General features: G+C 73.0%; 423 protein-coding genes and 5 pseudogenes (1 of these 428 running past the window's edge). 219 read left to right on the forward strand and 209 right to left on the reverse strand.

Annotated elements, in window-relative coordinates:
* Positions 1-1018 carry the 5' portion of an FAD-dependent oxidoreductase gene (locus tag JOF36_RS16750; protein WP_210027827.1) on the reverse strand. The gene continues 641 nt to the left of window position 1, outside the view, so the window shows 1018 of its 1659 coding nt (coding positions 1-1018); the start codon lies at positions 1016-1018; its stop codon lies off the left edge, out of view.
* A gap of 251 nt (positions 1019-1269) precedes the next feature.
* Here JOF36_RS16750 and JOF36_RS16755 point away from each other — a divergent pair, with 251 nt between their 5' ends.
* Together JOF36_RS16755 and JOF36_RS16760 are read left to right on the forward strand one after the other, a co-directional pair.
* Entirely contained in the window at positions 1270-1824 is a 555-nt protein-coding gene (locus JOF36_RS16755; RefSeq protein ID WP_210027829.1) for a VOC family protein, read from the forward strand.
* 45 nt (positions 1825-1869) lie between these two features.
* On the forward strand, positions 1870-3462 hold the full coding sequence (locus JOF36_RS16760; protein WP_210027830.1) for an FAD-binding protein: 1593 nt from the start codon (positions 1870-1872) through the stop codon (positions 3460-3462).
* 74 nt (positions 3463-3536) lie between these two features.
* Here the strand turns inward: JOF36_RS16760 and JOF36_RS16765 are convergent, their stop codons facing one another.
* Entirely contained in the window at positions 3537-4520 is a 984-nt protein-coding gene (locus tag JOF36_RS16765) for an NAD(P)/FAD-dependent oxidoreductase (protein ID WP_307862425.1), read from the reverse strand.
* A gap of 326 nt (positions 4521-4846) precedes the next feature.
* Between JOF36_RS16765 and JOF36_RS16770 the strand changes: the two genes are divergently transcribed.
* The 3 genes from JOF36_RS16770 (at position 4847) to JOF36_RS16780 (ending at position 7973) form a co-directional block, all read left to right on the forward strand.
* Entirely contained in the window at positions 4847-5128 is a 282-nt protein-coding gene (locus tag JOF36_RS16770) for a ferredoxin (protein WP_210027832.1), read from the forward strand.
* A gap of 47 nt (positions 5129-5175) precedes the next feature.
* Positions 5176-6618 carry an aromatic ring-hydroxylating oxygenase subunit alpha gene (locus tag JOF36_RS16775; RefSeq protein ID WP_210027833.1) on the forward strand — a complete coding sequence of 481 codons (1443 nt, stop codon included), beginning with the start codon at positions 5176-5178 and terminating at the stop codon, positions 6616-6618.
* Between the two features lie 500 nt (positions 6619-7118).
* On the forward strand, positions 7119-7973 hold the full coding sequence (locus tag JOF36_RS16780; protein ID WP_210027834.1) for an IclR family transcriptional regulator: 855 nt from the start codon (positions 7119-7121) through the stop codon (positions 7971-7973).
* A 124-nt stretch (positions 7974-8097) separates the two neighbouring features.
* Here the strand turns inward: JOF36_RS16780 and JOF36_RS16785 are convergent, their stop codons facing one another.
* The 10 genes from JOF36_RS16785 to JOF36_RS16830 all read right to left on the reverse strand — a co-directional run bounded on the left by JOF36_RS16785 (position 8098) and on the right by JOF36_RS16830 (position 17081).
* Complete coding sequence (locus tag JOF36_RS16785; RefSeq protein WP_210027835.1) at positions 8098-8559, reverse strand: cupin domain-containing protein; 462 nt, start codon at positions 8557-8559, stop codon at positions 8098-8100.
* Positions 8560-8669: 110 nt separating this feature from the next.
* Positions 8670-9722, reverse strand: coding sequence for a 4-hydroxy-2-oxovalerate aldolase (gene dmpG, locus JOF36_RS16790; RefSeq protein WP_210027836.1), 1053 nt, complete (start codon positions 9720-9722; stop codon positions 8670-8672).
* A complete protein-coding gene (locus JOF36_RS16795) occupies positions 9719-10630 on the reverse strand; it encodes an acetaldehyde dehydrogenase (acetylating) (protein ID WP_210027838.1) in 912 nt (303 codons plus the stop codon). Before JOF36_RS16795 ends, dmpG begins: the two co-directional genes overlap by 4 nt.
* Positions 10631-10757: 127 nt before the next feature.
* Positions 10758-11639 carry an SMP-30/gluconolactonase/LRE family protein gene (locus tag JOF36_RS16800; protein WP_307862426.1) on the reverse strand — a complete coding sequence of 294 codons (882 nt, stop codon included), beginning with the start codon at positions 11637-11639 and terminating at the stop codon, positions 10758-10760.
* Between the two features lie 22 nt (positions 11640-11661).
* Positions 11662-12855, reverse strand: a complete 1194-nt coding sequence (locus tag JOF36_RS16805; protein ID WP_210027840.1) for an acetyl-CoA acetyltransferase — start codon at positions 12853-12855, stop codon at positions 11662-11664.
* Between the two features lie 9 nt (positions 12856-12864).
* Entirely contained in the window at positions 12865-14274 is a 1410-nt protein-coding gene (locus tag JOF36_RS16810; protein WP_210027842.1) for an OB-fold domain-containing protein, read from the reverse strand.
* Positions 14267-15025, reverse strand: a complete 759-nt coding sequence (locus JOF36_RS16815) for an SDR family NAD(P)-dependent oxidoreductase (RefSeq protein WP_210027843.1) — start codon at positions 15023-15025, stop codon at positions 14267-14269. The genes JOF36_RS16810 and JOF36_RS16815 overlap by 8 nt, the downstream gene beginning before the upstream one ends.
* Positions 15026-15049: 24 nt before the next feature.
* On the reverse strand, positions 15050-16195 hold the full coding sequence (locus JOF36_RS16820; RefSeq protein ID WP_210027844.1) for an acyl-CoA dehydrogenase family protein: 1146 nt from the start codon (positions 16193-16195) through the stop codon (positions 15050-15052).
* Positions 16192-16611, reverse strand: coding sequence for a MaoC/PaaZ C-terminal domain-containing protein (locus tag JOF36_RS16825; protein ID WP_210027845.1), 420 nt, complete (start codon positions 16609-16611; stop codon positions 16192-16194). The genes JOF36_RS16820 and JOF36_RS16825 overlap by 4 nt, the downstream gene beginning before the upstream one ends.
* Positions 16608-17081 (reverse strand): MaoC family dehydratase N-terminal domain-containing protein, encoded by a 474-nt coding sequence (locus JOF36_RS16830; RefSeq protein WP_307862427.1) that lies wholly within the window; start codon positions 17079-17081, stop codon positions 16608-16610. Before JOF36_RS16830 ends, JOF36_RS16825 begins: the two co-directional genes overlap by 4 nt.
* 335 nt (positions 17082-17416) lie before the next feature.
* On the opposite strand from JOF36_RS16830, the gene JOF36_RS16835 reads away from it, so the two are divergent.
* Positions 17417-18685, forward strand: a complete 1269-nt coding sequence (locus tag JOF36_RS16835; protein WP_210027846.1) for a MaoC family dehydratase — start codon at positions 17417-17419, stop codon at positions 18683-18685.
* A 74-nt stretch (positions 18686-18759) separates the two neighbouring features.
* Complete coding sequence (locus JOF36_RS16840; protein WP_210027847.1) at positions 18760-19947, forward strand: acyl-CoA dehydrogenase family protein; 1188 nt, start codon at positions 18760-18762, stop codon at positions 19945-19947.
* A 184-nt stretch (positions 19948-20131) separates the two neighbouring features.
* On the opposite strand, the gene JOF36_RS16845 is transcribed toward JOF36_RS16840, so the two are convergent.
* From JOF36_RS16845 to JOF36_RS16870, 6 genes are all read right to left on the reverse strand, one after another.
* On the reverse strand, positions 20132-21541 hold the full coding sequence (locus tag JOF36_RS16845) for an IS1380 family transposase (protein ID WP_210027849.1): 1410 nt from the start codon (positions 21539-21541) through the stop codon (positions 20132-20134).
* 128 nt (positions 21542-21669) lie between these two features.
* Positions 21670-23337 (reverse strand): IS1634 family transposase, encoded by a 1668-nt coding sequence (locus JOF36_RS16850; RefSeq protein ID WP_210027851.1) that lies wholly within the window; start codon positions 23335-23337, stop codon positions 21670-21672.
* A gap of 128 nt (positions 23338-23465) precedes the next feature.
* Positions 23466-23693: a hypothetical protein gene (locus tag JOF36_RS16855; protein ID WP_210027853.1), complete on the reverse strand. Its 228-nt coding sequence runs from the start codon at positions 23691-23693 to the stop codon at positions 23466-23468.
* Positions 23694-24074: 381 nt separating this feature from the next.
* Positions 24075-25526 (reverse strand): FadR/GntR family transcriptional regulator, encoded by a 1452-nt coding sequence (locus JOF36_RS16860; RefSeq protein WP_307862428.1) that lies wholly within the window; start codon positions 25524-25526, stop codon positions 24075-24077.
* A 153-nt stretch (positions 25527-25679) separates the two neighbouring features.
* Positions 25680-26666 (reverse strand): VOC family protein, encoded by a 987-nt coding sequence (locus tag JOF36_RS16865; protein ID WP_210027855.1) that lies wholly within the window; start codon positions 26664-26666, stop codon positions 25680-25682.
* Positions 26663-27523: a 2-keto-4-pentenoate hydratase gene (locus JOF36_RS16870; protein ID WP_210027857.1), complete on the reverse strand. Its 861-nt coding sequence runs from the start codon at positions 27521-27523 to the stop codon at positions 26663-26665. The genes JOF36_RS16865 and JOF36_RS16870 overlap by 4 nt, the downstream gene beginning before the upstream one ends.
* A gap of 299 nt (positions 27524-27822) precedes the next feature.
* Here JOF36_RS16870 and JOF36_RS16875 point away from each other — a divergent pair, with 299 nt between their 5' ends.
* The 9 genes from JOF36_RS16875 (at position 27823) to JOF36_RS16915 (ending at position 39445) form a co-directional block, all read left to right on the forward strand.
* Positions 27823-29064: a cytochrome P450 gene (locus tag JOF36_RS16875; protein ID WP_210027859.1), complete on the forward strand. Its 1242-nt coding sequence runs from the start codon at positions 27823-27825 to the stop codon at positions 29062-29064.
* An 801-nt stretch (positions 29065-29865) separates the two neighbouring features.
* A complete protein-coding gene (locus JOF36_RS16880) occupies positions 29866-30804 on the forward strand; it encodes a cyclase family protein (RefSeq protein ID WP_210027861.1) in 939 nt (312 codons plus the stop codon).
* Between the two features lie 8 nt (positions 30805-30812).
* Positions 30813-31250 carry a nuclear transport factor 2 family protein gene (locus tag JOF36_RS16885; protein ID WP_210027863.1) on the forward strand — a complete coding sequence of 146 codons (438 nt, stop codon included), beginning with the start codon at positions 30813-30815 and terminating at the stop codon, positions 31248-31250.
* A gap of 125 nt (positions 31251-31375) precedes the next feature.
* The gene (locus tag JOF36_RS16890) at positions 31376-32170 is read left to right on the forward strand and encodes an enoyl-CoA hydratase/isomerase family protein (RefSeq protein ID WP_245350876.1); all 795 of its coding nucleotides are present in this window, start codon (positions 31376-31378) and stop codon (positions 32168-32170) included.
* A gap of 224 nt (positions 32171-32394) precedes the next feature.
* Complete coding sequence (locus tag JOF36_RS16895; RefSeq protein WP_210027865.1) at positions 32395-33891, forward strand: class I adenylate-forming enzyme family protein; 1497 nt, start codon at positions 32395-32397, stop codon at positions 33889-33891.
* A gap of 113 nt (positions 33892-34004) precedes the next feature.
* Entirely contained in the window at positions 34005-35942 is a 1938-nt protein-coding gene (locus tag JOF36_RS16900) for a flavin-containing monooxygenase (protein ID WP_210027867.1), read from the forward strand.
* Positions 35943-36021: 79 nt separating this feature from the next.
* Positions 36022-37749, forward strand: coding sequence for a UGSC family (seleno)protein (locus tag JOF36_RS16905; RefSeq protein WP_210027869.1), 1728 nt, complete (start codon positions 36022-36024; stop codon positions 37747-37749).
* Between the two features lie 470 nt (positions 37750-38219).
* Positions 38220-38486, forward strand: a complete 267-nt coding sequence (locus tag JOF36_RS16910) for a hypothetical protein (protein WP_210027871.1) — start codon at positions 38220-38222, stop codon at positions 38484-38486.
* Between the two features lie 26 nt (positions 38487-38512).
* Complete coding sequence (locus tag JOF36_RS16915; protein WP_210027872.1) at positions 38513-39445, forward strand: cyclase family protein; 933 nt, start codon at positions 38513-38515, stop codon at positions 39443-39445.
* Positions 39446-39497: 52 nt separating this feature from the next.
* Here the strand turns inward: JOF36_RS16915 and JOF36_RS16920 are convergent, their stop codons facing one another.
* Complete coding sequence (locus JOF36_RS16920) at positions 39498-40286, reverse strand: SDR family NAD(P)-dependent oxidoreductase (RefSeq protein ID WP_210027873.1); 789 nt, start codon at positions 40284-40286, stop codon at positions 39498-39500.
* A 95-nt stretch (positions 40287-40381) separates the two neighbouring features.
* On the opposite strand from JOF36_RS16920, the gene JOF36_RS16925 reads away from it, so the two are divergent.
* The 3 genes from JOF36_RS16925 (at position 40382) to JOF36_RS16935 (ending at position 43114) form a co-directional block, all read left to right on the forward strand.
* A complete protein-coding gene (locus JOF36_RS16925) occupies positions 40382-41416 on the forward strand; it encodes a GDSL-type esterase/lipase family protein (RefSeq protein ID WP_210027874.1) in 1035 nt (344 codons plus the stop codon).
* A 128-nt stretch (positions 41417-41544) separates the two neighbouring features.
* Positions 41545-42336 carry an SDR family NAD(P)-dependent oxidoreductase gene (locus JOF36_RS16930; RefSeq protein ID WP_210027875.1) on the forward strand — a complete coding sequence of 264 codons (792 nt, stop codon included), beginning with the start codon at positions 41545-41547 and terminating at the stop codon, positions 42334-42336.
* Between the two features lie 10 nt (positions 42337-42346).
* Positions 42347-43114, forward strand: coding sequence for an SDR family NAD(P)-dependent oxidoreductase (locus JOF36_RS16935; protein ID WP_210027876.1), 768 nt, complete (start codon positions 42347-42349; stop codon positions 43112-43114).
* A gap of 42 nt (positions 43115-43156) precedes the next feature.
* Here the strand turns inward: JOF36_RS16935 and JOF36_RS16940 are convergent, their stop codons facing one another.
* Together JOF36_RS16940 and JOF36_RS16945 are read right to left on the reverse strand one after the other, a co-directional pair.
* Positions 43157-44794: an AMP-binding protein gene (locus tag JOF36_RS16940; RefSeq protein WP_210027877.1), complete on the reverse strand. Its 1638-nt coding sequence runs from the start codon at positions 44792-44794 to the stop codon at positions 43157-43159.
* A gap of 16 nt (positions 44795-44810) precedes the next feature.
* Positions 44811-45896 (reverse strand): CaiB/BaiF CoA transferase family protein, encoded by a 1086-nt coding sequence (locus tag JOF36_RS16945; protein WP_210027878.1) that lies wholly within the window; start codon positions 45894-45896, stop codon positions 44811-44813.
* A gap of 206 nt (positions 45897-46102) precedes the next feature.
* On the opposite strand from JOF36_RS16945, the gene JOF36_RS16950 reads away from it, so the two are divergent.
* From JOF36_RS16950 to JOF36_RS16965, 4 genes are all read left to right on the forward strand, one after another.
* Entirely contained in the window at positions 46103-47230 is a 1128-nt protein-coding gene (locus JOF36_RS16950) for an acyl-CoA dehydrogenase family protein (protein ID WP_210027879.1), read from the forward strand.
* A gap of 163 nt (positions 47231-47393) precedes the next feature.
* Positions 47394-48587 carry an acyl-CoA dehydrogenase family protein gene (locus tag JOF36_RS16955; protein WP_210027881.1) on the forward strand — a complete coding sequence of 398 codons (1194 nt, stop codon included), beginning with the start codon at positions 47394-47396 and terminating at the stop codon, positions 48585-48587.
* A 70-nt stretch (positions 48588-48657) separates the two neighbouring features.
* Complete coding sequence (locus tag JOF36_RS16960) at positions 48658-49674, forward strand: LLM class flavin-dependent oxidoreductase (protein ID WP_307862429.1); 1017 nt, start codon at positions 48658-48660, stop codon at positions 49672-49674.
* A gap of 72 nt (positions 49675-49746) precedes the next feature.
* On the forward strand, positions 49747-51282 hold the full coding sequence (locus JOF36_RS16965; RefSeq protein ID WP_210027883.1) for a FadR/GntR family transcriptional regulator: 1536 nt from the start codon (positions 49747-49749) through the stop codon (positions 51280-51282).
* Positions 51283-51383: 101 nt separating this feature from the next.
* Here JOF36_RS16965 and JOF36_RS16970 read toward each other — a convergent pair whose 3' ends face one another.
* Entirely contained in the window at positions 51384-52493 is a 1110-nt protein-coding gene (locus JOF36_RS16970; RefSeq protein ID WP_210027885.1) for an acyl-CoA dehydrogenase family protein, read from the reverse strand.
* A gap of 146 nt (positions 52494-52639) precedes the next feature.
* Between JOF36_RS16970 and JOF36_RS16975 the strand changes: the two genes are divergently transcribed.
* The 3 genes from JOF36_RS16975 (at position 52640) to JOF36_RS16985 (ending at position 54600) form a co-directional block, all read left to right on the forward strand.
* Positions 52640-52933, forward strand: coding sequence for a YciI family protein (locus JOF36_RS16975; RefSeq protein ID WP_210027887.1), 294 nt, complete (start codon positions 52640-52642; stop codon positions 52931-52933).
* A gap of 105 nt (positions 52934-53038) precedes the next feature.
* Entirely contained in the window at positions 53039-53446 is a 408-nt protein-coding gene (locus JOF36_RS16980; protein ID WP_210027889.1) for a YciI family protein, read from the forward strand.
* 8 nt (positions 53447-53454) lie between these two features.
* The gene (locus JOF36_RS16985) at positions 53455-54600 is read left to right on the forward strand and encodes an RNA polymerase sigma factor (protein WP_210035793.1); all 1146 of its coding nucleotides are present in this window, start codon (positions 53455-53457) and stop codon (positions 54598-54600) included.
* Between the two features lie 51 nt (positions 54601-54651).
* On the opposite strand, the gene JOF36_RS16990 is transcribed toward JOF36_RS16985, so the two are convergent.
* Positions 54652-55467 carry a MerR family transcriptional regulator gene (locus JOF36_RS16990; RefSeq protein ID WP_307862430.1) on the reverse strand — a complete coding sequence of 272 codons (816 nt, stop codon included), beginning with the start codon at positions 55465-55467 and terminating at the stop codon, positions 54652-54654.
* Positions 55468-55549: 82 nt separating this feature from the next.
* On the opposite strand from JOF36_RS16990, the gene JOF36_RS16995 reads away from it, so the two are divergent.
* On the forward strand, positions 55550-55882 hold the full coding sequence (locus JOF36_RS16995; protein WP_210027891.1) for a nuclear transport factor 2 family protein: 333 nt from the start codon (positions 55550-55552) through the stop codon (positions 55880-55882).
* 73 nt (positions 55883-55955) lie between these two features.
* Here the strand turns inward: JOF36_RS16995 and JOF36_RS17000 are convergent, their stop codons facing one another.
* Entirely contained in the window at positions 55956-56588 is a 633-nt protein-coding gene (locus tag JOF36_RS17000; protein WP_210027893.1) for a class I SAM-dependent DNA methyltransferase, read from the reverse strand.
* Between the two features lie 155 nt (positions 56589-56743).
* On the opposite strand from JOF36_RS17000, the gene JOF36_RS17005 reads away from it, so the two are divergent.
* Positions 56744-57193 (forward strand): hypothetical protein, encoded by a 450-nt coding sequence (locus tag JOF36_RS17005; RefSeq protein WP_210027895.1) that lies wholly within the window; start codon positions 56744-56746, stop codon positions 57191-57193.
* Positions 57194-57204: 11 nt separating this feature from the next.
* Here the strand turns inward: JOF36_RS17005 and JOF36_RS17010 are convergent, their stop codons facing one another.
* Entirely contained in the window at positions 57205-57606 is a 402-nt protein-coding gene (locus JOF36_RS17010; RefSeq protein ID WP_210027896.1) for a nuclear transport factor 2 family protein, read from the reverse strand.
* A gap of 167 nt (positions 57607-57773) precedes the next feature.
* Between JOF36_RS17010 and JOF36_RS17015 the strand changes: the two genes are divergently transcribed.
* From JOF36_RS17015 to JOF36_RS40190, 5 genes are all read left to right on the forward strand, one after another.
* The gene (locus tag JOF36_RS17015; protein WP_210027898.1) at positions 57774-58640 is read left to right on the forward strand and encodes a TIGR03619 family F420-dependent LLM class oxidoreductase; all 867 of its coding nucleotides are present in this window, start codon (positions 57774-57776) and stop codon (positions 58638-58640) included.
* Positions 58641-58808: 168 nt separating this feature from the next.
* A complete protein-coding gene (locus JOF36_RS17020; protein WP_210027900.1) occupies positions 58809-59939 on the forward strand; it encodes an alkene reductase in 1131 nt (376 codons plus the stop codon).
* A gap of 181 nt (positions 59940-60120) precedes the next feature.
* Positions 60121-60867 carry a GntR family transcriptional regulator gene (locus JOF36_RS40915; protein ID WP_307862431.1) on the forward strand — a complete coding sequence of 249 codons (747 nt, stop codon included), beginning with the start codon at positions 60121-60123 and terminating at the stop codon, positions 60865-60867.
* 352 nt (positions 60868-61219) lie between these two features.
* The gene (locus tag JOF36_RS17030) at positions 61220-62053 is read left to right on the forward strand and encodes a VOC family protein (protein WP_210027903.1); all 834 of its coding nucleotides are present in this window, start codon (positions 61220-61222) and stop codon (positions 62051-62053) included.
* 157 nt (positions 62054-62210) lie between these two features.
* Positions 62211-62339 carry a hypothetical protein gene (locus JOF36_RS40190; RefSeq protein WP_281071475.1) on the forward strand — a complete coding sequence of 43 codons (129 nt, stop codon included), beginning with the start codon at positions 62211-62213 and terminating at the stop codon, positions 62337-62339.
* Positions 62340-62384: 45 nt separating this feature from the next.
* On the opposite strand, the gene JOF36_RS17035 is transcribed toward JOF36_RS40190, so the two are convergent.
* Genes JOF36_RS17035 through JOF36_RS17045 form a run of 3 tightly spaced genes read right to left on the reverse strand, consistent with a single transcriptional unit; the run spans position 62385 to position 66012 of the window.
* Positions 62385-63605 carry an aminopeptidase P family protein gene (locus JOF36_RS17035; RefSeq protein ID WP_307862432.1) on the reverse strand — a complete coding sequence of 407 codons (1221 nt, stop codon included), beginning with the start codon at positions 63603-63605 and terminating at the stop codon, positions 62385-62387.
* The gene (locus JOF36_RS17040) at positions 63602-64528 is read right to left on the reverse strand and encodes a polysaccharide deacetylase family protein (RefSeq protein WP_210027905.1); all 927 of its coding nucleotides are present in this window, start codon (positions 64526-64528) and stop codon (positions 63602-63604) included. The genes JOF36_RS17035 and JOF36_RS17040 overlap by 4 nt, the downstream gene beginning before the upstream one ends.
* Entirely contained in the window at positions 64528-66012 is a 1485-nt protein-coding gene (locus tag JOF36_RS17045; protein ID WP_210027906.1) for a purine-cytosine permease family protein, read from the reverse strand. Before JOF36_RS17045 ends, JOF36_RS17040 begins: the two co-directional genes overlap by 1 nt.
* A 119-nt stretch (positions 66013-66131) precedes the next feature.
* Between JOF36_RS17045 and JOF36_RS17050 the strand changes: the two genes are divergently transcribed.
* Positions 66132-67655 (forward strand): PucR family transcriptional regulator, encoded by a 1524-nt coding sequence (locus JOF36_RS17050; RefSeq protein WP_210027908.1) that lies wholly within the window; start codon positions 66132-66134, stop codon positions 67653-67655.
* A 19-nt stretch (positions 67656-67674) separates the two neighbouring features.
* Here the strand turns inward: JOF36_RS17050 and JOF36_RS17055 are convergent, their stop codons facing one another.
* Positions 67675-68349 (reverse strand): FCD domain-containing protein, encoded by a 675-nt coding sequence (locus tag JOF36_RS17055; RefSeq protein WP_210027911.1) that lies wholly within the window; start codon positions 68347-68349, stop codon positions 67675-67677.
* A gap of 170 nt (positions 68350-68519) precedes the next feature.
* Between JOF36_RS17055 and JOF36_RS17060 the strand changes: the two genes are divergently transcribed.
* On the forward strand, positions 68520-69200 hold the full coding sequence (locus JOF36_RS17060) for a GntR family transcriptional regulator (protein ID WP_307862433.1): 681 nt from the start codon (positions 68520-68522) through the stop codon (positions 69198-69200).
* 291 nt (positions 69201-69491) lie between these two features.
* Positions 69492-69959, forward strand: a complete 468-nt coding sequence (locus tag JOF36_RS17065; protein WP_210027913.1) for a hypothetical protein — start codon at positions 69492-69494, stop codon at positions 69957-69959.
* Between the two features lie 29 nt (positions 69960-69988).
* Here JOF36_RS17065 and JOF36_RS17070 read toward each other — a convergent pair whose 3' ends face one another.
* The 4 genes from JOF36_RS17070 to JOF36_RS17085 are packed head-to-tail and all read right to left on the reverse strand — an operon-like array spanning position 69989 to position 77765.
* The gene (locus JOF36_RS17070; RefSeq protein WP_210027915.1) at positions 69989-72364 is read right to left on the reverse strand and encodes an acetyl-CoA acetyltransferase; all 2376 of its coding nucleotides are present in this window, start codon (positions 72362-72364) and stop codon (positions 69989-69991) included.
* A gap of 10 nt (positions 72365-72374) precedes the next feature.
* The gene (locus JOF36_RS17075; protein WP_245350877.1) at positions 72375-73499 is read right to left on the reverse strand and encodes an NAD(P)H-dependent flavin oxidoreductase; all 1125 of its coding nucleotides are present in this window, start codon (positions 73497-73499) and stop codon (positions 72375-72377) included.
* Positions 73496-75652 (reverse strand): acetate--CoA ligase family protein, encoded by a 2157-nt coding sequence (locus JOF36_RS17080; protein WP_210027917.1) that lies wholly within the window; start codon positions 75650-75652, stop codon positions 73496-73498. Before JOF36_RS17080 ends, JOF36_RS17075 begins: the two co-directional genes overlap by 4 nt.
* A 37-nt stretch (positions 75653-75689) precedes the next feature.
* The gene (locus JOF36_RS17085; RefSeq protein ID WP_210027918.1) at positions 75690-77765 is read right to left on the reverse strand and encodes an acyl-CoA dehydrogenase family protein; all 2076 of its coding nucleotides are present in this window, start codon (positions 77763-77765) and stop codon (positions 75690-75692) included.
* A gap of 91 nt (positions 77766-77856) precedes the next feature.
* On the opposite strand from JOF36_RS17085, the gene JOF36_RS39115 reads away from it, so the two are divergent.
* Positions 77857-78462: a TetR/AcrR family transcriptional regulator gene (locus tag JOF36_RS39115; protein ID WP_210027919.1), complete on the forward strand. Its 606-nt coding sequence runs from the start codon at positions 77857-77859 to the stop codon at positions 78460-78462.
* A gap of 34 nt (positions 78463-78496) precedes the next feature.
* On the opposite strand, the gene JOF36_RS17095 is transcribed toward JOF36_RS39115, so the two are convergent.
* The 9 genes from JOF36_RS17095 to JOF36_RS17140 all read right to left on the reverse strand — a co-directional run bounded on the left by JOF36_RS17095 (position 78497) and on the right by JOF36_RS17140 (position 86383).
* Positions 78497-79726: a styrene monooxygenase/indole monooxygenase family protein gene (locus JOF36_RS17095; RefSeq protein ID WP_210027920.1), complete on the reverse strand. Its 1230-nt coding sequence runs from the start codon at positions 79724-79726 to the stop codon at positions 78497-78499.
* The gene (locus JOF36_RS17100; RefSeq protein ID WP_210027921.1) at positions 79719-80354 is read right to left on the reverse strand and encodes a GTP-binding protein; all 636 of its coding nucleotides are present in this window, start codon (positions 80352-80354) and stop codon (positions 79719-79721) included. Before JOF36_RS17100 ends, JOF36_RS17095 begins: the two co-directional genes overlap by 8 nt.
* The gene (locus JOF36_RS17105) at positions 80329-80706 is read right to left on the reverse strand and encodes a DUF742 domain-containing protein (RefSeq protein ID WP_210027922.1); all 378 of its coding nucleotides are present in this window, start codon (positions 80704-80706) and stop codon (positions 80329-80331) included. Before JOF36_RS17105 ends, JOF36_RS17100 begins: the two co-directional genes overlap by 26 nt.
* A 16-nt stretch (positions 80707-80722) precedes the next feature.
* A complete protein-coding gene (locus JOF36_RS17110) occupies positions 80723-81160 on the reverse strand; it encodes a roadblock/LC7 domain-containing protein (protein ID WP_210027923.1) in 438 nt (145 codons plus the stop codon).
* The gene (locus JOF36_RS17115) at positions 81160-82461 is read right to left on the reverse strand and encodes a sensor histidine kinase (RefSeq protein WP_210027924.1); all 1302 of its coding nucleotides are present in this window, start codon (positions 82459-82461) and stop codon (positions 81160-81162) included. The genes JOF36_RS17110 and JOF36_RS17115 overlap by 1 nt, the downstream gene beginning before the upstream one ends.
* 875 nt (positions 82462-83336) lie before the next feature.
* Complete coding sequence (locus JOF36_RS17125) at positions 83337-84077, reverse strand: DUF3618 domain-containing protein (RefSeq protein WP_210027925.1); 741 nt, start codon at positions 84075-84077, stop codon at positions 83337-83339.
* Positions 84078-84087: 10 nt separating this feature from the next.
* Positions 84088-84435: a phage holin family protein gene (locus JOF36_RS17130; protein WP_210027927.1), complete on the reverse strand. Its 348-nt coding sequence runs from the start codon at positions 84433-84435 to the stop codon at positions 84088-84090.
* A gap of 428 nt (positions 84436-84863) precedes the next feature.
* Positions 84864-85841: a hypothetical protein gene (locus tag JOF36_RS17135; protein ID WP_210027929.1), complete on the reverse strand. Its 978-nt coding sequence runs from the start codon at positions 85839-85841 to the stop codon at positions 84864-84866.
* Positions 85842-85999: 158 nt separating this feature from the next.
* Positions 86000-86383 (reverse strand): cupin domain-containing protein, encoded by a 384-nt coding sequence (locus JOF36_RS17140; protein ID WP_210027931.1) that lies wholly within the window; start codon positions 86381-86383, stop codon positions 86000-86002.
* Between the two features lie 202 nt (positions 86384-86585).
* On the opposite strand from JOF36_RS17140, the gene JOF36_RS17145 reads away from it, so the two are divergent.
* Genes JOF36_RS17145 through JOF36_RS17165 form a run of 5 tightly spaced genes read left to right on the forward strand, consistent with a single transcriptional unit; the run spans position 86586 to position 91966 of the window.
* The gene (locus JOF36_RS17145; RefSeq protein ID WP_210027933.1) at positions 86586-87851 is read left to right on the forward strand and encodes a CaiB/BaiF CoA transferase family protein; all 1266 of its coding nucleotides are present in this window, start codon (positions 86586-86588) and stop codon (positions 87849-87851) included.
* Between the two features lie 6 nt (positions 87852-87857).
* Complete coding sequence (locus tag JOF36_RS17150) at positions 87858-89021, forward strand: acyl-CoA dehydrogenase family protein (protein WP_210027934.1); 1164 nt, start codon at positions 87858-87860, stop codon at positions 89019-89021.
* A 49-nt stretch (positions 89022-89070) separates the two neighbouring features.
* On the forward strand, positions 89071-90138 hold the full coding sequence (locus JOF36_RS17155) for a TRAP transporter substrate-binding protein (RefSeq protein WP_210027935.1): 1068 nt from the start codon (positions 89071-89073) through the stop codon (positions 90136-90138).
* On the forward strand, positions 90135-90677 hold the full coding sequence (locus JOF36_RS17160; protein ID WP_210027936.1) for a TRAP transporter small permease: 543 nt from the start codon (positions 90135-90137) through the stop codon (positions 90675-90677). Before JOF36_RS17155 ends, JOF36_RS17160 begins: the two co-directional genes overlap by 4 nt.
* On the forward strand, positions 90677-91966 hold the full coding sequence (locus JOF36_RS17165) for a TRAP transporter large permease (RefSeq protein WP_210027937.1): 1290 nt from the start codon (positions 90677-90679) through the stop codon (positions 91964-91966). The genes JOF36_RS17160 and JOF36_RS17165 overlap by 1 nt, the downstream gene beginning before the upstream one ends.
* 7 nt (positions 91967-91973) lie before the next feature.
* Here the strand turns inward: JOF36_RS17165 and JOF36_RS17170 are convergent, their stop codons facing one another.
* Together JOF36_RS17170 and JOF36_RS17175 are read right to left on the reverse strand one after the other, a co-directional pair.
* Positions 91974-92642 carry a TetR/AcrR family transcriptional regulator gene (locus JOF36_RS17170; protein ID WP_210027938.1) on the reverse strand — a complete coding sequence of 223 codons (669 nt, stop codon included), beginning with the start codon at positions 92640-92642 and terminating at the stop codon, positions 91974-91976.
* Between the two features lie 10 nt (positions 92643-92652).
* Positions 92653-93705, reverse strand: a complete 1053-nt coding sequence (locus JOF36_RS17175) for an enoyl-CoA hydratase/isomerase family protein (protein ID WP_307862434.1) — start codon at positions 93703-93705, stop codon at positions 92653-92655.
* 18 nt (positions 93706-93723) lie between these two features.
* Here JOF36_RS17175 and JOF36_RS17180 point away from each other — a divergent pair, with 18 nt between their 5' ends.
* The 4 genes and pseudogenes from JOF36_RS17180 to JOF36_RS17195 all read left to right on the forward strand — a co-directional run bounded on the left by JOF36_RS17180 (position 93724) and on the right by JOF36_RS17195 (position 98411).
* Positions 93724-95073 carry a CoA transferase gene (locus JOF36_RS17180; protein WP_307862435.1) on the forward strand — a complete coding sequence of 450 codons (1350 nt, stop codon included), beginning with the start codon at positions 93724-93726 and terminating at the stop codon, positions 95071-95073.
* Positions 95064-96431 carry an amidohydrolase family protein gene (locus tag JOF36_RS17185; RefSeq protein ID WP_210027939.1) on the forward strand — a complete coding sequence of 456 codons (1368 nt, stop codon included), beginning with the start codon at positions 95064-95066 and terminating at the stop codon, positions 96429-96431. The genes JOF36_RS17180 and JOF36_RS17185 overlap by 10 nt, the downstream gene beginning before the upstream one ends.
* A 36-nt stretch (positions 96432-96467) precedes the next feature.
* Positions 96468-97861: pseudogene (locus JOF36_RS17190) on the forward strand (aldehyde dehydrogenase family protein).
* 40 nt (positions 97862-97901) lie between these two features.
* The gene (locus JOF36_RS17195) at positions 97902-98411 is read left to right on the forward strand and encodes a CinA family protein (protein WP_210027940.1); all 510 of its coding nucleotides are present in this window, start codon (positions 97902-97904) and stop codon (positions 98409-98411) included.
* A gap of 36 nt (positions 98412-98447) precedes the next feature.
* Here the strand turns inward: JOF36_RS17195 and JOF36_RS17200 are convergent, their stop codons facing one another.
* The 9 genes and pseudogenes from JOF36_RS17200 to JOF36_RS17240 all read right to left on the reverse strand — a co-directional run bounded on the left by JOF36_RS17200 (position 98448) and on the right by JOF36_RS17240 (position 107030).
* Complete coding sequence (locus tag JOF36_RS17200) at positions 98448-98690, reverse strand: DUF6158 family protein (protein ID WP_210027942.1); 243 nt, start codon at positions 98688-98690, stop codon at positions 98448-98450.
* 39 nt (positions 98691-98729) lie between these two features.
* Positions 98730-100412 carry a class I adenylate-forming enzyme family protein gene (locus JOF36_RS17205; protein WP_210027943.1) on the reverse strand — a complete coding sequence of 561 codons (1683 nt, stop codon included), beginning with the start codon at positions 100410-100412 and terminating at the stop codon, positions 98730-98732.
* A 57-nt stretch (positions 100413-100469) separates the two neighbouring features.
* A pseudogene (locus JOF36_RS17210) lies at positions 100470-101659 on the reverse strand (acyl-CoA dehydrogenase family protein).
* Positions 101656-102693: an LLM class flavin-dependent oxidoreductase gene (locus JOF36_RS17215; protein ID WP_210027944.1), complete on the reverse strand. Its 1038-nt coding sequence runs from the start codon at positions 102691-102693 to the stop codon at positions 101656-101658. The pseudogene JOF36_RS17210 and the gene JOF36_RS17215 overlap by 4 nt, the downstream one beginning before the upstream one ends.
* Before the next feature lie 77 nt (positions 102694-102770).
* Entirely contained in the window at positions 102771-103433 is a 663-nt protein-coding gene (locus JOF36_RS17220; protein ID WP_210027945.1) for a TetR/AcrR family transcriptional regulator, read from the reverse strand.
* Between the two features lie 36 nt (positions 103434-103469).
* Positions 103470-104258, reverse strand: coding sequence for an SDR family NAD(P)-dependent oxidoreductase (locus JOF36_RS17225; protein WP_210027946.1), 789 nt, complete (start codon positions 104256-104258; stop codon positions 103470-103472).
* Positions 104255-105496, reverse strand: a complete 1242-nt coding sequence (locus JOF36_RS17230; RefSeq protein WP_210027947.1) for a cytochrome P450 — start codon at positions 105494-105496, stop codon at positions 104255-104257. Before JOF36_RS17230 ends, JOF36_RS17225 begins: the two co-directional genes overlap by 4 nt.
* Positions 105493-106641, reverse strand: a complete 1149-nt coding sequence (locus tag JOF36_RS17235; RefSeq protein ID WP_210027948.1) for a thiolase family protein — start codon at positions 106639-106641, stop codon at positions 105493-105495. Before JOF36_RS17235 ends, JOF36_RS17230 begins: the two co-directional genes overlap by 4 nt.
* A complete protein-coding gene (locus JOF36_RS17240; protein WP_210027950.1) occupies positions 106638-107030 on the reverse strand; it encodes a Zn-ribbon domain-containing OB-fold protein in 393 nt (130 codons plus the stop codon). The genes JOF36_RS17235 and JOF36_RS17240 overlap by 4 nt, the downstream gene beginning before the upstream one ends.
* A gap of 211 nt (positions 107031-107241) precedes the next feature.
* Between JOF36_RS17240 and JOF36_RS17245 the strand changes: the two genes are divergently transcribed.
* The 4 genes from JOF36_RS17245 (at position 107242) to JOF36_RS39130 (ending at position 110325) form a co-directional block, all read left to right on the forward strand.
* Positions 107242-108351, forward strand: a complete 1110-nt coding sequence (locus JOF36_RS17245) for an LLM class flavin-dependent oxidoreductase (protein WP_210027951.1) — start codon at positions 107242-107244, stop codon at positions 108349-108351.
* 73 nt (positions 108352-108424) lie between these two features.
* Positions 108425-109822: a phenylacetate--CoA ligase family protein gene (locus JOF36_RS17250; protein ID WP_210027953.1), complete on the forward strand. Its 1398-nt coding sequence runs from the start codon at positions 108425-108427 to the stop codon at positions 109820-109822.
* Between the two features lie 54 nt (positions 109823-109876).
* On the forward strand, positions 109877-110203 hold the full coding sequence (locus JOF36_RS40200) for an SDR family NAD(P)-dependent oxidoreductase (RefSeq protein ID WP_281071485.1): 327 nt from the start codon (positions 109877-109879) through the stop codon (positions 110201-110203).
* Positions 110116-110325, forward strand: a complete 210-nt coding sequence (locus tag JOF36_RS39130) for an SDR family oxidoreductase (RefSeq protein ID WP_245353119.1) — start codon at positions 110116-110118, stop codon at positions 110323-110325. The genes JOF36_RS40200 and JOF36_RS39130 overlap by 88 nt, the downstream gene beginning before the upstream one ends.
* Before the next feature lie 771 nt (positions 110326-111096).
* Here JOF36_RS39130 and JOF36_RS17260 read toward each other — a convergent pair.
* The gene (locus JOF36_RS17260; protein WP_210027955.1) at positions 111097-112272 is read right to left on the reverse strand and encodes an MFS transporter; all 1176 of its coding nucleotides are present in this window, start codon (positions 112270-112272) and stop codon (positions 111097-111099) included.
* Positions 112273-113015: 743 nt separating this feature from the next.
* Positions 113016-113669, reverse strand: coding sequence for a TetR/AcrR family transcriptional regulator (locus JOF36_RS17265; protein WP_210027957.1), 654 nt, complete (start codon positions 113667-113669; stop codon positions 113016-113018).
* 149 nt (positions 113670-113818) lie between these two features.
* Here JOF36_RS17265 and JOF36_RS17270 point away from each other — a divergent pair, with 149 nt between their 5' ends.
* The gene (locus JOF36_RS17270) at positions 113819-114577 is read left to right on the forward strand and encodes an SDR family NAD(P)-dependent oxidoreductase (protein ID WP_210027959.1); all 759 of its coding nucleotides are present in this window, start codon (positions 113819-113821) and stop codon (positions 114575-114577) included.
* A gap of 32 nt (positions 114578-114609) precedes the next feature.
* On the opposite strand, the gene JOF36_RS17275 is transcribed toward JOF36_RS17270, so the two are convergent.
* Together JOF36_RS17275 and JOF36_RS17280 are read right to left on the reverse strand one after the other, a co-directional pair.
* On the reverse strand, positions 114610-115404 hold the full coding sequence (locus tag JOF36_RS17275; RefSeq protein WP_210027961.1) for a hypothetical protein: 795 nt from the start codon (positions 115402-115404) through the stop codon (positions 114610-114612).
* Positions 115401-116234 carry a CoA transferase subunit A gene (locus tag JOF36_RS17280; RefSeq protein WP_210027962.1) on the reverse strand — a complete coding sequence of 278 codons (834 nt, stop codon included), beginning with the start codon at positions 116232-116234 and terminating at the stop codon, positions 115401-115403. The genes JOF36_RS17275 and JOF36_RS17280 overlap by 4 nt, the downstream gene beginning before the upstream one ends.
* A gap of 35 nt (positions 116235-116269) precedes the next feature.
* Here JOF36_RS17280 and JOF36_RS17285 point away from each other — a divergent pair, with 35 nt between their 5' ends.
* Entirely contained in the window at positions 116270-117073 is an 804-nt protein-coding gene (locus JOF36_RS17285) for an enoyl-CoA hydratase/isomerase family protein (RefSeq protein ID WP_210027963.1), read from the forward strand.
* Positions 117074-117203: 130 nt separating this feature from the next.
* On the opposite strand, the gene JOF36_RS17290 is transcribed toward JOF36_RS17285, so the two are convergent.
* The 3 genes from JOF36_RS17290 to JOF36_RS40920 form a co-directional block, all read right to left on the reverse strand.
* Complete coding sequence (locus JOF36_RS17290) at positions 117204-118790, reverse strand: AMP-binding protein (RefSeq protein WP_210027964.1); 1587 nt, start codon at positions 118788-118790, stop codon at positions 117204-117206.
* Positions 118791-118968: 178 nt separating this feature from the next.
* Positions 118969-120723, reverse strand: a complete 1755-nt coding sequence (locus JOF36_RS17295; RefSeq protein ID WP_210027965.1) for an AMP-binding protein — start codon at positions 120721-120723, stop codon at positions 118969-118971.
* Positions 120724-120786: 63 nt separating this feature from the next.
* Positions 120787-122883: a molybdopterin-containing oxidoreductase family protein gene (locus tag JOF36_RS40920; protein WP_210027966.1), complete on the reverse strand. Its 2097-nt coding sequence runs from the start codon at positions 122881-122883 to the stop codon at positions 120787-120789.
* 128 nt (positions 122884-123011) lie between these two features.
* Between JOF36_RS40920 and JOF36_RS17305 the strand changes: the two genes are divergently transcribed.
* The 13 genes from JOF36_RS17305 (at position 123012) to JOF36_RS17365 (ending at position 134137) form a co-directional block, all read left to right on the forward strand.
* Complete coding sequence (locus JOF36_RS17305; protein ID WP_210027967.1) at positions 123012-123461, forward strand: hypothetical protein; 450 nt, start codon at positions 123012-123014, stop codon at positions 123459-123461.
* On the forward strand, positions 123458-123928 hold the full coding sequence (locus JOF36_RS17310) for a MaoC family dehydratase (RefSeq protein WP_210027968.1): 471 nt from the start codon (positions 123458-123460) through the stop codon (positions 123926-123928). The genes JOF36_RS17305 and JOF36_RS17310 overlap by 4 nt, the downstream gene beginning before the upstream one ends.
* A gap of 26 nt (positions 123929-123954) precedes the next feature.
* On the forward strand, positions 123955-125340 hold the full coding sequence (locus tag JOF36_RS17315; protein ID WP_210027970.1) for a phytoene desaturase family protein: 1386 nt from the start codon (positions 123955-123957) through the stop codon (positions 125338-125340).
* Position 125341: 1 nt separating this feature from the next.
* On the forward strand, positions 125342-126463 hold the full coding sequence (locus JOF36_RS17320) for an LLM class flavin-dependent oxidoreductase (RefSeq protein WP_210027972.1): 1122 nt from the start codon (positions 125342-125344) through the stop codon (positions 126461-126463).
* On the forward strand, positions 126460-126825 hold the full coding sequence (locus JOF36_RS17325) for a nuclear transport factor 2 family protein (protein ID WP_210027973.1): 366 nt from the start codon (positions 126460-126462) through the stop codon (positions 126823-126825). The genes JOF36_RS17320 and JOF36_RS17325 overlap by 4 nt, the downstream gene beginning before the upstream one ends.
* On the forward strand, positions 126822-127814 hold the full coding sequence (locus JOF36_RS17330; RefSeq protein ID WP_210027975.1) for an LLM class flavin-dependent oxidoreductase: 993 nt from the start codon (positions 126822-126824) through the stop codon (positions 127812-127814). The genes JOF36_RS17325 and JOF36_RS17330 overlap by 4 nt, the downstream gene beginning before the upstream one ends.
* A gap of 116 nt (positions 127815-127930) precedes the next feature.
* Positions 127931-129151, forward strand: coding sequence for a cytochrome P450 (locus JOF36_RS17335; RefSeq protein ID WP_210027977.1), 1221 nt, complete (start codon positions 127931-127933; stop codon positions 129149-129151).
* Between the two features lie 15 nt (positions 129152-129166).
* On the forward strand, positions 129167-129577 hold the full coding sequence (locus JOF36_RS17340; RefSeq protein WP_210027978.1) for a nuclear transport factor 2 family protein: 411 nt from the start codon (positions 129167-129169) through the stop codon (positions 129575-129577).
* Between the two features lie 9 nt (positions 129578-129586).
* On the forward strand, positions 129587-131158 hold the full coding sequence (locus tag JOF36_RS17345; RefSeq protein ID WP_210027979.1) for an AMP-binding protein: 1572 nt from the start codon (positions 129587-129589) through the stop codon (positions 131156-131158).
* A gap of 63 nt (positions 131159-131221) precedes the next feature.
* Positions 131222-132055 (forward strand): mycofactocin-coupled SDR family oxidoreductase, encoded by an 834-nt coding sequence (locus JOF36_RS17350; RefSeq protein ID WP_210027980.1) that lies wholly within the window; start codon positions 131222-131224, stop codon positions 132053-132055.
* The gene (locus JOF36_RS17355) at positions 132052-132813 is read left to right on the forward strand and encodes an SDR family NAD(P)-dependent oxidoreductase (RefSeq protein WP_210027981.1); all 762 of its coding nucleotides are present in this window, start codon (positions 132052-132054) and stop codon (positions 132811-132813) included. The genes JOF36_RS17350 and JOF36_RS17355 overlap by 4 nt, the downstream gene beginning before the upstream one ends.
* 61 nt (positions 132814-132874) lie before the next feature.
* A complete protein-coding gene (locus tag JOF36_RS17360) occupies positions 132875-133543 on the forward strand; it encodes a TetR/AcrR family transcriptional regulator (protein ID WP_210027982.1) in 669 nt (222 codons plus the stop codon).
* A 102-nt stretch (positions 133544-133645) separates the two neighbouring features.
* Positions 133646-134137, forward strand: coding sequence for an SRPBCC family protein (locus tag JOF36_RS17365; RefSeq protein ID WP_210027983.1), 492 nt, complete (start codon positions 133646-133648; stop codon positions 134135-134137).
* Positions 134138-134188: 51 nt separating this feature from the next.
* Here JOF36_RS17365 and JOF36_RS17370 read toward each other — a convergent pair whose 3' ends face one another.
* A complete protein-coding gene (locus JOF36_RS17370; protein WP_210027986.1) occupies positions 134189-135976 on the reverse strand; it encodes an acetyl/propionyl/methylcrotonyl-CoA carboxylase subunit alpha in 1788 nt (595 codons plus the stop codon).
* A 154-nt stretch (positions 135977-136130) separates the two neighbouring features.
* Here JOF36_RS17370 and JOF36_RS17375 point away from each other — a divergent pair, with 154 nt between their 5' ends.
* From JOF36_RS17375 to JOF36_RS17400, 6 genes are read left to right on the forward strand one after another with little or no spacing between them, the layout of a single operon-like run.
* The gene (locus JOF36_RS17375; RefSeq protein WP_210027987.1) at positions 136131-137729 is read left to right on the forward strand and encodes an acyl-CoA carboxylase subunit beta; all 1599 of its coding nucleotides are present in this window, start codon (positions 136131-136133) and stop codon (positions 137727-137729) included.
* A complete protein-coding gene (locus JOF36_RS17380; RefSeq protein ID WP_210027989.1) occupies positions 137726-138538 on the forward strand; it encodes an enoyl-CoA hydratase/isomerase family protein in 813 nt (270 codons plus the stop codon). The genes JOF36_RS17375 and JOF36_RS17380 overlap by 4 nt, the downstream gene beginning before the upstream one ends.
* Positions 138539-139339, forward strand: a complete 801-nt coding sequence (locus JOF36_RS17385; protein ID WP_210027990.1) for an ester cyclase — start codon at positions 138539-138541, stop codon at positions 139337-139339.
* Between the two features lie 10 nt (positions 139340-139349).
* Positions 139350-140606, forward strand: a complete 1257-nt coding sequence (locus JOF36_RS17390) for a cytochrome P450 (protein ID WP_210027992.1) — start codon at positions 139350-139352, stop codon at positions 140604-140606.
* A complete protein-coding gene (locus tag JOF36_RS17395; RefSeq protein ID WP_210027993.1) occupies positions 140603-140797 on the forward strand; it encodes a ferredoxin in 195 nt (64 codons plus the stop codon). Before JOF36_RS17390 ends, JOF36_RS17395 begins: the two co-directional genes overlap by 4 nt.
* The gene (locus tag JOF36_RS17400; RefSeq protein ID WP_210027994.1) at positions 140794-142692 is read left to right on the forward strand and encodes an NAD(P)/FAD-dependent oxidoreductase; all 1899 of its coding nucleotides are present in this window, start codon (positions 140794-140796) and stop codon (positions 142690-142692) included. Before JOF36_RS17395 ends, JOF36_RS17400 begins: the two co-directional genes overlap by 4 nt.
* 25 nt (positions 142693-142717) lie before the next feature.
* Here JOF36_RS17400 and JOF36_RS17405 read toward each other — a convergent pair whose 3' ends face one another.
* Positions 142718-143668: a LysR family transcriptional regulator gene (locus JOF36_RS17405; RefSeq protein WP_210027995.1), complete on the reverse strand. Its 951-nt coding sequence runs from the start codon at positions 143666-143668 to the stop codon at positions 142718-142720.
* Between the two features lie 69 nt (positions 143669-143737).
* On the opposite strand from JOF36_RS17405, the gene JOF36_RS17410 reads away from it, so the two are divergent.
* Positions 143738-144760: a YeiH family protein gene (locus JOF36_RS17410; protein ID WP_210027996.1), complete on the forward strand. Its 1023-nt coding sequence runs from the start codon at positions 143738-143740 to the stop codon at positions 144758-144760.
* Positions 144761-144854: 94 nt separating this feature from the next.
* Complete coding sequence (gene larC, locus JOF36_RS17415) at positions 144855-146138, forward strand: nickel pincer cofactor biosynthesis protein LarC (RefSeq protein WP_210027997.1); 1284 nt, start codon at positions 144855-144857, stop codon at positions 146136-146138.
* Here the strand turns inward: larC and JOF36_RS17420 are convergent.
* Both JOF36_RS17420 and larB read right to left on the reverse strand, forming a co-directional pair.
* Positions 146129-146956 (reverse strand): amidohydrolase family protein, encoded by an 828-nt coding sequence (locus JOF36_RS17420; RefSeq protein ID WP_245350880.1) that lies wholly within the window; start codon positions 146954-146956, stop codon positions 146129-146131. The two genes, larC and JOF36_RS17420, sit on opposite strands and share 10 nt — an antisense overlap.
* A 53-nt stretch (positions 146957-147009) precedes the next feature.
* The gene (gene larB / locus JOF36_RS17425; RefSeq protein WP_210027998.1) at positions 147010-147699 is read right to left on the reverse strand and encodes a nickel pincer cofactor biosynthesis protein LarB; all 690 of its coding nucleotides are present in this window, start codon (positions 147697-147699) and stop codon (positions 147010-147012) included.
* 131 nt (positions 147700-147830) lie between these two features.
* Between larB and larE the strand changes: the two genes are divergently transcribed.
* Positions 147831-148673 carry an ATP-dependent sacrificial sulfur transferase LarE gene (larE, locus tag JOF36_RS17430; RefSeq protein WP_210027999.1) on the forward strand — a complete coding sequence of 281 codons (843 nt, stop codon included), beginning with the start codon at positions 147831-147833 and terminating at the stop codon, positions 148671-148673.
* Here larE and JOF36_RS17435 read toward each other — a convergent pair.
* Positions 148613-149101, reverse strand: a complete 489-nt coding sequence (locus JOF36_RS17435; protein ID WP_210028001.1) for an OsmC family protein — start codon at positions 149099-149101, stop codon at positions 148613-148615. The genes larE and JOF36_RS17435 overlap by 61 nt on opposite strands.
* A 94-nt stretch (positions 149102-149195) precedes the next feature.
* Here JOF36_RS17435 and JOF36_RS17440 point away from each other — a divergent pair, with 94 nt between their 5' ends.
* Positions 149196-149558: a hypothetical protein gene (locus JOF36_RS17440; protein WP_210028003.1), complete on the forward strand. Its 363-nt coding sequence runs from the start codon at positions 149196-149198 to the stop codon at positions 149556-149558.
* A 31-nt stretch (positions 149559-149589) separates the two neighbouring features.
* Here JOF36_RS17440 and JOF36_RS17445 read toward each other — a convergent pair whose 3' ends face one another.
* Positions 149590-150576, reverse strand: coding sequence for an AIR synthase related protein (locus tag JOF36_RS17445; protein WP_210028006.1), 987 nt, complete (start codon positions 150574-150576; stop codon positions 149590-149592).
* 39 nt (positions 150577-150615) lie between these two features.
* On the opposite strand from JOF36_RS17445, the gene JOF36_RS17450 reads away from it, so the two are divergent.
* From JOF36_RS17450 to JOF36_RS40925, 7 genes are read left to right on the forward strand one after another with little or no spacing between them, the layout of a single operon-like run.
* The gene (locus JOF36_RS17450; RefSeq protein WP_210028008.1) at positions 150616-151401 is read left to right on the forward strand and encodes a phosphosulfolactate synthase; all 786 of its coding nucleotides are present in this window, start codon (positions 150616-150618) and stop codon (positions 151399-151401) included.
* A complete protein-coding gene (locus tag JOF36_RS17455) occupies positions 151398-152330 on the forward strand; it encodes a DUF7714 family protein (RefSeq protein ID WP_210028010.1) in 933 nt (310 codons plus the stop codon). The genes JOF36_RS17450 and JOF36_RS17455 overlap by 4 nt, the downstream gene beginning before the upstream one ends.
* Entirely contained in the window at positions 152315-153694 is a 1380-nt protein-coding gene (locus JOF36_RS17460; RefSeq protein ID WP_210028011.1) for a class-II fumarase/aspartase family protein, read from the forward strand. The genes JOF36_RS17455 and JOF36_RS17460 overlap by 16 nt, the downstream gene beginning before the upstream one ends.
* Entirely contained in the window at positions 153691-154689 is a 999-nt protein-coding gene (locus JOF36_RS17465; RefSeq protein ID WP_210028012.1) for a 1-aminocyclopropane-1-carboxylate deaminase/D-cysteine desulfhydrase, read from the forward strand. The genes JOF36_RS17460 and JOF36_RS17465 overlap by 4 nt, the downstream gene beginning before the upstream one ends.
* A complete protein-coding gene (locus JOF36_RS17470) occupies positions 154686-156227 on the forward strand; it encodes an argininosuccinate lyase (protein WP_210028013.1) in 1542 nt (513 codons plus the stop codon). Before JOF36_RS17465 ends, JOF36_RS17470 begins: the two co-directional genes overlap by 4 nt.
* On the forward strand, positions 156224-157660 hold the full coding sequence (locus tag JOF36_RS17475; protein ID WP_210028014.1) for a YlbE family protein: 1437 nt from the start codon (positions 156224-156226) through the stop codon (positions 157658-157660). Before JOF36_RS17470 ends, JOF36_RS17475 begins: the two co-directional genes overlap by 4 nt.
* Positions 157657-158469 carry an oxamate carbamoyltransferase subunit AllH family protein gene (locus JOF36_RS40925; RefSeq protein ID WP_210028015.1) on the forward strand — a complete coding sequence of 271 codons (813 nt, stop codon included), beginning with the start codon at positions 157657-157659 and terminating at the stop codon, positions 158467-158469. The genes JOF36_RS17475 and JOF36_RS40925 overlap by 4 nt, the downstream gene beginning before the upstream one ends.
* On the opposite strand, the gene JOF36_RS17485 is transcribed toward JOF36_RS40925, so the two are convergent.
* On the reverse strand, positions 158406-159038 hold the full coding sequence (locus tag JOF36_RS17485; protein ID WP_210028016.1) for a helix-turn-helix domain-containing protein: 633 nt from the start codon (positions 159036-159038) through the stop codon (positions 158406-158408). The genes JOF36_RS40925 and JOF36_RS17485 overlap by 64 nt on opposite strands.
* A gap of 131 nt (positions 159039-159169) precedes the next feature.
* Between JOF36_RS17485 and JOF36_RS40930 the strand changes: the two genes are divergently transcribed.
* The 6 genes from JOF36_RS40930 (at position 159170) to JOF36_RS17515 (ending at position 163047) form a co-directional block, all read left to right on the forward strand.
* A complete protein-coding gene (locus JOF36_RS40930) occupies positions 159170-160516 on the forward strand; it encodes an FAD-dependent oxidoreductase (RefSeq protein WP_210028018.1) in 1347 nt (448 codons plus the stop codon).
* A gap of 2 nt (positions 160517-160518) precedes the next feature.
* Positions 160519-160779, forward strand: a complete 261-nt coding sequence (locus JOF36_RS17495) for a hypothetical protein (protein WP_210028020.1) — start codon at positions 160519-160521, stop codon at positions 160777-160779.
* 53 nt (positions 160780-160832) lie between these two features.
* The gene (locus JOF36_RS17500) at positions 160833-161318 is read left to right on the forward strand and encodes an MSMEG_0572/Sll0783 family nitrogen starvation response protein (RefSeq protein ID WP_210028021.1); all 486 of its coding nucleotides are present in this window, start codon (positions 160833-160835) and stop codon (positions 161316-161318) included.
* A gap of 87 nt (positions 161319-161405) precedes the next feature.
* Positions 161406-162074: a nitrile hydratase subunit beta gene (gene nthB / locus JOF36_RS17505; protein ID WP_210028022.1), complete on the forward strand. Its 669-nt coding sequence runs from the start codon at positions 161406-161408 to the stop codon at positions 162072-162074.
* Complete coding sequence (nthA, locus tag JOF36_RS17510) at positions 162071-162661, forward strand: nitrile hydratase subunit alpha (RefSeq protein WP_210028023.1); 591 nt, start codon at positions 162071-162073, stop codon at positions 162659-162661. Before nthB ends, nthA begins: the two co-directional genes overlap by 4 nt.
* Positions 162658-163047 (forward strand): nitrile hydratase accessory protein, encoded by a 390-nt coding sequence (locus tag JOF36_RS17515; RefSeq protein ID WP_210028024.1) that lies wholly within the window; start codon positions 162658-162660, stop codon positions 163045-163047. Before nthA ends, JOF36_RS17515 begins: the two co-directional genes overlap by 4 nt.
* 80 nt (positions 163048-163127) lie before the next feature.
* Here the strand turns inward: JOF36_RS17515 and JOF36_RS17520 are convergent, their stop codons facing one another.
* Genes JOF36_RS17520 through JOF36_RS17530 form a run of 3 tightly spaced genes read right to left on the reverse strand, consistent with a single transcriptional unit; the run spans position 163128 to position 166809 of the window.
* A complete protein-coding gene (locus tag JOF36_RS17520; protein WP_210028025.1) occupies positions 163128-164297 on the reverse strand; it encodes an MSMEG_0565 family glycosyltransferase in 1170 nt (389 codons plus the stop codon).
* A complete protein-coding gene (locus JOF36_RS17525; protein WP_210028026.1) occupies positions 164294-165850 on the reverse strand; it encodes an AllF/FdrA family protein in 1557 nt (518 codons plus the stop codon). The genes JOF36_RS17520 and JOF36_RS17525 overlap by 4 nt, the downstream gene beginning before the upstream one ends.
* Positions 165847-166809: a carbamate kinase gene (locus JOF36_RS17530; protein ID WP_210028027.1), complete on the reverse strand. Its 963-nt coding sequence runs from the start codon at positions 166807-166809 to the stop codon at positions 165847-165849. Before JOF36_RS17530 ends, JOF36_RS17525 begins: the two co-directional genes overlap by 4 nt.
* 118 nt (positions 166810-166927) lie before the next feature.
* Here JOF36_RS17530 and JOF36_RS17535 point away from each other — a divergent pair, with 118 nt between their 5' ends.
* Genes JOF36_RS17535 through JOF36_RS17545 form a run of 3 tightly spaced genes read left to right on the forward strand, consistent with a single transcriptional unit; the run spans position 166928 to position 168965 of the window.
* Entirely contained in the window at positions 166928-167293 is a 366-nt protein-coding gene (locus JOF36_RS17535) for a hypothetical protein (protein WP_210028028.1), read from the forward strand.
* Positions 167290-168471, forward strand: a complete 1182-nt coding sequence (locus tag JOF36_RS17540) for an MSMEG_0568 family radical SAM protein (RefSeq protein ID WP_210028029.1) — start codon at positions 167290-167292, stop codon at positions 168469-168471. Before JOF36_RS17535 ends, JOF36_RS17540 begins: the two co-directional genes overlap by 4 nt.
* Positions 168468-168965, forward strand: coding sequence for an MSMEG_0567/Sll0786 family nitrogen starvation N-acetyltransferase (locus JOF36_RS17545; protein WP_307862436.1), 498 nt, complete (start codon positions 168468-168470; stop codon positions 168963-168965). The genes JOF36_RS17540 and JOF36_RS17545 overlap by 4 nt, the downstream gene beginning before the upstream one ends.
* Here the strand turns inward: JOF36_RS17545 and JOF36_RS17550 are convergent, their stop codons facing one another.
* Positions 168966-172142, reverse strand: a complete 3177-nt coding sequence (locus JOF36_RS17550) for an ATP-binding protein (protein ID WP_210028031.1) — start codon at positions 172140-172142, stop codon at positions 168966-168968. It abuts the gene before it with no gap.
* A gap of 60 nt (positions 172143-172202) precedes the next feature.
* Positions 172203-173849: a long-chain fatty acid--CoA ligase gene (locus tag JOF36_RS17555; protein ID WP_210028032.1), complete on the reverse strand. Its 1647-nt coding sequence runs from the start codon at positions 173847-173849 to the stop codon at positions 172203-172205.
* Between the two features lie 382 nt (positions 173850-174231).
* On the opposite strand from JOF36_RS17555, the gene JOF36_RS17560 reads away from it, so the two are divergent.
* Both JOF36_RS17560 and JOF36_RS17565 read left to right on the forward strand, forming a co-directional pair.
* Positions 174232-175047 (forward strand): N-acyl homoserine lactonase family protein, encoded by an 816-nt coding sequence (locus tag JOF36_RS17560; protein ID WP_210028033.1) that lies wholly within the window; start codon positions 174232-174234, stop codon positions 175045-175047.
* A gap of 153 nt (positions 175048-175200) precedes the next feature.
* Entirely contained in the window at positions 175201-176622 is a 1422-nt protein-coding gene (locus JOF36_RS17565) for an aldehyde dehydrogenase family protein (protein WP_210028034.1), read from the forward strand.
* A gap of 66 nt (positions 176623-176688) precedes the next feature.
* On the opposite strand, the gene JOF36_RS17570 is transcribed toward JOF36_RS17565, so the two are convergent.
* The 3 genes and pseudogenes from JOF36_RS17570 to JOF36_RS40230 form a co-directional block, all read right to left on the reverse strand.
* Complete coding sequence (locus JOF36_RS17570; protein WP_210028035.1) at positions 176689-177801, reverse strand: Zn-dependent alcohol dehydrogenase; 1113 nt, start codon at positions 177799-177801, stop codon at positions 176689-176691.
* Positions 177802-177863: 62 nt separating this feature from the next.
* Complete coding sequence (locus JOF36_RS39145; protein WP_245353120.1) at positions 177864-178154, reverse strand: hypothetical protein; 291 nt, start codon at positions 178152-178154, stop codon at positions 177864-177866.
* 54 nt (positions 178155-178208) lie between these two features.
* Positions 178209-178313, reverse strand: a pseudogene (locus JOF36_RS40230) (FmdB family zinc ribbon protein); the annotation flags it as partial.
* A 164-nt stretch (positions 178314-178477) separates the two neighbouring features.
* Between JOF36_RS40230 and JOF36_RS17580 the strand changes: the two are divergent.
* From JOF36_RS17580 to JOF36_RS17595, 4 genes are all read left to right on the forward strand, one after another.
* Positions 178478-179233: a GntR family transcriptional regulator gene (locus tag JOF36_RS17580; RefSeq protein WP_210028037.1), complete on the forward strand. Its 756-nt coding sequence runs from the start codon at positions 178478-178480 to the stop codon at positions 179231-179233.
* A gap of 62 nt (positions 179234-179295) precedes the next feature.
* Complete coding sequence (locus JOF36_RS17585; RefSeq protein WP_245350881.1) at positions 179296-180090, forward strand: DUF3159 domain-containing protein; 795 nt, start codon at positions 179296-179298, stop codon at positions 180088-180090.
* A gap of 49 nt (positions 180091-180139) precedes the next feature.
* Complete coding sequence (locus tag JOF36_RS17590; RefSeq protein WP_210028038.1) at positions 180140-181333, forward strand: SGNH/GDSL hydrolase family protein; 1194 nt, start codon at positions 180140-180142, stop codon at positions 181331-181333.
* Complete coding sequence (locus tag JOF36_RS17595; RefSeq protein WP_307862437.1) at positions 181311-181880, forward strand: putative immunity protein; 570 nt, start codon at positions 181311-181313, stop codon at positions 181878-181880. Before JOF36_RS17590 ends, JOF36_RS17595 begins: the two co-directional genes overlap by 23 nt.
* Before the next feature lie 41 nt (positions 181881-181921).
* Here the strand turns inward: JOF36_RS17595 and JOF36_RS17600 are convergent, their stop codons facing one another.
* The 4 genes from JOF36_RS17600 to JOF36_RS17615 all read right to left on the reverse strand — a co-directional run bounded on the left by JOF36_RS17600 (position 181922) and on the right by JOF36_RS17615 (position 184270).
* Positions 181922-182311 carry a DUF4870 domain-containing protein gene (locus JOF36_RS17600; RefSeq protein ID WP_210028039.1) on the reverse strand — a complete coding sequence of 130 codons (390 nt, stop codon included), beginning with the start codon at positions 182309-182311 and terminating at the stop codon, positions 181922-181924.
* A 255-nt stretch (positions 182312-182566) separates the two neighbouring features.
* Positions 182567-183073 carry a type II toxin-antitoxin system VapC family toxin gene (locus JOF36_RS17605; protein WP_210028040.1) on the reverse strand — a complete coding sequence of 169 codons (507 nt, stop codon included), beginning with the start codon at positions 183071-183073 and terminating at the stop codon, positions 182567-182569.
* The gene (locus tag JOF36_RS17610) at positions 183070-183357 is read right to left on the reverse strand and encodes an AbrB/MazE/SpoVT family DNA-binding domain-containing protein (protein ID WP_307862438.1); all 288 of its coding nucleotides are present in this window, start codon (positions 183355-183357) and stop codon (positions 183070-183072) included. Before JOF36_RS17610 ends, JOF36_RS17605 begins: the two co-directional genes overlap by 4 nt.
* A gap of 205 nt (positions 183358-183562) precedes the next feature.
* The gene (locus JOF36_RS17615) at positions 183563-184270 is read right to left on the reverse strand and encodes a YqeB family protein (RefSeq protein ID WP_210028042.1); all 708 of its coding nucleotides are present in this window, start codon (positions 184268-184270) and stop codon (positions 183563-183565) included.
* Positions 184271-184318: 48 nt separating this feature from the next.
* Between JOF36_RS17615 and JOF36_RS17620 the strand changes: the two genes are divergently transcribed.
* Entirely contained in the window at positions 184319-184921 is a 603-nt protein-coding gene (locus JOF36_RS17620) for a TetR/AcrR family transcriptional regulator (RefSeq protein ID WP_210028043.1), read from the forward strand.
* Positions 184922-184938: 17 nt separating this feature from the next.
* Here JOF36_RS17620 and JOF36_RS17625 read toward each other — a convergent pair whose 3' ends face one another.
* The gene (locus JOF36_RS17625) at positions 184939-186681 is read right to left on the reverse strand and encodes a DUF6398 domain-containing protein (RefSeq protein ID WP_210028044.1); all 1743 of its coding nucleotides are present in this window, start codon (positions 186679-186681) and stop codon (positions 184939-184941) included.
* Positions 186682-186743: 62 nt separating this feature from the next.
* Positions 186744-187346 (reverse strand): TetR/AcrR family transcriptional regulator, encoded by a 603-nt coding sequence (locus JOF36_RS17630; protein ID WP_210028045.1) that lies wholly within the window; start codon positions 187344-187346, stop codon positions 186744-186746.
* A gap of 45 nt (positions 187347-187391) precedes the next feature.
* Between JOF36_RS17630 and JOF36_RS17635 the strand changes: the two genes are divergently transcribed.
* From JOF36_RS17635 to JOF36_RS17655, 5 genes are all read left to right on the forward strand, one after another.
* Positions 187392-188993, forward strand: coding sequence for an AMP-binding protein (locus JOF36_RS17635; protein WP_210028046.1), 1602 nt, complete (start codon positions 187392-187394; stop codon positions 188991-188993).
* Positions 188990-192361, forward strand: coding sequence for a carboxyl transferase domain-containing protein (locus JOF36_RS39155; protein WP_245350882.1), 3372 nt, complete (start codon positions 188990-188992; stop codon positions 192359-192361). The genes JOF36_RS17635 and JOF36_RS39155 overlap by 4 nt, the downstream gene beginning before the upstream one ends.
* A gap of 342 nt (positions 192362-192703) precedes the next feature.
* Entirely contained in the window at positions 192704-193609 is a 906-nt protein-coding gene (locus JOF36_RS17645; RefSeq protein WP_210028047.1) for a type IV toxin-antitoxin system AbiEi family antitoxin domain-containing protein, read from the forward strand.
* Positions 193610-193771: 162 nt separating this feature from the next.
* Positions 193772-196678: an AfsR/SARP family transcriptional regulator gene (locus JOF36_RS17650; protein WP_210028048.1), complete on the forward strand. Its 2907-nt coding sequence runs from the start codon at positions 193772-193774 to the stop codon at positions 196676-196678.
* 104 nt (positions 196679-196782) lie between these two features.
* Positions 196783-197121, forward strand: a complete 339-nt coding sequence (locus tag JOF36_RS17655; RefSeq protein WP_210028049.1) for a WhiB family transcriptional regulator — start codon at positions 196783-196785, stop codon at positions 197119-197121.
* Between the two features lie 32 nt (positions 197122-197153).
* Here JOF36_RS17655 and JOF36_RS17660 read toward each other — a convergent pair whose 3' ends face one another.
* Positions 197154-198350 carry an aromatic ring-hydroxylating oxygenase subunit alpha gene (locus JOF36_RS17660; protein ID WP_210028051.1) on the reverse strand — a complete coding sequence of 399 codons (1197 nt, stop codon included), beginning with the start codon at positions 198348-198350 and terminating at the stop codon, positions 197154-197156.
* Positions 198351-198479: 129 nt separating this feature from the next.
* Here JOF36_RS17660 and JOF36_RS17665 point away from each other — a divergent pair, with 129 nt between their 5' ends.
* The gene (locus JOF36_RS17665; RefSeq protein WP_210028053.1) at positions 198480-199373 is read left to right on the forward strand and encodes a LysR substrate-binding domain-containing protein; all 894 of its coding nucleotides are present in this window, start codon (positions 198480-198482) and stop codon (positions 199371-199373) included.
* 44 nt (positions 199374-199417) lie between these two features.
* Here JOF36_RS17665 and ppk2 read toward each other — a convergent pair whose 3' ends face one another.
* Both ppk2 and JOF36_RS17675 read right to left on the reverse strand, forming a co-directional pair.
* A complete protein-coding gene (gene ppk2, locus JOF36_RS17670) occupies positions 199418-200410 on the reverse strand; it encodes a polyphosphate kinase 2 (protein ID WP_210028055.1) in 993 nt (330 codons plus the stop codon).
* Between the two features lie 16 nt (positions 200411-200426).
* Positions 200427-200672, reverse strand: a complete 246-nt coding sequence (locus tag JOF36_RS17675; protein WP_210028057.1) for a hypothetical protein — start codon at positions 200670-200672, stop codon at positions 200427-200429.
* A 152-nt stretch (positions 200673-200824) separates the two neighbouring features.
* Between JOF36_RS17675 and JOF36_RS17680 the strand changes: the two genes are divergently transcribed.
* Genes JOF36_RS17680 through JOF36_RS17690 form a run of 3 tightly spaced genes read left to right on the forward strand, consistent with a single transcriptional unit; the run spans position 200825 to position 204440 of the window.
* The gene (locus JOF36_RS17680) at positions 200825-201346 is read left to right on the forward strand and encodes a (2Fe-2S)-binding protein (RefSeq protein WP_210028059.1); all 522 of its coding nucleotides are present in this window, start codon (positions 200825-200827) and stop codon (positions 201344-201346) included.
* Positions 201343-202341 (forward strand): FAD binding domain-containing protein, encoded by a 999-nt coding sequence (locus tag JOF36_RS17685; protein ID WP_210028061.1) that lies wholly within the window; start codon positions 201343-201345, stop codon positions 202339-202341. The genes JOF36_RS17680 and JOF36_RS17685 overlap by 4 nt, the downstream gene beginning before the upstream one ends.
* A gap of 2 nt (positions 202342-202343) precedes the next feature.
* Complete coding sequence (locus JOF36_RS17690) at positions 202344-204440, forward strand: xanthine dehydrogenase family protein molybdopterin-binding subunit (RefSeq protein WP_210028062.1); 2097 nt, start codon at positions 202344-202346, stop codon at positions 204438-204440.
* Here the strand turns inward: JOF36_RS17690 and JOF36_RS17695 are convergent.
* Positions 204418-204948: a DUF6328 family protein gene (locus tag JOF36_RS17695; protein ID WP_210028064.1), complete on the reverse strand. Its 531-nt coding sequence runs from the start codon at positions 204946-204948 to the stop codon at positions 204418-204420. The genes JOF36_RS17690 and JOF36_RS17695 overlap by 23 nt on opposite strands.
* 142 nt (positions 204949-205090) lie before the next feature.
* Between JOF36_RS17695 and JOF36_RS17700 the strand changes: the two genes are divergently transcribed.
* From JOF36_RS17700 to JOF36_RS17710, 3 genes are read left to right on the forward strand one after another with little or no spacing between them, the layout of a single operon-like run.
* Positions 205091-205597 (forward strand): bifunctional nuclease family protein, encoded by a 507-nt coding sequence (locus JOF36_RS17700; RefSeq protein ID WP_210028065.1) that lies wholly within the window; start codon positions 205091-205093, stop codon positions 205595-205597.
* The gene (locus JOF36_RS17705) at positions 205594-206481 is read left to right on the forward strand and encodes an MBL fold metallo-hydrolase (RefSeq protein WP_210028066.1); all 888 of its coding nucleotides are present in this window, start codon (positions 205594-205596) and stop codon (positions 206479-206481) included. The genes JOF36_RS17700 and JOF36_RS17705 overlap by 4 nt, the downstream gene beginning before the upstream one ends.
* Before the next feature lie 16 nt (positions 206482-206497).
* Complete coding sequence (locus tag JOF36_RS17710) at positions 206498-206800, forward strand: PASTA domain-containing protein (RefSeq protein WP_210028067.1); 303 nt, start codon at positions 206498-206500, stop codon at positions 206798-206800.
* A 52-nt stretch (positions 206801-206852) separates the two neighbouring features.
* On the opposite strand, the gene JOF36_RS17715 is transcribed toward JOF36_RS17710, so the two are convergent.
* Positions 206853-207593: a GAF and ANTAR domain-containing protein gene (locus JOF36_RS17715; protein ID WP_210028068.1), complete on the reverse strand. Its 741-nt coding sequence runs from the start codon at positions 207591-207593 to the stop codon at positions 206853-206855.
* Between the two features lie 129 nt (positions 207594-207722).
* Between JOF36_RS17715 and JOF36_RS17720 the strand changes: the two genes are divergently transcribed.
* The 4 genes from JOF36_RS17720 (at position 207723) to JOF36_RS17735 (ending at position 210514) form a co-directional block, all read left to right on the forward strand.
* Positions 207723-208031 carry a DUF6457 domain-containing protein gene (locus tag JOF36_RS17720; protein ID WP_210028069.1) on the forward strand — a complete coding sequence of 103 codons (309 nt, stop codon included), beginning with the start codon at positions 207723-207725 and terminating at the stop codon, positions 208029-208031.
* A gap of 95 nt (positions 208032-208126) precedes the next feature.
* A complete protein-coding gene (locus JOF36_RS17725) occupies positions 208127-208702 on the forward strand; it encodes a hemerythrin domain-containing protein (RefSeq protein ID WP_210028070.1) in 576 nt (191 codons plus the stop codon).
* 37 nt (positions 208703-208739) lie between these two features.
* Positions 208740-209750, forward strand: a complete 1011-nt coding sequence (locus JOF36_RS17730; RefSeq protein WP_210028071.1) for a phosphotransferase — start codon at positions 208740-208742, stop codon at positions 209748-209750.
* Positions 209751-209767: 17 nt separating this feature from the next.
* Complete coding sequence (locus tag JOF36_RS17735; protein ID WP_210028073.1) at positions 209768-210514, forward strand: HAD family hydrolase; 747 nt, start codon at positions 209768-209770, stop codon at positions 210512-210514.
* Here JOF36_RS17735 and JOF36_RS17740 read toward each other — a convergent pair.
* The 5 genes from JOF36_RS17740 to JOF36_RS17760 all read right to left on the reverse strand — a co-directional run bounded on the left by JOF36_RS17740 (position 210509) and on the right by JOF36_RS17760 (position 216264).
* Positions 210509-211639: an MFS transporter gene (locus JOF36_RS17740; RefSeq protein ID WP_210028075.1), complete on the reverse strand. Its 1131-nt coding sequence runs from the start codon at positions 211637-211639 to the stop codon at positions 210509-210511. The two genes, JOF36_RS17735 and JOF36_RS17740, sit on opposite strands and share 6 nt — an antisense overlap.
* Before the next feature lie 49 nt (positions 211640-211688).
* Complete coding sequence (locus JOF36_RS17745) at positions 211689-212150, reverse strand: DUF2267 domain-containing protein (protein WP_210028077.1); 462 nt, start codon at positions 212148-212150, stop codon at positions 211689-211691.
* Positions 212151-212362: 212 nt separating this feature from the next.
* Positions 212363-212902 carry an NEW3 domain-containing protein gene (locus JOF36_RS17750; protein WP_210028079.1) on the reverse strand — a complete coding sequence of 180 codons (540 nt, stop codon included), beginning with the start codon at positions 212900-212902 and terminating at the stop codon, positions 212363-212365.
* A 189-nt stretch (positions 212903-213091) separates the two neighbouring features.
* Positions 213092-214951, reverse strand: coding sequence for a BCCT family transporter (locus JOF36_RS17755; RefSeq protein ID WP_210028081.1), 1860 nt, complete (start codon positions 214949-214951; stop codon positions 213092-213094).
* Positions 214952-215118: 167 nt separating this feature from the next.
* Positions 215119-216264, reverse strand: coding sequence for a glycosyltransferase family 2 protein (locus JOF36_RS17760; protein ID WP_307862439.1), 1146 nt, complete (start codon positions 216262-216264; stop codon positions 215119-215121).
* Between the two features lie 185 nt (positions 216265-216449).
* Between JOF36_RS17760 and JOF36_RS17765 the strand changes: the two genes are divergently transcribed.
* The 3 genes from JOF36_RS17765 (at position 216450) to JOF36_RS17775 (ending at position 218916) form a co-directional block, all read left to right on the forward strand.
* Positions 216450-217601 carry an NAD-dependent epimerase/dehydratase family protein gene (locus tag JOF36_RS17765; protein WP_210028085.1) on the forward strand — a complete coding sequence of 384 codons (1152 nt, stop codon included), beginning with the start codon at positions 216450-216452 and terminating at the stop codon, positions 217599-217601.
* Positions 217602-217662: 61 nt separating this feature from the next.
* The gene (locus JOF36_RS17770; protein ID WP_210028087.1) at positions 217663-217839 is read left to right on the forward strand and encodes a CsbD family protein; all 177 of its coding nucleotides are present in this window, start codon (positions 217663-217665) and stop codon (positions 217837-217839) included.
* 45 nt (positions 217840-217884) lie between these two features.
* Complete coding sequence (locus JOF36_RS17775; RefSeq protein ID WP_210028089.1) at positions 217885-218916, forward strand: NsdA family TPR-like regulatory protein; 1032 nt, start codon at positions 217885-217887, stop codon at positions 218914-218916.
* Positions 218917-218925: 9 nt separating this feature from the next.
* Here JOF36_RS17775 and JOF36_RS40235 read toward each other — a convergent pair whose 3' ends face one another.
* Together JOF36_RS40235 and JOF36_RS40240 are read right to left on the reverse strand one after the other, a co-directional pair.
* On the reverse strand, positions 218926-220179 hold the full coding sequence (locus tag JOF36_RS40235) for an FAD-dependent oxidoreductase (protein WP_210028091.1): 1254 nt from the start codon (positions 220177-220179) through the stop codon (positions 218926-218928).
* A complete protein-coding gene (locus JOF36_RS40240; RefSeq protein ID WP_210028093.1) occupies positions 220176-220463 on the reverse strand; it encodes an FAD-dependent oxidoreductase in 288 nt (95 codons plus the stop codon). Before JOF36_RS40240 ends, JOF36_RS40235 begins: the two co-directional genes overlap by 4 nt.
* A 146-nt stretch (positions 220464-220609) precedes the next feature.
* Here JOF36_RS40240 and JOF36_RS17790 point away from each other — a divergent pair, with 146 nt between their 5' ends.
* The 6 genes from JOF36_RS17790 to JOF36_RS17815 all read left to right on the forward strand — a co-directional run bounded on the left by JOF36_RS17790 (position 220610) and on the right by JOF36_RS17815 (position 224668).
* Positions 220610-221011 carry a hypothetical protein gene (locus tag JOF36_RS17790; RefSeq protein WP_210028095.1) on the forward strand — a complete coding sequence of 134 codons (402 nt, stop codon included), beginning with the start codon at positions 220610-220612 and terminating at the stop codon, positions 221009-221011.
* Between the two features lie 197 nt (positions 221012-221208).
* Positions 221209-221649, forward strand: coding sequence for a SulP family inorganic anion transporter (locus JOF36_RS17795; RefSeq protein ID WP_210028097.1), 441 nt, complete (start codon positions 221209-221211; stop codon positions 221647-221649).
* 340 nt (positions 221650-221989) lie between these two features.
* Positions 221990-222691, forward strand: coding sequence for a GAF and ANTAR domain-containing protein (locus JOF36_RS17800; RefSeq protein ID WP_210028099.1), 702 nt, complete (start codon positions 221990-221992; stop codon positions 222689-222691).
* Positions 222692-222749: 58 nt separating this feature from the next.
* Positions 222750-223478: a GAF and ANTAR domain-containing protein gene (locus tag JOF36_RS17805; RefSeq protein ID WP_210028101.1), complete on the forward strand. Its 729-nt coding sequence runs from the start codon at positions 222750-222752 to the stop codon at positions 223476-223478.
* A gap of 178 nt (positions 223479-223656) precedes the next feature.
* Positions 223657-224136: an STAS domain-containing protein gene (locus JOF36_RS17810; protein WP_210028102.1), complete on the forward strand. Its 480-nt coding sequence runs from the start codon at positions 223657-223659 to the stop codon at positions 224134-224136.
* Positions 224137-224140: 4 nt separating this feature from the next.
* Positions 224141-224668 carry an STAS domain-containing protein gene (locus tag JOF36_RS17815; protein ID WP_210028103.1) on the forward strand — a complete coding sequence of 176 codons (528 nt, stop codon included), beginning with the start codon at positions 224141-224143 and terminating at the stop codon, positions 224666-224668.
* 35 nt (positions 224669-224703) lie between these two features.
* Here JOF36_RS17815 and JOF36_RS17820 read toward each other — a convergent pair whose 3' ends face one another.
* From JOF36_RS17820 to JOF36_RS17870, 11 genes are all read right to left on the reverse strand, one after another.
* Complete coding sequence (locus JOF36_RS17820; protein ID WP_210028104.1) at positions 224704-225897, reverse strand: bifunctional PIG-L family deacetylase/class I SAM-dependent methyltransferase; 1194 nt, start codon at positions 225895-225897, stop codon at positions 224704-224706.
* A gap of 97 nt (positions 225898-225994) precedes the next feature.
* Entirely contained in the window at positions 225995-227584 is a 1590-nt protein-coding gene (locus JOF36_RS17825) for a phytoene desaturase family protein (protein ID WP_210028105.1), read from the reverse strand.
* Between the two features lie 61 nt (positions 227585-227645).
* Positions 227646-228191, reverse strand: coding sequence for a bifunctional nuclease family protein (locus tag JOF36_RS17830; RefSeq protein WP_210028106.1), 546 nt, complete (start codon positions 228189-228191; stop codon positions 227646-227648).
* Positions 228192-228206: 15 nt separating this feature from the next.
* Positions 228207-229040, reverse strand: a complete 834-nt coding sequence (locus JOF36_RS17835; protein WP_210028107.1) for an MBL fold metallo-hydrolase — start codon at positions 229038-229040, stop codon at positions 228207-228209.
* 330 nt (positions 229041-229370) lie between these two features.
* A complete protein-coding gene (locus tag JOF36_RS17840; protein ID WP_210028108.1) occupies positions 229371-230309 on the reverse strand; it encodes a glycosyltransferase family 9 protein in 939 nt (312 codons plus the stop codon).
* On the reverse strand, positions 230300-230995 hold the full coding sequence (locus JOF36_RS17845) for an SDR family oxidoreductase (RefSeq protein ID WP_210028109.1): 696 nt from the start codon (positions 230993-230995) through the stop codon (positions 230300-230302). The genes JOF36_RS17840 and JOF36_RS17845 overlap by 10 nt, the downstream gene beginning before the upstream one ends.
* A gap of 44 nt (positions 230996-231039) precedes the next feature.
* Complete coding sequence (locus JOF36_RS17850; protein WP_210028110.1) at positions 231040-232431, reverse strand: PfkB family carbohydrate kinase; 1392 nt, start codon at positions 232429-232431, stop codon at positions 231040-231042.
* Positions 232428-232961: a D-sedoheptulose-7-phosphate isomerase gene (locus JOF36_RS17855; protein ID WP_372447454.1), complete on the reverse strand. Its 534-nt coding sequence runs from the start codon at positions 232959-232961 to the stop codon at positions 232428-232430. The genes JOF36_RS17850 and JOF36_RS17855 overlap by 4 nt, the downstream gene beginning before the upstream one ends.
* A gap of 32 nt (positions 232962-232993) precedes the next feature.
* Positions 232994-234112 (reverse strand): glycosyltransferase family 9 protein, encoded by a 1119-nt coding sequence (locus JOF36_RS17860; protein WP_210035846.1) that lies wholly within the window; start codon positions 234110-234112, stop codon positions 232994-232996.
* A gap of 59 nt (positions 234113-234171) precedes the next feature.
* Positions 234172-235794, reverse strand: a complete 1623-nt coding sequence (locus JOF36_RS17865) for a carbamoyltransferase family protein (RefSeq protein ID WP_210028112.1) — start codon at positions 235792-235794, stop codon at positions 234172-234174.
* Between the two features lie 88 nt (positions 235795-235882).
* Positions 235883-236872 carry an NAD-dependent epimerase/dehydratase family protein gene (locus JOF36_RS17870; protein WP_210028113.1) on the reverse strand — a complete coding sequence of 330 codons (990 nt, stop codon included), beginning with the start codon at positions 236870-236872 and terminating at the stop codon, positions 235883-235885.
* A gap of 75 nt (positions 236873-236947) precedes the next feature.
* Between JOF36_RS17870 and JOF36_RS17875 the strand changes: the two genes are divergently transcribed.
* The 5 genes from JOF36_RS17875 to JOF36_RS17895 all read left to right on the forward strand — a co-directional run bounded on the left by JOF36_RS17875 (position 236948) and on the right by JOF36_RS17895 (position 241834).
* A complete protein-coding gene (locus JOF36_RS17875) occupies positions 236948-237802 on the forward strand; it encodes a glycosyltransferase family 2 protein (protein WP_210028114.1) in 855 nt (284 codons plus the stop codon).
* On the forward strand, positions 237802-238698 hold the full coding sequence (locus tag JOF36_RS17880; protein WP_210028115.1) for a glycosyltransferase family 2 protein: 897 nt from the start codon (positions 237802-237804) through the stop codon (positions 238696-238698). The genes JOF36_RS17875 and JOF36_RS17880 overlap by 1 nt, the downstream gene beginning before the upstream one ends.
* A gap of 50 nt (positions 238699-238748) precedes the next feature.
* Entirely contained in the window at positions 238749-239402 is a 654-nt protein-coding gene (locus tag JOF36_RS17885) for a flavodoxin family protein (RefSeq protein WP_210028116.1), read from the forward strand.
* The gene (locus JOF36_RS17890; RefSeq protein ID WP_210028117.1) at positions 239402-240604 is read left to right on the forward strand and encodes an alcohol dehydrogenase catalytic domain-containing protein; all 1203 of its coding nucleotides are present in this window, start codon (positions 239402-239404) and stop codon (positions 240602-240604) included. The genes JOF36_RS17885 and JOF36_RS17890 overlap by 1 nt, the downstream gene beginning before the upstream one ends.
* 87 nt (positions 240605-240691) lie before the next feature.
* Complete coding sequence (locus JOF36_RS17895) at positions 240692-241834, forward strand: glycosyltransferase family 4 protein (protein ID WP_210028118.1); 1143 nt, start codon at positions 240692-240694, stop codon at positions 241832-241834.
* A 298-nt stretch (positions 241835-242132) separates the two neighbouring features.
* Here JOF36_RS17895 and JOF36_RS17900 read toward each other — a convergent pair whose 3' ends face one another.
* Both JOF36_RS17900 and JOF36_RS17905 read right to left on the reverse strand, forming a co-directional pair.
* Positions 242133-242939: a sigma-70 family RNA polymerase sigma factor gene (locus JOF36_RS17900; RefSeq protein WP_307862441.1), complete on the reverse strand. Its 807-nt coding sequence runs from the start codon at positions 242937-242939 to the stop codon at positions 242133-242135.
* A gap of 323 nt (positions 242940-243262) precedes the next feature.
* Positions 243263-243877: a protein-L-isoaspartate(D-aspartate) O-methyltransferase gene (locus JOF36_RS17905; protein WP_210028119.1), complete on the reverse strand. Its 615-nt coding sequence runs from the start codon at positions 243875-243877 to the stop codon at positions 243263-243265.
* 124 nt (positions 243878-244001) lie between these two features.
* On the opposite strand from JOF36_RS17905, the gene fdh reads away from it, so the two are divergent.
* Genes fdh through nrfD form a run of 3 tightly spaced genes read left to right on the forward strand, consistent with a single transcriptional unit; the run spans position 244002 to position 249244 of the window.
* Complete coding sequence (fdh, locus tag JOF36_RS17915) at positions 244002-247223, forward strand: formate dehydrogenase (protein WP_307862442.1); 3222 nt, start codon at positions 244002-244004, stop codon at positions 247221-247223.
* Positions 247224-248165, forward strand: a complete 942-nt coding sequence (locus JOF36_RS17920) for a 4Fe-4S dicluster domain-containing protein (RefSeq protein ID WP_210028123.1) — start codon at positions 247224-247226, stop codon at positions 248163-248165.
* Entirely contained in the window at positions 248162-249244 is a 1083-nt protein-coding gene (gene nrfD, locus JOF36_RS17925; RefSeq protein WP_307862443.1) for an NrfD/PsrC family molybdoenzyme membrane anchor subunit, read from the forward strand. Before JOF36_RS17920 ends, nrfD begins: the two co-directional genes overlap by 4 nt.
* Positions 249245-249368: 124 nt before the next feature.
* Here the strand turns inward: nrfD and JOF36_RS17930 are convergent, their stop codons facing one another.
* From JOF36_RS17930 to JOF36_RS17960, 7 genes are all read right to left on the reverse strand, one after another.
* Positions 249369-249632, reverse strand: a complete 264-nt coding sequence (locus JOF36_RS17930; protein ID WP_210028124.1) for a hypothetical protein — start codon at positions 249630-249632, stop codon at positions 249369-249371.
* 26 nt (positions 249633-249658) lie between these two features.
* Entirely contained in the window at positions 249659-250579 is a 921-nt protein-coding gene (locus tag JOF36_RS17935; RefSeq protein WP_210028126.1) for a LysR family transcriptional regulator, read from the reverse strand.
* Positions 250580-250586: 7 nt separating this feature from the next.
* Complete coding sequence (locus tag JOF36_RS17940; RefSeq protein WP_307862444.1) at positions 250587-251441, reverse strand: HpcH/HpaI aldolase/citrate lyase family protein; 855 nt, start codon at positions 251439-251441, stop codon at positions 250587-250589.
* Positions 251438-252598 (reverse strand): acyl-CoA dehydrogenase family protein, encoded by a 1161-nt coding sequence (locus tag JOF36_RS17945; protein ID WP_210028128.1) that lies wholly within the window; start codon positions 252596-252598, stop codon positions 251438-251440. Before JOF36_RS17945 ends, JOF36_RS17940 begins: the two co-directional genes overlap by 4 nt.
* 32 nt (positions 252599-252630) lie before the next feature.
* Positions 252631-253512 carry an HTD2 family dehydratase gene (locus JOF36_RS17950; RefSeq protein ID WP_307862445.1) on the reverse strand — a complete coding sequence of 294 codons (882 nt, stop codon included), beginning with the start codon at positions 253510-253512 and terminating at the stop codon, positions 252631-252633.
* 166 nt (positions 253513-253678) lie between these two features.
* Positions 253679-255082 carry an MFS transporter gene (locus tag JOF36_RS17955; RefSeq protein WP_210028130.1) on the reverse strand — a complete coding sequence of 468 codons (1404 nt, stop codon included), beginning with the start codon at positions 255080-255082 and terminating at the stop codon, positions 253679-253681.
* 200 nt (positions 255083-255282) lie between these two features.
* A complete protein-coding gene (locus JOF36_RS17960) occupies positions 255283-256209 on the reverse strand; it encodes a LysR family transcriptional regulator (RefSeq protein ID WP_210028131.1) in 927 nt (308 codons plus the stop codon).
* A gap of 109 nt (positions 256210-256318) precedes the next feature.
* On the opposite strand from JOF36_RS17960, the gene JOF36_RS17965 reads away from it, so the two are divergent.
* On the forward strand, positions 256319-257680 hold the full coding sequence (locus tag JOF36_RS17965; protein WP_210028132.1) for an aromatic ring-hydroxylating oxygenase subunit alpha: 1362 nt from the start codon (positions 256319-256321) through the stop codon (positions 257678-257680).
* 44 nt (positions 257681-257724) lie between these two features.
* On the forward strand, positions 257725-258555 hold the full coding sequence (locus JOF36_RS17970; protein ID WP_210028133.1) for a hypothetical protein: 831 nt from the start codon (positions 257725-257727) through the stop codon (positions 258553-258555).
* Here the strand turns inward: JOF36_RS17970 and JOF36_RS17975 are convergent, their stop codons facing one another.
* A complete protein-coding gene (locus tag JOF36_RS17975; RefSeq protein ID WP_210028134.1) occupies positions 258556-259311 on the reverse strand; it encodes a DUF5995 family protein in 756 nt (251 codons plus the stop codon).
* A gap of 135 nt (positions 259312-259446) precedes the next feature.
* On the opposite strand from JOF36_RS17975, the gene JOF36_RS17980 reads away from it, so the two are divergent.
* Complete coding sequence (locus JOF36_RS17980) at positions 259447-260283, forward strand: universal stress protein (RefSeq protein ID WP_210028135.1); 837 nt, start codon at positions 259447-259449, stop codon at positions 260281-260283.
* A 34-nt stretch (positions 260284-260317) separates the two neighbouring features.
* Here JOF36_RS17980 and JOF36_RS40250 read toward each other — a convergent pair whose 3' ends face one another.
* On the reverse strand, positions 260318-260452 hold the full coding sequence (locus tag JOF36_RS40250) for a hypothetical protein (protein WP_281071499.1): 135 nt from the start codon (positions 260450-260452) through the stop codon (positions 260318-260320).
* A 263-nt stretch (positions 260453-260715) separates the two neighbouring features.
* Between JOF36_RS40250 and JOF36_RS17985 the strand changes: the two genes are divergently transcribed.
* The 3 genes and pseudogenes from JOF36_RS17985 to JOF36_RS39170 form a co-directional block, all read left to right on the forward strand.
* Positions 260716-262101 (forward strand): AI-2E family transporter, encoded by a 1386-nt coding sequence (locus JOF36_RS17985; RefSeq protein ID WP_245350886.1) that lies wholly within the window; start codon positions 260716-260718, stop codon positions 262099-262101.
* A gap of 254 nt (positions 262102-262355) precedes the next feature.
* Positions 262356-262868, forward strand: coding sequence for a peptide-methionine (S)-S-oxide reductase MsrA (gene msrA, locus JOF36_RS17990; RefSeq protein WP_210028136.1), 513 nt, complete (start codon positions 262356-262358; stop codon positions 262866-262868).
* Between the two features lie 170 nt (positions 262869-263038).
* Positions 263039-263356 (forward strand): annotated as a pseudogene (locus tag JOF36_RS39170) (IS1380 family transposase); the annotation flags it as partial.
* Positions 263357-263669: 313 nt separating this feature from the next.
* Here JOF36_RS39170 and JOF36_RS18000 read toward each other — a convergent pair.
* The 3 genes from JOF36_RS18000 to JOF36_RS18010 all read right to left on the reverse strand — a co-directional run bounded on the left by JOF36_RS18000 (position 263670) and on the right by JOF36_RS18010 (position 270862).
* A complete protein-coding gene (locus JOF36_RS18000) occupies positions 263670-264962 on the reverse strand; it encodes a sensor histidine kinase (RefSeq protein WP_210028138.1) in 1293 nt (430 codons plus the stop codon).
* 408 nt (positions 264963-265370) lie between these two features.
* Positions 265371-266357 carry a TauD/TfdA family dioxygenase gene (locus tag JOF36_RS18005; protein WP_210028139.1) on the reverse strand — a complete coding sequence of 329 codons (987 nt, stop codon included), beginning with the start codon at positions 266355-266357 and terminating at the stop codon, positions 265371-265373.
* Positions 266358-266386: 29 nt separating this feature from the next.
* Positions 266387-270862, reverse strand: coding sequence for a Pls/PosA family non-ribosomal peptide synthetase (locus tag JOF36_RS18010; RefSeq protein WP_245350888.1), 4476 nt, complete (start codon positions 270860-270862; stop codon positions 266387-266389).
* Between the two features lie 862 nt (positions 270863-271724).
* Between JOF36_RS18010 and JOF36_RS18015 the strand changes: the two are divergent.
* The 3 genes and pseudogenes from JOF36_RS18015 to JOF36_RS18025 form a co-directional block, all read left to right on the forward strand.
* Positions 271725-272288, forward strand: a pseudogene (locus JOF36_RS18015) (aldehyde dehydrogenase family protein); the annotation flags it as partial.
* A gap of 13 nt (positions 272289-272301) precedes the next feature.
* Positions 272302-273051 (forward strand): SDR family NAD(P)-dependent oxidoreductase, encoded by a 750-nt coding sequence (locus JOF36_RS18020; RefSeq protein WP_210028141.1) that lies wholly within the window; start codon positions 272302-272304, stop codon positions 273049-273051.
* Positions 273052-273213: 162 nt separating this feature from the next.
* Positions 273214-273807: an Rv1733c family protein gene (locus JOF36_RS18025; protein WP_210028142.1), complete on the forward strand. Its 594-nt coding sequence runs from the start codon at positions 273214-273216 to the stop codon at positions 273805-273807.
* A gap of 149 nt (positions 273808-273956) precedes the next feature.
* Here the strand turns inward: JOF36_RS18025 and JOF36_RS18030 are convergent, their stop codons facing one another.
* The 5 genes from JOF36_RS18030 to JOF36_RS18050 all read right to left on the reverse strand — a co-directional run bounded on the left by JOF36_RS18030 (position 273957) and on the right by JOF36_RS18050 (position 279989).
* The gene (locus JOF36_RS18030) at positions 273957-275366 is read right to left on the reverse strand and encodes an IS1380 family transposase (RefSeq protein WP_210027849.1); all 1410 of its coding nucleotides are present in this window, start codon (positions 275364-275366) and stop codon (positions 273957-273959) included.
* Positions 275367-275486: 120 nt separating this feature from the next.
* Positions 275487-276116 carry a TetR family transcriptional regulator gene (locus tag JOF36_RS18035; RefSeq protein WP_210028144.1) on the reverse strand — a complete coding sequence of 210 codons (630 nt, stop codon included), beginning with the start codon at positions 276114-276116 and terminating at the stop codon, positions 275487-275489.
* A complete protein-coding gene (locus JOF36_RS18040; protein ID WP_307862446.1) occupies positions 276109-278004 on the reverse strand; it encodes an MFS transporter in 1896 nt (631 codons plus the stop codon). Before JOF36_RS18040 ends, JOF36_RS18035 begins: the two co-directional genes overlap by 8 nt.
* Positions 278005-278103: 99 nt before the next feature.
* On the reverse strand, positions 278104-279360 hold the full coding sequence (locus tag JOF36_RS18045) for a sensor histidine kinase (protein WP_210028145.1): 1257 nt from the start codon (positions 279358-279360) through the stop codon (positions 278104-278106).
* Positions 279351-279989 carry a response regulator transcription factor gene (locus JOF36_RS18050; protein WP_210028147.1) on the reverse strand — a complete coding sequence of 213 codons (639 nt, stop codon included), beginning with the start codon at positions 279987-279989 and terminating at the stop codon, positions 279351-279353. Before JOF36_RS18050 ends, JOF36_RS18045 begins: the two co-directional genes overlap by 10 nt.
* Positions 279990-280125: 136 nt before the next feature.
* Between JOF36_RS18050 and JOF36_RS18055 the strand changes: the two genes are divergently transcribed.
* From JOF36_RS18055 to JOF36_RS18065, 3 genes are read left to right on the forward strand one after another with little or no spacing between them, the layout of a single operon-like run.
* Positions 280126-281163 (forward strand): iron ABC transporter substrate-binding protein, encoded by a 1038-nt coding sequence (locus JOF36_RS18055; RefSeq protein ID WP_307862447.1) that lies wholly within the window; start codon positions 280126-280128, stop codon positions 281161-281163.
* A 29-nt stretch (positions 281164-281192) separates the two neighbouring features.
* A complete protein-coding gene (locus tag JOF36_RS18060; RefSeq protein ID WP_307862448.1) occupies positions 281193-282773 on the forward strand; it encodes an ABC transporter permease in 1581 nt (526 codons plus the stop codon).
* On the forward strand, positions 282770-283822 hold the full coding sequence (locus JOF36_RS18065) for an ABC transporter ATP-binding protein (RefSeq protein ID WP_210028149.1): 1053 nt from the start codon (positions 282770-282772) through the stop codon (positions 283820-283822). Before JOF36_RS18060 ends, JOF36_RS18065 begins: the two co-directional genes overlap by 4 nt.
* 4 nt (positions 283823-283826) lie before the next feature.
* Here the strand turns inward: JOF36_RS18065 and JOF36_RS18070 are convergent, their stop codons facing one another.
* The 4 genes from JOF36_RS18070 to JOF36_RS40935 all read right to left on the reverse strand — a co-directional run bounded on the left by JOF36_RS18070 (position 283827) and on the right by JOF36_RS40935 (position 287274).
* The gene (locus JOF36_RS18070; protein ID WP_210028150.1) at positions 283827-284774 is read right to left on the reverse strand and encodes an acyl-CoA desaturase; all 948 of its coding nucleotides are present in this window, start codon (positions 284772-284774) and stop codon (positions 283827-283829) included.
* Between the two features lie 139 nt (positions 284775-284913).
* The gene (locus JOF36_RS18075) at positions 284914-285984 is read right to left on the reverse strand and encodes an LLM class flavin-dependent oxidoreductase (protein WP_210028151.1); all 1071 of its coding nucleotides are present in this window, start codon (positions 285982-285984) and stop codon (positions 284914-284916) included.
* Between the two features lie 10 nt (positions 285985-285994).
* Complete coding sequence (locus JOF36_RS18080) at positions 285995-286621, reverse strand: isochorismatase family protein (RefSeq protein WP_210028152.1); 627 nt, start codon at positions 286619-286621, stop codon at positions 285995-285997.
* Positions 286618-287274, reverse strand: a complete 657-nt coding sequence (locus tag JOF36_RS40935) for a GntR family transcriptional regulator (RefSeq protein ID WP_210028153.1) — start codon at positions 287272-287274, stop codon at positions 286618-286620. Before JOF36_RS40935 ends, JOF36_RS18080 begins: the two co-directional genes overlap by 4 nt.
* A 139-nt stretch (positions 287275-287413) precedes the next feature.
* Here JOF36_RS40935 and JOF36_RS18090 point away from each other — a divergent pair, with 139 nt between their 5' ends.
* The 3 genes from JOF36_RS18090 to JOF36_RS18100 all read left to right on the forward strand — a co-directional run bounded on the left by JOF36_RS18090 (position 287414) and on the right by JOF36_RS18100 (position 289180).
* On the forward strand, positions 287414-288316 hold the full coding sequence (locus JOF36_RS18090; protein ID WP_210028154.1) for an isocitrate lyase/PEP mutase family protein: 903 nt from the start codon (positions 287414-287416) through the stop codon (positions 288314-288316).
* A 256-nt stretch (positions 288317-288572) separates the two neighbouring features.
* The gene (locus JOF36_RS18095; protein WP_210028157.1) at positions 288573-288722 is read left to right on the forward strand and encodes a hypothetical protein; all 150 of its coding nucleotides are present in this window, start codon (positions 288573-288575) and stop codon (positions 288720-288722) included.
* Positions 288719-289180, forward strand: coding sequence for a hypothetical protein (locus tag JOF36_RS18100; protein WP_210028159.1), 462 nt, complete (start codon positions 288719-288721; stop codon positions 289178-289180). The genes JOF36_RS18095 and JOF36_RS18100 overlap by 4 nt, the downstream gene beginning before the upstream one ends.
* Positions 289181-289513: 333 nt before the next feature.
* On the opposite strand, the gene alc is transcribed toward JOF36_RS18100, so the two are convergent.
* From alc to JOF36_RS18120, 4 genes are read right to left on the reverse strand one after another with little or no spacing between them, the layout of a single operon-like run.
* Positions 289514-290512: an allantoicase gene (gene alc / locus JOF36_RS18105; protein ID WP_210028161.1), complete on the reverse strand. Its 999-nt coding sequence runs from the start codon at positions 290510-290512 to the stop codon at positions 289514-289516.
* A 44-nt stretch (positions 290513-290556) separates the two neighbouring features.
* Entirely contained in the window at positions 290557-291432 is an 876-nt protein-coding gene (locus JOF36_RS18110) for an NAD(P)-dependent oxidoreductase (RefSeq protein ID WP_210028162.1), read from the reverse strand.
* A complete protein-coding gene (locus tag JOF36_RS18115; RefSeq protein WP_210028164.1) occupies positions 291429-292247 on the reverse strand; it encodes a hydroxypyruvate isomerase family protein in 819 nt (272 codons plus the stop codon). Before JOF36_RS18115 ends, JOF36_RS18110 begins: the two co-directional genes overlap by 4 nt.
* Before the next feature lie 44 nt (positions 292248-292291).
* Positions 292292-292684 carry an allophanate hydrolase-related protein gene (locus JOF36_RS18120; protein WP_210028166.1) on the reverse strand — a complete coding sequence of 131 codons (393 nt, stop codon included), beginning with the start codon at positions 292682-292684 and terminating at the stop codon, positions 292292-292294.
* Between the two features lie 191 nt (positions 292685-292875).
* Between JOF36_RS18120 and JOF36_RS18125 the strand changes: the two genes are divergently transcribed.
* From JOF36_RS18125 to JOF36_RS18145, 5 genes are all read left to right on the forward strand, one after another.
* A complete protein-coding gene (locus JOF36_RS18125) occupies positions 292876-294381 on the forward strand; it encodes an NCS1 family nucleobase:cation symporter-1 (protein WP_245350890.1) in 1506 nt (501 codons plus the stop codon).
* A gap of 14 nt (positions 294382-294395) precedes the next feature.
* Positions 294396-295121, forward strand: coding sequence for an aspartate/glutamate racemase family protein (locus JOF36_RS18130; RefSeq protein WP_210028168.1), 726 nt, complete (start codon positions 294396-294398; stop codon positions 295119-295121).
* Positions 295118-296530, forward strand: coding sequence for an allantoinase AllB (allB, locus tag JOF36_RS18135; RefSeq protein ID WP_307862449.1), 1413 nt, complete (start codon positions 295118-295120; stop codon positions 296528-296530). The genes JOF36_RS18130 and allB overlap by 4 nt, the downstream gene beginning before the upstream one ends.
* A gap of 9 nt (positions 296531-296539) precedes the next feature.
* The gene (locus tag JOF36_RS18140) at positions 296540-297343 is read left to right on the forward strand and encodes an IclR family transcriptional regulator (RefSeq protein ID WP_210028170.1); all 804 of its coding nucleotides are present in this window, start codon (positions 296540-296542) and stop codon (positions 297341-297343) included.
* Between the two features lie 194 nt (positions 297344-297537).
* Positions 297538-298398 (forward strand): PDDEXK-like endonuclease domain-containing protein, encoded by an 861-nt coding sequence (locus JOF36_RS18145; RefSeq protein WP_210028172.1) that lies wholly within the window; start codon positions 297538-297540, stop codon positions 298396-298398.
* 76 nt (positions 298399-298474) lie between these two features.
* Here the strand turns inward: JOF36_RS18145 and pucL are convergent, their stop codons facing one another.
* The 6 genes from pucL to ggt all read right to left on the reverse strand — a co-directional run bounded on the left by pucL (position 298475) and on the right by ggt (position 303930).
* A complete protein-coding gene (gene pucL, locus JOF36_RS18150) occupies positions 298475-299368 on the reverse strand; it encodes a factor-independent urate hydroxylase (protein ID WP_210028174.1) in 894 nt (297 codons plus the stop codon).
* A 6-nt stretch (positions 299369-299374) separates the two neighbouring features.
* A complete protein-coding gene (locus tag JOF36_RS18155; protein WP_210028176.1) occupies positions 299375-299677 on the reverse strand; it encodes a hydroxyisourate hydrolase in 303 nt (100 codons plus the stop codon).
* Positions 299674-300186 (reverse strand): 2-oxo-4-hydroxy-4-carboxy-5-ureidoimidazoline decarboxylase, encoded by a 513-nt coding sequence (uraD, locus tag JOF36_RS18160; RefSeq protein ID WP_210028177.1) that lies wholly within the window; start codon positions 300184-300186, stop codon positions 299674-299676. The genes JOF36_RS18155 and uraD overlap by 4 nt, the downstream gene beginning before the upstream one ends.
* A 133-nt stretch (positions 300187-300319) precedes the next feature.
* Complete coding sequence (locus JOF36_RS18165) at positions 300320-300544, reverse strand: hypothetical protein (RefSeq protein WP_210028178.1); 225 nt, start codon at positions 300542-300544, stop codon at positions 300320-300322.
* Between the two features lie 25 nt (positions 300545-300569).
* Positions 300570-302270, reverse strand: coding sequence for an L-lactate permease (locus JOF36_RS18170; protein WP_210028179.1), 1701 nt, complete (start codon positions 302268-302270; stop codon positions 300570-300572).
* A gap of 58 nt (positions 302271-302328) precedes the next feature.
* Positions 302329-303930 carry a gamma-glutamyltransferase gene (gene ggt, locus JOF36_RS18175; RefSeq protein WP_245350891.1) on the reverse strand — a complete coding sequence of 534 codons (1602 nt, stop codon included), beginning with the start codon at positions 303928-303930 and terminating at the stop codon, positions 302329-302331.
* Between the two features lie 105 nt (positions 303931-304035).
* On the opposite strand from ggt, the gene JOF36_RS18180 reads away from it, so the two are divergent.
* The 7 genes from JOF36_RS18180 (at position 304036) to JOF36_RS18210 (ending at position 310992) form a co-directional block, all read left to right on the forward strand.
* A complete protein-coding gene (locus tag JOF36_RS18180; protein ID WP_210028180.1) occupies positions 304036-304800 on the forward strand; it encodes a FadR/GntR family transcriptional regulator in 765 nt (254 codons plus the stop codon).
* A gap of 149 nt (positions 304801-304949) precedes the next feature.
* On the forward strand, positions 304950-305924 hold the full coding sequence (locus JOF36_RS18185; RefSeq protein ID WP_210028181.1) for a 2-dehydropantoate 2-reductase: 975 nt from the start codon (positions 304950-304952) through the stop codon (positions 305922-305924).
* Positions 305925-305991: 67 nt separating this feature from the next.
* A complete protein-coding gene (gene sucC / locus JOF36_RS18190) occupies positions 305992-307194 on the forward strand; it encodes an ADP-forming succinate--CoA ligase subunit beta (protein ID WP_210028182.1) in 1203 nt (400 codons plus the stop codon).
* Between the two features lie 5 nt (positions 307195-307199).
* Positions 307200-308102, forward strand: a complete 903-nt coding sequence (gene sucD, locus JOF36_RS18195) for a succinate--CoA ligase subunit alpha (RefSeq protein ID WP_210028183.1) — start codon at positions 307200-307202, stop codon at positions 308100-308102.
* 24 nt (positions 308103-308126) lie between these two features.
* Positions 308127-309248, forward strand: a complete 1122-nt coding sequence (locus JOF36_RS18200) for an NAD(P) transhydrogenase subunit alpha (RefSeq protein WP_210028185.1) — start codon at positions 308127-308129, stop codon at positions 309246-309248.
* Positions 309248-309574 carry an NAD(P) transhydrogenase subunit alpha part 2 gene (locus JOF36_RS18205; protein WP_210025662.1) on the forward strand — a complete coding sequence of 109 codons (327 nt, stop codon included), beginning with the start codon at positions 309248-309250 and terminating at the stop codon, positions 309572-309574. The genes JOF36_RS18200 and JOF36_RS18205 overlap by 1 nt, the downstream gene beginning before the upstream one ends.
* A gap of 35 nt (positions 309575-309609) precedes the next feature.
* Positions 309610-310992 carry an NAD(P)(+) transhydrogenase (Re/Si-specific) subunit beta gene (locus tag JOF36_RS18210; RefSeq protein ID WP_210035873.1) on the forward strand — a complete coding sequence of 461 codons (1383 nt, stop codon included), beginning with the start codon at positions 309610-309612 and terminating at the stop codon, positions 310990-310992.
* Positions 310993-310994: 2 nt separating this feature from the next.
* Here JOF36_RS18210 and JOF36_RS18215 read toward each other — a convergent pair whose 3' ends face one another.
* On the reverse strand, positions 310995-311465 hold the full coding sequence (locus JOF36_RS18215; RefSeq protein ID WP_210028188.1) for an acyl-CoA-like ligand-binding transcription factor: 471 nt from the start codon (positions 311463-311465) through the stop codon (positions 310995-310997).
* Here JOF36_RS18215 and JOF36_RS18220 point away from each other — a divergent pair.
* Positions 311457-312374: a VOC family protein gene (locus JOF36_RS18220; RefSeq protein WP_210028189.1), complete on the forward strand. Its 918-nt coding sequence runs from the start codon at positions 311457-311459 to the stop codon at positions 312372-312374. The genes JOF36_RS18215 and JOF36_RS18220 overlap by 9 nt on opposite strands.
* A 148-nt stretch (positions 312375-312522) precedes the next feature.
* Here the strand turns inward: JOF36_RS18220 and JOF36_RS18225 are convergent, their stop codons facing one another.
* From JOF36_RS18225 to JOF36_RS18250, 6 genes are all read right to left on the reverse strand, one after another.
* Positions 312523-313728: a 2Fe-2S iron-sulfur cluster-binding protein gene (locus JOF36_RS18225; protein ID WP_245350892.1), complete on the reverse strand. Its 1206-nt coding sequence runs from the start codon at positions 313726-313728 to the stop codon at positions 312523-312525.
* Positions 313729-313768: 40 nt separating this feature from the next.
* Positions 313769-315760 carry an NAD(P)H-dependent oxidoreductase subunit E gene (locus tag JOF36_RS18230; RefSeq protein ID WP_210028190.1) on the reverse strand — a complete coding sequence of 664 codons (1992 nt, stop codon included), beginning with the start codon at positions 315758-315760 and terminating at the stop codon, positions 313769-313771.
* Complete coding sequence (locus tag JOF36_RS18235) at positions 315760-317706, reverse strand: molybdopterin oxidoreductase family protein (protein WP_210028191.1); 1947 nt, start codon at positions 317704-317706, stop codon at positions 315760-315762. The genes JOF36_RS18230 and JOF36_RS18235 overlap by 1 nt, the downstream gene beginning before the upstream one ends.
* 109 nt (positions 317707-317815) lie before the next feature.
* Positions 317816-319627, reverse strand: a complete 1812-nt coding sequence (gene gcl, locus JOF36_RS18240) for a glyoxylate carboligase (protein WP_210028192.1) — start codon at positions 319625-319627, stop codon at positions 317816-317818.
* Positions 319627-320532, reverse strand: coding sequence for an NAD(P)-dependent oxidoreductase (locus JOF36_RS18245; RefSeq protein WP_210028193.1), 906 nt, complete (start codon positions 320530-320532; stop codon positions 319627-319629). Before JOF36_RS18245 ends, gcl begins: the two co-directional genes overlap by 1 nt.
* A gap of 35 nt (positions 320533-320567) precedes the next feature.
* Positions 320568-321359 (reverse strand): hydroxypyruvate isomerase family protein, encoded by a 792-nt coding sequence (locus tag JOF36_RS18250; RefSeq protein ID WP_504739884.1) that lies wholly within the window; start codon positions 321357-321359, stop codon positions 320568-320570.
* Positions 321360-321570: 211 nt separating this feature from the next.
* On the opposite strand from JOF36_RS18250, the gene JOF36_RS18255 reads away from it, so the two are divergent.
* The 3 genes from JOF36_RS18255 (at position 321571) to JOF36_RS18265 (ending at position 323726) form a co-directional block, all read left to right on the forward strand.
* Positions 321571-322416, forward strand: coding sequence for an IclR family transcriptional regulator (locus JOF36_RS18255; RefSeq protein ID WP_210028196.1), 846 nt, complete (start codon positions 321571-321573; stop codon positions 322414-322416).
* 230 nt (positions 322417-322646) lie between these two features.
* On the forward strand, positions 322647-322874 hold the full coding sequence (locus JOF36_RS18260) for a hypothetical protein (protein WP_210028198.1): 228 nt from the start codon (positions 322647-322649) through the stop codon (positions 322872-322874).
* 138 nt (positions 322875-323012) lie between these two features.
* Entirely contained in the window at positions 323013-323726 is a 714-nt protein-coding gene (locus tag JOF36_RS18265; RefSeq protein ID WP_210028199.1) for a GntR family transcriptional regulator, read from the forward strand.
* 32 nt (positions 323727-323758) lie between these two features.
* On the opposite strand, the gene JOF36_RS18270 is transcribed toward JOF36_RS18265, so the two are convergent.
* Complete coding sequence (locus tag JOF36_RS18270; protein WP_210028200.1) at positions 323759-325129, reverse strand: MFS transporter; 1371 nt, start codon at positions 325127-325129, stop codon at positions 323759-323761.
* Positions 325130-325301: 172 nt separating this feature from the next.
* Here JOF36_RS18270 and JOF36_RS18275 point away from each other — a divergent pair, with 172 nt between their 5' ends.
* From JOF36_RS18275 to JOF36_RS18305, 7 genes are all read left to right on the forward strand, one after another.
* Positions 325302-327020: a thiamine pyrophosphate-binding protein gene (locus JOF36_RS18275; protein WP_210028201.1), complete on the forward strand. Its 1719-nt coding sequence runs from the start codon at positions 325302-325304 to the stop codon at positions 327018-327020.
* Positions 327021-327081: 61 nt separating this feature from the next.
* Entirely contained in the window at positions 327082-328311 is a 1230-nt protein-coding gene (gene frc, locus JOF36_RS18280; RefSeq protein WP_210028202.1) for a formyl-CoA transferase, read from the forward strand.
* Between the two features lie 2 nt (positions 328312-328313).
* Positions 328314-330443 (forward strand): acetate--CoA ligase family protein, encoded by a 2130-nt coding sequence (locus JOF36_RS18285; protein ID WP_210028203.1) that lies wholly within the window; start codon positions 328314-328316, stop codon positions 330441-330443.
* Between the two features lie 131 nt (positions 330444-330574).
* The gene (locus JOF36_RS18290; protein WP_210028204.1) at positions 330575-332083 is read left to right on the forward strand and encodes an Nramp family divalent metal transporter; all 1509 of its coding nucleotides are present in this window, start codon (positions 330575-330577) and stop codon (positions 332081-332083) included.
* A complete protein-coding gene (locus tag JOF36_RS18295; RefSeq protein ID WP_210028205.1) occupies positions 332083-332652 on the forward strand; it encodes a hypothetical protein in 570 nt (189 codons plus the stop codon). The genes JOF36_RS18290 and JOF36_RS18295 overlap by 1 nt, the downstream gene beginning before the upstream one ends.
* Positions 332653-332840: 188 nt before the next feature.
* Positions 332841-333929, forward strand: a complete 1089-nt coding sequence (locus JOF36_RS18300; RefSeq protein ID WP_210028208.1) for a TerC family protein — start codon at positions 332841-332843, stop codon at positions 333927-333929.
* Between the two features lie 340 nt (positions 333930-334269).
* Entirely contained in the window at positions 334270-336201 is a 1932-nt protein-coding gene (locus JOF36_RS18305; protein ID WP_210028210.1) for a solute carrier family 23 protein, read from the forward strand.
* Between the two features lie 52 nt (positions 336202-336253).
* Here JOF36_RS18305 and JOF36_RS18310 read toward each other — a convergent pair whose 3' ends face one another.
* Positions 336254-337918, reverse strand: coding sequence for a PucR family transcriptional regulator (locus JOF36_RS18310; RefSeq protein ID WP_245350893.1), 1665 nt, complete (start codon positions 337916-337918; stop codon positions 336254-336256).
* 93 nt (positions 337919-338011) lie between these two features.
* Here JOF36_RS18310 and JOF36_RS18315 point away from each other — a divergent pair, with 93 nt between their 5' ends.
* The 5 genes from JOF36_RS18315 to JOF36_RS18335 all read left to right on the forward strand — a co-directional run bounded on the left by JOF36_RS18315 (position 338012) and on the right by JOF36_RS18335 (position 344269).
* Positions 338012-338893: an FAD binding domain-containing protein gene (locus tag JOF36_RS18315; RefSeq protein ID WP_210028212.1), complete on the forward strand. Its 882-nt coding sequence runs from the start codon at positions 338012-338014 to the stop codon at positions 338891-338893.
* Entirely contained in the window at positions 338893-339378 is a 486-nt protein-coding gene (locus JOF36_RS18320) for a (2Fe-2S)-binding protein (RefSeq protein WP_210028213.1), read from the forward strand. Before JOF36_RS18315 ends, JOF36_RS18320 begins: the two co-directional genes overlap by 1 nt.
* Positions 339378-340721, forward strand: a complete 1344-nt coding sequence (locus JOF36_RS18325; RefSeq protein WP_210035880.1) for an 8-oxoguanine deaminase — start codon at positions 339378-339380, stop codon at positions 340719-340721. The genes JOF36_RS18320 and JOF36_RS18325 overlap by 1 nt, the downstream gene beginning before the upstream one ends.
* Complete coding sequence (locus JOF36_RS18330; protein ID WP_210028214.1) at positions 340718-343045, forward strand: xanthine dehydrogenase family protein molybdopterin-binding subunit; 2328 nt, start codon at positions 340718-340720, stop codon at positions 343043-343045. The genes JOF36_RS18325 and JOF36_RS18330 overlap by 4 nt, the downstream gene beginning before the upstream one ends.
* 75 nt (positions 343046-343120) lie before the next feature.
* Complete coding sequence (locus JOF36_RS18335) at positions 343121-344269, forward strand: zinc-binding dehydrogenase (RefSeq protein WP_210028215.1); 1149 nt, start codon at positions 343121-343123, stop codon at positions 344267-344269.
* Positions 344270-344717: 448 nt separating this feature from the next.
* On the opposite strand, the gene JOF36_RS18340 is transcribed toward JOF36_RS18335, so the two are convergent.
* Positions 344718-345452 (reverse strand): GntR family transcriptional regulator, encoded by a 735-nt coding sequence (locus tag JOF36_RS18340; protein ID WP_210028216.1) that lies wholly within the window; start codon positions 345450-345452, stop codon positions 344718-344720.
* 132 nt (positions 345453-345584) lie between these two features.
* Here JOF36_RS18340 and JOF36_RS18345 point away from each other — a divergent pair, with 132 nt between their 5' ends.
* From JOF36_RS18345 to JOF36_RS18365, 5 genes are read left to right on the forward strand one after another with little or no spacing between them, the layout of a single operon-like run.
* A complete protein-coding gene (locus JOF36_RS18345) occupies positions 345585-346808 on the forward strand; it encodes an FAD-dependent oxidoreductase (RefSeq protein WP_245350894.1) in 1224 nt (407 codons plus the stop codon).
* On the forward strand, positions 346808-347716 hold the full coding sequence (locus JOF36_RS18350) for a phosphate/phosphite/phosphonate ABC transporter substrate-binding protein (protein ID WP_210028217.1): 909 nt from the start codon (positions 346808-346810) through the stop codon (positions 347714-347716). Before JOF36_RS18345 ends, JOF36_RS18350 begins: the two co-directional genes overlap by 1 nt.
* On the forward strand, positions 347716-348441 hold the full coding sequence (locus tag JOF36_RS18355) for a phosphonate ABC transporter ATP-binding protein (RefSeq protein ID WP_245350895.1): 726 nt from the start codon (positions 347716-347718) through the stop codon (positions 348439-348441). The genes JOF36_RS18350 and JOF36_RS18355 overlap by 1 nt, the downstream gene beginning before the upstream one ends.
* Complete coding sequence (phnE, locus tag JOF36_RS18360; protein ID WP_210028219.1) at positions 348438-349268, forward strand: phosphonate ABC transporter, permease protein PhnE; 831 nt, start codon at positions 348438-348440, stop codon at positions 349266-349268. Before JOF36_RS18355 ends, phnE begins: the two co-directional genes overlap by 4 nt.
* Positions 349265-349915 (forward strand): phosphonatase-like hydrolase, encoded by a 651-nt coding sequence (locus JOF36_RS18365; RefSeq protein ID WP_210028220.1) that lies wholly within the window; start codon positions 349265-349267, stop codon positions 349913-349915. Before phnE ends, JOF36_RS18365 begins: the two co-directional genes overlap by 4 nt.
* 67 nt (positions 349916-349982) lie before the next feature.
* On the opposite strand, the gene mdlC is transcribed toward JOF36_RS18365, so the two are convergent.
* Together mdlC and JOF36_RS18375 are read right to left on the reverse strand one after the other, a co-directional pair.
* On the reverse strand, positions 349983-351563 hold the full coding sequence (gene mdlC / locus JOF36_RS18370; RefSeq protein ID WP_210028222.1) for a benzoylformate decarboxylase: 1581 nt from the start codon (positions 351561-351563) through the stop codon (positions 349983-349985).
* A 94-nt stretch (positions 351564-351657) separates the two neighbouring features.
* The gene (locus tag JOF36_RS18375) at positions 351658-352287 is read right to left on the reverse strand and encodes a PadR family transcriptional regulator (RefSeq protein ID WP_210028224.1); all 630 of its coding nucleotides are present in this window, start codon (positions 352285-352287) and stop codon (positions 351658-351660) included.
* A 77-nt stretch (positions 352288-352364) separates the two neighbouring features.
* On the opposite strand from JOF36_RS18375, the gene JOF36_RS18380 reads away from it, so the two are divergent.
* Positions 352365-352580 carry a hypothetical protein gene (locus JOF36_RS18380; protein WP_210028226.1) on the forward strand — a complete coding sequence of 72 codons (216 nt, stop codon included), beginning with the start codon at positions 352365-352367 and terminating at the stop codon, positions 352578-352580.
* Between the two features lie 83 nt (positions 352581-352663).
* Here the strand turns inward: JOF36_RS18380 and JOF36_RS18385 are convergent, their stop codons facing one another.
* Genes JOF36_RS18385 through JOF36_RS18400 form a run of 4 tightly spaced genes read right to left on the reverse strand, consistent with a single transcriptional unit; the run spans position 352664 to position 355888 of the window.
* Complete coding sequence (locus JOF36_RS18385) at positions 352664-352951, reverse strand: muconolactone Delta-isomerase family protein (protein WP_245350896.1); 288 nt, start codon at positions 352949-352951, stop codon at positions 352664-352666.
* Positions 352951-353796, reverse strand: coding sequence for a catechol 1,2-dioxygenase (gene catA, locus JOF36_RS18390; protein WP_210028228.1), 846 nt, complete (start codon positions 353794-353796; stop codon positions 352951-352953). Before catA ends, JOF36_RS18385 begins: the two co-directional genes overlap by 1 nt.
* Before the next feature lie 29 nt (positions 353797-353825).
* A complete protein-coding gene (locus JOF36_RS18395) occupies positions 353826-354929 on the reverse strand; it encodes a mandelate racemase/muconate lactonizing enzyme family protein (RefSeq protein WP_210028229.1) in 1104 nt (367 codons plus the stop codon).
* On the reverse strand, positions 354926-355888 hold the full coding sequence (locus JOF36_RS18400; protein WP_245350897.1) for a LysR substrate-binding domain-containing protein: 963 nt from the start codon (positions 355886-355888) through the stop codon (positions 354926-354928). Before JOF36_RS18400 ends, JOF36_RS18395 begins: the two co-directional genes overlap by 4 nt.
* Before the next feature lie 207 nt (positions 355889-356095).
* Between JOF36_RS18400 and benA the strand changes: the two genes are divergently transcribed.
* From benA to JOF36_RS18420, 4 genes are all read left to right on the forward strand, one after another.
* On the forward strand, positions 356096-357460 hold the full coding sequence (benA, locus tag JOF36_RS18405; RefSeq protein ID WP_210028230.1) for a benzoate 1,2-dioxygenase large subunit: 1365 nt from the start codon (positions 356096-356098) through the stop codon (positions 357458-357460).
* Positions 357457-357975 (forward strand): benzoate 1,2-dioxygenase small subunit, encoded by a 519-nt coding sequence (gene benB / locus JOF36_RS18410; RefSeq protein WP_210028231.1) that lies wholly within the window; start codon positions 357457-357459, stop codon positions 357973-357975. The genes benA and benB overlap by 4 nt, the downstream gene beginning before the upstream one ends.
* An 11-nt stretch (positions 357976-357986) precedes the next feature.
* Positions 357987-360800 carry a benzoate 1,2-dioxygenase electron transfer component BenC gene (gene benC, locus JOF36_RS18415; protein WP_210028232.1) on the forward strand — a complete coding sequence of 938 codons (2814 nt, stop codon included), beginning with the start codon at positions 357987-357989 and terminating at the stop codon, positions 360798-360800.
* 137 nt (positions 360801-360937) lie between these two features.
* A complete protein-coding gene (locus JOF36_RS18420; protein WP_307862450.1) occupies positions 360938-363625 on the forward strand; it encodes a helix-turn-helix transcriptional regulator in 2688 nt (895 codons plus the stop codon).
* Here JOF36_RS18420 and JOF36_RS18425 read toward each other — a convergent pair.
* The 3 genes from JOF36_RS18425 to JOF36_RS18435 form a co-directional block, all read right to left on the reverse strand.
* Positions 363612-363833 (reverse strand): hypothetical protein, encoded by a 222-nt coding sequence (locus tag JOF36_RS18425; RefSeq protein ID WP_210028233.1) that lies wholly within the window; start codon positions 363831-363833, stop codon positions 363612-363614. The two genes, JOF36_RS18420 and JOF36_RS18425, sit on opposite strands and share 14 nt — an antisense overlap.
* A gap of 113 nt (positions 363834-363946) precedes the next feature.
* On the reverse strand, positions 363947-364708 hold the full coding sequence (locus JOF36_RS18430; protein WP_307862451.1) for a PIG-L deacetylase family protein: 762 nt from the start codon (positions 364706-364708) through the stop codon (positions 363947-363949).
* Positions 364709-364783: 75 nt separating this feature from the next.
* Positions 364784-365479: a DUF4190 domain-containing protein gene (locus JOF36_RS18435; protein WP_210028235.1), complete on the reverse strand. Its 696-nt coding sequence runs from the start codon at positions 365477-365479 to the stop codon at positions 364784-364786.
* Between the two features lie 187 nt (positions 365480-365666).
* Between JOF36_RS18435 and JOF36_RS18440 the strand changes: the two genes are divergently transcribed.
* Positions 365667-366515 carry a CBS domain-containing protein gene (locus JOF36_RS18440; RefSeq protein WP_210028237.1) on the forward strand — a complete coding sequence of 283 codons (849 nt, stop codon included), beginning with the start codon at positions 365667-365669 and terminating at the stop codon, positions 366513-366515.
* A 13-nt stretch (positions 366516-366528) separates the two neighbouring features.
* Here the strand turns inward: JOF36_RS18440 and JOF36_RS18445 are convergent, their stop codons facing one another.
* The 3 genes from JOF36_RS18445 to JOF36_RS18455 all read right to left on the reverse strand — a co-directional run bounded on the left by JOF36_RS18445 (position 366529) and on the right by JOF36_RS18455 (position 369146).
* Positions 366529-366837 (reverse strand): hypothetical protein, encoded by a 309-nt coding sequence (locus JOF36_RS18445; protein WP_210028239.1) that lies wholly within the window; start codon positions 366835-366837, stop codon positions 366529-366531.
* Positions 366838-367019: 182 nt separating this feature from the next.
* The gene (locus JOF36_RS18450; RefSeq protein WP_210028240.1) at positions 367020-368687 is read right to left on the reverse strand and encodes an FAD-binding dehydrogenase; all 1668 of its coding nucleotides are present in this window, start codon (positions 368685-368687) and stop codon (positions 367020-367022) included.
* Between the two features lie 240 nt (positions 368688-368927).
* Positions 368928-369146: a hypothetical protein gene (locus JOF36_RS18455; protein WP_210028241.1), complete on the reverse strand. Its 219-nt coding sequence runs from the start codon at positions 369144-369146 to the stop codon at positions 368928-368930.
* A gap of 151 nt (positions 369147-369297) precedes the next feature.
* Between JOF36_RS18455 and JOF36_RS18460 the strand changes: the two genes are divergently transcribed.
* Positions 369298-369975, forward strand: a complete 678-nt coding sequence (locus JOF36_RS18460) for a class II aldolase/adducin family protein (protein WP_307862452.1) — start codon at positions 369298-369300, stop codon at positions 369973-369975.
* Here the strand turns inward: JOF36_RS18460 and mtnA are convergent.
* Both mtnA and JOF36_RS18470 read right to left on the reverse strand, forming a co-directional pair.
* Positions 369899-370948, reverse strand: coding sequence for an S-methyl-5-thioribose-1-phosphate isomerase (gene mtnA, locus JOF36_RS18465; protein ID WP_210028242.1), 1050 nt, complete (start codon positions 370946-370948; stop codon positions 369899-369901). The two genes, JOF36_RS18460 and mtnA, sit on opposite strands and share 77 nt — an antisense overlap.
* Positions 370949-371009: 61 nt before the next feature.
* Entirely contained in the window at positions 371010-372437 is a 1428-nt protein-coding gene (locus tag JOF36_RS18470; protein WP_210028243.1) for a PQQ-dependent sugar dehydrogenase, read from the reverse strand.
* Between the two features lie 157 nt (positions 372438-372594).
* Here JOF36_RS18470 and JOF36_RS18475 point away from each other — a divergent pair, with 157 nt between their 5' ends.
* The 3 genes from JOF36_RS18475 to JOF36_RS18485 all read left to right on the forward strand — a co-directional run bounded on the left by JOF36_RS18475 (position 372595) and on the right by JOF36_RS18485 (position 375151).
* On the forward strand, positions 372595-373296 hold the full coding sequence (locus JOF36_RS18475; RefSeq protein ID WP_210028244.1) for a TetR/AcrR family transcriptional regulator: 702 nt from the start codon (positions 372595-372597) through the stop codon (positions 373294-373296).
* Between the two features lie 162 nt (positions 373297-373458).
* Entirely contained in the window at positions 373459-374211 is a 753-nt protein-coding gene (locus JOF36_RS18480) for an SDR family NAD(P)-dependent oxidoreductase (protein WP_210028245.1), read from the forward strand.
* 70 nt (positions 374212-374281) lie between these two features.
* Complete coding sequence (locus JOF36_RS18485) at positions 374282-375151, forward strand: CPBP family intramembrane glutamic endopeptidase (RefSeq protein ID WP_210028247.1); 870 nt, start codon at positions 374282-374284, stop codon at positions 375149-375151.
* 21 nt (positions 375152-375172) lie between these two features.
* On the opposite strand, the gene JOF36_RS18490 is transcribed toward JOF36_RS18485, so the two are convergent.
* The 8 genes from JOF36_RS18490 to JOF36_RS18520 form a co-directional block, all read right to left on the reverse strand.
* Complete coding sequence (locus JOF36_RS18490) at positions 375173-376567, reverse strand: hemolysin family protein (RefSeq protein WP_210028249.1); 1395 nt, start codon at positions 376565-376567, stop codon at positions 375173-375175.
* 83 nt (positions 376568-376650) lie between these two features.
* Positions 376651-378375 carry an efflux permease Rv1217c-related protein gene (locus JOF36_RS18495; protein ID WP_210028251.1) on the reverse strand — a complete coding sequence of 575 codons (1725 nt, stop codon included), beginning with the start codon at positions 378373-378375 and terminating at the stop codon, positions 376651-376653.
* Positions 378372-379259, reverse strand: coding sequence for an ABC transporter ATP-binding protein (locus tag JOF36_RS39185; protein ID WP_307862453.1), 888 nt, complete (start codon positions 379257-379259; stop codon positions 378372-378374). The genes JOF36_RS18495 and JOF36_RS39185 overlap by 4 nt, the downstream gene beginning before the upstream one ends.
* A gap of 143 nt (positions 379260-379402) precedes the next feature.
* Positions 379403-380230: a hypothetical protein gene (locus JOF36_RS39190; protein ID WP_245350898.1), complete on the reverse strand. Its 828-nt coding sequence runs from the start codon at positions 380228-380230 to the stop codon at positions 379403-379405.
* Positions 380231-380442: 212 nt separating this feature from the next.
* The gene (locus JOF36_RS18505; RefSeq protein ID WP_210028253.1) at positions 380443-381303 is read right to left on the reverse strand and encodes a hypothetical protein; all 861 of its coding nucleotides are present in this window, start codon (positions 381301-381303) and stop codon (positions 380443-380445) included.
* The gene (locus tag JOF36_RS18510) at positions 381300-383330 is read right to left on the reverse strand and encodes an alpha-ketoacid dehydrogenase subunit alpha/beta (RefSeq protein WP_307862454.1); all 2031 of its coding nucleotides are present in this window, start codon (positions 383328-383330) and stop codon (positions 381300-381302) included. Before JOF36_RS18510 ends, JOF36_RS18505 begins: the two co-directional genes overlap by 4 nt.
* 52 nt (positions 383331-383382) lie before the next feature.
* On the reverse strand, positions 383383-384147 hold the full coding sequence (locus tag JOF36_RS18515; RefSeq protein WP_210028254.1) for an SDR family NAD(P)-dependent oxidoreductase: 765 nt from the start codon (positions 384145-384147) through the stop codon (positions 383383-383385).
* A complete protein-coding gene (locus JOF36_RS18520; protein ID WP_210028255.1) occupies positions 384144-385682 on the reverse strand; it encodes an acyl-CoA synthetase in 1539 nt (512 codons plus the stop codon). Before JOF36_RS18520 ends, JOF36_RS18515 begins: the two co-directional genes overlap by 4 nt.
* Positions 385683-385876: 194 nt before the next feature.
* Here JOF36_RS18520 and JOF36_RS18525 point away from each other — a divergent pair, with 194 nt between their 5' ends.
* The gene (locus JOF36_RS18525) at positions 385877-387040 is read left to right on the forward strand and encodes an acyl-CoA dehydrogenase family protein (protein ID WP_210028256.1); all 1164 of its coding nucleotides are present in this window, start codon (positions 385877-385879) and stop codon (positions 387038-387040) included.
* A 126-nt stretch (positions 387041-387166) separates the two neighbouring features.
* Positions 387167-387949 carry an SDR family NAD(P)-dependent oxidoreductase gene (locus JOF36_RS18530; protein ID WP_210028257.1) on the forward strand — a complete coding sequence of 261 codons (783 nt, stop codon included), beginning with the start codon at positions 387167-387169 and terminating at the stop codon, positions 387947-387949.
* Here the strand turns inward: JOF36_RS18530 and JOF36_RS18535 are convergent.
* From JOF36_RS18535 to JOF36_RS18545, 3 genes are read right to left on the reverse strand one after another with little or no spacing between them, the layout of a single operon-like run.
* Positions 387873-388808, reverse strand: coding sequence for an alpha/beta fold hydrolase (locus tag JOF36_RS18535; RefSeq protein WP_210028259.1), 936 nt, complete (start codon positions 388806-388808; stop codon positions 387873-387875). The two genes, JOF36_RS18530 and JOF36_RS18535, sit on opposite strands and share 77 nt — an antisense overlap.
* A complete protein-coding gene (locus JOF36_RS18540; protein WP_210028261.1) occupies positions 388805-389665 on the reverse strand; it encodes an SDR family NAD(P)-dependent oxidoreductase in 861 nt (286 codons plus the stop codon). The genes JOF36_RS18535 and JOF36_RS18540 overlap by 4 nt, the downstream gene beginning before the upstream one ends.
* Positions 389662-391236, reverse strand: coding sequence for a flavin-containing monooxygenase (locus JOF36_RS18545; RefSeq protein WP_210028263.1), 1575 nt, complete (start codon positions 391234-391236; stop codon positions 389662-389664). Before JOF36_RS18545 ends, JOF36_RS18540 begins: the two co-directional genes overlap by 4 nt.
* Positions 391237-391350: 114 nt before the next feature.
* Between JOF36_RS18545 and JOF36_RS18550 the strand changes: the two genes are divergently transcribed.
* Positions 391351-392370, forward strand: coding sequence for an AraC family transcriptional regulator (locus JOF36_RS18550; RefSeq protein ID WP_210028265.1), 1020 nt, complete (start codon positions 391351-391353; stop codon positions 392368-392370).
* A gap of 57 nt (positions 392371-392427) precedes the next feature.
* Here the strand turns inward: JOF36_RS18550 and JOF36_RS18555 are convergent, their stop codons facing one another.
* The gene (locus JOF36_RS18555) at positions 392428-393105 is read right to left on the reverse strand and encodes a TetR/AcrR family transcriptional regulator (RefSeq protein ID WP_210028266.1); all 678 of its coding nucleotides are present in this window, start codon (positions 393103-393105) and stop codon (positions 392428-392430) included.
* Between the two features lie 103 nt (positions 393106-393208).
* Between JOF36_RS18555 and JOF36_RS18560 the strand changes: the two genes are divergently transcribed.
* Positions 393209-394663: an MFS transporter gene (locus tag JOF36_RS18560; RefSeq protein WP_307862455.1), complete on the forward strand. Its 1455-nt coding sequence runs from the start codon at positions 393209-393211 to the stop codon at positions 394661-394663.
* A gap of 81 nt (positions 394664-394744) precedes the next feature.
* Here JOF36_RS18560 and JOF36_RS18565 read toward each other — a convergent pair whose 3' ends face one another.
* The 7 genes from JOF36_RS18565 to JOF36_RS18595 form a co-directional block, all read right to left on the reverse strand.
* On the reverse strand, positions 394745-395758 hold the full coding sequence (locus JOF36_RS18565) for a Rieske (2Fe-2S) protein (RefSeq protein WP_210028268.1): 1014 nt from the start codon (positions 395756-395758) through the stop codon (positions 394745-394747).
* 13 nt (positions 395759-395771) lie between these two features.
* Positions 395772-397367, reverse strand: a complete 1596-nt coding sequence (locus JOF36_RS18570; protein ID WP_372447389.1) for an FAD-dependent oxidoreductase — start codon at positions 397365-397367, stop codon at positions 395772-395774.
* Entirely contained in the window at positions 397364-398122 is a 759-nt protein-coding gene (locus tag JOF36_RS18575) for a class I SAM-dependent methyltransferase (protein ID WP_210028269.1), read from the reverse strand. Before JOF36_RS18575 ends, JOF36_RS18570 begins: the two co-directional genes overlap by 4 nt.
* A gap of 65 nt (positions 398123-398187) precedes the next feature.
* The gene (locus tag JOF36_RS18580) at positions 398188-399321 is read right to left on the reverse strand and encodes a polyprenyl synthetase family protein (RefSeq protein ID WP_210028270.1); all 1134 of its coding nucleotides are present in this window, start codon (positions 399319-399321) and stop codon (positions 398188-398190) included.
* 214 nt (positions 399322-399535) lie between these two features.
* Entirely contained in the window at positions 399536-400378 is an 843-nt protein-coding gene (locus tag JOF36_RS18585; RefSeq protein WP_372447390.1) for a class II aldolase/adducin family protein, read from the reverse strand.
* Positions 400379-400429: 51 nt separating this feature from the next.
* Entirely contained in the window at positions 400430-400828 is a 399-nt protein-coding gene (locus JOF36_RS18590; RefSeq protein WP_210028271.1) for a hypothetical protein, read from the reverse strand.
* An 85-nt stretch (positions 400829-400913) separates the two neighbouring features.
* A complete protein-coding gene (locus JOF36_RS18595; RefSeq protein WP_210028272.1) occupies positions 400914-401300 on the reverse strand; it encodes an SRPBCC family protein in 387 nt (128 codons plus the stop codon).
* 81 nt (positions 401301-401381) lie between these two features.
* Between JOF36_RS18595 and JOF36_RS18600 the strand changes: the two genes are divergently transcribed.
* The gene (locus JOF36_RS18600; protein WP_245352161.1) at positions 401382-402479 is read left to right on the forward strand and encodes a baeRF2 domain-containing protein; all 1098 of its coding nucleotides are present in this window, start codon (positions 401382-401384) and stop codon (positions 402477-402479) included.
* Here JOF36_RS18600 and JOF36_RS18605 read toward each other — a convergent pair.
* The gene (locus JOF36_RS18605) at positions 402427-402879 is read right to left on the reverse strand and encodes a DoxX family protein (RefSeq protein WP_210028276.1); all 453 of its coding nucleotides are present in this window, start codon (positions 402877-402879) and stop codon (positions 402427-402429) included. The two genes, JOF36_RS18600 and JOF36_RS18605, sit on opposite strands and share 53 nt — an antisense overlap.
* A gap of 257 nt (positions 402880-403136) precedes the next feature.
* Positions 403137-403613 (reverse strand): nucleoside deaminase, encoded by a 477-nt coding sequence (locus JOF36_RS18610; protein WP_210028278.1) that lies wholly within the window; start codon positions 403611-403613, stop codon positions 403137-403139.
* Positions 403614-403788: 175 nt separating this feature from the next.
* Here JOF36_RS18610 and JOF36_RS18615 point away from each other — a divergent pair, with 175 nt between their 5' ends.
* The 3 genes from JOF36_RS18615 to JOF36_RS18625 all read left to right on the forward strand — a co-directional run bounded on the left by JOF36_RS18615 (position 403789) and on the right by JOF36_RS18625 (position 406063).
* Complete coding sequence (locus tag JOF36_RS18615; RefSeq protein WP_210028279.1) at positions 403789-404253, forward strand: MarR family winged helix-turn-helix transcriptional regulator; 465 nt, start codon at positions 403789-403791, stop codon at positions 404251-404253.
* 92 nt (positions 404254-404345) lie between these two features.
* Complete coding sequence (locus JOF36_RS18620) at positions 404346-404786, forward strand: MarR family winged helix-turn-helix transcriptional regulator (RefSeq protein ID WP_210028281.1); 441 nt, start codon at positions 404346-404348, stop codon at positions 404784-404786.
* Positions 404783-406063: an MFS transporter gene (locus JOF36_RS18625; RefSeq protein ID WP_210028282.1), complete on the forward strand. Its 1281-nt coding sequence runs from the start codon at positions 404783-404785 to the stop codon at positions 406061-406063. Before JOF36_RS18620 ends, JOF36_RS18625 begins: the two co-directional genes overlap by 4 nt.
* On the opposite strand, the gene JOF36_RS18630 is transcribed toward JOF36_RS18625, so the two are convergent.
* Together JOF36_RS18630 and JOF36_RS18635 are read right to left on the reverse strand one after the other, a co-directional pair.
* A complete protein-coding gene (locus tag JOF36_RS18630; protein ID WP_210028283.1) occupies positions 406004-406930 on the reverse strand; it encodes a LysR family transcriptional regulator in 927 nt (308 codons plus the stop codon). The two genes, JOF36_RS18625 and JOF36_RS18630, sit on opposite strands and share 60 nt — an antisense overlap.
* A gap of 52 nt (positions 406931-406982) precedes the next feature.
* Positions 406983-407489 (reverse strand): mycothiol transferase, encoded by a 507-nt coding sequence (locus JOF36_RS18635; protein ID WP_210028284.1) that lies wholly within the window; start codon positions 407487-407489, stop codon positions 406983-406985.
* A gap of 52 nt (positions 407490-407541) precedes the next feature.
* Here JOF36_RS18635 and JOF36_RS18640 point away from each other — a divergent pair, with 52 nt between their 5' ends.
* The 3 genes from JOF36_RS18640 (at position 407542) to JOF36_RS18650 (ending at position 412661) form a co-directional block, all read left to right on the forward strand.
* Positions 407542-409836, forward strand: coding sequence for a molybdopterin-dependent oxidoreductase (locus tag JOF36_RS18640; RefSeq protein WP_307862456.1), 2295 nt, complete (start codon positions 407542-407544; stop codon positions 409834-409836).
* Positions 409837-410916: 1080 nt separating this feature from the next.
* Positions 410917-411546: a TetR/AcrR family transcriptional regulator gene (locus tag JOF36_RS18645; protein WP_210028285.1), complete on the forward strand. Its 630-nt coding sequence runs from the start codon at positions 410917-410919 to the stop codon at positions 411544-411546.
* Complete coding sequence (locus JOF36_RS18650; RefSeq protein WP_210028286.1) at positions 411543-412661, forward strand: acyltransferase family protein; 1119 nt, start codon at positions 411543-411545, stop codon at positions 412659-412661. The genes JOF36_RS18645 and JOF36_RS18650 overlap by 4 nt, the downstream gene beginning before the upstream one ends.
* Positions 412662-412718: 57 nt before the next feature.
* On the opposite strand, the gene JOF36_RS18655 is transcribed toward JOF36_RS18650, so the two are convergent.
* Both JOF36_RS18655 and JOF36_RS18660 read right to left on the reverse strand, forming a co-directional pair.
* Positions 412719-413189, reverse strand: a complete 471-nt coding sequence (locus tag JOF36_RS18655; protein ID WP_210028287.1) for a DUF4188 domain-containing protein — start codon at positions 413187-413189, stop codon at positions 412719-412721.
* Positions 413190-413244: 55 nt separating this feature from the next.
* The gene (locus JOF36_RS18660; RefSeq protein WP_210028288.1) at positions 413245-414423 is read right to left on the reverse strand and encodes a CaiB/BaiF CoA transferase family protein; all 1179 of its coding nucleotides are present in this window, start codon (positions 414421-414423) and stop codon (positions 413245-413247) included.
* Positions 414424-414524: 101 nt separating this feature from the next.
* Here JOF36_RS18660 and JOF36_RS18665 point away from each other — a divergent pair, with 101 nt between their 5' ends.
* Positions 414525-414785: a hypothetical protein gene (locus JOF36_RS18665; RefSeq protein ID WP_210028289.1), complete on the forward strand. Its 261-nt coding sequence runs from the start codon at positions 414525-414527 to the stop codon at positions 414783-414785.
* Positions 414786-414859: 74 nt separating this feature from the next.
* On the opposite strand, the gene JOF36_RS18670 is transcribed toward JOF36_RS18665, so the two are convergent.
* The gene (locus JOF36_RS18670; protein WP_210028291.1) at positions 414860-415558 is read right to left on the reverse strand and encodes a hypothetical protein; all 699 of its coding nucleotides are present in this window, start codon (positions 415556-415558) and stop codon (positions 414860-414862) included.
* Positions 415559-415616: 58 nt separating this feature from the next.
* Entirely contained in the window at positions 415617-415982 is a 366-nt protein-coding gene (locus JOF36_RS18675; RefSeq protein ID WP_210028293.1) for a YchJ family protein, read from the reverse strand.
* A gap of 109 nt (positions 415983-416091) precedes the next feature.
* Between JOF36_RS18675 and cobT the strand changes: the two genes are divergently transcribed.
* From cobT to cobM, 3 genes are read left to right on the forward strand one after another with little or no spacing between them, the layout of a single operon-like run.
* Positions 416092-417810, forward strand: a complete 1719-nt coding sequence (gene cobT, locus JOF36_RS40940; RefSeq protein WP_210028294.1) for a nicotinate-nucleotide--dimethylbenzimidazole phosphoribosyltransferase — start codon at positions 416092-416094, stop codon at positions 417808-417810.
* Positions 417803-419089: a precorrin-6y C5,15-methyltransferase (decarboxylating) subunit CbiE gene (gene cbiE / locus JOF36_RS18685; RefSeq protein WP_210028296.1), complete on the forward strand. Its 1287-nt coding sequence runs from the start codon at positions 417803-417805 to the stop codon at positions 419087-419089. The genes cobT and cbiE overlap by 8 nt, the downstream gene beginning before the upstream one ends.
* Complete coding sequence (gene cobM, locus JOF36_RS18690; protein WP_210028298.1) at positions 419086-419829, forward strand: precorrin-4 C(11)-methyltransferase; 744 nt, start codon at positions 419086-419088, stop codon at positions 419827-419829. Before cbiE ends, cobM begins: the two co-directional genes overlap by 4 nt.
* A 7-nt stretch (positions 419830-419836) precedes the next feature.
* Here cobM and JOF36_RS39205 read toward each other — a convergent pair whose 3' ends face one another.
* Entirely contained in the window at positions 419837-420118 is a 282-nt protein-coding gene (locus tag JOF36_RS39205; protein WP_245350899.1) for a hypothetical protein, read from the reverse strand.
* On the opposite strand from JOF36_RS39205, the gene JOF36_RS18700 reads away from it, so the two are divergent.
* Both JOF36_RS18700 and JOF36_RS18705 read left to right on the forward strand, forming a co-directional pair.
* Positions 420096-420566, forward strand: a complete 471-nt coding sequence (locus tag JOF36_RS18700) for a helix-turn-helix domain-containing protein (protein WP_210024894.1) — start codon at positions 420096-420098, stop codon at positions 420564-420566. The two genes, JOF36_RS39205 and JOF36_RS18700, sit on opposite strands and share 23 nt — an antisense overlap.
* 14 nt (positions 420567-420580) lie before the next feature.
* On the forward strand, positions 420581-421237 hold the full coding sequence (locus JOF36_RS18705) for an IS630 family transposase (RefSeq protein WP_307862736.1): 657 nt from the start codon (positions 420581-420583) through the stop codon (positions 421235-421237).
* A gap of 10 nt (positions 421238-421247) precedes the next feature.
* Here JOF36_RS18705 and JOF36_RS40945 read toward each other — a convergent pair whose 3' ends face one another.
* Positions 421248-422177 carry a class I SAM-dependent methyltransferase gene (locus JOF36_RS40945; protein ID WP_307862457.1) on the reverse strand — a complete coding sequence of 310 codons (930 nt, stop codon included), beginning with the start codon at positions 422175-422177 and terminating at the stop codon, positions 421248-421250.
* 153 nt (positions 422178-422330) lie between these two features.
* Between JOF36_RS40945 and JOF36_RS40260 the strand changes: the two genes are divergently transcribed.
* Positions 422331-425528, forward strand: coding sequence for an ATP-binding protein (locus JOF36_RS40260; RefSeq protein WP_210028300.1), 3198 nt, complete (start codon positions 422331-422333; stop codon positions 425526-425528).
* Positions 425510-425899, forward strand: a complete 390-nt coding sequence (locus tag JOF36_RS18720; protein ID WP_210028301.1) for an SRPBCC family protein — start codon at positions 425510-425512, stop codon at positions 425897-425899. Before JOF36_RS40260 ends, JOF36_RS18720 begins: the two co-directional genes overlap by 19 nt.
* Before the next feature lie 9 nt (positions 425900-425908).
* Here the strand turns inward: JOF36_RS18720 and galK are convergent, their stop codons facing one another.
* Positions 425909-427045 (reverse strand): galactokinase, encoded by a 1137-nt coding sequence (galK, locus tag JOF36_RS18725; protein WP_210028302.1) that lies wholly within the window; start codon positions 427043-427045, stop codon positions 425909-425911.
* On the opposite strand from galK, the gene JOF36_RS18730 reads away from it, so the two are divergent.
* The gene (locus JOF36_RS18730; protein WP_210028303.1) at positions 427044-427877 is read left to right on the forward strand and encodes a GNAT family N-acetyltransferase; all 834 of its coding nucleotides are present in this window, start codon (positions 427044-427046) and stop codon (positions 427875-427877) included. The two genes, galK and JOF36_RS18730, sit on opposite strands and share 2 nt — an antisense overlap.
* Here JOF36_RS18730 and JOF36_RS18735 read toward each other — a convergent pair.
* Positions 427870-429072, reverse strand: a complete 1203-nt coding sequence (locus JOF36_RS18735; protein ID WP_210028304.1) for an ROK family transcriptional regulator — start codon at positions 429070-429072, stop codon at positions 427870-427872. The two genes, JOF36_RS18730 and JOF36_RS18735, sit on opposite strands and share 8 nt — an antisense overlap.
* A 154-nt stretch (positions 429073-429226) precedes the next feature.
* Between JOF36_RS18735 and edd the strand changes: the two genes are divergently transcribed.
* From edd to nhaA, 3 genes are all read left to right on the forward strand, one after another.
* Positions 429227-431074, forward strand: a complete 1848-nt coding sequence (edd, locus tag JOF36_RS18740; protein WP_210028305.1) for a phosphogluconate dehydratase — start codon at positions 429227-429229, stop codon at positions 431072-431074.
* A 19-nt stretch (positions 431075-431093) separates the two neighbouring features.
* A complete protein-coding gene (gene eda, locus JOF36_RS18745; RefSeq protein ID WP_210028306.1) occupies positions 431094-431711 on the forward strand; it encodes a bifunctional 4-hydroxy-2-oxoglutarate aldolase/2-dehydro-3-deoxy-phosphogluconate aldolase in 618 nt (205 codons plus the stop codon).
* Positions 431712-431783: 72 nt separating this feature from the next.
* Positions 431784-433118 (forward strand): Na+/H+ antiporter NhaA, encoded by a 1335-nt coding sequence (gene nhaA, locus JOF36_RS18750; RefSeq protein WP_307862458.1) that lies wholly within the window; start codon positions 431784-431786, stop codon positions 433116-433118.
* 18 nt (positions 433119-433136) lie between these two features.
* On the opposite strand, the gene JOF36_RS18755 is transcribed toward nhaA, so the two are convergent.
* From JOF36_RS18755 to JOF36_RS18770, 4 genes are all read right to left on the reverse strand, one after another.
* The gene (locus JOF36_RS18755; RefSeq protein WP_210028310.1) at positions 433137-436370 is read right to left on the reverse strand and encodes a bifunctional cytochrome P450/NADPH--P450 reductase; all 3234 of its coding nucleotides are present in this window, start codon (positions 436368-436370) and stop codon (positions 433137-433139) included.
* 31 nt (positions 436371-436401) lie between these two features.
* On the reverse strand, positions 436402-437079 hold the full coding sequence (locus JOF36_RS18760; RefSeq protein ID WP_210028312.1) for a hypothetical protein: 678 nt from the start codon (positions 437077-437079) through the stop codon (positions 436402-436404).
* 109 nt (positions 437080-437188) lie between these two features.
* Positions 437189-437410 (reverse strand): hypothetical protein, encoded by a 222-nt coding sequence (locus JOF36_RS18765; RefSeq protein WP_210028314.1) that lies wholly within the window; start codon positions 437408-437410, stop codon positions 437189-437191.
* Positions 437407-437595: a hypothetical protein gene (locus JOF36_RS18770; protein WP_210028315.1), complete on the reverse strand. Its 189-nt coding sequence runs from the start codon at positions 437593-437595 to the stop codon at positions 437407-437409. The genes JOF36_RS18765 and JOF36_RS18770 overlap by 4 nt, the downstream gene beginning before the upstream one ends.
* A gap of 245 nt (positions 437596-437840) precedes the next feature.
* Here JOF36_RS18770 and JOF36_RS18775 point away from each other — a divergent pair, with 245 nt between their 5' ends.
* The 4 genes from JOF36_RS18775 to JOF36_RS18790 all read left to right on the forward strand — a co-directional run bounded on the left by JOF36_RS18775 (position 437841) and on the right by JOF36_RS18790 (position 444202).
* Complete coding sequence (locus JOF36_RS18775; RefSeq protein WP_210028316.1) at positions 437841-439073, forward strand: metallophosphoesterase family protein; 1233 nt, start codon at positions 437841-437843, stop codon at positions 439071-439073.
* On the forward strand, positions 439070-442579 hold the full coding sequence (locus JOF36_RS18780; RefSeq protein ID WP_210028317.1) for an AAA family ATPase: 3510 nt from the start codon (positions 439070-439072) through the stop codon (positions 442577-442579). Before JOF36_RS18775 ends, JOF36_RS18780 begins: the two co-directional genes overlap by 4 nt.
* Before the next feature lie 26 nt (positions 442580-442605).
* Positions 442606-443523 carry an aldose epimerase family protein gene (locus tag JOF36_RS18785; protein WP_210028318.1) on the forward strand — a complete coding sequence of 306 codons (918 nt, stop codon included), beginning with the start codon at positions 442606-442608 and terminating at the stop codon, positions 443521-443523.
* 61 nt (positions 443524-443584) lie between these two features.
* The gene (locus JOF36_RS18790) at positions 443585-444202 is read left to right on the forward strand and encodes a malonic semialdehyde reductase (RefSeq protein ID WP_210028319.1); all 618 of its coding nucleotides are present in this window, start codon (positions 443585-443587) and stop codon (positions 444200-444202) included.
* A 113-nt stretch (positions 444203-444315) separates the two neighbouring features.
* Here JOF36_RS18790 and JOF36_RS18795 read toward each other — a convergent pair whose 3' ends face one another.
* The 8 genes from JOF36_RS18795 to JOF36_RS18830 are packed head-to-tail and all read right to left on the reverse strand — an operon-like array spanning position 444316 to position 452567.
* Positions 444316-445923: an ATP-binding cassette domain-containing protein gene (locus tag JOF36_RS18795; RefSeq protein ID WP_210028321.1), complete on the reverse strand. Its 1608-nt coding sequence runs from the start codon at positions 445921-445923 to the stop codon at positions 444316-444318.
* Positions 445920-446777, reverse strand: a complete 858-nt coding sequence (locus JOF36_RS18800) for an ABC transporter permease (RefSeq protein WP_210028323.1) — start codon at positions 446775-446777, stop codon at positions 445920-445922. Before JOF36_RS18800 ends, JOF36_RS18795 begins: the two co-directional genes overlap by 4 nt.
* A complete protein-coding gene (locus tag JOF36_RS18805; RefSeq protein ID WP_210035906.1) occupies positions 446774-447736 on the reverse strand; it encodes an ABC transporter permease in 963 nt (320 codons plus the stop codon). The genes JOF36_RS18800 and JOF36_RS18805 overlap by 4 nt, the downstream gene beginning before the upstream one ends.
* Positions 447737-447741: 5 nt before the next feature.
* Positions 447742-449292, reverse strand: a complete 1551-nt coding sequence (locus tag JOF36_RS18810; RefSeq protein ID WP_210028325.1) for an ABC transporter substrate-binding protein — start codon at positions 449290-449292, stop codon at positions 447742-447744.
* Between the two features lie 48 nt (positions 449293-449340).
* Entirely contained in the window at positions 449341-449817 is a 477-nt protein-coding gene (locus tag JOF36_RS18815; protein ID WP_210028327.1) for a thioesterase family protein, read from the reverse strand.
* Positions 449814-450773: a 3-hydroxyacyl-CoA dehydrogenase NAD-binding domain-containing protein gene (locus JOF36_RS18820; protein ID WP_210028329.1), complete on the reverse strand. Its 960-nt coding sequence runs from the start codon at positions 450771-450773 to the stop codon at positions 449814-449816. The genes JOF36_RS18815 and JOF36_RS18820 overlap by 4 nt, the downstream gene beginning before the upstream one ends.
* Entirely contained in the window at positions 450766-451659 is an 894-nt protein-coding gene (locus tag JOF36_RS18825) for a beta-keto acid cleavage family enzyme (protein WP_210028331.1), read from the reverse strand. Before JOF36_RS18825 ends, JOF36_RS18820 begins: the two co-directional genes overlap by 8 nt.
* Complete coding sequence (locus JOF36_RS18830; protein ID WP_210028337.1) at positions 451656-452567, reverse strand: TetR/AcrR family transcriptional regulator; 912 nt, start codon at positions 452565-452567, stop codon at positions 451656-451658. Before JOF36_RS18830 ends, JOF36_RS18825 begins: the two co-directional genes overlap by 4 nt.
* A gap of 140 nt (positions 452568-452707) precedes the next feature.
* On the opposite strand from JOF36_RS18830, the gene JOF36_RS18835 reads away from it, so the two are divergent.
* Positions 452708-454177 (forward strand): mannitol dehydrogenase family protein, encoded by a 1470-nt coding sequence (locus tag JOF36_RS18835; protein ID WP_210028339.1) that lies wholly within the window; start codon positions 452708-452710, stop codon positions 454175-454177.
* 12 nt (positions 454178-454189) lie between these two features.
* Here JOF36_RS18835 and JOF36_RS18840 read toward each other — a convergent pair whose 3' ends face one another.
* A complete protein-coding gene (locus tag JOF36_RS18840) occupies positions 454190-454870 on the reverse strand; it encodes a helix-turn-helix transcriptional regulator (protein WP_307862461.1) in 681 nt (226 codons plus the stop codon).
* 60 nt (positions 454871-454930) lie between these two features.
* Positions 454931-456349, reverse strand: a complete 1419-nt coding sequence (locus JOF36_RS18845) for an amidase (RefSeq protein WP_210028341.1) — start codon at positions 456347-456349, stop codon at positions 454931-454933.
* Positions 456350-456527: 178 nt separating this feature from the next.
* On the opposite strand from JOF36_RS18845, the gene JOF36_RS18850 reads away from it, so the two are divergent.
* Complete coding sequence (locus JOF36_RS18850; RefSeq protein ID WP_210028345.1) at positions 456528-457073, forward strand: dihydrofolate reductase family protein; 546 nt, start codon at positions 456528-456530, stop codon at positions 457071-457073.
* Here the strand turns inward: JOF36_RS18850 and JOF36_RS18855 are convergent.
* From JOF36_RS18855 to pgm, 3 genes are read right to left on the reverse strand one after another with little or no spacing between them, the layout of a single operon-like run.
* Positions 457052-457837 (reverse strand): hypothetical protein, encoded by a 786-nt coding sequence (locus tag JOF36_RS18855; RefSeq protein WP_210028351.1) that lies wholly within the window; start codon positions 457835-457837, stop codon positions 457052-457054. The two genes, JOF36_RS18850 and JOF36_RS18855, sit on opposite strands and share 22 nt — an antisense overlap.
* Position 457838: 1 nt before the next feature.
* The gene (ppgK, locus tag JOF36_RS18860; protein ID WP_210028354.1) at positions 457839-458579 is read right to left on the reverse strand and encodes a polyphosphate--glucose phosphotransferase; all 741 of its coding nucleotides are present in this window, start codon (positions 458577-458579) and stop codon (positions 457839-457841) included.
* A gap of 13 nt (positions 458580-458592) precedes the next feature.
* Complete coding sequence (pgm, locus tag JOF36_RS18865) at positions 458593-460230, reverse strand: phosphoglucomutase (alpha-D-glucose-1,6-bisphosphate-dependent) (RefSeq protein ID WP_210028360.1); 1638 nt, start codon at positions 460228-460230, stop codon at positions 458593-458595.
* An 83-nt stretch (positions 460231-460313) separates the two neighbouring features.
* On the opposite strand from pgm, the gene JOF36_RS18870 reads away from it, so the two are divergent.
* Positions 460314-461195 (forward strand): ABC transporter substrate-binding protein, encoded by an 882-nt coding sequence (locus JOF36_RS18870; RefSeq protein ID WP_210028362.1) that lies wholly within the window; start codon positions 460314-460316, stop codon positions 461193-461195.
* The last annotated feature ends 178 nt before the right edge of the window (positions 461196-461373 follow it).

The raw sequence follows: 461373 nt of genomic DNA on the forward strand, positions 1-461373 counted from the left end.
TGCCCTGCTGGTTCACGATGATCGAACCGGGGCCGAGACCCATGATCATCTGGGGCAACGGGTTGCCGTCGCGCCCCTTCTCCCACGGCTCGTACACCACGCCGTAGCTGAAGAAGGTCGTCATCGAGCCGAGCTTGGCCCCGGCCTCCATCGCCATCAGGTGGCCGTCGCCGGTGTTGGCCCACGGGGTCATCGGCTTGACCTCGTAGCCGATGAAGGTCTGCACCATCTCGGCGTTCCACTCGAAGCCGCCGCAGGCCAGCACGACGCCCTTGCGCGCACCGATCCGCCGCTCGCCGCCGGTGCCGCCGACCTCCACGCCGACGACCGCCGCGTCGTCGTCGGTGACGAGCCCGACGGCCGGGGTCTCGGTGCGGACCTCGACACCGGCGTCGACCAGGCCCTTGAGCAGGGCGGCGATCAGGCCGCCACCCTTGGCCCGCCAGACCTCCTTCTCCCGCTTCTCCAGCTCCGCCGCGTCGATCCCGCCGCGTCTCGACTCCGGGAAGCTGACCTCGACCGGCGGGACCCACGGGCCCTTGTTGATCTTCCGGGCGAGCTCCTCGCCGAGCTCCGGGCCCGCCGGGTACGGCTTGATCGAGACGGACCGGGGGAACGGCCGGACACCGGGGATGCGGTCGCCGATGACCGAGTAGTAGTCGTCGAGCCCGATGTGCGGCTCGGTGTCGAGCCCGGTGTGCTCCTCGAGGTACTCGAGCGCCTCGGGGGCGGTGTCGACGTAGACCTCGACCAGCGACGGGTCGCACTCGCGGCCGTCGGACAGCCGGTGGACGTAGGCGATCGCGTCCTCGCGGGAGTCCCGGTCCCGGACGTGGCGGCTGTTGGGGATCCACATGTCACCGCCGGACACCGCGGTCGTCCCGCCGATGTAGGTGTCCTTCTCGACGACGAGCACGCTCGCGCCGCCGTGGCTCGCGAGCAGTGCCGCGGTCAGGGCACCACCGCCGCTCCCGACGACGACGACGTCGTACACCTCGTCCCAGCGGTTGTTTCCCATTTCCGCCACCTTGTGCTCCCGAACGGTCGAGCGTTGATGGCGGAATTCTCGTGGAGCGCGCCACCACGGCATAGCGCCGGTTCCGATGGTCGGGACGGGCGGTTCGACCGTGGTCGGTTCCGGATCCCGCCTGCCGGGACGGGTGCTGGACGACCGGAGAATCACGCTGGAACCCTCGGTTCCGAGCGCTGGGACGAACCGTCGGAACAATGGATTCGTGCGCCTCGGAACAACACGGCGAGGAGACCTCTGTGCGGTCGTTGAGCGACCTCTTCCGCAATTTCATGCAGATCGGTTACGTCACCGACGACATCGATGCCGCGTCGGCGTACCTGGAGTCGACGCTCGGCACGGTGACCTGCGTGAAGCACTACACGTCGTCGATGGGCGGGGGCCGCCCGCCGGTCGACGGCGGTGCATCCGCCGGCCCGTTCGTGGTCGTCGACGGCGTTCCGGCCGACGAGTGGGTCATCGACGTCGCCCTGGTCAACGCCGGGCCGACGAACATCGAGATCATCCGTCCGGTGTCGGGTTCGGTGGACCTGTACCGAGGGGCCGTCCGGCCCGGTGAGCCCGCGACGATGCACCACCTGGGGTTCCGGGTCGAGGACTTCGACGAGGCCGACGCCGTGGTCCGGGCGAGCGGGAAGCGCTGGGCGCAGTACGGCGACAGCGGCGGGATCCGGTTCGGCTACCTGGACATGACGGCCGAGCTCGGGCACTACGTCGAGGTCATGGAGCTGAGCCCGGCCAGTGCGCGCAACTTCGAGCAGCTCGAGGCGGCGTCCGACGCCGCACGTGACTGACGCCGGGCCCGCCGTCCGGCCCGGTACATCGTGGAGGGATCCGTCATGAGTGGCGAGACTGTGGCCGACGATCGTTACGACGTCATCGTCGTCGGTTCCGGTGCGGGACTGATCGGTGCGTACGCCGCGGCGTCGCGCGGGCTCCGCACGCTGGTCGTCGAGAAGACCGGGTACCTCGGCGGGACGACCGCGTTGTCGGGTGCCGGGATCTGGTTGCCCGGCAACGCCGCCGAGGAGCGCGCGGGTGTCGAGGACAGCCCCGAGGCGGCACGCCCGTACCTCGACGCGATCGTCGGCGACGATGCGCCGGCCGCGCTGCGGGAGGCGTTCCTGCAGGCCGGTCCCCGGATGATCGACGAGCTGGAGCGCAACGACCGGTTCCGGTGGTTCGAGTGGCGCGGGGTACCGGACTACTTCGAGGGCCGGCCCGGCAGCTCCGCGACCGGCCGGACCATCTTCCCGCCGGAGCTGCGGCGAACCGAGCTCGGGAACCTCGCGGCCCTGATCCGGCCCCCGCTGTGGACCGAGCGCTGGGGCGCACCGCTCGAACCGGTCATGGTCGGCGGCCAGGCGCTGATCGGGCGCGCGCTGCTCGCCTACCTGGAGACCGGCTACGGCTCGGTACGCGTCGACACCGCGCTGGAGGGCCTGGTCGTCGAGGACGGCCGGGTCGTCGGGATCGAGGCGGTGAGCGAGGGGGAGCGGGTCACGCTGCGGGCCGACCGGGGCGTGATCCTGGCGGCGGGCGGTTACGAACGCAACGCCGAGCTCCGCAGGCGCCACCAGCCCGAGGTCGGCGACGAGTGGACCCAGGGCTGCGAGGGCAACACCGGCGACGCCCTGCTGGCCGGCATGGCGATCGGTGCGGCGACCGACCTGCTCGACGAGTCGTGGTTCGCGCCGGGGCTGGTCGTCCCGGACACCCGTCCGGTCTTCTACACCTCGGTGTGGAGCGGCATCTGGGTCAACGCGGCGGGGCAGCGCTACCTGAACGAGCGCCTGCCCTACGACCGGGCGGGCCACGAGATGCTCCGGGCGGAACGGGCCTCGGACGTGTCCCACCTCCCGACCTACTGGATCTTCGATCAGCGCCAGATCGACAACGAGCGTGCGTTCGCCACGCTGCCCGTCGCGCCGCAGGTCCCGGGCTGGTTCGACGTCGAGGGGTTCGTCGAGGCCGGTGTGCTGAAGCGGGCCGACACCCTCGACGAGCTCGCGGAGCAGATCGGTGTCCCCGCCGGGGCGCTCGGGAAGTCGGTGGAACAGTTCAACGGCTACGCCCGCACCGGCACCGACGAGCAGTTCCACCGCGGCGAGGCACCCTGGGACCTCATGACCGTCCACCAGGCCGGCCCGCACACCGACGGTCCCAACCCCTGCCTCGGGGTCATCGGCGAGCCGCCGTTCTACGCGGCGACGATCGTGCTGTCCGACCTGGGGACCAAGGGCGGTCTCCGGACCGACGAGCACGCCCGGGTCCTGCGCCCGGACGGCTCGGTGATCACCGGGCTGTACGCCTCGGGGAACACGATGGCCCCGGCGACCGGCCGGATCTACCCCGGCGCCGGTGGCCCGGTGGCATCCTCGATGGCCTTCTCCTACCTGGCAGCCCTCGACATCGCGGGCGGGTCCCGGTAGCGCGGCCCCTGCACGCCGGACGCTCTCTCGAGGAACTCTTCTCGAGAGGGCGTCGTCGTATCGCACCCGGAATGTCAGGTGGTGTCGGTCGAGTGGCCGGGGAACAGCGAGAGCTCCGGATCCATGGCGACCGCGGCGTTGTTCATCGCGGTCGCGACCTCGCCGAAACCCACCGACATCAACCGGACCTTGCCGGGGTAGGTGGTGACGTCCCCGGCGGCGTAGACCCGGTCGACGGTGGTCCGCATCCGGGTGTCGACGACGATCGCACGCCGGTCCAGCTCGACCCCCCAGTCGAGCAGCGGGCCGAGGTTGCTGATGAAACCGAGCGCGGCCACCACCGCGTCCACCTTGAGTACCCGGACCTCGTCCTCGCCGTCGACCCGCAGGTGCGCCTCGCGCAGCCGGTCGTCGCCGAACAGCGCCGAGACCCTGGCGTCGGTCACGACCGCGGCGCCGCACTCGTGGACCTCGCGCACGCTCGCCGCGTGCGCCCGGAACGTGGCGCGGCGGTGCACGAGGGTCACCGAACGCGCGATCGGGTGCAGGGCGAGCGCCCAGTCGACCGCGCTGTCGCCACCCCCGACCACCAGGACGTCGCGGTCGGCGTGCTCGGTGGGGTCCGGGACGAAGTAGCTCAGTCCCCGTCCCAGGAACTCCTCGCCCGCGGGCAGGGCGCGCGGGGTGAAGGTCCCGATGCCGGCGGTCAGCACGACCGCGCCCGCGTCGACCACGGTCCCGTCGGACAGGGTGACCTGCGGCCGGCCGTCGGCGCTGTGGGTGAGCCCGACCGCCTGGCGGCCGAGCAGGTAGATCGGGTCGTAGGCGTCGGCCTGCGCCTTGAGGGCGTCGACGACCTCGCGGCCCCGGGACCCGGGGACGGCCGCGATGTCGCGGATCTCCTTCTCCGGGTACAGCGCCGTGATCTGGCCGCCGCACTGGGGCAGCGCGTCGACGAGGACGGTCCGGAGCCCGCGGAAGCCCGCGCAGTAGGCGCCGTAGAGGCCGGTCGGGCCGGCGCCCACGATCAGGATGTCGGTGGTCACGGTCTCGGCCACGGGCCGGCCTCCTGGGGGAACGAGGTGTCGTGTGTGAGGGCGGGCGAGGTCCGCGCGGCGGAGCATAGGACGGCCGGCGGGCGGGCCGTCGCAGCTCGTCCCGTTTAACGGGACGTCCGGTGGACTCCCCTCGGACCTGCGGGGACAGTCGTGTCAGTGCCGAACAGCAGGCTGGGAACAGCGTGCGCCGCACCGCAACCGGGCCGAAGACCCCGCGCCGTCCGCACCGCGCGGCTCCCGGGATGCCGAGGTGCGACGACGGCCCACCCGAGTCGCGACACGTCGTGCGAGCCCCAGGTGTTCTGCGGAGAAGGAGAACGAGTCCCATGAGCGAAGAAGTACGGGTGTGGATCGACCAGGATCTGTGCACGGGCGACGGCCTGTGCGTGCAGTACGCACCCGAGGTCTTCGAGTTCGGGGACGACGGGCTCTCCTACGTGAAGCAGGAGGCCGAGGGCGAGCTGCTGACGGCCCAGGGCGCGCAGGCCGACGTCCCGAGCGGGCTGCGCCTCGACGTGATCGACGCGGCCGACGGGTGTCCGGGCAACTGCATCCATGTCGTGCGGCGCGCCGACGGGGTCGAGATCGCCGGCCCCGATGCGGACTGACCCGTCGTCACCTGCAGACACCGTACGTACAGCGAGGAGTGGTTGACGTGTCCGTGGTCCTTGAGCCGAAGCTCACCGGCAAGACGCCGTGGTTCGCCGGGGACGCCCCGCCCGAGTCGGTACCGGAGAAGTACCGGCTCGGGCGGGCCTACGTGCCCAAGACGCGGTACCTGAACCCCGAGTTCCTGGAGCTCGAGCTCGACAAGCTGTTCACCAGGACCTGGCAGATCGCCTGCCGGGAGGAGGAGCTGACCGGGGTCGGGTCCTACGTCGAGTACGAGATCGGTAAGCACTCGATCCTCGTCGTGCGCGAGTCCCGCACCGCCATCAGCGCCTACTTCAACGCCTGCCGGCACCGCGGGACCCGGCTGGCGAAGGGCCGCGGCCGCGTCGGCTCCATCATCTGCCCGTTCCACGGGTGGCGGTGGAACCTCGACGGGTCGATCCGGCTGGTGCTCGACCGCGAGGAGTTCGTTCCGCGATCCGACGAGCACCTGGGTCTGGTCCGGGTCCGCACGGAGACCTGGGGCGGGTTCGTGTTCATCAACATGGACCCGGATGCCGCGCCGCTGCTGGACTACCTCGACCCGATCCCACGGATCTTCGAGCCGTTCCACTACGAGAACATGCGGATCCGGTGGCAGAAGGGCGTCGTCCTGCCCTGCAACTGGAAGACCGTGCTCGACGGCTTTCTCGAGGCCTACCACGTGGCGGGGACCCACCCGCAGCTCCACCGGTTCGACAAGGCGAACACGAACATCGCCTCGATGAAGGAGCTGGAGAACCGCACCTGGTCGCCGACGACGACCTACGAGCGGCACGCCCACTACTCGAGTGTCGGTCAGAAGAAGAGCGCGACCGACGCGTCGAACGCCAAGAAGGACCCGACCGCGCGCGGGACGAGCGGCACCGTCGATCCGCGCGAGGCGTTCGCGCTGAGCGTGCAGTACATCTACGACGACATGCGTGGCCTGGAGAACGAGCGGAGCTGGCGTGCCGCCGAGGCGCTCAAGACCGCGGAGCTCCCCGAGGGGCAGGGGCCCGGCGCCGCCTTCATGAAGATCTACCACGACCTCGTGGTCTCCGAGGGCTACGAGTGGAACGACATCTCCCCGGAGCAGTGGGCCGAGGCGGGGACGGCGTGGAACGTCTTCCCGAACTCGATCCTGCTGCCCAACCAGGGGTCGTCGTTCATGTACCGGTCCCGGCCCTACGGCGACGACCCGAACCAGTGCCTGTTCGAGATCTTCGGCCTGGACCAGGTCCCCGCCTCCGAGTACGACACGAAGCGGGAGTACGACCCGCAGGTCTTCGAGGACTACCGGGACGCCGACCTGGGTGAGGTCTTCTCCCAGGACCTCATGAACACCAAGGAGATCACGGTCGGCATGCACTCGCCCAGCTTCGACGGGCACCGGCTGAGCGAGGACCAGGAGATGACGATCTACAACCACCACCGCGTCGCCGACAGGTTCCTCTGGACCGACTGAGTCGCGCCACACCGGCCGGGCCCCGGTGGCACCGATCCCCACACGGGGTCGGAGCCACCGGGGCCCTTCCGTGTCCACGGTCGCGGGGCCGGCCGGTGGCAGGCCGGCCGCCGGTGGGCGGGGAGTTGAGCAGGCAGATCTGCAGTCGATCCGGCCATGACACGGCGGTTTCCCGGGCCATCTCGATATAGAGTGGCCTCAATGGTCTTGACAGCCTGGTCGGCAGCTGTGAGCCTGGCGACAGCGGTAACGGACGAGCGGTCCGGCTCCGCACAGCAACCGCCCAGCACGAGACTGACGCGCAGGACACGGTCCCGCCGGCGTTGTACCCACCACCCGCCACACGGCGGCCTTCGTGGCCGTGCGTGCGGTTCCGGGCGCGCCGCAACCGAGCCGGATCCTCCGCCGGCATGGGCAACGGGGCCCGAGACGGGAAGGTGACAGCATTCATGTTGTCGAACGTGGTAACGAAGACGCCGATCACAACGGTGGACCCGATCGTGTCCGCACCCGGGGACTCGTTCGGGGAGATGGCGGACGACCTGTTCCACGAGACCTCCCGGCGCTCACCCGCGCGGGGAGCCCGCCCGGACGCGGTCGACGGGAACGGCCCGGAACGCACCGTCATGGGCCGGGTCGCCACCATCATGGGGGCCTTCAACGGCGGGCCGCGGATCCTGAGCCTCGGTGAGCTGAGCGAGCGGACCGGGCTGCCGAAGTCGACCCTGCACCGGCTCGCGGAACAGCTGTGCGGGGTCGGCTGGATCGAGCGGGACGGGGGTGGGTACCGCGTCGGACTCCGGTTGTTCGAACTGGGCGGCCTGGCACTCGAGGGGAACAGGCTGCACGAGGCGGCCTTCCCGCACCTGCAGGCGCTGGCCGCCAGGACCGGGCTCTCCGCCCAACTCGGTGTCCTCAATGCGACCGAGGTCGTGTATCTCGAACGTATCCAGATGGGTTCGGTCCGGCTGCCGACCCGCCGTGGTGGGCGCAAACCCGCCTACTGCACCGCTCTGGGCAAGGCGATGGTGGCGTTTGACGACGAGGTGACCCGGACCGTGGTCTCGTCGCGCATGCCGCGCAAGACGGTGAACACCATCACCGAACCGCAGGCGCTGCGCTCGGAGCTCACCCGGATCCGCGACCTCGGCGTCGCGTTCGACCGAGGCGAGGCGTACGAGGGCCTGGTGTGCGTCGCCGCGCCGATCCGCAGCGCCGGCCGGGCGATCGGGGCGGTGTCGGTCACCGGGCCCGCGGGGCGGATGCGCTGGGCGATGGCGACCGAGGCGGTGCGGGGTGCGGCCGCCGCGATCTGGAACGCGAACTTCAGTGTCGTCGGGGCACCGGGGCGATAGCGGCGGGATCTGGCCGGCAGGTCGCCCGGCCGCCCCGGCTCTCCGATACGGCGCAGTCGCCCCGGCCCTCCGATACGGAGGTGCCGGGTGGCTGCGGTCGTGGCGGGGGCGAAGGGTCGGGCCCTCAGCTGCGGACCCATCCCTCGTCGTGCCACCAGGTGAGCAGGTTCGCCATCGGTTCCGGCCAGGTCTCGGTGTAGCTCACACCCTCGGGGCCGGCGGTCATCAGATACGGGGTACCGGCACTGCTGATCCAGAACTCGCCGGGCCCGACGGTGCGGCTGTCCTCCCCGCCGTCCTCGGTCGCCCAGGTGACGTGGAACTGCCCCGCGAACACGACGATCAGCTCGTCCAGGTTGTGGTGGTGGCGGGGCACCGCGAAGCCGGGGGCACAGCGCAGACCGTTGATGTTGAACGACGGGTCCATCTCCGTCGAGAGCCACATGTTGCCACCGAAGGTCTTCGCGAAGTCCACCGGTGCGTCGGCGAGCCGGCCGCCGTCGGCCCACAGATATGTGGGCATCACCTCGAGTGGCATCTGCATCCAACCCTTGTCGTTCACCAGACTGAATTCGTGGATCGGCACTCCACGATCCTGGCGAATCTCATCGGATCCGTCTGCGATCGATCCCGTTGGACGGGACGTGGTGAGCCGCGACCCGGTGGCCCCCGTGGGGAGCCACCGGGTCGTGCGGGTCAGGACCCCTGGTCGCGCTCGGCCGCGAGCTGCAGCGCCACGTCGATGATCATGTCCTCCTGGCCGCCGACGTAGCCGAGCTCGCCGCAGCGACGGAGGATCTCGTGCGGGGGCACCTTGTACCGCTCACCCGCCCGCTCCGCGTGCAGCAGGAAGCTGGAGTACACCCCGGCCCAACCCTGCACGACCGCGTTGCGGTTCATCTTCGGCCACCGCGGCAGATACGGCCGGACGACCTCCTCCGCCGCGTCGAGCAGGGCCCCGGGGTTCAGACCGGTGTCGACGCCGAGCCGGTCGAACACCGCGGCCAGCACCTCGGTCGGGGAGTTCCCGGCTCCGGCACCCAGCGCGCACAACGACCCGTCGATGTACCGGACGCCCGCCTCGTGGGCGAGTACCGAGTTCGCCACGCCGAGGGAGAGGTTCTGGTGCCCGTGGTAACCGACCCAGGCGTCCTCGCCGGCCTCGGCCACGAGCGCCTGGAAGCGCGCCGTCGCCTCGTGCATGAGCAGCGCGCCCGCCGAGTCGGTGACGTAGACGGTCTGACAGCCCGCGTCGATCATGATCCGGGCCTGCTTCGCCAGGTCGTCCGGGTTGGTGCGGTGGGCCATCATGAGGAACCCGACCGTCTCCATGCCCAGTTCGCGGGCGGCCCCGAAGTGCTGGGGCGAGACGTCGGCCTCGGTGCAGTGGGTGGCGACCCGGACCATCTCGGCGCCTGCCGCGTGCGCTTCCTTGACGTCGTCGACGGTCCCGATCCCCGGCACGAGCAGCACCGCGATCCGCGCCTGCCGGGCCTCCTCACGAGCGGCTGCGATCAGCCGCATCTCGTCGGTACCGGAGAACCCGTAGTTGAACGACGACCCGCCGACGCCGTCGCCGTGGCTGACCTCGATCCACTCGACACCCGCTCCGTCGAGCGCCCGGACGGTGTCCCGGACCTGGGTCTCGGTGAACAGGTGCGACATCGCGTGGCTTCCGTCGCGCAGCGTCGTGTCCGTGATGCGGATGTCGTGCGTCAGGGCCGGCCGGCCCGCGTCCTGCCCGGTCATGCCGGCACCTCCACCTTCGCGACGGCCATGAGCTCGCCGATCCGGGCCGCCGCGGCGGTCATGATGTCCAGGTTCCCGGCGTACGGCGGCAGGTAGTCGCCGTTGCCCCGGACCTCGAGGAACACAGCGACGCGGGCGTTGCCGTCCCAGCCGGTCCGTGGATCGTCGTACTGCGGTTCGGCCCGCAGTGTGTAACCCGGGACGTACTCCTGGACCGCGGTGACCATGTCCTGGATCGAGGCGGTGATCGCGGTCCGGTCGGCGTCCGCGGGGATCGCGCAGTAGATCGTGTCCCGCATGATCATCGGTGGTTCGACGGGATTGAGAATGATGACCGCCTTACCCTTTCGTGCCCCGCCGACCTCCTCCACGGCCTTCGCCGTGGTGCGGGTGAACTCGTCGATGTTGGCCCTCGTGCCGGGCCCGGCGCTGCGCGACGCGACGGACGCGACGATCTCCGCGTACGACACCGGGACGACCCGGGAGACCGCGGCGACCATGGGGATGGTCGCCTGACCGCCACAAGTGATCATGGAGACGTTGGGTGCGTCCAGATGCGACGAACCGTTCACCGGCGGGCAGACCATCGGACCCAGATGGGCGGGGGTCAGGTCGATCGCCTGGATCCCGGCCTCGGCATAGCGCGGCGCGTTCGCGATGTGCGCCTTGGCCGACGTCGCCTCGAACACCAACTGGGGCAGCGGGTCCTGTTGCAGCAGCCAGTCCACCCCCTCGGCGGACGCGCTGACGCCCTGGGCCCGGGCACGTTCCAGGCCCTCGGACTCGACCACACCGACCATGTAGGCGACCTCGATCGTCCGGCTCTGCCGGAGCTTGGCCAGCAGGTCCGTGCCGATGTTCCCTGGACCGACGATCGCCGCCGTCACCTTCGAACTGTCCTCTGACATGTCTGGAGACCCTGGCAGCAGCGGCCGCCGGGAGAAGCGCTACATCCCGGCCACCGGGAAGGCCGGCCGGAAAAGCTCGCCCGCGCCCGATCCACCCGAGCGGCACGCCCTGTCCGAGCAGTTCGTCCTACCCGAGCGGCACGTCGACGCGGGCGGTGCGCACGGTCGCGGCCCGGTCGCCGGGGCCGAACTCACCCATGCCCGGGGCCACGACGAGGAACAGCGTCCGCCCGTCGGCGCCACCCAGCGCGACCGCGTAGGCCTGCTCACGCTCGCCGAGGGGCAGCTCCGCCAGGACGCCGCCGCCGTCGGCGACCCGGATGGCCCGGTTGTGCTCCGGGTCGGCGACCCAGATGGCGCCCTCGGCGTCGGGCTGGGAGATCCCGTCGGGGGTCACGGCGGCCTGCGCCACCGCCTCCCGGTACGCGACGGTGGTGGGCACCTCGCCGAACCGTGCCCAGTCGCGCCGCTCGCCCAGCGAGCCGTCGGCCGCGACGTCGAACACCGAGAGCCGGTTGCCCACGGTCTCGCCGACCACGACCCGCTGTCCGTCGGCCACGATGCCGTTCGGGAAGTACAGCCCGTCCGCGGCGATCTCGGCCCGGCCGTCCGGGGTGACCCGGATCAGCGGGGCCGTCGCGATGTCCTCGCCGCCGCGGAGGTCGAAGCCGAAGCATCCGACGTAGGCGTTCCCCTGCGGGTCCACGGCCATGTCGTTGACCGGGCCCCTGGCCAGCCCGGACAGGTCGGCGTGGGTGACCAGCCGCCCGTCGTGCTCGCGGCGCAGGATCCGGTGCTGCTGCATCGACACCACGAGCAACCGCCCGTCCGGCAGGAGCCCGGTGCCCGAGGGCCAGTCGTCGAGCTCGGCCTCGGTGCGCACGTCCGAGCCGTCCTCCGCGGCCGAGACCACCTCCCCGGCGAAGAAGTCGCTCACCCAGATCCGGCCCGCCTGCCAGCGCGGCCCTTCCAGGAACACCCGGTCAGCCATGATCACGTTCAGGTCCACGTCACAACTCCGTACTGTCCGGTCAGGTGTCGAGCTCGGTCCCGACGACCGAGACGAAGGAGACGCAGTCCCCGGGCGCCCCGCCCAGGTTGTGGGTCAGCGCCAGGCCCCGGTCCGCGGTGGCGATCTGGCGGTCACCGGCCTCACCCCGCAGCTGGGTCCAGCACTCGAACAGCATCCGCAGTCCGCTGGCGCCGATCGGGTGGCCGAAGCTCTTCAGCCCGCCGTCCGGGTTGACCGGCAGGTCCCCGTCGCGGTCGAACGTCCCGGACAGCACGTCGGAGTAACCCGCGCCGCGGGCGCTGAACCCGAGGTCCTCCATCAGCACGATCTCGGTCGGGGTGAAGCAGTCGTGCACCTCGGCCAGGGCCAGCTGGCGGCGCGGGTCGGTGATCCCGGCCTGGGCGTAGGCGTCCCTGGCGCACTGCTCGACCTCGGGGAAGGTCGTGTAGTCGTAGCCGGTGTCGAAGGCACCCGAGCCGTAGCCCGAGGTCAGCGACAGGGCCTTCACGTACAGCGGCTTGTCGGTGTAGCGGTGGGCGTCCTCCGCGCGGACCAGGACGACCGCGGCCGCACCGTCGGACACGCCGGAGCAGTCGAACACGCCGAGCTGGCCGGCGACGACCGGGGCCTTCTCGATCGTCTCGACCGAGACCTCCTTGCGGTACTGGGCCCGCGGGTTGAGCGCGCCGTTCGCGTGGTTCTTCCAGGCCACGTGGCTCATCGCGGCCCGGAAGTCGGCCGGGGACACGCCGAAGCGTTCTTGGTACGCGGGCCCGAGCAGGCTGAAGTTGGCCGGCGCGGAGGTGGTGATGCGCGTGCCGTCGTCCTGTGGGCGGGGGGAGGGCAGGCCGGAGTAGCCGTTGTCCTTGAGCTTCTCCGCGCCCACCGCCATCGCGACGTCGACCGCGCCGCTGGCGACGGCGTAGCAGGCGTTGCGGAAGGCGTCCGAACCGGTGGCGCACATGTTCTCCACCCGGGTGACCGGCTTGCCTGCCAGCTTCAGCGGACGGGACAGGGTGAGCCCGCTGATCCCGGAGATGTAGGTGCCCATCCAGTAGGCGTCGACGTCGTCGGCGGTGATCCCGGCGCCCGTCCAGGCGTCCGAGACGGTGTCGACGATCAGGTCGTCGAGCCCCCTGTCGAAGTGCTCGCCGAAGGCGGAGCAGCCCACGGCGACGATCGCCACCTTGTCGCGCAGCGAGTGGATCGCCATGACGCCTCCCTAGACCGTGGCCGCGACGACCGGTCGCGCCTTCCAGAAGTAGTTGTGGATGCCCTCGGTGGTGACCAGCCTGCGGAAGGTCAGTTGCACGGTGTCGCCCACCGCGACCGCGGCCGGGTCGACGTCGGTGAGCTCGCACTGCACCCGGCCGCCCGCCTCGAGGTCGAGGACCGCGCTCACCAGCGGCGGGCTCGGGGTGAACGCGAGCCGGTCGACCGTGACCGTCACGACGGTGGCCCGCCCACCCGCGGCCGAGACCTCCTCGAACCCGTCCGTGGCGCGACAGCGCAGGCACACGCGGGGGAGCGGGAACTGCACCGTGTCGCAGGCGCGGCAGCGACCGCCGACGAACCCGTGTTTGAACGCGGTGTTGCGGGCCGCGAAGGGTGCGGAAGGCCGCACCGGATCCGGCCGGCGCGGCCGCTCGCGCTCCAGACGGCCGCGCCAGAGCAGGTAGGTCGGGTAGCCGACCGGCAGCGGGTCCGCCAGCGACGACCGGAGGGCCGCACGGTCCGCCCGGTAGCCGGGCAGTGCGTCGCCGGCGCGCAGCAGGAAGGCGTCGGCACCGTCCGCGAGCGAGACCACCAGCAGGATCTCGCCGGGAGCCGCCCGGTCCAGCAGGTCCGCGAGCGCCAGTCCGAGGTGCGCCGCGCCCGCGTTGCCCACCAGGTCCAGCAGGTCGAGCGTGTCGGCCCGGCCCCCGGTCCGCCTCGACAGCGCGGTGGTGACCGCCTTGACCGCGCGCACGCTCGGGCCGGCGACGGCCACCGCGTCGACGTCCGCGGCCGGGACGCCGGTCGCCTTCAGCACGTCGTCCACCGCCTGGGCGGCGAGGCGCTCGTACTCGCCCTGCCCGAACCGCTCCTCCCAGGTGGTGGAGCCCTGCTCACCCGGTAGCCGCCACCGGTCGAGGAACTCCGCGCTCGCCCCGGCCGTGCCGAGCACCTCGGCCAGCGCGCGGCCCGGGGCGAAGGAGAAGGCGGCCGCGCCGTCACCGCCGGTGCGCTCGTCCGTGCTTCCGGCCGGCCCGTCCCGGACGTCGGCGAGCACCGCGAGACCGCCGTCGCGCGACGCCGCCCGCAGTGCTGCCGCGCCGGAACGCACGGAGGCGCCGAGGTCGAAGGCACCGACGTCCGCGGCGAGTCCGGTGGCGGCGTGCAGCACCGTGGCGTTGGTCTTGTCCATGTACGCCGGGGCGGTGGTGGCGAACCACAGGCTGCCGGGTGCCTCGCCACCCGCCAGGGCGAGCGCTGCGGCCTCCACCCCCAGCGCGGCGGAGTCCTGGTCGTAGGCAGCGACGGCGCGGGTCCCGCGCCCCCGGTCGCCGGTGGCCGCGGCGGCCTCGCCGCGGTCCAGCCGGTACCGCGGGACGTACCCGCCGTAGCCGGTGATCGCGAAGTACTCAGCCAAAACGTCCCCCCGAGACGTGTACGACCTCACCGGTGATGAACCCCGACGCGGGTGAGGCGAGGAAGGTGACCGCGGCGGCGACGTCGTCGGGCGTGCCGATCCGCTTGATGCTGTTGTCCTTGACCGCCCGGTCCCGGATCGCGTCGAAGGTGTCCAGGTCGCGCAGCGACGGTGTCTCGACCAGGCCGGGCGCGAGCGAGTTCGCGGTGATGCCCTTGCGCCCCAGCTCCTTCGCCACGCTGCGGGTCAGGCCGACGACACCGGCCTTGGCCGCGGAGTAGTTGGCCTGCCCGGGATTGCCGTGCCAGGCCCGCGAGGCGATCGTGATGATCCGGCCGTATCCCGCGGCGGCCATCGGGCGGGCCGCGGCGCGCACGGCGGTGAACGTGCCGAAGAGGCAGACGTCGAGCACCGAGCGCCACTGCTCGTCGGACATCTCCAGCAGGCGGCCGTCGCGCGGGAAGCCGTGGCTGGTCAGGAGCACGTCGAGGCGGCCGTGCCGGGCCACGACGTCGTCGACCGCGGCCTCGACGGCGGCGGAGTCGGTGACGTCGAGCCCGATGCCCTCGGCGGCGTACCCCTGCGCCGTCAGCTTCTCGGCGGCGGCCCGGGCGGGCTCCGCGGCCAGGTCGGCCAGGACGACGGTGGCGCCTGCCGCGGCGAGCCAGCTGCCCGCGGCGCTGCCCAGGCCGCCCGCGCCGCCGGTGATCAGTGCGACCTGGTCGGTGAGTGTGGTGTTCGGGTCGGTCATGAGTGGTCTCCTGCTCGAGGGGCGCTAGAGGGAGCGGGCGACGAGTTCCTTCATGACCTCGTTCGCCCCACCGTAGATCCGCTGTGCCCGCGCGTCGGCGTACATCCGGGCGATCGGGTACTCGCGCATGTAGCCGTACCCGCCGTGCAGCTGGAGGCAGCGGTCGATCACCTGGCACTGCACGTCGGTGAGCCAGTACTTGGCCATCGACGCGGTGGGCGCGTCGAGCTCGCGCTTCTCGTGGCGCAGCACGCAGTCGTCGAAGAAGGTGCGGCCGACCCGGGTCAGCGTCGCGCACTCGGCGAGCTCGAACCGGGTGTTCTGCATGCTGAACAGCGGGGCCCCGAAGGCGTGCCGCTCCTTGGTGTAGGACACCGTGTGGTGCAGGGCGACCTCGGCGCCGACGATCCCGGTGAGCCCGATGAACAGCCGCTCCTGGGGCAGCTGCGACATGAGCATGCGGAAGCCGGAGCCTTCCTCGCCGAGGAGGTTCGTCGCGGGGACGCGGACGCCGTCGAAGAACAGCTCGGCGGTGTCCGCGGCGTGCTGGCCGATCTTGTCGAGGGTCCGGCCACGGCGGAAGCCGGGTGTGGTGGCGTCGACCAGCAGCAGCGAGATGCCGCGGGCACCTGCGGCGGGATCGGTCTTCGCGGCGACGATCACGAGGTCGGCCGTGGCGCCGTTGGTGATGAAGGTCTTGGAGCCGTCGAGCACGTAGCTGTCGCCGTCGCGCACGGCCCTGGTCCGGATGGCCTTGAGGTCGGACCCCGCCGAGGGCTCGGACATGGCGATGGCCGAGACGACCTCGCCGGTGACCATCTTCGGCAGCCAGGTCTTCTTCTGTTCCTCGGACCCGTAGGCGAGGACGTAGTCCGCGACGATCCCGCTGTGGACCGAGTTGCCCCAGCCCTTGTCGATCGTCCAGCCCTGCGCCTCGGTGATCGCCAGGTGGTGCAGGAAGCTGCCGCCGGGGCCGCCGTAGGACTCCGGCACCATGGGGCACAGCAGACCGAGCTCGCCGGCCCGGAGCCAGAAGTCCCGGTCGACGTGCTGCTGGCGCTCCCAGCGCTCCAGCTGGGGCATGCCCTCCCTGGTAAAGAACTCCGTCGCGGTGTCCCGCAGCAGCGTGAGCTCCTCGGTCTCCCAGGGCGACGTGTACGCGGTGGTCATGCCCGTTCCTCCAGAGCGTCGAGGGAGACCAGCGCGCTGCCGCGCAGGGTCACGGCGCCGTCGTCGAGCGTCACGGTCAGCTCGACGCGGGCCACGCCGTCGGTGACGTCGGCGACGGTTCCGGTGCAGGTCGGCGTGCCGTGCACCGGTGTCACGGACACGAACCGGGCGCCGAACCGGCGGATCGCGGCCTGGCCGAACCAGCCGGTCAACGCCCGGCCGAGGTAGGCCATCGACAGCATGCCGTGCGCGAAGACGTCCGGGTGTCCCGCGTCGCGGGCGGCGTCGATGTCGATGTGCATCGGGTTGTGGTCGCCGGACGCGCCGGCGTAGAGCGCCAGCGTGGTGCGGCTGATCGGGGACAGCGACAGCGGCGGCAGCTCGGTCCCGGCCTCGAGCGTCCGGACGGCGCTCACGCGGGGCCACCCGCCGCACGGACGACCAGGACGTTGCGCAGCTCGGCCACCGGCTCGCCCGCCCGGTCCACGGTCGTGTCCCGGACCAGGAAGCGCAGCGCGCCGCCCTTCTTCTCGTAGTAGTCGGCGAACCGGGGGCGGAAGGTCAGCACGTCGCCGGAGTAGGCCGGGGCGTGGTACCGGAAGGTCTGCTCACCGTGCAGCACCGAGCCGATGTCGATGCCCAGGCGGCCGATGATCCTGGGGACCTCGGGATGGCGGCGCTCCAGGCCGAAGAGGTAGGTCGGCGGCACCAGCAGGCCGGGGTTCCCGGCCGCCGCCGCGGCCCGGGGATCGTGGTGGAGCGGATCGGACAGCCCCACGACCTTGGTGAACAGCTGCAGCAACCCGGCCTCGACGACCACGTCGTGCGGACCGAAGTCGGTACCGACCAGATCGGCGGGCGAGGTCACCTCCACCGCCGCGCTCACGGTTCGCTCCCGGCGCTCATCGTGCCCCCATCGCCATCGATCCTCCGCCGTGCTCCGGCCCGCGGCCGGCACGTGCGCTCGTCGCCGATGGAACCAGGTGGTTGACAAAGAGGTCAATGTTCTCCGGTTCGGCGTGCTCTACGGCACGTCGTCCCCGGTCGGCTTCGACGCCGCACGGATGCATGAAAAGGCCAGTTGACAGCGCTGCAGATGGAATGACGGGGTGAATCGGCCCGGATGCTCGCGTGTTGGCAAGGCTTGCTCATTCATGGTACTCAATAGGACGACTCCGAGGGTGCTGCCCGTCGGGTCCCGGACCAGCGAGGAGGACGTGGGTGACCAGTACCGAGGAAGGGCAGGCCGCCACGCAGGACGAGGCCTTCGGTGTGCTCACCGACGCCGCGATCGAGCGTTCGCGCCGCCGCCTCGGGGTGCCCCAGCGACTGCCGAACCCGCCGCACAACTACGAGGTCACCTGGGACGGCAGCCGGCACTTCGCCTTCGGCTACGGCGACGACAACCCGCTCTACTGCGACCCGGACTACGCGGCCGGGACCCGCTGGGGCGGGCTCATCGCGCCGCCGACGTTCCTCTACACGATGGGGGAGGACGCGGCCCCGGCGCCGGACGCCGAGACGAAGAAGCTGCTCAAGGGCGACCCGTTCGCCGGTCTGGGTTCCTATCAGGCCGTCATGGAGTTCGAGTGGTGGCGCCCGCTGTCGGTCGGTGACCGCTGCCGCCAGCTCCGTACGCAGGTCGGGGTGCAGCCCAAGGCCTCGACCTTCGGCGGGCGCACGGTGCACGTGATGCACGACTTCCTCTACACCAACGGTGCGGGGGAGCTGCAGGCGCTGCGGCGCGGCACCTGGATCAACGCCGAGCGGCACACCTCGCGCAAGCGCGGTACCCAGACGCTCGTGCAGGAGCCCTACACACCCGAGCAGCTCGCCGAGATCGACGCCGCCTATGCGGCCGAGACCCGGCGCGGCGCCGAACCGCGCTACTTCGAGGACGTCCGGATCGGCGACGAGCTGCCCGCCAAGGTGAAGGGCCCGCTGACCACCACCGACGTGGTCGTCTGGCACCTCGGCTGGGGCATGCAGCTGACCCCGCCCGGCGCGTTCAAGATCCTGGCGAACGTCCGGCGCAAGGCACCGGGACTGTTCCCGCCGAACGCGCTGAACGTGCCCGACACCGTCCAGCGCCTCCACTGGGACCCCGCGCGCGCGGCGGAGCTGGGCCTGCCCACCTCGTACGACTACGGCGGCATGCGCGAGACCTGGCTGGCCCACCTGCTCACCGACTGGATGGGTGATGACGGCTGGCTGTGGCGGCTGCGGTGCGAGCACCGCAAGTTCAACTACGTCGGTGACACGAGCTGGGTGCGGGGGACGGTCGTCGACAAGACCGTGGTCGACGGCCGGCACGAGGTGCACGTCGAGCTGCGCTGCGAGAACCAGCGGGGTGAGGTGAGCACACCGGGCTCCGCGGTGGTGCTGCTGCCCACCCGGGACCGGCCGGTGCAGCTGCCCGAGCCGCCCGCGGCGGACCTGGCCGGGATGGTCGCGTACGAGCTCGACCGTTTCGGCGTCGCCGGCGACTGAGCCGGCACGGCACGATCCGTTCCCCACCGGGGCGCGGCGCCCCGCACGGGGCCGAGGAACAGGAGCACAGCGCCATGCGGCTGGATGTCCCGGCGGAACTCGAGGCGTTCCGCAAGCAGGTGCGCGCATTCGTCGACGAGCACGCACCCGGGCCGAAGACGCGCGCCGGGGTCCGGGCTCCGGAACCCGAGCTGCTGCCCGCCATCCGTACCTGGACGGCGGCCCTGTACGAGGCCGGCTTCCTCGGTATCGACTGGCCGGCCGAGCACGGTGGCAGGCCGGACGCCCACCCGCTCGAGCCGTTCATCGTCGTCGAGGAGATCACCCGCGCCCGTACCTGGCTGCCGATCGGTGCCGCCACGCTCGCCGCCGCGGCGGTCATCGAGTTCGGCACGGACGAGCAGCGGGCGCGCTTCCTGCCCCGTATCCGCGCAGGGGAGCACATCTGGTGCCAGCTGTTCAGCGAACCCGGTGCCGGCAGCGACCTCGCCGCGCTCAGCACCCGGGCCCGTCGCGACGGGGACGACTGGATCGTCGACGGGCAGAAGGTGTGGACCACCAACGGTCAGCACGCGGACATGGGATATCTGCTCGCCCGCACCGATCCTGCCGCCTCGCGGCACCGGGGGATCACCGCTTTCGCCGTGCCGATGGACACGCCGGGGATCACCGTCCGGCCGTTGCGGGAGATCACCGGGACCACCGACTTCAACGAGGTGTTCCTCGACGGCGTCCGGATCCCGGCGGCGAACGTCCTGGGCGGGGTCGACGACGGCTGGCGGGTCGGGATGAGCAGCCTCGGGCACGAGCGCTCGGGGGTGGCGGCGCGCGGTGTGGAGCTGGCTGCCGTGCTGACCGACCTGGTCGAGCTGGCCCGCGGCCGGACCGTCGGTGGCCGGCCCGCGCTGTCGGACTCGGCGACCCGGCAGGCGATCGGCGCGCTCGCGGCCCGGGTCCAGGTGAATACCGCGATCGTGACGATGGCGAAGTCCCGGATGGCGGCGGGCACCGACCAGCCGTCGGACGCCCTGCTCGGCAAGATCTTCTTCAGCGAGGTCAACCACGACCTCGCCCACTACGGCATGACGCTGCAGGGCGTGGACGGGATCCTCACCGAGGCCGATCCGCACGTCCCGGCCGGTGGCTGGTGGCAGGACGCGCACCTGTACTCGCGGGCCTACACGATCGCCGGCGGGGCGAACGAGGTGCTGCGCAACCAGGTCGCCGAACGCGGTCTCGGGCTGCCCCGTGAGCCGCGCTGACGTGTCGTCCCGGCCGGACCTGACTTCGGTCATTTGCCTTAGCCTCGATCCGCAGAGCTGCTGGGGTAGTGATCTTGCTTCTCGAATGATCATGGTCGTGCGGTGCTGGGCGTGCGGGGGTCGCTGGTCTGTCCAGCTCTTCCACGTGGCGCGCGCTCGGGCCCGGGGTGCGGGGGTGGGTGGGTCAGGCCGCGGCCGGCGGGCTGTGCCCAGTGATGGAGCCGATGGTGTGGTCCCACAGCTGCTGCCATGCGGGCGCCCAGGGCCAGCGGCTGGGGAGGTGCAGCATGGGTGTGCGGGCGGGTCGGGCCAGGCGGGCGGGCACGGCGATCAGCTGTCGGCGCAGCGTCGCGCCGCGGGCGCGGGTCTGGGATCGGCCGGCGAGGGTGCCGGTCGCGTGGAGCAGGTTGTGCGCGATCGCGGCGCACAGGGCCCAGGCGGAGTTGGCGCCGAAGTGCCCCGAGGGCAGGTGCGCCAGCGGTCCGTCGATCAGGTCGGCGAACACGGTTTCGATGATCGCGTGGCGGCGGTGGACGATATCGGCGGTGGCCGTGGGCCGGGTGGAGTTGGTGAAGAAGGGGTGATGGCGCCAGACCGGGAACAGTGCGTCGGGGTAGCGGGCGTCGATGACCCGACGCACGACCAGTCGAGCGGTGATCCGATCTGTGGTGGCGGTGAAGGCGGTGTAGGGCACTTCGGCGACCTCGGCGTCGGAGATCCACGCTCCGGTGTCGGGATCGCGGACCGCGCCGGGGTAGCGCACCGGGGTCCACGCGGTGTCGGGGATGGAAGCGATGGCGCGTTGGATGGCCGGGTTCTTGGTCATGACCAGGGAGAACTCGACCTGGCCGCGTCGGCAGGCTCGGACCACGGCGCGGGTGCCGTAGGCGGAGTCGCCGCGCACCAGGATCTTCCCCGATGCGCCGGCGGCGCGGGCGGTGGCGATCGCCTGGGCGACCATCCGCCCGGCACCCTTGCCCGAGCCGGTCTTGCCCGCGCGTAGCCGCATCCCGGCGATCACCGGCGCGGCCGCCTCGGTGCTGATGGTGGTGGCCAGTGGCGAGAGACCTTTGCGCAGTACCTGCTTGCCGGCGATCTTGGTGTGTCCGTAGGAGGCGCCCTGCTTGGCGTGCCCGTAGACCGGGCGCAGCAACGAGTCGATGTCGATGAACGCCTGCTCGTCGATCCCGGCCAGCACCTCGGTGCGGCCGGCCAGGGCGATCAGGTGTGCGCGCAGCACCGACTCCAGCTGGCGGGCGTGGCCGAAGGTGAACTCCCGCAACAGCGTCCCGAGGGTCGAGGGGGCGTACACGTCGTCGAACAGGATCGGTGTCCCACCCGCACGCAGCAGGTCCAGATCGTCGATGCTGTCCGCGCCGGCGCACATCCCGGCGATCACCCCGAGCAACTTCGGTGCCGGGTTGGCCGAGCCCGACTTGATCCGCGGGGTCATGATCGACACCTTCCCGGTGATGATCTCGCTCAGCCGGGTCTGCTCGGCAAGCTCGAGCAGCGGCACCAGGCCTGCGTGCGACACGAGATTGTCCTCATCGAACCGCGCAGAGCCGGCGGTGAACCTGTGGGAGACTCGCACTGAAAGTGCCTCTCTGCAGCTGGGTTGGTTGGTGCGTCGCAACACCCATTCTCCCAGCTCAGGAGGCACTTTCCTCATTCCCACGCCGCTCCCCGACGCGGTTCATCTGCGGATCGAGGCTTAGTGCCTCAGTCCGCGTGCTGGCGGATCGCGTCGAGGACGGCCTGCTTGTCGGTGGGGACGGCGGGCGGGAAGGTCTGCTGGGCGCCGTTGATGGCGATGGTGGCCGAGCGCAGCGGTCGTAACTGGCGGACGACGTTGCGGATGGCCAGCCCGGTGCGGTTCTGGACCTCGCGGGCGACGGCGAGGGCTGTGAACACGATGGTCAGGTGCGCCTCGATGGAGCCGCGTTGGTGGTGGAACATCGGGCGGGCGCGTAGGTCGGTCTTGCTCATCCGGAAGGACTGCTCGACCTGCCAGAGGTCGTGGTAGTCGGCGATAATCTCGCCGGCCCCCGCGGTGGCGGCGGGGATGTTGGTGACGTAGCCCTTCAACCCGACCAACCGGTATGCCCGAGCCAAGGAGGCCTCGTCCAGGGCGCGGGAGCCGTTGGTGGTCTTGACGAACCTCGGCGTGCGGGCCGACTTCTCACCGGCGACGACCTCGCGGGCCCGGTTCTCCTGCAGCGTCAACGTCTTGCGGTCGCGGACCGCGCGCTTGGTCGAGAAGGCCCAGACCGCCCGCCACGACCCGGTGTGGTGTTCGGGGTCCCAGACCGGCTCGGCCTTGACCTTCGAGCTGTTCTCGCTGCGCCCGTTGCGGCGGTCGCGTGGGGTGAGGGTGTCGATGACCTGCCCGTCGACGAAGGCGTCACCGTGCCAGTGGAAGTGCGACTCCAGATCGACCGGGGCCTTGGTGACCCTGGAGCCGACGATGAACCGCAGCCCGGCCTCGTCGAGCTCGCGCAGATTCCCGGCCGACAGCATCCCGGCGTCCGCGACCACCACCATCCTGCCCGGCCCGGCGGGCAGTTCGTGGCGGGCCTGGAACGCTTCGATGATCGGCAGGATGGTCGCGGTCTCGGCCTTGTTGCCTTCGAAGCAGCCGATCTCGAGCGGGAAGCCGCGGCGGTCGACGAGTAGCCCGACGACGATCTGCGGGTCGACCCGGCGTTCCTTGGAGAACCCGACCTTGCGCAGGTCGTCCTCCTTCTCCGCCTCGAAGTAGAGGGTGGTGACGTCGTAGAGACACAACGACACATCCCCGCTGCTGCGCGCGTGGTCGAAGCAGGCCGTGGCGATGGTGTCGCGATAGCCGCGCCCGGCGCAGCGGACCAGGGTGCGGCGCATCGTCTTCTCACTCGCCGGTGCGACGCCCAGGTCGGTCAGCACCCGACCGGTGTCCAGAATGGACGTGGGCTCCACGATTCGGGCGATCACCAGGTCCCGGAACGTGTCGTCGCCGACCGCGTCGAACCCGAGGCTGTCGAAGACCCCCGCGAACACGTCGAACAGCACTCTCGACCCCGTCGCGACCACCTGCGGTGCACCCGCCCGCGGCGACTCGCCTGCCCGCCCCGTCGGAGCCGATGCAGCGAACAACCCCACCTCCGGTCCGACCTCGGCCGTGGGCGTGAGCAACGGGGTCTGACGTGGTGTCGGCTCGACTCCCAGGTCGAGGACCTCTTGGGCGGCGTTGTCGAGGAGCCCGTGCGCCTGCTCGACGAGCAGGCCCAGCTCGGCCTCGGTGTGGGCCGACCCGATGTGCGCCACGATCCGCCGACGCCCCTGCACGGACTCCGCGATCTGCACGGCCGTGGCACCCGAGGCCGTCCGGACCCGCCTCACCCACGCCACGACCCCGAGCGTAGGGCACCGATTAGTGCCTCAACCCGCCTCCACCAACCACCATCACCCCAGCTCAGCGCGCTGAGCAACCCGAGATCCGGCGGAGGTGACCGAAGTCAGGCCGGACGACTGTGCCGCTATGCGACCGCGGGCATGATCTCCTCCGCGACCCACTGGGTGTAGTCGAAGTACTCCTCGATGTGGTCGAGACCCGGGATCGGGACCGAACTCGTCGTCACGCCCAGCTCCGCGAACCAGCCCAGCCGATCGATGATCTCCTGCTTGGTCATGCCCGGACGAGCGCGGGGGTCCTCCTGCACGACGTGGCCCTCCCCGACGCGCGATGTGGCGAAACCGTAGAACACATCGGTGAGGTTGCCGTTGTAGTCCGGCTGGAAAGGTCGACATGGGACCGGGGGACGATGTGGTGTTCGGGCACACTGCTCATGCTGTAGCCCAGCTCGTCGGCCCACTGGGCGAAGCGCGTCTGGTCCGCTCCCGTGACGGCGGCCTCCCACGGCCGGCCTGTCGCCTTCAGTCGCAGCATGTGGGGCATGGCGAATCCGAGCTTCATCTCTCTCTCCACTTCGTACATCACGATCCGAGAGGAGTCCGAATCGCCACGCAAAGAAATGTGCGTGCGATGGTCGTGACTTCAGTGAATCGTATGCTCGATCGAGCGGAGAGCTCCAGGGGAAGTCCCGGTGTGCGGAATCGGCTTCACGGTGGTCAGTGCCACCAGATGGTCAGTGCCACCAGGTGGTCAGTGCCTGTAGGTGGCGGCGGACGCGGTGGCGGGCCAGGACGGTGTCGCCGGCGAGTACGGCGTCGAGGATGGCTTGGTGTACGCGGCGTACTTCGTCGCTGGTGCTGGGGTCGGGTGGGCGTTCGGTGCGGCTGTGGCGTGACCACAGTTCGGTGATGATCCGGAGGAACAGCACCAGGACCGGGTTGCCGGCCAGTTCGGCGAGTTCGGCGTGGAACACGTCGCCGGACTCGCCGTCGAGGCCGGCGCGTCCGATGGAGGCCTGTAGCCGGTCTGCGGCCTGCCCGGCCGGGACTGCTGCGGTGACGGTGGTGACGCAGCCGAGTTCGACGGCTTCGCGCACGACGCGTAGGTCGTGTCCGGACAGGCCGAGGTGGTCGAGGCGCAGGGCCATGGTGTGGATGCTCGCGGTCGGGTCCGGGGCGGCGACGACCAGTCCGCCGCCGGGGCCGCGGCGCATCCGGGCCACGCTGTGGTGCTCCAGCAGGCGCACTGCCTCGCGTAGGACCGCGCGGGATACTCCGTAGCGTTCGAGCAGGTCGGTCTCGGAGCCGAACACCGATCCGATCTGCCAGCCGTCCGCGGCGATGTCGTCGTGCATCCGCTCGGCGACCACCTCGGCCAGCTTCCGGCCCGAACCGCCCTTGTCCTCCAGCGGGCGGCGCCGCGGGGCGGTCCGGGTACGGACGCGGTGGGCGAGCAGCCACTCCTCGACCGCACGCAGGTGCGAGACCAGATGGGTCTCGGCGGCGGCGGCGTCCCCGGAGATCACCGCGTCGATGATCTCGCTGTGCCAGCGGTGCGCGTCGGTGGTGGCGGCCAGCACCGCTTCCTTGGAGGTACGGCGCGAGGTGCGGGCGTAGCGGTAGGTGAGGCTGATCAGGACCTCGGTGAACAGCTGCAGCACCGGGTTCCCGGAGAGCCGCCCGAGCAGCGTGTGCACGTGGTCGTCGTTCACCGGGCCCGTACCCAGGGCGGCGGCCTCGGCGTCGAACACCTCCCGCAGCGCGGTGATGCCGTCCTCGGTCACGGTCTCGGCGGCGAGCCGGGCGGCCAGCGGTTCCAGCAACAGCCGCGCCGCCAGCAGGTCCTCCACACTGGTCCCGAGGAACTCCAGGTAGATCACCAGCGCTCGCGTGGCCGGACCCGCATCCGGAGCGGTCACCACCAGACCACCGTTCGGGCCCCGCCGCATCCGACCGACCTGATGATGCTCGACCAGGCGCACCGCCTCCCGGAACACCGCCCGCGAGACCCCGAACCGCTCCCGCAGCTCCGTCTCCGAACCCAGCACCTCACCCACCGGCCAACCCCGGTCGATGATCTCGTCCTCCAACGACCGGGCGACCCGCGCCGCCATCTTGTCGCCGGAGATCGGCGCCGCGTCGGCCCGGGCATCCCGGCCGGCGGCTGTGACTCGGCCCGAAGTCACGACATGCCCACGACGTCGCAGGCGGGGGTGAGGTCGCTCAAGACCGAACCTCCTGGTAGCTGGTTCGGATTGAGCGTACGGTAATCGCCTCGCCGCCCCGGGACACCGGGTGCACTCGGCGTGCCGCCCCCGGGGGTTACGTCAGCGTGGGGCTCAGAGCTCGAGCCCGGCGGACGGGGTCGTGGACAGGAAGGACCCGCCCGGTCCGGTGTCGAGCGAGTGGCCGTACCAGGTGGCGCCGTGCTCCAGGTTCGGCGTCCACTCCAGCGTCCGCCACTCGGGGTCGAGGATCAGGTAACCACCGGAGTACAGCTCGACTCGGTGTCCCGATCCGGGATCGTGCACGTAGAGGTACATGGCCTGACCGATGCCGTGTTTGCCCGGTCCGGCACCCCACTCGATGTCGAGATCCCGCATCTGGTCCGCGGCGGTGAGCAGGTCGTGGAAGTTCTCGATGTTGAAGGCCACGTGGTGGAAGCGACCGGTCTGCTCGTCCGCGCTCACACCGATCGCGACGTCGTGCACCTGCGGGGTGACCGACAGCCAGGACGCGATGAGGAGCTCGGGCACCCGGAGGATCTCGCGGCGCTTGAAGCCGAGCGACTCCCGCAGCCATCCCTCGGCCTCGTCGACCGTGGTCGGGCTGGTCTGCAGGTTGATGTGGTCGAGCCGGCGCACGCCGAGGCCGCGGCGGCGCGAGCTGTTGCTGAGCAGCTTGGAGCTGATCTCCGGCGGCGCGAGGGGCCGCTCGATGTCGTAGTACAGCTCGAACGGGTGCTCGCTGCCGGGCACCAGGAACCGCACGGCCTCGCCGCGGCCCGCGACCTGGGCCTTCGGGATCTCCAGGGTCGTGATGCCCTGTTCCTCGAATCGGCTCGCGAACAGCTCGACGTCCTGGGGTCGCTGGACCCGGAAGCTGTAGGCGTTGACCGTCGCCTCGGCCTGCTGGGTGAGGATCAGCGAGTGGTGGGTGAGCTCCTGGTAACCGCGCAGGTACGCGGTTCCGCTGATCTGCTCGACGACCTCCATACCCAGCAGGTCGCGGTAGAACCGGAGTGACCTCTCCAGATCGGGGGTCCCGAGGTGGATGCTGCCCGCATGGGCGAGCCGGGGCCCGGGGTCGTACTCGGCCTGGGTCATCGGGCGCTCTCCTTCGATGTGGGGTTCTCCGCCGCCCCGGCCGATGGGGCCGAGAACCGGGCGGTGAGTGTGCCGAGCGGTTCGATCGCGACCTCGATGACGTCGCCCGGGTGTACGTCGACCATCGGCCCGAGCGCCCCGGAGAGCACGAGGTCGCCCGCGCGCAGCGGGGAGCCGATCTCGAGGGCGGTCCGGGCCAGCCAGAGCAGCGCCTCGACCGGGTCGCCGAGGCAGTCCCGGCCGGTCCCCTCGGAGACCACAGTCCCGTTGCGCCGCATCGTCATGGTGGCGTCGACGGGACGGAAGCCTGCCGGCGGCGTGGGGTTCGCGCCCAGTACGTAGACCCCCGACGACGCGTTGTCGGCGACCGTGTCGGTGATCCCGATCCGCCACGAGGCGATCCGGCTGTCGACGATCTCGATCGCGGGCAGGGTCTCCTCGATCGCGGTACGCACCGCATCCGGGCCGCTCACCAGCGCCGGGTCGTCCAGGTCGCGGCCGAGCCGGAACGCGATCTCGCCCTCGGCCTTGGGCTGCAGCAGCCGGTCGAACGGAATGGTCTGGCCGTCGTCGTAGTGCATGTCCTGGAACAGGACCCCGAAGTCGGGCCGGTCGACCCCGATCTGGCGCTGGACCGCGGCGGAGGTCAGCCCGATCTTCCGGCCCACGAGCCGCGCCCCCGCGGCGAGCCTGCGCTCGGTCACGACCTGCTGCACGGCGTAGGCGGCGGCGATGTCGGAGGGACCGATGAGATCGGCCACCGGCTCGCACGCGACCCGCGAGCCGCTCGCCCGCTCGAGCCGGTCGGCAGCAGCCAGTACGGCGTCGGTCCGCGTGGTCGTCACGTCCTCGGTCACGACGGGATCATCGCCGGTCCGGAGCCGTACGGGCCCGGATGTTTTCCGCTCACCGGGACGGCCGTGGCGGGCAGGGCCACAGGTTCGTCCGGCGGTGCCGCGGCGAACCCGGGCCCGACCGGGAGGACCTGCACGTGACCGGCGTGTCAGCAAGCTCACCGGAGCCTGCTCCGGCCTGGTGCCGTGCGTCGTTGCCCACCTCCGACCACGGGGCCTAACGTGGTCGTGATCACGGATCGGCGGGCTTCGGTCCGCGAGCGCGAGGACCGACCCACCTCCGATCGATCCTGGAGACCCGTATGACCGAGAGCGCCACCGGTACCGGCCGGACGGACGAGCTGCCCCGGTACCCGGCGCCCCGGTCGAAGGACGACCCGTTCGCGCCGCCGCCGGGACTGCTCGCACTCCGCGACTCGGGCGGGCCCGTGGTGCGGGTCCGGACGTGGGACGGGGCCACCCCGTGGGTCGTCACGACCCACGACGCCCAGCGGCGGATCCTGTGCGACCCGCGGGTGAGCGCTGACGTCGGTGCCCCCGGCTACCCGCAGACCACCGCCTCAATGAAGGCCACCGCGAGCGGGATGGCGCCGTCGATCAACAACACCGACGGCGCCGAGCACCGCCGGTGGCAGCGGATGCTGACGAACTCCTTCACCCCCAGGCGGATGGAGATGCTGCGGCCGGAGGTCCAGCACATCACGAACGACCTGATCGACCGGATGCTCGCCGGGCCGAACCCCGCGGACCTCAACGCCGCGGTGTCCCTCCCACTGCCGTCGTTGATGATCTGTGCCCTGCTCGGTGTGCCCTACGAGGACCACGCCTTCTTCCAGGAGCAGGCCCGTGTCACGACCGCGGTCAACAAGACTCCCGAGGAGGGCGCGCGGGCCCACAGCGCGCTGCTGGACTACATCGGTGGCCTGATCCGGACGAAGATCTCCGCTCCGGAGGAGGACGTGCTCTCCGATCTCGGCGCGAAGGTCGCCCGGGGTGACATCGCCATCGACGAGGCCCAGCGGCTCGGGCACATCCTGCTGGTCGCCGGGCACGACACGAGCGCCAACATGATCACGTTGGGCACGGCCCTGCTGCTCCGGCACCCGGACCAGCTGGCCCGGTTGCGGGACAACGCGAGTGACCGGACGTTCGTGTCCGGCGCCGTCGAGGAGCTGTTGCGGTACCTGACGATGCCGCACCTGCTCGCGCGCCGTGCGGCCCTCGAGGACATCGAGATCGAGGGCGTCACGATCCGCAGGGGCGAGGGCATCATCGCGTCGCTGCCTGCGGCCAACTGGGACCCGAGGGCGTTCCCGGAACCGGCGGAGCTCGATCTCGGTCGCGATGCCTCGCAGCACATCGCCTTCAGCTGGGGGCCGCACCACTGCATCGGCAGGCAGCTGGCCCGCATCGAGCTCGAGACCGTGTTCAGCACGCTCGTCCGCCGGATCCCGACGCTGAGGCTGGCCGTGGACCTGTCCGACCTGGTGTTCAAGGAGGACTCGCAGGGATACGGCATCTACGAGCTGCCCGTCGCCTGGTGACCCGTTCACGCCGGCCGCCCGTCCCGGAAGCCACCCGCACCCCGTCGAAGCGCACGTTCCCGCCCGCGCCGGGACGGAAATGCGCCACTCGACGGCCGCGGAGCGATCGAGCCTCACGAACCCGCCCTCCCCGGGGCGAAAACGCGCCACTCGACGCTCGTGCCTCGTCGAGTGTCACGTTGTGGCTGCCGGTAGGACCACAACGTGACACTCGACGGGGCGGGGGCCGGGCCTGGCGTGGACACGAGGCCGGTTCCTTCACACATCCGCATTGCGCAGCGCGGCCGGGCCCGAGCCCGTGCCTCGTCGAGTGTCACGTTATGGCGCCCGGTACGACCACAACGTGACACTCGACGAGGTCGGGCCGGGCTCGGTGCGACCCGGCGCGGACACGAGGCCGGTTCCTCCACACATCCCGCATCGCGCAGCGGGTCGGGGCCCGATGCCGAGGGTGCCGCCATTAGAGAGGCCTCTGATCGAGCATGTTCGCCGGGGTGGCGTGGCCGGATCCGGTCGGCCGTTCACCGGTCACTCGCGTCCGGAGCGAGGTCGGGCGGTTGATTCCCGGCTGTGGCCGGACGTTCGGCCGACCGGAACGGAAACCCTTGCGTGCGGTTATGAGTATGCTTTACTGGCCCGGAGCCGTGCGAGTGGATCCCGACAGCCGGGTCCGCCCGGACCGTCCGCAGTGGATGTTCCGGTAGCCGGTGTCCCACGTGCCGACGGAGGCCGGTCGCTGAGCCGTCCGTGCGGGCGTGCCGAGCAGACCACCACAGGTGGTCGTTCCGATCGGAGGACGGCGTGACCGAAGCCGGGAAGACCTGGGCCCACCACGAGGTCGGCAAGAAGCTCAGCAACTGGGGCCGCTGGGGCGACGACGACGAGATCGGCACCCTGAACCTGGTCACCCCGGAGAAGGTCGCCGCCGCCGCCTTACTGGCGAGGACCGGCAAGCGGATCGACCTGGGCATGGCGTTCGACAAGAACGGCCCGCAGGACGGCGGCTTCCGGATCAACCCGGTGCACACCATGACCTGGACGCCGCTGGACACCGCCGGACTGCCGGACGGGATGATCTCGGCGGACGACATGATCGTCATGGGCCTGCAGTGCGCGACCCAGTGGGACAGCCTGGCCCACGTCGGCTACGACGGCTACTTCTACAACGGGGTGCCCTCGACCGCCGTCCGCCCCGGGATCGGCGCCACGAAGAACTCCTTCGCCACGGCCAACGACCACCTGATCTCCCGCGGCGTCCTGCTCGACATCCCGCGGCTCAAGGGCGTCGACGTGCTGCCGGACTCCTACGAGATCACCAGCGCGGACCTGAACGAGGCCGAAGCGGCCCAGGGGGTCACGGTGCAGCCCGGCGACGTCCTCTGCCTGCGCACCGGGTGGTACAAGTACTTCCTCGACGGCGACAAGTCGAAGTTCGGCTCCGGCCCCGAGGCCGGCCCGGGTCTCGAGGCCCTGGAGTGGTTCAGGGACCGGGACATCGCGGCGCTGGCGATGGACAACTGGGCGTTCGAGCGCTACCCCACCGTGGTCGAGGGCTCCGTCATCCCGGTGCATCAGGTGGCGATCCGGGACATCGGGCTGACCATCGGCGAGATGTTCAACTTCGAGGACCTCGCCGTCGACTGCGCCCAGGACGGCGTCTACGAGTACCTGTTCACCGGCACCGGGCTGAAGATCAGCTACTCGGTCGGCTCGCCCGTCACCCCGATCGCGATCAAATGAGTGCCCCGGTGAGCTACGTCGACGTCGTCGAAGGGATCCGCCGAGCCCAGGCGACCTACGCGCAGGCGATCGACGGCGGCCGGACCGATGACCTGGCCGCGATCTTCACCGAGGACGGTGTGGCGGACATCGAGGGCGTCGGTGTCATCGAAGGTCGCGAGACGATCCGGCGGACGTACGCGGGCTGGACGTCGACCACGCCGCAGCGCCACGTCGTCTCGAACCTGCTGGTGACCGGCTGGGACGAGCACGAGGCGACCGCCACGGCGGACGTCGCCCTGGTCCAGCTGCGCGAGGGTGCCTGGCAGGTCTCCGTCGTGGCCCGCTACGAGGACACCGTCCGCAACGAGGACGGGGTCTGGCGGTTCGCCCGGCGGATCACCCGCTTCGCCGGCGCTCCCGATCTCGCGGGCGCCGCGGCCGCGCCGGCGAGCCCGTCGGGCTGACCCATCCCGGCCTCGGCTCGCGGGCCCGTCACCGAGGACCCGCGCGGCCGGGCCGGCCCGTGACGACTGTTCATGCAGACCACACTTCTGGCCGCCCCGGCGCGGCGGGACGGAGACCGACCGAGATGGCCGACAGGCTCGCCCCGGGTGCGCTGACCACGGTGACCTACGACAAGGCCGACCACGTCGCGACCGTGACGCTCGACCGGCCCGAGGCGATGAACAGCTTCAACCAGACGATGTGCGACGAGTTCACCGCGATCTGGACCGAGGTCAAGGCGGACGACGACGTCCACGTGGTCGTCCTGCGCGCCGCGGGGGAGCGGGCGTTCTGCACCGGGGTCGACGTCAAGGAGCGACTGCACCGCGAGAGCAACGTGTGGAGCCAGGTCGATCCGGGGGAGAAGTTGTCCCCCAAGCTGAACCACGTCTGGAAGCCACTCGTCGTCGCGGTGCACGGGATGGCGGCGGGCGGTGCGTTCTACTGGATCAACGAGGCGGACATCGTCCTCTGCTCGGACGACGCCACCTTCTTCGATCCGCACGTCACCTACGGGATGACCGCCGCACTCGAGCCGATCGGCCTCGCGCGCCGGATCCCGCTCGGCGAGGCATTGAGGATCGCCCTGCTGGGTCTGGACGAGCGGCTCTCGCCGGAACGGGCGTTGCAGATCGGCCTGGTGAGCGAGGTGCTGCCGCGGGCCGACCTGTGGGCACGGGCGGACGAGATCGCCGCGCTGATCGCGGCCAAGCCTCCCGCGGCCGTGCAGGGCACGGTCCGCGCGATCTGGGAGTCGCTCGACGCGACCCGCACCCAGGCGTTGCGGACGGGTCTGGCGTACACCCAGCTCGGCAACCCCCTCGGCACGGCGCAGATCGACCGCAACAGCATGCCGCGCCCGGACTGGACGTTGCGCTGAGAACGGCGTGCGAACGTGCGGCCCTGCACCCGATGCCGGGACGAGCACCACAAAGAGTATCCCTAATTGCGGTTCGTCGGCTATGATCGTGAGCGACGGTCGGGTCCGTGATCCCGCGGTCACCGGGCAGTGTCCGTCCACGGCGGACGTGCTCGGGCGGCCCCGGCCACTTGTGTCGACGGGTGCGGCCCACGCGGGCTCGTGCCGGGGAGTGAGGAGCCGTCGTGGGGATCCGTGAGCGTCTGCAGGAGCTCCTGCGGGAGGCGCCGGACGATGCGGAGGTCGTCGAGTTCGACCTCGTCTGGTGGACGTGGGGTGAGCTGCGTCGAGTGGTGGGAGAGGTCTCCCGGGCACTCGACAGGGCGGGGATCGGCCCCGCCTCCCGCGTCGGGCTGGTGCTCGAGAACCGGCCGGAACACATCGCGGCGCTGGTGGCGGTGCTCGCGACCGGCCGGGTCGTCGTCACGCTGAGCCCGCTGCAACCGCCCGCCCGCCTGGCCTCCGACATCGAGGGAGCCGGAGCCGCGGTGGTCGTCGGGTCCCCGGCGGCGCTGGACGGTGTCGCGGCGGCGGCAGCGGACCGCGGTCTCGTGCTGGAGCTGGACCGGCAGGGTGCGGTGCGCGTGCGTGCCGGCATCCCGGCCACCGACGTGGAGCACGTTCCGGGGACCGCCATCGAGATGCTGACCTCCGGCACCACCGGTCCGCCCAAGCGGGTCCACATCTCCGAGCGGCAGCTCGACGGGTCGCTGACCTCGAGCGGTCAGGTGCGCGGTGAGCGGTTGCTGACCCGGGCGGTCACGATCTCCGTCACTCCGATGGTCCACATCGGCGGGATGTGGCGGATCGTCGGCGCGCTCTCCGCGGGCCGGCGGATCGTGCTGATCCCGAAGTTCGCCGTCGAACCCTGGGCCTCCGCGGTCGAACGGCACCGGCCCCGGGCTGCCGGGCTGGTCCCGGCCGCGATCCGGTCGGTGCTCGACGCGGGCGTCCCGGCCGAGCGGCTCGGGTCGCTGAAGGTGATCACCTCGGGCACCACCGCGTGCCCGCCGGAGCTCGCGGACCGCTTCTACCGGACCTACGGGATCCGGGTGCTGATGACCTACGGCGCGACCGAGTTCGCCGGGGCCGTCGCGGGGTGGACCTACCAGCTCCACCAGGAGTGGTGGGAGACCAAGGCCGGTAGCGCGGGGCGTCCTTTCGGCAACTCCGCGCTCCGGGTCACGGCCGCGGACGGCGTGGAACTGGGCGCCGAGGAGGAAGGTCACCTCGAGGTCCGGACCGAGCAGTCCGCCGCGGGCGCCGCCGAATGGGTCCGCACCTCCGACCTCGCCCGGATCGACCCGGACGGGTTCCTGTGGATCACCGGCCGGGCCGACGACGCCATCGTGCGCGGTGGGTTCAAGATCCACCCCGGGGTACTGGTGGCATCCCTCGAAGGTCATCCCGCCGTTCGTGAGGCCGCCGTCGCCGGCCTGCCGGACGAGCGGCTCGGGGCGGTTCCGGTGGCCGCCGTCGAGCTCGAACCGGGCGCCGACGTCGATGCTGCGGCGCTGGTCGTCGAGCTGATCGCGCACTGCCGGGCCGAGCTGGCCCCCTACGAGGTCCCGGCTCACGTCCTCGTGGTCGACGAGCTTCCGCGGACGCCGTCGACCAAGGTCAGCCGGGTGGATCTGGTGGACCTCGTACGGGCCCGGCTGGCGGAGCCGGCGACCGCCTGACAGTGGGCCGGGCCGGCTGTCGCCGGACCGGAGTCCCTGGTCAGATTCGAAGAATATGGTATCCTGAATTGCGGGTTCCTGCAGGGAAGCAGGGCCTCCCCGAAGGGAGCTGAATGACCACGGAGGACACGGTGGCGCCCCTGCCCCGCGTGAATGCGGACTTCATCCGGCGCGCCCTGGACGACGCGGATCTCAACGCGCTGCGGATGGCGCTGTACCAGGCGACCGGGGACCGCGACCTGCTGGGCATGCACCTGGACTCGGTGCCCATGTACGGCGGCGCACTGAAGCAGACCGTCGTCGCCGACCGGGACGTCGAGACGATCAAGCAGAAGGCGCTGGAGTTCCTGCTCGGACACGACCCCGCCGGGTTCACCGAGGTGACACCGACCGACACCGAGCTGCGGCAGATGTACGAGGCGTTCCGGGAGGAGACCCTCGACGAGCGGACCTGGCGGTACCGGCGGGACCTGGCGGCGTTCGACGACCACCCGCGGCTGGCGAAGTGGACCGGTGGCGGGAGGCCCCAGATCCCCGAGGGCTTCGAGGTGGCGATCGTCGGCGCCGGCTTCAACGGCATCGCGATGGGTGTGCAACTCGAGCAGCTCGGCATCCCGTACACGATCTACGAACGACGCTCGGAGCTCGGCGGGGTCTGGAACATCAACGCCTACCCGGATGTCCGGGTGGACACGACGATCTTCCTGTACCAGTTCTTCTTCGAGAAGAACTACCCGTGGACCGAGTACTTCGCGCGCGCCGACGAGGTGCGGGGGTACCTCGAACACGTCGCCGAGAAGTACGGGGTCGCACCGCACATCCGCTACGACAGCGACGTCACCGCCGCCACGTTCGACGCGGAGTCGGGCACCTGGGCGGTCGACGTCACCGTCGCGGGGGAGAAGCAGCACATCACGGCCAACGCCGTGGTCAGCGGCAGCGGGCTCTTCGCGACGCCGAAGCGGCCGGACGTTCCCGGGATCGAGGACTTCCGGGGCGAGATCGTGCACACCGCCGAGTGCACCGGCGAGGAGGACCTCGACGGCAGGCGTGTCGCGATCATCGGCAACGGTTCCACCGGCGTGCAGATGATGTCGTCGGTGCAGCGCCGGGCGTCGGCACTCGGCGTCTTCCAGCGCACCCCGCAGTGGATCAGCCCGCGGGACCGGTACGGCGACCCGATCACTCCGGAGACCCGCTGGCTGCTGGACACGATGCCGTACTACTGGAACTGGTACTGCTACTCCGTCGCCACCCTCCGGCTGGACGGCCAGCTCCTGCAGGAGCCGGACCAGGAGTGGAAGGCGAGCGGAGGCAAGGTCAACGCGGCCAACGACTCCTACCGGGAGAGCCTGGAGACCTACATCCGGTCGAAGCTTCCGGACCGCCCGGACCTCTGGGAGAAGCTCACCCCCGCCCATGCGCCGCTGGCCCGCCGGATGATCGTCGACAACAACTGGTACTCCTCGTTGCTCGAGGACCACGTGGACCTGGTCACCGAGGGGATCGAGCGGTTCACACCGACGGGCATCCGCACGGTGGACGGGGTGGAGCGGGAGTACGACCTGGTCTTTACCGCGACGGGTTTCGCGGTGCAGAAGTACATGTGGCCGACCCAGTACCGGGGCCTCGGCGGAGTCGCGCTCGAGGACGTGTGGGCCGACCCGGCCGGCGGCGGTCCGCGGGCGTATCTGAGCCTGACCGTTCCGGACTTCCCGAACCTGTTCGTGATGTACGGCCCGAACTCGCAGAACCGGGCCGGCTCGCTGATCGTGTGGATCGAGACCTGGTCGCGCTACATCGCCGAGAACCTGATCCATCTCATCGAGAACGGCCACAAGTACGCCTCGGTGCGACGCGATGTCTTCGAGGACTACAACAAGCGTCTCGACGAGGCGATGTTGTCGCTCATCTGGTACGACGAGGGCTCGAAGGACAAGAACTACTACGTCAACGAGTTCGGCCGCCAGCAGGTGAACATCCCGTGGCGGCTGGAACAGCAGCACGAGTTCCTCGAGAAGTTCGACCCGGACGACTACGACGTCGTCTGAGAGGTCCCACAGCGGTAGGCACGATCAGCACGCTCGATTCGGACGGCTGCCTGCGCAGCGAGCTCGTTGAGGAGAACCCATGACGGTTGACGTCGTCGCGGACCAGGCAAGCCTCGAGGTGGTCGATCCGACCGCCGACAAGAGCAGCTCGACCGGCACGGCCCTCGCCCCCCGGCTCACCACGCTGAACGGCAAGGTGCTCGGCCTGCTCTCGAACAGCAAACCGAACGCGGACGTCGCGCTGAACGCCGCGGCGCAGAAGATCCGGGAGACCTTCCCGGAGATGGAGATCCGGCACTACGCCGGATCGATCCGGTTCGAGGCGGCTCTGCTGCAGCAGGCCATCAGCGAGTGTGACGCGCTGATCGGCGCCACGGCGGACTGCGGGGCCTGCACCTCCTGGCTGATCCACGACGGTGCGCAGGCGGAGAAGGGTGGTGTCCCACAGGTCACCATCGTGGCCCGCGGCTTCGAGCGGGACACCGGCACCAGCGCGCAGGTCTTCGGCGTGCCGGAGCTCCAGTACGTCGTGGTCCCGCGGGTGTTCACCGCGCTGACCGCCGAGCAGGCGACCGAGCAGGTCCTGCCGGTGGTCGAGGAGATCATCGAGAAGCTCACGGCCGATCCGTCGAGTGTGGCCGCCGGCGACGGCGACGGCGAGGTGCTCGAGGTCGCCGAGGACGAGGTGGCCCGGGAGGCGCAGGAGTCCTACACCTTCCGCGGCGCCGGCGTCGCCGAGGTCTACGAGCAGTTCAACGACTTCTTCGTCGAGCAGGACTTCGGCGACGGTCAGCCGCTGATCCCGCCGACCCGCGAGCGGGTCGAGGAACTCGTCGCCGCCCAGGGCCGCCCGCGCGACGAGGTGATCCTCTCGATCCCGCCCGCGCACGGGCCCGGAACCCTCGAGAAGATCGCGGTCAACGCGGCCATGGCCGGCGTCAAGCCCCGGGAGCTGCCGGTCGTGATCGCGGCGCTCAAGGCGATCCACGACTGCCCACCCCCGATGAACCTGTCGGTGCTCATGTCGACCGGCGCGTTCGCACCGGTCGTCGTGGTCAACGGTCCGATCGTGAAGGCGCTGGGCATCAACGACGGCCGTAGCCCGCTGGGGCCGGGGAAGAACAACGTCGTCGGGCAGCGGATCGGCCGCGCGATCGGACTGGCCCTGCGCAACCTCGGTCAGTGGATCCCGGGCAAGATGGATCTGGACACCATCGGAACGGTTCGCAAGAACATCCAGGTCATCGGTGAGAACTCCGATGAGAGCCCGTGGGAGCCGTACCAGGTCAACCGCGGCTTCCGCCCGGACGACAGCACGGTCACGGTGGTGCACACCGTCGGTGAGTGGGATCTCGGTTCCAACCACGGCACGGTCCCGCGCCGCCTCGCCTCGATCGCCGCACGCACTCCCACCGCGACCCAGGTCGGCTTCATGACCAGCACGCTGGGCGGGCTGGAGGGCAACGAGGACGGCCTGTTCTACCTGCTCCCGCCGGAGACCGCCAAGCGGTTCGCCGCCGCGGGGATGGACAAGCGCTCGGTGCAGCGCTACCTGCTGCACAACATCCGCCCGCGGATCTCGGACGTCATCGCGCCGTTCCACGACTTCCGGGACCGCGGCCTGGTCCGCCCCGAGTGGCAGTGGATGTTCGAGCTCTCCCCGGAGGAGCAGCGCAGCCAGACGATCCAGGCGTTCCTCGACCCGTCGACGATCAACATCATCGTCGCCGGTCACGGGACCACCAAGGAGTTCCTGTTCGGCACCATGACGCCGCCGATCACCGGGAAGGTCAACGCCATCGCCTGACCGGCCGACCAGCGGCGCGGAGGCCGACGCGGCACTGCGCCGCGAGCTGGGCAACCTGCGAGCCGTACCGGGAGGCCGGTGCGGTCCGTGTTCGTCCGGGCGCCCGCCACCGCACAGACCCTGCTCCCGGCGACGGATCGAGGGCACGTCGTGAGGTGATCACCGGTTGTGGAGTGCGGCGTACGCGTGGCGGTCGCCACGCGCCACGGCCGGCGATCATGAGGGGTTCTGCGGCGGCTGTGAGGGTCGGGGCGTTCCGCGGGCGCCGCCCACCGCTGACCGCCCGGCCGACGGCAGCCGCCTCGAACCGGGAGTGGTCATCCCGGGGCGGCCGGCCCGGTGTTCGTCAGCGGTTGGTGCCCGGAGGCGCGGATCGCACCCGGCGGGTCCAGCTCGTCGCGGTGCCGTTCCGGCCTAGGTCGACAGGAACATATGTGCGACAGCTCGCTGAACGCGGACGGAGATCGATCATGACGCAACCCACCGAGGTCATCACCGAGGTGCTCGGGCTCCTCGAGCCGATGGTCGCTTCCGACGGCGGATCCCTGCGCATGGCCGAGTTCGCGGCCGAGCGCTCGGCGCTGGTGGTCGACTACGCCCGCGGGGCGAACGACGCCTGTGCGACCTGCGTCCTCGACGCGGAGTCGCTCGAGGCGTTCATCGACGAGGGGCTGCAGGCCCGCGGTCTGTATCTCACCGACATCACCGTGCAGGAGTCCGTGGCCGGCGGCACCTGACCCGCCACATCCGAGGAGTTGAGGACATGGTCACCGTCGATCAGTTCGACGAGCTTGCCAGCAAGATCGACAACTGGGGCCGCTGGGGCCCGGACGACGAGCGAGGCACCCTCAACCTCGTCACGCCGGAGGTCGTGGTCAAGGCCGCGCGATCGGTGGTGAGCGGAGAGACGTTCCCGCTCGCGATGGGTCTGTCCCTCGACGGCCCGCAGACCGGCGCCGGTGTTCCGGGGCGGATCAACCCCGTCCGTACGATGCTCGGCATCAACGTGCCGATCGCCGAGGGCGAGCACGCCGCGGCCTGGAGCGACGACGTCGTCTACAGCCCCGTGCAGGCGGCGACGCACTGGGACGCGCTCTCGCACGTCAGCCACCGCGGCCTCATGTACAACGGCATCCCGGCCGACTCGATCGACTCGTCCGGCGCCACCCGGCTCGCCATGGAGGCCGCGGGGCCGATCGTGTCCCGGGGCGTGCTGCTCGACGTCGCCCGGTACGAGGGGGTCGACCGGCTGCCCCCGGGGTACCCGGTGACCCGGGACGTGCTCGCGGCCGTCGAGCAGGCGCAGGACAGCCCGGTGGAGGAGGGGGACATCGTCCTGATCCGCACGGGACAGGCGCGCCGGTTCCTCGAGGGTGACAAGAACGGATATCGGAACCGGCCGGTCCCGGCCCTGGACTGGGACGCTCCGCTGTACTTCCACGAGCGTGGGGTGGCCGCCACGGCGACCGACAACATGTCCTTCGAGCTCCTGCCCTCGAGCGTCCCGGAGGTCGTGCTCCCGGTACACGTGCTCTGCCTGGTGCGGATGGGGATGGTGCAGGGGCAGAACTTCGTGCTCGAGGACCTCGGTGCGGCCTGCGCCGTGGATCGCCGGTACACCTTCCATCTCGGCGCGATGCCGGAACCCTTCCTCCGGAGCACCGGTGGGATGGTGCACCCGGTCGCCGTCCGGTGAGTGACTCCGCCCGCCGAATTGAGAGTACTCAGATTCGGCGGGCGGCTCGAACTCAGCCCATCGGGTAGGGATAGTTGCGGCTGGTCCCGCCGTCGACGACCAGCGTCTGGCCCGTGACCCACTGAGAGAGGTCGCTCAGGAAGAACAACAGGGCCGACGCGATGTCGGAGGGCTCCCCGACACGGCCCAGCGGCACCGGGCGGGCCGCGGTCTCGTAGTAGTCGGGCTCCGGGTGCCGCTCGGCCACCCGCGGTGTGTACGTCTGGCCCGGCGCGACCACGTTCACCCGGATGCCGGCCGGTCCGTACTCGACCGCGGCAGACGCGGCGAGGTTGGACAGGCCGGCCTTCGCGGCGCCGTACACCGCGTGCTTCGGGGCGGAGCGGACCCCGGAGATCGAGCCGACGAAGGCCATCGAGCCGCCGTCGGTCATCGCACGGGCGCCGATCTGCAGCGCCAGGAAGACATGGCGCAGGTTGAGGGCGATGCCGCGCTCGAAGACCTCGTCGTCGGAGTCGGCGATCGTGGCGAGGTTCGAGATGCCGATGATGTCGGCCAGCCCGTGCAGCGGCCCGAAGCGCGCCACCGCCTCGGCCACCATCCGCTCGACCTCCTCGCGGTTCGTCGCGTCGCCGACCAGGGGCAGCCCGCCCACCTCGTCGGCGACGCGCTTCGCCCGCTCCGCGTCGGTGTCGACGACCGTGACGTTCGCGCCGACACTCGCCGCGGCGACACAGGTCTGGTGGCCGATGCCCAGGCCGCCACCGAGTACCAGGACGTGACGGTCGGGCAGTCGGAGCAGGCCCGGATAGTCGGGTGTGCTGCCGGTGGGCAAGGGCATCGTCGCTACCTCCACTCGTACCGGCGCGGGAACCCGTCGGGACTCGGACGGTCCGATCGTGCCGGAATTCCAATTGAGTGTAGTAAATTAACCTCATGCGGGTCGAGAAGCACGAGCCTACGACGACCGGACGGCACGCGGCGGAGCCCTTCGTCCGGGGGGTGCTCCCGGGCCTGTCCTGGGCCGAGGGGGCGCGGCTGCCCGCGGCCGCGACCCGGAAGCTGCCGGCCGACACCGGCTGGGCGGCGCGCGTCGCGGCCGGGGTGCACCTCGCCCTCACCGGCACGGCGCGGGCCGTCGACCTCACCGTGCGGATCGGCGAACGGACCACCGTCCCGGCGCCGACGGTCGCGGAGGCCTTTCTGGCGCGCGCGGCGGGGGCTCCGGGCGTGGCGATCCCGGTCCCGACCGGCGGGTCGGTCCGGATTCCGCTGCCCGAGCGCGCTGCCGACGAGATCGTGCGGATCCACCTCCCGGAGGCGGTCGAGGTGCGCGTCGACTCCCTCACGCCGGTCGACGGCGTGATCGAACCGGCGCCGCGTGGCCCTCTGTGGGTGGTCTACGGCGACTCGATCGCCCAGGGCTGGTCGGCGAGCGAGGCCGGGCGGGCCTGGCCGTCGCTGGTCGCCGACACCCTCGGCATGGACCTGGTGAACCTCGGGTTCGCGGGCGCCGCGCGCGGCGAGATGCTCGCCGCGGACGTCGTCGCCGGGTCGGGGGCCGCCGCCGTCACGCTCGCCTGGGGGACGAACGCCTGGTCGTCGCTGCCGACCGATGCCCCCACGATCGCGGAGACGATGCGTCTGTTCCTCACCACGCTGCGCCAGGGCCTGCCGGCCGCGCCGATCGTGGTCGTCAGCCCGATCGTCCGGCCCGACGCCGAACAGACCCCGAACCGGTTCGGGGCGACGCATGCAGAGCTGCGTACTGCCCTGGAGGACGCGGTGCGCCGCTTCGTGACGGCGACGGGGGACACCGGGATCACCCTGGTCCCGGGCCGGGATCTCGTGCCGGCCGACGAGCTCCCGGACGGTCTGCACCCCGGCGACGCGGGCCATCGCGGCCTGGCGGCGGGCGTCGCTCCGCACGTCGCCGCCGGCCTCGGGCTGCACACCCCGGCAGCGCACTGACCTGCACTGACCTGCACTGACCTGCACTGACCTGCACCGCACCGGACCGCACCGCATCGGACCCCACTGAACCGCACCGAAAATGCAGCACACACAGCGCGCCGCCGCGGCGGCGGAGGAGGACGGACATGGATGTCGCCCAGGCATTCCGGCTGGACGAACGGGTCGCAATCGTCACCGGAGGCGGTAGCGGAATCGGCGAGGCGAGTGCCGCGGTACTCGCCGGCGCGGGCGCCCGCGTGGTGGTCGCCGACCTCGACCGGGACAACGCCGAGCGGGTCGCGAAGGCGATCACGAACGACGGTGGGGACGCGGTCGCCCAGCAGGTCGACGTGTCCGACAAGCAGGCCGTGGACGACCTGGTCGCCTCGACCCTCGCCGAGAGCGGCAGGCTGGACGTACTGCTCAACAACGCGGGCATCATGCTGCGCAGCCCGCTGCTGGAGGTCTCCGCCGAGGAGTTCGAGCAGATGCTGGCCGTGAACCTGAAGAGCGTGCTCCACGGCACGCAGGCCGCCGCCCGCGTCATGAAGCCGGGCTCCGCGATCGTGAACACCCTGTCGACGATCATCGACTTCAGCACGCCGGGGACCGGCTCGTACGCCGTGACGAAGAAGGGGGCCGAGGCGCTCACCCGGACCTTCGCCGTCGAGCTCGGCCCGCTCGGTATCCGGGTCAACGGGATCGCCCCCGGGTGGACCGAGTCGGGCATGACCAAGGGCTCGGCCGTCGACGAGCGCGGTGCGTTCGACCGCACCACGTTCGACGAGCTCGCGGGGCGGATGTCCGCACGCTCCCCGCTGGAGGGTGTCACCGAACCCCTCGACTCCGCTTTCGCGGTCCTCTACCTGGCGTCGGCGGCGAGCCGGTTCGTGACCGGACATGTCGTCCGTGTCAACGGCGGCGCCTCGATGGCCTGAAGGGAACGACATGTCGGCACGACTGCAGGGGCGGATCGCCCTGATCACCGGAGCGGCCCGGGGGATGGGCGCCGCGGAGGCCGCGCTGTTCGCGGACGAGGGAGCACGGGTCGTCGTCACCGACGTCCTCGACGACCTCGGTAAGCAGACCGCACGCGACATCGGCGGGGACTACCTCCATCTCGACGTCACCTCACCCGAACAGTGGGCCCGCGCGGCCGAGACGGTGCGGGACTCCTTCGGGCGCCTCGACGTCCTGGTGAACAACGCCGGGATCGGGACGCGGCCGGGCAGGTTCGACGAGCTCGACCCGGCCGAGCACCTGCGCCTGTTCGACGTCAACGTGCACGGTCCCTACTACGGTCTGCGCGCCCTGCTCCCGCTCCTGGAACAGAGCGACGGTGCGTCCGTCGTGAACATCTCGTCCATCGACGGGCTGGCCGGAGTGGCGGGGATGGCGAGCTACGCCGCGTCGAAGCACGCGGTCACCGGCTTCACGAAGTCGGTCGCGCAGGAGCTGGGCCCGCTCGGGATCAGGGTGAACTCGGTCCATCCAGGAGTGATCGAGACCCCGCTGGTGAACTCGGTCGGCGAGGTCCGGCTCGCCCGGCTCGGCCGCACGGTGGCGCGGCAGCCGCTGACGCGAATGGGCAGCGCGGACGAGGTCGCACGGATGGTGCTCTTCCTCGCCTCGGACGAGTCCGCGTACTGCACGGGAGCACAGTTCACGGTCGACGGCGGGCACCTGGCCGGCCCGTGGCGCGAGGCGCCGGCCTGACGACGGCCCGGGGGTGCCCGCCGAGCGGGCACCCCCGGTGTCTCACCCCGCCGTGGTGGCGGCCGCCTCCGACCGGAGACGGTCTCGCAGCTCGAACTTGCGGACCTTCCCCGACGGCGCCCGGGGCAGGTCGTCAACGACCTCGAGCCGTTCTGGTGCCTTCTGCGGGGCGACGCCGTGGCGCACGAACAGCTCCCGCACCTCGTCGAGTTCCAGGGGCTCGTCGCCGTCGAGGACCACGAACGCCGCGACGGCCTCGCCGTACCTCGGGTCCGGGGCCGCGACCACGGCGGCGTGCCGTACCCGCGGGTGGGTGGCGATGATGTCCTCGACCTCCTTGGACGCGATGTTCTCGCCGCCGCGGATGATCAGGTCCTTGATCCGGTCGGTGACGGTGAGATAGCCCTGCTCGTCGAACCTGCCCACGTCGCCGGTGCGGAACCAGCCGCCGGGCAGGAACGTCGTCATGTCGTGGGCCGCGTCGCGGTAGCCGACGAACTGGCTGGGCCCGCGGGTCACGATCTCGCCGACCTCGCCGGTCGGCAGGGTGGCGAACCGCTCGTCCACGATCCGGATCTCGTCACCGAAGCGGACCAGCCCGTCCGTGGACGAGCGCCGTGCGGCGGGGGTCGCCAGCGGCGCGGTCGCGCAGCGGGGGTGCTCGGTGCTGCCGTACGCGCGCGCCACGACCATCCCGACCGCGTCCGCCCGTTCGACGAGTGAGGGCGGCACGTTCGCCCCACCGACCTGGACCGAGCGCAGGCTGGAGATGTCGGCGCCCGCCGCGGCCGCACCCGCGAGGACGGCCTCCACGTGCAGCGGGGTCCCGCTGGTCACGCTGCAGCGGTACTCCTCGATCAACCGGACGGCGAGGTCCGGCAGCCACCGGTCCATGATCACGGTGTGGGTGCCACCGGTGATCCCGGCGCAGAGCGACAGCAGTCCGGCGATGTGCCCGGAGGGCCACGGGATCAGCCGGGTGTCGTTGCCGCCCTCCTTGATCCGGTCGCCCTTGCGCAGCTCCACGAGCAGGGTGTTGTGGGTGTGCTGCACGCCCTTCGGGACGCCCGTCGTGCCGGAGGTGTAGATGATCGCGCAGGGGTCGTCCGCCCCGGCCTTCGTGGTGCGTGCCTGCGGCGGACCGCCGGCCACCAGGTCGTCCCACGACACCGCACCCGCCGGGCGGCGCTCACCGATGACCACCAGGTGCTCGAGGTCGGGAGTGTCGCCGAGGTTCCCGACGCGGTCGACGAAGTCGATCGACCGCCAGGCATCGGGCACGATCAGCACCTTCGCGCGCGAGTCCCGGACGATGTGGCCGAGCTCGCCGGGCCCGTAGATGTGGGTGATCGGGACGAGGGCGGCACCGGCCAGCCACGTACCGAAGTACGAGGCCACCAGCTCCGGCCGGTTGGGTACCTGCACCGCGACGACGTCGCCGGGACCGACACCCAGCCGGCGCAGCCCGTCCGCCACCCGTCGTCCGCGCTCCACCATTCCCGCGAGCGTGAACTCCGCGCGGTCGGTCTCCGAGGCGAACACGAACCGGGTGTTCGCGAACCGCTCGGCCGCGTGGGCGAGTGTGTCGGCGAGGGTGAGCGAGGCGTAGTGGCCCTCGTCGTACCAGCGCGTGCGCAGCTGCGCGAGGTCGCGCCTGCGCTGCTCCTGTGTCAGGGCCACTGCCATCTGCTCCTCGTCAGGCCGCGGGCGTGCCGGGCCGGGTCGTGGTCGGTCCGGCGATCTGCCACCGGGCCAGGATGTCGGCCGGGGCGGTGGGCTCCGGCCGGGGGAGACCCGGCAGCTCCGGCCGCCAGCCCGCTGCCTGCGGGGCCAGCACCCCGCGGGCCCGCAGGTGCGGATGTCCGGCGGCCTCGGCCAGGTCCAGTACGGGGGACAGGCAGGCGTCCGTCCCGGTGGCGGCCGCGGCCCACTCGTCGCGTGTACGGGTGCGGACGGCGGCGGCGATCTCCCGCCGGAGCTCCGGCCAGGTCTGCGGGTCGTCCCGGCGGGCGGGCCAGCCGGCGTCGAGTCCGAGCAGGGTGACCAGCTCGGCGAAGAACTGTGGCTCGAGGGCGCCGATCGCGACGTGCCGCCCGTCGGCGCAGTCGTACACGTCGTAGAAGGGGGCGCCGGTGTCGAGCCGGTTGGTGCCGGCGACGTCGGACCACGTCCCTCTGCGGCGGTACTCGTGGAGCATCGCGGTGAGGTAGGTCGTGCCGTCGACGATCGCGACGTCGAGGGTCTCGCCGCGGCCGGTCCGCTCCCGTCGCAGCAGTGCGGCGAGGACCGAGGTGACCAGGTACATGCCGCCGGCGCCGAAGTCGCCCAGCAGGTTCGCGGATGGGGTCGGCGCCGCGCCGTCCCGGGAGGCGTGGTGCAGGGCCCCGGTGAGGGCGATGTAGTTCAGGTCGTGTCCCGCGCGCGGGGCGAGCGGGCCGTGCTGTCCCCAGCCGGTCATCCGGGCGTAGACCAGGCGCGGGTTGTGCTCGAGCAGGGTCTCGGGCCCGAGGCCGGCGCGCTCGAGCACACCCGGCCGGAAGCCCTCGACGAGTACGTCGGCGGCCTCGGCGAGGCGGTGTGCGAGCGCCGCGCCGTCCGTGCTCTTGAGGTCGAGCTCGAGAACCGGCCGGTTGTCCGCCATGGCCGGGCGCGGGGTGCCCGGGCGGGCCACCGCGAGGACCTCCGCGCCGAGGTCGGCCAGCATCATCGAGGCGAACGGTGCCGGGCCGATCCCCAGGAACTCCACGACGCGTACCCCGGCCAGGGGCGGTTCGGACGCCATCGGCCCTCCCGTCGTCGGTACTGGTGTTCGAGGGTATATCAGTACACGCTTTAGTGGTCACGTGTCCGACACCACAGGGCGGATCCGGTGCCCCGGATAAGCCCGCGTGTGCAGGTGAGTGCCTGTGTGATCGATGACAGGTTCGACGATTACGTAATGGGGTATCCTCTTTTCGTTCTGTGTCGTGCGGCTCCGGGAGGACGGGCGTGACCTTCGACGTCGATGACGAGCTCGAGGACCTGCGCCGCTCCGTGCGCCGGTTCCTCGCCGACAAGGCGCCCAGCGAGGACGTGCGCCGGGTGATGGACGGCCCGGACGGTCACGATCCGGCCGTGTGGGAGCAGATGGCCGGGCAGCTCGGGCTGCCCGCCATCGCGCTGCCGGAGGAGTACGGCGGGCTGGGGTACGGAGCCGGTGAGCTGGTGATCGTGCTCGAGGAGCTGGGCCGGGCGCTCAGCCCCGAGCCCTTCCTGTCGTCCGTCGCGCTGGCCGGGCGCGCGCTGGCGACCAGCGGGGACGCCGACGCCGCGGCGCGCTGGCTGCCCGGCATCGCGGACGGGTCGCTCATCGCCGCGCTCGCCGTCAGCGAGCAGGGACGGGACTGGACCCTCGACGGGATCGACACCAGGGCCGAGCCGACGGCCGACGGATACGCGATCACCGGTGTCAAGACCTTCGTCATCGGCGGCGAGCGGGCGGACCTGCTGCTGGTCGCCGCCACCGACGGGGACGGGCTCGCGCTGTACGCCGTCGAGCCGGACGAGACCGTCACCCGGACCCGGCCTGCGGTGCTCGACCCCACCCGCAGGCTCGCCCGCATCGAGTTCGCCGCAACGCCGGCGAGCCGGGTCCGGGCGCCCGCCGGGCACCTGCGTGAGGTGCTCGACCTGGCCGTCATCGCCGTCGCCGCGGAGCAGGTCGGCGGCGCCCGCCGATGCCTGGAGATGGCGGTGGAGCACGCGAAGGTGCGGGTCCAGTTCGGCCGCCCGATCGGTTCCTTCCAGGCGATCAAACACAGGTGCGCGGACCTGCTCGTGGAGGTGGAGGCGGCCCGCTCGGCCCTGCAGCACGCAGCCGCGCTCGCCGCGGACCGCGACGGGACGGACCCCGGCGACCTCGCCGTCGCCGCGGCGGTCTGCGGTGCCTGGTGCGGGCAGGCGTACACCCGCGTCGCCAAGGAGACCATCCAGATCCACGGCGGCGTCGGCTACACCTGGGAGCACGACGCCCACCTGTACCTGAAGCGGGCCAAGTCGAGCGAGCTGCTGTTCGGCTCGCCGGCCGCGCACCGGGCCCGGCTGGCCGATCTGGCCGGCATCGGAGGAAGAGGGTAGTGCCCCGTCAAGCAACGTTCGGCACGGAACTCGTCGGCCCAGGCGCCCGCCGGCGGCGTTGCCGACCGAGCCGAGTACCTCCGGTACTGGGCCCGGCCGGCGCCTTGCCGGCGACCACCTGGATCCGCCGATTCCCGCACCAACGTTCCCTGACGAGGCACAGATGACACTCGCCACCGACCGGAACACCGAGCCGGTCACCGAGACCGACGAACAGTTCCGCGCGCGTCTGCGCGCCTTCCTGACCGAGCACCGTCCCGGGCCCCGCCCGCGCGGCACCGAGGAGCGGCGGGCCTGGCAGAAGGCGTGGCGCGCCACGCTGTTCGACGCCGGCCTGTCCGGGCCGAGCTGGCCGCGCGAGTACGGCGGGATGGATCTGCCCTTCGCACGCCAGGTCATCTACCAGGAGGAGTACGCCAGGGCCCGGGTCCCCGGTCCACAGGGGACGGGACTGGGGATCGCCGGTCCCACGATCATCACCTATGCCTCCGCGGAGCAGAAGCAGCGCTGGCTCCGCCCGATGCTGCGCGGCGACACCGTCTGGGCGCAGGGCTACTCCGAGCCCGAGGCGGGATCCGACCTGCCCGCACTGCGGACCACCGCCCGCCGCGAGGGCGATCACTACGTCGTCAACGGGCAGAAGGTGTGGAACACCCATGCCGACCATGCGGACATCCTGTTCACCCTCGTGCGCACCGGTACGACGGAGTCCCGGCAGAAGGGCATCAGCTACCTGATCATCGATGCGCGCGCCCCGGGCGTCACCGTCCGGCCGCTGCGGGACCTGACCGGCGGCACGCACTTCTCGGAGATCTTCTTCTCCGACGTCCGGGTCTCGGTGGCCGATCGCGTCGGCGAGGAGAACGACGGCTGGCGGCTGACCCGCACGTCGCTCGGGCACGAGCGGGCGGCCGGTGCGATGAACCAGGCCGCGCTCTACCGCCGGGTGCTCGACGATCTGGTGGAGCTGGCCCGCGAGCGGGGGCTCGCCGACGATCCGCTGGTGCGGGACCGGCTGGCCGGGTTCGAGTGCCAGGTGCGGATCATGCGCCACACCGGTATGCGGACGATCGCGGACATTCTGGGGCGCGGGGAGCCGGGGCCCGCGTCGTCGACCTCCCGGCTGTTCATCAGCACCTTCGAGCAGAGCCTGCACGAGTTCGCGGTGGATCTTCTCGGCGCGGCCGGGCTGCTGACCCGCGAGGACCCGCACGCCGTGCAGCGCGGACGCTGGCTGGGCGGGTTCCTGTCCACCCGGGCCTCGACGATCGGCGCGGGGACCGCGGAGATCCAGCGCAACACCATCGCCGAGCAGGTCCTGGGGATGCCGCACGATCCCGCCATGCCGCCGCGCTGAGCGTGCGCAGACCGATATTCCGTAACACCTGAGGCCGGCGCTCGTCGGCCCGATGACGTGAGGAGGAGCCGTGGGCGTTGTCGTCGGAATGCCGTGGCCGGGTGCCGAGGTTGCCGCGGAGGCCGAGCAGGCGGGCGTGGGGGCGTTCTGCACCGGGGAGTTCGTGGACCACGACGCCTACGCGCGGCTGGCCGAGATGGCCGGCTCGACCGGGACCGCACAGATCGGCACGGCGATCGCCTACGCGTTCGCCCGCACGCCGTACGCCCATGCGGCCGCCGTCCGTACGCTCGCCGCGCGCGCGCCCGGCCGGGTCTTCCTCGGCCTCGGCTCCGGGGCGTACCGGATCAACCGGGACTGGTTCGGCGTCCCCGCCGACCGCCCGGTCGCCCGCACCGCGGACCTGATCGGTGCCGTGCGGGCCTGGCTGCAGGCCGAGAACGGTGAGCGGGTGCGCCACCAGGGGGAGTTCTACTCGATCGACGCGGACGTGCAGGCCCCCGTGCTCGGCCGCGTCGACGTCCCCATCCTGCTGGGCGGGTTCAACGCCGGGATGGCCGCGGCCACGGGCAGGGTCGCCGACGGGATCATCGGGCACGGCCTGTTCACCCGCCCCTGGTGGGAGGACGTGGTGCGTCCCGCGGTGGGCAAGGGACTCGCCGGGGTGGACCGGGAGGAGCCGCACCTCGAGCACGGCTGGGTCATCACCGCGGTCGACGACGCCGCTCCCGAGCGGGCGATCGCCGACGCGCGGCGGATGATCGCCTTCTACCTGACCGTCCGGACCTACGACCCCTATGTCGCCCACCACGGGTGGGAGGGCCCGGTGGAGACCCTGCGGGCGGCCTTCCGGGCGGGGGACACCGACGCGATGGCGGCTGCGGTCACCGACGAGATGCTCACCGCGATCGCGGTGAGCGGGAACACCTCCGAGGCCCGGCAGATGCTGGCCGCGAAGGCCGGGGCACTCCCGGCGGACGTCGCCTACCTGGCTCCGCCCTCGTTCCTGGTCGGGCGACGACGGCGGGCGGCCTATGCGCGGGCGAGCCTCGCCCTGGTGGACGCGGTCCCCGAACCACCGGCGTAGACAACGGGCTATCCGTGTAGAACTGCATACTCAATACGTCTCGGGGTTCCCGGGAAGAGACGGAGGACCCCCATGACCTCGACGCACACCGGCGTGGTGCTCGGTGACGAGCCCGCGGACGACGCCGTCGGCGCCGGAACGCCGGTAGCGCCCGAACTGCCGGTAGCTCCCGAACTGCAGCGCCCGGCGCCCACCGATCCGGTTCCGGTTCCCGACGGCGACAAGCTGGCGGCGCGGGTCGCCCGGTCGTTGGAGGACGAGATCATCGACCGGGGTTGGCCGGTGGGTGAGGTGCTGGGTTCGGAGACGGAGCTGCGGGAGCGGTTCGGGGTGTCGCGGGCGGTGTTCCGGGAGGCGGTGCGTCTGGTCGAGCATCATCAGGTCGGTCGGATGCGGCGGGGCCCGAACGGTGGTCTGGTGGTGACGGCTCCGGATGCGGGTCCGGCCACGCGGGCGTTGGTGATCTATCTGGAGTTCCTCGGGACGAGTGTGGAGGACCTGCTGGCGGCGCGGTTGTTGCTGGAGCCGCTGGCGGCCCGGCTCGCCGCCGAGACCGTGACCGAGGCGGGCATCGAGGAACTGCGCGAGGTCCTGGGAGCCGAGCGGGCGGGACTCGGCGGGACCGGTCCGGTGAACGACGACCACGTGCACACGCTGGTCGGGCGGGTGTCGGGCAATCCGGTGCTGCAGCTGTTCACCGAGGTCCTGATCCGGCTGACCTACCGCTACGCCCGCACCTACCGTCGTACGTCGCGGGGGGACGTCGGCGCTGCCACGGCCGACACCCACCGGTGGCACACCGACATCGTCGACGCGGTGATCGCCGGCGATGCGGCCGCCGCCGAGACGCGGTTGGTGACCCACCTCGGCTCGGTGGGGGACTGGTTGCTGGCCCGGCCGATGCGACGCGCCGAGATCAGGCGCCCGCCGCCGGGCCCGCTGGAGGACGGTTCGGGCCGGAAGCTGGCCGAGGTGGTCGCCGAGCGGATGCACGACGACATCGCCGCGGACGGCTGGCAGATCGGATCGGTGTTCGGCTCCGAGAGCGACCTTCTCGAACGCTACGGAGTCTCCCGGGCCGTCCTACGCGAGGCGGTGCGCCTGCTGGAGCACCACAGCGTCGCCCGGATGCGCCGCGGCCCCGGCGGCGGACTGGTCGTCGCCGCCCCGGACCCGACCGCGAGCATCCACACCATGGCCCTGTGCCTCGACCACCTCGGCCTGTCCGGACACGACCTACGCGTCGTCCGCGAAGCCGTCGAACTCGGCTGCGTCACCACCGTCACCGCAGCAGTCCCGGCCGGGCAGGCCGCCGACCGGCTACAGGCCTCCATCGGCCGCGCCGGCCTCGACGGCGAATCCGGCGACGTGTTCCACGCCGAACTCGCCGAACTGGCCGGCAACCCGGTCCTGGTGCTGTTCCTCCGGATCATCACCGAACTCTGGTCACGCCACAGCCGCACCGAACGCCCACCCGACCCCAGCACCAGCGACGAAGTACGCCGCGTCCACCAAGCCATCCTCGACGCCGTACTCGCCGGCGACACCGTCCTGGCCCGCCACCGCGTCCGCCGCCACCTACAGGCACTGACCACCTGGTGGCACTGACCATCTGACGGCACTGACCGTCTGGTGACACTGACCATCTGACGGCGCCGGCCGCGAGGCGCGCTGATCCTCCGATGCGCTGTCCCCGGCAGGCGAGCAGGTCAGCCGGCCTGCAGCAGGTCGCAGAGCCGGTCGTCGTGTACCGCCGAATCGCCGTAGAGCACGGCATCCACGGTGGCCCTGCGCAGGTGCAGATGCAGATCGTGCTCCCAGGTGAAACCGATCCCTCCGTGCAGCTGCAGCGCCTGTCCGGCCACCCGGTGCGCGGCACCCCCGGCGTAGGACGCGGCGGCGCAGGCGGCGCGCGCGGAGTCCGGTGCACCCGCGTCCGCGGCCATCGCGGCGTAGTGCGTGGCAGCTCGGGTCGCGTGGGCGTCCAGGGCCATCGAGGCACATGCCTGCTTGACGGCCTGGAACGATCCGATGGGCCTGCCGAACTGCACGCGTGTCGACACGTGCTCGACGGTCAGGGCGAGCAGGCGTTCCATCGCGCCGAGCGCGTCCGCCGCCACGAGCACGGACGCGTCGTCGAGCAGGTGCCGCACGGCCGCGGAGCCGCCGCCCAGCAGCCGCCCCGCGGGCACCGCCACGTCGTCGAGCCGTACCTCGTAGAAGGTGCGGGTCAGGTCGAAGGCCTCCTGCTTGCGGATCGAGACCCCGGGCGAGTCCCGGTCCACGAGCAGCGACCTCGGTTCGCCGTCGAGCAGCGCCGTGACCAGCAGCCATCGGGCACGCTCGGCGTCCTGCACCGCGGACTTCGCACCGTCGAGCACGTACCCGCCGGCGGTCGGCCGGGCGACCGCGCTCAACGCCTCCGGAGCCCAGGCCCGGCCCGGTTCCGCCACCGCCCAGGTCGCCGAATCCGTGCCGTCCGCGAGCGCGGGAAGGACCTCGGCCCGCAACGCCGGGTCACCGTCACGGGCCACCGCGAGCGCGACCAGCGCGGCCGGCACGAACGGGTCCGGCGCTCCCGCGCGGCCCAGCTCCTCGGCGACCAGTACCAGCTCGGACAGGCCCTGCCCGGTGCCGCCGTGCTCGTCGGGAACCGCCAGCCCGACCCAGCCGAGCTCGCCGCCCAACCGCCACAGCTCCGGATCGAGTACGGCTCCGCTCTGGTCCGTGCGTGCCCGCTCGAGGGGCGTCCGGGTGGAGAGCATGTCCCGCGACGCCTCGCGCAGCATGGCCTGCTCGTCGCTCAGCTCGAAGTCCACGAGTCACCGTCCGGTCGTCAAATGGATGTCGTCCGGAACAGAGTATCCTCTTTATACGTCACGGTCGAGGCGGCGGGGTGGGGTCTAGGCTGGGGCGCGTCGTCCGCGCCACGCGGATTCCGAAGTCTCTGAGGGGAAGTGCGCAAGTGGCCACCTTCGCGGTGATCTACTCCTACACCGACGACCACGAGCGTCGGGAGGCCGTACGGCCCACCCACCGTGAGTACCTGGCGTCCCTCGACGATCTGCTCGTCGCCGGGGCCTGGGCACCGGGGGAGCCCGCGGGCGGGCTGCTGATCTTCCGGGCCGCCGACAAGGCCGCGGTGCAGAAGATCGTGGACGGCGATCCCTACACCGACGCCGGCGTGATCGCGGGCGTGGAGATCCGGGAGTGGGCTCCGCCGCTCGGACCGGTCGCGCCCTCGCTCAACGGCTCCTAGATTTTTCGGTTCCCTCGGCTCCACGATGTCGAGAACCGGTGACCGGCTCCGTCCCCGTGGTGCATGCGACCACACCGGGCCGCACCAGTACCGAGGAGAACCACGATGGCCAAGTACCTGCTGCTCAAGCACTACCGCGGCGCCCCGGCCGCGGTCAACGACGTGCCGATGGACCAGTGGACGCCGGACGAGGTCTCGGCCCACATCCAGTACATGAACGACTTCGCGGCCCGGCTCGAGGGGACCGGCGAGTTCGTCGACGGTCAGGCGCTCGCCCCGGAAGGGACGTTCGTCCGGTACGACGGTGAGGGGCGCCCGCCGGTCACCGACGGCCCGTTCGCCGAGACCAAGGACCTCGTCGCCGGCTGGATGGTGATCGACGTCGACAGCTACGACCGGGCGGTCGAGCTGGCGGGGGAGCTGTCGGCCGCCCCGGGGGCGGGCGGGAAGCCGATCCACGAGTGGCTCGAGCTGCGTCCGTTCCTGACCGCGCCGCCCACCATCACGGAGTGAGTGCCCCGGTGGACGAGGTCCTGCTCCGGGACCTCACACCGGCCGTGCTCGGGATCCTCGTCCGCCGCGGAGCCGACTTCGCGGCGGCCGAGGACGCCGTGCAGGACGCGCTGGTCGAGGCGGTCCGCGTCTGGCCGGGCGACCCGCCGCGGGACCCGAAGGGCTGGCTGGTCACCGTGGCCTGGCGCCGGTTCCTCGACGGGACCCGGGCGGACGCCGCCCGCCGCCGGCGTGAGGACGTTGTCGACACCGAGCCGGCCCCTGGGCCCGCGCCCCCGGTGGACGACACTCTGCAGCTCTACTTCCTGTGCGCCCACCCGTCGCTCACTCCGTCGTCGGCGGTCGCGCTCACCCTGCGCGCCGTCGGCGGGCTGACGACCCGCCAGATCGCCCAGGCCTACCTGGTGCCCGAGGCGACCATGGCCCAGCGCATCAGCCGGGCCAAACGCACCATCGCGGGCGTGCGGTTCGACCGGCCCGGCGACGTCGCCACCGTGCTGCGCACCCTCTACCTCGTCTTCAACGAGGGGTACTCGGGTGCCGTCGACCTCGCCGCCGAGGCGATCCGGCTCACCCGCCGGCTCGCGGCCGCGATCGACCATCCCGAGGTGGCGGGACTGCTCGCACTCATGCTGTTGCACCACGCCCGGCGCGCCTCCCGGACGGGGCCGGACGGCGGCCTGGTGCCGCTCGCCGAGCAGGACCGCGGCCGGTGGGACACCGGGGCGATCGCCGAGGGTGTCGCCATCCTGCAGGCGGCGCTGGCCCGCGACCGGCTGGGCGAGTTCCAGGCCCAGGCCGCCATCGCGGCGCTGCACGCCGATGCGCCGACCGCCGCGGAGACCGACTGGGTGCAGATCCTCGAGTGGTACGACGAGCTCGCGCGCCTGACCGACAGCCCGGTCGTCCGGCTCAACCGCGCGGTGGCCGTGGGCGAGGCCGACGGCCCGCGCGCCGGGCTGGCGGCGCTCGCGGCACTGGAGGAGTCGCTGCCCCGCTATGCCGCGGTGGCGGCGTACCTGCACGAGCGCGACGGCGATCCGGTGACGGCGGCACAGCTCTACGCCGAGGCGGCCCGGAAGGCGTCCAACCTGGCCGAACGCGACCACCTGACGCGCCAGGCCGCCCGGCTCAACGCGCGACGGCGTCGTTGACGGGGCGCCGTGGGCATCTACGCCGTGGTCGGGTGGTCCCGGGGGGCCCGCTCACGGGACGGTGGTGAACACGGGCCAGCCGATCTCGGTGCGCCACGCGGCCTGGTCGTCGGTGTCGCGGGGACCGACGAGATAGGTCTCGTGGACCGGCCCGTCGACGACGAGGGCGTGGTCGGCGAGGTGGGCGCCGAGTGCGCCGTAGGTCAGGTCGATGTCGTCGTGATTGCCGTGGTGGACGGTGAGTGCGAGCTCGCGGGCAGCGAGGGTGATCGGGCCGACCCGCCCGGCCCGCACCTCCCGGTCGGCCGGAACGAACACCGTGGCCCGGCCGTGTCCGTGGGTGAACAGGGAGTTGTCGTACCTGCCGCCGGGCGGACCGGTGACGATGGCACCGGCGGTCGTGACGGCGGCGTCGATGGCGGCCATCGCGTCCGAGTACCAGGTCAGGACGCCGTCGAGGTCGACCTCCGCCGCGGTGCCGACGACCCGGCGCGCGGGCTCCCGCCGGTGGACGACCTCGAGCCGGGCCGGGGTGGGGGTGAGCAGCCGCCGCAGGGCGGTCACCGCTCGGCCGGTCGCCGTGAGCCGGTCCTCGAGACGGGCGAGGTGGTCGGTGATCAGCGACGATCGGACCTCGGGGTCACCGGTCGCGAGCAGGTCGGCGATCTCGCGCACCGGCATGTCCAGATCACGGAAGCGCCGGATCACCTGGGCGGTCGGGATCTGCTCGGCGGTGTAGTAGCGGTACCCGGAGTGCGGGTCCACGTGCTCGGGTTCGAGCAGGCCGGATTCGTGGTAGCGACGCAGCGTCCTGATGCTCAGGTGCGTCACGGTGGCGAAGTCCCCGATGGTCATCAGCGCCGTCACCGGTGCAGGATGCACCCTCTCCCGGGGGGAGGCTCACCTCGACATCGACCCTCCCCCCGGGAGAGACGCCAGGGTCGGGGTCATGGTTCCTCCTCGGCTGCCCGCCCCCGCCACCCTGACCCGCCGCTACTTCACGCTCGCCGAGGGGGATCGGGGCGAGTACCTCGCGCAGTTCACCGACGACGCGGTGGTCGAGGACGAGGGCCGCACGCACCACGGCATCGCCGCGATCCGGGACTGGTGGGGCTCCGTGCCGGAGGTGTCCTACCGGGTCGTGGACGTGGACCACACCGGCACGAGCCACCGGGCGACCGCGCAGATCAGCGGGAGCTTCCCCGGCAGCCCGGTCACGCTGGTCCTCACGCTCGCCTTCGTGGGCGACAAGATCACTCGCCTGACCATCCGTCCCGTCTGATTGCTTTGGGGACTCGTCCGGCAGCCGCGTTCAGGTATTCCCGGCGGAGGCCCGGTTATCGAGCGGCCGGGTCTCAGCAGGCGGCGATCACGACGAGGCGGCAGCCGACGTCCTGCTGGACGCGATAGGGCCGCTGCTCGGCCTCGCGGAGCTCGGCCTTGCCCGCGGCGGCGAGTGCGTCGACGGCGGCGTGGTACCCCTTGGGCTCCCAGATCGGGTCGAGGATGGTGGCGATGACGAGGCCGCCCGGGACGGTGACCCGGACGAGCTCGGCGAGGGCTTCCGGGCCGACATGGCCTTCGGTGAGGGTGCCGACGCAGGTCACGGCGTCGTAGGTGTCGTCGTCGACGGCGAGTCGGGCCGTCAGGTCGGCGACGTCGAGCCGGCGGTAGGCGCCGGTGTCGCGCGCCTTGTCGAGCATGGCGGGGGACATGTCGACCCCGTCGATCACGTAGTCGCCTCGGCGGGTGAGCTCGGCGCCGACCAGTCCGGTCCCGCAGCCGGCGTCGAGGACGGTGGCGCCGGCCGGGACGAGTTCGGCGAGGCGGGTGGCGACGACGGCCGGGCCGACATAGCCCATGGTCTCGACGATGTCGGAGTCGTACGTCGCGGCCCACTCGTCGTAGAGCTTCGCGGCGTCCCGGGGTCCGGTGAGCTCGTAGGAGCGACGCAGGAACGAGCTGGATCCGGTGTCGATCTCGGCCATGGGGCTCCTCCGGTCGGCTCGGTACGCGGGTGCGGTGGCACCCGCCGTCCTCGAACGATCATCCTAGGGCCGCCCGGCCGGCAGGTGGATCTCCTGCGTGCCACCAGGCGGAAAGCTCGGCCGGGCGCGGGTGGCCGACGTGGGACCATGCCGCGGTGGCGGGAACCGTAGAGATCGACCGTGCGGCGGTCGAGCACCGGCTCATGACGATCCGGAAGGGAATCGATCAGCTCGAGTCGCTCGGACCGCTCGGCGGTGCTCGATTCGAGAACGACCCGACGACGGGCCTCGTCGTCGAGCGGATCCTCGCGCTCCTGGTCGACCTGGCCCACCTGATCAACCGCCATGCCGCCGAGGTCGTCCTGGGCGTGACCCCGCGGACCTGCGAGGCCTCGTTCGGTGCGGCGGCGAAGGCCGGGATGATCGAGGAGTCGTTGGCGGCCGATCTCGCGCCGATGGACGGTCCCCACCACGTCCTGATGCAGCTCTCGCTGGACACCGAGCCGGAGGAGGCCGCCGCGGTCGTGGCCGGGGCGCTCACCGGCTACGCGGAGTACGTGCGGCAGGTCGCCGAGTGGATCGCGGATCACCGGCCGGGCGTCTGACGCGGCACGGGTCAGCGGTAGAGCTTCACGTTCTTCTGCCGGATCCGCCAGCCCTTCGGCGTCCGGACGACCACGTCGCGATAGACCAGGCCTGCGGTCCTCTGCTCGGGCAGCAGAACCAGGGCCTTGCTCCGCACCACGACCTCGTCGTCGGAGATGTCGTCGATGACGTGGTTCACGAGCATGTGCTGGGACGGATGGGTCAGCACGTCCCGGTAGTGGTGCGTGATCTCGTCGAGCCCGGTGTAGGGCCCGAGCCCGACCGGTGGGTCCACGTCGTGGTCGCGCAGGTCGATGACCGCGTCCTCGGTCAGGATGTCACCGAACCCGTCCCACTCGCGGTCGTCGACCACGAATCCGTACCGCACCACGAGCTCGTGGATCTCCAGGGTGTCCTGCGGCGTCCGTGCCATCGCGTCCTCCGCCATATTTGTACGGCTATATATTCCGCAGTGTGTCCAGCAACGAAGCTCGGTGTCAAAGGTGGGTGGTGGTCGGACTCGGTTGACAGTGGATCGTGGCGAGATGCATATTGGCCGGACAATTGAGATGTGCACCGCAGCGCGAAGGAGCTGGCGCCATGACCAGGCCGGAGTCGTTCCCGCTCGTCGGGCTCCTCCATTTCGGGACCGATGTGTCCTTCCCACTCCTCGAGTTCGCCCGTGAGGCCGAGGACCGCGGGTTCGACTCCGTCGTGCTTCCTCAGCACACCCACATGCCGGTGAGCAGCGAGTACCCGCTGGGGGAGCTGCCGGACCGCTACCGCCGGGTGCTGGATCCCTACATCGCGCTGTCCGCGGTGGCCGCGCGGACCTCGCTGCGGATCGGCACCTGCGTCTCGCTGGTCGCCCAGCACGACCCGATCGCTCTGGCGAAGGCCGTCGCGACCCTGGACTTCCTCTCCGGCGGCCGGGTCACGCTGGGGGTCGGCTACGGGTGGAACCGTGCCGAGCTGACCGATCACGGACACCGGTTCGGCGACCGGCGGGCGATCGCCCGCGAGCACGTCGAGCTCATGCGGACCCTCTGGCGGGACGACGTCGCGGAGTACCAGGGCCTGCATGCCCGCGTCTCACCGAGCTGGGCGTGGCCGAAGCCGGTCCACGGGTCGGTTCCGGTGCTGCTGGGGGTGCAGCCGACCGAGCGGGGTGTCGCGGACATCGTCGCGTGGGCGGACGGCTGGATGCCGGGCAGCGACGACCAGCTCGAGCTCGGTCTGCCGGCCCTGCGGGAGGCGTGGCAGCGGGCGGGACGCGCGGACGCCGGCCCCGTCGTCTGGCCGAAGATCAACTACAGCGGGGACGACGAGGACCTGAGGAGCCGGATCGAGCGGTGCCACGAGCTCGGCGTCGACCAGATCCTGCTCGATCTCCAGGCCGTGCCCCGCGAGGACACCCTCCGCATCCTCGACCGCTACTCCGCCGTCCTGGCCAAGAGCACCCGCTGAAGGCTCCCGCGCCCGTGGGTAATGCTTGATCTATCACCATATTCGTGCCACTCTTTTTGGGCGCTCACTCACCCCGGACCGGCCACCGGAGTCGTCCTCGGTGGAGGTGCCCTTGGTTCCAGCAACTCGCGCGGCCGCGGTCCGCGCTCGGATGAGGAGTGACGTCGCGTGACAGCACAACCCGACGGTGCGGACCTGTTCGAGCCGTTCCCCCTGGGGGACATGGTTCTCTCGAACCGCATCGTGATGGCCCCGATGACCCGTGCCAGGTGCGAGCAGGGGGTGATCACGGACGAGACGGTCCGGTACTACGTGCAGCGCGCCGACGCCGGGCTGATGGTGTCCGAAGGCGTGCCCGTGTCCCCCGAGGCGCTCGGGTACGTCCACGTCCCCGGGATCTGGGAGGCCGAGCACGTCGACGGGTGGCGCCGGGTGACCGACGCGGTGCACGAGGCACAGGGGCGGTTGTTCGCCCAGCTGTGGCACGTGGGCCGGGTGTCCCACCGGTCGTTGCAGCCGGGCTCGACGGCCCCCGTCAGCTCCTCCGGACGGGAGGCCGAGGGCCTACGGGCATTCGCCATGCGCGCCGACGGGACGGCGGGATTCGTCGAGGCGACACCGCCCCGGCCGCTCACGACCCACGAGGTGCCCAGGGTCGTCGACGACTTCAAGGCCGCGGCCCGCAACGCATCGGCGGCCGGCTTCGACGGGGTCGAGATCCACGGGGCGAACGGGTACCTGTTCGAGCAGTTCCTCAACCCCCACGTCAACGATCGCACCGACAAGTACGGCGGATCGGTGCCGAACCGGTGCCGGTTGCTGCTCGAGACCATCGACCGGGTGGTCGACGCGATCGGTGCGGGGCGCTGCGGCGTGCGCCTGTCGCCGTACGCGCAGGTCTTCGACAACCCGGCCTACGAGGAGACCCGCGAGACCCACCTCTACCTCGCCGAGCAACTCGGTGACCGCGGCCTCGCGTACGTGCACCTGCACGAGATGGGCCGCTCGGCGGGGGCACCGATGCTCTCCGACGAGTTCCTGCGCGAGTTCAAGGACGGGTTCCGGGGGCCGCTCATGGTCGCCGGTGGCCTCACCAAGGAGATCGCCACCGACTATCGGCGCCGCGACCTGGTCGATCTCGCGGCGTTCGGCCGGCCGTTCATCGCCAACCCGGATCTCGTCACCCGGCTGCGGTACGACCTGGACCTCGCGGACGCGGATCCGGCGACCTTCTACGGAGGCGGCACCGAGGGCTACACCGACCACCCCACCTACGCCATGTCCGGTCACCCGGCCTGAACAACGCCGGCGATCGGGCCGTGACCCTTGTGCGGCCAATATTGCGCGGACCGTCCGTGGCCGTCACGACGTCGAGGTGGCCGACAGCCCCGGATGGTGGGCACTCTCAGCTAGACTCCCGTCGGAGAATGCTGTACGGCCATGGTCCGTGCAGCACGCACGACCGTCGGAGGGGGACGAAGTGCCGGGAGCGCGCGCATCGTCGGCGGCCTACGGACGGGTCGCCCGGGACCTGCGTGAGGCGATGCTGCGCCAGCGCTACCGGGCCGGTTCCCAACTGCCCACCGAGGCCGAGCTGGCCGTGGACTACCAGGTCAGCCGGCAGACGATCCGGCGGGCGTTCCACGACCTGGTGTCCGAAGGAATGGTCTACCGGGTGCCGGGCCGCGGTACCTTCGTCGCCAGCCGGGACGGGCGCTATCTGCGCCAGTTCGGCTCCATCGACGATCTGATCGGGCTCTCGCTGGACACCACCATGCAGGTGCTGTCCCCGCTGTCCCGGCGGATCGACGTGGGGGTCGCCGGGCGTCTGCGGCTGCAGAGCGACGTCGTCTTCGAGCTGAGCTTCGCCCGGCTGCACGCGGACGTCCCGTTCTGCGTCACGACGGTGTGGCTCCCGCCGTCGGTGGCCCAGCTGCTCGACGACGTGGAGGAGCTCCACCGGGTCGGCGACCCCAGCACGCTGACGGTGCTCGGACTGCTGGACGCCCGGCTGCCCGATCCCATCGCCGACGCGGAGCAGAGCATCACCGTCGGGTTCGCCGACGCCGACCAGGCCGAGGCGTTGCGCGTCGGGGAGAAGAGCCCGCTCCTGCGGATGGACCGCGTGTACTTCGACACCCACCAGCGGCCGGTCGAGGTGGCGACCAGCGGCTTCCTCCCCGACCACTACTCGTACCGGGTCAGCCTGCATCGAAGCACCGTCTGAGGACGGACGGGCGAGTCGGCGGGCCGGATCATCGCGGGCCACGACGGTTGCCTGATCGGCACCGAAATCCTTACCCTCTTCAGGGTTGGCAGAGCTGCCGCGGGCCTCGGTCCGGAGCGGGCTCCGTCACCGCCGGCCGGGCGCGGAACGTGCCGGCGGAACTGCTCGACGCCGATCCGTACGGCGTCGGAAGGGAGCTCGCACCTTGTCCACTGCCGTCCACAGCGCGAACCCTGGACAGCTTCGAGGTGATCCGGGCTTCCGCCTCGAGATGATGTTCCACACCAGTCATCGCGTGCCGGATCTCCGCCAGGCGGAGCGCTGGATCGCTCGTGTTCTCGGCAGGCCGAGCATGCGTCTCGAGACGGTGCTCGACCTGCCGGAGAATCCCGTGGACCGCAATGACTACGCGTCGTTCACGATGCTGCGGGACCTGAACTTCGAGACGCTCGATCCGCGGTGCTACATCAAGGAGGGAATGCAACGGTTCCCCATCGCGGACCGACCTCGACTGAACGGGTTCGCCTGGTACGTCGACGGGATCGGCGAGCTGTACCGGACGCTGCGGGAGCACGACTATCACGTCGTCGACTGCCGGGGTGTTCCCGCGCGGGGTGAGCAGCCACCGGTGCTGGATGACGGTGACCTACCCCTGTTCCTGCTCGATCCCGAGGACGCCGGGCTGCGCTACCAGTTCCTGCCGCGACGGCCCTACCGCTGCGATCCGCGCGTGCTGCCGGGCTGGGAGCTCCCCCCGGTCGACGACGACGATCCTCTCGGTCTGGTGCGGTGCGCCTACCACACCGTGCTCACCGCGGAGCCGAAACGGGCGATGCGCCTGTTCACCGACGTGCTCGGCGGCCGCGTGATCCATGAGGGGCGGAACCCCGTCCGCGGACTCGACAGCGTCTACATCCAGCTGGCCGACGGAGTCTTCGAGTTCGGCGTGCCGGACGAGGGGACCCCGGCGTACGCCGATCGGCCCCCCGGCGCTCCGCGGGACACCTACCACGCGATCACGTTCCAGGTCCGGGACCTGGACCTGGTCGCGCGGCACCTCGACCGCCAGGGGGTGCACATCCGGGACCGGACCGAGGACTGCATCGTGGCCGATCCGCAGACGGCGCTCGGGATCCCGTGGGGTTTCGTGACGGCCCTTACACCGGGGGACACGCGGGCCGCGTAGGAGGCGACGGCGACGGTCCCGACCAGGGCGGCCGGTCGATTGCTTACCCCGCCCGACTGGGGGACAGTGAGGTGGAGGTCTCACGACCTGCTCGGCTCGCGCCGATCGGCGCGCCACCGGGCGTGGCGCCCTGCCACGGGTAGCGAGGAGATCGAGCATGGCCGACAAGTCACCGCGCCAGTCCAGTAGTAAGAAGTCGGGCAAGACCCTCAAACAGAAGCGGGCCGACAAGAAGGCGGCCGCGCAGCCCGATTCGGCTGTCATCCCGACCCGCAAGGACAAGTAGCGTCCTCCGGTGCTCGGGCGGCACACCGCCCGAGCACCGGGCGGCTCAGCCGCCGAGGATGTTGTGCTCGGGGCCGAACGGGAAGCCGGTGATGTTGCGGGCCCCGTCCTCCTCGATCACCAGGATGTCGTGCTCCCGGTAGCCGCCCGCGCCGGGCAGTCCGTCCGGAATCATGATCATCGGCTCCATCGAGACCACCATGCCGGGCTCCAGGACGGTCTCGATGTCCTCGCGGAGCTCTAGGCCGGCCTCGCGCCCGTAGTAGTGCGCCAGCACGCCGAACGAGTGGCCGTAGCCGAACGTGCGGTTCGGGAGCAGCCCCTCGGCGTCGTAGATCTCGTTGAGTTCGGCGGCGATGTCCTTGCACACCGCGCCCGGCCGCAGCAGCTCCAGGCCGCGCCGGTGCACCCGCACGTTGATGTCCCACAGGCGCCGGTGCTCGGCGCTCGGCTCGCCGAGGAACAGCGTGCGCTCCAGCGCGGTGTAGTAGCCGGCGATCATCGGGAAGCAGTTCAGCGACAGGATGTCGCCGCGCTCCAGGCGCCGTGAGGTGGCCCAGTTGTGGGCGCCGTCGGTGTTGATCCCGGACTGGAACCAGACCCAGGTGTCGCGCAGCTCGGCGTGCGGGTAGGTGCGGGCGATCTCCCGCGTCATGGACTCGGTGCCGGCGAGGGCGACCTCGAACTCGGCGACCCCCTCGGCGACCGCGTCCACCACGGCCTGCCCGCCGACGTCGGCGATCCGCGCGCCCTGGGTGATCAGCGCGATCTCCTCGGCGGACTTGATCATCCGGTGCCGCATGACGGCCTGCGAGACGTCGACGAACTCGAACCCGGGCAGCGCGTCGGCCAGCTGCCGGCGCGTGCGAAGGGGGACGGTGTCGTCCTCGATGCCCAGGCGGCCCCCGGTCACCCGGTGGTCGGCGAGGACGGTGCGCACGGCGTGGAAGTAGTTGTCCCGCTGCCAGTCGGTGTAGACGACGTTGTCGTGGGTGCTGCGCCGCCACGGCTGCCCGGCGTCGATGTTCGCCGAGATGGTGGTGTGCGAGTCCTGGGTGACCACGAGGCCGTAGTTGCGGCCGAACGTGGTGTAGAGGAAGTCGCCGTAGTAGTTGACGTTCTGGTAGCTGGTGAAGAGCACGGCGTCGACGCCGTCGTCGGCCATGTGCTTGCGCAGCCGTCCCAGCCGCCGGTCCATCTCCTCGGGGGAGAAGGTCGGGGTGACCTTCTCGCCGTTGTGGATGTCCTTGAGCCGCTCGAGCTTCACGGTGTGTCCTCTCCGATCGTGCTGGTGTGTGGGGTGGTGCCGGCGGGGGCCGTGGTCGGGGTCGGCATGGCCGGGCGGGTATGGGTGAACGTCGCGGCGCAGGTCGACCACGCCTGCTCGGCGATCTCGGCGAGGGTGGTGACCCACATGCCGTCGAGGGCGGCGACCCGTCCGATGAGCTCGTCGAGGGCGGCGGCCCGGCCGGGCCGCCCCGACAGGAACGGATGGTTGGTCAGCACGAAGCACCCGCCCCAGCGGTGGTGCGCGGTCGCCTCGTGGTGCCACATCTCGAGCGCCTTGGCCGGGCTCTCGATGACCCCGCTGCCGGTCCAGCCCGGGAAGAACGCGTACTGCTCCCAGTCGTCGAGCGCCCAGTCGACCGGGATCTCGACCAGGTCGGCCGATCCGGGACCGGTGGCGAAGCGATAGGGGCGGTCACCGTCGAGCAGGCTGGAGTCGTAGCGGAATCCCCGGTCGGCGAGCAGCTTCGGCGTGTGCCAGTTCATCTCCCACCAGGGAGCGCGGTAACCGGTGGGAACGACGCCGGCGACGTCACGCAGGACCGCGAGACCGCGGTCGATCACGGCGAGCTCGTCGGCCTCGCCCATCCCGAGCATGTTCTCGTGCAGGTACCCGTGGTGGGCGATCTCGTGCCCGCGCTCGGCGATCGCCCGGGTGGTGTCCGGGTAGGTCTCGGCGGTGAAGCCCGGGACGAAGAACGTCGCCTTCACGCCGTGGTCGTCGAGGATGTCGAGGATCCGCGGGACGGCGACCCGCGGACCGTAGGACTGGTGCGACATCACCGACATGCGGCCGGCCAGCGCGGGGTCGTAGGCCAGCGCGCAGGACTCGGCGTCGACGTCGAAGGTGAAGGACGCCGCGGCGCGCACGCCGTCGGGCCAGGTCGTCTCGAACTCGCTCATCATCCACTCACTGGTTCGTCGGGAGTGCCCTCGACCGCGCGGCGGGGTCGTTCGGCGGGGGCAGGGAGGGGCGCCGTCGTGCGGCGGCGGGTCAGCACGAAATAGCAGGTGGCCGAGGTGATGCTGCCGGCCAGCCAGGACAGGTCGAGACCGCCGAGTGCGGTGGAGACGGGCCCCTGCAACGCTGCGACCTCGCCGTGCAGGAACAGCCAGGTGGCCAGGACGCCGAGCGCGAACGCCACCAGGCCGGGGCCGTTGAACGCGGGGAGCCGCCGCCGGGCGGGCGCGGCGAGGAGCCGGTCGGCGTCGATCGGGCCGGGTTCGACGACGAAGTAGTGGACGAGCATGATGCCCGCCCAGGAGGCGATCCAGGCGACGATCCCGACCAGCCAGGTGTCCAGCACGGTGGCGAGGTCGTCGGTGAACACGAACACCACCACGGCGGCCATCGCGACCGTTCCGACCCCGACGCTCAGCGTGCGGCGGGAGATCTTGACGTCCATCGCCTGGACGGCGACGGAGAACGTGTAGATGTTGAGGATGTTGGTGGCGATCGGGCCGTGCACGACCAGCAGCAGGACCGGGATCGCGAGGGCACCGAAGTTCTCGACGATGAGCTGACCGGGGTCGATCGTGCCGTTGCGGGTGGCCAGGCTCGCGCCGAGCACACCGAGCCAGACGACCGGGATGAACTGCCCGAGCACGCTCGCGAGGTAGAGGCGCCTGCGGGGCATCGAGGAGCTCACGAAGCGCGAGTAGTCGGCGGCGTAGGTGTACCAGGTGATGCCCCAGCCGATGCCGATCGCGGTCATGACGCCCGACATCGCCGCGAACCGCTCGGTACCGGTCAGGATCTCGCCGGGCGGACCGGCGTAGCTCCAGTCGACGCCGATGAAGAACCAGGCGGCGATCGACATGACGATCAGCACGAGCACGGTCGGCGGGACCGTCCACCGCTCGAACGCGGCGATCGCGCGGTAGCCGGCCCAGGAGATCGCCACCTGGATCGCCATGATCACCGCGGCCACACCGATCCGCCAGCCGATGTTGGACGCCTGCGGGTCGACCAGGCCGATCCGGCCGAACAGCGCCAGCACCAGGTCGAGCACGATCCAGGTGTTGACGGCGCACCAGCCGATGGCCAGGCAGGCCTGGATCGCCGCGGGCAGGTAGGCCCCGCGCCGGCCGAACGGGCCCCGGGACAGGACCATGCCGGTGACCCCGGCCTTCTGCCCGAGCAGGACGAACACCCCGAAGCCGGCCATGCCGATCAGGTTCCCCGCGACCAGCACGATCAGGGTGTCCTGCAGGGAGAGGCCGAGCTTGATGCCGAGGGCACCGAGCACCCAGTTGATCGGCGCGATGTTCGCGCCGGCCCAGATCCAGAACTGGGCCGAGACGTCCGAGGTCCGCTCGTGTTCGGGAACGTGCCGGGTGGCCTGTTCGAAGTCCGGGCCGGTGGCCGAACCTGCTGACGAGTTCATGGGCTCCCTTCGTGCGGCCGCCGTGGCGACGGTCGCCGAAGATCGTGACCGAGCGCAGCGCGCTGCCAGAAGGTGCAGAATGTCCACCATCGAACCCTGGGAGGCGACGTTCTGTGCCGATGGTCGTGCGAGACGTGTTGCGCGAACCGTTGCTGGCGGCGGCCGAGCCGTGTGTGGTGGCGGGGGCCGGGCCCGGCTCGTCAGCCCTGGACCGCCCCGTGACCTGGGTGCACACCAGCGAGGTCCTGCACGTCGCAGCGCTGCTGCGCGGCGGTGAGTTCCTGCTCGTGGGCGGGGTCGTGCTCGGTGCGGTCGATCCCGAACGCCGGCGCCGCTACGTCCGTGAGCTCGCCGAGCGGTCGGTGACCGCGCTCGCGGTCGAGTGCGGCGACGGGCTCCCGGAGATGCCCCCCGAGATGTGTGAGATCGCCGACGAGGTCGGGCTGCCGCTCGTCGAGCTCCGTCGGATCGTCCGGTTCGTCGAGGTGTGCCAGAGCGTCAACGGCCAGCTCGCACACGAGTCGGTCCGGCGGCTGCAGGTCGGGGACCGGATCTCGCGCGCCCTGGTCGACGCCCTCTCCGGTGGGGCAGATCTGCCCGAACTGCTCGCGGTGCTCGCGAATCAGGTCGCCTCGGACGTCGAGCTGCGCGGCCTCGACGGCGACACGATCGCGTCGGCGTCCGCCCCGGCGGAACGGGACGGGCCCGGCGCCGGATCCGGGGGATGGTCGGCGCCGGTGGTCGTGACCGGGCTGACGATGGCGGTGGTGACGATCGCCCCGCGCCGGTCGGGCGACACGACCGAGCTGGTGGTGGCGCTGGAGAAGGCCCCCGAGGTGCTCGCGATCGCGCTGCTGCGCAGCAGGCCGCCCTCGGCGCGCGATCACGCGGTGCACGACTTCATCGGTCTCGCCCTGGAGGATGAGGACGCTGGCGCCGGTCGCCTCGTCGAGGTGGGGAGCCGGCTCGGGCTGGACCCGCAGCAGCGCTGCGTCGCGGTCGTCGCCGACCTCGCGCGTGCGGCGTCCGCGGGCGACGTCGAGTCGGTGCTCGGCCGGCGAGGCCGGACGGTCGTGGCCCAGGTGCGGGAGGGTCGTTTCCTGGGTGTCGTGACGGTGGACGCCCCGGCCGAGCGCGGCACGCTGATCGCCGATCTCGAGAGCGCCACCCTGCCGGACGCGACGCAGGTCGTCGTGGGATCGCTCGCGAAGCGCCTCGCCGACGTCCCGCGCTCGCTGCGCGGGGCGGTCACCGTGCAGGGCATGGAGTGTCGCCGTTCCGGCCCGCCGGTGGTCGACAGCGGGGACTACGCCGTCGAGTCGCTGCTGCTGAGCCTGGACGACGCAGCGGTCGCCGCCTTCGTCGAGGACCAGCTCGGTGACCTGGCCGACGAGCACCGGCACGATCGCGGGCTGGTCGCGACGCTGAGCACGTTCGTCCGCCACTGGGGACGCAAGGTCGATACGGCCGCCTCGCTGCATCTGGGGCGCCAGGGCCTGTACCGGCGGCTCGACACGATCTTCGCGGCGCTCGGCCCGGTGCGACGTGGTACGCCCCGCGTCGGGGCCGTGGTGGTCGCTGTCGAGCTGGAGACGGCGCGGCGCCGGTTGGGTCGCACGAGCCGGGTGACGCGGCGGGACTGAGCGGCTCCCCGGCGCCCGCTCACCGGGGAAGATCGGCGCCCGCCTGCATCAGCATGAGGTGGGTGCCCCAGACGTGCGCGGTCGCCAGTTCCCGGGCCCGCTCGGGTCGCCCGTGCGCCACTGCCCGCAGGACCTCGGCGAGCTCGGCGAGGTGCGCGCGCAGTGCCGGGAGGAGGTCGTGGGGATCGGCGGCCCGGCTCGCCCAGCCATGGTGGGCGAGCCGGCACAGGCCGGGCAGGGCCGCCGGGGCCGCGGCGTCCGACGCGACCCGGTAGAGCGCGCCGTGGCCCTCGCAGTCGTGCCGGAACAACCGTCGCGGGTCGGGTTCGATACCGGCCACGGCGCCGAGGACGCTCGCGTGGCGCAGGAGCGGCTCCCGGGTGTCCGGGGTGACCGCACGGGCCGCACCGGCGGCGACCGCAGGCTCCAGGACCAGGCGGGCCGCGGTGATCTGGTCGAGGGTCGGCGGGGGAGCGGTATCGGCGTCGTCGCCCCGCATGCCGAGCCCGGCACTCTCGAGCCGGTCCGCGGCGTCGTGCAGGGTGATCGTCCCCGACTCGAGCGCGGCGGCGGTGCGCAGGCCGATCCGGGCCGGGCCGTCGTCGTCCGCCGGGACGTCCGGCGCGTTCTGCAGGCCCCGATACAGGTTCCCGGCCAGGGGGAAGCGGCGCTCCGGCTGTCGTGCCGTATCCATGACGACTCCTCCTCGAGGCTTCGAACTCGTGTCGTGTGAGTACCCGCTGATTGATATATTAACGTTCGACCAGACTGTTGCAAAGGGAGAGCGACTCCGTGGTGGTCTGACATGCCGCTGCCGGCCCGCGCGCCGATCGACTGTGTGACCGGCCGTCGTAGAATGACCGGGTGAGCGCCGCACCCCAGGATCTCGCCGCACCGCGGGACTTCGACGTACCGGTGTCGCTGGCGGACCGGGCCTACCTCGCGATCCGCGATCAGCTGATCATGCTCGACATCCCGCCCCTGGCGCCCATCGACGACGACCGGGTCGCGAAGTCGCTCGGGCTGGGGCGGACCCCGGTCCGGGAGGCGCTCAAGCGACTGGAGACCGAGCGGCTGGTCGTGTCCTACCCCCGCCGGGGCACGTTCGCGACCAGCGTGGACATCTCCGACCTGCGCCACATCTCGGAGATCCGGATCCTGCTCGAGCCGCTGGCCGCCCGCCGGGCCGCCGAGTCGGCCTCACCGCAGCGGCGCGAGGAGATCGGCGACCTCGCCGAGCGGACCCGGCTGCTCGACACCGCCGCGATGGCGCGGACCGAGCTGATGCGCTGGGACCTCGCCGTGCACCGGACCATGTACCGCGCTGCGGGCAACCCCTACATGGAGGACGAGCTGGTCCGGTTCCACAACCTGGCCACCCGCATCCACTGCCTGTTCCTCGACCGCCTCACCCACGTCGACCGGCACATCGGTGAGCACACCGGCCTGCTCACCGCGATCGCCGACGGCGACCCGGAGACTGCCGAGACCCTCTGCCGCGACCACGTCGTCGGCTTCGAGCAGGCGATCCGCGCCGTCGTCTAGTGCGGTGGCCACGAACGTTGCCGGGGTGATCGCGGGTCCAGGCGGCGCCTCGCAAGGCGCCGCCCGCAGCCCATACCGGGCGTATGGGCAAGGGCGGCAACGCGGCGAGGCGTCGCCTGGGCGCGCGAGGACCCGGTGAACGTTCGTGGCCACCGCACTAGGGGCGGCCGGGAGCCCAGCCGCAGACGCCTGCCGGCCTGTCTCACGACGGGCGCGCGTGGTCCGCGAGAGGGAGCCGCCCCCCTCGCGAGAGGGAGCCGGGTCTCGCGGGGAGCCGGGAGGATCGGTGACATGCCCGCACCGCCGATCACCGTCATCGCCCCGGCCGCGTCCGCCTGGACGATGCTCTACGTCGTGTCCAAGGTCCACCACGCCGTGACCGGAACCCTGGGCGTGACCGGCGGCCCCGTCGTCCCGCTCGCGTCCTACGCGGCGTACGCGCCCGGAGAGGTGTCTGCGGCACAGTGGGCGAACGCCGGACTGGGGCTGCTGGCCGCCGGGATGCTGCTGCTCGCGATCCGGTTCCCGGCCGGGTGGAACCGGTGGCTGCTGACCGTGCCGATGGCGACGCTGTTCCTGCTGGCGGCGGCCGGTGCGGTCGGCATGGTGGCACGCGACGTGCTGACCGGCTCCGGCGGAACGGTGTTCGGTGCTTACTGTGCGATCTGGGCCGTGCTCGTCGGCGCGACGACGTGGGCCCACCACCGGAGCCGGTGGCGGGCGCCGTCCGTGCCGACGCGCTCGGCTGTTCGACCCTGAGTGCTGGTATCCAGCGAAGCCCGACCGGCTCAGCGGTTGCGCCACACCGGACGGCGCTTCTGGGCGAATGCGGTGACACCCTCGACGCTGTCCTCGCTGAGGAGCAGGTCGTCGAGTGCGGACGACGGGTGGGTGGCGGCGTCGACGGTGTCGGCGATGCCCGCGGTCTCGTTCATGATCTGCAGTGAGACCCGGACCGAGGTCGGCGACCCGTCGAGGATCTCGGCTGCCAGCACGCGTGCGCCCTCCAGCGCGGTCCCGGCCGCGACGACCCGGTTGGCCAGCCCGTACTCGCGGGCCTCGGCGGCGGTGATGCGCCGGCCGGTCAGGATCATCTCGGTGGCGACTGTGGGCGGCACCGTCCGGGGCAGCCGTACGAGGCCGCCCGCGCCGGCCACCAGTCCGACCTTCACCTCGGACAGCGCGAAGGTCGCGGTGTCGTCGGCGACGACCAGGTGGCAGGCCAGCGCGATCTCGCAGCCGCCGCCCATGGCGAACCCGTTCACGGCCGCGATGACCGGTTTGGTCATGTCCCGACGCCCGGTCAGCCCGGCGAACCCGTTCTTGGGCACCCACATCGGCTTCCCGCTCGCGGAGTAGACCAGGTCGTTGCCCGCGGAGAACGCCTTGTCACCGGCTCCGGTGAGGATCGCGACCCACAGGTCCGGATCGGCGAAGTACGCGTCGAAGATCTCGTCGAGCTCGTCGTTCGCCGCGGGGTGCAGGCTGTTGCGCGCCTGCGGCCGGTTGATCGTCACCTCGAGCAGGTGCCCGTCGCGGCGGACCAGGACGTGCTCGTAGTCGTCACGCAGCACCGTCGGACGTGCCGGGAACAGCTCGTCCATCCTGGACCCGGTCGTGGTCACCCGGTTGCCGAAACCGAACGAGCGCACGTGGACGCGGGTCCCGACCGGGTCGCCGATGGTGAGCCGCTCGAGCATCTCCTCGTCGTCGCGGTGCGTGGTGGCGATGAACCGGCGCCCGTCGGCCTCGAGCCGCCCGATGACCACGCCGGTGCGCGCCCCGTTCCGGCCGTGCTTCACGGTCCAGGTCTCGACGGTGGCCCAGCCGTCGGCGTGCAGGGCTTCCGCGGGAGCGGGGCGGCCGTCGATCCGGGCCTGCAGCTCGGCACTGCGATCGGCGCGCCACTCGGTGGGGGTGGTCGAGTAGATCCCGACGGAGTACTTGCTCAGCGCCCCGCCGTTCGCGCCGACGAGGCCGAAGGCGCCCGGCTCGGCCCGCAGCCGCGTGACGGTCTCGGCGACGGCGTGCATCGAGTAGTTGTTGCCCGCGCCGCCGAAGAACGGCAGGCCGCCGGTCAGTGTCAGGCCGCGCGGGTCGTCCGGGGCGAGGCCGAGCCCGTCGCAGACGGCCGACACGGCGACCGGGAAGCAGCTGTAGAGGTCCAGCGTCGTGATCTCGTCCAGGGTGCGTCCGGCGACCTCGAGCGCGTGCCGGACGGCGAGCACCGACGCCGGCGCCGCCGACAGGTCCGCGCGGTCCATCAGCTCCCGCTCGCGCAGGTCGGCGTGGCCGTGCAGGAACACCCAGCGGTCCTGGCCGACCCCGAGGCGGCGGGCGGCGGCCACCGACATCAGCAGCACCGCGGCGCCCTGGTTGACCTGGTCGCGAGCGACCAGGAACCGGGTGTAGGGCTCGGCGATCAGCCGGTTGCGCTCGGTCGGCGTGGCGAGCTCGCCGGCATCGCGTTCCACCGGTGCGGCGGCGTGCGGGTTGCGCGCGGCCACCGTGGTGAACGGCGCGAACAGCTCGCCCATCGCCAGCGCGTATTCCTCGCGCGACTGCCGCAGCCGGGCCCGGCGGGCGTTGTCGAACAGGGCGTACTGGCTGGGGGCGTCGGTGAGGCCGTGGCTCGCGAGGTGCCGCGACATCAGGCCCTTCAGCCCGAAGCCGCGGTCCTCGAGATCGCCGCCGACGTGCTCGGTGAAGTCCGGCCGGTCCTCGGACCCGGCCAGGTGACGCGTGGTGGAGATCGCCTCCGAGCCGAAGACCAGCGCGACCTCCGAGCGGCCCTCGGCGATCGTCCGGGCCAGTTCGGTGATCAGGTGCTGCGGCGACTGCCCGCCGCTGACCTCCAGGATCGCCCGCGCCGGGGTCGCTCCGACCCGCCCGGCGACCGAACGCGGGTAGTTGTCGGACCGGCCCAGCGGGGCGCTCGCGCCCGGGGTGGAGATCTCGAACTGCCGGGCCCCGGCCACGGTGTCGATCGCGGCACCGAGTGCCGCCGGGTCGGCGGCCGCGTCGGTCAGCGCGGCACGAGCGGCCTCGGCGGCGAGGTCGACCGCGGACAGCCTGCGGTACCCGGGGTCGTCGACGCGTTCGGACGCCTGCCCGACGCCGACGAGCACCGGGGTGCGGGGATCGAGTGCGGGGAGATCGGTCATGCCCGTCCTTCTAGTCGGTGAGCGAGTTCAGCTGGGCGAGGCGGCTCTCGCAGTCCGCGACCAGCCGGCGGGTGATGTCCGCGGCCGGTCGCAGGCCGGTGAACGAGCCCACGACCTGGCCGATGAAGAACGACTCGAGCGCCTTGGCGCCCGCGTGGTCCTTCTCGGCGGCGGCGTCGATGCGCTCCCACGCCTCGCTGACGAGCATCGGCTGCAACGGCATCGGCAGCGGGCCCGGGCTGCCCGGCCGTTCCCACGCGTCGTGCCAGGCGCTGCGCAGCTGGCGGGCCGGCTTCCCGGTCCGGGTGGGGGAGCGCAGCGTGTCGGAGCTCGCGGCGGCGAGGAACTTCTCCTTCACCGGCAGCGGGGTGATGTCCTCGTGGCTGGAGAGCCACAGCGAGCCGCACCACACGCCGGCCGCCCCGAGCGCCAGCGCCGCCGCCATCTGCCTGCCCGAGGCGATACCGCCCGCCGCCAGGACGGGCCGGTCCCCGGCCAGCTCCACGATCTCCGGGGTGAGCACCATCGTGGCGATCGTGCCGGTGTGCCCGCCCGCCTCGGTGCCCTGGGCGACCAACAGGTCCACACCGGACTCGAGCTGGCGGACGGCGTGCTTCTGCTGCCCGACCAGGGAACCGACCACCACACCCGCCCGGTGCGCCCGCTCGACCAGGTTCGGGGGCGGGGTGCCCAGCGCGTTGGCGACCAGGGAGATGCGGTGGGAGAACGCGACGTCGAGCAGCGCCGCCGCGCCGTCGGGGTTCAGGGCGACCGCGAGCTCGTCACTGTGCCGGGAGCCGGGCGCGCCCTCCGGAACCCCGTACTCGGCGAGCAGCTTCTCGACGAACTCGATGTGCTCGGCGGGGATCTGTGCGCGCAGGCTCGCGACCAGGTCGTCGGGGTCGCCGGTGGCGAACTTCTCCGGCACCAGCAGGTCGACCCCGTACGGCTTGCCGTCGACCTGCTCCTCGATCCAGGTGAGCTGGGCGTCGAGCTCCTCGGGCGTGTACGCGGTGGCGGCCAGCACGCCGAACCCGCCGGCGTTGGTCACGCCGGCCACCACGCCGGGGGAGCGGTTGAACCCGACGACGGGGTGGTCGACCCCGAGCAGATCGGTCAGGGCGGTGCGGATCATGCGTTTCTCCAGGTGATGACGGCGTCGAGGGCTTCGATCGTGCTGCCGGACACGTGCAGCGGGTTGATCTCGAGCGACTCGAGGTCGTCGCCCAGGGCGAGGGCGAGGTCGCCGACGCGGGCGACGACCTCGGCGAGCGCGTCGAGATCGGCGGGCGGGGTGCCGCGGACACCGTGCAGCAGCGCCGCACCGCGCAGGCTCTCGAGCAGCGCGCGGGCACGGACCGGGGAGACCGGCAGCGGGGACAGGGCCGAGTCGCCGAGCACCTCGACGAACACGCCGCCGAGCGCGACCGCGAGCACCGGCCCCCAGTCCGGGTCGCGGACCACGCCGACGAGCAGCTCGGTGCCGCCGGAGCGCAGGGGCGAGACGAGCACGCCCTCGACCCGTGTTCCGGGGACGTTCGACGCCGCGGTGGTGATCTCGTCGTACGCCGCGGCGACGGCTTCGTCGCCGGTCACTCCGAGCCGGACCCCGCCGATGTCGCTCTTGTGCAGGACGTCGGGGGAGACGACCTTCATCGCGACCGGGCCACCGAAGCCGGCCGCCGCCTTCGCCGCCTGCCGGGCCGAGGTCGCCGCCTCCCCGGGGACGACCGGGATCCCGGCCTCGGTGAGCAGGGCTCGGGCGGCGGTCTCGGACCACGCGCCGCGCCGGGCCGATGCCTCGGGCACCGCGACCGGTGTCCCGGGCTGTGATGTCGCTGCCTGCGGTGTCGCGGCCTGCGGCGTACCGGACACGGCGTCACGGGTGGCGTCGGACCACCATGCGAGGTTGTGCAACGCCACGACCGCCTGCCGCAGGCCGGGGATCACGTGCGGCACGCGTGCCCGCGCCATGACCTCCCGGGTGTAGGCGGTGATCGGCTGGAGTACCTGGTTGACGTAGACGACCGGGCCCGCGGCGTTCTGCATCCCGTCCCCGATGGCGTCGGCGAACACCTGGCCGCTGTAGGGGCGCCCGTCGGACATCCACGGCAGTGAGTTGACGACCGCCACCACCCCGACCCCCGGATCGGCCGAGACGGCCTCGATCGCACGGGTGAACAGGGTCGGGTCGATGATCGCCGCACCGGTCACGTCGAGTGGATTGTGGACCGTGCCGTACGAGGGCATGATCGCGTCCAGCGCCTGCACGGTGGCCGGGGCGAACGCCGGCAGCTCGGCGCCGAGGTCGTCGGCGCGGTCGGCGAGGATGTCGCAGGCGCCGCCGGAGATCGACACCACGCCGATCCCGGGCCGCGCCAGGCGTCCCAGCCGCGCGGCGGTGCCCGCGGTGATCAGCATGTCCTCGATCGAGTCGACCCGGATGACGCCGAGGTCGCGGAAGACCGCGTCGACGGTCCGGTCGTCGCCGACCAGCGCGCCGGTGTGCGCGGCCGCGGTCCGCGCGGCGAGCTCGCTGCTGCCCGCCTTGAGCGCCACGATCGGCTTCCCCGCGGCGGCCGCGCGCCGGGCCGCCGCGCGGAAGACAGCGGGATCGCGGACGGTCTCCAGGAAGATCGCGATCGCCCGGGTGTGCTCGTCGTCGACCAGGTAGTCGAGCACGTGGCCGGCGGTGACCATCGCCTCGTTCCCGAGCGTGACCATGTAGGACAGGTCCGCCCCGGCGACGCCGGCGAAGTCCAGCATGGCCGAGGAGCTCGCGCCGCTCTGGGACAGCAGTGCCACCGGTCCCGACTCGTGCGGCAGCCCGGGGATCGGGGTCACCGGCGTCCGGTGGACGAAGTTGGCGAAGCCCAGCTGGTTCGGTCCGAGCAGCACCATGTCCAGGGACTCGGCGTGCGCCACGAGCTCGGCCTGGGCGGCCCGGCCCGCCTCGCCCGCCTCCCCGTACCCCGCGGACAGGACCACGGCGTTGCGGATGCCGGCCGCGGCCGCATCACTCAGCGCGTCGAGCGTGCCCGCCTGGGGGACCATCATGAAGGCGACGTCGACCGGCTCACCGATCGCGGCGCACGAGGTGACCGTCGGCCGGCCGTGGGTCTCGGCGCCGCGCCGGTTGACCAGGTACGTGCGGTCGGCGTGACCGAACTCGACCAGGTTGCGGTAGGTGACGGCGGAGAAGTTGGACTTGTCCGAGGCGCCGACGAGGGCGACCGAGCGGGGACGGAACAACGACGCGAGCCGCTGCGGGGTGATCGGACCGGCCATCTGCACACTCCTTTGTGGTGATGGTGGGCGAACCGGGTCAGCGGGGGAGCCCGAGACCGCGGGCGATCAGGCCGCGCTGGACGTCGTTGGTGCCACCGCCGACGACGTACATGACCGACAGGCGCAGCGCGTACTCGAACGGCGCGGTGTCCAGGGCGGCCGCCGGCCCGAGGATCTCCAGCGCCGCCTCGCCGAACTCCTCGGCGGTCTCGCCGCCGAGCACGCCGGCCATAGGCGCCTCCAGGCGACCGCCGCCGCCCTGTGCGGTCGCGTCGATCGCGGCCGACACCAGTGCGCGGGTGGCCTGGATCGCGACGGCGACGCGGCCGAGCCGGGCCCGGCGGGCCGAGCCGCGCGGCCCGACGGTGCCCTCGACGTCGGCGCGGAGGACCGCGAGCAGGTCGTCGAGCCGGCGGTGCAGCGTCGCGGCGATGTTGCCCATGGTGATGCGCTCGCCGGCGAGCGCGTCGGTGATCACCTTCCAGCCGCCGCCGACCTCGCCGACGCGTGCCGAGTCGGGCACCCGGACGTCGTCGTAGAACACGGTGCAGGAGATCTCACCGGACAGCGCGCGGTGCTCCCGGACGGTGATCCCGGGGGTGTCCATCGGGACCAGGAACACCGTGATGCCGGCGTGGCGTGGCTGAGCGTCGGGATCGGTCCGGACCGCGAGCCACACCCAGTTCGCCGTGTGGCCCCCGGTCGTCCACAGCTTCTGCCCGTTGATCACCCAGTGGTCGCCGTCGCGGACGGCGCGGGTGCGTAGCGACGCCAGGTCGGACCCGGCTTCGGGTTCGCTGTAGCCGAGGCAGAACTCGAGCTCGCCGCGGCGCACGAGCGGCAGGAAGCGGTCGCGCTGCTCGGGGCTGCCGTGCTGGAGGATCGAGTTGCCGAGCAGCATGACCGAGGCGAGTGCCATGGTGACGGGCGCGCCGGAGTAGGCGGCCTCCTCCTGGAGCACGACCTGTTCGGCCAGGCTCGCGTTGCGGCCGCCGTACTCCTGCGGCCAGGCGAACCCCAGCCAGCCGCGGTCGGCCACGGCGCGCACCACGTCACGGTCGGCCCGGATGCTGCCGGGGGAGAAGGTGTGGGCGTACCCGGCGAACAGCGACCGCACCTCGGCCCGGAACGCCTCGCCCGACTCGCCCGCGTCGAACGGCGGCAGCGACGCGCCGGTCTCGACCAGGACGTCGGCGATCTCGCCCGCGGTGCGGGGGTACTCGTGCAACCGCGTGAGGTCGGCGTGCACCCGCCGGAACAGCCACGGTGCCTCGTGCTCCTCGAAGTAGCCGACCGCCGCGAGGGTGTGCTGGGCCCCGAGCTGCACCCGGGGCCCGGCGGCCCGCACGTGCTCGACCGCGATCTGCGCCCAGGACGCCCACGCCGCGGTCCGCGCCGCCCACTGCCGCTGGGCCTGGTCGAGCAGCAGGTTCGCCGCGCTGACGTCGATCTGGCAGGAGGCGGTGCGCTGCTGGACCGCACCGAACGAGCCGATCGGCCGGCCGAACTGGTGCCGGGTCCTGGCGTGCTCCACCGCCATCTCGTGCGCCCGCTCCGCCGCTGCGGCCGCGCGGGTGGCGAGCCCCAGCCGCAGCAGAACCACGATCTCGTCCGCGCGGGCGGGGTCGATGTCCAGTGTGGTCACCGTGGCTCCGAGCCGGACACGGGACCACGACGGCACGGCCAGACCGGGCCGGGCCTCGGTTCCCGTGATCTCCCGGAGCACGGCGGTCCCGCCCTCGGCCGGTACGAGCAGCACGTGTGTGGCGGCGGTCGCCGCCTCCGCGTGGTCCACCACCTCGGTGACGCCGGAGACCGCCACCAGGACCCGGACGTCACCCGAGTCGAGACCCGGCAGATCCGGCAGGAGGCGGCCGGCGACGAAGCCGTCGAGAACGGGGAGCGGGCAGGCCACCCGGCCCAGCCGGCGGACGGCGGCGAGTGCGGCATCCAGCGCGCCGGCCCGGCCCAGGCCGAACCACCCCTGCGCGGCAGCCGTCCGCCACAGCTTCTCCAGATCGCCGGAGGCGGCCGCGGTCGCATCACCCCAGTGGTCGCCGACCACTCGCGCCACCGATTCGGCGAAGGCGGCAACCTCGTCGTTCGACGCCATGGGCGCTCCCCATACCTGAACGGGTTCCGTCCGTAAGTCGTGGTCAGACTATGCTGACGGAAGCCGTTCAGCAATACGCCGGGAGGACGCGGTGACCGGGACGCAGCCGGCCGGCCGGCCACGTGACCCCGTGGTCGACCAGCGGATCGCCGAAGCGGCGATCGGGCTCTTCGGAGAGCAGGGGTGGGCCGGGTTCAGCGTCGAGGCGGTGGCCAGGCGCGCCGGTGTGGGCAAGGCGTCGATCTACCTGCGCTGGCCGACCAAGCAGGCACTGCTGCTGGAGGCGCTGCGACGGCACGTACAGGGCGTGGCCGAGGTCGAGGCGAGCGACGTGCGCGACGAGCTGGTCCAGCTCGGGATGCAGCTGATGCGGCACTACCTCGGCGAGGCGGGCCGGGCCGCGCTGCGGATCTCGGTGGAAGCCGACCACATCCCCGGTGTGGCCGAGCACTGGGCCACGATCCGCGAGTCGCGGGTCCTCGCCGCCCGCGCGATCGTCCGGCGTGCCATCGACCGGGGTGAGCTGTCCGATGCCACCTCGGTCACATTGCTGCTGGACACCCTGTGCGGTGCGGTGATGAACCACGTTCAGGCGACACCGGAGGCCGCCCGGGCCAAGCTCCTGCCTGCCGGGGAGAGCTACGTGGTCCGCCTGGTCGACTTCCTGCTCCCGCGCACGCCGGTGCCGGGGCGCTGACCTCCACGGTCACGCCCGGCACCGGCGTCGGGGCTCAGGACACCTCGGCCAGGTACGCCTCGGTCTTGGCCGGATCCATCAGCCAGTGCTGGAAGTCCGACGGGTCGCTGAAGCCGTTGGCGAAGCGGCGCGCCACGGTGTCGTTCTCCTGCGCCGTACCGAGGATCTTCATGATGTGCTCCGGCGGCGGCGCCAGCATTGCGTTGGTCCAGTTCGTGACGTGCTGGGCGTGGTCCCAGTACCGCTCGAACGTCGCGTTCATCCACTCCTGGTCGTAGGGCTGGTCACCCCGTTCCAGGATGCAGTTCAGGTAGACCTCCGCGCACTTGGCGGCGTTGTTCGAGCCCTGGCCGGTGATCGGGTCGTTGGCCACGACGACGTCGGCCATGCCGAGCACCTTGCCGCCGGAGGGCAGCTCGCCCACCGGGTGCCGGACGGTCGGGGTGTACCCGCCGGCGAGGGCGGCCAGCGGGTCGGTGAGCGTCGCGTCGCGCGCCCGCTCGTACTCCCACGGCAGGTACTTCTGCATGAGGCCGCGCATCCGGTCGAACTGCTCCTGCGAACCGGGCCGGTCGTCCCAGCAGTCCAGCGGGCCACCGGGGAGTCCCTCGAAGAAGAAGATCTCGCAGTTGCCGCTGAGCGTGTGGCCGGGGATGACGAAGAGCTCGCCGACCTCGGGGATGACGTTGAACCGGACCGCGCGGAACTCGGGGTGCTCCGGGCGCGGCGGGGCACCGTGCGCGTAGGCCAGCGAGAGGACCCGCTGTGGACGCGTGTACGGGGAGCGGTCGGGGTTGCGGTCGAAGAGCTGGACCAGCTCGCCCTTGCCTGCCGCGACGATCACCAGGTCGTACATGGCGGTGAACCGGTCCAGGTCGGCGGTGGTGACGCCGTGCGTGATGACCTTGCCGCCGCGCTTCTCCAGCAGCTCCAGCCAGCCGGCCATCTTCACCCGCTGGTCGACCGACTGGGCGTACTCGTCGAGCTTGCCGACCCAGTCCAGCACCCGGGACGAGTCGGGCCCGGCGATCGAGACCCCGAGACCCTCCACCCGGACGGCCTTGTCCTCCCACAGGTTCAGCCCGTGCTTGCGCTCGATCTCGAGGGCGTCCCCGAACATGCACTGGGTGGACATCACCCGGCTGCGGCGGATCTCGTCGGGGGTGCGTGCCGACATCAGGGTGATGTCGTAGCCGTGTTCCCGCAGGGTCAGCGCAAGTTGGAGGCCGGACTGGCCCGCGCCGACGATGAGGACCTTAGGCATGTGTCTGTGCCCTTCCTGGCTGTGAGAGTTCACCGAGCGACAGCACGTACGCGACGAGCCGGCGCAGGGTTTCGACCGTCGACGCCGGTTCCCGGGCGTCGACGGTGATCAACGGGACGTGGTCGGGGAGCGCCAGTGCCTCGCGGACGTCGTCGAGGTCGTGGTGCAGGTCCCCGTGGAACGTGTTCACCGCGACGACGAACGGGAGGTCCGAGTCGTTCTCGAAGTAGTTGATCGCGGCGAACGACCGCTCCAGCTTGCGGGTGTCGACGAGCACGACGGCACCGAGGGCGCCGCGGGTCAGGTCGTCCCAGAGGAACCAGAACCGGGGCTGTCCCGGGGTGCCGAACAGGTAGAGCAGCAGGTCCGGGTGCAGCGTGATGCGGCCGAAGTCCATCGCCACCGTGGTGGTGGTCTTCTCCGCGTCGATCGGCTCGTCAATTCCGGTCCCGGCCTCGGTCATCCACGCCTCGGTGTTGAGCGGCGGGACCTCCGAGACCGAGCCGACGAACGTCGTCTTGCCGACGCTGAACCCCCCGGCGACGACGATCTTCGCGGAGACCGTGACGTCGGGCTCCCTGGCGGGGGTCACGGCCGGCGGCTCAGACCGGTAGCCGTTGGAGTCCATCGAGGATCCTTCCGAGCATCTCGCGGTCGTGCTGGTAGGTGTGCGCGGTGGGGTGGACGTAGACGGCGCCCTGGGCCACCAGGTCGCTGATCAACACCCGGACCACGCCGAGCGGGGCGGCGATGGCCACCGACAGCTCGGCGATCGAGGCGCGGGAACGGGCGTGCTCGTAGAGCATCCGCGACTCGGGCATCAACGTCTCGGACAGGCCCGGGTCGTAGTCCGGTACCGAGACCAGCGCCTCGACCAGCAACTCGTGCCGGGCCCGGGTCCGGCCCCCGGTCAGGGTGTAGGGCCGGATCCGCCTGCTGCGGGTTCTCCCGCGCCCCTCGGGCGACGTGTCGGACGGCATGGTGGTCACCTCCCGGTCAGGCCTGCGCCCGCCGCGCGGACAGCACGCGGCGCAGATCGGCACGGACTTCGGGGGTCAGGACGTGGCCCGCGTTGCGTACGAACTGGGTCATCTCGTACCCCACGACCTTCATGTCGCAACCGGGCCCGGTCAGCACCGCGATCCCGGCGCCGGAGCCGATGCCCATGAACAGGAAGTAGCCGCGCGTCATCCTGATCATGATCTGTTCGCAGCCGCCCTTGTCGAACAGCGCGGCGCTGTTGTGGGCGAGGCTCAGCAGGCCGCTGGAGATCGCCGCGAGCTGCTCCGCGTCGTCGGTCGTGACGGACTCCGACGCGGTCAGCGGGAACCCGTCCGACGACATGACCAGGGCGTGGGTGACGCCGTGCACGCGGCTGACGAACTCGTTGACGAGCCAGCCGAACTCCTGGGGGGCGGACGTGGTGTCGGCCATCACTTCGCCTCCCCGTCCTCGGCGCCGGTCTCCCGGGCGTTCGCTGCCATCTCACCGTCGGTGAAGCCGTCGAGGTCGGCCAGGAACTGGTCCTGACCGTCCTCGGGGCCGGCGCCCAACGCGGTGGAGGGACCGTCGGTGCCCGCGGCACCCGGCTTGATGCTGCGCGAGACCCGGCGGGGCAGCCCGCTCGATGTGGTGCCGCTCACCGCGGGACTCGGCGGCCGGGGCGTCGGTGACGGTCGCTGGGCCGAGGACTCGGCGGCCGGGCGCTGCATCGGGGGGCCGTCGCGGCGGGGCAGACCGGCGGGCGGGATGGCCGGCGGTTCGGCCGCGGCCACGGTGTCCGGCACGAAAGCCGGACTGTCGTGCTGGGGCTGGCGCACGTGGTGCCGTCCGTTCACCGGCACGGTCCGTTCACCGCTCCAGTTGCCCTCGGGCAGCTCGGTCACCAACGACGGCGGGACGAGCACGGTGGCGGTGGTGCCGTTCGGGACCCGGTGGTCGAGCGAGACCCGCAACCCGTGCCGCTCGGCCAGCCGGCGGACCACGGCCAGGCCCATGTGCCGCACCGCGGCGTCGTCGAGCCGCCGCGACCGGGAGAGCCGGTCGTTGAGCTCGGCGAGGCGGTCCGCGGGGAGCCCGATCCCGTCGTCCTCGATCCGGACCAGGACCCTGCCCTGCTCGGTGAGGTGCCCGCTGACCCGCACGTCCGCGTTCGGCGGGGAGTGCTGGGTGGCGTTGTCGAGGAGCTCGGTGAGTACCCGGCTCAGGTCGTTCGCGGCGAACCCGACGACGCCCAGCGATGCCACGCGGCCGATGCTGACCTTGGCGTACTGGTCGATCGACGACATCGCGGCACGCACGGTGTCGAGGACGGAGATGGTGTCGCCACCGTCCTCGTCGGCGTCGTGATCGACCAGGACGCGCAGGTTCTCGGCGTTGCGCCGCAGTCGCGCGGCCAGGTGGTCCAGCCGGTAGAGCTGGTCCAGCCGATGGCTGTCGTCCTCGCCGCGCTCCATCGCCTCGAGGTTGGACAGGAGCGTGTCGATCAGGTTGAGGTCACGCAGCGCGATGCTCGCGCAGACGTCCATCAGTGACTCGTCCGGTACGGCCGCCGGCGGGGAGGCCGGTGGGGAGATCGGGACGCTCGGAGCGACGGGTGCGCTCGGGGCGGCCTCGATGGCCCTGCGCAGGGCCGGTCGTTGCGGGTCCAGGATCTGTGCCGCGGCCACGCGTGAGCGGTCCAGCAACACGCGTGATCGGTCGAAGAGCTCTCGAGCGCGTGCGCGCGTCGCCATGCGCCCCACCTTTGTGGTCGTAACGGTGCGTATCTGCTCGGTCATTCTCGGGGAACCCGCGCTATGGAAGCAGAGCCGCCGGAGAATGTCGACAGGGGGGAGGCGGGTCCATCTGGCCTATTGCACTAGGCCGTTCGTTGGGGTAAGTCCTCGGCGACCAGTCGCTGAGGGCCTCGTGACCTGCCGGAGTGATGGCTCCGTCGCCCGATCACCGGTCCGGAGCGGGCAGCCGTAGGAGAATGCTCACGCGGACCGGGACGATTGTCGAGTGGGGCCCTTTCGAAAGACTCCCCGAGCAATTCCGGGGTGGTCTCCGACGGTTTCCGGAAATGTTCCTGTTGTGTGTGCCGGGCGCAGCGCGGGCCGGGCCCGGCATCGGCTCGGGTTCGTGTCCGAACAGGTCACGACGCCGGCCGCCGCGGTCACCGTGACCGGCTGCGCGCGAACGACGGTCGCGGTCGACCACCGGTGTTCCGCGTCCGCGGCAGGCGGGCGCGGACCTCGCACGGCCGACCCCGTATCGGGTGACCGAGGGCGTCGACCCGTTCCCGGAGAGTGTCGACGCGTTCTGCCGCGGCATCGGCGACGCCTCGCCGATAATGCGGAATCCCGGCCGGACCCAGGGGCGGAAATCCGGCCACACTCCGCGGAAGGCTCGGTCGAGCGCGTCCGGAGCGGCCCGGAGACGGGTCCGAGGTCGTGGAGTGATCTTCGCCGCGGCCCGCCGCCGTCGAGCCGGGCTGCGTCGTAGAGCAGGGCTCTGTCGTCGAGCCGGGTTGCGTCGTCGAGCCGGGTTGCGTCGTCGGGCCGGGCTGCGTCGTCGGGCCGGGCTGCGGACGAGCAGCCCGCACGAGCGCCCTCCGCCCGTGCGGTTCTCAGCCGTTGCGGGCCTCGTCCTGCACGTTCCGTCCGGCGTCCTCGGCCCGGTCCCGGACCTCCTCAGCGGCCGAGTGTCCCTCCGCCCGGACGTTCGAGGCCGCCTGCTGCGCGGTCTCCTGCACCGCCCGGGCGGCCTGCTCGGCAGGGTTGCGCAGGGCACCGCCGAGCTCCTCGGCCTTCTCCCCGGCCTGCCGGGCCAACGGCCGTCCCACCTCGAGGGCCTTCTCCTCGGCCTGCCCGGCCAGTTCCTGCTCGCGCCGGCTCGCCGGCAGCACCGAGGACGCCAGCCACCCCGCGCCGAACGCGATGAGGCCTGCGGCGAGCGGGTTGCCCCGGGTCTGCCGCCGGGCGGCCCGCGGTGCGGCGCGTGCGGTGCCGGAGACCGTCGACGCGGCGTCCGAGGCCCGGTCCGCCACGGTGCCGGCGACGTCCTCGACCCGGTCCGCCCCCTCGTCCGCGAGGGAGTGCGCGGTCCGGCCCGCGTGGCGGACGTGGTCGGCGGTGTCGCTGCCCATCACCGCGTCGCGCCAGCCGGCCAGCCGGCCGCGCGCCCGGTCGACCCGCCGTTCCACGATGCGGCCGGGGGTCACCTTCTCGGTCAGCGCGTCGACGTCGCCGCTGAGCTGCCGCTGGATACGCGCGATGTCCCGGCGGATCGCCTCCGGGTCGTCGGGCGCCGCCGGGTGCGGTACGGGATGGGGTGTGCCGTGCGGAGGTGTGCTGTGCGGAGTGGTCATCGGGATCTCCTCACCGGCCCTTGAGGGCGTCCGGGACCTGTTTCATCGTGTCGACGGTCCGTTCGGGTGTCGGGTGGGTCCGGCGAAGGTTGCTGCGCCCGATCGTGAACGCGATCGCGGCGATCACGGCCCACAACGCGGCGACGAGCAGGCCCGCCCAGCCGCCGTCCATCACATTCGTCAATCCCGCCCAGAGCGCCACCGAGAGGAACAGCAGCACCATCGAGGCGGCGTATCCGGCGCCGCCGAAGCCGCCTGCGGCCTTGCCGGCCCTGCGGGCCTCCTGTTTCAGCTCGGCCTGCGCCAGCGCGAGCTCCTGGCGCATCAGGCTGGACAGGTCGCGCGAGACGCGGTTCATCAGGTCGCCGACCGACGGGTCGCCCGCACGGTGCCCGGGCTCGGCCGGGCGTGCTCCGGCACTCGCGGAGCCGGGCGCACCCCGGGAGCCGGGCGCACCCCGGGAGCCGGGCGCGGGGCCGGGTGGCGGGCCGGTCGCGGGATCCGGCGCAGGCCCGGGTGGCGGAGCAGGCGCGGGATCCGGCGCGCGCCCGGGTGGCGGGCCGGACGCGGGGTCCGGCGCAGGCCCGGGTGGCGGGCCGGTCGCGGGATCCGGCGCGGGGCCGGGTGGCGGGCCGGTCGCGGGATCCGGCGCAGACCCGAGCGGTGGGCCGGGCGGCGGTCCCGATGGCGATGCCGGTCGCGGGTCGGGCGGCGGTCCCGGTGGTGGGTCGGGCAGTGGACGGTCGGGGACGGGGCCGAAGGAGTCGGGCGACCCGCCCGGGGCGCTCACTGCGGCTCCTCGGTGACGCGCGGATCGCCCCGGCGGTCGAGCTCGTCGACGTACTCGCCCACGGTCGCCGAGCCCGGCCGGGGCGCGTGCGCGGGGCCGGTCCGCGGCGGTGGCGGCGCCGGTGGCGGTGCCTGTGGTGGCGGGGCAGGTGGCGGTGGCGGTGGTGGCGGCGGGACACCCTCGGAGCCGTGGCCGGTCGGCATCGGGCCACCGGGTGGCTCGTAACCCGGGCCCGGACGCGGCTCACCCTGCCCGGGGGTGCCCGGCGCCGGCGGCGCCGCCCCGTCCCAGGATTCGGTCGGCGTCGGCGTGGATGGTGGCGGCGGAGCCGGAGGCGGCGCGGCCGGTGCGGCCCGGCGTGCCCCGCCGTCCTCGGGCGGGAGCCCCGGGTGCGCGTACTGCTCGGGTGCTGCCCGGGGGAACGGTGGTCGGTCGTCCTCCGGGGCCGCCCGATCCGGCTCCGTCTCGTGCTCCACCACGCCGCGGGTCAGCCTGCCCGCCAGTACCCCGGCCAGCGCGGCCCCGGCCAGGAACGTCCCCGGGCGCCGGCGCGCGAAGGTCCGCACCTGCTCCACCAGGTCTCCCGGTTCGTGTTCCTCGAGCCAGCCCGCGAGCCGCTCGGCCCGCTCCGCGGCGTCGTGGGCCAGGTCGGCCACGGGACCGTCCGACCCGTTGCCGCTCAGCGCCCGGAGCTCGTCGGCCAGGCCGCGCACGCCGCCCGCAGCCTGCTGCTGGGTGGCGCTCGCCTGCTCGTGCATCTGGTCCCGCGCCTCACCCAGCAGATCCGTCGCCTGCCGCCGGGTCGAGTCGGCGACGTTGCGGACCTCGTCCGCGGCGGTACCGGCGACGTTGCTCCCTGCCTCCGCGGCGGTGCGGCCGACCTCCTCGCCCTCGGCCCGGGCGGTCTCGGCCGTGCGCCCGACCGTGTCGCGCCCCGGCCCGCTCTCCGAACTTGCTGCTGACGTCTCCCGCACGTCGCGCCCCTCTCACTCGCCGTCGTCACCGCGATACCCGCGGCCGGACGGCGGACACCGGATGCTCCGGATGCCGCCCGGAAACACCCGATCGGGCCACGCTGACCGACGGTCCGGGAGTGGGAGACGTGAACCCGGGGTGAGCGCGCCGGAGTCGTTCACTCCTCCGTGAAGTGGTATTCGACGTCGGCGAAGCCGTCCGCGGCGAGCGCGTAGAACACCGAGAGCGTCGACGAGGTCGTGTTCCGGATCCCGTGGACCGCACCGCCCGGCACGAACACCGTGCTCCCCGTTCGCACGGGCAGCGCGTCATCACCGAGGTCGACGACGCCGTCACCGGACTGCACCACGTACAGCTCCGGCGCGACGTGCCAGTGCGGCGCCAGGCGTTCGCCCGGGGCGAACTCGGCGACTCCCGCCGTGAGGCCCCGCGTCGGCGTGATCTCCCGGCTGAACAACGTGCGGAACGTGAGCGCCCCGCGTACCGCGTCGTCCCACCGTTCGGGGTCGCCGTCCCCGAGATGCCGGGCCAGGTGGTTCACCGTCGCCTCCGTTTCGCCGAGGTCGTCCGGCTACCCGGCGTCCGGGGCGTCATGCGGTGGGTCGCGGACGTCACCAGAACCCGACACGGAACCCGACACGGAACTCGATACGGGACACGACTGCCATGTTGAGATTCTCGTCCCACGTAGCTAGGTTCGTCGCATCTGACGGACGACGGCGTTCGGGTACGGGGAGCGGAATGTGACGACTTCGGATCGGCACGAGCACGTCGGCGGTGGCTCCGGCGGTGACTCCGGCGGGGCCCCGGCCACACCGGGCCCCGGCGGCCCCCTCGACGGCATCACCGTCGTCGACCTCACGTCGACCTTCATGGGCCCGTTCTGCACGCTGATCCTCGCGCAGTTCGGCGCCCGGGTGATCAAGATCGAGCCGCCGGGCGGCGACATCCTGCGCGGTGTCGGCGACACCGGGGGGCACGGGCTCGGCCCGATCTTCCTCAACGCCAACCTCGGTAAGGAGAGCGTCGTCCTCGACCTGCGCGACGACGCGGACCACCGGCGCCTGCTGCGCCTCATCGAGGACGCCGACGTCGTCGCGCACAACCGCCCCGCCGGCTCCGACGAGCGGCTCGGCATCGACTACGAGACGCTCCGCACGATCAACCCCGCGGTGATCGTCTGCGCCATGCGCGGCTACGGGGCAGGCGGCCCGTACGGGTCCGAACCCGCCTACGACGACGTCATCCAGGCCGTGTCCGGGCTGGCGGCGAACCAGACCGGCCGGGGCGAGCCGCAGTTCGTCCGCAGCCCCGTCTCGGACAAGGTCACCGGCATGCTGGCGATGGGGGCGATCTGCGCCGCGCTGGTGGAGCGCGCGAGATCCGGTCGTGGCCAGGCGATCGAGGTCCCCATGTTCGAGACGATGGCCCAGTTCCTGCTGGTCGAGCAGCAGGGCGGCTACGTCTTCGACCCACCCCGCGGGGACACCGGCTACGCCCGGACCGACTCGCCGTTCCGCCGCCCGTACCGCACCCGCGACGGGCTGGTCGGCGTGCTGCCCTACACCGACGCGCACTGGCGCACCCTGTTCGAGGTGCTCGACGCCGGCGACCGTGCCGACGACCCCCGGTTCGCGACCATCGGGGCACGCAGCCGGCACATCGACGAGCTCTACGAGTGGCTGGACGGCGAGCTCGCCACCCGCACCACCGCCGAGACCGTCGAGCTGTTCCGCCGGGCGAAGGTGCCGATCATGCCGGTCAACGGGATCGCGGACCTGTTCACCGACCCGCACCTCGACGCCGTCGACTTCTTCCGGAGCACCGAGCACCCGCAGCTCGGCACGGTGCGCCACGCCCGGTCGCCGGTGCGGTTCTCCCGCAGCGGATCCGGCCCGTTCGCCCAGGCGCCCGCCCTCGACAGCCACGGCCGGGAACTCCGGGCCGAGCTCGACGACCGATCCGCACCGCCGTCCCCGACGGGTGCGGCGTACTCCGAGGAGCAGTGACCGGCGATGGACTTCACCGAGGACGACGACCTGCGGACGGTCCGGCGCGCCGTCGCCGAGCTGGCCGCCGGGTTCGACGGGGAGTACTGGGAACGCCACGACCGTGAGCACGCGTTCCCCTGGGAGTTCTACAAGACCTTCGCCGACGCCGGCTGGCTGGGCATCTCGATCTCCGAGGAGTACGGCGGCGGCGGGCTGGGCGTCGCCGCCGCCGGGATCATGCTGGAGACGCTCGCGGCCTCCGGCGGCGCGATGAACGCCTGCACCCCGATGCACCTGGGCATGTTCGGGATGAACGTGGTCGCCAAGCACGGGTCGGAGCAGATGCGGCGCGAGACCCTGTCCCGCGTCGCGACGGGCGAGCTGCACGCCTGCTTCGGGGTGACCGAACCGGACGCCGGTACCGACACCTCCCGGATCAGTACCCGCGCGGACCGGGACGGGGACGGCTACGTCGTCAACGGGCGCAAGGTCTGGATCTCGAAGGCGGGGGAGAGCGAGGTCATCGTGCTCGCCGTCCGCACCGCGCCCCGCCGCGACGACGCACCGATGCACGGGATCTCGATCCTGCTGGTCGACATGGCCACCCCCGGGATCGAGGTGCGCCCGATCCCGAAGATGGGACGTAACGCCGTCGCGTCCAACGAGGTGAGCTTCGACGACGTCCGGGTGCCGGCGAGCGCCCTGGTCGGCACCGAGCACGAGGGCTTCCGGGTACTGCTCGACGGGCTCAATCCCGAACGCATCCTCATCGCGCACGAGGCACTGGGCATCGGCCGGGCCTCGGTGGACGCCGCCGTGCGCTACGCGGGCGAGCGGACGGTCTTCGGCCGGCCGATCGGGCAGAACCAGGGGATCGCCTTCCCGCTGGCCGAGGCGACGGCCCGGCTCGACGCGGCCGAGCTGGTCTGCCGCAAGGCCGCCTGGCTCTACGACAACGGCCATCCGTGTGCCCGCGAGGCGAACACCGCGAAGTACCTCGCCGCCGACGCCGGGTTCTTCGCCGCGGACCGCGCGATGCAGACCTTCGGTGGCATGGGCTACGCGGAGGAGTACGGGATCCCGCGCTACTTCCGGGAGGCCCGGCTCATGAAGATCGCCCCGGTCAGCCAGGAGCTGGTACTCGCCTACATCGCGCAGAACGTGCTGGGCCTGCCCAAGTCGTACTGAGCCTGCTGAGCGACGCCTGCGGAGCGAACACCAGTACTGAGGAGGTCCGATGCTCCCTCGCACGGTCCGGTTGCTGGCCCTGGCCTGCGCCGTCGGGCTGGTCACGACCCTGACGGCGTGCGCAGGAGATCGGGAGGGTCCACCGGGGACGTTCACGCTCGTCGTCGGCGACTCGTTCCCGACCACGCACCCGTTCTCCCGGGACGGGGCGCAGTTCTTCGTCGACCGCGCGACCGAGCTCTCCGGTGGCCGGCTGCAGTTCGACTACCACCCGTCGGAGAGCCTCGGGGCCGCCGAGGACTTCGTGAACCTGGCCCGCTCCGGGGTGGTGGACATCGCGATGGTCTCGCCCGGCTACGTCTCGGCGCAGCTGCCGCTCTCCGGGGTCGCCGACCTGCCCGCGATGACCACCGACCCGTGCCGGGGCGCGCTCGGGCTGGAACCGCTGCTGGCCGAGGGCGGGGTGCTGTACGAGGCCGACTTCGCCCCGGACGGGCTGCACCCGCTGGTGGTCGGCGTGGTCACCGGCTACGAGGTGATGACCGGCGGCGGTGTCGCCGTCACCGATCCGTCCGACGTCGCGGGGATGGTGCTGCGCTCGTCGGGCGGCGCGATCGACCGGACGGTGAACCACCTCGGCGCTGCCCCGGTGGCGATGCCGGTGACCGAGATGTACGAGGCGATCTCCCGCGGCACCGTCGACGGCACCGTGCTCGGTCCGCTGAGCGCGCTGCCCTACCGCCTCGACGAGGCCGCCACCCACTCCACGCTCGGTGCGCAGCTGGGCAGCTTCACGATCACCTACTCGATCGGCCGTGACACCTGGGACGGGCTGCCGCCGGACCTGCAGGACGTGCTGACCCGGGCCGGGAAGGACACGAACCGGCACCTGTGCCGGGCGGTCGCCGACTACGACGCGCAGTCCCGGGAGAAGCTGGCGGCCGGCGGCCTGGCCTTCCACCGGCTCACCCCGGACGAGGAACGCCGGTGGCGCGAGGCGGCCGCGCCGGTGCGCGAGGAGTGGGTGGCCGACATGGAGCGCATGGGGCTGCCCGGCCGGGCGGCGCTCGACGACCTGCTGGCCTCCCAGCGCGCCGTGGCGGAGCAGGGCCGGTGAACGCCTTCGCGACCGGCCTGCGCCGGCTCGAGGACGCACTGGCCGCGGTCGCCGCGCTCGCGCTGCTCGTGCTGACCGCGCTGATGGTGCTCGGGGTGGTGCTGCGCTACGTGGTGGCCGAACCGCTGTCCTGGGCGCTCGGGTTCACCACCGAGTACCTGCTCACCGCGATCTTCTTCCTCGGCCTGCCCTACACCGTGCGGGCCGGGGCGCACGTGCGGATCGACCTGCTCTACCGGCTGCTCGGGACGCGGGCGCGGTGGTGGTGCACCGTCGTCGGCGGGGTGCTGTCGGCGCTGTTCGTCGCGCTCCTGACCTGGGGCGGGATCCGGCTGGCCGCGGGCGCCTGGGCGGGCGGGGACATCCCGCCGCCCGGTGGGGCGGAGCTGTCCTGGCCGGTCTGGACCGCGGTGGTCATGGTCCCGATCGGGACGGGGGTGGCACTGCTCCGGTTGCTGTACCTGCTCGCCGTCCCGGAGCAGGACCTCCCGGCGGACCCCGCGGCGGACTCCGTGGCGACCGGGGAGGTGGACCACTGATGCTGGTCCTGCTGGTCGTCGTCCTGCTGCTGGTGCTGCTGCTGATCCGGATCCCGGTCGGGTTCGCGATCGGGATCGCGGGCTCGCTGGGCCTGCTGCTGCACGGCGGGTTGCCGGAGCTGCTCGGGGTCCTGGAGGTCTCTCCGCACACCGCGGTGACCGCGTACTCGCTCACCCCGATCCCGCTGTTCGTCCTGATGGCACAGTTCGTGCTGCGCAGCGGGGTCGCCGGGAGCATGTTCGACAGCGCACGCACCTGGGTCGGCCGGACCCCGGCCGGGCTCGGGGTGGCGACGACGCTGTCCGGTGCGGTGTTCGCGGCGATCTCGGGTTCCAGCACGGCGGCCGCCGCCACGCTCGCCTCGACGGCGGTGCCGGAGATGACCCGCCGGGGCTACGACGCGCGGCTCGCGACCGGCCTCGTCGCGGTGGTGGGGACGCTGGCGGCGATGGTGCCGCCGAGCATCATCCTGGTCTTCTACGCCGTGCTCGCCGAGGAGAGCGTGGGCGAAGTGCTCATCGCCGGGTTCCTCCCGGGCGCGTTGGTCGTCGTCGCGCTGATCGTGACGACGCTGCTGCTGGTCCGGCGCCGCCCCGAGCTGGCACCGCGCGGGGAGCGGTACCCGCTCGCCACCAAGGTCCGGACGCTGACCGTGATCGGTCCCGTGATCTTCCTGTTCGGGCTGGTCACGGTCACCATCTACCTCGGGCTGGCGACGCCGACCGAGGCCGCGGCGCTGGGTGCGGCGGGCGCGCTCGGGATCGGCCTGGTGCAGCGCACGCTGGATCTCGCACGCATCCGGGCGGCCCTGCTGGAGACCCTGTGCACCACCGCGATGATCCTGCTGATCATCGCCTCGGCGCACGTCTTCGGCCACGTGCTCACGCTCAGCGGGGTCACCGAGACGGTGGTCGACGCGGTGGCCGCGATCCCGGCCGCCCCCACGGTGATCTTCCTCGGGATCGCGCTGGTGTACCTGGTGCTCGGCGCGTTCATGGACCAGATGGCGATCCTGGCGCTCACGGTGCCGGTTGTGCTGCCGGTGGTCGAGCAGCTCGGCTACGACCCGGTGTGGTTCGGCGTGATGGTGGTGCTGCTGGCCGAGATCGGGCTGGTCACCCCGCCGCTCGGGCTGAACGTGTTCATCGTGGCGCGCTCGACCGGGCTGCGGTCGGAGGAGGTCTTCCGCGGCGTCGTGCCGTTCGTCGTGGCGATGCTGGTGCTCGTGCTGCTGTTCACGTTCGCCCCCGGCCTGGTCCTGTGGCTGCCGGGCACGATGGGTGGCTGACGCAGGCTCAGCCCGGCTCGGGCTCCGTCTGTGCCAGCACACCGGCGAGCACCATCCGGGCGGTCCAGCGGATGATCCTGCTCCGCTCGTGCGGGTCGTCGACGCGGCACGCGTCCTTGAGCGCGATGAACGACTCGGTCCCGGCGAGCATGGCGAGCGCGGCGACGAGATCGTCGTGGACGTCCTCGTCGAGCCGGTCGCGTGCCGGTTCCACGGCGTCGCCCATCCAGGTGAGCCGGCGGCCCTCGAGGAGGCGGACCTCGCCGGGGCGGCCCGGCTCGAGCCGGGCCTGCTTCTCCAGCGAGAGCCGGATGATGGCGCGGAACGCGGCCTCGTGCTCGGCGATCCGGCCGTGCATCGTCCGGAGCACCCGGTCCACCCGCTCGGCCGGGTCGTCGGTGTCGTCGACCTCGGCGCCGCCGGGCTCGTCGAGGGCGTCGACGACGCTGTCCATCGACGCCTCCAGGATCAGGCTCTCCTGGGTGGGGAAGTAGCGGTACGCCGTCGTCCGCCCGACGAGTGCCGCGTCCGCCGCCTCGCCGACCGAGGGGACCCGGCCCTCGTCGAGCAGCGTCCGGGCGGCGTCGAGGACCGCTTCCCGAGTCCGTCGTTTCTGGTTGATGCGGCCGGACGCCAGCGGGTCGCCCGGGCGCCGTGACGGGACACCCTTTCCCATGACGGCAACACTACGCCGATGACGGTGGTTCCGGTCGGGTACCGACGGCGTCGACCAGCCCCCAGGCGAGTGCGGTGGGTGTGTCGAGCGTCCGCCCGGTGAGGGCGAGGTGCAGGGTCCGGGCCCGGCCGATGCGCCGGGGCACGCCGACCGTCCCGCCCGCACCGGGGATCAGTCCCATCGCGATCTCGGGCAGCCGGAACGTCGTGTCCTCGTGCGCCACCACCCGCCCGGCGAACGCGGCGAGCTCCACCCCGGCTCCCACACAGGGGCCGTGCACCCGGATCTCGGTGCGCGCGGCCAGCCGGTGCAGCGGGGCCGCGGCGCCGCCCGCGGTACGGACCAGGTGCGCGGTGACCGGATCGGGCGTCGTGCCGAACTCGGCCAGGTCGCCGCCGGAGCAGAAGCAGGGGCCTGCGCCGTCGATCACGACGCCGAGGCCGGGGCGGGCGGCGGCGAGCGTCTCGGCGACGTCGAGCGCGTCGACCAGGGCGTCCCGGAGCTGCCGGCCGTAGGCGTTGCGGCGGCGGGGACGGTTGAGCGTGATCCGCAGCCGGTCGCCGTCGAGGGCGGGCAGCACGGGGTCGTCCACGTCCGGGGGCGGCGGGCGGTCTCCCCGGCCGGCCAGCCAGCGGGCGAACTCCGGACCGCCGAGCAGCATCGAGTAGGCGAGGGACTCGGCCTCCAGGGCGGCCGGCACCGTCAGGCCGGGTGACCAGCGCAGCAACCCGGCGAGCACGACGGCGGCGTGCGGGTTCGCGGTGACGGCGGCCCGCAGCTCGGCGGTGCCGGCATCGCGGTCGGGGACCGGCACGCAGCGCGGGTCTGTCGCGCTCCGCGAGCCCGAGCGCGCCGTGCTCCCCGCCGGGACGAGGGTCAGATCGGTGCGGTCCAGCATCGCGTCGGGCACGCGGGCGGGATCGGAGCTCCACCCGATGACGATCCGGCCGGTGGCGGGTTCGGGCGCCGGGTCGCGGTCGAGGTCGACCACCGTCAGCGGATCGCCGAGGACCGTTCGGGGGCCCGGCGACATGACCGCGCCCGCGACAGGGGTGGAGTGCACCGCACTAGTCTGCCGGGTGTGACGGTGGCGGGGGCCGGGCACCCGGACGGTGCGGAGGCGGACTGGGCCCGGTCGGGCGTCGTCGCGCTGACCGGCCATCCCGACGGGCCCCCGCTGGTGCCGCCGGGCCGAGGCGCCTCGCTGGCCGTCGATCTCGCCGGGCGGCTGCGGGCCGCGACCGGCGGGCGCATCGATCTCGACGGTGCGGCGTTGCTGGGGGAACGCGCGGCGTTCACCGGTCATCGCCGGTCCGGGCGGGTCTCGCCCGGCGGACACACCCGGTTGCTGCCCACGGCCGACGGCTGGGCGGCGCTGAGCTGCTCGCGGCCCGACGACCCACTGCTCTACGGCGCGCTGGTCGGTGCCGAGCTGCCCGCCGACCCGTGGCCCGGCATCGCCCGCTGGGTCGCGGCCCGCTCCGGCGCGGCGCTGGCGGAGCGGGCCGAGCTGCTCGGGCTGGCCGCCGGCCCGGTGGCGTCCGCGGAACCGGCGCGCTTCCCGAGTGGCGCGCTGCGGGCGGCGGCAGGTCTGCGGGTGGTGAGTTTCGGTGCGCTGTGGGCGGCCCCGCTGTGCGCGCACCTGCTCCGCACCGGCGGCGCCGAGGTGATCACCGTGGAGACCCCGGGCCGTCCGGACGGCGCCCGCCACGGCTCGCCGGACTTCCACCGGCTGCTGCACGGCGGCGAGCGCAGCGTCGTACTGGACCCGGTGCGGGACCGGGCGGCGCTGCACGCGCTCGTGCGGTCCGCCGACGTCGTGATCGAGGCGTCCCGGCCGCGGGCGTTGCGCGGCTTCGGGGTCGACGCCGCGGCGGAGACCGCCCGTGGTGCGGCGTGGGTGTCGGTGACCGCGGCCGGGCGGGACTCGAACCGGATCGGGTTCGGGGACGACGTCGCCGCCGGGGCCGGCCTGGTCGCGCACGACGCCGACGGGCTGCCCGTGTTCTGCGGCGACGCACTGGCCGACCCGCTGAGCGGGCTCACCGCGGCGGTGTGGGCGCTGGCGGAGCCCGGGACGGTGCGGGAGGTCCCGATGGCCGGTGTGGTCGCCGCGACGCTGGCCGGAACGGCGGGCGCCGACGGCCCCTCGCCGGCGTGCCGGCGCACCGGTGACGGCTGGGTGACCCCGGCCGGGCATCCGGTGGCGCGACCCGGCCGGCGCGAACCGGTGGGGACCGCACCGGAGGCCGGCGCCGACACCGCGGCGGTGCTCGCCGGACCGGGGCCGGCCGGCTCGGGGCTCGCCGGACCGGGGCCGGCCGGCTCGGGGCTCGCCGGACCGGGGCCCGCCGGATCGGAACTCACCGGACCGGAACTCGACGGACCGGGGCTCGACCGACCGGGGCCCGACGGGGCGCCGTGCTGCTGACCGGCGTCCGGGTGGCGGGGCGGATCACCCGGGTACGCATCGCGGGGGAGCGGATCGCCGCCCTCGGCCCGGACCTGACCCCCGGGCCCGGCGAGGAGACGCTCGACGGCGGCGGGGCACCGCTGCGCCCCGGCGTGGTCGACCACCACCTGCACCTGCACGCCCTGGCGGCGGCCGGTGCGTCGGCCCGGTGCGGCCCGCCGGAGGTACTCGACGCCGCCGCGCTGGCGGCCGCGCTCGACGCCGCCCCGGGCGACGCGCACGGCTGGGTCCGGGGCATCGGCTACGCCGAGACCGTCGCCGGGGACCTCGACGCCGCCGCGCTCGACCGGCTGCACGACCGGCGCCCGGTACGGGTACAGCACCGCAGCGGTGCACAGTGGACGTTCAACCGGCTCGGCGTCCGGCTGCTCGGGCTCGCCGGGGCCGACCATCCCGGGATCGAGCGCGACGGCTCCGGAGCCCCGACCGGCCGGGTCCGGCGGGCCGACGCCTGGCTGCGTGACCGGCTCCCGCCGACCGGCCTGCCGGACCTGGGCGCGGTCGGGCAGCGGCTCGCGCGGCACGGGATCACCGCGGTGACCGACGCGACGCCGGATCTGGGACCTGCGGCGCTGGAGCACGTGCGGGCCGCGGTGCGGGAGGGCTCGCTGCCCCAGCGCGTGCAGCTGCTGGGGGTCGCCGTCGGCGCGCACGTCCGCGAGCCGCTCCTCACCACCGGGCCGTACAAGATCGTGCTGGCCGACTCCGGCCTGCCCGGGTTCGACGAGCTGGTCGCGACGATCCGGGCCGTCCACGGGACGGGGCGGGCCGTGGCCGTGCACTGCGTGACCCGCGAGGCGCTGGTGCTGCTCCTCGCGGCGCTGGCCGAGGCGGGCAGCCGGGCGGGTGACCGCATCGAGCACGCCGCACTGGTGCCCGCCGAGCTGATCGACGAGCTGGCCCGCCTCGGGGTCGCGGTCGTCACGCAGCCGGGCTTCCTCACCGACCGCGGTCACGACTACCTGCACGACGTCGACGCCCGGGACCGGGACGACCTGTACCGGTGCGCCCGCCTCACCGCGGCGGGGATCCCGCTCGCCCTGTCCAGTGACGCCCCGTACGGCCCGCTCGATCCGGCCGTGGTCCGGGCCGCGGCGGTGACGCGGCGGGTGCCCGGCGGTGCGGTCGCAGGCCCCGGTGAGCGGCTGCCGCCGGCCCGGGCGCGCGCGGCGCAGCACGGGCCGCTCGACCGTCCGGGCGGGCCGCCCGGACGGGTCGCCGCGGGACACCCGGCCGATCTCGTCCTCGGTGACGGCGCCGGTGGGGTGCGGGCGCTGCTGGTCGGCGGGCGACTCCGCTACGAGGCCGCTCGGTGAGGTGAGGACGACCGGTTTCCGGGTACCCGGCGCGTCGTGACACTCACCGACCCGACCCCGCAGGACACCACCCAGGCCGGCGAACGCACCATCCTCGATCCCCGCACCGGCGAGGTCGTCGGCCGGCTGACCCCCGCCACCTCCGAGGAGTGTGCCGCCGCGGTCACCGCGGCCGGGCGGCGGCCACCGGCTGGGCCCGCACGCCCGCCGCGCAGCGGGGCGCCGCCCTGCACGCCGCGGCCGCCGCCGTACGGGAGGCGGCCGACGAGCTCGCCGACCTCACCGAGCGCGAGACCGGCAAGCCGTACGCCGACGCACGCGGCGGGGTCGACGCCGGCATCGGCACGCTCGTGCAGTACGCCGAGCTCGGGCCGGTGCACCGCGGACGCACGCTGCACGGCGGCTGGGACGCCACCGACCTGATGATCCCCGAGCCCCGCGGTGTGGTGGCCGTGCTGACCCCGTGGAACGACCCGGTCGCGGTCGCCGCCGGACTGATCGGCGCGGCGCTCGCCACGGGCAACACGGTGGTGCACAAGCCCAGCGAGCGGTGCCCGGCGACGGGGCGGCGTTTCGCGGAACTGGTCGCGGCGCACCTGCCGCCGGACGTCCTGCGGATCGTGGACGGCGACGGTGCTGTCGGTGCCCGGCTGTCCACGGCGGACGTGGACGTCGTCGCGCACGTCGGCAGCACGGCCGCCGGGTCGCAGATCCGCCGGGCCTGCGCGGTCACCGGCGCCCACCCGATCCTGGAGAACGGCGGCAACGACCCGCTCGTCGTCGACGCCGGCGTCGACCCGGTCTGGGCCGCGGAGCAGGCAGCCCTCGGTTCCTTCGCCAACTCGGGCCAGATCTGCGTGTCCGTCGAGCGGATCTACGTCCACGCCGACGTGGCGGAGCCCTTCCTCGACGCGCTGACCGCACAGGCCCACGACTGGGCGGAACGGATCGGGCCGATGGTCGACCGGGCCCAGCGCGCGGACGTGCACCGGCAGGTCACCGGGACGGTGGCGGCGGGCGCGCGGCTGCGCACCGGCGGCGAGCTGCCCGACGGGCCCGGCGCGTTCTACCCGCCGACGGTGCTGGACGGCTGCACCGCCGACATGGCGCTGTTCGCCGAGGAGACGTTCGGCCCGGTCGCGCCGGTGCGGGTGGTCCCGGACCTCGACACTGCCCTGCACGAGGCCGCCGACGACCGCTACGGGCTCGGCGCCACCGTGCTCACCGCCGACATGGGCCGTGCCCAGACCGCGTGGCGGACGCTGCCCGTCGGGACGGTGAAGATCAACGCCGTGTTCGGCGGTGCCCCCGGCGGGGCGGCGCAGCCGCGGCGGGCGAGCGGCCAGGGCTTCGGCTTCGGCCCGGAGTTGCTCGACGAGATGACCACGGTGAAGGTGGTGCACCTGGAGCCGGCGCCGACCGGCCCGTGACCACCCCGACGTAGCGACGTAGCTGTGAGGCCCACCGAGCATGAACGACGAGACCCTCGACGACCTGGCCGAGTCCGTCGCCCGGCGCGCGCACCTGCTCGGCCGCACCGTCGCCGTCGCCGAGTCGCTGACCGGCGGCATGGCCTCGGCGGCCCTGGCACGGGCCGAGGGGGCGGCCGAGTGGTTCCGCGGCTCGGTCGTCGCCTACTCCAGCGAGGTCAAGTACGACCTGCTCGACGTACCCGACGGCCCGGTCGTGAGCGGGCCCGCGGCCGCCGCGATGGCACGGCGGGTCCGCGAGCTGCTCGGCGCCGATCTCGCCGTCGCCGTGACCGGCTCGGGCGGGCCGGACCCGCAGGACGGCAAGCCACCGGGCACCGTCTACCTGGCCGCCGCGGGGGAGCCCGGCGGCGAGGAGGTGTTCCGGCTCGACCTGGAAGGGGAGCCGGGGGAGATCTGCGGGTCGGCCGCGGCGGAGGTCCTGCGGGTGCTCGTGGCCCGGCTGACCGCGCAGCAGCCGCCGGTCGGGGCGACCGGCGGCTCCGGCTGAACCGCGGCTACTGCGACGCAGGCTACTGCGACACGGCTACTGACCGGCCTCCTCGCGGCTGCCGGCCCGCGTGCGCCTCCGGTCCGGCGCCGCCTCGGCGGGGAACCGGCGCAGGAACTCCTCCTCGAGCTCCAGCATCCGCCGGGTGTGGGTCTGCAACGCGTCCTCGGACCCGCCGAGGACGGTGTCGTGACGGGTGTCGTGCAGGTGGGTCATCTCGCCCCGGAGCTCGTCGTCGGCGAGCTCGGTGGGCGGGACGCCGTGCGGTCGATCGGCCATACCTCGTACGTACCCGCGCAGACCGCGGCCATGCTCACCTCACCCGGTGATCCGCCGCCCGGACGTGAGACGCGGCGCCTCGGTGATCCCCTGCTCGCGGAGGAACTGCGCGGCGCGCTCACGCAGGACGAACTTCTGGATCTTGGTGCCGGACATCGGCCACTCGTGGACGAAGAAGACGTAGCGGGGCACCTTGAACGTCGCGATCGCGCCGAGACAGAAGTCGATCAGCTCCTCGGGCGTGGCCGAGGCTCCCTCGTCGAGCAGCACGAAGGCCGCGGGAACCTCCCCGTAGCGGTCGTCGGGGGCCGCGACGACCTGCACCATGTGCACGCCCGGATAGGTGCCGAGATGGCCCTCGACCTCGGTCGGCGAGACGTTCTCACCGCCGACCTTGAGAATGTCGCCGAGCCGGCCGAGGAACGTGAAGCGTCCCGCGTCGTCACGGACCAGCAGGTCACCGCTGTGGTACCAGCCGTCCGGATCGATCCGCCGGGCGGTGAGCTCCGGGTCCCGGTGGTAGCGCACGAACCGGTACGCGCCCCGGAAGACGAACTCGCCGGGCGTCCCGTCGGGCACCGGCTCCCCGGTCGCGGGGTCCACGATGCGGGCCTCCATGCCGGGGTTCACCCGGCCGGCCGTCCGGGCCCGGACGTCGGGGGGATCGTCGAGCGAGCCGATGCAGCAGAAGCCGGCCGACTCGGTGCTGCCCGTGCAGGAGACCTGCACCGCGTGCGGGAGCGAGGCCTGCATCGACTCCATTCGCTCGGGCGGTCCCACGTTGACCACGACCCGCAGCGCGGACAGGTCGGTCCCGGCGAAGCGCGGGTGGCGGAGCACCGGCAACCAGATCGTCTCGAAGGCGGGGAAGGCGACCGTGCAGCGCAGCTCGCCGAGCTGCGCCAACGCCACGTCCGGTGCGTAGGGGCCGGTGTGGACCATGGTGCACCCCGCCCAGAGGGAAGCGAGGAGCACGTCGTAGCCGCCGACGTGGAAGAACGGCAGCGGGGTCCAGAACCGGTCCGCACCGGTGAGCCGGAGGGCCTGGGCGATCTCCTTGCCCTGCTGGACGTAACCGGCGTGCGTGTGCAGGCATCCGCGTGGCCGCGAGGTCGTCCCCGACGTGTAGATCATGACGAACTCGTCGTCGCGGTCGGGGCCGTCCGGGCCGCCCGGGCCGTCCGGGCCGTCCGGGACAGCGCCGGTGTCCCCGCCCGCCGACCCGAGCCGGGCCAGGTCGACGACGTGGCGCAGTGCCGGGGCCTCGGCCGGCCGGACCGGGCGCCTGCCGCCCGCCAGCGAGGGCAGCGCCGCGTTGACCTCGTCGGCGAAGCGCGCCGTGACCAGCAGCACCCGCGCGTCACCGTCGTCGAGGACGTGGCGCAGCTCGCCGGCCCGGAACCTGTTGTTGACCGGCAGCGAGACCGCGCCCAGCCGCGCGACGGCGAGGATCGCCACGACCGTCTCCGGGTCGCCCTCGGACAGGATGGCGACGACGTCGCCCCGGCCGACTCCCAGCGTCCGCAGGTGGGCGGCTGCCCGGCCGCTCGCCGCGGCGAGGTCCCCGTAGGACAGCGTGCGGCCGGGGAAGGCGATGGCGGCCCGGTCGGGATGCTCGCGGGCGCGCAGGTCGAGGAGCCCGGCCACGGTGGGGATGGCCGTCGTCGCGGAGGCCGGGCCGGGGTCCGTGGGGGCCGGGGCGGTCGGGGACGGGATCGACACGGTCTCACCTCGTTGTCAGGGTGTCCGGATCGGACGGCGACGCCGCCCGGAAGCGGGTCAGAACGAGCGGGGCAGGCCGAGACTCTCGCCGACGTAGTTGCGGGCCATCTCGTTGCTGATCGGGCCGATGCGGTAGAGGCGCGCGTCGCGCCAGTAGCGCTGCATGTCGAACTCCTCGGCGTAGCCGTAGCCGCCGAGCACCTGGATGCCGAAGTCGGCCGACTCGACCGCCCACTCCGAGGTCAGGCACTTCGCGGTGGTCGCGGCGACACCACTGGGTTGCCCGGCCTGTTCGAGCCGGGCGGCCCGATAGGTCAGCAGCCGCGCCGCCTCCAGCTTCATGGCGATGTCGGCGATCCGTGCTGGATCGCCTGCATGCCGCCGATCGGCTTGCCGAAGGCCTCCCGCTGCCCGGCGTAGGTCACCGCGTCCTCCAGCACGCCCCGCAGGATCCCGGTGCACATCGCCGCGACCATGATCCGTTCGGCGTTGAGCGAGGACGTCACCTGCCGCCAGCCCTCGTCGAGGGTGCCCAGCAGGTCGTCGTCGGGTACGAACACGTCCTCGAAGCGCACCTCGCAGGAGCCGAGCGACCGCATCCCGATCTTCGGGATCGGGGTCGCGGTCAGCCCCTCGGACCGCCGGTCGACCAGGAACACCGACAGGCCGCGGGAGGGTTTCGCGTGCTCGCCGGTGCGGGCGACGACCATGATGCGGTCCGCGACGTGTGCGGTCGTCGACCAGATCTTGGTGCCGCGCAACACGTGTCCACCGTCCACCGGGCGGGCGCGGGTCGTCATGGCGCGCAGTACGTCGGTTCCCCCGTCGGGCTCGGTCATGGCGAACGCGAAGCGGAGATCACCCGCGGCGACCCGCGGCAGGTAGTGGCGCCGCTGGGCCTCGCTCCCGTGGTTCAGCACGGCCCGGGCGCCGGACCACACCGTGATCCCCCACATCCAGGCGAGCCCGGCGAGGGACCGGGACAGCTCCTCGCAGACGATCGTCTGCTCGACCAGCCCGCCGCCCTGCCCGCCGTACTCCACCGGGATGCCGATCCCGTTCAGCCCGGCGGCGGCGATCCGCCCGGCGAGCGCCTCGGGGAACTCGGTGGCCGCCTCGAGCTCGCGGGCGACCGGCTTCGGGCACTCGCGTTCGACGAAGTCGCGGACCATGTCGCGCAGTGCGCGCTGCTCGTCGGTGAGGTCGAGCACCGGGTCGGTGACCGGCGGGTCGGAGGTGGCCGTCATGTCGTCGCCTTCCCCGTCCGGTCCTGCAAGGGACCGATGACCTCGGCACCGAAGCGGGCGATCGCCTCGAGGGTCGCCTCGTGCCCGGGGCCGCCGGGCTGGCGCATCCGCAGGGCGAGGTAGTCCGCCCCGGTCCGCGCCCGCCAGTCGGTGATCTCGGCGCGCAGCTCCTCGCCGGTGCCGTAGAGGAACCGTCCGGGCGCGACGAGCTGCGGGGTGAAGTCCGCCCGGGACCCGACGTCGCGGACCCACGGTTCGAACTCCGGGAGGTAGACGCCGACGTTGAAGTAGAGCCGGTGCACGGCCATCGCGTGCGGGAGCCACACCTTCTCGCACGCCGCGCGGGACTCGCCGATCCAGGCGTCGCGGAACATCCCGATGCCCACCTCCCGCCCGGCGCGGGCCGCCTCGGCGCGGACGGTCGCGGCCAGCTGCGCGACGACGTCGACGTGCCGCTGCGGGTCGCTGAGCCACAGGTCCGCCCGCCGGGCCGCGAGCGCGAGGCCCCGCGGCCCGTGCGATCCCATGATCACCTCGGGGCGCCGGCCCCCGTAGGGCGCGGGTGTCACGTGTCCCTGCCAGCGCCCGGTCCGGCCGGTGACGTCGAACGGTTCGCCGCTCCAGGCCGCGTCCACGACGTCGAGCAGGTCCCGGAGCAGGTCGAACCGGGCGTCGCGATCGACGCCGTAGAGCCGGAAGTCGGCCGGCAGGTGCCCGACCCCGACGCCCAGCATGGCACGGCCCCTGGTCAGCCAGCTCGTCATCGCGACGTCCTCGGCCAGCCGGACGGGATGGTGGAGCGGGGCGGGCACGACGGCCTGCCCGACGCGGATCCGGCGGGTCCCCTCGGCCAGCGCCGCCCCGGTCAGCAGCGGCGACACGATCCCGCCGCCGCGGGTCTGGTGGAACTCCGGGAGGAAGAACGCGTCGAACCCGGCCTCGTCGGCCGCGCGTACCTCGGCCCGGAGCTGGTCGAGCAGGACGTCGAGCGGGCTCTCGACGTCCTGGATCGGGCACACGAGACCGAACCGCACCGCGCCTCCCCGTTCCGGGATACTCACCCGGAACGTATCAGACGACTGTTTGGTAGAACAGCGTCCGCGGGCGGTGCTCAGCCGCGGACGGACTTCCCGGATGTCGCGCGCGTCGGACGGGGCGGTGCGGCCAGTGCCCCGGACAGACCGTGCACGCCACCGCCGGCCAGCAGGCCGCCGAGGACCAACGCGAACATCTCGTCGGCCAGTGCCTGGTCGGCGTCGGTCCCGCGGGGGACGAACCAGTGCTGCATCCAGTCGAGCATCCCGACGATCGCGCGCGCCGCGATCCGCGGGCTGCCGGGCAGCGACAGCTCGCCGTTGCGGGCGCCCTCGGCGATCAGCGACTCGATCGCCGAGACGTACTGCCGGTCCATGTCGTCGAACAGCGCGAAGGCGGGGGAGCGGGGCCGGCCGACGTGCTGCAGGTAGACGAACGCGGCGGGGTAGTGGTCGGTGAACACCCGGACCTGGATCCGGATCAGCTCGCGCAGCCGGACCGCGACGCTGCTCCCGGTGTCCTCGCGCAGGCGTTCCAGCTCCTTGAGCAGCGCACGCGCCGGGCCCTCGACCACGGCCAGCAGCAGCTCCTCCTTGCTCCCCACGTAGTTGTAGACGCTGCCCTTCAGGATGCCGACGCGGGCGCCGATCCCCTCGAGGGTCGCGTGGTCGTAGCCGTGCTCGCGGAACTCCTCACCGGCTGCGGTGACCAGGTCCGTCCATCGGCTGGGCCGGGGCATCGTTCTCCTTCGCTCGGGGCCGGGTCGGGTCGGGTGTCAGTGCATGGTCCAGCCGCCGTCCACGCACAGCGTGCTGCCCGTGATGTAGGAACCGGCGGGCGACGTCAGCAGCAGCAGCGCCCCCGCGAGCTCGTCGACCGTGCCGATGCGCCCCATCGGGATCCGCTCGACCGCGCGGGTCAGCGCATTCTCGCTCGCGACGAGCGGCGCGGTCATCTCGGTCTCGACGTAGCCGGGCGCGAGCGCGTTGACCCGGATGCCGTGCCGGCCCGACCACTGCTGGGCCAGGTCCCGGGTGAGCCCGAGCAGTCCCGCCTTCGACGCGGAGTAGGCGGCCTGCGGGACCGTCCCGGCGGTCAGGCCCAGTGCCGAGGCGACGTTGACGACGGCCCCGCCCCGTCCGCCCTCGATCATGGCGCGCCCGGCGGCCTGGCACATCTGCAGGGCGCCGACGAGGTTGGTCTGCAGCAGCCCGGCGGCGCGTGCCGGGTCGTCGTTCTCGGCGCGGGCCGCGTACCCGGTCCCGGCGTTGTTCACCAGGATGTCGGGGCCGCCCAGCTCCTGGCGGGCGGCCTCGACGAGTGCCCGGCAGTCCTCGGCCTGCGCGACGTCGGTCCGGACCGCCACGCAGCGCCGGCCCAGTGCCCGTACCGAGCGGGCGACCTCCTCCAGCTCGGTGGTCCGGCGGGCGCCGATGGCGACGTCGGCTCCCGCGGCGGCGAGCACGAGGGCGAACCGGGCTCCGAGCCCGGAGGAGGCGCCGGTGACGACGGCGGTGCGGCCGTCGAGCCGGAACGCGGCGAGCGGGTCCGGTGGCGCGGTCACGACGCCGCGATCCGCACCGGGAACGACTCCATCCCCCGCGACAGCAGGACCGGTGCCCAGCTGGGTTCCTCGACCAGAGCCGGGCCGGGAAGCCGTTCGAGGATCCGGCGCACCGCGATCCCGGTCTCCAGCCGCGCCAGCGGCGCGCCCAGGCAGTAGTGCATCCCGATCCCGAACCCGAGCTGGCGCCCCTGCTGCCGGGTGATGTCGAAGCGGTCGGGATCGGCGAAGACCTCGGGGTCGCGGTTCGCCGACGAGGGGCTGAGGAACACCCGCTGCCCCCGGCGCAGCAGGCGCCCGCGCAGCTCGACGTCCTCGGCCATCACCCGGGCCACCGTCTTGGCCGGGCCGTCGAAGCGCAGCATCTCCTCGACCGCGCTCCCCGTGAGGTCGGGGTCGGCGGCGAACAGGGCGGCCTGGTCCGGGTGCCGGAGCATCGCCCGGACCCCGCAGCCGATCAGGTTGGTGGTCGTCTCGTGCCCGGCGAACAGCAGGAGCACGCCGGTGGCGATGACCTCGTCGTGGGTCAGCGCATCGTGCTCGTCGCGGGCGGCGATCAGCCCCGACAGCAGGTCGTCGGCGGGCTCGCGGCCCCGCTGCGCGACCAGATCGGTCAGGTAGCCGGTCAGCTCGGCCATCCCGCGGGAGCCGCGGTCGTGCCGGCCGGAGTCGGCCATCCCGCCGAAGACCAGCCCGGTGATCTGGTCGGACCACTCCTTGAAGTGCTGCTGGTCGGAGCGCGGCACGCCGAGCATCTCGGCGATGACCGAGGCGGTCAGGGGATAGGCGAGCTCACCGATGACGTCGATCCGGTCGCCGCCGCGCCCGAGCGCGGTGTCGAGGAGCTCGTCGACCAGCTCTTCGATCCGGGGCCGGATCCGGCCGACCGCGCGGGGGGTGAAGCTGCGGCTGAGCAGCCGGCGCAACCGGGTGTGGTCCGGCGGGTCCTTGAAGACCATCCACTCCTCGAGCACGCCGAAGGCGGCCCGCAGGCCCGGGTCGGTGTCCGGGCCCTCCAGCTTGGCCTGCCGGTAGGGGGTGATCCGGTCGGAGGAGAAGCGCGCGTCGCGCAGCGCCGCGTCGACGTCGTCGAACCGGGTGACGAACCAGGAACGGAATCGCTCGCTCCAGTGCACGGGATCGTGCTCGCGCATCGCGGCGAGCATCGGGTAGGGATCGGCGACGGCGGCCGGGGACAGCAGGTCCGCGTGTGCGACGTCGGTGGCGGTCAGGGTCACGGTGCCTCCAGCACGGCGACGGCGCAGGCGTTCCCGTCCAGCACGGACACCCCGCCGCCCATGGTCTCGACCAGGCCGAGGCGTGCGCCGTCGACCTGGCGCCCGTTCGCGTGGCCGCGCAGCTGCCACACGATCTCGGCGATCTGGGCCAGTCCGGTGGCCCCCAGCGGATGCCCGCGCGACAGCAGGCCGCCGGAGGGGTTGACCGGGAGGGAGCCGCCGAGGGCGGTGGTGCCGTCGGCGGCCGCCCGGCCGCCCTCTCCCGGGCCGACGATCCCGAGCGCCTCGGTGGTGACGACCTCGCCGATGGTGAACGCGTCGTGCACCTCGGCGACGTCGACGTCGGCGACCGAGTCCAGCCCGGCCGCCTCGATCGCGTCGGCCGCGGTGTCCCGCACGATGTCGTGTCCCCAGACGTGCGGGGACCGGTGGTCCCACGGCGCGCCGCTGCGCAGGGCGATCCCACGGACGGTGACGGCGGTGCCGGTGACGTCGGTGCCGGTACCGGTGGCCGGGCCGAGGACGGCGGCGGCCGCGCCGTCCGAGGTCGGGCAGCACTGCAGCACGGTGAGCGGGTCGGAGATCATCCTGGAGTCCAGGACCTCGGCCACGGTGTAGCTACCCGAGTACTGCGCCCGCGGGTTGTGCAGGGCGTGGGCGTGGTTCTTCACCGACACCGCGGCGAGCTGCTCCTCGGTCGCGAGCCCCAGCTGCAGGTAGCGCGCGGCGCCCATCGCGTAGAGCGCGGGCAGGGCGAGCCCGCCGCGTTGCTCGGGATCGGTGGGCTCCGGGGTGATCGCCCCGGAGAAGGCGCTGCTCATGTGCTCCAGCCCCAGTGCCAGCACGTTCCGGTACCGGCCGAGCCGCACGGCCTCGTGGGCCTCGACGAAGGCGGTGGTGCCGCTGGCGCACGCGTTCTCGACGGTGATCACCGGGACGCCGGTGATGCCGAGCGCCCGCAGTACCCGCTGGGCGACCCCCGCGGGCCCGAACACGGTGCCGACCCACACGGCGTCCACCCGCGTGGTCCCGGCGTCGGCCAGCGCCTCGGTCACCGCCCGGTGGGCGAGCGCGACCAGGTCCTGATCGGGCTGGCGGCCGAAGTGCGACGTGCCGACGCCGAGCACGCCGACCTGCCCGCTCACGACGCCACCTCGACCTGCGGGTCGCCCGCGTCGGACGGGCCCAGCAACCGGACCCGGGTGCCGAGCGGCAGCGGGTCGGCGGTGCCCACCACGTGGGCGAGCACCCGCGGGCCGTCGTCGAGGTCGACGTAGGCGAGGCCGTAGGGCGGGGTGCGTCCGGGAACCGGGATCCGCACGACCGTGCTGCTCCAGACCACACCGCCCGGCCCGAAGGTCGCGGGATCGGCCGGACCGCCGCAGTCGGGGCACGACGGCCACGGGTAGGCGGCCACGTGACCGCAGGCCGGGCAGCGGATGCCGCGGATCTCGTCGGAGCCCGGGCCGGCGTGCCACCGGGGCCGGGGATCGAGATCGCTCACGTCCGGCGGGCGACTGGCTGTGGGGTTCATCGGCGGAGATATAAACAAACCCCGGGTTGCTTAGCAAGGGACAGCAACACGGGAGAACGCACATCGGGCGGGGCATGTTGACTTTGCAGGTGAAGCGGGTCACTATCTCTCCCGCCGATAGCTACCCGCCGTTTGTCAACGTGGACGAGGCCGAAGGCGCGTCCGGTGGCCGGGTGGTTCACTCCCACCAAGATCCAGGAGGGCCCGACCTATGCAGTTCGGCCTGTTCGCCATGCCCGAGCACCCGCCGATCGAGAACTGGACGCTGTCCTACGATCGGGACATCGACGACATCGTCCTGGCCGAGAAGCTCGGGTTCTCCGAGTACTGGATCGGTGAGCACCACACCGGCGGCTTCGAGAACGTCCCGGTGCCGGAGTACATGATCGCCAAGGCGTCGGCGGTGACCAGCCGGATCCGCCTGGGCACCGGGGTGGTGAACCTGCCCTACCAGGACCCGTTCCAGGTCGCCGAGCGACTGGCCTTCCTCGACCACCTCACGCACGGCCGGCTCGAGTACGGCTTCGGCGGCGGGGGCCTGCCCACCGACCAGGCCCTGTTCGGCCTGGAGCGTTCCGAGGCCGCCCCGCGGACCAACGAGGCGCTCGAGATCATCGAGCGGCTGCTCACCTCCGAGGACCCGGTCTCCTACGAGGGCGTCTACTGGAAGTACGAGAACCGCCAGATCCAGGTCGGGCCGTACCAGGAGGTGCCGCCCTTCTCGATCGCCGGGCTGACCGGGACCCACAACTACGCCCGCTGCGGCTCGAAGGGCTGGAAGGCGCTCTCGGTCTACTTCGCGCCGACCGACAACCGCGGCTACGAGGGCGCTCCCGACCTCAAGGCGCACGCGAACGCGCTGGTCACCGCGGCGGCCGAGGCGGGACTCGACCCCGCGGTCGCCCGTCGAAACTGGCGCATCAGCCGTGAGGTCTACGTCTCGGACAACCGCAACCAGGCGATGAACGAGATCCGGGAGGGTGTCAAGCGGTCCTACGAGTACCTGCTGGGACTCGGCCTCGGCGCCCTGATGAAGAAGGGCGAGGGCATGGACGATGCGGACCTCACCTTCGAGTGGATGGCCGAGGAGATCCCCTGGATCATCGGCAGCCCCGACGACTGCATCGCCCAGATCCGCGAGCTCGAGGAGGAGACCGGCGGGTTCGGCACCCTGCTGATCAACGCACGGGACTGGGTGACCACCGACCGCTGGAACCGCTCGCTCGAGCTGTTCGCCCGCTACGTGACGCCGCCGTTCACGCCGCGGGAGAACCTCGCCCGCCGCAACCGGCTCGCGGACGTGGCGCTCGGCCGCGCGTGATCGACCGGCCCGGGCGCCCGGAGTGGGCGCCGGGCCGGGCGGCGAGCACGGTGAACGCAACCGAGGAGAAGCGATGAACGCCGACGCGCGGGGGTTCCCCCGTTTCTGGGACGAGGAGCGGGAGACCCGGCCCCCCGAGGTCCGGGACAAGCTGGTGCTGGAGCGGATCCGCGCCCAGCTCGAGTACGTCTACCGGGAGCTGCCGTTCTACCGGCGGCACTACGACGCGCACGGGTTCCGTCCCGAGCACGTCCGGACCCTCGAGGACTTCACCACGAAGGTCCCCGTCATCACCAAGAAGATGCTCGTCGCCGACCAGGCCGAGCACCCGCCGTTCGGCAGCTACACGCGGGACTTCACCGCTCCCGGCGGCGGCACCGGGCTCGCCCGGATCCACGGCTCGTCGGGCACCTCCGGGACACCGACGATGTACGCGGTCTCGACGGGGGACTGGGAACGCGCCGCCGACGTGCACGCGATGGCCCAGTGGTGCGCCGGGATCCGGCCGGACGACATCGCCCAGGTGGGGTTCCCCTTCGGTCTGTTCTTCGGCGGCTGGGGCGTGCTCCAGGGACTCGAACGCATCGGTGCCACGGTGTTCCCGCTCGGGGTCACCGACTCGGAGAAGCACCTGGAGCTGATCGCCCGGCTGGGTTCGACGGTGTTCACCGCGACGCCGTCGTACTGCATCCACCTGCTCTCGGTGGCCGAGCGGATGGGGATCGACCTGGCCGCGAGCACCGTGCGGACGCTGCTGGTCGGCGGTGAACCCGGGGGCTCCCTGCCCGGGACTCGCCGGATCATCGAGGAGGGCTGGGGCGCGACGGTGGTGGACGCCGGCTCCACCTCCGAGATGTACCCGTTCCAGACCAGCGTCGGCTGCACCGCGGGTACCGGCACCCATCTGATCTCCGACGAGGTGCACACCGAGATCGTCGCTGGCGACGACCTCAACGCGCCGACTCCGGTCGGCACCCGTGGCGCGGTCGTCTACACCCACCTCTGGCGCGAGTCGCAGCCCATGATCCGGTTCGCGCCGGGCGACGAGAGCTACCTCGACACCGGGACCTGCCCGTGCGGGCGGACCTATCCCCGGCTGCCCGAGGGGGTCCTCGGCCGGCTCGACGACATGCTCGTGATCCGCGGGGCGAACGTGTTCCCCTCGGCGATCGAGACGGCGCTGCGCACGATCGGCGAGCTGGGCCCCGAGTTTCAGATCCGGGTCACCCGCACCCGTGCCCTCGACGAGATCGAGGTGCTCGCCGAGCTCGGGCACGACGCCGTGTCCGCGGAGGCCGCACTCACCGCCGACGCCGTCGCGGCCCGGCGGGCCGAGGTGGCCGGGCGCACCGAGGCGGCGCTCAAGCGGACCGTGAACATCACCGTCCCGGTCCGGCTGCTGGAGCCGGGGACCCTCCCCGAGACGACCTTCAAGGCCCGCCGCGTGGTCGACGAGCGGCCCCGCGCCTGAGCGGGTCCGTACCGTCCTCGGCGTCCCGGATCATCGAGCCCCAGGAGCAATCGGATGACCGGTCTCTCGCCCGAAGCGCTCACCCTGCTGCTGCCGGCCCGACTCGCCCCGGGGGGTGCGCTGCACGGAGGTCCGGCGCGGGGCGGTCGGCGACGGGCAGGAGACGGGCTGCGTGCGCTGCCAAATCAGACGCACTACAGCGCGTCCAAGCACGCCGTGGCCGGCCTGGCCGGGACGGCGGCCATCGAGCTCGCGCCGCGCCGGATCCGGGTGAACTCGGTGCACCCGTGGGCGTGGCCACGCCGATGGGGGAGGACCGCCCGGTCGGGCGGATGCTGCGCGAGCACCCGGAGTTCGCCCCCGCGTTCCGGCAGCTGCTGACCGACCCCGCGCTCGCCGACCCGGACGACGTGTCCGACGCCGTCCTCTGGCTGGCCTCGGACACCGCGCGCACCGTCACCGGGATCCAGCTCCCGGTGGACCTCGAGGCCACCGCGGTGTGAGGCGGGTGTGGCTGGGAGGCCCGCGGCAAACCGGCGGTGGAACCCGGTCGTGGTGCCCTTCGCAGCGCCTGCTGGGTCAGCGGCGCTACGACGCTGTGGATCGGTTACCTGCTCGCGTGCGTGCCGGCCCGCTGCTGCTGTCCCTGCTGCGCGACCGGCATGCCGGAGGTGTCGCCGGATCCCCGGGGCACCGTGACGTGCCTCGACGATCGGACGCTGTCGCCTCACGGGCGCAGCGGCCCATCGTCACCGCGAAACTTGGTCATCGTGGAGGGCGTCCGCTACGAAGTCCGTTTCAGGTTGCTCGTAGCGGTGCTCCATGGCTGCCCATATGCCCTCGGTCGCTTCGGGTGCGGGCATCGGAGACACGCGTTGCTCGTTCGGACCGAGCGGGCCGGAGTCTCCTGCGGCACCGGACACACCGTTCTCTATCCGCTTTGTGATGGTGAAGAACTCGCTCGACGCGTCAATGGCCAACCATCCAATCCGGACCCCGCGGCGAGGAAGAATCTTCCAAATGCTCGGGTCAGTTCGGCTACGCCGCCACCGTCCCCGGTTGAGTTGATATTCCAGATAGTCGTGGCGCGGCGTTGGTTCCAGCGGTGACAGCCAGTCGTGAACGCCTCTATTCGCGCGCGTGGTAGGACTTCGGACAGGGAACTGAGACTCTTTTCGCGGAGGGCGACCTCGTGGATTCCGTATATCGATGGACACGGCCTTTCCGTGTGAGGGGATCGCGGACGACATCGATCGACGGACGCGGTCGGCGGGTTATTGATGGGGCGCGGCCGTCGCCGTGGTGGCGAGGCCGACAGCGCCCAGTACGAGTAGGACGAGGGCTGCGGTGCAACCGACGATTGCGAGGGCCGGCGGCAGGCCGACGGTGCCGGCCAGCAGACCGACTCCGGGTGGACCGGCGAGGTAGGCCAGGTAGCCGACGGCGGTAATCCGAGCTGTGAGCGATCCAGCGTTTGCCGGATCCCGTGCGCCGGCGGTGCTCATCACCATCGGGAACAAGGGCCCGAGCGCCAAGCCGGCCACGCCTACACCGACCAGCAGCAGCTCCGGGCTGGACTGCAATGACGCACTCGGGATCGCTGTCAACAGGACGAGACCGGAGGCCATCACGACCAAGCGGCTCCCGGCCACCCGGATGACCGGGGCCGCCAGGAGACGGGAGAGCATCATCGAGGCGCTCAGGACCGCGACGATGCTGGCGGCAATCCCACTGTGGGCGAACGGTTCCCCGGCGGCGAGCACAGCTGACCAGTCGGTCAGCATGCCCTCGAGCAGCAGCGCTGCCACGCCGAGCGGCGCGAGCAGCAGAAGCATTCGCCCACCGATGCGCATCGGCCTCGTGGTCCGTCCAGGGGCAGGCATCGGGCGGTGCCCGGTCGGCATCAGGCCAGACCACACTGCGAGCAGTGTGGCCAGCAGTACTGCTGCGACCATGCCGAAGTGCCATCCGACCGGTGTCGCGAGAACGGCCGCCACTCCACCGGTGGTCGCCCCGATCAGCACTCCGGCGCTGTACATGCCGTGAAACCCGGGCATGAGGACCGTCTCGCGTTCTGCCTCCATCTCGATCGCCGCGACATTCATACCCACATCCAGGGCGCCGCTCGCGCAGCCGAGCAGGACCAGTACGAGTGTCAGCGAGAGCAGGCCATCAGCCAATGCGACCAATGGCAATGAGCCGGCGAACAGCAGGCTCGCCGTCCGGCACACCGACCTCGTCGACACGTTGCGCAGCAGACGGCCGGTGAGTAGCAGCGATGGCACCGAGCCGGCCGCGATGCCGAACAGTGCGATGCCCAGCTGAGGTTCACTCAACCCCAGGTCGTTCTTGACGGCGGGAATGCGGGGTGCCCAGCTGGACAACACGGCCCCGTTGAGGAGGAAGACGGCGCCGAGAGCAATACATGACGAGCGCGACGGCATGAGCATGGCAGGGTCCCAAAAGCCGCCCTGCCGGTTACCGTGCAACGCCTCCCGGACGGTCAGGAGGCGGTATCGACTATAACGGGTATATCCGTTGCTTGGCCACACTGACGAGTGGGGCCCCGAATCGGCCCAGACGTGTTCGACGTGGTGTCACTGAGCGTGCTGTCCGACGTCTGACCGACGTTTGATCGGTGGGGTTGATCCGAGCGGGTCTGGCACCGGGTGAAGCACCACCCCTGGCCCCTGCTGGTCATGGACCTTGTTGGCCTGCAACTCGAAGCCCGCGGGGTGCGCTACGGGACTGCGCCGCCCGTGACCTCGTCGGGGCCCGCGAGCGGGGCGGGTGTGCCACACGCGCCGTGTTCTCAGCGGATGGGAACGACAGTCCCCCCGATGTCGAGCGCGGTCCACGCGGTGTCCGGCCTCGGGAACATCGGTACAGCCGTCGGCCCTGAGAACGATCATGATCCGATCGGCGCGAGCGTGCTGACGCGGTTCTCGTACTCGCGACGGGGCTGCGGGAGGAACTCGGCGGCTGCACCCACTGGCTGCGGCGAACCCGTGGGCACGCAGCGGACCCGTCAGCCCGCCGACCTGCGGGTGATCGTCCGATCAGTGTCGATCGGTGCCACGGATGGCACCGATCGACACTGAACGGATGATCACCGCTGGTGGTGGGCCGTCAGCTCGCGGCGGGCCGTCAGCTGGTGGTGCGTACGAGGCGGAACGAGCATTGCGCGCCGGGGTCAGCGTTCCGGCTTCGGGTCGGGCCGGTGGGTCGGGGTGTATCTGGCGAGCATGGTCTGGACAGCCTGTTCGACGGCGTCGTGGATGTCGGAGGCTGTGGGGTCCCAGTCGGTCAGCAGCATGCGGGGCCACAGGACGTAGTTGGCGATCATGCCGAGGAACTGGTTCGCGGCGCTCTCGGCGTCGGGCACATCAGCGTTGCCCGCCTCGTGTTCGGATTCCAGGTAGTGCTGAACCGAGGTGAAGTAGGGCAGTTTGCCGAGCTCGAACTGCATCCGTCCCAGTTCGGGGAAACGAGGCAGTTCGGCGATGACGATCCGGAACAGGGCCGTCATGCCGGGCCGGCCGATCAGGTCGGCATAGCGGTGGCCGACCGTTGTCAGTCCGGAGCGCAGGTCTCCGGTCTGTGGCTGCGTGGCAGCGTCGCCGGCGTCACGCTGCCAGGACTCGGTGACGATGGCCTCGAAGAGGGCCGCTTTGGTGGGGAACCGCTTGAACAGGGTGGACTTCGAGACCCCGGCCGCGTCGGCGATCCGGGCCAGTGAGGTGCCGTCGTAGCCACGATCCAGGAACAGCTCCGTGGCAGCGGTGGTGATCGCCTCGCGTTTCTGTTCAGCGAGTCTGCGGTGGTGTGCGGAGAGTCCTGCTGCCATGCGGGCAGTATGTCGCAGACCCGAGGCGAGTCACTTGACTCGCCTCGAGAGCCCTGCTTACGGTACGAGAGTAAGGCGAGTCGAGTGACTCGCCTCCTATCTGGGGTGCCCGGGTGAGTTCCGGTAGCCGCGCAGTGGAGGAGCAGTTCATGACGATCGACGAGATCGCTCTGGTGACCGGTGCGAATCGCGGGCTCGGACGCGGCGCGGCCATCGCTCTGGCCGCACGCGGGGTGCGGGTCCTGGTCACCCACCGCGGTGATGCGGCCGGGGCTGAGAAGACGGTGGAGCAGGTGCAGGCGGTGGGTGGGACTGCCGCTGTTCTCCGGCTCGACATCAGCGACGTCTCCTCTTTCGCGTCCTTCACCTCCGAACTGAGCGAGCAGCTGGAGCGCTGGGGTGCTTCGCGGCTCGACATCGTGGTCAACAACGCGGGAGTGGGGATCTTCGGACCGCTGGAGGACGTCACGATCGACGACTTCGACACGGTGATGGGCACCAACGTCCGGGGCACGTTCTTCCTCATCCGGTCACTTGTGCCGCTGCTGACCCGAGGCGGCCGCATCATCAACGTCTCGACGTCACTGACCCGCCACACCAGCCCCGCCACCTCGGTCTACTCCGCCTCGAAGGCCGCCGTCGAAGCCTTGAGCCGCACCCTCGCCGCGGAACTCGGCCCGCGCGGAATCCGGGTCAACTCCATCGCCCCGGGACCGACCGCCACTGATTTCAACGGTGGCGCGATGCGGGACGACGCCGAGATGCGCCAGGTTCTGGCCGGACAGACCGCGCTCGGCCGCGTCGGCGAACCTGAGGAGATCGGCGACGCCATCGCCACGCTGGCCTCCGAGGGCCTGCGCTGGGTCACCGCCCAGCGCATCGAGGTCTCCGGCGGCGCCCTCCTCTGAGCGACCGGGCGACGGCCTGTAGAGACGCCTCCTCAGCCGCCGACCAGGCGCTCCCAGCGGTCCAGCGCCTCGGCGCGGGCAGCGGGCACCTCCAGCAGGCGGGTCAGCTGCGGGTCGATCACGGTGTCGAGCAGGGCCACCGCCGCGGCCGGGGGCTCCTCCATCACGGCGGGCGACGGTGCCGTGCCGAGCGCGAACCCGCAGTCGGCCCTCACGTCGTCGCGGTCGGCGCCGCCCGCGATCGCGGCGAGCCGGGGCGGGCCGCTCGCGAAGTCGATGACGGCGCGGTCGGTCACCGCGGCGTGGATCCCGCGCCCGGTGCGCCGGCCCGCGCCGGTGACGAACGAGACCCGCTCGACCAGGAACCGCCGGCTGTGCGCGGCCCGGTAGGCGACCAGCCGCCCGACGAGCGCGGCCGTGTCGGCCAGCGCCAGGCTGCCGGGCAGCCGCTGCAGCCCGCCGTCCCGGTCCGGGACGCGGCTGGCGTTGATCGCGCCGTCGCCGTCGAGCTGGGCCGGGCTGACGAACTGCAGGGTGACCCGGCCCCGGCCGAGCGCGTCGAGCACCTCGGTCTGGCGGTAGTCCCCGGCCGCGTGCCTGCTCGCCGCCGCGGCGTCGACCAGTCCCTCGGCGATGTCGTGCGTGCGCGGGGAGACCGCGGTGCCGAGCAGCACCGTCAGGTCCGGCACGAGCAGCTCTCGGGCCAGCAGGACGGCGGCCGCGGCCAGCGGCGTCGCCACGCCGACGATCACCACGTCGTCCGGCCTGCACTGCCGGGCCAGGTTCCAGATCACCCGGTTCGCGACCGCGCGTGGGTCGGCGTTCATCGCCGCGCCCCCGTCCCCGCTGCGGCGGCAGCGGATGCCGCCGCGAGCAACGGGTCGAGGCCGCCGCCGGGATCGGCCAGGTACCGGCGGAGCCCGGCGAGGTCGGCCGGGTACTCGCCGGGCAGCGCGGTCGGCCGCGCCCCGCCCGGGGCGACGACGACCGCGTCCACCTCGTGCCCGAACAGCAGCGCGCGGTGCCGCGCCGCGTGCGCCCGCTCGTCGTCGAGGATCCGCTCCACCGTCACGATCACCACGTCCGCGGCCCGGGCGAGGACCGCGTCGGCGTCGTGCAGGAAGTCCGCCTCGGCGGGACCGAGCACGGTGCCGTCCGCGCCCGCGGCCGAGGCGTGCACGACCGCGACGTCCAGGCGCATCGCGGGCACCGCGACCACCTCCTCGCCGGTGTAGGGGCAGGTGACCCCGCGCAGACCGAGCTCGGCGAGCAGGTCGCTGCCGGTCGCGCCGCGGGTGGGCAGGAAGGGCAGCCCGGCCCCGGCCGCGCGCAGCCCGGTGACGAACAGCAGCTCGCTGTACTCGTGGGCGGTGAGCCGCCCCGCCCGGACGGCGGCCTCGTACCCGATGGCCCGGCCCAGCTGCTCGAAACCGACGTAGCCGCTGTGCATCTCGGCCAGCGCGCCGCGCACGGCCAGCAGCTCGGCGTCGAGCGAGGCCAGGAAGGAGTGCACCCGCAGGTCACGGCGACCGGCGGTGGCGAGCGCGTCGAGGAAGGCGATCGGCTTCCTCCGCAGCAGCACCCCGCCGACGCCCAGGCGGGCGCCGTCGGGCACCAGCGTCAGCGCCTCGTCGAAGGGCCGGATCGGGTTCGGCACTGTACCTTCATATCAAACGACCGTATGGTAGGCGAGTGGCACACGTCACGGACGAGGAGGTCGTGGTGACGTACCGGACCCTGCGGGTCGACGACGGACCGGACGACGGCGTGGTGGTCGTGACGCTGGACCGTCCGGAGCGGCTCAACGCGATGGACCCGGACTTCTTCCGGGACCTGGCCGCGGTGATGCGGGACCTCGACGAGCGGGACGACGTGCGCGCCGCCGTGCTCACCGGTTCCGGGCGGGCGTTCTCGGCAGGCGGCGACATCGACTCGTTCGCCGCGCTCGACGGTGACACCGACGCCGTCCGTGCCCACCTGCGGCTGGTCTACGACGGCTTCCACGCCGTCGAGCTCGCGCAGAGCCCGGTGGTCGGCGCGGTCAACGGCCTGGCCTTCGGCGGCGGCACCGAGCTCACCCTGACCTGCGACGTCGTGGTCGCCGCCGAGTCGGCCACGTTCGCGTTCAAGGAGCCGACGGTCGGGCTGACGCCGGGCTTCGGGGTGCTCCGCGGGCCGGACGTCATGGGCCGCGGCTGGACCCGCTACCTGGCGCTGACCGGCGACGCGATCGACGCCCGTACCGCCGAGCGGGCCGGGCTCGTCCAGTTCGTGGTGCCGGACGCCGAGCTGCTGGCGACCGCGACGTCGGTCGCCGCCCGGATCGCGGCGAACCCGCGGCTGGCCGTGCGGGTCGGCAAGCAGTTCGTCAACCGCGACACCGGCTCGGCGATGCGCGAGTCGGTCGAGGCGACCGCACTGCTGTTCACCACCGCCGAACACCGGGCCGCGGTGTCGGCGTTCCTCGCGCGGAGGGAAGCCCGCCATGGCCGATGACACCGACCTGATCGAGGTCGACGACGCCGACGTCCAGGAGCTGTTCTTCGACCGCGGTTGGACCGACGGGCTGCCGATCGTGCCGCCGCCGTCGCCCGCGACCTGTTCGGCGGCTGATCCGCGCGGTCACTCAGCGGCGCACGGTGTAGCCGGCGGCGTCGCGGTCCCAGTTGTCGGCCGTGACGCCGTCCTCGCGTAGCCGGAACTTCTGCACCCGCTGGCTGGGGGTCTTGGGCAGCTCGTCGAGGAACCGGACGAAGCGCGGCACCGCGAAGTAGGCCATCTGCTCCTGACAGTGATCCAGCAGCTGCTCCGGGGTGGGTGCGGCGCCAGGCTGCGCCACGACCGCGATCATCACCTCGTCCTCGCCCAGCTCCGAGGGCACCGCGTACGCGGCGGCCTCGGCGACGTCCGGGTGCGCGCAGACGACCTGCTCGACCTCCCAGGAGGAGATGTTCTCACCGCGGCGGCGGATCGAGTCCTTGAGCCTGTCCATGAAGTACAGGACACCGTCGGCGTCCATCCGGCCGCGGTCCCCGGTGTGGAACCACAGGTTGCGGAACGCCCGCACGGTCTCCTCGGGCATCCGGAAGTACTCGTCGATCATGATCCCCGGCTTCTTCGGGCGGACCACGATCTCGCCCGGTTCGCCCGGGGGCACCGGACGGTCGTGCTCATCGACCACCGCAACGGTGAAGTTCGGGCTCTCCCGGCCCGCGGAGCCGCGCGGGGCGTCGTCCTCCGGGCGTCGCTGGGTCGCGATCGCGATCTCGGTCATGCCGTAGACCTCGGTGAGCCGGACCCCGAACCGGCGCTCGAACGGCTCCCAGATCTCCACCGGGCAGGGCGCGCCGAAACCGGCCCGGACCGGGTTGTCGGCGTCGTCGGGAAGCTCGGGCTGCTTGTAGAGCATCATCAGCAGCGCGCCCTGGTAGTTGAACGCGGTGACCCGCTTCTCCCTGCAGATGTCCCAGAACCGGCCTGCCGAGAAGCGGTCGTCCATCACCAGCATCCCGCCGGCCTCCATCGCCGCCATCACGCTGGTGTACTTGGCGTTGATGTGGAACAGCGGGAACGCGGTGTAGAGCCGGTCCTCGGGGGTGTAGCCCATCAGATGCGCGGTGTGCCGGGCCAGGTTGAGGTTCGCCTCGTGGCCGAGCACCACGCCCTTCGACGGTCCGGTGGTCCCGGAGGTGTAGAGCAGCACCGCGGTGTCGGTCCGGTCCAGGGTGGGCCGCGGCGGCTCCTCGTCGAGGTAGAGATCCGCGAGTGCCGGTCCCGGGTCCGCACCCGGTTCGCCGTGCACCACGATGTGGCGCAGCAGCTCGAGCCCCTCGGCGGCCTCGGTGACCCGCTGGGCGAACTCCGCGTCGCAGACCACGGCGCAGGCCTGGGACTGCTCGAGCAGGTAGCGCAGGGCGAAGCCGCGGGCCGCGGTGTTGACCGGCACCTCGATCAGCCCCGACTTGCACAGGGCGAACCAGACGTCGATGTTCTCCAAGCTGTTGCGCATCATCACGCAGACCCGCTCGCCGCGGGCCAGGCCGAGCGCGTGCAGTCCGGCGGCCATCCGGTCGGAGTCGCGGTCGACACCGAGGTAGGTCTTCTCCCGGCCGACGACGTCCAGCGCGGTCCGGTCGCCGTAGCGCTGCGCGGCGTCCCGGATCCAGTCACCGATCGTGCGCGGGGCACCGGGTGCGAGCACGACACCGCTCATGGTCAGTCCCTCCTCGGCAGGCAGCTGGCCTGGTCGTTCCACTGGAACTCGTGGGTGCACCGCTCGTCGTCGTCACCCCGGCGGCCCCAGTTGTTCGGCCCGGTGGAGTAGGCGCCCGGACGGGTACGGCCAATGATGCGGATCTCCTTGTCGGGGGACAGGGGGAGGAGGCGGGGAGTCAGCCGTGCCGGCCGTCGACCCGCGGCGCCTCGGTGACGCCCGCATCGTCGAGCTCGGCGGCGATCCGCCTGCGCAGCTCGACCTTGCGGATCTTGGTGCCGGACATCGGCCATTCGGTGACGAACCGGATGTAGCGGGGTACCCGGTAGGACGCGATGCGCCCGACGCAGAAGTCGACGAGCTCCTGCTCCGTGGCCTCCTGGCCCGGCGCGAGCTGGACGAACGCGGCGGGCACCTCGACGTAGCGGGCGTCCGGCGCCGCGACCACGGCCACGATGCCGACCGCCGGGTGCCCGAGCAGGTGGCCTTCGACCTCGGCCGCGGAGACGTTCTCGCCGCCCACCTTCAGCATGTCCTTGAGCCGGGACAGGAAGGTCAGCCGCCCGTCCTCGTCGGCGACGACCACGTCGCCGCTGTGGAACCAGCCGTGCTCGTCGAAGACCTGGGCGGTGAGCTCGGGGTCGCGGAAGTAGCCGTCGAACGCGTTCGGGCCGCGGAACAGCAGCTCGCCCGGTGTGCCCGGCGGCAGGTCGGCACCGGACTCCGGGTCGACGACCCGGCACTGCATCCCCGGCATCGGGTGCCCGCCGGTCTCCGCCCGCGCGGCGGGCGGGTCGTCGAGCCGGTTGAGGGTGAGGAACGCCGAGGACTCGGTCATCGCCACGCACGACACGTGCACCGCGTGCGGCAGCCGCGCGGCCATCGTGCGCAGCCGTTCCGGCACCCCCACCGCCATCACGACGCGGATGCGGCTCAGGTCGTGCTCGGCGAAGTCCGGCCGGTTCAGCACCGGCATCCAGATCGTCTCGAACGCCGCGAGCGCGACGGTGACCCGTTCGCGGACCAGCAGGTCCAGGGTCGTGGACGGGTCGAAGAACCGCGGGTGCACGAAGGTGGCCCCCGCGGTCAGGCAGCTCAGCGCGAACGTGATCCCCCCGCCGTGGAACAGCGGGATCGCCGTCCACACCCGGTCCGCACCGGACAGCGGCATCCGCTCGCGGGCGATGCCGTCCGCGAGCCGGGTCACCGCCTCGTGGCTGAGCATGGCGCCCTTCGGCGATGCGGTGGTGCCCGAGGTGTAGACCAGCAGCGCGGTGTCGCGGACCCGCACGCCCTGGGCCGCCCGTTCGACCGCGGCCGGGTCGGTGCCGGCGGCGAGGGCGTCGAACTCGGCACCCGCGACGATCCCCGCCCCGCCCGGCCCGCCGAGATGCACCACGTGGCGCAGCTCGGGCGCCTCGGGCAGGACGAGCTCCCCGGGACCGGACCCGGCCAGGTGCGGGAAGGTCTCGGCGAGCAGGTCGAGGAAGTCCGGTTCGCCCGGCTGCGGCGGCGCGGTCACCAGTACCCGCATCCCGGAGTGCGCGACGATCCCGGAGAGCTCGACCGCCTTGAACCGTGCGTTGATCGGCACCGCGATCGCGCCGACGTCGGTCACCGCGACCAGCAGCGCGACCAGGTCGACCGAGGCGGGCAGCAGGATCCCCACGCGGTCACCCGGCGCCACCCCGAGGGCCAGCAGGCCGCGACCGAGTGCGTGCGCCCGGTCGGCCAGCTCGCCGTAGCTCGCCCGCTCGGCCGGGAACACGATCGCCTCGCGCGCCGGGTGCTCGGCCGCCCTGCGGTGCAGCAGGTCCCCCAGGGTGGTGGCCGCGACGGGGCGGCGGGACCGGGTGGACGAGGGACGGTCGGCACCCGGACCCACGGCGGGGTCCTCGGGTTCGGTGACGGTCGGGACGGTTCGGCCCGGCATGAGCTCTCCTGTCACAGCATCGGGGAAGGAGTGATCCAGTTGTGCCAGACGACCGTTTGATTGTCATGGGCTCTTCGGGTGGTTTCCCGGTGAACTGGTCGAACGGTGCGGCGGGCTGCCCGAGCAGTCGGAGGGACCCGGGGTCACGGTCACCGGCACCGCCGTCTGCAGCACCATCCCGGTCAGCGGGTCGATGTCCGCCGCGTCCGAGGTGAGCGACCCGACGGCCGGATCGGCCCAGCCGTGCGGCACCGACACGGTGCCCCCCAGCTGACCCTCGTCGCACTGTGCCGTGGCGCGCAGCGCTCCGTGCGCACTGCGCACCCGGACGGCCTGTCCGTCGGAGACCCCCCGTGCGGCGGCGTCCGACGGGTGCAGGGTCGCGGCGGGCGCCTCCCGGCCGGTACGCCCGCTGTCGTCGGCGAGCTGTGAGTTCAGGTGCCGCACCTGGCGCCGGGCGACCAGCGTCAGCGACTCCGGGTCCGCCGGGGCCGACGGCGTCGCGGCGAGCTGGTGCACCAGCGGCTCCGGAGCCAGCTGCCAGCGGCCCGCCGGGAGACTGCCGGTCACCCAGCCGTGCACCGCGGACTCGCCGAGCACCGGGCCGTCCGCGTCGCGCAGCTCGGCGAACCCGACGCGCCCGCGCCCGCCCAGCTCGGCCAGCAGGTCGTCGTCGACGGCGGTGTCCGGGTCGAGCCCGTCGGGCAGCACGCTGATCCCGAGCCGGTCGGCGAGCTGCGCGAACACCCACCACATCGGACGGCGCTCGGCGGCGGGCGGTACCACGGCCGCGGTGTACTGGGTGACCATCGTGGACAGGTACCGGTCGACGAACAGCGGCAGGTCGGCGCGTTCGAGCTGACCGGCGGCCGGCAGCACGTGGGTGGCGAGCGCGGTGGTGGCGGTGGGCAGCACGTCGATCACCGCGAGCACGTCGAGCCGGGACAGCGCCCGGGCGACGGCGGCCGGCTGTGGCAGCGCCAGCACCGGGTTGCCGCCGCCGACCAGCAGCGCACGCAGGTTCCCGGCCTCGATCTCACCGGCCAGCGCCGCGGCCGGGAGCTCGCCGTAGCGGCCGGGCAGCTCCGGGCGGCTGCGTGGCCCCGGCTGGGCCGAGCCGTCGTAGCGGCGCAACCGGCGCCGGTCGAGCTGGCTGAGGAAGCCGGGATGGAACCACATCCCGCCCCGCCGGTCGAACGAGCCGGTGACCAGCAGCAACGCCCAGAGCAGCCATTCCGAGACGTTCGCGGTGCCCGACATCGACACCCCGGTCCCGGTCAGCCCGCCCAGGCGGCCGTGCCGGCGTACGGCGCGGACGAGGTCGTCGAGATCGGCGCCCGGCAGGCCGGTGCAGGCGGCCGTGGTCTCCCGGTCGAACCGGTCGACGGCCGCGGCGAGCTCGTCGGCGCCCTCGGTGTGCTCGTCCAGGAAGTCGGTGTCGGCGCCCTCGGCGAGCAGCGACCGGACCAGGAACGCGAGCACCGCGTGGTCGGTCCCCGGGCGCGGGGCGAGGTGGCGGGTGGCGAGCCGCGCGGTCTCGGTGTGCCGCGGGTCGAGTACCCACACCTCGCCGCGCTCGGCGAGGCGGCGCAGCGCGGCGGTCGGGACCGGCAGCGCGTTGAGGTGCCCGTGCGAGACCACCGGGTTGGTGCCGACGAGCAGGGTGAGCGTGGCGTCCTCGTGGTCGAGGGCGGGGATGAGCCCGGGATAGCCGCCCATGAGCTCGGCCACCAGCGGTTTGCCCGGGGTGTCCACCGTGGCCGAGGAGTAGGCGCTGCGTGAGCCCAGCCGTTGCAGCAGGCGCATCCCGGCGGTGCGCCCGGCCGGGTCGAAGGACGCCGCGGTGGCCAGGAAGGTGCCCACCGCGTCCGGGCCGGACTCGTCGACCAGCCGGCGCAGCCGGCCGGCGAGATCGTCGAGCAGCTCCGGCCATTCCACCCGGACCAGCTCGCCGTCGCGGCGGAGCATCGGGTGGTCGAGCCGGTCCGGCCGGTGGTGGAACTCGGCCAGTGACCGGCCCTTGGGGCAGGTGTAGCCGGCCGTGACCGGATGGTCGCGGTCGCCGGCGACCGACACGACGCGGTCCCCGTCGGTGCGCACCCGTAGCCCGCACACCGAGATGCAGAAGCGGCAGAACGTGCGGTGCTCGATCTCGCTCACGGTTCGGCCGCGGCGCGGACGGTGGGCAGTGGCATCATCGCCACCTCCTCATCTACCAATCGTTTGACAAACTAGCCCTTCCGGTCGACGGTGGACAAGCGTCGGGTGTGGTGGAGAGGGGCTGGGACATGGGTGTGGTCGCGGAGGACAGGGTGCGCAGCCTGGTCGGGCACCGGTTCCCCGGTGCCCGCTACCGGATCGACGCGGCCGCCGAGCTTGAACTGCGGGAGGTCGCCGGCGCCGCCCCGGCGGAGGGCGACACCGCGCACCCGCTGATGGTGTTCCTGGTCGCGCAGGGCGGCATCGGGATCGACCTGGACTCCCTGTTCGCGCTGTGCCACGCCGGCACCGCCGACGGCGTCATGCTCGGCGAGTGGTCGGTCGAGCAGCGGGCGCCGCTGCGGATCGGTGCGGAGTACCTCGTGCGCGGCGGGATCGACGACGTCGTGCGCAAGTCCGGTGCCCGGGCCGGTGTCTTCGACATCGTGACGATGGGCCTCGACGTGCTGGGCGACGGCGACCCCGAGCCGTACGCCCGGGTCCGCACCTCCTTCGTCTTCCCGCGGCGGCCGCGATGAGCCCGCGGGTGGGGGACGAGCTGCCGCCGTGGTGCCTCGAGTCGGTCGGCGCGGGCCCGATGGCGCGGTTCGCGGTGCTGCTGGCGGACCCGAACCCGATCCACCTGGACCCCGAGGCGGTGCGCGCGCTCGGGATGGGCGACCGGGTCGTCAACCAGGGGCCGCTGAACCTGGCCTACCTGCAGAACATGCTGATCGGCTACACCGGGGGCCCGGACCGGATCCGGGAGCTCCGGCTGCGCTTCGCGGCCAACGTCTTCGCCGGTGACCGGGTGGTCGCCGGCGGCCGGGTGACGGCCGTACCCGGTCCGGCCGGACCGGCGGGGGAGCAGCCGGTGGAGTGCGAGGTCTGGCTGGACGCCTTCCGCCCGGGTGATCCCGGCCCGGTCCGGGTGCTGAGCGGGACCGCGCTCGTCGCCGTCGGCGGCGGGACCGTCGACACGGCGGCCCCGGCCGACCAGAGTTGAACCATCGTTCGGACGAGAGAGGTGTCATGCCGAGCTACGACGTCGTGGTGATCGGAGCCGGAGCGGCCGGGTTGTCGGCCGGAGCGTTGCTGGCCAAGGAGGGCAAACGGGTCGTGGTGCTCGACCGCAGCCCGTACCTGGGCGGGCGCGCGATGGCCGTGCCGGACGAGGGGTTCACCGTCAACCTCGGCGGGCACCTGATCGAGGACGGCGGCTCGGGCATCACCAAGGTGTTCGAGCACGTCGGCAAGGAGCTGATCCACGGCGAGGTCAGCAACGACATGCCGATCTGGGAGAACGGCAAGGGCTGGGGGTCGATCCGGGACCGGTACACCGACCGGACCGAGCTCAAGAAGGTGATCAAGGCACTGGTCAACACCCCGTACGAGGAGCTCGACGCCTGGGACGACCGCTCGCTGCGCGAGTGGATCCACCAGTACACCGACGACCAGGGCGTGGTGGACCTGTTCGAGTTCATCTCCGTCCTGGAGTGCATGACCGACAACTGGTACGACCACTCCGCCAGCGACAACCTCTACGTGCGCAAGATGCACTTCGAGGAGAAGGGCACCGCCGCGTACTCCTGCTGGCCCGGCCAGGGCTGGGACGGGATCTGGCGGGACCTGGCCGATGCGATCACGTCGAACGGCGGTGAGCTGCGGCTCGGGACGAGCGTCGAGCGGGTGATCATCGAGAACGGCGCCGTGAAGGGCGTGGCGGTCGGGCGCGAGCCCAAGGTGCTGCCCAACGAGTTCTTCGAGGAGGAGATCCTCGAGGCCGACGCGGTGATCTCGACACTGCCGGTGTGGAACGTGCTCAACGTCGTGCCGCGGTCGGCGCTGCCCGAGTGGTACGCCTCGCAGATCGAGTTCCTGGCCCAGGACAAGTTCCGGATCGCCTGGCTGGGGCTCTACCTGGCCACCGAGGAGCCGGTCACCCAGTTCGACCCGCGCGAGCTCGCCACCTGGACCGCGACGCCGTCGACCGACTGCTCGGGCTTCATGTTCGACCAGAGCGCGATGGATCCGAGCTGCTCGCCGGAGGGCACCCACCTGCACGTGATGGGGGCGATCATCCCGGGCGCCAAGGGCCGGGACAAGGAGTGGTGCCGGGCCACCATGGAGGCGTTCGAGCGCGACGCCGAGACCATGTGGCCGGGTTTCGCGAAGCCGCTCTGGCGGCGACGGCACCTGGTGTTCGAGCCGAGCTTCGGGGTGATCCAGATGCCCGGGCTGGTAGGGAAGTACCGCCCGCACTGGCGGGCGCCGAACGTCGAGGGCCTGTGGTTCGCGAGCGAGACCTTCCGCAGCCGCGGGATCGGCACCGACCGTGCCGCGCGGGCGGCGCTGACCTGCGTCGAGGACTACCTCGGTGGCCGGATCCCCACCTTCGGCGACGGGTGGAGGTACTGAGTTGCGCAGGTTGCAGCTGGGGGTCCCGGGGCAGATCATGCCGCCCGCCGAGACCGCGGTGAAGTTCGCCCGCCGCAGCGAGGACGAGGGCTACGACGCCGTCTGGTGGCCCGATCACCTCATGGGCTGGCACGCCGACACGATGTGGACGCCGGACCTGACCCCGCTCGCCGAGGTCCAGCCCAACCCGCACACCTACTTCGACCCGATGATCATGATGGGGGTCGTGGGGGCGCAGACCGAGCGGATCAAGGTCGGGGTCGTCGTGACCGACCTGATCCGGCGCAACCCGGCGATGGCCGCGGCGACCGCGTTGACCCTCGACCACGTCACGAAGGGCCGGGCGATCATCGGCCTGGGGTCCGGGGAGAAGCTCAACGTCACGCCGTACGGGATGGACTTCGAGAAGCCCGTCGCGAAGCTGTCCGAGGGCATCGACGTGATGCGGCTGCTCTGGGAGGCCGACGGGCCCGTCGACTACCAGGGGAAGTTCCACACCCTGGACAGGGCGGTCCTGGGATTGGCGCCCTACGGGGACGACCCGCCGGAGATCTGGACCGCCGCGCACGGACCGCGGATGCTGCGGCTCACCGGTACCAAGGCCGACGGCTGGCTGCCGACCAAGATGACCGCGCCGGACTACGCGTCGTCGCTCGGCACGATCCGCCAGGCCGCCGACGGTGCGGGCCGGGACCCGGACAAGATCACCCCGGGGATGCTCGGCTACGTCCTGATGGGACCGGACGAGGAGACCGTGCGGCGGCTCACCGAGGCGCCGCTGGTGCGGGCGCTGTGCGTGCTGCTGCCCTCCCAGGTGTTCCGCGACCTCGGCGTGGAGCCGCCGCTCGACGGCGGCCCGCACGGGTCGGGGTTCCACGACTTCATCCCGACCACGATCGAGCGGGCGGAGTCGCTGCGGATCATCGACGCGATCCCGCCGGAGGTCGTGCGGCACTACGCCTTCTGCGGCACGCCCGAGCAGGTCGCCGAGGAGCTCCACGACTACCGCGAGGCCGGCCTGGAGCACCTGGTGCTCTGGAACATCACCGCGTTCGGCGACCCGTCGCTGGCCCGCTGGTCGTTCGGGGCGATGGCCGAGCTGAAGAAGCTGGTGGGCTCGTGAGGGCGCCGGTCGAGCAGTACTTCGCCGCGCTCAACGCGGACGCGTACGACGATCTGGCCGCGGTGTTCACCGACGACGTCGAGATCCACACCGTCGGGGCCAAGCCGGTCGTCGGGCGGGCCGCGGTGCTCGCGCACTTCCCGCGGGTCCTGGCGGGCTACGCCGAGCACTGCGACCGGGTGACGCGCTGGATCGAGACCCCGGAGGCGATCGTCACCGAGATCGAGTTCACCGGGCGGCTCGGCGACGGCCGCCCGGTCGTGTTCCCCGCGCTGGACGTGTTCGACCTCCGTGCCGACCGGATCACCCGGGTCACGACCTGGTACGACACCCGCGACGTACGGCGCCAGGTGCTGGCGTGAGGCTCGGAGTGACCCTGCCCGTCGACGACGGGCTGACCGTTCCGGACTACCTCCGGCTGGTGCGCACCGCGGAGGACGCCGGCTACGACTCGGCGTGGGTCGGCGAGGTGGCCGGGCCCGAGGTGTTCTCGATGCTCGGCGTGCTCGCGGCGAGCACCAGCCGGATCCGGCTCGGGTCCGGGATCGCCACGGTGTACCCCCGATCGCCGGCACTGGCGGCGATGGGGTTCGCGACGCTCGCCTCCGCCGCGCCGGGGCGGATCCTGGCCGGGCTGGGCGCGAGCAGCCCGATGATCACCGAGGACTGGCACGGCCGGTCGCACTCGCGTCCACTCGCGACGATCGAGGGCTACATCGCCGCGCTGCGCGCGGCCTGGGCGGGGGAGCGGGTGCACGTGGAGCACCCGCGCACACACGGGTTCCGGGCGGGGTTGCTCCCACCGGAGCCGCCGCCGGTCGTCGTCGCCGCGATGAACCCGAAGATGCTGCGCCTGGCCGGCCGGGTCGCCGACGGGGTCTTCCTCACCTGGTCGCCGGTGGACGAGATCGCGGCCAAGCTCGCCCTGGTCCGCGAGGGCGAGCGGGAGGCGGGCCGGGAGCCCGGCAGCGTGTGGGCGATGGTGTCGTTCTGGGCCTACGCCGGTGACCGGCAGGACGAGGCGATGCAGCGGCTGCGCAGGCTCTGCCTGCAGTACGCGATGGCGCCCACGCACGCGGAGTCCTTCCGCGCGGTGTTCCCCGATCTCGACCGGGCGACCGAGCTGTGGCGCTCCGGTGATCGGCGCGGTGCCCTCGCGCTGATGCCCGAGGAGGCGGTGCACCGGCTGTGCGCGCTCGGTACCGGGGTGGACGTCGCGACCCGGGCCGCGGCCGTGCGCGAGGCCGGGATCGTGCTCCCGGTGCTGCTCACCCCGGGTGCGGTGCCCGGCGACGTGGACGGTCCGCTCCAGACCGTCACCCGCACCGCGGACGCCGGCGGCACCGGCTGAGCGGTACCCGCGGTACCCGCCGTCGCGGTCTTGTTGCCCCCGCGGTGTGCTGCTAATCTCCGTGCTACCAAACGGCCGTTAGACAATGGTGTTCACCGCCCGGAGGTAAACCCCGAATGACCTCGACAGTCCCCGCCGTCCCGGACATCCTGTCCGCGGAGTTCGCCGCGGACCCCTACACCGCCTACCAGGTCATGCGCGAGCACCACCCGCTGATCTGGCACGAGGCCACCCAGAGCTACGTGATCAGCCGCTATGCCGACGTCGAGCGTGCGTTCAAGGAAGCGGTGTTCACCAGCCGCAACTACGACTGGCAGCTCGAACCGGTGCACGGGCGGACGATCCTGCAGATGGACGGCCGGGAGCACTCCACGCACCGCAACCTCGTCGCCCCGGCCTTCCGCGGCCGCGACCTCATGAACAAGTTCGTGCCGGTCATCGAGGAGAACTCGCGGGTGCTGATCGAGGCCTTCCGCACCGACGGTGAGGTCGACCTGGTCGGCCAGTACGCGACCCGGTTCCCGATCAACGTCATCGTGGACATGCTCGGTCTGCCGAAGGAGGACCACGGCCACTTCCACCGCTGGTACACCTCGATCATGGGGTTCCTGTCGAACCTCTCCGGCGACGAACAGGTCACCGCCGAAGGTCTGCGTACCAAGGCGGAGTTCGAGGACTACCTGGTCCCGATCATCCGGGACCGCCGGGCGAACCCGGGCGACGACCTGCTCTCCACCCTGTGCAACGCCGAGATCGACGGCGTCCGGATGAGCGACGAGGAGATCAAGGCGTTCTGCAGCCTGCTGCTCACCGCGGGCGGGGAGACCACCGACAAGGCGATCGCGAGCGTCGTGCTCAACCTGGTGGCGAACCCGGAGCAGCTCGAGGCCGTCCGCGCGGACCACTCGCTGATCGCGGCGGCGTTCGCGGAGACCCTGCGGTTCGCCCCGCCGGTGCACATGATCATGCGTCAGCCGTCCGAGGACGTCGAGCTCTCCGGCGGGGTCGTCGAGGCGGGCCGGACCGTGACCTGCCTGATCGGTGCGGCGAACCGCGATCCCGCCCAGTACGCCGATCCGGACCGGTTCGACATCTTCCGGCCGGACCTGGACCAGGGCCGGGCGTACACGGCCGGCGCGAACCACACGGCGTTCTGCCTGGGCCGGCACTTCTGCGTCGGCGCGATGCTCGCCAAGACCGAGCTGGAGATCGGCATCGGCCAGCTCCTCGACGCGATGGGGGACATCCGGTTCGCCGACGGCGCGCCGCCCCCGGAGTACGGGGTCTTCACCCGTGCACCGCAGTCCCTGCGTCTCACCTTCACTCCCACCCGCTGAACCGAGGAGACCGCGATGACCGCACGCCCGGAGATCGAGAACGTGCTGGGCAGAGCCGCGTGGGGCTACGACGAGGACGACGTCGACCTCATCGCCGCCCAGTTCACCGAGAACGCGACGATGACGATGCAGATCGGTCGCGACGGCGACCCGATCGGACCGTTCGACGGCCGCGAGGCGATCCGCAAGCTGCACGCCGACTCACTGGCCGGGCAGACCGACCAGCGCCGGCACAACATCAGCAACCTGGTGATCGAGAAGGAGTCCGCCGACGCGGCGAACACCGTCTCCAACCTCACGCTGCTCTCGATCGAGAACGGGGCGATCCGGGTGCTGTCCAGCGGCTGGTACCGCGACGAGCTGGTCCGCGACGGCGAGACCTGGCGGATCCGCGCCCGGCACATCTACCTCGACCTGCCCTACTGAGGCACCGACATGGTCAACATCGGCACGATCCCGGCCAAGTGGGCGGCGCTCACCCCGGAGCGGGACGCCGTGGTGGACGCCCCGGCGGGCCGGCGCACGTCCTGGCGGACCCTTGACGAGCGGGTCCGCAGGCTGGCCAACGGGCTGCGCGGGACCGGCGACGGCGGCCTGGGGCTCGACCACGGCGACCGGGTCGCGATCCTGGCGAAGAACAGCATCGAGTACCAGGAGCTGTACTTCGCCGCCGGCCGGGCCGGGCTGGTCGCCCAGCCGCTGAACTGGCGACTCGGTGTCCCCGAGCTGTCCCGCATCATCGCCGACGGCGAGCCGCGGGCCGTCCTGGCCGCCGACGAGTGGCGGGACACGACGCGCGAGCTGCAGGCGGCGGTCGACGTGCCGCACTGGCTGGAGTTCGGTGACGGCGGCGACGGCAGCTACGAGGACCTGCTGGCCCGCAGCAGCGACGACGAGCCGCAGTGGGCGGCGAAGGTCGGCGACGACGACCCGTTCTTCATCCTCTACACCGGCGGCACCACCGGCGAGTCGAAGGGCGCGCTGCACAGCCACCGGAGCGCGGCGTTCGGCATGCTCAACCAGACCGTGGCCGAACGCATCGTGCCCACCGACGTCTACATGCTGACCGGGCAGATGTTCCACATCCCGGTCGTGCTGTCGATGAACTACCTGCAGCACGGGTGCCCGGTGGTGCTGATGAACTTCGAGGCCCGTACGGCCCTGGAGCTCATCGAGGCCGAGCGGGTGTCGGCGTTCCTGGGCATCACCACGATGCTGAACTGGATGATGGCCGTGCCGGGCTTCTCCGGCTTCGACATCTCCTCGCTGCGCAACATCCAGTACGGCGGCGGGCCGATGCCGTCGTCGGTGGTGAAGGCGGCGCTGGAGCACTTTCCGTGCACGCTGATCCAGGGCTACGGGCAGACCGAGGGCACCACGATGTGCTTCCTCTCGCAGGAGGACCACGCCGACGCGGTGCGCGGGATCCATCCCGAACGGCTGATGTCCTGCGGGCGCGAGGGGTTCGTCTCCCGGGTGCGGGTGGTCGACCCGGACGGGGTGGACGTGCCGAAGGACGGGCGCACGGCCGGCCAGATCGTGGTCCGGTCCGAGGCGAACATGCTGGGTTACTGGCGGCGGCCGGACCTGACCGCGCAGACCGTGCGGGACGGCTGGATGTGGACCGGCGACGTCGCCACCTGGGATGCCGAGTCCTACGTGTTCATCGTGGACCGGGCCAAGGACATGATCATCTCCGGCGGGGAGAACATCTACTCGGTGCAGGTCGAGGAGGCGGTCAACCAGCACCCGTCGGTCCTCGAGTGCGCGGTGATCGGTGTCCCCGACGACCAGTGGGGCGAGAGCGTGAAGGCGTTCGTGGTGCTCAAGCCGGAGAGCGCGGCCAGCGAGGCCGACATCATCGCCACCGCGCGCGACCACCTCGCGTCCTACCAGAAGCCCCGCTCGGTGGAGTTCGTCGACAGCCTGCCCAAGGCGCCGACCGGGAAGATCCTCAAGCGCGCGCTGCGCGATCGCTACTGGTCCGACCAGGACCGCTCGGTGTGACCGGGAGCCGCGGAACCGCGGCTCGCGCACCGACCTCATGAACCACCGGAAAGGACGGCTCCGATGACCGGACGGGTAGCCGGAAAGGTCGCATTCATCACGGGCGCCGCGCGCGGCCAGGGCCGGGCGCACGCGTTGCGGCTGGCGCAGGAGGGCGCCGACATCATCGCGGTCGACGCCTGCGCGCCGATCGCGAGCGTGGACAAGTACCCGCTCGCCACCGAGGAGGACCTCGCCGAGACCGTCGCCGCGGTCGAGAAGCTCGACCGGCGGATCGTCGCCCGCAAGGCCGATGTCCGCGACACGACTGGGCTACAGGCCGCGCTCGACGAGGGTGTCGCGGAGCTCGGCGGGCTGGACATCGTCGTGGCGAACGCCGGGATCGCCAGCTACGGGCAGTCCTGGGAGCTGACGGAGGACCAGTGGAAGGACATGATCGACATCAACCTGACCGGTGTCTGGCACACCGCGAAGGTCGCGGTCCCGCACCTGGTCCGGCGCGGTGGCGGGTCGATGGCGTTCATCAGCTCGATCGGCGGGCTGAAGGGTGTCATGCAGGTCGCGCACTACGTGTCGGCCAAGCACGGCATCGTCGGTCTGATGCGGACCATGGCCAACGAGCTGGCCGACCAGCGTATCCGGGTGAACACCGTGCACCCGACCAACGTGGACACCCACATGATCCAGAACCCGGGTACCTACGGGATGTTTGCCCCCGGCGACCCGGACCCGACCCAGGACAAGGCGATGGGCGGCTTCATGTCGCTCAACGCGTTGCAGATCCCGTGGGTCGACCCGATCGACATCGCGAACGCCGTGCTGTTCCTGTCCAGCGACGAGGCGCGCTACATCACCGGGGTGGCGCTCCCGGTGGACGCCGGCGCGACGGTCAAGTGAGGGTTCGCGGATCGGTCGGCCTGGTCACCGGGGGCGCCTCCGGGCTCGGGGCCGGGACCGCGCGGCGGCTGGTCGCGGGTGGTGGGCGGGTCGGGATCCTCGACCTGCCCACCGGCGACGGCGAGGCGCTGGTGGGCGAGCTCGGCGACGCGGCGACGTTCGTGCCCGCCGACGTGGCGGACGAGGAGCAGGTCGAGAAGGCCGTCGCCCGGGTCGCCGACCACTTCGGCCGGATCGACGTCTGCGTCAACGCGGCGGGCGTCAGCCCGGCGGCGCGGGTGCTGTCCCGCAAGGGCGACCTGCACCCGCTGGACGTCTTCCGGCGCACCGTCGAGATCAACCTGGTCGGAACGTTCGACGTCCTCCGGCACGCGGTCGCGGCGATGTCGCGCAACGAGCCGGGGCCCGACGGGGAGCGCGGCCTGGTCGTCAACGTCTCCTCGGCCGCCGCGCTCGAGGGTCAGGCCGGGCAGGCGGCGTACTCGGCGTCGAAGGGTGGCATCGTCGCGCTGACCCTGCCGCTGGCCCGTGATCTCGCGATCTGGGGGATCCGGGTGATGACGGTCTGCCCCGGGATCATGGACACCGGGATGCTGGCCGGTGCCGACGAGAAGCGGCGGGCCGCACTGATGGACCTGCACGTGTTCCCCAAACGGCTGGGCCGCCCCGCGGACTTCGCCGACCTCGTGGCCACCTTCATGGAGAACGAGCTGCTCAACGGTGAGGTCGTACGGCTGGACGCGGCGACCCGGCTGTGATCGGGCGTGTCTACCAAACGGTAGACTAGGGATTTCATCCCGAGACCGAGGAGTGTGTCCAGTGCGTCAGCCGGCAGGCAGGAGCGCGCGACGCTCCGGCGGGGAGCGCAAGCCCCGCGAGGAGCGATGGGCCGAACTCATCGAGGTCGCGACCCAGGTGTTCTACGAGAAAGGGTACGACGGTGCCTCGCTGCAGGACATCGCGGACCGGCTCGGCATGCTCAAGGGCAGCCTCTACTACTACATCCAGTCCAAAGAGGACCTGCTGTTCGACGTGATCAGCATGGTGCACAAGGAGGGCCTCGAGGTCGTCCGGAGCCGTGCGTCCGTCGAGAGCGACCCGCTCCAGCGCCTGGAGCGGGTCGTCGCCGGGCACGTGGAGCACACCTGCCGGAACCTGGTGGCGGTCGCGGTGTTCCTGCACGAGCTGTCCGCGCTGCCCCCGGAGCGGCGGCAGGAGGTGCTCGGCACCGAGCACGCCTACCAGGGGGTGTTCCGCGACCTCATCGAGGAGGCTCAGCGGGAGGGCCTGGTCCGGCCGGACGTCGAGCCTCGGCTCGCCGCGCTGAGCGTCCTGGGCTCGGCGAACTGGGTGTACCGCTGGTTCCGTCCCGGTGGCGCCTTCACCCCCGAGGTGATCGGCGCCCAGCTCGCCGACATGGCGGTGGCCGGCGTGGCCACCGAGTCGGCACTCGCCGCGCGCCGGGCCGGCATCGCCGCCCTGTCCTGATCGAGCAGCGACGACGCGACGTGCTGCAAGATATAAGACTCGCCTGATACCGGCGAGGTCGCTAGCGTGCCTCCTTCCACAAGGAAATCAGGAGCACGCCGCATGAAGTACACCGTCTCGATCGAGATCGCCCTGCCGCGGGAGCGGGTGGTCCAGCTGCTTGCCGACTCCGCACACCTGCCGAAGTGGCTGCGGGGCCTGGTGCTGCACGAGCCGCTGAGCGGGGTGCACGGGCAGGTCGGTACCGAGTCGCGCGTCGTGTTGCAGACGGGACAGCAGAAGATGGAGGGCACCGAGACCATCACGCGCCGGGAACCGGCGAACCTGCACGGGATCCCGCGAGACAGCGTCGTTCACTTCGACCGCGAGATCGTCGCCGAGGGCATGTGGAACGCCGCACGCGACCGGGTGACCGAAGCCGGTCCGGAGGCGACGCTCTGGGTGCAGGAGAACGAGTTCAGGTTCAGCAGCGTGCCGATGCGACTGGTGGGGCTCGTCATGCGCAGTGCCTTCCGCAAGCAGTCGCAACAGCACATGCAGGACTTCAAGGCGTTCGCCGAGCAGGGAGCGGACGTCCGCGACACGAAGGGCTGACCCACGCGCCGGCGACCAGGGGCGGCTACGTCGATTCAGGTTGGGCACTCCCTAGGTGAGGGAGATCAGCGGGCTGCCTGCGGCGATCGGCCCGCCGGGCACCGCGAGCACCTCGGCCACCCGTCCGGCGACCTCGCTGCGGATCTCCATCTCCATCTTCATCGCCTCCAGCACGGCCACCACCTCGCCGGCCGCGATCTCCTGACCCGGCTCGACCCGGACCGCCACCACGGTGGCGTCCATCGGTGCGATCGGTGGTGCGCCGGCGCCGCCCGGCCCGCTCGCGCCGGGCGCGGCGGACTCCCGTCCCGGCCGCCGGGACGGGGACGCGCTCGCCCCGGAGCGGGGGGCGCGGCCGAGGACCGCGACCTCCACCGGCCCGCGGTCGGTCGCGATCCGCACCCGCCGGATCGTGCCCGACGAGACCGTGGGGGTTTCCACCGTCTCGGCCGTACCCGACGGTGCGCCCGGCCGGTCCGCCGGGTCGGGGGTCCAGTCGCGCTCGAGGGACCCGGTGTCGTGGCGGGCCTCGGTGAACGACGCGGAGCTCAGGACGGTGCGCAGGTACGGCGCCGTGGTCGGGACGCCCTCGACCCGCAGCTCACCCAGGGCGGCGACCAGCCTGCGGCGTGCGCTGTCCCGGTCGGCGCCGTGCGCGAGGACCTTGCCGAACATCGAGTCGTACTCCGGTGCGACGGCGCCGCCCGCGGCCAGCCCGAAGTCGTTGCGGATCCCCGGGCCGAGCGGCAGCTCCAGTGTCGAGACGGTGCCGGGCGCGGGCCGGAAGTCCGCCCAGGGGTCCTCGGCGGCGATCCGGGCCTGGATGGCGTGTCCGCTGATCCGGACCTCGTCCTGGGTGAAGGGCAGCGGCTCACCGGCGGCGATGCGCAGCTGCAGGGCGACCAGGTCGAGGCCGGTGACCAGCTCGGTGACCCCGTGCTCGACCTGCAGGCGGGTGTTCATCTCGAGGAAGAAGAACTCCGAGGTCCCGGGCAGGACGAGGAACTCGACGGTGCCCGCGCCGACGTAGCCGACCGTGCGGGCGAGCGTGACGGCCGCCTCGGACAGGGCCGAGCGCAGCTCGGGGGTGAGTCCGGGTGCCGGGGCCTCCTCGATCAGCTTCTGGTGCCGGCGCTGGACCGAGCAGTCCCGGTCGCCGAGGTGCACGACGGTGCCGTGCCCGTCGCCGAGCACCTGTACCTCCACGTGCCGCGGGCGCTGCAGGTAGCGCTCCAGGTGCACCTCGGAGCGGCCGAACGCGGCGCCGGCCTCCCGGCCCGCCGCGGCCATCGCCTCGTCCAGCTCGGCGGGGGAGCCGACCACCCGCATCCCGCGCCCGCCGCCCCCGAAGGACGCCTTGACCACCAGCGGGAACCCGATGCCTGCCGCCGCCTCGGCGGCCTGCCCGGCGGTCAGGGTGCCGGTGCCCGGCGGCAGCGGTACCCCGCACCCGTCGGCGACCGCCCGGGCCGCGACCTTGTCGCCCATCCGGGCGATCACCTCGGGGGACGGGCCGACGAACGTGAGTCCGGCCGCCCCGACCGCCTCGGCGAACCCGGCGTCCTCGCTGAGCAGCCCGTACCCGGGGTGGACGGTGTCCGCCCCCGAGGCCTTGGCGGCGCCGAGCAGCGCGTCGACGTCGAGATAGGACGACCGGGCGGGCGCCGGCCCGATCCGGACGGCCTCGTCGGCCATCCGCACGTGCGGCGCCCCGGCGTCCGCATCGCTGTACACGGCGACCGTGCGCAGGCCGAGCTCGCGGCAGGACCGGATGATACGTACGGCGATCTCGCCGCGGTTCGCCACGAGGACGGTGCGCATCGGTGAGGACGTCGACACTGTCGGCTCCGCTCTGCTCGGTGGTGCACGTCGGCCGGACCTGTCTACCAACCGACCGTCTGATAGTCTAGCGTCAGCGTTACGCGAGGACGTTGCCGCACCACGACACCGGGGCGCGGGCGGCCCCGATGGCACGACGAACAGCGGAGGTTCCGTGAGGGCGACAGACATGCCCACGGCGGCGGACGAGCCGGGTGACGGCAGCGGTGGCGGGGACTCCTCCGCCGGCGCCGGCACCATGGCCGGTCGGCTGGAGCAGCTGCGGGAACGACAGGCCGCGGCGCACGCCAGCGGTGGACCGGAGGGGCTGCGCCGGCACCGGGAGTCCGGGCGGCTGCCGGTCCGCGAGCGGATCGACATGCTGGTCGACCCGCAGACCTGGTTCGAGATCGGCGCGCTCGCGCTGCCCGAGCTGCGCCGTGACAAGCCCATCCCGGGTGACGCCGTCGTCACCGGGTTCGGCCTGCTCGACGGCAGGCGGATCGGCGTGATCGGGATCGACTCCAGCGTGGTGGCGGGCACGACCGCGCCGATCAGCATGCGCAAGCAGGGGCGGCTGATCGAGCACGCGCAACGGCACGGCTTCCCTCTCGTCCTGCTCTGCGACGCCGACGGCGGCCGGATGCCCGACGTCTCCGGCTGGCGCTTCTCCGGGCTCCCCCTGGACTTCACCACCTTTCTCAAGCCGCCGCCCGGCAAGCCCGTGGTGCCGCGCGCCGCGGCGGTGCTCGGCCCGAGCTACGGCGACTCCGCGCTGCACGCCTCCACCGCCCACTACGTGGTGATGGTGCGCAGCGGCTCGATCGCCCTGTCCGGCCCGTCGGTCGTGGAGCCGGCGATCGGGGAGAAGGTCAGCGACGAGGAGCTGGGCGGCCCCGCGGCCGCGACCGAGGCGGGCAACGCGCACCTCGTCGTCGACACCGAGGCGGACGCGATGGACGCGATCGCGGCCTTCCTGTCCTACCTCCCGCAGAACTCCGCGCAGCGCCCGCCGGTCGCGCCGCCGCTGCCGCCCGCCCGGGACCCGGCCGACCTCGAGTCGATCGTCCCGCTCGGCGCGCGCTCCGGCTACGACATGCGCGACGTGTTCGCCTGCCTGGCCGACGCCGCCAGCATCCTGCCGTGGGCCGACGGCTGGGGGGCGAGCCTGCTGTGCGCGCTGGCCCGGATCGACGGGCGCCCGGTCGGGCTCGTCGGGAACCAGCCGATCGTCCGGGCCGGTGCGCTGGACCCGGCGGCGCTGGAGAAGGAGAAGGTGTTCGTGCAGCTGTGCGACACCTTCGGGCTGCCGCTGGTGTTCCTGCACGACGTGCCCGGCCTGATGATCGGTACCCAGGCAGAGCGGGGCGGGATCCTGCACGGCTACGAGGCGCTGGTCTCGGCGATCACCGAGGCGACCGTGCCGAAGGTGGGCGTGGTGCTGCGCAAGGCCTACGGCGGTGGGCACTTCGCGATGGGCGGGCGGCCGACCAAGCCGGACTTCCTCTACGCCTGGCCCTCGGCCGAACTGGGGTTCATGGCCCCGGAGACCGGGATCCGCACGATCCACCGCCGCCGGCTGGAGCGGGTGCTGGCCGAGCAGGGGCCCGAGGCCCACGCCGAGCTCGTCGCCGAGCTCACGGCCGAGTGGATCAGCGAGGCGGAGCCGTGGGAGGCCGCCGCGAACCTGTCGCTCGACGACATCATCGAACCCGGGCGGACCCGGGACGTCGTGGCGGCGAGCATCGACATCGCGTCGGGAGGTGCGTTGTGAGCAGCAGCGACCGTGGGAGCTCGGCGAGCAACCTGAGGGTCGAGAAGCACGAGGTGGACGACGGCCGGCTGACCGTCGCCGTCCTGACCATCGACGACCCGGCGCGGCTGAACGCGATGGGCCGCGCCTTCTGGCCCGAGCTGCGGGCGGCGCTGACCGCGCTGGAGACCGACGGCCGCACCCGGGCCGTGATCATCACCGGGGCGGGGACGAAGGCGTTCTCGGCCGGTGGGGACATCGCGAGCTTCGCCGAGCTGACCGACGTCACCGCCAAGCGCGCGTTCCAGCAGGACTGCATGCGCAGCTTCGCCGCGGTCGAGGAGTCCCCGCTGCCGGTGATCGCCGCGGTGAACGGCTACGCGATGGGGGGCGGCTGCGAGCTGGCACTGGCCTGCGACGTCGTGGTCGCGTCGGACACCGCGGTGTTCGGCATGCCGGAGAGCGCGGTCGGGCTGGTCCCCGGCTTCGGGGTGCTGCGCGCCCCCTCGGTGATCGGCCGGCACTGGACCAAGCTGCTCATGTTCTCCGGCGAGCGGGTCGACGCCGCGACCGCGATGCAGATCGGCCTGGTGCAGAAGGTGGTGCCCGCCGCCGAGCTGATGGACACCGCGCACCGGATGGCGGGCCGCATCGCCGGGATGGCACCGCTCGCGCTGGCCACGGGTAAGAACCTGGTCAACCGGGGTGTGGACCGCGGCGAGTGGGACCACTCCACGGCCGCGCTGACGACCCTGCACGGCACGGCCGACGCGGCCGAGGGCATCGCGGCGTTCGTCGGGAAGCGCGCACCGAGGTTCGAGGGGCGATAGATGGATCCGTTCGTCGCGCTGATGCGCCGCTACGTCAACGACTACACGAACCGCCAGGACGTCTCGGTCTGTGCCGAGATCATGGAGCCGGACTACACGCTGCGGATGGGGCCGCACGAGGTGGCCGGCCGCGACGACCTCTACATCCCGGCGTCGCAGAAGCAGTTCGCGCAGTTCCCGGGGCTGTGCCTGACGGTGCACGAGATCGTGACCAACGGTGACCGCCTCGTGATGCGGTTCTCCGAGCACGGCCGCTCGATGCGCCACGACGGCCGCGCCGCGGCGTGGGGCGGCCTCGGTCTCTACCGGTGGAACGGGCGCCGGTTGCTGGACAACTCCGTCGAGCAGGACTACCTGGCCCGGCGCCGGCAGCTCGCCTCCGGGATACCGGCCGCGGTCGAACCGCCGGCCGTCGCGCCGTGGGACGTGGTGGCCGAGCCCCCGGACCGGGCCGCCGAGTCCGTGGTGCGGACGTGGCTCGACGCCGCGGACGCCGCCGGCCCGGTGGTGATGGACGACGGGGCGCCGGAACCGCTGCTGGTCGACGCGTCGACCGAGGTGGACGACCTGTTCTCGGCCGGGACGAGGGTGGCCTTCCGGGTCACCCGCACCGGCACCTACACCGGCGGGCTCGGGCCCGACGCCGGGATCGACGACGCCGCGCTGGCCGGGACGACCGGCAGCCTGCACCTGGTCGGTCTCGTCACGGTGACCGGCGGCCGGGTGACCGGTGGCCGGATCATCCGGGACCGGCTCGGCCTGGCCCGGAGCCTGACCCGCCCCTGGGTCGCGAGTGCCTGAGGAGCTGACGATGACCGGAACCGGAGGCACCGCCTTCACCGACGACCTGCTGACCCCGGCGGCGAGCGGCGATCCGTACCCGCTGCTGCACGCCCTGCGCGAGACCGACCCGGTGCACTGGAGCGCCGCGCACCGGGCCTGGCTGATCACCCGCTACGACGACAACTCCGCCTCGTTCCAGAACAAGGCGTTCTCCAGCGACCGGGTCCGGCCGCTGCTGGCGGCCCGGGCGGACCGGCCGGAGCGGGCCCGCGAGCCGTCCGCCAGCGACACCGTGCTCGGCCTGATCGCGGACTGGATGGTCGTGTCCGACCCGCCGGCACACACCCGGCTGCGCAAGCTGGCCGCCGGCGCCTTCAAGGGCCAGCGGATCGCCGCGATGACCGAGCAGATCACCGCGATCGTCGACACCCACATCGACGGCTTCCTGCAGGAGTCCGGCCCCGCCGACCTGATCGCCGGGATCGCCTACCCGCTCCCGGCGACCGTGATCGCGACGATGCTCGGGGCGCCCCCCGAGGACCGCGACCGGTTCCGCGAGTGGTCCGACGAGCTCGCGCTCGTCGCGTTCGGCACCGGCGGCGCTGCCCGGGCGGACCGGCACGAGCGGGCGCTGCGTGGCCTGCAGGAGATGGCCGCCTACTTCCGGTCGCTGGTGGAGTACCGGCGGCGCGAGCCCGGCGAGGACATGCTGTCCGCGCTGATGGCCAAGGAGGGCGACGACCGGCTGTCCGACGACGAGCTCGTCGCGATGTGCGCACTGCTGCTGTTCGCCGGGCACGAGACCACCACCAACTCGATCGCGAACTCGATCCTCGCCCTGCTGCGCCATCCCGAGCAGCTGGAGCGGCTCCGGGCCGAGCCCGAGCTGATCGGCACCGCGGTCGAGGAGCTGCTGCGCTTCGACGGTCCGATCAAGGTCCTCAACCGCTGGGTGGTCGCCGAGACCGAGGTGCGTGGCACCGTCATCCGGCCCGGCGAGCGGGTGCACCTGATCCTGGCCTCGGCCAACCGCGACCCGGAGAAGTTCACCGACCCGGACGTGCTCGACATCGGGCGCAGCCCGAACCCGCACATCGCGTTCGGCAAGGGGATCCACGCCTGCATCGGCGCGCAGCTCGCCCGGACCGAGACCCGGATCGCGGTCGCCCGCATCGTCGAGCGGATGCCGGGGCTGGCACTCGCCGGTGACCCGGAGTGGAAGTCGGTACTGGCCTCGCGATCGCTGGAGGCGCTGCCGGTCACACACGGTGGAGGGCGCTCATGAGGGTGGGGCTGGTGCCCGGGGTGTGCGAGGGCCACGCCCAGTGCTACGTGGTCGACGCCGACCTGTTCCCGCTCGACGACGACGGCTTCTCCGCGCTCGAGGAGGACCGTGAGGTGCCGCCGGGGGAGGAGCAGGAGGCCGAGCTCGGCGTCGCCGCGTGCCCGGTACGCGCGCTGCGGGTGCTGCCGTGAACGTGCTGTTCACCCCGGTCCGGCTGGGCCCGCTCACCCTGAAGAACCGGCTGGTCATGGCGCCGATGGGCACCTGCCTGGACAACGGCGGTTACGTCACCGAGGACACCGTGGCCTACTACCGCCGGCGCGCCGAGGGCGGCGTCGGGGCGATCACGGTGGAGGGCTGCCTGGTCTCCGGCGACACCGTCGGGCCGGAGCCGCGGATCAGCGGGCCGGAGTTCGTCCCGGGCCTGCGCCGGATCGTCGAGGAGCTGGAGCCCTTCGACGTGGCGGTCGGCGTGCAGCTCATGCACCCCGGCCGGCAGGTCGTCGAGGGGCCGTCCGTCGCGCCGTCCCCGGTGCCGCTGAACTCGGCCGCTCCGGTGCCGCACGAGCTGACGGTCGGTGAGATCGAGCGGATCGTCGAGGACTACGCGCGGGCGGCCCGGTTCGCCCGCGAGGCCGGGTTCACCTACCTCGAGGTGCACGGGGCGCACGGCTACCTGCCGTCGAACTTCCTGTCGCCGCAGCACAACCACCGCACCGACGCCTACGGCGGCACGCTGGAGAACCGGGCGCGGTTCTCGGTGGAGATCGCGCGCGCGATCGGCGCGGCGTGCGATCTGCCGCTGGTCTGGCGGCTGAACGGGACCGACGCGGAGCCGGGCGGGTTCGACCCGGAGTCCGCGGTCGCCGTCGCCGGGATGATCGAGCGGGCGGGTGCCGCCTCGATCTCGGTGTCCTCGGGCACCTGGCTGACCCTGCAGCAGACGCTCGCGCCGATGTCGGTCCCGCGCGGGCACATGCTGGACCTGGTGCGGGCGGTGAAGAAGGAGGTCTCCGTCCCGGTGATGGCGGTCGGCCGGCTCGACGACCCCGACCTGGCCGAGGCCGTGGTGGAGCAGGGTGACGCGGACATGGTGCTGCTCGGCCGGGGCCTGATCGCCGAGCCCGACTGGCCGCTGCTGGTCCGCGACGCCCGGCGCGACGAGCTGCGCCCGTGCATCGCCTGCAACGCCTGCGTCGACCTGGTCGGGCGCGGGGAACGGGCGCGTTGCGCGGTGAATCCCGAGGTCGGCCGGGAGCTCACGTGGGCCGTCGAGCCGGCGGCACGGCTGCGGCGGGTGATGGTCGTCGGCTCCGGACCCGCGGGTCTGGAGGCGGCGCGACTGGCCCGGCTGCGCGGGCACGAGGTGTCGGTCTGGGAACGCGACCCGGAGCTCGGCGGGAAGCTGACGGTCGCGGGACTGGCGCCGAGCAAGCACGAGGTGCTGCGGTTCCGCGATCACCAGATCGCCCGGCTGGCGGCGCTCGGCGTCGAGCTGCACACGTCGGCCCCGGTCACGGCGAGGATCGTGAAGGAGCAGGGACCGGACGTCCTGATCGTCGCGACCGGCGCCGATCCGCTCGTGCCGCCCATCCCGGGCATCGACGGCCCGACCGTCCACGATGCCCAGCGTTTCCTGCGCGGCGAGGTCGAGGTGCCGCCCGGGACCCGGCTCGTCGTCGTCGGGGGTAGCGCCACCGGCTGCGAGACGGCGGAGCTGATGCGGGCCGGCGGGGCCGAGGTGACCGTCGTCGAGATGCGACGCGGCGTCGGCCGGGGGATCGAGGCGATCACCCGTCGTCAGATGGTGCGCCAGCTGCGCCACGACGGGGTGGAGCTCCTGGTGAACGCCACGGTCGTCGACATCGAGCCGGGCCTGGTCCGCTGGAGGGCGACCGACGGAGCCGTCCACGAGCTCCCCGCGGACCTGGTCGCGCTGGCCATCGGCTGGCGGCCGACCGGGTCGTCCGTCCTCGAGGACCTGGAACCGGGCGACATCGAGGTGCGGGTGCTGGGTGACGCGGACTCGCCCGCCGACTTCGTGCGTGCCATCAACGCGGGAGCCGACGCGGCACTCGCCCTCTGAGGCCGGTGACGGCCGCGGGACCTGGTCACGGCACGGATTCGGGCGGTGCCTCGGCCCGCAGCTCCCTGCGTCGCCCGCTGTGGCGCAGGGCATGCGCCAGCAGGTCGGCGGCCGGACCTGTCGGGTGCGCGGCCTGCCGCCAGACCGCCCGCAGCTCCCGGCGGAGCTCGAGATCCTCGGTGCGGATCTCGATCAGGTCGCCGGACAGGAGATCTGCGCCGACGACGAGCTCGCTCACCAGCGCGGGGCCGGCGCCGGCCAGCACGGCGCTGCGGACCGCGCTGCTCGACCCGAGTTCGAGCAGGGGCGCGACGAGCTCGACACCGTGATGCGCCGCGGCGAGCTCGGCGGTGTCGCGGGTTCCCGATCCCGGTTCGCGGTGGACCAGCCGGGTCCCGGCCAGCTCCTGCGGTCCGACCGGTCGGTGCCGCCGCCGGGCGAACCGATGCCCCGGTGCGACCACCAGGACCAGACGGTCGTGCGCGACCGTGCGCGAGTGCAGCCCGTCGAGCTCGCCCGGCGACTCGATGAACCCGAGATCGGCGGTTCCCCGGCGGACGACCTCGCACACCCGGCGCGAGTTCATCACGTCCAGACCGATGTGCAGTTCCGGCGACGTGCGCCGGAACTCGCCGAGCCAGGCCGGGAGCAGGTGCTCGGCGACCGTCAGGCTCGCGGCGACGGTGAGCTGGGCGGTCCGCTGGCGTTGCAGGGCCTGGACCCCGTCGGTGAGGACGGCGAGCTCGTCGAGTACCCGGCCCGCCCAGCCGCAGACGAGGGTCCCCTCGGCGGTCAGCACCGAGCCGCGCCGGGAGCGGTCGAGCAGCCGGAAGCCGAAACGGCGTTCGAGGGCGTTGATCCGCTTGCTCGCCGCGGGCTGCGTCATCCCGACGCCGGCTGCGGCGGCTGTCAGGCTTCCCTGCTCACCGACCAGCACGAGCAGCTGCAACGAGGCGATGTCGGGCAGCCGGGTCATTCCCGTGGGTGATGACGTGGGTTCCAAGACGGGCTACCTCCCCTCGTTCCTGATTGCCACAGTTCGGTCATGACCACCTCCGACACACCTCCCACGGAACGCGACGGTGTCGCCGTCCGGATCCGTAGGGTCGCACCGGGCCTGGTGGTCGCGGCACTCGCGACCGCGGTGGCGCTCGGCGTCAACGCTGCCCTACCGCCGGTCAGCGCGCTCACCGTCGCGGTCGTGCTCGGTGTGCTCGCCGCGCCGCTGATCCCGGAGCGGGCGCGCGAAGGACTGCGCTGGGGGACGCGGGCCTTCCTGCGCCTCGGTGTGGTCCTGCTGGGTCTGCAGCTCGGGCTCGGTGAGGTGCTCGGCCTCGGTCCGGTCACCGTGCTGGTCGTGGTGGTGGTCGTGCTGGTGGGGTTCGCGGGGACGCTACTGCTGGGGCGGCTCCTCGGGGTGTCCCGCGGCCTCGGCCTCCTGGTGGCCACCGGGTTCTCGATCTGTGGCGCCTCGGCGATCGCCGCGATGGACAGCGTGACCGAGTCCGACAAGGAGGACGTCGCCACGGCCGTGACCCTCGTGACGCTGTACGGCAGCCTCGCCATCGCGCTCGTGCCGCTGATCGGGTCGGAGCTGGGGATGAGCGAGCACCGGCTGGGCGCGTGGGCGGGGCTCAGCGTCCACGAGGTGGCCCAGGTCGTCGCCGCGGCCTCCCCGGCGGGCGCGGCCGCCGTGGCCGTCGCGGTCGTGGTGAAGCTGACGCGAGTGATCCTGCTGGCCCCGATGGTCGCCGGCGTCGGCCTCATGCACCGGCGGCGCGGCACCGGCGCCGGCGGGAAACGACCCCCCGTCGTCCCCCTGTTCGTCGTGGGCTTCCTCGCCATGATCGCGGCGCGCAGCACCGGCCTCGTCCCGGGGGCGGTGCTGTCGTTCACCGGAACGCTCACCACGCTGCTGTTCGCCGCGGCCCTGTTCGGGCTCGGCAGCGAGGTCCGGCTCGGGAAACTCCTGCAGACGGGTAAGCGGGGGCTCGTCCTCGGTGCGCTCTCGACGCTGCTGGTCGGGTCGGTGTCCCTGGTCGCCATGAGCATCGGCGGGATCGGGTGAGTACGGTGCCCCAGTCCCGGTGTCCGACCCGGTAGGGAGTGAGCTGCGTGCCGCCGGTCAATCGTCCTCGCCCCGCCGGGTACGGCGAACCCCGATGACCAGGACCGCATGGATCGACGCGGGGAACGGCGCCGCCGGCGACATGCTTCTCGCGGCGTCGGTGGACGCGGGGGCGTCGCTCGAGGCCGTCCGCGCTGCGCTCGCCTCGCTCCCCCTGACCGGCGGCGACCGGATCGACCTACGGATCCGGGAGGTGCGCCGGCACGGGCTGCGCGCCGGCTACGCGGAGGTGCGGGCGACCCCGTCGACGGTGCACCGCACGCCGGGCGACGTCCGGTCCCTGCTCGCCGGTTCGGCGGCGCCGTCCGACGCGGTTCGCTTCGCGACGTCGGTGTTCGACCGCCTGGCCCGCGCCGAGGCCGCCGTGCACGGGGTCGACGTCGAGCAGGTCCACTTCCACGAGGTCGGCGCACTGGACTCCATCGCCGACGTGCTCGGTGTCGCGGTGGCATTCGGTGAGCTCGGGCTCCTCGACGCCCGGGCGAGGGTGGTGGCGTCGCCGGTCGCTCTCGGCTCGGGCTCGGTCCGTGCGGCCCACGGCAGGCTCCCGGTGCCGGCACCCGCGGTGCTGCGGATCGTGGCCGAGGCGGGAATCCCGATCGCCTCGCACCCCGCCCGGTTCGAGCTCTGCACCCCCACCGGCGCCGCACTGATCGCGGAGATCGCCGACGAGTGGGGCCCGCTCCCCGCGTCGACGGTCTCGGCCGTCGGCGTCGGTGCCGGGACCGCGGACCCGGCCGAGCACCCGAACACACTGCGACTCGTGCTCGGGGACCGGCGCGAGGCGACGACCGGCGACCCGGCCCCGTGGCGACGGGAAGAGCTGCTCACAGTCGAGACGACGGTCGACGATCTGGATCCTCGACGGTGGCCCGACGTCCTGGAGTCGCTGCACGACACCGGAGCCCTCGATGCCTGGCTGACCCCGGTCCTCATGCGGAAGGGGCGGCCCGGTCACGTGCTCACCGTTCTCGTCGCCCCCGCCGTACTCGACGCGGTCGTGGTGCGGATCTTCGAGGTCACGTCGACGCTCGGCGTCCGGGTGCGGGGGGTCGAGCGACGGTCGCTGCACCGGGACGAGATCCGCGTGGACCTCGGGAGCGGCGCGGTCGCGGTGAAGCGGGGGCTGCTCGCCGGCCGGGTCGTCACGGTGCAGCCGGAGTACCGGGAGATCCGGGAGCTCGCCGAGCGCACGGGACTGCCGGTGGACGAACTGCTCGACCTGGCGAGGACGACGGCACGGGCGGAGGGGACCGGCCCGCGACCGCCGGGCGAACCCGGACCGGGCGCGGGACCGGGCCCCGGGGATCAGCCGTAGAGGGCCTCCGCGTTGCCGTGCAGGACGGCGCGGCCCAGCTCCCCGTCCCCGGCGGCGGCGGTCATCCTGGCCAGCTCCCCGGCCCGGTCGCCCCACGGCTCGTCGCTGGCGAAGAGCACCCGGTCCGCACCGATCCCGCGTCGCTCGATCTCCGCCGCCATCCAGCGCGGGGCGAAGCCGATCGCCCAGCTCGTGTCGGTGTAGACCTTCTTGCCCGCCTCGATCCAGTCGAAGAACCGGCTGCCGACGAGCTTGATGTGCCCGCTCATCCCGCCGCCCATGTGCACCAGGTGCAGCCGGACGTCGTCGGCGTACCAGTCGACCAGGTTGCCGATCTCGTCGACGTCCGACGCCCCGCCCGGGGACGTGTGGACGTGCACCGTCAGGTCGTGCTCGCGGGCGGTGCGGAAGATGTCGTCGAGGGCCGGGCGGCACTCCGGGTCGGACGCGCGGCCCCCGAGCAGGAAGCTGATCTTGATGACCTTGACGCCGGACTCACCGGCGAACTTCAGCGCCTTCGCCGTCATCTCGGCGTCCTGGGGGCGGGGTGACGCCCAGATGCCCGTGCGGATCCGCGCGTCGGTGGCGGCGGCTTCGAGGCACAGCTCGTTCAGGGCGAACGAGGCCGACGCGTCCGGTACCCCGTAGTTCGGGATCACGACGGCGAGTTCGGTGCCCTCGGCGTCGAGATCGGCCTGCAGCTGCGCGATCGTCTCGCGCGCGGAGATGTCCGGGTTGACCGGCGGGCCCCCGTAGAAGGGGTAGGCCGGCAGGACGCCGAGATGGCGGTGTGCATCGTGGACGGCCAGAGGTGTCATGTCGGATAGTAGAGCACGTGTCTTATAGTAAATGCCAACCTGGGCGAGACCGTTCAGAGGTCCGGGTCGGCGGATGCGTCGGCCCGCCCGGTACGACGGGCGATGCGGGCGGCGTGCACTCCTGCGCCGTACCCGTTGTCGATGTTGACGACGACCGTGCCGGGGGCACACGACGTGAGCATGCCGAGCAGTGCGGCCAGCCCTTCGAAGGCCGCGCCGTATCCGATCGAGGTGGGCACCGCGACCGTCGGTACGCCGGTCAGCCCGCCGACGACGCTCGCCAGCGCGCCCTCCATCCCGGCCACCACGATGACGCAGTCGGCCGCGGCGAGCTCGTCGCGGATCCCGAGCACGCGATGGATGCCGGCCACGCCCATGTCCGCGATCACACGGGCGTGTGCGCCGTGGACCCCGACGGTCAGTGCGGCCTCCCCGGCGACCGGACCGTCCGCGGTGCCACCGGTCACGACGAGCACCGATCCCCGCGGTGGCGGGAGCGGGCCGAGTGTGGCGGCCCGGGCCGTGTGGTGGAGGTCCGCCGCGGGATGTGCCCTCGCGACCGCAGCCAGCGCCGCGTCGTCGAGCCGGGTGGCGAGCACGGCGCGTTCCGGATGTGCGGCGTGCAGCCGGCCCAGCAGGTCCGCCACCTGTCCGGGCGTCTTGCCGAGGCCGAACACCACCTCCGGGTCCCCGGTCCGCCGGAGGCGGTCGTGGTCGAGATGCGCGTAGGGCTCGGGCTCCATCAGGGCCTCCCTCCACAGGGCGAGCGGGCGGGGCGACGAGTCGTCACGACAGGGGTCGCAGGATGATCGCCGCTGTCCCCGCCCGCTATCGTGGACGATCCGTGTCCTGTCCCGACGCAGGGGAGGCGTGCATGCCGGAGAATGCGACCGCGCTCGCGGTGCAGGAGAGGCTCGCCACCATGCGGCACCGGGTCGTCGCCTGCAGCGGCGGCGTGGACAGCCTGCTCCTGGCCGATCTCGCCTGTGCCGACTCGCGCGCGGGCACGCTCGTCGTCCACTCCGTGACCCCGGCGGTACCGGAAGCGGCCACCGTGCGTGTCGTGACGACCGCCCACCTGCTCGGTTGGCGGCTGCGGCTCGTCCGTTCCGGCGAGTTCGGCGACGAGCGCTACCTGCGCAACCCGACGGATCGCTGCTACCACTGCAAGACCCACCTCTACGACGAGCTCGAGCGGGTGTCCGCGGTCTCCGACCTGCCGGACGCGACGATCCTCAGTGGTGCCAACACCGACGACCTGGGGGAGTACCGGCCGGGGCTGCGTGCGGCCGCCGAGCGGAGTGTGCGGCATCCGTTCGTCGAGGCGGGGGTGGGCAAGCGGGAGATCCGGCTGCTCGCCGCCGCCCGTGGCCGCGCCTGGCACGACCTGCCCGCCGCGCCGTGTCTGGCCAGCCGGCTCTACAGTGGGACCCCGGTCTCGCCGGACGTGCTGCTGGCCGTCGAGCGCGGTGAGCAGGTGCTGCGGGAGGTCTCCGGCGCGCGGGTCGTGCGGTGCCGGGTCCGCGGCCGCGCGGTGCGGGTCGAGGTCGGTGCCGACGAGCGCTACCGCGTGAGCGATGCGGTCCTCGGCGCGGTCACCCGGGCGATGCAGGCGGTCGCGGCCGAGCTGGAGCCCGCCGAGCTCGACGACGAGCCCTACGCGCCCGGGCGTGCGTTCGTGTCGCTCTCCCCGCCGCGCCCCGCAGCGTCGTCGTGACTCCGGTCCTCGCCCCCGGCCGGGGTCGAGTCGTCGGCCGGTGTCGAACGGACCACGACGGTCGGTGAGCCCCGCAGGGTGTTGGTGACGTAGCAGACCCGTTCGGCCGCGGCGCTCACCGTGGCGAGCTCCTCCGGTGTCAGCCCCCCGACGGAGGCCGAGATCGTGATGGAGCTGAACTTCGGGCCGTCGTAGGTGCCGGCGACCTCCACCCGCACCGGCTCCGGGGTGAGCCCGCGTTTCGCGGCGCAGTAGGAGATCGCGATCGTGAAGCAGGACGCGATCGCGCCGAGCAGGAGGTCGGTGGGCTGCGGCCCCTGGTCGGTCCCCCCGACCGATGCGGGTTCGTCCACGACGAACTCGTGGTCTCCGGCGCGCACGCGGCACCGCAGGCCGTCCTCCCTGGCCGCCACCACTACTCGTTCCATCCGGCGTCTCCTTCTCCGCACGCGCAACAGCGGTGCAACATCGTCGGCCATGGTGGGCTTCGTCACGTCGTCGAGTGTTCGTGGAGGTGCCGTCATGACGCTGCAGCAGGTCTGGATGGAGTCCCTGCTCTCCGAGCCGGTGCGGCCCGTGCGGGCTGCGGAGCGGAGCACGTCGTGTGGCTGCGACGACAACGGCCGGCCGGACCATCACGACCGGTTGCTCCGTGTCGAGTCGGACATCGGCGAGCTGGTCGAGCTGCTGGAGATGGCCGTCACCTGGGGCGAGCTCGACTGGTCCCGCTCCGAGGTCGTTCCTCCACACCGGTGGGTCGACTTCGCGTTGTGTCACTCCTGGAAGGACCCCGCCACGATGGAGCGGATCTTCTCCCTGGCGACCGACGTCGCCGCCCGCTCGGCAGCCGGCACCGGGCGCGGCGTCGACGCCATCGGGGTGTGACGACGCGCCCGGAGTACCGGGAACGCCGGGGTCAGGCACGCGACAGGCGGGTCACGGGCTCGGCGCGCAGGTCCACGACCTGCGCGCGGTCACCGTCACGGCGGAACGCGAGAACCCCCGAGTCGTCCAGTGCCCCGACGACCGCCGCGGCCAGTCCGCGCTCGTGGAAGGCCGCCAGCACCTCCGCCGTCCGTCCCGGTGCCGCGGCGAGCAGGAAGCCGAAGCTGGGGAAGCACGTCAGCCACGCCGTGAGGTCCACGCCCGCCGGGCGGGGCACGGCGTCCAGGTCGACCTCGACCCCGAACGGCCCCCACTCCAGCATCATGGCGAGCGACCCGGCCAGGCCGGCCATGCTGATGTCCTTCGCCGCGACCGCGGCCCCCGACTCGGCGAGCGTCGCCAGCACGGCGATGTCGCCGGCGCAGCGATCGCCCCGTTGCTCGAAGGCGGGGAAGAACGGGAAGTCGGGGCGCATGCGGCCGTCCACCGCGGCGGCCACGACCAGGTCCTGGCCCGGTGCGCAGCGCGTCACGGACAGTGGATGCCCGCCGAGGTCCCCGATCGCGAACGCGGACACCGACGGCGGCCCGTCGTGCGGGGTCAGGTGCCCGCCCAGCAACGGGATCCCGAACAGCTCGCAGCCCTGGCGCAGACCCTCGAGGATCGCCCGCGCGGCCTGTTCCCCGGCGACCACCGTGTCGACGAGCCCCAGCGGCCTGCCGCCCATCGCCGCGACGTCGTTGACGTTGGTCAGGACGGCTGCGAAGCCCGCCGCCCGCGGGTCCCGTTCCACGAACGGCGGCCACATCGCCTCGCCGCACGCCACGACCCGGCCGTGTGAGGTGGGCACCACCGCGCCGTCGTCGCCGGGCCCCAGCTCCCAGTCGCTCGGGCCGAGGACCTCGGACACCAGTCCGATCGCCGACTTCGCCGTCCATCCCGGGTGCGAACGCACGGCGTGCGCGAGCGCGGCGACATCGGATCCGGTCGTTGTGGGGGGCGGTGTGGTACTCGGCATGTGCACCATAGTAGATGAGTGTCCAGTATATGAACTAGGATGGGATCTGTGATCGTTCCCGATTTCCTCTCCGTCCCCGAGCGTCCGGCGAGGCCGCGGCAGTACGGGATCACGCACGTGATCGACACCGGTGTCACTCCGGCCGGGGCCGGCGACGTGCTGCAGGCGGCGGGCGACTCGGTCGACATCTGGAAGACCGGGTGGGGGACGGCCTACATCGACCGCGGGCTGGAGCAGAAGCTCGCCCTCCTGCGCGACGCCGGTGTCGCGAGCTGCCTCGGCGGGACGATGCTCGAGATCGCGTGGTGCCAGGGTGTCGCGGAAGCCTGTCTGGACTGGGCCGCGGCGGTCGGGTTCACCCACGTCGAGGTCTCCCGGGGCACGGTGCCCATGAGCCAGGACGACAAGCGGGCGCTGATCCGCCGGGCGGCCGGCCGGTTCGTCGTGCTCGCGGAGGTCGGCACCAAGGACCCGGCCGACACCCCGGTGCCCGCGGCGTGGCGTGCGGAAGCGCTCGGCGACCTCGGCGCGGGGGCGGCACTCGTCGTCGCGGAGGGCAGGCAGAGCGGGACGGTGGGCATCTACGACGACGCCGGATCCCCCCGCGCGGGCGTCGTCGAGGAGCTCGTCGACGCCGTGGGGACCGACCGCATCGTCTTCGAGGCACCGCGGGCAGCTCAGCAGGCCTGGTTCATCCGGCGTTTCGGACCGCACGTGAACCTCGGCAACGTCGGGCTGGGCGAGGTGCTCTCGGTGGAGACGCTGCGACTCGGCCTCCGGGCCGACACCGCCGACCTCCACACGGTCGTCGGGCCGGTTACGTGAGCACGGGCCGGGCGCACACCGGCGGCACCAACACAGTCCCCGGCCGGTACCGCGGTGTCGCCGTCGCGAGCGTGGAGGTGGCGCTGGACCTCGACTCCCTGCGGTCGCACCTGCTCGGCCGGGAGGCCTACTGGAAGACGCGGTTCGTCGTGGCGCACCGGGGCCCGACGGGCCTCGGGCCGGGGCCGGTCGCGATCGTCGCGGTGACCCGTGACGACCCGGACGCACTGTTCGCCCCGATCACCGGGGTGCGCGGGCTGGCGGGCCCGGACGAGTGCGTTCTGCTGGAACGGCCCGACTGTGACACCGCGATCCCGTCCGCACTCGCCGCCGCCGCGGTCGAGGGAGCCCCCGGCTGCCGCGCCGTCGTCGTGCTCGGCCGGTACGGCCATGTCAACTTCGTGCTCGACCCGCAGCCGCTGCCGGTCACCGTGCGCGAGGTCGTGCCTCCGCATCCGGCGAAGCTGCTCGACCAGGCGGCCCGCGTACTGGCGGTCACGGAGACGGTCCGTCCGTTGCGACTGTGCCCGGAGGTCGTCGAGCTCCGGGAGCTGGCCGTGTCCCGCCCGGCCGAGCACTACCTGCTGCCCTGCCGCGGCGGCGGCGCCGAGATCCCGGGCGCGCAGCTCTCCTACCTGGATGAACGTCCGCCGCGCGCCGACTGGACGCTGGTCGGTTGTGCGCGCTCCCGGCAGATCCACCACTGGTTCTACGGCGACGACGCCCCCACCGTCGACATCTGCCCGCTCGCCGAACCACCGACCGGGCCGTTGCTCACGAAGTGCTGCCTGCAGCAGGAGGAGATCCGCAGCGGCACCGTCGACGGGCATCCGTGGGTGTCCGTGCCGTGGGGAGCCTCCCTGGACGCCGTCCGGGAAGCGCTCGAGTCGTTCAACGCCGCAGGGGAGCAACCGTGGTCACCCGCCTGACCGACTCGCCGGTCTACGCCCACCTCTGGGCGACCCCGGAGCTGGAGGAGCTGCTCGGTGAGCAGGCCCGCTGGCAGCGCTGGCTCGACGTCCTCGTGGTGCTGGCCCGGGTCCAGGCCCGCGCCGGTGTGGTCCCGGAGGCGTCCGCCCGGGTGATCGCCGAGGCGGCGCGGGTGGAGCGCATCGACTGGGAGCTCGTCGCCGAGCAGACCCGCCGGACCTCGCATTCCACGCTCGGGCTCATCCGTGGTCTGCGCGCCGTGCTGCCGGCCGAGGTCCGCGAGCACGTCTACGTCGGCGCCACCGTGCAGGACCTCACCGACACCTGGTTCGGGCTGCTGATGCGCGACGTCGGCGACCTGGTCCGGCGCGACCTGCGGGCCGTCGAGGCCGCCGTGCTCCGGCTGGCCCGGACCCACCGTGACACCCCGATGGCCGGGCGCACCCACGGCCAGCCCGGGGCGCCGGTCACCTTCGGGCTCAAGGCGGCATCATGGGCCGACGAGCTGCGACGGCACCTCGACCGGGTACGGGAGGGTCGGTCCCGCTGGGCGGTCGGCCAGCTCGGCGGCGCCGTCGGAGCGCTGGCCTTCCACGATGCGTCCGGGGTGGACCCGGTCGCGCTGCGCCGCGACTTCTGCGCCGAGCTGGGGCTGGCCGATCCCGGCATCTCCTGGCTGACCAGCCGGGACCGGATCGCCGAGTTCGGCTGGGTGCTGGCGGCCGTGTGCGGAACCCTCGCCCGGATCGGTGGTGAGGTCGTGGAACTGCAGCGACCGGAGATCGGCGAGCTCACCGAGCCGGCCCGGCCGGAGGCCGTCGGCAGCATCACCATGCCGCACAAGCGCAACCCCGAGGTCGGCGAGCATCTGGACACGCTCGCCCGGCTCGGCCGGTCCTCGGCGGGGGTCCTGCTCGAGGGGATGGTCGCCCTGCACGAGCGGGACGGGCGCGGCTGGAAGGCCGAGTGGGTCGCCCTGCCCGAGGTCTGCCTGCTCACCGGAACGTCGCTGCAGCTCGCCGGCGAGCTGGTGGCGGGCCTGGAGGTGCATCCGGAGGCGATGCGCGCCAACCTGGACCGCTTCGGTGACCGGCTCGCTTCCGAGCGCGTACTGGGCGCGCTGAGCGTCCGGATCGGCAAGCACGCGGCCCAGGAGCTGTTGCACGAGCTGCTCGCACCCACCTCGTCGGCGGCCGGTGCCACCGGTGACCTGGCGCAGCGGCTGGAGGAACGCGGGATCGCCACGGCCGCCGAGGTGCGCGAGTGGGCCGCCCGATCGCCGGTGCGGTCGGCGACCGCCATGGTCGACGAGGTCCTGGATCGCGCGGCGTCCGCCCGCGCGGCCGAGGAGGCGGCGCCGTGAGCGACCGCGTCCGGCTCGCGGTGCTGCCGACGCCGGTGCTGTCCGCCGAGCGGCTGCACGCCGTGCTGGGCGGTGACCCGATCTGGGTCAAACGGGACGACCTGACCGGATTCGGTGTGGCGGGCAACAAGGCCCGGCCACTCGAGTTCCTGCTCGGCGACGCGGTGCGGCGTTCCCGGGACCTGCTCGTCACCGGAGGTGGGCCGGACTCGAACTTCGTGGCGGCCGCGGCGCTGGCCGCCCGGGTCACCGGGCTCGGCTGCGACGTGGTGACGACCGTCGCCGACGGCACCCCGGACGGCGCGAACCTGCAGCTCGCACGGGCCGCGGGGGCACGGCTGCACCGGGTGGCCGAGCGCCGCGAGCAGATCGACAGCGTGGTGGCGGAGCTGGCCGCGGACCGGACCGCGCAGGGATACCGACCGGTGGCCGTCCCCCGTGGCGGGTCCACCCCGATCGGTGCGGTCGGGTTCGCCCGGGCGGCGCACGAGCTCGCCGACCAGGTCGCGGGCGGTCTGCTCCCGGAGCCCGCCGTGATCGCGATCGCCGTCGGGTCGGGTGGGAGCGCGGCGGGGCTGCTGGCCGGGCTGGCCGCCACCGGGTTGCGCAGCAGGCTGCTCGGACTCTCGGTCAGCCGGCCGCCCGCGGAGGCGGACGCGGTCGTCCGGCGGCTCGCCACGGGATGTGCCGCCGTGCTCGGGGCGCCTGCGCCCGACCCGGACCGGTGGGAGATCCGCGACGCCCGCGGGCCCGGGTTCGGCGTCGCCGGTCCCACCGACCGGGCCGCCGCGGTCCTGGCCCTGCGCACCGAAGGCCTGCTGCTCGACGACACCTACGGCGCGAAGGCGTTCGCCGGGACCGTGCGCCGAGCACGGACCGGCGGTACCGGTCCCGTCCTGTACTGGCACACCGGCGGGCTCCCGTCCGCGGTCGCTCACCTCGGTGACACCGCGGACGCGGCCGATCCGCCAGATCTCGGAGGAGACCTGCCGTGACCGAACTGCTCCCCGGCGGAGGACCCGCCCCGCGTGGTGGCGCCGCCCCCGAACTCGTCGAGTCCGGGTTCCACCTGGAGAACGCGGACGCCCCGTTCCTGCACCACGGCCTCAACCTGGCCGACATCGCGCACGTGCTCGACCTGCGCCGCCGGGGCCTGGTCCCGGCCGGGATGGACCGGACGTTGCTCGACCTGCTCCTGGACACCGTGTCCGTACCCGCCGAGGAGTTCCCCTACGACCCCGCGTACGGCGAGCCGTACAACTCGCGGGAGGCCTACTTCGTCGCCCGGGTCGGTGACGTCGCCGGCTGGTTGCACGCCGGCCGGCCCCGGCGGGAGGCGGTCCGGATCGCGTTGCGGATCCATGTCCGGCGCCAGATCGCCGAACTGGCCGCCGAGGCGACGCGGTTCACCACCGTGACGGCCGCACGGTCGACCGAACACCTGCGGACCGTGATGCCCGACCAGACCTACCTCCAGCAGGCCCAGCCCTCGACGTTCGGGCACTACCTGCTCTCGTTCGCCTACCCGGCACTGCGCGACGCCCGGCGGCTGCTCGTCGAGCTCGACGAGGTCGACTGCAGCCCGGGTGGTGCCGGCTGCGTCAACGGCACCCGGCTGCTCGACGACCGTGCCGTGGTCGCCGACCTGCTGGGCTTCTCCGGGGTCATCGAGCACACCCGGGACGCGATGTGGCAGGTCGACGGGTTCGTGCACGTCCTGGCGACGGCGGCGAGCCTGGTGTCGACGCTGAGCAAGCTCGCCGAGGATCTCGAGATCTGGGCGTCGGCCGAGTTCGACTTCGTCGATCTGGCCGACGGTTTCACCCGGGCGAGCGTGCTCATGCCGCAGAAGCGCAACCCCTACTCGCTGGCCATCATCCGCGGGGCCTGCGGGGTCCTGATCGGACGGATCAGCGGGTTCCTCGCGGTGGCCAAGAGCCCGTCCGCGCGCAGTGACAACCTGATCTACGCCTACGGCGAGGTGCCGCGGGCGCTCGACCTCGCGTTGCGGATCACCCGGCTGGCCACCGGCGTCGTCAGCACCCTGCGGGTGAACGCGGACCGGATGGCGCAGGAGGTCCACCGGGGGTACAGCCAGGCGACCGACCTGGCGGAGCACCTCGTGCAGACCTGCGACATCGACTACCGCTCCGCCTACCTCGTCGTCGGGCGGGCGGTGCGCGCCGCCGCCCGCGACGGCGTCCCCGGGGTCGCGATCACCGGTGAGCGTGTCGACGAGGCGGCCCGTGAGCACCTGGGACGCTCGCTCGGGCTCACCGGGACCGACCTGTCCGACGTCCTCGATCCGTGGCGGATCGTGCTGTCCCGCTCGTCCGTGGGCGGGGCCGCCCCGGACGAGGTGAGCCGGATGGCCACCGATGTGCGGGAGCGGGCGGCCGAGTCGGGCGCGATCGCCGATCGCCGGCTCGACGACTTCGCCCGCAGCGAACGGACCCTGCTGGCGACCGCCCGGGCCGTCGTCGACGAGGCGGCGGGCGATGACGCCCCCGCCCTCCGGAAGGAGCCCTCATGACCGGCACGAACTCGAACGTCGTCCGCCTCCCCGAGCGGATCGAGGTGCTCAACATCGGCCTGCCGATGTTCGCCGACGCCGTGCGTGCGCAGGACGGACAGGCGCTCCACATCGACTGGCGCCCACCGGCCGACGGCGACCGGGACCTGGTCCGCGCGCTGGAGGCGCTCTACGCCGACCCGGCGGTCGACCGCGCCAACGCCGAGGTGGTCCGCCGGCTCGACGTCGGCGTCCCGTCGCTGGTGACCGTCGCACCGGCGGCCGAGGTGGTGCCCGGGCTGCCGGACCGGACGCTGCTGCACTGCGGGCCGGCCATCGGCTGGGACCGGGTGTGCGACCCGCTGCGCAGGTCGATGCGGGCCGCGACCGTCGCCGAGGGCTGGGCGACCGACGTCGCCGGGGCCGACCGGCTGCTCGCCCGCGGCGACGTCGCACTACAGCCCGCCAACGAGTACGACAGCGTGGTGCCGATGGCCACCGCGATCGGTCCCTCGACACCGATGCTGGTGGTGGACAACCCCGGTGACGGCGACGGGACGCCGCACCGCGCGTTCGCACCGCTGAACCAGGGGCCGGGGGAGACGGCGTGGTTCGGCCGGGACACCGACGCGGCCGTCGAGCGGCTCCGGCTGCTGCGTGACACCTGCGGCCCTGCCGTGGCGTCGATCCTCGAGGAGGCCGGCCCGCTGGACGTGCTCGCGCTCGCCGCCCAGGGCGTCGCGATGGGCGACGACCTGCACATGCGCACCCAGGCCGCGACCAACCTGCTGACCCGCACCTGGCTGCCGCACATCGCAGGCCTGCCGGACGGCCGGCGCGAGCCGTTCGCCCGCTACCTGGGCGGCAACCACCTCTTCTACCTGACGCTCGCGATGGCGGCCGCCAAGGCCCTCACCCTGTGGGCCGCCCAGGTCCCCGGCTCGACGATCGTGACGTCGATGGCCCGCAACGGGACCACCTTCGGGATCCGGACCTCCGGCTCGGAGACCTGGTACGTCACCGACGCTCCGCCGGTCGGGGACGCGCTGTACTACGCGGGCTACGGGCCCGACGACGCCGCGCCCGACATCGGTGACAGTGCCGTGCTGGAGCTGGTCGGGCTGGGCGGCCCGGCGGCCGGCAACTCGCCGTCGGTGGCGGCGTTCCTGGGTGGGTCGATGGCCGACGCGGCCGCGGCCACCGAGGGGTTCCGCCGGATCTGCGCCGGCACCAGCAGCCGATTCACGCTGCCCGCGATGGGATTCTCGGGCTCACCGATCGGGGTGGACCTGCGGTTGGTGGTGGAGACCGGCATCACCCCGAAGGTGACGACCGGGATCCTGCACGCCCACTCGGGGGAGGGCCAGGTCGGTGCGGGGGTGGCGACGGCACCGCAGGCCTGCTTCACCGAGGCGCTGCGCGCCGTCGCAGCCGGCCGTTCCGGGAGGCGGTGAGCACGGACTGCGACCGCGGGGCGGCATTCGCCGAGCTGACCGGGGCCGCCCGGCGGACCGGCGCGCTGCGGGGGCGGGTCGTGTCGGTCCATCGCCGGGCGGTCTACCTGCGGTTCGACGACGTGCTGGTCGCGCTGGCAGGGCCCGGGGTCGAGGCCGGCCCGCTGCACCTGCGTGGCCCGGCGCTCCCGCCCGCCGGTACCGGTGAGGCGGTCCGCTTCGACGGCTCCCGGGTCGCGGCCCGGCGCTGGGCGGTGCGCTGCGACGTCCCCGAGCGGATCGGAGCCCTGCCCGGCCCGGCGGAGCTGGCTCGTGCCCGCCGGGCCGACCCGGCGGCCGGACTCCGGTTTCCGGACGAGCCCGATGTCGCTGTCGACGCGGTGGTGGCGGCGGTCCGGAACGGGGACGTCCCCGGTGCGGCGGCGCTGCTGGGGGGACGCGGGCCGGGTCTGACCCCGGCCGGCGACGACGTGCTCGCGGGCCTGCTGCTGGTCGCCCGGGCGATGTGGGGCCCGGCGGCCGAGCCGTGGCTGGCCGGCACGGTGGACCGGGTGCGCACCACCGAGCACGCACGGGCGTTCCTGTACTGGGCCGCCCGCGGCCAGGGGCTCGCACCCGTCCACGACTGGCTCGCCGCCGTGGTCTCCGGCTCCCGCGACGACCGGCATCGGCTGGAGCGCCGCATCGCCCGGATCGGGGCCAGCTCGGGCCGGAGCATGGTCGCCGGCCTGCGGCTCGGGCTCGGTCAGCTGCCGGAGTCGCCGGTGGAGACCCAGGTCAGCACCGCGACCGCCGGGCCGGGATTGTGACAGTGGACCCGGTGACCGCCCGGGACGTGCAGTGAGTCGTCGTGGTCGAGTGCGTACCACTCGCCGGCGATCGTCACCTCGACGGTCCCGGCCAGCACCAGGAGCAGGTCCTCGGCGAGCCGGGCGCGTACCTCGAGCGCCGCGCCCGGTGCGATCTCGACGACCGCTCCCTGCAGCGCGAACCGGTCGGGTGGACCGGTGAGCCCGGCCCGCGTCGTCCCGGGTAGCGACGGCAGGGGCGGCCGGTCCGCACCACGTACCAGGTGGGCCACGGGTACCGGATCGCCGTCGCCGTCGACGAAGTACCCGATCGGGCGGTCGAGCGCCGCGGCCAGCTTCAGCAGCGTCGTGACCGTCGGGATCATGTCGCCCTTCTCCAGCTTGTGGATCGCGGCGGACGACACGTCGGCGCGGCGCGCCAGCTGCTGCAGGGACAGGCCGCCCTGCTGGCGGAGCCGATAGAGCTTCGGGCCGATCGAGCGCACGATCGCCTCGCGGTCGGCCTCGCCGGTGCCGGGATCGTTCGCCGTGGCCGGGTGGTCGTCGGCATCGGTTGCGGATCCGCTCATCGAGTCTCCTTGACAGGGCAGTATCGATTAGTATCGTAAACGAACATCAACCATGGTGAACAGCTCGCCGACGGGCGAGCGGATCCGGCGTTCACGACCGGTCCATCGTAGTCAGCGACGAAGGGGGCCTCGTGCCGCACAAGACCGTGATCGTGGGAGGCGGTGCCGGTGGCCTGGGTGCCGCCGGTGGGGTGAAGGCGGCTCGGCCCGACGCCGAGGTGGTCGTCTACACCGAGTACGAGGACGTCGCCTACAGCCCGTGCGGGATCCCCTACGTCCACGGCGGGGAGATCCCGGACTTCGAGCGATTGTTCCTGGCCACCAAGGACGCCTACGTCGAGGCGGGGATCGACGTCCACTACGAGACACGGGTCAGTGCGATCGACACCCGGGCCAAGACCGTGACCGTCGACGGCGCGGAGCCGGTCGGCTACGACACGCTCGTGCTCGCGACCGGTTTCGACTACGCCGATCCGGGTGTCCCCGGGGGTGACCTGGAGGGCCTCTACTACGTCAAGAACATCCGCGCCGCGATGGAGTGGGACAAGTTCCTCGACACGGTGAAGCGGGCGGTGGTGATCGAGGCGAGCCCGCTGGGCGTCGAGATGACGACCTCGCTGGCCCATCGCGGTATCGAGACACACCTCGTGGACCCCCACCCCTGGCCGCTGGCGGAGATGGCCGACCCCGACATCATGGCGCCGGTCGAGGAGTCCTGGCGCGAGCTCGGGGTGCACACGCACTTCAACACCACCCTCAAGGGGTTCATCGGCCAGGGCTCGGTGTCCGCTGTGGACACCTCCGACGGCGAGATCCCCTGCGACCTGGTGGTGGTCGCGACCCACAAGCAGCCCAACGCCCGGCTCGCCGCGGCGGCGGGCATCACGATCGGTACGACCGGCGGCATCGTCGTCGACGAGCGGATGGCGACGTCCGCGCCGGGGGTGTACGCGGTCGGCGACTGCACCGAGATCCCGCACGGGCTGACCGGGGTGCCGCTGCAGGGTCTGACCGGCAGCCACGCCTACGCCCAGGGCAAGACGGGCGGGACCAACGCCGGCGGCGGATCGAGGAACTACCGGGCCGTGTACGTCCCCTGGGGAACGCCTGCGGGCAAGTGGGTGATCGGGGGCGCGTCGTTCGGCGAGACCACGGCCACCGCGCTCGGGATCCCGTACGTGCTCGGGCAGGCCCAGGGCATCTCCCGGGCCCGCTACTACCCGGGGGTCAAGCCGGTGAAGGTGAAGCTGCTGGCCGAGCCCGGCTCGCTGCGGCTCATCGGCGCCCAGATGGTCGGGCAGGAGGGGATCAAGGAACGTGCCGACTTCCTCGCGACCGCGGTCCGCTTCGGACTCACCCTGCACGATCTCGCGACGATGGAGAACGTCTACTCCCCGGCGATCGGCGCGCTCAACGAACCGATCGTGATGGCCGCCAACAACGGTCTGGACGAGCTGCGCAAGGCCGGGAGGTCGTAGCCATGGGATTCACCAGGTGGCTCCGGGAGAACTCCGAGCACTACCTGATGGTGGGCGCGCACGAGCAGCTCGCCCGCCGCTACCCCGGGACCCGGCGACCGCGACCCCCGCACGGACCGGTCGAGCTGCTCTGGCTGCGGGTGTTCGCACCGGTCTACCGGACGCTCCCGTGGCCGCTGCGCCACCGCATCCTGCGGGCGATGCCGGGCAGCCACCGGCGCAGCTGGACGGAACCGCCACGACCGTCAGGTCCGGCGGTCTGACGACAACGGTGGGCGTCCGCCCACCGCGTAACACGACGCAAAGGAGTAGCCCCGTGGCTCAGATCGTTGGTGAGCGGGTCCAGAAGGGCGACGCGATCGTCGACTACGAGGACAAGGTCTTCGAGGACATCCAGGCCGAACCCGGCGAGAAGGCCTACATCTTCATGCACACCGTCCCGTTCGAGGGATCGGTGGGACTGGTCAACATGCTCACCGCGACCCGGATCCGCCGGAAGGGTTTCGACGCGAGCATCGTCATGTTCGGCCCGGCGTCGCTGATGGTCTCCGCGTCCCGCGGATATCCGAAGGTCGGCGACGAGGCGTTCCCGGGCGCGCTCGGCTACAACAAGCAGCTGCAGACCTTCATGGACGAGGGCGGCAAGATCTACGCCTGCCGGTTCTCCGCCGCGGCGCTGTACGGCATGCGCGAGGTGGACATGATGGAGGGCGTCAAGCCGATCAACCCGCTGGACGTTCTCGACGCCCAGCTCACCGCCCGGCGCGAGGGCGCGCTGGTCATGCAGACCTGGACGGTCTGACCGGCCCGATCCGGAGCCGGGCGGGCGCATCCGGCGCCCGCCCGGCTGCTGGTCGTGGCGCCGCAGCCAGGAGAGGAGCGAACTGCGGTGGACTCGATCGCCGACATGGGCGGTATGCAGGGTTTCGGGCCGGTTCCGGTCCCGGTGGCCGACGAGCCACCCTTCGCCGAGACGTGGGAGGGGCGCGCCTTCGCCCTGACCGTGCTGACGATGGGCCGGATCTCGGGGCAGAACCTGGACGCGTTCCGCCACGCGCTGGGTCGCCAGCATCCCCTGGACTACCTGAGCGACGGCTACTACGGCCGTTGGCTCAACGCCGCCGAGCTGATGCTCACCGACAGCCGGATCCTCGCTCCCGGTGCGGTCGACGCCCGAGTGCGGCGCAATCTGGGGGAGGACGTGACCGAACCGGCTCTCCCCGAACCCCGGCGCCCGGACTACGCCCCGACGGCGGCCGGCTCGTTGCGTGAGGTGGACGACCCGCCGCGGTTCGCCGTCGGCGACACCGTGGGCACGCGGGACATGCATCCGACGGGCCCGACGAAGCTTCCCCGGTACCTGCGGCGCCGGACCGGGACCGTCACCGCGATCCGGCCCGCGCACGTCCTTCCCGACACCCATGCGGTGTTCGAGGGGGAGAACGCCCAGCACGTCTACACCGTGAGTTTCCGTTCCCGGGATCTGTGGGGCCCGGACGCCGAGGACTTCACCCTGCACGCCGAACTCTTCGAGAGCTACCTGGAGCCCGACTCATGAGCGGTCCGACAGACCGGATCCCGCCGGCACTGCGCACCGAGGCGCTGGAGCAGCTGCTCGTCGAACGCGAGCTCGTCGACCCGGCGGTGATGGACAAGTTCATCGCCACCTACGAGCGCGACGTCGGCCCGCTGAACGGTGCGAAGGTCGTCGCGCGGGCGTGGACCGATCCCGGGTACCGCGAGCGGCTGCTCGCGGACGGTACGGCGGCGATCAAGGAGATGGGCTTCGGCGGGCCCCAGGGCGAGCACATCGTGGTCCTGGAGCAGGCCGCGGACGTCCACCACGTGGTGGTGTGCACCCTGTGCTCCTGCTACCCGTGGCCGGTGCTCGGGCTGCCGCCCAGCTGGTACAAGGATCCGGCGTACCGCTCGCGGGTGGTGCGGGAGCCACGTGCGGTGCTGTCGGAGATGGGCCTGGACGTGCCTTCCGACCGCCGGATCGAGGTCTGGGACTCGAGCGCGGAGGTGCGGTACCTGATCCTGCCCCGCCGCCCGGCCGGCACCGAGGACTGGGATGCCGAGCAGCTGACGGGCCTGGTCACCCGGGACGCGATGGTCGGGGTCGCCGAGGTGAGCGGCCCGTGACCGGCACGTGCGGGACGCCGACGCCGGTGCTCGACGTCGAGGGGGCCGCGGCCCCGCCCCGGGACAACGGTGAGCTGGTCTTCGCCGCGCCCTGGGAGAGCCGGGCCTTCGGCATGGCGGTCTCGCTCTCGGAGCAGGGCGTGTTCGCCTGGGACACGTTCCGGGACCGGCTGGTGGCGCGGATCGCGGACCGGGAGGCCGGAGCGGGACCGGATGCGCCGGACTTCCACTACTACACCTGCTGGCTCGCCGCGCTGGAGGACGTGCTGGTCGGGTCGGGCCTGATCGCGACGGACGACGTCGTCGCCCACTCGGCGGCCCTCGCCGCCCGGCCGCCCGGACACGACCACGACGACGGTGAGCACGGCCACGGCCACGGGCACTGAGCAGCGGACCGACCGCGAGACGACGGCGGGCTCCCCGGAACCGGATCCGGGGAGCCCGCCGTCGTCTGTCCGGGCCGGGGTCAGCGCCCCGCAGGCACCGACCGCACCTCCTCGTAGACCGCCGTGTGCGCCGCCGCGCTGCGGGGCCAGGTGAACGCCGGGAGCACCTCCCGGCCGCCGGCCCGGAGCCGGTCCCGCAGGGCGTGGTCCGTCGCCAGGTCGTGCATGGCGCCGGCGATGGCGACCGGGTCCCCGACCGCGGGCATCAGGGCGTTCCGCCCGTCCTGCAGGTACTCGTGGAACACCGGGAGGTCGGACGCGACGACCGGCAGGTCCGCCGCCATCGCCTCCAGGACCGCCAGCCCCCAGCCCTCCTTGACCGAGGGGAACAGCAGTGCGTCCGCGCTGCGGTACCACTCGGCGAGCGTGCGGTCGTCGAGCGTGCCGAGCAGCACGACGTCCCGTCCGAGCTCCAGGCCCATCCCGGGCAGGGCCGCCAGCGCCTCCTCGCGGTAGGCGGCGTAGTCCTGGAAGGAGTGGCCACCCACGATCGCCAGGACCGGGGGAGGAGTGGGGGAACCGGACCGGTGCAGCCGGGCGAGGGCCTCGAACGAGTAGCGGGTGCCCTTGCGCGGCTCGACCCCGCCGACCCCGAGGAACACGAACCGGTCGGCCCCGGCCCCGAGCGAGCGCCGGAGGCGGGCCCGCCGGTCCGGCTCGACCGGCGGGAACCGCGCCGGGTCGACACCGTTGGGCACGACGGTCGCGGTGACGCCGTAGTCGTCGCGCAGGATCCGTTCCCACTGCCGGCTCACCACGAGTACCCGGTCCGGTTCGGTGATCGCGGCCTTCTGGCACTCGATCAGCGCCGGGGTGGTGAAGTCGTCGACGTGGTGCACGGTCCGCACGACCGACACCGGCGCCCCGGCGTCGCGGACCCGGGCCGCCGCGCGGGCGGCGATGCAGTCCTGGGCGTGCAGGATGTCGAAACGACCGGCCAGGTCACCGAGCGCCACGCTCAACGCGTCGATGGAGGCGTGCACGCGGTCGGTGAGCGTGCCGGAGCGCTCCGGTGCCGGCAGGACCGTGTACGGCACGGTCGTCGGGCGGAACAGGCCGGCCGCCGGGTCGCCCTGGGTGACCAGGTGTACCCGGTGCCCGGCGGCGTGCAGCGCCTCGGCGAGCTGGAGCGTGTGCACCATGCCTCCGCGCGGCGACGTGGAGTGGGTGACCAGCGCCAGCCCGGTCACAGCGGACGCTCCACGATCTTCGGGTCACGGACGGCGATCGCCGCGGCGGCGAGCGCGGCGCGCGCCGCCGTCCACGTGACGATGCAGCCCGCCTCGGCGAACGCCGCACGCTGGCGCTCGAACCCCTGCGGGTCCTGGTCGGTACCGAGGACGTAGACCACGATCCGCGGACCGCCCCGGCCGATGATCTCCGCGCAGAGCGGGGCGAGCTCGGAGGCGGGATTGGGGTGCGAGCCGTGCCCGAGCACGACATCGAGCAGGACGACACCCACGTCGCGGTCCTCGCCGGTCGCCCGCAGGTGCTCGATCCGGGCCTCCGGATCGATCATCGGGTGCGGCCGGCCCTTCGTGAACTCCTCCTCGCCCAGGTCGAGGCAGACGTGGGCCCCGGCCGGGGCGGGAAGGCCGTAGCGCTCGTCCAGCGGCGTGTTGGAGTGAACCGGTCCCAGCTCCCGCTCGAGCAGCACGAGCGCCTCGTAGCAGAGGGTCCCGCCGGAGAACAGGCCGCGGACCAGCCGCCGCTGCTCGGGCAGGTCGCGCACGGCTGCCGTGACCTGGTCGCGCAGGCCGGCCGTGGTGTTCGGCGCGGGGTGGCCCATCCGGCGCAGCATGGCCAGCACGCCGCCCTCGAGGGTGGAGGACCGGGTCACCGTGGGGGGATCGTCGTCGTCGGATCCGTCGAGCCCGATCAGTGCCGCGACCAGCGGGGTGTCACCTGCTTCGGCCAGCACACCGCGGGCGACCTCGGGGTCCGGTGGCTTCGACACCAGGAGGATCGCGTCGGTCTCCGGATCGGCGGCCAGCGATCGGACGGCGAGCCGGCCCATCGGCCCGCCGACGGCCGCGGTGAGGTCCCGCCCGCCGAGCCCGATGACGTGCCGCACCCCGACCCCGGCCCGGTCCAGCAGACTCGCGGCCTCCTGCGCGCCGGTCCCCGCCGCCGCGACCACGGCGACCGAGCCGGTGCGGGTGGCGGGATCACCGACCACGTTGGCGAAGCCGAGGCAGGTCCGGTCCAGCATCGCGGTCCCGGCGCCGGGCCCCATCACGAGCAGGCCCTGCTCGACGGCCCGCTGCTTGAGCGCGACCTCGTCCTCGACGGAGACGTTGTCGCTGAACAGCAGGACGTGCAACCCGCCGGCGAGTGCCTTGGTCGTCTCCAGCGGGGCGTAGTCGCCCGGCACCGAGATCACGGCGACCGTGCTCCCGGGCTGCCGGTCGAGGGCTTCGGCGAGCGTGCGCGGATCGCTCTCCTCGCGCGTGCCGGGGCCGTCGCCCCGGGCGGAGAACATCGCCGCACGCCCGGCGTCCTCGGCGGCGGCCGCGACCTGCTCGTCGTCGGCCCGCACGGCCAGGACGAGGTCGCCGGCCCCGGCGCCGTCCCAGCCCGCCGGATCGAACCCGTTCTCGGTGAGGGTGGCGAGATTGGCCTCGGTGGCCATCGCGGCGGTCGCCCACTCGACGCCCTCGACCGCGCGCATGGCACGGGTCCCGGAGAGCTGGACGACCGAGTCCAGGTAGGTGTCGCGCAGCACCGTCACGACGGTGGTCATCCTCGGGCCCCCACGATCCGGGTGCCGACGGTGTCGTCGGCACGGTCCTCACCGCTGTCCAGCGACGGCCCGGCACGTTCCGCGGTGGTGATCACCGCGGTGGTCCCGCCCTCGCGCAGGAACCGGACCGCGGCGCGCACCTTCGGCCCCATCGAGCCCTCGGGGAACTGGCCGTCCTCGAGATGCTTGACCGCCTCGTCGACGGTCATCTCGGTGACCGGTCGCTGCTCCGGCCTGCCGAAGTCCAGGTGCACCTTCTCGGTGTCGGTGACCAGGACCAGCGCCTCGGCGTTGACCGAGCTGGCGACCCGCTGCGCGGTGAGGTCCTTGTCGATGACGGCGTCGATCCCCTCCAGGCCCGGGTCGCCGGCGATCACCGGGATACCGCCGCCACCCCCGGCGACCACGATCATGTGCTGGTCGATCAGGGCGCGGATCGCGTCGATCTCGACGATGCCGACCGGTCGCGGCGACGGTACGACCCGGCGGTGGCCGCGGTCGCCGTCACGGGCGACCACCCAGCCGCGCCTGCCGGCGAGCTCCTGGGCCTGTGCCTCGGTGAAGAACGGCCCGACCGGCTTGGTGGGCGTGCCGAACGCCGGGTCGTCCGGATCGACGAGCACGTGGGTCACGACGGAGACCACGCCGGCCAGCCGGCCCCGCCCCTCGGTCAGCAGCGCGAGGGTGAGCAGGCTCCCGAGCTGGCCCTGGGACATGGCGCTCGTGGAGTACAACGGCTGGGCCGGGACGATGCCCGCGGCCTCCTCCTGCTGGATCGCGAGGTTCCCCACCTGCGGCCCGTTCCCGTGTACCAGTACGACGTTCCATCCGGCGTCGCGGAGCGCGCAGACCGCACGGGCCATCCGCTGCGCGTTCGCCGCCTGCTCGGCGTGTGTGCCCGACTCCCCGCTCCGTGTGATGGCGTTCCCGCCGAGTGCCACGACTGCAGTCTTGGGCATCAGTGCCCACCCCACCTTCCCGCCGGCCCGATCGATTGACGTCTACGATCCGCCACGGTGTCTACTATAGTGTACGAGTCGGGTATGCGGACATCCGCGACGTGATCGGAAGGCGTTCATGGAGGACACGACGACGTTCCCACCGGCCTCGCCGGTCCAGCCGATCGGCGATCCCGGGCTCGCCGCCGCCCGCCGTCGCTGGCGTGCGGCCGGTGACCGGCTCTGGCCGATCGTGCTGGCCGACGGCGAGGCCTACCAGCAGGCCGCCGCCGCGGTCGGACGGCTGCTGGAACGGCTGCGGGAGGAGATCCACTCGCTCGAGGAGCTGGTGCTCCTCGAGCGCGAGCCGGGCAACCGGATGACAGATGTCGCGCACCCTGCGGTGTCCGGACCCGACGTGCTCGCCGCGGCCTGCGCGCTGCGGGCCGACGAGATCGACGCCGAGGCCGCGGTGGCAGGACACGACCAGAAGGAGGGCTCATGACGGCAGCACCCGGGACCCGCGACGAGCACGACACCGCGCGCGAACCCGCCGGCGGGACCGGCGATCTCGGTGAGCTGATCGCGGCGTTGCAGAGCCACGGCGTGCGGGTGGAGACCACGGTCGAGTCGCGGACCGGGGGCGCCGGGCCCACCGACTCCGGGATGATCTGGCTCGAGGGCAGGCCGGTCACCGTCCCGATCGTGGCCGCCCCGGACGCGTCCACCCCGTACGTGCTGCGTCCCGAGGACGGCGGCGGCAACGGGATCTACCGGGACGGCCGTCGGCTCGCCGGCGTGTCGCGGTCGCTCCGGCCGCGGTTCTACGATCTCACCACCGCCGACGGTGTGCCGTACGAGAAGATCGCGTTGCTGCACCTGGACTCGCTGGCCAGCACGGTCGTCCAGGCGTGCAACTACTGGAACACGTCCGATCAGTGCGGATTCTGCGGGATCGGGGTCTCGCTCGACTCCGGTGCGACCATCGCCCGCAAGACGCCCGAGCAGCTCGCCGAGGTGGCGGTCGCCGCCCGCGATCTCGACGGCGTCGTCGACGTCACCCTGACCACCGGCAGCTCGAACGCACCCGATCGCGGCGCGCGCTACGTCGCCCGGTGCGGCCGTGCGGTGAAGGAGGCCAGCGGGCTGCCGGTGGAGATCCAGTTCGAGCCGCCGCGCGACCTGGCGATCCTCGACGAGGTGTACGCGATGGGCGGCGCCGACGCCGTCGGCATCCACATCGAGACCTTCGACCCGGACGTGCTGGCACGGGTCGCGCCGGGCAAGTTCCGGACCGGGATCGAGACCTACTTCGAGACCTGGGAGCGGGCGGTCGAGCTCTGGGGCCGGGGCCGGGTCTCGACCTACGTCATCCTGGGGATGGGGGAGGACCCGGAGCTGATCGTCGAGGGCTGCCGGCGGGCCGTCGATCTCGGGGTCTATCCGTTCGTGGTGCCGCTGAGGCCGGTCGCGGGGAGCCTGATGCAGGACGCCCGGCCTCCGTCGAGTGCCTACAGCTCCGAGGTCTACCGGCAGGTGGCCGACCACATGACCGAGCGGGGGATGAGCGCCGACGACGCCGTCGCCGGATGCGCCCGCTGCCAGGCCTGCTCGGCGATCGACGCGGTGCAGCGTCAGCCGCCGATGCTGCAGATCGGCCCTCGACCGGCGAGCCTGTCGTGACCCGCGCGGAGCCCTCGAGGGCCGGCACGGCGACCGGCGTCGACTGCAGGATCGTCACCGGTGCCGACGTCGTCGAGCACCACCGGGTCCGGCACGCCGTCTTCGTCATCGAACAGGGCGTGTTCGCCGAGAGCGACGTCGACGCGCACGACGCCCGCGAGGACGTGGTGCACGTGCTCGCGACGATCGGCGAGCACGCGGTCGGGACGGTGCGTCTGTATCCCGTCGACGCCGCGGGCCTGTGGCGCGGCGACCGTCTCGCGGTCCTGCCCGATTACCGGACGGCCGGAGCGGGGGCGCCATTGGTGCGACTGGCGGTGGCGACCGCCGCGTCCCGCGGTGGAGTGCGGATGGTGGCACACGTCCAGCCACCGAACCGCCGCTTCTTCGAGCATCTGGGATGGACGGCGGGTGCTGTCGAGACCTACGCGGGCTTCCCCCACGTCGCGATGACGATCCCGCTGAGCGGTGGGAGCCGGCCGGACCGGGAGTGATCAGTGGAGCACCGGGCGGGGCAGGAGGAGCCGGCCCCGCCGGGTGAAGTCGTCGCGCAGCTCGGGTGGCAGCCCGGCCCGGATCCGCTCCAGAGCGGAGTCGCGCTCCGGACCCGGGCACACGGACGCGATGACCAGGGCGGAGGACGTGCGCCGCGCCGCGGCGGAGGCCTCGGCCGCGCGGCCGAGATGGGCGAGCGCGAGCGCCTCGTACTTGGCCGACCGGAACCGGCGCGCGTGCTCGAGGAGCTGCTCGGAGAGCTCCGGCCGCCACCGCGCCTGCATCTCGAGCAACCGCATCTCTGCCCGCTGGCGGAACGGCAGGGACAGCTCGAGCAGGGTCGCGGCCTCCTCGACCCTGCTGCCTGCGTCGTCGTCGCGGCCCTCGAGCAGCTCGCAGTCGGCCAGGGCGAGCAGCGCGTGCAGCGCCTGCTCGAGCTCGAGCGCGCCCCCGCCACGGCGGGCGAGATCGACCGCGAGCTCGGCGTGCTCGCGGGCCAGGTCGACCCTGCCCAGCTCCTGCCACAGCCATGACGTCGTCGTCTCGATCCCGGCCCGGTAGTAGTTCACGCCGGCCTCGTCGATCAGCCGGCGGGCCCGGTCCAGCGAACGCAGCGCACCCGCGAAGTCTCCGCTGTCACCGCGGGCCAGCGCGCAGAAGAACAGGCTCTGCAGCAGCGTCCGGAACTCGCCGGTCCGGGTGCAGAGCCGGACCGCCCGCAGCAGCGCGACCCTCGCCTCGTCGAACCGGTCGGTGTGCTGCAGCAACGCACCCCGGTAGGCCGTCGCCGTGGCGGCCAGTACGTCGTCGGCGTCGGAGGCGAGCACCTCGTCGTAGGCGGCCGCGGCACCGGAGTAGTCACCGTCCCAGTGCCGCACCCGGCCGAGCAGCAGCACCGAGCTGCGCCGGGCACCGGGAGCGGCGGCCGCCGACTCGGCGAGGTAGCCGGCCTGCTCGGCGAGGTCCACGGTGGCCAACGCGTCGCGGGCGTGCAGGGCGGTCCAGCCGAGCGCCTCGAGGGCAGCCGTCTCGAGCTCCTCGTCGCCGTGGTCGCGGGCGGTTCCGAGTGCGCGCTCGTGGTCGTCGCGGGCGTCGTCGTAGCGGGCGAGATCGCAGCGGACGGAACCGCGCCGGAGCATGGCCTGCGCCGCGAGGATCGGGTCGCCTGCCGGTCCGGCCTGCTCGACCGCGCGGGTGAGCATCCGCTCGCTCTCGGCGTGGGCGAACACGAGATGGGCGGCGTCCGCGGCCTGCAACCAGGCCCGGGCCGACTCCCGATGGTCCCCGGCAGCGGCGAGATGGCCGGCCGCGGCCTCGGGACGGTCGGCGAGCAGCGCTGCGGCCCGGCGGTGGCGACTGATCCGGACCGGTCGCGGGGACTCGTCGTACACGATCCGCCGGAGGATCTCGCTGGCGAAGCGGAACTCGTCCCCGTGGGCGCCGACCAGTCCCGACCGCTGAGCGCGTTCGCAGCGCTGCGCGCAGACCTCGACCGGTTGCGCGGTGAGCGCGGCGAGATCGTCGAGACCGAACGAGCGGCCGAGGACCGATGCCTGGGCGAGCACGTCGCGGACGTCGTCGGTGGTGGCGGCCAGGCGCCGGATCAGGGCGTCGTGCAGGGTCGCCGGGATGTCCGGGCCGTCCCGCTCGGGGTGTTCCGGCGCCGGATGGCGCAGCAGCTCGCTGACGAGCAACGGCGATCCTCCGGTCCAGGCGAAGAACCGGTCGAGGTCGTGCCGGGACCCGGCGTCGTCGAGCAGCGTTCCGACGGCAGCGCGGTCCAGCGGGCCGACGTCGAGGACGACGGCCACGTCCTCCAGACCCACCGTCTGGTGCGGGTACTCGCCGGCGTTCTCGGTCGCGACGGTCAGCACGGCGTTCTCGGCGAGCCGGTCGGTCAGGTAGTGGAGCGCGTCGATGCTCGACTGCCCGGCGTTCTCGATGTCCTCGATCCCCACCAGCAGCGGCTGCTGTTCGGCGACCCGGCCCAGGAAGTGGGCGAGGGCGTCGACGGTGCGCCGGTGCTGCATCTCGGAGATGTCGGGCGCGGACGCCCACTCGTCGAGCTCCGGGACGAGCACCGTCAGCGCCCGGCGGTCCGCATCGCCCAGAAGATCCGCCGCACCCGGCAGGTGGTGTGCGAGCAGCCCACGCACGATGTCGGCGAGCGGCTGCAGGTAGAGCGATCGTTCCGCCTCGGCACAGCGCACCACGACCGCCACGCCGCCTGCCTGCTCGGCGCGCCGTGCGGCTGCCGCACAGAGGGTGGACTTCCCGATTCCCCGCTCGCCGCGCAACAGCGCGATCCGGCCGTGACCGCGGACCGCGTCGTCCCACAGCCGGGCCAGGGTCGCGATCTCGTGGTCGCGCCCCACGGGACCGGCGGTCCCCGGGATGTTCCGGTGCGTACCGGCGTCGTGCTCCGGAGCCGGCGTTCCCCGCAGGATCTCCAGGTGCACCTGGTGCGACGACGCCGACGGGTCGAGTCCGAGCTGGGTCGCCAGCGCCGCGCGCAGGCGTTCGTAGACGGCGATCGCATCGGCCGGAGACCCGCGGGAGACGTGGGCCCGCATCGCCGCACGCGCCGCCTCCTCGTCGAGCGGGTTCGCCGCGAGCGTCCGCCCCGTCTCCTCCAGCGCGATCTCGAGATCACCGGCCTGCAGCGCGGCAGCCCAGCGGCAACGCCGCGCTCGGTCGAGCAGGGCCTCGGCGGCGTCCCGGACCCCGTCGCTCCAGTCGCTGTCCGGTTCGTCGGCCAGCGCCGGTCCGCCGTCGAGCAGCCGGACGGCGTGGCCGGTGTTGCGCAGCGCGGGGCCGGAGTGCCCGTGCGCGAGCTCCCGCTCGGCCAGCGTCGTGAGGTTCGCGGCCTCCACCAGGTCGACCGTCGTCCGCCGGTCCTGGACGAGCCGGTAGGCACGGGGACCGCCGTCGATGCGCTCCCGGCCCAGCGATCTGCGCAGCCGGCTCACCAGGGACGCGACGTTGCGCAGCGGGTCGCTCGGCGTCTGGTGCGGCCAGAGGTGGTCGGCGAGCGTGGTGGTCTGGACGAACTCGCCCTGACGGTCGGCGAGTATCGCGAGCAGCCGGCTCGCGCGGCCGCTCGGCACCGGGGAGGCGAGGTCACCGGTCACCGCGAGGGAACCGATGAGCCTCACCTGGACGACGCCGTCCTGCATGGTCGACACTCTATCCGTGCGACCACCCCGGGATCCTCCGTCCCTGGTGAGCGGCCCGGTTCAGCCGAGCTTCGCCTCGACGGCGTCGAACCCGCCGTCGGTGTAGAGGGAGCGCACGACCTTCTTGTCGTACTTGCCGACGCCGGTCTTCGGGACCTCTTTCACGAACAGGAACCGGTCCGGGATCGACCACTTCGCGAAGTCCACCGCCAGGTGGGTGCGCAGATCGTCCTCGGTGAGCGAGTCGTCGGTCGGGACGACGCAGGCCAGCGGCCGCTCGAGCCACTTCTCGTCCGGGATGTTGACCACGGTCGCCTCGCGGACCTTGGGGTGCGCCATGAGCGCGTTCTCCAGGTCGATGGAGGAGATCCACTCGCCGCCGGACTTGATGAGGTCCTTGGAGCGGTCCTTGAGGATCACGTAGCCGTCCGGGTCGATGGCGCCGACGTCGCCGGTGCGGAACCAGCCGTCGACCATGTTCTCCGCGGTGCGCTCGTCGTCGTAGTACGCGCTCGCGGTGAACGGCGAGCGGACCCAGAAGTCGCCGACGCTCTCCCCGTCCCAGGGCAGCTCCTCGCCCTCCGCCCCGAGGATCTTGATCTGGACCAGCGGGATCGGCTGGCCCTGCTTCTGCCGCAGCGCCAGCAGCTCGTCGTCCCCGGCGTTCTCGCGCAGCGTGCTCTTGATCGCGGAGAAGCAGATCTGCGGGGTGTTCTCCGTCATCCCCCAGCCCTGGGTGACGTAGGTGCCGTACTGCTCGGCCCACCAGTTCATGATCGCCTTCGACGGCGCCTGGCCACCGAGCCACATCGTCTGCAGGCTGCCGAGGTCCCAGTCCCTGCCGGAGGAGTGCACCGCGTCGCGCATCAGGGTCCCGATCGTGACCGCGGCGTTCATCCCGGTCACCTTCAGGTCCGACACCATCCGGACGTAGTCGATCGGCTGCGGGTGCACGCCCGGCAGCACCAGGGTGCTGCCCTGCAGCAGCGCGGTGTGCGGGATGTTCCAGCCGTTGCAGTGGAACATCGGGGCGACCTCGAGCCAGACCTGGTCCTCGCTCATGCCGAGCTTGTCGTGCATCGCCAGGCACATCGCCTGCAGGACCATCCCGCGGTGGCTGTAGACGACGCCCTTCGGGTCGCCGGTGGTGGCCGAGGTGAAGCAGATGGCGGCGGCGTCGCGCTCGTCGAACTCGGGGAACTCGAACTCGTCGGTCTCCGCGGCGAGGAGGTCCTCGTAGGCGTGGACGTTCTGCAGACGCGTCTCGGGCACCGTGTCGCCGAAGACCACGAACGCCTTGACCGTCGGGATCCCCAGGTCGACGAGCTCCTCGACCAGTGCGAGCTGGTCCGGGTCGAAGAACAGGACCTCGTCGGCGACCTTGTTGATCGTGAAGCGCTGCTGGTCCGGGAACAGCCGCAGGTTCACCGTGTGCAGGACCGCCCCGAACCCGGGGACGCCGAAGTAGGTCTCCAGGTGGCGGTAGTGGTTCCAGCCGAGCGTGCCGACCCGGTCGCCGTGCTCGACGCCCAGCCGGCCCAGCGCGTTGGCCAGCTTGCGGACCCGCCGGCCGTACTCGCGGTAGGTGTACTCGTGGTACTGCCCGTCGCCGATCCTGGTGATGATCTTCTTGTCGTGGAAGAGCCGCTCGGTGCGCCACAACAGGGAGCTGAGCAGCAGCTGGCGGTCCATCATCAAGCTCTCCATCGAGCAACCCTCCTGAGGTGTGACCTAGACCGCGTGGGACTATCTCTATAGAATCGTGTGTTGTCAAGACATCGGCATGTCGCGATACGGTGGTGCGCACCCACTGTGCTCGGGTCTGCCCGCCGGTGTCGCCCGACCGGGGCAAACCTCCAGGACATACCGGGCAGAACGTGGACGATCGCCGCGGATCCGGCGGGCCTGCTCATGCGGACGCGCGAGGAAACCGATCGTCGTGTTGACATGATTCTATGGAATATGGAACATTCTGCTTCTATGGCCCAGGTCACTGCCGGGTCGGGCGCGCCCGCGCGCCGGCCGGCGGGCCGCACACCGGAGTGCGACGGGCCGCAGTACCTACCGCAACGAGGAGGAGGTTCTGCCAGTGGCAGACGACAAGATCAAGGTGACGATCCTGCCGACCGGCACGATGCACGCCGACCTGACGTGGCTGCTGATCGACCCGTCGCGGATGGCGTCCGCCTCGAACCCGGACAAGCAGCGTGACTGGGTCGAGGTTCCGACGCACGCCGTCTACATCGAACACCCGGACGGCAAGAAGCTGCTGTGGGACACGGGTGTGCCGCGGAACTGGGTGGAGCGCTGGGGCCCGACCGGTCTCGACCAGTTCTTCCCGGTCGACGCCACGACCGAGGACATGTGGCTCGACTCGCGGCTCAAGCAGCTCGGCGTCGAGGCCGGTGAGATCGACTACCTGCTGCTGTCGCACCTGCACCTCGACCATGCCGCGAACGCCCAGTTCTGGAACGGCACCGACACCACGATCCTGGTGGACGAGGCCGAGAAGGACGGGGCGTTCAGCTTCGACGGCTACAACAAGGGCGCCCACATCAAGTCCGACTACGACGGGCTGGAGCTCAGCACGATCAGCGAGGACACCGAGCTCCTGCCCGGCATCACGCTGCTGCGCACCCCGGGCCACACCTGGGGAACCCTGTCGCTGCAGGTGGACCTGGCCGACTCCGGCACGATGATCTTCGCGTCGGACTCGTTGTACCGCAGCGAGAGCTACGGGCCGCCGGCGATCGCGGCCGGCATCGTCTACGACACCGTGGCGTGGTTCGAGTCGGTGGAGAAGATCCGCTCGATCCAGCAGAAGGCCGACGCCACCATCGTGTTCGGTCACGACCCGGTGCAGTTCACCGAGCTCAAGCTCGGTCCGGGCAACAGCTACACCTGATCCGCCGCGTCCGGGCCGGCGGAGACCCGCCGGCCCGGACGCGTGTTTGTCCCTCCACTGCAATCTCTATAGAATCCTGGTCGCAGTGTTCGTGCGGCCCGAGTGCCTCCCGGGTCGCCCCCCGTTGCCGCCACGCGGCCGAAGGAGTGATCGATGAGCACGCCGACCGAGCAGCTGTACCTCGACGGGAAGTGGGTGGACAGCACCGGCAGCGGCACCGTCGCGGTGATCGACCCGGCCACCGAGGACGTCATCGGGGCAGTGCCGGAGGGCACCGTGGAGGACGTGGCGCGGGCCGTGCGGGCCGCGCGTGACGCGTTCCCCGGCTGGGCCGCCACGCCGCGCTCCGAGCGGGCCGACTGCCTGCAGCGCCTGCACGACGGCCTCGCCGCCCGCGCCGACCAGATCGCCGAGACGATCGCGCGTGACGTCGGGACGCCGATGCGGATCGCGAGCCGGATCCAGGCCGCGCTGCCGCAGACCGACGTGTCGACCTACGTCGAGATCCTGAAGAACGAGGAGCCGGAGGAGAAGGTCGGCAACTCGCTGGTCGTCCGGGAGCCGGTGGGTGTGGTCGCCGCGATCACGCCGTGGAACTACCCGCTGCACCAGATCACCGCGAAGATCGCGCCCGCGCTCGCGGCGGGCTGCACGGTCGTGGTCAAGCCCAGCGAGGTCGCGCCGCTGGTCGTGCGGCAGCTGTTCGAGGCGATCGACGAGGCGGGCATCCCGCCCGGTGTGATCAACCTGGTGCACGGCCTCGGCCCGACGATCGGGGAGGCGCTGGCCACCCACGAGGACGTCGACATGGTCTCGTTCACCGGCTCGGTCCGGGCCGGTTCCCGGGTGGCCGAGCTCGCCGCCCGCACCGTGAAGAAGGTGACCCTGGAGCTCGGCGGCAAGTCCGCGAACGTGCTGCTCGACGACGCCGACCTCACCGCCGCGGTGAAGGTGGGCGTCGCGAACGCGTTCCTCAACGGCGGCCAGACCTGCACCGCGTGGACCCGGCTCGTCGTCCCGGCCGACCGCCAGGAGGAGGTGCTCGAGCTCGCCAGGGCTGCCGCCGAGGGATTCGCCCCCGGCGACCCCATGGACCCGAAGACCAAGCTCGGCCCCATGGTGTCCGAGGCGCAGCGCGACCGGGTCCGCGGCTACATCACCCGCGGCGTCGAGGAGGGTGCTCGCCTGGTCGCCGGCGGGGCCGAGGCCCCCGCGGGACGGGAGAAGGGCTTCTACGTCGCCCCGACGGTCTTCGGTGACGTCGACCCGGACTCGACGATCGCCCAGGAGGAGATCTTCGGGCCGGTCCTGTCCGTCATCCCCTACCGGGACGAGGACGAGGCGCTGGCCATCGCCAACAACTCCGAGTACGGGCTGCACGGCGCGGTCTGGTCGGCCGACCAGGACCGGGCGCTGGCGTTCGCGCGCAGGGTCCGCACCGGCCAGATCGACGTCAACGGCGGCGCCTACAACCCGTACGCGCCGTTCGGCGGCTACAAGCGCTCCGGGGTCGGCCGGGAGATGGGCCGTCCGGGCCTGGAGGAGTACCAGGAGATCAAGTCGATCCAGCTCTGACCGCACGGACAGATGGCGCCCGGACCCACGATGGGTCCGGGCGCCGTCGTCGTGCCGGGGTGAGCGTCAGTGCTCGTGCACGATGAGCCCGCGCAGGTTGCGACCGGCGATCATGTCGTCGTAGCCCTCGTTGACCTGCTCCAGGGAGTAGGTCCGGCTCACGAGCCCGTCCAGCTGCAGATCCCCGGTGCGGTAGAGCCCGAGGAGCCGCGGGATGTCGGTCGTGGGGTTGCAGTCACCGAACAGGCTGCCGCGGATCGTCTTCTTCCACAGCGTCGCGATGGTCCCGGAGACCTCGATCGTGCGCGTGTCGAAGTCGCCGAGCGCCACGAGGACGACGACCCCGGCCTTGCCGATCGCGTCGAACGCGTCCGAGACCACCTGCGAGGTCATGATCCCGACCGTGATGATCGCCTTGGCCGCCCCGACCCCGTGGGTCAGCGAGAACGACAGCTCGCGTGCCTCGTCCGCGGTGCCGACCGCGTGGGTGGCGCCGAACTGCAGGGCGGCCTCCCGCTTGCCCGCGACCGGGTCCACCGCGATCACGTACTGCGCGCCCGCGTGCCGCGCGCCCTGCACCGCGTTGATGCCGATCCCGCCGGTGCCGTAGACGAGCACGGTCTCGCCCGGGCGGACGTCCGCGGCCTTGGTGGCCGCGCCCCACCCGGTCGGCACCCCGCAGCCGACGAGTGCGGCCTTGTCCAGCGGGAGGTCGTCGTCGATCTTGACCGCGGAGGTCTGGTGGATGACGCCGTACTGGCTGAACGTGCCGAGCATGCACATCGCGCCGTAGCGCCCGGCCGGCCCGGACAGCGGCCAGCTCTCGCCGGGCAGGAAGCCGCGCATGATGTTCGCGCCCATGTCGCAGATCGCCTGCTGGCCGGTCGAGCACCAGTGGCAGTGCCCGCAGCTCGGGATGAAGGAGCACACGATGTGGTCGCCCGGCGCGACCCGGGTGACGCCCGGGCCGACGTCCTCGACGACGCCGGAGCCCTCGTGCCCGAGCACGAGCGGCAGCCAGCCCTTCATGTCGCCCTGCATGACGTGCAGGTCCGAGTGGCAGAGCCCGGCGTGGGTGTAGCGGACCAGGACCTCGCCCTCGCCGGGCGCGGCGACGTCGAGCTCGACCAGCTCGAGGGGCTTTCCGGCCTCGTGGATCACAGCCGCGGTGGTCTTCATGTTCCTCGTTTCGCTCGTCGCCCCGCCGGGGCGCGAGAGGTTCGGTCGGTGCCGGTGACCGTTCAGTCGCCGGCGTCGGCGGTGGCCGTGTTCGGGGTCCGCCGGTCCCGGCTCGCCTCCGCCGCCGCGGTCGCGGCGTCCTTCGACGTCGAGGCGCGGGTGGCGAGCTCCTTGTAGGTGAGCGGGCGGCGTTCGAAGCTGCCCTCGTGGGCGGCGATCGCGTCGCGGTGCTCGCGGTGCTCCGGGTGACGGGCCTCGAACTCCTGGCGGGCGTCCATCCGGCGCCGCCATCCGGTGATGGCATCGCGGTCGCCGTTGTGCAGCCCCTCCCACGACCGCGGCGCCGTGGACATAGCCGGGGGAGGGGCCGCGCGGCCGTGCATCGCCGGTGCGGGTGGGCGGCGACTCGTGATCTCACCGCAGGAGGGGCAGCCCGGAGCGGGCGAGCTCCAGGACCGGACCATCGTTTCGAAGCGCACCCCGCACGAGCACGCGTAGTCGTAGACCGGCACAGCCGACTCCTTCGTCAGTTTGCTCGCTCATCTGTCGCGTTGATTCTATAGAGTTCTGGAGGAGGGGCAAGCGGTGAACGCGCGGACGGCGTGATGGTGTTTCGTGGGACACCGGGTTTCATGGTGCGGCGGGTGAGGCGGAAGGTCGAGCGGGTGGAGCGATGGTGAGCGAGCGCGTGGACGACTCCGGCGGTGACTCCGTGGACGACACCGGGGGCGACGAGGGCGCGCCCATCGACCCCACGCAGCGGCTCAGCCCGCAGGTCGCCCGCCGGGTCCGCGAGATGATCGTCAGCGGCGAGGTGCGGGGTGGCGACGCGTTGCGGACCGAGCATCTCGCGGCGCAGTTCGGGGTCAGCGCGACCCCGGTCCGTGAGGCCCTGATGTCGCTGTCCGGCGAGGGCCTGGCCGAGCTGCGGCCGGGGCGCGGGTTCCGGGTCGTGCAGATGAGCCGCCAGGACTTCGTCGACATCTATGACGCGCAGGCCTACTTCGCCGGGGAGCTCGCGGCCCGCGCCGCCACGCACCTCACGGACGCGGAGCTGGCCAGGCTGTACGCGTTGCAGGACCAGCTCGTCGCGGCCTGCGCGCAGGGCGATGCCGCCTCGGAGCGGATCGAGTGGGAGCTGCACGCGCTGATCAACCGGATCGCGCGCGCCGACCGGCTGAGCTGGCTGCTGCGGCTCACCGTCCGCCATGCGCCGTTCCGCGCCTGGTCGACGGTCCAGGGTTGGTCCTCCGCCGCCCCCGAGGACCACCTGCCGTTGCTGCGTGGGCTGAGCCGGCGCAACCCGCGCATCGCCCGGGACGCCATGACCGCGCACATCCGGGGCGTGGGGGAGCTGCTGGCCGACCAGCTGACCGAGCGCGGGATCCTCGTCGACGACCACGATCAGTGGCCTGGGTCACAACCGGGTTGAGTGTGCCGTGGCGGCACGGCTTCTCCTGGGATCACACCAGAACACGACCCGGGAGGACGGAAATGACCATGACGGAGCCGCACCACAGCCGGGCCCACCGGGCCGACGAGACCCCGACCGCGCCGGTGCCTGTCACCGGAGCACCGATCGCCGGAGCGCGGGCCACCGGACCGCGGTCCACCGGAGCACCGGCCGCTGGAGCGCCGACCGCCGACGCACCGACTGCCGATGCACCGGCCACCGGGGCGAAGCCGACGTTGCTCGACCAGGTCGGCGGGCCGATGGGGTTCGTGTACTCGACCCTGCCGGTCGTGGTGTTCGTCGCGGCCAACGCGTTCCTGTCGCTGACGATGACGATCGGCGTCTCGGTCGCGGTCGGGCTGGCGCTCACCGGGTTCCGGCTGCTGCGCGGCGAGGCGTTCACCTCGGCGATCGGCGGTCTGCTCGCGGTCGGTGCCGCGGTCGGTCTCGTGGCCTGGACCGGGTCCGCGAAGGACTTCTTCGTGATCGGGATCTGGGCGGCGCTCGCGGGATTCGTGGTCACGTTCGGGTCGGTGCTGCTCCGGCGGCCGCTGACCGGGGTGATCTGGAACGCGGTGCACGGCGGTGCGCACGCCTGGCGCGACGACCGCCCGTCGATGCGGGCGCACGACGTGGCGACGCTGGTGGCCGCGGCGGTGTTCGGGGCGCGGTTCGTGGTCAAGGAGTGGCTGTACCTGACCGATGCCACCGGCGCGCTGGCGTTTGCGAAGATCGCGATGGGGACGCCGTTGACGGTGCTGGGCGCACTGGTCGTGGTGTGGGCGTTCCGCCGGACCAGCAAGCGGCTGATCGAGCCGGCGCCCGCCCGCGCCTGACGGAGTCGGTCGGCAACCACGAGACCACCGCACCGATGGAGGATCACGAGTGACCGCCGCATCGCGACCGATCACCACCCCGGCCACCCCGGAACTGTTCCGCGGGGCGCTCGAGTTCGAGCACACGCCGATCGGCGTGCGTCCGCACCGATTGCCGGCATGGGCACTCGACCAGGCCCGGGACGCGCAGCTCGCGATGGCGCAGGCGCAGCCGTCGGGCGTCCGGATCAGTGTCGACACCGCCGCGACGAGCATCGAGGTGACCGCGCTCGCGACGCGGTACGGCTACCGCGGTGTTCCGGCGCGGGCGCCCGGCGTCTTCGATCTCGTGGTCGACGGCCGGCTCCACGGCCGGGCGAGCCTCGACACCGCCACCGTGGTGACCCTCGATCCCGCGACCGGGGTGGCTGACCGCGCGGACGGGGTACCGGGCCCCGTCACCTTCGACCGGCTGCCCGCCGGCGGCAAGCGCGTGGAGATCTGGCTGCCGCACACCGAGTCCGTCGAGATCGTCGAGCTGCGCAGCGACGAGCCCCTGCGCCCGTCGGTCGAGCGACGCCCGACCTGGCTGCACCACGGCAGCTCGATCAGCCACGGCTCGAACGCGGACCGTCCGACCGGGACCTGGCCCGCCGTGGCGGCCGCCCTCGCGGGCCTCGAGCTGACCAACCTCGGCCTCGGCGGCAGTGCCATGCTCGACCCGTTCACCGCGCGCGTCATCCGGGACACCCCGGCCGACCTGATCAGTTGCAAGCTCGGGATCAACCTGGTGAACGCCGATGTGATGCGGCTGCGCGCGTTCGGGCCTGCGGTGCACGGCTTCCTCGACACCATCCGGGACGGCCACCCGGACACACCGCTGTTCGTGATCTCGCCCGTGTACTGCCCGATCCACGAGCACACCCCCGGCCCCGCGGACTTCGACCACGCCGCACTCGCCGCGGGCGAGATGCGCTTCACCGCCTCCGGGGACCCGGCGGAGGTGGCCGCGGGGAAGCTCACGCTGACCGTCGTGCGGGAACACCTCGCCCGGATCGTGCGGGAACGCAGCGCGACCGACCCGAACCTGCACCACGTCGACGGCCTCGATCTCTACGGCCCGGCCGACGAGCAGACGCACCCGCTCCCGGACCGCCTGCACCCGGACACCGCGACCCACCGCCTGATCGGCGAGCGGTTCGCCGCCCGGCTGGGGCGAGACGCTGCCCTATCCACGGATCGTGGCGCGCACCGAGCCGGGTGATCCGGATCTGACCATGACCGAGCTGCGGACGGTGGCGCGCTTCGCGGTGGAGAGCGCTGACGAGGTCCTCCCGGTCTTCGAGGAGGTCCGCCCGGACGATCGGCGGCCGCGCGTCGCGATCGGGGCGGCGTGGACGTTCATCGACGGTGCCGATCGGTCGAAGCTGCAGCGGACCGCATCGCTGGACGCGCACCGAGCGGCCAAGGACGCCGCCGATGGTCTCGCGCAGCACGCGGCGCACGCCGCCGGTGACGCAGCGTCGGCCGCATACCTGCACCCGCCGGGTCAGGTGCGGAGCTGGACCTCGGAGCTCGCCAGGTCCACACAGGTCGGGCACATTCTCCGAGCCGCCGCGCACGCGGCCCGGGTGGCGGAGCTGCGAGCCGGTGACGACCCCGGCGTGGGCGAGCTGCACATCGAACGGACGCGACGACGCGCCTCACCGGCGATCATCGACATCGTGCGGCGGTATCCGCCCGTCGCGACCGGCAGGAACCGTGTCGCAGTGCTGATGAAAGCCCTGGATACGGCTCTACGGTCGCGATGACCGGTAGCGGAGGAGCCGTCATGAACCATCCCGCTCCTGGTTCAGGACAGCACCCGGAGCTGGAAGGGGTAGTCGTAGGTCTGGTTGTTCGACGCCCGTACCGCTCCCTTGATGTGGCACCACGCGGAGACCACGAACAGGACGAGCATGAGCGGAACCGCGACGATGATCCCGACCACGGTGATGATCAGCAACCAGCTGAGCAGGAAGAGCGCCCAGAACAACAGGTTGAAGTTGAACGCCCCGGCGGCGGCCCTGCGCGCGAACGGGTCGTCCTTCTTGACCAGCCAGACGAGCAGCGGGCCGAGCAGGCTCAGCAGTCCGGCACTCAGCACCGCGGCGATCGGCGCCGAAAGGTGGGCGAGGATGGCTGCGATCCGGCTGCTCTCGGGTGGCCTGGACGCAGAATGGCTGGGGTACGGCTGCGACATCGAAAACCTTTCCTCCGGTCCGCGAGCCCGGTCGGCCGTGCGTCGGCACAGCTGAACGAGGGGCCGCCGGTATGGACCGACCACCCTGCCAGTCACCGGCCCGGATGCGGGAACCAGTCGACCCGGACTCCGGCGTGCCGCGCTCCCTCCGTGCCCCTGGCGATCGCCTCCACCGAGCTCGACGAGGCGGCGGGGCGGTGGCTCGCACCCCCGGGATCGGCGGAGCGACGCGGTCGGGGAGCGGTGTCGAATCGGTCATGCCGGGCCTCTCCGATCGGTGCGGTCGGTGCCGGGCGGACTGCCCCGGATGAGTACGACACCCACCCCGATCTCCAGCGTGGTCCAGGCGGTGTCGGCGGTGACCGCCGGCCCGCCCAGGCGGGCGGCCAGGGCCAGGCAGCACCGGTCGCCCAGTGACAGTCCGGCGGCGCGGGTGGCCGGCCACAGCTTCGCCGCGGTGATCGCATCGGGGGTGTCGAGAGGCGCGATCCGGACCCCGAGGGTGCGGAGCTGGCGGGTGGCGCGGTCGGCGTCGACGCCGTGCTGGGCGAGCTTCTGGTGGACCTCGGCGAGGTTCACCGCGGAGAGCACCGCGGTGTCGAGGTAGCGGTCGACGACGTCGCCGCCGGGTTCGTCGCGCAGCCAGGCGAGTACGGCGGAGGCGTCGAGTACCGCTGGGCTGGGAGTGGGTGGGGTCGCGGTGGCTTCCGCCGCGCCGGCCGAACGGGACGGCGCGGGTGAGCCGGCGTCGAGTGCGGTCACGAGTCCGGGTCCTCCGCGGCCGCTTCGGCACGGCGGTCGGCGAGCAGCTCCTCGACGACGGAGGTCTGCGGGTCGCCCTGCCAGGACTCGGCGATCTCCCGCCGCATCCGCGCAACGAGCTGTTCGCGGGACTCCATCACCACACGCCCGTCCTCCACCGACAACAACAGCGTCGACCCGGCGTGCAGTCCCAGATCACGACGCACCTGCGCCGGGATCAGGATCCGACCGTCCCGATTGACGACCACCTCGGATGATCCGCCACTCTCCACACGATCCGACACGGTCGGCAGCATACTACGAAGATCCATCCTTATCTGTCAGATAGTCACACTCTCTGACGTGGACGGGCAACCTCGCGCTACTGGGCGACGTCGTCCTCACCGCCGGCCGTGCCCAGCTCGCCGGCGCCGACCTCGCCCGGAGTGCGTTGCAGGTCCACCGAGCCCAGGGCGCGCTCGACGCCGCCCGCTCGCGTCTCCGCCGTGCTCAGTGCGCCGGCGCGTCCTGCGTCTGCTCGGCGAGCGGGCGCCACTGCTGCCCGTGCCGCGCGCCCCGGTCCCGGACGACGACGCCCCGGTCCTGGAGCCGCTCCCGCAGGTCGGATGCGGTGTCGGGGTCGGTGGCACGGAGGGCGCGACCGCGCCGGCGCAGCAGCTCGTGCACCTCGCCGGGCAGCTCCGGGGCGCCGTCCACCCAGGGGTGGAAACGGTCCTCGGCCGGGTCGCTGTGCCCCGTCCAGGGGTAGCCGTCGGCGCGGAACGCCTCGGCGAGCCGCCGCGCGCCGATCTCGCACTCCCGCCGCAGCAGCTCCCGGCCGTCGGCGTCGCGGAGCACGAGATCGTCCGGGTCGGTGAACACGGCGGCGATCCGTTCCCGCCCGACGAAGCATCGGGAGTCGCCGCGCTCGACCGTCACGCCGTCCGCGGCGATCCGCACCACGGTCGTCTCCTCGCTGATCTTCGCGACGAGCAGGGCCGCGGCGACGAGGCCGACCACGGCGCCGCCGCCGACCAGCCACGGCACGGGCGCCAGTTCCAGCAACCGCAGCGGTCCGGGTGCGCCACCGAGCACGTCGATCGACCAGCGGGTGAGGGGCCCGACCAGGTGTCCCGCACCGGCGCCGAGCACCGGCCCGACCAGCACGATCAGACCGAGCAGTGTCCGGGAGATGCGCAGGGTGCGGTGCGGTGGCATGGACACCAAGTTAGCAGAGTGCTCACTCCATTAACTAGGATGGCGGCCATGCCACGACCCGTCGATCCCGCGCTCCGGCGCGCCCGCCGCCTGCAGCTCATCGATGCCGGGCTCACCGCGTTCGCCCGGCACGGCGCCGGAGCCACCACCGCGCAGATCTGCCGGATCGCCGGGATCGGCTCGGGCACGTTCTTCCATCACTTCCCGACGAAGGACGCGCTCCTGGTCGCCATCCTGGAGCTGGGCACCGAGGAGACCCGCGAGTTCTTCGCCTCGCGGGACCCGGACGCGACGCCCCGGCAGGTGCTTCTCGAGTACGTCCGCCACGCCGTCGCCGACCTGGCCGATCCGCGCGCGGCCGGGTTCATCACGGTCGTCGGCACCTTCGGCGCGCGCCCGGAGATCGCGGCCGCGCTGCAGGCCGAGGAGGACACCACCCGTACCGCGTTGCGGGAGCTCGCGGCGGCGGCCCAGCGGGGCGGGCGGGCACGGGCCGGGATCCAGGCCGACCGGCTCGCCGTCTGGATCATGCTGCTGATCGACGGCTTCGCCTCCCGGGTGGCCGGTGGCGGCTTCGACGCCGACGCCGAGACGCCCCTGCTCGTCGAACAGGTCGGGTCGTTGCTCGACGGCCCGGCACCCGGGCGGTAGCGAGGGACCGGGCCGGGTCAGTCCGGGGTGCCGGCCCTCTCGCGCAAGCGGTCCCGAGCGGTGAGGATGCGCGCCCGTTGCGGACCGGTCAGGTAGCGGGCGGAACCGAGATCCTTGCCGCCCACGTCGTGCGGGTCGGCCCCGACGGCCCGCAGCAGTGCCTCGCTGCGTTGGGACACGCTGCCGGTGCTCACCCCGAAGTGCGCGGTCAGGTGCTTGACCGCGAGGTGTGGCCCGGTGCCGGCCTCCCGGTCGAACAGCGGGTTGGCCTTGCCGACGAGCCAGCAGAGCGCGGCCGCGGCGGTGGTCGCCTTGCCCCGGCGCCGGAAGACGGCGGGATCGCCGGTGGCGATGTCGCACAGCAACCGGCGGCACGCGGTCCGGTACTCGGTGTCGAGGAGCTCGGCGCAGCAGCGGTCGACCAGCTCCAGGACCTCGCCGACCCGGCCGTGCACGTCGGCCGGCACCGTCTCCCACGCGAACGGTTCGTCGGGCAGGGGATCGGCGTCGAGCTCGTTCAGCGCGGCCTCGCCGCCGACCGCGTGGGCCAGGTCCTCGAGCATGATCTCGGCGAGATCGACGTCGCTGATCACCCCCATCGCTTCGAGGATCCCGGCCGGGTCCTGGGCCCGGTCCGACCGGATGAGCTGCTGGTATGCGGCCTCGTACTCGTCGACCGCGGCGAGCGTCTCCTCGGTCAGGCCCGCCCGGACTCCCCGCTCGTGGTGGCAGAAGCGGATGAACGCGCGCAGCAGATCCGGCAACTGAGCCAGGAAAACGACGTCGGCGACGACCGTGCGCGGTACCCAGTCGGCCAGCAGGATCTCCACGGCCACCGGGCTCCAGCGCATCGGGTCACCCAGGCTCTGTTCGGTACCGAACGACATCAGCAGCGCGAGGAGGCCGCCGGTCCCGTCGGTGCCCTCGGCGAACCGCGAGGCCCGGAACCGCTCGGTCAGGTCGTCGAGGTCCTCGTCGCTCCACTCCGGAACCTCGTAGCCGGTGCCGCCGGGCGGCAGCAGCCCGGTCATCCACTCCACCAACGCCCGGGAGGACGGCCAGGTGTCGGTCTCGATCGGCGGGTAGGTCATCGCTGTCAGCTCGGCGGCCTCGCCGATCCGGGCGCGGGCGTCGGCCGGGTCGAGCGGCCGGGCCGTCATGTCGGGATCGGCAACGGCAGCGGCCTCGAGCTGCCCGACGACGTCCTCGAGGGACCCGGACAGCGCGAAGGCGTCCTTGACCATGGTCCCCATGTTGTGGTCGATGTAGACGACCGCGGTGAGCTGGTGCCCGCCCGGCAGGGTGACCGAGATGAGGACGTTGTCGCCGTCGCGCAGCGTGTGCGTCACCTCGAACGCCCGCGGTTCGGCTGTTGCACGCGCGAGCCCGCTCAGCCAGTCCGGCAGCGGGTGCCCGCGCCGCGCGATCTCCCGGTGCACGCGACGGCGCAGCACGTCGTCCCCGGACAGGCAGGCGAGCGCGGCCAGCACCGCCGAGATCTCCGGCAGCGGGGCGGCCAGGAAGGACTCGACGAGCTCGTCGCGGTCGGGGCCGGGCGCGGCGTCGGCGAACTGCTCGTGGTCCCGCGGATCCGTGATGGCGAGCAGAGTGCTCGCCGTCGCGAGGAGCGACAGCGGATCGTCGTCCTCGAGCGCGCCGGCGATCCGGTCGAGGAGGTCGGTCTCGGGAGGCGGCTGTGCATCCCGGGTCGTGCGGGCAGGGGAGTCCGGGTGCCGGGGCGTGCGCTTCCGCGTCGACATGCGGAGACCGTAGACCCGGCTCCGCCGGCGGTGCAGCGGGCCCGCATCCGGCAGGCGCCGCGTCACCCCCGGTCGTCGTCGATGCCCGCCATCCGCAGGTACAACGCGACCAGCTCCCCGCCCAGCCGGTCGGCCTGCTCCGGGTGGTCGACGGCGAGCTCGGCGGCGCGGGCGACCATGCCGGTGACCGCGCGGGAGACGTCCGCCGGCGGCACGGCGGGAGCGGCGCGGCCGTCGGCGACCAGGCGTTCCAGGAAACGGGCGTTGCGCCGCTCGGGCCGGGCGACGATCTCGTCGCGCAGCTCGCGCATCGCCGGGTCGACCAGTGCCTGGTGCGCGATCACCACGAGCATGCCGTGGTGGCGGGTGTAGGCGGCGAAGAAGGCGCGCACCGCCTCGTCCGCGGTCCGCGCCGGTGACGAGGTGTCCACACGCTCCTGCAACCGCAGGAACTCGTCGCGCACCCGGTCGGCGAGTGCCCGGAACACGTCCTCCTTGGACGGGAAGTAGGCGTAGACGGTCGGGCGTGACACCCCCGCCGCGGCGGCGAGCTCGGCGATCGTCGTCCGGGAGTGCCCGAGCCGGCAGAACACCGCCTCCGCGACGTCGAGCAGCCGTTCCCGCTTCTCCTCCGCCCCGACCGAACGCGACCCGATGCTTGACATCTATGTAAAGTAGCGCAGGTCGTCAGGGGTGACGAGGAGGATTCGATGACAGGTCTGCCACCGGTCGGGGACCGGACGTTGCGCGGTGCCTACGACCGCGCGCTTGCCGAGATGCCGGACGCGACGGCCCAGATCGGACCCGGCGGGCGGTACACGTTCGCCGAGAGCCACGAGCGTTCGCTGCGCGTCGCCGGCGGGCTCACCGCGCTCGGCGTCGCCCGGCAGGACCCGGTCGCGCTGCTGATGGACAACTCGCTCGACGCCGTGCACGCCTGGACCGGCACGAGCCTCGGCGGGATGGTCGAGGTGCCGGTCAACTCTGCGTACAAGGGCAGCTTCCTCACCCACGTGCTCAACGACTCCGGGGCCGCAGTGCTCGTCTGCGACGACACCTACGCGGAGCGGATCGCGCAGGTCGCCGGCGATCTGACCGCACTGCGCACCCTCGTCGTGCGCGGCGACACCGCGGCCGCCGACAATCTGCGCGACCGGTTCCGGGTGGTCGGGCTGGACGAGGTCACCACCGCGGAACCCGCTGCGCCGCAGGCGATCGACGCCGCGGACCTGATGGCGTACATGTACACCTCCGGCACGACGGGGCTGTCGAAGGGCGTGCTGATCCCGCACGCGCACGCCTACACCTACGCCTCCCGGGAGGACCAGGCGCGCCCCGTCGCGGGCGACCGGATCCTGGTCACGCTGCCGCTGTTCCACCTCGCGGGCCAGTGGTACGGCGTCTACCAGTCCCTGATCCACCGTGCGGTGTGCGTGCTGGAACCCGGGTTCTCGGTGAGCCGGTTCTGGCCGACGGTGCGCGAGCACGGCATCACCGTCACCGTGATGCTCGGCGCGATGGCCGAGCTGCTCCAGCAGGCCGAACCCCGGCCCGACGACGCCGACAACTCCCTGGAGCTGGCCGTGATGGCCCCGCTCGCCAGCGACGTCGACGGCTTCCGCGCCCGCTTCGGCGTCGACCTCGCGGCCGTCTACGGGATGAGCGAGATCGGCGCCGTCCTCAACGGGCCCCCGGAGACCGTGGTCGGTGGCGAGTGCGGTTTCGCCCGCGACGGGTTCGAGCTGCGCCTGGTCGACGACGGCGGACGCGATGTCGAGCCGGGACAGGTCGGCGAGCTGTGGGTACGGCCGGAGGATCCGCGCCTCGTGATGGGCGGCTACCACAACCTGCCGGAGAAGACCGCCGAGACGCTCGTCGACGGCTGGGTGCGCACCGGCGACGCGTTCCGTACCGACGCGCAGGGGCGCTACTTCTTCTCCGACCGGATGAAGGACGCGCTGCGTCGGCGCGGCGAGAACGTCTCCAGCTTCGAGGTCGAGCGCGTGGTCAACGAACACCCCGACGTCTACGAGAGCGCCGTGGTCGCGGTGCCGTCCGAGCTCACCGAGGACGAGATCAAGGCGGTCGTCGTGCCCCGCGACGGACGCGACGTCGACCCGGAGGAACTGACCCGCTTCCTCGTCGACCGGCTGCCGTACTTCATGGTGCCCCGCTACGTCGAGTTCGCCACCGAGCTCCCGAAGACACCCACCCAGAAGATCCACAAGCACGTGCTGCGACAGTCCGGTGTGGACTCGGGTGTGTGGGACCGGGAGGCGGCCGGGATCGTGCTGCGCCGGAGCAGCCGATGAGGATCCTGGTGGCCAACCGCGCCGAGATCGCGGTCCGGATCATGGACACGGCGGCGGCCCTGGGGATCGGCACCGTCGCCGTCCACCCCGACGACGACGCCGCCTGCGCGCACGTCACGCACGCCGACGAGGCCGTCCGGCTGCCCGGCACCGGGGCTGCCGCCTACCTCGACGTCGAGGAGATCGTCGCGGCCGCTCTGCGCACCGGCTGCGACACACTGCACCCCGGCTACGGGTTCCTCGCCGAGAACCCCGCACTGGCCCGCGCCTGCGCGGAGCGCGGCATCACCTTCGTCGGGCCCGGCCCCGGGTCGCTGGAGCTCTACGGCGACAAGACCCGGGCCAGGGCACACGCGGAGCAGGCCGCGGTGCCGGTGCTCACCGGCACCGCGGGGCCCACCGATCTCGCGGCGGCGCGCGCGTTCCTCGACGGTCCCGGGCCGGACGGCGCGGTGATGGTCAAGGCGCTGGCCGGCGGCGGCGGTCGCGGCATGCGCCCGGTCACCCGGGCCGACGACCTCGCCGAGGCGATGCGCCGGTGCTCGGCCGAGGCGCAGGCCGCCTTCGGCGACTCCGGGGTGTACGTCGAGCGCCTGCTGCCGCGCGCCCGGCACGTCGAGGTGCAGATCCTGGGCGACGGCGAGGACACCTGCGTGCTCGGCGACCGGGACTGCTCGGCGCAGCGCCGCCGGCAGAAGCTCGTCGAGATCGCGCCCGCCCCCGCACTGCCGGACGACGTCCGGGCCGGCCTGCACGACGCGGCCCGCCGGATCACGACCGGCTGCTCCGGGCTCGCGACCGTCGAGTTCCTGGTGTCCGGCACCGAGTTCGTCTTCCTCGAGGTCAACCCGCGCATCCAGGTCGAGCACACGGTGACCGAGGAGGTCACCGGCCTCGACCTGGTCGAGCTGGGGCTGCGGGTCGCCGGCGGGGCCCGGCTCGCGGATCTCGGGCTCACCGGGACTCCCGAGGCGCGGGGCGCGGCGGTGCAGGCCCGGGTCAACACCGAGTCGGTGACGGCCGACGGCACGGTGCTCCCCGGATCCGGGACGCTGACCCGGTTCCAGCCGCCGACCGGGCGCGGGCTGCGCGTCGACACCCACGGCTACGCCGGCTACCCGGTCGGCCCGCGCTACGACGCGCTGCTGGCGAAGGTGATCGCGACCGGGCCCGACACCCCGGCCGCCACGGCGCGGGCCGGTCGCGCGCTCGCCGGGTTCGACGTCGCCGGTGTCCCGACCAACCTCGCGCTGCTGCAGGCACTGCTGGAGCGGCCCGAGTTCACCAACGGCACTCTGCACACCGGCTTCGTGGACGCCCACCTCGGCGAGCTGGCCGATCGGCCGCGGGCCGTCACGCTGCCCGACGCCGCCGGCTCCGCCACGGGCGCGGCCGGCTCCGCCGCCGGCACGCATGAGACCGCGGACGCCACGGACACCGCCGGCACCACGGCACCCGCCTGCAGCACCACCGGCACGACCGGCACCGCGAGCCCCGCCAGTACCACCGACACCACTGGCCCCACAGAGACCACCGGCCCCACGGACACCATTGGCCCAACGGAGACCGCGGGCCCCGCCGGAGCCGCGGTTCTGAGTGCGCCCGAGGGAACCGAGCCGGTGCCGAGTCCGCAACAGGGTGTCGTGGTGGCCATCGAGGTCACCGAGGGCGACACCGTCGCCGCGGGCGCGGAGCTCGTCGTCGTCGAGGCGATGAAGATGCAGCACGCCGTGCGCGCCGAACGGGCCGGCGTCGTCGACACCCTCACGGTGAAGGTCGGCGACACCGTCACGGCCGGGATGCCGGTCGTGTTCCTCGCCGCCACCGGCGACGACGACACCGCCGCGCAGACACAGGCGAACACGGACCCCGACCACATCCGGCCCGACCTCGCCGAGCTGCTCGACCGGCGCGCCGGGGTGCTCGACGCCGGCCGTCCCGAGGCGATCGCCCGCCGGCACGCCACGGGCCGGCGCAGCGTCCGGGAGAACCTCGACGACCTGCTCGATCCCGGAAGCTTCGTGGAGTACGGCGCGCTGACGATCGCCGCCCAGCGCGCCCGGCGCGGCTTCGACGATCTCGTCGCCCGCACCCCGGCCGACGGCCTGCTCACCGGCACCGGCACCGTCGACGGCGTCGCGGTGGCGCTGCTGGCCTACGACTACACCGTGCTGGCCGGGACCCAGGGGCTGCACAATCACCGCAAGACCGACCGGCTGCTGCGTCTCGCCGCCCGCGACCGGCTCCCGGTCGTGATCTTCGCGGAGGGCGGGGGCGGGCGCCCGGGCGACACCGACACCTCCGCGGTCGCCCAGCTCGACGTGCCCACCTTCCGGCTGCTCGCCGAGCTGCGCGGGCAGGTCCCGACCCTCGCCGTCGTCGCCGGGTACTGCTTCGCGGGCAACGCCGCACTCGCCGGCGCCTGCGACACGATCATCGCCACCGAGGGCAGCAGCCTCGGCATGGGCGGACCGGCCATGATCGAGGGCGGCGGGCTGGGCCGGGTCGCCGCCGCCGACGTCGGGCCGATGGACGTGCAGTGGGCCAACGGCGTCGTCGACCGGCTGGTGCCCGACGACGCCGCCGCCGTCGCCGACGCCCGCCGCTGGCTGTCCTACTTCGGCGCCGCCCCGGCCGGGGGAGACGCTGCCGACCAGCGGACGCTGCGGCACCTGGTGCCGGAGAACCGGGTGCGCGCCTACCGGCTGCGGCCGGTGCTCGACACGCTGTTCGACACCGGCTCCGTGCTGGAGCTGCGCGGCGGCTTCGGGACCGGGGTGCTGACCGCGCTCGCCCGGCTCGACGGGCGCGCGGTCGGGGTGCTGGCCAACAACCCCGAGCACCTCGGCGGAGCGATCGACGCCGACGCCTCGGACAAGGCCGCGGCGTTCCTCGAGCTGTGCGAGGCGCACCGGCTCCCGGTCGTGTCGCTGTGCGACACCCCCGGTTTCATGGTCGGCCCGGACGCCGAGCGCACCGCCACCGTCCGCCGGTTCGGCGCGATGTTCGTGGCCGGTGCCCGGCTCACCGTGCCGCTGTGCACGGTGGTGCTGCGCAAGGCCTACGGCCTCGGGGCGATGGCGATGGCCGGGGGCGACCTGCACGCGCCCGCGATCACCGTCGGCTGGCCGACGGCGGAGTTCGGTGGGATGGGGCTCGAGGGCGCCGTGCGGCTGGGCTACCGGGCCGAGCTCGAGGCCATCGAGGACCCGGACGCCCGCCGCGCCCGCTTCGACGAGCTGCTCGCCGACTACTACGAGCGCGGGAAGGCCCTGCACGTCGCGACCGTGTTCGAGATCGACGACGTGATCGACCCCGCCGACACCCGCGACGTCCTGGTCCGGGTGTTCGCCCAGCGAGACCGGTGAGACCTCCCGGCCCGGGAACTCCGCTCCGAGCACAGTGATCGGGTGGGCTGATCACGGATCCGGAAGCGACCCGGCCATCCGTGGCCGGATCCGTTCCGAATCGGTGATCACCCGCGGCCGTCCGGCTGGTCCGGCTGGTCCGGCCGAGGAGGGGACGCGAAGCGTGACGAAGGCGGCCGACCGCCCCGGCGGCGCACGACCGCGCCCACGGTGATCACGGATCGGGAACCAGAACGGCCACGGATGGCCGGACCGCTTCCCGATCCGTGATCACCGTTCGCGGGTGCGTACGGCCGTGCCGGTTCGGGCGTGGGGCGGGAGGCGCCCGTGCAGGGTCCGGGGATGGAACTCGACCGGGGCGCTCCCGCGCAGGGGCCGGGGATGGAACTGGACCGGGTGCTGCGGGAACAGGACGGGGTCGTGACCGTCGCGCAGGCGGTGGCCTGCGGAGTCTCGGCCCGGACGGTGCGCCGGTGGGTCGCGGCAGGTCGGTGGTCGGCGCCGTTCCCCGGGGTGCTCCTGGCCGGCGGGCACCGGTACGGGTTCGCCGCGAGGTGCCGCGCGAGCTGGTTGTGGGCGGGGCCGTCGTCGCTGGTGTCCGGTCCCGCGGCGGCGTGGTGGCACCGGATGCTCGACACCCCGCCGTCGGCGGTCGGGATCACGGTCCCGCGGGCGGTGGTGCGACGCCCGCGGCCGGGTGTCCGGGTGCGGCGCCGCGACGTCGCGCTCGTCGATCGCTCGGCGGCGCGCGGGATCGCGCTCACCGCGCGGCCGCTGACCGCGCTGGAGACGGCGATCGCGATCGAGGACGGGTCGGCGTTCCTCGACCGTGCCCTGCAGCGGTGGATCACGTTCGAGGAGCTGCACGCCGCCTGGTGCCGGATGAGCGGTGCGACCGGAGCCACCGCCGCTCGGACCCTGCTCGTCGCGGCCGGGGACCGGGCGGCGTCGCAGGCCGAACGGCGACTCTGCCGGCTGCTGCGCGACGCCGGCATCACCGGCTGGGTGCGTGGCTACGAGCTCGGCCCGTACGAGCTCGACATCGCGTTCCCCGAGCAGCGGGTCGCCATCGAGTTCGACGGCTGGGCGTGGCACAGCGACGCCGAGCGCTTCCGCCGGGACCGTCGCAAGGGCAACGATCTCGTGACCGCGGGATGGACGCTGCTGCGCGTGACCTGGCACGAGCTGGACACCGCACCGGCCCGCGTCGTCGCGCAGGTCCGGCACGCCCTGCTTCGGGTGGGCTGATCACAGATCCGGAAGCGATCCTGCCGTCCGTGGCCGTCCTGGCTCCCGATTCGCGATCACCGGGCGGTGGCCCTGTAGGTCTCGTGCCGGGCACGATGTCGGGCACGGGGCTTACGGTGCCGGGCACCTCGGCGTCGGACGGGTCGTGAGGAGTGAACCGGTATGCGCTACCTGCTGCTCGGCCCGCTCGAGGTCCGGGAGGGCGAGCGGCGGCTGGCCGTGCCCTCGGGAAAGGTCGCGGACCTGCTGGCGGTGCTGCTGGTGCGTGCCGGTCAGGTCGTCCCGCGGGACCGGCTGGTCGACCTGCTGTGGGACGAGAACCCGCCGAGGACCGCCGGGGCCCAGTTGCACAGCCTGGTCTCCCAGCTGCGCCGCGCGCTCGACACCGGTGCGCCGGTGCTGGTCACCCGGCCGTCCGGGTACCTGCTCGACGTCGACCCGGCGGACATCGACGTCGAGGTCTTCACCCGGCTGTCCCGGGAGGGGCGGGCGCAGCTCGCCGCGGGGGCGTCCGCCGCGGCCGCCGACACGCTGCGGGCGGCCCTGGCCCTGTGGCGCGGGGAGCCACTGGTCGGCATCGGCGCCGCCGAGCTGGTCCGGACGGTCGTGCCGGGCTGGGAGGAGGCGCGACTGGCCGTACTGGAGGACCGGGTCGACGCCGATCTCTCGTCGGGCCGGCACGGCGGCCTCGTCGCCGAGCTCGACGCCGAGGTGGCCGCGCACCCACACCGGGAGCGGCTGCGCGGCCAGCTGATGCTCGCGCTGCACCGGTCCGGCAGGCGGGCCGACGCGCTGGCCCTCTACCAGAGCGGACGCCGGGTACTGGCCGACGAGCTGGGCCTGGATCCCGGCCCGGCGCTGCAGGAGCTGCACCGGGCGATGCTCACCGACGACCCCGACCTGGCGGCCCCGCCTGCACCCGCCGTCGTCCCGGCGCGGCTCCCGGCCGTCCCCGCGCAGCTGCCCGCGGACATCGCCGACTTCACCGGCCGGGCCAAGCAGGTGGACCGGATCCGCGACCTGATCGTCGACCGGCTGGACGGCTCACCCGCGGTCGTGGTCTCGGCGATCGCCGGCAAGGCGGGGGTGGGCAAGACGACCCTGGCCGTGCACGTGGCCCACCAGCTCCGGAGCCGGTTCCCGGACGGGCAGCTCTATGTCGACCTGCGTGGCGCCGAGGCCGACCCACGCGACCCCGCGGACGTGCTCGCCCAGTTCGTCCGCGCGTTGAGCGCCGAGGGGGCGACCGTCCCGGACCGGCTCGACGAGCGGGCCGCGCTCTACCGCAGCCTGCTGGCCGGGCGGCGATTGCTGGTGGTGCTGGACAACGCCGCCGCCGAGTCCCAGGTCCGTCCGCTGCTCCCCGGCGACGCCGGCAGCGCCGTGCTGGTGACCAGCCGTACGCCGCTCAGCGGGCTGGCCGGCGCGGTCCGCGTCGACCTCGACGTGCTCGAGCCCGACCAGTCGCTGCAGCTGCTGTCCCGGCTCGTCACCCCGGAACGCGTCGCCGGCGAGCCGGAGGCGGCCGAACAGATCGTGCGCTGGTGCGGCCACCTTCCGCTGGCGATCCGGGTGGCCGGGGCCCGCCTGGCGGCACGGCCGCACTGGACGCTGTCCCGGATGGCCGAGCTGCTCTCCGACGAGCGCCGCCGGCTCGACGAGCTGGCGGTGGGCGACCTGGAGGTGCGGGCCGGCCTCGCGCTGAGCTGTGCCGGGCTGGACCCGGACGCGCGGCGCGCGTTCCGCAGGCTGGGCCTGCTGGCCGTGCCGGACTTCGCGGCGTGGGTGGTCGCCGCCCTGCTGGACGTCTCGCGGCAGCGGGCGGAGGACCTGGTCGAGAAGCTGTTCGACGCGCAGCTGCTCGAGCTCGCCGGACCGGGCGGGGAGCCGGCGCGGTACCGCTTCCACGACCTGGTCCGCGTCTACGCCGGGGAGCTGGCCGCCGCCGAGGAACCGGAGCACGACCGCACCGACGCGGTGACGAGGGCCGTCGGGGGGTGGCTCACCCTGGCCGAGCAGGCCGGCCGCCGCCTGCCGTCACCCGAGCTCGGGGCAGGCGTCGTGGAGACACCGGCCTGGCAACCGGACCCCGGCACGCTGCAGGCGGCGCTCGACGACCCGCAGGCGTGGTTCGAGGCCGAGATCGAGACGCTGATCGCGGTCGCGGAGCAGGCCTGCACCTCCGGCCCGGCCGCACTCGGCTGTCGCTTCGACACCGCGCTGGCCCCGATCAGCGTGCTGCGCGCCTACTACGACGACTGGCGCCGGGTCTCCGGGTTCGCCGTCTCCGCGGCACGCCGGGCCGGTGACCGGTGGGCGGAGGCGCACGCCCTGCGCGGGCTCGGCGAGCTGGCCCGGATCCAGGACCGGGGATCGGAGGCGCTGGCCGTCCTCGAGCAGGCCCGGAACACGTTCGATGCCGCCGGTGACCGGCACGGCCGGGCGCTCGCCACGTCCGGGATCGCGGCCGTGTACCGCGACACCGGCCGCCTCGACGAGGCCGCGGCCCTGCTGGAGGAGGCACTGCTCGTGCTGCGCGCGGTCGGTGACCGCCGGAGCGAGGTGTGGACGTTGCGCCGGCTGGCCGGGGTGTACCGGCTGCACGGACGGTTCGACGCGGCGCGGCGGTGCCTGCGGGATGCCCTGGTCGCGGCCGGTGAGCTCGGGGACCCGCTCGCCGAGGCCGCCGTCCGGGAAGGCCTCGGCGTCGGCTACACCCGGGTCGGCCTCGGCGAGCCGGCCCGGGCGGAGCTGGAGGCGGCGCTGGAGCTGTTCCGCCGCCACCGGTACCACTACGGCGAGGCTCGTGCCCTGGGCAGCCTCGGGGAGTTGCACCGCGTCGAGGGCAGGCTGGACGCGGCGGCCCAGTGCCAGCACCAGGCCCTGCGGTTGTGGAGCGAGCTGCGCCTGCCCTGGTGGCGCGCCCGGACCCGGCGCCGGCTCGGCGACGTGCACGCGGCGGCCGGTGACGACCACGGCGCCCGCGCCCAGTGGCGGGCGGCGTGGCAGCTGTTCCACGACATCGGTGCGCGGGACGCCGCGGAGCTGCGCGCCCTGCTGGATCGATAGCGGTTGCCACGGAGCGCGGACATAGCCGTCCCGTAGCCGGTCGATAGCCGGTGGCGGGAACGTGTGCGGTACGAGAATCCAAGGCCCCGGGGGGGGAGCCGACGATGAGCCTGTGGGCCGAACCGATCCGGACTGCGAGAACCCCGCACGACGACAGGGTGCTGCCGTGCCGATCGACCGACGACGATCTGTGGTTCGCCGAGTCACCGGACGACGCCGAACGTGCCAAGGCCCTGTGCCGGACGTGTCCGGTCCGCGGCGCGTGCCTCGCGACGGCGTTGCGTCGCGGCGAACCGTGGGGCGTGTGGGGAGGCGAGATCTTCGACCGCGGCTCGGTCGTGAGCCGCAAGCGACCGCGGGGACGCCCGCGCAAGGTCGATGCCGAACGCGGGCTCGATCGGACACCGGCCGGCGTGGCGTGTCCGCCGGCCGGTGTCGCCTGATAGACCGGCGGGGGCGAGTCCGCACCAGAACGTCAGGCTGACGTGCGGCCCCGCTCCAGGGCGGTCTCGTACCAGGACAGGAACCCGTCCACCGACGCCTCGACGACGGGCGAGAGCGGCCCGGGCCGGTATCCGCGCGAGGCGATCCCGGCGTAGTTGTTCTCGCACAGCGCCCAGTCCTGCTCCGAGGTCGCCCGCCAGACCGCGGTGAGCGCGTCCTCGTCGATCTCACCGGCGTCGGCACGGACCAGGAAACAGACCTCGACGTCGGTGGTCCCCGCGTCGACCGGGGAGAGCCGGGTCGTCACGGCGTAGTCGCAGTTGGCGTGCGCCCACATGTCGGGCAGGCAGACCACGCGCAGGCTCCCGGCGTCGGCCTCGGTGAGCTCGCCCAGGAACGGGGCCACCGGGCGTCCGTCCAGGGACTCGGTGACGAAGCCGTCGCGCAGCGGGAGCCGGGCGATCCGGTACCAGGCGCCGCCGGGGAAGCTGACCTCGTCGCCGGGCAGCCCGCGCCGCGCCCAGCGCGACCGGGCCTCGGCCACCGCGGCGGCGTAGCGGGGGTCGGTCCGTACGTCGCCGTGCACGCCGAGATCGAAGTTCGACAGCGTGAACTCGGGGTGGCTGCCCCGGCAGTGGTAGCACTCGCGGTTGTTCTCCACGAGCGTCTTCCAGTTGGCCGCGACCCGGTAGTGCAGGCGGGAGGCCACCCGGGTGTCGGCGAGGTGGTGCGGGGCGAGCTGCGGCGCCAGTGCCGCGGCGAACCCGTCGATGTCCGGCGGCTCGTGGGCCAGGCAGACGAACACCAGGCCCTCGATCTCCCGGACGGCGACCGGTGCCAGCCGGTACGCGCCGACCGGGAAGTCCGTCCCCATCAGCCGGGCCGAGCGCAGAGCACCGTCGGTTCCGTAGACCCACTGGTGGTAGGGGCAGACGAAGGCGCGGACGTTGCCGCGGTCGGCGCTGGTCAGCCGGGAACCGCGGTGCGCGCACACGTCGTGGTGGGCGTGCAGGGCGCCGTCCTCGCCGCGGACCACCAGCACCCGGTCCCGGCCGACCTCGCGTGCCAGGTAGTCCCCGGGACGGGTCAGCTCGCACGTGTGGCCTGCGAACAGCCAGCCCGCGGCCCACACGTGCTCCAGGTCGGCGGCGAACACGGCCGGGTCGGTGTACGCGGCCTGCGGCAGCGACCGGCCGGGCAGGCGTGACAGGACGGCGGCGTCAGCCATGGAGGACCTCGGGAGGCTCGGGTGGGCGGCGGAGACGCCGTCCACCCTGACCGGCCCGGCGCCGTCGTGGTGCCGTTCCGTGATCGTCGGTCACGATGTTGCGATAGGCCGAACCTTATGGTGGACGATGTGGACATCGAGCTGCGCCAGTTGCGGGTGTTCCTCACCGTCGCCTCGGAGCTGCACTTCAGCCGCGCCGCGGTCCGGCTGCACGTCAGCCAGCCGGCTCTGAGCCAGCAGATCCGCACGCTGGAGAAGGCACTCGGCACGCCGTTGTTCGACCGCACCAGCCGATCCACGGTGCTGACCCCGGCCGGACGGGTGCTGCTCGACGCCGCGCCCCGGGTGCTGTTCGAGGCCGAGCGGGCCATGGCCCGGGTCGGCCAGGCGGCGGAGGGCGCGGACGGGCTGCTCGTCGTCGGCTCGGTCGGGACGGCACTGGCCTCGATCGCGCCGCGGATCCTGCGCACGGTGCGGGCGCGCTTCCCGGAGCTGCAGATGGAGGTGTCCCAGCACGACACGTCCGCGCAGATCGTGGCGCTGACCGACGAGCGTCTCGACGTCGGGCTGGTCCGCGCGGCGGCCCCGACGACCGCGGTCACCGTCGAGGAACTGGTCGCCGAGCCCCTGCTGGTCGTGCTGCCCGACGACCACCCGCTGGCCCGCCGGGACACCGTCGACGCCGCCGACCTCGCGGGGGAGCCGTTCGTGTTGTGGCCGCGCCCGCTCGGACCGGAGTTCTTCGACATCATCACCGGCTACTGCCGCGACCACGGGTTCAGCCCCCGGATCGTCGCCGAGGGCCCCGACATCGAGACCCAGCTCAGCCTGGTCGCCGCCGGGATCGGGGTGTCGCTGCAGCCGTCGTACTACGCCAACCTGCGCCCGCCGGGAGTGGAGTTCCGGCCGTTGTCCGGCGACGTGCCGACGGTGGCGCTGCAGGTCGCGTGGCGGCGCCGGGACCGCTCGCCCGCCGTCGGGCACTTCGTCGAGGCGGCCCGCGCCTGCGCCGCCGCGGGCTGAGGCTGAGGAGGCGCCGGGGGCTGGGGAGGCGGCGCGGACCCGCGCTATCCGGCGTCGGCCACCCCGTGCCCGGAGCCGGCGACCTGCGGGCGGCCGACGACGAGCGGATCGGGGGTGCCGACGGCGTCGGCGTCCTTGGCGGTGTAGTCCAGTCCGGACAGCACCAGGCGCATCGCCTCGATCCGGCCGCGCCGCTTGTCGTTGGAGTCGACGACCGTCCACGGCGCGTGCCCGGTGTCGGTACCGGCGAACATCGCCTCCTTGGCCGCGGTGTAGTCGTCCCACCGCTCCAGGCTCGCCAGGTCGACCGGGCTGAGCTTCCACTGGCGCAGCGGATCGAGCACCCGGATCATGAACCGGGTCCGCTGCTCGAGCCGGGACACCGAGAACCACAGCTTGACCAGGTGGATGCCGTCGTCCACCAGCGAACGCTCCAGTCCCGGCACCTCGCGCATGAACCGCTCGTACTCGTCGTCGGTGCAGAACCCCATGACCTGCTCGACGACGGCGCGGCTGTACCAGGAGCGGTCGAACAGCACGATCTCCCCGGCCGTCGGCAGCTGCTGGAGGTAGCGCTGGAAGTACCACTGCCCCTGCTCCGCCCCGGTCGGCTTGTCCAGCGCCACCACCCGGGCGCCGCGCGGGTTGAGGTGCTCGGTGAACCGCTGGATCGTGCCGCCCTTCCCGGCGGCGTCGCGTCCCTCGAACAGGATCACGATCCGCCGGCCGGTGTCCTTCACCCAGGACTGCAGTTTCAGCAGCTCGATCTGCAGGGCGCGCTTGGCGTCCTCATACTCGGGGCGGGCCATCAGCTCCGGGTAGGGGTGCTCCTCACGCCAGGTGCCCACCTCGTGGCCGTCCGGCCCCACCAGCTGCGCATCGCCGTCGGTGCCCTCCAGCACCTGCCAGCTGTTCGGGTCGTCGAGCAGGTCGACCTTGCGCAGTGCCGCCTGCAGCTCCTCCCGGGTGCGCTCGGAACGTCCGGCCACGTCCGGGGTCCCGCGGAAGCCGCGGACCGCCTGTCCGATCGATGTCATCGGGGTTCCTCGCCGGTCAGGACCGCCCCGCGGCCCGGCCCCGGCGCAGTCGCTGCCGCGTCCGGATCCCCCAGGCGACACAGCCCAGGGTGACCGCACCGAGGACGACGGTCCCGACGAGCGAGCCGAGCACGACCGCGAACAGCACCGTGACGAAGGCGGACAGGATCCCGGCGACCAGGCAGATCTTCGCGTGCAGCCGCAGCGCCGCCTGCCCCTCGGCGCCGGTGTCGGTCGACCCGGGCCCGCCGATACCCGGCACGTGTCGGTCCTCCGGCCGGTCACCGCTCCGCTCCCGCATGCGGTCGGGGTTCCCGGCGAGCACCGGTCTACACCACCGACGCCCCGAATGCCGTGAACCCCGGGTGGCGGACGCGGCGATTGAACCCGGACCGCGCGGGAACGCTGCACCCCATGGACCACGAACTGTCGCTACGGGTCGACGGGACCGACCACCGCCTGACGGTCGACACCCGCACCTCACTGCTCGACGCCCTCCGTCAGCGTCTCGGCAACACCAGCCCGAAGAAGGGGTGCGACCACGGCCAGTGCGGTTCGTGCACCGTCCTGGTCGACGGCGTGCGGGTGCTGTCGTGCCTGACCCTCGCCGTGACCCGCGACGGCGCCGACGTCGTCACCGCCGACGGCCTGTCCGGGGCCGACGGTGACCATCCCGTGCACCGGGCCTTCGTCGACGAGGACGCCTTCCAGTGCGGCTACTGCACGCCCGGGCAGGTGTGCTCGACGGTCGGCATGCTCGACGAGTTCGACCGCGGCCGCCCGAGCGTCGTCACCGGCGATCTCGCCACCGCTCCCGAACTGGACGACGCCGAGATCGCGGAGCGGATGAGCGGCAACCTCTGCCGCTGCGGTGCCTACCTCGGGATCCGCGCGGCGGTGGCCCGCGTCGCGCGCGAGCGGGAGGGATCACGGTGAGGCCGTTCGACTACCGGGCCCCGCAGGACGCCGGGTCGGCCGTGGCCGCCGTCGCCGCCCGGCCGGACGCGCGCTTCCTCGGTGGCGGCACCAACCTCGTCGACCACCTGCGCCTCGGCGTCGCGGAACCGGGGCTGCTCGTCGACGTCACCGGTCTCCTGCCTGCCGGGATCGACGACGACGGCGGCGGGCTGCGGATCGGTGCGGGCGTCGCGAACGCCGACCTGGCCGCCGACGACCGGGTCCGCCGGCGCTACCCGATGCTGGCCAGGGCGCTGCTGTCCGGGGCGTCGGGTCAGCTGCGCAACATGGCGACCACCGGCGGCAACCCGCTGCAGCGCACCCGGTGCCTGTACTTCCAGGACGTCACCACCCCCTGCAACAAGCGCAGCCCCGGCTCCGGATGCTCCGCGATCGGCGGCGCCACCCGCCAGCACGCGATCCTCGGCGCGTCCGAGCACTGCATCGCCACCCACCCGTCGGACATGGCGGTCGCGCTGACCGCGCTGGACGCCCAGGTCGAGGTCCTCGGCCCGCAGGGCGAACGCACCGTTCCGTTCGGCGAGCTGCACCGGTTGCCGGGGGACACGCCCGAACGCGACACCGTGCTCGAGCACGGTGAGCTGATCACCGCGATCGTGCTGCCAGAGCTCCCGATCGCCGCCCGGTCGGACTACCGCAAGGTCCGCGACCGCGCGTCGTACGCGTTCGCGCTGGTCTCCGTCGCGGCCGCGCTCCAGGTCACCGACAGCACGATCACCGACGCCCGCATCGCGTTCGGCGGTGTGGCGCACCGGCCCTGGCGGGCGCACCGCGCCGAGCAGGTGCTGCGCGGCGCGACCCCGTCCGACGACACGTTCCGGGCAGCAGCGGATGCGGAGCTCGCCGACGCCCACCCGCAGGACGGGTTCGACGGCGGGAACGCGTTCAAGATCCCGCTGCTGACCCGGACGTTGACCGGCACGCTGCGCGATCTCGCGCGACAGGAGGCATGAGCATGACCGGGACGCTCGAACCACGCGCCATCGGCGCCGACCTGCCCCGCCGCGACGGGCCGGAGAAGGTGCGCGGCACCGCGCTGTACGCCGACGAGTCACCGGCGCGGAACCCGGTGTACTGCCGGCTCGTCCAGGCGCCCCTCGCGCGCGGGCGGGTCACCGGCGTCGACCCCGCCCTCGCGGAGACCCAGGACGGCGTGCTGGCGGTGCTGACCCCGGCCACCGCCGAACGCCTGGCCGACACCAGCGACGCCGAGTACGCGATCCTGCAGGACGACGAGGTGCACTTCCGCGGCCAGATCGTCGCCGCCGTGATCGCCGAGACCTTCGAGCAGGCGCGCTACGCCGCCGACCTCGTCGACGTCGGCTACGACGAGCAGCCGGGCGACGTGCACCTCTCGGCGGACCGCTCCGATCTCTACCGCCCCGAGCAGGTCGAGACCGGCGACCCGCCGGACTCCCACGAGGGCGACGTGGACGCCGCGATCACCGCGGGACCGGTACGCCTCGAGCGCGTCTACACGACACCGATGCTGCACAACAACCCGATGGAGCCGCACGCGACGACGGCGCTGTGGGACCCGGACGGCCACGGCGGCGCCGGATCGCTGACGCTGTGGGACTCCACCCAGGGCGTGCACACCGTCCGCGACACGGTGCGCACCGTGCTCGGCCTGGATCCCGAGCAGGTCCGGGTCGTGTGCCCCTACGTCGGCGGCGGGTTCGGTTCCAAGGGCATCCCGCACCAGAACGTGGTGACCGCGGCGATGGCGGCCCGTGCCGTGCCGGGCCGCCCGGTGCGCCTCCCGCTGACCCGGCAGCAGACGTTCTCCCTCGCCGGCTACCGCCCCCCGACGATCCAGCAGGTGGCGTTGGCCGCCGGTGCCGACGGCCGGCTCACCGCGATCGCGAACGACGTCGTCGAGCAGACCTCGCGGATCAAGGAGTTCGCTGAGCAGACCGTGCTGCCGGCCCGCACCATGTACGCCGCGCCAAACCGGCGGACCACCACCCGCCTCGCCGCGCTCGACGTGCCGATCCCGTCCTGGATGCGAGCGCCGGGCGAGTGCCCGGGCATGTTCGGGCCCGAGGTCGCGATGGACGAGCTCGCCCACGAGCTCGGCATCGACCCGATCGAGCTGCGGGTGCGCAACGAGCCGGACACCGATCCCGACTCCGGTCTCCCGTTCTCGTCCCGGGACCTGCTCGCCTGCCTGCGCCGCGGCGCCGAGGAATTCGGGTGGTCCACTCGCGACCCGCGGCCCGGCGTGCGCTCGCACGGTGGCTGGCGGTGGGGGACCGGGGTGGCCGCCTCGGTCTACCCGACGATGCGGATGCCCGTATCCGAGGCCGAGATCGCCCGGGTGGACGGGCGCTACGTGGCCCGGATCGGCGCCGCCGACCTGGGCACCGGCACCTGGACGGCACTGGTGCAGATCGTCGCGGACGCGCTCGACGTCGCGGTGGACGAGGTCGACGTGCAGATCGGCGACACCGAGTACCCGATGGCCTCGGTGGCCGGCGGCTCGTCGGGGATCAACACCTGGGGTTCGACGCTCGTGGCGACCGCGCAGGAGTTCCGCAAGCGTTTCGGCGACGAGCCCGCCGACGGTGACTCCGCCCGGGGCGAGGTACCGCAGAACGATGCTGCCGAGCGATATGCGATGTCGGCGTACGGCGCACAGTTCGCCGAGGTCGCGGTGCACGCCGACACCGGTGAGATCCGGGTGCCCCGGCTCTACGGCACCTTCGCGGTCGGGCGGGTGGTCAACCCGCGGATGGCGCGCTCGCAGCTGGTCGGTGGCATGACCATGGGGCTCGGCATGGCCCTGTACGAGCACAGCCTGTTCGACCCGCGCACCGGGCACGTCGTCAACCACGACCTGGCCGAGTACCACGTGCCGTGCCAGGCGGACGTGGCCGATCTGCGGGCGGACTGGATCGACGAGCACGATCCCCACGTCAACCCGATGGGCACCAAGGGGATCGGCGAGATCGGCATCGTCGGTACGGCCGCGGCGGTGGCGAACGCGGCCTGGCACGCCACCGGGACGCGGGTGCGCGACCTGCCGGTCACCCTCGACTCGTTGCTCTGACGACGACCGGCCCGACCAGCCACAACAGGACCAGCATCGTGACGAACCCGGCTCCGCCGGCCAGCGCGCCGACCCGTCCGACCGCGAGATCGAGGACCAACGCCAGCCCCGCCACCAGGGTGACGGCGAGTGCGCCCAGCCCGAGCTGGGTGAGCCGGTGCGCCCACCGGACCAGCTCGGGTTTGCACCCGCGGCGGAAGACGACCCGGTGCGCGGCGACCGGGGCGACGAGCAGCGCGGAGCTGACGGCCGCGGCGATCAGGGTCGTCACGAACATCGCGAGCTGCACCGGGTCGAGCCGGGCGAACCGCTCGGTGAAGGACGCGGTCAGCAGGAACCCGAGCAGGATCTGCACTCCGGTCAGCGTCACCCGCAGCTCCTGGAGCAGCTCCACGAAGTTGCGGTCGGCCCGGCACAGCGGTGACTCGGCCCGGTGCCGCTCGTTCCAGACGTCGCTGCCCGTGACGAGCTCTTCCGGGGTGGGCGCAGTGCTCAACGGGGTCGGCATGGCTGCTCCTTCCAGCTCCGCCGGGCCCGCCCGGCCCGGCCGGCGACGACACGAACGCCCGCGAACGGGCGCGGTATGCGTGTGTGGGCGGGAGCCGGCCGGGTAGCCGGGGGCCCCGACGCCGATGACGGGGAGTGCGGTCATGGTCGAGGTACGGGTACGGGCGGTCGGAATCGATTCTGAGACCGACCGGCCTGTGGTCCTGCTGCAGGAGACCGAGGAACGCGAACGGATGCTCGTGGTCGCGATCGGGGAGCCGGAGGCGGTCGCGCTGGCCTCGGTGCTCGAGGGCACCCGGCCCCGCGGGCGCCCGGGCACGCACCAGCTGATCGGCGACATCCTCGCCGCCTTCGGCAGGCAGCTGCGCAGCGTGCGGGTGCGCGGACTGAGCGAGCAGATCTTCCTCGCGGAGCTGCAGCTGGACGACGGGACCGTCGTCGACGCGCGCACCAGCGACGCCGTCGTGCTCGCCCTGCAGGCGGACGTCCGCATCGACGTCGCCGACACCGTCATCGACCGTGCGGGCGTCGCCCCCCGCACGATCACCATGGACCAGGCCGGGCCCGGGCCCGGACCGCCCGAGGTGGAGGAGTTCCGGCGCTTCCTGGACGACGCCGTACCGGACGACTTCGGAGAGGACCCGCCGTGACCACACCCCGCCCGTCCGAGACGTCGCTGACCTTCATCGGGACCGCCACCACGCTGCTGCGGCTCGGCCGGTTCCGGCTGCTCACCGACCCGAACTTCCTGCACCGCGGCCGGCGGGCCGCACTCGGATGGGGCCTGTCGTCGCGCCGGCGGACCGACCCGGCCCTGAGCATCGGCGAGCTGCCCGCCCTCGACGCGATCCTGCTGTCGCACCTGCACGGCGGCCACTTCGACCGCGTCGCCCGGGCCGGTCTCGACCACGGGTTGCCGGTGGTCACGACCCCGCACGCCCGGGACCGGCTGCGTCGCTGGGGCTTCGAGGCCGCGACCGGGCTCGATACGTGGCAGAGCTGGGAGATGGGGGATGGTGCCGAGCGGATCCGGGTCACCGCGGTGCCTGCCCGGCACGGGCCGCGGCTGCTGCACCGGATGCTGCCCACCGTGCAGGGCAGCATCGTGGACCTGCAGCGGGACGGGCGGCGGGTACTGCGCCTCTACATCACCGGCGACACGGTGACGGCGCCGGAGCTGACCGAGATCCGCGACCGGGTCGACGGCATCGACGTGATGGTCGCCCATCTCGGCGGCACCCGGATCGGTGGTGTGCTGCTGACCCTGGATGCCCGGCAGGGGGCCGACCTGGTCGGGCTGGTCCGGCCGGGCCGGGTGGTCCCGGTGCACTACGACGACTACGACGTGTTCCGCTCGCCGCTGACCCACTTCCTCGACGAGATGCGCGCCCGTGGCGACGGTGACCGGGTCCGGGTGGTGCAGCGGGGGGAGACGCTCGCGCTGCCGCCGTCCACCGGACGCGCCGCCACGTTGCCGGGGCCCGGCAACGAGAACCACGTCGGCGACGTCGCCGGGTTTCGGCTCCCTCCGTGACGGTGACCCCCCGACCATGACGACGACAGAGCAGAACCGCAGGGAAGCGGTCGTCACCGTCCCGGACCTCGCCGGGCTCGACCTCCCGCGGGCCCACGACACGGCGCTGGACGGCGGCCTCCTCGCGGTGGAGCACGAGACGTCCGACGACGCGCCGCAGCGCCGGGTGGTCCGGCAGGACCCCGCGAGCGGCATCGTGGCCCGCTACGGGAGCACCGTGACGGTGTGGGCCGCGCCCCCGCCGCCGGACTCCGGGGGCGGCGGCGGATCCGGTGTGGCACCGGTCGGCCCGGGCCCGGTGCTGAGTGGTCAGGGCTGAGGGGGCGGGCAGGGCTGAAGAGGCCGGCAGGGCTGAGGAGCCCGGACCGCGGTCATGCCTGCGGGCCGTGCGAGGACGCGCCGGGTGACTCCGCAGGAACCCCACTGGACTCGACGACGACCTCGGCGACGTCGCGGAGCTTGCGGTTGAGCCGCTGGGAGATGTCGACCAGGTAGGCGAACGCCCGGTCCTCGGTGAGGTGCTCGTCGCGCATCACGATGCCGACCGCGATCCCGATCCGGCGGCTGTTCTGCAGCGCGATCTCCAGGTTCTCGCCGTGCTCGCGTTCGCGGGCGGACGCCATGGCGATCGCGCCGTGGGCGGCCACGATCGTGCCGACGGCACGGGAGTGCGCGTCGAACCCGTGCGGCCGGTCGGTGTAGAGGTTCAGCGCCCCGGTGGTGTGCTCGGAGGTGAACAACCGGAATGCGAGCATGCCGACGATCGGGGACTCGGCGGCGACCCGGCGGGCGAACCGGGGCCAGCGGTCGTCGTGGGCGAGATCGTCGACCTGGTACACGGCATGGTCGGTGATCGCGCTGAGGCAGGGGCCCTCGCCGAGCTCGTTCTGGATCGCGTGGATCCGCTCGGTGATCTCGTCGGTGGACCCGACCGTGGAGATCGAACCGTTGCGGTGGGCGAGCGAGATGCCGGCGTAGCCACAGCCCGGCACCAGCTCGACCGCGCGCCGGGTGATCATCCGACGGGTCTCCTCGGGGGCACGGGCGGCCTCCAGCTCGCGGGCCACGGTGGCGAAGAGGTCCGCGAGCTTTTCCGCATCGGGTACCGACATCGGACTGACGCTAACGAGCGCCGTGCCGGGTGTCGACCTGGGCGACGGAGGGTCCGGCCCGGTGCGCGCGGTCGTGAAACCGTGCCGATCGACAGGGGTAGGACACCGCGTCGCGGGAACGCGTGGGGTATGGCTACCCACGAGCAGATCGAGGTCTGGTTGAGCGCCGTCGAGCGCGAGCTGGGCCTGCACGGGACGGTCGAGAGCAACCAGGGGCTCGACGCCGTCGCACAGCTCACCGATCTCGTGGCCGACCGGGTCGGCCACGAGATGGCCGGTCGTACGGCGTTCCTGATCGGTGCCGCGGCCGGGCGGGCGCAGGAACCACCGGTGGCCGCGCAGGACTTCACCGAGAAGATCGGGGCACTCGCCCGGAGCTGGAACGCCGATGCGGAGCGCGCCGAACCGCCGAACGACCCCGCGAACCGCGCCGGGTAGGCAGGGACGACGAGCCCTCGCCGAGGTACTGCCGTTTGTGCCCGTCCGGGCCGGGTAGGCCGACGGACCCGAACTGATCGTGAAGGAGTGGAACCGTGGCACAGGCACCGACCGGAACCGCGGGCGACGTGGTCGACGAGCTGACCCGAGACCACAAGGAGGCGCTGGAGACCCTGGCCCAGGTCTCCCGCAAGAGCACGACCCTGCTGGAACGCCGCACGTTGATCGACACGGTGATCGGGGAGGTGGTGCGGCACTCGGTGGCCGAGGAGATGTACGTCTACCCGGTCATGCGCGACCGGTTCGACGACGGCGCCGAGATGGTCGACCACGATGCCGACGAGCACGCGCAGCTCGAGCGGGTGATGCTGGAGCTCGAGAAGACCGATCCCGGTGAGGGCCGGTTCGACGAGCTCGTCGGGGAGATGACCGAGGCACTGCGCCATCACGCCGAGGATGAGGAGAACGAACAGTTCCCCCGGCTGCGCGCGCACGTCGATCCCGACACGCTGCAGAAGATGCGGGAACAGGTGGACCGGGCCAAGCAGATCGCGCCGACCCGCCCGCACCCGGATGCGCCGAACTCGGAGGTGTTCCACAAGCTGGCAGGCCCCGGGGTGGGCATGATCGACCGGATGCGCGACCGGCTCTCCGGCCGCCTCGGCAGCTGATTCGCAACGGCGCCCGGGACGCCGCGGTCGCGCTCCGATGACCATCGGCCGGTATGTGGGGGAGCTGCAGCAGTGGGACCCCTTGCAGGAGATGCTGTGCGGGATCGCGGCCGGGCGCCTGGAGGCGCGTGAGCGGGCCGGCTTCTCGGTGTTCCGGCTGGCGGGGACCAATGAGATCTACGCCTACGAGGGTCTCGAGTCGGCCACCCGGATCGTGTGCAAGTTCTTCGGTACGCGCTTCGGCGGCGATGTCACGACCGCTGCCCGGGCCGCCTGCCGGGAGCAGGAAGCGCTGCGAGCCCTGCGCGAGGTCGGGTTGCGCGGCTCGCCGCACCACGTCGTCCGCCCGTACGGGTTCGCCCCGGACATCAACTGCGTGCTGGCCCTGGAGTACTACGAGGGCGAGCGGCTGAGCGAGGCCATCGACCGGGCCCTCTGGCACGGCGACGAGCCGCTGCTGTTCCGGCGGTTGGAGGCGCTGGCCTACTTCCTGGCCACCCAGCACCACCGGACGACGACCGAGCTGCCGGTGGAGTTCGACGTCGACTGTGCCTACCTGGACGTGCTGCTGGAGATGTTGCGCGGTGCCGGCCGGGTGGGCCAGTGGGACATCGACGAGCTGTGCTGGCTACGCGAGCTCTGGCGGGCGCGGCCGCGGATGTGGCAGGACCGGCAGGTCTGGCTGCACGGCGACGCGACACCGGCGAACTTCCTGTTCGGCGACCACCTCGACGTCGCGGCCATCGACCTCGAACGATGCCGGCGCGGTGACCGGCTCTTCGACGTCGGGCGGATCGCAGGCGAGCTGCAGCATTCCTTTCTGCAGGCCACCCACGATCCCGACCGGGCTGAGCCCTTCATCGGGTACTTCCTGCGGGCGTACTGCGGTCACTTCCCGGAACCCGAGGCGATGTTCGCGGCGCTCACCGCGCGCTCGCCCTACTACAGGGCGTGCACCCTGCTGCGGGTCGCCCGCAACACCTACATCGACGCCGACCACGCAGGCACGTTGATCGAACACGCCAAGCGGCAGCTGCGCACGCCGTGACCGGGAGGGAGGAGCGGTTGCGCGTTCAGGCCGTGCTGTTCGACGTCAACCACACCCTGGTGGACATCCACACCGACGAGCACCGGGACCGGGTCTACCGGGTCATCGGCCATGTCCTGGCCTACTCCGGTATCCACCTGCGCTGCGGGCAGCTGCGCGACATCTACTTCGCGACCCTGCACCGGCAGCGCGACCAGAACCCGGAGGAGCACCCGGAGTTCGACGCCGTCGCCCTCTGGCGCACGATCGTCGAACGACACGCCACCGCGTACACCCGCTCGCTCCCTGCCGACCGGATCGAGCAGCTGCCGCGGTTCCTCACCGAGCTGCACCGCGGCCTGTCCCGCCGTCGGCTGCACCGGTACCCGCACGTGCGACAGGTCCTCGACGAGCTCCGCAACCACTACCGGCTCGGTGTGGTCACCGACGGCCAGAGCGCCTACGCCCGCCCCGAGCTCGACGAGCTCGGGTTGCTCGGCCATTTCGACCCGATCGTCGTCTCCGGTGAGCTCGGCTTCCGCAAACCGGACAGCCGCATGTTCGACATCGCACTGCGCACCCTGGAGATCGCCCCCGAGCAGGCCGTCTACGTCGGCAACGACGCCTTCCGCGATGTCCACGGCGCTCGGCAGGCCGGGTTGCACACCGTGCTGTACGCCGCTGACGGCCGGCCCGACGCCGCCGGGTGCGCGTGTTCCTGCACCCCCGATCACGTCGTCACCGACCACCGGCAGCTCCCGCGCCTTCTCGCGTCCGGGTCATGAGGTCTCGGTCTCCACGCGTTGCCGCTCCCGGTAGCCGTAGGTGGCCTGACGGATGGTGGTGTCGTCCTCGAGGCCGGACCCGACCGCCCCGGCGACCATCCCCATCACGGTCGCCATCAGGGCGGTGTCGAGGTAGTCGCCGAACCCGCTCGGATGTCCCAGGTTCGTGGCGAGGTAGTCCGGGGTGATGACCAGCAGGCACGCCACCAGGACGCCGGCGAACAGGACGGTGAAGAACACCAGGGCGCCGAGTGTGACGGTGAGCAGTGTGCTGAGGTTGCGCAGGATGGTGGGCACGTCGTCGCGGCGGGTCGACGTGATCGGTGTCTGCCACAGGCCGTGGCTGGTGATGAGCCACAGGACGTAGATGGCGATCGCGCCGACGCACACGAGGACGATCCGCCATTCGGACAGGGAGTCGGCGAGCATCCAGATGCTGGAGTAGAGCACCCCGAACGCGGAGCCGGCCAGGGAGCCTCCCAGCGCGGCCGAGAGGCCCCATGCGAGTCGCCAGGGCCGGTTGGCGCGGGTCATGCCGAGCAGCAACCGTGCCAATCCGAGCCGGTAGCCGAGGACGATCTTGCTCCCGATGTCGGTCTCGCTCGGGTTGACCACGTGCAGGGCGCGGGCCCGGCGCAGGCGCCGGTCGCCACGCAACTCCGAGCGCGTGCCGTCCACCGCCAGGACGCCGGCGGCCAGGTGTTCGACCAGGATCGCGACGAGCCGGCGCGTGCGGCGCACCACGTCGACGCCGCCGATGGCAGGCAGCGAGACCACCGCGGTGCTGTCGTCGCCCCCGATCTCGGCCAGCACCACGCCGTGGGCATCGCGCAGCGGCGCATCGGTCAGGCAGACAGCCAGATTCCAGTCGCTGGTATGGACCCGTTCGCGGGCCCGGTCGAGCAGCCGTTCGTAACCGGAATGCATCTCGAACGCGTCGCGGGCGACCTCGATCCGCCACCGCACCGGCACATGCGCCAGCTGTTCGGGCAGCTTGGCTCCCAAGCTGCCCTCCAACCGGTCGGCGACCGCGGTCGGGAGGTCGGGATCGGCCAGCACACCGACCACGACCTCGCGGCTCTGGGACCCGGGCTCGAGCTCGGTGGGCTCGGCGATCTCTGTCATGTCCAGCAGCTACCCGCAGTGCGCCGGCGCATACGTGGCCTCGATCTCGTCAGCCGCCGGCCGTCGAGACCGGCGGTGACTCGGTCGACCGTTCCCACGCCAGACAGTTCCACAGTTCCGCGCCGTGGCCGTCAGGAAGAAGTTCTGCGGTGATCTCGAGAACCGCCACTGCCAGATCGCGAGCTCTCATCCGCGAGACCGACAGTGCATCGGCGACGTGCTGGAGAAAATCGTCGTCGGCAGGAACCGCTCCACGTCGCCGCGCGACCGAACTCGTCCGTATCGTCGCGCCGAGTGGTGCGGGAACCCGGCATCGCAGACTCTCCTTCAGGCCGTCCGACGCTCGCCGGTAGGCGGCCTGCAACACGACGACCACAGCAACCTCGGCTTCCGCGTGGTTGATGACATCCCCGCGTGCGCGAACGGTCGACAGGTATCTGAATGTGTCCACTGGCTCCACCGGCCTTCTCGACTCGCACGGATTCGCGTCGTCGGCCTCGAGTCGCGGCATGGTGAACAGTGGTGGCTGTCAGGTCGAAACCGAGGCTGGAGCCGACGCAGTGTGCGTACCCGGCCGGAGAGGGCTCACACCGGGCGGGGATGTCGTTCTGCCGCGGTCGCTCCCGCTTTTGCGACGCTGCCCGGAGCCATTCGCGTAGGCACGCGCGAGCGCCCGACCCGGTCGTGGGGTCGGGCGCTCCTGTCCGCACCGACTGTGTGGGGTCAGGCGGCGTCGGTGTAGACCAGCTTCCCGGAGATCGGACCCGGCTGGGCGGCGTCGGTGGCGGTGATCTTCACCGAGATCACCTGCTGCGCACCCGGCGCGATCGGCGCGGTCGACACGCCCTGGAACTGGCCGGCGGACCAGCCCTGCGGGAACGCGGTGATCCCGGACTGCGGGGACACCTTGATCGCGCTGGAGCCGGTGTTCTTCACCGTGACCTTCACCGTGCAGTCCCCGCCGGGGATCGGCTGGCCGCTGGCGTTCTCGCCGTTCTCGGGGATGGTGAGCTTCGGGTTGAACGTCAGCGTCGCGAAGTCGTCGCTGATCCCGATGTCGTCGCAGTTCAGCTGCGATCCGTTGGTCGAAGTGACCGCGACCTGGACCTCGTTGGAGGTGCCCGACCCGGGCCCGCCCTGCTCGACCGACGCCTGACCGGTGATGCTGGTCTGGAGCAGGAACGCGGCGAGCGCGACTCCGGCTCCGAAGGTGAGCAGGAAGCCGACAACTCCGCCGACGATCTTCTTTGCCTTGCTGGACACGAGAGGTGCACTCCGTTCGGGGGGTGGGTGTGCTTTCCGTAGCTCTCGACGTCCTGAGGTGTCCTCGGTTGCCTGGTTCTTCGGGTTTGCGCAGGTCGGACTCATTCGAATACGCAAAATTGACTACACATCGTGTTCGCAGCTGTACCCGATTTCGCCCGGGCATGGTCGAGGCTTCACGCCAGGAATTCAGTCTTCTCCGGAGCGGGTTCTGCGGCGGCGGACGCGGGACAGGGTGCTGACCGGAGAACGCGTGGCCCCGCGGTTCCAGATGCCGGTCGTGCGCGTTAGGGCGTAGTCGATCCGGTCGTCGACCTGCTCGCCGAAGTGCTCGTCGAAGTCGGCCTCCAATTCGCCGGCCAGTTCGCGCCGGCGGACCCGTTGCTCGGTTGCCAATAGCTGCCGGTGCTCCTGGTGCAGGGCCCGGTACGTGGCGATACACATCAGGATGAGCACGACGCTGAACGGCAGCGCCGTGGTGATCGCCCCGGCCTGCAGGGCTTCCAGCCCGCCGGCGAGCAGCAGTCCGATCGCGACGAGCCCGAGCAACGCGACCCAGAGCACCCGGCTCCAGATGGGCGGGTCCGGATGCCCACCGGAGGCGAGCATGTCGATCACCAGCGCACCGGAGTCGGCGGAGGTGACGAAGAAGATGGCCACGATCACGATGGCGAGCACGGACAGGATGCTGCCGAGTGGGAGCCCGGCCAGGACGTCGAACAAGGCTTCCTCGGCGACCACGTCCTGACCTTCGGACCACAGATCCCCGGCGCCGAGGAGCTGCCGGTGGATCGCGGCGCCACCCATGACCGCGAACCAGAGGAACCCGACGACGGTGGGCACCAGCAGCACTCCGGCGATGAACTCGCGAATGGTGCGGCCGCGGGAGATGCGGGCGATGAACACCCCGACGAACGGCGCCCAGGAGATCCACCAGCCCCAGTAGAAGATCGTCCACGTGCCTTGCCAGACCTGGCCCGCTTCACCGGTGTAGGCGGCCGCATCGAAGGTCATGTCGAGCACGTTGCTCAGATAGACACCCAGCGACTGGACGAAGTCGCGGATCAGGAACAACGTCGGTCCGAGCACCAACACGGCGATCAGCAGCACCCCGGCCAGCGACAGGTTGATGTTCGACAGCCACCGGATGCCCCGCGCGACCCCGGTGACCACGGAGACGACGGCCAGCAGGGCGATGATCACGATGAGCACCACCAGGACCAGGTCGCCGGGCTCAGTCAGCACTCCCATGGCGGCCAGGCCGGTGGCGATCTGCTGGACGCCCAGACCCAGCGAGGTGGCCAAACCGAACACGGTGCCGATGATCGCCAGCACGTCGATCAGGTCCCCGGCCCAGCCCTTGACCTTGTCTCCCAGCAGCGGCTCGAGCGCCCACCGGATGGACACCGGCCGGCCCCGCCGGTGGATCGCATACGCCACGGCCAGCCCGATCACCGCGTACACCGCCCAGGCGTGCAGGCCCCAGTGCATGAACGTCTGGGCCATGCCCAGCTGGGCCAACTCGGCCCCCGAGGCATCGGTACCGGGTTTGGGGTCAGAGGTGGCGAACGTCAGTGGCTCGGCCACGCCGTAGAAGACCAGCCCGATGCCCATTCCGGCGGCGAACAGCATCGAGAACCACGACAGGAGGCCGAACTCGGGCGGCTCGTCCTCGTGTCCGAGCGTGATGTTGCCGAACCGGCTCACGCCCATCCAGATCGCGAACACGATGAAGCCGGCGATCGCGAGGGTGTAGAACCACGCCGCACCTCGGACGACCCCGCTCTGGACCGAGTTGAGCACCTCGCCGGCGCCGGCCGGAAAGACGATCGCGATGATCGAGACACCGGCCACGACGGTGAGCGCGGGCCAGAACACCGCCGGCGCGAGCCCGCCCCGGCCGATCCGCATGCCGTGACGGCGCAGCTGGTCCTCGACGGTCCCGGCCGACGCGTCCTGCTCGATACGACCCGGATCCTCGCGATCCGGATCCACCGGGTCCTGGCCGCCCTCCGACGCCCCGTCATGTCGATACGACGACTCCGCCATCTCGCCTCACCTCCGGCCGGTGACCACCGCACAGCCCCGCACACGACCCGGCCATCCCTATCGGGGCAAAACAGCCATACCGGTCCGGCCGACTCCCCTGAGAAGCATGGTTCAAACACCCGTAGAGATCGGCTGCCCGATGCGCCGTCGACCCGTGACAGGCCAGGTCACTGGTCGCGGCCCTTCCATCCCGCCGTGCCGCGCAGCACCACTCGCGCGCCGTCGAGCAGGACCGCGCCGAACAGCGCCCAGATCATCGGGGCGAGCGGTGCGAGCGCGGTCCGGGTGCGCATCAGCCGGGCGGCGCGGTGGTGCGCCGCCGCCGCCCCACCCCAGCCGAGCAACCCGGCTGCGACCAGCGCGGTCGCCCGGCCGCGTCCGGATCGGCCCGGTGCCGGCGTGGACCGCCGGTACCGCAGCCCGCACACCACGCCCACCGGCCCCGCCAGCGACATCGCCGTGTGCGTCAGCCCGCCGCCGATCAGCACGGGCACCGACCGTTCGGTCGCGGCCACCAGCGTCTTGCGGAACGAGGCCCAGCCGGCACCGAACGGGTCCAGCCCGCTGGTCGTGACCAGGCCGTGTGCGTCGACCAGCCTGGTGCGGCCGCCGGCGTCGCGCACTCGGGTGGCCAGCAGCACGTCCTCGGTGCGGCGGTCCCGCAGCGCCACCCAGCCGCCGACCGCTGCGAACCGCTCGCGGCGTACCAGCAGGCACTGCCCGATCGCGAACGCCCGCCGAGCCCTGCCCTGCGGATCGGCGTGCTCACCGATGAAGACGATCCCGGTCGGCATCAGCAGCGACCACGCCGGCGCCGAGCCGTCGGCCGGTGAAGTGCCGGCGGCGGAGACCAGGTCCGCGCCGTGCTGCACGGCTGTGGCCCGCAGGCGTCCCAGCAGGTCGGGGGCGAGCAGCGTGTCGGCGTCGACGAACAACAGCCACTCCGGCGGCGCGATCCCGCAGCGGCCCCGCGCGTCGCGGTCGGCATCCAGCCCGGTCTGCATCGCCGCGACCTTCCCGGACCAGCCGGGCGGCGGGCCCCCGCCGCGCACGACCATCACCCGTGGGTCGTCGTCCGCGTGGCGCGCCACGATCTCGCCGGTGCCGTCCGACGAGGCGTCGTCGACCACCACGATCCGCACGTCCGGCCCGGTCTGCGCGCGCAGCGCGTCGACGCAGGCACTGATCCGTGGCGCCTCGTCCCGGGCCGGGACGACGATCGTCACCGAGCCCTCCGCATCGCCCGCCGCCTCGGCGAGGGGTGTGATCCGACGCAGCCGTTCGACCGTGCGGGCGCCGCGCCACGCCGTCACCAGCGACCCCGCGACCAGGAGGAGATGTCCACAAGCACGCCGCACAGGCGTGATCGTCGCGCACCGCGGTAGGCGGCCGACGGGCAGCCGCGGGACTCGTCCGGGTGACGGTGGCGGGCTCGGACCGCCCGGAGACCGGTAGAAATTCCGACAAGGCGGACAACGTGACGACGCGAGGGGTGTCGATGAAGGTTTTGGTCCTCGGCGGTGACGGCTATCTGGGATGGCCGACGGCGCTGCACCTGTCCGACCGCGGCCACGAGGTGGCGGTCCTCGACAACGGCGCCCGCCGCGGCTACGACGACGAGCTCGGCGTCACGAGCCTGGTCCCGATCCGTAGGTTGGACGAGCGCGTCACGGCCTGGGAGGAGGTGTCCGGCACCCGGCTGGGCGTCTACCACGGTGACCTGCTCGACGCGGAGTACGTGCGTGCCACCCTCGCCGAGTTCGGCCCCGACGCGGTCGTGCACTTCGCCGAGCAACGCTCCGCGCCGTACTCGATGCTGGACCGGGACCACGCGACCTACACCCAGCACAACAACGTCGTCGGCACCCTGAACCTGCTCTACGGGATCGCCGAGACCGACCCGGACATCCACCTGGTCAAGCTCGGGACGCTCGGCGAGTACGGCACCCCGAACATCGACATCGAGGAGGGATGGCTGACCGTCGAGCACAACGGGCGCAGCGACCGGGTGCTGTTCCCGAAGCGGCCGGGCAGCTTCTACCACCTGTCCAAGGTCCACGACAGCCACAACATCGAGTTCGCCTGCCGCGCCTGGGACCTGCGGGCCACCGACCTCAACCAGGGCGTGGTCTACGGCCACCACACCGCGCAGACCGGCTGTGACGAGTGCCTGGCCACCCGCTTCGACTACGACGCCGTGTTCGGCACCGTGCTCAACCGGTTCGTCGTCCAGGCCGTGCTCGGCGAACCGCTGACCGTCTACGGCTCCGGCGGCCAGACCCGCGGCGTGATCGACATCCGGGACACCGTCGAGTGCGTCCGGCTCGCCGTCGAGAACCCCGCGGCGCGCGGCGAGTTCCGGGTCTTCAACCAGCTGACCGAGTCGTTCTCGGTCGGCGAGCTGGCCGAGCTCGTCGTCGACACCTACCCGGGCACCATCGAGATCGCGTACCTGGACAACCCGCGGGTGGAAGCCGACCAGCACCACTACAACGTCGTCTCCACCGGGCTGCCGGCGCTCGGTCTGCAGCCGCACCGGCTCGCCGACACCCTGATCACCTCGCTGTTCGGCCTGGTCGAACGGCACTCCGGCCGGGTCGACCGCAGCGCCCTGCTCCCCACCGTGCAGTGGCGTCTACCCGGACGATGACCGAGATCATGCCCCGGCTCGGGCGAAGTTTGTCCGCGGGGCCTGCGGGAAGGCGGTGAACATGACCAACGAGAAGAAGCCGGACGGCAAGACCGACGAGGTCAAGGGCAAGGTCAAGGAGACGGTGGGCGAAGTCACCGGGGACGAAGAGCTCGAGGCGCAGGGTAAGGGCGACCAGACCAAGGGCGACGTCAAACAGGCGGGTGAGAAGCTCAAGGACGCGGTCAAGGACGACTGACCCCGTCGTGGCCGGCCGTAGCTTTCGATCGGGAAGGGCGGCCACGTGGTGCAGGCGAACGAGCAGCCCGAAGTGAAGGCGCTGCGTCACGTGCTCGACGCACCGACCGACGACACGCTCGGACTCGCCCCACCGGCAGGTCGTGCCGACGGGGACGCGCTACTCGACCTCATCGCGCGTGCCGAGGCGTCCGACGTCACGCCGAGCGTGCTCGACACCCTGGACGTGGTGACGGACGAGCTCGCCCGTGCTTATGCGACCACGCCGGCACAGTCCCTCCTCGACGAGGTGCAGACGCACGCCCGGCAGATCGGGGGGCTTCTCGCGGGCCGCGCGACGCTCGCGCAGCGGCGCCGGCTGCTCGTCGCCGGGGGATGGCTCGCCCTGCTGGCCGCGACGATCTACGTGGATCTCGGCGTGCGCCGGAACGCGGCCGTCGCGCGGACGGTGGCGGCGTCGCTGGAGCGGGAGACCGGGCACGGTGAGCTCGGCGCGTGGGCGGTCGAGATCGACACCTGGGCGGCGCTGGTCGACCAGGACTGGCAGCGTGCCGCCGGGCTTGCGGCGCTCGGTGAGAACGTCGCACCGGAGAACACGGGCGCCGCGGTGCAGCTGGCCGCACAGTCCGCCCGTGCGGCGGCCCGGCTCGGGGACGGCCCGGCGGTGCGGGCCGCGCTGGACCGTGCCGCTCACCGGATCGCGACCCAACCGTCGGATCGGCCGTCCGACCACCACTTCGCGTTCGACGCGCGGAAGCTCGACCACTACGTCGCGACGGCGCTGGCGTGGCTCGGGGATCCGGCCGGAGAGCGGCACGCCCGCGAGATCGTCGAGCAGTATCCGCCGACCGGGGCGCCCCGGCGGCTCGCCACCGCGCGGCTCGACCTGGGTCTGATCCTGGCCCGTGAGCGGCGCCCCGACGAGGCCGCCGAGCTCGGGATCCTCGCGGTCGACTCGGACCGGCTCGTGCCCTCGAACGCCTGGCGTGCGGTCGAGCTCGACGAGGCCCTGTCCGGGCACCGTGACGTCGGGGAGGTCGTCGAGCTGCACGAGAGGCTGTCCGACCTGCCCGCGTAGAGGACGTCGTCACCGTCGCGGACGCACGACGGCGGCGAGACCGGGAGGGTCGTTCAGCGGCTCGGTGGAGGGGCCCTCCAGCACGGTGCCGTCGGGCGCGAACCGGGAGGCGTGCAGGGGGCAGTCCCAGCTGAGCTCGGCGTCGTTCCACCGCACGATCCCGCCCAGGTGCGGGCACACCGCGCTGCGCTCGTACAGCATGCCGCCGACCCGGCAGCGCGCGGTCTTGCCGCGCCGGCCGGTCTCCACCCGGCCCTGGCCCTCGCCGAGCTCGTCGCGGGGCAGGTCGGGGCGCGCCCAGCCGGTCGCCAGGTGGCGGGCGACCTGGCCGTTCGCCATGGCCAGCGTCGGAAGCGCCCGCGGCCGGGGGAACCGGTCGGCGCGCATCCGCGACGCCCACGGTGTCGACCGGCCCAGCACGTGGTCGCACAGGGCGATCGCGGCGGCGGTGCCACCGGTCATGCCCCACTTGGCGAAACCGAACCCGACGAGGACCTGCGGCGAGAGCGGACCGATCGGCCCCAGGAACGGCAGCCCGTCCTCGGTCCGGTAGTCCTGTGCCGACCACCGGTGGGTGATCGTCTCGACCGGCCAGTACCGCGCCACCCACCCGGCCAGCTCACGCTCGTGTTCGATCATCGGAGCGGACGTCCCCACGCGGTGCCCATTGCCGCCCACCAGGAGCAGGCGTTCGTCGCCGTGGACCGCGTCGCGGAACGAGCGGGTCGGGGAGTCGGCTCCGAGGTACATGCCCGCCGGGATGCCGGAACCGCACCGCACGGCGAGGGAGTAGGACCGCGACGGCTCCATCCGGGTCGAGTGCAGGCCTCGTTCCAGCGCCGGTAGCCCGGTCGCGACGACGACCCAGCGTGCTCGCACCCGCGCGTGCGGAGTCAGCACCTCGTGCGGCGCCCGCCACGACACCGACCGCATCCGCGTGTTCTCGTGCACCGAGCTGCCGTCGCCGTCGACCTCGGCGGCGAGGTCGCGCAGGTAGGGGACGGGGTCGAACTGGGCCTGGTCGGGCAGCGTGACGGCCTCGGACACCTCGAAGGGCAGACCGAGATCGGTGCCCGCCTCCACCGGCACCCCCGCCGCGGCGAGCAGTGCACGCTCGCGGCGCACCGTCCGCGCCGCCGACCCGTCCCGCGGCCCGGCGCTGTAGGTGATCGCCGGCCGGCGCTCCAGGTCGCAATCGACGCCCGCGGCCCGGTCGAGCAGCCAGCTCATGCCGTCCCGGTGGGCGGCGACGTGGTCGGTCACGGCATCGCGCCCGCCGTGCCCGCGATGTCCGACGCCCGGGTGCCCTGCAACAGGGAGATCTTCGCCGTGGTGCGGCCCGAAGTGGCGGCGGCGATGTGGCGGGCCTCCAGCACGGCGACCGTGCAGCCGGCGCGCTTGAGCATCACGGCTGCGGACAGTCCGGTGATCCCGGCTCCGACGACGGCCACGTCGACCTCGTGGTCCTGCTCCAGCGAGGGGTAGGTGGTGTCGGCGCCGTCGTCGAGCCAGAGGGACGAGGACCGAGGCGGCAGGAGTGGTGTCATGTCGGCGCTTTCCCGGCCACCTGCCGAGGAAACGCGGCTCCGGCCCTCACCCGACCGTGTGGCTCCCGCACCTGCGGCGCGTCGACGTCGTCCGGCGGGGTATCGACTGGTTGCGGGCGATACCGCTGAGCGACGAGGAGGCCGTCATGTCACGCGTTCGCAGGCCGGAGGCTCCCGTCCCGGTTCCGGGGGGTGCGTGCTGGCGCCGGCTCGCGCTGACCGTGCTCGGTGTCGGAGGTCTGATCGGGCTGCTCGGTCTGGCGCTGGTCGTGGTCGTGTACTTCCTCCCGGCGCCGTTCCTGGTCGTCCCGGTGGCCGCCGCGCTGGGCGCCGTCGCGTACGTCACCCACCGCGGTCGCCGGGCCGAGGGCGGTGCGGCGACGTCCCGGTCGTCCCTGCGCCCGGCGCCGGCCCCACGGATCGTGGAAACGCCCATCCCGCGCCGGTCGCCACCCGCCTGGCCGACCGGACGACACCGACGGCTCACCCCGCCTCTGGGCCCCGGCCGTCATCGCCAGGGCCTGCTCACCGCGACGTGGGCGAGCTGAGCGACCGCCGCACCGGTCACCGCCGGGGCGCCGACGTAAGGGTCTACAGTGGACCGGCGAGCCCCGGCACAGGGCGGGTACGGACCGCCCTCGGATTGAGTCACCGCTCGGGCGGGTAGATCTCGACCGGCGGGTTGAACAACAGCTCGGGTCTTCGGTTCGAGGCGCAGTGCGCCGTGTTCGACCCAGGAGTAGAGATGATGTTCTCAGGCTTCACGGCGCTCGGCGCCGGCCCCACGTCCCCCGGCTCGACCGGGCGACTCGCGATCGACACCCCGGTTCCGGGAGTTCGGGTGATCCGTCTGTCCGGTGAGCTGGGCTCTGCGAGCGGAGCGCGGCTGCTGCGACTGCTGGACGCGCAGCTGCACATGACACGAGCCGGACACCGCGGGTTCGACGCCATCGTCGCTGATGTGGCCGACGTGCAGGCGGTGATGCGGGGCGGGCCGCAGGCACTGGCCCACGCGCACTATGCCTGCGCGCGCCAGGGCATCGAGTTCGTGCTCGCCGGCCACTGCCACGCGCTGTTGCTCGCGCCGGTCGGGGTGCGACGGCGCCTGAACGCGGTGCGCATGTTCCCGGACGTCGACACGGCTGTCGCGATGCTCGCGCCCGCCGGGCGCGCGGTCGAGGCCTGAGATCGGCCCCGTGCGCCTCGCCGGGTGGGCGGCCGCAGCGGCTGACTGACCAACCGCTGCGGCCTTGGCCCACGCCGTGCCCGGGACACGGAGCGGGCCCGCTCTTCGGACACACGCCGGTCGCCGGACGGCGGTGCCGCAGTGGCGGCTATGGTGTCAGGGTCACGGTGACCTTCGCCGGGCGGACCTGCGGTTCGTGCGGTCTGGGGCCTGTGACTGCGTCCGACCGAGTGGCGTTCAGCCTGCAGACCCTCTGCAGGCTGCTTCGACGTTCGGGGGGCGCGCGATGGATGGTGGCGGGAACGGAACCCGTGATCCCCGCGCCGTCGCTTCCGAACTGGTGTCGCAGCTGTGGGGCGCGGACCGGATCGACGAGTTCCTGACCCGGGCCGCCCGGGAGGCGGCCGGCGTGGTCGAGGGTGCCGTCTCGTGCGGCATCACCGTGCAGGCGCCGGCGTGGACGCGCCCGCTGGCGGCGACCAGTGACGAGTTCGCGGCACGGATGGAGACCATCCAGTACGACGTCGACGACGGCCCGTGCCTCACCTGCCTGCGCGAGGGCGACATCATCGAGGTCCCCGACATCGCCGCGGACCGGCGGTGGCCTGCGTTCCGGCGCCGCGGCCGCCAGGAGCGTGCCGGCGCCTCGCTGTCGATCCCTCTGCGATTCCCGCACATTGACCACGTCGACCACGACGACGCGGGTGAGGGCCGGGGCGCGCTGGGGGCGCTGAACCTCTACACCCGCGCCGTCGGCGGTCTCGACGACGCCGACCGGGCCCGCGGTATCGCCTACGCCGGTCATGTCGCCGGGGCGGTCGGCCTGGCGGTGCACCTGGCCGCCGGCGAGGAGTACCGCCGGCACCTGTACGCGGCCCTGGTGTCGCGCAGCCTCGTCGACCAGGCGATCGGCGTGGTCGTGGGCCGGAGCGGGGTGTCGGTGGACACCGCGTTCGCGGTGCTGCGGACACGGTCGCAACACACCAACACCAAGTTGCGTGAGGTCGCCACCCAGGTCCTCGCCGAAGCCATGGCCGAATGACAGTGACTCGCGGTCGCGCCGTGCGCTCGCTGTCTGAGCACCGTAGGAAGACACCGTGGTGAGTTCCAGAGAAGTGGCGATGTTGCAGGAGATGCTCACCGAGAGCGCGCGCCGGATCGCTACGCGGGCGACGCTGGACGACATCGACACGGTGCTGCAGCGGCTGATCGAGGTGGCGGTGGCCCAGATCCCGGGCGCGGAGTACGGCGGCGTGACGATGATCGAGGACGGTGCGCTGACCACCCGGGCGCCGAGCGACCCGCGGATCATCGATATCGATGCCCTGCAGGCCGAACTCGGTGAGGGCCCGTGTGTGACGGCGCTGCACGCCAACAGCAGCGCGGTGGTGCAGGTCGACGACTTCGCGGGGGAGGCCGGACGCTGGCCCCGGTTCGCCCCGGCCGCGGTCGAGGCCGGTATGACCAGTCTGTTGTCGCTGGCCATGTCCCCGCGCGATGCGGTCCAGGGCGCGGTCAACCTCTACTCGACCCGGCGAGCCGCGTTCGGGACGATCGACCGTGCCCTCGGCGAAGCCTTCGCGACCCAGGTCGGGGTGGCCGTCTTCGGGGCGCGCGCGGTGGCGAGCCTGCGCCGCGCGATCGACACCCGCGATGTCATCGGACAGGCCAAGGGTGTCCTGATGGAGCGTTTCGACATCGCCGCCGACCAGGCCTTCGACCTGCTCGTACACAGCTCCCAGGAGACCAACATCAAGCTCTTCGACATCGCGACGATGCTGACGACCGACGGCCGACGCCTGGGCCCGGACAACGGCGCCGCGGTCTAGCCTCGGCAGACGCCGCCGGATGTCGCGGGGCCGGGGGATGGACAGCGCTGTCGCCGACTGCGTACTGTCGGTCGCGGCGCGGTCTCACAGCGTGATGCTGGTGTACGCCTTCCGCGCACGGGGTTCAACCACGACGCCCTCGTCATGATTGTTGTGCACCTCTGCTGAGGCGGCCTCTGTGACCACTGTTGCCGGGCCGGGTTCTCCTTTCGAGGACGTCGCCCTCTCCGACTCACCGGTACACTCCCGCCCGCGTGTCGACGACGTCGATACGACGCACGAGACCGTGTCCTGCGCTCAGCTGTCGATCAGCCGGCTGCGCTCGGGCGTCACGATCGTCGCGCTGGCCGGCGAGATCGACCTGTGCTCCGTCGAGACGGTGGAGCGGACGGTGCTCGACGCCGTCGCCGCCTCCGCAGGGCGCGTGGTCGTCATCGATCTCAATGGGGTGGGCTTCCTCAGCGCCCGGGGGACGGCCACCCTCGTGGCCGCCGGGGAACGAGCAGTACGCGGCGGCGGTGTGCTCCGGGTCGTGCTCGGTGAGTCCGCCCCGGTCGCCCGGGTGATGCGCTGGGTCCTCGACGCAGGCCCGGTGTTCGCGACGGTGGCCGAAGCCCTGACGGAGCGGTCCGGTTCTCGAACCGGCTCCGCCGAATGAGCAGATGAGGAACATGCACGGAAGCGGTGCGCTGCAGGTCACGATCGAGGTACCGATCCCGGTGGCGCGGTTGATCAGGGTGGCGGGGCGGCTGGACCGGTCGGCGGCACGGTGTGTGCTGCGTCTGGTCGACGCGCAGCTGGCGGTCGCCGCCGGGGGGCACCGCGCCGTGGCCCATCTGGTGATCGACGTCGAAGCGGTGTCCTGTTTCGAGCCCGGCGGCCTCGAGGTGCTGCGGGACGCGGTGCCACACGCGGATCGGCACGGGGTCACGCTGTGGGTCAGCGGATGTGGTGGCCGCGTGCACCTGTTGCCGCTGCGGTCACGTCAGGCACTGGGCCTGTTCCGTACGTTCCCGACCGCCGAGCTGGCCCTCGACGCGCTCGCCGGAGCGGTCGCTGCCGACCGGCCGCATCGCCCACCGGCTCCCGACCCGGCCGCCTACCGCATCGCGACGCCGGTCCCGCAGCCACGCCGGGCCGTCGACGCCCATGTGGACGGGCCGGGGCCGGCAGCCGCCCTGTCGGGCTGATCCCGGGGTTCGTCACCGAGTGACCCCGCACAGCCTCATCGCCGGCGCACCACGTGCAGCAGGAACTCGTCGTCGAGGTGTTCCACCAGCGTGGTGAACCGGTCGCCGTCGCACGCCCGCCGGTGCACGGCGCGGGCGTCGGCGGGTGCCTCGGCCGGCCACTGCCGCCCGTGCACGAGCACCACGTCCCCGCCGGGCCGTACGGCGGCGGCCACCCGGTCGAGCACCGCATCGATCCGCGCCGGCGTGAGGTAGCACAGCACCTCGGACAGCACGACGAGATCGGCGCCGTCGGGGAACGCCGCTGCTGAGTCCACATCGGACCGATGGACCTCGACCCACGGAGTGGTGGCGGTCGCCGCGGCGGTCGCGGCCACCGCCTCGTCCACCACGTCGCTCGCCACCAGCCTGCGGCACCGCCCGGCCAGTGCCCGGGTCAGCTCGCCCGGGCCGCACCCCGGCTCGGCGACGAGCCGGTAGTGCTCGCGCGGCAGCGCGGCGAGGACGACATCCCGCTTGCGGCGCTCGTACCAGGAGGTCCGGACCTGCCAGGGGTCCGCACCGCCGCGGTAGCGCGCGGCGAACACCCCCGCCGGTGTGCTGTGCGCGGGCGGATCCCGGAAGTAGATCTCTCGTGAGCCGTGGAGGTGGTCGGGCGTCGTGGCGCAGTGCGCGTGCCCGACGGCCCGGTCCCGGGCGGTGTGGTCGGCCCCGGAGAGCAGCAGCCGGTACCCGCGGTCCCAGGGCACCGACGGGTCGGTCGGGTCGAGGCGGGCGCGGGCCCGGAGCGGGAAGTCGAACCCGTGGGTGGTGACCGGGGCCGCCGTCCGGCACGCGCGCCCGACGGCGGCGTGGTCCGGGTGCGGGTCGTCGCGCCACGGGCAGGCCCAGGCGTCCGCGTGCTCCAGCAGCGGGGCCAGTGCCGCGGTGAGTGCGTCCTCGTCGAGTGCGGGCCCAGGCAGACCGAGCCGGTGCACGGCCGCGGTCACCCCGAGCGCGTCGAGGGCGCGGACCTCCGGCAGCGCGGCCTCGCCGTCGCCGGTCAGCACCAGCTCGACCGTGCCGCCGGCGGCGGCCACCGCGCGGAGCAGACCGGCGGCGCCGAGCACCCCGTCGCCGGGGTGGGCCGCGACGACGACCAGCCGCCGGAACGTGGTCGGGTCGAGCTCGCGGACGGCGAGCGCGTCGGCGGCGTCCTCCCAGACGTCGGTGCAGGGCCGGGCTCGCATCACACCTCCGAACGTCACGCCCACCGCATCGCCGGTGATCGCCGCGGCAAACCCGGGCGCCGGAATGCGGGAGGACGCCGTCTGAGGCCCGGGCGGCTCAGCCGTAGAGCCTGCGGTGCGCGAACCGCATCGCTCCCCGGTAGAGGGGCCCGGCGCGCCCGGTCGCGGCGAGCGCGGCCCGGGCCGCGTTGGCGCCCGCGCCGCCGTGCACCGCACCGCCCGGATGGGCCGACGCGCCGGACAGGAACAGCCGTGGCACCGGCGTGTCCGCCCGGCCCAGCCCCGGGACGGGCCGGAACACCAGCTGCTGGTGCGGTGCGCTGGTGCCGCCGGTGATGGCGCCGTCGACGAGGTTGCCGTCGCGGGCCTGCAGGTCGGCGGGCCCGGAGACGGCACGGGCCCGGATCAGCGAACCGAAGCCGGGCGCGTGGGCCTCCACCACCTGCTGCATGCGGTCGGCCCACCGCACGGCGTCGTCGCGGCCCCAGCCGAGCCCGCGGGGCACGTGGCTGTAGGCCCACGCCGACTCGGTGCCCGGTGGCGACCGGTCCGGGTCCGCGGTGGTCATCTGGCCGAACAGCAGGAACGGCTCGTCGGGCAGCCGCCCGGACGCGAGATCGGCGGTGTAGCGGCGCAGGCCCTCGACGTCCGCACCGAGGTGCACGGTCCCGGCCGCACGTGCGCCCTCGGCGGCCCACGGAACCGGACCGTCGAGCGCCCAGTCCAGCTTCACGGTGGAGAAGTCCCAGTCGAACCGGTCGAGATCGGTGACGAACTTCGCCGGCAGGTGCTGCTCGCCGACGAGCTCCCGGTACAGCCGGGGCGCGTCGACGTCGGCGAGCACGGCCCGGCGGGCCCGCACCCGCCCGCCCTCGGCGTCGAGGACCCCGGTCGCGCGTCCCCGCTCGATCGTCACCGAACGGATCGGGCGGTGACAGTCGACCCGGCCGCCGCGGGTCGCGAGCCGCGCGACCAGGGCGTCGGTGAGCGCGCCCGCACCCCCGGCCGGGACCGGGAACCCGACCTGCTGACCGAGCATCGCCAGCAGCCAGCCGTAGGCGGTGCTCGCGGCCGCATCCGGGCCGAGGTCGGTGTGCGCGGCGTTGCCCGCCAGCAGCAACGCCGCCGCGGAACCGCCGAATCGCTCCTGGGCCATCCGCGCGACCGGCTGCACCAGCATCCGGGCCAGCCGCAGCGTGTCCCCGGTGCCGAGCCGCCGCCACAACCGGGCCGCCGGGCGGACCGGCGGGAACGGGCGCAGCGCCGCCTCGAGCACGTCGGCCCCGATGCGGTCCCAGTCCGCGACCAGCGCCCGCCAGGCGTCGCCGTCGCCGGGGTGGTCGAGGTCCAGGCCGGCGGCGGTGTCGTCGACCGACCGGTGCAGCACTGCGCACCGGCCGTCGAGGGTCGGGTGCGCGACGACCGCCGGCGCGTGCCGCCACCGCAACCCGTGAGCCGGCAGGTCCAGCTCTCGCAGCACCGGCGACGCCGCGCCGAGCGGATGGAAGGCGCTGGCCAGGTCGCTCACGAAACCCGGAGCGGTGATCTCCGCCGAGCGGACCGCGCCACCGGGGGCGTCGGCCGCCTCGCAGACCAGGACGTCCCACCCGGCGTCGGCCAGCAGGTTCGCGGCGACGAGACCGTTGTGCCCGGCCCCGACCACCACGGCGTCGACCTGCTCGGTCATCCGTCCCCGCCCTCGTCGCGTGCGCGTCCGACCGTGTGCGGGTGGTGCACGGCCTTCACCACTACTGGGACGGCTCGTCGGGGCCGAGGTCGAAGTCGTCCGGGGTGGCCGAGCTGAGGAGCTCGCGGAACCGGTCGAGATCGACCTGCTGCTCGGGCTCGAGTTCCGGCACCGGATCGGTCAGGGATTCGGCGGTGGTGGCTTCGAGGACAGCTGTGGAGGGAACGGCGGCGAGGTCGAGAACCGATTCGCTCGCGGCGATCTCGGCACCGGCGCGCAGCGCGAGGGTCAGTGCATCGCTGGGGCGCGCGGACACGCGGGTGTCGTCGTCGAGCACCAGCTCGGCGTAGTAGATGTGTGCCTGCAGGGCCGTGATGACCACCCGGGTCAGGTGACGCCCGGAGGCGGTGAGCACCGACGCGATCAGCTCATGAGTTCCCGGCCGTGGCGCGGACACGCCCTGGTGGGCCAGCTCCAGCGCGGCGGCATCCGCCTCGGCGATCCAGATCGGCAACACCCGCCCCGGCGGGTCGTGTTCTTCGAGCAGGACCAACGGTTGGCCCTTGCCGACGTCCCAACCCATTCCGCGCAGCTGCAACGCGATCATGTCACCGCCTCCTGTTCACCGCCTCGAGCGGAACCGGTAGTCGTCGCCGTGGGCGACGTAGTGGAACTCGGTGTCCACCGAGGCCGCTTCGGCCGCCTGCTTGATGTCGTCGAGACCTGACCGGAACACCGAGAAGTCGTTGTAGTGGATCGGGACGGCCGTGCGCGGTCCGATGATCTCCACGCACCGCACGGCCTGCTCCCCGGTCATGGTCACGACCGTACCGAGAAGTGTGGTCCCTCCTGCGTGGATCAGCGCGAGATCGATGTCGGGATACCAGCGGGGGATGTCGTGGAGCCGCTCGTGCAGCAGTGTGTCGCCGCTGATGTAGAGGCGGAAACGGTGGTCGTCGCCGTCGTAGAAGTCGAGCATGCTGCCCATCACCGGCGGGAGCAGTTCGGCGACGTGGTCGGGGGCGTGCTTGCCGGGCATCGAGGTCACCACGAGCCGGGCGTCGCCCTTGGTCACCTCCTGGGACTCCCACGTGTCGAGGGCGTAGCCGCGGGTGAAGCCCTGGTCGTGCAGCAGCCCGACCGCGTGGTCGTTGGTGACGATGGGCAGGGTCTTGTCGAGTTCGCGCGCCGCGACGTCGTCGAAGTGGTCGCCGTGATGGTGCGAGAGCACGACCAGGTCGAGCGGCGGCAGCTCGGAGATCTGACATGCGGGCTCGACCTCGCGGCGCGCGTAGGCACCGTGGCCCAGGTGCACGTGCTCGCCGGCGTGGAGGAAGGCCGGGTCGGTGAGGATCGAGAACCCGCCGTAGCGGATCACGGTCGTGGCGTTCCCGACGAAGTACAGGCTCCCCTCGCCGAAGTCGGGTCGGTCGGTAGCCGGTACGTCGATGGCCATCCGGTGCTCCCCTCGCGTCGTGGTCGTTACGGGCGACGAGTGCTCGCGTACCCGGCCTGCCGGAGGCGATACCGGCGCGGACCCGGATCCGCCGGTGCCGGGCGACCTCGGGCCGGCGTTGGTAGGTGATCACCGATTCGGAACGGATTCGGCCACGGATGGCCGGCCTGCATCCGGATCGGTGATCACTGGGGGAGCTGCGGTGAACCGGCTGGGCCCGAGGCCGAGGGCCGCGTCGCTGCGGTGGCTGCCGGGAGCGGAGTTCCTCGACGATGGAGTAGGCCCGGGTCACTGCTCGACCGGAGCCGGCCCTGCCCCGCCTTCGACGGATCAGCTGCCGAGCCGGGCCCGCGCGGCGTGCAGGACCTCCGTGGCACCGATCCGCAGCAGGCCCGGGTCGGGACGGTCGCCGTGCGGGTCGCCGGTGGTGCCGTCCCACAGCACCGTGTGCGGCCCGTCCCGTTCCGGGCCCCACCGCTCCGGCGTCGTCGGGCCGAAGAGCAGCACCGACGGCGTCCGGTAGGCGGTGGCCAGATGCGCGGTGCCGGTGTCGCCGCACACGACGAGCCGGGCCGCCGCGACGAGTGCGGCGAGCAGCTCCGGGGTGCATCGCGGCGCGAGATCGGCCGCGGCCGGCAGCCCGGCGCGGGCGGTCACCTCGGCGGTCAGGTCGCCTTCGGCCGGGCTGCCGGTGACGACCACGTGATGGCCGTCGGCGTGCAGTGCGCGGGCGACCTGGGCGAACCGCTCGGGAGGCCAGCGGCGGGACATGTGCGCCGCTCCGGGATGGATCACCACGGCGTCCGGTACGGGTGCCGGCAGGTCCGGGCGGGCGAGGGTGAGGTCGGTGGTGTCGGCCGGCAGGCCGTAGCCGTCGACGAGGTCGCACCAGCGCCGGACCTCGTGCACCTCGGACTGCCACGGCGGACCGGTCACGCCGGGACGGTCGGGGTGGCCGTGGGTGAGGAGCTCGTCGGGCCGGGTGGCCCGCAGCGCGTCGATGCTCTGGGGGCCGCTGCCGTGCAGGTTCACCGCGAGCCGGGGCGGCGGGCCTGCCCAGTGCAGCCCGTCGGGCCCCTCCGCCGGCGTCGTCGCGTCGATCCCGCCGATCAGCTCGACCAGCCCGGTGAGTCCGGGAGGCGCGGCCAGCACCAGCCGGGCGGCAGGGAAGCCGCGGCGCAGTGCCCGCAGCGCGGGCACCGCGGTCAGCAGGTCGCCGATGCCCGGCGCCCGCAAGGCCAGCACCTGGGGCGGTGCGCTCACGGCCACGAGCCTTCCTCGGAGTGGCAGACCACCATCTCCCGGACCTCGCAGCCCGGCGGCTGGCGCAACGCGTGCAGGACGGCGGCCGCGGTGTCCTCGGGACGGTTGAGCTTGGCGTCCTCGGGCGGCCGGTACTGCTCGTCGCGGTCGTCGAAGAAGGCGGTGTGCATCCCGCCGGGGACCAGGGTGGTGACGGCGACGCGGCCGGAGGTCTCGGCAGCCAGCGCCCGGCTGAAGCCCAGCACCCCGAACTTCGAGGCGCAGTAGGCGGTGGCGTCGGGCACCGCCTTGATGCCGAGCGTGGACGACACCGTCACCACGCGCCCGCCGGACCGCTGCAGGTGCGGCAGCGCGGCCCGCACGACGGCGACGGTGCCGAACAGGTTGACCTGCACGACGCGCTCCCACTCGGTGGCGGGCAGCGCGTCGAAGGGCGCCGGATGGTCGATGCCGGCCGCGGTGACCACCGCGTCCGGGGGACCGTCGGTGCGGGCGAGCTGTTCCACCGCGGCCTCGGTGGCCCGGGTGTCGGCGAGGTCCACGATGACGTGCGGGACGTCGCGCGTGGGCGGGTTCAGGTCGAGGACCTGCGGGCGTCCGCCGGCCGCGGCGACGGCGTCGACCACGGCGGCGCCGAGGCCGGAGGCGCCGCCGCTGATCAGAACGGTGCCGATGTCGGGGCGGTCGGTCATGAACTACCTCCTGCGGGTCGTCGGGTGCGGGGGAGCGCCACGGCTCAGTGCGCCGCGCTCAGTTCCGCGAGCCGGCTGGTCGAGTGCCCCGGGATGCGCGGCACGGTCTCGACGGTGCCGCCGTACGCGCGCACGATCGGGGTCTCGGGCATGTGGTCGGGGTCGTGGTCGCCGCCCTTGACCCAGACGTGCGGGCGGAGCCGGTCGAGGACGGCGCACGGGTCGGGCTCGTCGAACTCGATGACGGCGTCGACGCAGCTCAGGGCGGTGAGCAGAGCAGCGCGGTCGGTGGCGCCGGTCAGCGGGCGGGTGGGCCCCTTGAGCCGGGTCACCGAGCGGTCGCTGTTGAGACAGACGACCAGGACGTCGCCGCGGGCGCGGGCGGCGTGCAGCAGCGCGAGGTGGCCGGGGTGCAGCAGATCGAAGCAGCCGCCGGTGGCGACGATGCGGCCACCGTCGCGGCGGACCCGGTCGGCCAGTGCGTAGCCGTCGGTCGTGGTCGTGGTGGGTGCGGCCGGCGGCGGTACGGAGGGAGCGGCCTTCGTGGTGGTGCCGGCGGCGGGGCGGTCGGCGACGGCGGTGCCGATGTACCGGCTCGCCGTCGCCACCGCATGGGTGATCGCGTCGGGCAGGTCGCGGCCGTCGGCGAGTGCGGTGGTGGCGGCCGCGGCGAACATGTCGCCGGCGCCGCACGTGTCGGGCCGCCCGGACACCGGCGCGCTCGGCGGAGCGTGGTGGGTGGTGGCCCGCCCGGTGTGCAGCAGCGCTCCGCGGGGCCCGCGGGTGACGGCGACGGCGTGGGCGCTCCACCAGGTCCGGAGTGCGCGTGCGGCCCGGTCGGGGTCGTCGTGGCCGGTGACGGCGTGCGCCTCGGCGGTGTTCGGCGTGACGAGGTCGGCGCCCGGGACGGGGGCCGGGCCGCGCGGGTGCGGGTCCCAGACCAGCAGCGTGTCGTACGGGCGGGCGGTGAGCAGGTGACGGATGCCGGGGTGCGCGGCGACGCCGCGCCCGTAGTCGGCGACCAGGATCGCGTGGGCGCTCCCGAGCAGGTCCGCGATGGCGGCGTCGAGGGGGAGCGGGGCGGCGCGGCCGTCGCCGGTGTCGACGCGGGCGACCGGACGGCCGCGGTCGAGCACCCGGGTCTTGACCGGCGTCCCGCCGCGCAGCGGCAGCGGGTGCAGGGTCACCCGATCCCGCAGCAGGTCGGCGAGGCGGTGGGCGGCGGGGTCGTCGCCGAGCGCGGTGAGAAGGACGACCGGTCGATGCCCGTGGCCGGCGGCCAGCAGCGCGGCCAGTGCTGCGCCACCGGGGCGGGCCCGTTCGGTGGCGAGGTCGACCACCGGAGCGCCGGGTGCGTCCGGGCAGTCGCGGGTCGAGGTGCCGTCGAGATCGATGTCGAGCAGGGCGTCGCCGACGACGACCAGGGGCGCGGTCACCGCGCCACCCCGATCCCGAGCGCGTCGTCGACGGCGGCGCAGAGCAGGTGGATCAGGACCAGGTGCAGCTCCTGCACCGTGCTGGTCAGCTCCGACTCGACGGTCACGGCGTCGTCGCAGAGCGCCGCGAGGGGGTTGGGTGCGGGCCCGGTGAGCGCCCAGGAGGTGACGCCGAGCTCGTGGGCGGCCTTGGCGGCGGCGACGACGTTCGAGCTGGATCCGCTGGTGGACAGCACGATCAGCACGTCCCCGGCACGGCCGTGGGCGTGCACCTGGCGGGCGAAGACCTCGTCGGCGCCGTAGTCGTTGCCGATCGCGGTCACCGACGACGTGTCGGCATGCAGGGCGATCGCCGAGAGAGGCCGCCGGTCGTGCACGTACCGGCCGACGAGCTCGCCGGTGAGGTGCTGGGCCTCGGCGGCGCTGCCGCCGTTGCCGCAGGCGAGCATGCGGCCGCCGCCGCCGAGTACGTCGGCCAGCCGTGCTCCCCAGTCGTTCAGGGTCGGCAGGTGGGCCCGGACGCCGCTCAGGGCGCGGCTGAGCTCGTCGAGCTGGTACTCGCTCACCAGGAACCTCCGGTACTCGAGCGGGTGTGCGAGCCGCGGAACGGATCGTCTCCGAGGACCTCGTGCCCGGGTGTGGCCCGGGCGAACGGGTCGTGGTCGAGCGGGCCCCGTGCCGGCCGGTGCGCTGTCACCGGGATCGCGGCCGGGGCGTCGTCGGTGGCCAGCCGGGACACCGCGGCCACGACGTCGGTGCCGGTGATGTCGTTCAGGCACGGGTGCCCGGGCACCGGGCAGAGCCGGGCCCTGCTGTCCCGGCAGGCGGCGTGCTGGTCGCCGAGCAGCACCGACGGCACGCCGTAGGGCTGCCACCGCCGTGCCGGCACGACCGGCGCGAACAGCGACACCACGGGCGTGCCGACCGCGGCCGCCAGGTGCGCCGGGCCGGTGTTCGGGGCGACGACGACCCGGGCGCCGTCCAGCACCGCGGCCAGCCCGGGCAGGTCCACGGCGCCGGCCAGGTCGAGCGCGTGCTCCCCGGCGACCCGGGCGGTCAGCTCGCGCTCGTCCGGCCCGCCGGTGACCACGACGCGGTACCCGGCGTCGGCGAGCGTGCGCACGTGCGCGGCGCTGCGCTCGGCCGAGGGGCGCCGGGCCGGGACCGAGGCCCCCGGGTGCACGACGACGTAGCCGGGCGGGCCGGTGAGCGCGCCGGTGTCGGGCAGCGGGCGGCGGATCGTGAGCCTGCCGTCGTCACCGGCCGGGCTGGGGAACCCGGCCGCGTCGGCGAGCGACGACATCCGTTCCGGTTCGGGCAGATGGTGCTGGGGCGGGTGGCGCAGGTCCAGCAGCGACCCCGGGTAGTCCTCGCTCGCGGCGCCCACCCAGGGCACCCCGGCCGCGCGCAGCAGCAGCGCCGCCGGCAGCGGGCTCTGGTGGAACGAGGTCAGCACCAGCGCGGCGTCGAACCGGCCCGCGGCCAGCTCGGCGACGGACTCCTCGAGCTCGCGCGGCTCGACCGGGGCGGGATCGGGCTCGATCCACGGGGCGGCCTGCTCCAGGATCGCGTCCACCCCGGGCAGCAGGGCGGCCGCGGACCGTCCGCGGGGCCCGGCCAGCACCGTCACCGACCCGGCACCGGCCGCCACCGCGCGCACGCACGGCCCGGCGAGCAGCATGTCGCCGGCCGCGTCCTGGCGCACCACCAGGACCCGGTCGCGGCGCCGGGGGCCGCTGCTCACCGGCGCACCACGAACGGGCCGAGGGCCAGCAGGTCCACCGGTGCCGACCCGAACGTCTCCAGCGCGTGCATCGGCGTGTCGACCATCGGGCGGCCCGCGGTGTTCAGGCTGGTGTTGATCACGCAGGGCTGGTCGGTGGCGTCCTCGACGGCGGCCAGCACGTCGGCCAGCAGCGAGTTCGTGCTGCGCTCGACGGTCTGGATCCGGGCGGTGCCGTCGACGTGGGTGACCGCCGGGATGCGCTCCTGCCACTCGGGCGCGACGTCGTGGACGAACAGCATGTAGGGGCTCTCGGCCGGCCCACGGGAGAACAGCTCGTCCGCCCGCTCGGCCCGCACCATCGGTGCGACCGGGCGGAACGACTCGCGGCCTTTCACCGCGTTGAGCCGGTCGAGGTTCTCCTTGCGACCGGGATGGGCGAGCAGCGACCGGTGGCCCAGGGCGCGCGGGCCGAACTCGGAGCGGCCCTGGAACCAGGCGACGACCCCGTCGTCGGCGATCGTCTTCGCGACGGTGGCGGCCAGGTCGTCGGGGCGCTCGTAGGGGACCCGGGCGGCGCGCAGCACCTGCTCGAGCTCGTCGTCGTCCCAGCCGCGGCCGAGGTCGGCGCCGGGCATCGGGGCGACCCGGTCGCCGGCCCGGGCCGCCAGGTGCAGCGCCGCGCCCAGCGCGGTACCGGCGTCACCGGCGGCGGGCTGGACCCACACCTCGTCGAACGGCCCCTCGTCGGCGATCCGGGTGTTCGCGACGCAGTTCAGCGCGATCCCGCCGGCCAGCGCGAGCCGGCTCTCCCCGGTGTGCTCGTGCAGCCACCGGGCCAGGTCCAGCAGCGTCTCCTCGAGCCGCAGCTGCAGGCTGGCGGCCAGGTCGGCGTGCTCGGGCAGCATCGGGTCGGCCGGTCCGCGCGCCGGGGCGAACCGGGACAGGTCCACCGGTGCGGCGCGGAAACCGCCGTCGCCGGTGGCGTGCATGTCGGCGGCGAGCTCGTCGGCGAAGCGCGGTGTGCCGTAGGAGGCCAGCGCCATCACCTTGTACTCGTCGGACGAGCGCCGGAAGCCCAGGTGGGCGGTGAGGTCCTCGTAGCGCAGGCCGAGCGAGTCCGGCAGCCGCTGGGTGGCCATCCGCTGCAGCGTGCCGTCGCGGTACCGGCCGGCCAGGTACGACGTCGACTCCCCGCGGCCGTCGGCGACCAGCACAGCACCTCCCTGCCACGGGGCCGCGAGGGCGGCAGAGGCGGCGTGCGCCAGGTGGTGCTGGACGAACTCGACCTTGTCCGGGTCCAGCCCGGGCAGCACCGTCTGCAGGAACCAGGGCGCGCGGCGGGCGAAGTCGGTGCGCAGCCGTTCCCAGCCCGGATCGGTGCCGGCCTGGCCGTGTTCGACGAGATCCGGGTCGTAGGACCAGCCGACCGCGTCCAGATCGGCGGGGGTCAGCCCGGCCTGTTCCAGGCACCAGGCCGCTGCCGCGGCGGGCTGTTCCCAGGCGGAGAAGGGCACCGGTTCCTTGCCGTGCTTACGCCGGGTGAACCGTTCCTCCTCGGCCGCGGCCACGACATGCCCGTCCACGACGAGCGCGGCGGCCGGGTCGTGGAACACGGCGTTGACTCCGAGGACACGCATCACACCTCCTGATCGCCTGAGTACCGGATCACCGGCGGCCGGTCTCCTACCCTCCGCGACCGGCCACAAACGTCGTCCCAGGGCGTCGCTACACAGCGGAGTCGACCGGCGCCTCCTGCGCGACGAACCAGTCCAGCGTGCGGCGCAACCCGTCCTCCAGGCCGATCCCCGGCTCCCAGCCCAGCTCGCCGCGGGCCAGCTCGATGTCCGGGCGGCGGCGCCGTGGGTCGTCCGCGGGCGCCGGGACGGGCACGATCTCCGATGTGGAGCAGGCCAGGTCGCGAACCAGCTCGGCGACCTCGCGCACCGTCCGCTCGACCGGGTTGCCGATGTTCATCGGACCCGGGTGGTCCGACGTGGCGAGCGCGAGCAGGCCGCGGACGGTGTCGTCGACGTGACACAACGAGCGGGTCTGCGTGCCGGTGCCGCTGACGGTGATCGGCTCGCCGTGCAGCGCCTGGCTCGCGAAGGCGGGCACCATCCGGCCGTCGCCGGGACGCATCCGTGGGCCGTAGGTGTTGAACAGCCGGGCGATCGCGGTGTCGGTGCCGTGCACCCGGCGGTGCGCGGTGGTCAGCGCCTCGGCGTAGCGCTTGGCCTCGTCGTAGCAGCTGCGCGGACCGACGGGGTCGACGTCGCCGTGGTAGTCCTCGCGCTGCGGGTGCACCTGCGGGTCGCCGTACACCTCGCTGGTGGAGGCGAGCAGGAAGCGGCCACCGAACCGGTGCGCGGCGGCGAGCGCGTGCTCGGTGCCGGCCGCCCCGGCACGCAGTGTCTCCAGTGGACGGCGGTGGTAGTCCACGGGGGACGCCGCCGATGCCAGGTGCGCCACCAGCACCCGTCCCGGACGCGCGGCGTCCGGCCACGGCTGCGGCCACGGCGTGGTGACGTCGTGCCGGACGAAGGTGAAGCCGGGTGCGCCGAGCAGGTGTTCGACGTGGTGCCGGCGGCCGCTGGACAGGTCGTCGAGACAGGTCACCCGGGTGCCGGCGGCGAGCAGCGCCTCGCACAGGTGCGAGCCGACGAATCCGGCACCGCCGGTGACGACCGCGCGGTCGAAGGGTTCAACAGGGGTCATGCCCGGGGAACTACCTCGCCACTGTGCAGTGAAACGGCGGGGCATGATCGGGCCGGTCCGGGGTAGCCGGACCGCGTGGACCAGGCACGCACCACAGTGGTCATCACGACCCGCAACCGGGCGGGCGAGCTGGCCCGCACTCTCGACGAGCTGAGCGCGTTGCGCCCGCGGCCGCCGATCGTCGTCGTCGACGACGCCTCGACCGACGACACCGCGGCGACCGTCACCGCCCGGTCCGGGACCGAACTGGTGCGGCTGCCGGTCCGGCGGGGTGCGGCGGCCCGCAACGCGGGGGTGGACCGGGTCCACACCCCCTACGTCGCCTTCAGCGACGACGACTCGTGGTGGGCCCCGCAGGCGCTGTGCCGCGCCGAGGAGATCCTGGACGCCCATCCGGACGTCGGCCTGCTCGCCGGCGCCGTGCTCGTCGGACCGCAGAACCGCCCCGACCCGGTGAACGACGAGCTGGCGCACAGCCCGCTCGGTGGCAGCGATCCGGGCCCGGACGTGCTGGGCTTCCTCGGCTGCGCGGCCGTGCTGCGGGTCCGGGCCTTCCACCACGCCGGCGGCTTCAGCACGCTGCTGGGCTTCGGTGCCGAGGAGACCCTGCTCGCCGCCGACCTGGCCGCCCGTGGCTGGCGGCTCTGTCACCACCCCGAGGTCGTCGCCCACCACCACCCGTCACCGCACCGGATGCCGCACGAGCGCCGGGTGGCGCTGGAGGCCCGCAATCGGATGCTCATCGCGCTGATGCGCCGGCGCTGGCCGCGGGTACGGGCCGAGTTCGGCGCGCTGGCCGGGCGGGCGGTGACCCACGGCCCGTCCCGCCGGGCGCTCGGTGCCGCCGTGCTCGCCGCTCCACGCGCCCTGGCCCGGCGCGCGGTGCTGCCGGCCACCGTCGAGCACCGCTTCGACCTGCTGGAGCAGTGATGACCTCGCCGCGCACGACCGTCGTCGTGATCACCCGGGACCGCCGCGCCGAGCTGCTGCGCACCCTGGACCACCTGGCGGCACTGCCCGATCCGGCGCCCGTGATCGTGGTCGACAACGGGTCCACCGACGGGACCGCCGCCGCGGTCCGCGACCGGCATCCCGGCGTCGAGCTCGTCGCGGGCCCGGAGAACCTCGGTGCGGTCGGGCGCAACGTCGCCGTCGCCCGCGCGAGCACCCCGTACGTCACCTTCTGCGACGACGACACCCGCCCGCGGCCCGGTGCACTGACCCGGGCGGCCGACGTGCTCGACGCCCATCCCACGGTCGCGACGGTGACCGGGCGCTGCCTGGTCGAACCCGGCCTGGAGGAGGACCCGATCACCCCGGAGATGCGGCACTCGCCGGTGCCCGCGCCGGACGGGCTGCCGGGCCCGGCGCTGCTCGGCATCATGGCCGGCCTGACCACCATCCGGCCGGCCGCGTTCCGTGCCGCGGGCGGCTTCCACCCGCGACTGTGGCTCGGCGGGGAGGAGGAGCTGCTCGCTCTCGACCTGGCGGCCGCCGGCTGGTGGATGTGCTGGTGCGAGGACGTCGTCGTCCACCACGCCCCGTCGACGCTGCGCGATCCGCGCGCCCGCCGCCGCCTGGGCATCCGCAATACACTGTGGACACTGTGGCTGCGCCGCCCGGTACGCAGCGCCCTGCGCCGCAGCGCGACGGTGCTGCGCAGCGCCCCCGCCGACCGCGCGACCGTCTCCGCCGTGCTCGCCGCACTCGCCGGGTCGGGATGGGTGCTGCGCGAGCGCCGGGTCGTGCCGCCCGCCGTCGAGCACGGGCTGCGGTTGCTGGAGGAACCGCAGCGTCGCTCGACGGCCCGTCGTTACATCGGCTGACCCGGCGCACCCGCCGGTTTCCGGCCCGGCCGCCCGGGTAGCCGCCGGGCATGACGGTCACATCGGAATCGCGGCCGGCGCCCACGGCGATCGCGTTGAACTGCACCCTGGAGGCCTCGCCGCACGACTCGAGCACCCAGCGCATGATCGACGAGGTGCTCGCCGCGTTGAAGGAGGAGGGGATCGGCGGCGGCGACTCGATCCGGGTCGTGGACCATGCCGTGGCCCCCGGCGTCTCGGCCGACGCGGGCGACGGCGACGCGTGGCCCGAGATCCGCAGGCGGATCCTGGCCGCCGACGTCCTCGTCCTGGCCACGCCGACCTGGCTGGGCCACCCGAGCAGCGTGTGCCAGCGCGTGCTGGAGCGGCTCGACGCGGAGTTGTCGAACACCGACGACCGCGGCCGCGCGCCCACCTTCGGCAAGGTCGCCGTCATCGCCTCGGTCGGCAACGAGGACGGCGCCCACAAGATCATCGCTGACCTGTCGCAGGCGCTGGCCGACATCGGCTACACGCTGCCGGCGCAGGGCTCGGTCTACTGGAACGGCGAGGCGATGCAGGGGTCGGACTACCGCGACCTCGAGGCCGTCCCGGACCCGGTGCGGTCCACGCAGCGGATGGCCGCCGCCAACGCCGCGCACCTCGTGCGCCTGCTCGCCCGGGATCCCTACCCCGGCCCCGACGCCTCCGAGGAGGACGCCTGATGCGTGCCCTGACCTTCCACGGCCGCCGCGACGTGCGGGTGGACACCGTGCCCGACCCGGTGATCGAGAAGCCGGACGACGTGATCGTCCAGGTCACAAGCTCCGGTCTCTGCGGGTCGGATCTGCACCTCTACGAGATCCTCACCCCGTTCCTGGACGAGGGCGACATCCTCGGCCACGAGCCGATGGGCATCGTCGCCGAGACCGGGCCGGGGGTCACCGAGCTGTCGGTGGGCGACCGCGTGGTGATCCCGTTCAACATCAACTGTGGGAACTGCTGGACCTGCAACCAGGGCCTGCAGTCGCAGTGCGAGACCACCCAGAACACCGAGATGGGCACCGGCGCCTCGCTGTTCGGCTACACGAAGCTCTACGGCCAGGTGCCCGGCGGGCAGGCCGAGTACCTGCGCGTGCCGTTCGGGAACTCGTTGCCGATCAAGGTTCCGAGCGGGCCGCCGGACGACCGGTTCCTGTACCTGTCCGACGTGCTGCCCACCGCCTACCAGGCCGTGCAGTACGCCGACACCCCGAAGGACGGGACGCTCGTCGTCCTCGGGCTCGGGCCGATCGGTGACATGTGCACCCGGCTCGCCCGGCACCTGGGCGTGCGCCAGGTGATCGGTGTCGACCGCGTCCCCGAACGCCTGCGGCGGGCCGAGGCCCGTGGCACCACCGCCCTCGACCTGCGCCACGGCGACAGCGAGACCACCGGCGCGGTGAAGGCGCTGACCCACGGCCGCGGCGCCGACGCCGTGATCGACGCCGTCGGGATGGAGGCCCACGGATCGCCGCTGGCGGCGGCCGGCCAGCGGCTCGCGTCGGTGCTGCCCGACGCGCTCGGGCAGAAGATGATGCAGACCGCCGGCTCCGACCGCACCGCCGCCCTGGAGCTGGCGATCGGGCTGGTGCGCCGGGGCGGCACGATCTCGCTGTCCGGCGTGTACGGGGGTGCGGCCACCCCGATGCCGCTGCTCACCCTGTTCGACAAGCAGATCCAGCTACGGATGGGACAGGCGAACGTGTGGCGCTGGGTCCCGGAGGTGCTGCCGCTGCTCGACGACGACGACCCGCTCGGCGTCGAGGGTTTCGCCACCCACCGGGTTCCGCTGGAGCAGGCGCCGGAGGCCTACAAGATGTTCCAGGAGAAGCGCGACGACGCGGTGAAGGTGCTCTTCACCCCGCAGCCGGCCGCCGGTGTGTGACCGAGCACGAACCCGGGTAGTCCGGCGGCACAACGCGTAGAGCCACCTGCGCGGGTCCGTTGTCGTCTCGCGTACCCGGAGGCCTGTGTGCACGTCACCGTCGTCTCGTCGTCCCTCGACCCGTGGACCGTTCCCGGGCGTTCCGACTGGTGTGGCCGGGCCGGCCACCTCCGGCAGGCGGTGATGATGCTGGACGAGGCCGGGATCCGCTCCGAGGCCGTGGTGCCGGGTGGGGCGGACTCGGTCGAGTCGGGGGTGCCGGCGCACCGGGTCCGGGTCGACCCGGCCGGCGACCCCGGCGCCACCGTCGAGATGCTGACCCGGCGGCTGCGTGCCCTGTGGCGGGACGGCCTGCCCGACGTCGTGCACGCCCACCACTGGACGGCGGCACTCGCCGCGCGGCAGGCGGCCGGGTCCGCCCGGCTGCCGTTGCTGCTGACCGTGTTCGCGAGCGAGCGTGAGTCCGCAGGGGACCGCGCGGCGATGCAGCGGGCGATGAAGCGCGACGCCGACCGCGTCCTGGTCACCGGTAGTGCGGACCACCGTGCCCTGCTGGGCGACGGCGTCGTCCCGGAGCGGCTGGACATCCGGCCGATCGCCGTCGACGTCGACGTCTTCCGGCCCGACGGACCGGCGCTGCGGCCCGTCGACCACCCCCGGCTGGTGACGATCGACGGTCTGGATCCCGGCAGCGGTGCCGGGCACGCGATCACCGCCCTGTCCGGGGTGCCCGGTGCGGAGCTGCTGGTCGCGGGCGGTCGCCCGGCCGGTGAGCCGGATCCCGACCGCGACCGGCTCTTCGCCCTGGCCACGCGGCACGGTGTCGCGGGGCGGGTCCGCTTCGTCGGCCCCGTCGCCCGCGCCGACGTACCCCGCCTGCTGCGCTCGGCCGACGTGGTCGTGTGCGCGGCGCCGAAGTGGTCGGCCGGCACGGCGGCGCTGGAGGCGATGGCCTGCGGCCGCGCGGTCGTCGCGTCGTCGGCCGGTCCGCAGGCCGACGTCGTGGTCGACCAGGTCAGCGGGCTCGTCGTCGCACCACGCGACGACCGGGCGCTGCTGCGTGCGGTGCGCGAGACCCTCGAGCACCGGTGCCGCCGCGAGGCCTTCGGCATCGCCGGGCGCAACCGGGCGGTGGCGATGTACGACCGCTCCGCGGCGGGCGGTGCGCTGCTCGCCGCACACCGGGTCGCCGCAGGCATGCGGTCCGGGGAGTCCGCCGCCGCGAGCTGAAGGCCCGCCGCGAGCTGACTGCGCGCCGCGAGTCGACTGCCCGCCGCGAGTCGACTGCCCGCCGCGAACTGACGGCCCGCCGCGAGTTGACTGCCCGCCGCCAGCAGACGGCCCGCCACCAGCGGTGATCGTCCGTTCAGTGCCGATCGGTGCCATCCGTGGCACCGATCGGCACTGAACGGACGATCACCCACGCAGGTCAGCGGACTGATGGGGCTCGGCGGGCTGATGGGACGCTGCGGGTTGATGGGCCCGGCGCGGCCGGCGGGTCCGGCCCGGGCCGCCGCAGCCGGTGGGTTCAGCCGCCGAGTTCTTCCCGTAGCCGGGTGACGACGCGGCTGAGTAGTCGGGAGACGTGCATCTGGGAGACGCCGATCTCGGCGGCGATCTCGGATTGGGTGCGGTCGCCGAAGAAGCGCAGCAGCAGGATGCGTCGTTCGCGTGGGGGTAGGGCGTCGATCCGCTCCCGTAGTTCGTCGCGCATCGTCGCGGCCTCGAGGTCGGGATCGTCGGCGCCGAGTCGTTCGCCGAGGGTGAGTTCGCCGTCGGGGCCGGGGATGTCGAGGGAGGCTGCGCGGTAGGACTCGAGTGCGCCGAGTGCTTCGACGACGTCGGCGGTGGTGGTGTCGAGTTCCTCGGCGAGCTCGCTGGGTCGGGGTGCGCGTCCGAGGCGTTGGGTGAGTGTGATGGTGGCGCGGTTGATGCCGACGCCGAGTTCTTTGAGGTCGCGCGGGACCCGCAGGGCCCAGCTGTGGTCGCGGAGGTAGCGCAGGATTTCGCCGCGGACGCTGGGGATGAGGTAGCCGAGCGGCCCGCCGGTGGCGGCGTCGGGGTTGTAGCGGTCGAGGGCTTTGATCAGGCCGAGGGTGGCGGCTTGTTGGATGTCCTCGGCGGAGTGGGTGGCGGTGAGGTAGCGGCGGCTGAGGTTGCGGACCAGGGGCAGGAACTCGCAGATCAACCGGTCGCGCAACGGCCCGCGGCCCGGGTCGTGGGGTTGCATCGCGGCGAGCCGGCGCAGGTCGGGTTCGAGGTCGTCGTAGCCGTGGGGCCCGTCGCGGCGTGTGGGCTGGGTCCGCTGGGCGGGCATTCGGGTCTGTGTGCGCACGGAGATCTCCCCGGGTCGTGTGGTCACCGAGTCCGCTGCGTCGTTGAACGGGCCGGACGCGATCGAGACCGCGGTGTCCGGTGAGGACCACGGTAGGAACGGGTCCCGTGCGCCGCAACCGCTGGTGCCCCGGGCTGTCAGCGGGGGTGGTCCGGCGCCGGTGCGGCCGGATCCGAACGCGCCGGCCCGTACCTCGGGGTGGCGCGCCGGGCCGGGTTCCGGTCCTCCGGCACGCGGTGGACGACGAGGGCGACCTCGACCGCTTCGCGCCCCGGGCCGCCGATGGGCGCGGTCGCCGTGCACCACGAGCGCGACGGCGTCCCTCAGCCTTCGGTGCCCCGCACCAGCGGGACGAACGAGACCGGGGCGAGGTCGGTCGTCTCGCCGTCGCGGTAGCGGATCAGGGTGCCCTGGCGGTCGTCGCCGACCGGGCAGACCAGCGTCCCGCCCGGCGTCAGCTGCTCGATGAGCTCGGGCGGGATCTGCCGGTAGGCCATCGCCGTCACGACGATCCCGTCGAACGGCGCGAACCCGGCGGCGGCCGTCACCCCGTCGCCGGTGAGCACCCGGACGTCGGGGGAGAGGTCGCGCAGCAGCGCACGGGCGTCGTCGGCCAGGACCGCGTCGCGCTCCACGGTCACCACCTCGCCGACGCACTCGGCGAGCACCGCGGCCGCGTACCCGGAGCCGGTGCCGATCTCGAGGACGCGTGCGTCCCGGCCCTGGCCGAGCGCGGTGATGCTGGCCGCCACGATCCACGGCGAGGAGATCGTCTGTCCCCGGCCGATGGCCAGGGCGGTGTCGTCGTAGGCGCGTGCCTCGTGGTCGGGGTCCACGAAACGTTCCCGCGGAACCCGGGCGACGGCGGACAGCACCCGTTCGTCGGTGATGCCCTGGCTCCGCAGCCGGGCGACGAGCTCCTCGCGGGCGTCGGTCATCGTGCCGCTCCTTCCCCTCGGCCCTGCGCCCGCTCGGCTACCTCGGACCCGGGCCGGGCAAACGCCGCGGGAGCCGGAAGCGCGAATCGAGTTTGGACAGCGATGTGCGGGGAACGCCCGCGTCGTGGGGACGCGTGAGTGGTTGCAGGCATGGCCCGTCATCCGCCAGCTGAGCGGGGCCGACCCGCTCGGGCGGGGCACTGCGGCCCGGTCGGCGGGTACCGACCGGAAGGTCGCCCGCACCGAGACCGCCGACGGCGTCACGAAGTCGGTCTGCCCGTTCTGCGCGGTCGGCTGCGGCCAGAACATCTACACCGAGAACGGCCGGGTCACCCACGTCGAGGGCGACCCGGACTCGCCGATCAGCCGTGGCCGGCTCTGTCCCAAAGGGTCGTCGACCCTGTCGTTGGTCACCTCCCCGCTGCGGCCCACCACGGTCCGCTACCGGCGCCCGTACGGCACCGGGTGGGAGGACCTCGACCTCGACACCGCGATGGAGATGATCACCGACCGGGTGCTGGAGACGCGCAGGCGGACCTGGGAGGACGTCGACGACCAGGGCCGGCACCTGCACCGCACCCTCGGCATCGCGAGCCTCGGAGGAGCGACCCTCGACAACGAGGAGAACTACCTCATGAAGAAGCTCTACACCGCGATGGGCGCGGTGCAGGTGGAGAACCAGGCCCGCATTTGACACTCATCCACGGTTCCCGGTCTGGGAGCCTCGTTCGGCCGCGGTGGGGCCACCAACTACCAGCAGGATCTCGTCAACTCCGACTGCATCGTCATCCAGGGATCCAACATGGCCGAGGCCCATCCGGTGGGCTTCCAGTGGGTCATGGAGGCGAAGCGGCGCGGCGCGACGGTGATCCACGTCGATCCGCGGTTCACCCGGACCTCGGCCGTGGCGGATCTGCACGTCCCGATCCGCGCGGGCACCGACATCGCGTTCCTCGGCGGGCTGATCCGGTACGTGCTGGAGAACGACCTGTGGTTCGAGGACTACGTGCGGGCCTACACCAACGCCCCGATGATCGTCGGTGAGGACTTCCGCGACACCGAGGATCTCGACGGCCTGTTCTCCGGCTACGACCCGGAGACCGGTACCTACGACGTCCTCACCTGGCAGTACGAGGGTGCCGAGGTCGAGGCGTCGGCCGGGTTCCGCGACGAGCGGACGATGGTCCAGGAGGCCGAGCACACCGAGATCGCCGGCTCCGGCGGCGCCCCGTTCTCCGGCACCCCCTCCCGCGACGACACGTTGCAGCACCCGCGCTGCGTGTACCAGCTGCTGCGCAAGCACTATGCGCGCTACACCCCGGAGATGGTGGAGCAGGTCTGCGGCATCGACCCGCAGACGTTCCACCGGGTCGCCGAGGCGCTGACGTCGAACTCCGGGCGCGAGCGGACCGCGGCGTTCTGTTACGCCGTCGGCTGGACGCACCACACCGTCGGCGTGCAGTACATCCGGGCGGCGTCGGTGCTGCAGAGCCTGCTGGGCAACATCGGCCGGCCCGGTGGCGGCATCCTCGCCCTGCGCGGGCACGCGTCCATCCAGGGCTCCACCGACATCCCGACCCTGTTCGACCTGTTGCCCGGCTACATCCCGATGCCGCACGCGCACCAGGACCAGGACCTCGAGACCTTCATCGAGTACAACGCCGGCAACCGGGGCTACTGGGGCCACATGGACACCTACCTGGTGAGCCTGCTCAAGGCCTGGTTCGGGGACGCGGCGACGGCGGACAACGAATTCTGCTTCGACCACCTGCCGCGGCTGACCGGGAACCACTCGTCGTTCCCCACCGTGATGGCCCAGGCCCGCGGCGAGTCGCCCGGCTACTTCGTGATCGGGGAGAACCCGGCCGTCGGCACGGCGAACTCGAAGCAGCAGCGCCTCGGGCTGGCCAACCTGGAGTGGCTCGTCGTGCGGGACCTCAACATGATCGAGACCGCGACGTTCTGGAAGGACGGCCCGGAGATCGAGACGGGTGAGATGGTCACCTCCGACATCGGCACCGAGGTGTTCTTCCTGCCCGCGGCCAACCACACCGAGAAGGACGGGACGTTCACCAACACCCAGCGGTTGCTGCAGTGGCACCACAAGGCCGTCGAGCCGCCCGGGGACTGTCGCAGCGACCTGTGGTTCTACTACGAGCTGGGCAAGCGGCTGAGGGACAGGGTCGCGGACTCGACCGACCCGTCCGACCGGCCGTTGCAGGACCTGACCTGGGACTATCCGGTCGAGATCGGACGGACCGGCATCGCGGAACCGAGCGCCGAGGCGGTGCTGCGCGAGATCAACGGCGTCGACGCCGACGGGAACGCGCTGTCCTCGTACCGGCAGATGAAGGCGGACGGCTCCACCGCGGGCGGCTGCTGGATCTACACCGGCGTCTACACCGACGAGGTCAACCAGTCGGCCCGGCGCAAGCCCGGTGGTGAGCAGGACCTGCTCGCCCTCGAATGGGGCTGGGCCTGGCCGATGAACCGCCGGGTGCTCTACAACCGGGCCTCCGCCGATCCCGAGGGGCGGCCGTGGAGCGAGCGCAAGAAGCTGATCTGGTGGGACGGCGAGCGCTGGACCGGGCCGGACGTCCCGGACTTCCCGGTGCACACCGCCCCCGACTACCGCCCGGAGGAGCTGAACGCGGGGGAGAAGTCGATCGGCGGGGACGAGCCGTTCGTCATGCAGGGCGACGGCCGGGCGTGGCTCTACGCCCCGGCCGGGCTGCTGGACGGGCCGATGCCCGCGCACTACGAACCGCAGGAGTCGCCGGTGCCGAACGCGCTCTACCCGAACCAGCGGGCGAACCCGGCGCGGGAGCTGTTCTCCCGCCCGGAGAACCCCTACAACCCGCCCGGTGACCACTTCCCGTACGTGTTCACCACGTTCCGCGTCACCGAGCACCACACCGCCGGCGGGATGAGCCGGTGGACCCCGCACCTCAACGAGCTGTTCCCGGAGATGTTCCTGGAGGTCTCACCCGAGCTCGCCGCCGAGCGTGGCCTCACCGACAACGAGTGGGCGCACGTGATCACGTCCCGCTCGGCGATCGAGGGCCGGGTGCTGGTGACCGAGCGGGCGAAGCCGCTGCGGGTGGCCGACGGCAGCGGCGGCACCCGCGTGATCCACCAGATCGGGGTGCCGTGGCACTGGGGCCCGAACGGGCTGTCCACGGGCGACGCGGCCAACGAGCTGCTCTCGGTCGCGCTCGACCCGAACGTGCACATCATGGAGACCAAGGCCGCGACCTGCGACATCCGCCCCGGACGGCGTCCGCACGGGCCCGACCTGGTCGCGTTCCTCGCCGATCGCCGGCGTGCCGCCGGACTGGAGGAGTAGATGACGACGTCCTGGTACGGGCCGCTGGCCGACCCGTCCGCCGACGCCGGTTACCCCGACGACCACCCCGAACGGGTCGGGTTCTTCACCGACACCTCGGTCTGCATCGGGTGCAAGGCGTGTGAGGTGGCCTGCAAGGAGTGGAACGCACTGCCCGCCGACGGCGTCGCCGAGCAGGGCGCAGGCGGTGACGTCCTCGGTATGGCCGGGATGGGCTACGACAACACCGGCGGGCTCGGCGCGTCGACCTACCGGCACGTGGCCTTCGTCGAGCAACGGGTACCGGCGGCCCGGTCGGCGCCGACCGACCTGGGGATGCCGGCCCTGGACCTGCCGGGTTCGGTGGAGGCCGGTGAGGATCGCACGGACGCCACCGAGGTCCGCTGGCTCATGTCGTCCGACGTCTGCAAACACTGCACACACGCCGCCTGCCTCGACGTCTGCCCGACCGGGTCGCTGTTCCGCACCGAGCACGGCACCGTGCTGGTGCAGGAGGACATCTGCAACGGCTGCGGCTACTGCATCCCCGCCTGCCCGTACGGCGTGATCGACCAGCGCAAGGGCGACGGGCGGGCGTTCAAGTGCACGATGTGCCAGGACCGCCTCGGCGCGGGCATGGCCCCGGCGTGCGCGACCGCCTGCCCGACCGAGTCCATCCAGTTCGGTCCGCTCGACGAGCTGCGGGCCCGCGCCGACGAACGCCTGGCGACGCTGCAGAGCCAGGGGGTCACCGAGGCCCGGCTCTACGGCCACGACCCGGACGACGGCGTCGGCGGCGACGGCGCGTTCTTCCTGCTGCTCGACGAACCGGAGGTCTACGGGTTGCCACCGGACCCGGTGGTGACCACCCGGGACCTGCCGTCGATGTGGCGGCACGCCGCCGCCGCGGCGCTGACCGTGGCCGCGACCGTCGGCGCCGCGTTCATCGGGGCACGCCGGTGACCGGGCCCGCGCACGAGGGCACACCGGGCCGGACCGAGCGACGACGGCGGCGCAAGGGCGGGCGCGGCGAGCAGCTGATGGTGCCCGACGCCGACTTCCGCAGCTACCACGACCGCCCGATCATCAAGCCGCCGGTCTGGAAGGTGCCCGACGTCCCCGCCTACCTCTACCTCGGGGGGACGGCGGGGGTGGCGGCGTCGGTGGCGGCACTCGGGGATCTGACCGGACGCCCGGGGCTGCGCCGCAGCAGCCGGCTCGTCTCGGCGGGTGGTGCGGTGGCGTCGGTGGCGTTCCTGATCCACGACCTGGGCCGTCCGGAACGCTTCCTCAACATGATGCGGGTGATCAAACCGACCTCGCCGCTGTCGGTCGGGTCGTGGATCCTCGCCCCGTTCGGCACCGCGACCGGGATCGCCGCCGCGTCCGAGGTGACCGGGCTGCTGCCCGGGGTGGGCCGGGCCGCCGGGATCGCCGGTGGCGTGCTCGGGCCGGCGATGACCACCTACACCGCGGTGCTGCTCGCCGACACCGCGGTACCCGGCTGGCACGAGGCGTACCGGGAGCTGCCGTTCGTGTTCGCCGGGTCCGCGCTCGCGGCCGGGGGCGGGTCCGCACTCGTGACCGGGCACGGCGACGGCCCGGCCCGCCGGATCGCCGTCGCCGGGGCGGCGCTGGAGCTGGCCGCGACCCACCGGGTGGAAACGACCATCGGGATGAGCGCGCACGCCTACCGCACCGGCCGCGCGGGCCGGGTGCTGCGCGCCGCCCGGGCCGCGACCCTCGCCGGGGCGACCGCGGCGCTGGCCGGCCCGGTCGCCGATCTCGTCGCCCACCGGTCGCCGCGCCGCAGACGGTGGCTCGACGCCGCCGCCGGGCTGCTGCTGAACGCCGGGTCGGCCGCCACCCGCTGGGGCGTGTTCGACGCCGGCATGGCCACCGCCTGGGACCCGGCCTACACCGTGGTGCCGCAGCGCGAACGGCTGCGCCGCCGAGCCGCCGAGGATCCCGACGGCGCCGGGGCGGGGGAGACCGCCGACCACGCCCCGGCCACCCGCTCGCACCTGCCGTCGGAGCCGTGACCCCCCGCCCTAGCGCCGGAGCCTCGAGGCACGGGCACGGGCACGGGGCATGGAGCACAGGTGGCCGGGCTGGGCCGGGCGATCACCTCCGCAAGCCGGGACCCTCGCACGGCGCACAGACCGATCAGCGAGGGCGGTCGGGGTCGTCACCGTCCGGCGTCCCGCAGGCCTCGGCGCCGGTCTCCCCGGCGAAGCCCTCGTCGTGGCCGGCGACCTGCCCGACGTAGCCGCCGGTGGCACCGGTACCGGTGGTGGACGGCGCATCGCCGGACTCCGAGCGTCCCTCGCCCGTCGGGCGGGAGTTGGCGACGTTCGGGTCGGGTTCGACGTCCTCGGCGGGGCCGCCTCCGAAGAGCCGGTCCACCATGCGTTTCAGCTTCGACACCATGGACGGTGCTTACCTGCGAACGCCGGTCACCAAACCCGGGCCCGGTCCCGACCGGCCTCGACGCCGTCGCGGAACCGGGCGGCGACGAACCGGGCGAACCGGTCCACCACCGGCGGCAGCGGACGCTCCCGCAGCCGGGACAGCCCGATCATCCGGTGCGCGGAGTCGTCGGTGATCGGCAGGTAGCGGACCCCGGGCTCGGCACGTTGCGGGCGCGGCTGCGGCACGATCGCCACACCGAGCCCGGCGGCGACGAAGCCCTCCAGGGTCCCGATCTCGGTGCTCTCGAACGCGAACCGCGGCGTGAGGCCGGCCCGCGCGCACAGCTCGTCGGTGAGGCGCCGCAGCCCGATCGGCGCCTGCAGCGTGACGAACGGTTCGTCGCCGGCATCGGCCAGCGCGACGTGTTCCCGGCCGGCGAGCGGGTGCCCGTCCGGCACGGCCAGGCACAGCTGCTGGCGGTACAGGCCGGTCCAGCCGAGCTCGTCGACCTCCGGCCGCGGCGCGGTCAGCCCGAGGTCGGCACGCCCGGCGAGGAGGTGCTCGACGATCTCGTGCCCGGCGGCCTGGGTGAGCTCGAAGCGGACCCCGGGCGCCTCGGCCCGGTAGACCCGCAGGATCTCCGGCATCAGGCCGGCGGCGATCGAGTGCAGGAACGCGAGCCGGATCGTGCCGTGGTCCGGGTCGCGCAGCGTCGCGATCCGCTCCTCGGCGGCGGCGAGCTCGGCCAGGCCGCGCCGCGCGTGCTCCAGCATGATCATGCCGAACGGGTTGAGCCGCAGCCGGCGGTTGACCCGGTCGAACAGCGGCGCGCCGACCCGGCGTTCGAGCCGGGCCAGCGCGCGCGACAGGGTCGGCTGGGTGAGTGAGAGCCGCTCCGCGGCCTGCGTCATGTGCTCGGTCTCGGCGAGCACGACGAACCACTCGAGCTCGTCCACCGTCGTCACCGACGCATCATGTCACCGCTTCCGATGCGTGCGGGTCATCGGCTCCGGCCTGGCGCAGCACCTCACGGGCGTGTGCGAGGACCGGTGCGTCGATCATGCGCCCGTGCAGCCGGAACACCCCGCCGGCGTGCTCCCCGGCGGCGGCGAGCACCTCGCGGGCGTCGGCGACCTCGTCGTCGGTGGGCAGGAACGCCTCGCGCACGACCGTGACCTGCTTGGGGTGGATGCAGGCCTTCGCCGCGTAGCCGGACGCGACCGCTGCCGCGCTGTCGAGGCGCAGCGTGTCCAGGTCGTCGATCGCGACGAGCACGGTGTCGACCGGCGTGATGCCGGCGGCGCGCGCCGCGTAGAGGATCCGGGTACGGGCCTGTTCGACGGCCGGCCGGTACCCGCCACCGGGCGCGCGGCCCGGCCGCCCGCCCAGGTCGGCGACGAGGTCCTCGCTGCCCCACATCAGGCCGGTGCAGTTCGGCGCGTCCGCGATCTCCGGGGCGGCCAGGACACCGCGGGCGGTCTCGCAGAGCGCCACCACCGGTCGCGGTGCCAGCGCCGTGACGTCGCCGGCCCGGGTGGCCATCGGCAGCATCACCGCGACGTCCGGGTGCGCGGCCAGCGCGGCCACGTCGTCGTCGTGCCAGCGGCTGCCGGGGGCGTTGATCCGCACCAGGGTCGCGGCCGGGTCCAGTTCGGACAGCGCGGCGACGACGGCGTCGCGGGCGGCGTCCTTGCCGTCCGGGCCGACGGCGTCCTCCAGGTCGAGGATGACAGTGTCGGCCGCGGCGGCGGCCTTGGCGAACCGTTCGGGACGGTTGCCGGGGCAGAACAGCAGCGCGGGCCCCCGCAGCGCGTGCACCGTGCTCACGAGCGGTCCAATCCGCCGCGCTTGACCAGCTGGGCGGCGATCACGTTGCGCTGGATCTCGTTGGTGCCCTCACCGACGATCATGAGCGGGGCGTCGCGGAAGTAGCGCTCGACGTCGAACTCGGTGGAGTAGCCGTAGCCGCCGTGGATGCGGACGGCGTTGAGCGCGACCTCCATGGCGATCTCGGAGGTGAACAGCTTCGCCATGCCCGCCTCCATGTCGCAGCGCTGGCCGGTCTCGTACTTCTCGGCGGCGTGCAGGATCAGCTGGCGGGCGGCGGTGATCTTGGTGGCCATGTCGGCGAGGTAGTTGCCGACCGACTGGTGCTGCCAGATCGGCTTGCCGAAGCTCTCCCGGTCCTGGGCGTAGCGCAGGGCGTCGGCCAGTGCGGCGTCGGCGACGCCGAGCGCGCGGGAGGCGACCTGGATACGGCCGGTCTCGAGGCCCTTCATCATCTGGCCGAAGCCCTTGCCGGGAGTACCGCCGAGGACGGCGTCGGTGGGGACCCGCATGTCGTCGAAGATCAGCTCGCAGGACTCGACGCCCTTGTAGCCGAGCTTGGGCAGGTCCTTGGAGACGGTGAGGCCGGGGCCGTGCTCGACGAGCAGCACCGAGATGCCGCGGTGCGCGGGCTCGGCGGCCGGGTCGGTCTTGCACAGCAGCGCGATCAGGCCCGAGCGCCGCGCGTTGGAGATCCAGGTCTTCGACCCGTTGACGACGTAGTGATCGTCCTGCAACGACGCGTGCGTGGACATGGCCTGCAGGTCCGAGCCGCCGCCGGGCTCGGTGAGCGCCATGGTCGCGCGCAGCTCGCCGGTGGCCATCCGGGGCAGGTAGCGGTCCTGCTGCTCGCGCGTGCCGAACGCGACGAGCAGCTTGGCGACGACGGTGTGCCCGCCCATCGCGCCGGCCAGGCTCATCCAGCCCCGGGAGAGCTCGGCGGTGACCAGGGCATAGCAGGGCATCGACACCGGGGCCTCGCCCCACGGCTCGGGGACCGCGAGCCCGTAGATGCCGAGCTCCTTCATCTGCTCGATCCACTTCTCGGGGTACTCGCCGGAGTGCTCGACCTCGTTGACCGCCGGTTTCACCTCCCGGTCCACGAAGTCGCGGACGGTGTCGACGACGGCCTGCTCCTCGGTGCTCAGCACACCCATGAAAGTCTCTCTCCTCTTGCTGTGGGGAACGCTCAGGCGAACCGGACGGTGGCGGTCAGCGAGGACCGCACCCCCTCGGCGGCGACGGCGATCGTGGCCTCGTCGCCCTGCCGGTCGCCGGTCGCGACGACCGGCGAGGGCAGGAACGCGGGCCGCGACAGCCGGTACTCGAACCCGGACACGCGGTCGCGGGGGGCGTGGCGGCGGGGCAGCTCCAGTGCGAGCAACGCCAGCAGCGGGCCGTGGATCACCAGGTCCGGGTAGCCCTCGACGGTGGTGGTGTAGGGGTGGTCGTGGTGGATGCGGTGGCCGTTGTAGGTCAGCGCGCTGAACCGCGACAGCAGGACCGAGTCGGTCGGCATCCGCAGCCGCCACTCGCCGCCGGGGTCGGGCTCGCCGGCGTCCGGGCGCGCCACCGCCCGGCGCTCGGCGCCCTCGGGCTCGGACCGGTAGACGATGTCCTGCTCCTCGACGGCGACGACGTCCGTGCCGCCGTCCACGGTCAGCTCGGTCCGGACGGTCACGAACAGCATCTCGCCGGACCGGCCGGACTTCGGGGTCACCGAGGTGACCGCGGAGGCGCTGTGCAGCTCGGAGCCGAACGGGATCGATCCGTGCTGCTGCAGCCGCCCCCCGGCGAACATCCGGCGCCGGCCCGGGATCGGCGGGAGGAACGGGCCGTCGGCCGGGTGGCCGTCCTCGCCGATCTCGGAGGTCCTCGGGTGGGGGAGCAGCAGGAACCAGTGCCACATGGGTGGCAGCGGGGCACCGTCCTCGAGCGCGGGAGGCTCGGCGTCGACCAGGTCCGCGAACGCGGCGGCCGGCCACGAGTCCACCCGGCGGCTCGTCCGCACCGTCGGCGGCTCCCAGTCCTGCACCAGCTCGGCCAGGCCTCCGGTGGCGGTCTCGGGCACGTCACTCCTCCGTCCGGCGATACGACACACCCCGGGCCGGGGCGGTCGGTCGACGCCTGCAGTCTGACCGGTCGCAGCTCGATGTGTGAAATGCCGATCGCGCACCGTGTCGATGTGCCGGACGCATGAAGCGGGTCGGACGGAGTCCGTGCTGCTCGCCGAGCCGTCAGCGGGCGACACGGGTCTGCACGCCGTGCAGGATCCCGTTCGCCTCGTGCAGCCCGCGCAGCGCGCCCCGCACCATGGCGGCGGTGTCGTGCACGGCCGGGCAGTCCACGGGGCGGATCCGGCCCGTCGCCCGTGCCTGCGCGTGCCCGGTCACCAGTGTGGTGACGACCGTGACGGCGAGCAGTGCCGCGGCCAGGGCGCCGGTCGCGGTCGGCAGCGGCATCCCGGTCGCCAGCAGTCCGACGGCGACCGTCGGCAGCCCGGCGCCGAGGTAGTAGACGACGTAGGCCAGGGCCGTGGTCCCGGCCGCTCCGGCGCCGGTCGCGGTGCTCTCGACGACCGCGTGCGCTCCGCCGTACGCGAGACCGTGACCGACCCCGGCGACGACGGCGGTGGCGAGGACGACCGGGAGCGGCGCGGCGGCGCCGGTCGCGGCCAGGACGGCGAGCGCGGCGGCGAGCAGGACCAGGCCCGCCCGCTCGGCGCGCATCGCACCCAGCCGGGGCAGCAGCGCCTGCGCGGGCAGCGCGGCGAGCAGGACGAGCGCGGCGACCGCACCGAGCGCGGTCGTACCCACCTCGCCGGCCCCACGGGCGACGGCGCTGGGGACGAGCCCGAGGAACAGCCCCACCACGGCCCAGGAGAGGAACCCGACCATCGCGGCGGAGAGGAAGGACGAGCGTCCCTGCACCGGCAACCGCGGGCCCCGCGGGTGCGCGGGCCTGCGACCGGCGACCGGACCGCGGGCGCCCCGATCCTCAGCGCCCTGGTCCTCAGCGGCCAGGCCCTCGGTGACCAGGCCCTCGGTGACCAGGCCCTCGGTGACCAGGCGCTCGGCGGGCGGACCCTCGGCGACCTGGTCCACGGCGGGCGTCTGCGCGAGCCGGCGACGGACGACGAGCAACGCCGCGACGTACAGCAGGTGCACGGTCGCGTGCGGCTCCGGCAGGTGATCGGCGAGCAGCCCGGTCAGCCCGGGCCCGGCCGCGGTCCCGGCGAGGAAGGCCACCGCACCTCCCACGACCCGGCGCCCGGGCCGCGCCGCGGACGCCTCGGCGAGCAGCGCCATCCCGGCGCCGGTGGCCGCGCCGAGCGCCGTGCCCTGCAGGATCCGCCCGGCGAACAGCCAACCCGGGTGGTCACCGATCGCGAAGCAGAGCGCGCCGGCGGCGGCGAGGACCAGACCGATCCGCATCAGCCGGACGCGTCCCCACCGGTCACCGAGCGGACCGAGCACGAGCAGCGCGGGCACGCTGACCACGGCGTACGTGGCGTACACCAGCGTCAGCGTCAGATCGCCGAACCCCAGCCGCTCCTGGTAGCCGGGGTAGAGCGGGCCTGCCATGTTGGCGCCGAACGCCAGCAGGGCCAGCGCCGCGGCGATCGGGAGCGATGAGGGCACTGATCGGAGTCGGGGAGTCGCGAGCACGCCTCCAGGATGCGCGCGAAATCGTCAAAGATCATCGAAGAGTTTCGCTCGGAACCGTGTACGGATCCTGCACAGTGCTCGGAGCGACCCGAGAAGCTCGGAGCGACCCGAGAAGATCAGGGCGACCCGAGAAGATCAGGGCGACCCGAGAAGATCAGGGCGACCCGAGAAGATCAGGGCGACTCGAGGAGATCCGACAGGGCGCTGCAGGCACGCCGCAGCGCGTCGAGGCCGGCGGCGATCGAGGGCTGGTGCTGCGAACCCGCCCGGACCGCGGCGATCACCCGCCGGATCGGCACCGGCGGTGTGCGGATCCGGAGCCGGTGCGTGTCGTGCCGGCCGGGGACGTCGACCAGGCGCGGCACCAGCACGACCCCGAAACCGCGCGAGACGAGCGCGGCGCCGGTGTCCCACTCGTCGGCGTAGTGGGCGATGTCCGGGGCGAACCCCGCGCTCGAACAGGCGAGCGTCACGAGCTGGTGGTAGGCGCGACCGGGCGCCGCACAGATCCACGGGTCACCGGCGAGGTCGCTCAACCCCACGTCGTCCCGCCCGACCAGCGGATGCCGGGGGCCGACCAGCAGGTCCAGCGGCTCGTCGTAGAGGGCACGCTGGTCGAAGGCCGGATCCGACACCGGCGGGATGCTCGCCGTCGCGACGACCACCGCGATGTCGGTCTCACCGGCGGCGAGCAGGTCGAACGACCGCGCCGGCTCGGTCTCGCGCAGGGACAGGCGCAGCGCCGGATGGTCCCGCCGGAGCTGCTCCATGGCCTGCGGCACGACCGCCGCGGCAGCGGTGGAGAACCCGCAGAAGTGCAGCGTCCCGCCGACGTCGCCCTCGCGGTGGGCGTCGAGCTCGGCGCGGGCCCGCTCCCACTGCGCGCTGAGCGTCTCGCCGTGCACGAGCAGCGTGCGCGCGGCCGCGGTGAGCCGGACCCCGCGCCCCTCGGGTTCGAGCAGGACGAGTCCGAGCTCCCGGGCCAGCCCCTGCATCTGGTGCGATGCCGCGGACGGGGTCATCCGGCACACCTCGGCGGCGGCCGTCACCGTTCCGTGCCGGGCGATCGCCTGCAGCACCCGCAGTCGCCGATCGATCATCCGACGAACGTACAAGATTCCGTGTTCATCTCTGCGATGGACGCGGACGGTCATGGAGCTGACACTGCTGGCCAGCCGTGGGTCGATCGGGCCGAGAGGACGAGTGCCGATGAGCGACACAGCACCGGTTCCGGACGAGGGGCGAGCGGCGGCCGACCGCATGCTGCCTGCGCGGCCGCTGCACCCGGCGCGGTTCACCGAGGAACACACCTACCGCCACACCCGGCTGCCGGTCGAGCTCGCGTCCACCTTGGTCCCTGACGCCTACACCTCGCCGGAGTTCTTCGCGCTCGAACGGGAGAAGGTCTTCGCCCGGGGCTGGGTCGCGGTCGGGTTCGTCGCCGACGTCGACCGTCCGGGCGCCTGCGTGGTGGTGGACGTGGCCGGGCGTTCGATCATCGTCACACGCAACCGGAACGGCGAGCTGCGCGCGTTCCACAACGTCTGCCGCCACCGCGCCACCCGGCTGCTGGACGCCGACGCCCGCGAGGTGGGCCGGCACGGGCGCATCCGCTGCCCGTACCACAGCTGGACCTACGACACGGACGGCGCGTGCCTGGGTACGCCGCTGTTCGAGGGCTCCGACGTCCCCGCCGGGGACGAGGCGATCTTCGACACCACGGGCGCCCGCGGCTTCGACCGGGCCGACCACCCCCTGCTGAGCGTCGCCGTCGACACCTGGGGGTTCCTGCTGTTCGTCAACCTCGACCCGGATCCCGCTCCGCTGGGCACACAGCTCGGCGACCTGCCCGACCGGTTCGCCGGCTACCGGCTGGAGCAGTGGGTCCCCCGGCGCCGGAGCAGCTACGACGTCGCCGCGAACTACAAGCTCATCGGCGAGAACTTCATGGAGTACTACCACCTGCCCTGGGTGCACCCCGAGCTCAACCGGGTCTCCCGGTTCTCCGACCACTACCGCTGGCAGGGCCCCGGGATGTACACGGGCATGTGCACGACACCGGTCTCGCGCAACACCGAGGCCGGTGGCTGGGACGGCCTGTCGCCGCTGAGCTCACTGGGTGACCAGGACGCCGACAGCGGACGGTTCGTGTGGCTGTTCCCCACCACCGCCGTGGTCGTGCTGCCCAACCACGCCTTCGTGCTGCTCAACCGCCCGGTCGCACCGAACCGCACGGTGGAGACGGCGGTCCTGCTGGCGCATCCCGACTCCCTCGGCTCCTCCGACGCGGATGACGCCGAGGCGGGCCTCGACCAGCTCGAGAAGTTCTGGGATCTCGTCAACCGTCAGGACGTCGAGATCGTCGAGCGGGTCCAGGACGGTATCGAGAACCCCGCCTACCGCGGTGGCCGGATGTGCTTCCGTTTCGAGGAGCCGCTGCACCGGTTCCAGAACATGATCGTCGACAGGATGGTCGGCGTCGACCGTGTCCCCGAGGGCGACGACGAGACCATGAGCCGGATGTTCCCGGACCCGGACCCGGCCGCCGGGCCGGTGCCGACGCGTCCGTAGGGCTACGCAGGCCCACCGGACGCCGCGGGTCGTAGCGTCGCGCCATGACCGCCGACCCGCACGACACCGCACCCGGCACCCGCCCCGGCGACGGCCGCGTCACCACGGTGCGCGGTGCCCGCCGCGCGATGATCGTCGCGGTGGTCGCCTCGCTCGTCGTGGCCTCGGCGATGGGCATCGTCGCGCTGCTCTCCGGCGAGTTCGGCGACCTGCAGGTCCGGATCGTGCTCAGCACCCTGGTGGTCGCCGGGTTCGGGACGACGGCGCTGTGCCACCTCGCCGTCGTCACCCGCACGGTGCGGGTGGTCGGCTTCGCCGGGCTCGTGGCGAGCGGGGGAGCGGCACTGGCGGCCCTGGTGCTGATCTGGCAGGACTGGTCGCAGGCCTCGTCGGAGGGCTTGGTCAAGGCGCTGCTCCTGCTCACCGTCGCCGCCGTCAGCCTCGCCCACGCGAACCTGCTCCTGCTGCTCGCCGACCGGGGGCACCCGGCCATCCGGGTCGGGCTCGTCGCCACCCTGCTCGCCATCGCGGTGGTCGCGGTGATGCTCGCGCTCCCGGTGCTGACCGACGGCGAGATCCCCGGCTCCGACGACGGCTGGTACTGGCGCTGGCTGGGCGTCGCCGGGATCGTCGACGCGCTCGGCACGATCGCGCTGCCGGTACTCGGGCTGGTGCTGCGCCCGGCTGAGTTCACCCCGGCGTCGCCGCCGCCGTCCCCGCCGGAGCCCACGGAGCCGGAATCCACGGAGCTCACGGAGTCCGTCCGGCTCGTCCTGGACCTGCCCCCCGAGCTCGCCGCCCGGCTGGACGTCCACGCCGGCGGCGGCTCGATGGAGAACGCCGCCCTGGACGTCCTGCACCGCGGGCTGCGGTGATCAGGGCAGGTCGGGGGCGTTGAGGATCATCCAGCCCAGCGCCTGGGCGGCGTTGTCCAGCCGCGCGGTCTCCGCGGCGAGTGCCCGCTGGTACGCGGCGGGCTCGTCGCGGTGCGCCCACACCCGTTCGGCGGCCTCCCACGCCAGCCCGCGGGTCGTGCGCACCAGGAGATCGGACAGCGAGTTGCCGAGCCGGTCGAGCAACCCGTTCTCCCGGGTCCCGGCGAGGAACGCGTCGAAGTCCTCGCGCAGGTCGTCCATCTCCTCGCCGAAGATGTCGTTGACCCGGTCGTAGTCGGCGCGCCGGGCGGGGGTGGGCGGGAAGTCCTCCCAGGTCGCCAGCAGGGCCAGTGCCAGATCGAGATTGACGTGCGCGTTGACACCGCACGCCGCGAAGTTGACGTGCCCGACGGACTGGTCACGCCGGTGGTCGAACAGCACCTTCCAGCACGCGGGGACCGTGCCGTCGCGCCGCTCGTACGCCACGATCGCGGCCAGGTAGCGGCGGGCGAACTCGATGTCGAGCCGGGTCAGGAACGCCTCGTCGTCGAACGACCGGGTGGGGTGGGTGCCGTCCAGCGTCTCGAGGACGTTCTCGGTGATGGTCGCGTAGAGCCGGCTGAAGCAGGAGATCCCGTCGATCTTCGGGGCGCGGATGTCCTCGGCGGCCTGGTCGCGGATCGCGCTCAGCGCGGTGACCACGTCCTCGACGGTGTGCACGTCTCCGCAGTGGACGGACAGCTCGTTCGCGGACATGGGGTGCCCCTCCTGCGGTTCGCCGGTGGCGTGACCGTATCGGGTGACCCGCTGGGCCGGTCACCCGAACCTCGGACCCGGCCACAGCGCGCCCGGTGTGCCAGGGTCGGTGCCGGGAACGACCGAGGAGGCTGCATGAGCGACGGCGCCGGGACGAGCGGGAGCGGCGGGGCCGAGATCGCGGTGGCGGTGGACGGCTCGCCGGGAGCGGCGCAGGCCGCCGAATGGGCCACCGGTCTCGCCGAGGTGTGGTGTGGGCGGGTCCGCCTGCTGCACGTCACCGCGGCCACGACGGCGCCGGGTGAGCTGGAGGAGCTGGCGGGGCGCACCGGTGCCGGGTTGCAGCTGCTCCCCGCTCCGCCGGGTGCGGGCACCGACGTGATCGCCGACGCCGTGCTCGCGGCCACCGGGTCCGTCCGGATGCTCGTGGCCGGCAGCCACGGCGCCGGTGCCACCGGCGCGATGCTCGCCGGCCGGTTCGCCGACCGGGTGGCCTGCCACGCCCGGGCCCCGGTCGCGATCGTCCGTGACGCCGGGCCGGGCGCCGAGGGCGTGGTGGCCGGGGTCGGTGGCGGCCCGGGCGACCGGGACGCCGCGATCGTCGCCGAGGCGGCCGCGCTGGCGGCCGCATGGGCGGCGCCGCTGACCCTCGTGCACGCGTGGTCCGACGTCGTCGCCAGGCCGGGCACCCGGCTGCACCGGGTCGACGACGACCGGTCGGCCCTCGCCGGGCAGGCGCACGCCGCGCTGGAGTCGGCGGCCGCGACCGCCCGTGACTTCGTGCCGGACGTGCACACCCGGGTCGTGGAGGGCACCGCGCTGCGCGCCCTGCTCGACGCCGCCGCGGCCGCCCGCGCCGTCGTCGTCGGTCCGTACGGGGCACGCCAGCCGGTCGGGATGCAGCTGGGGTCGACGAGCAGGTCGCTGGTCGCGTTCGCCCCGTGCCCGGTGCTGGTCGTCCCCGGCGGCTGAGCGATCACCGCCGTGGCGATCACTGCAGCAGCGATCACTGCAGCGACGGCGACCTCGTGTCGTACACCCGCCGCGTCCGTACCCGTCGCGGCCGGCCGCGCAGCACCTCGCGCAGCGTCGCGGTGGAGCCGACGACGACGGTGGCGGCGAGCAGGATCTGACCCCACATGGCGGTACCTCCAGGACGTGTGACGGGTGGTGCGTGGGCGCGACCACCTGGTGCCCTATCGAGGATCCGCCGGGGACGGTGCCGCGGACAGGGGCAGGAAGGACAGTGGACGTCGAATTACTGCCAACGGCCCGACGGTCGTGCGACCGCCCGGGAAACACCCGGTCGGAGGGCAGCGGCCCGCGCAGGCGGCGTCTCCCGGCAGGCAGGCCCGGGCGCCGATAGTGTTCCGCCGCAGAACGGATCCCGACGAGAGGTGGAGCATGGAGTCGCGGTCGCAGCCGGCGGTCCGGGGGAGCGAGGAGGTCGCGCCCCGCCGGGATCCGGCCGGTGGGTCGATGCTGAGTCCGGCGCCCGCGCCCTCGGTCGCCAGCCGGGGCACGGTGATCGGCAACGGGCTGACCTGGGTGGCCGCGTGGAGCCTGCGGATCGCGCTCATCGCCGTCGGCCTGGTGATCATCGGTTACGTCATCGGGACGTTCTGGGTGGTGCTGTGGCCGGTGGTGCTCGCCATCCTGCTCACCACGGTGCTGCGCCCGCCCGCCGCGTGGCTGATCCGGCGCCGGTTCCCGCCGGCACTCGCCGCGGTCGTCGTGCTGCTGGTCGGCCTCGGCGCGGTCACCGGGCTGTTCGTGTCGATCGCGCCGTCGGTCAGCGGGCAGGTCCAGCAAATCTCGTCCGGCGTCGTGGCCGGGCTCGCCCAGATCCAGCAGTGGGCGTTCGGGCCGCCGCTGAACCTCGGTGAGGGGCAGATCGGCACCATCATCGACCAGGTGACCCGCCAGCTGCAGCAGCAGGCGGCGTCGATCGCGACCGGGGTGCTGACGGGTGTCTCGACGCTCGCGTCCGGCCTGATCGCGGTCGTCCTCGCGCTGGTCCTGACGTTCTTCTTCGTCAAGGACGGTCCGCGGTTCCTGCCGTGGCTCACCTCGATGACCGGCCGCACCGCGGGCGGGCACCTGGCCGAGGTGCTGTCCCGGATGTGGGCGGCACTCGGCGGGTTCATCCGGGTGCAGGCGCTGGTCAGCCTGATCGACGCGGTGTTCATCGGGATCGGGCTGGTGCTGCTGAGCGTCCCGCTGGCCCTGCCGCTGGCGATCCTGACGTTCGTCGGCGGGTTCATCCCGATCGTCGGCGCCTTCATCGCCGGGGTCCTGGCGGTGCTGATCGCCCTGGTCACCCAGGGGTTCGGTACCGCGGTGGCGGTCGCGATCCTGGTCGTGGCGGTACAGCAGGTCGAGGGCAACGTGCTGCAGCCCTTCCTGCAGGGCCACAGCCTGAAGCTGCACGCGGCCGTCGTGCTGCTCGCCGTCACCGCGGGCGGGTCGCTCGCCGGCATCGCGGGTGCGTTCCTGGCCGTGCCGGTCGCCGCCGTCCTCGCGGTGATGCTGCGCTACCTCGGCGAGCAGATCGACAAGCGGGACCAGCGCTTCGCGGAGCAGACCGGACAGAGCGAGCAGACCGGGCAGAGCGGGGAGGACGGCGGTGCGCCCGCGGCCGACCCCGGCCCCGGCCCCGACCCCGACGATGGGCGGCAGGCGGTCGGGGCGGCGGAGCCCGCGCACCTGGAGGCCGGTGCGACCGACGGCGACCCGGCGCCGGTACATGCCGATCCCGCGCCCGATCCGGAGCGGCCGGCGGGCGGCTGACCGAGGCCGGCCGGCGTCCGGTGCCGGTGGACCGGCCCGCCCCGGCGCCGGGTCGGGGGCGGTGGCCAGGCGAGGACGGGCCGGTCCGGGCGGCCCGCTCCTTCACAGAACTGACCGCCGGCGTCATGCTCCGTCGGCGGCACCGGGATGCTCCAGGGGCGAAGGTCCCGCACGCGCATCCGGTTGCGCACGACGGAACAACAGGGCGGCGACCACCGTTGTACCCACCGAACTCGACTCAGGGAGGTTCTCCGATGACCGAGACCGCCATTCTGGCCGGCGGCTGCTTCTGGGGTGTGCAGGAACTGCTGCGCAAGCGTCCGGGCGTCGTCAGCACCCGGGCCGGCTACTCCGGTGACCCGCGCACGCCGAACGCGACGTACCGCGCCCACGGCGACCACGCCGAGGCCGTCGAGATCGTGTTCGACCCGCAGCAGATCTCCTACCGGGAGATCCTGGAGTTCTTCTTCCAGATCCACGACCCGACGACGAAGGACCGCCAGGGCAACGACATCGGCCGCGGCTACCGCTCGGCGATCTTCCACACGAGCGACGAGCAGCGACAGGTCGCCCTGGACACCATCGCCGACGTCGACGCCTCCGGGCTCTGGCCGGGCCGGGCGTCCACCGACGTCGAACCGGCCGGTGACTTCTGGGAGGCCGAGCCCGAGCACCAGGACTACCTGCAGAAGTACCCCTACGGCTACAACTGCCACTTCCCGCGGCCGCACTGGGTGCTGCCGCGGCGCGCCGCCAGCACCGGGTGAGCGCGAGGCGGACCGGGGTCAGCGCGGGTCGTCGAGCACGGCCCGCAGCTCCGCCGCCTCCTCGCCGGTGAGGTCGTCGGCGTAGAACGCGTGGATGCCCTCCTGCACGAGACGGGCCGCCCGCGGCCCGTCTCCGGCGGCGACGGCGTCGTCAGCGAGGCACTATCCAGGTGCAGGCTACATCCACGCGTCCGAAGATCATTGTGTCCGCCGACGGGGACGGGGTGGTGTCGCACGTCGGGTCACGGCTGCTGGCCGATCCGGGCCGGATCCCGGTCGATGTGGCGTCGGCGCTCGCTGACGGCGCCACCACGATCTGCGAGATCGCCGTCCTTGCCGATCAGGAAGCGGTGTTCGGGGCGGTGGCCTCGGACTCGACGGTCTGGCGGCTGCTGGGTCGGCTCGACGGGCGGCACCTGGCCGCGGTAGCGGCGGCTCGAGCGCGGGCGCGGGAGGTGGTCTGGGACCAGCACGCCGAGCGCCACGGCGGGGAGGCCCCGAAACTCCGCAATCCTGTGGACACCTGCCGGGTCGCGGAGCTGCAGCTGACCACGGGGCGCGAGGCCCGACTCGCTCGCGGCGGTTGGGCTGCCCCGCAAGGTCAGCGCTGGGGGTGCCTCGGTCCGGTCCGCGGCCTCCACGCTGCTCAGTGTGGTCCTGGGCGCAGCGGCGGGTAGCGGATAGTCCGGGCGTGGCGACCTTGGCGCCGCCGGGCTTAACGAGCGCCAGAACAACCTGATACGGCCATCACGACCCCTCGATCGGTCGCAGGGCGCCGCATCAGGCGCCCTGGCGCGCGTGTCACTTGGCTGATGCTCTCGTTGTGCCGGGAGAACTGGTCTCGGGCGCGCTCGCGACCGGGAGCAGCAGCGTCATCGTCGAGGGGACGGTGCCGACGATGAGCCGTCCGCCTTCGCTTTCGGCGAGGCGGCGGGCCAGCGGCAAGCCCATACCGTTCCCGATATGTCCGTCCGTGAGGGCAGACGTGGGGACACCGGCACCTTCGTCGCTGATCTCGACCGCGATCGCGTCCTCTCCCAGCTCGTGAGCGGAGATCGATACTGCCCCTGCGCCGTGGAAGAGGGCGTTGTCGAGGAGGACGCCGATGATCTGGCGGACGGCGGCCGACGACGCGTCCGGCCGGGGAAGAGAAGCCGGCAGCCGGATCGAGAATCTGCGGTTCTCCCGGGCGAGGCGTGAACCCCACTCGTCGTCGAACTCGGCCAGCAGTGCAGCGAGATTGGCCGGTGCTGAGGTCGTCTGACGTTCGCGTGCTAGCGCGAGAAGCTCGTCGATCGTGCGCTCGAGCCGGTCGATCGAGCCCAGACCGTCCGCGATCTCTGCCTTCGTCATGCGCTCGGGCCGGTCGAGTGCGGACTCCAACCGGAGCCGCATGTCCGCAAGGGGCGTGCGCAGTTGATGAGAGGCTACCGCCGAGAACGCTCTTTCGCGCGCGACCAGGTCGTCGAGCCGACGCGCGGTTCGGCTCAGAGCAGCGCTGGCCCGGTCGGTCTCCGCGATACCGGTCGGATCCGGGGCGATACCGAAATCCCCGTCTCCCAGCCGGTCCGCATCGTCGACCAGGCGGTCAAGCGGACGGGACAGACGTATCGCCAGTCGTCGTGCAAGAAGCCAGACCGACACCAGCACGACTGCGGCGAGGCCCGCGATCCCCAGCCAGATGGGGATCAGGGCGTCGTAGACCTGAGACGACGGTGCCGACGTACGAACGGCACCGATGATGTCGTCGGTGTCGCTGACCGGGACCGCGACGGTCAGTGCATCCACAGGAGGTGGGCCGGTGCGGCTGCCGAGGACGTACTCGACCGGCGCATCGCCGTGCGCGGGGCCGGCTCCGAGCAGCAGTGTCCCCTCGTCGTCGTAGAGGGCGATCGCGGCATCGCCGGGTCCGTCCGGCAGACGCCTCGGCACGCGATCGTCGGTCATGTCCTCCTGTACCGTGCGGGCGGCGAACCCGGCGAGACGTTGCAGTGAGGAGCGCTCCTGCGCCACTGCGAACCCTGCCAGGCCGATGACCAGCGGTATCCCGAACAGTGCCACCGCGAACGCCGCAGCGGCTACCACGAGTGCCACGATCCGCGACCTCATCGATCGGACCCTCCGCCATCGCGCAACCGCATCGCCCGGCGATAGCCGTGCCCGTGCGGTCTCGTGACGGCGGAACCTGATACCGCGGACAGCGGGCGGGAATCCTGTGCGGGATTCCGACGTGCACGTTGAGCTGGTGGTCGCGCCGAACCAGTGCTCATTCCGCGCATCTCGGCGCCTGCGGGTCGCGGCTGATGGCGGTTCCGGACCAGCGTCCGATCCGCGGAACTCACCCCCGTGGTGGGTACTCGTTCGAAACCGTCGGAGCCGGTGAGACGCCCGGTAACGTCGCTGCTTCTGATCACGTCGCACCTTGACCGACGGTCGAGCGACGTTCTTCGTCCGATCGCGGATGCGTGGCGCCACAACTATCGGTGTAACGCCTGATCGAAACTACTCGGCGACTGTGCACTGGTCAGCCATCGCAGCGAGTACTTCGCGCGGCCCCTGGTAGGGGTCGCGGCCGTGAGCTGTACGGATGTTGTCGACGACCAGGAGATCACCGCTCTGCCAGGGCTCGCGGACGGCGTTGACGGTGTATGCCTGCTTGATCCGGGATATGAGGTCCCAGCCGATGGGGGTGCCGTCCCCGAAGCAGGTGGTGACGGGCAACCCGTCGGGCCCCAGCATGTCGCGCAACTCGTCGCCCGCGTCAGGGCCGAAGACCCACTCGCTGTAGAACGCGATCTCGTTGAACCAGCAGCGCACTCCGGTGTTCGGGTGGCGGACGACGGCCGGCCTGCGTTGCCGGGTCCGGAGCTGCCCCCCACGGCGCCACTCGACGTCGATGGAGTGTGCTCGGCAGTAGTCCTCGACGCCGCTTCGGTCACCGATGCCGAAGGCATCCGACCAGGACGGACCGACGTCGCCGTTGTAGGTGCGCACCAGCAGCCACCCGTCACGTTCACAGCGCTTCACCAGGCTGGCGGGCAAGGCTGCAAGCACGGTGGGGGAGTCGACGAGCACGGTGGCCCCGCCGAGCACGGGTGGAGTCAGGCAGACGAACATCATCAGGGCGGGGAACCAGTCGCAGTAGGACAGCTCGTGGTGCGGGCACATCGGGATCCTGGTTGGCCACCGCGTCGCCGAGTACACCCCATCGGTGTAGGGCACCCGCGGTGCGAACGCCTCGCGCTCAGTCATCAGGTCGTCGGCGAGCATGCGCACCACGTCGCCGGCCAGGATCGAGTCGTACAGGCCGAGCCCGCGGACCAGCACTGCGCCGTGGTCGACCACAGCGGCGCGTAGCGCTTGCCGCGCCTCGAATGCCCACCGCAACGGGTCGTCCGGGTCGACATGCAGGAGGGCCGGTGTGCCGGGGCGGTGTTCGACCTGGAGCGGCTCCAGCTGGATCCGGGTAGGCTGGGCTGAGACGGACATGTCGGCTCCCCACGCTGCGCGGCCGGCGCTCATGCCGACACCGGGATGGATCTGGTGGGTAGCTCCCGGGCCGGGTTGCCACCCCAGGTTTCGCCCGCGGGGATCTCCTCGCCCTTCATGAGGAACGAGTCGGCTTCGATCACGGTGTCGTCGCCGATCGCGATCCCGTAGAACACGAAGACCCCGGCCCCGAGGGTGACGCGGGACCCGAGCACGGTGTGGTCGGACTTGAACACGCTGTCTTCCTGGGAGTGGTTCTGGATGATGCTGCCCCGGTTGAACATGCAGTCGTCGCCGATGAACACGAACGACCGCTCGACGAGCACGGCGCCGTCGTCGAACAGCCGGGCCCCGACGCGGACGCCGTTGAGCCGGTAGACGAGCCCCTTCAACGGGGTACCGTTGAACAGCATCATGTGAGCCGGTGCAGATACCTTCCAGTACCGCTCGTGGCCCCAGAACTTCGGTTCGTAGATCGAGCACCCGTTCGGGACCCATAGCTGCAGCCGCCGCATGGTCATGTCCACCAGTGCGAACCACACGACCGTGAACAGCATCATCAAGACCCCCGCGACGACGATCTCCAGGGCCCCCAGCGTCACCTCGAACACCGCCACAGCGGGGATCAGCATCAGGGTCCCGGTCAGGTAGAGCCAGCGAACCCCCAGGTGCAGGAGCATGGTGACGACGTTGTGCCGGTTCTTGCCGCGCAGGGCCCGCCGCAGTTCGTCGTCGCTGGGCCCCAGCCGGATGTCGCGGGCGACGGCGCGGGGGATCTCGAAGCTCGGCGAGCCGAGCAGGCCGACATCTTCGCGGATCGGTCCGTCGATGGGGATCATGACTTTGGTGCCGAGTAGGCAGTTGTTCCCGGTTCTGCCCTGCGAGGGGTAGGTGACCCGGTTCCCGAGGAAGTTACGTGCCCCGATTCGGGCCCGTGACACGCGGAACGAGGTGTTCGAGAAGTCCGCGTTGATGATCGAGAGCTCGTCGGCGACGACGGTGCCCGGGCCGACTGTTACCAGGAACGGGGAATCGTGCTTGACGCCCAGCCCGAAGTTGTTGCCGGTCTGTACGAGCGGCAGCAGGTCATAGCCCACGGCCCGTAGGTAGTGCGGAATCGCGGAGCTGTCCCCGAACAGTCGGATGAACACCGCGTTGTTGGTCAGCGCCGCGATGGTCCCGTGCAGGAGATAATGCACGCCGTAGAGCGGGTAGACACGGTCCGGTCGCACAGCGAGCGCGAGCAACCGGGGGACCGTGCTGATCAGGAGGAATGCCACGATCAGGCCGACGAACATCAGCACGAACGTCGTACCGAAGATCTCGGCGTAGAAGTACCAATGCACGAAGGCCTGCGGTCCGGGGAACAGCAGGGCCCTCAGCTGCGGAATCTCCCGCAGCAGCAGCGCGAGCCCGCCGAGCGAAACCGGGAGGACGAGGATCAGGACGATGGCCAGCTGCAGCGCCGAGTAGAGGATCTTGCGGGTCCATCCGCACCGGGCGGGCGGAACGGTGCAGTAGTCCACGCCGGCCGGGCGGGCCGGTGATCCGTGCCAGCGCTCGCCGGCGGGAACCACCTGCCCGCTCAGCAGCGCGGAGGTGTGTCCGAGCTGACCACCGTCGCCGACCCGCGTGCCGAGATCGAGCGCCGTGGCTTCTCCGACGAACACATCGTTGCCGAGGGTGACCGGTCCGGTCTCGATGAGGCCGTCGCGGGCCCGGTAGCACGGGACGCTCGCGTCCTTGCGGATCACCGAACGGTCACCGATCGAGAGCAGGTCGGTGCACACCGGCATCTGGGCGAACATCGCCACGTCGCGGCCGATCCGGGCGCCGAGCGAGCGCAGGTAGAGCACGTACAGCGGCGAGCCGCGGAACAGGACCAGCGGGTTCATGCGCACGACCGTCGTGACGATCCAGAACCGGACATAGCCCAGGCTCCATACCCGGATCGAGCGGGGCGTCCACCGACCGATCAGCACCCACTTGACCACGATCGGGAACAGGCACAAGAACAGGAAACTGGCGCTGCCGCCGAGGACCGCCCGCTCGTAGAGAGCGAGCAGGGTCGGCGACGCGACGAACCACTCGTACCCCCAGAACGCCACCACCGCCATGAGGTAGGACCAACCCAGCCCGAAAGCGACTTGGAAAACCCCGCACAGGACGTACCCCGCGGTGCCGACTCGGCGGACCGATTCCCACCGGTCGAGAACGACGGCGGGCTCCTCCGGCGAAGTCGAGGGCGCGAGTTCTCCTGGTTCGACCGGAGCGAGGGAGGCGGCCAGGCCGACGAGCGTCGGAGTGGCGTAGACGTTCTCTATCGACACCGTCGGCAACCGTGGGTCCTTGCGCACGCGCGCACAGAACTTCGCCATCATCAACGAGTCGGCGCCGACATCATCGAAGAAGTGCGCCTGGCCCGGCACCTCCCGCTCCACCACCGCGGCGAGGATCTCGCCCAGCTGCGCCGCCAATTCCTGTGCCGCTGGTGCAGTCCCCTCCGGAGCGGGGGCCACGGCCGCCGCCAGGCTCGTCAGGGTCGGGTGGCTGTAGACCTCCTGTATCGACAGGGTCGGCAACTCGGGGTCCTTGCGAACTCGGGCGCAGAACTTCGCCATGGTCAGCGAATCCGCGCCGAGCTCGAAGAAGCTCGTCTGTGGAGGAACCTCCGCACGGTCGAGCACCTCCGCGAGGATCTCGGCCAACCGTGCCACCACGACCACCGACGACGGCGTCGGTGCCTCGATCGGCAGTGCGAGAGCGGTGGCGAGGCGTCGCAGCGTCGGGTGCTCGTAAACGTACTGGATCGACACCGACGGTAGGTCGGGGTGCTTGCGTACCTGGGCGCAGAACTTCGCCATGAGCAACGAGTCGGCGCCCAGGTCGTCGAAGAAGTCCGCGTCGACGAGAACCGCTTCGCAGCCCAGCACCCTGGCGAGCACCTCGCCCAGCAGCGCCCCGGCACCGGTGAGGGCGGTACCGGAAGCCGGTGCCGGGGCGACGGGCACCTGCGTGGCGTAATCCGCCGCCACCAGCGTCGTAGAGGCCGCCTGGGCGACGGTTTTCAGCGTCGGAGACATCCCGAGACGACGACCGCGCGCGGTCGTCGTCTCGTCCACGAGCCGGCCTCGGTGCTCGATGCGTCCGTCGGGGGTGACGCGGCCCAGGTCGCCGGTGCGGAAGATCCGCTTCGATGGGTTATCCGGCACGTCCAGCCTGTCGGGAACGAACGCCTCTCGTGCCAAGTCGTCACGGTTGACGTAGCCGCGGGCCAGTCCGACCCCGGCGATCCCGATCTCACCGATCTCACCGGGCGCCAGTGCGCGTTGCGGATCCTCGACGTCCAGCACGATGATGCTGTAGGTCGGTAACGGGACGCCGAGCGTCGGCGCCCGGCCCGGCTCCAGCTCGGTCCAGGTGGTGGTCACGGTCGCTTCGGGTGGACCGTAGGTACCGATCAGTCGCCGCCCGGGACGCTGCCACCGCCTGATCACCTCCGGTGGACACGAGGCACTTGAGAGCACCAGCCGCAGGGCGAGGAGACGCTCGTCGAGTGCGGCCAGCGTCGCGGCATCGCTGCGCAGCACGGTCACACATCGCTCACCGAGGAAGCGCCACAATGCCTCGCCCTGCAGGGTCGTCCCGGCCGGCGGGACGACCACCGTAGCCCCGGCGACCCAGGGCAGCCAGGTCTCCTCCACCATCCGGTCCGACCCCGGTGACTGCCCCTGGAACACCCGGTCACCGGGTCCGACGCCGTACACCTCGGCTGCCACACGGACGAAGTTGCAGACGCTTCGGTGGTCGACCGCGACACCGTGCGGACGTCCGTCGGCGTCGAGGCTGTAGACGATGTAGGCGACCGGCCCGCCCGGCGCGCCACGCTCGACGTTCAGCAAGCGCTGCGGACTCTGTTCGGCTATGAAGTGCTCGGCGAGGTCGAGCGGGACCACGGTCGTCGCGGTCCGGGCCCCGAGTCCGGGGAATCGGACTGCGACCGTCGAGGTCGTGAGCACCAGGCACACGCTCGCGTCGCAGACGATGGCCACCACCTGGTCGGCGACGAGGCGCACGTCCAGCGGAACATAGGCGGCACCGACCTTGGCCACCGCGAGTATCGCCACGCACAGGTCAGCCGATCCATCCAGAAGCAATGCGACTCTGTCCCCCCGGCCGATGTGATGTAGCCGCAGGTAGCGGGCGAGACGGTTCGCCTCGTCGTCCAGCTCTAGATATGAAAGGACCCCATCGGAGGCATCCACAGCCGAACGATCGGCGCAACCGAGGCGGACCAGCCACTCACACTGGGCCTCGAACAGGGTCTCGAGTCGTTCGGTCGGCCGTACGCGCCCGCCCTGCGGCTCGTCATGGTCGACCCGTATCCGTTCGAGCCCGCGGATGTCCGTGTCCACAGCGATGGTTCCCGTAGAGCCGAAGCCGCCTCGTTCGCCCGTCCGAACGTCGCTGTCGGGCGTCTGGACGAGTTGTCCCCAACTGATCATCGCTCTGCTCCCTGCGCTGGTTCCCGTCACCTCGACGGTCGACCGACTGACCACCCGGCGGGCTGGTCGCGACGCACGCCCTGTTACGGATCAGCCGAACTGAATCCGCTCTGGTGTGCGAACGACTGTCATTAGCCCATTCCGCCGCCCCAGTCCCGGCAAACGATGTAACGTTCAGGCCGCCAATCGGCGCCCCGTTTGCTGAATTCCACGGCGAAACTCCCCACGGTGCTTTGTCCAGATTTGCGAAGGTCGCGCCGAGTCCTGTTGCGCAGATCACCATATGCTAGACACTTTTAAGTAAGAGGACGGCAAAATGATCGCGGGACAAGGCAAGAGGAGGGTTAACGAAGTAGAATTGTCGCGTCGGGTAGTCAGCCGTTCACCTGCGCAGATCCGGGGGGTATCTCGCGGCAGTACTGAGCGGCCCGGTCAGGGTTCCTGCCTCGCCGTGTGAGGTCGCGACGCCGACACTGCGATAGCCACTAGACTAGTCGTGCTCGGATTGGCTTTCACCAAATTTGACGATTCCCACCAGCGTAACTTCATAGAGTCCAGCCCACGAATGAGTGGGCGCGCTCGGTCGACCGCGCGCGGGTCTCGCAGATATCACCGGTTCCGGGGATCTGGGATCGGCGCTCCAGCTGTAAATCGTGATCGTCTCGGCGTGGCAGTCCCGGACGCAGGGCGGCCATCGCGTGACCCACCTCGTTGTGCCGACTTCAGACGATCAAGCGAACCGCGGAAGCAGATCACCCCCACGTCGTCGTTCTGTGCGACGCCGTCGATCCCAGCCCGGCCGTGTCGTGATCACCGGCGGCCTCGCCGAGGACTGGTCATGCCGGCCTGCCCCGTCGCCGTCGTGCTCCTCTGCGCGCCGGTGTCCGAGGAGTTCACCGGCAAGCTGCTCGCGCGGATGGACGAGCTGACCGTCGGCGACCCGCGCGAGGCGGGCACCCGGATCGCGCCGCTGATCGACGAGGCCGCCACGCAACGGGTGCTCGACCGCATCGACGCCGCCCGCGCCGCCGGGGCACGGGTGCTGCACGGCGGCCGGGCCCGTGGCCGCGCGATCGAGCCGACCGTGCTGTGCGAGGTGCCCGAGGAGCAGCCGGCCTGGTGCGAGGAGATCTTCGACCCGGTCGTCGCACTGCGGGTGGTGCCGGATCTCGCGGCCGGGCTGGCGGCGGTGAACCGGTCCCGCTACGGGTTGCACGCCGCCGTCTTCACCCGGTCGCTGGCGTCGGCGTTCGCGGCGATCGAGGAGCTGGAGGTCGGGGGCGTGGTCGTCAACGAGGTGCCCGGGTTCCGGTCCGACGTCATGCCCTACGGCGGGGTGAAGGACTCCGGGGTCGGCCGCGAGGGGCCGCGCTTCGCGATCGAGGAACTGACCGTGACCCGGATGGCCGTGGTCCGGCCGTCCTGACAAGGGGGACCCGATGAGCGAGCTCTTCCGGCTCGACGGCAGGCGCGCGGTCGTGCTCGGCGCCGGCGGCATCGGTGCGGCGGCCGCGAGCGCGCTGGCCGCGCACGGGGCGTCGGTGGTGTGCGCCGACCGCGACCCGCAGGTCGCCGCGGCCGCCGCGGCGGCGAGCGGCGGGACGGCCGCGACCGTCGACGTGACCGACCCGGCGTCGCTGCGCGAGGCGGTCCCCGGCGACGTCGACGCCGTCGTGCTCACCGCCGCGGTGAACGTCCGCAAGCGGATCCTGGACTACTCACCGGACGAGTTCGACACGGTCGTCGGCCTCAACCTCGGCGGGACGTTCGCGGTCCTGCGGGAGTTCGGCGCCCGGATGACGGCCCGCGGGAGCGGCTCGATCGTGGTGTTCTCCTCGATCCGCGGGCGCACCGTCGAGCCCGGGCAGTCGGTCTACGCGGCCACCAAGGCCGGAGCCGAGATGCTGGTCCGGACCGCGGCCGCCGAGTTCGGCCCGCACGGGGTACGGGTCAACGCGATCGCACCGGGCATCGTCGAGACCCCGCTGACCGAGCAGATCAAGGCCGACCCGGCGTGGTACCGGGCCTATGCCGAGAAGGGTGCGCTCGGCCGCTGGTCACGCCCGGACGAGCTGGCCGGTGCGGTGGTCTACCTGTGCTCGGACGCGTCGTCGTTCGTCACCGGGTCGACGCTGGCCGTGGACGGCGGCTGGACGGCCGTCGACGGCCGGTTCACCCCGCCGGGCTGATCCCGGCCGCTCGGGCAGGTACGAAGGGGCGACATGCACCGTTTCACCGGGTGATCCTCGTCCCGACCCGATGTATCGAACCGATAACGGGGGTAATGGTCGGTAGTCGGGCCCGCACTCTCGGTCGTGGGGCCCGTGGACCGGATCCCACGAGGAGGAACGATGCGCACTGCCGATGGCCCCGGACGTACGGGCCCGCGCCCGTCGCCGGGGGTGGCGGACCGGCTCCGCCGCACGGCAGCCAGATGGGAGGACGTCCTGGCGGTCGGGCTCGGGCTGCTGGCCGCGATCGGGCTGCTCGTCGCCTGGCTGGCCGGCTCGGCGGCACACGGCGCCGTGCTGGAGCGCGGCGCCGGCGAGGCGGCCGAGCGGACGCCGGTACCGGCCGTCGTCACCGAGCGCGCGGCGACGATGGGGGACCTGCACACCGGGCAGCAGGCGCTCACCGTCGCCTGGACCGCCCCCGACGGTTCCGCCCGCACCGCGGGCACCTCGCTGCCCGGCCTCTACGACGTCGGCGACCCGATCACCGTGTGGACCGGCCCGGCCGGCGACCTGACCACCCAGCCGTCGACCCCCGCGGACGCGCTCACCGTGGGCATCGCCGCCGGGCTCATGACCGTCGTGGGCTGGGGGGTGCTGCTGCTGGGCGCCGGCTACGCCGGCTTCCGCGCGACGGCGGCCCGGTTCGCGCGTGCCTGGGAGCTGGACTGGGCGACCGTCGAGCCGCGCTGGTCGGGGCGCCGGCCCGCCTGAGTCTTAGCCTCGATCCGCAGAGCTGCTGGGGTAGTGATCTTGCTTCTCGAATGATCATGGTCGTGCGGTGCTGGGCGTGCGGGGGTCGCTGGTCTGTCCAGCTCTTCCACGTGGCGCGCGCTCGGGCCCGGGGTGCGGGGGTGGGTGGGTCAGGCCGCGGCCGGCGGGCTGTGCCCAGTGATGGAGCCGATGGTGTGGTCCCACAGCTGCTGCCATGCGGGCGCCCAGGGCCAGCGGCTGGGGAGGTGCAGCATGGGTGTGCGGGCGGGTCGGGCCAGGCGGGCGGGCACGGCGATCAGCTGTCGGCGCAGCGTCGCGCCGCGGGCGCGGGTCTGGGATCGGCCGGCGAGGGTGCCGGTCGCGTGGAGCAGGTTGTGCGCGATCGCGGCGCACAGGGCCCAGGCGGAGTTGGCGCCGAAGTGCCCCGAGGGCAGGTGCGCCAGCGGTCCGTCGATCAGGTCGGCGAACACGGTTTCGATGATCGCGTGGCGGCGGTGGACGATATCGGCGGTGGCCGTGGGCCGGGTGGAGTTGGTGAAGAAGGGGTGATGGCGCCAGACCGGGAACAGTGCGTCGGGGTAGCGGGCGTCGATGACCCGACGCACGACCAGTCGAGCGGTGATCCGATCTGTGGTGGCGGTGAAGGCGGTGTAGGGCACTTCGGCGACCTCGGCGTCGGAGATCCACGCTCCGGTGTCGGGATCGCGGACCGCGCCGGGGTAGCGCACCGGGGTCCACGCGGTGTCGGGGATGGAAGCGATGGCGCGTTGGATGGCCGGGTTCTTGGTCATGACCAGGGAGAACTCGACCTGGCCGCGTCGGCAGGCTCGGACCACGGCGCGGGTGCCGTAGGCGGAGTCGCCGCGCACCAGGATCTTCCCCGATGCGCCGGCGGCGCGGGCGGTGGCGATCGCCTGGGCGACCATCCGCCCGGCACCCTTGCCCGAGCCGGTCTTGCCCGCGCGTAGCCGCATCCCGGCGATCACCGGCGCGGCCGCCTCGGTGCTGATGGTGGTGGCCAGTGGCGAGAGACCTTTGCGCAGTACCTGCTTGCCGGCGATCTTGGTGTGTCCGTAGGAGGCGCCCTGCTTGGCGTGCCCGTAGACCGGGCGCAGCAACGAGTCGATGTCGATGAACGCCTGCTCGTCGATCCCGGCCAGCACCTCGGTGCGGCCGGCCAGGGCGATCAGGTGTGCGCGCAGCACCGACTCCAGCTGGCGGGCGTGGCCGAAGGTGAACTCCCGCAACAGCGTCCCGAGGGTCGAGGGGGCGTACACGTCGTCGAACAGGATCGGTGTCCCACCCGCACGCAGCAGGTCCAGATCGTCGATGCTGTCCGCGCCGGCGCACATCCCGGCGATCACCCCGAGCAACTTCGGTGCCGGGTTGGCCGAGCCCGACTTGATCCGCGGGGTCATGATCGACACCTTCCCGGTGATGATCTCGCTCAGCCGGGTCTGCTCGGCAAGCTCGAGCAGCGGCACCAGGCCTGCGTGCGACACGAGATTGTCCTCATCGAACCGCGCAGAGCCGGCGGTGAACCTGTGGGAGACTCGCACTGAAAGTGCCTCTCTGCAGCTGGGTTGGTTGGTGCGTCGCAACACCCATTCTCCCAGCTCAGGAGGCACTTTCCTCATTCCCACGCCGCTCCCCGACGCGGTTCATCTGCGGATCGAGGCTTAGGCCGGGACCCCGGTGCCGGCCCGCAGACCGGCGTCGAACACGGACATGGCCTCGTCGACCAGGTCGGTGAGCTCACGCCCGCGCGGGTCGGTGCCGTGGTCGCCGAGCCAGTGCTGCACCGCCACCCGCAGCCCGGTGACGGCGGCCGCTGCGGCCAGGGTCGGGAACAGGTCGCTCGCCGGGTCGGTCCCGGTCCGCGCGACGACGGCCGCCGCCAGCTCCCGCTCCTGGGCCGCGAACGCGGCCATGTGATGGGCGACGACGGCCGGGTGCGTGCGCAGCGCGCGCAGGCGCATGAAGCGGTCCAGGTAGCCGGGGTCGGTGACGACGGCGTGCAGGGCCAGGCGCAGCGACTCGGTCACCGGCTCGTCGGCGGGGCGTTCGGTGAACGCTCCGACCAGGATCTCGGCGGTCACCGCGTTCGCCGCGACGACGGCCTCCTCCTTGGACGTGAAGTAGTTGAAGAACGTCCGCGGCGCGACGTCGGCGGCGTCGGCGATCTGCTCGATGGTCACCTGGTCGACGCCGTGCTCGCTGCACAGCTGCAGCGCCGCCGCCGCCAGGGCCGCCCGCGTCGCGGCCTTCTTGCGTTCCCGCCGCCCCGGTGGGTGCGCCTGGTCAGCCACGGTCGGCTCCCGCGTTGGCGCGGACCGGTGGCTCGACCGACACGATCTCCGGCCGGTCGGCGCCGGGCAGCGGCTCCAGGTCGACGTCGAGGCGCATGCCCTCATGCGGCACCGTCACCCGGTGCGCGGCGGGCCTGCCCTCCCAGCGGTACACGGTGGACACGGTGCCGGTCGCGACGCAGATCCGGTAGTGCCCTTCGTCGTCGGCCCGGGTGCGGCCGAGCTCGGTCCCGTCGCGGCCGAGCACGGTGAGCACGGCTCCGGCTGCCGGCATGCCGTCGGCCCGCACGACACCGTGCAGGAACGGGCCGGATGCGCCGGTGCCCGGGGCCGGGTCGTCGACCGGGGTGTCCTCGATGTCGAGGGTCTCGCGCAGCGGCTTCTCGCGCAGGAACAGGATCGCGATCAGTGCCAGCAGCGCGAGCGGGGCCGCGACCAGGAAGATGTCGGCGATCGCGTGACCGTAGGAGTCCATGACGATCGTGCGCACCGGCCCGGGCAGCTCGTCCAGGTTCGGCACCTGCCCGCCCGCCGTCGCGTTGCCGCCCTCGATCCCGGCCGCGGAGAGCCCGGACGCCGTCCGCGACGCGACCACCGAGGCCAGCAGCGCGCCGAGGCCGGCGACACCGGCCGACCCGCCCACCGACCGGAAGAAGGTCACGGTCGAGCTCGCGGAGCCCATGTTCCGCATCGCCACGGTGTTCTGCACCGCGAGGACCAGGTTCTGCTGGGTCATGCCGACGCCCATGCCGACGAACAGCATCGCGATCGCCACCGGCCAGTACGGCACCGTCGAGGAGATGACCGCGGCACCGAGCGTCAGACCGGCGGTGAGCAGCGAGCCGCCCAGCACCAGGTAGCGCTTCCAGCGCCCGTAGCGGGAGATCAGCTGCCCCGCGACGTTCGACGCCACGAACATGCCGACGATCATCGGCAGGGTCAGCGCGCCGGCCTCGGTGGCCGAGGCACCCCTGGCGAGCTGGAAGTACTGGGACAGGAAGATCGTCGAGCCGAACATCGCGACCCCGACGAACATGCTGGCCACGCTGGCGAGCACGAACGTGCGGTCCCGGAAGAGGAACGGCGGGACGACCGGGTCCTTCGCCCGCCGTTCGACGAACACGGCCAGGGCCAGCAGCGCGAGACCGCCGACGACCAGCCCGACCGAGGTCGGGGAGCCCCAGGCGAACTGCTTGCCGGCGAGCGAGGTCCACAGCAGCAGCGCCGAGATGCCTGCCGCGATGAGCAGCGCACCCAGGTAGTCGATCGAGACGTCGTCACGCCGCGCGGTGGGGACGTTCAGTGTCTTCTGCAGCACGACCAGCGAGAGCGCCGCGAGCGGGACGCCGGCGAAGAAGCACCAGCGCCAGCCGAGCGGCGAGTCGACGATGACCCCGCCGAGCAGCGGGCCGCCGACGACGGCCACCGACATGATCGCGCTCAGGTAGCCCATGTACCGGCCGCGCTCGCGCGGGGTGATGATCGCGGCGATCACCACCTGGGTGAGCGCCTGCAAGCCGCCCATGCCCAGGCCCTGCAGCACCCGGAAGCCGATCAGCTGTGACGTCGACACCGCGAGCCCGCACAGCAGCGACCCGACCAGGAAGATCCCGATCGCGATCTGCACCAGCAGCTTCTTGGAGTAGAGGTCGGCGAACTTGCCCCAGATCGGGGTGGACGCCGTCATCGCCAGCAGCGAGGCCGAGACCACCCAGGTGTACTCGGCCTGGGTGCCGCCGAGATCCCCGAGGATGCGGGGCAGCGCGTTGGACACGATCGTGCTGGACAGCACGCCGACGAACAGGGCCATGAGCAGGCCGGTCAGCGGGAGCAGCACGTCGCGCCGGTGGGCGGCGGCCTCCTCGGGAGAGCGGGTAGTTGACGTCACGCAACGATAATGCCGCCAAAGGTGCGTAGTGTGCAAGTTTGCCGAGAGTGCGCCTCCGCACAGTGACCCGGGCCATCGGACGGCAACCCGCCGCGGCCCTCAGGTCGCCGGCAGGTCCACCGTCACCTCGGTCCCCGCCCGTGCTCCGCTGCGGATACCGATCCGGCCACCGGCGTCCGCGGCGGCGCGGCGCACGAGCAGCAGGCCGATGTGCCCGGGCTCCGGTCCGGCACCGGGGTCGAAGCCGGTGCCGTCGTCCGCGACGACGAGCCGGGCCGACCCACCGGCGACGACCAGGGTGACCGTGATCCGGTTCGCCGCGGCGTGGGCCCGTGCGTTGCGCAGCAGCTCCCCGGCGATCCGGTGCAGCAGGGCGGCGTTCCGGTCGCTCAGCCCGCTCGTCGCGCCGATCTCCGTCTCCGTCCGTGGGGTCGCCTCCTCGGCCTGGGCGCGCAGCGCGGTGGGCAGGCCGGCGGCATCGACGTCGTCGGGCAGCAGGTCGTCGAGCACGGACCGGATCCGGGTCACCCCGTCACCGACGGTCTCCCGGGCCCGGTACACCAGTTCGGGCCGGGCCGCGGCGAGGTCGAGCATCAGCCCCGCGGACGCCAGCCCGGGCAGGACGTCGTCGTGCAGCCGGCGCGCCAGGTCACGGCGGGCGAGCTCGCCCGCGGCCAGGCCGTACAGCGCGGCGTCGCGGCGCTCGGCCAGCTCACGGCCGCGACGGCGGGCCAGCGTGACCGACAGCGGCAGCACGGCCGCGGCGACCGCGACCATCCCGGCGATCGCGGGTGGCAGCAGCAGGCCGACCGCCCGCGCGGTGGCCCCGTCGACGTCGACCGGGACGTAGACCTCGAGCCGGGCCGGGCGACCGATCGCGTCGCGGAACCCGAGGAAGACCTCACGCAGGTTGCCGTCGCGCTCGTAGCGGTGCTCGGGGTCGTCGGGCACGGTCAGCACCACCGCCTCGCCGGCGTCGAGCCGGGCGCCGAGCACCGGGTCGAAGCGGCGGGTGACGCCCTCGATCCGCGGCTCGTCGGAGAACACCACCCGCGCCGAGGTGTCCTCGACCAGCCAGACCTTGACCCGGGACACCATGCCGACCGTGCGGAACGGCTCCAGGTCGTCCAGCAGCCGTTCCCGGTCCCGGGGCGTGGCGGCGAGCAGGTCGCGCTCGGTCAGCGGCACGACCACCGCGCTCGCCACCCGTCGGGAGACCTCCTCTGCGCGACGTTCGGCCTCGGCGTGGGCCAGCCACCAGACCCCGCCGGAGACCAGCCCGCAGACCAGCAGTACCGCTGCGAGGGTGACGAGCCCGTGCCGGAGCAGCGCGCGGCGGACCGGGTTCACCGCCATCGCAGGTCCGCGAGCGGCTCGCTCTCCGGCTCGCCCTCCGGGTCGAACGCCACCAGGCCCAGCCGCTCCGCCACGACGACCGCCTCGAGCTGGGAGCGGGCGTCGAGCTTGGCCAGCACGGCACGGACGTGGTCGCGCACGGTGTGCGGGGACAGGCCCAGACCGGAGGCGATGCGGGTGACGTCCCGACCGCCGGCGAGCCCGGTGAGCACCTCGAGCTCGCGCGGGGTCAGGTGCGGCGCGGTGCCGGTGGCATCGGTGAAGACGGTGCCACCCGCCGCGACGGTCCGGACGGCGGAGACGATGTCGCGCAGCGGGTCCGCCTTTCCCAGGAAGCCTGCCGCACCGGCCTCCCGGGCGAGCCGGGCCGGTCCGGGGCGCGGGTGCGCGGTGAGGACGAGGGCGCGGGCGCGGGCGTCGTGCACCGCGGGGAGCAGAGACAGCCCGCCGCCGGGCAGCCGGACGTCGAGGACGACCACGTCGCACCGGAGCTCCGCAGCCGCGAGTACCGCGCGGGCGTCGTCGGTGGTGTGCGCGACGGCGACGACCTCGAGGTCCGGTTCGACGCCCAGCGCGAGCCCGAGGACGTCGGTGAACGAGCGATGGTCGTCCACCAGCAGCAGCCGCACCACGACGCCGTACCCCCTCAATTCTCGGGAGACCGCCCGAGTAGCAACCGAGGTTAGCCTTCCCTGGCTCATAAGGGGAGCAACCGGACGGCACTCGCGTTCCGGACACGCTCACCGGAACTCGGAAGGACCTCACGTGACCCGATCGACCAGGCAGGGCGTGCTCGCCGGCGTGTTCCTCGCCGCGACCCTGCTCGCCGCCGGATGTGCCGGTGGCGGCCCGGCCCCCGCCGACGCGGCCCCCATCGCGGCCGCGGACGGCCCGCGGACGCTGACCTTGTACTCGGGACGCGACGAGGAGCTGGTCGGCCCGCTCATCGCGCAGTTCCAGCAGCAGTCCGGGATCACCGTCGAGACCCGCTACGGCTCGACGACCGAGCTCGCCGCGCAGCTCGCCGAGGAGGGCGAGGCCACCCCGGCCCAGGTCTTCCTCTCCCAGGACGCCGGCGCGCTGGGTGCCCTGGAGGGCTCGTTCGCCCCGCTGCCCGACGACGTGCGGGGCGCGGTCGAGGCGCCCTACACCTCGACCGACGGGAGCTGGGTCGGCCTGACCGGCCGGGCCAGGGTCGCCGCGTACAACGTCCGCGTGCCCGAGGCCGAGGTGCCCGCGGACGTCACCGACCTGACCGACCCGAAGTGGAAGGGGCGGGTCGGGATCGCCCCGACCAACGCGTCCTTCCAGGCGTTCGTCACGGCACTGCGGGTGCAGGAGGGCGAGGACGCGGCCCGCGAGTTCCTGGAGGGCCTGCGTGCCAACGAGGCGCAGATCTTCCCGCGCAACAGCGCGATCCTGGAGGCCGTGAACAACGGGGCCGTCGACGTCGGCCTGATCAACCACTACTACTACGTCGCCGCGGAGACCCCGCCGGCGAACACCAGGCTGAAGTTCGGTGCGCCGGGCACCGCGAGCGCACTGGTCAACGTCACGGGGGCCGGGATCCTCGCCGGGGCCGCGGAGTCCGCCGAGGCCCAGGAGCTGGTGCGGTTCCTCGTCTCGGACCAGGCCCAGCGGTACTTCGCCACCGAGACCGGCGAGTACCCGCTGATCCCCGGGGTCCCGTCGCCGGAGGGCGTGCCCGCGCTCGCCGACCTCGGCGCGCCGGCCATCGACCTGGCCGACCTGCGCAGCCTCGACGAGACCACGCAGCTGATGACGCAGGTCGGGCTGCTCTGACGGTGCTGCGCCGCACGGATCCCGCCCCCGTGGCGGTCACGCGGCCGGTCCCGCCGGGAGGACGTCTCCCGGCGGGACCGGCCGCGCGTCGTCGCGTTCCCCGGCTGCTGCTGCTCGCCGCCACGGCGGCCGCCGCGGTGGCCGCGCTGCCCCTGGTGTGGCTGTTCGTGCGGGTCGCGGACGCCGACCCGCAACGGGTGCTGCTGCTCCTGGCGCGCGAGCGCACGGTCACCCTCGTCGTGAACTCCGCCGTGCTCGTGGCGTGCGTGTCCGTGGGATGTCTGGTGCTCGGCGTGCTCACCGCGACGCTGCTGGTCCGGATCCGGCTGCCCCGGCCGGGGCTGTGGTGGGTGCTGGCGGCGCTGCCGCTGGCCGTGCCGTCGTACCTGCTGGCGTTCTCCGTGCTCGCGGTGCGGCCGGAGGCGCGCGGCCTCGGACCGCTGGTCGTCGTCCTCGTGCTGGCGTGCACGCCGTACGTCACGCTCCCCGCCGCGGCCGCACTGCGCATCGCCGACACCGGCCCGGAGGACGCCGCCCGGACCCTCGGGCGCGGCCCGGTCGCCGCGTACTGCCGGGTCACGCTCCCGCAGGTGCTGCCGGCGGCGCTGGCGGGCACGCTGCTCGCCGCCCTGTACACGCTCTCGGACTTCGGCGCCCCGGCGCTGCTGCGCTACGAGTCCTTCACCTGGGCGGTGCAGGCCGCCTACGAGGGCACCGTCGACCGCACCGGGGCCGCGGTGACCGCACTGGTCCTCACCGTCCTGACCCTGTTCCTGGTGATCGCCGAGCGGGCGGCCCGGCGCCGGTTCACCCGGGCCCCCGCGACGACGGCCGTGCACCGCATCCCGCCCGTCCGGCTCGGGCGGGCGGGGACCGCCTCGGCCGTCTGCGGGCTCGGCGCCGTCGCCGCGCTGACCCTGGCCGGCCCGCCCGCGGTGCTCGTGGGGCGGATCGTCGCGGCCGGCGGGATCGACGTCGACTGGGTCCGGCTCGCGGCGGCGGCCCGGTCGACGTTGCTGCTCGCGGGCGCGGCCGCCCTGCTCGCGGTGCTCCTCGCACTGCCGGTCGGGGTGCTCGCCGCCCGGTACCGGGGGCGGGCCGTCGCCGCCGTCGAGGCCACGGCGTACCTGGGGCAGGGATTGCCCGGCGTCGTGGTCGGGCTGTCGCTGGTGTTCTTCTCGCTCGCGGTGCTGCCCGGGCTCTACCAGACGGCCCCGGTGCTGGTGCTGGCCTACGTGGTGCTGTTCCTGCCCAAGGCGCTCGGAGCCACCCGCTCCGCGGTCGAGCGGGTGCCGGTCGAGTCCGAGGAGGTCTCCCGCACGCTCGGTCGCTCGGCGACCGCGACCTGGTGGACGGTCACCGCGGCGCAGGCCTGGCCGGGTGTCGCGGCCGGCGGGTTGCTGGTGATGGTGACGGCGATGAAGGAGCTCCCGGCGACGCTGATGCTCCGCCCGACCGGCACCGACACCCTGGCCACCCAGCTGTGGGCCCAGACCTCGCTCGGTGCCCACGGCGCCGCCGCGCCGCCTGCCCTCGCACTCCTGCTGCTGGCGTGCGTGCCGGCCGCGTTGCTGGTGCGGGCCGGCGCCACCCCGGGAGGGAACCGATGACGCTCACGGTTCGCGGGATCGTCGCGGGCTACGGCCGCGGCCCGGTGCTGCACGGTGTCGACCTGGACGCCGGCCCGGCCGAGCTCGTGTCCGTGCTGGGCGCCTCCGGCAGCGGGAAGACCACGCTGCTGCGGGTGGTCGCCGGGCTGCACCGGCCGGACGGCGGCACCGTGCGCTTCGGCGACGACGACGTCACGGCCGTGGCACCCGAGCGCCGCCGGGTGGGGCTGGTGCCGCAGGAGGGGGCCCTGTTCGCCCACCTGTCGGTGGCCCGCAACATCGGCTTCGGGCTCACGCCCGGCCGCCGCGCCCCGCTCGGCCGGTCCGCCGCCGCGGCGGCCGCGCGCGAGCGGGTCGGCGAGCTGCTGGAGCTGGTCGGGCTCGCCGACAAGGCCGGCCGGATGCCGCACCAGCTCTCCGGCGGGGAACGGCGCCGGGTCGCGCTGGCCAGGGCGCTCGCCCCGCGCCCGCGGGTGGTGCTGCTCGACGAGCCGTTCTCCGCGCTCGACGCCGGGTTGCGCGAGCAGGTGCGCGGCGAGGTCGTCACCGCGCTGCGCGCCGCGGGGAGCACCGCGGTGCTCATCACCCACGACCGGCGGGAGGCGCTGTCGGTGAGCGACCGGATCGCCGTCCTGCACGGGGGCCGCGTCGAGCAGACCGCCACCCCCCGGGAGCTCTACGCCGCCCCGGCGACGGCCCGGGTCGCCCGCTTCGTGGGGGACACGGCGCTGCTGCCCGGGACCGTGTGTGGTGCGCACGTCGAGACCGTCGTGGGCCGGGCCCCGATGCGGGCGCCGGCGCCGGGCCCCGGGGACGCCGTGCTCGTGGTGCTGCGGCCCGAGCAGCTGCGCCTCACCGGCCCCGGGGCGGGCGGTGCCCCGGGCGAGGTGGTCCACGTCGAGTTCCTCGGTGAGGCGTTGCTGGTCGGCGCCCGGCCCGACGGTGGCCCCACGGTCCGGGTCCGCGCCGCGCCGGGGGAGCACTGGCGGCCGGGAGACCGGTGCTGCGTGCGCATCGAGGGGCCGGTGCACGTCGTCCCTGACGCGTGACCGGTCAGTCCGCGGCCGCGGGCTCCGGGCGCACGGCGAGCTTCGTCAGCCGCTTCTCGCTCGGCCACCGGGCGTCGTGGGCCCAGCCCACCCGCTCGAACAGCCGGATCACCGCCGCCGAGATGTCGATCTCGCCGCGGCCGACGCCGTGCCGCGCCGAGGTCGGGTCGGCGTGGTGCAGGTTGTGCCACGACTCGCCCATGCTCGGGATCGCCAGCAGCCAGACGTTGGTGGACCGGTCCCGGGCCCGCCACGGCCGCTCGCCGACCAGGTGGCAGATCGAGTTCGTCGACCACGCCACGTGGTGCGAGACCGCGACCCGCACCAGGCCGGCCCAGAAGAAGGCGGTGAACGCCCCCCACCAGGACCAGGTGACCAGCCCGCCGACCACGCTGGGCCCGAAGATCGACAGAATGGTGAGCAGGGAGAAGGCGCGGTGCACCCGGTCGACGTCGGGATCGGCGAGCAGGTCCGGGGTGAACCGGCGCTGGTCGGTGAGCGAGCGGTCGAAGATCCATCCCATGTGGGCGTGCCAGAACCCGCGCACCAGCGCGGCGGGGGAGGTGCCGTAGCGCCACGGCGAGTGCGGGTCGCCCTCGGCGTCGGCGTAGGCGTGGTGGCGGCGGTGGTCGGCCACCCAGTGCCGGACCGGGCCCTGCACGGCGAGGCTGCCGGCCACGGCCAGCGCGATCCGCAGCGGGCGGTTCGCCTTGAACGAGCCGTGCGTGAAGTAGCGGTGGAACCCGACGGTCACCCCGAGCATGGACACCACGTACATGCCGAGCGCGAGGCCGGCGTCCAGCCAGGTCAGTCCCCAGCCCCAGGCGAGCGGTACGGCGGCGACGAGCGCCAGCGCCGGGACGATCGCGAACGCGTACACGAACAGGTGCGGGACGGGGTGGCGGAGCCGATCGGAGAGATCACGAGGAGCCGCGGGCCGGGTATCGGTCACGGTGCCCGATCGTTCCGGCTTGCGCCACCCCCGGCAGTGGGGACAACCCCCCTGCTCTGCCCGCACCGCGTCACACCCGTCCGCCGCGCCGCACACCCGTTGCAACAGGTGTGCGGCGCAGCGGAGGGGTGTGACGTGCTCACTCCTGCGCGGCCTCCCGCAGCAGGGGCTTCACGCGCTCACCGAACTTGGTGACACCGTCGACGAAGTCCGGCCAGGTGAGCAGGGCGCCGTCGATCCCGGTGGTCACCGCGATCTCGTCCAGCTGGGCGGCGACCCGCTCGTAGGAGCCCTTGACCACCGGCAGCGACAGGAAGGCCATGTTGCCCTCCTCGGCCGGCCGCTCCAGCGAGGTGAGCAGCTGCGCCGAGGTCCCGTCCGGGTTCGTGTCCAGCGACGCCCCGGTCGTCATGTAGCTGATCGCCTCGAGGTCGGCGTTCTCGACGATGTGCCGGCACAGCTTGTCGGCCTCCTCGTCGGTCTCCTCGGCGATGATGCAGTAGAGCGCGTAGGTCCCCACGTCCCGGCCCTTCTCGGCGCCGAAACGCTTGACCCCCGACGCGATCTCGCCGACCTTGGAGCGCTCGGCCATGATGAAGTTCCGGTCGCCGTGAGTGGCGGTGAACTCCTGCCCGGCGGGGGACTGGCCCGCGCACACGACCGTCGGCGTGTGCAGCGGCTTGGGCCGCATGTCTGCCTCGGTGAAGGTGAAGAACTCGCCCTCGAAGGTCGTCGGGCCCTCGGCCCAGAGCGCCCGCAGCGCCTGCACGTACTCCGCGGCGTACTCGTAGCGCTTGGCGAAGTACTCGTCGCCCGGCCACAGCCCCATCTGGGTGTACTCGGGCTTGCTCCAGCCGGTCACGATGTTGAGGCCACAGCGGCCGCCGGAGATCTCGTCGAGGGTCGCGACCATCCGCGCGGCCATGATCGGGTGCGTGGCCAGGGTGGTCACCGACGGGAAGAGCCCGATCCGCTCGGTCACCGCGGCGAGCCCGCCGAACAGGGTGAACGACTCCAGGCACGCGCCCCAGAAGTCGCTCGGGCCGCCGCTGCCGCGGTGCTTCATCATCGAGAGCACGAAGTCGAGGCCCTGCTTCTCGGCCTCCTGGGTGATCGCGACGTTGTGCTCGAAGCTCGGCCGGTACTGCGGGCTGCCGGTGGACAGGATGTAGCCGTTGGTGGCGTTGGGGATGAAGACGCCGTACTGCACGGGGGACCTCCTAGGGAGACAGCTCGGGGACTGCGTGGGCAAGGTCGACGACGTCGGCGTACTTGGCGTCGAGGTCGGCGAGGTTCTGGTCGTGGACTCCCGGGGCACGGTCGCCGCAGGCCTCGGCGACGACGATCGGGCGGAACCCGGCGGCGAGCGCGTCGGTCGCCGTCGCCCGGACGCACCCCGACGTCGACACCCCGGTCACGACGACGGTGTCGACGCCGTGGGCGCGCAGGGTCGCGGCGAGCGAGGTGCCGGTGAACGCCGACGCGTGCTGCTTGGCGACGACGGGTTCACCCGGCCCGGGCGCGAGCGAGAGTTCGCCCCACCCGCCGGGGGCTCCCTCGGCGAAGCACGCCAGCGACGGGACCTTCGCGGCGAACCAGCCCGCGTCGGCCATGTCGGGGGCGTAGCGGACCACCGTCCAGAACACCGGACGGCCGCCGGCGCGCGCCGCCGCGACCACCTCGCGGCAGCCGGTGACCACCCGCTCGGCCGTGGCCGGGTCGCCGAGGAAGAACGGGCCCTGCGGGTCGGTGTAGGCGCGCACCAGGTCCACGACGACGACGGCCGGCGCGGCGCCCCAGCCGACGCGGCCGGCGAACGGTGCCCCGTGCGGGTTCGGCCGGCTCACCGGCGGTCCCCGGTCATGACGGCCCGGGCGTTCGCGATGTGGCTGACCATCACCGCCGCCGCCCAGGCGCCGTCCCCGACGCGCAGTGCAGCGACGATCTCGGCGTGGTGGGCCAGGCTGCGGGCGAGCGAGTCCGGGTCGTAGCTGTGGAAGGTGCGCAGGACGACCGGCGCGTGCACCACCCCGGCCAGGGCCGAGGTGAGCGCCGGGGTGTCGGCGATCTCGAGCAGGCGGGCGTGGGAGCGGCGGTTGAGCTCCACCAGGGCGTCGAGATCCTGGCCGGGCCCCGGCGCCCCGGTCGCCAGCATCGTGCGGGCCAGGTCGTCGAGCTCGTCGAGGTCCGCGGCGCTCGCGCGGGCCGCGGCCCGTTCGGTGGCGCGGGGTTCGAGGGCCCGCCGCACGTCGAAGGCGTCGTCCAGGTCGGCCTCGGTGAACCGGGTGACCCGGGCGCCCCGGTGCGGGTGCAGCTCGACCAGGCCTTCGGCCGCGAGCCGGGACAGGGCTTCGCGGACCGGCGTGCGGGACAGGCCCAGCCGGTCCGCGAGCTCGACCTCGCCCAGGTGCTCCCCGCCGGGGAGCGCACCGGAGAGGATCTCCTCCCGGAGCGCGACCTGGGCCCGCTCCGACGCCCTGCGGGGTGCGGTCGCGACCACGTGCTCACCTCCTGCTGCTGGGTAGATGTATGCAACCTAGAAGTGAGCCGATCCACGCACAAGCCCTTCGGGGCTGTTCACGAGAGCGTTACCCAGGCACCCTGTAGTCCTGGTTGTACACAACTCTGGAGGGAAATCCGTGGCAGACCTGCTCAGCCGCCCCGGCAACCGGCGCGCCCGGTTGCGTGCCCTGCTCGACGCCGGAGAGCCCGTGCTCGCCCCCGGCGCGTACGACGCGCTGTCCGCCCGGCTCGTCGAACGCGCCGGTTTCGACGCGGTCTACATGACCGGTTTCGGGACGACCGCCGGCCTGCTCGGACGGCCGGACGTCGGCCTGCTCAGCGGCACCGAGATGGCCGCGAACGCCGGCCGGCTCGCCGACGCGGTCGACCTCCCGCTGATCGCCGACGCCGACACCGGCTACGGCAACCCGATCAACGTGATCCGCACGGTCCGTGACTACGAGCGGGCCGGGGTCGCCGCGCTGCACCTGGAGGACCAGGTGATGCCGAAGCGCTGCGGCCACCTGGCGGGCAAGCAGGTCGTCCCCGTCGGCGACATGACCGCGAAGATCCGGGCCGCCGTCGACGCCCGGACCGACCCGGACCTGCTGATCATCGCCCGGACCGACGCCGCCGCCGTCGACGGGCTGGACGCGGCGATCGACCGCGCCCGCCGGTTCGCCGACGCCGGTGCCGACCTGCTGTTCGTCGAGGCCCCGACCTCGGAGGCCGACATCGAGCGGGTCGCGCAGGAGCTGAGCGGGCACCGGCTGGTGTTCAACTGGGCCGAGGGCGGCCGCACCCCGGCGCTGTCCCGGGACCGGCTCGCGGAGCTGGGCTTCGCGCTGGTGCTGTTCCCGGTCGGCACGCTGCTCGCGGCGACCGCCGGGATGACCGAGCTCCTCGAACGCCTGCGCGCCGACGGCACCCCCGCGGCGATGCTGGACCGCCTCGGCGGGCTCGACGCGTTCGCCGAGTTCGCGGGGATCGGGGAGATCCGGGAACTGGAAGACGCCTATCGGAACGACGAAGGGTCCTGAAAATACCCGGTCGGATGGGCGGCAAAACACGCCGTCCGGACGGTCCGAGATCGTCGGGCCGATGGGGATCACGAATCCGCCTCAGAAGTGGCGCGCCGGTATGTCGTCGCTCACAATCGTCCTGACGTGACGCGCTGACCTGCAGAGGTCGCCCGAGACGGCAGGCAGTGGGGAACGCAGAGAACCCTTCTGGTGGTGGGAACCCGTGCAGCAGAACACTCCTCGACTCCGAATCTGTGAACGATGCTGGACATCGGTGGCAGAAGGGTCGGTGTGCCGGATCTTCCGGCACACCGATCCGGGAGTCCCGACCGAGACCCCCGTGTTCAGTTACCGGCATCTCGACGGCGATCCGGCCTGCACCGGCGCGCAGCAACCCGAGGCCGAACAGGGGTGGGCGGCGTGAGCGCCCCCGTACCGGGGCGACCGCCGCCGCCCCCGACCCCACCCCCGCCGCCCCGGCCCGGGCTCGTCGCCGTGCCGGCGACCGCACAGCCCGCCCCGCCGTCGGCGGAGCGTGAGCGGCTCCAGGACAACCTCGCACGGGTGCTGGCCGATCTGTGCTGGCCCGCGTTCCGCTGGCAGGTCCTCACCGAGGCCGAGGCATGGGGGGTGAGTGCGGTGATCCGGAACCAGCTGCTCCCGCTGCCCGACGGTCGCTATCCCTCGGTGGAGGCCGTCGTGGAGGTCCTGTCGGCCGCCCGCGGCCGGTTGCGGGCGGCTCCGCCGCCGCCCGCGGCGCGGCCCGACCGGGTGCACCCCGCGGAGCGGGCCACCGTTCCGCGACCGGTCGCCACCCCGAGGCGGGCCACCGCCCCGCGCGGCCGTCCGGTCCTCGTACGCCGGGCCGGTCGGCGCGGCTGACCGCCGCGGTGGCCGGAGCCGGCGGTCCCCGAACGCGCCGGCTCCGACCACTGGCGACCACCCGCCCGCTCCCCAGCGACGGGTGGTGGGTCTCGTGCGACAGTGGTGGCCGGAGTGTGTCGCGCCGTCACCGGATCGGGCAGGGGCGAAGGTCCCCGCGCGCCGGTCCCGGACGGGATGTCCATAACGTGATGAGTGATGTATATCACGTCCTTGCCGGATGTCACGTGCCGGCCCCGCACCGGTGCGCGAAGCGACCCGGGACCCCGGTCAGGCCGGGCGCGCCGGTCAGGGGGCCCCGGTCAGGCCGGGCCCCGGTCGGGCAGGGCCCGATCAGTCGGGGCGCGCGCCGGTGAAGGCGTCACGCACGGCGGCCGCCCCGTCGGCGTCCAGCTCGCCGGGCAGCCGCAGCCGGGACAGCCCGCCGTCGGGGAAGACGTCCAGGCGCAGGTGGGTCGCGGCCGGCGCATCCGGCAGCGGGAACCGGTGCCGGGTGTCCGGCTGCACCGGTAGGTGTTCGAGCAGGACCTGCCAGTCGCCGCCGGCGCGCTCGTCGCGGGTGCGCACCGAGATCCGGCCGGGGGCGTTCCCGACGAACCAGGTGGTGTCGACCTCGGCGTAGCGCGGGACACCGCCCGCGGCGAGCGCGAACTCCACCCAGTCGTTGCCGCCGTCGCGGCGTCGCGCGTTCTCCCAGCCCTCACCCATGTGCCGGGCCTTGCTGGGCAGGAGCAGGTTGCCCGGTGAGGAGTAGAACTCGTCCGAGCAGCCGGTGACGTATCCGCCGTTCTCGGCGGCGAGCAGGTCGACGGTGCCCTCCAGGAACTGCGGGTCCGCCATGACCCGGCCGTGCACCCGGAAGCGGGCGACACCGCCGTCCGGATGCATGATCAGCCGGACGTGGGTGAACCGCCGCGGGTCGGCCACCGGGTAGACGTTGGCCGTGTCCCCGGCGCACGCCGCGCGGGGGACGATCTCGTGCCAGCGCGCCGTCGCCAGCTCGTCCGGTGACGGATGGCCGTCCACCGCCGCCGCCTCGACCGCGATCTCGGGCGGGTAGTTGCCCCTGAACCACGCGGTGTCGACGACGACGTGGTCGATCACCCCGGCGGCCCCGAGCCGGACGAGCGCCCAGTCGTGCCCCGGCTCGCGACGCCGGCGGGTCTCCCAGCCGTCGTACACCTTGCCCTTGAGCCCGAACTCGTCCGGGTCGAACCGCGGCGGCGCCGCGGTGATGAGGTTCTCGCGCTGGGCGAAGAACTCGTCGTTGGCAGCCATGACGGAGCCGCCGAGGACGCGGGAGGCGAGGTCGACGAGGGCGGGATCGGGCACGGGATCTCCTTACCGGGTGGCGGACGCGGGTGGGGTGCGGGCGGTCATGACAGGTCACCGTTCAGGCGTGCGATGGTGCGGAAGAGCGCCGAGTGGTCCAGCCCGCCGTCGCCCGCCGAGCGCGTCGCCGCGACCAGCTGCGCCACCAGTGCCCCCAGCGGGGTCACCACACCGGCCTGCGCCGCCGCCGAGGTCACGATCTGCATGTCCTTGTGGTGCAGGTCGACCCGGAACCCCGGCGCGAAGTCGCCGTCGAGCATCTTCTGCGCCTTCTGGTCCAGCACCGCGGACCCGGCGAGTCCACCGCCGAGCACCTCGACGGCAGCGGGCAGGTCCGCACCGTGTGCCTGCAGGAATGTCAGCGCCTCGGCGACCAGCGCGATGTTGCCGGCGACGATCAGCTGGTTCGCCGCCTTCACGGTCTGCCCGGCGCCGGCCGGCCCGACGTGGACGACGGTCTTCCCGACGACCTCCAGCAGCGGGCGCGCGGCGTCCACGTCGGCATCCGCGCCGCCGACCATGATCGACAGGGTGGCGTTCTCGGCGCCGCCCTGGCCGCCGGAGACCGGTGCGTCGAGCATCCGCAGTCCGTGCTCGGCGGCCTGCCCGGCGAGATCGCGGGCCACGTCCGGGCGGATGGTGGAGAAGTCGATCACCAGCGTGCCGGGCTCCGCGGTACCGAGGACGCCGTCGGTCAGCACGGACTCCACGTCGGGGGAGTCGGGCAGCATCAGCGCGACGACGTCCGCCCCCGCGACGGCCTCGGCCACCGACCCGGCGGCGCGACCGCCCGCGTTGACCAGGGCCCGGGTCTTCTCCGGGCTGCGGTTGAAGCCGACGACGTCGTGCCCGGCCGCGGCGAGGTGGCGGGCCATCGGGCCGCCCATGATGCCGAGTCCGATGAAACCGATGGTGCTCACGGGGTGCCTCCCGAGGTCGTGACGGTGCGCGCGAGCCAGCCGAACGGATCGTCGGTGACCGGCTTGTACTCCAGCGAGATGCGGCCGCGGTAGCCGGCCGCGTGCACCTGCTCGACCAGGGCGCCGATCGGCAGGTCCCCGGTGCCGGGTTCGCCGCGGCCGGGGGCGTCGGCGATCTGCACGTGCCCGATCCGGTCGGCGTACGTCGCGATCGCGCCGGCCGGGTCGTCGCCGTTCACGGCCAGGTGGAACACGTCGAGCAGCAGCCGCACGTCGTCCGAGCCGACCCGGTCCAGCACCGCGACGGCGTCGGCGGCGGTCCGGAGCGGGTAGGCCGCCACGCCGCTGACCGGCTCCAGCAGCGCGACCGCGCCGATCCGGGCCGCCGCGCGCCCGGCCAGCGCCAGGTTCTGCGCGGCCAGCTCGTCCTGGGCCTGCGGTGCGACGCCGTCGATCCGGTTGCCGTACAGCGCGTTGAACCCGGTGGTGCCGAGCCGCTCGCCGATCCCGACGGCGACGTCCACGTTGTCGGCGAAGGCGGTGGCCCGCGCCGGGTCGGAGAGGATGCCGCGCTCGCCGGACGGCATGTCCCCGGCGTCGAAGTTCAGCCCGGACAGCACGACGCCGGCGTCGGACACCGCGGTCACGAACGTCTCGACATCGCGGTCGGACGGGACGGGGCGGTCGAACGGCCACCAGAACTCGACGGCGTCGAACCCGGCGGCCGCCGCCGCGGCGGGCCGCTCGAGCAGCGGCAGGTCGCCGAGCACGATCGAGCAGTTGACGGTCGGTGGGAGTGGAAGGGTGATCGGCACTGCGGCCTCCTCGTCAGGGGCAGGGATCAGGCCGGGCGGGAGATTCAGGACGGGGACGGCAGGCCGCGGTAGGCCCGCCAGCCGCCGTGTGCGGTGATGTCGGTGAGCTCGCCGGCCTGGCGCTCCAGGACGCCGGGCCGCAGCCCGACGGCGAGCACGTCGCGGCCGTCGTCGAGCTCGATCACGGTGAGCTCCAGCTCCGGCGGCTCGTCCGGCAGGAAGTCGGTGCGGATCGCCGACAGTGCGACGTCGTAGATCTCCCCGGCCAGCGCGATGCCGCCGGTCGGGTCCTCGACCAGGGCCGGGAACTGGTCGCGCACGGAGTACATCCGGTAGTGCGGCGCCGTGCGCACCTCCCCGAGGAACGGATGGGCCGAGACGTTGTGGTGCAGCCGGCCGCCGCGCATCGCGTCGCCGGAGCAGAAGAGAGCGGTCACCGGATCCCCCAAGGTTTCGCGATACGGAAAACAAGTTCCGTTTTGTGATGAGATCGCAACACGGTCACCCGAGGCTGTCAAGCATCGATGCACCGTAGCGACCCCTTGACGGGCCTGTGACCGCCGCCATAGCGTAATTCCACCAGTCAACACAACAGTTCCGTATCGCGGAACTGGCGGAAGGTGGCCCGATGGCGCGCCCCGAGACGACCCGCACCGACGAGCTGCACGGCACCGGCGAGAACGCCGCCGGCCTCAGCCCACAGCTGTACAACCGCGACCTCGCCCCGACCTGCGCCGAGGGCCGGACGTGGAAGGCCTACAACATCTTCACGCTGTGGGCGGTCGACGTGCACAGCCTGGGCAACTACGGCTTCGCGCTCGGCCTGTTCGCCCTCGGTCTCGGCGGCTGGCAGATCCTGGTGTCGCTGGGCATCGGGGCGCTGCTGCTGTTCGTGCTCCTGACGGTCGCCGGGTACATGGGCTACCGGACCGGCCTGCCGTTCCCGGTGATGAGCCGGATCGCCTTCGGCGTCCGCGGCGCGCAGCTCCCGGCGATGGTCCGGGGCGTGGTCGCCATCGCCTGGTTCGGCATCCAGACCTACCTGGCCACCCAGGTCCTCACCGTCATGGTCCTCGCCGTGGCGCCCGGTGCCCTGGCGCTGGAGCAGGTGTCGTTCCTCGGGCTGTCCGCGCTGGGCTGGATCTGTTTCGTCGTGCTGTGGGTGATCCAGGTCGGCATCCTGCTCTACGGCATGAACGGCATCCGCCGCTACGAGGCGTTCGCCGGGCCGATCGTGCTGGTCACGCTGGCCGCGCTCGCCGGCTGGATGCTGTGGCAGACCGGCGGCGACATCGCCCTGTCGGTGCCCGAGCCGCTCACCGGCGGCGCGATGTGGGTGCAAATCCTGGCCGGTGCGTCGCTCTGGACCGCGATCTACGGCACCTTCGTCCTGAACTTCTGCGACTTCACCCGGGGCTCGGTGAGCACCACCGCGGTCCGCCGGGGGAGCTTCTGGGGGATCCTGCCGAACACGCTGTTCTTCGGCGTCGTCGTGGTCGTCCTGGCAGGCGGGCAGCTCCGGATCGACGGGCAGGTGATCTCCAGCCCGAGCGACGTCGTCAACACCATCCCGAACACCGCGCTGCTCCTGCTCGCGTCGGCGGCACTGCTGATCCTGACGGTCGCGGTCAACCTGATGGCCAACTTCGTGGCCCCCTGCTACGCGCTGTCCAACCTGCTGCCCAGACACCTGGACTTCCGCCGGGCCGGGATCGTCAGCGCGGTGATCGGCCTGGTGATCCTGCCGTGGAACCTCTACGACAACCCGGTGGTGATCGTCTACTTCCTCGGCGTGCTCGGTGCGCTGCTGGGGCCGTTGTTCGGCATCGTGATGGCCGACTACTGGCTGGTGCGCCGCGGCCGGATCGACGTCCCGGCGCTCTACACCGAGGACCCGCAAGGCGCCTACCACTACGGGAGCGGGGTCAACGTCCGTGCGGTCGCGGTGTTCGTGCCGTCCGCCGCGATCGCCGTCGCGGCCGGTTTCGTCCCCGCGATGGAGCCGATCGCACCGTTCTCCTGGTTCCTCGGCGCCACGATCGCCGCGGTGCTCACCGTGCTCGTCGCGCCCCGTGGTGGCGACTACCGCGCGGTCTCCGGCGAGCACATCGCGGTTCCGTCCGCCGAGCACTGAGAGGTCGGGTCGCGATGCGGATCCTCGTCGTCAACGTCAACACCACCGTCTCGGTCACCGAGGCGATCGCCGCGTCGGCCCGCGCCGTGGCGGCTCCCGGCACCGAGATCGTCGGGCTCACGCCCCGGTTCGGCGCCGAGTCGGTGGAGGGCAACCTGGAGAGCTACCTGGCCGCCGTCGGTGTCGCGGACGCCGTGGCGCGCTACGACCAGCCGTTCGACGCCGTCATCCAGGCCGGCTACGGCGAGCACGGCCGCGAGGGTCTGCAGGAGATGCTCGACGTCCCGGTCGTCGACATCACCGAGGCGGCCGCGACCACCGCGATGTACCTCGGGCACCGGTACTCGGTGGTGACCACCCTGGACCGGACGGTGCCGCTGATCTCCGACCGGCTCCTGCTGGCCGGGCTGGACCGGAGGTGCGCGTCGGTGCGGGCGTCCGGGCTGGCGGTGCTGGAGCTGGAGCGGGACCCGGACCGGGCGGTCACCGCGATCGTGTCGCAGGCCCGCAAGGCGGTCGAGGAGGATCATGCCGAGGTGATCTGCCTGGGCTGCGGTGGCATGGCGGGCCTGGACGAGAAGGTGCGCGCCGAGACCGGCGTCCCGGTGGTGGACGGGGTGCAGGCCGCCGTCACGGTCGCCGAGTCGCTGGTGCGGCTGGGCCTGACCACGTCGAAGGTGCGGACCTACGCCGCGCCGCGCCGCAAGCAGATCCACGGCTTCCCGTTGGAGGAGAAGTGAGCTACGACCTGGTGGTCCGCGGGAAGCGGATCATGACGACGGCCGGCGAGCAGCCCCGCGAGATCGGTGTGAGCGGCGGGCGGATCGTCGCGATCGAGCCGCTGGGCAACGCCCTCGACGGCGACCGGGTGATCGAGCTGGCCGACGACGAGGTGCTGCTGCCCGGCCTGGTCGACACCCACGTGCACGTCAACGAGCCGGGCCGCACCGAGTGGGAGGGCTTCGCCTCGGCCACCCGGGCGGCCGCGTCGGGCGGGGTCACCACGATCGTCGACATGCCGCTGAACTCGATCCCGCCGACCGTCGACGTCGGGGCACTGGAGGTGAAGCGCAAGGTCGCGGCCGACCAGGCGTTCGTCGACGTCGGGTTCTGGGGCGGTGCGGTGCCGGGCAACTTCGGTGACCTGCGCGGCCTGCACGACGAGGGTGTCTTCGGGTTCAAGTGCTTCCTGCTGCACTCGGGGGTGGACGAGTTCCCGCCGCTCGACGCCGACGAGATGGAACGCGATATGGCCGAGCTGGCCACGTTCGACGCCGTCATGATCGTCCACGCGGAGGACGCGCGGGCGATCGAGAAGGCGCCGACGCCGCACGGGGCCCGGTACTCCTCGTTCCTGGCGTCCCGCCCGCGCGGCGCGGAGAACCTGGCGATCGCCGAGGTGATCGAGCGGGCCCGCTGGACCGGGGCGCGGGCGCACGTGCTGCACGTGTCGTCGTCGGACGCGCTGCCGATGCTCGCCACCGCGCGCCGCGACGGCGTCCGGATCACCGCGGAGACCTGCCCGCACTACCTGACCCTGTTCGCCGAGGAGATCGCCGACGGCGCGACCACGCACAAGTGCTGCCCGCCGATCCGGGAGGCGTCGAACCGGGAGCTGCTCTGGGAGGGCCTGCTGGACGGGACGATCGACTGCATCGTGTCCGACCACTCGCCGTCCACCGCGGAGCTCAAGCTGCTCGACTCCGGGGACTTCGGGCTGGCCTGGGGCGGGGTGTCGTCACTGCAGCTGGGGCTGTCGCTGGTGTGGAGCGAGGCCCGCCGGCGCGGGATCGGGCTGGAGCAGGTCGTGCGGTGGATGGCGGCCAAGCCCGCCGAGCTGGTCGGGCTCACCACCAAGGGCCGGGTCGCGCTGGGGTACGACGCCGACCTGGTCGTCTTCGCGCCCGACGCCGCGTTCGTCGTCGACCCGGACCGGCTGCACCACAAGAACAAGGTCAGCGCGTACGCCGGCCGCTCCCTCTCGGGCGTGGTCCGCCGGACGGTCCTGGGCGGGCACGACGTCGACGTGTCCACCGGCGCGACGCCGCGGGGCAGGCTGCTGCGCCGCGGCTCGGTGGAGCGGGTGACCGGGGCCGGGGACGCACCCGGCGGTGGCGAGGTCTCCGCCACCGAGCCGGAACAGGGCTAGACTTCCGTCATGCGGAATAACGAGTCCGACGCCGAGCTGGCCGGTGCGGCACCCGCCCGCTCCGGCACCGTCCAGGCCGTCGAGCGGGCCGTCGACCTGCTCGAGGCGATGGCCGACGCCGGCGGCACCGTGAGCCTGTCACACCTCGCCGCGACGTCGGGGCTGCCGCTGCCGACGATCCACCGGCTCGTCCGGACCCTGGCCGGGCGCGGCTACGTGCGGCAGCAGTCCTCCCGGGAGTACGCCCTCGGCCCCCGCCTGGTCCGCCTCGGCGACACCGCCGGGCGCCTGGTCGGGGTCTGGGCGCGGCCACGGCTCGCCTCGCTCGTCGACGACCTGGGGGAGAGCGCGAACCTGGCGCTGCTGGAGGGCAACCAGGTCGTCTACGTCGCCCAGGAACCGGGCAGGCACTCGATGCGGATGTTCACCGAGGTCGGGCGCCGGGTCTCACCGCACTGCACCGCCGTCGGCAAGGCCCTGCTCGCCCGCATGCCCGTCGACAAGGCGCGGGAGATCCTGCGCCACACCGACTTCGTCGCCCACACCGACAACACCATCACCTCGCTCGAGGCCTTCGACGCCGAGCTGGAGAAGGTCCGCGCCGCCGGGTACGCCCTCGACGAGGGGGAGCAGGAGCTCGGGGTGCGCTGCGTCGCCGTCGCGCTCGACGGCCCGTTGCCCGCCGCCGTCTCCATCTCCGGCCCGACGACCAGGATGACCGAGAGCCTCCTGGACTCCGCCGTCCCGAAGCTGCACGCCGCCGCCGACGCCCTGGTCGACGCCCTCGCCCGGCAGGACGCCGCCACCGCCTGACCAGCTCGGCGCCGAGTGCATGATCGGCGAGTCGTGCAGGATCGATGCCATATCCGGCACCGATCCTGCACGACTCGCCGATCAAGTGACTTCGCTGCCGGCGACGGGCGCGTCGTCGGCCTCCGTGTGTGCGGGTGCGAACGGTCCTCGCGGAAGCCCAGTGGCCGGGTGGCGGTCGGCGGACGCTCCGCGCCATGGATCTGAGCGAGCTTCTTGTCCGGCAGGCGGGTGTCGTGACCCGGGCCCAGGCGCTGGCCTGCGGCATGTCCGCGCGGACGATCGCCCGTCGCCGGGCGTGCGGCGCATGGATCGAGCTGCTGCCGGGGGTGTACCTGGTCGCCGGTCATCGGCGCTCGCACGAGATGTGGGTCCGTGCCGCGTGGCTGTGGGCGGGGACGCGGGCGACGGTGCACGGGCCCGCGGCCGCGTTCTGGCACGGGATGCTCGACGCCGCCCCGTCGCCGGTGCCGGTCACCGTCCCGCGGGGCGTGCGCCGGGCCCGACGGGCGGAGGTCCGGATCCGCCACAAGGATCTCGCCGCAGCCGACCGGCTCACGCTCCGCGGGATCGAGGTCACCGCACGGGGACTGACCGTGCTGGAGACGGCCGCCGCGCTCGACGATGGACCGGCCTTTCTCGACCGTGCGTTGCAGCGGTACCTGCGCCCGAAGGATCTGCAGGCGGCCTACGCCCGCGGCCTCGGCGGCTACGGGATGGAGCGGGCCGGTCGCCTGCTGGTCGCGGCGATGGACCGGGCCGACTCGGCTCTCGAGCGGCGACTGCTATGGCTGTTGCGTGCTGCGGGCGTCACCGGCGTCGTCCGGGGGCTGCCCTTCCGGGCGTGGCACGTCGATATCGCGTTCCCGGACGTCCGGCTCGCCGTGGAGGTCGACGGCTGGGCGTGGCATGTCGACCGGGATCGGTTCCGTGCCGACCGGGCCAAGCAGAACGCGCTGGTCGGCGCCGGATGGACCGTCCTGCGGTTCACCTGGTCCGACGTCCACGAGCACCCGGAGCGAACAGTGGCCGCAATCCGGGCGGCCACCCGACGATGATCGGGGAGTCGTGCAAGATGCGTGCCGGATATGGCACCGATCCCGCACGACTCGCTGATCATGCCCGGGTTCTGGCTCACCAGCCCTGGCCGGGGTCGAAGGCGGGGCCGGGGTCGGTGGTGTCGTCGCGGCGGACGGTGCCCTCGATCAGGCCGTAGGGCCGGTCGTCGGCGTGGAACACCTCGCCCGGGTTCTTCAGCCCGAACGGGGACAGGTCGAGCAGGAAGTGGTGCTTGTTCGGCAACGAGAACCGGATCTCGCCGATCCCCGGCTCCGCGGTGAGGACCTGGGTGCCCATCTCGTAGAGCGTCTGCTGCAGCGCGAGGCTGTGGTGCCCGGCGAATGCCGAGGTCATGGTGTCGATCACCTGCGGGTAGGAGGCGTTCCAGTCGCCCGGAGGCTCCGCGTGCCACCACTGGGCGGTCACCTCGGTCGCCATCACGCGGTCGGTCGTCTCGGCGAGGGTGGTGTAGCGGTCGGTGTAGAAGGAGTGGAACTCCGAGTCGGTCGTCTTGAGCACGACCAGGCCCGTCACCCCGGAGGTCACCCACTCGTCCCCGCCGGTGGTGCGGGTGACCGTGGTGGTGCGCACGTGCCCGCCGTCCCGGGCGAACGCGTGCGGGTGCGGGGTGCCGGCGTGCTCGAGCCGCCGCCACGGGTAGGTCTCGATGCCGACCCGGACCCGCGACACCTGCGGCACCCCGGTGAAGTGCCGGGCCAGCTCCAGCCCGAAGACCTCCGGGGTCCGGGCGGCGTCACCGGCCTCCTTGGCGAAGGCGTTGACCGTGTTCTTGACGGCGTCGGTGGTGAGGACACGGGTGTTGTCACCGGTCAGGTGGGTGTCGGTGAAGTCCCCGGACAGGGCGACGGACACGTTGTGGTCGGCGATCTCGTGCGGCTCGCGATCGCGGTAGACCCGCACCACGCGGACCTCCGCCTTGCCGTACTGGGTGTGGCCGAGGACGGGCATGTCGGATCAGCTCCCGAGATAGGTGGAGTAGGAGTACGGCGACAGCAGCAGCGGGACGTGGTGGTGCCGGTCGGTCGTCTCCGGCCGGAAGGCGATCGAGACCTCCGGGAAGAAGTCGCTGCGGGTCTCGAAGGTGACGCGATGGACGACGCCCGCGGTGAGGGCGGCCGAGTCCGGGGCGCGCCAGCGGCCGTCGTCGTCGGTCGTGCCGGAGGCGAGGACGGCGTCACCCCGGGTCAGCGCCACCGGCACCCCGGCGGCGGGCTTCCCGAGCGTGGTGTCGAGGACGTGGGTGGAGAAGCTGCTCATCCGGCCAGCACCTGCCGCAGTCGCAGGGCGGTGATCTCGGCGAGCTGCGCGGCCGCCTCGGCCCGCTCGGTCGCGGCGTCGTTACCGAGGCGCCGTTCGAGCTCGGCGAGGATCTCGGCGGCGCCACGGCCTGCGGCGCGGATCAGGAACACGTGCCCGAACCGTTGCTCGTACGCGGCGTTGCCCGTCGTGAGCGCGGTCGCGGTGTCGGTCCCCGCGTCCACACCGGACTGCTCGGTGCGGGAGAAGCCGGCGCCGTCGGCGTGTGCGCCGCCCGGCCGTTCCCCGATCCGGGGGTGCCCGGCGAGCGCGGCGTCGATCTCGTCGGGGGAGAGGTCGAGGACGGCCTTCTCCGCCGCGGCGACGGCGTCGTCGGTGCCGGCGTAGGGCCGCCCGGCGAGCAGCCGGGCGGCCCACGCGGCGGAGGTGTTGCAGGCGCGCAGGACGGCGGCGAGCTCGTCCGGCGCAGCGGTGTTGAGTCGGTCGAGGGTGAGAACAACGTCCGGCATGGCCCCAGCTTCTGTACGAGATTTTCGTAGTGCGGAATTGCTATTCCGCAACTGGGTGCCAGTCTTCGTTCGCGACAAGGACGTGTCAAGGGTCACTCCGGCGAACGGTTCTGCTGCCGCCCGCCCCCGCCGCTCAGGGCACGGGCTTCGTGTCCCCGGTCGCGTCGACCGCCGGCGGCGGCTGTTCGCGCAACCGGATGAAGCGAAGTGCCGGGCAGGTCAGCAGCCCGGCGGCGAAGACGATGACGCCGATGAGCGACATCGACGGCGAGTGGTGGACGCCGCCGAGGTAGAGCAGCGGCAGGCTCAACGCCACGACGAGGGTCGACCACGCTTGGATCCGGGCCTTGATGTTCATGATGGGCTCCCGTCGTCCGGAGGGCTCAGGACAGGGTTGCGGTGATCGCGCCGAGGAGCAGGGTCACGCCGATCGCGAACGGGAGCAGGATCCGGACGACCCTGCCCTCCTCCCCGGTGATCCCCGCGGTCGTCGTCCCGAGAAGGATCTTGCTGGGCGCGATGGCACTGCCGACGGCACCGCCGCCGGTCTGGGCGCTCAGCACGGCCGAGGTGCTCAGCCCGCCGGCCTGCGCGGTGGCCTGCTGGAAGTTCCCGAACAGCAGGTTGCTGGACATGTTGGACCCGGTGATGAACGTGCCGAACATGCCGACGATCGGCGCGAGCAGCAGGTAGACGCCCCCGGTCCAGGCGGCGACCATGGTGGCCAGCACGGTGGCCTGGCCGGACGCCTGCATCACCGTGGCCATTCCGACCAGCGTGATGACCGCGATCGTCGGTGCGACGGACTTCTCCACGGTGTTGCTCAGGATGCCCCGCCAGGCGCCGCCCGTCAGATGTCCCCGCCGCCGGTAGAACACGTAGCTGGCGATCGCCGTGACGAGCAGCAACGTCCCGGCATGGGTCACGTACTCGAACGTCCACGTGCTCGACCCGGTCACGAACCCGAGTCCGGTCTCCACCGAGGGGAAACCGAGTCCGACCGACGGTCGTGAGAGCAGGTCGTTGAGCGGCGGCACGAGCATCACCAGACACGTGACGACGAGCAGCGTGTAGTAGGGGACGAAGGCGGTGTTGAACGACATCGAGGTGCTGCTGCCGGTGGGGCCGGCGTCGGCGGTCGCCGGGGCGGCTGTGGTCGACCGGACGTGTCGCGTCCCGGCCGCACCGTCCCCGGATCCCGGCTGTGTCACCGGTGCCGTCGTGGCGCCGCCGGTGTCCGGGCCCCGCTCCGGCACCAGCAGGCGGCTGTTCTCGACCCGCGAGGGGCGCCGGTACATCGGCAGCCGCGCCAGCCCGGCGACCGCGACGAGCGCGACCAGGCCCGCGGCGAAGCCACTGAACGTGGCGTCCCACGTCGCGAGGGCGACGGTCACGCCACCCTGCGCGAGCGAGATCACCCCGACGGCGACCAGCCCTTCCCGGATGCCGCGGAACCCGCCGTAGAGCCAGCAGATCATCAACCCGCCGGCCACGACGACGACCGCGATCAGCACGGCGGTCTGCCAGGCCGTGGTGGCGCTCTCGGCCGGCGTGAGCGTGGTGACCTGCTGCAGCCCGACCCAGGCAGCGCCCAGGGTGCCGAAGGTGTTGTTCCAGGCCTGCCCGATCAGCGCGATCACCACGGCGTACAACGGCCGGACCCCGATGCCGATGAGCAGCGGCGCGCACACCGCCACCGGTACCCCGAAACCGGTCACACCCTGCAGGAATCCGGCGAAGACCCAACCGACCGCCATGATCTGCAGCAACGGGTGGCCGAACATGCGCCGCATCCCGTCATGGAACGGCGCGAACGCGTCGGCGGCGTTGGCCACCTCGTAGATGAGGATGGCCGACAGGACGATGTAGATGATGGTGATCGACTCGAAGGCGCCCTTGACGCTGGCGAGCCCGACCGCGTCCAGCGGCAGCCGGAACACGGTCAGCGCGAGCACCGCGGTCACGAGCCAGCCCAGGACGCCGGCCTCGGCCGCGCCCCATCGGCGGAGCACCATGAGGTGCAGCAGCAGCACCAGCGGGGCGAAGGAGATCAGCCAGAGCCAGATGTTCGGTTCGAGTGTCATGCGCGGGCACCTCTCGCAGTGGTCCTCGGTCCTCCTCGTCGTGCGTCGGGCCGTGCGGTCACCAACCCAGCGCCAGCCCCTCGCCCCGGGGGTCGGCTCCTCCCGCCAGTACCTGCTCGCCGATGCGGATCGCCTGTGCGTGCCCCATCGCGTCGTCGAACGGTTCGACGACCCGCACCGGGTGCCCGCGGTCGACCAGACCGTCTTCGGTCGTCGCCGGGAACCGGCTCTCCACCCGCAGGTCCTGCCGCGAGTCCCCCCAGGTGCGCCCGTAGAGCCAGCGTGGGGAATCGATCGCGGTCTGCACATCGCACCCGGCATCGACGATGCGGGTGACCAGGGCGGTCGATGTCTGCGGTTGCCCCTCACCGCCCATCGTGCCGTAGACGAGATCCGGTTTCCCGTCGCGCAGGAGCATTCCCGGCATGAGGGTGTGGAAGGTGCGCTTGCCGGGTTCGAGCCGGTTGGGGTGCTCGTCGTCGAGGGAGAAGAACGAGCCGCGGTTCTGCAGCAGCACCCCGGTCTCGCCGCCGACGAACCCCGACCCGAACTCGTGGTAGAGGCTCTGGATGACCGAGGCCGCGTTCCCGTCCGAGTCGACGACCACGCTGCACGTGGTGTCGCCACCGAGCCGCGGCGCAGCGGCGAGCGGGAGGTCCGCGGTCGATCCCACCCGCGTGCTCAGCTCCGCCGCGTAGTCCTTCGACAGCAGCTGCTCCAGCGGGATGTCACCGAACTCCGGGTCGGTCAGGTACCGGTCGCGGTCGGCGAAGGCCAGTTTCGTGGCTTCGACCAGCAGGTGGATGTACTCCGGACCGAGGTGATCCATGCCCGCGACGTCGAAGTTCTCCAGGATGTTGAGGATCATCAGGTGGGCGAACCCCTGCGAGTTCGGCGGGTGCTGGTAGCACGTGTAACCGCGGTAGGTCGTGCTGATCGGTTCGGTCCAGTCGGAACGATGTCCGGCGAGGTCCTCGGCCGTCACCAGCCCGCCGGCCCGCTGCACGGCGGCGGCGATCTCTGCCGCGACCGGTCCCTCGTAGAAGCCGGCCCGGCCCTTCTCCGCGACGGTCCGCAGCGTCTCGGCGAGATGGGGTAGCGCGAGCAGGTCGCCGGCGAGCGGGGCGCGGCCACCGGGCAGCATGCTGCTGCTCGTGGTGGAGTGGGCCCGCAGCACGTCGGCCACGTCGCGGGTGCAGGACGCGTGGCCGTCGCACACCGCGAACCCGCTCGTCGCGTAGTTGATCGCCGGCTGCAGCAGCCGCTCGAACGGCAGCCTGCCGTACTGCTCGTGCGCGGTACACCAGCTGTCGACGGCGCCCGGCACGGTGACGACCGCGAGCGGTCCGCGTGACGGGATCTCCTGGTGGTGGCCGAGGGAGCGGTAGTGCTCGCGGGTGGCGGCGGCGATCGCGCGGCCGCTGCCGTTCAGCCCGTGCACCTGCCCGGACTCCGCGTCGTGGATCAGCCAGAAGGCGTCCCCGCCCGGCCCCGTCATGTGCGGGTAGACCACCCCGAGGGTGGCGTTCACGGCGACCGCGGCATCGACCGCGGACCCGCCTTCCTGGAGTACCTGCAGCCCCGCGGTGGAGGCCAGGTAGTGCGGTGAGCTCACCATGCCGTTGCAGGCCATCGCGAGGGGACGGGTCGTACGAGTCATCATCGACTCCAATTGGTCAGACCGGACTAGCCAATAGTGCATACTGTGTACCAGTGCGAGTGTGACCGCGGCAACAGATCGCCCCGTACTCGCTAGGCTTCGTCCATGACGCAGCAGATCGGGCCGGACGCGTTCGAGCTGAGTGGCCGGCGCGCGGCCCCGGTCCGGGCCCACGACCACGTGGCGCGCCAGCTGCGCGATCTCATGGAACGGGGCGTGCTCGGTCCGGGGGACCGGCTGCCGCCGGAGCGGGAGCTCGCGGTGCAGTTCGGGGTGAGCCGGGCGACCGTGCGGCAGGCGCTCTCGGCGCTGCAGAGCGCCGGGCTGGTGGAGAGCCTGGTCGGGAAGGGGACGTTCGCCCGGTTCGACGCCGCGAGCGTCGGCGTCAGCCGGCTGGTCGAGGCACTGCGGCTGGTGCAGGGCACGCTCGGGAACCAGATGGAGGTGCGGCGGCTCGTCGAGCCGGAGGTCGCCCGATGCGCCGCGACCCGCGCAGCGGAGTCCGATCTGGAGCGCATCCGGGAGTCGCTCGCGCAGCAGGAGATGTGCATCCGGGAGCGCCGCCCGTTCCTCGATGCGGACAGCTCGTTCCACCTGGCGATCGCGCACGCCACCGGCAATCCGTTGCTGGTGAAGATGATCGAGGGCATTCACGAGCTGCTGCGCGGGAGCCGCGAGCAGTCCCTGCAGACCGTCGACGGCGTCCGGCAGTCCTTCGACGGGCACCGGCGCATCGCGACCGCGCTGCTGGCCCGCGACGGGGCGGGGGCCTACGAGGCGATGATGGACCACCTGCTCGACGTCGAGCGGCTCGGTCTGGAAGCGGTCGTCGAGCGGGAGCCGTCCGCGAGCGCCGACCCGACCGGCTGAACCGGCGGGCACGGCACCGCGCGCGCCGGGAGGGCGTCGACGGCGGGTGCGGGCGGCCCGCAGTGGCGGGGTGACACGGCGGAACCTTGTCAGGAACCCTCTCCATACCGTATACAGTCGACGGGTCGAGAGCTTCTCGGGAGGTTCATGTGAAGGTTGCTGTGCTCGGTGCAGGCGCCATCGGCGCTTACGTGGGAGCCGCGCTGTGTCGCGCCGACGTCGAGGTCCACCTCGTCGCGCGCGGCCCACATCTCGCCGCGCTCCGTGAGAAGGGCGTGCAGGTCATCAGTCCACGCGGCGATTTCGTCGCCCATCCGCACGCCACCGACGACCCGGCCGCGATCGGGCCCGTCGACCATGTCGTCCTGGGGTTCAAGGCCAACGCCTACGCGTCGGCCGGTCCGCTCATCGAACCGCTCCTGGGTACCGACACCACCATCATCGCCGCCCAGAACGGCATTCCGTGGTGGTACTTCCACGGACTGGCCGGACCGTACGAGGGCAGGCGTCTCGAGAGCGTCGATCCGGACGGGGCGGTGAGCAAGGTGCTACCGGTCGAGCGGGCGATCGGCTGCGTGGTCTATGCCGCGACCGAGATCCAGTCGCCGGGGGTCGTTCGGCACCTGGAGGGCACCCGGTTCTCGATCGGCGAGCCGGACGGCACGGTGTCGGAGCGCTGTACCGGGTTCGCCGACGCGATGGTCGCCGGCGGGCTCAAGTGCCCGGTCGAGCCCGCGCTGCGCGACGACATCTGGATCAAGCTGATGGGGAACATCGCGTTCAACCCGCTCAGCGCGTTGACCCGGGCGACCATGTCCGGGATCTGTCGCCATGCCGGCACCCGCTCACTCGTCGAGTCCATGATGGAGGAGACGCTCGAGGTGGCCGGTCGGGTGGGGTCTCATCCCGAGATCTCCATCGATCGCCGCATCGCGGGCGCCGAGCGGACCGGTGAGCACAAGACGTCCACCCTGCAGGATCTCGAGCGCGGCCGTGCGATGGAGCTCGACGTGTTGCTCTCGGCCGTCATCGAGATCGCCGACATCACGGGGGCCGAGGTGCCGACACTGCGTACCGTCGCCGCCCTGGCGGACCTGCTCGACCGGCAGGTGTCGGGCAGGTAGCAGGGGGCCGCCGGTTCCGGCGGTCATTCGCGGATACAGACTGCATACTGTATGGGAAGGAGTCTCTGTGGACCTGTTCGAATACCAGGCACGGGATATCTTCGCTGCGCACGGAGTTTCGGTGCTGGCGGGGAAGACCGTGGACAACGCCGGCGACGCGGCTGCCGTGGCGTCCGAGCTGGGCACTGCCGTCGTGGTCAAGGCCCAGGTCAAGACCGGTGGGCGGGGTAAGGCCGGCGGGGTGAAGCTGGCCAAGAGCGCTGACGAGGCCAAGGAGAAGGCCGAGGCGATCCTCGGGCTCGACATCAAGGGCCACATCGTCCACCAGGTGCTGGTGACCGAGGCCAGTGACATCTCCGAGGAGTACTACTTCTCGTTCCTGCTGGACCGCTCGAACCGCACCTTCTTGGCCATGTGCTCCTCCGAGGGTGGCATGGAGATCGAGCAGCTGGCCGTGGAGCGTCCGGATGCGCTGGCGCGGATCGCGATCGACCCGATCGCCGGTGTGGACAAGGCCAAGGCCGACGAGATCGTGGCGGCGGGCCGGATCCCGGCGGCGGTGGCCGAGGAGGCCGCGCACGTCATCGTGAAGCTGTGGGAGACCTTCGTCTCCGAGGACGCCACGCTGGTCGAGGTCAACCCGTTGGTGCGGGATCCGCAGGACAAGGTGATCGCCCTGGACGGGAAGGTCACCCTGGACACGAACGCGGACTTCCGGCATCCGGCGCACGCCGAGCTGGTCGACGAGCGCACGGAGAATCCGCTCGAGGCCAAGGCGAAGGCCAAGGGGCTGAACTACGTCAAGCTCGACGGTGGTCAGGTCGGGATCATCGGTAACGGTGCGGGTCTGGTCATGTCGACCCTGGACGTGGTCGCGTATGCCGGTGAGGCGCACGGTGGGGTGAAGCCGGCGAACTTCCTCGACATCGGTGGTGGCGCGTCGGCGCAGATCATGGCCGACGGTCTGGACGTCATCCTGGGTGATGACGAGGTCAAGAGTGTGTTCGTGAACGTCTTCGGTGGGATCACCGCGTGTGACGCGGTCGCGAACGGGATCGTCGAGGCGCTGAAGATCCTGGGTGACGACGCGACCAAGCAGCTGGTCGTGCGCCTGGACGGCAACAACGTCGAGGAGGGGCGCCGCATCCTCGAGGAGGCGAACCACCCGCTGGTCACGGTGGTGGGCACGATGGACGACGCGGCCGCCAAGGCCGCTGAGCTCGCCTCGGCCGGCGCCGGGAGCCACAACACAACCGCCGCGGGAGCCTGAGAAAAATGTCGATCTTCCTCAACGAGAACAGCAAGGTCATCGTCCAGGGCATCACCGGCGGTGAGGGGACCAAGCACGCCGCCAAGATGATTGCCGCGGGCACCGACATCGTGGGCGGCGTCAACGCCCGCAAGGCCGGTACGACGCACACGGTCGGGGGCAAGGACGTGCCGGTGTTCGGCACGGTGGAAGAGGCGATGAAGGAGACCGGCGCCGATGTGTCGGTGCTGTTCGTGCCGCCACGCTTCGTCAAGGATGCCGTGATCGAGGCGATCGACGCCGAGATCGGCCTGGCCGTGGTGATCACCGAGGGCGTCCCGGTGCACGACTCGGCCTACTTCTGGGCGCACGCGGTCGCCACCGGAAACAAGACGCGGATCATCGGGCCGAACTGCCCCGGGATCATCTCGCCCGGCAGGTCGAACGCGGGCATCATCCCGGCGGACATCGCCGGGCCGGGCCGGATCGGTCTGGTGTCGAAGTCGGGCACGCTGACCTACCAGATGATGTTCGAGCTGCGTGAGTTCGGGTTCTCGACCGCGATCGGTATCGGTGGTGACCCGGTCATCGGGACCACGCACATCGATGCGCTGGAGGCGTTCGAGGCGGATCCGGAGACCGAGGCGATCGTGATGATCGGTGAGATCGGTGGGGATGCCGAGGAGCGTGCCGCGGACTTCATCAAGGCCAACGTGACCAAGCCGGTGGTCGGTTACGTTGCCGGGTTCACCGCGCCGGAGGGCAAGACGATGGGCCACGCCGGTGCGATCGTGTCCGGCTCGGCCGGTACCGCGCAGGCGAAGAAGGAGGCCCTCGAGGCCGCGGGTGTGAAGGTCGGCAAGACGCCGTCCGAGACCGCCGACCTGCTGCGCCGGATCCTGGCCGACCGGACCGATGCCGTCGCCTAGCGGCGCACCGGCCGGAGGTGTCGCATGACGGCCGGAACGGAGCGCAACGGTGTCGCGGTATTGCCGTCGACCACGGTGGGGGTGCCCCGGGAGAACGCCGAGGGCGAACGGCGGGTCGCGCTGGTGCCCAAGGCCGTCGAGAAGCTCCGGTCGCGCGGGGTGGAGGTGGTCCTCGAACCGGGTGCCGGGACCGGCGCCCTGATCCCGGACGAGGCCTACACGGCGGCGGGTGCCCGGCTCGGGGACCCGTGGGTGTGTGACGTGGTGGTGACCGTGGGCCCGCCGGGTCCTCCCGAGATCGGGAAGCTGTCCCGCGGCGCGACACTGATCGGTTTCCTGGGTCCGGCGACGTCGCCGGAGACGATGACGGCGCTGCGTGAGGCGGGGGTGCAGGCCTTCGCGATGGAGTCGATCCCGCGGATCTCCCGGGCGCAGGCGATGGACGCGTTGTCGTCGCAGGCGAACGTGGCGGGCTATAAGGCGGTGCTGGCTGCGGCCGAGCACTCGACCCGGTTCTTCCCGATGCTGACGACGGCGGCCGGCACGGTGAAGCCGGCGACGGCGCTGGTGCTCGGCGTCGGCGTGGCCGGGTTGCAGGCGCTGGCGACGGCGAAGCGGCTCGGTGCCCGCACGACCGGCTACGACGTCCGTCCCGAGGTGGCCGATCAGGTGCGCTCGCTCGGGGCGCAGTGGCTGGACCTCGGGATCGAGGCGGTCGGTGAGGGCGGTTACGCCCGCGAGCTCACCGATGAGGAACGGGCGATGCAGCAGCAGCGGCTGGAGGAGGCGATCACGGGGTTCGACGTCGTCGTGACGACGGCGAACGTGCCGGGCCGGACCGCGCCGACGCTGGTCACCGCGGCGGCGGTGGAGGGCATGCGCCCGGGGAGCGTGGTGGTGGACATGGCGGGGGAGAGCGGTGGCAACTGCGCGGCGTCGGAGGCGGGTCGGACCGTCGTCCGGCACGACGTGACGATCGTGTCGCCGTTGAACCTGCCGGCCACGATGCCGGAGCACGCGTCCGAGCTGTACGCGCGCAACGTGTCGGCGTTGCTGGAACTGATGGTCGATGAGCACGGCACGCTCGCGCCGGACTTCTCCGACGAGGTCCTCGCCGCGTCGTGTGTCACCCGGGCGGAGGCCTGATGGATTCCGGACTGCTGGCGAACATCGCGATTCTGGTGCTGGCCGGGTTCGTGGGCTTCGCGGTGATCTCGAAGGTGCCGAACACGCTGCACACGCCGTTGATGTCGGGGACCAACGCGATCCACGGGATCGTGCTGCTCGGCGCGATCATCGTGCTGGGCCGGGAGGAGGTCGGCGTCGTGGACGCGATCATCCTGGTGGTCGCGATCGTGTTCGGTGTGATCAACGTGGTCGGTGGGTTCCTGGTCACCGACCGGATGCTGGGCATGTTCAAGGGCAAGGCGCCCGGTCGGGCCGCTGCGGAGAAGGACGGGAGCGGCTCGTGAACCTGGCTGCCACGGAGACCATGGCGACCGGCCCGATGGCCGTGATCGTGCCGATCCTCTACATCATCGCGTTCGGGTTGTTCATCTACGGCTTGTCGGGTCTGACCGGTCCGCGTACGGCGGTGCGGGGCAACCTGATCGCTGCGGTCGGGATGGGGCTCGCGGTCGTCGCGACGTTGTTGCTGGTGCAGACGAACTGGATCCTGATCATCGTCGGGCTGGTGGTCGGCACGGTGCTGGGTGTGCCGGCGGCGCGCAACGTGAAGATGACGCAGATGCCGCAGATGGTGGCGTTGTTCAACGGTGTGGGTGGTGGCGCGGTCGCGTTGATCGCGTGGGCGGAGTTCCGGGCGACCGACGGGTTCGTCGACACGGCGTTGTATGTGGTGATCGCGTCGATGTTCGCCGCGATCGTCGGGTCGATCTCGTTCTGGGGGTCGTTGATCGCGTTCGGGAAGCTGCAGGAGATGCTTCCCGGCCGCCCGATCGGCCTGGGCCGGGCGCAGCAGCCGATCAACATGGGGCTGCTGGCGCTGGCCGTGGTCGCGGCGGTGGTCGCCGGGCTCGGCGGGGCGGGCGAGATCTGGGTCATCGCGGTGCTGGTGCTCGCCGCGGTGGTCGGCGTGCTGGTGGTGCTGCCGATCGGTGGTGCGGACATGCCGGTGGTCATCTCGTTGCTCAACGCGATGACCGGGCTGTCGGCGGCGGCGGCGGGTCTGGCGCTGGACAACACGGCGATGATCGTCGCGGGGATGATCGTGGGTGCGTCGGGTTCGATCCTGACCAACCAGATGGCCGTGGCGATGAACCGGACCATCCCGGCCATCGTCGCCGGCGGCTTCGGCGGCACCGCGTCGTTGCCCGGAGCGGATGACGGGGTGGAGCGCACCGTGCGGTCGACCAGCGAGTCGGATGCCGCGATCCAGATGGCCTATGCCTCGCAGGTGATCGTCGTTCCCGGTTACGGGATGGCGGTGGCCCAGGCCCAGCATGCGGTCAAGGACATGGCCAAGCTGTTGGAGAGCAAGGGTGTCGAGGTCAAGTACGCGATCCATCCGGTCGCCGGCCGGATGCCGGGTCACATGAACGTCCTGCTCGCCGAGGCCGACGTCCCCTATGACGCGCTCAAGGAGATGGACGACATCAACGGTGAGTTCTCCCGCACCGATGTGACGCTGGTGATCGGGGCGAACGACGTCACCAACCCCGCGGCCCGCAACGATCCCAGCTCGGCGATCTACGGGATGCCGATCCTCAACGTGGACGAGAGCCGGAACGTCATCGTGCTGAAGCGCTCGATGGGCTCCGGGTTCGCCGGCATCGACAACCCGCTGTTCTACGGCCAGAACACCTCGATGCTCTTCGGCGATGCGAAGAAGTCGGTCGCCGGGGTGACGGAGGGACTGAAGGCGCTCTAGATCTAGATCTGGACCCCACGGCCGCCGGTTCGGCCGTGGGGCCGGAGCTCGAGGCCCCGTTCCAGCTGCCGGAGTCCGTCGTCCAGCGCCTGGTCGGGGTCGTGACCCGGCGAGGCGTCGAGGAACGCCTGAACGGCGATCCCGAGTACCGCGCCGGTGAACGCCCGTACCTCCGGATCGGCCGGATCCCGCTCCGACCGGCGCGCGGTCGCGGATCCCAGCAGGTCGATCGCCCGGCGGATCAGGGCGGTGTTGGCCGACCACAGCTCCGGGACGCTCACCAGCAGGACGTCCCGCTCCCGGCGGGCCGCCCGGTCGTCGCCCGGCAGGCCGTCCCGGGCCGCCCGGATCGCGACCCGCAGCGCCTCCGCGGCCCCGACCTCGGGTGGCTGTTCCTCGAAGCCCCGCAGGACGGCGGTGGCCAGCGACAGGTGGTCGTCGAGGACGAGCAGGGACCCGACTCCTTGCACCACGTCGGCCACGTGATCGCCGACGTCGGCTACGCGCTCGCCCACTACCGACGCATGGGCTTCCACGTCCCCCCGCTGCAGCGCCCCGTACTCCCGGACCACCCGGAAGGTCCCTCCCGCGCCGTCGGCGTGGCCAACTCGCACATCGGGTTCGCGCACGACTTCGTCGAGCTGATCGCCGTGGTCGACGACGGTCCGTACCCGGACGACGAGGTCGTCCCGGCACCGCTCACGGTGCCCGCTGCCGCGCTCCCGGATCTCGAGCAGGCCATCGCCTCGACCGCCGCACGGCTGACAGCGGCACTCGCCCGGTTCGAAGGCCTCCACGTCCTGTGCTTCGGCGCCGCCGACGCCGACGCCACAGCCGCGCGGCTGCACGCGGACGGCGTCACACATTCCGGGGTGAAGCGGGCACGGCGACCGTCCACGACCGGTTGCACGGAGGTGCCGATCGGCTACCTGGAGATCGACGACTCCTCCGGGCTCTCCCCGGAGGGCCGGCTCGCGGTCTCCGAGCCACTACCCCAGGACCGGACGGAGCACCCCAACGGCGCGTTCCGCCTCGCCGGGACGATCCTGTGCGTCGCCGACGACGAGCTCGCGGACCACGAGTCGCGCTACCAGCGGTATCTGAACGGGGGCGCCCGCGACGACGGTCCGGCCCGCACGTTCGACCTCGGCGACCAGTGGCTGACGATCGTCCCCCGGTCGGGGCTCGGACAGCTCCTCCCGGGTGAGCAGCCGCAGGCCCTACCGGCTTTCGTCGCCTACGCCGTCGAGGTGCGCAACCTGGAGGCCACCCGGCGCCACCTCCACTCGGCCGGCGTGCCGCTGCGGACCTTCCGGGCCGGGGGCGTCGTCGTGCCGGCAGCCTCGGCGCTCGGCGCGGCGGTGATCTTCCGCGGCCCGTGACAGCGTCCGAGCCACCACCACACGCCTCGACCGAGGCGCACCCATGGCTGCGGATCGTCGAGGAATGTCGAGAACGACGTCGCCGCGCCCCGGAGCTCGGTCCGGGGCGCGGCTGTGTTCTCGTTCTTACGGGCTCGTTCTTACGGGCTCAGCCCTGCGGCAGGTTCTGGACGTGCTGGAAGCCGAACCGGCCCTTGATGCACAGGTGCCCGTGGGTGACCGAGTGGTCCGACGGGCTGGTCACGTTCACGATCTCGCCCTGCTGCACGTGCAGTTCCAGGTTGCAGCCGACCCCGCAGAACGAGCAGACCGTGGTGGTGACGGTCTCCTGCTCGGGGTGCCAGTTCCCGGCCTCGCGCTTGTCGTACTCGGACACCGACTTGAGTGCCCCGGTCGGGCAGACCCCGATGCAGTTGCCGCAGTACACACAGGCCGAGTCGGGCAGTTCCACGTCGTACTCGGTCGCGATGCGGGCGTCGAACCCGCGCCCGGCCGCGGCGATCGCGAAGGTGAACTGGGCGTCGGTGCCGCAGGCGTTGACGCACTTGTAGCACATGATGCACCGCGAGTAGTCCCGCACGTACAGGTCGTTGTCGACCTTGACGGGCTGTTCCACGGTCGCCCGCGTCCGACCATCCGGCGCAGAATGGTGCCCGGCGTGACGCCGTTCCCGCTCCCCGTCCACGGTGGGCGGTGCGGGTGGGCCGTAGCGCTCGGGGTCGACGCCGTACTCGCCCATCCAGCGCTGCACATCACCACTGGCCTCGCTCATGTCCGCCGAGGAGGCCAGCAGCTCCAGCACCATCCGGCGGCTGTGGCGGACCTTGTCGGTGTCGGTCCGCACTTGCATGCCGTCCTCGCAGGTGCGCGCACACGACGGGGCCAGGGTCCGGGCACCCTCGACCTCGACCACACACACCCGGCAGGCGTTGATCGGGTCCATGTTCGGCGCCCAACACAAGGTCGGGGTGTCGGCCTGCTGCGGGGTGCCTTCGCGGTGCAGTGCCTCGAGGATCGTGGACCCTTCGAGGACCCGGGCCTCGGTGCCGTCGAGCGTGACCGAGATGGTGCGCCGGATCTGCCCGAGCATCACCGGCCCCCCGGCGAGGCGTTCGGCCGGTCCGGGTGCCGATCCGGCGGGGTCGGCGACGGTCACACCGACCGCGCCGGCTCCGTTCGCCGGGTGCAGGGCGGTGACGCCCTCCCCGGCCGCGGGGCCGGGGCCCGGGGTCTCGGTGCCGGGAACCCCGGATCCGGCGTCCGCTTCCGGGGCGCCGTCGATCTGTCCCGCAGCCCGGGGGGCGTGGGATCCCGCCCCGGGTCCGGCGGGACCCTTGCCGCTGGTCGTCGTCATCGCCGTCCTCTCCGTGTCGGGTCCGGCCGCTGTGGCCGGGTCACCGGGTGCCCCCGTGGCCGTTCGTGGACGGCAGCCCGCGCGACGCCGGTGCCGCGATCAGTTCCAGTTCGATCGCCGACATCACCGCGGACGGCGCCGTCTGCCCCAGCCCGCAGATCGAGGCGTCGCGCATGACCCGCGCGAGGTCGTCCAGCAGGGCCAGCTCGGTCTCGCGGGAGCCGATCGGCGCCCCACGTTCCAGGCGGGCCAGGGCCTCCTCCTGACGGACGGTGCCGACCCGGCAGGGCACGCACTGCCCGCACGACTCGTCGCGGAAGAACGCCGCGATCCGCCGCAAGGTCCCGGTGATATCGGCGGCGGTGTCGAAGACCAGCACCACTCCCGAGCCGAGGGTGGCGCCGATGTCGCGGGTGCCCTCCAGGGTGAGCGGGACGTCGAGGTCGTCGGGCATCACGAACCCGCCGGCCGCCCCGCCGAGCAGGATGGTGCGCAGTTCCCCGCGCACCCCGCCGGCGAGCTCGAGCAGCTCGCGCAGTGTCGTCCCGAAGTCCACCTCGTAGACCCCGGGTGTGGCGACCGCGCCGGCGAGGCAGAACAGCTTCGACCCGGTCGAGCGGTCCCCACCGACGGAGGCGAAGGTCTGCCCGCCGATGTCGAGGATCTCCAGGACGTTGTAGAGGGTCTCCACGTTGTTGATCGCCGTCGGCTTCCCGAACAGGCCCTTCTGCGCCGGGAACGGCGGCTTGTTCCGCGGCTCACCGCGGAAGCCTTCGAGGGACTCCAGCAGCGCGGTCTCCTCACCGCAGATGTAGGCACCGGCGCCGCGGCGTAGCTCGATGTCGAAGGCGAAACCCTCGCCCATCACGTCCTCGCCCAGATAGCCGCGGGCGCGGGCGGCGGAGATCGCGTCCTGCAGCCGGCGGGTCGCCAGCGGATACTCGCCGCGGATGTAGAGATAGCCGACGGTGGCGCCGGTGACGTACCCGGCGACCGTCATGGCCTCGATCAGCCCGAACGGGTCGCCCTCCATCAGTACCCGGTCCTTGAACGTGCCGGGTTCGGACTCGTCGGCGTTGCACACCAGGTAGTGCGGGCGCTCGGGGGACTGCGCGACGCCGTCCCACTTCACGCCGGTGGGGAACGCCGCGCCGCCTCGCCCGGTCAACGACGAGTCCTTCAGCTCCGCGATCACCCGGGACGGGCCGAGGTCGACGGCCCGGCGCAGCGCCGCGTACCCGCCACGGAAGCGGTAGTCGTCCAACGACGACGGGTCGACCACCCCGACCCGGCGCAGCAGCCGCAGGCGCTGGGGTCGGTCGGCGGCGGCGCCACGGGTCTGCGGCGCGCTCACCGACGTGTCGGCGAACGCCTGATCGGCCTCGGTGGCCTGGTCGCCGCCGGTGTCGAACGGGGCGGCCGCGGCCTCGACGGTGCCGGACGGGGTGGCCGGTGCCTGGGACAGGTCCGGCTCGCCCGCGCGCTGGTGCAGTACGGCCGGGGCGCGTTCGCACAGGCCCAGGCACGGGCTGCGGACCCAGCAGGCGTCGGCGCCGGCCGGCCCGTCCCCGCCGGGCGGGGCGTCCGTGGTGCCGGGCGGGGCCGCCGGTGCGGCTGTGGTGTCGCGGGCGCCGCCTTCGGGGCCGAGCGCCGCCGTGAGCTCGGTGATGATCTCCTCACCCCCGTTGGGCCCGCACACGACGTCGTCGCACACGTGCACCACCCGCGGCGCCCGCGCCTCGACCGAGAACATCGCATAGAACGTCGCGACGCCGTAGATCTCGGCAGGAGGCACGGACAGGGTCCGGGCGATGTGGTTGAGCGCGCCCTCGGAGACCCAGCCGACGGCGTCGTGCACGGCGTGCAGCACCGGTAGCAGCAGGTTCCGCTGCGAGCGGGCGGCGTGCCCGCCGTGCACCGAGCGGGTCGGGCGGTCGCCGTTGTCCCGAGCCGGGGCCAGCCGGCCGAACGCGGCGTCGATCGCGTCGCGTTCGACCCCCGTGGCCTCGGCGGACGACAGATGCAGGTCCATCAGTTACCTCCTGCCACCGGGAGCGTCGACCTGACGTCGGCGCCGAGCTTCTCGATCCGCACTGCGGTGGCCTTGAACTCCGAGGTCCCCGACTTGGGGTCCCAGGCGTCGTTGGTCAGCGCGTTCACGTCGACCTCCTCGGAGAAGTGCGGCGTGAACGACGCCAGACCCGGCCGCAACGACGGATCCAGGGCCACCGGCGCCTCCACCGACCCGCGCCGGCTGCTCACCCGCACGCGTTCACCGTCGGCGATGCCCATGCGTGCGGCATCGGACGCGTCCATCCGCAGCGACTCCCGTCGCCGCAGCGGCGAGGCGTAGCCGCCGGTCTGGACACCGGAGTTGTAGGCGTCCAGCAACCGCACCGTCGTCAACCGGATCGGGAACTGTTCGTTGAGCGTGTCCACCGGGGCGACGTGCTCGACCGGGGTGAACGGCGCCGCCGCACCACGCTCGACCGGATCGTCGGCCCACAACCGGGCGTGGAGCAGTGGGGTGCCCGGATGCTCCTCGGCCGGGCACGGCCACTGGATCCCACCGAGCGCGTCCAGGCGGGCATAGCTCATCCCGTGGTGCCAGTTCAACGACACCGACCGCAGTTCGTCCCACACCTGCTCGGCGGTGGGTTCACCCCACGCGTGCCCGAGCCGGTCGGCGATCGCACAGATGATGTGCGTATCCGGACGGGCCACGCCGGGTGGGTCGAGCGCCTTGCGGACCCGCTGCACCCGCCGTTCGGAGTTGGTGACGGTGCCCTCGTACTCACACCAGTCCGCGGCCGCCGGCAGCACCACATCGGCCAGCTCCGCGGTCGCGGTCCGGAAGATGTCCTGAACCACCAGATGATCCAACGACCCGAGCATGGCCCGGGCGTGCACGGCGTTGGCCTCGGACTCCGCCGGGTTCTCCCCGATGCAGTACAGCGCCGAGAGGTCGCCGCGCTCCATCGCCTCGAACATCTCCGACAGGTGCATACCCTTCTGCGGCGGGATCGGCTTACCGCCGTACACGGCCTGGAACCGGGCCCGTGCCACATCGTCGGCCAGGTCGTAGCCACCGGGCAGCTTCGACGGGATCGACCCCATGTCGCCGCCGCCCTGCACGTTGTTCTGCCCACGCAACGGCACCAACCCCGACCCGTACCGACCCACATGCCCGGTCAACAACGCCAGATTGATCAACGCGAACACGTAGTCCGCGGCGTTGTGATGCTCGGTGATCCCCAGAGTCCAGCAGATCTGCGCCCGATCAGCCCGGGCGTAGGCGTGCGCGAGCTCCCGGATCGTGGCCGCCGGGACACCGGTGATCTCCTCGGCCCGCTCCAGGGTGTAGGGCTCGACCGAGGCCGCGTAGTCGGAGAACCCGCTGGTGGAACGCTCGACGAACGACCGGTTCACCAGACCGGCATGAATGATCTCCCGCCCCACCGCATTGGCCAGGGCGATGTCGGTGCCCACGTCCAGGCCGAGCCAGGCGTCCGCCCAGTGGGCGGTCGAGGTGTGGCGCGGGTCCACCGAGTACATCCGGGCACCCTTACGCAGCCCTTGCAGCACGTGGTGGAAGAAGATCGGGTGCGTCTCGCGGGCATTGCTACCCCACAAGATCAGAAGGTCGGCGTTTTCCGCCTCGACATAAGCGGAGGTGCCGCCGCCGGCACCGAACACAGCCGTCAGACCGACGACACTGGGAGCGTGTCAAGTACGGTTACAGCTGTCGACGTTGTTGCTGCCCATCACCGCCCGAGCGAACTTCTGCGCGGTGTAGTTCATTTCGTTGGTGGCCTTGGAGCAGCTGAACATCCCGAACCGCTCGCCGGGCACATCCCGGAAGCCCGCCGCAGCACGGTCCAGGGCCTCCTCCCACGAGGCGGGACGCAGTACACCGTCCTCCCGGACCAGCGGCTCGGTGAGCCGGACGTGGCGGACACGGTTGCGACCTCGGGGCATCGTCGACCTCCTGCTACGAACTCGTTGGCGTGATCATGCTAACACGCCCATACTGTATGCCGTATCCCTCGAGGTGTCCGCGCGAGTGCGGACACCTCGAGGCCCGGTGTCAGCGGGGCGGAAGTGGGCTGACAGCGGTCGGGGCGTGTTCCCGCACGCTCGCGAGCTCCTCGAATTCGGTCACCGCGTCGATCTCGGCAGCGCCCATGGAGACGTTCGTGACCCGCTCCAGCACGACCTCGACGACGACCGGCACCTTGTGCTCGCGGGCCAGGGTCCACGCCCGGCGCAGGGTCGGCGCGATCTCCTCCGGGTCGGTGACCCGCAGGCCGACACAGCCCAGCCCCTCGGCCACGACGACGTGGTCGACGCCGTACCCCTTGGGTGCGGGCTCGCGGTCACCGTCCACCGCGTCCGTCGTGTGGATGTTGTCGAAGCCCAGCTGCACGCAGAAGTCCATGTCGAACGCCCGCTGTGCCTGCCGGATCAGCCCCAGGTAGGAGTTGTTGACCACGATGTGCACGTAGGGCAGCTGGAACTGCGCACCGACGGCCAGCTCCTCGAGCATGAACTGGAAGTCGTAGTCGCCCGACAGCGCCACCACGGGCGTCGACGGATCGGCGACGACGGCGCCGAGCGCGGCCGGGATCGTCCAGCCCAGCGGGCCGGCCTGCCCGGCGTTGATCCAGTGCCGTGGCCGGTAGACGTGCAGGAACTGGGCCGCGGCGATCTGGGAGAGCCCGATCGTGGTGACGTAGCGGGTGTCCGGGCCGAAGACCTCGTTCATCTCCTGGTAGACCCGCTGCGGTTTGATCGGGGTCTCGGTGAAGTGCGTGCGCCGCTGCAGCGTGGCCTTGCGCTCCGCGCAGCCGGCGACCCACTCCGTGCGATCCGGCAGCGTGCCCGCGTCCCGCCGGCGCCGGGCCTCGGCGACGAGCTCGTCGAGCGCCGCGCCGGCGTCGGACACGATGCCGTAGTCCGGCGCGAACACCCGTCCGATCTGGGTCGGCTCGATGTCGATGTGCACGAACGTGCGCCCGCGCCGGTAGGTGTCGAGTCCGCCGGTGTGCCGGTTCGCCCACCGGTTCCCGATGCCGAGCACGGCGTCGGACTCGAGGAAGGTGGCGTTGCCGTAGCGGTGCGCGGTCTGCAGCCCGGCCATGCCCGCGGCGAGCCGGTGGTCGTCCGGGATCGCGCCCCAGCCCATCAGCGTCGGCACCACCGGCACGTCGAGCACCTCGGCGAGCTCGACGAGGCGGTCGGACGCGTCGGCGTTGATCACCCCGCCGCCCGCGACGATCAGCGGTCGTTCCCCGGCGCAGAGCAGGTCGAGTGCCTTCGCGGCCTGCTCACGGGTCGCGGCGGGCCGGTGCACCGGCAGCGAGGTGTAGGTGTCCGGGTCGAAGTCGATCTCGGTGACCTGGACGTCGACCGGCAGGTCGATCAGCACCGGGCCCGGGCGTCCGGAGCGCATGAGGTGGAACGCCTGGGCGAACGCCCACGGCACCTGCGCCGCCTCGAGGACCGTCATGGCCATCTTCGTGACCGGCTTGGCGATCGACGTGATGTCGACGGCCTGGAAGTCCTCCTTGTGCAGCCGGGCGACCGGGGCCTGCCCGGTGACGGCCAGGATCGGGATCGAGTCCGCCTGCGCCGAGTACAGCCCGGTGATCATGTCGGTTCCGGCCGGGCCGGAGGTCCCGACGCAGACGCCGATGTTCCCGGCGTGGGTGCGGGTGTAGCCCTCGGCCATGTGCGCGGCGCCCTCGACGTGCCGGGCGAGCACGTGGGCGATCCCGCCGTGCGCGCGCATCGCGGAGTAGAACGGGTTGATCGCGGCACCGGGGACGCCGAAGGTCTGGGTCGCGCCCTCCAGCTCGAGGATCTTCACCGCCGCGTCGACGGCACGCATCCGGGGCATCAGGGCCTCCCGTGGGTCTGGGTGTCCGATCCGCGGCCGGAGAGCCGCGCGATGGTGCGGTACAGGGCGGAGTGGTCGAGCCCGCCGTCGCCGGCGGCTCGGGTGGCGGCCACCAGCTGGGCCACCAGCGAGCCCACCGGGGTGGCGACGCCTGCCTCCCGCGCGGCCGAGGTGACGATGCCCATGTCCTTGTGGTGCAGGTCGATCCGGAAGCCCGGGGCGAAGTCGTCCCCGAGGATCTTCGACGCCTTCTGGTTCAGCACGGCGGAGCCGGCCAGGCCGCCGCCGAGCACCTCGACCGCGGCAGGCAGGTCGGCGCCGTGCGCCTCGAGGAACACGAGCGCCTCGGAGAGCAGGGCGATGTTGCCGGCGACGATCAGCTGGTTGGCGGCCTTCACCGTCTGCCCGGCGCCGCTCGGGCCGACGTGCACGACGGTCTTGCCGACGACCTCGAGCAGCGGGCGGGCCGCGGCCACGTCGGCGTCCACGCCGCCGACCATGATCGACAATGCGGCGTTCTCCGCCCCGGCCTGGCCGCCGGAGACCGGCGCGTCGATCATCCGGAGCCCGGCGGCCGCGGCCTCGGCGGCCAGACCGGCTGCCACGTCCGGTCGGATCGTCGAGAAGTCGATCACCAGCGTGCCGGGTGCCGCATGCGCGAGCACACCGTCCTCCCCGGTCAGGACGTCGGTGACGTCGGGGGAGTCGGGCAGCATCAGGGCGACGACCTCGGCGCCGCGCACGGCGTCCGGCCCGGAGTCGGCGGCCCGCCCGCCGGCGTCGATGAGCGGCTTCGCCTTCTCCGGCGTGGCGTCGAAGCCGACGACGTCGTGTCCGGCGCGGGCCAGGTGCTGGGCCATCGGGCTGCCCATGATGCCGAGCCCGATGAACGCGATGGTGGTCATGGTGGTCCTCTCTGTGCCGGCGCTCGCTGCGCGAGCTACGCGCGGGTGGTCGAGCCGGCCCGCGCACCGGCGGGCAGCCAGGCGAACGGGTCGGATCCGGTGGGCTTGTACTCGCATCCGATCCAGCCGTCGTAGCCCGCGGCGGTGAGCCGCTCGAGCCAGGCGGACAGCGGCAGGTCGCCGGTGCCCGGCTCGCCGCGGCCGGGCGCGTCGGCGATCTGCACGTGCCCGATCCGCCCGGCGTACCGGTCGATCGCGGCCTCGACGTCGTCGCCGTTCACGGCCAGGTGGTAGACGTCCAGCAGCAGCGCCACGTGGTCCGAACCGACCCGGTCCAGCACGGCGACGGCGTCCGCGGCGGTCTTGAGCGGGTAGGCGTCCACCCCGCTGACGGGTTCGACCAGTACGACCGCGCCGATCGCGGCGGCGGCCAGACCGGCCACGGCCAGGTTCTCCGCGGCCAGTGTGTCCTGCTCGGCAGGTGCGACGCCGTCGATGCGGTTGCCGTACAGCGCGTTGAACCCGGTCGTGCCGAGTCGTGCGCCGATGCCGGTGGCGATGGCGATGGCGTCGCGGAACTCGTGGGAGCGCGACGGGTCGGACAGCAGTCCGCGGTCCCCGGCCGGCATGTCCCCGGCCGGGAAGTTCAGACCGGTCAGCCGGACGCCGGCGTCGTCCACGGCGCGGACGAAGGCATCCACCTCGCGGTTCGCGGGGACGGCTTCGGCGAACGGCCACCAGAACTCGACGGCGTCGAAGCCGGCGTCGCGGGCGGCCTGTGGGCGCTCATGGAGCGGCAGGTCGGTGAACAGGATGGAGCAGTTCACGGTCCAGGACCGTGACGAGGGGTAAGGCACACGAGCCTCCGAAATTTCACGATGCGGAAAAGGCATTTCGCGAACTGAGGAGTGTGAAGAGCAGCACAGGTCGTTCCGGAAAGTCAAGCGAGTCGCCGGGGCGCCGGGTGTGCCTTGACGCGCTGCTCGGCCTGGTGTTGGCATACAGTATGCCACCCACGCATCGTGAAGGGTCCTGCTGATGCAGACGTCTCCCGCGGCTGCCGATACGCCGGACATCGAGGACGCCTCCGGCCGGGTGGTGGGTACGACGACCGTCGCGCCGGCCGGCGGATCCACGACCGTGCAGGCCGTGGAGCGGACCGTGGCGCTGCTGGAGGCGATGGCCGACGCCGGGGGACAGGCCACGCTCTCGAGCCTCGCGCTGCGCTCCGGTCTGCCGATGCCGACGATCCACCGGCTGATGCGGACCCTGGTCGGGTGTGGCTACGTCCGTCAGGGGCCCGGCCGCGAGTACTCGCTCGGCCCCCGGCTGGTCCGGCTCGGGGACAGTGCCGGGCGCCTGGTCGGGATGTGGGCGCGGCCCCGGCTGGTGGAGCTGGTCGACGCGCTCGGCGAGAGCGCGAACCTCGCGGTGCTGGACGGCACCCAGGTCGTCTACATCGCGCAGGAACCCGGCCGGCACGCCATGCGCATGTTCACCGAGGTCGGGCGCCGGGTGCCCCCGCACTGCACCGCGGTCGGCAAGGCACTGCTGGCGCTCATGCCCGCCGAGCAGGTCCAGGAACTGCTGCGGCACACCGAGATGACCGCGCAGACCGAGAGCACGATCATCGATCCGGCCGCGTTCGCCGCGGAGCTGGAGCGGATCCGCCGATGCGGGTACGCGCTCGACGACGGCGAGCAGGAGCTGGGCGTGCGCTGCGTGGCCGTGGCGCTGGACGCGCCGGTGCTCGTCGCCGTCTCGGTGTCGGGCCCGAGCACGCGGATGACCGACGATCTCGTCGCGGCCGCCGTCCCCCGGTTGCGCTCCGCGGCACGGGCACTGCTCGACGGCATGGCTCGCAACGCCGCGTCCCCGGCGTGACGCCGGGGCGGGGCGCCCGTGGCGGCCCCTGGCGAGGGATCGGGTGGTCAGCGAGCTGATATCGGCAGGTGAGCGCCGTCACGTGAGCGGACTCACCGGGCATGCCGGACTGGACCGTCATATACTGCAGACAGTCGACCGCGAGGACCCACTGTAGCGTCCCGTGGCTCGTTTCCGCCCAGCGCCGAGCGGGAATCTCCAGTCCGTCATCAAACGAAGGAAGCATCGCCATGTCCGTCATCGATCGTGTTCTGCTCGGCCTCCGTCGTATCCCGCGCGGCTTCTCGGCCGACGGCCGCCAGCTCGGCCTCGGGCTCTCCGCGGCCCTCGACGCCCAGCGGGCACGCGGCGCCGAGCCCCTCGACCGTGTGTCCGTGGACCGGGAGCCGGGCGACCGTCGCGACGTGAGCCGCGCCGGGCGCGCGGACGTCGCCGACGCGGACCGCGCCGCCCGATAGGTTCCGAGCTCCGGGTGTGATCACCGACGGGGGAGTGGATCGGGCCACATGGGTGAGCCCGACCCACCGTCTGCGAGTACTTTGTATGCTGTAGGCAGAGACCGCGCGGTGGCGGTCCGACTTTCCTGTGGAGTGCTCATGCCCAAGTTGCCGACCGACGATCGGCGTGTGTCCCGGCCGGTCCCGCTGCGCGAGAGCGTGCACAACGCCATCCTCGAGATGATCGTCGAGGGTGATTTGAAGGCGGGACAGCATCTCGTGGAGGCCGAACTCGCGAGCCGGCTGGGCGTGTCCCGCCAGCCGGTCCGCGAGGCGCTCCAGTGGCTGAACTCCGACGGCTGGGTCGATCTACGACCAGCGCACGGGGCCTACGTCCACGCGCCCACACCGGCCGAGGCCGACCAGCTGCTGGCCGTGCGTGGGCTGCTGGAGACCGAGTCGGCCCGTCTCGCCGCCGCGCACGTGCCGGCGGACGGCATCGAGGAGCTGCGCGACTGGTGTCGCCAGGGCACCGAGGCGCTGGAGGCCGACGACGTCGCGTCCCTGGTCGCCGCGAACGCCGGGTTGCACGCGGCGGTCGCCCGGTTCTCCGGCAACACCGTGCTGTGTGATCTCGTCTCGCAGGTCGACCGCCGGGTGCGCTGGTACTTCCGGCCGGTGGCCCGCGACCGCGGTGCACAGTCCTGGCAGGAGCATGCCGAGCTGATCGAGGCGATCGCCTCGGGCGACGGTGACCGTGCGGCCGAGGTCATGCGCCGCCACACCGAGCTCACCCGGATGACCTACCTCGAGCACTCCACGGCCGATGATGCCGCGGAGGCCACCGCAGAAGGTGCCCAGCGGGCCGGGTGATCCCGGCCCGCCGGGGCATCCCTGGTGGGTGATCAGAAGGTCGGGCCGGCCTGCACGACCGAGGGCAGTGTTCGGGGCAGGCCGGGCCGGCGCAGCGTCGTCGCGCCCCACGCCGCCCCCAGGGCGAGGAGGCCGGCCAGCACGAACGCGGCCGGCGCTCCCCAGGTCGCCACCGTGAGCGCGCCGAGCCCGACGCCCACCACCCCACTTCCGGCCTTCGCGCTGTAGACCAGCCCGTGCACCTCCACGGCGCTGTCCTCCCCGAAGTACTCCCGCGCCAGGCCGGCGAGCAGCGGGTAGAACCCGCCGCCTCCCAGACCGGCGACCACGCAGGCCGCGGCCAGGATGCCGGTCGAGCCGGTGCCCACGGCCACGGCGAGCAGCAGCTGTCCGGCCGCCAGGACGCCGAGGACCAGGCCCAGTGCCTGGGAGCGCCCGATCCGTTCCGAGGCGCCGACGGCCATCGCCCGGCTGGCACCGTTCATCCCGACCAGCAGGCCGGCCGCGAGCGCGACCAGTGCCGACCCCGCACCCAGGCCTGCGGCCAGCACGACCAGGAACGCGGCGTCGAACAGCGACACCGCCCCCGCGCCGAGCAGGACCAGCGCCATCGTCGGCAGCGCCCGGGTGTGCAGTGCCTGCTCGGGGGAGAACTCGCGGACCGCGGGCGGGTTGTGGCGACGGCTGCGGTTCGACTCGGACCCGAGCGACCAGTGCCGGGGGTCGACCGCTTCGGGCCACCACCGCTGCGGGGGGTCGACGAACAGCAGCCCCCCGATCGCGATCAGCAGGAAGCCCACGACCGCGGCGATGGTCAGCACCGGCTGCAGTGAGGACGCGTCGAGCGCGACGACCGAGGCCACCACGACCGGCACCGACCCGTAGGCGAACGCGCCGGTCACGATGCCGACCGCGGAGGCGCTGCGCTCCGGGTACCACTTGGCCACGGTCGAGGTGCACACCGCGTACACCAGGCCGGCGCCGATCCCGCCGACGACCGAGTAGCCGACCAGCACGCCGAGGGTGCTCGGCACGTACGCGAGGGTCAGCAGGCCGGCCTCGCAGAGGACCGCCCCCGCCAGCATCAGCATCTTGGGCCCCACCCAGCCATGCTGGCGCAGGTAGGCGATCGGGAACCCGACGCCGGCCTGGAACACCGTCCACACGGCGAGCGGCAGGAAGGCCTCGGCCAGGGTCCAGTCGTTGCGCGCCATCAGGGCGGGCACCGCGGCCCCGTACCCGTACTGCAGCACGCCGATGGCGGCCATCGCGAGGCCCGCCTGCCACAGGATCGACGCCCGCGGCCAGCCGGTCAGCAGCGCCCGGGCGTCTTCCCCCACCCGGTACCGGCGCCCCCGCCAGTCCCGGACCTCCCGGATCTCCTCGGATCGTTGCTCTCTCATGATGATCCTCCCATACTGTATACGGCACCGGGACGGCAGTCTGGACAAGCAATCGTCCGCGTAGTAAGAAGTGAGCCCATACGGTATGCAGTATGGGTTCGGCGGGCAACTCGCCCCGGTTTTCCCGGCATATCGGGTATCTGCGCAATCGACGACGAGGAGATGACCTCCCATGACCCAGACAGTCCGGGGCAATGCCGTCCAGCAGGACGCCACCGGCTCGGTGGTCGACCGGCCGACCATCTCCGGCGGCCACCTGGTGGCCAAGGCGCTACGGGCAGAGGGGGTCGACACGATCTTCACCCTGTGCGGCGGCCACATCATCGACATCTACGACGGTTGCGTGGACGAGGGCATCTCGGTCATCGACGTACGCCATGAGCAGGTGGCCGCCCACGCAGCGGACGGATACGCCCGGATCACCGGCACCCCCGGGTGCGCCGTGGTGACCGCGGGGCCCGGTACCAGCGACGCGGTGACCGGCGTGGCGAACGCGCTGCGCGCCGAGAGCCCGATGCTGCTGATCGGCGGGCAGGGGGCCCTGTCCCAGCACAAGATGGGGTCGCTGCAGGACCTCCCGCACGTCGACATGATGGCGCCGATCACGAAGTTCTCGGCCACCGTGCCGAGCACCGCGCGCGCCGCCGACCTGGTGTCGATGGCGTTCCGGGAGTGCTACGCGGGCGCCCCGGGGCCGTCGTTCCTGGAGATCCCGCGCGACGTGCTCGACGCCAGCGTCCCGCTCGAGCAGGCCCGGCTGCCGGAGGCGGGCCACTACCGCGCCTCGCGCAGCGCGCTCGGCGACCCGGCGGCGATCGAGAAGCTCGCCGAGCTCGTCTCACGCGCCGAGAAGCCGTGCGTGCTGCTGGGCAGCCAGGTGTGGACGTGCCGGGCCACCGACGCCGCGATCGAGTTCGTCCGCGAGCTCGGCGTGCCCGCGTTCATGAACGGCGCGGGCCGCGGCACACTGCCCCCGAACGACCCGATGCACTTCCAGCTCGCCCGCCGGCACGCGTTCACCGAGGCCGACCTCATCATCGTCGTCGGCACGCCGTTCGACTTCCGGATGGGCTACGGCAAGCGGCTGTCCCCGACCGCGAAGGTCGTCCAGATCGACCTGGACTACCGCACCGTCGGCAAGAACCGCGACATCGACCTCGGCATCGTCGGCGATGCGGGCACCGTGCTGTCCGCGGTCACCGCGGCGAGCGCGGGCTCGATCCGCCGCGACCGGCGCTCCTGGATCCAGGAACTGCGTGCCGTCGAGGACACGGCCTACCAGAAGCGGCTGCCCCGCCAGCACTCCGCGAGCTCCCCGATCGACCCGTACCGGCTGGTGCACGAGATCAACGAGTTCCTCACCGAGGACTCGATCTACATCGGGGACGGCGGCGACATCGTCACGTTCTCCGGGCAGGTGGTCCAGCCCAAGTCGCCCGGGCACTGGATGGACCCGGGCCCGCTGGGCACGCTCGGCGTCGGCGTCCCGTTCGTCCTCGCGGCCAAGCACGCCCGCCCGGACAAGGAGGTCGTCGCTCTGTTCGGTGACGGCGCCTTCAGCCTCACCGGCTGGGACTTCGAGACGCTGGTGCGCTACAACCTGCCGTTCGTCGGGATCGTCGGGAACAACTCCTCGATGAACCAGATCCGCTACGGGCAGGCCCAGAAGTACGGCGAGGACCGCGCCCGGGTCGGCAACACCCTCGGCGACGTGCCCTACGACCAGTTCGCCCGGATGCTCGGCGGCCACGGCGAGGAGGTCCGCGACCCCGCCGACATCGCGCCGGCGCTGCAGCGCGCCCGGGAGTCCGGCAAGCCCTCGTTGATCAATGTCTGGGTCGATCCGGACGTCTACGCCCCCGGAACCATGAACCAGACGATGTACAAGTGACCGCCCGCGGACACGTGATCGCCGGCGGCCCGGTGATCGCCAGTGGCAAGGAGGCCAGGGGATGAGTAACGCACTGGAAGGTATCCGGGTCCTCGACATGACCCACGTCCAGTCCGGACCGTCGGCGACCCAGGTGCTCGCCTGGCTCGGCGCGGACGTGGTCAAGGTCGAGGCCCCCACCGGGGACATCACACGCACCCAGCTGCGCGACCTGCCGGACGCGGACAGCCTCTACTTCACGATGCTGAACTGCAACAAGCGCAGCGTCACCCTGAACATGAAGAGCGAGCGCGGCAAGGAGATCTTCACCGAGCTCGTGAAGTCCTCCGACGTGATGGTGGAGAACTTCGGCCCCGGCGCGGTGGACCGGATGGGGTTCACCTGGGACCGGCTGCAGGAGCTCAACCCGCGGCTGATCTACGCCTCGATCAAGGGGTTCGGTGAGGGCCCCTACACCCACTTCAAGGCCTACGAGGTGGTCGCCCAGGCGATGGGCGGATCGATGAGCACCACCGGGTTCGCCGACGGGCCCCCGATGGCCACCGGCGCCCAGATCGGTGACTCCGGCACGGGTATCCACGCCGTGGCCGGCATCCTGGCCGCCCTGGTGCAGCGCAACAGCACCGGGCGCGGCCAGCGGGTGACGGTCGCGATGCAGCACGCGGTGCTCAACCTGTGCCGGGTCAAGCTGCGCGACCAGCAGCGCCTGGCCCACGGCCCGCTGGCCGAGTACCCGAACGACGAGTTCGGCGACGAGGTGCCCCGCTCGGGCAACGCCTCGGGCGGCGGGCAGCCGGGCTGGGCGGTCCGGTGCAAGCCGGGCGGTCCCAACGACTGGGTCTACGTGATCGTCCAGCCCACCGGCTGGGAGCCGATCAGCAAGCTGATCGGCCGCCCGGAGCTGGCCGACGACCCGGAATGGTCCACCCCGAAGGCGCGTCTGTCCAAGCTGGACAAGATGTTCCAGATGATCGAGGAGTGGACGAGCCAGCACGACAAGTGGGAGGTGCTGGCCGAGCTGAACAGCCACAACGTCCCGTGCGGCCCGATCCTCTCGACCAAGGAGATCATCGAGGACGCCTCGCTGGCGGACAACAACATGATCGTGACGGTGGACCATCCGCAGCGCGGCTCGTTCCAGACCGTCGGATGCCCGATCAAGCTCTCCGAGTCCCCGGTGAAGGTCGAGACCTCGCCGCTGCTCGGTGAGCACAACGAGGACGTCTACCTGCGTGAACTGGGTGTCGAGGCCGACGAGTACGCCCAGCTCAAGTCGAACGGAGTGATCTGAGCATGAGCTATGACATCCAGACCGTTCGCGAGGTCCTCGACAAGGTCCGCGCGGAGGACCGCGACTCACTGACCGCGCCCGAGGGCAAGATCGTGTGTCAGGCCTACGGCATCACCACGCCGGGGGAGGGTCTCGCCGGTTCCGCGGACGAGGCGGTCCGGCTGGCCGCGGAGATCGGCGGGGCGGTGGTTATGAAGATCGTCTCCCCGGACATCCTGCACAAGACCGAGGCCGGCGGGGTCCTCGTCGACGTGCGCGGTGACGACGCGGTGCGCCGCGCCTACACCGAGATCGTCGACAACGCCCGTGCCTACTCCGCGGACGCCGTGATCGACGGCGTGCAGGTCCAGGAAATGCTCTCCGGCGGCCACGAAGTGATCATCGGCGCGACCACCGACCCGACGTTCGGCAAGGTCGTCGTCTTCGGTCTCGGCGGGGTGCTCGTCGAGGTGCTCAAGGACGTGACGTTCCGGCTCGCGCCGATCGACGACGCGACGGCGGGCACGATGCTCAACGACATCGCGGCGGCCGAGGTCCTGCGCGGAGCCCGTGGTGCCGAACCGGTGGACGCGAGCGCACTGGCCGGTATGCTGCGCCGGGTCTCCGACCTGATCACCGACTTCCCCGAGATCCGGGAGCTGGACCTCAACCCGGTCTTCGCCCGTCCCGACGGCGCCTCGGCCGCGGACGTGCGGATCCTGCTGGAGACCGAGACGGTCCCCGAGCCGGTGCGCTACACCGACGAGGAGATCCTCGCGACGATGACCCGGATGATGCAGCCGCGCTCGGTCGCGGTCATCGGGGCGTCCGCCGAGGAGGGCAAGATCGGCAACTCGGTGATGAAGAACCTGGTCAACGGGGGCTTCGCCGGCGACATCTACCCGATCAATCCCAAGGCCGACGAGATCCTCGGCCGGAAGGCCTACTCCAGCGTCTCCGAGATCCCCGGCGAGGTCGACGTCGCGGTCTTCGCGGTCCCGGCCAAGTTCGTCATCGGGGCCGTGGCCGAGGTGGGCGACAAGGGCATCCCGGCCGCGGTGCTCATCCCGTCGGGCTTCGCCGAGACCGGCAACGTCGATCTGCAACAGGAGCTCGTCGACACCGCCCGCGCACACGGGGTGCGGCTGCTCGGGCCCAACATCTACGGCTACTACTCCACGCACCACGATCTCTGCGCCACCTTCTGCACCCCCTACGACGTCAAGGGTGGTGTCGCGCTGACCTCGCAGAGCGGGGGCATCGGGATGGCCATCCTGGGCTTCGCACGGACGTCGAAGATGGGTGTGTCGGCGATCGTGGGGCTGGGCAACAAGTCCGACATCGACGAGGACGACCTGCTCACCTACTTCGAGAAGGACGACAACACCACCTGCATCGCGATGCACCTCGAGGACCTCAAGGACGGGCGGGCCTTCGTGGAGACCGCCCGCCGGGTGACCGCGACGAAGCCGGTGGTGGTCCTCAAGGCCGGGCGCACCGAGCAGGGTGCCAAGGCCGCCGGCTCGCACACCGGCGCGCTGGCCGGCGACGACAAGGTCTACGACGACATCCTGCGCCAGGCGGGTGTCGTCCGGGCGCCCGGGCTGAACGAGATGCTCGAGTACTCTCGTGGCCTGCCGGTGCTGCCCACCCCGAAGGGCGAGAACGTCGTGATCATCACCGGGGCCGGCGGGTCCGGGGTGCTGCTCTCCGACGCGTGCGTGGACAACGGCCTGAGCCTGATGGAGATCCCGCCCGACCTCGACGAGTCGTTCCGGGCGTTCATCCCGCCCTTCGGCGCGGCCGGGAACCCGATCGACATCACCGGTGGTGAGCCGCCGAGCACCTACGAGGCGACGATCCGGCTCGGACTGGAGGATCCCCGGATCCACGCCCTGATCCTGGGCTACTGGCACACCATCGTCACCCCGCCGATGGTGTTCGCGGAGCTGACCGCACGGGTCGTGGCCGAGGCCCGCGCCAAGGGCATCGACAAGCCCGTGGTGGCCTCGCTCGCCGGCGACGTCGAGGTGGAGGAGGCCAGCGACCACCTCTACCAGCACGGGATCGTCGCCTACCCGTACACGACCGAGAAGCCGGTCGCCGTACTCGGGGCCAAGTACCGCTGGGCCCGCGCTGCGGGCCTGGTCTGACCGTCCCACCACCTCCGCGCCCGTGAGCGGTGGGCGGGACCCCCGCCCACCGCTCGCGGGACGCACGGCATGAAGAGAGGAGCGACGACCGGAAGGCCGCACGTCGACCGATGCCCCATCCAGGAGAGTCAATGACGACTTCCAAAGACCCCGAGGCCGAGTTCCCGGATAACGCCGCGCAGGCCGTGCCCGACACCGACACACGGGTGTGGCACGCGGGTGGCCTGGAGCCGATGCCGATTCGCAAGCTCCCGCAAGCCCCGCCCTCGGTGCACATCCTGGGCCCGACGGTATTCCTCGTCGCGCTCGGTGTGGGCATGGGCGAGGCCTACATGTGGCCGCGGCTGGTCCTGCTCTTCGGGCCGGAGATCCGCTGGCTGTTCCTGATCGGCGTGACCCTGCAGGCGATCGTCCTGCTGGAGATGTCGCGCTACGCCATGGCGACCGGGGAGAGCATCTTCATGGGTGCCGCCCGGGTGTTCAAACCCTTGATGTGGTTCTTCTTCGTCGCCGCGATCCTGATCTATATCTGGCCCGGCCACCTCTCGGCGGGCGCACTCGCGTTCGAAAGTCTCACCGGTGTCCCGTGGCAGATCACCGGTGTGGCAGGGATGTTGCTGGTGGGGCTGGTATTCAGCCTCGCCAAAGTCATCTATCCGTTACTGGAGGCCCTGCTGGGCCTCCTGATCGGTGTCCTCGTCGTGGGCACGTCGGTGATCGCCTCGCTGGTGGGCACCTGGGCGGACCTGTCCACCACCGTGTCCGGCATGTTCGCCTTCGGGTACCTGCCCGCCGAGGCACTGTCGCCGGCCTGGTTCCCGGTGATCGTCGGCTCGATCGCCTTCGCCGGCCCGTCCGGCATGCAGCAGATGTGGAACACCCTGCAGCTGCGTGACAAGGGTGCCGGCATGGGCGCGCACATTCCGAAGATCCGCGGGCTGCGGCACGCGGGCGAGGAAGAGGCGATGCCCTCGCGCGGGTTCATGTTCGACACCGACGACCCGGAGGAGATGAAGAAGTGGAAGGGCTGGCGGCGCTGGATCACCTTCGACGCCATCCTGCTCTTCTGGGGCATCACCATGCTGGTGACGATCTCGTTCACCATCCTGGCCCAGGCCGCCGCGCGGACCAGCCCGGACGTGGTGAACCTGCTCCGGGACGGCGAGCGGGAAGCGGCCCTGAACGCGATGTCCGACTCGTTCTCCGCGGCCGGTTCGCCGGCCCTGGGCGGCGTGTTCCTCGGGTTCATCGCGCTGATCGGGCTCAACGCGACGCTCGGCCTGTTCGACTCGTTCTCCCGTGGACAGGCCGACATGGCCTACTACTTCATCCCCGGGGCGAAGCGCTTCAAGATCTCGCACCTGTACGCGTTCTTCCTCTGGGGCGTGATCCTGTTCGGCATCATCATCCTGCTGTTCGGCCCGGCCGACGGCCCCGCCGGCATCCTGGACACGTTGGCGTTCCTGTCCACGTTCGCGATGGGTGCCTACTGCGTGGTCCTGCTGCTGGTGAACAACCGGATGCTGCCCAAGCCGATCCGGCCGAAGCTGTGGAGCAACGTGGTCATCGGCTTCGGTGCCGTGTTCTACCTGGGCATGCTGTTCTACAGCCTGATCAGGTTCGGGGTGGTGGTGAGCTGATGGTGTCCTCGCGTATCCGGATGCAGGCCGAGGTCGCCGTACCCGGCCTGGCCAGCGGAGTGGCGGCAGGGCTCGTCGTCGGTGTACTGGCGGCGCTGGTCGGCCAGCCCCTCGGGTGGGCGGCCATGTCCGCCCTGACCCTGGGGCTGCCGATGGCGGTGCTCGGCTTCGGCTACGGGCTCCTGATCGCGACGGCCCGGGTACGGCTCGGGGTGTTCACGCCGGCGGCCGTCTACTGGCTGGTCGGGTTCCCGCTCGCCCGTCTCCTGCACGAGACGGTGACCCCGGCCCTGCTCGGTGGGTCGCTGACCCCGCCGGAGGACCTGTGGGGTTTCCTCGCCTACCAGGGCCTGGTGAGCCTCGGGTTCGCGGTCGGGTTCGTCTGGCTCAACGAGCGGCTCGCGCCACGCTGGCTGCTGCGGACCAAGGATCACAACCCGATCGCGTACCAGCTGTTCCACGCCTACGCCCACGAGGCCGAGAAGATGCAGGAGGTCAAGCAGCAGCGCCGGAGCACCCGTACCCGCACCCGCGCCGGCGCCGGTTCCCGGGCCGGGAAGGGAGGCTGACCCGGCACCCGGCATGATCCGGTGCACCGCACCGGTGCAGTGTCCACAGGGGAGTACCCCGTTCGCGATGACATCGTCAGCACGGTCCGGCCGGCTCATCAGCCGGCCGGACCCGGTGTCATGGGCCGGCCACGGTCGGCGGGGGAGACCTGGGGTCGTACCTGGTTCCGTACCACCCGGAGGTCTCTGTGCACGTCCCCACCTGGGTCTGGCTCGCCACCATCGGCGGGCTGCTCGGCATCATCCTGATCGACCTGCTGGTCGTCGGGCGCAAACCGCATGTCATCTCGATCCGCGAAGCGACCCGATGGGTCCTGTTCTACGTCGGCCTCGCCGTGCTCTTCGGGCTCGGCGTGTGGGCGTTCGCGGGCGGCACCTACGCCGGGGAGTTCTTCGCCGGCTACATCACCGAGTACTCGCTGTCGGTCGACAACCTGTTCGTCTTCGTCCTGATCATGACCGGGTTCGCCGTGCCCGCCGAGCACCAGCACAAGGTGTTGCTCGTCGGCATCTTGATCGCGCTGGTGATGCGCGGTGGGTTCATCGCCGTCGGCGCGGCGGCGATCAACGCCTTCAGCTGGGTCTTCTTCATCTTCGCCGCCTTCCTGATCTGGACGGCGTTCAGCATGCTCCGCCAGGGCATCGGGGGCGACGAGGAGGAGTGGACCGAGCCGAAGGTCGTCAGCCTGGTCCGCCGGGTCCTGCCGGTCACCCGCGAGTACCACGGGGCCCGGCTCAGCGTCCGGGTCGACGGCAAGCGGTGGGTGACGCCGATGCTGATCGTGATGCTGGCGATCGGCCTGACCGACCTGCTGTTCGCACTGGACTCGATCCCGGCGATCTTCGGGTTGACCCAGGAGGCCTACCTGGTCTTCACCGCCAACGCGTTCGCGCTGATGGGCCTGCGCCAGCTCTACTTCCTCATCGGCGGGTTGCTGAGCAAGCTGGTGTTCCTGTCCTACGGCCTCGCCGTGATCCTGGCCTTCATCGGGGTCAAGCTGGTGCTGCACGCGCTGCACGAGAACGAGCTGCCGTTCCTCAACGGCGGGCAGCCGGTGCCGGTACCGGAGATCGGCATCGCACTGTCGCTGAGCGTGATCGTCGGTGTCCTGATCGTGACGACGGTGGCCAGCCTCGTCGCGGTGCGGAGGAACCCGGCGCTGGCCGGGTCCACCCACGACCAGCCGGAGCCGGCGGGCGCGCTCGACCCGGCACAGGACGCCGAAGGCGGTGACGAGCAGGCCGTGACGGCGGAGCGGGGCACGTCGGAGCGCTGACCGCGCTCCTGGGCTCCTGGCCCGACCGTTGGAAGAGGGGCACCCCCGAGGCGCAGGCAGCCTCGGGGGTGCCCCTCTTCGGCGTCGTTCTCCCTTTTCGGCACGGTCACAGCGGGTCGACTGTGGGATCGCACGAATCCGTCGGCCCCGATCCCGTCGTGTTCGTCGTCGCCGCCCGTGCCGGGCGCGGCGGCGGTGGGCGCATGGTGATGCAGGTCGCACATCGGCCAATGCCGGACGCGGGGCGCAGTCACCGCTGCGCGCCCCGCCCGGTCGTCCGCACGACCGCCGCGCCGCCCCGGCCGAGCCCGCCGGGCGTCCGTCCAGAACGAGGGTCCCGATGAGTCCGCTGCCGCGTCCGCGCCGTCGCCCGTCCACCGAAGCCGTCCATCCGGTCGACGCCGTCCCACCACCGGGCCGGCTCGCCGCCTACGGCCTGCAGCACGTGCTCGCGTTCTACGCCGGCGCCGTCGTCGTGCCGATCCTGCTGGCCAACGCGATCGGGCTGGACGAGCGCCAGCTCATCCACCTGATCAACGCCGACCTGTTCACCTGCGGCATCGCCTCGATCATCCAGTCGGTCGGGATGGGCAGACGGATCGGTGTACGGCTGCCGCTGCTGCAGGGCGTCACGTTCACCGCGGTCTCCCCGATGATCGCGATCGGGCTGGCCGCCGGCGGCGGGACCGAGGGCCTGACGACGATCTACGGCGCCGTCATCGTCGCCGGGCTGGTCACCTTCTTCGCGGCGCCCTACTTCGCGCGGCTGCTGCGGTTCTTCCCGCCGGTCGTCACGGGCACGGTGATCACAGTGATCGGCCTGGCGCTGCTGCCGGTCGCGGCGACCGACGCCGTCGGCGGGGCGAACGCGCCCGACCCCGGCAACCCGCTGTACCTGGCACTCGCGCTCGGGACGCTCGCCGTGATCGTCCTGATCCAGCGGATCTTCCGCGGGTTCATGGCGACCGTCGCGGTGCTCGCCGGGCTGGTGCTCGGGACGCTCGCCGCGGTGCCGTTCGGGCTGGTCGAGCTGTCCGCGGTGGGGGAGTCGGACTGGGTGGGCGTCACGACGCCGTTCCACTTCGGCTGGCCGCAGTTCTCGCTGGCCGCGATCCTCTCGATGATCGTCGTCATGATGATCACCGCGGTCGAGACGACCGGCGACGTGATCGCCACCGGCGAGATCGTCGGGAAGCGGGTCGGACCCGACGACGTCGCCCGCGCCCTGCGTGCCGACGGCGCGGCCACCACGCTGGGCGGGGTCCTGAACTCGTTCCCCTACACCTGCTTCGCCGAGAACGTCGGCCTGGTCCGGCTGACCCGGGTGTCGAGCCGCTGGGTGGTCGCGGCCGCGGGCGCGTTCATGATCCTGATCGGGCTGGTGCCGAAGGCGGGGGCACTGGTCGCCGCGGTGCCGCACCCGGTGCTCGGCGGGGCGGCACTGGCGATGTTCGCGACGGTCGCCGTCGTCGGCATCCAGACGCTGTCCAAGGTCGACTTCACCGACCACCGCAACGTCGTGGTCGTCGGCTCCGGGATCGGCGTGGCGTTGTTCGTGACCGTGCAGCCCGACGTCGCGCAGGCGCTGCCCGGGTGGGCGCAGATCATTCTGGGCTCGGGGATCACCGCGGGCAGCGTGGTGGCGATCGGGCTGAACCTGCTGTTCTTCCACACCGGACGGCGCAGGCCCGCCGCCGAGCCCACCGGCACGGTCCCCGCGGAGCAGGTCACGGCGCTGAGCCGGGCGGAGTTCGACGACCTGGTCGGGCGGCTCTTCGAGGGACCGACGCAGCTGCCCGCCCGCACGCACGCCCGTGGCCCGTTCGACGACGCGGCGACCCTGCGGGCGGCGATCCAGGAGGAACTGTTCGCCGCGCCGGCGGGGGAGCAGCGGGAGCTGATGGCGCACTACCCGGACCTGGGCGGACTCGTGGCGAGCGGCCACAGCGCTGCGGGACCCGGGACCCGGTCGCAGACGCCGGCCGTGCCGGGGGACCGGGAGGCGAGGGGCGCCCGGGTCGTGGTCCGGGACCGGGCAGGGCTCGCGCTGCTCGACGGCGACGACCGGGCCGAGCTGACCCGGCTGGCCTCGGCGTACCGGGACCGGTTCGGCTTCCCGCTGATCGTCTGCCTGCGCGATGCCGGCGACCGGGCCGCGCTCCTGGCGACCGCCCGGCGCCGGCTCGTTCACCCGGCCGCGCAGGAGCACGCCGCTGCGCTCGTCGAGATCGCCAAGGTGGCCGGGCACCGCTTCGACGACCTCGTGCAGTGAGCAGAGCGGGGATGTCCGTTCATCGCGGTCAGCGGGACCGCAGCGCCAGGTATCAGCGGGACCGCAGCGCCAGGTAGAGGTCGACGCGGTCGGCGAACGAGCTGAGGTCGCGCCCGGTGAGCTCCGCGACCCGCCCGATCCGGTACCGCACCGTGTTGACGTGCAGGTGCAGGCGGGCCGCGGTGCGGCTCCAGGATCCGGACTCGTCGAGGAACGTCGCCAAGGTCTCGGCGAGCCCGGTCCCGGAGCGCGCGTCGTGGTCCAGGACCGGACCGAGCACCTGCGCGGCGAACCCGCGGCGGACGTCGTCGGGCACGCCGGCCAGCAGCACCACGTGCGAGGTGATCTCCCCGGCCCGGGCGGAGGTGACCGGGCCGGGCCGGGTCGCGGCCAGCCCGGCGGCGTGCCCGGCCTCGCCGAGCGCACCGGAGAGCGCGTCCGCCGCCGACGGCCGGGAGACGCCCGCGTGCAGCCGCCGGCCCGCCAGACCCGGCCCGAGCCGGCGCAGCGCCGCGAGCACGGCCGCGACGGGGTCGGCGCCCTCCTGGTCCCCGGGAACGGCCAGCACGGCGACGGCGATCCCGTCGTGCACCCCGACCGCCGCCGGACCGGCCCCGACCAGGGCGTCCACCAGCAACGTGTAGGCGGCCCCGGCCGGATCCGGGGCGTCGTCGGCGCGCAGTACCAGCACGACGAGCGTGCCGTCCGGCTCCACGCCGGCCTGCCGCAGCCGGACCCGCGTCTCGGGCCGGTCGCCCTCCCCGCGGGCGATCCGGGCGAGCGCGTCGTCGGTGATGGTCCGGGCCACCGCGGCGCCCTCGCGGCGGCGGGACCGGTCGAGCGCGGCGATGGCGGCGAGCTCACCGACGGCGTCGGTCGCCTCGGCGCCGGGCTCGCTGCCGACCACGCTGCCGCTGCCGCTGCCGCTGCCGCTGCCGCTGCCGCTGCCGCTGCCGCTGCCGCTGCCGCTCCCGCTCCCGCTCCCGCCCCCGGTCCCGCGCCCGGTATCGGTTCCGGTGCCGGGCCCGGAGCCCGGCGGGGACTCGGCCGCGACCAGCCAGCTCGTCGACCGGGCCGTCCCGGGGGCGGCCGGGACGAGCAGGTGCCGCCCCGCCCGCACCGGCAGCCGCTCGGCGGTCAGGAACGCGGCGACGACGGCATCGCGCTGCTCGTCGGGCAGCGGCGGCCCGGCCAGCAGGCCGCCCCCGGCCGTCAGCACCCGGCAGGTCAGCCCGGTCGCGGCCGACACCGTCCCCGCGAGGTCGGCCAGCTCGGCGCCCCCGGCGAACGCCGCGAGCAGCCGCCGGTGCCGGCCCAGGGTGTGCGCGAGCCGGTCGCCGCGGGCCGCGGACAGCGCTCCGACGACGGTCTCGGTCACCGCCCCGAACGACACGTGCTCCGGGACGGCGACCAGCACGAGGTCGTGCCGCCGGCAGGCGTCGACGACGTCGGCGGGCACCTCCCCGAACACCGCCTCGCCCGCGGCCAGCGCGGCCGCGCCGGCCGCGGCGACCGCGGCGACGAACTGCTCGCTGTCGGCGGCGCTGCGGCGCCACACCAGCCCGGAGACCACCAGCTCGCCGCCGCCCAGGTAACGCGACGGATCGGGCAGGTCGGTGGTGTAGACCCAGCGCACCGAACGGTCCAGATCGGCCGCGCGACCGTGCAGGACACGCAGGCCGAGCTCGCGCCGGGCCACCAGCTCGGAGAGCAGCATTGGAGGAACCTACAACGGGGGGACGTGAGCTGGGACACGATTCGTCCGCGCGGGGACTTCTGGCGGTGACCGGGACGCGGTTGCATCGTGTCCATGGATTTCCACGCACCGACGACCTGGGAGCAGGCCCTGGCGGTGAAGGCCGCGCACCCGGACGCGGTCCCGGTCGCCGGGGGCACCGACCTGATGGTCGAGATGAACTTCGACCGGCGTCGCCCGCCCGCCCTGCTGGACCTGACCCGGGTGCCCGAGCTCGCCGCCGTCGACCGGGTGGACGGGCGGATCCGGCTCGGCGCCGGCGTCCCGTACGCCCGGATGATCACCGAGCTGGGTACGGAGCTGCCGGGCCTGGCGATGGCGGCGCGCACCGTCGGGTCCCCGCAGATCCGCAACCGGGGCACCGCGGGCGGCAACCTGGGCTCGGCGTCCCCGGCCGGGGACTGCCACCCGCCGCTGCTCGCCTCCGGCGCCGAGGTCGAGATCGCGTCGGTCCGCGGGGTGCGCCGGGTGCCGGTGGCGGAGTTCTTCACCGGGCCCAAGCGCTCGGTCCTGGAACCGGACGAGCTGATCGCCGCCGTGCACATCGCCCCGGCGACCGGGCCCCAGCAGTTCGCCAAGATCGGTCCGCGCAACGCCATGGTGATCGCGGTGACCGCGTTCGCGCTGGCCCTGCACCCCGAGCAGAACCGGGTCGGGACCGGGATCGGCTCCGCGGCACCGACCCCGCGCCGGGCAACCGACGCCGAGGAGTTCCTGGCCGGCGAGCTGGGTGCCGCCGGGCTGTGGGAGTCCCGCGGCCCGCTGCCCGAGTCGCTGGTCACCGAGTTCGGCAACCGGGTCCGGGCCGCGGCCTCGCCGATCGACGACGTCCGTGGCAGCGCCGACTACCGCCGGCATGTGCTGGCCGTACTCGCCCGCCGCACCCTGACCTGGGCCTGGAACACCTACCGCAGCACCGAGAAGAGGGCCGCCTGATGCGCATCGAGCTGACCGTGAACGGCGCCGGCCGCGACGCCGACGACGTCTGGCCCGGGGAGAGCCTGCTGTACCTGCTGCGCGAGCGGCTCGGGCTGCCCGGCTCGAAGAACGCCTGCGAGCAGGGCGAGTGCGGCTCCTGCACCGTCTACCTGGACGGGACGACCGTGTGTGCCTGCCTGGTCGCGGCCGGGCAGGCCGCCGGGCGGGAGGTCACCACCGTGGAGGGACTCGCGGAGGGCTCCGGCGACGAGCGCGAGCTGGACCCGGTGCAGCGGGCCTTCGTCGAGAACGGCGCCGTGCAGTGCGGCTTCTGCACCCCGGGCCTGATCGTGAGTACGCACGACCTGCTCGAGCGGAACCCACAGCCGTCGGACCCGGAGATCCGGGAGGCCCTGGCCGGGAACCTCTGCCGGTGCACCGGCTACGAGAAGATCCTCGATGCCGTGCGCAGCGCCGCCGATGCCACCGGGGGTTCGCGGTGATCGTCATCGAGGGCGCGCACGTCGTCACCGTCTCCGGGCGGGAGTACCCGGACGGCCACGTCGTCATCGACGGGGACCGGATCGCCGCCGTCGGGCCGGGCCCGGCGCCGCGCCCGGACGGCGAGCACCGGGTCGTCGACGGCCGCGGCTGCCTGCTCACCCCGGGCCTGGTCAACACCCACCACCACCTCTACCAGTGGGTCACCCGTGGTCTGGCCGTGGACGCGACGCTGTTCGAGTGGCTGCGCACGCTCTATCCGGTCTGGGCCGGGATCGACGAGCACGCGGTGCGCACCGGGGCGACCGGCGCGCTGGCCCACCTCGCCCGCTCCGGCACCACCACCTCCACCGACCACCACTACGTCTTCCCGCGCGAGGGCGGTGACCTGCTCGGCGCGCTGGTCACGGCAGCAGGCGAGGTCGGCCTGCGGTTCCACCCGACCCGCGGGTCGATGGACCTCGGGCGCAGCGCGGGTGGGCTGCCGCCGGATCACGTCGTCGAGGACCTCGACGCGGTGCTGACCGCGTCGGCCGAGGCCGTCAAGCGCTGGCACGACCCGGCGCCGGGGGCGATGGTGCGGGTCGCGCTCGCGCCCTGCTCGCCGTTCTCGGTGACCGGCGAGCTGATGCGGGCCTCGGCCGAGCTGGGCCGGGAGCTGGGCGTGCGGCTGCACACCCACCTGGCCGAGACGCGCGACGAGGTGGACTTCTGCCGGGAACGGTTCGGCTGCACGCCGACCGAGTATGTCGCGGATCTGGGCTGGACCGGCCCGGACGTGTGGTTCGCGCACGCCGTGCACCTCGACGACGACGCGGTGCGCGCGATCGGGTCGACCGGCACCGGCGTCGCGCACTGCCCCACCTCGAACGGACGCCTCGGCGCCGGTATCGCCCGGATCCGGGACCTGCGCGACGCCGGAGCGGTCGTCGGGCTCGGGGTGGACGGGGCCGCGTCCAACGAGTCCTCCCTGATGCTCGACGAGGTGCGCCACTCCCTGCTGTTCGCCAGGGCCGTGGGCGGGCCCACCGCGCTCGGCGTTCGCGAGGCACTGGAGATGGGCACCCTCGGCGGGGCCCGGGTGCTCGGGCGCGACGACGAGATCGGCTCGATCGAACCCGGCAAGCTCGCCGATCTCGCGCTCTGGCGGCTCGACGGGCTCGCCCACGCCGACGTCGCCGACCCGGTGGCGGCGCTGGTGCTCGGCTCGCCGCCGCCGCTGGAGCTGCTGCTGGTCGGCGGCCGCCCGGTCGTCGAGCACGACGAGGTGCTGACCGTGGACACCGAGGCCGTCGCCGCCGCGTGCGCGGCGGTCCACCGCGACCTGCTGGAGAAGGCAACATGACCACCACCACGACATCGCGCACCGCGCCACCGTCGACCACCGTGGCCGGCGACCGCACCTCGGCCACCACCGGCCGGATCGGCGACAGCCCGCTGCGCCCGGACGGCACGCTCAAGGTCACCGGCGAGTTCGCCTACTCCTCGGACCTCTGGCACGAGGACATGTGCTGGGGCGTGACCCTGCGCAGCCCGCACCCGCACGCCCGGATCGTCTCGATCGACACCACCGCCGCGCTGCGGATGCCCGGCGTGGACGCGGTGCTGACCGCCGACGACGTACCGGGGGTGAACCGGACCGGCCTGGAGCACCAGGATCAGCCGGCGCTGGCCGAGGACGTCGTGCGGTACCAGGGGGAGCCGGTGGCGCTGGTCGCCGCCGACCATCCGGAGACCGCGCGGCGGGCCGCCGCGGTGATCGCCGTCGAGTACGAGGTGCTGCCCGCACTCACCGACCCGCGCCGCGCGCTGGACCCGGACACCCCGTTGCTGCATCCCTCGCACCCCACCGGCAACGTGGTCCGCGAGCTACCTGTCCGGCGCGGCGGCCCGATCCCCGACGCACCGGTCGTGGTGGCCTGCGAGTTCGAGGTCGGCATGCAGGACCAGGCGTTCCTCGGTCCGGAGTCCGGGCTCGCCGTGCCGGACGGCGAGGGTGGTCTCGACCTCTACGTGGCCACCCAGTGGCTGCACACCGACCAGCAGCAGGTGCAACGGGTGCTGGGCATCGGCCCGGACGCGGCCCGGCTGCACCTGGCCGGCGTCGGCGGCGCGTTCGGCGGTCGTGAGGACCTGTCGATGCACGTGCACGCCTGCCTGCTGGCACTGCGCACCGGCAAGCCGGTGAAGATGAGCTACTCGCGCGAGGAGTCCTTCTTCGGGCACGTGCACCGGCACCCGGCCTGGTTGCGCTACGAGTTCGGCGCCGACGACGACGGCACCCTGCGCTACGGGAAGGCCGAGATCCTGTTCGACGGCGGCGCCTACGCGTCCTCGACCGGCGCCGTCGTCGGCAACGGCGGGACGCTCGGGCTGGGCCCGTACCGGTTCCCGGTGGTCGACGTCGTCGCCCGCGGCGTGTACACGAACAACCCGCCGTGCGGGGCGATGCGCGGTTTCGGCTGCGTGCAGGCCGCGTTCGCGCACGAGTACCTGATGGACGCCCTCGCCGAGCGGGTCGGTGCCGACCCGGTCGAGCTGCGTGCCCGCAACGGGATGCGCGAGGGCGACCCGAACATCACCGGGCAGACGATCGACTCCGCGGCGCCGGTGGCCGAGCTGATCCGCCGGGTCCGGGACATGCCGCTGCCCGGCGATCGCGGCGACGACCTGCTCGAGCTGCCCGGCGGCGTCGGGAACACCACGCACGGCGAGGGCGTCCGGCGCGGGATCGGCTACTCGGTCACCTACAAGAACATCGGCTTCTCCGAGGGCTTCGACGACTACTCCACCGCCCGGGTCCGGCTCTCGGTGGCCGGTGGCGAGCCGGTGGCCTCGGTGCACACCGCGGCCGCCGAGGTCGGCCAGGGACTGGTCTCGGTGCAGGCCCAGATCGCCCGCACCGAGCTCGGGGTGAGCCGGGTCGTCGTCGAGCCGGCCGACACCACGATCGGGTCCGCGGGATCGACGTCGGCGTCGCGCCAGACCTACGTCACCGGCGGCGCCGTGCGCGCGGCGTGCGAACTGGTCCGGGCCCGGGTGCTCCAGCGGGCCGCCGGCACGCTCGGGGTACCGGTGGGGTCGCTGCGCCTCGAGGGGGACAAGGTCGTCGCCGCCGGTGGCGAGGTCCTCGCCGGGCTGGCCGACGTGCTGGGCGACAGCGCGGTCGAGGAGACCACCGAGTGGCGGCACCGGCCGACCGCCGAGCCGGACCCGGAGACCGGGCAGGGCGACGCGCACGTGCAGTACGCGTTCTCCGCGCACCGCGCGGTGGTCGACGTCGACGTCGAGCTGGGCCTGGTCAAGATGATCGCCCTGGACACCGCACAGGACGTCGGGAAGGCGATCAACCCGGACGCCGTGCTCGGCCAGATCCAGGGCGGGTCGGTGCAGGGAATGGGCCTGGCGCTGATGGAGGAGGTGCTGGTGACCGACGGGCAGGTGCGCAACCCGTCGTTCACCGACTACCTCATCCCGACCGTGCTCGACACCCCGCCGATGCGGATCGAGGTGCTGGAGAACCCGGACCCGCACGCTCCGTACGGCGTGCGAGGGGTCGGCGAGCCGCCGACCATCTCCAGCGGGCCCGCGGTGGCCGCGGCGATCCGGGCGGCCACCGGGAAGGCGCTGCGGCGCGTGCCGATCCGGCCGGAGCACATCGTGACCTGACGGCCGACGCGCCGTTCACCGACTTGTCAATACAAGTTGGTGGACGGCGGGCCGCTCCGGTGCGACCGTGACCGCATGACGACGACCGTGGCGACCGCCCGCTACGCCCGCTGGGACGGAACGGGGGAGCCGTTCCGGCTCGTCGACACCGCGCTACCGGCCCGGCCTGCGCCGGGTGAGGTGCTGGTGCGGGTCGACCTGGCGACGGTGTGCGGCTCGGACCTGCACACGACGCGGGGACACCGTTCCTCGCCCGTGCCGGGGGTGCTCGGACACGAGCAGGTCGGGCGGGTGGTAGCTGTCGGAAGCACCCCTGTCGGAGGCACCCCTGTCGGGAACACGGCTGTCGGGGCCACGGCTGCTGGGGCCGCGCCCGGCGGTCCGGGCCCGCGGCACATCGACGGAGCCCCGGTGCTCGTGGGGGACCGGATCGTCTGGTCGGTCGCCGCCTCCTGCGGGCACTGCCGTCGCTGCCGCCGCGGGCTCCCGCAGAAGTGCACCGACCTGCTGAAATACGGTCACGAACCGCTCGACGAGGCGCATCCGCTGACCGGCGGCTTCGCCACCCACTGCGTGCTCGCGCCCGGGACGGCGACCGTCGTCGTCCCGGACGCGGTGCCCGACCTCGTCGCCGCACCCGCCTCGTGCGCCACCGCCACGGTCGCGGCCGTCCTCGACGCGGCCGTTCTCGACGCGGCCGGGCGGCTCGGGCCGGGGGACCGGGTCCTGGTCACCGGGGCCGGGATGCTCGGGGTGACCGCGGTCGCCATGGCGGCCCGGATGGGTGCCGAGGTGGTCGCCGCCGACCCGCACGCCGACCGGCGCGAGCGCGCGCTGCGCTTCGGTGCGACGGCCGCCGTGGAGGTCCCGGACGCGGGCGCGTTCGACGTGGCCCTGGAGCTGTCCGGGGCGGCGCCGGCGGTGCGAACCTGTCTCGACAGCCTCGACGTCGGCGGGACCGCGGTGCTCGCCGGCTCGGTGTCACCCGGCCCCGCAGTGGCGCTCGACCCGGAACGGACGGTCCGCGGCCTGCACACGATCGTCGGGGTGCACAACTATGCGCCCCGCCACCTCGCCGCGGCCGTGGAGTTCCTCGCCACCGAGCACGCCCGGTTCCCGTTCGCCGAGCTCGTCGGCGGGCCCTGGCCGCTCGAGGACCTCGACGCCGCCTTCGCCGCCGCCGGCGCGCCGGGCGCCGCACCCCGCCAAGCCGTGCGCCCCTGAGCGCCCCGGCCTCCGGTGCCCGGGCGCTGGCGCTTCCTGATCGAGCCGCACGCTTCCGCCCTGCTCAGGGCGGAAACGTGCGGCTCAGCTGTCGGCGCACGATCGGGGCGCACCTTTCCGCCCTGAGCAGGGCGGCACCGTGCGTCTCGGATCCGCGGGGTGTGCTCGGGTGTCCTGACGAGGGACGGAGGGGCAGGTACGTCCCGAGCGCCCGGTGCCCGGTGCCCGATGCGCCCCGGCTCCCGGTGAGCTGGCGCTACGCGATCGAGCCGCACGCTTCCGCCCCGATCAGGGCGGGAACGTGCGTCTCAGTTGCCGGCGCACGGTCGAGGCGGACCTTTTCGCCCTGTTCGGGGCGACACCGTGCATCTCGGGCCATCGGGGGGGGGGTGCGGGTCGGTCGCACCCGAGAGCGGGCCGAGTTACCCGGCGCGACGGTGTCGTGCTGTCACTCCCGGGTGACGGCGCCCCGGCCGCCGCGGGTGTTGGTGATCGTCACCGTGGCGACGTCCGGGCGGTAGCGGTCCTCCGACCATTCGAGGACCTCGCCTGCGGTGTTCCAGGTCAGGCGCCGTTCCCGCAGCAGCGGGTGCCCGACGTCGACGCCCAGCAGTTCGGCGTCGAGCTGGTCGGCGGCCACCGCGTCGAAGGTGTGCCGGGCGGCGTGCAGGTCGACCCCGTGCTCGGTGAGCAGTGCGTAGATCGAGCCGGCGTCGAGGTCGGCGTCGAGCAGCGGGCGCCCGACCTTCTCGATGTAGGTCATCCGTTCGAGCATGGCCGGGCGGTCGTCGAGCAGGCGCAGCCGGACCAGCTGGACGGCGAAGTCGCCCGGCTCCAGGTGCAGTGCCGCAGCCACCGTGGCGTCGGGATGCCGTAGTGCGATCTCCTGCAGCCGCTGGCCCGGGACGTGCCCGGTGAGCTCCGCGCGCCGGGTGAAGGACAGGAACGACTCGAACGGCTGCGCCGGCACGGCGTCGAGCACCACCGGGCGCCGGCCCTGCCCGCCGCCGACGAGACCCTCGTCGCGCAGCGCGGCCATCGCCTGGCGCACGGGTCCGCGCGAGGTCGCGAACTCCCGGCACAGCTCCGCCTCGGACGGCAGCAGCTCGCCGATCCCGATGGCGCCGCTGCGGATCCGGGCGCGCAGCTCGTCGGCCAGCGTCCGGTGTAAGGGAGTGCCCACGGAGCTGACTGTACAAGTGATGCGGCCCTGCGCACGGCGTTGAAGAAGACGCCAGGTGAACACCCACTGGCTTGTATCTACAAGTCGTTGCCCGCTGTGGAATCTGCTGCCACGGTCGGAACCGTGACCCGGATGAGTGATCTCGTGATCGTCGGGGCCGGTGTCGTCGGCCTCGCCCACGCGGTGGAGGCGGTGACGCGCGGCCTGACCGTGACCGTGCTGGACCGCGACGAGCGTGCCGTCGGCGCCTCGGTGCGCAACTTCGGCCACGGCTGCCTGACCGCGCAGACCGGCGACGCGCTGACCTACGCGCTGCGGGGCCGGGACACCTGGCTGCGGCTCGGGAGACGGGCGGGATTCGGGGTCGCCGAGTGCGGCACCGTCGTCGTCGCCCGCAGTGCCGAGGAGCGTGCCGCACTGGAGGAGCTCGCCGCCGGGCGCGGTGACGACGTCGAGCTCCTCGATCCGGCGCAGGTCACCGGCCGGGTCCCGGTGGCCGCCGGGGGCCTGCACGGGGGCGCGTTCCTGCCGCGGGACCTGCGGGTCGAGCAACGCCGGGCGGTCGCCGCGATCGCCGCCTGGCTGAACACCCAGCCCGGAGCCGAGGTCCGCTTCGGCACCCCGGTGCTCGGGATCGACGGCACCGACCTCCCGGCCGGCCGAGCCGGGGCCACCGGCGCGGCCTCCGACAGGTCCGCCTTCACCGGCGCGGCGTCCGGCGGGTCCGGGTTCACCGGCACCGCGGCCGACGGCCCGGTCGTCGTCCGCACCGGCCGCGGAGAGGTTCGGGCCCGGCAGGTCCTCGTCTGCGTCGGCCACGACCTGGACCGGCTGTTCCCCGCGCCGGCCGACGCGGCGGGCCTGCGCCGCTGCGTCCTGCAGATACTCCAGCTCCGCCCGACGGCACCGGTCACGGTCGAGCCCGCGGTGCTCACCGGCAGCTCGATGTTGCGCTACCCCGCCCTCGCCGGCACCGAGGGAGCCCGCGCCCTGCGCGAGCGCTGGCGCACCGAACGCCCCGAGCTGCTCGACGCCGGGGTCAACCACATGCTCACCCAGCTGCCCGGCGGCGACCTCGTAGTCGGCGACACCCACACCTACGACCGCACCCCCGATCCCTTCACCGACGAGGCCCTCGACGACCTGCTGCTCGCCGAGACCCGGGCCCTGCTCGGGACCGACCTGCGGGTCGTGAGCCGCTGGCAGGGCGTCTACGCCGACGCACCCGGCGAGTTCCTCGTCCACCCCACCGCCCCGGCGACGACGGCCGTGTCCGTCACCTCCGGCATCGGCATGACCACCGCCTTCGGCCTCGCCCCGGCCGTCCTCGACCTGATCGCCTCCCAGGAGCCCTGATGCGCCCACGCCTGCTCGCCGGCCTCGTGCTGGCCACGACGCTCACCCTCACCGCCTGCGGCGGACCGTCCGAACCGGCCGCCGCCGGGTCAGTCACCTGTCCCGACGGGAAGATCCGGATGGGCGTCTCACCCTTCGAGGACCCCGCCAAGCTCATCCCGGCCGCCGAGGTGCTCGGCGACGCCCTGGAACGCCGGCTGAACTGCCCGGTCGACGTCCAGATCACCGAGGACTACTCCTCCGAGGTCCTCGCCATGCGCAACGACCAGCTGGAGCTCGGCATCTTCGGCCCGCTCGGCTACGTGTTCGCCGAGCAGCGCGCCGACGCCGAGGCCGTCGCCTCGTTCGGCACCGCCGACGGTGAGCTCGCCTCCTACACGGCCGGGATCTGGGTACCACGCGACTCCGACATCACCGACGTCACGCAGCTGCGCGGCCGCGACCTGGCCCTCGGCGCGGTCGGCTCCACCTCCGGTGACGCGCTGCCCCGCCAGGCCTTGCTCGACGCCGGTCTGGCCGAGGGTGACGTTCGGGTCGACTACGCGGGCGGCCACCCCGAGGCACTGCTCGCCCTGACCAACGGCCACGTCGACGCGGCCCAGATCAACAGCCAGCAGCTGGCGTCCGCGACGGAGTCGGGGACCTTCGACCCGGCGAAGTTCCGGCAGGTCTGGACGTCCGCGCCGATCCCCACCGACCCGATCGCGCTGCGCGGCAACCTGGAGCCCGAGTTCAAGGCCGCCGTCACGGACGCGCTGCTGAACCTCGACGCCCAGGCCGTCGGCGAGGTCGGTGCGCTGCTCGACGTCACTCCGCCCGGCCGGCTCGTGCCCGTCACCCACGACACCTACGCCCCGCTCGTCGAGCTCGCCGCGAAGCTCGGACTGACCGAAGAGGACGTGGAATGATGCCCGACCCGATGCTCACGGTCCGTGACGCGCGGGTGCGCTACGGCGACCGCGAGGTGCTGCACGGCGTCGACGTCGACGTCACCGCGGGGGAGCTGCTTGCCGTGCTCGGCGCCAACGGCTCCGGCAAGTCCACCCTGCTCCGCGCCGCCGCCGGATTGACCCCCGCCGACGGCGAGGTGCTCGTCGACGGCCGCCCGCGCGGCCCGCGCGACGTCGCGCTCGTGTTCCAGCACATCCATCTCGTCGCGCGGCGCAGCGTGCTCGACAACGTCTGCGCCGGAGCGCTGGGCCGGCTGCCGCTGCGGTGCTCACTGGTCCCGGCCCTGTTCCCGCGTGCGGTGCGGGAGGAGGCGATGGGCTGCCTGGACCGGGTCGGGCTCGCCGACCGGGCGCACGACCGGGCCGGATCGCTGTCCGGCGGCCAGCAGCAGCGGGTCGCCGTCGCCCGCGCGCTGTGCCAGCGGGCCCCGGTGCTGCTCGCCGACGAGCCGGTGTCCGCGCTGGACCCGGCCGCCGCCGAGCAGGTCCTCGGCCTGCTCACCGAGCTCGCCCACACCGGCGGGCTGGCCGTGCTCGCCGTCCTGCACCAGCCGGCGCTCGCCGCCCGGCACGCCGACCGGATCGTCGGCCTGCGCGACGGGCACGTCGCCATCGAAGGCCCGGCGCACACCGACGTCGGCGCCCTCTACCCGGACGCCCGCGAGCTGGAGACCGCATCGTGACCGTCACCGAGACCGGCGTCCGCCGCGTCCCTGTCCCGCCGCGCCGGCGCCCGCCGCGCACCCGCACCCTGGCCACGGTGATCGTCGCGGCACTGCTCGTGGTGCACGTGATCGCCTGGCGGAGCACCGAGATGTCGTTCGCCTCGCTGGTCGACGGCGCCGACGGCATGTGGCAGTTCCTGTCCGAGGCGATCCCGCCGGACGTGTCCTGGGAGGTGCTCGGCCCGAGCCTGACGGGCGCTCTCGAGACGCTCTGGGTCGGCCTGCTCGGCACCACGCTGTCGATCCCGTTCGCGCTGCTGCTCGCCCTGGCCGCGGCACGCGGTACCGCGCCCGGACCGACGGCCTACCAGGCCGCCCGCGGGCTGCTGTCGTTCCTGCGGGCCGTGCCCGACGTGGTCTTCGCGCTGATCTTCGTGACGGCCGTCGGGCTCGGCCCGTTCCCGGGCGTGCTGGCGCTGGTGTTCCACAACGTCGGCGTCATGGGCAAGCTGTGGGCCGAGACCATCGAGGACGCCGATCCCGGCCCGGCGACGGCGCTGCGCTCGGCCGGTGCCGGACGGCTGCAGGTCGCGGCACACGCGCTGCTGCCCTCGGTGACCCCACAGATGGTGGGGCTGCTGCTCTACCGGTTCGACGTCAACGTCCGCTCGTCGCTGGTGCTCGGCCTGGTCGGCGCCGGCGGCATCGGGTTCCTGATCAACCAGTCGATCCAGCTGTTCCGGTTCGACGAGATGCTGACCCACGTCCTCGTCGTACTGGTGCTGATCGTCGCCGTCGACCAGCTGTCCGCGCTGGTCCGCCGCCGTCTGGGGAGTGAAGCATGATCGTGTCTCTTGCCGTTCTCGACATCGCCGGGACCACCGTGGACGAGGGCGGTGCCGTCTACCGGGTGCTCGCCGAGGTGGTCACCGACGCCGGGCACCCGCCGCCGGACGCCGAGCTGCGCCGCTGGATGGGCGCCGACAAGCGCGAGGCACTGGCCGCGCTCACCAGGCGCGCCGAGGTGGAGGACCTGCACGACGCGTTCGTCGCCCGGCTCGCGCAGGCCTACGCCGCCACCCCACCGCGGCCGCTGCCGGGCGTGCCCGCGGCGCTCGCCGCACTGCGCACCGCCGGGATCCCGGTCGTGCTCACCACCGGGTTCGACCGGCAGGTCACCGACCCGCTGCTGGCCGCGCTGCCGCCGGAGTTCCGAGCCGAGCTCGACGGTGTGGTGTGCGCCGCGGACGTCGGGATCGGCCGCCCGGACCCGGCGATGATCCACCGGGCGATGGCGCTGACCGGCGTCGACGATCCGGCCCGGGTGCTGACCGCGGGCGACACCGTGCTCGACGTCGAGGCCGGTCGCAACGCCCGGGCCGGCCGGGTCGTGGGCGTGCTGACCGGCGCCCAGACCCGCGACGAGCTGTCCGCCGCGGGCCCGACCGACGTCGTCGGCGGGGTGGCGGACCTGCCGGGCCTGCTGGGGTGACGAGGCAAGATCCGCGTCCTGGGAGCTCAGGAGTGACCCGAACGCACCGGAACGCCCAGGACGCGGATCATGGCGCGGTGACCACCTCGACCAGCCGGGGCCCGTCGGCGTCGAACGCCTCCTTCAGCGCGGCCGCGACCGAGTCCGCGTCCCGGGCGGAGACGGCCGGGACCCCGTAGCCCTCGGCGATCTTCACGAAGTCCAGGCCCGGCACGTCCAGCCCGGGCGTCTCGCCGGTGCCGAGCAGGTCGGCGAACCCGCGCAGCGCGCCGTAGGTGCCGTTCTTCAGGATCACGAACACCACCGGGACCCGGTACTGCGCGGCCGTCCACAGCGCGGTGATCCCGTAGTTCGCCGACCCGTCCCCGACGAGTGCGACGACACGGCGCCGGTCGCCGTGCGCGAGCTGCGCGCCGACCGCGGCCGGCAGGCCGAACCCGAGGCCGCCTGATGCGGGGAACAGGTGGCTGCCCGGATCGGACAGGTCGGCCTGGGCCCAGTACGCGTCGGCGGTCGAGGTCGACTCGACGACGTGCACCGCGCCGGCCGGGGCGGCGTCGCGGACCAGGGCGAACAGCTGCTCCGGCGGGACGTGGCCGGTCGCGGTCGCGGGCTCGGCGAACGGGGCGCGCGGTGGCTGCGGCGGGCGCCCGGACGCCGGCACCCGCTCGGCGAGCGCGGCCAGCGCCGGGCCGACCGGGGCGACCCAGGCGTCGCCCATCGGGGCCCGGGCGGCCTCGGCCGGGTCCGCGGTGAGGTGCAGCAGCCGCGTCCCGGCGGGGAGCAGGTCGTCGGGCAGGTACTGGTGGTAGCGGAAGACCGGCGCCCCCGCGACGAGCACGACGTCGTGCCCGGCGAGGCGCTGTGTCACGTCCCGGACCGAGGCCGGCAGCACCCCGCGGAACGACGGGTGCCGGGTCGGGAACGGGCACCGCGACGCCGACGGCGCGACCCACACCGGGCAGGCCAGCTTCTCGGCGAGCGCGACCGCGTCGGCGTTCGCGCGGTCGGCGTCCACCTGCGGGCCGAGCACGAGCACCGGGTTCTCCGCCGCCGCCAGCAGGTCCGCGATCCCGGAGAGCTGCGCCGGGTCCAGCCCGGCCGCGGACACCGTCCGCCGCCCCGGCAGGTGCGCGGTGTGCGGGCCGGCCGGGAGCGCCCAGTCGTCGTAGGGGACCGAGAGGTAGACCGGGCCGCGCGGCTCGAGCAGCGCCGTGTGCACCGCCTGGGACAGCGACCGCGGGACGTCCTGCGGGTCGGCGGGCTCGGCGGACCACTTCACCAGCGGGCGGGGCAGCGCGGCGGCGTCGACGTTGGTCAGCATGACCTCCTGGCCGACCGTCGCCCGGACCTGCTGGCCCGCGGTCAGGACCAGCGGGGAGTGCGAGTAGACGGCGTTGGTCAGCGCACCCATCGCGTTGCCCGAACCGGACGCCGCGTGCAGGTTGACCAGCGCGGGCCCGCCGGTGGCCTGGGCGTAGCCGTCGGCCATGCCCACCACCGCGCCCTCGTGCAGGCCCAGGACGTACCGGGTCCCCTCGGGCATGGTGGCCAGGAACGGCAGCTCGTTCGATCCCGGGTTGCCGAACACGGTGTCGATCCCGTGCGCGCGCAGTACCTGCCAGCCGACCTCGCCGATCGTCGCCATCCGCAGAACGCCTCCTCGCGTGGGGTCGGCGGTGACGTTAGGCAGCCGCACGGCGTAACTCAACGGCGGTCCCGCACGGCGGAAGCGACCGTGCTCAGCCGCGGCCGCCGGGATCGCGGTCGGCGATCAGCTGCAGCGCGTCGGCGTCGACGGGCAGCTCGGTCATCTCCTCGGGCCAGGCTCCGACGACCTCGCTGGCCCAGTCGGCCCACCGCTCGGTGGCCTCCGAGACCTCCGACAGGTAGCGGCCGACCAGGGTGTTGACGGCCAGGCGCTCCGGGAACGGCCCCCCGGCCAGGTGCTCGCGGGCGATCGCGGCGTCGAGGACCGCCTGCTCGCGGGCCCACGCCCTGGTCGCCGCGATGGTCGCCAGCAGGTCGTCGCGGGTGCCCTGGTCGGCGAGGAAGACCCGCAGCAGCTGCTCGGACTCCATCGCCGGCGGCGCGCTCGTGGTGCCCAGCCACGCGCCGAGCGCGTGCCGCCCCTCGGGGGTGATCGAGTAGACGGTGCGCCGGCGCCGGCCCTGGTAGTGGGTCTCGGCGCTCGCGTAGCCGAGCGCGACGAGCTTGCGCGGCTCCTCGTACAGCTTGCTGCTCGCACGCGGCCAGAACCGCGCGAGGCTGCGCCGGATCTGGTTCGTGAGCTCGTAGGTGCTCCACGGCTGGACCGCCAGCAGGCCCAGCGTCGCGTACGACGTCGTCGTCGGCGTCTGCCCTCGGGACATGATCGGAACCCTTCCATACTCCCCAAGGGAGTACTCCCCATGGGAGTATGTCACCGCAACGGGGAAAGGGGACGCCGATGCGTGAGGACGACGACGCGGGCTCGGGAGCCTTCGTGCTGGGCGGAGCGCTGGTCGCGGTCCTGCTCGCCGGCGCCGCACTGCTGCTGGCGGTGTCCCCGGCGCCGGCCGGGGGAGCCCCCGCCCGGGTGGAGCGGGCCGGGGTGTCGTCCGGCTGTGCCGGCGGCTCGGACGCCGCGATCCTGTTCGGTCTGGTCTGTGAGGACGGCGGCTGACACCCCGGGGGACCCGGCCCGACGACGACGACCGGGCCGCCCCGCGATGGTCGCGGAACGGCCCGGCCGGGAGATGTCGCGGATCAGGCCTTGATGTCCGACGGGTGCGTCGTGAGCGGCGTGACCTGCATGCTCATGTACGGGAACAGCGGCAGGCCCGAGAGGATCTCGTGCAGCTGCGCGTTGTCCCGCACCTCGAAGATCGACAGGTTGGCGTACTCGCCCACGCAGCGCCAGATGCTCACCCACTCCCCGGAGCGCTGCCACTCCTGGGAGAACGCCTTCTCCCGGGCGAGCAGGTCGGCCTTGACGTCGGAGTCCATGTCCGCCGGCAGGTCGACCACCATCCGGACGGCGAAACGCTCCGTCATCAGGCCGGGTCCAGCGCGAAGTCGTAGGTGACCTGCTCGCCCGTGCCGGACTCGGCCGGGACCGGGTGCAGGACCAGGTCCGGCTTGACCGCCTGGGCGACGTCGTCGCCGACGTACTCGCCACCCTCGAAGTAGAGCTGGCTGGTGATCAGCTGCTTGCCCGGCGCGGAGACCTTCAGGTGCAGGTGCGCGGGCCGCCACGGGTGCCAGCCGGCCGCCTCGATCAGGGCGCCGGTGGCGCCGTCGTGCGGGATCATGTACGGCGCCGGCTTGATCGTGTGGATCTTGAAGGTGCCGTCCGCGGCGGTCCGGCAGACCCCGCGCAGGTTCCACTCCGGGATGCCCGGGGCGAACTGGGAGTAGTAGCCGGCGTCGTCGGCCTGCCAGAAGTCGACCACGGCCCCGTCGATCGGCGTGCCGTCGAGGTCGGTCACGGTGCCCTGGAACAGGAACGGGGTGCCGGCCTCGTCGTCGCGCATCGGCAGGGTGCCCTCGCCGGTGAACTCCGGGCCGCCCGACACGTAGTAGGGGCCCTCGATGCTGCCCACGGCGCCCTTGCGGTCGGCGTTGGCCACGTCCTCGACGACGTGCTCGATGAACACGTCCAGGAACAGCGGCCACTCGCCGTCCTGACCCACGCGGATCAGCCACGCCTTGAGCGCGTCGTACTCGGCGTAGGTGAGCCGGTGGCGGCGGATGACGTCGTGCAGGGCGGACAGGGCGTCGCGGGCGACGGCGTCGACGCGCGCGGTGTCGACCGTGCCTGCGGCGTCGCGTGCCTTCTTCTGGAAGGTCTCGGTGGCGTTCCGGCCGGAGCCGGCTGCGGTGGCGGTCTCGCTGGTCATGGTCCTTCTCTCCGGTGGTGTGTCCTGCGTCAGCCGTCGGTGCGGTAGTGCGCGAGCTTGTCGGGGTCGATGGCGACACCGATCCCGGGCCCGGCGGGTACGCGCAGCTCCCCGCCGGTGATCTGGAGCGGCTCGGCGAGCAGGTCGTCGGCCATGTCCAGGAAGTTCGAGAGTTCCCCGGCGCGGGTGCTGGTATGCCGGTGGGCGGCGCCGAAGGCGACGCTGCAGGCGGTGCCGAGCTGGCCGTCGATCTGGTTGCCCATCACGACCTCGGCACCGAGGCCCTCGCAGAGGTGCAGCACCCGCTGCGAGCTGGTGAACCCGGTGCGGGCGGTCTTGATGCTGACCATCGTCGCGGCGCCGTCGAGCAGCTCCCGGGTCACCTCGCCGGGCCGGGTGGCCGACTCGTCGGCGACCGTCGGGATCGAGGTGCGGCCGGTCAGCCAGCGCCGCCCGAGCACCTGGTCGGCGGGGATGAGCTCCTCGGACATGGTGAGCCCGAGGTCGGCCATCTCGTCGAGCGCCCGCGCGGCCTCGGCCGTGTTCCAGCCGCGGTTGCCGTCCACGTAGAGCTCGACGTCCGGGCCGAGCGCCTCGCGCAGCGCCCGGCAGGCCCGGGTGTCCAGTGAGACGGGGTGCCGGCCCACCTTCACCTTGAAGGTGGTGACGCCGTGCTCGTCGCGCATCCGCTGCGCCTCGGCGACCATCACGTCGTCCGGCGCGAAGCCGACCATGTGGGCCACCCGCATCCGGTCGGTCCAGCCGCCGAGCAGCTCGGTGACCGGCACGCCGAGCCTGCGCCCGACCACGTCCCAGACGGCCATGTCGAGCGCGGCCTTCGCGGCCGGGTTGGCGATCGTGCGGTCCAGCACCGCGTGGATCTTCTCCCGGTCGAACACGGACAGCCCGATGAGCTCCGGGGCGAACACGGTGTCGATCACCGCGCGGATCGAGGCCTGCGTCTCGCCGTAGGTGTAGGGGCGGGGCGGGGCCTCCGCGATGCCGACGACGCCGTCCTCGGCGTGCACGCGGACCAGCACGTGGTCGGCGGTGTGCACCTCGCCGCTGGCGAAGCGCATCGGCTTGCGGTACGGGACGGCGAACGGGATCGCCTCGATCGCGACGATCTTCACTGCGGTCCTCCAGGGGTTGCGGAGACGGTGGCCGGGGCGGTGTCGGTGCTCGCTCCGCGGGTGCCGCGCGAGGTGTCGAGCTCGCGGGCGTGGTCGGCGAGGGTGTCGAGCAGCCGGACGAGTGCGGGTGAGCGGTCGTCGGTGCGCCATGCCAGGGCGAGGTCGACCCGCAGCTCCTCCTCCAGCTCGGTGTAGACGACGCCCTCGGTGCCGAGCGCGCGCACCGACTCGGGCAGCAGCGCGACACCCTCACCGGCGGCGACGTGGGTGAGCAGGATCGGGGTGGCGTGCGCCTCGGCGCGGCGGCGCGGCAGGAAGCCGGCGCCCAGGCAGCCCTGGGTGGCGACCGAGTCGACGACCGACCCGTCGGCGCCGTAGGCGACGAAGTCGTCGCCACGCAGCTCGGTGAGCGACACCGTGTCCCGCGCGGCCAGCCGGTGCCCGGCGGGCAGCGCCGCGACCAGGCGTTCCCGCACGACCGTGCGGGTGGACACGTCGGGGCGCACCACCGGTGGCCGGAGCACGGCGAGGTCGATCCGGCGCTTGTCGAGCGCGTCCTCCTGGGCCGCGGTGAGCAGGCCGGCCCGGAACCGCAGGGTCAGTGCCGGCATCCGGCGGGCGACCACCCGGGCGAGCCGGGGGAGCAGCTGGTAGGCGGCCAGGTCGGTGGCCCCCACGGTGACGACGCCGTCGGCGCCGGCCGCGACCCGCTCGACCCGCCGGCGGGCGTCGTCGATCGAGGCGAGGATCCGGTAGGCGTCCTCGAGCAGCGACGCGCCGGCGGGGCTCAGGTCGACCCGGCGGGTGGTGCGCTCGAACAGCGTCGCACCGACCTGGTTCTCCAGCTGGCGGATGGCCTGGGACAGCGGGGACTGGGCCATGTGCAGCCGTTCGGCGGCGCGCCCGAAGTGCCGGGTCTCGGCCACGGCGACGAAGTAGCGCAACTGGCGTAGATCCATTCGTGACACCTCCTCGTGACCGTCCGGCGAGATGAGATGAATCGTAATCCCGGGCGGCTCAGAGGCACAAAGACCGAGTACAGCCGAATCAAGACGTTCGGCATCTGGAACCACCCTGGGTCAGGACTGGGTACCTGCCCGGGGCGCCCGGCACCCCGGGAGGTGCAGCGTGGAGCACATTCCCGGACCCCTATCAGGAGGACGTCGATGACCGCCGTCGCACACTCCGCGCATGTTCGCCGCGTGCTGGACGCCGCCGTCGTGGATGACCCGGAGGCGGGCGTCTACCGCGCCAACCGCCGGATCTTCACCGACGAGGAGCTCTTCGAGCTCGAGATGAAGCACATCTTCGAGGGCAACTGGGTCTACCTGGCCCACACCAGCCAGCTCCCGAACCCCGGCGACTACATCACCACCTACATCGGCCGGCAGCCGGTGATGATCACCCGTGACAAGCAGGGCGAGCTGCACTGCATGATCAACGCGTGTGCGCACCGCGGGTCGATGCTGTGCCGCCGCAAGACCGACAACCGGATGACCCTCACCTGCCCGTTCCACGGCTGGACGTTCCGCAACGACGGGACGCTGCTGAAGGTGAAGGACCCGGACGGCGCCGGCTACCCGGACAACTTCGCCAAGGACGGCTCGCACGACCTGACGAAGGTCGCCCGGTTCGACGAGTACCGCGGCTTCCTGTTCGGATCGCTCAACCCGGACGTGCTGAGCCTGTCCGAGCACCTCGGTGACACGACCAAGGTCATCGACATGCTCGTCGACCAGTCGCCGGAGGGCCTGGAGGTGCTGCGCGGCTCCTCGACCTACACCTACGACGGCAACTGGAAGGTGCAGGCCGAGAACGGCGCCGACGGCTACCACGTCTCCTCGCTGCACTGGAACTACGCGGCGACGACGTCGCGGCGCGGCTCCGGCGAGTCGAAGAACGACACGAAGGCGCTCGACGCGGGCGGCTGGGGCAAGAGCGGTGGCGGCTACTGGTCCTACCCCAACGGCCACCTCTGCCTGTGGACCTGGGCGGCGAACCCGCAGGACCGCCCGCTCTGGAGCGAGCTGGACTCGCTCAAGGAGCAGTTCGGCGAGGCCAAGGGCGAGTTCATGGTCAAGGGCTCGCGGAACCTGTGCCTCTACCCGAACGTCTACCTGATGGACCAGTTCTCCACCCAGATCCGGCACTTCCGGCCGATCGCGCCGAACAAGACCGAGGTGACGATCCACTGCATCGCGCCCAAGGGGGAGAGCGACGCCGCCCGGGCGCACCGGATCCGCCAGTACGAGGACTTCTTCAACGCCTCGGGCATGGCCACCCCGGACGACCTCGAGGAGTTCCGGGCCTGCCAGCTCACCTTCGAGGCCACCGCCGCCCCGTGGAACGACATGTCCCGCGGCGCGAAGCACTGGCTGACCGGTCCCGACGAGGTCGCGAAGGCCCTCGACATGGACGACGTCATCTCCGCAGGCCTCAAGAACGAGGACGAGGGCCTCTACCCGGTCCAGCACGGCTACTGGCGCGACGTGATGCGGGCCGCCATCGAGAAGGAGGAGGCAGGCGCGTGACCAGCACCGAGCAGCGTTCGTCCACGCTGATCACCCAGAACCTGATCGAGCAGTTCCTCTACCGCGAGGCCCGCTATCTCGACGACCGCGAGTTCGAGAAGTGGCTCGAGTGCTACGCCGACGACGTCGTCTACTGGATGCCGGCGTGGGACGACACCGACCGGCTCACCGAGGACCCGCAGCGCGAGATCTCGCTGATCTACTACGGCAACAAGGGCGGGCTACAGGACCGGGTGTTCCGGATCCGCACCGAGCGGTCGTCCGCGACGTCGCTGCCCGAGCCGCGGACCAGTCACAACATCTCCAACGTCGAGGTCATCGAGCGCCGCGGCGACCTGGTCGACGTCCGGTTCAACTGGCACACCATGTACTTCCGGTACAAGACGATCGACCCGTACTACGGCACGTCGTTCTACACGATCGACTTCTCCGGCGAGTCGCCGCTGATCCGGCGCAAGATCGTCGTGCTCAAGAACGACTACATCCATCACGTGGTCGACATCTACCACTTCTGAGGAGGCCGGCCATGGCAGCGTCGCCTGCCGCACACACGGTGGCTGCATCGACCGCCACGCACACGGTGGCTGCGTCGACGGCCACGCACAAGGTGGCGCTGGCCTTCGAGGACGGCGTCACCCGCTTCGTCAACTGCCGGGAGGACCAGTCGGTCGCCGACGCGTCCTACCGGTCCCGGATCAACATCCCCGTCGACTGCTCGGACGGCGCCTGCGGTACCTGCAAGGCGTTCTGCGAGTCCGGCGACTACGAGGGCGGTTCCTACATCGAGGACGCCCTGTCCGACGACGAGGCGGCGGAGGGGTACCTGCTCGCCTGCCAGGCGAAGCCGCGATCGGACATGGTCGTGCAGATCCCGACGACCTCGGCGGTCGCGAAGACCGCCGCCGCCACCCACCGCGGCCGGGTCACCGGGCTCGACCGGCTCTCGCCGACGACGGTGCGCCTCGCCGTGGAGATCGACGAGCGCGACAAGCTGGCGTTCCTGCCCGGGCAGTACGTCAACATCGCCGTCCCGGGGACGGACCTCACCCGGTCGTACTCGTTCTCCTCCGCCCCGGACGACGACGAGCTGAGTTTCCTGATCAAACTCACCCCGGGCGGGGCCATGTCCGAGTGGCTGGACGGCCGGGCCGGGGTCGGCGACGAGGTGACGTTCACCGGCCCGCACGGCAGCTTCTTCCTGCGCGAGTCGGACAACCCGCTGCTGCTGCTGGCCGGCGGGACCGGGCTCGCACCGATCCTGTCGATCATGCGGACGCTGCGTGCCCAGGGCAGCGGGCGCCCGGCACACCTGGTGTACGGCGCGAGCACCGACGACGACGTCGTCGAGCTGGAGACCGTGCGCGAGCTGGCCGGCGAGATCGGCCTGAGCTGGGACTACTGTGTCGCCGATCCCGCGACGTCGGCACCGAACCAGGGCTACGTGACGTCGCTGTTCGGGGCGGAGCACCTGCACGACGGCACGGGCGCGGTGTACCTGTGCGGGCCGCCGGCGATGGTCGAGGCCGTGCGCGGTGACCTGCGCCGGCGCGAGCTCGACCCGAGCGGCTTCTACTACGAGAAGTTCGCCCTCGCCGCGGTGCCGGACACCGGTGCGGGCGCCGGCGACCCGGGGGAGGGGGCGGAGCCCGAGCCGGGCGCCGTGACCCCGCAGATCTCCTCGGAGTCCGTCGACGAGCAGACCGAGGCGCCGCAGGCACCACAGGTCCCGCAGCCTGCCGCCGCCCGTGTCGCGGACGTGCCGGACGCGGACGACCTGCTCACCCTGGGCGGTCGTGAGGGCCGCGCGGTCCTCGGGCAGCCGCTGACCCGGTTCGGCGACCCGGAACCGCTGCACGCCGCCGGCGACCCGTCGTCGGTCGGCGGGAGCGATCCGGAGCGCGGGATCCTCGGCCGGCGGGTGTGGGAGCCGTTCAGCGACGCCCCGGTGTCGGACCTGGACGAGTCCGACGACCTGCTCGTCGCGCCCGAGGGCGCCCGCGCGGTCCAGTCCATGCCGGTCCTGCCGCACTCGGACATCGACCCGCTGATCGCTCCGCCGGCCGCCACGGTGTCCGACGACGGCTACGAGATCGGCGAGGAGCACCCGGACATCCACTCCTCGGACGCGATCTTCGACGCCCGGCACGCGCTGGAGCTCGGTGCGCTGGAGCTGGTGCTCGGCAAGCTGTCGTCGCGGGACATCGCGGGCTACCGGCTGCTCGCCGAGGCGACCGTGCCCTACGTGGACCGCGAGGCCCAGCGGTTCACCGACGCGGAGGCCTACACCGAGACCAACGCCGCGTTCCACGACTACCTGTTCACCCGTACCGGCAACGCCCACCTGCTGCGCGCCTACCAGGCGCTCGGGGTCAAGGGGGCGATGGAGGAGACGCTGCGCACGGCGGTCTGGTGTCACCCGGACTGCGCGCAGGACCACCTCGACATCGTCGACGCGATCGAGGCGGGTGACCGCGGGCGGGCCCGGGAGCTGATCAGCTCGCACGCGGAGAACGCCAAGGCCACCATGCGCCGGGCCATGAACGACGCGGTCCGGACGCGGCGGCCCCGGTTCGTCACCCCCGGCCGGTTCGACGGCCTGGTCGTGCTGGTCACCGGGGCGGCCCAGGGGATCGGTGAGGCGGTCGCCCGCCGGATCGGGGCCGAGGGCGGCAGGCTACTGCTCGCCGACCGGTCCGACCAGGTCAAGGGGGTCGCCGACGACCTGGCGGCCGAGGCCGTGACCGCCGACCTGGAGCACTGGGACGGCGCCGAGTCGGTCGTCGCCGCGGCACTGGAGCGCTACGGCCGGATCGACGTCGCGATCCACACCGTCGGCGGCACGATCTGGGCGAAGCCCTTCGCGCACTACCCGCCCGAACAGATCCGTGCCGAGATCGACCGGTCGCTCATGCCGACGCTGTGGTGCTGCCGCGCCGTCGCGCCGCACATGGTCGAACGGGGGTCGGGGACGATCCTCAACGTCTCCTCGGTCGCCACCCGCGGGCTCAACCGGGTCCCGTACGCGGCGGCCAAGGGCGGCGTCAACGCGATCACCTCGGCGCTGGCGATGGAGCTCGCCCCGGACGGGGTCCGGGTACTGGCCACCGCACCCGGTGGCACCGAGGCACCGCCACGGCGGATCGCCCGCGGGCCGGCACCGGACTCGGCGCAGGAGCAGGACTGGTACGCCACGGTCGTCGAGCAGACGACCGAGTCCTCGCTGCTCAAGCGGTACGGGACGCTCGACGAGCAGGCCGCGGCGATCACGTTCCTGGCCTCACCGGAGGCCTCCTACATCACCGGCACCGTCCTCCCGGTCGCCGGCGGCGACCAAGGCTGACCCGGCCGAGGTCCGGAACGAGAGGCACCCCCGGGGCACACGATGCCCCGGGGGTGCTCCTCTGTCGGCTCGGTCGCCCTGTCGGGCAGGGACGCGGCTCCCGCCGGGGTGGCACGGCGCCGGGTACGGTGCCGGGTGTGGGTGACGACCCCGCCGACGTGCGGGCCGCCGGGCTCGCCGGGCGGGCGGACGAGGTGGTGCGGCTGCGCGCCCTGCTGAGCGGCACCGGCCCGCGTTCGGGGCTGGTCACCGGACCGCCGGGGATCGGGGTGTCCGCGCTCGTCGACGCCGTCGCCGCCGGGTACGACGGACCGGTGCACCGGGCCCGCGGGGCGTCCTGGGAGGCGGACCGGGCGGGCGGGGTGCTGGCCCAGCTCGTCCCGGGGGTCGCGATCCCGCAGGACGACGCGTTCGCCGCGGCCGGCGCAGTCGCGGCCGCCTGCGCCCCCGGCGCGCGGACGCTGCTGCTCGTCGACGACGCCCACGACGCCGACCCGTGGTCGTTGCAGGTGCTCTCCACACTCGTCCACCACCACCCGGCGCTCGCGCTGACGGTCGTGCTGACCGCCCGCCCCGCCGACGGTGCCCCCGGCGTCGCGGACCTGCTCCGCGGGGTCGTCGCGACCACGATCGCGCTGCGCCCGCTCGACTCCCGCGCCGTCGCGGCCGTCGCCGCCGCCCGCGGCATCACGCTCGGCGCAGCGGCCGCGGAACGCCTCGCCCGGCACACGGCGGGCAGCCCGCGTCATGTCCTGGCCCTGCTCGACGAGCTGCCCGGCGAGGTGTGGGCGGATCCGCACGCCCGGCTGCCGGCGCCGCCCGAGGTCGCCGCGTCGGTCGTGCACCGGCGGGCCGCGCTGTCCGGCCCGGCCCGGGCGCTGCTCGACGTGGTCGCGGTCCTGGACCGGCCCGGTGAGGCGGACGAGATCGGAGCGGTGACCGGGGAACCGGATCGAGTGCTCGCGGCGCTGGCCGAGGCCGCGCGGTCCGGGCTCGTCGCGCGGGCCGGCAGCCGCTGGGGCCCCGCCGCCGTCCCGGCCGACCCGATGGTGCGTGCGGCCGTGCTCGACGAGCTCGGCCCGGACGTCGTCGCCGTGCTGCGCCGCCGCGCCGGCGAGGTCGTCGACGACCCCACGCGGCGGCTGACGCTGCTGGCCGGCGCCGTGGCCGGCCGGGACGACGCGCTCGCGGCCGAGATCGACAACCGGGCCGCCGAGGAGGCCGCCGGTGGTGCGTGGAGCACGGTCGCCACGCTGCTGACCGAGGCGTCCCGGCTCACCAGCGACCGGCGGCTGCGCGAGGAACGACTGGTCCGGGCGGTGGACGCGCTCGTCGGGGCGGGGGAGTGCCGGTCGGCCGAGGCCCTCGTCCCGGTCGTCGAGGCCACCCGGGAGACACCGCTGCGCGGCGCCGTGCTCGGGTATCTCGCCGTGCTGCTCGGCCAGGCGGGCGAGGCGGCGGCCCGGCTGGGCAGCGCGTGGGAACAGGCCGGGGCGGGCGAGACCGACCGGGCATCGGCGGCGCTGGTCGCGCAGCGCTACGTGCTGCACGCCCTGGCCCGTGGGCGCGGCGACGAGCTCGTGACCTGGGCGGACCGCACGATCGCGCTGGCCGGTGCGGACACCCCGCCCGGGGTCGAGGCCGCGGCGATCCGGGGTCTCGGGCTGTCCGCGGCCGGCCATCCGGAGCAGGCCAGGGCCGCGTACGTGGCGGTGTCCGAGCAGGTCCGGCGCGGGGCCCAGGTCCAGCGGGTCACGATGGGCCGCGGCTGGCTGCACCTGCTGCAGGACGATCTCGACCGGGCCCGGACCGACCTGGAGAGCGCCGTCCCGACCACGGTGCTCGGCGGCTCCGCGCGGATCTCGCTGTGGGCACTGGCGTGGCTGACACGCACCCGGTTCCTCGCCGGTGACTGGGACGGCGCGCTGCGCGCCGCCGAGCAGGGCCGCTCGCTGGCCGCGCGCAGCGGGATGGCACTGGTGGCGCCACTGCTGGAGTGGACCGCCGCACAGGTGCACGCGCTGCGGGACGAGCCGGAGCTCGCCGAGCGCGCGGCGCTCGCCGCGGAGGCGGGTGGGTCGGAGTACGAGGTCGCACGGGTCCCGGCGCTGCTGGCCCGCGCGCACGTGGCCGAGGCCCGGGCCGACTACCCGGCGGCGCTGCGGGCCCTCGAGCCGCTGCGGACGGCCGGCGGGAGCACCGCCGAGCCGGGCTGGTGGCCGTGGACCGACGTGTACGCCAATGCGCTCGTGATGACCGGCGAGCTCGATGCCGCCGAGGAGTTCCTCGACCCGCACGAGCGGCTGGCGGCCCGGCGCGGGCACCGGTCCTCGATCGCCCGGCTCGGGTACGCCCGCGGCAGGCTGCTCGGCGCCCGCGGCGACCACGAGGCCGCCCGGTCGGCGTTCGAGCAGGCGCTGCGGGTGGCCGACCGGCTCCCGCACCGCTACGACCGGGCCCGGGTGCGGTTCGCGTTCGGCCAGACCCTGCGCCGGGCCGGGAAACGGCGCGACGCCGACGCGGTGCTCTCCGCGGCCCGGGAGATGTTCGCGGGGCTCGGCGCGACCGTCTACGTCCGCCGCTGCGACCGGGAGCTCAAGGCGGGCGGGGTGCACGCGGGAGCCCGCGGGGACCGGACGGCGACCGAGCTGACCCCGCAGGAACGCGCGGTCGCCGACCTGGTGACGCAGGGCCGGACCAACCGGGAGACCGCGGCGGAGCTACAGGTGTCGATCAAGACGATCCAGTACCACCTGACCCGGATCTACACCAAGGTCGGCGTCCGGTCCCGGGCGGAGCTCGCGGTGCGGCTCAGCGGGGGGTGACGGCGACGCGGCCGGCGACGGCCCGGCGGTGGTGCAGCACGACCAGCGGGCGGACCGAGAAGGCGGCGGCGGCGAGCAGCAGGGTGACGCCGGCCGGAGCGGTGGCCACCGAGACGATCGTGGCGGCGGCGAGCAGCACCATCAGCAGGCCGGTCAACGCGACCGTGCGAGCGGAGACCGGACGCTGCGGCGGGGCGGCGCGGAACATGGTGACCACCTCAGGGACGACATCTGCCGTACATCTCCCGAACACCCGAGTTCGGTACGGCTAACTCTACTCCTCGTCGCGCCTGTGGAGAAGCGGGTCCTCGTGCTTCGCACTCAGCGGGTGTCGAGCGCCCGGAAGGACTCGACCAGCGTGCCGGACGGGAACCCCGCCTGCCTCGCCTGTGATCCGGCCCAGCGCCCGATCATGTCCTCGAGATCGGTCATGTGGGCGGTCTGGCTCTCGTGTGCCCGCAGCGCCGCGATCTTGCGGTCGAACGTGCCGGTGATGTCGACGTGGCGTGCCGAGGTGGGGTCGTGCTCGGTGGCGGCACCGATCACCCAGACCTCGCCCGCGGTGTGCGCCTCGAAACCCTCCTCGACCAGCTCCGGGAACGCGTACGGGTTGCGGGCGTCGGGGTAGACCGCGCACAGCGCGGCCTCACCGGCGGCGATGTGGTCGGGATGGCTGCCGTACATGCTGGCGAGGTCGCGGACCGGCTGGTGCACGAGGACACGGTCCGGGCGCACCTGCCGGATCACCCGGGCCAGGTCACGGCGCAGCTCCAGGGTGACCATCAGGCGCCCGTCCGGGTACCCGAGGAACACGAGGTCCTCGACACCGACCTCGGCCGCGGCCCGGCGCTGCTCGGTCTGCCGGATCCCGGCGATCTCCGAGCGCGGGACCGCCGGGTCGAACCCGCCGGCATCGCCGTCGGTCACCAGGCAGTAGGTGACGGCGACGCCGGCGTCGGCCCAGACGGCGACCGTGCCGCTGCAGGAGAAGTCGATGTCGTCGGGATGGGCCGCGATCACCAGGGCCCGCTCGATCCGGGCGTGGCTGCGGTCGTCGCTCGCGGTGCGCTCCTCGTCGGTCACCCGCTCATGATCGCTGCACCCGGCGGCGCGACCCCATCCGGGGAGGCCGGCCCGTCCGTTGCGGGAGCCGGTCGCTCAGCCGCCGCCGAGCCGGTCGCTCTCCTGCTGCAACCGGTCCTCGAACTCGGACTGGCACTGCTCCATCGCGCTCTGGTCGCCCACGGACCGCTGCAGGCAGTCGTAGAACTCGGGTCCGCCGACGGCGGAGAAGAAGCTCCAGGCGATGAGGACCACCGCGATCGTGCCGAGCACGCTCAGCACGCCGAGCACCAGACCGCCGATCGCGACGCCCCGGTTGGTCGCGACGCCCTTCGCGGCGCGGACCACGCCGATGATGCCGAGGGCGACCGCGAGGACGCCGAGGAGCCCGCCGATCAGCAGCCAGAAGGTGAGGATGGCGATGATGCCGAGGACCAGTGCGGTGATCCCGACGCCGTTGCGCGGTGGGCGGGGTGGCGGTCCGCCGGTGCCGTAGGCGGGGTAGCCGCGCGGGTCGTACGCGGGTCGGTCCGGGTAGCCGCCCGGGCCGTACGCCGGCGGCCGGTCGGGGTAGCCGCCGTACGCGCGGCCGTGCTGCTCGTACCAGGGCTGCTCGTGGCCCTGCTGCCCGCCGTAGGGCTGCTGCCCGAACTGTCGGGTGCTCTGCTCCGGGTACGCCTGCTGCCCGGGGTAGCCCTGCTGGTCCGGGTATCCCTGCTGGTTCGGATGCCCGGGCTGGTTCGGGTCCTGCTGGTCACCCGGCTGCCCCGGGTACGGCGGTGGGCTGCTCACGCTGGTCCTTCCCCCGAGGCCGTTCGTGCTGTCGTCGTCGATGATCCCGCTGCGGCCGCCGCGGGTCCAGGTCGTCCAAGATCCGCGTTCTGGGAGTACAGCGTTCGGGGTACGCACCCCACACTCCCGAGACGGTGATCATGGTCGGGTACCGACGCCGTGGCGGCGGCGCCGATACGGTCGGGACATGGTGCTGCGAGCGCGCGATGTCATGACCGAACGTGTCGTCACGGTCTGGGCGGACGCACCACTGAGCCGGGCGCAGGAACGGATGTCCGAGTCCCGGTTCTCCGCCCTCCCCGTGGTGGACCGCCGCTTCTCGCTGGTCGGGATCATCAGCCTGGTCGACCTGCTGCGGCACCGCGACGCTCCACACGCGACGGTCGGGGACGCGATGACCGAGCAGGTCCTCTCGGTGCTGCCCGCTACCAACGTGTCGATCATCGCGCACCGGATGCGGGTCTACGGCGAGCTCCGACTGGTCCCGGTGGTCGACAAGGGCGTGCTGGTCGGGGTGATCACGCGCAGCGACCTGCTCCGGCACCGGCACGCCGGCGGGATCGTCCGGCGCGCGGCGCGGCGGCTCGGCGGCAGCGTGCTGGCCGCGCCGCTGCCCGAGGCGATGACGCCGCGCGGTGCGGGCCGGGTCGGTCGCCGCCCGATCTCCTCGCTGCGGGTGGCCGACGCGATGACCGACGGCGGTCTGGTCGCGATCCCCCCGGCCCTCGCGCTCGAGGAGGCCGCCGAGGTGCTGCTGTCCTACCGGTTCACCGCCGTCCCGGTGGTGGACGACGACGACCGGCTGCTCGGCATCGTGTCCGAGGCCGACCTGATGCACGGGTCGGTGGCGGGCGGGCGCCGGATGCGGGCCCGCACGGTGTCCGGGGTGATGACCCACGACGTCGAGGTGGTACATCCCGACGACCCGCTCGCCGACGCCGACCAGCTGCTGTCCCAGCGCGGGTTCCGGGTGGTCCCGGTGGTCGACGACGACGGTGTGCTGGTCGGCGTGATCAGCCGCAGCGACCTGTTCTGATCCGTGCCTCCTGTCAGCCGGCGGGTACCGCCGGTGCTGCTGGAGCAGCGGGTACCGCTGGAGCAGCTGGTGCCCGGACGGCGTCGCACTCCTGCGCGGCCTGGGCGACCAGCGCGGAGAAGGCGACCGGGTCCGCCAGTGCGTCCTGCGGCAGCGCGGCGAAGTCCAGGTTCTTCTGCAGGCAGGCGTACTGCGCGGCCTGGTCGGCGGGGCTCAACGGCGGTTCGGGCGGGGCGGGCTGGGCCGAGGCGGCACCGGCCGCGGCGAACCCGATCACGACCGTGACCGCGCCGGCGACGACGGTGCGCACGAGGTTGTTCACGATGCTCCTGCTTCCTGCGCCGGTCCGGCGCGGTGGGCGAACGGTCCCGCATCGCGAGGAGCCCGCTGCTCCCCGGCGTCCGCGGGGGCGCACCACCCGCGGTGACGGTGATCCTGCGCGCTCGCACGGGCGGCCGCGCGAGGATCGACCCGTCCGCGTGACACCTGTTCGGGCGGGTGTGCTCAGCCGCCCAGCGCGACCGACCGGCCCGCCTGCCGGCCGGAGAACAGGCAGCCGCCGAGGAACGTGCCCTCCAGCGCCCGGTACCCGTGCACCCCGCCGCCGCCGAACCCGGCGACCTCGCCCGCCGCCCACAGGCCCGGCACGGGGGCGCCGCCGGCGCCCAGCACCCGTCCGGCGAGGTCGGTCTGCAGCCCGCCGAGCGTCTTGCGGGTCAGCACGTGCAGCCGTACGGCGATCAGCGGCCCGGCCGCGGGATCGAGCAGCCGGTGCGGCGGCGCGGTGCGCGCGAGCTTCTCGCCGAGCGTGCGGCGGGCGTTGTGGATCGCCATGACCTGCAGGTCCTTGACGAAGGCGTTGTCCAGCTGCCGGTCGCGGGCGACGACCTGGCGGCGGATCACCTCGGAGTCCAGCTCGGGAGCCCCGCCGGTCAGCCGGTTCATCCCCACGACGAGCTCGTCGAGGGTGTCGGCGACGACGAAGTCGGCACCGCGCTGCAGGAACGCCTCCACCGGCGCGGCCGCGCCGGGCCGGACCCGGCCGAGCGTGGCCCGCACGTTCTTGCCGGTGACGTCCGGGTTCTGCTCGGACCCCGACAGCGCGAACTCCTTCTCGATGATCTTCTGGGTGAGCACGAACCAGGAGTGTTCGTGGCCGCCGGCCCGCAACGCGGCGAGCGTGCCGAGGGTGTCGAAGCCGGGGAAGTTCGGGGCGGGAAGCCGCCGCCCGGTCGCGTCCAGCCACAGCGAGGACGGCCCCGGGATGATCCGGATGCCGTGGTTCTCCCAGACCGGGGAGTGGTTCTGCACGCCCTCGGTGTAATGCCACATGCGATCGGAGTTGACGATCCGGCCGCCGGCGGCCCCGGTGATGGCGAGCATGCGGCCGTCGACGTGGGCGGGGACCCCGGAGACCATGTACGACGGCGGTGTCCCCAACCGCTGCGGCCACTGCTCGCGCACGAGGTCCTGGTCGCCGCCGATCCCGCCCGAGGTCACCAGCACCGCGCCCGCCCGCACGGTGAACTCGCCGGTCACGTCGCGGTTGGTCGCGGCGCCCCGCTCGGCGTGGTCCGGGGCGAGGACCGCGCCGTACACCCCGTCGACCACCCCGTCGGTGACGGTGAGCGCGTCCACCCGGTGCCGGAAGCGCAGCGTGATCCGCCCGGCCTCGGCGTGCGCGCGGACCCGGCGGACGAACGGCTCGAGGATCCCGGGCCCGGTGCCCCAGGTGAGGTGGAAACGGGGGACCGAGTTGCCGTGGCCGTCGGCGAGGTGCCCGCCGCGCTCGGCCCAGCCGACGACCGGCAGCCACCGGACGCCCTGCTCGTGCAGCCATGCGCGCTTCTCACCGGCCGCGAAGTGCACGTACGCGGTGGCCCACTGGCGGGCCCAGAAGTCCGCACCGGCCGGATCGTCGACCCCCCGGTCGAACGCCGCCGACCCGAGCCAGTCCGACAGCGCCAGGTCGGCCGAGTCCCGGATCCCGGTCCGCCGCTGCTCCGGGGTGTCCACGAGGAACAGTCCGCCCAGCGACCAGAACGCCTGGCCGCCCAGGTTCTGCCCGGGTTCCTGGTCCAACACGATCACCGAGCGTCCGGCGTCGGCGATCTCGGCGGCGGCGACCAGGCCGGCGAGCCCGGCCCCGACCACGACGGCATCGGCGTCCATGTGGGCAAGCCTAGTGAGCAGGAGTCAGTCCAGGTCCAGCACAGCTCTGAGCGCGCGGCCCACGGCCTCCTGCTCCTCGATGCCGATGTGCCCGACGACGTCGCCCAGCCGGCGCTTGTGCACACCTTCGATGCTCGGGATCAACGCCCACCCATGAGCTCCGGTCTTCACCGCGAGCAGAGCGCCAGGATCCTGGTCGACCACATGCAGCCCGAGGACGATGGGGGAGGCTGGCGGATGTCACTCACCAGCAGCAGCGATGCGCTCGGCTTCGGCGTCGTCGATGAAGGACGGGTGGGCGGTGTAGAAGGCGGCGAGCTGGTCGCCGGCCTGGCGCAGCTCGTCCTCCCGGACCAGGCGCGCCAGGTAGCCCGACGCGCCCCCTCGGTTCGTCGCTGCGCACGCTCGGACCCTGGCTGCGGTGCGTTCGTCGAACGAGACGCTCAGGCGCTCTGACATGTCCTGATGATACGGGCGTACGCAAGACGCTGCGCATCGAGGTGCATACTCGGCTGCACCCATTGACCGAGCCCGCGCGCTTCGCTGTCGCGGAAGGTCAGGCGTGCGTGGTTGTCGCGGCCGGGATCCACTCGCGGGCCATGATGGACCGGTGTCCACGCATCCTGATCACGACGCCGCCCGCGAGTCGCTGTGCACCTGGTCCCGCCGGATGGTGCGCGACGGCCTGGTGGTCGGGACGTCCGGCAATCTCTCGGTCCGCACCGGCGACATGATCGCCGTCACCCCGTCCGGAGTGGACTACGAGACGATGGCCCCCGGCGACGTCGTGCTGGTCGACGGTGCCGGGTCGGTGGTCGACGGGTCACGGGCGCCGACCAGCGAGCTCGCCCTGCACCTGGCCGCGCACGCCCGCCCGGGCACGGCCGCCGTCGTCCACACGCACTCACCTGCGGCGGTGGCGATGTCGCTGCTGCGCGACGACGTCCCGCCGGTGCACTACCAGATCGCGATGTTCGGCGGTTCGGTGCGCGTGGCCGGCTACGCGCCGTTCGGCAGCGACGAGCTCGTCGCCAACGCGATGGCGGCGCTGGGGGACGGGACCGCGGTCGTCATGGGCAACCACGGCACCCTCGTGCTCGGCGAGCAGCTCGGCGCGGCCTACGACGGTGCGCGGCAGCTCGAGTGGCTGTGCGATGTCTGGCTGCGCGCCCGTGCGGTCGGCGAGCCACGACTGCTGTCGCCGGAGCAGATCAGCGAGGCGCTGGCGCGGTTCGCGGCACAGAAGCAGAAGGTGCGGGCGACGGCGCCCAGGCCCGGGACTCGGTGACGATCGCGGTCACCAGGTCGGCCGGGGTGACGTCGAAGGCCGGGTTGTAGACCGGCGTCCCGGGCACGGTCATCAGCGTGCCGGCGTGCTCGCGCACCTCGTCGGCGCCGCGCTCCTCGACGACGATGTCCGCCCCGGTCGGTGTCCGCGGGTCGATCGTCTCCTCGGGCGCGACGATCACGAACGGGATCCCGGAGCGGGCCGCGGCACAGGCCAGCATGTAGGTGCCGATCTTGTTGGCGACGTCGCCGTTCGCGGCGATCCGGTCGGCGCCCGCGAGCACGACGTCGACGAGGCCGTTCGCGATCGCGGCCGGGCCGGCGGAGTCCACGCACAACCGGTGCGGCACCCCGGCGCGGGCGAGCTCCCACACGGTCAGCCGGGCACCCTGCAGCAGCGGCCGGGTCTCGCAGGCGAGGACCTCCGCGAGCGCCCCGCGCTCGTGCAACCCGACGATCGCGCCGAGCGCGGTGCCGACGGCGCCGGTGGCGAGCGGGCCGGTGTTGCAGACGGTCAGGGCACGCAGCGGCCGCCCCGGGCAGAGCCGGAGGATCTCGTCCGCGGCCCGGTCGGTCGCGGCCGCGTGCACCGCGGCGGCCTCGGCGGCGACCGCGCGGGCCTCGGCGAGCACGGCCGCGGGGCCCCCGTCCAGCGCGGTCAGTGCCCGCCGGACACCGAGCGACAGCGGGACCGCGGTGGGTCGCGCGGTGGCGATCCGCTCGGCGTCGGCCCGGACCGCGTCGACCGCGTCCGGGGAGGTCGTGCCGTGCCGGTGCGCGGCGAGGGCGACACCGTAGGCGCCGGTGATGCCCAGGCTCGGCGCGCCCCGCACGGCGAGCGACCGGACGGCGTCGATCAGGTCGTCGACCGTGCGCAGGTGCAGGTGGACGGTGCGGTGCGGCAGCGCCCGCTGGTCGATCAGGACGACGGCGGGCCCGCCGTCGGACTCGTCGGCCCAGTCCACGATCCGCATCGGTCACCCTCCCGGCCGGGGTCGTCGCACCGGCGCCCGGGCGACGGTACCCGGGGCGTGGTCAGCTGGGCGGTGCCAGCCGGTAGACCGCGCCGGCGTCGTCGTCGGTGATGTAGACGGCGCCGTCGGACCCGGTGACCGCGGTGACCGGGCGCCCCCAGCGGGCCCCCGACGGGTCCTGGAACCCGCCGACCAGGGTCTGCTGCGGCCCCAGCGTCCCGTCGGTGTAGGGGAAGAACGCCACCTCGGGGGCCACCGGCGGGTCCGCGTTCCACGACCCGTGCACCCCGGCGAGCGCACCGGTCGCATACGGCGCGGGCAGCGTGCCGGAGGTGAACGAGAGGCCGAGCGGCGCGGAGTGCGCCGGGAAGGTCTGCTCCATCGGTGCCAGTGTCGTGCAGTCGAGTTCCCGGCCGCCCGGGTTCAGTTCGGCGTCGGCGACCAGCGGAACGTCCGTGAGGTCCTGCAGGCTGCCCGGCACGCCGGGCTCGGTGTCCGCGTCCGGGTTGCAGTAGGGCCAGCCCAGGTTGCGCCCGGGCGTCAGCTTCGCGAGCGGTTCGGCCGGGTGCGCGGTGACGTACTGGTTGATCACCTCGCCGAACGACGAGTCCGGTGCGTCCCCGTACGGCCGGTCGTAGGGGTAGGGCACGTTGTCCCGGCCGTTCACCGCGGACCAGACGGCGCCGTCCGGTGCGACGGCGAGCCCGGTCCCGTTCCGCACCCCGACCGCGAAGGGCTCGGCGGGCCCGCCGCCCGGCGGCACCCGCAGGATCGACGCCCGCGGCGGCGTCGCGGATAGGTCCTCGACCGAGATGTTGCCGGTGGACCCGATCGAGACGTAGACGGCGCCGTCCGGCCCGGCGGCGACCGACTTGAGCTGGTGGCCGTAGGCGCCGCGCAGGTCGGGGCTGTCGGCGTCCGGCAGGCCGTCCGCGACGACCCGGGCGCCGGTGGCGGCACCGTTCGCGTAGCGGTGGCTCGTGACCCGGTTCGACTCGGCGACGTAGAGGGTGCCGCCGTCCGGGGAGAACGCCAGGCCGTGCGGCCGGGTGAGTCCCTCGAGCAGCGGCCGCTGCTCGCCGGTGGGGGACAGGATCACGACCCGCCCGTCGTCCGGGACGGAGACGAGCAGGTTCCCGTCCGGCGTCCACGCGGCCAGCCGGGCGCCGGGGACGCGGGCGAACACAGACAGGGTCCATCCCGCCGGCACCAGAGCCTCCCGCGGCTGGTCGAACGGCGCGGCGTCGAGGCCCGGCGGGACCGCCACGGGGGCCGGTGCCAGATCGGCCGCCGCGGCTGCGACCGGGGCCTCGTTCCCGGACACCACGTTCGTCACCGGGTTGGGCCCCAGCCCGCACGCCGCCACCAGCGGCAGGCAGGCGAGCGCGGCGAGCACCGGGCGGGCCCGGCGCCGTACCCGCGACGGAGCGGCCGGAGGGCGGCCGGGCGGCCCGGCGTGCCCGGTGCGACGGTACGGGGCGATCCGCATGGGACGGACATTACGGGCGGGCCGGTCGCACCGCGCGCCGGCGACGCGCGGGCACGGCGCTCGGCTCGCCGGGTCGGCGACGGCACTAGGATCCGGCGCAGCAGGACCGACATCGACCGCGACCGCGACATCGACATCGACGAGCCGGGAGGAAGCGATGCCCCGGCCACCCGGGCACGGCAGTGGGTTCGAACCGCGCCGTCAGGAGATCATCGGCATCGCGGCCTCCCTGTTCGCGCAGCGCGGATACGCCGCCACCAGCATCACCGAGCTCTGCGACGCGGTGGGTCTGGCCCGCGGCGCGCTGTACTACTACATCGGTTCCAAGGAGAAGCTCCTCGTCGAGATCCAGGAGGCCGTGCTCGGCCCGCTGCTGGCGGTCGCCCGCCGGATCGTCGGTGCGCCCGCGTGCCCGGCGGTGCGGCTGCGCCTGCTGTCCGAGGTCCTGCTGGAGATCATCGTGGCGCGGCTGGACCACATCTGGGTCTACGAGCACGACTACCGGCAGCTGTCGCCGCAGAACCGCGAGGCCGTCATCGCGCAGCGCCGCGAGTTCGAGGGCATCGTGGTCGAGCTCCTCGCCGCGGCCGTCGAGGCAGGCCAGTTCCGGTCGATCGACCTGCGGCTGGGGATGCTGCAGTTCCTCAACCTGCACAACCACACCTACCAGTGGGTCCGTCCGGACGGCCGGTGGCCGGTGTCCGAGCTCGCGACCGAGTACTGCAGCACCCTGTTCCGCGGGTTCGCCGCCGCGGACTTCGACCCGGCGACGGTCGAGGCCGCGACCGAACGGTTCCGCAGCGAGCATCCCGAGGTGGACCTGCGCCCGGAGCTCTCCGGCGCCACCGCGTCGCCGTAGGCCTGCGTCGAGCCGTCCTGCCACGACATCCGGGAACCCGATCGCCGTCCGGTCTCGACGGTGCCTGTCCCGCCGTCTAACGTTTTACAGAACATTCGGTACAGGAAACGTCGGCGGGTGCCCGCGACCGGGCCCGATCCCGCCGGGAGAAGCGGTGGACCCATGGAGAGCGGACCTTCCCGCGTCGTACTGATCACCGGGGCGGCCGGTGCGCTCGGGGCGGCGGTGGCCCGGCGGCTGGCGAGCGAGGGGCCGGCCGATCTGGTCCTGTGCGACCTGTCCGGCGAGCGGCTCGAGCCGGTCGCGTCCACTCTGGAGGGACCGGGTACCCGGGTGCTCACCCGGGTCGTCGACGTCTCCGACGCGGCGGCCGTCGACGCGGCGGTGGCGGCCGCGGTCGAGCGGTTCGGCCGGCTCGACGTCATGATCAACAACGCCGGTGTGATCGCCACCAACGGCCGGATCCACAACCAGACCGCGCAGGAGTGGGACCGCCAGTTCCGGATCACCTTCCTGGGTGCCGTGCACGGGACGACGGCCGCGGTGCGGGTCATGCGTACCCAGGAGGACGGCGGTTCGATCATCAACACCGCGTCCGTCGCCGGCCTGACGGCCTGGCCGTACACGGCTCCGTACGGCGCGGCGAAGGCCGCCGTCATCCAGCTGACCAAGGTGGCGGCGGTCGAGTACGCGAAGGAACGGATCCGCGTCAACTGCGTCTGCCCCGGCACCTTCGAGTCCGCCATGACGGCCGACATCCCCGACGAGGCCCTGCCGGGGCTCACCGCGCGGCACCCGCTCGGGCTCGGTGCACCCGAGGACGTCGTCGGCGCGTTCGCCTACCTGGCCGGCGCGGACTCCCGGTGGACCACCGGCTCGGCGATGGTGGTGGACGGCGGATACGCGGCTCCGTGACGGTGGGCCGGTTATCCGCAATGACTTCTGGCAGGTCCTTCGGCCGATCCATTTCCCTAGTCTGAATCTCATGGCACGTTCCACTCCCCAGCGCGAATCAGTCGCTCGTGCGCCGCTGGCGCTGCGACTCGCGGTCAGCACCGCAGGAACGCTGGTCGTCTGGCTCGGTGTGACCCAGCTGAGCACCGCGCTGTGGGGCGCCGAGATGTCGCTGCAGAAGCACATCACCAACGCCGTCGGCACTGTCGCTCTTGCGGTGCCGCTGGTCCTCGTACTGTGCCGGTACGTGGACCGCCGCCCGGTATCCTCTCTAGGGCTCCACGGTGGGAGGCGGGCATGGCGAGACGTTCTTTACGGCGCCCTGACCTGGCTGGTTCCGGCCGCTATCGGATTAGCCGTGGGGCTTTCGTTCGGATGGCTGGAGATCCGGCTCGAGTCCTCGGTCGCTGAACTCGTCGGCGCCGTCCTCCTACTCGTCCTGCTCGTGTTCACCTACGAGGCGTTCCCCGAAGAGCTCATCTTCCGTGGCTACGTCTACCGGAACCTCACCACGGTCACCGCTCCGTGGATCGCCGTCGTGGTCCAGGCACTGCTCTTCTCGACCTTCGGCACCACATTGTGGGTCATCAGCAATGGCTGGGGAGTATTCGTGGAGCGCTCGACCCTGTTCTTCGGCATGGCCGTCGTCGCCGGTTGCGTTCGCCTCATATCAGGCTCGGTCTGGGCGTCCATCGGATTCCACCTGGCATTCCAGGTGGTCATGCAGCTCTTCCTCTTCTCGCATTATGTGGACATCGAGGTCAGCAATGAAGGCGCTTTCACCCTGACCACAGCCGTGGTGGCGTTCTGTGCAGCGACAACCATTGCGGGGATGCTGTGGCGGGGAGCGGTCAACTGGACCGCGCCGGACCCCGATCTCGCCGGACACACGGCCACGTAGAACGGTGATGGCGGCCGTTGCTCAGGACCGGCCGGAATCGGCGTCCCCGGTGGGCGGTGGTTCGTCGGCCCGATCGGTGGGCCGGTCCGGCGGAGCGGCGTCGCCGGACCGGGCCGGGGTGATGTGGACACGGGCGATGCGGTGGCCGTCGGTGGCCGCGACGGTGAAGCGGTGGTCGAGGGCGTCGAGGGTGTCGCCGTCGGTGGGGACGCGGCCCAGCTGGTGCATCACGTACCCGCCCAGGGTGTCGTAGGGGCCGTCGGGGAGCGCGATCCCGGTCTGTTCCTCGACATCGTCGTGGTGGAGCAGGCCGTCGGCGTCGAACCCGCCGTCGGCGGTCCGCCGGGCGGGGGTGGCGCTGGGGTCGTACTCGTCGCGGATCTCGCCGACGATCTCCTCGACGAGGTCCTCGACGGTGACGATGCCGTCGGTGCCGCCGTACTCGTCGACGACCACGGCGAGGTGACCGCCGCCGCGGCGCATCTCGCCGAGCGTGGCGAGGACGGCCTTGCTGCCCGGCAACGCGGTGATCGGCCGGGCCAGCTCACCCACGGTCCACTCGCCGTCAGAGCTGCCGGAACGGCGCCGGTCGGCCGGTCGGCCGCCGTGGTGGGCGGTGAGCAGGTCGCGCACGTGCACCACACCGACGACGTCGTCGAGGGTCTCGCCGATGACCGGATAGCGGGAGTGGGGCCGGTCGAGGACCTGGGTGATGGCCTGGTCCAGGGTGGCGTCGGCGCGGAGGAAGTCGGCTTCGGTGCGGGGCACCATGACCTCGCTCAGCACGCGGTCGGTGGCGGTGAAGGCGTCGGAGAGCAGCCTGCGCTCGTCGGGGGTCAGGGTGTTGGCGGTCCGGACCATGTCGCGCAGCTCGTCCTCGCTGACCTGGTCGTCGGGGGTGCGCGGGTCGATACCCAGCAGCCGGACCACCGCGTTGGTCGAACGGGACAGCAGCCAGATCAGCGGCCGGGCCACGGTGGCGAGCCGGTCGAGGGGCCCGGCGGTGGCCTGGGCCACGGCCTCGGGTCGCTGCAGGGCCAGGCGTTTGGGCACGAGCTCGCCGACGACCAGCGACAGGTAGGACACCAGCGCGGTGACCAGGACCAGCGCGGCGGTCGAGGCGATCGCCAGGGGCAGCCCCCAGCCGGCCAGGACCGGCTCGAGGCGCACGGCGATGGTGGCGCCGCCGTAGCTGGAGGCGAAGAACCCGGCGAAGGTGACCCCGATCTGGACCGCGGACAGGAACCGGTTGGAGTCGCTGCGCAGCCGCGCCACCCGTGCCCCGCGCCGGCTGCGTTCGGCCATCGCCGACACCTGCCCGGCCCGCAGGGTGACCAGCGCGATCTCGGCGGCGGCGAAGAAGCCCCCGAAGAGCACGAACAGCAGCACCAGGGCCAGGTTCAGCGCGACGTCCACGCCGCCGATTCTGGCATTACGGGTGTTTTCGGGCTCCGAGGTGTAGCCGCGAAGAGGGTGAACAGTCGTAGATCAGTGGGGGGTCAGTCGGAGCGTAGGTCGCGTCGGCGGTAGGCCAGGACGCCGCCGGCGGCGGCGAGCAGTGCGACCGCGAGCATGACGGCCGACGCCGCCGGGGTGGGCGCGGTGGCCGGCACCGGCTCCAGGTGCGCGAACGGCGAGACCTGTGCGACCCACCGTGGGGCGTCGATGCTGTCGGCCAGCACGTTGAGCAGGAACCCGCCGGCGCCGGGCAGGATGCCGAGCGCGATCACCGCGCGCGGGGACAGGCCGAGCCCGAGGACCGCGAAACCCAGCCCGAGCAGTGAGATCGGCAGCGTGTTCGCCGCGCCCGCGACGGCGTCGCCGAGTCCGAGGTCGGCGCCGGTCGCGGCGGCCCCGGCCCACATCGCCACTGCGGCGACCAGGGTGAGCGCGACGGCGGCGCCGGCGGTGACCGCGGCGGTCCCGGTCAGCAGCCGGACCCGGGACAGCGGCGCGGCGAGCAGCAGCCCCAACCGCCGGGTGGTCTCGTCGTGCGCGAGCGCGGCGATCCGCACCGCGGCGAACGCCCCGACCGGGACCGGGAGCAGCGCGAACAGCGTGCCGGCGAAGCCCGGCGGGGTAGCGAGGTCGCCGAACCCGGCCCGGGTGGCCAGCCCGGCGAACAGCGGGTTGCGTTGCAGGAAGTCGGTCAGTGAGACGGCGAGCAGGCCGAGCAGCAGGTAGAAGGCACCCACCCCGATCGCCCACCCGGTCAGCGGCCGCAGCGTGCGGCGCAGCGCGAACCCGTGCGGCGAGCCGAGCAGCGCGAGCCGGGCGCGACGGGTCCCGGCGCGGGGCACCAGCCCGTCGCCGACGTCGCGGCGCGCGGCCAGTAGTGGGGCCGCCACCAGCGCCCCGACGGCCGCAGCGGCCAGCACCAGCACGGGTGCGACCCGGTCGGTGTGGAACGGGGCGGCCAGCGCGGTCAGCCCGAACGGCGAGAACCAGCGCAGCCACCCCAGCGCATCCACCCCGTCGCCGATCATCCGCAGCAACAGCATGCCCAGCAGCACACCGGTCCCCGCGCCGGAAGCCGCGCCACGGGAGCCGGCCACCTGTGCCGCGACCGCGCCGACCCCGGCGAAGAACGCCCCGGTCAAGGCGAGGCCCGCGGCATGGAGGAGGGCCGGTCCGGCGTTGGCACCGGCCAGGATCATCGCGACGGCGACCGCGCCACCGGCCGTCAGCAGTGCGGCGGTGAGCACGGCCAGTGCAGTGGCCACCGCGGGCCCGTGGCGCAGCCGACCGGCGAGCAGCAGCGTCCACCGGCCGGCGTCCTCCTCGCCGCGCAGCAGCCGCGTAGCGGTCAGCAGTGCCCATACCCCGAGCAGCACGCCGAGCGCGGTGCCGGTGCGCCACACGGTGAACCCGCCGGAGTCGTCCAGGGCGACCGGCTCGCCGAACAGCGTGCGGATCGCCGGGTTGGTGGCCAGCACCTGCAGCGCGGCCGCACCGCCGGGGGCCTGGGCCACCACGCTGTCATAGCTCGCCACGACGATCGCCGACATCCCGGCGGCCACCAGGGCCACCACCGCGGCACTGCGGCGGACCCACCTGGTCGTGAGGCGGGCGACGGCAGCGGTCGGGCGTGGGGCCGGTGCTCCTGCGGCCGCCGGGGCGCGTCCGCCGGTGGGTTCGGTCCCGTCCGCCGGTGCGCCCGGCCGGACGGTGCTGAGCGAGCCGCGGCGGTCCCCCTGGGGACGGGCCGGGCCGGCGCCGGTCATCGGACCGGGTCCCCGTAGTAGCCGAGGAAGATCTCCTCCAGGCTCGGCTCGCGCACCTGCAGGCTGCGGACGTCGGAGCCGGCCAGCGCGTGCAGTGCCGCCGCGGGTGGCCCGGCGAGGGTGAACCGGATCCGGTCCCGGCCCAACACCTCCACATCGGCCACGCCCGCCACGCCGTCCAGCTGTGGCGCGGGCCCGACGAAGCCCGCCTCGACCTCCGTGCGGTGCAGCGCACGCAACGCGGTCACGTCGGCGACGTCGACCAGCCGCCCGGCCCGCAGGATGGCCACCCGATCGCAGACCGCATCGACCTCGGCCAGCTGGTGCGAGCTGAGGAAGACGGTCTGGCCGCGGTCACGGGCCTCCCGCACCGCGGCCCGGAACTCCTGCTCCATCAGCGGGTCCAGCCCGCTGGTCGGTTCGTCCAGCACCAGCAGCGGGGCGCGGGTGGCGAACGCCGCGACCAGGGCGACCTTCTGCCGGTTGCCCGTCGAGTAGGTGCGCGCCGCCCTGCCGGTGTCCAGCGCGAAGCGCTCGACGAGCTCCGCACGGTAGGCACGGTCCACACCGGGCCCGACCCGCGCCAGCAGTTCGAGGGTCTCCGCCCCCGTGAGCTGCGGCCACAGCGCCACATCGGCGGGCACGTACGCGAGCATCGCGTGCGCACGCACCACATCGGTACACGGCACGTCGAAGATCTCCGCCCGGCCCGCGCTGGGGCGGGCCAGGCCGAGCAGCAGCCGGATGGTGGTGGACTTACCCGCCCCGTTCGGACCGAGGAAGCCGAACACCTGCCCGACGGCGACGGTCAGGTCGAGCGGCTCCAGCGCGACCACGGCCCCGAAGCGTTTGGAGAGCCCGACGGCGCGGACGGCGGCAGACACGGTGCGATGCTGGCCGGACACGGCGAGACTCCCTGGTCGCAGGACGAACCGACACGCCGACCAGTCTTCCCGGCTCACCTGTGGCAGAGGGTACTCCGCCCGACCACCACGGACGGGTACTGGTGGGACGACGACGGCGCCGGTCAGCCGGTACCGGCCGTGCTCGGACGTGCTGTGGGACGCAGGAGCATCCCGATCGCGATGCCCGCGACGACGAAGGTGATCCCCACCCAGGCGGGGCCTCCGTCGAGGGTGAGGCTGAGGATGCCGATCGGGACCAGCCACCAGGCCAGGGGAGCGATCAGCGCGGCGACCGACGGCACGGGCCCGGGCGCGGCGCCCTGTTCCCGCGCGACCCGCGCCCGTGCGATGTCGGGGTACCAGCTGGAGAACTGCAGCGCGACGAGCATCGCGCCGACCTGGATGACCCAGCCCGTCCAGATGTTGTTGCTGTCCTGCAGGACGGCATCGCCGTAGAAGCCTGCGACGGCCGAGACCAGGAACGCGGCGGCCCAGGCTCCGGTGATCACGTAGTTGACACGGAGGAAGGCAGGCAGGTGCCAGTACTGCGGGTCGATCTGCTCGCGGGCGTACTGCAGGGTGAACGGCATCCGCACGAGCATGGATCCGACCGCGACGAGCACCAGCGCGATGTTGCTGATCTCCCCGATCCAGGTCTCCAGCCACTGGGTCCATGCGGGGCTGATCAGCAGCACGAGGACGAGCAGCGCGGCGAAGAAGACGACGTCGACCACCGCGAGCAGCTTCAGCGAACGCCCGCGGATTCGGTCGGAGACCAGGAACACCACCGACAGTGCGAGGGCGGCCCCCGCCGCCCAGCCCATCCGGCCCGGCCCCTCGAAGACGCCCAGCACGATCCACGGGGAGATGCCGGCGAGCGGGCCGTCCAGGACCCGGCCCAGACGGCCCGCGCCGCGTGACGGCGATGCCGTCGCCGAGCCGCCGGTCATGTCCGCTCCACTCTCCGGAGGTGCGCCTCACCCTGCGCTGTGCGGCCGAGGAGACATCGGGGAGGAACACCGGTACCGGCGTCCCCTCCAGCCGGCTCCCGAGCGCCTCGGTCCCCGTGGCCTCGCCCGCGCCGCCGCGGTCGTTACGTCCGGCCGATGGCGGAACGTCGTGGTCGGAGCTCCCCGCACCGGGAGAGGGCCGGCCGCGGCTGTCAGCGGGTGAGCTCGGCGGCGGTGACACCGGCGGCCAGCCGCGTCCGCAGATCGCGCAGCAGCGCCGCCGACTCGCTGCGACCCACGGTCCCGGTGTCGACGGCGAGTGCGAGCCGGATCATCGACCGGACGGCGATGCTCTCGGCGCCGTCGGTCGTCACCACGGCGACGGCCCGGTGGACCCGGCCGACGGTCAGCGCCGCCCGCGCCCCGGCCGGTGGCGGCGCCAGCTCCAGGTCGATGTCCTCCGAGCCCGAGTCGACGACCGCGACGCCCCGGACGGCCGCCCGGTGCGTCGCGGTGTGCAGAGCAGAGGTGTGCAGAGCAGAGGTGTGCTGTGCCGGGGTGTGCAGTGCCGGGGTGTGCAGGGCCCGGACGAGGCCGCCGAGGCCGAGCGAACCGGCATCGGGGACCTCGCTCCATCCCTCGTCCCCCGACCCGAGCACGGACAGGTGGACCGGTGCCGAGACGTCGTCGGCGTGCACCCCCGGGCAGCGGCCCAGGCTCCGGACGAGCGCGGCCACGACCAGGGTGAACACGGTCGGCCGCGCGCCCTCGCGGGTGGCGAGGTCCGCGGCAGCGGTGCCCAGGGCCCGCTCCGGCCCCGTCACGTCGACGTCGGCGACGAGCACGTGGAACGGCCCGGTCGCCGGGTGTCGCTCCGGTGCTGCGCGCAGGTCGTTCACCTGCGCGGCGCGGACGGCGCCGTCGCGTCCGGGTGCGATGTCGCGCAGGTCCAGCTGCCGGGTACGGGCCAGCGCCCGGGCGAGCGGGGTCGCCCAGGGACGGCCGTCGGCACGGCGCCCGGTGGGAACCGGGGCGGGCTGTCGAGCGCTGTCGGGTGCCGACGGGGCCCTCATCCGGCGCACACCCGGCGGACGGCGGCCGCGACGGTCTCCCGGTCGGGCAGCCACTCCCGTTCCAGCGAGGGCGCGTAGGGCGCGGGCATCGCCGGTGGCGCGACGCGCACGACGGGGGCGTCGAGGTGCCAGAAGCCCTCGCCGGCGGCCGTCGCCGCGATCTCCGCGCCGACCCCGAAGTCCTGGACCCCCTCGTGGGCGACCACCAGGCGGTGCGTCCTGGCCAGCGACGCGAGCACGGTCTCCCGGTCCCACGGCACCACGGTGCGCAGGTCGATGACCTCGGCGTCGACACCGTCGGCGGCCAGGGCCTCGGCGGCGGCCAGGCACTCGGTCAGCATCCGGGAGTAGGAGACGATCGTGACGTCGGAGCCCGGCCGGACGATCTTCGCCTTCCCCAGCGGGACCAGATGGTCCTCGGGCGGGCGAGGGCCCTTCCTGCCGTAGGTGAGCCGGTTCTCGACGAAGACGACGGGATTGGGGTCGCGGATCGCGGCGCGGAGCAGCCCGTAGGTGTCGGCCGGGGTGGACGGCATCACGACGGTGAGCCCGGGGATGTGGGCCAGCAGCGCCTCCAGGCTCTGCGAGTGCTGGCTGCCCGAGGACTTCCCGGCCCCGAACTGGGTGCGCAGGACCAGCGGCATCCGCGCGGCCCCGCCGGTCATGAACCCGAGCTTGGCCGCCTGGTTGAGCAGCTGGTCCAGGCAGACGCCGATGAAGTCGAAGTACATGAGCTCGACGACCGGGCGCATGCCGGCCATGGCCGAGCCGACCGCGGTGCCGACGATCGCCGTCTCCGAGATCGGGGTGTCGCGCACCCGCCCGGGGTAGGCGTCGGCGAGGCCGCGGGTCAGCGCGAACACCCCGCCGCCGGCCGCGACGTCGATGCCGGCGACGAACACGTCCGGGTCGGTGGCGAGCTCGTGGTCGAGCGCGGTCCGCACCGCGTCCATCGTGCGGAACACCTCGCCGCTCGCCTCGGCGGGCTCCGGGACGTCCGCGCGGGGCGCGGTGACGTAGTCCGTCAACGTCTGCGGCGCGGGCTCGGACGCCGCGCGGGCCGAAGCAATGGCGTCCGCGATCTCGGTCTCGATCTCGGCGTCGATGGCGTCGATGGCGTCGATCGCGTCGGGCGCGCCGAGCGCGTCCGGCCCGGAGCCCGGCACGCCCGCCGCGGCCAGCGCCGTGCGGGCGACGAGCAGCGGGTCGCGCTCCTTCGCGCCGGTCACCTCGTCCGCGGTGCGGTAGCGCTCCGGGTCCCCCTCGTAGTGGCCGTGCCACCGGTAGGTCTCCGCCTCGACGAGGACCGGGCCACCGCCGGTGCGCCGGCCGGCGATCACCCCGGCCATCAGGTCCGCGACGGCCACGACGTCGTTGCCGTCGACGTGCTCGTAGCCGATCCCGTAGCCCGCGGCGCGCGCGGACAGCGGCGCGCGGTGCTGGGCGGCGGCGGGGGAGAACTCCGCGTAGTGGTTGTTCTCGCAGAAGAACACGACGGGCAGGTCCCACACCGCCGCGAGGTTCACGGCCTCGTGGAACATCCCCTGGGCGACGGCGCCGTCGCCGAAGAAGGCGACGACGACACCGCCGGTCTCGCGCAGCTGGGCCGCGGTGGCGGCGCCGACCGCGATCGGCAGGCCGGCGCCGACGATGCCGTTGGCGCCGTAGATGCCCAGTGACGGGTCGGCGATGTGCATCGAGCCGCCGCGGCCCCGGCAGGTGCCCGTCTCCTTGCCCATGAGCTCGGCGAACATCGACGCCGTGTCGAGGCCCTTGGCGAGGCAGTGACCGTGCCCGCGGTGGGTCGAGGTGATGCCGTCGCGCTCGTCGAGATGCCAGCAGGCCCCGACGGCGGTGGCCTCCTGCCCGATGGACAGGTGCAGGAAGCCGGGGATCTCGGTCTTCTTGTACAGATCCGACGCGTGCTGCTCGAACCGGCGGATGCGGCGCATCCGCCGGTACATCTCGGACAGGTCGTCCACGCTCACGGCGGTGCCGGCGCGGGCCGGTGCCTCTGCTGCTGTCACGTCCGTCCTTCCTGGATCGCCGGGTGCGGTGCCGGGTGTGTCACGTGCGGTGTCACCAGGCCGTCCACCCGCCGTCGGTGGTGATCGTGGAGCCGGTCGTGTACGCGGCGGCGTCGCCGAGCAGGAACACCGCGGCCCCGGCGACCTCGTGCGGGTGGCCCGTGCGGCCCATCGGGATGCGGGCCCGCACGGCCTCGCCGCGCGGGGAGTCGAGCAGGCCGTTGCTGAGCTCGGTCGGCACGTATCCCGGCGCCAGGCAGTTGACCCGCACGCCGCGGTCGGCCCACTCGACGGCGAGGGTCCGGCTGAGCGCGGTGATCGCGCCCTTGCTGGCGGCGTACGCCGCGATCCGCTCGGCCCCCACCTCGGCGTGCACCGAGGTGACGTTGACGATCGAGCCGGAACCCTGCTCGAGCATGGCGCGTCCGGCCGCACGGCAGACGTGGAAGGTCCCGTCGAGGTTGACCCGCAGCACCCGCTGCCAGTCGGCGTCGGAGAGCCGCTCGCTGCGCACGAACACCGGGCTGATGCCCGCGGCGTTGACCACGCCGTCGATCCGCCCGGTCCGGTGCAGGATCGTGGCCGCCGCAGCATCGACCGCGTCGGGGTCGTCCACCGCGGCCGGGACGACGTCGACGACGGCGACCCCGGCGAGCTCGGCGGCGAGCTTCTCGAGATCACCGGCGGTCCGCGCGGTCGCGGCGACCCGTGCGCCGGCGTGTGCCGCGGCGACCGCGACGGCCCGGCCGAGCCCCTTGCCCGCGCCGGTCACCCACACGGTCCGGCCTGTCAGGTCGAAGGACGGGACGGTGGTCACGGCGCCACCGGCACCTCTCGCAGGTCCCGCTTGAGGACCTTTCCGGACGGTGTCCGGGGCAGCTCGGGCAGGAAGACGAACTCGGCGGGCACCTTGAAGCGGGCCAGCCGTTCGCGGCAGAACGCACCGAGCCCGTCCGGATCCGGGCCGGCACCGGGGCGCAGCACGACGAAGGCCCGCGGGACCTCGCCCCAGCGCGGGTGCCCCATGCCGACGACCGCGGCCTCGACCACGTCGGGATGCTCGAAGAGCACCCGCTCGATCTCGGGCGTGGCGATGTTCTCGCCCCCGGAGACGATCATGTCCTTCTTCCGGTCCTCGATGAACAGGAAGCCCTCGTCGTCGAGCCGTCCGACGTCGCCGGTGTGGAACCAGCCGTCCCGCCAGGAACGGGCGGTGGCCTCCTCGTCGCGCCAGTAGCCCGCGGTGACCTTCGGGCCGCGCAGCGCCACCTCCCCGACCTCGCCGGCGGCGGCCTGGGTGCCGTCCTCGGCGATGATGCGGACCTCCAGGTGCGGCACCGGGCGCCCGACCGAGCCGACCTTGCTGAGCATGTGCTCGGCGTCGTTGACGGTGTCGCCGGAGGCGGTCTCGGTCAGCCCGTAGGCGTCGGCGAACCACACGCCGGGGAAGGTGTCGAGGACCCGGCGAACCAGCGGCTCCGGCATCTTCTCCCCGCCGCCGATGATCAGCCGCACCGAGCCGAGGTCCCGCGAACCGACGTCGGGGAGCTGCAGCAGGGCGATCATCATCGCGGGTGCGAGCCAGATGACGGTCGGGTGTTCGCGCTCGATCGCCGCGACGACCTCGGCGGCGTCGAAACGCCGGACCAGGGTGATCTCGCCGCCCGCGTGCCAGGTGCCCGTCCCGGGGAGGTCGAGGCCCCCGACGTGGTAGAGCGGCCCGCAGATCAGCGTCCGATCCGCACGGGACAGTCCGAACTCGACGATGTGGGCGAAGTCCTTCCAGGCCACGTTCCCGTGGGTGATCTGCACGCCCTTGGGGCGCGAGGTCGTGCCGGAGGTGTACATGAGGCGCTGCAGGTCGTCGGCGCGGGTCTCGGCCACCGGCACCCGCTGCCCGCGGTGGGCGGCGACGAGGTCGTCGTAGCCGCGCCATCCGTCGTGGTGTCCGTCGAGCAGCAGCCGCGCACGGAGTGCGGGGAGCCCGCCGAGCACCGGCTCCAGCGCGGCGACGAACTCGGGCTCGCTCAGCAGGCACACCGCGTCGGAGTTCTCCAGGATGTAGGCCCACTCCTGCGCCGCGAGCCGGTAGTTCAGCGGCAGCAGCACTGCGCCGATCCGGCTGAGGGCGAGCACCGTCTCGAGGAACTCGACGTGGTTGTAGAGCAGCACCGCGACCACGTCACCGCGGCCGATCCCGAGGTCACCGAGTCCGGCCGCGAGGGCGTGGACCCGCTCGTTCAGCTCCTCGTTGGTCACCCGGCGCTCGCCGTGGGTGAGCACGACCTGGCCGGGGCGGCGGGCCGTGTTGTGGTCCAGCACCCGAGCGAGGTTGAGAACCGGTGTGCCCATCGCACCTCCCTGTGCGGTTGTCACGGCGACCGGGGCCACTCGCGGTTCCTTGTGGCCGTCCCGGGTTTCGTGTACCAATCGGTCTATGAAACTGCGCCGAGCGTAGGCCCCGGCCGGGAGGGTCCACAAGGCCCCGGGCGCCCGCCGCGCAGACCGCCTCCCCGACCCGCACGCAGACCCGAAGGGCAACCGAGATGGACTTCGACCTTCCCGAGGAGGCCCGGGCCCTGCAGCAGATGTGCCGGGACTTCACCGAACGCGAGATCCGGCCGTACGCGGCGCAGTGGTCGGAGACCGAGCACGTCCCGACGGGCACCTACCGCAAGATGGGCGAGCTCGGCTTGATGGGCATGCTCGTCGCGGAGCGCTACGGCGGCAGCGACGCCGGCTTCGTGACCTACGTGGCGGCGATGGAGGAGATCGGGCGCGGCGACCAGTCACTCGCGTCGGGCTGGAACGCCCACTCGACGATCGCGTCGCTGCCGCTGGCGACCTTCGGCACCGAGGAGCAGAAGCGGCGCTGGCTCGCGCCGCTGGCGTCCGGAACCCACCTGGGCGCCTTCGGGTTGACCGAACCGACCGCGGGATCCGACGCCCGCGGCATCCGTACCAGGGCGACCCGTGCCGACGGCGGCTGGCTGATCAACGGCACCAAGATGTTCATCACCAACGCCGGTACCGACATGAGCCTCGGGGTCACGCTGCTCGCCGTCACCGGCGACGGTGCGGACGGCAAGCGGTTCGGCACGTTCTTCGTGCCCGACGCCACCGCCGGCTACGAGAAGGGCCGGCGGCTGCGCAAGCTCGGCTGGCACGCCTGCGACACCCGGGAGCTCGTCTTCACCGACTGCTGGGTCCCCGACGACCACCTCATCGGCGACGACGGCAACGGGCTCAAGCAGTTCATGCAGGTCCTGGACCCGGGCCGGATCAGCGTCGCCGCACTCGCCCTGTCGCTGGCGTCGGCGGCGCTGGAGATGGCCGTGCGGCACGCGGGGGAGCGCGAGCAGTTCGGGCGCAAGGTCGGTGACTTCCAGGCCGTCGGGCACAAGCTCGCCGACATGGCCACCGAGGTGGAGGCGGCCCGCGCCCTGGTCTACCGGGCCGCGTGGCTGGCCGACAGCGGTCGCCCCTACGCCCAGGCCGCCGCCATGGCCAAGCTCTACGCCTCGGAGGCCGCCAACCGGTGTGCCCGCGACGCCGTCCAGATCCACGGCGGCTACGGCTACATCCGCGAGTCGGAGATCTCCCGGTTCTACGCCGACGCGAAGATCCTCGAGATCGGCGAGGGCACCAACGAGGTGCAGCGCAACGTCATCGCCCGCACGCTCGGCAGGCAGGCGGCCGGCCGCACCTGATCACCCGAACGGCTCTGCAGCACGCTTGTCCGGCGCCGGACCGGCCCCTACGGTCGTTTACTGGATCGGTCGTTCTACAGAAAAAGGAACGACCGTCGTAGCCGGTACACGACCAGGGAGCCGCTCATGACGTCCTCACTCGCCGGACGCGTCGTCCTCATCACCGGTGGCGCGAGCGGCATCGGGGCGGAGGTCGGCCGCCGGGCGGCCGCCGCGGGGGCCACCGTCGTCGTCGCCGACGTCGACGAGGCACGGGCCCGTGAGATCGCGGGCGAGGTCGGCGGCCATGTCGTCGTGATGGACGTGACCTCGCAGGAGTCGGTGACCGCCGCGGTCACGACGGCCGAGGAGAGCGTCGGTCCGATCGACGTGCTGGTGACCTCGGCCGGGATCACGCAGCCGCCGCACCCGCCGGAGGAGCTGGACCAGTCGACCTGGGACAAGGTCCTCGACGTCGACCTGCGGGGCACCTGGCTGTGCGCCGTCGCGGTCGGGCGCCGGATGGCGACGCGGGGGAGCGGGAGCATCGTCACGATCGCGTCGATCGCCGGCATGCGGTCGATGCCGCTGCACTCCTACACGCCGGCGAAGGCCGCGGTGATCGCGATGACCGCGGACCTGGCGACCGAGTGGGGCCGCTCCGGTGTCCGGGTGAACTCGGTGTCGCCGGGCTACGTCCTGACCCCGCTCCTGCAGGACCAGATCGACCGGGGCCTGCGGAACCCGGCCAACCTGACCGAGGCGTCCGCGCTGGGACGCATGGTGCGGACCCACGAGGTCGCGGACGCGGTGTGCTTCCTGGCCTCCGACGCGGCCTCGGCGATCACCGGGGTCAACCTCCCGGTCGATGCGGGGTGGCTGGTGGCACCGTCGTGGACGACCTATCAGGGCGTTCCCGACAAGCGGTGAGCCCGGCCGCGCCGATGTGGTCGAGCGCGAGTTGCGCGAACCGCTCCGGCACCTCGATCTGCGGCATGTGCCCGACCCGGCCGAACACGTGGGTCGCCACGTGCGGCAGTTCCCGCGCCGCCGCCCGCAGCTGCGCGACCGGCAGGATCACGTCGCGCTCGCCCCAGACGACCAGGGTCGGCTTCGGTGCCCGCGCGGCGGCGCCGAGCAGCGCCCGGCGCCAGCCCGGCCGGATCCCGCGCACGGTGCCCAGCTCGGTGGCGATCTCCAGGAACGTCTGCGCGAACTCCGGGCGCCGCCCGATGTCGAGGCCGCGCCGCACCCTTTCCTCGGTGACCAGCGAGTGGTCCACGAACAGCGACCGTTCGGTCTGCCGGGCGGCGCGGATGTCGAACCGGCCCATGAGCAGCCTGCCCAGCAGCGGGACGCCGAGGATCCGCAGCGCCGGTGCCACCTCGGTGCCGAAGCCCGCCGGGTCCGCCAGCACCAGCGACGCGACCCGCTCCGGATGGCGCACCGACATCAGCAGGGCCACCGCGCCACCGAGCGAGTTGCCCATGACGTGCGCGGGCCCGGTCGCGCCGAGCACGTCCAGGGTCGCGACGGCGGTGTCGGCGAGCTTCTCCAGGGTGGCCGGCCCGGGTACGCGGTCGGAGTAGCCGAACCCGGCGAGATCGGCGGCGATCACCCGGTAGCGGGTGAGGAGCTCGTGCTGGGCGTCCCAGTCCTCCAGGCTCCGGCCGATGCCGTGCAGCAGCAGGACGGGCTCGCCCGCCGGGTCGCCGGACTCGCGGACCCGGATGCGGGTGCCGTGCACATCGACGAAGCGGGGGCCGGCGAAGCTCGGGCCTGCGGTCACCGGGCGCCCGCCGTCGTCCGCCGCCCGGACGCGCCGACCAGCTTCGCGAAGAGCTTGAGGCTGTTCGCCGGGGCGAGCCGGGCGAGTGCGTCCGGGATCTTCGCGCTGGCGCCGATGAGCAGCCGTGGCCTGCGCTTCTCGATCGCCTCGACGATCAGGCCCGCCGCTCGGTCCGCGGGGAAGGTCAGCAGCTTCTCGAAGTCCCGCTTGCCCTGCTCGGCCTCCTCGGCGGGGATGTTCACCCCGACCCGCGCGGACGTCGCGATGCCCGTCCTGATCCCGCCCGGGTGCACGGTCGTCACGGTGGCGCCGACCTGGGCGAGCTCGGCCCGCAACGCCTCGGAGAAGCCGCGCAGCGCGAACTTCGATGAGCAGTACGCCGACTGGCCGGGCGGCGCGATGAGGCCGAACAGGCTGGACACGTTCACCACGTGTGCGCCGGGCCGTGCGGTCAGCGCGGGGAGCAGCGCGTGGGTCAGCCGCACCGGGGCGTGGAAGTTGACGTCCATGACCCAGTCGAACTCGTCGAGGGTCAGCCGCGCGAAGTCACCGCCCAGCGCGACGCCGGCGTTGTTGACCAGCAGCCGGATCTCCGGGTGCCCGGCGAGGATGCGGGAGGCGAGGGCGTCGACGGCGTCGCGCTCGGCGAGGTCCACGGTCTCGGCGGTCACCGACAGGCCCGGGTGCGCGGCCCGGATCTGCGCGGCGAGGGTGTCGAGCCGGTCGCCGTCGCGGTCGACGAGCACGAGATCGCTGCCGCGCCCGGCGAGCAGCCGGGCGACGTGCTCGCCCATGCCCCCGGCCGCACCGGTGACCACGGCGGTGCCCTCGGCGAATCGGAACGGTGTGCGGCTCACGAGGCGACCTCCTGCTCGGTGCGGGATCCGGTGCCGGCGGCGGCTGCGTCGGCCGCGATGCCCGCCACCGACGGCCTGGTGACGGCGGCCGACCGCGCGCCCACGGCGGACGCGGGGGTCATCAGCATGTCCTTGCGCAGGTCGGCCCGGCCGAGGCCGACGGCGTCGAGGAAGAAGTTCTGGTGCAACCGCCACGGGTCCCGGCGGCCCTGGCGCGGGAACAGGTGCTCGGACCGCTTGACGTAGCCGGACTCCAGGTCCAGCAGCGGCCGGTCCGGGGACACCGTCGGTGCCGGTGTGGCGACGGCGATCCGCTCGCGGTCCATGAGCCCCAGCAGCCGCGGCACGTAGCGGGCGACCAGGTCGGCGCGCAGCGTCCAGGACGCGTTGACGTAGCCGATGCAGAACGCCAGGTTCGGGACGCCGGAGAGCATCAGCCCGCGGTAGGTGACGGTCTTGCCGATGTCGACCTGCTCGCCGTCGATGTGGATCGTGATGCCGCCCAGCGGGGTGAGCGACAGCCCGGTCGCCGAGACGATGACGTCGGCCTCGAGCTTCTCGCCCGAGCGCAGCCGGATGCCCTTCTCGGTGATCCGGTCGATGTGGTCGGTGACGACCGACGCGGTGCCCCGGGCGATGGTCTTGAAGAAGTCGCCCTCCGGGACCACGCACAGGCGCTGGTCCCAGGGCTCGTAGGACGGCGTGAAGTGCTCGTCCACGTAGGACTCGTCCTTCAGGAACCGCAGCGCGATCCCGCGCAGGACCTTCTTGACGCGCTCGGGCCTGCGGCGCGCGAGCTGGTAGAAGGCCTGGGTCAGGGTGACGTACTGCAGTCGCAGGATGCTGTGGGCGAGCTTCGCCGGCAGGATCTTGCGCAGCCGGTCGGCCACCGGGTCGCGGCTCGGCAGCGCCGTCAGGTACGACGGCGAGCGCTGCAGCATCGTGACGTGCTCGGCGGACTCGGCGAGCGACGGGATCAGGGTGACCGCGGTCGCGCCCGACCCGATGACGACGATCCGCTTGCCCTCGTGGTCGAGGTCCTCGGGCCAGAACTGCGGGTGCACCCAGGTGCCTGCGAAGTCCTCGCGGCCCGGGAAGTCGGGCTGGTGGCCCCGGTCGTAGTCGTAGTAGCCCGAGCACATGAACAGGAAGTCGCAGGTGTAGTGGCGGGTGCCCGCCGCGGTGGTCGCCTCGACCGTCCAGCGGGCGGTCGCCGAGTCCCAGGAGGCGCCGGCGACACGGGTGCCGAACCGGATGTGGTCGGTGACGCCGTACTCGCGGGCGGCCTCGGCGATGTAGTCACGGATGCTGTCGCCGTCGGCGATCGACTTGGGGTCCCGCCACGGCTTGAACGGATAGGCGAGGGTGAACATGTCCGAGTCCGAGCGGATGCCCGGGTAGCGGAACAGGTCCCAGGTGCCGCCGATGTTCTCGCGGCCCTCGAGGATCGCGTAGTCCTTGCCGGGCAGCTCCTGGCGGAGCCGGCACGCGGCGCCGATGCCGGACAGCCCGGCGCCGACGATGATCACGTCCCGGTGTTCGGGGACGGGTTCCGGGGTGGGCTGCGTCATGGAGCGCCTCCTGCTCTGCCGTCGTCTGCTCTGACTTGCTGGCTGGGGCCAGTGTGCCTGAAACCTACCGGGAGTAACTTGACCTGACGCGACAACTACTTAACCTCACACGACATGGGGACGGATTCGCTCACCCGGGCGAGGGCGCTGCGGGGACTGCCCGGGCTGGTCGGTGAGCTCGGAGGAGACGGCGCGGCGATGCTCGCCCGCTTCCACATCTCGGCCTCCGCCGTGGACGGTGCGGATCCGGACGCGCTGGTGCCGACCCGCTCGGTGGCCCGGGTGCTGGAGACCGCGGCCGCCGAGCTGGGCTGCGCCGATCTCGGGCTGCGGCTCGCCGAGCGGCAGGGCCCGGAGGTCCTGGGACCGCTCGCCGTCGCGGTGCAGAACTCGGCGACCCTGAGCGACGCGCTGGACTGCGCGTCGCGATACCTCTACGTGCACAGCCCGGCCCTGACGGTGGCGGCGGTGGCCGATCCCGAGGGTGTCCCCGGTGTCACGGGCGTGGAGTACGGCAGCACCGAGCCGCTGCCGCCGCACGTCGCGGACCTCGGGACCGGGGTGCTGCACCGGATCGTCGGACTGCTCGCGGGCGGCCCGTACGGGCTGCGGTCGGTGCACCTGCCGCACCCGGCGCTGGCGCCCGAGCAGCGCTACCGGGACTTCTTCGGCGCCGAGGTGCGCTTCGACCGGCCCGCCGCGCTGCTGCGGGTGCCTGCCGATCTGCTGCGCCGTCCGCTGGGGGGCGACCTGACCGTGCGGGCGATTGCGATCGAGTACCTGGAGACCCACTTCGACCGGCCCGGCCGCCGGGTAACCGACCGGGTCCGCACGGCCGTGGACCGCTCGCTGGGCACCGGCCCGGTGCGGGTCGGCTCGGTGGCCCGGCTGCTGCGGGTGCACCCGCGCACCCTGCAGCGCTACCTCGCGGCCGAGGACACGACGTTCGAGCGGGTGGTCGACGACGCCCGCCGCGACGTCGCCGAGCGCCTCATCACCCGGACCGACCTGCCGTTCAGCCAGGTCGCGGCGATGGTGGGGCTCGCCGAGCAGTCCGCACTGACCCGGGCCGTGCGGCGCTGGTTCGGGGTCCCGCCGCGCGCGCTGCGCACGGCCGGCGCGCGCGGCCGGTGATCACCCGTTGAGGAGTGCGGCGTGCGGCAGCCGGACGTCGCGCTCCTCAACGGGTGATCACGCGCCGCGGCCGCTCGATGCCGCGACCGTGCCGCGGGTGACCGGCGAGGTGGCGATGCCGACGAGGGCGTCGATCAGCGCGTCGGCCGCCTCGTTCCAGTGCCGGCGCGACGCGGTCGCGCTCGTCGTGGGCAGGGTGGTCTCGCACTCGGCGAGGAAGTGCACGATGAGTACCCGGCAGATCTCGTTGCGCCGGGCGCGCACGTCGGGCGGCAGCGCGGGCAGGCAGGCGTTGAGCCCGTCGAGGGCGGTGGTCAGCGCCCGGGAGTGCAGCGACTCGGCGACCATCACCTCGCGCAGCACGGGATCGGTCATCACCTGCGCGCCGAACCGCGAGTACCAGGTCGCTCCGCCGAGCTCCACCATGTGGTCGACCAGCGGCCGGACGAGGCACGCGACCCAGTCGCGCAGTCCGGCCCCGCCGTCCAGCCGGGCGGTCATCTCGGCCCGTCGCCGGTCGACCTCGACCGCCCGCCGCCGGACGAGCGTCCGGACCAGGTCCATCTTCGAGCCGAAGTGGTAGCCCACCGCGGCCGTGTTCCCCTGATCGGCCGCGTCCGCGATCGCCCTGTTGGAGACCGCGTGCACGCCGTGCTCGGCGAAGAGGCGCTCGGCGGCGTCCAGGATGCGCTCGCGGGTCCTGGCGTTGCGGTCGGTCCGGGTGTGTGCGGACATGGTCTCTCCCTGGTGCCGGGCGCCTCGCGGAGCGGACATCGACCGGACCATTTCAGCACGCCACTTGATTTCAAATCAAGCGAGTGATTTAAGGTATCGAGACGTGACCCGCTCCGGACCCACTCCCGCCCACCCGCCGTCCCCGTCGACGACCGTCGCGGTCCTGGCGCTGGCCGGGATCGTCGTGTCGCTCCAGCAGACGATCGTCATCCCGCTGCTTCCCCAGTTCCCCCGGCTCATCGGGGCGACGCAGGCCGACGCCGCCTGGATCGTGACGGCGACGCTGCTGGCCGGCGCCGTCGCGACGCCGGTCGTGGGGCGGCTCGCCGACATGGTCGGCAAGCGCCGCATGCTGCTGCTGTGCCTGGTCGTGCTGGTCACCGGCTCGGTCATCGGGGCGTTGAGCCAGTCGCTGGTCCCCCTGGTGGTCGGGCGTGCCCTGCAGGGCCTGGCCGCAGGTGTCGTCCCGCTGGGGATCAGCCTGATGCGGGATCTCCTGCCCGCCGAGCGGCTGGGTTCGGCCACCGCGCTGATGAGCGCCTCGCTCGGCGTCGGCGGCGCGCTCGGCCTCCCGATCGCGGCGTTCGTCGCGCAGGCCTGGGACTGGCACATGCTCTTCTGGGGGGCGGGCGCGCTCGGGGCGCTCACGGTGGTGCTCGTCGTGACCGTGGTGCCGGAGTCGCCGCACCGCACCGGCGGACGTTTCGACCTCGTCGGTGCCGTCGCCCTCTCGATCGTGCTCGTCTGCCTGTTCCTGGCGATCTCCAAGGGCGGGGCGTGGGGCTGGTCGTCGCCGACGGTGCTGGGCCTGTTCGGTACGACCGCCGTCGCTCTCGCCGGATGGACGTGGTGGGAGCTGCGGACCCGCGAGCCGCTGGTCGACCTGCGGGTCAGCCGTCGGCGGCAGGTCGCGCTGACCAACGCCGCATCGGCCGTCTTCGGCTTCTCGATGTTCGCGATGTCGCTGGTTTTCCCGCAGCTGCTGCAGCTGCCGGTCGAGAGCGGTTACGGTCTCGGCCGGTCGATCCTGGTCGCCGGCCTGGTGCTGACCCCGGCCGGGCTGTGCATGATGGCGATGTCGCCCGTGTCGGCGCGGATCAGCGCCGCGTCCGGTCCGCGTACGACGCTGATGGTGGGTGCCGTGGTCGTCGCGGCCGGGTACGTCCTCGGGGCGGTGTTCCACAGCGAGATCTGGCACCTGGTGCTGTCCTCGGTGGTGATCAGCTCCGGGATCGGGCTCGCCTACGGTGCGATGCCGTCGCTGGTGATGGCAGCGGTCCCGCGGTCGCAGACGGCCGCGGCCAACGGCCTCAACAACCTCATGCGTGCGGTCGGGACGAGTGCCGCCAGCGCCGTGGCCGGCGTGCTCCTGGCGCAGCTCACGACCACCGTCGCCGGCACGGAGATGCCCTCGGAGGCCGCGTTCGTGGTCGTGATGATCCTCGGCGCGGCCGCCGCCCTGGTGGCGATGGTGATCACCGCGTTCATCCCGCGCCGTCCCCCCGAAGACGCGACCACCGACCCCGTAACCGCAACACCGGCCACGGTGACCGGCTGACAGGGCCTGCTTCACACCTGTTCGCTGCTCCGCACACCCGCTGCAACCGGTGTGCGGTGCAGCGAAAGGGTGTGAAGCCGCTCAAAGCGCCCGCGTACGCATCTCGTAGCGGCGTTGTGCGTAGTCCATGTCGTCGCGCCAGAGCTTCGTCGCGGCCATCGCCATCGCCGGGCGGATCGCGGGGGCCAGGCGGGAGGCGACGGCGAACCCGGGCCGCTCCGACCCGGCGACGACGGCCTCGATCACCGAGGTCCGTGGCCGTCCGTCGCGCCCGGGGCCGCGCGGGGTCGCGTGCGTCTCGACGACGCTGCCGACGCCCTCGCCCTCCACGATCCGCATCACGACCGTGCGCGGCTCCGGGCACACGAACTCGGCCCGCACCGGGACACCGATCCGCGGGCCGACCTTGAACGTGACCGTGACCAGGAACCGGTCCCCGGCCTCGGTGACGTCGGTGACGGCCGGCGCCGACTCGACGTCGAGCCGCTGGAACGAGTACGGGTGGAACCACGCGCCGTGCCACGGGTCGAGCCGGTTCGCGACGATGTCCTCGGGTTCGCAGACGCCGGTGAGCGTGGTGACCGCGTCCAGGGTCGGCCCGCCCGGCCGGGCCGGTACGACGGGCTCCTCGGCGGGCTCCTCGCCGCCGACGTCGTCGAGCCGGGCCCAGACCAGCACGCCGTCGTCGTACGCGGGGTGTAGCGCCCAGCCGGGCCCGGACGTGCTGCCCAGGCGCAGGCCGTGCCAGCGGCACACCAGCTCACCGCGGTCGACGGCGGCGAGCGCCATCGGCGCCCCGAGGTGCGGGCAGGCACCCGGCCCGACCCGCACCCGGCCCGAGGCGTCCCGCCAGGCGACGAGCTCGATCCCGCCGACCCGGGTGCCGAACGGCCGGTCCGCCCGGACCTGCCTGCTCGACGCGAGCACGAACCAGTTCCCCGACGGCCGCGCCTGGGCCCGTTCCAGCGCCGCGGAGATCAGCTTCGGGTCGGCGGCGGCGTAGGTGGGTTGCTGGCGGGCCCAGTCGGAGGCGGGCAGCGGCTGCAGCGGCCAGGTCGCCGGCCACCGACCGGTGAGGCGGGGCAACAGGGTCATGTCGGGGTACTCCTCAACGCGGTCGCATCGCGTACCCGGCGGCTCGCGTCAGCGGGCCGAGCCGGCCACCGGTGGGGACGGTTTCGAGCGGGTGCCCGGCGAGCCCCCACCCGGCCAGCAACCGGTTCGCGGCCTGCCAGCCGGTACTCGCCGCGCGTTCCATCAGCGCTACGGGCAGGTCGATCCGGATGCCGTCGCCGGCCAGCACCAGGCCGTCCACCGGGGTGGCGACCGTCGGGCGGCGGGCGAAGCCGCCGACGCCGAACATCGGGCAGTCGGCGCGCCACTGGACGAGCTCGCCGACGATCCGCGCCCCGGCGGTCTCCGGGTAGACCTCGTGCAGCCGGGCCAGGCAGCGGGTGCGCAGCTCGGCGGTCCAGGCGTCCTCGTCGGCGTCGGGCGGCACCGCCGCGGAGTAGGCGTGCAGCTCCACCACCGACCCGCCGTGCCGGGCGGCCCACCCGGCCGCGTCGTGCTCGTAGCGGTCCAGCACGGAGATGTTGTCCAGCGGGTAGAGACCACCGGTGCCGAGGAACGGCGGCCGGTCCTCGCGCACCGGGCGGTCCAGCCAGAGCCGCTGGACCAGGAACGGGGGTGCGCTGCGGAGTGCGGCGACGTCGTCGCGCCAGCGGCCCAGCGCGTCCGGCCCGGCGACGGCGGAGTCGGCCGTACCCAGCTCGGGTGAGGCGGCGACGATCTCCCGCAGTCCCCGGACGTCCGGGGCGAGCACCACGGCCTCCGCAGTGGAACCGCCGGCCGAATGATCCACGTGGAACACTCCACTGTGGTCTTTCGTGACCGACGACGCCGCGACGCCGGTCCGGAACGTGACGCCGCGGGTGGTCAGGTAGTGCCGCAACGGTTCCCACAGCGCGATGTCGAACCCGTCGTCCGGGACGTCGAACATCAGTCCCTCGGCGGAGCCGAGGAAGTAGATGTGGAACATCGTCGCCAGCTCGGCGGCCGACATCGTCGACGGCGGGGCGAAGAAGCTGCGGGAGAACACCTCGAACGCGAGGTGCCGCGCCGCGGGCGGGAAGTTGATCGACTCGACGAAGCTCGCGGCGTCGACATGGTCGAGCGCCTCGTAGATCCCGGGCACCGACACGTTCGCCAGCGGTGCGGCCGCCCGCGGGTCGAGCCGGATCAGGTCCGCCGGCCGGAAGGTGGGGCTGCGCAGCGCGAACAGCACGGCGTTCCACGGCGGGGTGCGGGGGAGCCCGCGGAAGCTGTCGAGCCGGCCCTCGGCGTCGAGGAGCGGGTAGTCCTCCAGGGGCACGAGACGGTCGAGTCCCGGGTCGCCGCGCCGGAGCAGGTTGCGCAGGTTGTAGTACTGCCGGAAGAACGCGTGGAAGCCGCGGCTCATCGACACCGGGGTGCCGTCGGGCAGCTGCTCCGACCAGCCACCGACCCGGCCGCCGAGGTGGGGCTCGCGCTCCAGCACCTCGACGACGACGCCGCGCTCGGCCAGCCCGGTCGCCGCGGCCAACCCGGCGATCCCGCCGCCGACCACGACCGCCCGCGGCCGCCGCCCGAGCAGGCCCGCGTCGCCGAGACCGCCTGCGGGCGGGTGGTGCACCCGCCGCGGGTCGACCGGGTGCGCACTCACGGCCGCGACCCCAGCACGGTGTGCACGACGCCGTTCTGCCAGCCGGTCATCGTCTCGGACTGGACGGCGTCGAAACCGGCGGCACGCAGCCGCCCGCGCAGCCGGCTGATGCCGTCGAAGGTGTTGACGCTGCGCCACAGGTGCCGGTAGAGCGCGGTCTCCCCGGTGGTGGCCCGGCCCAGCGGGACGATCACGCCCCAGCACACCGCGTGCCACACAGCGCGGGCCCGCGGCGAGTCGGCGACCGAGTACTCGTGCAGCGCGAGGGTCCCGCCGGGGCGCAGCAGCTCGTGGAAGCGGCGCAGCTGGGCGTCCGGGTCGTCGAGGTTGCGCAGCAGGTAGGCGGCGAGGATCCCGTCGAACGGGCCCTCGACGCCGGCCTCGGCCATCGACTCCGCCGTGGTGTGCACGAACCGCACCGAGCCCGGCCACGGCTTGGTCCGGGCCCGCTCCAGCATCCCGGCCGAGGCGTCGATCGCGACGATCTCGGCCCGCGGCGCGACGCCGAGCAGCGCGGCGGTCGAGGCCCCGGTGCCGCAGCCGGCGTCGAGCAGGCGCAGGCCCGCGCCGTCGCGGGGCAGCCGCATCCGGGCGGCCGAGGCGCGCAGGTGGTCGTGGTAGCCGGGGTTCATCCCGACCAGGCGGTCGTAGTCGCGCGCGCCGTCGTCGAAGTGGGTGGGGACCTCGTCGCGGGGCAGGCCGGCGCGGCCGACGGTTCCGGTTCGTGGGGCGCGGGACGCGGAGCTGTCGACCATGATCCGGAGCGTAGAACCGGACGGTCCGGACACCGTGCGGGGGGCCCGGCCGGGCGCGGTGTGTCTCACGTGATCCGGTCCGCGCACCGGACGGCCATCGCCCGCAGCACGCCCGCCACGTCGTCGGCGAGCCGGCCGTCGGCGACCGCGCCGTCGACCAGCCGCAGCGCACCGTGCACCCGGGTGGTGATCAGCTCGTCGAGCCGGCGGCGGGCGCCGGTGAAGTCGATCAGCGCCCGTGCGGCGGGGACGTCGACCGGACCGTCGACGGCGTCGGAGCCGTACAGCAGCGCGTCGAGCTCGCGCCGCGTCGCGGGGCCTGCGAGCTCCCTGGCGAGCACGACCAGGCTGGTCGCCTTGCGTTCGGCCAGGTCGTCGCCGGTGGGCTTGCCGGTGGCGTCGGTCCCGAAGACACCGAGGACGTCGTCGCGCATCTGGAACGCCTCGCCGACCATCGTGCCGTAGTCGCCGAGCAGGTCCAGAAGATCGTCGTCGGCACCGGCCATCGCGGCGCCCAGCTCCAGCGGCCGGCGCACGGTGTAGTTGCCGGACTTGCGGCGCAGCACGTCCATCACCTCGTCGAGCGGGGGCACCCGACGCGCGTCGTTGAGCAGGTCGGCGAACTGCCCGACCGCCAGCTCGGAGCGCATCGCGTCGTAGCGCGGCCAGCCGCGCTCGAGCACCGTGCGCCCCAGGCCGCTCTCCCGCATGGCCTGCTCGGCCCAGACCAGGCAGAGGTCACCGAGCAGCACCGCGCCGGACTCGCCGAACCGGTCCGGGCAGCCGGACAGGCGCTGCCCGCGGTGCCACTGCGCGAGCTGGACGTGCACCGTCGGGCGGCCGCGGCGCAGCAGCGAGCCGTCCATGACGTCGTCCTGCAGCAGGGCGAAGGCGTGCAGCAGCTCCAGCCCGGCGACGGCGTTCAGCGCGGCGGGGGAGTCCGGGGCGGCCGAGCGCCAGCCCAGGTAGCCGAACATCGACCGCAGGTACTTGCCGCGGGCGACGAAGTCGGTGAGCACACCGGACACGAAGCCCGACCCGTGCATCGAGTGCACGTGCTCGGCGCAGCGCAGGCGCACGGTCTCCTCGACCTGCGCGCGGACCCGGTGGCGGACGTCGTCGGCCCAGCTGCGGGCCGGTGGTGCCGGATCGGAGCGACCGCGCTCGCGCTGCTCGGCCTGACCCGTCTCGACGAACATCTCGCCGCCTCCCACCGGAACCGGGGGCCCGGGCGGGCCCTGTCGGACACTCCGGACGACGGGACATCGTCCGGACCCGGGCGGCCGGCATCGACGTGACGGCCGGCTGCGCGCCGGTCCGGCCGAGACTATGGGCGGTCGCGGGTTCCCGCCCGCCGAATCGGACATCCGTCACGCTCGTGCACCCGCCGGGGGACCGGCGCCGGCCTCGAGCTCAGTCGAACAGGTCCGGGTCGGTCCGCACGATCTCGTCCCACAACGGCTGGAAGGAGAACCAGCCCGCGTACGGCGACCCGGTCTGCTCCCGGGTGAACACGGCGTTCTCGTGGTCGATCTGGGTCGGTGTCCCGGCCGCCTCCGCGAGCAGCGCGGCCTGGCAGTTCCGCTCGGTCGTCACGAACCACCACGCGGCCTCGGCGACGGTGCGGCCGACGGTGAAGATCCCGTGGTTGCGGTGGAAGCACATGCTGTGCCCGCCGAGCCCGGCGGCGAGCGCCCGCCCGGCCTCGGCGTCGACGACGACCGCCCCGGCGCCGTCGGTGACCACGGTGTGGTTGCCGTAGAGCGCGCAGGCGTCCTGGGTGATCGGGTCGAGCGGGCGGCCCAGCGCCGACCAGGCCTTGCCGTACACGGAGTGCGCGTGGCAGGCGGCGACGACGTCCGGGCGGGCCTCGTGCACCGCCGAGTGGATCACGAACCCGGCCCGGTTGACCGGCTTGTCCCCGTGCCGGACGACGCCGGTGTGGTCGACCAGGATCAGGTCGGAGACCCGGATGTGCCGGAACGACATGCCGAACGGGTTCACCCAGAACATGTCGGGGTCCTCGGGGTCGCGGACCGTGATGTGCCCGGCGACGCCCTCGCCGAACCCGAACCGGCCGAAGATCCGGAAGGCGCCCGCGAGCTGCTGCTTGCGGTGCAGGCGTTCCTCGGCGCTGGTGGCGAACGTCGGCGGCTGCGGCAGCGCGAGGCCCTCCTGGGTGGGCTCGAAGGAACCCATCTCGACGGAACCCGTCGGGTCCCCGGGCGCGGCGCTGCGGACGGTGGGAGTGGCCATCCTCCGACCCTGGGCCGCCGGTCGCCGCCGGTCAAGAGATCGGGCAGGCCCTCATCGAGCGTGGAGGAAGGACCACGCGGCCACCCAGACCGACCCCACGGTGAGCGCCATCGCGCCGGGCACGTGCACCACCAGCCCGGCGATGTCACCGAACGAGGCCTGCACGAAGGTGAACGCGAACACGGCGCCGGCGACGACCGTCGGCCACCACGGGCCGCCGCGGACACCACCCAGCCAGCCGGCCGCCAGCGCCGTCAGGCCGGTCACGACGTGCAGCACGATCGCCCCGGTGCCGTGTGGCCCGACATCGCCCCCGGTGAACAGCCCCGCGGCGGTGACGAACTGCCACCCGAGCACGACGACCGTGGCGACCGCCAGCGAGCGCAGCGCCAGCACGGGCACGGTGGACGTCGAGGTCGGGGCGGCGACGTGCCGGTTCGGTGCGGACATGGTGCTCCCGGGGCAGGGCGGGCAGGTGATCACCGAGTCTGCCCGAGAACGGGTGCAACCGCACGAACCGGACGGGCGAGCGGGTTCAGGGCGTCCCCAGCTGGTCCCCGATCAGCTGCAGCGAGTCCCGCAGCCCCTGCTGCACGTCGACGCCCTCGGCCTGCTCGGTGTGCAGCCGCACGACGACCTCCGAACCCGGCCCGGCCTCGCGGACCGACAGCTCGCCGCGGTAGTCGTGCGGGCCGGGAGCGCCCCAGGTCATCCGCCGGTTGTCGCTGTCGACGTGCAGCCAGGCCTCGCCGTGCACGGTTCCGCCGCCGACGTCCGCGCTGACCTCGACCCGGTCGGCGGCGACCAGGCGGGCGTCGCGCAGCGCCGCGAAGTGCTCCGGAAGGTTCTGCACGTCCGACAGGTGTGTGAACGCCGCGTCGGGGCCGATGGTGAGCAGTACCCGGTCCTCGTAGTCACCCATGGCAACCGGGTACCCGCGGCTGCGGGGATGCACGCCGCGCGGACGGGTTTGCCCGTCGGCGTGGCGGGAAGTTCCGTGGTGATGCGTACCGACTGGATCCGATCCCTGGCCGAGAGCGACGGGCCGTTCGCGACCGTCGTCATGGACGCCACCCACGACACCGCGGACGCGACCGAGCAGTACCGGCTCCGGTGGCGCGACCTGCGCGAGCGGCTCGCCGACGCCGGTGCCGACGACGCGACCCTCGGCGTGCTCGACGACGCCGTCACCGGTGCGACCGTGCCGGACGGCACCGCGGGCCGGGTGCTCGTCGCGAACGCCGAACGCGTGCTGGTCGACCGGCACACCGAGGTCCCGCCCGAGCGGGGCACCGCGAGCTGGGGCGGCGTACCGGACCTGCTGCCGATCCTGCGCGCGGCCGGCGAACAGGTACCGACCGTCGTCGTCGCGATCGACAACGCCGGTGGCCGGGTCCGCGGGGTCGACGGCGCCCTCGAGACGGTCGACTCGGACTCGTCCGGTCCCGTGCACAAGGCCGCCACGGCCGGGCCCGGTGAGGGCGGCGCCGACGCGCGGGTCGAGGAGACCTGGAAGCGCAACGCCCAGGCCGTCGCCGAGCGGGTGGACAAGCTGGTGCGCGGCGGGAACGCCGCCCTGCTCGTGGTGGCCGGCGACGCCCCGGCCCGGGCGCGGCTGCGCGACGAGCTCACGCCGGCGGCCGCCGAGATCATGGCGGAGATCGAGAACACCGGCGGGACCGTGCCCGAGCAGGTCGACGACACCGTCCGCGCCGCCGCCGACGAGGTGCGCGAGCAGCGGCGGAGCACGGCCGTCACCAGCTTCGCGACCGCATCCGGCCGGTCGGACGGGCTCGCGGTCACCGGGGTGCCGGACGTCGCCGCCGCGGCCCGCGCGCACGCCGTCGAGACGCTGCTGATCGACCCGGCCGCCGTGCCGGGCACCGAGCTGGTGGTGGGGGCGGACCCGACCGCGGTCGCCGAGAAGGCCGATGACCTGGTCGCCGGTGGGCCGACCACCGCCGCACCGGCGCCGGACGCGCTGATCCGCGCGGTCGCCGCGTCCGACGGTGCCGTCGTGCTCACCGAGCCGGGCGACGACGTCACGCTCACCGACGGTGTCGGGGCGGTCCTGCGCTTCCCGGTCGGCCCGGCGACGTGACCACAGCGCCCCGGCGCAGCGCCGGCCGGGACGCGCACGCCCACAGCGCCCACAGGACCAGCACCGGCTGGAACAGCAGCCGGGTCGCTCGCGCACCGTCGGAGTCCAGGCCGAAGGCGTCGGTCCCGGTCAGGTACTGCGACACGTTCCCCGGGAAGACCACGACGAACAGGGCCGCGACCACGATGCCGACCCTCGCCCGGTGCCGGGCCGGCGCGAACAGGAGCGCGCCGCCGAGTGCGATCTCCACCAGCCCGGACACCAGCACGATCGCCTCCCGCGCCGGCAGGACGGGCGGGACCTGGGCCAGGAACTCGGACGGCACGACCAGATGAGCGATGCCGGCCACCACCAGGAAGGCGCCGAGCAGCAGGCGGGCGACGGTACGGAGCCAGGACATCGGGCGGGTCTCCTCCGGTTCCGACGAGCCGGTGGCGCCCGGCGGCCGGCCGGACCACCCGCGGCGACCGCACTGCGCGGGTCGGGTGAATCGTGGGCGTGTCGGGTTGCGGCGACCGGCGAACGGGCACTCCGTCGACGTCACCGACCACAGTACGGGCCGGGTGCTGGGGAGCCTTCCGGTCCGTCGGCCACCGGTCCGGGGCGCGACCGCGACGGGGGCGGCCGCGCCCCGGGCCTCCGTCAGCGCTCTCGTCGTCAGCGCTCTCGGTGGTACCGCTCGTGCAGCGCGCGCACCCGCGGGGCGAGATCCGGGTCGGGGCCCTCGACCCGCACGCCGGGCGCGACATCCGACACCGGCAGCGGCCGCACCGGTCCCGGCGCCATCCCCATCTCCTGCCGCCAGGTGCTGAGCTGCGCGGTCGAGCAGGCGTAGACGATCCGTCCCAGACCCACCCACGCGTGCGCGGCGGCGCACATCGGGCAGTGCTCGCCGGAGGTGTACACGGTCGCCCCGGCCCGCTCGGCGGGGGTCAGCAGGTCGGTCGAGAGCCGGGCCAGCTCGAACTCCGGGTGCCGGGTCGGGTCCCCGCCGGCGACCCGGTTGCGGTCCTCGGCGCGCACCGTGCCGGAGGCGTCCACCAGGACCGACCCGAACGGTTCGTCACCGGCCTCGAGCGCCTGTTCGGCCAGCTCGACGCAGCGCTCGAGGTGCGCCCGGTCGCGCTCGTCCATCGCCGTCCCCTTCCGACCCGTCCGATCCTAGGTGTTCTGCCCCGCAATCACCTGGATCCGCCGCTTCCCGCACCGACGTTCCCGGACGAGGCACCGGCGACGGAGGGTCGCCGGAGTGATCCGCAGCGGCGGCCCGTGCCCTGTGCGGTGGCCGCCGACGGCCTACCCTGTCCGGATGGACCGTCCGGCATCCGTTGCGCCGCTGGCGCTCGACGAGCAGCTCTGTTTCGCGCTGCACTCGGCCTCCCGGGCGATGACCGGGTGCTACCGCCCCGTGCTCGACGCGATCGGGCTCACCTACAGCCAGTACGCGGTGCTGCTGGTGCTGTGGGCGGAGGATTCGGTGCCGCAGCGGGAGCTCGGTGAGCGGATGTTCCTCGACAGCGGGACGCTCTCGCCGTTGCTGACCCGGCTGGAGAAGCGGGGCCTGATCACCCGGGCCCGCCGCCCGGACGACGAGCGCACGGTCCAGGTGTCGCTGACCGAGGAGGGCACGGCGCTGCGGGAACGGGCTGCCGTCGCCCAGGACGAGGTCATCCGGGCGACCGGGATGGAGGTCGCGGACCTCTTCCGGCTGCGCGACGACCTGCAGCGGCTCGCGTCGCGGCTGCGCGACCACCCGGGCGCTTCGGCCGGCTGACGCGGCCGGTAGCCCCCGCAGCTCCGCACCTCCGGCCGGGCGCCCGGCCGCGCGCAGGTATATGCTTGCCGATAGGCAACATAAGGAGCGCGATGAGCGGCCTCGACCCGGACGAGCTCGCCCGGCTGCGCGTGGTCCTGGCCCGGATCACGCGCGGGCTCGACCGGTACTCCCGCGGATCCGACCTCACCCGCACCCAGGTCTCGGTGCTCGGCACCGTGGTGGTGCGCGGGCCGATCGGGATGGGGGAGCTCGCGACGATCGAGGGGCTGAACCCCACGATGCTGTCCCGGCTCGCCGGGAAGCTCGAGGTCACCGGACTGCTCGTGCGCGACGCGGACCCGGCCGACGGGCGCGCCGTGCGGGTCGCGGCCACCGAGGCGGGCGCGGCCGAGCACCGGCGCCAGCGCGAGGAGCGGGCCCGATTGCTCGCCGAGCACGTCGACGGGCTGGCCGAGGCCGAGGTCGACGGGCTGCGCGGCGCGCTGCCCGCGCTGGAGACGCTCGCGGCGTCGCTGCGGGACGTCCGGTGAACGCCCGGGCCGCCCTCCGATCGTTCTCCGAGCGCACCTTCGCCGCCCTGTCCGGGCGGAACTACCGGCTGTGGTTCGGCGGGCAGTCGATCTCGCTGATCGGCACCTGGATGCAGTCGATCGCCCAGTCCTGGCTGGTCTACGAGCTGACCGGGTCCGCGGCGGTGCTCGGCACGGTCGTCGCGATCCAGACGCTGCCCACCCTGCTGCTCGGCCCGTACGCCGGCGTGTGGGTCGACCGCCTCGACCGGCGACGACTGATGATCGGTCTGCAGGTCCTGATGGGGTTGCAGGCGCTCGCGCTCGCCGTCCTGACGCTGACCGGCACGGTCGCGCTGTGGCACGTCTACGCACTCGCGGCCGTCCTCGGGCTGAACAAGGCCTTCGAGAACCCGGCCCGGCAGACGTTCGTGCAGGACCTGGTCGGGCGCGACGACCTGCGCAACGCCGTGAGCCTCAACTCGGTGCTGGTCAACGCGGCCCGCGCGGTCGGCCCCGCGATCGCCGGGCTGGTGATCGTGGCCGGCGGGACGGGCGTGTGCTTCGCGGTCAACGCGGCGAGCTTCGTCGCCGTCGTGATCTCGCTGCTGCGACTGGACGTCTCCGCGCTCACCCCGACCGCGCCCGCGCCACGCGGCCCCGGGCAGCTGCGGGAGGGCCTGGCCTACGTGCGGGGCAACCCCGAGCTGCTCGTCCCGCTGGTGATGATGGCGCTGATCGGCTGCCTGGCCTACGAGTTCCCCGTGGTGCTGCCGGTCGTGGCGTCGGAGACCTTCGGCGGGGACGCGGCCACCTACGGCTACCTCACCGGTGCGATGGGGGCGGGCGCGGTCGTCGGCGGGCTGGTGGTCGCCGGGCGGGGGCGGACCGGGCTGCCCTCGCTGGTACGGACGGCGCTGCTGTTCGGCCTGGTACTGGGGCTGGCGGCGATCGCACCGACGCTGGGGATCGCGCTGGTCGCCATGGCGCTGGTCGGCATGGCGAGCGTGGCGTTCATGGCAGGCGGGAACAGCACCCTGCAGCTCGCCGCCGCCCCGCACATGCGGGGGCGGGTGATGGCGCTGTGGTCGGTCGCGTTCCTCGGCTCGACCCCGATCGGCGGCCCGATCGCGGGCTGGGTGAGCGAGCACTACGGCGGCCGCGGCGGTCTCGCGATGGGTGCGGCGGCCTGCCTGGTCGCGGCGGCGATCGGCCGGGTCGCCGCTCGCCGCGGGCCGTCAGCGGATGCGGCCGCCGGTGGCGATGCGCAGCAGGTCCCGAGCCGTCCCCTGCGGTGAGCTGCCCTCCTTCCAGACGGCGCGGAACTCCCGGCCGAGATCGGCGCCGTGCACCGGGACCTCGGCGAGGTTGCCGGCCGCGAGATCACCGGTGACCGCGCGGCGCGGGAGGACGGCGGGGCCCTCGCCGGCGCGGACGGCGGCGCGGACCGCGGTGTCGGCGGCGACCTCACGCAGCGGTGCCGGGGCGCGCACGTCGGGCGCCGCCGCCGTGAGCGCCGCCTCCACCGAGGCCCGGGTGCCGGCACCGGGACGGCGGGTCACCAGCGGGGTGGCGACGAGCTCGGCGGCGTCCACCCCGGAGCCGCCGGCCCACGGGTGATCCGGCGCGACGACCAGGACGAGGGTGTCGGTGTCGACCGTCGTCGCGTGCAGCCCCTCCAGGGGCTCCACGGTCTCGACGATGCCGAGCGTGGCGTCGCCCGCCCGGACCGCGGCGGCCGGGTCGTCGGTGTCGAGCAGCACGATCTGCCCGCCGGGGCCGTCGCGCAGCTCCACCAGCCAGGCCGGCAGCAGCCCCTCGGCGGCCGTCGGCCCGGCTGCCAGGACGATCGGCTGTTCGCCGGGGCGGGCCGGGCGCAGCGCCGCGACCACGGCGTCCAGATCGGCGGCGGCGTCGAGCACCGGGCCGGCCCACTCGACCAGCAGCACCCCGCGGGAGGTGAGCCGCCCGGCCCGCCTGCCGCGCCGCTCGCGTTCCACGACGGGGGCGCCGACCTGCTGCTCGACCGTCCGGAGCCGGGCGGTCGCGGCCTGCACCGACAGGCCGACCTCGTGCGCGGCCGTGCCGACGTTGCCGGTGCGCGCGATCGCGACGAGCAGGGACAACGCGGTCAGGTCGGGGACACGTGCGGGTGGCGGAGGCATCCGCGCCAGCCTATGCGCCACGCCGCGGCCCTCCGGGGCCCTGCCTCTTGGATCACACCCCGAACAGTCCCCGCAGGTAGGCGGCCTGCCCGGCGTGCTGCAGGTCGTCGCCGAGCACGCTGACCAGTCGCTCGCCGAGGCTGACACCCTCGCCGTGGGTCGGCGGGAGGATCCGGGACAGGTCCTCGTCGCGCAGCTCGCGCAGGTGGCCGACGGTGCGGGCGTGTACGGCCTCGCCGTACCCGACGAGCAGCTCCGGCGTCGTGCGGACCACGGCGACCTGCGCGGTGGAGTGGCCGAAGCCGGTGTCGGACGGGTCGAGGTTCAGCCCGAAGCGCTCGCACCAGCCGTCGTCGGTCCAGACCTGGCCGGTGCCGAACGCCTCGGCGACGTGGTCGTCCTGCACCCGCAGCAGGTGCCAGACCAGCCAGCCGATGGGGTTGGCGGAGCCGTCCGGGCGGCGCGCGAGATCGGCCGTGCCGAGGCCGTCGAGCACGTCGTGCACCAGCTCGTCGACGCGCCCGAAGTGGTCGGTGAGCAGTTCTGCCGAGGTCGTCATGCCCCGCAGTTTCCCGCACGACCCCTTCCGTATGCGGCTACCGTGGACATCGGTGACCGAGATCGAGAAGACACACAGCGCGCACTGGGGTGTGTTCCGTGCCCGGTACGACGGGACGCGGCTTCGGGTCCGCCCGCACCCGGGCGATCCCGATCCGTCGCCGGTGCTGGACAACGTGCCGGCCGCCGTCGCGCACCCGGCGCGGGTCGCCGCGCCCGCGGTGCGCCGCGGCTGGTGGGAGCGCGGGCCCGGCCGCGACCCCGAGCGCGGTCGCGACGGCTACCTGACCGTCTCCTGGGACGCGGTGCTGGACCGGCTCGCCGAGGAGACCCGGCGGGTGCGCTCGACCTACGGCGACCAGGCCGTCTACGGCGGCTCCTACGGCTGGGCCTCGGCCGGCCGGTTCCACCACGCCCAAGGGCAGCTGCACCGGTTCCTTGCCGTCACCGGCGGCTACACGCGCTCGGTCAACAGCTACTCCGGCGGCGCGGCCGAGGTGCTCCTGCCGCAGATCCTCGGCGGGTTCGACGCCGTCACCCGCTACGCCGTCAGCTGGGACCAGGTGGCCGCGCACACCGACACCGTGCTGGCCTTCGGCGGGATGGCGCTGAAGAACTCCGCGATCGCCGCGGGCGGGGTCAGCCGGCACCTCGAGCGCGGCGCCATGCGCGCCGCCCGCGACCGCGGCGCGGTGTTCGTGCTGGTGAGCCCGCTGCGTCCGGACCTGCCGGAGGACGTCGACGCCACCTGGCTGCCGATCCGCCCCGGGACCGACGTCGCGCTGATGCTCGCGCTGATGCACACCGTCGTCGCCGAGGGCCGCCACGACACCGACTTCCTCGCGTCGCACTGCGACGGCTGGGACCAGCTGCGCGAGTACCTGTTCGCCGCCCCGGTCAAGGACGCGGGCTGGGCGGCCGAGATCACCGGGATCGAGGCGCCGGCGATCCGGGAGCTGGCCTGGCGGATCGCCTACGGCCGCACCCTGGTCACCGTCGCGCAGTCGCTGCAGCGCGCCGAGCACGGCGAGCAACCGGTGTGGGGCGGGGCCGCGCTCGCCGCCGTCCTCGGCCAGATCGGGCTGCCCGGAGCGGGCTTCAACTACGGCCTCGGCTCGCTCGGACACTACGGCCGGGCCCGCAACGCGGTGCCGGCCCCCGCGTTCTCCCGGGTGGCGAACCCGGTGAACTCGTTCATCCCGGTGGCCCGGGTCGCGGACATGCTGCTGCACCCGGGGAAGCCCTACGTCTACGACGGCGCCGAGCACACCTACCCGCACGTCCGGCTCGCCTGGTGGGCCGGTGGCAACCCGTTCCACCACCACCAGGACCTGCGGCGGCTGCGGCGGGCGGTCGCCGAGCTCGACACCTTCGTCGTCCACGATCCGGTGTGGACGGCCACCGCGCGGCACGCCGACGTCGTGCTGCCCTCCACGACGACCCTCGAACGCGACGACATCGGTGCCACGAACTCCGATCCGCTGCTCGTCGCGATGAAGCAGCTCGTACCGCCCTACGGCGAGGCGCGCAACGACTACGACGTGCTGTCCGACCTGGCGCACCGCCTGGGCCACGGCGCGGAGTTCGGCGAGGGCCGCACCGCGCGCGAGTGGCTGGTGCACATGTACGACCGCACCCGCAAGGCGCTCGCCGACCGCGGCCTGGACGCGCCGGACTTCGAGGAGTTCTGGGAGCGCGGGGAGCTGGAGCTCCCGCAGCGCCCGGACGACGGCGGCGTCCTCGCCCGGTTCCGCGCCGACCCGCAGGCGCACCCGCTGCCGACCCCGTCCGGGAAGGTGCAGGTCGCCTCGGCCGCGATCGCCGGGCACGGTCTCGCCGACCATCCCGGCCACCCGGCCTGGCTGGAGCCGGCCGAGGCCCCCGACGAGCGGCACCCGTTCTGGCTGGTGTCCAACCAGCCGGCCACCCGGCTACACTCGCAGCTGGACTTCGGCGCGCACTCGGCCGGGTCGAAGCGGTCCGGGCGCGAGGTCGTGCGGATCCACCCGGCCGATGCCGCCGGGCTCGGGATCGACGACGGCGACGTCGTCCGGATCCACAACGATCGGGGCGCCTGCCTGGCCGCCGCCCGGCTGAGCGAGGACATCCGGCCCGGCGTCGTGCAGCTGCCCACCGGGGCGTGGTGGGACCCGCGCCCCGACCCCGAGCGCCCCGAGCTCGGCGACGACGCGCTCTGCGTGCACGGCAACCCGAACGCCGTCACCCGTGACCGCGGGTCCTCGTCGCTGGCGCAGGGCTGCACGGGCCAGCTGTGCGCCGTCGCCGTCTCCCCGTTCCCGCACGAGCCGCCCGAGGTCACCGCGCACACCGCGCCCCCGACGAGCTGACCGCGCGCCGACGCCGGCGCCGGCCCGGGCGACGACGTCGCGGTGGGCCCCGGCCTCAGATGGGTCGATGCCATGCATGTCAGGTGATCACTCCCGTCGGCTGTCGTGGCGGTCTGCGGGCGTCTGCTCCCCTGACGCCGAGCCATCAGGCGCGAGGTAGGAGTGGCCGGTCGGTGTCGTGGTGCGCACGCCATCGGCCGTGCGTTCCACGACCCATCCGGGTTGTTCGCGGACGTGGTTGTGGAACTCGCAGGTGGCGCGGCCGTTGTCGAGTTCGGTGGGTCCGTGGTCGGTTGCGCGGTCGATGTGGTCGAGGTGTCGGGCGGGTGCGTCGCAGTAGGGCTCGGTGCATCGATGTCGGGCGCGGGCCTTGAGGAGTTCGGCCAGGAGTCCGTCGACGAATGGTTTTCGAGCGGAATCATTCGGGCGACCGGTCCCGCCGCGACCGCGGCACCGCCAGGGGTACAGGAGCGCGCTCGCCGCGAGATCGAACTACTCGCACGTGCCCCTCGAGCGTGAGGGCCGGCCCCGGGCACGGCCGGCTGCTCACCAGGGGCACGCCAGCGCGCTCGCCGCGAGATCGAACTGCCCGCATGTGCCCCTCGGACGTGAGGTGCGGCCTCGGGCACGGCCGGCTGCTCACCAGGGGTACAGGAGCGCGCTCGCCGCGAGATCGAACTACCCGCACGTGCCCCTCGAGCGTGAGGGCCGGCCCCGGGCACGGCCGGCTGCTCACCAGGGGCACGCCAGCGCGCTCGCCGCGAGATCGAACTGCCCGCATGTGCCCCTCGGACGTGAGGTGCGGCCTCGGGCACGGCCGGCTGCTCACCAGGGGTACAGGAGCGCGCTCGCCGCGAGATCGAACTACCCGCACGTGCCCCTCGAGCGTGAGGGCCGGCCCCGGGCACGGCCGGCTGCTCACCAGGGGCACGCCAGCGCGCTCGCCGCGAGATCGAACTACCCGCACGTGCCCCTCGAACGTGAGGGCCGGCCCAGGGCACGGCCCGGCTGCTCCACCAGGGGCCGCGTGCGGGCGATCGAGATTGCGGCGGTTCTGCCTGTGTGGCTAAGATTCTGGCCGTGCGGTCAGATTCCGGGGCGAGCGGTCAGAAGTCCTTCATCGAACAGGCGCGACGGCGGCAGATCATCGAGGCCGCCGTCGCGACCCTGGCGGTGGAGGGTTTCGGCAACGCGTCCCTGGCGGCGATCGCACGCACCGCGGGGATCTCGAAGGGGGTCATCTCCTATCACTTCTCCGGCAAGGAGGAGCTGATGGAGGAGTGCGTGACCGCGATCTACACCGGCATCGCCGAGCGCGTGGTGCCGCAGCTCGGGGGCCTGGACCCGTTGGAGACGGTGCGCGCGCACGTGCTCGCCGTCGCCCGCGACGGGCTGGCGCACCGCGACGAGCTGATCGCGGTGGGGGAGATCGTCACGCACCTGCGGCGCAAGGACGGCCGGCTGCGCTACGGCCAGGCCGACAACGAGGAGCTGTACCGCGGCCTGGAGTGGATGTACTCCGCGGCCGCCGAGGCCGGCGAGGTCCGCCGCTTCGACCACCGTGTGATGGCGGTGACTGCGCAGTCCGCAGTGGACGCGATGTTCGCGTACTGGATCGCCCACCCGGCAACCGACCTGCTCGCCTACGCCGAGCAGCTCGCCGACCTGCTGGTCGCGGCGATCCGGCGACCTGAGGGGGAGGGGTCATGACGACGATCGGGGAGCGGGCCGGACCGGCCGGGGCCGAGGGGGCGGCGCCGGGCCGCACGGCCTGGCCGGACGCGGTACGGGTGGGACTGACGGCGCTGGTGATCGCCCACCACTGCGCGATCACGTACTCGCACATCCCGGCGTGGACGTACTACGAGCCGCCGACGGACGGCACCGCCACGCTGCTCGACGCGTTCGTCGCGACGAACCAGGCCTGGTTCATGGGTGCGTTCTTCCTGATCTCCGGCTGGTTCGTTCCGGGGTCGGTGGACCGGCACGGGGTGGCGGGCTTCGTCCGCGGGCGGCTGCTGAGGCTCGGCCTCCCGTTCCTGGCGTTCCTGCTGGTGCTCAAGCCGGTGTTCTACCTGCCGCTGTTCGCCGGTCAGGACGGCGCGTGGCTGCAGGCCTTCCTGGCTCCCGATCCCGGTCCACTGTGGTTCGTGCTCCTGCTGCTGGTGTTCTCGCTGGTGTATGCGCTGGTGCGCGGTGTGCGCGAGGCGCGGCCGGTCGGGACCGGGCCGGTGCCCGGGGTGCTCGCGGTGGCCGGGGCCGGGCTCGCGCTCGGCGCGGCGACCTGGGCGTGGTGGATCGTCGTCCCGAACGGGACGTTCTGGGCGGTCCTGCCGTCGGCGGGGTACCTGCCGCAGTACGCACTGTGCTTCGTCATCGGGATCGTCGGCGGGCGCCGGGGCTGGTTCGAGCGGCTGCGGCCGCGCACCGGGTGGGCCTGCGCCGCGCTCGCCGTGGTGACCGGTCTCGCCTGGCTGACGGTCGCTGTCCTCGGTGGTGGCGCCGCGGCGGGTGGCGGGACCGCGGTGTCGGCCGTGGCGGCGGTCCTCAACGGTCTGTTCACCGTGTTCGTGATCGTGGCGGTGCTGGTGGCCGCACGGCGGTGGCTGGACCGGTCCGGACCGGTCGCGCGGTTCCTGTCGACGAACGCCTTCGCGGTGTTCGTGCTGCACCCGCCGATCGTCGCGTGGCTCGGTGTCGCGCTGGCCGGGTTCGCCGCACCGGCCGCGGCGAAGGCACTGGTGCTGTTCGCGCTCGCGGCCCCGCTCTGCTGGGCCGCCGCCTGGTCGGTGCGCCGGATCGCCGTGGTGCGCCGGGTGGTGTGAGCCGGTCGCGGCGGCCCGTCCCGGGATCGAGGGGTTCCCGGGGTGGGTCGCCGGCGCTCACCGGGCGGCGAGCCGTCGCCGCCCGCCCTCGGTGGCCGCGTCGATCGGGCGCGCGCCCAGGGCCGTCGCGAGGCCGGCGGGCGGCATGTCGCCGTAGATGCTCTCGAACTCGGCCACGACGAAGGTCTCGTGCCAGATCCCGACCGCACCCGGCACCCGCCGGGCCCGCCGGTTGAACGCGGCCCAGGCCGGGCGGTGCAGCCGGCCGGTGTCGGCCGCGTAGGCGTAGAGCGACGCGCGGTCGCGCCAGTACTGGATCACCACCGGGCCGTCGCCGCCGAACGTCAGGCGGTATCCGAGCAGGCCGGAGTCCGGGTCCTTCGAGAGCTCGCCGAGCATCCGCGGCATCGCGACGAACGCCGGCAGCCAGGCGTCGACCCGCCACGGCCGGTTGAACCGCATGCCGATCAGGAAGACGACGATCTCGTCGTCGGTGGGCTCGTTCGTCGTGCGGGTGTACCGGGCCATCGCGCGTCCTTCCCGTTGAGCGGATACTCAGACTATCCGAAAACGGGGAGTCGCGCTATCCGTTGAGCCAGGTGCGGACCTCGTCGGAGTCCGCGCCGACCGCAGGGGGCGAGCGGCGGTAGGACGGCGGCGTCGCCGAGTACGCGACGGGGTTACGGACCGTCGGGACGGCGGCCGCGTCCGGAGCCCGGACCACCGGCTCCAGGCCCAGCTCCTCGGCGAGCGCGACGCCGCCGGCGACCGAGTTGATCGGCCCGCACGGCACGCCGACCTCGGTGATCGCGGTGTACCACTCCTGCGCGGTGCGGGTCGCCAGCCGCGCCCGCAGCCGCTGCTCGATCTCCGCGCGGTGCCCGATCCGGTCGGACATGGTGGCGAAACGCGGGTCCTCGGCCATCGCCGGGTCGCCGAGCACGGTCGCGAGCCGGCGGAACTGGGAGTCGTTGGCGGCGATGACGATCAGCTCGCCGTCCTTGGTCGGCATCGGCTGGTAGGGGAAGACGCTCGGGTGCTCGTTGCCCATCCGGTGCGGTACCGCGCCCGCGGCGACGTAGGCCTCGGTCTGGTTGACCAGCGTGGACATCGCGACCGACAGCAGGTTGGTCTCCAGCAGCTGGCCCCGGCCGGTCTGCTCGCGGTGGCGCAGTGCCGCGGAGATCGCCAGCGCCGCGTGCAGCCCGGTGAGCACGTCGAACACTGCCACGCCCGCCCGGTACGGCGGCCCGTCGGCCTCGCCGGTCAGGCTCATCAGCCCGGAGACGGCCTGGACGAGCAGGTCGTAGCCGGCCAGGTGCGCGCCGCCGCGGCTGCCGAACCCGGAGACCGAGCAGTAGACGACCGACGGGTTCTCCCGTGCCACCGACTCGTGGTCGAGCCCGAAGCGCGCCATGCCGCCCGGTCGCATGTTCTCCACCAGCACGTCCGCGCGCTGGGCCAGCAGGCGTGCGACCTCGAGATCGTCCGGGTTCTTGAGGTCCAGCACGACCGACCGCTTGTTCCGGTTGATCGACAGGTAGTAGGTCGCGATGTCGCCGTGTTCCGGATCGGTGAGCACCGGGGGCTTCCAGGTGCGGGTGTCGTCGCCGTCCGGGCCCTCCACCTTGATCACGGTCGCGCCGAGGTCGGCCAGCATCATGGTCGCGTAGGGGCCGGCCAGGACCCGGGAGAAGTCGGCGACGAGCACGCCGTCGAGCGGTCCTCCGGTGGGCGCGTCGCCGAGGGGTGAGTGGTCCACGTTCCGGCACGTTAGCCGTACCCATAGTCATGGCAGGATCTCGCCGGGCCGTGTCACTTCTGCCGATTCCGATCGACTCGTGCCTCGACCAGGATCGGGGTATGAGCAGCGAGAACAGCATCGTCCAGGTCCTCGTCCGGCTCGGCCGTGCACTGCGCGACGCCGGCCGCGCCCAGGAGGAGCTCTGGGCCCGGCTCGAGCGGATCGACCCGGACCCGTGGGAGGAACTGCACTGGGAGCCGACCGCGAGCGGCTGGCGGCTCTACGGCAGCCTCCTGCCGGATCCGGCCGGGCCGCTCGCCCAGCCGGCCCCGGGGCAGCCCCGGGACCTCGGTGAACGAGGGGTGATCGCGGAGTCGTAGCGGATCGGTGCCAGATCTGGCACCGATCCGCTACGAACCGCTGATCACCCTGCGGCGGATCGACGTCGGAAGGCTCAACCGGCGGCGGCCTCCCGGCTGACGCGGCCCGCGAGCCGGGCGGCCGCCGCGCCGGCACCGACCGGCTCGGCCTGGGCGTTGACGACCGTCGCTTCGTCCCGGGCCGAGTGGTAGTGCTGCCCGCTCCAGCGCACCCCGCGAGGTGATCGCAGCTCGCGGACGTTGCCGGTGCCAGGGGAGTCGACCAGGCGCTTCATGGTGACGGCGCCGTCCACCGTGGGCATGTCGACCACGGCGACGGCGACGACGACCCGGGCTCCGCCCTCCCGTACCTCGAACAACGCGCGACCGACGGCGTCGCACGGCGTCGCGGTGAAGAACGCGCGCACCTGCCCGTAGGAGACCGTGGCGCAGTCGGTGGCCACGTCGCCGTCGAGTCGCTCCACGTCCCGCCCTTCGCGACGGAGCCGGCGGGCCAGAGCCTCCTGGGGCCGGTCGCGGGCGCGGACCGCGCGCGTGTCCGAGGAGCCCCGGCCGGGCCGGGAGGCCGACGACCCGGAGCTGCCGGTGCCCGACGAGACGGACGCCCCGCCGCCGGCCGCGCTGCCCCCGGCCGCACCACCGACCGCACCAGCGCCGCCGAGCCCACCACCGAGGGCCGCGATGGCGATGGCGATGGCCGCGCCGCCGAGTCCGATCCCACCCCGGCGCCTCCACTTGCCGTCTTTGTCACGTGGTTGATCCGGCTTGCCCATACCTGCCCCCTGATCATGGAACCCAGGGAGAGGTCGTGATCAGGAGACAGGGTGTTACCTAGTCGGGGTCGAGCACCCCGTCCACGTAGAACCAGCGGCCGTCCTCCCGGACGAAGCGGCTGCGCTCGTGCAGCACCCCGTCGATCCGGTGCGCGCGGAACTCGACGACGCCGTCGGTCTCGAACATCGTCCCGCCGGAGCGGTCGAGGATCTCCAGACCGGCCCACACCGAACCCGGCTCCAGCCGCAGCCGGCGCGGCCGGGTTGACGGGTGCCAGGACGCCAGCAGGTGCGCGGTGTCGCCCCGGACGAACGCGGTGTAGCGGCTGCGCATCAGCGCCTCCGCGGTCGGGGCCGGGCGCCCGGCCAGCACCGGTCCGCAGCAGGCGTCCTCGGGTCGGTCGGTGCCGCAGGGACAGTTCATGCGCACCAGTATGTGAGGTGCCCGACCGGGCCCGGCACGTCGGTTGACCACCCGCACAACCGTGTGGTCGTCTCGTTCGCTGCCACGACGTGATCATCAGGAGGCCAGAGTGCAGGGGTTCTACGACGTACTGCACTCCCGCCGCGACGTCCGGATCGGTTTCCGGCCCGACCCGATCGACGACGACGTGCTCACCCGGGTGCTGGCGGCCGCGCACGCCGCGCCGAGCGTGGGGTTCTCCCAGCCGTGGGACTTCGTGCTCGTCCGCGACCCGGCGACCCGGCAGCGGGTGCACGCCCTGGTCGAGGAGCACCGCACCCGCTACGCCGCGTCGCTGCCCGCGGCCCGGGCCGACGCGCTGCGCTCCATCCGGATCGAGGCGATCCGCGAGACCCCGCTGAACGTCGTCGTCACCGCGGACCCGACCCGCGGCGGCCGGCACACCCTGGGCCGGCACGACCGCCCGGAGATGGGGCCGTACTCGGCGGCCCTGGCGGTGCAGAACCTGTGGCTGGCCGCCCGGGCCGAGGACCTCGGCGTCGGCTGGGTGAGCTTCTTCGGCGACGACGGCCTCGCCGCGCTGCACGAGCTGCTCGGCCTGCCCGCGCACCTGGAGGTCGTGGCCTACCTGTGCGTCGGGCACGTCGACGCCTTCCCGGACCGTCCCGAGCTGGAGGCGCACGGCTGGGCGCGGCGCCGACCGCTGGACTGGGCGGTGCACCAGGAGACCTGGGGTGCCCGCGGGCTGCCCGGCGCGGAACCCACCGCCCTGCTGGAGTCCACGGTGGACGCGATCGGCCCGGTGGACGCCCGCGCCCGGGCCGCCGCCCGCGACCGGCTGGACCGGATGACCAAGCCACGCGGCGCGCTGGGCCGGGTGGAGGACGTCGCGGTCACCCTCGCCGGCATCGCCGGGGCCGAGGTGCCGCCGGTGCCGGCGCCCGCGGCCGTCGCGGTGTTCGCCGCCGACCACGGCGTGCACGCCCAGGGGGTCACGCCGTGGCCGCAGGAGGTCACCGCGCAGATGGTGGCCAACTTCCTCGGCGGCGGCGCCGTGGTGAACGCGTTCGCCCGCCAGATCGGCGCCGAGGTACAGGTCGTCGACGTCGGTGTCGCCGCGGACCTCGAGCCGGTACCGGGGCTGCTGCCGCGCAAGGTCGCGCACGGCACCGCCGACATGACCGCCGGCCCGGCGATGACCCGGGAGCAGGCCCGCCGGGGGATCGAGCACGGGATCGAGGTGGCCCGCGACCTGGTCGCCGCCGGGAACCGCTGCCTGCTCACCGGCGACATGGGCATCGCCAACACCACCGCCGCGGCCGCCCTGATCTGCGCGTTCACCGGCACCGACCCGGCCACGGCGACCGGCCGCGGCACCGGCATCGACGACGAGACCCTGGCCCGCAAGACCGAGGTCGTGCGCCGCGCCCTCGACCTGCACCGGCCGGACCCGGCCGACCCGGTGGGCGTCCTCGCCGCGGTGGGCGGGCTGGAGCACGCCGGGCTGGTCGGGTTCGTGCTCGGCGCCGCTGCGCTGCGTACCCCCGTGCTGCTCGACGGCGTGATCGCCGGGTCCGCCGCGCTCGTCGCCGCCGCGCTCGCCCCGGACGTGACCGGCTACTGCCTGGCCGGGCACCGCTCCGCCGAACCCGGCGGGCACATCGTGCTCGAGCACCTCGGGTGCGCGCCGTTGCTGGAGCTGGACATGCGGCTCGGTGAGGGCACCGGCGCACTGCTGGCGCTGCCGGTGCTGCAGGGTGCTGCCCGGGCGATGGCCGACGTCGCGACGTTCGACAGCGCCGGGGTGACGGACAAGACCGATGGATGAGCGGTATACGGGTGGGCAGGGCCGGGGCGGGGCCGCTGTCTCAGCTGGGCGGAGCCGGGGTGGGGCTGTTGTCACAGTTGTAGGGATCGGGGCGGACGGCTGGGCCGGGCTCGCCGAACCCGCCCGCGCCGCACTGCGCGACGCCGAGGTCCTGCTCGGCGGGCCGCGCCAGCTCGACCTGCTGCCCGGTGACGCCGTGCCCGGGGAGCGGCGGGAATGGCCGTCGCCGCTGGTCCCGGCCCTGCCCGGGATCCTCGACGAGCTTTCCGGCCGCCGGGTCGCGGTGCTCGCCTCCGGCGACCCGATGTTCTTCGGGATCGGCGCGACCCTGGCCCGGGTCGCCGGCCCGGACCGGCTGCGGGTGCTGCCGCACCCGTCGTCGGTGGCGCTCGCCTGCGCCCGGCTGGGCTGGGGATCCGAGCACGTGCAGGTGCTCTCGGTCGTCGGGCGCCCGCTCGACACGCTGCGCCGCGCCCTGTCCCCGGGCGCCCGGATCGTCGTGCTGTCGGCCGGTGCCGGGTCGCCTGCCGGGATCGCGGAGCTGCTCACCGGTGCCGGCTGGGGCGGGTCGCCGATGACCGTCCTGGAACGGCTCGGGGCCCCCGACGAGCGGGTCGTCTCCGGGACCGCCGCCGAGTGGCGCGGCGGGTCGGACCCGCTCAACGTCGTCGCGGTCGAGTGCCGGCCCGATCCCGGGACCCGCCCGCTCGGCGAGACCCCCGGCCTGCCGGACACCGCCTACGACCACGACGGCCAGCTCACCAAACGTGAGGTCCGGGCCGTCACCCTGGCCCACCTCGCCCCGCGGCCGGGGGAGCTGCTGTGGGACGTCGGTGCGGGCTCCGGCTCGATCGGCATCGAGTGGATGCGGGCCCACCGCGGCTGCACCGCGATCGCCGTCGAGTCCCGGCCCGAGCGCGCCGAGCGGATCACCGCCAACGCGGCCGCGCTCGGGGTGCCGGGGCTGCGCGTCGTCATAGGACGGGCTCCTGGATCGCTCGCCGGGCTGCCGGAACCGGACGTGATCTTCGTGGGTGGCGGACTGACCCGCGACGGCGTGCTCGACGGCTGCCTGGCCGCCCTGAAGTCCGGCGGCCGGCTGGTCGCGAACGCCGTCACCGTGCAGTCCGAGGCGTTGCTCGCCGCCGCCCACGCGGAGCACGGGGGAGAGCTGGTCCGGGTGCAGGTGGCCCGGGCCGAACCGGTCGGCGGGTTCCACGGCTGGCGCGCGGCGATGCCGGTGACGATCTGGACGCACGAGAAGGGACTGCAGCAGTGACCGTGCACTTCATCGGGGCCGGGCCGGGTGCGGTGGACCTGCTGACCCTGCGGGCCCGCGATCTCATCGCCGCCTCGCCGGTCTGCCTCTACGCCGGCAGCCTCGTGCCGCCGGAGATGATCGAGATCTGTCCGCCCGGCGCGCGGACGATCGACACCGCGCTCATGACCCTCGACGAGATCCTCGACGAGATGCTCCGCGCGCACCGGCACGGCCTCGACGTCGCCCGGCTCGCGTCGGGGGACCCGTCGGTGTTCTCCGCGATGGCCGAGCAGATGCGCCGCCTCGAGGCCGAGGGCGTGCCCTACGACGTGTGCCCCGGCGTCCCCGCCTACGCCGCCGCGGCCGCCGCGCTGGGCCGCGAGCTGACCGTCCCGACCGTCGCGCAGACCGTCACCCTCACCCGCATCGCCGCGCGCGCCACCCCGATGCCGCCGGAGGAGAACCTGGCCGACCTGGGCCGGGCGGGCGGGACCGTGGTGCTGCACCTGGCCGTGCACCGGATCGGCGAGGTCGTCGAGGCCCTCGCCCCGGCATACGGCGGCGACTGCCCGGCCGCCGTCGTCGCGCACGCCTCGCGGGAGCACGAGATCGTGCTGCGCGGCACCCTGGACGGCATGCCCGAGGCCGTCCGGGAGGCCGGGATCGAGCGCACCGCCGTGATCATCGTCGGGGACGCGCTCGCGGCCCGGCACTTCCCGGACTCGCACCTGTACTCGAACGACCGCTGCCGGTCGTGAGCACCCCTCAGGGCCGGACCTCGTAGACCGCGTTGAACGGCGTCTCGGCGGCCCGCCGGAACCGGGTGAACCCGGCCTCGACGGTGACGTCGCGGATCGCCGCCTCGCCGGCCTGGGCGCCGAGCGCGTACCCGCCCGGCTGGGTCGTCGCGTTCGGTACGCAGAGCAGGGTCGAGAAGCCGTAGTAGCGTGTCGCCGCTAAAACTATCGCTATCTGGTGTATGAGCCTCTCATCATGTTGCTCGTGTTGAGAGGATGCCCAGACGATGGCTCGTCCGAAGGTGTTCACGATCGGCCTGTCGGCTGCTGATCGCGAGTTCCTGTCCAAGCTGACCGTGACCGGCACGCATCCGGCGCGGATGATCATCCGTGCTCGGGTACTGCTGGAGCTGGACGAGAACGTCGGCCCGGTGGACGCTCGGTCGATGGTCGCGGATCGGGTCGGGGTCTCCCAAAACACGGTCCGGTCGATCGCGAAACGGTTCGACGAGACCGACGGCGACGTGCTGGCCACGATCGGCCGCAAGCCGCGTGAGACACCGCCGGTAGCGCCGATCGTGACCGGCGAGGTCGAGGCCCGGTTGATCGCACTGGCCTGCTCGAGCCCACCGCAGGGCTATACACGCTGGTCGCTGCGCTTGCTCGAGCGTCAGGTCGCCCTGGTCGCCGACCTGCCCGATCTGGATCACTCCACCATCGGCCGAGTGTTAAAAAAACGAAACTGCGTCCTCATCTGAAGAAGTGCTGGACGATCCCACCGCACGCCAGCGCCGAGTTCGCCGCTCGGATGGAAGACGTCCTGGCTGTCTACGCCCGCCCCTATGACCCCCGCCGACCGGTGGTGTGCATGGACGAGAAGCCCTACCAGCTGCTAGGGCAGGTCCGCGAGCCGATCCCCGCCGAGCCCGGTCACGACCGCAAAGAGGACAGCGAGTACGTCCGCAACGGCACCTGCTCGATCTTCGTCTGGGCCGAACCCCTACGCGGCTGGCGCCGCGTCGACGCTCAACCACGCCGAACCAAGATCGACTGGGCCCGTCAGGTGCAGCACCTGCTCACCCACGACTACCCCGACGCCGACACCGTCGTGCTGGTCATGGACAACCTCAACACCCACGGAGTCGGCTCTCTCTACGAAGCGTTCGAACCCTCCACGGCCTTTGCCTTGGCACAACGACTGGAGATCCACCACACGCCCCGCCACGGCTCCTGGCTCAACATCGCCGAGATCGAACTTTCAGCTCTCACCCGCCAGTGCCTCGACCGGCGCATCACCGACATCGACACCCTCAACACCGAACTCGCCGCCTGGCAAGACGCCACCAACACCGACCACCGTCAGGTCAACTGGCAATTCACCACCACCGACGCCCGCATCAAGCTCCGCCACCTCTACCCCAACAATTAGATGCGACGGTCTAGTAGTAGATCCGGCCGACCGGGTTGAGGTTGTCCGCCGGGTCGTCCGCGGCCAGCGGCTCCACGATCATCCAGGTGCCGTCGGGCTTCAGCGCCGACCGCACGTGCCGGGCCGCGGCCGCCGGGTCGCCCATGTCGTGCAGGCAGTCGAAGAACGTCACCAGGTCGTAGCCGGTGCCGGAGAACGAGTCGGCCCCCGCCACCTCGAAGCGGGTGTTGTCGGCGACGCCGGCGTCGGCGGCCCGGCGCCGTGCCACGTCGACCGATCCGGCGTGGTAGTCCGACCCGTGCACCACGCTGCGCGGGAACTCCCGGGCCAGCAGCACCGACGACGATCCGTGCCCGCAGCCGACGTCGGCCACGCTCGCCCCCGCGGTCAGCCGCTCCACCACGCCGTCCAGCGCGGGCAGCCACGACGAGGTCAGGTTGGCCACGTAACCGGGCCGGAAGAAGCTCTCGCAACCGGCGAACACGTCGTCGTGGTGCTCGTGCCAGCCCATCCCGGAGCCGGACCGGAACGACTCGGTGATCCGCGGCTCGGCCCGCATCGAGCCCAGGGCCAGCACGAACGCGCCGGGCAGGTACAGCGGCCCGTCCGGTTCGGCCAGCGCGAGCGTCTGCTCGGCGTCCAGGGAGAACCGGCCGGCCTCGTGCGTGACGTAGCCGCCCGCGGCCTGCGAGCGCAGCCACTCGGTGACCGGCCGCGGCTCGGTGCCGGTCCGCTCCGCGAGCTCCTCGGGGGTGGCCGGGCCCTGCGCGAGCGCCCGGAACAGCCCGAGCCGGTGCCCGATGACGATCCCCGCGGCGCCGACGGTGGCGCCCAGGTCGCCGACGAACCGGCCGAGCAGGGCGTCGAGCCGCGCGTCGTCGATCACCGGTGTGTCGGTGGGTGTGGTGGTCTGGGTGGTCGGAGTGGTCTGGGTCGTCACCGTGGTCTCCCCGGGGCCGGTGGCGCCCGGGCGGGCGCCGTCCGCCACGGACCGTGGCCGGGCACCGTCGACCGGCCCGTCAACGCCGCGTCAACACCACCTCCACAGGACTGACGATGGCGACGGGCACCGGAACCGGCCTACCGTCCCGGCGTGCTGCGCGTGCAGCTGCTGGGCGAGCCCGCCGTCGAACGGGACGGGACACCGCTGACGCTCCCGCTCCCGCAGCGACGCCTGCTCGTCGCACTGGCCCTGGAACCCGGCCCGCTGGAGCGCGACCGGCTCGCCGCCCGGTTCTGGCCGGACGCCCCGGAGCATGTCGCCCGGGCCAACCTGCGGACCACCCTGTGGGCGTTGCGCCGGGCGGTCGGCGACGACGTCGTCGTCACCACCCGCACCGCCGTCGGCCTGCGCCCCGAGCGGGTGGACACCGATCTCGCCCGGATCCGCGGGCTCGCCGCAGGCGGGGACCCGCGGGCCGCCGCGGCCGCCTGCGGTGGCGCGCGGCTGCTCGAGGGCTGGACCCAGGAGTGGGTGGAGCCGGCCCGGGCCGAGCACCGGACGAACCTGATCGGGCTGCTCGACGCCGCGTCGGCCGCCGCCGAACGCGACGGCGACGCCCCGGACGCGGTGCGCTGGTCGCGCAGGCGGTGTGCGCTCGCCCCGCTCGACGAACCCGCCCACCGCGAGCTGGTCCGCCGCCTCGTCGCGGCCGGAGACCGGGCGGGCGCCGTCGTCGCCGGGCGGGAGCTCGCCGGCCGGCTGCGCGACGAGCTCGGCGTCGCCCCGGACGCGGCCACCCGGGCCGTGCTCGCGGCCCTGCGCGGGTCCGCCGCGGCGTCGCCGGTCGCGGGCGCCGGGCGGGGTGCGCTGTTCGGCCGGGCCCCGGAGCTGCGGGCGCTCACCGACGCGTGGACGGCGACCCGGGCCGGGCGCGGCCGGGTCGTGGTGCTCACCGGCGAGGCCGGTATCGGGAAGACCCGGCTGGTCACCGAGCTGGCCGCGCGTGCGGATGACAGCGGCGGCCGGACGGCGGTCGGCGCCGGTGTCGACGTCGGCGGCGAGACGCCGCTGGCGGTGTGGCACGAGCTGGCCCGCGAGCTGGTCCGTACGGTGCCCGCACCGCCGTCGCACGCGCACTGGCCCGCCGAGCTCGGCCGGCTCGCCCCCGACCTGGCCCGGTCGCTCGGCCGCCACGACGTGCCGGCCGCGGTCGCCGCCCCGGAGCTGGAACGCCTGCGGGTCTGGGACGCGGTGCTGCGGCTGGTGGAGTGGGCCGCCTCCGGACGCCCGGTGCTGCTGGTCGCCGAGGACGTGCACCGGGCCGACCGGGCGAGCCTGGCGTTGAGCACCCACATCGGGCGGCGGCTGGCGGAGCTGCCGGTGCTGTTCGTGCTCACCCGCCGCGACCGCCCGGCCCGGCCCGAGCCGGACGCGCTCGTCGCGGACCTGGCCGGGCGTGGGGTCCCGGTCGAGGAGCTGACCGTCGGCCCGCTCGCGGACACCGCGCTCGCCGAGGTCGCCCGCACCGCGGCGGTCCTCGACGACGACGGTGTCGCCCGCGCCGTCCGCGCCGCCGAGGGCAACCCGCTGCTGGCGGTGGAGAGCGCCCGCGCGCTGGCGTCCGGGCTCGGCACCGGGCTCGCGTCGGCGACCCTGCGGGCCGGTGTCCGGACCACCCTGCGGGCCGTCGACGACCCGGTGCGGGACCTGCTGGAGATCCTCGCCGTGGCCGGGCGGTCGCTCGCCCCGCCGGAGGTCGCTGCGCTCGAGCTGCCCGGGGCGACGCGGACCGAGCACCGGGCGCTGGACACCGGGCTGGTCGTGCGGGCGTCGTCCGGGCTGCGCTACCGGCACGCGCTGCTGGCCGAGGCCGCCCGTGCCGAGCTGGACGATCCGGGCGGCGGCCACCGCCGGCTCGCCGTCGCCGTCGAGCGGGCCGCGACCGACCCGGATGCCGTTGCCGCGGAGGTCGCCACCCACCTGCGGGCGGCGGGACGCGACGACCTCGCCGGCCCGCGCTGGGAACGGGCGGCCCGCGCCGCCCGCACCGTCGGCGCGCTGCCCGAGGCCACCTCGTTCTGGGAGCAGGCGGTGCGGGCCCGGCCGCGGCTCGGCCGGCTGCGCCTGGAGCTCGCCGAGGTGCACGGCTGGTCGGGCCGCTCGGCGGAGTTCGAGCGGGAGTGGTGGACGGCGATGGAGCTGCTCACGCCGGCCGAGCTGGCCGCGGCGTGGTGCCGGCGCGGGACGGTGCTGCGCACCGTGGTCTGCCGGCCTGCCGCGTCGCTGGAGGCCTACCGCCGGGCGTTCGGGCTGCTCGGCCCGGACACCGCGGGTGAGCTGCGCCGGGAGGTACTGCTCGGGCTGGCCTGGGCCGAGTCGACGGTGGCCGACCCGCAGCGGGCCGAGGCACTGCTGGCCGACGTCGCGCGGCTCGTGGTCGAGCCCGACGACAGCACAGTCGCGGCGATCGAGAGCGTGCGGGTGATGACGGTGATCCGGCTCGGCCGCTTCGGTGACGTCGCCGCGGCCGCCGACCGGGGCGGCGCGGCGGCCGGACGGGCCCGCCGCCCGGACCTCGCCTACCCGATCCGGGGCAACGCGGCGTGTGCGCTGAGCGCGGCAGGCGACGACCCGGGCGCGCTGGCCCAGAGCGCGGCGGCGGTGGCCGAGACCCGCGGGGTCGCGGTACTGGAGCAGCCCTGCCTGGCGGCGCTGGCGCTGCTGCTGGGCCGCTGCGGCCGGCACGACGAGGCGGCCCGCGTCGCCGCGGAGCAGCTGGCGATGGCCGAGCGGATGGACACCCCCGACCACGTCATGGCGTCCCGGCACGACGCCGGCCTGGTCGCGCTGGCAGCCGGCCGGAACACCGACGCCGCCCGGCTGCTCGCCGCGGCACTCGACGACCCGGCGGGCACCGGGGCGGACCTGCGGGCGCAGCGGGTCAGCCGGCCCGCCGCGCGCCTCGCCCGGGCCGAGGCGCTGGTCGCGGGCGGGCGTGCCGACGAGGCGGAGGCGGAGATCCGCCGGGCGACCGGGGAACCGGTCCGCCCCGAGGACCGGCCGTGGGCGCTGGTCGGGCGGATGGCGCGGGTGCAGGGCCTCGTCGCGGCCGCCCGTGGTGACCGCGACCTCGCGGTGCGGCGGCTGCGCGAGGCCCTCGCCGGATGGCGGCGCCAGCGGCCGCCGGACCCGGGCACCGAGTACATGACGAACTTCGTGGACCTCGGCCGCCCACCGGTCGCCGGGCTGGTCGAGCCGGAACGCGAGATCGCCCGGCTGGTCGCGGAGCTGCGGGCGGCCGGTGCCGACCCGGACGAGGAGGAGCGACGATGCCCGGATTCATCGTGAACGGTCGCAGCGCGGCCGCGGTCGAACAGGTGTGGAAGCTGCTGTTCGACCCGAGCCGGTTCCCGGAGTGGTGGGAGGGCGTCGAGACCGTCCGCACCGACGGGCCCGGGGCCTACACCCAGTGGCCCACCGGCTACCCGGACTTCCCGATGCCGCAGCTCGTGCGGACCGACCGCACGACCGGGCGGGTCACCGTCTCCTGCCAGGTCTCCGACATCGACATCGCCTGGCGGCTGGTCCCGGACGGCCCCGGGACCGCGATCGAGGTGCGGGTGGAGCTACCGGAGGTGGAGGCCCACCGCACGGAGCCGCTGCGCGCCGTGCTCACCCGGTCGATGGCGGCGTTGTCGGCGGTGGCGGAGCGCTCGTGAGCGCTGGGGTCAGCCGACCCGGCCGGCACCGTCGCTCGGCGTCCCGGGGAACACCAGCGGCGCGGTCCAGCCGCGCTCGGCGTAGGCCTGCTGCACCGTGGTCGTCACCGCGGTGACCGCGCCCGCGGGGACCAGCGCGATCACGCACCCGCCGAACCCGCCGCCGGTCATCCGCGCGCCGACCGCGCCGCCGTCGCGGGCCGCCTCGACCGCGACGTCCACGTGCGGGACGGTGATCTCGAAGTCGTCGCGCATCGAGGTGTGCGAGGCGTCGAGCAGCGGCCCGATCTCGCGCGGGTCCGCGTCGGCGGCGAGCAGCCGCACCACCTCGAGCACGCGCTCGTTCTCGGTGACGACGTGCCGGGCCCGGCGGCGGATCCGGTCGTCGGGCAGCCGCTCGACGTCGGCGAGCACCGCGTCGCGCAGGGCGGGCACCCCGAGTGCGGCCGCGGCCCGTTCGCAGTCCGCGCGGCGCGCGCCGTACTCGCCACCGGCGTGCGCGTGCGGCGCCCGGGTGTCGATCACCAGCAGTTCCAGGCCGTGTGCGGCCAGGTCGAACGGCACCAGCTCGACCGTGTCGTCGCGGGTGTCGAGGAAGACCAGCCGCCCGGCGCGGCCGTGCACCGACGCCATCTGGTCCATCCCGCCGGTGGGTGCGCCGACGAACTCGTTCTCCGCACGCCGCGCGATCCGGGCCAGCTCGGTCGCGCCGATCTCGACGCCGGCGAGCCCGGCCAGCGCCACGCCGACCGCGCACTCCACCGCCGCCGACGACGACAACCCGGCCCCCACCGGGACGTCGGAGTCCAGCTCCAGCTCGACCTCGCCGACCGGGTGACCGGCCTCGCGGAACGCCCAGCAGGTCCCGGCCACGTAGGCCGCCCACCCGTCGACGTCACCGGGGACGACCGAGGCCGCACTGAACTCGACCGCGCCCGAGGGTTCCTGCACCGACCGCACCCGGCTCACCGGACCGTCCGCGGGGGCCGCGGCGACGACCGCGCGGTGCGGCAGCGCGAACGGCAGCACGAAGCCGTCGTTGTAGTCGGTGTGCTCGCCGATCAGGTTGACCCGCCCCGGGGCGGACCAGACCCCGGCCGGGGCGCGGCCGTGACGGGCGGTGAAGGCATCGGTGACGACGGTCATGCGTACTCCTGGTCGGGTGGTGCTCCTGGTCGCGGTAGGTACTGAACCCGTACTGAACCCGGGCGCCGTCGCCGAGGCCGGCCGGGGCACGATCGACGGTGTGCAAGCCCTCGACCTCGCGCTGCTCAACCCGGTTCCGGCTGCGCTGGACGGCCGCCTGCGCGCCTTCGGCACGGTGCGCGGCGGCGCCGCCCGCTTCGACCCGGACGTCTCGCCGTTCGCCGGCCTGCCCCTCGACCCCGCCCCCGGTGACTGGGCCGATCTCGCCGCGCTGTGCGGGCCGGGCCGGGAGGTCGCGGTGGTCCGGGCGGGCGACGGTCCGCCCGCGCCGCCGCAGGGCTGGGTACTGGAACGACGGTTCGCGGGCGTCCAGATGGACGGCGCCGCGGTCCCCGGCGAACCGGACGACGACGCCGTCGAGCTCGGGCTCGACGACCGCGCCGCGATGGCGGAGCTGACCGAGCGCACCCGCCCCGGGCCGTGGCTGCCGCGTACCGCCGAGCTGGGGCGCTACCTCGGCATCCGGCACGACGGCCGGCTGGTCGCGATGGCCGGCGAGCGGCTGCGGGTACCGGGGGCCACGGAGATCAGCGCCGTGTGCACCGACCCGGAGTTCCGCGGCAGGGGCCTGGCCCGCCGCCTGGTGAACGCGGTCGCCGCCGGGATCACCGCCCGCGCCGAGCGCCCCGTGCTGCACGCCTCGGCGGACAACGAGGACGCGATCCGCCTCTACCGGGCGATGGGCTTCACGGTGTCGACGAGCATGCGCTTCGACCTGCTGCGCACCCCTGCCGAGCGTCACGTGGATGCGGGGGCCGCGGCACTCACGTGACATCCGGCGGGGACGCGGTCAGCGTGGCGTCGACGGTGGCCGGGGACAGGACGTCGTCCAGGACGAGGATCGCGCAGCCCATCACGCCGCTGCGGCCCGCCAGCAGGCCCGGCTCGATCCGCAGGCTCTGCGTCGCGGTCGCCATCGACCGCCGGTAGATCGCCTCGCGCACCCCCGCGACGAGCGGGTCGAACGCGCCCACCAGGTCGCCACCGATCGCGACCAGCGCGGGGTTGACCAGGTTCACCGCCGCGGCGAGGACCTCGCCGAGCCGGCGCCCGGCGATCCGGACGAGCCGCACGGCGTCCGGGTCACCCTGTTTCACCAGCGCGACGACGTCCGCGATCGTCGAGACCGCCCCGTCCGGGCGTCCGGCGGCGAGGTCGCGCACCAGCGCCCGGCCGGAGGCGAGCACCTCGAGACAGTCGACGTTGCCGCACCCGCAGCCGATGCCCGGCCCGTCGTGCACCGGGATGTGCCCGATCTCCCCGGCCGCACCCCAGGCGCCGCGCTGCAGGTGGCCGCCGGCCACCAGCCCGGCGCCGACCCCGGAACCGATCTTGACCATCAACAGGTCGTCGACGTCGGGGTGCACGGCCTGCTCGGCCAGCGCCATCACGTTCACGTCGTTGTCCACCCGCACCGGCGCCGGGAAGCGCTCGGTCAGCATCGGTGGCAGCGGGATGCGCTCCCAGCCCGGCAGCGACGGCACCCCGACCGACCAGCCGTTCGCGCCGTCCACGGTGCCCGGGATCGACAGGCCGATGCCGCGGATGCCCGCCTCGCCGACGCCCGCGTCGAGCAGCAGCTTCTCCAGCGTCGGCACGGCGTCGCCGAGCAGCCGGTGCGGGCCGACCGACGCCGGCAGGTCGATCACGGCCTCGGCCAGCACCGCGCCGGTGAGGTCGCAGACCGCGGCCTTGGACCGGCTGACGCCGACCGACACCGCGAGCACGGTCCCGCCGGCGGCGTTGAACTCCAGGCGCGCGGCGGGGCGCCCACCGGTGGCGGCCGCGCCGACGACCTCGGTGACCAGACCGTCGGCGAGCAGCCGGGCGACGCGCGCGGCGACGGCGGTCCGGGACAGGCCGGTGGCCCGGCCGATCTCGGTCCGGGTTCCGGCCGCGCCGTCCCGGACCAGCCGGAAGATCTCGCCCGCGGTGGCGGGCGCGCTGGTCGGGGTGCGTCCACGCATTCGACCAGTGAACCACAGGGCTTTGAACTGGCAAAACGCTGATCCCATCACACTAATGTCTTGAGAATGCGGAAGTAGTTCGATAGCGTGCGGATCGCGCAGAGCCTGCGCCGCACGGTCCGAGACCGCCCACCCCTCTGGAGATCGACGCACCGTGACCGCTGCTCCCGCAACAGCCACCCCGGAACTCCATCCCGTCCTCGCCGAGGTCACCGAGCGGGTCGTCGCCCGGTCGGCCACCACCCGCTCCGCCTACCTCGAGCGCATCCGCTCCGCCGCCGCGCAGCGCCCGGCCGGACCCGGCCGCGCGGACCTGGGTTGCGCCAACCTCGCCCACGGCACCGCGGCCTGTGGGCCGGACAAGCTCACGCTGACCGCGTCGCCGGCCCGCAACCTGGCGATCGTCACCGCCTACAACGACATGCTGTCGGCGCACCAGCCGTTCGAGACGTTCCCCGCCCTGATCAAGCGGGCCGCGCGGGACGCGGGCGGGGTCGCCCAGGTCGCGGGCGGCGTGCCCGCCATGTGCGACGGCATCACCCAGGGCCGCGCCGGCATGGAGCTGTCGCTGTTCTCCCGCGACGTCATCGCGATGTCGACCGCCGTCGCGCTCTCGCACGACATGTTCGACGCCGCCGTCCTGCTCGGCGTCTGCGACAAGATCGTCCCCGGCCTGGTCATCGGTGCGCTGTCCTTCGGGCACCTGCCGGTACTGCTCGCCCCGGCCGGCCCGATGACCTCCGGGCTGCCGAACAAGGAGAAGGCCCGCGTCCGGCAGGCGTTCGCCGCCGGTGAGGCCGGGCGCGACGAGCTCCTGGACGCCGAGTCGAGGAGCTACCACGGCCCGGGGACCTGCACCTTCTTCGGCACCGCGAACTCCAACCAGCTGCTGATGGAGGTCATGGGCCTGCACCTGCCCGGCTCGTCCTTCGTCAACCCCGGCACCGCGCTGCGCGACGCGCTGACCGCCGAGACCACCCGCCGGGCGCTCGCCGCCGCCGGTGACCCGTCGCGGGCGATGGGCGAGATCGTCGACGAGAAGGCCGTGCTCAACGGCGTGGTGGCGCTGCTCGCCACCGGCGGTTCCACCAACCACACGATGCACCTGGTCGCGATGGCCGCCGCCGCGGGCGTCGCGCTCACCTGGGACGACTTCGCCGACCTGTCCGCGGTCGTGCCGCTGCTCGCCCGGATCTACCCGAACGGCTCCGCGGACGTGAACCACTTCCGCGCCGCCGGGGGCCTGCAGGTACTGATCCGCGAGCTGCACACCGCCGGCCTGCTGCACGACGACGTGCGGACCGTCGACGGGCCGGGGCTGGCGCGGTACACCCGCGAACCGTTCCTGGACGGTGACTCGCTCGTCTGGCACGAGGGCCCGGCCGAGAGCCTCGACAAGTCGGTGCTGCGCGGGGTCGCCGACCCGTTCGCCCCGGACGGCGGCCTGCGGGTGCTGCACGGCAACCTCGGCGTCTCGGTGGTGAAGACCTCGGCCGTCGAGCCGGACCACCGGCTCGTCGAGGCCCCCGCCGCCGTCTTCGACGACCAGGCCGACCTGCTCGCCGCCTTCGAGGCGGGCGAGCTCGACGGCCGGGACCTCGTCGCCGTCGTCCGGCACCAGGGCCCGCGCGCCAACGGGATGCCCGAGCTGCACAAGCTGACCCCCGCGCTCGGTGTGTTGCAGGACCGCGGGCAGCGGGTCGCGCTGGTCACCGACGGCCGGATGTCCGGCGCCTCCGGGAAGGTCCCGGCCGCCCTGCACGTGACGCCCGAGGCCGCCCGCGGCGGCCCGCTGCAGAAGGTGCGCGACGGGGACCCGATCCGGCTCGACACCCTGAACGGCACACTGTCGCTGCTGGTCGACGCCGACGAGTTCGACGCCCGCGAACCGGCGCTACCCGCAGGGCCGTCCGGGCCGACCTTCGGCACCGGCCGCGAGCTGTTCGCCGCGTTCCGCGCCGCCGTCGGTCCGGCCGACCGGGGCGCGTCGGTCACCCTGTAACCCCCCGAGGAAGGCAACGATGAGCGAGAAGCTGCTCGAGCTCGCCCCTGTCGTCCCGGTCGTCGTGCTGCACGACGCCGCGACGGCCGTCCCGCTGGCCCGCGCCCTGGTCGACGGCGGCCTGCCCGTCATCGAGGTCACCCTGCGGACCCCGGCCGCCACCGAGGCCGTCCGCCGGATCGCCGCGGAGGTGCCCGGTGCCGTCGTCGGGACCGGCACCGTGCGCACCCCGGACGACGTGCGGGCCTCCGTCGACGCCGGTGCGCGCTTCCTGGTCAGCCCGGGCGTCACCCCGCGGCTGTTGGACGCCATGGAGGACTCCGGCCTCGACCTCCTGCCCGGGACGTCGTCGCTCTCGGAGATGCTGGCCGTCGCCGAGCGCGGCCACACCGCGATGAAGTTCTTCCCGGCCGAGGCCTCCGGCGGGCGCCCGTTCCTCTCCGCGGTCGCCGGCCCGCTGCCGGAGCTGCGGTTCTGCCCGACCGGCGGGATCACCGCCGACTCGGCGCCGGGCTACCTGGCGCTGCCGAACGTGTCCTGCGTCGGCGGCACCTGGCTCACCCCGGCCGGCCTGGTGGCGGCCGGGGAGTTCGACCGGATCAGGGAGCTGGCCGCCGCGGCCGCAGCCCTGCGGTAGGGTTCCGCGCGGTGTGCCGGGAAGTCTGGTCGGCGAGCGATGCCCCTTGTCCGCCGAACCCCCCGGAGTGCCGTGAACGCGTCGAACAACCAGCCCCGCCGTCTACTGGCCCGTGGCTCCTGGCCGGAGGCCAAACGGATCGCCGAGGTCCTGCGCGCCGAGACCGTGGGTGGTGCCCTGCTCGTGGGCGCCGCGGTACTGGCCCTGATCTTCGCGAACTCACCGTGGCGGCAGGCGTACTTCGACCTCGCCGGGACCACGGTCGGCCCGGCCGCACTGCACCTGGACCTGTCGCTGGCCACCTGGGCCGCCGACGGCCTGCTCGCGATCTTCTTCTTCGTCGTCGGGCTGGAGCTCAAGCGCGAGTTCCTGGCCGGTGACCTGCGGGATCCGAGCAAGGCGTTGCTCCCGGTCGCCGCCGCGGTCGGCGGGATGATCGCCCCCGCGCTGATCTACCTGGCGATCAACGCGTCGAGCCCGGACACGCTCGTGGGCTGGGCGATCCCCACCGCCACCGACATCGCGTTCGCGGTCGCCGTGCTGGCCGTGATCGGTACCAGCCTGCCCTCGGCACTGCGGATGTTCCTGCTGACGCTGGCCGTCGTCGACGACCTGCTGGCGATCACGATCATCGCGATGTTCTACACCGACGAGCTCTCGTTCGGGCCACTGCTGCTGGCGCTCGTCCCGCTCGGGCTGTTCACGCTGGCCGTGCAGCGCGGCATCCGCGCGTGGTGGCTGCTGCTGCCGCTCGCCGCCGTCGCCTGGGTGCTGGTCCACGAGTCCGGGGTGCACGCGACGGTCGCCGGCGTGCTGCTCGGCTTCGCGGTGCCGGTGCTGCAGAAGCGGGGCACCCCGCCCGATCCGCACCACCACTCGATGTCCGAACGGTTCGAGCACACCTGGCGGCCGATCTCGGCCGGGTTCGCCGTGCCGGTGTTCGCGTTCTTCGCCGCCGGGGTCTCGGTGGTCGACAGCGGCGGGATCGGTGCCGCCCTCGCCGACCCGGTGACGCTCGGCATCATCGCCGGCCTCGTGGTGGGCAAGACGATCGGCGTGCTCGGCTCGACCTGGCTGGTGCAGCGGTTCACCCGCGCCCGGTTGTCGGACGAGCTGAGCTGGTGGGACCTGCTCGGGGTCTCCCAGCTCGCCGGTATCGGGTTCACGGTGTCGCTGCTGGTCGGTGAGCTGGCCTTCGGTACCGGCAGCGACCACGACGATCATGTGAAGATCGGCGTGCTCGTCGGCTCGCTGACGGCCGCGCTGCTGGCGACGGTGCTGCTGCGGATCCGCAACCGGCACTACCGGCGGATCGCGGAGATCGAGACCCGCGACGAGGACCACGACGGCGTCCCGGACGTCTACGAGGCCGACGAGGCGGAGCGGGACCGGCGCGAGGACGGCTGACCCCGGCCCGCCGCGCGCTCAGCCGAGCACCGCCGACTCACCCCAGATGTCCTCCAGGTAGCGCCCGCTCGCCCGCAGACCGGCCAGCCACGCCTCGCCCTGCGGCGCACCCGCCCCGGTCCGGTCCCGGAAGACCTCCACCAGCGCGGCCCGCACGGCGGGGGCCATCGTGGCGGCGTTCCCGCACACGTAGACCACGGCGTCGCGCTCCAGGAACTCCCACACCTGCTGCGCCTGCGCGACCAGCACGTGCTGGACGTAGCGGTGCGGGTGGCCGGGTACCCGCGAACACGCGGGCAGCAGCCGCGCCACCCCGGCGTCGGCGAAGACCCGCAGCTCGTCGGCATAGAGCAGGTCGTCGTGCGGGTCCCGGCAGCCCAGCACCAGCAGCGACTCCGCGACCGGCACGCCGCGCTCCTGCAACGACGTCCGTTCCTGGCAGAACCCCCGGAACGGGGCCATCCCGGTCCCCGCCCCGACCATGATCATCGGCCGGTGCGGGTTCTCCGGCGGCCGGAACGCGATCGAGGGCTCCCGGACCAGCACGAACACCGTGCCGCCCGGCGCGGTGTCGCGCAGGTGCGTGGAGCAGACCCCGCGGTGCACCCCGTCACCGGAGCGGGCGGGCCCCTCCAGCACCCCGACCGTGACCGACGGGTGCGGTTCCGTCTCCGGCGCCGAGGAGATCGAGTAGTAGCGCGGCCGCAGCGGCGGGAGCGCGTCGAGGAACGCGTCGAACGGCAGCGTGCTCGACGGATGGAACTCCAGCAGGTCGAGCAGCGAACGCCGGGGGAGTGCCACCTGCTCGCGGTAGCGCGCCCGGGACGCCTCGTCGGTCCCGACGAGCCCGTCGAGGCCGGTCCGCTCCGGGCCGGGCGGCAGGTGCGCCGCGAGTGCCGCGATCCCGGCCCGGCCCGCCGGGTCCTGCAGCTCCACGCACCCGGCGAGCACGGCCAGCAGCGGATACGGCTCGCCCGTCGGCAGGTGGGTCGGGGCCGCGCCGGTGGCGGCGACCGTCACGTAGGTCCCCGGGTCCAGGCCGAACCGGGTGAGCACGCGGCGGACCAGCGCGGTGTCGTTGCGCGGCAGGACACCCAGGTGGTCGCCGGTGGCGTAGGTCGTCCCGGCCGGGAGCTCGATCTCCAGGTGCCGCACCGAGCGGTCCCCGGCGCCCGAGGTCAGCTCCCGGTTGGCCCGCACGAGCGCGGGCACGCTGCGGTAGGAGCGCACGACCGGCGCCGACGCGCGGCGGTTCTCGTACTCCAGCCGCAACCGGGGCCCCGCCGCCGGGGCCGCGGCGTCCCGCCCGCCGAGACCGAGCGCGGTCCCGAGGTCGTCCCACAGGTCGCCGTACCAGGCCGCGTACTGGCCGTCGAAGTCGCCGCGCGCGTCGCCCTCGCCGCGCGGGTGCACCCGGGTGCCGCCGAGTGCCGCGAGCCGGTCGTCGATCAGCGTGGGGACGGCCTGGTAGGTCGAGGCCCAGTCCCGGTTCCCGCAGCCGAACACGGTGTAGCGCACACCCGCGGCGGCGCCGGCCGGGGTCGCGGTCTCGCGCAGCCAGGTGCAGAACCCGGCCGCGTTGTCCGGCGGGGTGCCGTTGTAGGACGCCGACACGATCACCACGGCGCCGGCGGTGGGCAGGTCACGGGTGGCGGAGTCGAGCGGCGCGGTGCGCGCGCTGTAGCCGCGGTCGATCGCGTCCCGGGCGATCCGCCCGGCCACGTCCTCCGCGGTGCCCAGGTTGGAGCCGAACAGCACCAGCAGCGGCGTGCCGTGCCGGTCGCCGGTGGCCGGTGCGGCGGCGGGCGCGGCCGCAGGCGTGGCGAGCACCGCCGCGGGGCCGGCGCCGGAGGTCCGGCCGGACCGCGGGCGCAGCGTGACCGTCAGCCCCTCCGGCTTGAGGGTGAGTGCCTCCTTGATCTTCAGCCGGTAGCCGGTGTGGTCGACGAGCTCGAAGCGCTGCAGCAGCATGCCGAGCACCAGCACGGCCTCCTGCATCGCGAACTGCCGCCCGATGCAGGCACGCTGCCCGGAGCCGAACGGCTTGAACGCGTTCGGCGGGATGGCGTCGCGCCGATCGGGCGCGAAGTGGTCCGGATCGAACCGCTCGGCGTCCGGGCCCCACACCTCGGGCAGCCGGTGCAGCATCGGGGTGAGCGCGATGATCGCGGTGCCCCGGGCCATCGGGTGGCCGCCGACCGTGTCGTCGGCGTAGGGCCTGCGGGTGAACGCGGGCGCGGTCGGCCAGAGCCGCAGCGTCTCGTCCAGGATCTGCCGGACGTAGGTGAGCCTGCCGAGCATCTCCGCGCTCGGCTCCACCCCCGGGTCGGTGCCGAGCACCCGGTCGACCTCCTGCTGGGCGCGGGCCACCACGTCCGGGTGCTTGATCAGGTAGGCGATGGCGAACGACAGCAGCCCGCTGGTCGTCTCGTGCCCGGCGACCAGGAACGTGATGCACTGCGAGACGATGTTGTGGTCGGGCAGCTGACGGCCCTGCTTGTCGGTACCGGTGAGCATGTGGGCGAGCAGGTCGTCGCCCGGGTCGGCGCTGCGCCTGCGGTCGTCGAGGATCGTGCCGACGGTGCCGGTCAGCAGCGCCAGGTCGCGGGCGAACCGGTGTTCGGCGCCGCGGCGGGCCCGGACCAGTGCCGGGGGCATCCGGGTCCGGGCCTGGCTCTCGGCGAGCACGCCGAGCATCGCGTCGACGAACGGGTGGTTGGTCTCCCGGTAGAACGAGTTGAAGCGGTAGCCGAACCCGCACAGGGCGATGGTGTCGAGCGTCAGGCGGGTGGTGTCGGCGGTGACGTCGACCGGCTCGCCCGGGTTCGTGCGCTCCCACTTGAGCATCAGCTGCTGCGCGATGTCGATCATCTGGGGGAGGTAGCCGCGCATCGCGCGGGTGCTGAACGAGGGCAGCAGGATGTCGTGGGCACTGCGCCACAGCGGGTCGTCGGTGTCCGCGGTGAACAGCCCGGCGCTGGTGAACCGGCTGCGCAGGATCCGCTGACCACCGCCGACGAGCTTGGTGAACCGCGCGTCGTCGCAGAGGTCGTTCACCATGTCCAGGCCGGACACGACGTAGCGGTCCCCCTCCGGGGTGCGCAGCCGCATGATCGGTCCGTAGCGGCGGGTGAGCTCCATCAGCGCCTGGATGGTCCGGCCGGCCGGGACGTCGAGGGCGTTGCCGATCAGCGGCAGCGGCCGCGGCCCCGGGACGGCATCGGTCGCCGGGCGACGTGCGGGTGCGGCCATGACGGCTCCTCGGTCCGGGGGACGGCTGGGGTCAGGACGGTGCGGGTTCGGCCGCCACGGCGGCCGGGGCGCGGCGGGCGTGCACGAGCAGGCTCGCGGCGACCAGCACCACCCAGGCCGGCAGGACGAGCGCGGCGGCGGGGTCGGTGCTCGCGGTGAGCAGCAGGAACGCGGCGAGCAGGTACCCGAGCACCGCGACCGGGCCGGGCAGCACCCCGCCGGCACGCAGCAGGGTCGTCGTGGTGATCGCGAACATCCCGGCGCCGCGGACCGCGAACACGAAGAACAGTGCGTACCCGACGGCGGTCAGTGCCCGTGCCACCTGCGGCTCGACCGGCGGTGCGTTCCCCAGCGACGACGCCAGTGCCGGTGCCGCGACGGCGGCCGTGGCCGCGAACAGCATGGCGACGAACAGCACGCCGGAGAGCAGGTTGAGCCCGTGCGCCATCGCCGCCGGCGTCGGGGTCAGGGTGTCGAGCAGGGCACGCATCGCCGTCATGTGCCAGAGGAACGCGATGCCCGCGAGCGGGACGAGGTAGAGCCCGACCGCGACCAGCAGCCCGTCCCCGCCGCCTGCCTGGAAGGCGGCGTAGCGGGTGTCCGGGTCGGCGAGGCCGGGGGCGCGGTGCAGCAGCACCAGCGCCGCGACGAACAGGGCGGCGAACAGCAGACCGGTGGCGGCGGCGAGCCGGGCGGACGGGCCGTTCACCGGGCGCCGTCCGCGGTCGTGTTCATCCGATGACCAGACCGCACCCCGGCGGCCCGGTCCATCCCCACTTTCGACGGTTTACCGCCGGTAGGTCACTGCCAGGAGACCGTCAGCGGTGGTCGGCCTGCGCGGCGGCGTGCTGGATCGCGGCGGGGGACAGGCCGCGGCGGGCGCCGTCCCACTCGCCGGTGTCGGGCAGCTCGCAGGGCAGCGCGTGCACGTGGCTGCGCACCGCGGCCCCGTCGGGGCCGACCACGTCCTGGGCCCGGAACGGCTCGCGGGTGCGGTCGATCGGGTTCAGGCAGACCTCGCAGAGCAGGTCCCGGATCATGCCGCTCGCCCCCGCTGCTCGGCCGGGGTGACGCTCCCGGCGGCGGGGCAGGCGTCGACGTGCACGACCGCGTGGCGCCAGGCGACGTTCCCGGCGGCGTCGGAGTGGTCGATGTGGGCCAGCCGGTAGTAGCGGTCGGTCGTGGGGTCGACCGGGCCGTAGCACCGTTCGCAGAGCAGAGTCATCGTGAGCGTGCCTCGGAGGTATCGGGATCGGGCGTCAATGCTGTACCCGCGCGCCCGGGGGCGGACACCGGAACGTGACCGGCACCGCTGTGTCCTGCCCCACCTGCTGAACCCGCAGGAGTGGCGACGTCGCTGTGGGTGCCCGACGCGCCGGGCCGCCTCGGCGGTGCTGTCGCCCCCCTCTCCTAGACTCGCCCGGTCCGCCGCAGCCCCCGAACGTCGCCCCCGAGGTACGGAGCCGCCCCGTGCGCCTGGTCCACGCCGCCGACCTGCACCTGGACAGCCCCCTGCGCGGGCTGTCCCGGCTCGGCGACTCCGACCTCGCCGCGACGCTGCGCTCGGCCACCCGGCGGGCCTGCGAGAACCTGGTGGACGCCGTCGTCGACCACCGGGCGGACGCGCTGCTGCTGGCCGGTGACGTCTACGACGGGGACTGGAAGGACTACGCCACCGGTGCCTTCTTCGTCCGCCAGCTGTCCCGGCTGCACGACGAGGGCATCCCGGTCTTCCTGATCAACGGCAACCACGACGCCGAGTCCGAGATCACCCGCTCGCTGCGGCTGCCCCCGAACACGCACCGGCTCGCGACCGACGCCCCGGAGACGGTCGTCCTCGACGACCTCGGGCTGGCCGTGCACGGGCAGGGCTTCGCCCGCCGGGCCGTCGTGGAGAACCTGGTGCCCGCCTATCCCGACCGGATCCCCGGCCTGGTGAACGCCGGCATGCTGCACACCTCGGTGCAGGGCGACGACCGGCACGACACCTACGCCCCCTGCCGGCCCGACGACCTGTCCGGCTGCGGGTACGAGTACTTCGCGCTCGGGCACGTGCACGAGCAGCGGGTCGTCTGCGACGGCCTGCACACGGCCGCGTTCTCCGGGAACCTGCAGGGCCGCCACCCCCAGGAGCGGGGAGCCAAGGGCGCGCTGCTCGTCGACGTGGAACCCGGGCGGGCCGCGCAGCTCGAGCCGCTGGAGCTCGACGTCGCCCGCTGGGAGCTGGTGGAGGTCGACATCACCGGACTGGCCGGTGCCGACGAGGTGTTCGACGCCGTCGCCGCGGCCGTGCGGGAGCGGTGTGTCCGGGCCGCGCCGCGCGCGGTCGTCGCGCAGGTGACGCTGTACGGCGCCGGCCCGGCCGCGGCGGAGCTGACCGCGACCGAGCGGGTCCGCACCGAGCTGGAGCTCGCCGCGGAGAACGCCGGCGCGGTCCTGGAGAAGATCCGCAACCGGACCCGGCCCCCGGCCGACGCCCTCGCCGTCGACCCCGAGCTGACCGCCGCGGTGTCCGCGACGGCCGCCGGGCTCGCCGCGGACCCGGACCGGGTCCGGGAGCTGGCCGCGCCGCTGGAACGCGAGGTCGGGCGGCGGCTGCGCGAGGCGGGCCTGCTGGACCTGCGCGACGACGAGCGGCTCGCCGCGCTGGCCCGCCAGGCCGAGCAGCAGCTGCTGGCCCGGATGGCGGGGGAGGGCTCGTGAGCGCGGCGCTGCGCGCGCTGGTCCTGGAACGCTACGGCGCCTACGAGGACCGGTCGCTGACCCTGGGCACCGGGCTGACGATCGTGTCCGGCCCGAACGAGGCGGGCAAGACCACCCTGCTCGATGCGCTGTCCGACCTGCTGTGGGGGATGCCCCGCCCGGCGAAGCACGCCTACGCCGTCAGTCCGGCCCGGCTCGCCGTCGCCGCCCGGGTCACCCACGGCGACGGCGAGCGGGTCCTGCGCCGGACCACCCGCGGCCTGCACGACGACGAGGGCACCGCCGTCGACGCCCCCTGGGGCGCCGGCGGCGCGGAGGCCCGCAAGCGCTGGCGGGAGGGCTTCGGCCTGGGCCACGAGCAGCTCCGCGACGGCGGGCGCAAGCTCTGCGCCGGCGGCGGCGACCTCGCCGAGCTCGTGTTCACCGCGCGCAGCGGCCGCGACGCCCGGACCCTGGTCGCCGCGCTCGACGCCGAGGCCGACGCGCTCTACAAGGAGCACCGCGGCAGCAGGTCGGTGCAGGTGCGGGCCGCGTTCGCCCGCTTCACCGATGCCGAGAAGGCCGCCGCGGACCGGACCTCGCGGGCCGGTGAGGTCACCGCGCTCGCCGACGAGATCGCCCGCCTGGAACGCCGGGCCACCGAGCTCGCCCGCACCCGCCGCACCGCCGCCGACGACGCCGACCGGGCCCGCCAGGCCGTCCGGGGCCGCGAACCGGCCCGCGAGCTGGCCGAGCTGCACGCCGAACGCGACGCCCTGTGCGCCACCGGTGCCGCGCTCGACGTGGGGTCGCTGGCCGAGTACACCCGCGCGACGGCCGACCGGGAGACCGCCGAGCGCCGCCGCGACGAGCACCGCGAGCGGGCCGAAGAGCTGCGCTCCGACCGCGCCGAGCTCGATCTCGACGAGGACCTGCTCGCCGACGCCACCCGGATCCGGGAGCTCGAGTCCGCCGCACAGGCCCGCCGGGCCGACGCCGAGCGGGCGGCCGGATTGCGCGCCGACGCCGCCGAGCTGCACCGCCGCGCCGAGACCGCGCTGGCCGGCCTGGTCGCCGAGGACGGGCGCAGCGCCGACGAGCGGCTCGCCGCCGTGCACCTGCCCGCCGACCGGGCCCGCGACCTCGACGCGATCGCCCGGCGGCTGCACGACGCCGTCGTCGAGGCCGAGCGGGCCGAGCGGCTGCACGCCGAGGCCCTCGCCGAGGTGCGGGAGGTCGCCGAGGTGCCCGGCGGGCTGGACCCCGACCAGGTCGGCCGGGTCGCCGAGGTCCGCCGCGCGATCGAGGCCGAGGGATCGGCGGCCGCGCTGTGCCGGGCCGCGGTGGTCGAGCGGGACGCGGCGCTGGCCCGCCGGGCCGAGGCCCTGCAGGTGGCGGGTCACCGCGGCCCGGACACCGCGACCGTGCTGGCGCCGCCGGTGCGCGAGGTACGCACGCTGCGGACCGCGCTGCGCTCCGCCGAGCAGGACCAGCGCTCCGCCGAGCGGGCCGCCGCCGACGCCGCCGAGCGCGAGCACCGTGCCCGCTCGGCCCGCGACGGGGTCGTCGCCCGCGGCCGTCCGGTGGGGCCCGACGCACTGGCCGCCGCCCGCGCCGAACGGGACGCCGCCGTGCAGGAGCTGCTGTCCGCCCGGTCCGCGGTACCCGCGGCGCGGGTCGCGGCCGCCGTCGCCGCGGCGGACCGGGTCGCCGACGACATGATCGAGTCCGCGGACCGGGTCGCCGAGCTCGCGCACCGCGAGGCCGAGCTGGACGCGGCGTGCGCCGAGGCCGCCGACGCGGCCGCCGACGTCGACGACGCCCGCGCCCGCGCCGAGAACGCCCGGACCGCCTGGGCGACGCTGTGGCGCTCGCACGGTGTCGCCGTCCCGGACCCGGACGACGCCGACGGCGTGGTCACCGCGCTCACCGACGCGGTCCGCGCGCAGGGCGAGGTGGGCCGCGCCGACGAGCGCCTCGCCCGGCTGCGCGACCAGGCCGACGAGCAGGAACGGGCCCTCGCCGCGGCGCTGGCCGCCGCCGGTCGTCCGCGCGACGGGGCACCGCTGGACGTCCTGCTCGTCGCCGCGGGCGACCTCGCGACCGAGGCCGAGCACGCCCGCGACCGCCGGGTGCTGCTGCACCGGCTGCGCAGCGAGTCCGAGCGCGCCGGGGGCGCCGCCGACGCCGCCCGGCACGAGTGCGAGCTGGCGCGGTCGCGCTGGCGCTTCGCCCTGCGCAGCGCCGGGCTGCCCACCGATCTCGGGCCGTCCGGGTGGGACACCCGCCGCGACACCGTCGCCGACGCCCAGCAGGCCGGCGCGACCGCCCGCCAGGACGACGCCGAGGCCAAGCGGCTCGAACGGGCCGTCAGCACGCACTGCCGGGCCGTCACCGCGCTCGTCGAGCGGCACCTGGACCGGGCCCCGACCGGGACCGCGTCCGCCGACCGGCTCGGTGAGCTGGCCGACCGGGTCCGCGAGGTCACCAAGGCCGCGGTGTCGGCCGGGCACCTCGACGACGGCATCGTCGCCGCCGAGGACGCCGCCGCCCGGGCCGCCCGCGACGCCGCCGCCGCCGGCGCGGTGCTCGACCGGCTCGCCGTCGAGCTGGCGCTGACCGAGGCGATGGAGCCGGGCGGGCTGGAGGCCGCGGCCGAGCGCGGCGCGACGGTCGCCGACCTCGACGACCGGATCGCCGAGCAGGCACGGCTGCTCGCCGCCGCCGCGCCCGACCTCGACCCGGACGAGCTCGTCGCGTCCGCCCCGGAGACCGAACCGGGTGCGCTGGCCGAGGCGCTCGACCGTGCCGAGGCGCACGAGAGCGAGCTCGGCGCCGAACAGGACGAGATCCGCGAGCAGCTCGGCGGACTGCGCGCGCGGCGCCGCGAGCTGGAGGAGGCCGAGGGCGCCGCCGAGCTGCACGCCCGCGCCCAGGAGGAGCTGGCCGGCGTCGCCGACGCCGCGGAGCGCTACCTCGTGCTGCACCTGCAGCGGGAGATCCTGCGCCGGGAGCTGGACGCCTACGAGCGCAGCCACGCCTCCCCGCTGCTGGTCCGGGCGGGGACGCTGCTGGAGCAGCTGACCGGCGGCCGGTTCGTCGCGCTGCGCCCGCCGTCCGAGCCGGGCTCGGGGACCCGCACCCTGGTCGCGGTCCGCTCCGACGGCGAGGAGCTGGCGCCGGAGAAGCTGTCGGAGGGCACCGCCGACCAGGTGCACCTGGCGTTGCGGCTGGCCGGCATCGAGCAGCTGCAGGCCGACCGGGCCGCGACCGGCCTGCCCCCGGTGCCGGTGGTCCTCGACGACATCCTGATGACCTTCGACGACGAGCGCGCCCCGGCCGCGATCCGGGTGCTCGCCGAGCTGGCCGGGTCGCAGCAGGTCCTGCTGTTCACCCACCACGAGCACCTGGTCGGGCTCGCCCGCGACACCGGCGTCGACTTCACCGTCGCCGAGCTGGGCCCGCCGGCCCCGGTCGACGTCGTGCTGGACGCCGAGGCGGCCCGGGCGACCCCGCTCGCGGGCTGATCCGGCCCGGCCCGCAGACTGCCGTCATGGACGCGTGCGGTGAGCGGTTCGTGATCGTCAGCGGGGACGCCAGGGCCGAGGTCGATGAGATCGGTGGCGGGCTCGCCGGGTTCGTCCAGGGTGGACGGGTACGGGTGGAGCCGCACCCGCCGACCGCCCGGCCCCCGAAGGGTTCCGGGGCGGTGCTGGCGCCGTGGCCGAACCGGGTCCGCGACGGCCGCTGGAGCCACCGCGGCACCGGGTACCGGCTCGCGCTGACCGAGCCCGACGCCGGCAACGCCATCCACGGCCTGCTCCGGCACGTGCCGTGGACGCTCACCGGCCGCGGCGGCGACCACGTGTCGCTCTCCGCCGTCGCGCCCGCCCAGCCGGGCTGGCCGCAGCCGGTGCGGGTGCGGGTCACCTACACCGTCGGCGCGGGCGGGCTCACCGTCGAGACCACGGTGGAGAACCTCGGGTCCGCCCCGGTGCCGTTCGGGCTCGGCTTCCACCCCTACCTGCGGGTCGGCGACGTGCCCACCGACGAGCTGGACCTGACCCTGGCCGCGCGGACGTCGCTGCCGTTGCACGACGGGCTGCCCGCCGGCCCGGCGGTCGCCCTGGAACGCTCGTTCTCCTCCACCCCGCTGGCCGGGCTGGACCTGGACGACACGTTCGGCGGGTGCCGCCCCGGTGACGGCGACGAGTTCGTCCGGCACCGGGTCGCCGCCCCGGACGACGGCGGGACCGAGCTGTGGGCCGACCCGGCGTTCGGCTGGGTGCAGGTGTTCACCCCGCCGGACTTCCCCCGCCAGGTCCCGGACGGCGCCGTCGTGGCCTCCCGGGCGGTCGCCGTCGAGCCGATGACCTGCCCGCCCGACGCCCTGAACAGCGGCACCGGGCTGATGGAGCTCGTGCCGGGGGAGGTCCACGTCCTGCGCTGGGGAGTCTGCGCGACCGACTGAGTGATCCACTTCACGGTTCCGCGAGGGAATCCTCGGTCGATGGTTGAGCGCTTCACCAACCGTGACCGCACCGACCTCCGTACGCCTGCCCCGCCTCGACGAAGCCGGGCGCGCCGCACTGTTCACCGATGCCCGCACCGCGAACACCTTCACCGGTGAGCCGGTCTCCGACGAGACGCTGCGCGCCATCTGGGAGCTCGCGCAGTGGCCGCCGACCGCGGCCAACACGCAGCCGCTGCGCGTCACCTTCGTGCGCACCGGTGCGGGCCGGGAGCGGCTGATCCCGCTGCTCGCCGAGGGCAACCGGGCCAAGTCCGAGGCCGCCCCCGTCGTCGCACTGCTGGCCGCCGACCTGGACTTCCACGAGCACGCGCCGGTGACCTTTCCGGTCAAGCCCGACTTCCGGGAGAGCCTCGAGGAGCAGGGCCGTGGGGGCCGCGAGCCCATGGCCCGGTTCAACGCGAGCCTGCAGGTGGGCTACTTCCTGCTCGCCGCCCGCGCGCACGGCCTGGCCGCCGGCCCGATGGCCGGGTTCGACGCCGACGCCGTCACCGCCGAGTTCTTCCCCGGCGGACGGCACCGTGCGCTGCTCGTGGTGAACCTGGGCCACCCGGCCGACGACGCCTGGCACCCCCGCCTGCCGCGCCTCGCCGCCGAGGACGTCCTGAGCTTCGCCTGAGCATCGTGCCCACCCGCCGAGATGCGGCCCACGGGGCGGTGGAGATCGACATCTCCCGCTGAGCTGCATCTCGGTGCGGGTGGTCCGGGCACGGACGGATCGAGCACAGGGGCTCAGCGCACCGCGGCCATCGAGGGCGTGTGCTCCAGGAGCTCACGGGTGTAGTCGTGCTGCGGGTTCGTGAGTACCTCCTCCACGGTGCCCTGTTCGACGATCTGCCCGCCCTGCAGCACCGCGATCCGGTCCGCGACCCCGCGGGCCAGCGCGATGTTGTGGGTCACGAACAGCATCGCGGTCCCCAGCTCGCTGCGGACCAGTGCGAGCAGGTCCAGGATCGACGCCTGCACCGAGACGTCCAGCGCCGAGGTCACCTCGTCGCAGACCAGCACGTCGGGCGCGGTGACCAGGGCCCGTGCGATCGCCGCGCGCTGGCGTTCACCGCCCGAGAGCGCACCCGGGTAGCGGCCCGCGAACGACCCGTCGAGCTGGACCTGGTCGAGCATGTCGAGCACCCGGGCGCGCCGGGCGTCGGCGTCGAGGTTCGTCAGGTGGCGCAGCGGCACGTCCAGCGAGCTCGCGATCGTCCGCCGCGGGTTGAGCGAGGCGAACGGGCTCTGGAACACGTACTGCACGCTGCGCAGCTGGGCATAGCTGCGCGGCGTACTGAGCTGGTCGCCCTTGAGCGACAGGGTGCCCGAGTCCAGGTCGAGCAGCCCGGACAGCCCGCGGGCCAGGGTGGTCTTGCCGGAGCCGGACTCGCCGAGCAGCATCAGGCACTCGCCGGGCCATAGCTCCATGTCGACGCCGTCGAGCACCGTCTTCGGCCCGTAGCGCTTGCCGGCCCCGGTCACCCGCAGCAGCGGGTCACCCTCGCCGGTCGGTGACGGCTCCCGCTCCACGACCCGGTCCAGGTCCGGTACGGCGGCGATCAGACCGCGGGTGTACGGATGCTCGGGCGCGGTGAGCACCTGCCGTACCGACCCGGTCTCCACCACCTCACCGGCCTGCATGACCGCGACGCGATCGGCCAGCCCGGCCACGACGGCGAGGTCGTGGGTGATGTAGAGCGCGGCGGTCCGCGAGCGGGTCACCAGGTCCCGGACGGTGTCGAGCACCAGGTCCTGGGTGGTGACGTCCAGCCCGGTGGTCGGCTCGTCGAGGACGACGACGTCCGGCCGGTTCGCGAACGCCGCCGCGATCCCGACCCGCTGCTGCTGCCCACCGGAGAGCTGGTGGGGGTAGCGGTGCAGGTAGGCCTCGTCGGTCGGGAGCCCGACGTCGCCGAGCACCTCCCGGACCCGTTCCGCCGGGTCGCCCTCGTAGCCGTGCGCCTCGAGCACCTCCCGGACCTGGGTGCCGATGCGCAGCAGCGGGTTCAGCGACAGCGCCGGGTCCTGCGGCACGTAGGAGACCAGCCGCCCACGCACCCCGCGCAGCGTCGCCGCGGGCAGCGCCAGCAGGTCGGTGTGCGACTCGGTGTGCCCGTGGAAGGCGATCGTCCCGCCGGTGTACCCCAGACCCGTCCGGAAGTGTCCGAGCGCGGCCAGCGCGGCCGTCGTCTTCCCGGAGCCGGACTCGCCGACCAGCGCGAGGATCTCGCCCGGCGCGACGGCGTAGTCCACGCCGTGCAGCACCTCGCGCCCGCCGGTGGTCGCCACCCGCAGGCCGGTGCACTCGATCGTGAAACCCGTGTCGGCGGTACTCGTGTCAACACTGCTCATGACGCCGCCTCCCCTGTCGTGTCCGCGGACTCCTTCGCCAGCGCGTCGGTGATCATGTTCGTGCCGACGGTCAGCACCGCGATCGCCAGCACCGGGAGCAGCACGCCCCACGGGGTGACGCTCAGCGCGATCCGGTTCTCGTTGATCTGCAGGCCCCAGTCCGCGGCAGGCGGTTGCACGCCGAGCCCGAGGAACGACAGCGAGGCGATGTAGCCGATCGAGTAGGTCAGCCGCAGACCGAGCTCCACCATCAGCGGGCCGGTGATGTTCGGCAGCACCTCGGTGGTGAGGATCCGCCGCCGTGGCACGCCGTACATCCGCGCGGCCTGCACGTAGTCCTGGCCCGCGACCGACAGCGTCGCCTGGCGGGCGACCCGGGCCACCCGCGGGATGTGGGTGATGCCGATGACCAGCACGAGCAGCCAGCCCGACGAGCCGAGCACGGCCACCGCGAGCAGCGCCAGCACCAGCTGCGGGAACGAGAGCAGCACGTCGCCGCCGCGCATGATCAGCGCGTCGAGCCGGCCGCCGGAGTACCCGGCGAGCATCCCGGCGACCGCGCCGCCGATGATGCCGATCGCCGTCGCGGCCAGTGCGTAGAGCAGCACCGGGCCGCCGCCGGAGAGGAAGCGGGTGAACACGTCGCGACCGAGGTCGTCGGTGCCCGCGATGCCGTCGGCCCGGAACGGGCGACCGGCGAAGTCCTCGATGGTGTAGCCGGTGAGCAATGGCGCGAGCAGCGGGCCGAGCACCGCCACCGCGACGACGACCAGGGTCAGCACGGCCCCGATCCGGGCCTGGCGGCGGCGGAACGTGCGCCGCAGCAGCCCTGCGGGAACGGTGGGGGCGCTCATGCGGCACCTCCTTCGGTATGCCGGATCCGGGGATCGGCGAGGATCCCGGCCACGTCGGCGGCCAGGTTCACCAGCACGTAGAACACCGCGATGATCAGTGTGATCGCCTGCACCACCTGCACGTCCCGGTTGGCCACGGCGTCGATCAACGCCTGCCCGATCCCGGGATAGCGGAACAGGAACTCCACGACGACGACGCCACCGGCCAGCCAGGCCAGCTGCATCGCGATCACCTGCGCGACCGGCCCGATCGTGTGCGGCACGGCGTGGCGCATCAGGACGGTGCGCTCGGGCAGCCCCTTGAGCCGGGCCATCTCGACGTAGCCGGCGTCGAGGGACTCCGACAGCGTCGCCCGGGTCATCCGGATCACGTAGGGGACCACGACCAGCGCGAGGGTCAGCACGGGCAGCACCAGCTGCTCGGGCCGCGCCCAGACCGGCTCGCCGGGCCGGGCGATGGTCACCGAGGGCAGGATCGGCAGCACCGACGTCGCGAACAGCACCACCAGCAGCACACCGATGACGAACTCCGGCAGGGCGGCCAGCACCAGGCTGGACCCGGAGAGCGCGGAGTCGGTCCGGGTGTTGCGGCGCACGGCCGCCCACGCGCCGAGCGCGAGCGCGATCGGCGTGGAGATCAGCGCGGTGAGCACGAGCAGCAGCGCGGACGCGGCGATCCGGCCGCCGAGCAGCTCGGACACCGGGCCCTGGGTGGCGGCGGAGAAGCCGAAGTCGCCGGTGAGGACCCCACCGAGCCAGGACAGGTAGCGCTCCCAGGCTGGACGGTCGAGACCGAGCTGCTCGGTCAGCGCCGCCACGCGGTCCGGGGTGGCCTGCTGACCGAGGATCGCCCGGGCGGGGTCGCCCGGGAGCAGCAGCGTCGCACCGAAGATCAGCAACGAGACGACGAGCAGCACGAGCACGGACACCAGCAGCCGCTTGAGGATCATGCGGGTCAGGAGGCTCATGCGTTCACCCACGCCTTCCGGAACTCATAGCCGGACAGCGACATCCCGGTGCGGTTCGGGACGAGCCCGCCGACATAGGCCTGGTGGGCGTCGACCCGGTCCGGGAACCCCCAGATCAGGTAGCCCCCGCGCTCGAACTCGATCTCCTGCGCCCGGCGCACCAGCTGCGCCCGCAGGTTCGGGTCCACCTCGGACCGGGCCCGGCGGATGATCCCCTGGTACTCGGCGTCGTCCCAGTGGGTCTCGTTGAACGGTGCCTCCGGCATCGACGACTGCGACGCCTGCGGGATGTAGTTGCGCGTGTTCCAGAAGCTCTGCGCGAACTCCCACTGCAGGTACTGGTCGGAGAAGAAGGTGGAGGTGTCCACCCGCCGCAGCCCGATCTCGACGCCCGCGCCGCGGGCCTGGGTGGCGAGCACCTGCGCCGCCTCGACGGATCCGGCCTGGATCGGGGAGGTGACCAGCTCCAGTGACAGGTTCGGCTTCCCGGCCGCCGAGAGCAGCTCGCGGGCCCGCCCGAGGTCCTGCTCGCGCGTCACGCTCAGGTAGTTCGGGTCGAACGGGGAGTAGAGGTCGGCCGCGCGGTTGCCCAGGCCGGACAGCACCTGGTTCACCATCTCGTCGCGGCCGGCGATCAGCCGCAGGGCCTGCCGGACGCGGACGTCGTCGAACGGCGCGACGTCCACCCGCATCGTGAACGGCAGCCACGCCCCGGTCTCGGAGGTGAGCAGCCGGATCGACTCGTAGGAGCCGACGACCTCGGTCAGCGACAGCGGGACCTGGTCGATCGCGTCGACCTGGCCGGAGAGCAGCGCGTTGATCCGCGCGTCGTCCTCGGCGAAGTTGATGAGCTCGAGCCGGTCGAGGTAGGGCTCCTCGGGGCGCCAGTACCCCTCGTGGCGGACGAAGGTGCTCTGCTGACCCGCGGTGAAACCCTCGAACCGGAACGGCCCGGTGCCGACCGGGCGCGTCACGTCGAAGTCGGCGGGGACGATCCCGCACGAGTACTCGGCCAGGTACTGGTCGAACACCGGCGAGGGCTCGCTCAGCTCGAAGCGCACCTGCCGGTCGCCGACCACCACGACCCGGTCGAGGACCGAGAGCTGCGAGGCCCCGACCTTCGGGTCGTCGGGGTCGGTGATCCGGGCGAAGGTGGCGACGATGTCGTCCGGGGTGACCGGGCGGCCGTCGTGGAAGGTGATCCCGTTGCGGATCGTCGCGGTCCAGGCGCGGGCCCCGGGCTCGGGGCGGACGGCCTCGGCGACGGCGGGCTGCACGGTGTAGGCGTCGTCCCAGTGCACCAGCGGTTCGTACAGGCTGATCGTGCGGGCGATGTCGGGGTTGGTCGCCGGGATGTGCGGGTCCAGGGTGTCGGAGGCGCCGCCTCCGGTCACCCCGACCCGCAGCACGCCGCCCTGGCGGGGCGGACCGGCGTCCCGGGCCGCTGCGGGCCCGCCGCAGCCGGCGAGGAACGCCGCCGCAGCCAGGCCGGCAGCTCCGCCGAGCAGGCGGCGCCGGTTGAACGGCGCCGCTGTCGGGCTGATCATGAAGGTGTCTCCTCGGGAAGGGCCCGGGTGTCGGGCCGCGGTCGGGGCTCACATCGGGGGCCGACGCCTCACCTCCCCGACGGTGGCGATCGACCGTCCGGCGTGCTCGGGTTCGGGGACGTCCAGGTCATCGGCGAGGTCGTCGAGGGCCGCCGCGACCCCGGCCGGGAACGGCTGTGTGCCGTCCGGGCCGACGTGCAGGCACATCAGCTCCTCGGTGGCCGCGAGCCGGCCCTCGACGTGCAGCTCGTGCCAGATCCGCAGGCGCTTGGCGTCATGTCCGAGCACCCGGGTGCGGACCTCGAGGTCGGCATCGGGCCCGACCTCCCGCAGGTACCGCACGTGCGCCTCCACGGTGTAGAGCGAGCAGCCGGTCTCCGCGCGGTAGGGCGCGTCCAGCCCGGCGCGGTCCATCAGCGCCGTCGTCGCGTCCCCGAACACCAGCACGTAGTACGGCTCGGACAGATGACCGTTGTAGTCGATCCACTCCGGACGAACACGGTCGGTGTGCACCAATGCGGTCACGATCGACCGGCCGCGCGTGCCGTCTGGACCGCCCGGCGTATCGCGATGACCGCACGGTCACGCTCTGCGACCAGCTCGGCCATCGGCCGTCCGCCGGCGCTGACCTCGGCCCCGGCGACCATGTCGTCACGCAGCTCGGAGGTCAGCTCGGGGGCGTCGAGCCGGGTCCAGGGCGCCTTCAGCGACGGCCCGAAGTGGTCGAGCATGTGCGCCATCCCGCCCTCGCCGCCCGCCAGGTGGAAGGTCAGGCAGGGGCCGTGCACCGGCCAGCGCAGGCCGGGCCCGTCGGTGATCGAGCGGTCGATCTCCTCCGGGGTGGCCTCGCCGGCGGCGACCATGTGCAGCGCCTCGCGCCAGATCGCCTCCTGCAGCCGGTTCGCGATGAAGCCGGGCAGCTCTTGGTCCATCTCGATCACCGACTTGCCGATGTGCCGGTAGAACTCGGCCGCCCGCGACACCGCCCACGGCGCGGTGGCGGTACCGCCGACCACCTCGACCAGCGGGATCAGGTACGGCGGGTTGAACGGGTGCCCGACGACCAGGCGTGCGGGGTCGGTCGCCTCGGTCGCCATGTCGCTCATCGGGAACCCCGACGTCGACGACGCGACGACGACGTCCGGCCCGGTCGCGGCGGCCAGCTCGGCCAGCAGGGACCGCTTGAGCCCGAGGTCCTCCGGCGCGCTCTCCTGCACGAAGTCCGCACCGGCGACGGCCTCGGCGACGGTCGGGTGCAGGGTGATCGCCGCCGGGTCGGCGCCCTCGGCCAGGCCCAGCTCGGTCAGCGCGGGCCAGGCCGCGTCCACCACGCGGCGCAGCTTCTGCTCGGCGTCCGGCGCCGGGTCCCAGGCCCGCACCCGCAGCCCGCGGGACAGGAAGTACGCGGCCCACCCGGCCCCGATCACGCCGGCGCCGATGCAGGCGACGGTCCGGATCTCGCTCGCCTGCCGCTCAGCCACCGGAACGCTCCGTGAGGCCGAGGATCTCCCGTGCCCGGTCCGGGGTCGCCACGGAGGCGCCCAGGTCCTGCACGATCTGCACCGCCCGCTCGGCGAGCTGCTCGTTGGTCGCCTTCACCCCGCGGGAGAGGTAGAGGTTGTCCTCCAGCCCGACGCGGACGTGCCCGCCCTGCAGCATCGACTGCGCCGTCCACGGCAGCTGCTCGCGGCCGATCGCGAACGAGGCGAAGTTCGCCCCCTCGGGCAGCAGGTTCACCATCGCCGCCAGCACGCCGGGGTCGGCCGGGGCGCCGTAGGGGATGCCCATGCACAGCTGGAACAGCGGCGGTGCGTCGATCAGGCCCTCGGCGACCATGGTGGAGGCGAACCACAGCTGGCCGGTGTCGAAGATCTCGAGCTCGGGCTTCACACCGAGCTCCTGGACCCGCTTCGCGCCGGTCCGCAGCATGTCCGGTGTGGACACGTAGAGCGTGTTGCCCTCGCCGAAGTTCAGCGAGCCGCAGTCGAGGGTGCAGATGTCGGGCAGCAGGTCCTCGACGTGCGGGAGCCGCTCGAGGGCGTTGACCAGGTCGGTCCCGTCGACCGGCTTCAGCGGGTCCTCGGGGTCGATCACGAGGTCGCCGCCCATGCCCGCGGTCAGGTTCAGCACGACGTCGACGCCGGAGTCGCGGATCCGGGTCACGGTGTCGCGGTAGAGCTCGACGGCCCGCGACGGGTCGCCGGTCTCGGGGTCGCGCACGTGGACGTGCACGATGGCGGCGCCGGCCCGGGCCGCGGCGATCGCGTCGGCGGCGATCGCGGCCGGGGTCACGGGGACGTGCGGGCTGCGGCCCACGGTGTCCCCGGATCCGGTCACGGCGCAGGTGATGATGACGTCACGGTTCATTCGGTCTCCGTCCGGTGGGTGTTCCCCGGGTCTGCGAGCACAGCCCGGTCGATGAAGTCGTGCAGCACCGCGCGCATCTGGTCGCGGGCCGCACCGGGGGTACGCGCCATGACCTGGATGCCGAGGCCGTCGATCATGGCGGTGAGCTGGCGGGCGAGCGGCTCGGTGCGGCCGGCGACGAACACGCCGGTGTCCGCGCCGTCCTGCAGGGTCATGAGCACGCTGCGGTACCAGCGGTCGTAGGAGTCCCAGTACAGCTCGCGGCGGGCCGGGTCGATCGCCGACTCGGCCCACACCTGGATCCAGATCGACCACTCGCGGCGCAGCAGCTCGCTCGAGGGCAGCTGCAGGTCGATCAGCCGCAGCAGCCGGGCGTGCGGGTCGGGGACCTCCCCGAGCGCGGCGACCTGCCGGTCGAAGGCGAGTTTCACGTTGTGCCGCAACGCCTCGTCCAGCAGCTCGGAACGGGTGGGGAAGTGGTAGTGGATCGTGGCCGGGCTGGTCCCGCAGGCCCGCGCGACGTCGGCCGTCCGGACCCGGTGGTAGCCGTGGTCGGTGATGAGGCACCAGGCGGCGTCCAGGATGCGGCGCCGGGTCTCCCGGGCACCGCGCGGCGCGGCGGGAGCGTCGCGGTGCGCGGCCGCCCCGCCCGGGACGGCGGTGTGGATGCGGGCGTCGTCGCGGCCGTGCAGCAGCCGGTTCACCGTCTCGCCGGTGACGTCGGCGATCGCGACCAGCTCGTCGGCGGCGAACCGGCGACGCCCGGCCAGCGACTTCGACAGCTTGGTCTCGTCGAGCCCGATGGCCGCCGCGAACCGGCGCTGGGTCCACCCGTCGCGTTCCAGCAGCTCGCGCACGCGGGAGGCGACGGCGTCGCCTGCCGGAGTGGCGGGGCTGGTCGCGGTCATGGCGAGGACCGTAGTGGTCGACTTGCGATATCCGCAAACAGGGCACCATGGAAAAGCAGCGCAGCAGCTGTTTGCGATGACTGGTCGGATCGCCGATCAGCTCGCGCCGCAAGGCCGCCGACCGGCGGTAGGGTGCGGCCATGCGCTCGCTGGAGGAGACCGACATCTGGAGCGAGGGTGTCGAGGGGGTGGACGTCCCCGGCTACGACCGGGACGGGGTGCGACCGGGCATCGTCCATATCGGAGTCGGTGGCTTCCACCGCGCGCACCTGGCGATGTACGTCGACGCGCTGCTGACGGCGGGGGAGGCGCGGGACTGGGGGATCTGCGGGGTCGGGGTGCTGCCGTCCGACGACCGTATGAACGCCGTGCTGCGCGCCCAGAACGGGCTGTACACGCTGGTCCGCAAGGAACCGGACGGCTCGCTCGCGCCTCGCGTGGTGGGGTCCCTTGTTGACTACCTCTACGCGCCGGACGACCCGGAGAGCGTGATCGAGCGGATCGCGCACCCGGACACGAAGATCGTCTCTCTGACGATCACCGAGGGCGGCTACGCGATCGACCAGACCAGCGGCGAGTTCGACCCGGAGTTCGCCGGCGTCCGGGAGGACCTCGCCGCCCGGGTCCCGACCGGCGCGTTCGGGCTGGTGGTCGAGGGCCTGGCGCGGCGCAAGGACCGCGGCACCGGGCCAGTCACGATCATGAGCTGCGACAACATGCAGGGCAACGGCGACGTCGCCCGCCGGGTGTTCACCGGCGTCGCCCAGCTGCGCGACGGCGAGCTCGGCGCGTGGGTCGCCGCGAACATCACCTTCCCGAACTCCATGGTCGACCGGATCACCCCGGCGACCGCCGACTCCGACCGCGACGCGCTCGCCGAGCGCTTCGGCCTGCGTGACGGCTGGCCGGTGGTCTGCGAGCCCTTCACCCAGTGGGTCCTCGAGGACGACTTCGCCGCCGGGCGCCCGGAGTTCGAGCGGGTCGGGGTCCAGCTCGTCGACGACGTCGTGCCGTACGAGTTCATGAAGCTGCGCCTGCTCAACGCCACCCACCAGGCGCTCGGCTACCTCGGCTACCTCGCCGGTCACCGCTACGTGCACGAGGTCGCCCAGGACCCGGCGTTCGCGTCGTTCCTGCGCGGCTACATGGACGACGAGGCCACCCCGACGCTGCGCCCGGTGCCCGGCATCGGCCTCGACGAGTACAAGGACACGCTGCTGGCACGGTTCGCCAACCCGGGCGTCGCCGACACCCTGACGCGGATCAATTTCGGCAGCTCCGACCGGATCTCGATCTTCCTGCTGCCGGTGGTGCGGGAGCAGCTGGCCGCGGGCGGGCCGGTGGACCGGGCCGCCGCCGTCGTGGCGGGCTGGTGCCGCTACGCCGAGGGCACCGACGAGCAGGGGCAACCGATCGAGCAGCAGGACCGGCTCGCCGAGGAGATGACCGCGCTGGCGCGCCGGGAGCGGACCGAGCCGCTGGCGTTCCTGCGGTACCGGCCCGTCTTCGCCGACCTGGCCGACGACGAGCGGTTCGCCGGCGCGTTCCGTCGCGCGCTGGAGTCGCTGCACTCCCGGGGTGCCGCCGCGACGGTCGCCGACCTCGCCTGACGGTGCGGCGGCTCAGACCCGGACCAGGCCCAGCTGGGCGGCCCGGGCCGCCACCGCCGCCCGCGTCGAGGCCCCGGACTTCTCCAGGATGTGCTCGACGTGGGTGGCCACGGTCCGCCGGGTGACGTAGAGCCGGTCGGCGATCTCGCCGTTGGGCAGGCCCCGGGCCACCAGCCGCAGGACCTCCAGCTCGCGCGGGGTCAGCCGCCACTGCTCCAGCATCAGCGCGTCGGCGACGATCTCGCTGCACCGGCGGGCGTACGCCGCGACGACCGGCGCGATCCGCGGATCGAGGTCGGGCCGGTCGAAGCTGACGTGCAGCACCGCCGCCCCGCGCGCGTTGTCGGGCCCGACGGCGACCGACGTCCCCTCCTGGTAGCCGACCGGGCGCAGCACCTCACGGGCCAGCACCGATCGGTCGAAGCGGGGGATGTCCGCCCAGAACAGGGTGACGTCGCGCAGATCCCGCACCATCGCGTAGTGCGGGTCCTCGCGGACGAAGTCGACGCTCAGGTAGCCGGCCGTCTCGGGGGCGTAGCCGCCGTTGGCCAGCAGCCGGTGGGTGTCCGGGCGCCCGGTCCGGACGGTGATCGCCGCCGCGGTGCACGGCACCGCCGCGCGGAGCATCGCGAGGATGCCGTGCGCGAGCGTCTCCGGCACGTCGCCCGGAATCACCGCCGGTCCGTCGTCCACCACACCCACCGCCTGCGTCGCCGGGGATCGCTCCCCGGCATTGCACCACGGCAGAGGTGTTCAGAGGGAGGGTCGCCGGTCGGCCCACGGCCGGGCCTGCTCCACACAGCCGGCCACCCGCAGCACCAGCGCGTCCTGCCGGTGCCGGGCCGCGACCTGCAGACCGACCGGGCGACCGTCCGCGGTGAAGCCCGCAGGCAGCGTGACGGCCGGGTTGTTCAGCATGTTGTAGGGGTAGGTGAGCAGCCAGTCGAGCAGCTGCTCGCGCAGCGAGGTCCCGTCGAGCCACTCGGGGGCGAAGCGCTCCAGCTCGAACGATGCGCTGCACAGGGTCGGGGAGACGAGGACGTCGTAGTCGTCCATGAAGCGGGTCCAGGTGTCCCACATCGCGCCCCGGGTGACCTCGGCGCGGCCCACGTCCACCCCGGTCAGTCGCTCGCCCTCGCGCATCAGCTCGATCAGGTTCTCGTCGACCTCCCCGTGCAGCGACTCCCAGTCGAGCAGGTCGTGCTCGGAGGCGAACCCGGGCACCCAGATGCCGTGCCACATCGCCTCGGAGACGGCGCCCCAGCCCGGGGTGGCCTCGGTGACGGTGGCGCCGAGGTGCTCCAGCACGGGCAGGACCTCGCGGCAGACCGCGAGAACCTCCGGGTCGACGTGACAGCCGAGACCGAGGTCGGGGGAGAACGCGACCCGCAGCCCGCGGATGTCGCCCCGGACGGCCTCGGTGTAGGAGCGTTCCGGGCGCTCGATCGTCAGCGGGTCGGCCGTGTCCGGGCCCGCGAGCACGTCGAGCATGAGCGCGTTGTCGGCGACGGTGCGGGTGATCGGGCCGTGGTAGGCCCAGGTGTAGTACCGGCCGGCGAGGATCGTCTGGGGGATCACGCCGGTGGTCGGCTTCAGCCCGACCACGCCGCACAGCGCGGCCGGGATGCGGACCGAACCGGCGCCGTCACTGCCCTCGGCCAGCGGACCGAGCCCGGCGGCGACGGCCGCGGCGGCGCCACCGCTGGAGCCGCCCGCGGTGTGGCCGCGCTTCCACGGGTTGTGGGTGGGGCCGAACAGGTGGTTGTCCGTGCCGCCGTAGTACCCGCTCTCCGGGGTGTTGGTCTTGCCCAGGAACAGCCCGCCCGCCTCGCGGAGCCTGCGCACGACCACGGCGTCGGTGTCGGCGATGTTGTCCTTGAGCGGGACCATCCCGAACGTCGTGGGCAGTCCGGCGACCGCGGTCAGGTCCTTGATCGTGAACGGCACCCCGTGCAGCGGGCCGAGCTCGTCACCGCGGGACACGGCGGCGGTCAGCTCGCGGGCGTCGCGCAGGACCTGTTCCCGGTCGAACGCGACGATCGCGTTCAGCCCGGGGTTGACCTGCTCGACCCGGTCCACGGCGGCCGTGGCGACCTCGTCGGGGGAGAGCTCGCCGGCCCGTACCGCACGGGCCAGGTCGGTGGCGGAACGCCAGGTGATCTCGTCGGTCATCGTCGACTCCTCGCAGGTCCGGCGGTCGGATGCGGGAAGTATCGGCCGGTCACCGGGTGCCGCGGAATCGGTCGGGCGACCGACCCCGACCGGACGCCGACGCCCGGATCGATGACTTCCGCGGCCGCCGCCGGTCGTTCCTGTCGTAGATTGCGTATCCCGATCAGAGGAGCCAGGCGTGGGAACGATCGACGTGCACGAGTTCATCAGCCTCGACGGAGTGGTCGAGGAGCCCTCGTGGACCGCCGAGTACGGCTTCACCGACGCGATGGGCGCGGCCATCGGCGCGCTCTGCGACCAGGCGATCCTGCTGGGCCGCACCACCTACGAGGGGTTCTACCCGGCGTGGTCGGCGCGCGGGCACGACGTCGAGTCCGGCGGCGCGTTCTTCAACGGCGCGCCCAAGCACGTCGTGACGTCCACTCTGGACGACCCGCTGGAGTGGGAGAACTCGACCGTCCTCGGGCCGTACGACCCGAAGCGGATCCAGGACCTCAAGGACTCGGTCGACGGCGGCATCTACGTCAGCGGGAGCGTGACGCTGGTACGTGCGCTGCTGGCCGACGGCCTGGTCGACACGCTCAACCTGTTCGTCTACCCGATCGCGCTGGGTGCGGGCCTGAAGCTGTTCACCGACGGGCAGCGGATCCCGCTGCGCCTGGTCGGGACCGAGGCGTACGAGAACGGTGTCGTCCGGATGACCTACGGGCCGGCGGTGTCCTGACCGGCTGACCGCCCGGGGTCCGCAGGCGGGACCGTGCGGTCGCCGCCGGTGCCCTCGTTCGTCGCCGAGGGCGCCGGGACGACCGCGATCAGGTCGACCAGCCGGTCCCAGCAGGTCCGGTGGCCGGGCGGGAACCGGCGCTGCGACCGGCGTGCCCGCCGCGAGCCGGCAGGGTAGAACCGGCGGGCCCAGAACGAGTCCGGCCGGGCCAGGCGCAGTGCCCCGACCAGCGCGATCACCGGTAGCAGCACCCCGATCAGCCCGAGCGCCGTCCGTCCCTTGAGGATCGCCACCACGGCGACGGCCAGTCCGGAGCCGACCGTGCCGGCGACCACCCAGGACGGGGAGCCCGGGTCGTCACCGATCGGGTCGGCCCCGAGCGCCAGCGCCACCCCGAGCACGGCGGCGACCAGCACGGCGTCGACCGACCGCCGTCCCTCGGCGGTCCAGTAGACGTCGTCGAGGCGCAGCCACAGCGCGAACTCGTCGAGGGTCAGCGCCGCGCCGATGCCGAACAGGACGGCGAGCACGGCGTCGACCGGCGGGCCCGGCCGCCAGGTGAACTCGGCCGCCCCGGCGACGAGCAGCAGGAAGATCCCGTACACCTGGTGGTGGACGTGCACCCCGCCGATGCTGGTGTCGCGGAACGGCCCGCGACCCAGCCGGATCGCCCGGGTGATCAACCGGGTCGCGACGAAGGTGACCAGGAAGGCGACCAGCATCCAGAGCGGCAGCAGCCGGATGCCGGTCACCGCGACGGTCACGTCAGCCGTGCGCGAGCAGCGCGGCGCCGATGATCCCCGCCTCGTTGAGCAGCTTCGCCGGGACCATCGGCGTCCGGGTCCGCACGTACGGGGACCACTTGTCGAACTTCTTGCTGACCCCGCCGCCGACGACGATCAGATCCGGCCACAGCAGGTTCTCGACATGGGTGAAGTAGCGGGTCAGCCGCTCGCCCCACTGTTCCCAGTCGAGGTCGTCGCGGTCGCGGGCGGAGTCCGCGGCTCGGGTCTCGGCGTCGTGGCCGTCGATCTCGAGGTGACCGAACTCGGTGTTCGGTACCAGGTGCCCGTCGACGATCAGCGCGCTCCCGATCCCGGTGCCCAGCGTCGCGAGCAGCACGACCCCGGCCCGCGACCCGGCCGCGCCGAACGCGACCTCGGCGACCCCGGCGGCGTCCGCGTCGTTGACCAGCAGCCCGTCCCGCCCGGTGACCTTGCGCAGCACGGTGGCGGCGTCGCAGTCGACCCAGGCGGGGTCGACGTTCGCCGCGGTGCGGGTCACCCCGTGCTGGACGACGGCCGGGAAGGTGCAGCCGAAGGAGCTCTTCCAGCCGAACGTGTCGAGGATCTGCCCGACGGTCTCCGCGACCGCCTCGGGTGTCGACGGCTGCGGGGTCGGGATCCGGACCCGTTCCGCGGCCAGCGTGCCCGTCGTCAGGTCGACCGGTGCCCCCTTGATCCCGGACCCGCCGATGTCGATGCCGAAACCGCGTTCGTGCTTCACGGGATCGATCCTGTCAGGAACCGAGTGCGGCGGCGACCACGTCGCGTGCCTCCGACTGGAGCAGCGCGAGGTGCTCGGCACCGCGGAAGCTCTCCGCGTAGACCTTGTAGACGTCCTCGGTGCCCGAGGGCCGCGCGGCGAACCATCCGGCCTCGGTGACGACCTTCAACCCGCCGATGGCGGCGTCGTTGCCGGGCGCCCGGGTCAGCCGCGCGGTGATCGGGTCGCCCGCCAGCTCGGTGGCGGTGACCGAGCCGGCGTCGAGCCCGGACAGCGCCGCCTTGTCCTCGCGCGAGCAGGCGACGTCGGTACGGGCGTAGGCCGGTGTGCCGAACCGGGCCGTGAGGTCGGCGTAGTGCTCGGTGGGTGTCCTGCCGGTGACGGCGGTGATCTCCGAGGCCAGCAGCGCGAGCAGCAGACCGTCCTTGTCGGTGGTCCACGGCGTGCCGTCGCGGCGCAGGAACGACGCCCCGGCGCTCTCCTCGCCGCCGAACGCGATGTCACCGGACCGCAGGCCGGGCACGAACCACTTGAATCCGACGGGCACCTCGACCAGCGTCCGACCGAGGTCGGCGGCCACCCGGTCGATCATCGACGAGCTGACGGCGGTCTTGCCGATCCCCGCGGTCGGTGACCAGCCGGGGCGGTGGGCGTAGAGGTAGCCGATGGCGACGGCGAGGTAGTGGTTCGGGTTCATCAGCCCGCCGTCGGCGGTGACGATGCCGTGCCGGTCGGCGTCGGCGTCGTTGCCGGTCGCGATGACGAAGGGCGCCGGCACGGCGCTCATCCGTTCACGCAGCGATGCCATCGCGTGCGGGGAGGAGCAGTCCATCCGGATCTTGCCGTCCCAGTCGAGCGTCATGAACCCGAACGCCGGGTCCACGGCCGGGTTCACGACGGTCAGGTCGAGGCCGTAGCGCTCGGCGATCACACCCCAGTAGTCGACCGACGCCCCGCCGAGCGGGTCCGCGCCGATGGTGACCCCGGCGTCGCGGATCGCGTCCATGTCGAGGACCTGGCCGAGCTGTGCGACGTACTCGCCGAGGTAGTCGTAGCGACCTGCCTCGAACGATGCCGTTCGCCGGACCCCGGACAGCCCGGCCTCCAGCAGCTCGTTGGCCCGGTTCGCGATCCACGACGTGGACCCGGTGCCGGCCGGGCCGCCGTCCGGCGGGTTGTACTTGAAGCCGCCGTCGGCCGGGGGGTTGTGCGAGGGGGTGACGACGACGCCGTCGGCCAGGTGCCCGGTGCGGCCGGCGTTGGTGACCAGGATGGCGTGCGAGATCGCCGGGGTCGGGGTCAGACCGTCCCGCGAGTCGATGACGAGCTCGACGCCGTTGGCGGCGAACACCTCGGCCGCGGTGCGCCAGGCCGGCTCGGAGAGCGCGTGCGAGTCCCGGCCGAGGAACAGCGGGCCGTCGGTGCCCTGCGCGGCCCGGTACTCGACGATCGCCTGGCTGGTGGCGGCGATGTGGTCGTCGTTGAACGTGGCGAGCAGCGCCGAACCGCGGTGACCGGAGGTGCCGAACGCGACCCGCTGGACGTCGACCTTCGGGTCGGGGTGGACGTCGGAGTAGGCCGCGAGCAGCGCGGGCACGTCGACGAGGTCCTCGGGGCGGGCCGGGGTCCCGGCGCGCTCGTGCACGGACATGCAGGGTTCCTTCCGTGGCGGATCGATCGGCGCCCAGCCTGCCGCATCGGTGGGCGTGGTCGCAGCACCTACGCTCTACGGTTGTGCGCATCGCATCGTTGCTGCCCGCCGGGACCGAGATCGCCGGACGGCTCGGCCTCGCCGACCGGTTGGTCGGGGTGACCTTCGAGTGTGACGACCCGCCCGGTATCCGGGACCGGGTGCCGGTGGTGGTGGACACCGCTCTGGCGGCCGGTGCGACCCCGGCCGAGATTGATGCGATCGTCCGCGAACGGGCCGCGGCCGGGCTGGCGATGTACGAGGTCGACCGGGCGACGCTCGCGGGCGCCGATCCCGATCTCATCCTCACCCAGGATCTGTGTGCGGTCTGCGCCCTGCCCGGGGCGACGATCGCCGAGGCGCAGGAGACGATCGGCACCCGCGCCGAGGTGCTGTCGCTGAACCCGCACCGGCTCCCGGACGTCCTGCAGATGATCACCGATGTCGGTGCGGCGGCCGGTGTTCCGGGCGCGGCGGCCGAGCTGGTGGCGGGTCTCTCCGATCGGTTGGACGCCGTCGCCGCGGCCGTCCGCGGGTACCGGCGGCCGCGGGTGCTGGTCCTGGAGTGGACCGACCCGCCGTTCCTGCCCGGGCACTGGGTGCCCGATCTCGTCACCGCCGCCGGCGGAACCGCGGTCGCCGCGACGCCGGGTGGGCGGAGCGTCACCGCGGACTGGGACACACTTCCCGAATGTGACGCCGTCCTGGTCGCGCCCTGCGGGTTCGGCCTGGACGACGCGGTGACGCAGGCCCGCGCCGTACTCGACCGGCTGCCGGCGGGAGTTCCGGTGCACGCGATCGACTCGGCCTCCTTCGTGGTGCGTGCCGGTCCGCGGCTGGTCGACGGTGTCGAGGCGATCGCGTCGGCGTTGCACCCGGGCACGGTGCCGGAGCCGCCGGCGGGACGGATCGCGCGCGTCGGATAGCCCGTCGCGGTCTCCGGCCTCCTTCACCCGGGGCCGGGAGGCGTGGTGCCGGCTCGGGTAGCCCCGGCCAGCGGCCACGCATACCGCGTGGTGGATCAGGGCAGGTCGGGGCGTTGAGGGTTACCACCATCACGGAGCGCGATCGAGCTCGTCGTGGGGATGAAGGGGCGGCGTGGCG

Source organism: Pseudonocardia parietis, assembly GCF_017876315.1.
GTDB classification, from domain to species: domain Bacteria; phylum Actinomycetota; class Actinomycetes; order Mycobacteriales; family Pseudonocardiaceae; genus Pseudonocardia; species Pseudonocardia parietis.

Coding starts and splice junctions, on each gene's coding strand:
- JOF36_RS16760 (WP_210027830.1), top strand. CDS start 1,870: ATGAGTGGCGAGACTGTGGCCGACGATCGTTACGACGTCATCGTCGTC.
- JOF36_RS16770 (WP_210027832.1), top strand. CDS start 4,847: ATGAGCGAAGAAGTACGGGTGTGGATCGACCAGGATCTGTGCACGGGC.
- dmpG (WP_210027836.1), bottom strand. CDS start 9,722: ATGACCGGGCAGGACGCGGGCCGGCCGGCCCTGACGCACGACATCCGC.
- JOF36_RS16795 (WP_210027838.1), bottom strand. CDS start 10,630: ATGTCAGAGGACAGTTCGAAGGTGACGGCGGCGATCGTCGGTCCAGGG.
- JOF36_RS16805 (WP_210027840.1), bottom strand. CDS start 12,855: ATGGCGATCCACTCGCTGCGCGACAAGGTGGCGATCGTCGCCGTGGGC.
- JOF36_RS16815 (WP_210027843.1), bottom strand. CDS start 15,025: ATGACCGACCCGAACACCACACTCACCGACCAGGTCGCACTGATCACC.
- JOF36_RS16820 (WP_210027844.1), bottom strand. CDS start 16,195: ATGACCACCGCGTACACGTCGCCCTGGGAGACCGAGGAGCTCACGCTG.
- JOF36_RS16840 (WP_210027847.1), top strand. CDS start 18,760: ATGCGGCTGGATGTCCCGGCGGAACTCGAGGCGTTCCGCAAGCAGGTG.
- JOF36_RS16865 (WP_210027855.1), bottom strand. CDS start 26,666: ATGACCCAGGCCGAGTACGACCCCGGGCCCCGGCTCGCCCATGCGGGC.
- JOF36_RS16875 (WP_210027859.1), top strand. CDS start 27,823: ATGACCGAGAGCGCCACCGGTACCGGCCGGACGGACGAGCTGCCCCGG.
- JOF36_RS16890 (WP_245350876.1), top strand. CDS start 31,376: ATGGCCGACAGGCTCGCCCCGGGTGCGCTGACCACGGTGACCTACGAC.
- JOF36_RS16900 (WP_210027867.1), top strand. CDS start 34,005: ATGACCACGGAGGACACGGTGGCGCCCCTGCCCCGCGTGAATGCGGAC.
- JOF36_RS16905 (WP_210027869.1), top strand. CDS start 36,022: ATGACGGTTGACGTCGTCGCGGACCAGGCAAGCCTCGAGGTGGTCGAT.
- JOF36_RS16910 (WP_210027871.1), top strand. CDS start 38,220: ATGACGCAACCCACCGAGGTCATCACCGAGGTGCTCGGGCTCCTCGAG.
- JOF36_RS16915 (WP_210027872.1), top strand. CDS start 38,513: ATGGTCACCGTCGATCAGTTCGACGAGCTTGCCAGCAAGATCGACAAC.
- JOF36_RS16920 (WP_210027873.1), bottom strand. CDS start 40,286: ATGCCCTTGCCCACCGGCAGCACACCCGACTATCCGGGCCTGCTCCGA.
- JOF36_RS16925 (WP_210027874.1), top strand. CDS start 40,382: ATGCGGGTCGAGAAGCACGAGCCTACGACGACCGGACGGCACGCGGCG.
- JOF36_RS16930 (WP_210027875.1), top strand. CDS start 41,545: ATGGATGTCGCCCAGGCATTCCGGCTGGACGAACGGGTCGCAATCGTC.
- JOF36_RS16935 (WP_210027876.1), top strand. CDS start 42,347: ATGTCGGCACGACTGCAGGGGCGGATCGCCCTGATCACCGGAGCGGCC.
- JOF36_RS16945 (WP_210027878.1), bottom strand. CDS start 45,896: ATGGCGTCCGAACCGCCCCTGGCCGGGGTACGCGTCGTGGAGTTCCTG.
- JOF36_RS16955 (WP_210027881.1), top strand. CDS start 47,394: ATGACACTCGCCACCGACCGGAACACCGAGCCGGTCACCGAGACCGAC.
- JOF36_RS16965 (WP_210027883.1), top strand. CDS start 49,747: ATGACCTCGACGCACACCGGCGTGGTGCTCGGTGACGAGCCCGCGGAC.
- JOF36_RS16980 (WP_210027889.1), top strand. CDS start 53,039: ATGGCCAAGTACCTGCTGCTCAAGCACTACCGCGGCGCCCCGGCCGCG.
- JOF36_RS16995 (WP_210027891.1), top strand. CDS start 55,550: ATGGTTCCTCCTCGGCTGCCCGCCCCCGCCACCCTGACCCGCCGCTAC.
- JOF36_RS17000 (WP_210027893.1), bottom strand. CDS start 56,588: ATGGCCGAGATCGACACCGGATCCAGCTCGTTCCTGCGTCGCTCCTAC.
- JOF36_RS17010 (WP_210027896.1), bottom strand. CDS start 57,606: ATGGCACGGACGCCGCAGGACACCCTGGAGATCCACGAGCTCGTGGTG.
- JOF36_RS17015 (WP_210027898.1), top strand. CDS start 57,774: ATGACCAGGCCGGAGTCGTTCCCGCTCGTCGGGCTCCTCCATTTCGGG.
- JOF36_RS17030 (WP_210027903.1), top strand. CDS start 61,220: ATGCGTCTCGAGACGGTGCTCGACCTGCCGGAGAATCCCGTGGACCGC.
- JOF36_RS40190 (WP_281071475.1), top strand. CDS start 62,211: ATGGCCGACAAGTCACCGCGCCAGTCCAGTAGTAAGAAGTCGGGCAAG.
- JOF36_RS17040 (WP_210027905.1), bottom strand. CDS start 64,528: ATGAGCGAGTTCGAGACGACCTGGCCCGACGGCGTGCGCGCCGCGGCG.
- JOF36_RS17045 (WP_210027906.1), bottom strand. CDS start 66,012: ATGAACTCGTCAGCAGGTTCGGCCACCGGCCCGGACTTCGAACAGGCC.
- JOF36_RS17050 (WP_210027908.1), top strand. CDS start 66,132: ATGGTCGTGCGAGACGTGTTGCGCGAACCGTTGCTGGCGGCGGCCGAG.
- JOF36_RS17055 (WP_210027911.1), bottom strand. CDS start 68,349: ATGGATACGGCACGACAGCCGGAGCGCCGCTTCCCCCTGGCCGGGAAC.
- JOF36_RS17065 (WP_210027913.1), top strand. CDS start 69,492: ATGCCCGCACCGCCGATCACCGTCATCGCCCCGGCCGCGTCCGCCTGG.
- JOF36_RS17070 (WP_210027915.1), bottom strand. CDS start 72,364: ATGACCGATCTCCCCGCACTCGATCCCCGCACCCCGGTGCTCGTCGGC.
- JOF36_RS17075 (WP_245350877.1), bottom strand. CDS start 73,499: ATGATCCGCACCGCCCTGACCGATCTGCTCGGGGTCGACCACCCCGTC.
- JOF36_RS17080 (WP_210027917.1), bottom strand. CDS start 75,652: ATGGCCGGTCCGATCACCCCGCAGCGGCTCGCGTCGTTGTTCCGTCCC.
- JOF36_RS17085 (WP_210027918.1), bottom strand. CDS start 77,765: ATGGCGTCGAACGACGAGGTTGCCGCCTTCGCCGAATCGGTGGCGCGA.
- JOF36_RS17095 (WP_210027920.1), bottom strand. CDS start 79,726: ATGCCTAAGGTCCTCATCGTCGGCGCGGGCCAGTCCGGCCTCCAACTT.
- JOF36_RS17100 (WP_210027921.1), bottom strand. CDS start 80,354: ATGGACTCCAACGGCTACCGGTCTGAGCCGCCGGCCGTGACCCCCGCC.
- JOF36_RS17105 (WP_210027922.1), bottom strand. CDS start 80,706: ATGCCGTCCGACACGTCGCCCGAGGGGCGCGGGAGAACCCGCAGCAGG.
- JOF36_RS17110 (WP_210027923.1), bottom strand. CDS start 81,160: ATGGCCGACACCACGTCCGCCCCCCAGGAGTTCGGCTGGCTCGTCAAC.
- JOF36_RS17115 (WP_210027924.1), bottom strand. CDS start 82,461: ATGGCGACGCGCGCACGCGCTCGAGAGCTCTTCGACCGATCACGCGTG.
- JOF36_RS17125 (WP_210027925.1), bottom strand. CDS start 84,077: ATGACCACTCCGCACAGCACACCTCCGCACGGCACACCCCATCCCGTA.
- JOF36_RS17130 (WP_210027927.1), bottom strand. CDS start 84,435: ATGAACCGCGTCTCGCGCGACCTGTCCAGCCTGATGCGCCAGGAGCTC.
- JOF36_RS17150 (WP_210027934.1), top strand. CDS start 87,858: ATGGACTTCACCGAGGACGACGACCTGCGGACGGTCCGGCGCGCCGTC.
- JOF36_RS17155 (WP_210027935.1), top strand. CDS start 89,071: ATGCTCCCTCGCACGGTCCGGTTGCTGGCCCTGGCCTGCGCCGTCGGG.
- JOF36_RS17165 (WP_210027937.1), top strand. CDS start 90,677: ATGCTGGTCCTGCTGGTCGTCGTCCTGCTGCTGGTGCTGCTGCTGATC.
- JOF36_RS17170 (WP_210027938.1), bottom strand. CDS start 92,642: ATGGGAAAGGGTGTCCCGTCACGGCGCCCGGGCGACCCGCTGGCGTCC.
- JOF36_RS17195 (WP_210027940.1), top strand. CDS start 97,902: ATGAACGACGAGACCCTCGACGACCTGGCCGAGTCCGTCGCCCGGCGC.
- JOF36_RS17200 (WP_210027942.1), bottom strand. CDS start 98,690: ATGGCCGATCGACCGCACGGCGTCCCGCCCACCGAGCTCGCCGACGAC.
- JOF36_RS17220 (WP_210027945.1), bottom strand. CDS start 103,433: ATGCCCCGGCCCAGCCGATGGACGGACCTGGTCACCGCAGCCGGTGAG.
- JOF36_RS17240 (WP_210027950.1), bottom strand. CDS start 107,030: ATGAACCCCACAGCCAGTCGCCCGCCGGACGTGAGCGATCTCGATCCC.
- JOF36_RS17245 (WP_210027951.1), top strand. CDS start 107,242: ATGCAGTTCGGCCTGTTCGCCATGCCCGAGCACCCGCCGATCGAGAAC.
- JOF36_RS17250 (WP_210027953.1), top strand. CDS start 108,425: ATGAACGCCGACGCGCGGGGGTTCCCCCGTTTCTGGGACGAGGAGCGG.
- JOF36_RS40200 (WP_281071485.1), top strand. CDS start 109,877: ATGACCGGTCTCTCGCCCGAAGCGCTCACCCTGCTGCTGCCGGCCCGA.
- JOF36_RS17260 (WP_210027955.1), bottom strand. CDS start 112,272: ATGCTCATGCCGTCGCGCTCGTCATGTATTGCTCTCGGCGCCGTCTTC.
- JOF36_RS17265 (WP_210027957.1), bottom strand. CDS start 113,669: ATGGCAGCAGGACTCTCCGCACACCACCGCAGACTCGCTGAACAGAAA.
- JOF36_RS17270 (WP_210027959.1), top strand. CDS start 113,819: ATGACGATCGACGAGATCGCTCTGGTGACCGGTGCGAATCGCGGGCTC.
- JOF36_RS17275 (WP_210027961.1), bottom strand. CDS start 115,404: ATGAACGCCGACCCACGCGCGGTCGCGAACCGGGTGATCTGGAACCTG.
- JOF36_RS17290 (WP_210027964.1), bottom strand. CDS start 118,790: ATGAGCGGTGTCGTGCTCGCACCCGGTGCCCCGCGCACGATCGGTGAC.
- JOF36_RS17295 (WP_210027965.1), bottom strand. CDS start 120,723: ATGCCGGGCCGAACCGTCCCGACCGTCACCGAACCCGAGGACCCCGCC.
- JOF36_RS17305 (WP_210027967.1), top strand. CDS start 123,012: ATGGGTGTGGTCGCGGAGGACAGGGTGCGCAGCCTGGTCGGGCACCGG.
- JOF36_RS17310 (WP_210027968.1), top strand. CDS start 123,458: ATGAGCCCGCGGGTGGGGGACGAGCTGCCGCCGTGGTGCCTCGAGTCG.
- JOF36_RS17315 (WP_210027970.1), top strand. CDS start 123,955: ATGCCGAGCTACGACGTCGTGGTGATCGGAGCCGGAGCGGCCGGGTTG.
- JOF36_RS17335 (WP_210027977.1), top strand. CDS start 127,931: ATGACCTCGACAGTCCCCGCCGTCCCGGACATCCTGTCCGCGGAGTTC.
- JOF36_RS17340 (WP_210027978.1), top strand. CDS start 129,167: ATGACCGCACGCCCGGAGATCGAGAACGTGCTGGGCAGAGCCGCGTGG.
- JOF36_RS17345 (WP_210027979.1), top strand. CDS start 129,587: ATGGTCAACATCGGCACGATCCCGGCCAAGTGGGCGGCGCTCACCCCG.
- JOF36_RS17350 (WP_210027980.1), top strand. CDS start 131,222: ATGACCGGACGGGTAGCCGGAAAGGTCGCATTCATCACGGGCGCCGCG.
- JOF36_RS17365 (WP_210027983.1), top strand. CDS start 133,646: ATGAAGTACACCGTCTCGATCGAGATCGCCCTGCCGCGGGAGCGGGTG.
- JOF36_RS17385 (WP_210027990.1), top strand. CDS start 138,539: ATGGATCCGTTCGTCGCGCTGATGCGCCGCTACGTCAACGACTACACG.
- JOF36_RS17390 (WP_210027992.1), top strand. CDS start 139,350: ATGACCGGAACCGGAGGCACCGCCTTCACCGACGACCTGCTGACCCCG.
- JOF36_RS17395 (WP_210027993.1), top strand. CDS start 140,603: ATGAGGGTGGGGCTGGTGCCCGGGGTGTGCGAGGGCCACGCCCAGTGC.
- JOF36_RS17405 (WP_210027995.1), bottom strand. CDS start 143,668: ATGACCCGGCTGCCCGACATCGCCTCGTTGCAGCTGCTCGTGCTGGTC.
- JOF36_RS17410 (WP_210027996.1), top strand. CDS start 143,738: ATGACCACCTCCGACACACCTCCCACGGAACGCGACGGTGTCGCCGTC.
- larC (WP_210027997.1), top strand. CDS start 144,855: ATGACCAGGACCGCATGGATCGACGCGGGGAACGGCGCCGCCGGCGAC.
- JOF36_RS17420 (WP_245350880.1), bottom strand. CDS start 146,956: ATGACACCTCTGGCCGTCCACGATGCACACCGCCATCTCGGCGTCCTG.
- larB (WP_210027998.1), bottom strand. CDS start 147,699: ATGGAGCCCGAGCCCTACGCGCATCTCGACCACGACCGCCTCCGGCGG.
- larE (WP_210027999.1), top strand. CDS start 147,831: ATGCCGGAGAATGCGACCGCGCTCGCGGTGCAGGAGAGGCTCGCCACC.
- JOF36_RS17435 (WP_210028001.1), bottom strand. CDS start 149,101: ATGGAACGAGTAGTGGTGGCGGCCAGGGAGGACGGCCTGCGGTGCCGC.
- JOF36_RS17440 (WP_210028003.1), top strand. CDS start 149,196: ATGACGCTGCAGCAGGTCTGGATGGAGTCCCTGCTCTCCGAGCCGGTG.
- JOF36_RS17445 (WP_210028006.1), bottom strand. CDS start 150,576: ATGCCGAGTACCACACCGCCCCCCACAACGACCGGATCCGATGTCGCC.
- JOF36_RS17450 (WP_210028008.1), top strand. CDS start 150,616: ATGGGATCTGTGATCGTTCCCGATTTCCTCTCCGTCCCCGAGCGTCCG.
- JOF36_RS17475 (WP_210028014.1), top strand. CDS start 156,224: ATGACCGGCACGAACTCGAACGTCGTCCGCCTCCCCGAGCGGATCGAG.
- JOF36_RS17485 (WP_210028016.1), bottom strand. CDS start 159,038: ATGAGCGGATCCGCAACCGATGCCGACGACCACCCGGCCACGGCGAAC.
- JOF36_RS17495 (WP_210028020.1), top strand. CDS start 160,519: ATGGGATTCACCAGGTGGCTCCGGGAGAACTCCGAGCACTACCTGATG.
- nthA (WP_210028023.1), top strand. CDS start 162,071: ATGAGCGGTCCGACAGACCGGATCCCGCCGGCACTGCGCACCGAGGCG.
- JOF36_RS17525 (WP_210028026.1), bottom strand. CDS start 165,850: ATGACCACCGTCGTGACGGTGCTGCGCGACACCTACCTGGACTCGGTC.
- JOF36_RS17530 (WP_210028027.1), bottom strand. CDS start 166,809: ATGCCCAAGACTGCAGTCGTGGCACTCGGCGGGAACGCCATCACACGG.
- JOF36_RS17535 (WP_210028028.1), top strand. CDS start 166,928: ATGGAGGACACGACGACGTTCCCACCGGCCTCGCCGGTCCAGCCGATC.
- JOF36_RS17540 (WP_210028029.1), top strand. CDS start 167,290: ATGACGGCAGCACCCGGGACCCGCGACGAGCACGACACCGCGCGCGAA.
- JOF36_RS17550 (WP_210028031.1), bottom strand. CDS start 172,142: ATGCAGGACGGCGTCGTCCAGGTGAGGCTCATCGGTTCCCTCGCGGTG.
- JOF36_RS17555 (WP_210028032.1), bottom strand. CDS start 173,849: ATGGAGAGCTTGATGATGGACCGCCAGCTGCTGCTCAGCTCCCTGTTG.
- JOF36_RS17565 (WP_210028034.1), top strand. CDS start 175,201: ATGAGCACGCCGACCGAGCAGCTGTACCTCGACGGGAAGTGGGTGGAC.
- JOF36_RS17570 (WP_210028035.1), bottom strand. CDS start 177,801: ATGAAGACCACCGCGGCTGTGATCCACGAGGCCGGAAAGCCCCTCGAG.
- JOF36_RS39145 (WP_245353120.1), bottom strand. CDS start 178,154: ATGTCCACGGCGCCGCGGTCGTGGGAGGGGCTGCACAACGGCGACCGC.
- JOF36_RS17585 (WP_245350881.1), top strand. CDS start 179,296: ATGACCATGACGGAGCCGCACCACAGCCGGGCCCACCGGGCCGACGAG.
- JOF36_RS17600 (WP_210028039.1), bottom strand. CDS start 182,311: ATGTCGCAGCCGTACCCCAGCCATTCTGCGTCCAGGCCACCCGAGAGC.
- JOF36_RS17615 (WP_210028042.1), bottom strand. CDS start 184,270: ATGCCACCGCACCGCACCCTGCGCATCTCCCGGACACTGCTCGGTCTG.
- JOF36_RS17620 (WP_210028043.1), top strand. CDS start 184,319: ATGCCACGACCCGTCGATCCCGCGCTCCGGCGCGCCCGCCGCCTGCAG.
- JOF36_RS17625 (WP_210028044.1), bottom strand. CDS start 186,681: ATGTCGACGCGGAAGCGCACGCCCCGGCACCCGGACTCCCCTGCCCGC.
- JOF36_RS17630 (WP_210028045.1), bottom strand. CDS start 187,346: ATGTCAAGCATCGGGTCGCGTTCGGTCGGGGCGGAGGAGAAGCGGGAA.
- JOF36_RS17635 (WP_210028046.1), top strand. CDS start 187,392: ATGACAGGTCTGCCACCGGTCGGGGACCGGACGTTGCGCGGTGCCTAC.
- JOF36_RS39155 (WP_245350882.1), top strand. CDS start 188,990: ATGAGGATCCTGGTGGCCAACCGCGCCGAGATCGCGGTCCGGATCATG.
- JOF36_RS17645 (WP_210028047.1), top strand. CDS start 192,704: ATGGAACTCGACCGGGGCGCTCCCGCGCAGGGGCCGGGGATGGAACTG.
- JOF36_RS17650 (WP_210028048.1), top strand. CDS start 193,772: ATGCGCTACCTGCTGCTCGGCCCGCTCGAGGTCCGGGAGGGCGAGCGG.
- JOF36_RS17655 (WP_210028049.1), top strand. CDS start 196,783: ATGAGCCTGTGGGCCGAACCGATCCGGACTGCGAGAACCCCGCACGAC.
- JOF36_RS17660 (WP_210028051.1), bottom strand. CDS start 198,350: ATGGCTGACGCCGCCGTCCTGTCACGCCTGCCCGGCCGGTCGCTGCCG.
- ppk2 (WP_210028055.1), bottom strand. CDS start 200,410: ATGACATCGATCGGACAGGCGGTCCGCGGCTTCCGCGGGACCCCGGAC.
- JOF36_RS17680 (WP_210028059.1), top strand. CDS start 200,825: ATGGACCACGAACTGTCGCTACGGGTCGACGGGACCGACCACCGCCTG.
- JOF36_RS17690 (WP_210028062.1), top strand. CDS start 202,344: ATGACCGGGACGCTCGAACCACGCGCCATCGGCGCCGACCTGCCCCGC.
- JOF36_RS17695 (WP_210028064.1), bottom strand. CDS start 204,948: ATGCCGACCCCGTTGAGCACTGCGCCCACCCCGGAAGAGCTCGTCACG.
- JOF36_RS17700 (WP_210028065.1), top strand. CDS start 205,091: ATGGTCGAGGTACGGGTACGGGCGGTCGGAATCGATTCTGAGACCGAC.
- JOF36_RS17710 (WP_210028067.1), top strand. CDS start 206,498: ATGACGACGACAGAGCAGAACCGCAGGGAAGCGGTCGTCACCGTCCCG.
- JOF36_RS17715 (WP_210028068.1), bottom strand. CDS start 207,593: ATGTCGGTACCCGATGCGGAAAAGCTCGCGGACCTCTTCGCCACCGTG.
- JOF36_RS17720 (WP_210028069.1), top strand. CDS start 207,723: ATGGCTACCCACGAGCAGATCGAGGTCTGGTTGAGCGCCGTCGAGCGC.
- JOF36_RS17730 (WP_210028071.1), top strand. CDS start 208,740: ATGACCATCGGCCGGTATGTGGGGGAGCTGCAGCAGTGGGACCCCTTG.
- JOF36_RS17740 (WP_210028075.1), bottom strand. CDS start 211,639: ATGACAGAGATCGCCGAGCCCACCGAGCTCGAGCCCGGGTCCCAGAGC.
- JOF36_RS17745 (WP_210028077.1), bottom strand. CDS start 212,150: ATGCCGCGACTCGAGGCCGACGACGCGAATCCGTGCGAGTCGAGAAGG.
- JOF36_RS17755 (WP_210028081.1), bottom strand. CDS start 214,951: ATGGCGGAGTCGTCGTATCGACATGACGGGGCGTCGGAGGGCGGCCAG.
- JOF36_RS17765 (WP_210028085.1), top strand. CDS start 216,450: ATGAAGGTTTTGGTCCTCGGCGGTGACGGCTATCTGGGATGGCCGACG.
- JOF36_RS17770 (WP_210028087.1), top strand. CDS start 217,663: ATGACCAACGAGAAGAAGCCGGACGGCAAGACCGACGAGGTCAAGGGC.
- JOF36_RS40240 (WP_210028093.1), bottom strand. CDS start 220,463: ATGACACCACTCCTGCCGCCTCGGTCCTCGTCCCTCTGGCTCGACGAC.
- JOF36_RS17790 (WP_210028095.1), top strand. CDS start 220,610: ATGTCACGCGTTCGCAGGCCGGAGGCTCCCGTCCCGGTTCCGGGGGGT.
- JOF36_RS17795 (WP_210028097.1), top strand. CDS start 221,209: ATGATGTTCTCAGGCTTCACGGCGCTCGGCGCCGGCCCCACGTCCCCC.
- JOF36_RS17815 (WP_210028103.1), top strand. CDS start 224,141: ATGAGGAACATGCACGGAAGCGGTGCGCTGCAGGTCACGATCGAGGTA.
- JOF36_RS17820 (WP_210028104.1), bottom strand. CDS start 225,897: ATGCGAGCCCGGCCCTGCACCGACGTCTGGGAGGACGCCGCCGACGCG.
- JOF36_RS17825 (WP_210028105.1), bottom strand. CDS start 227,584: ATGACCGAGCAGGTCGACGCCGTGGTGGTCGGGGCCGGGCACAACGGT.
- JOF36_RS17830 (WP_210028106.1), bottom strand. CDS start 228,191: ATGATCGCGTTGCAGCTGCGCGGAATGGGTTGGGACGTCGGCAAGGGC.
- JOF36_RS17835 (WP_210028107.1), bottom strand. CDS start 229,040: ATGGCCATCGACGTACCGGCTACCGACCGACCCGACTTCGGCGAGGGG.
- JOF36_RS17845 (WP_210028109.1), bottom strand. CDS start 230,995: ATGACCGACCGCCCCGACATCGGCACCGTTCTGATCAGCGGCGGCGCC.
- JOF36_RS17860 (WP_210035846.1), bottom strand. CDS start 234,112: ATGCTGCTCGCCGGGCCGTGCGTGCGCGCGGTGGCGGCCGGTGCCGGG.
- JOF36_RS17865 (WP_210028112.1), bottom strand. CDS start 235,794: ATGCGTGTCCTCGGAGTCAACGCCGTGTTCCACGACCCGGCCGCCGCG.
- JOF36_RS17870 (WP_210028113.1), bottom strand. CDS start 236,872: ATGACCCCTGTTGAACCCTTCGACCGCGCGGTCGTCACCGGCGGTGCC.
- JOF36_RS17880 (WP_210028115.1), top strand. CDS start 237,802: ATGACCTCGCCGCGCACGACCGTCGTCGTGATCACCCGGGACCGCCGC.
- JOF36_RS17885 (WP_210028116.1), top strand. CDS start 238,749: ATGACGGTCACATCGGAATCGCGGCCGGCGCCCACGGCGATCGCGTTG.
- JOF36_RS17890 (WP_210028117.1), top strand. CDS start 239,402: ATGCGTGCCCTGACCTTCCACGGCCGCCGCGACGTGCGGGTGGACACC.
- JOF36_RS17905 (WP_210028119.1), bottom strand. CDS start 243,877: ATGACCGACGCCCGCGAGGAGCTCGTCGCCCGGCTGCGGAGCCAGGGC.
- JOF36_RS17920 (WP_210028123.1), top strand. CDS start 247,224: ATGACGACGTCCTGGTACGGGCCGCTGGCCGACCCGTCCGCCGACGCC.
- JOF36_RS17930 (WP_210028124.1), bottom strand. CDS start 249,632: ATGGTGTCGAAGCTGAAACGCATGGTGGACCGGCTCTTCGGAGGCGGC.
- JOF36_RS17945 (WP_210028128.1), bottom strand. CDS start 252,598: ATGGGTGTGCTGAGCACCGAGGAGCAGGCCGTCGTCGACACCGTCCGC.
- JOF36_RS17960 (WP_210028131.1), bottom strand. CDS start 256,209: ATGATCGATCGGCGACTGCGGGTGCTGCAGGCGATCGCCCGGCACGGA.
- JOF36_RS17965 (WP_210028132.1), top strand. CDS start 256,319: ATGAGCGACACAGCACCGGTTCCGGACGAGGGGCGAGCGGCGGCCGAC.
- JOF36_RS17970 (WP_210028133.1), top strand. CDS start 257,725: ATGACCGCCGACCCGCACGACACCGCACCCGGCACCCGCCCCGGCGAC.
- JOF36_RS17975 (WP_210028134.1), bottom strand. CDS start 259,311: ATGTCCGCGAACGAGCTGTCCGTCCACTGCGGAGACGTGCACACCGTC.
- JOF36_RS17980 (WP_210028135.1), top strand. CDS start 259,447: ATGAGCGACGGCGCCGGGACGAGCGGGAGCGGCGGGGCCGAGATCGCG.
- JOF36_RS40250 (WP_281071499.1), bottom strand. CDS start 260,452: ATGTGGGGTCAGATCCTGCTCGCCGCCACCGTCGTCGTCGGCTCCACC.
- JOF36_RS17985 (WP_245350886.1), top strand. CDS start 260,716: ATGGAGTCGCGGTCGCAGCCGGCGGTCCGGGGGAGCGAGGAGGTCGCG.
- msrA (WP_210028136.1), top strand. CDS start 262,356: ATGACCGAGACCGCCATTCTGGCCGGCGGCTGCTTCTGGGGTGTGCAG.
- JOF36_RS18005 (WP_210028139.1), bottom strand. CDS start 266,357: ATGTCCGTCTCAGCCCAGCCTACCCGGATCCAGCTGGAGCCGCTCCAG.
- JOF36_RS18010 (WP_245350888.1), bottom strand. CDS start 270,862: ATGATCAGTTGGGGACAACTCGTCCAGACGCCCGACAGCGACGTTCGG.
- JOF36_RS18020 (WP_210028141.1), top strand. CDS start 272,302: ATGAGCGAGCTCTTCCGGCTCGACGGCAGGCGCGCGGTCGTGCTCGGC.
- JOF36_RS18025 (WP_210028142.1), top strand. CDS start 273,214: ATGCGCACTGCCGATGGCCCCGGACGTACGGGCCCGCGCCCGTCGCCG.
- JOF36_RS18045 (WP_210028145.1), bottom strand. CDS start 279,360: ATGGCGGTGAACCCGGTCCGCCGCGCGCTGCTCCGGCACGGGCTCGTC.
- JOF36_RS18065 (WP_210028149.1), top strand. CDS start 282,770: ATGACGCTCACGGTTCGCGGGATCGTCGCGGGCTACGGCCGCGGCCCG.
- JOF36_RS18125 (WP_245350890.1), top strand. CDS start 292,876: ATGGCGCGCCCCGAGACGACCCGCACCGACGAGCTGCACGGCACCGGC.
- JOF36_RS18130 (WP_210028168.1), top strand. CDS start 294,396: ATGCGGATCCTCGTCGTCAACGTCAACACCACCGTCTCGGTCACCGAG.
- JOF36_RS18140 (WP_210028170.1), top strand. CDS start 296,540: ATGCGGAATAACGAGTCCGACGCCGAGCTGGCCGGTGCGGCACCCGCC.
- JOF36_RS18145 (WP_210028172.1), top strand. CDS start 297,538: ATGGATCTGAGCGAGCTTCTTGTCCGGCAGGCGGGTGTCGTGACCCGG.
- pucL (WP_210028174.1), bottom strand. CDS start 299,368: ATGCCCGTCCTCGGCCACACCCAGTACGGCAAGGCGGAGGTCCGCGTG.
- JOF36_RS18155 (WP_210028176.1), bottom strand. CDS start 299,677: ATGAGCAGCTTCTCCACCCACGTCCTCGACACCACGCTCGGGAAGCCC.
- uraD (WP_210028177.1), bottom strand. CDS start 300,186: ATGCCGGACGTTGTTCTCACCCTCGACCGACTCAACACCGCTGCGCCG.
- JOF36_RS18165 (WP_210028178.1), bottom strand. CDS start 300,544: ATGAACATCAAGGCCCGGATCCAAGCGTGGTCGACCCTCGTCGTGGCG.
- JOF36_RS18170 (WP_210028179.1), bottom strand. CDS start 302,270: ATGACACTCGAACCGAACATCTGGCTCTGGCTGATCTCCTTCGCCCCG.
- ggt (WP_245350891.1), bottom strand. CDS start 303,930: ATGACTCGTACGACCCGTCCCCTCGCGATGGCCTGCAACGGCATGGTG.
- JOF36_RS18180 (WP_210028180.1), top strand. CDS start 304,036: ATGACGCAGCAGATCGGGCCGGACGCGTTCGAGCTGAGTGGCCGGCGC.
- sucD (WP_210028183.1), top strand. CDS start 307,200: ATGTCGATCTTCCTCAACGAGAACAGCAAGGTCATCGTCCAGGGCATC.
- JOF36_RS18200 (WP_210028185.1), top strand. CDS start 308,127: ATGACGGCCGGAACGGAGCGCAACGGTGTCGCGGTATTGCCGTCGACC.
- JOF36_RS18205 (WP_210025662.1), top strand. CDS start 309,248: ATGGATTCCGGACTGCTGGCGAACATCGCGATTCTGGTGCTGGCCGGG.
- JOF36_RS18210 (WP_210035873.1), top strand. CDS start 309,610: ATGGCCGTGATCGTGCCGATCCTCTACATCATCGCGTTCGGGTTGTTC.
- JOF36_RS18225 (WP_245350892.1), bottom strand. CDS start 313,728: ATGACGACGACCAGCGGCAAGGGTCCCGCCGGACCCGGGGCGGGATCC.
- JOF36_RS18230 (WP_210028190.1), bottom strand. CDS start 315,760: ATGGACCTGCATCTGTCGTCCGCCGAGGCCACGGGGGTCGAACGCGAC.
- gcl (WP_210028192.1), bottom strand. CDS start 319,627: ATGCCCCGGATGCGTGCCGTCGACGCGGCGGTGAAGATCCTCGAGCTG.
- JOF36_RS18245 (WP_210028193.1), bottom strand. CDS start 320,532: ATGACCACCATCGCGTTCATCGGGCTCGGCATCATGGGCAGCCCGATG.
- JOF36_RS18255 (WP_210028196.1), top strand. CDS start 321,571: ATGCAGACGTCTCCCGCGGCTGCCGATACGCCGGACATCGAGGACGCC.
- JOF36_RS18260 (WP_210028198.1), top strand. CDS start 322,647: ATGTCCGTCATCGATCGTGTTCTGCTCGGCCTCCGTCGTATCCCGCGC.
- JOF36_RS18265 (WP_210028199.1), top strand. CDS start 323,013: ATGCCCAAGTTGCCGACCGACGATCGGCGTGTGTCCCGGCCGGTCCCG.
- JOF36_RS18270 (WP_210028200.1), bottom strand. CDS start 325,129: ATGAGAGAGCAACGATCCGAGGAGATCCGGGAGGTCCGGGACTGGCGG.
- JOF36_RS18275 (WP_210028201.1), top strand. CDS start 325,302: ATGACCCAGACAGTCCGGGGCAATGCCGTCCAGCAGGACGCCACCGGC.
- frc (WP_210028202.1), top strand. CDS start 327,082: ATGAGTAACGCACTGGAAGGTATCCGGGTCCTCGACATGACCCACGTC.
- JOF36_RS18285 (WP_210028203.1), top strand. CDS start 328,314: ATGAGCTATGACATCCAGACCGTTCGCGAGGTCCTCGACAAGGTCCGC.
- JOF36_RS18290 (WP_210028204.1), top strand. CDS start 330,575: ATGACGACTTCCAAAGACCCCGAGGCCGAGTTCCCGGATAACGCCGCG.
- JOF36_RS18295 (WP_210028205.1), top strand. CDS start 332,083: ATGGTGTCCTCGCGTATCCGGATGCAGGCCGAGGTCGCCGTACCCGGC.
- JOF36_RS18305 (WP_210028210.1), top strand. CDS start 334,270: ATGAGTCCGCTGCCGCGTCCGCGCCGTCGCCCGTCCACCGAAGCCGTC.
- JOF36_RS18310 (WP_245350893.1), bottom strand. CDS start 337,918: ATGCTGCTCTCCGAGCTGGTGGCCCGGCGCGAGCTCGGCCTGCGTGTC.
- JOF36_RS18315 (WP_210028212.1), top strand. CDS start 338,012: ATGGATTTCCACGCACCGACGACCTGGGAGCAGGCCCTGGCGGTGAAG.
- JOF36_RS18320 (WP_210028213.1), top strand. CDS start 338,893: ATGCGCATCGAGCTGACCGTGAACGGCGCCGGCCGCGACGCCGACGAC.
- JOF36_RS18330 (WP_210028214.1), top strand. CDS start 340,718: ATGACCACCACCACGACATCGCGCACCGCGCCACCGTCGACCACCGTG.
- JOF36_RS18335 (WP_210028215.1), top strand. CDS start 343,121: ATGACGACGACCGTGGCGACCGCCCGCTACGCCCGCTGGGACGGAACG.
- JOF36_RS18345 (WP_245350894.1), top strand. CDS start 345,585: ATGAGTGATCTCGTGATCGTCGGGGCCGGTGTCGTCGGCCTCGCCCAC.
- JOF36_RS18350 (WP_210028217.1), top strand. CDS start 346,808: ATGCGCCCACGCCTGCTCGCCGGCCTCGTGCTGGCCACGACGCTCACC.
- JOF36_RS18355 (WP_245350895.1), top strand. CDS start 347,716: ATGCCCGACCCGATGCTCACGGTCCGTGACGCGCGGGTGCGCTACGGC.
- JOF36_RS18365 (WP_210028220.1), top strand. CDS start 349,265: ATGATCGTGTCTCTTGCCGTTCTCGACATCGCCGGGACCACCGTGGAC.
- mdlC (WP_210028222.1), bottom strand. CDS start 351,563: ATGGCGACGATCGGCGAGGTCGGCTGGCAGGTACTGCGCGCGCACGGG.
- JOF36_RS18375 (WP_210028224.1), bottom strand. CDS start 352,287: ATGTCCCGAGGGCAGACGCCGACGACGACGTCGTACGCGACGCTGGGC.
- JOF36_RS18380 (WP_210028226.1), top strand. CDS start 352,365: ATGCGTGAGGACGACGACGCGGGCTCGGGAGCCTTCGTGCTGGGCGGA.
- JOF36_RS18385 (WP_245350896.1), bottom strand. CDS start 352,951: ATGACGGAGCGTTTCGCCGTCCGGATGGTGGTCGACCTGCCGGCGGAC.
- catA (WP_210028228.1), bottom strand. CDS start 353,796: ATGACCAGCGAGACCGCCACCGCAGCCGGCTCCGGCCGGAACGCCACC.
- JOF36_RS18400 (WP_245350897.1), bottom strand. CDS start 355,888: ATGGATCTACGCCAGTTGCGCTACTTCGTCGCCGTGGCCGAGACCCGG.
- benA (WP_210028230.1), top strand. CDS start 356,096: ATGACCGCCGTCGCACACTCCGCGCATGTTCGCCGCGTGCTGGACGCC.
- benC (WP_210028232.1), top strand. CDS start 357,987: ATGGCAGCGTCGCCTGCCGCACACACGGTGGCTGCATCGACCGCCACG.
- JOF36_RS18425 (WP_210028233.1), bottom strand. CDS start 363,833: ATGTTCCGCGCCGCCCCGCCGCAGCGTCCGGTCTCCGCTCGCACGGTC.
- JOF36_RS18440 (WP_210028237.1), top strand. CDS start 365,667: ATGGTGCTGCGAGCGCGCGATGTCATGACCGAACGTGTCGTCACGGTC.
- JOF36_RS18450 (WP_210028240.1), bottom strand. CDS start 368,687: ATGGACGCCGATGCCGTCGTGGTCGGGGCCGGGCTCGCCGGCCTGGTC.
- JOF36_RS18455 (WP_210028241.1), bottom strand. CDS start 369,146: ATGTCAGAGCGCCTGAGCGTCTCGTTCGACGAACGCACCGCAGCCAGG.
- mtnA (WP_210028242.1), bottom strand. CDS start 370,948: ATGCGGATCGTGGACTGGGCCGACGAGTCCGACGGCGGGCCCGCCGTC.
- JOF36_RS18470 (WP_210028243.1), bottom strand. CDS start 372,437: ATGCGGATCGCCCCGTACCGTCGCACCGGGCACGCCGGGCCGCCCGGC.
- JOF36_RS18475 (WP_210028244.1), top strand. CDS start 372,595: ATGCCCCGGCCACCCGGGCACGGCAGTGGGTTCGAACCGCGCCGTCAG.
- JOF36_RS18480 (WP_210028245.1), top strand. CDS start 373,459: ATGGAGAGCGGACCTTCCCGCGTCGTACTGATCACCGGGGCGGCCGGT.
- JOF36_RS18485 (WP_210028247.1), top strand. CDS start 374,282: ATGGCACGTTCCACTCCCCAGCGCGAATCAGTCGCTCGTGCGCCGCTG.
- JOF36_RS18495 (WP_210028251.1), bottom strand. CDS start 378,375: ATGACCGGCGCCGGCCCGGCCCGTCCCCAGGGGGACCGCCGCGGCTCG.
- JOF36_RS39190 (WP_245350898.1), bottom strand. CDS start 380,230: ATGACCGGCGGCTCGGCGACGGCATCGCCGTCACGCGGCGCGGGCCGT.
- JOF36_RS18505 (WP_210028253.1), bottom strand. CDS start 381,303: ATGAGGGCCCCGTCGGCACCCGACAGCGCTCGACAGCCCGCCCCGGTT.
- JOF36_RS18520 (WP_210028255.1), bottom strand. CDS start 385,682: ATGGGCACACCGGTTCTCAACCTCGCTCGGGTGCTGGACCACAACACG.
- JOF36_RS18525 (WP_210028256.1), top strand. CDS start 385,877: ATGGACTTCGACCTTCCCGAGGAGGCCCGGGCCCTGCAGCAGATGTGC.
- JOF36_RS18530 (WP_210028257.1), top strand. CDS start 387,167: ATGACGTCCTCACTCGCCGGACGCGTCGTCCTCATCACCGGTGGCGCG.
- JOF36_RS18545 (WP_210028263.1), bottom strand. CDS start 391,236: ATGACGCAGCCCACCCCGGAACCCGTCCCCGAACACCGGGACGTGATC.
- JOF36_RS18550 (WP_210028265.1), top strand. CDS start 391,351: ATGGGGACGGATTCGCTCACCCGGGCGAGGGCGCTGCGGGGACTGCCC.
- JOF36_RS18555 (WP_210028266.1), bottom strand. CDS start 393,105: ATGTCCGCACACACCCGGACCGACCGCAACGCCAGGACCCGCGAGCGC.
- JOF36_RS18565 (WP_210028268.1), bottom strand. CDS start 395,758: ATGACCCTGTTGCCCCGCCTCACCGGTCGGTGGCCGGCGACCTGGCCG.
- JOF36_RS18575 (WP_210028269.1), bottom strand. CDS start 398,122: ATGGTCGACAGCTCCGCGTCCCGCGCCCCACGAACCGGAACCGTCGGC.
- JOF36_RS18580 (WP_210028270.1), bottom strand. CDS start 399,321: ATGTTCGTCGAGACGGGTCAGGCCGAGCAGCGCGAGCGCGGTCGCTCC.
- JOF36_RS18585 (WP_372447390.1), bottom strand. CDS start 400,378: ATGGCCACTCCCACCGTCCGCAGCGCCGCGCCCGGGGACCCGACGGGT.
- JOF36_RS18590 (WP_210028271.1), bottom strand. CDS start 400,828: ATGTCCGCACCGAACCGGCACGTCGCCGCCCCGACCTCGACGTCCACC.
- JOF36_RS18595 (WP_210028272.1), bottom strand. CDS start 401,300: ATGGGTGACTACGAGGACCGGGTACTGCTCACCATCGGCCCCGACGCG.
- JOF36_RS18600 (WP_245352161.1), top strand. CDS start 401,382: ATGCGTACCGACTGGATCCGATCCCTGGCCGAGAGCGACGGGCCGTTC.
- JOF36_RS18605 (WP_210028276.1), bottom strand. CDS start 402,879: ATGTCCTGGCTCCGTACCGTCGCCCGCCTGCTGCTCGGCGCCTTCCTG.
- JOF36_RS18610 (WP_210028278.1), bottom strand. CDS start 403,613: ATGGACGAGCGCGACCGGGCGCACCTCGAGCGCTGCGTCGAGCTGGCC.
- JOF36_RS18615 (WP_210028279.1), top strand. CDS start 403,789: ATGGACCGTCCGGCATCCGTTGCGCCGCTGGCGCTCGACGAGCAGCTC.
- JOF36_RS18620 (WP_210028281.1), top strand. CDS start 404,346: ATGAGCGGCCTCGACCCGGACGAGCTCGCCCGGCTGCGCGTGGTCCTG.
- JOF36_RS18630 (WP_210028283.1), bottom strand. CDS start 406,930: ATGCCTCCGCCACCCGCACGTGTCCCCGACCTGACCGCGTTGTCCCTG.
- JOF36_RS18635 (WP_210028284.1), bottom strand. CDS start 407,489: ATGACGACCTCGGCAGAACTGCTCACCGACCACTTCGGGCGCGTCGAC.
- JOF36_RS18650 (WP_210028286.1), top strand. CDS start 411,543: ATGACGACGATCGGGGAGCGGGCCGGACCGGCCGGGGCCGAGGGGGCG.
- JOF36_RS18655 (WP_210028287.1), bottom strand. CDS start 413,189: ATGGCCCGGTACACCCGCACGACGAACGAGCCCACCGACGACGAGATC.
- JOF36_RS18665 (WP_210028289.1), top strand. CDS start 414,525: ATGAGCAGCGAGAACAGCATCGTCCAGGTCCTCGTCCGGCTCGGCCGT.
- JOF36_RS18670 (WP_210028291.1), bottom strand. CDS start 415,558: ATGGGCAAGCCGGATCAACCACGTGACAAAGACGGCAAGTGGAGGCGC.
- JOF36_RS18675 (WP_210028293.1), bottom strand. CDS start 415,982: ATGAACTGTCCCTGCGGCACCGACCGACCCGAGGACGCCTGCTGCGGA.
- cbiE (WP_210028296.1), top strand. CDS start 417,803: ATGGATGAGCGGTATACGGGTGGGCAGGGCCGGGGCGGGGCCGCTGTC.
- JOF36_RS18700 (WP_210024894.1), top strand. CDS start 420,096: ATGGCTCGTCCGAAGGTGTTCACGATCGGCCTGTCGGCTGCTGATCGC.
- JOF36_RS18720 (WP_210028301.1), top strand. CDS start 425,510: ATGCCCGGATTCATCGTGAACGGTCGCAGCGCGGCCGCGGTCGAACAG.
- JOF36_RS18730 (WP_210028303.1), top strand. CDS start 427,044: ATGCGTACTCCTGGTCGGGTGGTGCTCCTGGTCGCGGTAGGTACTGAA.
- galK (WP_210028302.1), bottom strand. CDS start 427,045: ATGACCGTCGTCACCGATGCCTTCACCGCCCGTCACGGCCGCGCCCCG.
- JOF36_RS18735 (WP_210028304.1), bottom strand. CDS start 429,072: ATGCGTGGACGCACCCCGACCAGCGCGCCCGCCACCGCGGGCGAGATC.
- eda (WP_210028306.1), top strand. CDS start 431,094: ATGAGCGAGAAGCTGCTCGAGCTCGCCCCTGTCGTCCCGGTCGTCGTG.
- JOF36_RS18755 (WP_210028310.1), bottom strand. CDS start 436,370: ATGGCCGCACCCGCACGTCGCCCGGCGACCGATGCCGTCCCGGGGCCG.
- JOF36_RS18765 (WP_210028314.1), bottom strand. CDS start 437,410: ATGATCCGGGACCTGCTCTGCGAGGTCTGCCTGAACCCGATCGACCGC.
- JOF36_RS18770 (WP_210028315.1), bottom strand. CDS start 437,595: ATGACTCTGCTCTGCGAACGGTGCTACGGCCCGGTCGACCCCACGACC.
- JOF36_RS18785 (WP_210028318.1), top strand. CDS start 442,606: ATGGACGCGTGCGGTGAGCGGTTCGTGATCGTCAGCGGGGACGCCAGG.
- JOF36_RS18795 (WP_210028321.1), bottom strand. CDS start 445,923: ATGAGCAGTGTTGACACGAGTACCGCCGACACGGGTTTCACGATCGAG.
- JOF36_RS18800 (WP_210028323.1), bottom strand. CDS start 446,777: ATGAGCGCCCCCACCGTTCCCGCAGGGCTGCTGCGGCGCACGTTCCGC.
- JOF36_RS18810 (WP_210028325.1), bottom strand. CDS start 449,292: ATGATCAGCCCGACAGCGGCGCCGTTCAACCGGCGCCGCCTGCTCGGC.
- JOF36_RS18825 (WP_210028331.1), bottom strand. CDS start 451,659: ATGAACCGTGACGTCATCATCACCTGCGCCGTGACCGGATCCGGGGAC.
- JOF36_RS18830 (WP_210028337.1), bottom strand. CDS start 452,567: ATGACCGCGACCAGCCCCGCCACTCCGGCAGGCGACGCCGTCGCCTCC.
- JOF36_RS18835 (WP_210028339.1), top strand. CDS start 452,708: ATGCGCTCGCTGGAGGAGACCGACATCTGGAGCGAGGGTGTCGAGGGG.
- JOF36_RS18845 (WP_210028341.1), bottom strand. CDS start 456,349: ATGACCGACGAGATCACCTGGCGTTCCGCCACCGACCTGGCCCGTGCG.
- pgm (WP_210028360.1), bottom strand. CDS start 460,230: ATGTCCGTGCACGAGCGCGCCGGGACCCCGGCCCGCCCCGAGGACCTC.